This window comes from Sorangium sp. So ce367, assembly GCF_051520455.1.
GTDB lineage: Bacteria > Myxococcota_A > Polyangia > Polyangiales > Polyangiaceae > Sorangium > Sorangium cellulosum_B.
Map to the genome: position 1 here is coordinate 11,515,758 of NZ_CP150334.1, position 461,373 is coordinate 11,977,130.

General features: G+C 71.5%; 321 protein-coding genes, 2 tRNA genes and 7 pseudogenes (1 of these 330 cut by a window edge). 158 read left to right on the plus strand and 172 right to left on the minus strand.

From position 1 onward, the window contains the following. The first annotated feature begins 720 nt into the window (after positions 1-720). Positions 721-918: a hypothetical protein gene (locus WME97_RS43730; RefSeq protein WP_437546818.1), complete on the plus strand. Its 198-nt coding sequence runs from the start codon at positions 721-723 to the stop codon at positions 916-918. A 140-nt stretch (positions 919-1,058) separates the two neighbouring features. On the opposite strand, the gene WME97_RS43735 is transcribed toward WME97_RS43730, so the two are convergent. The 3 genes from WME97_RS43735 to WME97_RS43745 form a co-directional block, all read right to left on the minus strand. After that, positions 1,059-2,081, minus strand: coding sequence for a hypothetical protein (locus tag WME97_RS43735; protein ID WP_437546820.1), 1,023 nt, complete (start codon positions 2,079-2,081; stop codon positions 1,059-1,061). Positions 2,082-2,620: 539 nt separating this feature from the next. Continuing rightward, positions 2,621-3,817: an aminotransferase class V-fold PLP-dependent enzyme gene (locus WME97_RS43740; protein ID WP_437546822.1), complete on the minus strand. Its 1,197-nt coding sequence runs from the start codon at positions 3,815-3,817 to the stop codon at positions 2,621-2,623. Between the two features lie 506 nt (positions 3,818-4,323). Then, on the minus strand, positions 4,324-5,847 hold the full coding sequence (locus WME97_RS43745; protein WP_437546824.1) for a vWA domain-containing protein: 1,524 nt from the start codon (positions 5,845-5,847) through the stop codon (positions 4,324-4,326). A gap of 401 nt (positions 5,848-6,248) precedes the next feature. On the opposite strand from WME97_RS43745, the gene WME97_RS43750 reads away from it, so the two are divergent. Next, positions 6,249-6,794 (plus strand): chalcone isomerase family protein, encoded by a 546-nt coding sequence (locus tag WME97_RS43750; RefSeq protein ID WP_437546826.1) that lies wholly within the window; start codon positions 6,249-6,251, stop codon positions 6,792-6,794. A gap of 16 nt (positions 6,795-6,810) precedes the next feature. On the opposite strand, the gene WME97_RS43755 is transcribed toward WME97_RS43750, so the two are convergent. From WME97_RS43755 to acnA, 5 genes are all read right to left on the minus strand, one after another. Further along, a complete protein-coding gene (locus tag WME97_RS43755) occupies positions 6,811-7,260 on the minus strand; it encodes a universal stress protein (RefSeq protein ID WP_437546828.1) in 450 nt (149 codons plus the stop codon). Between the two features lie 150 nt (positions 7,261-7,410). Then, complete coding sequence (locus WME97_RS43760; protein ID WP_437546830.1) at positions 7,411-8,439, minus strand: hypothetical protein; 1,029 nt, start codon at positions 8,437-8,439, stop codon at positions 7,411-7,413. 21 nt (positions 8,440-8,460) lie between these two features. Beyond that, on the minus strand, positions 8,461-10,662 hold the full coding sequence (locus WME97_RS43765; RefSeq protein WP_437546832.1) for an ATP-binding protein: 2,202 nt from the start codon (positions 10,660-10,662) through the stop codon (positions 8,461-8,463). Positions 10,663-10,667: 5 nt separating this feature from the next. Further along, entirely contained in the window at positions 10,668-11,969 is a 1,302-nt protein-coding gene (serS, locus tag WME97_RS43770) for a serine--tRNA ligase (RefSeq protein ID WP_437546834.1), read from the minus strand. A gap of 126 nt (positions 11,970-12,095) precedes the next feature. Beyond that, positions 12,096-14,849, minus strand: a complete 2,754-nt coding sequence (acnA, locus tag WME97_RS43775) for an aconitate hydratase AcnA (protein ID WP_437546836.1) — start codon at positions 14,847-14,849, stop codon at positions 12,096-12,098. 61 nt (positions 14,850-14,910) lie between these two features. Here acnA and WME97_RS43780 point away from each other — a divergent pair, with 61 nt between their 5' ends. After that, on the plus strand, positions 14,911-15,756 hold the full coding sequence (locus WME97_RS43780; protein ID WP_437546838.1) for an SOS response-associated peptidase: 846 nt from the start codon (positions 14,911-14,913) through the stop codon (positions 15,754-15,756). Between the two features lie 44 nt (positions 15,757-15,800). On the opposite strand, the gene WME97_RS43785 is transcribed toward WME97_RS43780, so the two are convergent. The 9 genes from WME97_RS43785 to WME97_RS43825 form a co-directional block, all read right to left on the minus strand. Then, entirely contained in the window at positions 15,801-16,568 is a 768-nt protein-coding gene (locus WME97_RS43785; RefSeq protein ID WP_437546840.1) for a hemerythrin domain-containing protein, read from the minus strand. 354 nt (positions 16,569-16,922) lie between these two features. Next, the gene (locus tag WME97_RS43790; protein WP_437546842.1) at positions 16,923-19,232 is read right to left on the minus strand and encodes a sulfatase-like hydrolase/transferase; all 2,310 of its coding nucleotides are present in this window, start codon (positions 19,230-19,232) and stop codon (positions 16,923-16,925) included. Between the two features lie 99 nt (positions 19,233-19,331). Next, positions 19,332-23,015, minus strand: a complete 3,684-nt coding sequence (locus WME97_RS43795; protein WP_437546844.1) for a response regulator — start codon at positions 23,013-23,015, stop codon at positions 19,332-19,334. A 101-nt stretch (positions 23,016-23,116) separates the two neighbouring features. Then, positions 23,117-24,208 carry an isocitrate/isopropylmalate dehydrogenase family protein gene (locus WME97_RS43800; RefSeq protein ID WP_437546846.1) on the minus strand — a complete coding sequence of 364 codons (1,092 nt, stop codon included), beginning with the start codon at positions 24,206-24,208 and terminating at the stop codon, positions 23,117-23,119. A 16-nt stretch (positions 24,209-24,224) separates the two neighbouring features. After that, positions 24,225-25,337: an alanine dehydrogenase gene (gene ald / locus WME97_RS43805; protein ID WP_437546848.1), complete on the minus strand. Its 1,113-nt coding sequence runs from the start codon at positions 25,335-25,337 to the stop codon at positions 24,225-24,227. A 156-nt stretch (positions 25,338-25,493) separates the two neighbouring features. Next, the gene (locus WME97_RS43810; protein ID WP_437546850.1) at positions 25,494-27,134 is read right to left on the minus strand and encodes a DUF4388 domain-containing protein; all 1,641 of its coding nucleotides are present in this window, start codon (positions 27,132-27,134) and stop codon (positions 25,494-25,496) included. A 31-nt stretch (positions 27,135-27,165) separates the two neighbouring features. After that, positions 27,166-29,052 carry a diguanylate cyclase domain-containing protein gene (locus tag WME97_RS43815; RefSeq protein ID WP_437546852.1) on the minus strand — a complete coding sequence of 629 codons (1,887 nt, stop codon included), beginning with the start codon at positions 29,050-29,052 and terminating at the stop codon, positions 27,166-27,168. Continuing rightward, complete coding sequence (dapF, locus tag WME97_RS43820; RefSeq protein ID WP_437546854.1) at positions 29,049-29,846, minus strand: diaminopimelate epimerase; 798 nt, start codon at positions 29,844-29,846, stop codon at positions 29,049-29,051. The genes WME97_RS43815 and dapF overlap by 4 nt, the downstream gene beginning before the upstream one ends. Further along, positions 29,843-30,181: a DUF167 domain-containing protein gene (locus tag WME97_RS43825; RefSeq protein ID WP_437546856.1), complete on the minus strand. Its 339-nt coding sequence runs from the start codon at positions 30,179-30,181 to the stop codon at positions 29,843-29,845. The genes dapF and WME97_RS43825 overlap by 4 nt, the downstream gene beginning before the upstream one ends. 259 nt (positions 30,182-30,440) lie before the next feature. Between WME97_RS43825 and WME97_RS43830 the strand changes: the two genes are divergently transcribed. After that, entirely contained in the window at positions 30,441-31,196 is a 756-nt protein-coding gene (locus WME97_RS43830) for a hypothetical protein (RefSeq protein WP_437546858.1), read from the plus strand. 33 nt (positions 31,197-31,229) lie between these two features. Here WME97_RS43830 and WME97_RS43835 read toward each other — a convergent pair whose 3' ends face one another. Continuing rightward, positions 31,230-31,844: a hypothetical protein gene (locus WME97_RS43835; RefSeq protein ID WP_437546861.1), complete on the minus strand. Its 615-nt coding sequence runs from the start codon at positions 31,842-31,844 to the stop codon at positions 31,230-31,232. Between the two features lie 187 nt (positions 31,845-32,031). Here WME97_RS43835 and zapA point away from each other — a divergent pair, with 187 nt between their 5' ends. The 3 genes from zapA (at position 32,032) to bioD (ending at position 34,284) form a co-directional block, all read left to right on the plus strand. After that, complete coding sequence (gene zapA, locus WME97_RS43840; protein ID WP_437546863.1) at positions 32,032-32,361, plus strand: cell division protein ZapA; 330 nt, start codon at positions 32,032-32,034, stop codon at positions 32,359-32,361. 73 nt (positions 32,362-32,434) lie between these two features. Then, positions 32,435-33,589 (plus strand): aminotransferase class I/II-fold pyridoxal phosphate-dependent enzyme, encoded by a 1,155-nt coding sequence (locus WME97_RS43845; RefSeq protein ID WP_437546865.1) that lies wholly within the window; start codon positions 32,435-32,437, stop codon positions 33,587-33,589. After that, positions 33,586-34,284: a dethiobiotin synthase gene (bioD, locus tag WME97_RS43850; RefSeq protein WP_437546867.1), complete on the plus strand. Its 699-nt coding sequence runs from the start codon at positions 33,586-33,588 to the stop codon at positions 34,282-34,284. The genes WME97_RS43845 and bioD overlap by 4 nt, the downstream gene beginning before the upstream one ends. A gap of 150 nt (positions 34,285-34,434) precedes the next feature. On the opposite strand, the gene WME97_RS43855 is transcribed toward bioD, so the two are convergent. Both WME97_RS43855 and WME97_RS43860 read right to left on the minus strand, forming a co-directional pair. Further along, positions 34,435-35,091, minus strand: coding sequence for an ATP-binding cassette domain-containing protein (locus WME97_RS43855; protein ID WP_437546869.1), 657 nt, complete (start codon positions 35,089-35,091; stop codon positions 34,435-34,437). Between the two features lie 24 nt (positions 35,092-35,115). Then, positions 35,116-36,672, minus strand: coding sequence for a protein kinase domain-containing protein (locus WME97_RS43860; protein WP_437546871.1), 1,557 nt, complete (start codon positions 36,670-36,672; stop codon positions 35,116-35,118). Positions 36,673-37,042: 370 nt separating this feature from the next. Here WME97_RS43860 and dnaN point away from each other — a divergent pair, with 370 nt between their 5' ends. The 4 genes from dnaN to clpB all read left to right on the plus strand — a co-directional run bounded on the left by dnaN (position 37,043) and on the right by clpB (position 45,164). Further along, the gene (gene dnaN / locus WME97_RS43865; RefSeq protein WP_012240773.1) at positions 37,043-38,173 is read left to right on the plus strand and encodes a DNA polymerase III subunit beta; all 1,131 of its coding nucleotides are present in this window, start codon (positions 37,043-37,045) and stop codon (positions 38,171-38,173) included. Then, on the plus strand, positions 38,170-39,321 hold the full coding sequence (gene recF, locus WME97_RS43870) for a DNA replication/repair protein RecF (protein WP_437546873.1): 1,152 nt from the start codon (positions 38,170-38,172) through the stop codon (positions 39,319-39,321). The genes dnaN and recF overlap by 4 nt, the downstream gene beginning before the upstream one ends. 436 nt (positions 39,322-39,757) lie before the next feature. Further along, a complete protein-coding gene (gene gyrB / locus WME97_RS43875) occupies positions 39,758-42,256 on the plus strand; it encodes a DNA topoisomerase (ATP-hydrolyzing) subunit B (protein ID WP_437546875.1) in 2,499 nt (832 codons plus the stop codon). A gap of 298 nt (positions 42,257-42,554) precedes the next feature. Next, positions 42,555-45,164, plus strand: coding sequence for an ATP-dependent chaperone ClpB (gene clpB / locus WME97_RS43880; protein ID WP_437546877.1), 2,610 nt, complete (start codon positions 42,555-42,557; stop codon positions 45,162-45,164). 63 nt (positions 45,165-45,227) lie between these two features. Here clpB and WME97_RS43885 read toward each other — a convergent pair whose 3' ends face one another. The 6 genes from WME97_RS43885 to WME97_RS43910 form a co-directional block, all read right to left on the minus strand. Then, a complete protein-coding gene (locus WME97_RS43885) occupies positions 45,228-46,469 on the minus strand; it encodes a CinA family nicotinamide mononucleotide deamidase-related protein (RefSeq protein ID WP_437546879.1) in 1,242 nt (413 codons plus the stop codon). A 227-nt stretch (positions 46,470-46,696) separates the two neighbouring features. Next, positions 46,697-47,569, minus strand: coding sequence for a formylglycine-generating enzyme family protein (locus WME97_RS43890; protein ID WP_437546881.1), 873 nt, complete (start codon positions 47,567-47,569; stop codon positions 46,697-46,699). 30 nt (positions 47,570-47,599) lie between these two features. Then, positions 47,600-49,180 (minus strand): carboxypeptidase-like regulatory domain-containing protein, encoded by a 1,581-nt coding sequence (locus WME97_RS43895; protein WP_437546883.1) that lies wholly within the window; start codon positions 49,178-49,180, stop codon positions 47,600-47,602. Beyond that, a complete protein-coding gene (locus WME97_RS43900; protein WP_437546885.1) occupies positions 49,177-49,872 on the minus strand; it encodes a hypothetical protein in 696 nt (231 codons plus the stop codon). The genes WME97_RS43895 and WME97_RS43900 overlap by 4 nt, the downstream gene beginning before the upstream one ends. Positions 49,873-49,922: 50 nt before the next feature. After that, positions 49,923-50,495 carry a cytochrome c-type biogenesis protein gene (locus tag WME97_RS43905; protein ID WP_437546887.1) on the minus strand — a complete coding sequence of 191 codons (573 nt, stop codon included), beginning with the start codon at positions 50,493-50,495 and terminating at the stop codon, positions 49,923-49,925. Beyond that, on the minus strand, positions 50,492-52,786 hold the full coding sequence (locus WME97_RS43910; protein ID WP_437546889.1) for a heme lyase CcmF/NrfE family subunit: 2,295 nt from the start codon (positions 52,784-52,786) through the stop codon (positions 50,492-50,494). Before WME97_RS43910 ends, WME97_RS43905 begins: the two co-directional genes overlap by 4 nt. A gap of 158 nt (positions 52,787-52,944) precedes the next feature. Between WME97_RS43910 and WME97_RS43915 the strand changes: the two genes are divergently transcribed. Beyond that, on the plus strand, positions 52,945-54,207 hold the full coding sequence (locus WME97_RS43915) for a LeuA family protein (RefSeq protein ID WP_437546891.1): 1,263 nt from the start codon (positions 52,945-52,947) through the stop codon (positions 54,205-54,207). Positions 54,208-54,295: 88 nt separating this feature from the next. Further along, positions 54,296-57,295 carry a carboxypeptidase regulatory-like domain-containing protein gene (locus WME97_RS43920; protein ID WP_437546893.1) on the plus strand — a complete coding sequence of 1,000 codons (3,000 nt, stop codon included), beginning with the start codon at positions 54,296-54,298 and terminating at the stop codon, positions 57,293-57,295. 9 nt (positions 57,296-57,304) lie between these two features. Here the strand turns inward: WME97_RS43920 and WME97_RS43925 are convergent, their stop codons facing one another. Next, on the minus strand, positions 57,305-57,697 hold the full coding sequence (locus tag WME97_RS43925; RefSeq protein ID WP_437546895.1) for a hypothetical protein: 393 nt from the start codon (positions 57,695-57,697) through the stop codon (positions 57,305-57,307). Between the two features lie 218 nt (positions 57,698-57,915). On the opposite strand from WME97_RS43925, the gene WME97_RS43930 reads away from it, so the two are divergent. Then, positions 57,916-58,671, plus strand: a complete 756-nt coding sequence (locus tag WME97_RS43930) for an HAD family hydrolase (RefSeq protein WP_437546897.1) — start codon at positions 57,916-57,918, stop codon at positions 58,669-58,671. Continuing rightward, a complete protein-coding gene (locus tag WME97_RS43935; RefSeq protein ID WP_437546899.1) occupies positions 58,668-59,972 on the plus strand; it encodes a hypothetical protein in 1,305 nt (434 codons plus the stop codon). The genes WME97_RS43930 and WME97_RS43935 overlap by 4 nt, the downstream gene beginning before the upstream one ends. Before the next feature lie 21 nt (positions 59,973-59,993). Here WME97_RS43935 and WME97_RS43940 read toward each other — a convergent pair whose 3' ends face one another. Further along, entirely contained in the window at positions 59,994-60,440 is a 447-nt protein-coding gene (locus tag WME97_RS43940; RefSeq protein WP_437546901.1) for an acyl-CoA thioesterase, read from the minus strand. A 151-nt stretch (positions 60,441-60,591) separates the two neighbouring features. Between WME97_RS43940 and hpt the strand changes: the two genes are divergently transcribed. Next, positions 60,592-61,113 carry a hypoxanthine phosphoribosyltransferase gene (hpt, locus tag WME97_RS43945; protein WP_437546903.1) on the plus strand — a complete coding sequence of 174 codons (522 nt, stop codon included), beginning with the start codon at positions 60,592-60,594 and terminating at the stop codon, positions 61,111-61,113. After that, positions 61,110-61,442: a tetratricopeptide repeat protein gene (locus WME97_RS43950; RefSeq protein ID WP_437546905.1), complete on the plus strand. Its 333-nt coding sequence runs from the start codon at positions 61,110-61,112 to the stop codon at positions 61,440-61,442. Before hpt ends, WME97_RS43950 begins: the two co-directional genes overlap by 4 nt. Before the next feature lie 33 nt (positions 61,443-61,475). Here the strand turns inward: WME97_RS43950 and WME97_RS43955 are convergent, their stop codons facing one another. From WME97_RS43955 to WME97_RS43965, 3 genes are read right to left on the minus strand one after another with little or no spacing between them, the layout of a single operon-like run. After that, positions 61,476-62,864: a replication-associated recombination protein A gene (locus WME97_RS43955; RefSeq protein ID WP_437546907.1), complete on the minus strand. Its 1,389-nt coding sequence runs from the start codon at positions 62,862-62,864 to the stop codon at positions 61,476-61,478. Beyond that, positions 62,861-63,454 (minus strand): TlpA family protein disulfide reductase, encoded by a 594-nt coding sequence (locus WME97_RS43960; RefSeq protein ID WP_437546909.1) that lies wholly within the window; start codon positions 63,452-63,454, stop codon positions 62,861-62,863. Before WME97_RS43960 ends, WME97_RS43955 begins: the two co-directional genes overlap by 4 nt. Then, positions 63,451-64,146 (minus strand): YggS family pyridoxal phosphate-dependent enzyme, encoded by a 696-nt coding sequence (locus WME97_RS43965; RefSeq protein WP_437546911.1) that lies wholly within the window; start codon positions 64,144-64,146, stop codon positions 63,451-63,453. The genes WME97_RS43960 and WME97_RS43965 overlap by 4 nt, the downstream gene beginning before the upstream one ends. Before the next feature lie 216 nt (positions 64,147-64,362). Here WME97_RS43965 and WME97_RS43970 point away from each other — a divergent pair, with 216 nt between their 5' ends. Then, the gene (locus WME97_RS43970; protein ID WP_437546913.1) at positions 64,363-64,800 is read left to right on the plus strand and encodes a hypothetical protein; all 438 of its coding nucleotides are present in this window, start codon (positions 64,363-64,365) and stop codon (positions 64,798-64,800) included. A 155-nt stretch (positions 64,801-64,955) separates the two neighbouring features. Continuing rightward, positions 64,956-65,420 carry a hypothetical protein gene (locus tag WME97_RS43975; RefSeq protein ID WP_437546915.1) on the plus strand — a complete coding sequence of 155 codons (465 nt, stop codon included), beginning with the start codon at positions 64,956-64,958 and terminating at the stop codon, positions 65,418-65,420. Between the two features lie 65 nt (positions 65,421-65,485). On the opposite strand, the gene WME97_RS43980 is transcribed toward WME97_RS43975, so the two are convergent. Both WME97_RS43980 and WME97_RS43985 read right to left on the minus strand, forming a co-directional pair. Then, complete coding sequence (locus WME97_RS43980) at positions 65,486-65,989, minus strand: Crp/Fnr family transcriptional regulator (RefSeq protein ID WP_437546917.1); 504 nt, start codon at positions 65,987-65,989, stop codon at positions 65,486-65,488. Between the two features lie 173 nt (positions 65,990-66,162). Then, positions 66,163-66,597 (minus strand): N-acetyltransferase family protein, encoded by a 435-nt coding sequence (locus WME97_RS43985; RefSeq protein WP_437546919.1) that lies wholly within the window; start codon positions 66,595-66,597, stop codon positions 66,163-66,165. Between the two features lie 172 nt (positions 66,598-66,769). Between WME97_RS43985 and rpe the strand changes: the two genes are divergently transcribed. The 3 genes from rpe to WME97_RS44000 all read left to right on the plus strand — a co-directional run bounded on the left by rpe (position 66,770) and on the right by WME97_RS44000 (position 69,187). Continuing rightward, positions 66,770-67,483, plus strand: coding sequence for a ribulose-phosphate 3-epimerase (gene rpe, locus WME97_RS43990; protein WP_437546921.1), 714 nt, complete (start codon positions 66,770-66,772; stop codon positions 67,481-67,483). A gap of 185 nt (positions 67,484-67,668) precedes the next feature. Continuing rightward, the gene (locus WME97_RS43995) at positions 67,669-68,949 is read left to right on the plus strand and encodes a hypothetical protein (protein WP_437546923.1); all 1,281 of its coding nucleotides are present in this window, start codon (positions 67,669-67,671) and stop codon (positions 68,947-68,949) included. 151 nt (positions 68,950-69,100) lie between these two features. After that, positions 69,101-69,187, plus strand: a tRNA-Ser gene (locus WME97_RS44000). Positions 69,188-69,269: 82 nt separating this feature from the next. Here the strand turns inward: WME97_RS44000 and WME97_RS44005 are convergent. Together WME97_RS44005 and WME97_RS44010 are read right to left on the minus strand one after the other, a co-directional pair. After that, positions 69,270-69,410: a hypothetical protein gene (locus tag WME97_RS44005; protein WP_437546925.1), complete on the minus strand. Its 141-nt coding sequence runs from the start codon at positions 69,408-69,410 to the stop codon at positions 69,270-69,272. A 449-nt stretch (positions 69,411-69,859) separates the two neighbouring features. After that, positions 69,860-70,258 (minus strand): annotated as a pseudogene (locus WME97_RS44010) (ATP-binding protein); the annotation flags it as partial. 232 nt (positions 70,259-70,490) lie between these two features. Between WME97_RS44010 and WME97_RS44015 the strand changes: the two are divergent. Continuing rightward, positions 70,491-70,700 (plus strand): hypothetical protein, encoded by a 210-nt coding sequence (locus WME97_RS44015; RefSeq protein ID WP_437546927.1) that lies wholly within the window; start codon positions 70,491-70,493, stop codon positions 70,698-70,700. A gap of 449 nt (positions 70,701-71,149) precedes the next feature. Here the strand turns inward: WME97_RS44015 and WME97_RS44020 are convergent, their stop codons facing one another. The 5 genes from WME97_RS44020 to WME97_RS44040 all read right to left on the minus strand — a co-directional run bounded on the left by WME97_RS44020 (position 71,150) and on the right by WME97_RS44040 (position 82,237). After that, positions 71,150-73,009 (minus strand): Druantia anti-phage system protein DruA, encoded by a 1,860-nt coding sequence (locus WME97_RS44020; RefSeq protein WP_437546929.1) that lies wholly within the window; start codon positions 73,007-73,009, stop codon positions 71,150-71,152. Between the two features lie 140 nt (positions 73,010-73,149). Further along, on the minus strand, positions 73,150-74,217 hold the full coding sequence (locus WME97_RS44025; RefSeq protein WP_437546931.1) for a hypothetical protein: 1,068 nt from the start codon (positions 74,215-74,217) through the stop codon (positions 73,150-73,152). Between the two features lie 133 nt (positions 74,218-74,350). Further along, positions 74,351-79,156 carry a helicase HerA domain-containing protein gene (locus WME97_RS44030; protein WP_437546932.1) on the minus strand — a complete coding sequence of 1,602 codons (4,806 nt, stop codon included), beginning with the start codon at positions 79,154-79,156 and terminating at the stop codon, positions 74,351-74,353. Continuing rightward, the gene (locus WME97_RS44035; RefSeq protein ID WP_437546934.1) at positions 79,153-80,667 is read right to left on the minus strand and encodes a hypothetical protein; all 1,515 of its coding nucleotides are present in this window, start codon (positions 80,665-80,667) and stop codon (positions 79,153-79,155) included. The genes WME97_RS44030 and WME97_RS44035 overlap by 4 nt, the downstream gene beginning before the upstream one ends. A gap of 1 nt (position 80,668) precedes the next feature. Further along, the gene (locus tag WME97_RS44040; protein ID WP_437546936.1) at positions 80,669-82,237 is read right to left on the minus strand and encodes a hypothetical protein; all 1,569 of its coding nucleotides are present in this window, start codon (positions 82,235-82,237) and stop codon (positions 80,669-80,671) included. A 374-nt stretch (positions 82,238-82,611) separates the two neighbouring features. Between WME97_RS44040 and WME97_RS44045 the strand changes: the two genes are divergently transcribed. The 8 genes from WME97_RS44045 to WME97_RS44080 all read left to right on the plus strand — a co-directional run bounded on the left by WME97_RS44045 (position 82,612) and on the right by WME97_RS44080 (position 95,854). Further along, entirely contained in the window at positions 82,612-84,543 is a 1,932-nt protein-coding gene (locus tag WME97_RS44045; protein ID WP_437546937.1) for a Druantia anti-phage system protein DruA, read from the plus strand. A gap of 12 nt (positions 84,544-84,555) precedes the next feature. Beyond that, a complete protein-coding gene (locus tag WME97_RS44050) occupies positions 84,556-86,169 on the plus strand; it encodes a hypothetical protein (protein ID WP_437546939.1) in 1,614 nt (537 codons plus the stop codon). Beyond that, positions 86,162-87,559, plus strand: a complete 1,398-nt coding sequence (locus WME97_RS44055; protein ID WP_437546941.1) for a hypothetical protein — start codon at positions 86,162-86,164, stop codon at positions 87,557-87,559. Before WME97_RS44050 ends, WME97_RS44055 begins: the two co-directional genes overlap by 8 nt. Further along, entirely contained in the window at positions 87,559-90,648 is a 3,090-nt protein-coding gene (locus WME97_RS44060) for a hypothetical protein (RefSeq protein WP_437546943.1), read from the plus strand. The genes WME97_RS44055 and WME97_RS44060 overlap by 1 nt, the downstream gene beginning before the upstream one ends. Before the next feature lie 92 nt (positions 90,649-90,740). Then, complete coding sequence (locus tag WME97_RS44065) at positions 90,741-91,118, plus strand: hypothetical protein (RefSeq protein ID WP_437546945.1); 378 nt, start codon at positions 90,741-90,743, stop codon at positions 91,116-91,118. Between the two features lie 292 nt (positions 91,119-91,410). Beyond that, a complete protein-coding gene (locus WME97_RS44070) occupies positions 91,411-93,924 on the plus strand; it encodes a GH25 family lysozyme (protein WP_437546947.1) in 2,514 nt (837 codons plus the stop codon). A gap of 97 nt (positions 93,925-94,021) precedes the next feature. Beyond that, a complete protein-coding gene (locus WME97_RS44075) occupies positions 94,022-94,921 on the plus strand; it encodes a M20/M25/M40 family metallo-hydrolase (RefSeq protein ID WP_437546948.1) in 900 nt (299 codons plus the stop codon). 12 nt (positions 94,922-94,933) lie between these two features. Then, positions 94,934-95,854, plus strand: coding sequence for an SMP-30/gluconolactonase/LRE family protein (locus WME97_RS44080; RefSeq protein WP_437546950.1), 921 nt, complete (start codon positions 94,934-94,936; stop codon positions 95,852-95,854). 165 nt (positions 95,855-96,019) lie between these two features. Here WME97_RS44080 and WME97_RS44085 read toward each other — a convergent pair whose 3' ends face one another. From WME97_RS44085 to WME97_RS44115, 7 genes are all read right to left on the minus strand, one after another. After that, a complete protein-coding gene (locus tag WME97_RS44085; RefSeq protein ID WP_437546952.1) occupies positions 96,020-96,988 on the minus strand; it encodes an ABC transporter permease in 969 nt (322 codons plus the stop codon). Between the two features lie 5 nt (positions 96,989-96,993). Then, positions 96,994-98,049, minus strand: coding sequence for an ABC transporter permease (locus tag WME97_RS44090; protein WP_437546954.1), 1,056 nt, complete (start codon positions 98,047-98,049; stop codon positions 96,994-96,996). Continuing rightward, a complete protein-coding gene (locus WME97_RS44095; RefSeq protein WP_437546956.1) occupies positions 98,046-99,614 on the minus strand; it encodes a sugar ABC transporter ATP-binding protein in 1,569 nt (522 codons plus the stop codon). The genes WME97_RS44090 and WME97_RS44095 overlap by 4 nt, the downstream gene beginning before the upstream one ends. Before the next feature lie 67 nt (positions 99,615-99,681). Beyond that, on the minus strand, positions 99,682-100,929 hold the full coding sequence (locus WME97_RS44100) for a sugar ABC transporter substrate-binding protein (protein WP_437546958.1): 1,248 nt from the start codon (positions 100,927-100,929) through the stop codon (positions 99,682-99,684). Positions 100,930-101,370: 441 nt separating this feature from the next. Then, on the minus strand, positions 101,371-103,320 hold the full coding sequence (locus tag WME97_RS44105; RefSeq protein ID WP_437546960.1) for a YjhG/YagF family D-xylonate dehydratase: 1,950 nt from the start codon (positions 103,318-103,320) through the stop codon (positions 101,371-101,373). After that, on the minus strand, positions 103,317-104,822 hold the full coding sequence (locus tag WME97_RS44110; protein ID WP_437546962.1) for an aldehyde dehydrogenase (NADP(+)): 1,506 nt from the start codon (positions 104,820-104,822) through the stop codon (positions 103,317-103,319). Before WME97_RS44110 ends, WME97_RS44105 begins: the two co-directional genes overlap by 4 nt. An 11-nt stretch (positions 104,823-104,833) precedes the next feature. Then, a complete protein-coding gene (locus tag WME97_RS44115; protein ID WP_437546964.1) occupies positions 104,834-105,700 on the minus strand; it encodes a fumarylacetoacetate hydrolase family protein in 867 nt (288 codons plus the stop codon). Positions 105,701-106,022: 322 nt separating this feature from the next. Between WME97_RS44115 and WME97_RS44120 the strand changes: the two genes are divergently transcribed. Both WME97_RS44120 and rpmG read left to right on the plus strand, forming a co-directional pair. Next, on the plus strand, positions 106,023-106,283 hold the full coding sequence (locus WME97_RS44120) for a hypothetical protein (RefSeq protein WP_437546966.1): 261 nt from the start codon (positions 106,023-106,025) through the stop codon (positions 106,281-106,283). Positions 106,284-106,535: 252 nt separating this feature from the next. Continuing rightward, positions 106,536-106,706 carry a 50S ribosomal protein L33 gene (rpmG, locus tag WME97_RS44125; protein ID WP_012240854.1) on the plus strand — a complete coding sequence of 57 codons (171 nt, stop codon included), beginning with the start codon at positions 106,536-106,538 and terminating at the stop codon, positions 106,704-106,706. A gap of 98 nt (positions 106,707-106,804) precedes the next feature. On the opposite strand, the gene zigA is transcribed toward rpmG, so the two are convergent. Next, entirely contained in the window at positions 106,805-108,049 is a 1,245-nt protein-coding gene (gene zigA / locus WME97_RS44130) for a zinc metallochaperone GTPase ZigA (protein ID WP_437546968.1), read from the minus strand. A 332-nt stretch (positions 108,050-108,381) separates the two neighbouring features. Here zigA and WME97_RS44135 point away from each other — a divergent pair, with 332 nt between their 5' ends. Next, a complete protein-coding gene (locus tag WME97_RS44135; protein ID WP_437546970.1) occupies positions 108,382-109,776 on the plus strand; it encodes an MATE family efflux transporter in 1,395 nt (464 codons plus the stop codon). Positions 109,777-109,819: 43 nt separating this feature from the next. Here WME97_RS44135 and WME97_RS44140 read toward each other — a convergent pair whose 3' ends face one another. Next, the gene (locus tag WME97_RS44140; RefSeq protein ID WP_437546972.1) at positions 109,820-110,452 is read right to left on the minus strand and encodes a TetR/AcrR family transcriptional regulator; all 633 of its coding nucleotides are present in this window, start codon (positions 110,450-110,452) and stop codon (positions 109,820-109,822) included. 320 nt (positions 110,453-110,772) lie between these two features. Here WME97_RS44140 and WME97_RS44145 point away from each other — a divergent pair, with 320 nt between their 5' ends. Both WME97_RS44145 and WME97_RS44150 read left to right on the plus strand, forming a co-directional pair. Then, positions 110,773-111,861, plus strand: a complete 1,089-nt coding sequence (locus WME97_RS44145) for an efflux RND transporter periplasmic adaptor subunit (protein ID WP_437546974.1) — start codon at positions 110,773-110,775, stop codon at positions 111,859-111,861. A gap of 7 nt (positions 111,862-111,868) precedes the next feature. Further along, positions 111,869-115,036: an efflux RND transporter permease subunit gene (locus tag WME97_RS44150; protein WP_437546976.1), complete on the plus strand. Its 3,168-nt coding sequence runs from the start codon at positions 111,869-111,871 to the stop codon at positions 115,034-115,036. 25 nt (positions 115,037-115,061) lie between these two features. Here WME97_RS44150 and WME97_RS44155 read toward each other — a convergent pair whose 3' ends face one another. Further along, positions 115,062-116,231 carry a hypothetical protein gene (locus WME97_RS44155; protein ID WP_437546978.1) on the minus strand — a complete coding sequence of 390 codons (1,170 nt, stop codon included), beginning with the start codon at positions 116,229-116,231 and terminating at the stop codon, positions 115,062-115,064. Positions 116,232-116,343: 112 nt separating this feature from the next. Between WME97_RS44155 and WME97_RS44160 the strand changes: the two genes are divergently transcribed. From WME97_RS44160 to WME97_RS44170, 3 genes are all read left to right on the plus strand, one after another. Continuing rightward, positions 116,344-117,018 carry an RNA polymerase sigma factor gene (locus tag WME97_RS44160; RefSeq protein WP_437546980.1) on the plus strand — a complete coding sequence of 225 codons (675 nt, stop codon included), beginning with the start codon at positions 116,344-116,346 and terminating at the stop codon, positions 117,016-117,018. Positions 117,019-117,108: 90 nt separating this feature from the next. Further along, positions 117,109-117,582, plus strand: a complete 474-nt coding sequence (locus tag WME97_RS44165) for a nucleoside 2-deoxyribosyltransferase domain-containing protein (RefSeq protein ID WP_437546982.1) — start codon at positions 117,109-117,111, stop codon at positions 117,580-117,582. Between the two features lie 311 nt (positions 117,583-117,893). Then, the gene (locus WME97_RS44170; protein ID WP_437546984.1) at positions 117,894-119,288 is read left to right on the plus strand and encodes a hypothetical protein; all 1,395 of its coding nucleotides are present in this window, start codon (positions 117,894-117,896) and stop codon (positions 119,286-119,288) included. Between the two features lie 148 nt (positions 119,289-119,436). Here WME97_RS44170 and WME97_RS44175 read toward each other — a convergent pair whose 3' ends face one another. From WME97_RS44175 to WME97_RS44230, 12 genes are all read right to left on the minus strand, one after another. Then, positions 119,437-120,885, minus strand: coding sequence for a diaminobutyrate--2-oxoglutarate transaminase (locus WME97_RS44175; RefSeq protein WP_437555614.1), 1,449 nt, complete (start codon positions 120,883-120,885; stop codon positions 119,437-119,439). A gap of 2 nt (positions 120,886-120,887) precedes the next feature. After that, entirely contained in the window at positions 120,888-124,889 is a 4,002-nt protein-coding gene (locus tag WME97_RS44180) for a non-ribosomal peptide synthetase (protein WP_437546986.1), read from the minus strand. Continuing rightward, a complete protein-coding gene (locus WME97_RS44185) occupies positions 124,886-135,136 on the minus strand; it encodes an amino acid adenylation domain-containing protein (protein WP_437546987.1) in 10,251 nt (3,416 codons plus the stop codon). The genes WME97_RS44180 and WME97_RS44185 overlap by 4 nt, the downstream gene beginning before the upstream one ends. 4 nt (positions 135,137-135,140) lie before the next feature. Then, positions 135,141-141,470, minus strand: coding sequence for an amino acid adenylation domain-containing protein (locus WME97_RS44190; RefSeq protein WP_437546989.1), 6,330 nt, complete (start codon positions 141,468-141,470; stop codon positions 135,141-135,143). A 3-nt stretch (positions 141,471-141,473) separates the two neighbouring features. Then, positions 141,474-149,279: an amino acid adenylation domain-containing protein gene (locus tag WME97_RS44195; RefSeq protein ID WP_437546991.1), complete on the minus strand. Its 7,806-nt coding sequence runs from the start codon at positions 149,277-149,279 to the stop codon at positions 141,474-141,476. A gap of 36 nt (positions 149,280-149,315) precedes the next feature. Beyond that, on the minus strand, positions 149,316-150,248 hold the full coding sequence (locus WME97_RS44200) for a TauD/TfdA family dioxygenase (protein WP_437555616.1): 933 nt from the start codon (positions 150,246-150,248) through the stop codon (positions 149,316-149,318). A 98-nt stretch (positions 150,249-150,346) separates the two neighbouring features. Beyond that, positions 150,347-150,568: an MbtH family protein gene (locus WME97_RS44205; protein WP_437546993.1), complete on the minus strand. Its 222-nt coding sequence runs from the start codon at positions 150,566-150,568 to the stop codon at positions 150,347-150,349. Positions 150,569-150,612: 44 nt separating this feature from the next. Beyond that, positions 150,613-152,991 carry a penicillin acylase family protein gene (locus WME97_RS44210; RefSeq protein ID WP_437546995.1) on the minus strand — a complete coding sequence of 793 codons (2,379 nt, stop codon included), beginning with the start codon at positions 152,989-152,991 and terminating at the stop codon, positions 150,613-150,615. Continuing rightward, entirely contained in the window at positions 152,988-154,811 is a 1,824-nt protein-coding gene (locus WME97_RS44215) for a cyclic peptide export ABC transporter (protein WP_437546997.1), read from the minus strand. The genes WME97_RS44210 and WME97_RS44215 overlap by 4 nt, the downstream gene beginning before the upstream one ends. Beyond that, entirely contained in the window at positions 154,808-159,625 is a 4,818-nt protein-coding gene (locus WME97_RS44220; RefSeq protein WP_437546999.1) for a type I polyketide synthase, read from the minus strand. Before WME97_RS44220 ends, WME97_RS44215 begins: the two co-directional genes overlap by 4 nt. Continuing rightward, complete coding sequence (locus WME97_RS44225; RefSeq protein ID WP_437547001.1) at positions 159,622-165,876, minus strand: amino acid adenylation domain-containing protein; 6,255 nt, start codon at positions 165,874-165,876, stop codon at positions 159,622-159,624. The genes WME97_RS44220 and WME97_RS44225 overlap by 4 nt, the downstream gene beginning before the upstream one ends. A 433-nt stretch (positions 165,877-166,309) precedes the next feature. Beyond that, positions 166,310-167,344 carry a sulfotransferase family protein gene (locus WME97_RS44230; RefSeq protein WP_437547003.1) on the minus strand — a complete coding sequence of 345 codons (1,035 nt, stop codon included), beginning with the start codon at positions 167,342-167,344 and terminating at the stop codon, positions 166,310-166,312. Positions 167,345-168,020: 676 nt separating this feature from the next. Between WME97_RS44230 and mxcH (WME97_RS44235) the strand changes: the two genes are divergently transcribed. From mxcH (WME97_RS44235) to WME97_RS44245, 3 genes are all read left to right on the plus strand, one after another. Next, a complete protein-coding gene (gene mxcH, locus WME97_RS44235; protein WP_437547005.1) occupies positions 168,021-170,567 on the plus strand; it encodes a TonB-dependent siderophore myxochelin receptor MxcH in 2,547 nt (848 codons plus the stop codon). Positions 170,568-170,620: 53 nt separating this feature from the next. Continuing rightward, positions 170,621-171,949 (plus strand): hypothetical protein, encoded by a 1,329-nt coding sequence (locus WME97_RS44240; RefSeq protein ID WP_437547007.1) that lies wholly within the window; start codon positions 170,621-170,623, stop codon positions 171,947-171,949. A gap of 62 nt (positions 171,950-172,011) precedes the next feature. Continuing rightward, a complete protein-coding gene (locus WME97_RS44245; RefSeq protein ID WP_437547009.1) occupies positions 172,012-173,613 on the plus strand; it encodes a PepSY-associated TM helix domain-containing protein in 1,602 nt (533 codons plus the stop codon). Positions 173,614-173,729: 116 nt separating this feature from the next. Here the strand turns inward: WME97_RS44245 and mxcH (WME97_RS44250) are convergent, their stop codons facing one another. Both mxcH (WME97_RS44250) and WME97_RS44255 read right to left on the minus strand, forming a co-directional pair. Then, positions 173,730-175,961, minus strand: coding sequence for a TonB-dependent siderophore myxochelin receptor MxcH (gene mxcH, locus WME97_RS44250; protein ID WP_437547011.1), 2,232 nt, complete (start codon positions 175,959-175,961; stop codon positions 173,730-173,732). Positions 175,962-176,203: 242 nt separating this feature from the next. Then, positions 176,204-177,472 (minus strand): hypothetical protein, encoded by a 1,269-nt coding sequence (locus tag WME97_RS44255; RefSeq protein ID WP_437547013.1) that lies wholly within the window; start codon positions 177,470-177,472, stop codon positions 176,204-176,206. A gap of 256 nt (positions 177,473-177,728) precedes the next feature. Between WME97_RS44255 and WME97_RS44260 the strand changes: the two genes are divergently transcribed. From WME97_RS44260 to WME97_RS44280, 5 genes are all read left to right on the plus strand, one after another. Continuing rightward, a complete protein-coding gene (locus WME97_RS44260; protein ID WP_437547015.1) occupies positions 177,729-178,109 on the plus strand; it encodes a penicillin acylase family protein in 381 nt (126 codons plus the stop codon). 680 nt (positions 178,110-178,789) lie between these two features. Next, positions 178,790-180,397 (plus strand): PepSY-associated TM helix domain-containing protein, encoded by a 1,608-nt coding sequence (locus WME97_RS44265; RefSeq protein WP_437547017.1) that lies wholly within the window; start codon positions 178,790-178,792, stop codon positions 180,395-180,397. Then, a complete protein-coding gene (locus WME97_RS44270) occupies positions 180,390-180,737 on the plus strand; it encodes a hypothetical protein (RefSeq protein ID WP_437547019.1) in 348 nt (115 codons plus the stop codon). Before WME97_RS44265 ends, WME97_RS44270 begins: the two co-directional genes overlap by 8 nt. Beyond that, on the plus strand, positions 180,730-181,005 hold the full coding sequence (locus WME97_RS44275; RefSeq protein WP_437547021.1) for a hypothetical protein: 276 nt from the start codon (positions 180,730-180,732) through the stop codon (positions 181,003-181,005). The genes WME97_RS44270 and WME97_RS44275 overlap by 8 nt, the downstream gene beginning before the upstream one ends. Positions 181,006-181,331: 326 nt before the next feature. Continuing rightward, positions 181,332-181,418, plus strand: a tRNA-Ser gene (locus WME97_RS44280). Positions 181,419-181,625: 207 nt separating this feature from the next. On the opposite strand, the gene WME97_RS44285 is transcribed toward WME97_RS44280, so the two are convergent. Both WME97_RS44285 and aspS read right to left on the minus strand, forming a co-directional pair. Beyond that, complete coding sequence (locus WME97_RS44285; protein WP_437547023.1) at positions 181,626-183,011, minus strand: DUF4388 domain-containing protein; 1,386 nt, start codon at positions 183,009-183,011, stop codon at positions 181,626-181,628. A gap of 196 nt (positions 183,012-183,207) precedes the next feature. Then, positions 183,208-185,169, minus strand: coding sequence for an aspartate--tRNA ligase (aspS, locus tag WME97_RS44290; protein ID WP_437547025.1), 1,962 nt, complete (start codon positions 185,167-185,169; stop codon positions 183,208-183,210). 197 nt (positions 185,170-185,366) lie between these two features. Between aspS and WME97_RS44295 the strand changes: the two genes are divergently transcribed. Continuing rightward, on the plus strand, positions 185,367-187,355 hold the full coding sequence (locus WME97_RS44295; protein ID WP_437547027.1) for a hypothetical protein: 1,989 nt from the start codon (positions 185,367-185,369) through the stop codon (positions 187,353-187,355). A gap of 46 nt (positions 187,356-187,401) precedes the next feature. Here WME97_RS44295 and WME97_RS44300 read toward each other — a convergent pair whose 3' ends face one another. From WME97_RS44300 to WME97_RS44310, 3 genes are read right to left on the minus strand one after another with little or no spacing between them, the layout of a single operon-like run. Then, positions 187,402-189,576 carry a transglutaminaseTgpA domain-containing protein gene (locus WME97_RS44300; RefSeq protein ID WP_437547029.1) on the minus strand — a complete coding sequence of 725 codons (2,175 nt, stop codon included), beginning with the start codon at positions 189,574-189,576 and terminating at the stop codon, positions 187,402-187,404. Next, positions 189,573-190,793 (minus strand): DUF58 domain-containing protein, encoded by a 1,221-nt coding sequence (locus WME97_RS44305; protein WP_437547031.1) that lies wholly within the window; start codon positions 190,791-190,793, stop codon positions 189,573-189,575. Before WME97_RS44305 ends, WME97_RS44300 begins: the two co-directional genes overlap by 4 nt. Before the next feature lie 10 nt (positions 190,794-190,803). Continuing rightward, positions 190,804-191,769, minus strand: a complete 966-nt coding sequence (locus tag WME97_RS44310) for an AAA family ATPase (protein WP_044967114.1) — start codon at positions 191,767-191,769, stop codon at positions 190,804-190,806. Between the two features lie 287 nt (positions 191,770-192,056). Between WME97_RS44310 and WME97_RS44315 the strand changes: the two genes are divergently transcribed. From WME97_RS44315 to WME97_RS44340, 6 genes are all read left to right on the plus strand, one after another. Beyond that, positions 192,057-193,223, plus strand: a complete 1,167-nt coding sequence (locus tag WME97_RS44315) for a decaprenyl-phosphate phosphoribosyltransferase (protein ID WP_437547033.1) — start codon at positions 192,057-192,059, stop codon at positions 193,221-193,223. Beyond that, complete coding sequence (locus WME97_RS44320; RefSeq protein WP_437547035.1) at positions 193,223-193,963, plus strand: CPBP family glutamic-type intramembrane protease; 741 nt, start codon at positions 193,223-193,225, stop codon at positions 193,961-193,963. The genes WME97_RS44315 and WME97_RS44320 overlap by 1 nt, the downstream gene beginning before the upstream one ends. Before the next feature lie 103 nt (positions 193,964-194,066). Then, a complete protein-coding gene (locus WME97_RS44325; protein WP_437547037.1) occupies positions 194,067-194,729 on the plus strand; it encodes an NUDIX hydrolase in 663 nt (220 codons plus the stop codon). Continuing rightward, positions 194,729-195,676 (plus strand): NAD(+)/NADH kinase, encoded by a 948-nt coding sequence (locus tag WME97_RS44330; RefSeq protein ID WP_437547039.1) that lies wholly within the window; start codon positions 194,729-194,731, stop codon positions 195,674-195,676. The genes WME97_RS44325 and WME97_RS44330 overlap by 1 nt, the downstream gene beginning before the upstream one ends. Before the next feature lie 309 nt (positions 195,677-195,985). Continuing rightward, entirely contained in the window at positions 195,986-196,321 is a 336-nt protein-coding gene (locus WME97_RS44335) for an HU family DNA-binding protein (protein WP_012240887.1), read from the plus strand. Positions 196,322-196,470: 149 nt separating this feature from the next. Next, the gene (locus WME97_RS44340) at positions 196,471-197,907 is read left to right on the plus strand and encodes an ABC1 kinase family protein (RefSeq protein ID WP_437547041.1); all 1,437 of its coding nucleotides are present in this window, start codon (positions 196,471-196,473) and stop codon (positions 197,905-197,907) included. Between the two features lie 78 nt (positions 197,908-197,985). Here the strand turns inward: WME97_RS44340 and WME97_RS44345 are convergent, their stop codons facing one another. Further along, positions 197,986-198,681, minus strand: a complete 696-nt coding sequence (locus WME97_RS44345) for a hypothetical protein (protein WP_437547043.1) — start codon at positions 198,679-198,681, stop codon at positions 197,986-197,988. 52 nt (positions 198,682-198,733) lie between these two features. On the opposite strand from WME97_RS44345, the gene WME97_RS44350 reads away from it, so the two are divergent. Then, positions 198,734-200,035 (plus strand): citrate synthase, encoded by a 1,302-nt coding sequence (locus WME97_RS44350; RefSeq protein ID WP_437547045.1) that lies wholly within the window; start codon positions 198,734-198,736, stop codon positions 200,033-200,035. 91 nt (positions 200,036-200,126) lie between these two features. Here the strand turns inward: WME97_RS44350 and WME97_RS44355 are convergent, their stop codons facing one another. Together WME97_RS44355 and WME97_RS44360 are read right to left on the minus strand one after the other, a co-directional pair. Continuing rightward, a complete protein-coding gene (locus tag WME97_RS44355) occupies positions 200,127-201,332 on the minus strand; it encodes a serine/threonine-protein kinase (protein WP_437547047.1) in 1,206 nt (401 codons plus the stop codon). Positions 201,333-201,423: 91 nt separating this feature from the next. Further along, positions 201,424-201,645: a hypothetical protein gene (locus WME97_RS44360; protein ID WP_437296083.1), complete on the minus strand. Its 222-nt coding sequence runs from the start codon at positions 201,643-201,645 to the stop codon at positions 201,424-201,426. 157 nt (positions 201,646-201,802) lie between these two features. On the opposite strand from WME97_RS44360, the gene WME97_RS44365 reads away from it, so the two are divergent. The 4 genes from WME97_RS44365 (at position 201,803) to ggt (ending at position 207,119) form a co-directional block, all read left to right on the plus strand. Continuing rightward, the gene (locus WME97_RS44365; RefSeq protein WP_437547049.1) at positions 201,803-202,909 is read left to right on the plus strand and encodes a hypothetical protein; all 1,107 of its coding nucleotides are present in this window, start codon (positions 201,803-201,805) and stop codon (positions 202,907-202,909) included. Between the two features lie 7 nt (positions 202,910-202,916). Next, on the plus strand, positions 202,917-204,011 hold the full coding sequence (locus tag WME97_RS44370; protein ID WP_437547051.1) for a WD40/YVTN/BNR-like repeat-containing protein: 1,095 nt from the start codon (positions 202,917-202,919) through the stop codon (positions 204,009-204,011). 430 nt (positions 204,012-204,441) lie between these two features. After that, positions 204,442-205,041, plus strand: coding sequence for a hypothetical protein (locus WME97_RS44375; protein WP_437547053.1), 600 nt, complete (start codon positions 204,442-204,444; stop codon positions 205,039-205,041). Positions 205,042-205,229: 188 nt separating this feature from the next. Beyond that, positions 205,230-207,119 carry a gamma-glutamyltransferase gene (gene ggt / locus WME97_RS44380; RefSeq protein ID WP_437547055.1) on the plus strand — a complete coding sequence of 630 codons (1,890 nt, stop codon included), beginning with the start codon at positions 205,230-205,232 and terminating at the stop codon, positions 207,117-207,119. A 91-nt stretch (positions 207,120-207,210) separates the two neighbouring features. Here ggt and WME97_RS44385 read toward each other — a convergent pair whose 3' ends face one another. Beyond that, a complete protein-coding gene (locus tag WME97_RS44385; protein WP_437547057.1) occupies positions 207,211-207,954 on the minus strand; it encodes a universal stress protein in 744 nt (247 codons plus the stop codon). 173 nt (positions 207,955-208,127) lie between these two features. On the opposite strand from WME97_RS44385, the gene purB reads away from it, so the two are divergent. Together purB and WME97_RS44395 are read left to right on the plus strand one after the other, a co-directional pair. Then, positions 208,128-209,426 carry an adenylosuccinate lyase gene (gene purB / locus WME97_RS44390; protein ID WP_437547059.1) on the plus strand — a complete coding sequence of 433 codons (1,299 nt, stop codon included), beginning with the start codon at positions 208,128-208,130 and terminating at the stop codon, positions 209,424-209,426. 229 nt (positions 209,427-209,655) lie between these two features. Next, on the plus strand, positions 209,656-211,461 hold the full coding sequence (locus tag WME97_RS44395; protein WP_437547061.1) for a DUF885 domain-containing protein: 1,806 nt from the start codon (positions 209,656-209,658) through the stop codon (positions 211,459-211,461). 108 nt (positions 211,462-211,569) lie between these two features. On the opposite strand, the gene WME97_RS44400 is transcribed toward WME97_RS44395, so the two are convergent. From WME97_RS44400 to WME97_RS44410, 3 genes are all read right to left on the minus strand, one after another. Further along, the gene (locus WME97_RS44400; RefSeq protein WP_437547063.1) at positions 211,570-213,150 is read right to left on the minus strand and encodes a lactate racemase domain-containing protein; all 1,581 of its coding nucleotides are present in this window, start codon (positions 213,148-213,150) and stop codon (positions 211,570-211,572) included. Between the two features lie 73 nt (positions 213,151-213,223). Then, entirely contained in the window at positions 213,224-213,886 is a 663-nt protein-coding gene (locus WME97_RS44405) for an HAD family hydrolase (RefSeq protein ID WP_437547065.1), read from the minus strand. 129 nt (positions 213,887-214,015) lie between these two features. After that, complete coding sequence (locus WME97_RS44410) at positions 214,016-214,783, minus strand: phosphoadenylyl-sulfate reductase (RefSeq protein ID WP_437547067.1); 768 nt, start codon at positions 214,781-214,783, stop codon at positions 214,016-214,018. A 78-nt stretch (positions 214,784-214,861) separates the two neighbouring features. On the opposite strand from WME97_RS44410, the gene WME97_RS44415 reads away from it, so the two are divergent. Together WME97_RS44415 and WME97_RS44420 are read left to right on the plus strand one after the other, a co-directional pair. Continuing rightward, positions 214,862-215,848 (plus strand): ArsA family ATPase, encoded by a 987-nt coding sequence (locus WME97_RS44415; protein ID WP_437547069.1) that lies wholly within the window; start codon positions 214,862-214,864, stop codon positions 215,846-215,848. A 10-nt stretch (positions 215,849-215,858) separates the two neighbouring features. Beyond that, on the plus strand, positions 215,859-217,067 hold the full coding sequence (locus tag WME97_RS44420) for a hypothetical protein (RefSeq protein ID WP_437547071.1): 1,209 nt from the start codon (positions 215,859-215,861) through the stop codon (positions 217,065-217,067). A gap of 91 nt (positions 217,068-217,158) precedes the next feature. On the opposite strand, the gene WME97_RS44425 is transcribed toward WME97_RS44420, so the two are convergent. The 3 genes from WME97_RS44425 to WME97_RS44435 form a co-directional block, all read right to left on the minus strand. Continuing rightward, positions 217,159-218,184 carry an NADP-dependent oxidoreductase gene (locus WME97_RS44425; protein ID WP_437547073.1) on the minus strand — a complete coding sequence of 342 codons (1,026 nt, stop codon included), beginning with the start codon at positions 218,182-218,184 and terminating at the stop codon, positions 217,159-217,161. 204 nt (positions 218,185-218,388) lie between these two features. Further along, positions 218,389-219,078 (minus strand): class I SAM-dependent DNA methyltransferase, encoded by a 690-nt coding sequence (locus WME97_RS44430; RefSeq protein ID WP_437547075.1) that lies wholly within the window; start codon positions 219,076-219,078, stop codon positions 218,389-218,391. 89 nt (positions 219,079-219,167) lie between these two features. Next, positions 219,168-219,968, minus strand: coding sequence for an MlaE family ABC transporter permease (locus WME97_RS44435; RefSeq protein WP_437547077.1), 801 nt, complete (start codon positions 219,966-219,968; stop codon positions 219,168-219,170). 424 nt (positions 219,969-220,392) lie between these two features. Between WME97_RS44435 and WME97_RS44440 the strand changes: the two genes are divergently transcribed. Both WME97_RS44440 and WME97_RS44445 read left to right on the plus strand, forming a co-directional pair. After that, a complete protein-coding gene (locus tag WME97_RS44440; protein WP_437547078.1) occupies positions 220,393-221,724 on the plus strand; it encodes an AAA family ATPase in 1,332 nt (443 codons plus the stop codon). Then, the gene (locus WME97_RS44445; RefSeq protein ID WP_437547080.1) at positions 221,711-222,409 is read left to right on the plus strand and encodes a retron system putative HNH endonuclease; all 699 of its coding nucleotides are present in this window, start codon (positions 221,711-221,713) and stop codon (positions 222,407-222,409) included. Before WME97_RS44440 ends, WME97_RS44445 begins: the two co-directional genes overlap by 14 nt. A 110-nt stretch (positions 222,410-222,519) precedes the next feature. Here the strand turns inward: WME97_RS44445 and tsaE are convergent, their stop codons facing one another. The 3 genes from tsaE to WME97_RS44460 form a co-directional block, all read right to left on the minus strand. Further along, entirely contained in the window at positions 222,520-223,032 is a 513-nt protein-coding gene (gene tsaE / locus WME97_RS44450; protein ID WP_437547082.1) for a tRNA (adenosine(37)-N6)-threonylcarbamoyltransferase complex ATPase subunit type 1 TsaE, read from the minus strand. Between the two features lie 3 nt (positions 223,033-223,035). After that, the gene (locus tag WME97_RS44455) at positions 223,036-224,175 is read right to left on the minus strand and encodes a hypothetical protein (RefSeq protein ID WP_437547084.1); all 1,140 of its coding nucleotides are present in this window, start codon (positions 224,173-224,175) and stop codon (positions 223,036-223,038) included. Between the two features lie 148 nt (positions 224,176-224,323). Further along, positions 224,324-226,279 (minus strand): hypothetical protein, encoded by a 1,956-nt coding sequence (locus tag WME97_RS44460; protein ID WP_437547086.1) that lies wholly within the window; start codon positions 226,277-226,279, stop codon positions 224,324-224,326. Between the two features lie 176 nt (positions 226,280-226,455). Here WME97_RS44460 and WME97_RS44465 point away from each other — a divergent pair, with 176 nt between their 5' ends. The 3 genes from WME97_RS44465 to sdhB are packed head-to-tail and all read left to right on the plus strand — an operon-like array spanning position 226,456 to position 230,174. Then, positions 226,456-227,271, plus strand: a complete 816-nt coding sequence (locus WME97_RS44465; protein ID WP_437547088.1) for a succinate dehydrogenase — start codon at positions 226,456-226,458, stop codon at positions 227,269-227,271. Positions 227,272-227,326: 55 nt separating this feature from the next. Next, positions 227,327-229,351 (plus strand): succinate dehydrogenase flavoprotein subunit, encoded by a 2,025-nt coding sequence (gene sdhA / locus WME97_RS44470; protein ID WP_437547089.1) that lies wholly within the window; start codon positions 227,327-227,329, stop codon positions 229,349-229,351. Between the two features lies 1 nt (position 229,352). Beyond that, entirely contained in the window at positions 229,353-230,174 is an 822-nt protein-coding gene (gene sdhB, locus WME97_RS44475; RefSeq protein ID WP_437296102.1) for a succinate dehydrogenase iron-sulfur subunit, read from the plus strand. Between the two features lie 10 nt (positions 230,175-230,184). Here sdhB and WME97_RS44480 read toward each other — a convergent pair whose 3' ends face one another. From WME97_RS44480 to WME97_RS44505, 6 genes are all read right to left on the minus strand, one after another. Next, complete coding sequence (locus WME97_RS44480) at positions 230,185-230,751, minus strand: hypothetical protein (RefSeq protein ID WP_437547091.1); 567 nt, start codon at positions 230,749-230,751, stop codon at positions 230,185-230,187. 113 nt (positions 230,752-230,864) lie between these two features. Then, complete coding sequence (locus WME97_RS44485) at positions 230,865-231,749, minus strand: branched-chain amino acid ABC transporter permease (protein ID WP_437547093.1); 885 nt, start codon at positions 231,747-231,749, stop codon at positions 230,865-230,867. A gap of 85 nt (positions 231,750-231,834) precedes the next feature. Further along, on the minus strand, positions 231,835-233,031 hold the full coding sequence (locus WME97_RS44490; RefSeq protein WP_437547095.1) for an ABC transporter substrate-binding protein: 1,197 nt from the start codon (positions 233,029-233,031) through the stop codon (positions 231,835-231,837). Between the two features lie 361 nt (positions 233,032-233,392). Beyond that, positions 233,393-234,139, minus strand: a complete 747-nt coding sequence (locus tag WME97_RS44495; protein WP_437547097.1) for a TlyA family RNA methyltransferase — start codon at positions 234,137-234,139, stop codon at positions 233,393-233,395. Next, entirely contained in the window at positions 234,136-235,182 is a 1,047-nt protein-coding gene (locus tag WME97_RS44500) for an ABC transporter substrate-binding protein (protein WP_437547099.1), read from the minus strand. Before WME97_RS44500 ends, WME97_RS44495 begins: the two co-directional genes overlap by 4 nt. After that, complete coding sequence (locus WME97_RS44505) at positions 235,175-236,356, minus strand: trypsin-like serine peptidase (protein WP_437547101.1); 1,182 nt, start codon at positions 236,354-236,356, stop codon at positions 235,175-235,177. Before WME97_RS44505 ends, WME97_RS44500 begins: the two co-directional genes overlap by 8 nt. A 271-nt stretch (positions 236,357-236,627) precedes the next feature. Between WME97_RS44505 and WME97_RS44510 the strand changes: the two genes are divergently transcribed. From WME97_RS44510 to WME97_RS44535, 6 genes are all read left to right on the plus strand, one after another. Next, the gene (locus WME97_RS44510; protein WP_437547103.1) at positions 236,628-239,153 is read left to right on the plus strand and encodes a DNA internalization-related competence protein ComEC/Rec2; all 2,526 of its coding nucleotides are present in this window, start codon (positions 236,628-236,630) and stop codon (positions 239,151-239,153) included. 98 nt (positions 239,154-239,251) lie between these two features. Further along, on the plus strand, positions 239,252-240,727 hold the full coding sequence (locus tag WME97_RS44515) for a B12-binding domain-containing radical SAM protein (RefSeq protein WP_437547105.1): 1,476 nt from the start codon (positions 239,252-239,254) through the stop codon (positions 240,725-240,727). Positions 240,728-240,757: 30 nt separating this feature from the next. After that, a complete protein-coding gene (locus WME97_RS44520) occupies positions 240,758-241,006 on the plus strand; it encodes a glutaredoxin family protein (RefSeq protein WP_437547107.1) in 249 nt (82 codons plus the stop codon). Positions 241,007-241,083: 77 nt separating this feature from the next. Beyond that, complete coding sequence (locus WME97_RS44525; RefSeq protein ID WP_437547109.1) at positions 241,084-241,734, plus strand: TlpA family protein disulfide reductase; 651 nt, start codon at positions 241,084-241,086, stop codon at positions 241,732-241,734. A gap of 42 nt (positions 241,735-241,776) precedes the next feature. Next, positions 241,777-243,594, plus strand: a complete 1,818-nt coding sequence (locus tag WME97_RS44530; protein ID WP_437547111.1) for an AAA family ATPase — start codon at positions 241,777-241,779, stop codon at positions 243,592-243,594. Positions 243,595-243,599: 5 nt separating this feature from the next. Continuing rightward, entirely contained in the window at positions 243,600-244,118 is a 519-nt protein-coding gene (locus tag WME97_RS44535; RefSeq protein WP_437547113.1) for a hypothetical protein, read from the plus strand. Positions 244,119-244,267: 149 nt separating this feature from the next. Here the strand turns inward: WME97_RS44535 and WME97_RS44540 are convergent, their stop codons facing one another. Continuing rightward, positions 244,268-244,672 carry a hypothetical protein gene (locus WME97_RS44540; RefSeq protein WP_437547115.1) on the minus strand — a complete coding sequence of 135 codons (405 nt, stop codon included), beginning with the start codon at positions 244,670-244,672 and terminating at the stop codon, positions 244,268-244,270. A gap of 307 nt (positions 244,673-244,979) precedes the next feature. Here WME97_RS44540 and WME97_RS44545 point away from each other — a divergent pair, with 307 nt between their 5' ends. Together WME97_RS44545 and WME97_RS44550 are read left to right on the plus strand one after the other, a co-directional pair. Then, positions 244,980-245,168: a hypothetical protein gene (locus WME97_RS44545; protein WP_437547117.1), complete on the plus strand. Its 189-nt coding sequence runs from the start codon at positions 244,980-244,982 to the stop codon at positions 245,166-245,168. Further along, positions 245,165-245,863, plus strand: coding sequence for a GbsR/MarR family transcriptional regulator (locus tag WME97_RS44550; RefSeq protein WP_437547119.1), 699 nt, complete (start codon positions 245,165-245,167; stop codon positions 245,861-245,863). The genes WME97_RS44545 and WME97_RS44550 overlap by 4 nt, the downstream gene beginning before the upstream one ends. A gap of 12 nt (positions 245,864-245,875) precedes the next feature. Here WME97_RS44550 and tssI read toward each other — a convergent pair whose 3' ends face one another. Next, positions 245,876-247,933 carry a type VI secretion system tip protein TssI/VgrG gene (gene tssI, locus WME97_RS44555; protein WP_437547121.1) on the minus strand — a complete coding sequence of 686 codons (2,058 nt, stop codon included), beginning with the start codon at positions 247,931-247,933 and terminating at the stop codon, positions 245,876-245,878. 53 nt (positions 247,934-247,986) lie between these two features. Here tssI and WME97_RS44560 point away from each other — a divergent pair, with 53 nt between their 5' ends. The 5 genes from WME97_RS44560 (at position 247,987) to WME97_RS44580 (ending at position 254,776) form a co-directional block, all read left to right on the plus strand. Continuing rightward, positions 247,987-249,240 carry a hypothetical protein gene (locus WME97_RS44560; RefSeq protein WP_437547123.1) on the plus strand — a complete coding sequence of 418 codons (1,254 nt, stop codon included), beginning with the start codon at positions 247,987-247,989 and terminating at the stop codon, positions 249,238-249,240. Continuing rightward, positions 249,240-251,477, plus strand: coding sequence for a DUF2169 family type VI secretion system accessory protein (locus WME97_RS44565; protein ID WP_437547125.1), 2,238 nt, complete (start codon positions 249,240-249,242; stop codon positions 251,475-251,477). Before WME97_RS44560 ends, WME97_RS44565 begins: the two co-directional genes overlap by 1 nt. Beyond that, positions 251,474-253,213, plus strand: a complete 1,740-nt coding sequence (locus tag WME97_RS44570) for a pentapeptide repeat-containing protein (protein WP_437547127.1) — start codon at positions 251,474-251,476, stop codon at positions 253,211-253,213. Before WME97_RS44565 ends, WME97_RS44570 begins: the two co-directional genes overlap by 4 nt. A gap of 20 nt (positions 253,214-253,233) precedes the next feature. Then, positions 253,234-254,187: a S41 family peptidase gene (locus WME97_RS44575; protein WP_437547129.1), complete on the plus strand. Its 954-nt coding sequence runs from the start codon at positions 253,234-253,236 to the stop codon at positions 254,185-254,187. Positions 254,188-254,263: 76 nt separating this feature from the next. After that, positions 254,264-254,776, plus strand: coding sequence for a hypothetical protein (locus tag WME97_RS44580; RefSeq protein WP_437547131.1), 513 nt, complete (start codon positions 254,264-254,266; stop codon positions 254,774-254,776). An 81-nt stretch (positions 254,777-254,857) separates the two neighbouring features. Here the strand turns inward: WME97_RS44580 and WME97_RS44585 are convergent, their stop codons facing one another. The 14 genes from WME97_RS44585 to WME97_RS44650 form a co-directional block, all read right to left on the minus strand. Continuing rightward, positions 254,858-255,982, minus strand: coding sequence for a hypothetical protein (locus WME97_RS44585; RefSeq protein WP_437547133.1), 1,125 nt, complete (start codon positions 255,980-255,982; stop codon positions 254,858-254,860). Between the two features lie 14 nt (positions 255,983-255,996). After that, a complete protein-coding gene (locus WME97_RS44590; RefSeq protein WP_437547135.1) occupies positions 255,997-256,548 on the minus strand; it encodes a DUF3540 domain-containing protein in 552 nt (183 codons plus the stop codon). A gap of 26 nt (positions 256,549-256,574) precedes the next feature. Further along, positions 256,575-258,401: a DUF2169 domain-containing protein gene (locus tag WME97_RS44595; RefSeq protein WP_437547137.1), complete on the minus strand. Its 1,827-nt coding sequence runs from the start codon at positions 258,399-258,401 to the stop codon at positions 256,575-256,577. 30 nt (positions 258,402-258,431) lie between these two features. After that, positions 258,432-259,490 carry an FHA domain-containing protein gene (locus WME97_RS44600; RefSeq protein WP_437547139.1) on the minus strand — a complete coding sequence of 353 codons (1,059 nt, stop codon included), beginning with the start codon at positions 259,488-259,490 and terminating at the stop codon, positions 258,432-258,434. 226 nt (positions 259,491-259,716) lie between these two features. Then, positions 259,717-260,355 carry a signal peptidase I gene (gene lepB / locus WME97_RS44605; protein ID WP_437547141.1) on the minus strand — a complete coding sequence of 213 codons (639 nt, stop codon included), beginning with the start codon at positions 260,353-260,355 and terminating at the stop codon, positions 259,717-259,719. A gap of 72 nt (positions 260,356-260,427) precedes the next feature. Further along, the gene (locus WME97_RS44610; protein WP_437547143.1) at positions 260,428-261,309 is read right to left on the minus strand and encodes a trypsin-like serine peptidase; all 882 of its coding nucleotides are present in this window, start codon (positions 261,307-261,309) and stop codon (positions 260,428-260,430) included. Between the two features lie 267 nt (positions 261,310-261,576). Further along, complete coding sequence (locus WME97_RS44615) at positions 261,577-262,113, minus strand: hypothetical protein (RefSeq protein ID WP_437547145.1); 537 nt, start codon at positions 262,111-262,113, stop codon at positions 261,577-261,579. A 227-nt stretch (positions 262,114-262,340) separates the two neighbouring features. After that, positions 262,341-263,504, minus strand: coding sequence for a glutamate 5-kinase (gene proB, locus WME97_RS44620; protein ID WP_437547147.1), 1,164 nt, complete (start codon positions 263,502-263,504; stop codon positions 262,341-262,343). Continuing rightward, positions 263,497-264,150, minus strand: coding sequence for a hypothetical protein (locus tag WME97_RS44625; RefSeq protein ID WP_437547149.1), 654 nt, complete (start codon positions 264,148-264,150; stop codon positions 263,497-263,499). Before WME97_RS44625 ends, proB begins: the two co-directional genes overlap by 8 nt. A 30-nt stretch (positions 264,151-264,180) precedes the next feature. Continuing rightward, entirely contained in the window at positions 264,181-265,179 is a 999-nt protein-coding gene (locus WME97_RS44630) for an ABC transporter ATP-binding protein (protein WP_437547151.1), read from the minus strand. A 4-nt stretch (positions 265,180-265,183) separates the two neighbouring features. Continuing rightward, entirely contained in the window at positions 265,184-267,874 is a 2,691-nt protein-coding gene (gene sppA / locus WME97_RS44635) for a signal peptide peptidase SppA (protein ID WP_437547153.1), read from the minus strand. Continuing rightward, entirely contained in the window at positions 267,871-268,368 is a 498-nt protein-coding gene (locus WME97_RS44640) for a DUF2505 domain-containing protein (RefSeq protein WP_272095963.1), read from the minus strand. Before WME97_RS44640 ends, sppA begins: the two co-directional genes overlap by 4 nt. Before the next feature lie 308 nt (positions 268,369-268,676). After that, complete coding sequence (locus WME97_RS44645; RefSeq protein WP_437547155.1) at positions 268,677-271,064, minus strand: tetratricopeptide repeat protein; 2,388 nt, start codon at positions 271,062-271,064, stop codon at positions 268,677-268,679. Next, complete coding sequence (locus WME97_RS44650; RefSeq protein WP_437547157.1) at positions 271,001-272,356, minus strand: hypothetical protein; 1,356 nt, start codon at positions 272,354-272,356, stop codon at positions 271,001-271,003. The genes WME97_RS44645 and WME97_RS44650 overlap by 64 nt, the downstream gene beginning before the upstream one ends. A gap of 421 nt (positions 272,357-272,777) precedes the next feature. Between WME97_RS44650 and WME97_RS44655 the strand changes: the two genes are divergently transcribed. From WME97_RS44655 to WME97_RS44665, 3 genes are all read left to right on the plus strand, one after another. Then, entirely contained in the window at positions 272,778-275,459 is a 2,682-nt protein-coding gene (locus tag WME97_RS44655; RefSeq protein ID WP_437547159.1) for a Kelch repeat-containing protein, read from the plus strand. 266 nt (positions 275,460-275,725) lie between these two features. Next, complete coding sequence (locus WME97_RS44660) at positions 275,726-275,998, plus strand: hypothetical protein (protein WP_437547161.1); 273 nt, start codon at positions 275,726-275,728, stop codon at positions 275,996-275,998. 262 nt (positions 275,999-276,260) lie between these two features. Continuing rightward, positions 276,261-276,983 carry an MBL fold metallo-hydrolase gene (locus WME97_RS44665; RefSeq protein WP_437547163.1) on the plus strand — a complete coding sequence of 241 codons (723 nt, stop codon included), beginning with the start codon at positions 276,261-276,263 and terminating at the stop codon, positions 276,981-276,983. 71 nt (positions 276,984-277,054) lie between these two features. Here WME97_RS44665 and WME97_RS44670 read toward each other — a convergent pair whose 3' ends face one another. Further along, on the minus strand, positions 277,055-277,876 hold the full coding sequence (locus tag WME97_RS44670) for an aldo/keto reductase (protein ID WP_437547165.1): 822 nt from the start codon (positions 277,874-277,876) through the stop codon (positions 277,055-277,057). Positions 277,877-278,088: 212 nt separating this feature from the next. Here WME97_RS44670 and WME97_RS44675 point away from each other — a divergent pair, with 212 nt between their 5' ends. After that, entirely contained in the window at positions 278,089-278,235 is a 147-nt protein-coding gene (locus tag WME97_RS44675) for a hypothetical protein (RefSeq protein ID WP_437547167.1), read from the plus strand. Between the two features lie 40 nt (positions 278,236-278,275). Here the strand turns inward: WME97_RS44675 and WME97_RS44680 are convergent, their stop codons facing one another. The 3 genes from WME97_RS44680 to WME97_RS44690 form a co-directional block, all read right to left on the minus strand. After that, the gene (locus WME97_RS44680) at positions 278,276-278,752 is read right to left on the minus strand and encodes a glutathione peroxidase (protein WP_437555618.1); all 477 of its coding nucleotides are present in this window, start codon (positions 278,750-278,752) and stop codon (positions 278,276-278,278) included. A gap of 295 nt (positions 278,753-279,047) precedes the next feature. Further along, positions 279,048-280,229, minus strand: a complete 1,182-nt coding sequence (locus WME97_RS44685; protein WP_437547169.1) for a radical SAM protein — start codon at positions 280,227-280,229, stop codon at positions 279,048-279,050. An 88-nt stretch (positions 280,230-280,317) separates the two neighbouring features. Then, positions 280,318-280,623 carry a hypothetical protein gene (locus tag WME97_RS44690; protein ID WP_437547171.1) on the minus strand — a complete coding sequence of 102 codons (306 nt, stop codon included), beginning with the start codon at positions 280,621-280,623 and terminating at the stop codon, positions 280,318-280,320. 586 nt (positions 280,624-281,209) lie between these two features. Between WME97_RS44690 and WME97_RS44695 the strand changes: the two genes are divergently transcribed. Next, a complete protein-coding gene (locus WME97_RS44695; RefSeq protein WP_437547172.1) occupies positions 281,210-286,849 on the plus strand; it encodes an nSTAND1 domain-containing NTPase in 5,640 nt (1,879 codons plus the stop codon). 44 nt (positions 286,850-286,893) lie between these two features. Here WME97_RS44695 and ycaC read toward each other — a convergent pair whose 3' ends face one another. The 7 genes from ycaC to WME97_RS44730 all read right to left on the minus strand — a co-directional run bounded on the left by ycaC (position 286,894) and on the right by WME97_RS44730 (position 295,739). Beyond that, complete coding sequence (gene ycaC / locus WME97_RS44700) at positions 286,894-287,517, minus strand: isochorismate family cysteine hydrolase YcaC (protein ID WP_437547174.1); 624 nt, start codon at positions 287,515-287,517, stop codon at positions 286,894-286,896. 69 nt (positions 287,518-287,586) lie between these two features. Continuing rightward, on the minus strand, positions 287,587-288,513 hold the full coding sequence (locus WME97_RS44705; protein WP_437547176.1) for a pirin family protein: 927 nt from the start codon (positions 288,511-288,513) through the stop codon (positions 287,587-287,589). A 98-nt stretch (positions 288,514-288,611) separates the two neighbouring features. Beyond that, on the minus strand, positions 288,612-289,532 hold the full coding sequence (locus tag WME97_RS44710) for a LysR family transcriptional regulator (RefSeq protein WP_437547178.1): 921 nt from the start codon (positions 289,530-289,532) through the stop codon (positions 288,612-288,614). A gap of 54 nt (positions 289,533-289,586) precedes the next feature. Beyond that, a complete protein-coding gene (locus WME97_RS44715) occupies positions 289,587-291,986 on the minus strand; it encodes a glycosyltransferase (protein ID WP_437547180.1) in 2,400 nt (799 codons plus the stop codon). Positions 291,987-292,181: 195 nt separating this feature from the next. Next, complete coding sequence (locus tag WME97_RS44720) at positions 292,182-293,129, minus strand: glycosyltransferase family protein (RefSeq protein WP_437547182.1); 948 nt, start codon at positions 293,127-293,129, stop codon at positions 292,182-292,184. 29 nt (positions 293,130-293,158) lie between these two features. Next, on the minus strand, positions 293,159-294,127 hold the full coding sequence (locus WME97_RS44725; RefSeq protein ID WP_437547184.1) for a hypothetical protein: 969 nt from the start codon (positions 294,125-294,127) through the stop codon (positions 293,159-293,161). A gap of 139 nt (positions 294,128-294,266) precedes the next feature. After that, positions 294,267-295,739 carry a hypothetical protein gene (locus WME97_RS44730; protein ID WP_437547186.1) on the minus strand — a complete coding sequence of 491 codons (1,473 nt, stop codon included), beginning with the start codon at positions 295,737-295,739 and terminating at the stop codon, positions 294,267-294,269. Positions 295,740-295,957: 218 nt separating this feature from the next. Here WME97_RS44730 and WME97_RS44735 point away from each other — a divergent pair, with 218 nt between their 5' ends. The 11 genes from WME97_RS44735 (at position 295,958) to WME97_RS44785 (ending at position 309,462) form a co-directional block, all read left to right on the plus strand. Further along, entirely contained in the window at positions 295,958-298,135 is a 2,178-nt protein-coding gene (locus WME97_RS44735; protein WP_437547188.1) for a type VI secretion system Vgr family protein, read from the plus strand. A 43-nt stretch (positions 298,136-298,178) separates the two neighbouring features. Beyond that, entirely contained in the window at positions 298,179-299,408 is a 1,230-nt protein-coding gene (locus WME97_RS44740; protein ID WP_437547190.1) for a TIGR02270 family protein, read from the plus strand. Beyond that, positions 299,405-301,513, plus strand: a complete 2,109-nt coding sequence (locus WME97_RS44745; protein ID WP_437547191.1) for a DUF2169 domain-containing protein — start codon at positions 299,405-299,407, stop codon at positions 301,511-301,513. Before WME97_RS44740 ends, WME97_RS44745 begins: the two co-directional genes overlap by 4 nt. 2 nt (positions 301,514-301,515) lie before the next feature. Further along, complete coding sequence (locus WME97_RS44750) at positions 301,516-302,535, plus strand: DUF2169 family type VI secretion system accessory protein (protein WP_437547193.1); 1,020 nt, start codon at positions 301,516-301,518, stop codon at positions 302,533-302,535. Then, positions 302,532-303,593: a hypothetical protein gene (locus WME97_RS44755; RefSeq protein WP_437547195.1), complete on the plus strand. Its 1,062-nt coding sequence runs from the start codon at positions 302,532-302,534 to the stop codon at positions 303,591-303,593. The genes WME97_RS44750 and WME97_RS44755 overlap by 4 nt, the downstream gene beginning before the upstream one ends. Before the next feature lie 12 nt (positions 303,594-303,605). Next, positions 303,606-304,091 (plus strand): DUF4150 domain-containing protein, encoded by a 486-nt coding sequence (locus WME97_RS44760; RefSeq protein ID WP_437547197.1) that lies wholly within the window; start codon positions 303,606-303,608, stop codon positions 304,089-304,091. Between the two features lie 104 nt (positions 304,092-304,195). After that, a complete protein-coding gene (locus WME97_RS44765) occupies positions 304,196-305,605 on the plus strand; it encodes a hypothetical protein (protein ID WP_437547199.1) in 1,410 nt (469 codons plus the stop codon). 66 nt (positions 305,606-305,671) lie between these two features. Then, positions 305,672-306,181: a hypothetical protein gene (locus tag WME97_RS44770; protein ID WP_012240970.1), complete on the plus strand. Its 510-nt coding sequence runs from the start codon at positions 305,672-305,674 to the stop codon at positions 306,179-306,181. A gap of 14 nt (positions 306,182-306,195) precedes the next feature. After that, a complete protein-coding gene (locus tag WME97_RS44775; RefSeq protein WP_437547202.1) occupies positions 306,196-306,612 on the plus strand; it encodes a hypothetical protein in 417 nt (138 codons plus the stop codon). Further along, complete coding sequence (locus WME97_RS44780) at positions 306,609-308,972, plus strand: glycosyltransferase (RefSeq protein WP_437547204.1); 2,364 nt, start codon at positions 306,609-306,611, stop codon at positions 308,970-308,972. Before WME97_RS44775 ends, WME97_RS44780 begins: the two co-directional genes overlap by 4 nt. Continuing rightward, positions 308,962-309,462: a hypothetical protein gene (locus tag WME97_RS44785; RefSeq protein ID WP_437547206.1), complete on the plus strand. Its 501-nt coding sequence runs from the start codon at positions 308,962-308,964 to the stop codon at positions 309,460-309,462. The genes WME97_RS44780 and WME97_RS44785 overlap by 11 nt, the downstream gene beginning before the upstream one ends. Positions 309,463-309,641: 179 nt before the next feature. On the opposite strand, the gene WME97_RS44790 is transcribed toward WME97_RS44785, so the two are convergent. From WME97_RS44790 to WME97_RS44805, 4 genes are all read right to left on the minus strand, one after another. Beyond that, positions 309,642-310,802, minus strand: a complete 1,161-nt coding sequence (locus WME97_RS44790) for an epoxide hydrolase family protein (RefSeq protein WP_437547208.1) — start codon at positions 310,800-310,802, stop codon at positions 309,642-309,644. Positions 310,803-310,922: 120 nt separating this feature from the next. Next, positions 310,923-311,612 (minus strand): helix-turn-helix transcriptional regulator, encoded by a 690-nt coding sequence (locus WME97_RS44795; RefSeq protein WP_437547209.1) that lies wholly within the window; start codon positions 311,610-311,612, stop codon positions 310,923-310,925. Positions 311,613-311,737: 125 nt separating this feature from the next. Beyond that, positions 311,738-313,303: an MYXO-CTERM sorting domain-containing protein gene (locus WME97_RS44800; RefSeq protein WP_437547210.1), complete on the minus strand. Its 1,566-nt coding sequence runs from the start codon at positions 313,301-313,303 to the stop codon at positions 311,738-311,740. Between the two features lie 65 nt (positions 313,304-313,368). Next, positions 313,369-313,902, minus strand: coding sequence for a hypothetical protein (locus WME97_RS44805; RefSeq protein ID WP_437547211.1), 534 nt, complete (start codon positions 313,900-313,902; stop codon positions 313,369-313,371). Positions 313,903-314,119: 217 nt separating this feature from the next. Here WME97_RS44805 and WME97_RS44810 point away from each other — a divergent pair, with 217 nt between their 5' ends. Continuing rightward, positions 314,120-315,430, plus strand: coding sequence for a hypothetical protein (locus WME97_RS44810; protein ID WP_437547212.1), 1,311 nt, complete (start codon positions 314,120-314,122; stop codon positions 315,428-315,430). Positions 315,431-315,439: 9 nt separating this feature from the next. Here WME97_RS44810 and WME97_RS44815 read toward each other — a convergent pair whose 3' ends face one another. The 5 genes from WME97_RS44815 to WME97_RS44835 all read right to left on the minus strand — a co-directional run bounded on the left by WME97_RS44815 (position 315,440) and on the right by WME97_RS44835 (position 320,343). Beyond that, a complete protein-coding gene (locus tag WME97_RS44815; RefSeq protein WP_437547213.1) occupies positions 315,440-316,090 on the minus strand; it encodes an NAD-dependent epimerase/dehydratase family protein in 651 nt (216 codons plus the stop codon). 66 nt (positions 316,091-316,156) lie between these two features. Then, entirely contained in the window at positions 316,157-316,939 is a 783-nt protein-coding gene (locus WME97_RS44820) for a hypothetical protein (RefSeq protein WP_437547214.1), read from the minus strand. 588 nt (positions 316,940-317,527) lie between these two features. Next, the gene (locus tag WME97_RS44825; RefSeq protein ID WP_437547215.1) at positions 317,528-319,054 is read right to left on the minus strand and encodes a hypothetical protein; all 1,527 of its coding nucleotides are present in this window, start codon (positions 319,052-319,054) and stop codon (positions 317,528-317,530) included. Between the two features lie 57 nt (positions 319,055-319,111). Then, complete coding sequence (locus tag WME97_RS44830; protein WP_437547216.1) at positions 319,112-319,639, minus strand: hypothetical protein; 528 nt, start codon at positions 319,637-319,639, stop codon at positions 319,112-319,114. A 194-nt stretch (positions 319,640-319,833) separates the two neighbouring features. Continuing rightward, entirely contained in the window at positions 319,834-320,343 is a 510-nt protein-coding gene (locus WME97_RS44835; protein ID WP_437547217.1) for a hypothetical protein, read from the minus strand. A gap of 703 nt (positions 320,344-321,046) precedes the next feature. Between WME97_RS44835 and WME97_RS44840 the strand changes: the two genes are divergently transcribed. Continuing rightward, positions 321,047-322,684 carry a vWA domain-containing protein gene (locus WME97_RS44840; RefSeq protein ID WP_437547218.1) on the plus strand — a complete coding sequence of 546 codons (1,638 nt, stop codon included), beginning with the start codon at positions 321,047-321,049 and terminating at the stop codon, positions 322,682-322,684. Between the two features lie 66 nt (positions 322,685-322,750). Here WME97_RS44840 and WME97_RS44845 read toward each other — a convergent pair whose 3' ends face one another. Further along, a complete protein-coding gene (locus WME97_RS44845) occupies positions 322,751-323,185 on the minus strand; it encodes a VOC family protein (RefSeq protein WP_437555620.1) in 435 nt (144 codons plus the stop codon). A 575-nt stretch (positions 323,186-323,760) separates the two neighbouring features. Here WME97_RS44845 and WME97_RS44850 point away from each other — a divergent pair. Then, a complete protein-coding gene (locus WME97_RS44850; RefSeq protein WP_437547219.1) occupies positions 323,761-324,786 on the plus strand; it encodes a hypothetical protein in 1,026 nt (341 codons plus the stop codon). 157 nt (positions 324,787-324,943) lie between these two features. Here the strand turns inward: WME97_RS44850 and WME97_RS44855 are convergent, their stop codons facing one another. Then, positions 324,944-326,170, minus strand: a complete 1,227-nt coding sequence (locus WME97_RS44855; protein WP_437547220.1) for a hypothetical protein — start codon at positions 326,168-326,170, stop codon at positions 324,944-324,946. Positions 326,171-326,233: 63 nt separating this feature from the next. Between WME97_RS44855 and WME97_RS44860 the strand changes: the two genes are divergently transcribed. The 3 genes from WME97_RS44860 (at position 326,234) to WME97_RS44870 (ending at position 330,592) form a co-directional block, all read left to right on the plus strand. Beyond that, positions 326,234-326,812 carry a transposase gene (locus WME97_RS44860; RefSeq protein WP_437547221.1) on the plus strand — a complete coding sequence of 193 codons (579 nt, stop codon included), beginning with the start codon at positions 326,234-326,236 and terminating at the stop codon, positions 326,810-326,812. Continuing rightward, the gene (locus tag WME97_RS44865) at positions 326,770-329,940 is read left to right on the plus strand and encodes a hypothetical protein (RefSeq protein ID WP_437547222.1); all 3,171 of its coding nucleotides are present in this window, start codon (positions 326,770-326,772) and stop codon (positions 329,938-329,940) included. Before WME97_RS44860 ends, WME97_RS44865 begins: the two co-directional genes overlap by 43 nt. A 124-nt stretch (positions 329,941-330,064) precedes the next feature. Then, positions 330,065-330,592 carry an RDD family protein gene (locus tag WME97_RS44870; protein ID WP_437547223.1) on the plus strand — a complete coding sequence of 176 codons (528 nt, stop codon included), beginning with the start codon at positions 330,065-330,067 and terminating at the stop codon, positions 330,590-330,592. Positions 330,593-330,663: 71 nt separating this feature from the next. Here WME97_RS44870 and WME97_RS44875 read toward each other — a convergent pair whose 3' ends face one another. The 3 genes from WME97_RS44875 to WME97_RS44885 form a co-directional block, all read right to left on the minus strand. After that, positions 330,664-331,533, minus strand: a complete 870-nt coding sequence (locus tag WME97_RS44875) for a phosphodiester glycosidase family protein (protein ID WP_437547224.1) — start codon at positions 331,531-331,533, stop codon at positions 330,664-330,666. Positions 331,534-331,564: 31 nt separating this feature from the next. Then, positions 331,565-332,128: a deaminase gene (locus tag WME97_RS44880; RefSeq protein WP_437547225.1), complete on the minus strand. Its 564-nt coding sequence runs from the start codon at positions 332,126-332,128 to the stop codon at positions 331,565-331,567. Positions 332,129-332,222: 94 nt separating this feature from the next. Further along, entirely contained in the window at positions 332,223-333,968 is a 1,746-nt protein-coding gene (locus WME97_RS44885) for a CotH kinase family protein (RefSeq protein ID WP_437547226.1), read from the minus strand. A gap of 115 nt (positions 333,969-334,083) precedes the next feature. Between WME97_RS44885 and WME97_RS44890 the strand changes: the two genes are divergently transcribed. Both WME97_RS44890 and WME97_RS44895 read left to right on the plus strand, forming a co-directional pair. Further along, complete coding sequence (locus WME97_RS44890; protein WP_437547227.1) at positions 334,084-334,371, plus strand: hypothetical protein; 288 nt, start codon at positions 334,084-334,086, stop codon at positions 334,369-334,371. A 2-nt stretch (positions 334,372-334,373) separates the two neighbouring features. Continuing rightward, positions 334,374-334,622 carry a hypothetical protein gene (locus WME97_RS44895; RefSeq protein ID WP_437547228.1) on the plus strand — a complete coding sequence of 83 codons (249 nt, stop codon included), beginning with the start codon at positions 334,374-334,376 and terminating at the stop codon, positions 334,620-334,622. 163 nt (positions 334,623-334,785) lie between these two features. Here the strand turns inward: WME97_RS44895 and WME97_RS44900 are convergent, their stop codons facing one another. Then, positions 334,786-335,415: a hypothetical protein gene (locus WME97_RS44900; protein WP_437547229.1), complete on the minus strand. Its 630-nt coding sequence runs from the start codon at positions 335,413-335,415 to the stop codon at positions 334,786-334,788. 302 nt (positions 335,416-335,717) lie between these two features. On the opposite strand from WME97_RS44900, the gene WME97_RS44905 reads away from it, so the two are divergent. Together WME97_RS44905 and WME97_RS44910 are read left to right on the plus strand one after the other, a co-directional pair. Then, positions 335,718-336,284: a YaeQ family protein gene (locus tag WME97_RS44905; protein WP_437547230.1), complete on the plus strand. Its 567-nt coding sequence runs from the start codon at positions 335,718-335,720 to the stop codon at positions 336,282-336,284. A 388-nt stretch (positions 336,285-336,672) separates the two neighbouring features. Continuing rightward, complete coding sequence (locus WME97_RS44910) at positions 336,673-340,452, plus strand: S8 family serine peptidase (RefSeq protein WP_437547231.1); 3,780 nt, start codon at positions 336,673-336,675, stop codon at positions 340,450-340,452. A gap of 27 nt (positions 340,453-340,479) precedes the next feature. Here the strand turns inward: WME97_RS44910 and WME97_RS44915 are convergent, their stop codons facing one another. Further along, a complete protein-coding gene (locus tag WME97_RS44915; RefSeq protein WP_437547232.1) occupies positions 340,480-341,781 on the minus strand; it encodes an L-fuconate dehydratase in 1,302 nt (433 codons plus the stop codon). Between the two features lie 514 nt (positions 341,782-342,295). On the opposite strand from WME97_RS44915, the gene WME97_RS44920 reads away from it, so the two are divergent. The 10 genes from WME97_RS44920 (at position 342,296) to WME97_RS44965 (ending at position 353,994) form a co-directional block, all read left to right on the plus strand. After that, positions 342,296-342,508, plus strand: a complete 213-nt coding sequence (locus tag WME97_RS44920) for a MerR family DNA-binding transcriptional regulator (protein WP_437547233.1) — start codon at positions 342,296-342,298, stop codon at positions 342,506-342,508. A gap of 182 nt (positions 342,509-342,690) precedes the next feature. Continuing rightward, on the plus strand, positions 342,691-343,488 hold the full coding sequence (locus tag WME97_RS44925; protein ID WP_437547234.1) for an AAA family ATPase: 798 nt from the start codon (positions 342,691-342,693) through the stop codon (positions 343,486-343,488). Positions 343,489-343,491: 3 nt separating this feature from the next. Further along, a complete protein-coding gene (locus tag WME97_RS44930; RefSeq protein ID WP_437547235.1) occupies positions 343,492-346,017 on the plus strand; it encodes a S8 family peptidase in 2,526 nt (841 codons plus the stop codon). Positions 346,018-346,461: 444 nt separating this feature from the next. Further along, on the plus strand, positions 346,462-347,484 hold the full coding sequence (locus tag WME97_RS44935; RefSeq protein ID WP_437547236.1) for an NAD(P)H-dependent oxidoreductase: 1,023 nt from the start codon (positions 346,462-346,464) through the stop codon (positions 347,482-347,484). A gap of 5 nt (positions 347,485-347,489) precedes the next feature. Beyond that, entirely contained in the window at positions 347,490-348,371 is an 882-nt protein-coding gene (gene sigJ, locus WME97_RS44940) for an RNA polymerase sigma factor SigJ (RefSeq protein ID WP_437547237.1), read from the plus strand. A gap of 330 nt (positions 348,372-348,701) precedes the next feature. Then, the gene (locus WME97_RS44945) at positions 348,702-349,865 is read left to right on the plus strand and encodes an acyl-CoA dehydrogenase family protein (protein WP_437547238.1); all 1,164 of its coding nucleotides are present in this window, start codon (positions 348,702-348,704) and stop codon (positions 349,863-349,865) included. 3 nt (positions 349,866-349,868) lie between these two features. After that, complete coding sequence (locus tag WME97_RS44950) at positions 349,869-351,077, plus strand: STAS domain-containing protein (RefSeq protein WP_437547239.1); 1,209 nt, start codon at positions 349,869-349,871, stop codon at positions 351,075-351,077. A 68-nt stretch (positions 351,078-351,145) separates the two neighbouring features. Then, the gene (locus tag WME97_RS44955; RefSeq protein ID WP_437547240.1) at positions 351,146-351,730 is read left to right on the plus strand and encodes a TetR/AcrR family transcriptional regulator; all 585 of its coding nucleotides are present in this window, start codon (positions 351,146-351,148) and stop codon (positions 351,728-351,730) included. 103 nt (positions 351,731-351,833) lie between these two features. Then, a complete protein-coding gene (locus tag WME97_RS44960; protein ID WP_437547241.1) occupies positions 351,834-352,586 on the plus strand; it encodes an SDR family oxidoreductase in 753 nt (250 codons plus the stop codon). A gap of 112 nt (positions 352,587-352,698) precedes the next feature. Next, positions 352,699-353,994 (plus strand): outer membrane protein assembly factor BamB family protein, encoded by a 1,296-nt coding sequence (locus WME97_RS44965; RefSeq protein ID WP_437547242.1) that lies wholly within the window; start codon positions 352,699-352,701, stop codon positions 353,992-353,994. A gap of 139 nt (positions 353,995-354,133) precedes the next feature. On the opposite strand, the gene WME97_RS44970 is transcribed toward WME97_RS44965, so the two are convergent. Further along, positions 354,134-354,559, minus strand: coding sequence for a hypothetical protein (locus tag WME97_RS44970; protein ID WP_437547243.1), 426 nt, complete (start codon positions 354,557-354,559; stop codon positions 354,134-354,136). Between the two features lie 351 nt (positions 354,560-354,910). Between WME97_RS44970 and WME97_RS44975 the strand changes: the two genes are divergently transcribed. Next, on the plus strand, positions 354,911-355,396 hold the full coding sequence (locus tag WME97_RS44975) for an SLATT domain-containing protein (protein WP_437547244.1): 486 nt from the start codon (positions 354,911-354,913) through the stop codon (positions 355,394-355,396). Between the two features lie 97 nt (positions 355,397-355,493). On the opposite strand, the gene WME97_RS44980 is transcribed toward WME97_RS44975, so the two are convergent. Further along, entirely contained in the window at positions 355,494-357,065 is a 1,572-nt protein-coding gene (locus tag WME97_RS44980; RefSeq protein WP_437547245.1) for an L-fucose/L-arabinose isomerase family protein, read from the minus strand. 233 nt (positions 357,066-357,298) lie between these two features. On the opposite strand from WME97_RS44980, the gene WME97_RS44985 reads away from it, so the two are divergent. From WME97_RS44985 to WME97_RS44995, 3 genes and pseudogenes are all read left to right on the plus strand, one after another. Next, entirely contained in the window at positions 357,299-358,387 is a 1,089-nt protein-coding gene (locus WME97_RS44985) for a LacI family DNA-binding transcriptional regulator (RefSeq protein WP_437547246.1), read from the plus strand. Positions 358,388-358,702: 315 nt separating this feature from the next. After that, the gene (locus tag WME97_RS44990; RefSeq protein WP_437547247.1) at positions 358,703-359,869 is read left to right on the plus strand and encodes a protein-glutamine glutaminase family protein; all 1,167 of its coding nucleotides are present in this window, start codon (positions 358,703-358,705) and stop codon (positions 359,867-359,869) included. Between the two features lie 34 nt (positions 359,870-359,903). Next, positions 359,904-360,059: pseudogene (locus tag WME97_RS44995) on the plus strand (helix-turn-helix domain-containing protein); the annotation flags it as partial. Between the two features lie 29 nt (positions 360,060-360,088). Here the strand turns inward: WME97_RS44995 and WME97_RS45000 are convergent. After that, complete coding sequence (locus WME97_RS45000) at positions 360,089-361,027, minus strand: hypothetical protein (RefSeq protein ID WP_437547248.1); 939 nt, start codon at positions 361,025-361,027, stop codon at positions 360,089-360,091. Positions 361,028-361,772: 745 nt separating this feature from the next. Here WME97_RS45000 and WME97_RS45005 point away from each other — a divergent pair. After that, complete coding sequence (locus tag WME97_RS45005) at positions 361,773-361,922, plus strand: hypothetical protein (protein ID WP_437547249.1); 150 nt, start codon at positions 361,773-361,775, stop codon at positions 361,920-361,922. Positions 361,923-362,047: 125 nt separating this feature from the next. Here the strand turns inward: WME97_RS45005 and WME97_RS45010 are convergent, their stop codons facing one another. Both WME97_RS45010 and WME97_RS45015 read right to left on the minus strand, forming a co-directional pair. Continuing rightward, complete coding sequence (locus tag WME97_RS45010) at positions 362,048-362,707, minus strand: glutathione S-transferase family protein (RefSeq protein WP_437555622.1); 660 nt, start codon at positions 362,705-362,707, stop codon at positions 362,048-362,050. Between the two features lie 502 nt (positions 362,708-363,209). Further along, entirely contained in the window at positions 363,210-363,470 is a 261-nt protein-coding gene (locus tag WME97_RS45015; protein ID WP_437547250.1) for a hypothetical protein, read from the minus strand. Between the two features lie 275 nt (positions 363,471-363,745). Between WME97_RS45015 and WME97_RS45020 the strand changes: the two genes are divergently transcribed. Beyond that, the gene (locus WME97_RS45020; protein WP_437547251.1) at positions 363,746-364,297 is read left to right on the plus strand and encodes a rhodanese-like domain-containing protein; all 552 of its coding nucleotides are present in this window, start codon (positions 363,746-363,748) and stop codon (positions 364,295-364,297) included. A gap of 711 nt (positions 364,298-365,008) precedes the next feature. Continuing rightward, positions 365,009-366,283, plus strand: coding sequence for a hypothetical protein (locus tag WME97_RS45025; RefSeq protein ID WP_437547252.1), 1,275 nt, complete (start codon positions 365,009-365,011; stop codon positions 366,281-366,283). An 86-nt stretch (positions 366,284-366,369) separates the two neighbouring features. Here the strand turns inward: WME97_RS45025 and WME97_RS45030 are convergent, their stop codons facing one another. Together WME97_RS45030 and WME97_RS45035 are read right to left on the minus strand one after the other, a co-directional pair. Further along, a complete protein-coding gene (locus WME97_RS45030; protein WP_437547253.1) occupies positions 366,370-366,495 on the minus strand; it encodes a hypothetical protein in 126 nt (41 codons plus the stop codon). Between the two features lie 417 nt (positions 366,496-366,912). After that, positions 366,913-367,206: pseudogene (locus tag WME97_RS45035) on the minus strand (transposase); the annotation flags it as partial. Between WME97_RS45035 and WME97_RS45040 the strand changes: the two are divergent. Beyond that, positions 367,198-367,335: pseudogene (locus WME97_RS45040) on the plus strand (DUF1857 domain-containing protein); the annotation flags it as partial. The pseudogenes WME97_RS45035 and WME97_RS45040 overlap by 9 nt on opposite strands. A 91-nt stretch (positions 367,336-367,426) precedes the next feature. On the opposite strand, the gene WME97_RS45045 reads toward WME97_RS45040, so the two are convergent. After that, positions 367,427-369,820 carry a beta-L-arabinofuranosidase domain-containing protein gene (locus WME97_RS45045; RefSeq protein ID WP_437547254.1) on the minus strand — a complete coding sequence of 798 codons (2,394 nt, stop codon included), beginning with the start codon at positions 369,818-369,820 and terminating at the stop codon, positions 367,427-367,429. 119 nt (positions 369,821-369,939) lie between these two features. Further along, on the minus strand, positions 369,940-370,125 hold the full coding sequence (locus tag WME97_RS45050; protein WP_437547255.1) for a hypothetical protein: 186 nt from the start codon (positions 370,123-370,125) through the stop codon (positions 369,940-369,942). A gap of 1,131 nt (positions 370,126-371,256) precedes the next feature. On the opposite strand from WME97_RS45050, the pseudogene WME97_RS45055 reads away from it, so the two are divergent. Together WME97_RS45055 and WME97_RS45060 are read left to right on the plus strand one after the other, a co-directional pair. After that, positions 371,257-371,681: pseudogene (locus WME97_RS45055) on the plus strand (dihydrofolate reductase family protein); the annotation flags it as partial. Between the two features lie 700 nt (positions 371,682-372,381). After that, positions 372,382-373,227: a hypothetical protein gene (locus WME97_RS45060; protein ID WP_437547256.1), complete on the plus strand. Its 846-nt coding sequence runs from the start codon at positions 372,382-372,384 to the stop codon at positions 373,225-373,227. A 705-nt stretch (positions 373,228-373,932) separates the two neighbouring features. Here the strand turns inward: WME97_RS45060 and WME97_RS45065 are convergent. The 8 genes from WME97_RS45065 to WME97_RS45100 all read right to left on the minus strand — a co-directional run bounded on the left by WME97_RS45065 (position 373,933) and on the right by WME97_RS45100 (position 383,791). Continuing rightward, on the minus strand, positions 373,933-374,289 hold the full coding sequence (locus WME97_RS45065) for a hypothetical protein (RefSeq protein WP_437547257.1): 357 nt from the start codon (positions 374,287-374,289) through the stop codon (positions 373,933-373,935). 76 nt (positions 374,290-374,365) lie between these two features. Next, positions 374,366-376,936: a diguanylate cyclase gene (locus WME97_RS45070; RefSeq protein WP_437547258.1), complete on the minus strand. Its 2,571-nt coding sequence runs from the start codon at positions 376,934-376,936 to the stop codon at positions 374,366-374,368. Positions 376,937-377,166: 230 nt separating this feature from the next. After that, positions 377,167-378,879 (minus strand): hypothetical protein, encoded by a 1,713-nt coding sequence (locus WME97_RS45075; RefSeq protein WP_437547259.1) that lies wholly within the window; start codon positions 378,877-378,879, stop codon positions 377,167-377,169. Further along, positions 378,876-379,448, minus strand: coding sequence for a hypothetical protein (locus WME97_RS45080; RefSeq protein ID WP_437547260.1), 573 nt, complete (start codon positions 379,446-379,448; stop codon positions 378,876-378,878). The genes WME97_RS45075 and WME97_RS45080 overlap by 4 nt, the downstream gene beginning before the upstream one ends. 58 nt (positions 379,449-379,506) lie before the next feature. Then, on the minus strand, positions 379,507-380,337 hold the full coding sequence (locus WME97_RS45085; protein ID WP_437547261.1) for a caspase family protein: 831 nt from the start codon (positions 380,335-380,337) through the stop codon (positions 379,507-379,509). Positions 380,338-380,560: 223 nt separating this feature from the next. Continuing rightward, positions 380,561-380,992: a hypothetical protein gene (locus WME97_RS45090; RefSeq protein WP_437547262.1), complete on the minus strand. Its 432-nt coding sequence runs from the start codon at positions 380,990-380,992 to the stop codon at positions 380,561-380,563. Positions 380,993-381,416: 424 nt separating this feature from the next. Next, the gene (locus WME97_RS45095) at positions 381,417-382,322 is read right to left on the minus strand and encodes an FG-GAP repeat domain-containing protein (protein ID WP_437547263.1); all 906 of its coding nucleotides are present in this window, start codon (positions 382,320-382,322) and stop codon (positions 381,417-381,419) included. Between the two features lie 611 nt (positions 382,323-382,933). Then, positions 382,934-383,791 (minus strand): CPBP family intramembrane glutamic endopeptidase, encoded by an 858-nt coding sequence (locus WME97_RS45100; RefSeq protein WP_437547264.1) that lies wholly within the window; start codon positions 383,789-383,791, stop codon positions 382,934-382,936. A gap of 393 nt (positions 383,792-384,184) precedes the next feature. Here WME97_RS45100 and WME97_RS45105 point away from each other — a divergent pair, with 393 nt between their 5' ends. From WME97_RS45105 to WME97_RS45125, 5 genes are all read left to right on the plus strand, one after another. Continuing rightward, the gene (locus WME97_RS45105) at positions 384,185-385,750 is read left to right on the plus strand and encodes an ATP-binding protein (protein WP_437547265.1); all 1,566 of its coding nucleotides are present in this window, start codon (positions 384,185-384,187) and stop codon (positions 385,748-385,750) included. Positions 385,751-385,853: 103 nt separating this feature from the next. Next, positions 385,854-386,897, plus strand: coding sequence for a hypothetical protein (locus tag WME97_RS45110; RefSeq protein ID WP_437547266.1), 1,044 nt, complete (start codon positions 385,854-385,856; stop codon positions 386,895-386,897). 102 nt (positions 386,898-386,999) lie between these two features. After that, positions 387,000-389,828 (plus strand): type VI secretion system Vgr family protein, encoded by a 2,829-nt coding sequence (locus WME97_RS45115; protein WP_437547267.1) that lies wholly within the window; start codon positions 387,000-387,002, stop codon positions 389,826-389,828. A 4-nt stretch (positions 389,829-389,832) separates the two neighbouring features. Continuing rightward, the gene (locus tag WME97_RS45120) at positions 389,833-390,231 is read left to right on the plus strand and encodes a PAAR domain-containing protein (RefSeq protein WP_437547268.1); all 399 of its coding nucleotides are present in this window, start codon (positions 389,833-389,835) and stop codon (positions 390,229-390,231) included. Positions 390,232-390,595: 364 nt separating this feature from the next. After that, entirely contained in the window at positions 390,596-391,303 is a 708-nt protein-coding gene (locus tag WME97_RS45125; RefSeq protein ID WP_437547269.1) for a D-alanyl-D-alanine carboxypeptidase family protein, read from the plus strand. 40 nt (positions 391,304-391,343) lie between these two features. Here the strand turns inward: WME97_RS45125 and WME97_RS45130 are convergent, their stop codons facing one another. Further along, positions 391,344-391,997 (minus strand): peptidoglycan-binding protein, encoded by a 654-nt coding sequence (locus tag WME97_RS45130; protein ID WP_437547270.1) that lies wholly within the window; start codon positions 391,995-391,997, stop codon positions 391,344-391,346. A gap of 213 nt (positions 391,998-392,210) precedes the next feature. Here WME97_RS45130 and WME97_RS45135 point away from each other — a divergent pair, with 213 nt between their 5' ends. After that, entirely contained in the window at positions 392,211-392,930 is a 720-nt protein-coding gene (locus WME97_RS45135) for a hypothetical protein (RefSeq protein ID WP_437547271.1), read from the plus strand. Positions 392,931-392,963: 33 nt separating this feature from the next. Then, entirely contained in the window at positions 392,964-394,319 is a 1,356-nt protein-coding gene (locus WME97_RS45140) for a hypothetical protein (RefSeq protein WP_437547272.1), read from the plus strand. Positions 394,320-394,364: 45 nt separating this feature from the next. Here the strand turns inward: WME97_RS45140 and WME97_RS45145 are convergent, their stop codons facing one another. After that, entirely contained in the window at positions 394,365-395,417 is a 1,053-nt protein-coding gene (locus WME97_RS45145; RefSeq protein ID WP_437547273.1) for a hypothetical protein, read from the minus strand. Next, complete coding sequence (locus WME97_RS45150; RefSeq protein ID WP_437547274.1) at positions 395,414-396,922, minus strand: serine/threonine-protein kinase; 1,509 nt, start codon at positions 396,920-396,922, stop codon at positions 395,414-395,416. The genes WME97_RS45145 and WME97_RS45150 overlap by 4 nt, the downstream gene beginning before the upstream one ends. A gap of 116 nt (positions 396,923-397,038) precedes the next feature. Here WME97_RS45150 and WME97_RS45155 point away from each other — a divergent pair, with 116 nt between their 5' ends. Beyond that, positions 397,039-398,835 carry a choice-of-anchor Q domain-containing protein gene (locus WME97_RS45155; RefSeq protein WP_437547275.1) on the plus strand — a complete coding sequence of 599 codons (1,797 nt, stop codon included), beginning with the start codon at positions 397,039-397,041 and terminating at the stop codon, positions 398,833-398,835. 46 nt (positions 398,836-398,881) lie between these two features. On the opposite strand, the gene WME97_RS45160 is transcribed toward WME97_RS45155, so the two are convergent. The 3 genes from WME97_RS45160 to WME97_RS45170 are packed head-to-tail and all read right to left on the minus strand — an operon-like array spanning position 398,882 to position 401,036. Beyond that, entirely contained in the window at positions 398,882-399,637 is a 756-nt protein-coding gene (locus WME97_RS45160) for a SirB1 family protein (RefSeq protein ID WP_437547276.1), read from the minus strand. 34 nt (positions 399,638-399,671) lie between these two features. Continuing rightward, on the minus strand, positions 399,672-400,472 hold the full coding sequence (locus WME97_RS45165; protein ID WP_437547277.1) for a polysaccharide deacetylase family protein: 801 nt from the start codon (positions 400,470-400,472) through the stop codon (positions 399,672-399,674). A 3-nt stretch (positions 400,473-400,475) separates the two neighbouring features. Then, complete coding sequence (locus WME97_RS45170) at positions 400,476-401,036, minus strand: hypothetical protein (RefSeq protein ID WP_437547278.1); 561 nt, start codon at positions 401,034-401,036, stop codon at positions 400,476-400,478. A gap of 398 nt (positions 401,037-401,434) precedes the next feature. On the opposite strand from WME97_RS45170, the gene WME97_RS45175 reads away from it, so the two are divergent. Further along, positions 401,435-402,910, plus strand: a complete 1,476-nt coding sequence (locus WME97_RS45175; protein ID WP_437547279.1) for an MBOAT family O-acyltransferase — start codon at positions 401,435-401,437, stop codon at positions 402,908-402,910. Positions 402,911-403,086: 176 nt separating this feature from the next. Here the strand turns inward: WME97_RS45175 and WME97_RS45180 are convergent, their stop codons facing one another. The 3 genes from WME97_RS45180 to WME97_RS45190 are packed head-to-tail and all read right to left on the minus strand — an operon-like array spanning position 403,087 to position 406,713. Then, positions 403,087-404,100, minus strand: coding sequence for a hypothetical protein (locus WME97_RS45180; RefSeq protein ID WP_437547280.1), 1,014 nt, complete (start codon positions 404,098-404,100; stop codon positions 403,087-403,089). A 37-nt stretch (positions 404,101-404,137) separates the two neighbouring features. Beyond that, positions 404,138-405,715 carry an RHS repeat domain-containing protein gene (locus WME97_RS45185; protein WP_437547281.1) on the minus strand — a complete coding sequence of 526 codons (1,578 nt, stop codon included), beginning with the start codon at positions 405,713-405,715 and terminating at the stop codon, positions 404,138-404,140. Next, positions 405,643-406,713 (minus strand): DUF6531 domain-containing protein, encoded by a 1,071-nt coding sequence (locus tag WME97_RS45190; RefSeq protein WP_437547282.1) that lies wholly within the window; start codon positions 406,711-406,713, stop codon positions 405,643-405,645. The genes WME97_RS45185 and WME97_RS45190 overlap by 73 nt, the downstream gene beginning before the upstream one ends. Before the next feature lie 176 nt (positions 406,714-406,889). Between WME97_RS45190 and WME97_RS45195 the strand changes: the two genes are divergently transcribed. The 6 genes from WME97_RS45195 to WME97_RS45220 all read left to right on the plus strand — a co-directional run bounded on the left by WME97_RS45195 (position 406,890) and on the right by WME97_RS45220 (position 414,142). Beyond that, the gene (locus WME97_RS45195; protein WP_437547283.1) at positions 406,890-407,231 is read left to right on the plus strand and encodes a hypothetical protein; all 342 of its coding nucleotides are present in this window, start codon (positions 406,890-406,892) and stop codon (positions 407,229-407,231) included. Between the two features lie 189 nt (positions 407,232-407,420). Next, positions 407,421-407,933, plus strand: coding sequence for a hypothetical protein (locus WME97_RS45200; protein WP_437547284.1), 513 nt, complete (start codon positions 407,421-407,423; stop codon positions 407,931-407,933). Between the two features lie 28 nt (positions 407,934-407,961). Continuing rightward, positions 407,962-408,648, plus strand: coding sequence for a hypothetical protein (locus tag WME97_RS45205; RefSeq protein WP_437547285.1), 687 nt, complete (start codon positions 407,962-407,964; stop codon positions 408,646-408,648). A 233-nt stretch (positions 408,649-408,881) separates the two neighbouring features. Continuing rightward, the gene (locus tag WME97_RS45210; protein WP_437555623.1) at positions 408,882-409,994 is read left to right on the plus strand and encodes a tryptophan 2,3-dioxygenase family protein; all 1,113 of its coding nucleotides are present in this window, start codon (positions 408,882-408,884) and stop codon (positions 409,992-409,994) included. After that, positions 409,991-412,039: a DCC1-like thiol-disulfide oxidoreductase family protein gene (locus WME97_RS45215; RefSeq protein WP_437547286.1), complete on the plus strand. Its 2,049-nt coding sequence runs from the start codon at positions 409,991-409,993 to the stop codon at positions 412,037-412,039. The genes WME97_RS45210 and WME97_RS45215 overlap by 4 nt, the downstream gene beginning before the upstream one ends. Positions 412,040-412,048: 9 nt before the next feature. Continuing rightward, positions 412,049-414,142: a hypothetical protein gene (locus WME97_RS45220; RefSeq protein ID WP_437547287.1), complete on the plus strand. Its 2,094-nt coding sequence runs from the start codon at positions 412,049-412,051 to the stop codon at positions 414,140-414,142. 83 nt (positions 414,143-414,225) lie between these two features. Here WME97_RS45220 and WME97_RS45225 read toward each other — a convergent pair whose 3' ends face one another. Together WME97_RS45225 and WME97_RS45230 are read right to left on the minus strand one after the other, a co-directional pair. Beyond that, entirely contained in the window at positions 414,226-415,113 is an 888-nt protein-coding gene (locus WME97_RS45225; RefSeq protein WP_437547288.1) for a hypothetical protein, read from the minus strand. Positions 415,114-415,653: 540 nt separating this feature from the next. Then, positions 415,654-416,550: a hypothetical protein gene (locus tag WME97_RS45230; protein WP_437547289.1), complete on the minus strand. Its 897-nt coding sequence runs from the start codon at positions 416,548-416,550 to the stop codon at positions 415,654-415,656. 230 nt (positions 416,551-416,780) lie between these two features. Between WME97_RS45230 and WME97_RS45235 the strand changes: the two genes are divergently transcribed. The 3 genes from WME97_RS45235 to WME97_RS45245 all read left to right on the plus strand — a co-directional run bounded on the left by WME97_RS45235 (position 416,781) and on the right by WME97_RS45245 (position 422,011). Then, the gene (locus tag WME97_RS45235) at positions 416,781-417,239 is read left to right on the plus strand and encodes a hypothetical protein (RefSeq protein WP_437547290.1); all 459 of its coding nucleotides are present in this window, start codon (positions 416,781-416,783) and stop codon (positions 417,237-417,239) included. Positions 417,240-417,655: 416 nt separating this feature from the next. Further along, on the plus strand, positions 417,656-418,747 hold the full coding sequence (locus WME97_RS45240; protein WP_437547291.1) for a PEGA domain-containing protein: 1,092 nt from the start codon (positions 417,656-417,658) through the stop codon (positions 418,745-418,747). Between the two features lie 783 nt (positions 418,748-419,530). After that, positions 419,531-422,011, plus strand: coding sequence for a caspase family protein (locus tag WME97_RS45245; protein ID WP_437547292.1), 2,481 nt, complete (start codon positions 419,531-419,533; stop codon positions 422,009-422,011). Positions 422,012-422,240: 229 nt separating this feature from the next. Here WME97_RS45245 and WME97_RS45250 read toward each other — a convergent pair. After that, positions 422,241-423,949: pseudogene (locus WME97_RS45250) on the minus strand (ABC transporter substrate-binding protein). Positions 423,950-424,394: 445 nt separating this feature from the next. On the opposite strand from WME97_RS45250, the gene WME97_RS45255 reads away from it, so the two are divergent. The 6 genes from WME97_RS45255 (at position 424,395) to WME97_RS45280 (ending at position 437,026) form a co-directional block, all read left to right on the plus strand. After that, positions 424,395-425,258 (plus strand): hypothetical protein, encoded by an 864-nt coding sequence (locus tag WME97_RS45255; RefSeq protein ID WP_437547293.1) that lies wholly within the window; start codon positions 424,395-424,397, stop codon positions 425,256-425,258. Between the two features lie 231 nt (positions 425,259-425,489). Continuing rightward, positions 425,490-426,512, plus strand: a complete 1,023-nt coding sequence (locus WME97_RS45260; RefSeq protein WP_437547294.1) for a hypothetical protein — start codon at positions 425,490-425,492, stop codon at positions 426,510-426,512. A gap of 57 nt (positions 426,513-426,569) precedes the next feature. Further along, a complete protein-coding gene (locus WME97_RS45265) occupies positions 426,570-427,847 on the plus strand; it encodes a PP2C family protein-serine/threonine phosphatase (RefSeq protein WP_437547295.1) in 1,278 nt (425 codons plus the stop codon). A gap of 119 nt (positions 427,848-427,966) precedes the next feature. Further along, on the plus strand, positions 427,967-431,641 hold the full coding sequence (locus tag WME97_RS45270) for an FIST N-terminal domain-containing protein (RefSeq protein WP_437547296.1): 3,675 nt from the start codon (positions 427,967-427,969) through the stop codon (positions 431,639-431,641). Positions 431,642-431,708: 67 nt separating this feature from the next. Then, complete coding sequence (locus tag WME97_RS45275; protein ID WP_437547297.1) at positions 431,709-435,092, plus strand: protein kinase domain-containing protein; 3,384 nt, start codon at positions 431,709-431,711, stop codon at positions 435,090-435,092. A gap of 224 nt (positions 435,093-435,316) precedes the next feature. Beyond that, on the plus strand, positions 435,317-437,026 hold the full coding sequence (locus WME97_RS45280) for a protein kinase domain-containing protein (protein WP_437547298.1): 1,710 nt from the start codon (positions 435,317-435,319) through the stop codon (positions 437,024-437,026). Between the two features lie 117 nt (positions 437,027-437,143). Here WME97_RS45280 and WME97_RS45285 read toward each other — a convergent pair whose 3' ends face one another. The 7 genes from WME97_RS45285 to WME97_RS45315 form a co-directional block, all read right to left on the minus strand. Beyond that, positions 437,144-437,809, minus strand: coding sequence for a superoxide dismutase family protein (locus WME97_RS45285; protein ID WP_437547299.1), 666 nt, complete (start codon positions 437,807-437,809; stop codon positions 437,144-437,146). A 246-nt stretch (positions 437,810-438,055) separates the two neighbouring features. Further along, a complete protein-coding gene (locus WME97_RS45290; protein ID WP_437547300.1) occupies positions 438,056-439,084 on the minus strand; it encodes a hypothetical protein in 1,029 nt (342 codons plus the stop codon). A gap of 187 nt (positions 439,085-439,271) precedes the next feature. After that, the gene (locus WME97_RS45295; protein WP_437547301.1) at positions 439,272-440,441 is read right to left on the minus strand and encodes a response regulator; all 1,170 of its coding nucleotides are present in this window, start codon (positions 440,439-440,441) and stop codon (positions 439,272-439,274) included. After that, on the minus strand, positions 440,438-442,174 hold the full coding sequence (locus tag WME97_RS45300) for an ATP-binding protein (protein WP_437547302.1): 1,737 nt from the start codon (positions 442,172-442,174) through the stop codon (positions 440,438-440,440). Before WME97_RS45300 ends, WME97_RS45295 begins: the two co-directional genes overlap by 4 nt. Positions 442,175-442,363: 189 nt before the next feature. Next, complete coding sequence (locus tag WME97_RS45305) at positions 442,364-443,569, minus strand: hypothetical protein (RefSeq protein ID WP_437547303.1); 1,206 nt, start codon at positions 443,567-443,569, stop codon at positions 442,364-442,366. A 141-nt stretch (positions 443,570-443,710) separates the two neighbouring features. Continuing rightward, the gene (locus WME97_RS45310) at positions 443,711-444,391 is read right to left on the minus strand and encodes a sterol desaturase family protein (RefSeq protein ID WP_437547304.1); all 681 of its coding nucleotides are present in this window, start codon (positions 444,389-444,391) and stop codon (positions 443,711-443,713) included. 66 nt (positions 444,392-444,457) lie between these two features. After that, positions 444,458-444,655 carry a hypothetical protein gene (locus WME97_RS45315; protein ID WP_437547305.1) on the minus strand — a complete coding sequence of 66 codons (198 nt, stop codon included), beginning with the start codon at positions 444,653-444,655 and terminating at the stop codon, positions 444,458-444,460. A gap of 303 nt (positions 444,656-444,958) precedes the next feature. Here WME97_RS45315 and WME97_RS45320 point away from each other — a divergent pair, with 303 nt between their 5' ends. From WME97_RS45320 to WME97_RS45330, 3 genes are all read left to right on the plus strand, one after another. After that, the gene (locus tag WME97_RS45320) at positions 444,959-447,763 is read left to right on the plus strand and encodes a DUF4388 domain-containing protein (RefSeq protein ID WP_437547306.1); all 2,805 of its coding nucleotides are present in this window, start codon (positions 444,959-444,961) and stop codon (positions 447,761-447,763) included. A 68-nt stretch (positions 447,764-447,831) separates the two neighbouring features. Then, entirely contained in the window at positions 447,832-448,521 is a 690-nt protein-coding gene (locus WME97_RS45325) for a hypothetical protein (RefSeq protein ID WP_437547307.1), read from the plus strand. Between the two features lie 43 nt (positions 448,522-448,564). Next, complete coding sequence (locus WME97_RS45330; protein WP_437547308.1) at positions 448,565-448,948, plus strand: nuclear transport factor 2 family protein; 384 nt, start codon at positions 448,565-448,567, stop codon at positions 448,946-448,948. Positions 448,949-448,988: 40 nt separating this feature from the next. On the opposite strand, the gene WME97_RS45335 is transcribed toward WME97_RS45330, so the two are convergent. The 5 genes from WME97_RS45335 to WME97_RS45355 form a co-directional block, all read right to left on the minus strand. Next, on the minus strand, positions 448,989-451,820 hold the full coding sequence (locus tag WME97_RS45335) for an AAA family ATPase (protein WP_437547309.1): 2,832 nt from the start codon (positions 451,818-451,820) through the stop codon (positions 448,989-448,991). Positions 451,821-451,916: 96 nt separating this feature from the next. After that, complete coding sequence (locus tag WME97_RS45340) at positions 451,917-453,281, minus strand: hypothetical protein (RefSeq protein ID WP_437547310.1); 1,365 nt, start codon at positions 453,279-453,281, stop codon at positions 451,917-451,919. A gap of 275 nt (positions 453,282-453,556) precedes the next feature. Beyond that, positions 453,557-454,660 (minus strand): glycosyl hydrolase, encoded by a 1,104-nt coding sequence (locus WME97_RS45345; protein ID WP_437547311.1) that lies wholly within the window; start codon positions 454,658-454,660, stop codon positions 453,557-453,559. 347 nt (positions 454,661-455,007) lie between these two features. Next, positions 455,008-457,995, minus strand: a complete 2,988-nt coding sequence (locus tag WME97_RS45350) for a beta-propeller domain-containing protein (protein WP_437547312.1) — start codon at positions 457,993-457,995, stop codon at positions 455,008-455,010. A gap of 593 nt (positions 457,996-458,588) precedes the next feature. Next, a complete protein-coding gene (locus WME97_RS45355) occupies positions 458,589-458,894 on the minus strand; it encodes a helix-turn-helix domain-containing protein (RefSeq protein ID WP_437547313.1) in 306 nt (101 codons plus the stop codon). Between the two features lie 184 nt (positions 458,895-459,078). On the opposite strand from WME97_RS45355, the pseudogene WME97_RS45360 reads away from it, so the two are divergent. The 4 genes and pseudogenes from WME97_RS45360 to WME97_RS45375 form a co-directional block, all read left to right on the plus strand. Beyond that, positions 459,079-459,222: pseudogene (locus tag WME97_RS45360) on the plus strand (SDR family NAD(P)-dependent oxidoreductase); the annotation flags it as partial. Positions 459,223-459,473: 251 nt separating this feature from the next. Next, on the plus strand, positions 459,474-459,785 hold the full coding sequence (locus tag WME97_RS45365; protein WP_437547314.1) for a hypothetical protein: 312 nt from the start codon (positions 459,474-459,476) through the stop codon (positions 459,783-459,785). A gap of 196 nt (positions 459,786-459,981) precedes the next feature. After that, a complete protein-coding gene (locus WME97_RS45370) occupies positions 459,982-460,578 on the plus strand; it encodes a hypothetical protein (RefSeq protein WP_437547315.1) in 597 nt (198 codons plus the stop codon). After that, on the plus strand, positions 460,575-461,373 hold the 5' portion of the coding sequence (locus WME97_RS45375) for an HTTM domain-containing protein (protein WP_437547316.1). Its footprint extends 182 nt past the window's final position; 799 of the gene's 981 nt are visible here — the first part of the coding sequence; the start codon lies at positions 460,575-460,577; the stop codon falls past the right edge of the window. Before WME97_RS45370 ends, WME97_RS45375 begins: the two co-directional genes overlap by 4 nt.

Below are 461,373 nucleotides of genomic sequence, written 5' to 3' on the forward strand. Positions count from 1 at the left end.
GATCTCCATGACGTGTGCTCGCCAACTCCTTTGCCGCGTGCCGACCTCGACAGGCTGGAGGCGTGGAGCCGCTGCGGCGATCTGGGCAGCGTCAGGGGTGAACACGAGCCATCTTGTGCGACGCTCTCGTGGACGCTGCCTTCACAACCTACGTCCCGAGCGGCGTCTACCACGTGTGCGCCGACTTCACTCGTCCGGGCGTTCCCGACACCGGATCGCCATGTTGCATTCACTGGTATGCGCCGAGACCTTCTCCGTCCATGGTGCATCATTTCATCAACGCGCGATCGCTCAGGGCATCACGCGCTCCTGTTGAAGCGCAAGGAGGGCCGAATTCTCGGCGATTTTGCGCGCGGTCCCGCGGGGACTCTCGTGCGCTGGCGCCTCCCCCTCTCGCAGCGTTCATTTCAAATATCCTGCGCTCACAGAACGTTACCCAATACACCAAAATCACGCGTGACTGCTTACATGAGCTGGCGAGCTTGTTGTTTTCTATTTCGGGAAGGCTCTGTATCGGTTATGCGGGATAAGAGGACGCGCAATCGCGCTTCGCTGGAGTAGCATCTTCCTATGTCGGAGCCCCCTAGTAGCAGTCAGTTGATCCGGATACCCATGGTGCTGGCGCTCGACTGCAGCCCCCATTTTCTGGCTCGTTGCCGGAGGGTTGCAGCGCGGGCTCGTTTCCTCGTCCGCTCCTGCGATGCAGGCTCGGCGTGGGGGGTGGCCGTCCGCCTCCGCCCGCTGGCCATCGTCTTGCCGAGCCACTTGCACGATCGTGCGCCGAAGACCTTCGAGCTGCTCGCGGAGGACGCGGGAGCACGCCTCGTCGTCGTGGAGTCCGAGCAGCTGCCCGCGGGCGAGCTGGAGGGGCACATCACCTACGCGATCGGCGAAGCAAGCCGGGCGCGCGGCGCCTAGAGCGACGGTCACCCGCTTCGGATACGGGCCCACCTCGACGTTTTCGGTGCTCAGCGCACAGGAGTGCGCTTGCGCGCCGAAAACGCCGATCTGGGCCCGTATCCGAAGCGGGAGACCGCCGCTCTGCCCAGGCCGCGGCCTCAGTCGACGCGGACGCCCGCGGTGAAGTGGAAGCCCCACGTGTGGTCGAGCGGCGGGCCGAGCTCCTCGTCGAAGGGCAGCAGCAGGCCCGTTCGGAGGAACGCGAGGTTGCGCTCGATCGCGAGGAAAGGCTCGATGGCCAGGACGTAGAGATTGCGGGCGACGGCGTGCCGGATGCTCACGTTGTCGAACGTGGGCAGCGCCATCCCTTGCACGCGCACGCCGCCGCCGATCCCGTGGCCGATCTGGAGCTCGGCGGCGTGCTGGATCGCGACCTCGTACTCTTTGTTGCGGCCGAGCGGGATGTAGAGCACCGGCTCGATCTGGAAGCGCCCGATGATCCGTGAGCCGACGTGGGCCTCGGCGCCGAGGCGCGCGTGGATGGGGAGGATGCTCGGGAAGTACTCGTGGAGATCCCAGTACGCCCGGCTGGCGCTGACGGGCTCGTAGCTGGCGTGGTGGTGGGTCTTGCCCGAGAGCGTCGCCAGCCCGACGTCGCCGCCCACCGTGAGCCAGAACGTCCGGCCGACGCGGGCGACGTGATGGGCGCCGAGCGTCACGTTGCCAAGCACGGCGTCGGTGCGCTCGGCCATCGCGAGCCCGAACGGGAGTCGGACATCGAGGAACGTGTGCTGGGCGAACGGCATGCGGGCGAAGAGCGCGACCGCGAGCCCGGAGACCTCGCCGTCGCCGCCGGTGAACGAGGAGGTCTCCAGGCCGATCGCGCCACGCTGGCTCAGCGGGACGGCCCCCTCGTCGATGGTTCTGCCGCCCGACCCGCGCGCGGGCGGCGGCCCCAGCTCGGTATCCGAGAGGGACAGCACCCAGGGCGCCGGCGTGCTGCCCTTGCGGCCCGCCTCCGCCCCGCCCGGCTTCCGGTCGGGCGGCGCCGAGTCCGAGGGCGGCCCGGCCGCTCCCGGCGCGGTGTGCGCCTCTTCCGGCGCGAGCGGCGAGGCGTCCGGCTCAGGTGCGCCCGCTCCGGGCGCGCCGAGCGCCGGGGGCTGCGGCGGCCCGCCGGGCAACGGCGTCGCGGGCGGCTGCGGTGTGCCTGAAGCCGGCGGCTGCGGCGTGCCCGGCGCCGGCGGCTGCGGTGTGCCCGGCGCCGGCGTCGCGGGCGACGGCGGTGTGCCCGGCGCCGGCGTCGCGGGCGGCTGCGGTGTGCCTGAAGCCGGCGGCTGCGGTGTGCTCGGCGCCGGCGTCGCGGGCGGTTGCCGTGCGCCCGGTGCCGGAGGCGTTCCCGCCGACGCGGAGGGCGCAGGGCTAGCTGTCGGGCGAGGCGTCGCGGGCTGCGCAGCGGAGGGCGCAGCCGCGAGGGTCGCCGCCAGCCAGGAAAGCGAGGACAAGACCAGGATTCGACGTGGCATCGTGTCTCCTTGGAGCGCGCATCCTATCGTCTCGGCGGGCGCGCGCGCTCTGCTCCGGCGAGCGCTGGACGCGCCTCGGCCGACGCGAGCGCCGACCCGCGGCGAAACGGGCACGGGGCGACCCGGAGGCAGAGGCGAGCTCCGCGCGGCGCCCGGCGACGGAGCGGCGGCGCGGGGCCGGGCCCTGCCGCGCGCCGCTACAGCAGCGCGGCGAGGGCGGCCGCGAGCCGCTCGTAGTGCGGCCTGTCGTTGTAGATCTGGGCCGAGATCCGGAGGTACCGCCGGGGCGACGCGGGCCAGGCGAACACCGGCACCTCGATCCCCCACCGCTCGAGCAGCGCGTCCTGGAGCGGATCGAGGCGCAGCCGGGGCGACGGCGCGTCGGGGAGCGGCACCGTCGCGAGCGCGCCGATCATCGCGTCGGGGCTCGGCGGCATGCAGCCGAGCGCCTCGCACAGGAGGTCGCGCGCGGCGAGCGCCGTCGCCCGGTTGTGCGCCTGGAGCGCGGGCCAGCCGCCGGGCACGAGCGCGGCCATGGCGCGGAGCGCGTCCGCGACGCAGAGCGCCGCGCTGGGGTCGGCCGTGCCGGTCCAGTCGAACTCGAGCAGGAAGCGCGACCTGTCGGTGCGCGGCGAGTTGGCGCCGTGGCTGATGGAGAGAGGGCGGACCGCGCCCTGCTTGTCCCGCCGCACGTGGAGGAACGCCGCGCCCTTCGGCGAACAGAGCCATTTGTGGCAGTTGCCGGTGTAATAGGCCGCCCCGAGGGCGCGGAGATCGAGCGGCACCATGCCGGGCGCGTGCGCGCCGTCGACCAGCACGTCGACGCCGCGCTCCGCGAGCGCGGCGATCAGCGAGGCGACAGGGAACACGAGCCCCGTCGGGCTCGTCACGTGGTCGACGAGGACGAGGCGCGTCCGCGGCCCCACGCGCGCGAGCACCGCCTCGACCACCTGCTCGGGCGCCTCGATGGGGAACGGCACCGGCGCGACCACGACGCGCGCACCGGCGCGGGCCGCGACCGCCTCGGCCGCGTTGTTGCAGGCGTTGTACCCGTGATCCGTGATGCAGAGCTCGTCGTCGGGTCGCAGCGAGAGCGACCGCAGCACCGTGTTGACCCCGACGGTCGCGTTGGGGACGAACACGAGGTCGTCGACGTCAGCGCCGACGAAGGAGGCGAGCGCGCCTTGGGCCGCGTCGAGCAGCGGCTCCAGCTCGCGAAGGAAGAACCGGACCGGCTCGCGCTCGAGCTGCTCGCGGTAGCGCTGCTGCGCCTCGAGCACCGCGCGCGGGCAGGCGCCGTACGAGCCGTGGTTCAGGAAGGTGACGGCCGGGTCGAGCGACCAGAGCTCGCGCACGGCGGCGGCGCGCGACTCCGGGAAGGCGTTCGGGTTCATGGCGAGGAGCGGGCCCCGAGGAGGCGACGTGCCGGAGGGCCCGGAACAATGTCGCGCGGGCCCCGACCTCTGTCGAGGGCCACGCGAGGAGCAGCTGCCAGTCCATGATGGATTGTATCGTCAATGTTGAATCATGGATCAACCATGACCGGATTCCCCCGGTCATGCAGAGCCGGTCAACCCGTCCATGATGGACATCGCGTCCGGTCGTCCCATGACGGACATCGCATCTGCCCTCTCATGACGGACACCGCACCTGCCGTCCCACGATGGACATCCCATCTTCGGCCCCATGAGGGACACCGCACCTGCCCTCTCATGATGGACGCGCGCCCGCCCACCATGACGGACCGTCATCGACGGGCAGGCGTCAGCGGCGACGAGCAGGCATCAGCGACGGGCAGGCGTCAGCGGCGACAGGCAGGCATCGGCAACGGGTAGGCGCCAGAACGGGCAGGCGCCAGAACGGGCAGGCGCCGGCGGCGCGCCTCGGCGGCGGCGCCGGATCAGCGGCCCGACCAGACCGGGGAGGCGCTGTTCATCTCGAGCGCATCCATGCGCCGCGCCGCGGGTGAGGGCGGAGCCGCCGCGGCCGCGCGCGCGGTCTTCCGCGCGCTCGCCACCGCCGAGGCGGCCTGGACGGCGCGCTCCTTGTCCTTGTCCGAGCGGGCGCGCGCCGCCTGCTGCCGGAGCCGGTCCTCCGCTGCGGCGAGCTTCGCCTCGGCCGCGCCGAAGTTGCCCGCGCTCACCTCCTGGGCCGCGTCGAGCTGCATCATGCCCGCCTCCATCACCGCGGCGATCGTCTGCGTCTTCTCGTTCTGGTGCGCGGCGACGAGGGCCGGGTCGCTCGTCACATCGTAGCGGGCGACCACCTCCTGCACGCGCGGGAGATTGCCGCTCTCGGCGTCGCGGAAGTGGAGCCGCACGCTCGCCAGCGGGTGAGAGCCGGCCGCCGGCGCGGTGACCCGCGCCCGCACGAGCATCTCGCGGTGCTGCCCGCCGAACATCGTGCCGAGCAGCACCCGGAGCGCGTCCCCGGAGCGCTCGGTGCGCTCGTTGGGGACGTCGAGCAGCTCCACGCCGGGCGCCGGGACGATCTCGACGAACGCGCCCGTCGCCGCCGTCGTCTGGAGCAGGGCGAGCTCGCGCTCGAGGACGGAGGACATCTCCCGCGCCTCGGTGAGGTGGTACAGCCGGCCGCTGGAGCCGAGGGCGAGCGCGTTGAGCGTGCGCTCGTCGTAGTCGGCGCCCACCCCGATCGACGTGATCTGTACCCCGTGCGCGGCGCCGCGCTGGGCGAGCGCCCCGAGGATGTCGGGAGAGGAAGGCCCGATGTTCGCCTGGCCGTCCGAGATGAGCACCACGCGCCGGACGGCGTGCGTCGACGGCGCCGCGAGCGCGTGCTGCTCCGCGAGCTGGAGTCCACCGAAGAGGTTGGTGCTGCCGTCGGGGCCGAGCGCGGCGATGGCGCGCGCCACCGCGGGGCGCGTCGACCGGCCGAGCACCGTCGGCGAGACGCGCGCCTGCGCGGTGTCGGCGAACGACGCGACCGAGACGAGATCGCCGTCGGGGAGCCTGTCGACGAACGCCTGCGCCGCCGCGCGGGCGTTCTCCATCTTGGGGCCTTGCATCGAGCCGGAGGCGTCCACGAGCAGCACGACCGCCGCTGGCGCGCGCGGCTGTCCACGGGCTGCGCGCGCCGCCGGGACATCGATCCACACGCCGAGCTGCGTCTCGCGCGTCCCCGGCAGCGCGAAGGCGCTCGCGCCCGCGGCGCCGATCCAGACGCCCTGGTTCCCCGCGGGCGCCGGCTCCGGCTGGGACGACGGCACGTCGGCCGCCGCCGCAGAGGGCTCGGCCGGCTCCGTCGGGGCGGCGGCCACGGCGACCGGCTTCGCCGCCTCCTCCCGCGCCGCCGCGCCCGGCGCGGCCGCCACCGCCGCGGCGCTCGTGCCCGGAGGCGCCCCCGCGCTGGCCGTGCAGCCCAGAGCCGCCCATCCCATCAGCAATCCAGCGAGCATCGTCCGCATCGAGAAGCTCCTTCCGCCGCAAGCCATGGCGCGGCCCACGGGGGGACCCGCGTCCCTCCGCCGCGATCTCCCGGTCCCCGCAGCGCGCGGCTTCTACGGACCGGGCCGAAAAAAGATCTCCGGGAGAGCCGGCGTCGGCACCACCGCCGCCGGCCCTCGCACCGGCGAAAGGCCGCCGCTCCGCGCCCGCGCCCGGAGCCCCCTCCGAGCACACATCCATGGGTCGTCCCTGCCTGACTCCAGGGCACATCTCGAGATCTCGCGAGATCTGCGACTCCCAGCGTCCCTCTGTCGGTGGTTCAGGTCTTGCTCATTCACGACCGTCGACGGGCGATCGCCGGAGCGCGGCGCCCGGACACGATGCGCCGCACGGAGCGGCGATGCCGGAGGAGGTCGATCCGATGCAACTCGCGCGAACCAAATCTCCAGCTCTTCTCGCCGCGTTCGCGGCGGTCTTCCTCGCTGTCGGGAGCCTCCTTGCTTTGCCTGGCTACACGCTCACCGGCACGGGCGTCCGCGTCAGGACCATCGGCGTGCTCAACATCGATGTCTATCGGATCAGCCATTACATGGAGCAGCTCCCTGCCACGAGGTCCAAGGACGCCGTCATCGACATGGACACGGGGAAGAAGTTCGTCTGGACGATGCTCCGCGACGTCGACCGCGCGAGCATCGTCAAGGCGCTGCGGGAGGCGTATGCGTTGAACCGATACACGGACACGCCGAAGATCGAGAGGTTCGTGGCGGCGTTCGAGGGAGACCTCAAGTCGGGAGCGGAGGTCACCATCGCGTACGACCCGGGCGCGAAGGCGACCACCGTCACGGTCGCCGGCGGCGGGACGGCGACCGTGGCAGGCCTTGATTTCATGAAGGCCACCTGGCGGATCTGGCTGGGCAAGATCGATCAGCCCACGTTGAGCGAAGAGCTCATCGCCAGGCTCCGCTAAGGCAGGCGAGCCGCTGTCAGTCCGACGGCTTGTCGCGCACCACGAGCACCGACCGGTTCGTGTGGTTCACGACCTTCGCCGCCGTCGTGCCGAGCACCTTGTCGATGCCCGAGTAGCCGTGCGACCCGATGACGATGAGATCCGCGTTCTCCTCGTCGGCCGTCCGGCAGATGACCTCCCAGGCGACGCCGACGTGGATCACGACCTTCGCCAGGAGCTCGGGCGGCACGTCGCGCGCGAGCTGCGAGAGCTCCTCGCGGTCGCCCCGCTCCAGGATCTCGGGGACCCGGGTGGGCGACTCGTTCAACGCTTCCGCGGGCAGGCTGTGGTGCAGCCCGATCCCGCGCACGAGCACGAGCTTGCCGCCGAGCTTCTGCGCGAGATCGACGCCCTCCGCGAGGACGAGCGACGCCTTGGGGGAGCTGTCCAGTGCAACGAGGATGGTCCGGGGGTGCTTGAGACTCATGGCGTCCGCCTTTCGTGCGGTGACGTACCGCACCTTCTTTAGCCGACCTGGCGCCGGACGCGCAGCGCATCTCTCGGCGGCGGCGCCCCGCTCCTTCGCGCCGGCCCGGCCGCCCGCGCCGAGCACCGCGGACCGTGCGTCCAGCGTGGATCAGGCGCGGATCATCACGCCATGGGCTCGGTCGTCCGTGAGGATCTCGAACGCCGCGCGCCGCGCCGTGGTCAGGGTCTCGATCCCGACCTCGCGGCCCAAGCTCTTCCGCCGCAGCGTGACGGTGCAAGCCCCGATCTTGGTGTTCAGACAATGCTTCACGCCGCCAGGAGGGTTCCTGTAGGCCAGGCCCACGAAATCGCCGGCGGACGCGGAGATCTCCCCCTCGACGCTCAGCCGATCGGTCTCCGTCCGGAAGCGCCAGGTGAAGTAGTCGAACGAGGCATCGGCGCGGACCGACTGGACGAGCGAGCTGAGCGCGATCTCCTCGCCGCGGTGCCGGAGGACCAGCGGCGTCATGTTCGGCGTCCAGAACGGTCCGACCTTCAGCCGGGCCGTGGCGACCTCGAGGAAGCTGTCCGGGTGGCTGTCGAACCCGGCGACCTGCCCCCAGGCGTACAGGTCCGTGTGCTTCGTCCCCCAGTTGTGGTTCTGGCTGCCCACCCAGCCCGAGACGTCCACTTCGCGCCCAGCTACGCGGAGGAGGCCGCTGTAGACGGCCATCGGCGCGCCGACCAGCGCCTTCGCCTTCGGCAGCGGGGCGCCGTAGAGGGCCGCCGGGAGCAGCAGAAGGGGCTCTCCACCGCCCTCGTAGGCGAGGTCCCAGGTGATGGCGTCCTCCCCCTCGCCCGCCGCGCCGGTGAGCCTGCCGAGGCTCAGCCGGGCGCCGTCGATGGCGACCGCCAGGCTGTCGCGGGCGAACGAGCAGCGCCCGGCGAACGGGACCTCGCGCTTGGCGACCGCGTGGCGCCCCGACTCGCCGTCGAAGTAGACCGCCCAGAGCTCACCCTCCGCGGCCTCGGGCCGACCGGCCGGGCTGAACAGCGTGTACCGGATCCAGAAGGCGAGCGGCCGGGTCGGGTGGTTCGCGCGCTGGAAGAAGCTCTCGTAGAAGCCGCCCCGCTGCCCCGGCCGGTAACGCGCGTGGTTCGCCCGCTCTCGGATCATCCTCGCCTTCGCGACCGCCATCGAGCCCCCCGCTCCTCCAGCCTAGTGCCCCCGCTTCGACCCGCCGCTGAGAAGATCGCCGATCACCCGCTCCAGATCGTCGAGCGAGATCGGCTTCGCGATCTTCGGGTTGTCCACCCGCTCCACGAACTCCCGCGCGCTCGGCGTGAAGGCGCCGCCCGACATGAAGGCCATCTTCGGCAAGAGCTGCGGGAACCGCTCGCCGATCTCGTCGTACAGGGCCATCCCGCTCATCTGCGGCATCAGCAGATCGCAGACGATCGCGTCGATCCGGCCGCCGCGGTCCCGCAGGAGGTCGAGCGCCTCGTGGCCGCTCTTCGCCACGAGCACCTCGTGCCGCTCCTCGAACGCGCGCGCGAAGGCGTTGAGCAGCATCGGCTCGTCGTCGACGAACAGGATCGTCCCGCGCGACGACGCGCGCGGCGGCTCCGGCGGCGGCCGCGGCGCGGGCAGATCCGTGGGGTTGAGGCCGGTCAGGCGGATCGTGAAGACGGTCCCGACGCCGGGCGTGCTCGACACCGTCATCGTGCCGTGCTGCTCCTCGACGATGTTGCGCGACACCCAGAGCCCGATGCCCGGGCGCGCGCTCTCTTCCTTCGTCGTGAAGAACGGGTCGAAGATCCGCTCGACGACCTCCGGGGTCATCCCGCGCGCGTTGTCCTCCACCTCGACGTGGTGGACGCCGGCGTCGAAGCGCGTCGTCACGCGCACCATGTTCTCGTCGCGAGGGCGGTTCGGCATCGCCTGCGCCGCGTTGATGAACAGGTTCACGAACACCTGCGAGAGCTTGCCCGGATAGCCGACGAACGGCGGCATCTCGCCGTAGCTGCGCTCGATGCGGCAGAGCTGGCTGAGCTGCGGGCCCGTCATGCGCAGCGCGAGCTCGATCACGTCGACGAGATCGACCCGCTCGGGCTTGCGCTCGCTGCTGCTCGAGAAGAGGTTGAGGTCCGTCACGATGTCCCGCATCCGCTCGACGCCGGCGAGCGCCTCGTGGCACGAGCGATCGATGAGGTCGATGGCGCGCAGCAGGTCCTCGTACGAGCCCGAGGCGACCGGGCGCGCCGCCGAGACGAGCTTGTGCGCCCCGCTCCGGATCTGCTCCAGGTTCGCCATCACCCACGCCATGGGGTTGTTGAGCTCGTGCGCGACGCTCGCCGCGACCTGGCCGATCGAGGAGAGCTTCTCGCTGTGGAGGATCTGCGCGCGGCGCGCGACCTCCTCGGTGACGTCGCGCATGAGCGCGAGCGAGGCGTCCTCGCCGTAGAGCCGCGTGATCCGGACCGTCATCACCTTGGTCAGGCCAGCGCGCGTCCCGCAACGGATGGTCGCCTCCCGCGGCGCCTCGGCCCGCGACGCGGACAGCACGAGCGTGCGCAGGGCCGGCACGTCCGCCGCGACCGCGAGCGCGGTGATCGGCCGGCCGATCCACGCCTGCCGCGAGTGCCCGAAGAGCGCCTCGAAGCGCACGTTCAGCCGCGTCAGCATGCCCTCCTGGTCGATCGTCGCGAGCACGTCGGACGAGAGCTCGACGATCTCGCGGTAGCGCTCCTCGGAGGCGAACAGCGAGCGCTGGGCGTACGCCTCGGCGAAGCGGTGCTCGAACTGGAGCAGCAGCGCGTCGACGGCGCGGAGCACGTCGATCGAGGACGAGCCGTCCGCCTCGGCGTCGTCGTGCGTCGTGTCGAGGACGCCCGCGACCGCGGTGCGGAACTCGGACGCGGCGATCAGCGGAGCGCTGATGGAGTACCCGGTCGCGTAGCGCTGCTCGACCAGGTGCGTGATGAACTCGTCGAGCAGCGTCTCGCTGCCGTCCTCGAGGATCCTGGTGAACGCGGCGAGCCAGGAGCGCACGTTCTCCGTGACCTCGCCCACGGGCCGATCGGTGTACCGGCCCCGCTCCGGCGGCAGCGCCAGCACGTTCTCGATCCAGTCGTCGATGAGCTCGTCCTTGTGCCGCTTGCAGAGGTCGAGGAGCCGCCGGCGCGCGAGCGCCATCGACGTCTCCGCGTTGGTCGGCGGCCCGTGGACCTGCGAGCGCCGCTCGCCGTCTCCCCCGCCGCGCGCGCCCCGCGACTCCGGGACCTGCGAGCGCCGCTCGCCGTCCCCCCCGCCGCGCGCGCCCCGCGAGTCCGGGACCTGCGAGCGCCGCTCGCCGTCCCCCCCGTTGTGCGCGCTCTTCGCTTCCGGAAGCTCACGCTTGGCTTCCTCGTCCGCTGCCATCGCTGTTACCTGCCGCGGAGGACCTCGCAGCCCATGAACGCCCGGAGCGGCTCCGGCACGACCACCGTGCCGTCCGCCTGCTGGTACTGCTCGAGGATCGCGATGACCGTCCGCCCCACCGCGAGCGCCGACCCGTTCATCGTGTGGACCAGCCGCGGCTTCGCCTTCGGCTCCGGCCGGTAGCGGATCTGGGCGCGGCGCGCCTGGAAGTCGCCGAAGTTCGAGCAGCTCGAGATCTCGCGGTACAGCCCCTGGCCGGGCAGCCACACCTCGAGATCGTACGTCTTCTGCGAGCCGAAGCCGAGATCGCCGGTGCAGAGCGCCGACACCCGGTAGTGCAGGCCGAGCCGCTTCAGGACCTCCTCCGCGTGCGAGGTGAGCAGCTCGTGCTGGCGGGCAGAGTCCTCCGGCGCCGAGAACCGCACGAGCTCGACCTTGTCGAACTGGTGCTGCCGGATGAGCCCGCGGACGTCGCGCCCGTGGCTGCCCGCCTCGCTGCGGAAGCACGGCGTGTAGGCCGCGTAGGCGATCGGGAGCGACGCGCCGTCCAGGATCTCGTCGGCGTGGAGGTTCGTGACCGGGACCTCGGCCGTCGGGATGAGGTAGAGGTCATACGCCCTCTCCGGGTCGCTCTTCTGCGTCTTGAACAGGTCCTCGGCGAACTTGGGCAGGTTGCCCGTGCCGAACAGCGCCGTGTCCTTGACGAGGAAGGGCGGCAGCACCTCGAGGTAGCCCTGCTCGCGCGTGTGCAGGTCGAGCATGAACGAGATGAGCGCCCGCTCGAGGCGGGCGGCGGCGCCCATCAGCACGGTGAAGCGCGCCCCCGAGAGCTTCGCCGCGCGCTCGAAGTCGAGGAGGCCGAGGGCCGTGCCGATGTCCCAGTGCGACTTCGGCGCGAACGAGAAGCTCGGCTTCTCGCCCCACGCCCGGACGACCACGTTGCCCTCCTCCCCCGCGCCCACGGGCACCGACGGGTCCGGCAGGTTCGGCACGACGGAGAGCAGCTCGGTCATCTTCTTCTCGAGCTCGGAGACGAACTGCTCGGCCCCCTTGATCCGCGTCGACAGGGCCTTCAGCTCGTCGCGCTTCTGCGCAAACTCGGGCGATTTCTTGTCAAGGCGCGCCATCGCGTCGTTCGCCGCGTTGCGCTCCGCCTGCCACTGCTCGAGCGCTCGGATGTTGGACCGCCTCGCGCTGACCGTGGAGGCGAAGTCGTCTCCGAGGCTGGCGGCGGCGGCGGGCGAGCGAAGAGCGAGCGCCGCGCGCACCTCATCGAGGTGCTCCGCGACGTAGCGAGGATCGAGCATACCCCAGGGTTTAGCCGAAGCCCGCACGCGCGTCAGCAGCCGCGACGCGCCGCTCCGCTCCGAGGATGGGCCCGCTCCCCGCGCTCCCCGCCAGAGGCCCGGCGGGGAGCGGCGCGCAGGGACGCGCTAGGCGCTGGCGCCGAGGCTGCGCAGCACGAACTGGAGGATGCCGCCGTGCTGGTAGTAGTCGACCTCGTTCGGCGTATCGATGCGCGCGGTGACGGTGAAGGTCTTCTTCGCCCCGCCTTCCCCGGTCGCGACGACGTTGAGCTTCTTGCCCGGCGTGAGGTTGTCCGAGATGCCGTCGATCTCGAACACCTCGCGCCCGGTGAGGCCGAGGGTGGACGCGTCCTCGCCCGGCGCGAACTCGAGCGGGAGCACGCCCATGCCGACCAGGTTCGACCGGTGGATGCGCTCGAAGCTCTTCGCGATGACCGCGCGCACGCCGAGCAGCTTGGTCCCCTTGGCCGCCCAGTCGCGCGACGACCCGGTGCCGTACTCGGCGCCGGCGATCACGAGCAGCGGCACGCCCTCGGCCTTGTACTGCATGGCCGCGTCGTAGATCGTGGTCTTCTCGCCGTCGGGCAGGTGCACCGTGATCCCGCCTTCCTCGCCGGGGCGAAGGGCGTTCTTGAGGCGGATGTTCGCGAACGTGCCGCGCATCATCACCTCGTGGTTGCCGCGGCGGGCGCCGTACGAGTTGAAGTCCGCGGGCGCGACGCCGTGCTCGACCAGGTACTTCGCGGCGGGGCTGTTCTTGGCGATGTTGCCGGCCGGGGAGATGTGGTCGGTCGTCACCGAGTCGCCGAGCAGCGCGAGCACGCGCGCGGCCCGGATGTCGGTGAGCGGCGCCGGCTCCTTCGACAGCCCCTCGAAGAACGGCGGCCTGCGCACGTAGGTCGAGCCCTCGTCCCACACGAACGTCTGGCCGCCCGGGACCGCGAGCTTCTGCCACTCCTCGTCGCCGGCGAAGACGTTCTCGTACTGCACCTGGAACTGCTCGGGCCGCACGGCCGTCCGGATGGCCTCGTTGACCTCGGCCGAGCTCGGCCAGATGTCCTTGAGGTACACCGGCTCGCCGTTGCGATCCGCGCCGACCGGCTCCTTGAAGAGGTCGGCGTCGACGTCGCCGCGCAGCGCGTACGCGACGACGAGCGGCGGAGAGGCGAGGAAGTTCATCCGCACGTGCTGGTTGATGCGGCCCTCGAAGTTGCGGTTGCCCGAGAGGACGCTCGCCACGACGAGATCGTTGTTGCGGATCGTGTCGCCGATCACGTCCGGCAGCGGCCCGGAGTTGCCGATGCAGGTCGTGCAACCGTAGCCGACCATGTGGAAGCCGAGCGCCTCCAGGTACGGCAGGAGCCCCGCCTGGCGCAGGTAGTCGGTGACGACCTTCGACCCGGGGGCGAGCGACGTCTTCACCCACGGCTTCACCGTGAGCCCGCGCTCGACGGCCTTCTTCGCGAGCAGGCCCGCGCCCAGCATGACCGCCGGGTTCGACGTGTTGGTGCAGGACGTGATCGCGGCGATCACGACCGAGCCGTGGCGCAGCGTGTAGCGCGTGTCGCCCTCGGTGATCTCCGCCGGGCGCATGACCTTCTCGAGCGCGGGGACGCGCGCGGCAGCATGGCCGGCCCCCTCCTCGAGGAACGCCTTGACCGCGGGCGCGTCGGCCGCGGCGAACTCCTTCTCGAGCATGCCCTGGAGCGAGGCGCGGAAGGCGCGCTTCGCGTCGCGCAGCGGGACGCGGTCCTGCGGCCGCTTCGGGCCGGCGATCGACGGCACCACGTCGCCGAGGTCGAGCGAGAGGGTGTCGCTGAAGACCGGGTCCGGCGTGCTGTCCGTGCGGAACAGCCCCTGCTCCTTGTAGTAGGCCTCGACGAGCGCGACGAGCTGCGCGGGCCGGCCGGTGAAGCGCAGGTACGCGATCGTCTCGTCGTCGACGGGGAAGAAGCCGATCGTGGCGCCGTACTCGGGCGCCATGTTGGCGATCGTGGCGCGGTCCGGGAGCGAGAGCGCGCTCAGGCCGGGGCCGTAGAACTCCACGAATTTCCCGACCACCTTCTTCTGCCGCAGCAGCTGCGTCACCGTGAGGACGAGATCGGTCGCGGTCGCGCCCTCGGGCAGGCTGCCGTGGAGCTTGAAGCCCACGACCTCGGGGATGAGCATCGAGAGCGGCTGGCCGAGCATCGCCGCCTCGGCCTCGATGCCGCCGACGCCCCAGCCGACGACCCCGAGCCCGTTGATCATCGTGGTGTGCGAGTCGGTGCCGACGAGCGTATCCGGGTAGACCAGCGTGCCCTGCCGCATGACGGCGCCCGCGAGGTACTCCAGGTTGATCTGGTGGCAGATGCCCTGGTCGGGCGGCACCACGCGGAAGTTCGTGAACGCCTGCGCTCCCCAGCGGAGGAACGCATAGCGCTCCTCGTTGCGCTCGAACTCGAGCGCCGCGTTCACCTTCACGGCCGTCGAGGACGCAAACTTGTCGACCTGGACCGAGTGGTCGATCACGAGGTCGACGGGCTGGAGCGGGTTGATCTTGAGCGAGTCGCCGCCGAGCTTCGCGAGCGCCTCGCGCATGGCGGCGAGATCGACCACGGCGGGCACGCCGGTGAAGTCCTGGAGCAGCACGCGCGCCGGGTGGAAGGCGATCTCCTGCGAGGGGCGGGCCTTCGGGTCCCAGTTGAGGACGGCCTCCACGTGGTCCTTGCGCACGACGCGCCCGTCCTCGTGGCGGAGGAGGTTCTCCAGGAGGATGCGCAGCGAGAAGGGGAGCTTGTCGATCGACGCGCCGCCTCGCGCCAGCGAGGTGAGCTTGTAATAGGTGTATGTTTCGGCTTGAACCGTCAGCGTGCTCTTGGTGCCAAAGCTGTCGACCATGCGGCCTCCTCCAACGTCCGGAGCGCCCTTGTAGGCGCCCCGAAGCCGCTAATCTAGTGTTATGTGCGCGCGCTTCACCCTCGCCGTTCCGGACTTTGCGACCCTCATCGCGCTGCTCGAGTCCTCCTCTGGCGCGGGCCGGGCAGGTAGCGGCCGGGCTCGGTCGATTGCCGCTGATCCGGAGATAGCGGCAAGGTTTCGGCCTCGTTTCAACATCGCACCTGCGACCGTCCACCCGGTGCTGCGCGCGCGGGACGGCCGGCGCGCGCTGGTGGCTGCGACCTGGGGCTTCGTGGGGCGTTTCGCCAGGGGCGGCGCCGGCCCTTCGCTCCTGGCCAACGCGCGCGCCGAGAGCGCGCGGGCGAAGCCGACGTTCCGCGAGGCGTTCGCGGCGCGCCGCTGTGTGGTGCCGGCGGACGGATTCTACGAGTGGACCGGGCCCAAGGGCGCGCGGCGGCCCACCTGGTTCCACCCCGCGGAGGGCGGGCTGCTCCGACTGGCCGGGCTGTACCAGCCGGCGAAGGACCCCGACACGGGGGAGCCCGACGTCCGCTTCACGATCCTGACCACCGACGCGAACGCCGACGTCGCGCCGATCCACAACCGCATGCCGGTCCTGCTGGGCCCCGGGGACGTGGACCTCTGGCTCGGCCTCGGCGACGGCGCGGACGCGGATCGGGCCGAGGCGCTGCTCCGGCCGGCGCCTCGCGGCGCCCTCGCGGCGCGCGCCGTCTCGCCGCGGGTCAACTCGGTCGCCCACGACGACCCCGCCCTGCTGCAGGAGCTCGCGGCGGAGGCCGCTGCTCCGAAGGCCGCTGCCTCGAAGGCCGGCGGCACGCTTCCGCTGTTCGATCTCGATGGCGGCGCGAGGCCCGCCGTCCCCTCCGGCCGGACCTCGCGCCGCTGATCTGCGGCAACGTACGCTGATGTGCGCGGGCTGCCTTGCGACGCTCAGCGCGCGGAGGCGCTGCTCGCGCGACCGCCCTTGCGGCCTGTGCGGCTGGTCTTCGCCGGTCGGCTCGCCTTGCGCGCGGGCGCGGCTCGCCCGGTCTTCGCGGGCGCCGTGGCCGCTGTCTTCTTCCGTCCGGTCGCGGCGGTGCTGCGCCCCTTCTGCGCGCCCCGCGCCGGCTCGGCGCGCTGCGTCGACGCGCGCTTCGACGCGCGCTTCGCGGGTGGACGCTTGGCCGCCGCCTTGCGCGCCGACGGCTTCGCCGTGCGCGCGCGGCGGCCGGCGGTGGCGGCGGGCATGCTCTTCGCGACGTTCCGAGCGAGGAGCGCCTCCACGTCGCTCTCGCGCACCTGGCCGAAGCGCGCCTCCAGGCGGCTGCCGAGCTCCTCGAGGCGCGCGGCGCCCATGGCGCTCTCGATCTGGGGGAAGAGCTCCTTCTCCTCCTCCTCGACGTGGTGCTGCACGAGCTCCTTCAGCACGCCGAGCCTGGCGTGAAAGGTTTCGTCACCCGGCTCGGTGCTGAGCAATTTCTGCAACATGACGTCGACGAGCGCGTGCTCCTCGTACGAGGTCGGGATCAGGGGGGATGCGCCGAGCGCCTCCCGGCTCTCGGGGTAGAAGAGCTCCTCCTCGATGGCCGAGTGGCTCACGAGGGTCGCCACGAGCTCGTCGCGGAGCGCGCCGATCTCGTCGCTGTCGGCCTGCGACATGCGCTCGAAGAGCTCTTCGACTTCCTGGTGATGCTCCTTCAATAGGTCGGTCGCCTTCATGCGGGGACTCCTCTCACGGAAAGATGAAGCGCCGTCGAGGCGCTTGGCCTGTGCGGCCTGCGGGTTTGCGCGAAGCATGCCAGGCGAAATGGGCGCGTGAAGCGAGCGCACGACGCGCACGCGCGGGCGCGGGCGTACGTCGATCGGCCAACCCGCGCGGGGGCGTCGCGGCGCGCGCGACGCGGGGCGTGCTGCCCCGCAGCGAGGCGTCATGGCACCGCTGGAGCGTGATCGCGCGCGGCCTGCGCGATGTCGCGGACGCCTTCGCCCGCGCAGGGCGCCGGCGCGCCGCCGGGCGCCGTCAGCGGGCTTTCCTCGGCTCGCAGGCGCGGGCGCAGGTCGATCGCGCGGGCCTCAGTTCGCGCCCCATACGTTGAGCACGGCCGCCGTTTCCGCGTCGATCGTGGCCGGCTCCCGTTGCGCCGCGGGCGCGCGCACGGACAGGTCGAACGTCACGGTACGCCGGAAGAGCGACACGGTGGCGAGGGGCATCACCTCGCGACGGTTGAAGGCGCAGGTCGGGTCCACGTCGAGGTCGCAGAGGTAGGGGGGAACGCCGAGTCGACCCGAAAGCACGAGGTTGCCCCAGCGGGTGGAGTAACGATCGCCGAGGGCGGCGATCTGGGGGCCGCGCTCGACGCCCTCGAGGCCGGAGGCGACCGCCGCCAGATCCTTCCCGAGCGGTTTGCGGGCGAACGAGAGGCCGAGGGCGGCGATCGCCGTGCGCGCGACGTCGATGATCTCGGTCGGGGCAGCGACGCGCTGGCCGGCGTACAGATCACCGGGAAAGTGGACATAAAGCGGGAGCGTCAGGACGGGCTCCTGGAGGTCCATGCCCTCGCCGTAGAGCACGGCGTCGGAGCGCCCGCTGGCCAGATCGCCGGTCACGATGAAGAGGGTCTCGTCCCACAGGCCGGCGGCCTTGAGGGTCCCGATGAGGTTGCCGAGGGCGCGGTCCTGGCCGGCGAGGGCGATGGAGAAGAGGTCGCGGATCCGGTCGCGATCCTCGGGGCTGAGCACATCGCGGCGCCGGCCCCTCAGCCTGGCCAGCACCTGGGCGGCGCGGCGCGGCTCGACGGGGCCGGCGTACTCGACGGGCTTGAGGGCGTTCAGCTCCTTCGGGCTGACCTCCCAGGGCGGATGGCCGCCGCGCGCGTGGACGAACGCGAGGAGACGGTTGGACGCGTCCTGGCGGACGGTCTCGCTGATCCAGGTGGCGGCGGCGTCGATCGGGGTGGTGGCCGGCTCGCCGCTCGTCGGGGGGTGCTCGAGGACCCGGGACCAGCCGGGTCCGAAGCCGAACGCCCGGAACGTGGTGGGGACCCCGGTGAAGAACCCGGTGCGGATGCTGCTGTCGCTCGCGATGGCGCCGATGGTGGTGACGCGGGCGGGGAGGCGGGCCCCGGTGTCGGCGACGGTGTGGGCCGGCGGCGGAAGACCGGTGAGCAGCGACGCCGCCACGGCGGACACGACCGTGCTCGGCCCGCGGTGGTGATCGAACGTCGTCGCTGACGTCGCGAGCTCCGAGAGCGTGGCGAGGTGCGGCTCCGGACGACCGCTCCAGGGGGGCAGATCGGGCCGCTCGACCCCGTTCAGGGCGACGATCACGACGGCGCGCGCTGCGGGCACGGACGGCGGCGGCTCCGGCGATCCGGCGAGGACGGGGTCGCCGAAGAGGATGCGTCCTCCGCGGGCCGCGGCGGCGGCGCGGAGCTCGAGGGAGATGAGGGATCCGGCGAAGGGCGCGAGCGGCAGCTCGACGTCGGTCCAGGTCGCCTTGTCGCCGCCCTCGACGTGGACGCGATGGATCACGAGGGGCTCCTGGCCGTCGCGGAGGACGCGGATCTCGGCGTCGCCGTCTCCCGAGCCCAGCGCGCCGATGGAGGTGTGGAGGCGGGTCACCCTGGAGGGGCGAAAGGCGCAGCGGACCGCGCCCGGCGCGCGCAGCGCGATGGACCGGTGGGGGACGCCCGACAGCGCGGCGGCGGGCGCGACGACGTCGCGCAGGGTCGGGGGGCCGTACGTGGCCGGGTCCTCGTCCGGGATGCCCACGCGCACCCAGTCGACGTCGGCGAACGACTCCCCCTCGCGGAGCCGGCCGGAGAACTGGAGCGTGAGGGTGTGCAGGCCGGGGTCGGCGGGGAGCGTGGTGGTCGGGGTCGAGGCGATGCGGATCTGGTCGCGCTGGAGGCGGAGCGTTCCGAGCAGCTGGTCGTCCAGGGAGACGGTGGCGTACTTGGAGGTGAGCCCGACGGCCCGGGCGGACACGAAGATGGGGCTCGCGGACGGCAGGACGAACGTGAGCTTGATCTGCCGCTCCGAGATCCGCGCCCAGGTGGATCCATCGTGCTCGACCGCCTGGATGCCGGTGGGCACGGTCCCTTGCCACGCAAAACGGCCGAGGAGCGAGCCCGCGCCGGTATCGAACAGGAGCCCTCGGTGCTCGAGATCGCAGCTCGGCAGCTCGTCGATGAGGTGCACGACGTCGCGCGCCGGCGGCGGAGGCGTCGCCCGCGGGCTCGCGGACGCTGCGGCCGGGGCGCCGGAAGGCAGATCGCGGGTCGACGTCTCGCACCCGGTGCAACCGGAGAGGAGCGCGGCCGCGGCGGAGGCGAGCGTGAGCGCGAAAGAGGGATGGCGGGTTCGGATCACGCGGGCGCGCACGGGGCGTCCTCTACCACGAGCGGGGCACCCTGCCTGCGGCTGGGCACCCCGGGGCGAGCGCGGGCTTCTCGATTGCCTGGGGGAGCGCTCGTGGCGCGCTCAGCGGCGCCACGGCGGCGCGACGCGGAGCCGGGTGAGGCGGCCGGCCTTGACGACCGCGAAGCGCACGCGCTCCTCGTCCCGGAGCTTCGCCCGGATCTCGTAGGCGCCGTCCTTGGGCGCGAGCGGCAGCTTGACGCTGCCGGTGCCGACCTTCCGCCCGTCCACGAAGAGCGTGTCGCCCGCGCCGGCGATCACCTCCAGCATGCCCTGCCCCTCGGGCACCTTGTGCTCGGCGGCCAGCGGCAGATCCTCGGGGAGCACGGGGTTCGACGTCGTCTCGCCGATCGGCCCGGCGGCAGCCGGGGCCGGCGTGGCGGCGACCGCCGCCGCGACCACGCTCGACGAGCCGGCGGCGGCTGGCACAGCGCCGGGCGGGGCAGCGGTCGCGGGCTCCGCGGCTGGCGGGCTCGGCTGGTCGGAGGTCAGCGAGGCGCCCTGCAGCTCGTGATCGCGCGACAACCGCGCGGCGACCGCGAAGACGAACGCCGCCACCGCGAAGAGGACCCACATCGTCATGCGGTTGTCGCGGGCGGGCGGCTGCGGCGTCGGCACGTAGGCCGACGGCCGGCGCACGCGGCGCGGCGTGGGCGACTCGTCGACGGCGGGCGCCGGGGCGGGGGCCGCGAGCCGCGCGACGGGCGGCGCCGAGGGGACCTTGAGCGCCGCGGGCGCCGGCGCCTCGACGACGGGCGGCGGCGGGAGCGAGCCCAGCGTCATCAGCCGCTCGGGCTTCGGGTACTCCAGCGCGGGCAGCGTGGCCTCCGGCCTGCGGGGCGCGGGCGCCACGCCGGGCACGGCCGGCGTCACGCCCGCCAGCAGAGCGGCGTCCACCTGGGGGCTCCGCGCCGCCCGCACGCTGACCACATCGCCTTGAAGCTCGGCGAGATCGCTCGGAACCCGTGCGTTGACCAGCGCGCCGGACAGCGCCGTCGCCTCCTCGTCCGCGCTCGCGAACGCCGTGTCCTCGTCCTCACCGTCCACGGACAGCACGGGGATAGACATGGCCGAGCCCGGCCCCGACACCGCCGAGCTCGGCGCAGCCGAGCCCCGCGCCGGCATGGCCGATCGCGGCGCCACCGAGCCGGGCACCACCGTGAGCTGATCGTCGGTGAGCTCGACCGAGGCGCGCGACGACGCGGCGGCGGCGTCGCCGGCGAGCTCGGGTGGCAGGGCCGCGACCGGGGCGGCCCGCTCCGGGAGGCGCCGCACGCCGCGGAGCGTCTCCTCCTCGTAGGCCACGGCGGGGGCGAGCAGGTCCTCTCCCTCGCGGCTGATCACCCGGCGCACGCCGCCGCGGGCCGCGACGTCGTTCAGCACGTCCTCGACGAGGCCCGCGGCGAACTCCCCCGAGGTGATGACCGATCGCGGCGACGTCCCCCGGGCGAGCGCTCTCAGGAGCGAGCGCGCCGGCTCGGGCGTCGCGTCGGCGGTCGCGCCCATCCCCTCCAGGTCGAGGACGACGCGCTCGACCTGCATCAACGGCGGCCCGTGGAACAGCCGCTGGGCGGCCCGGGCCGCCGCGATCGCAGGCAGGAGCTGCTCCGCGAGCGTCCCCTCGAACCCGGGGCGCGGCGGCGCCGCGAGCTCGCTCTCCGGCAGAGGCGCCACCACGAAGCGGCCGGAGCCGACGCCGAGGAGCGCCGCGAGCACGGAGGGGCCGCGGTGGAACGTCCCGTCCTGCGCCGTCCGGGTCGCGCCGGCGGGGCGGCCGTCCTTGAGCAGCACCTCGTACAGGAACGCGGCGTCCCGGACCGACACGAGCGCGTCGGGCCGGCGCGCGCACGAGAGCGACAGCAGCGTCCGCGCCGTCATGCCGTCGAGCCGCCCGCGGACCTCGCCGCCCGTCGCGATGCGCTCCGCAACGCGCCGCCTGCCCCGCAGGACCTCGTGCACCCGCTGCACGAAGGCCGCGGCGCTCTCTTCCTTGCGGAGGTAGCCGTCGGCCTGGGCGCCGAGCTCGCGGAGCCGCTGGAGCAGGTCCTCCTTCCAGGAGAGCAGGATGACCGGCACGTCGCGCAGCGCGACGTCGCGCTTGAGCGCACGGCAGAGGGCGAAGCCGTCGAGCCGCGGCATCAGCACGTCGCTCACGACCAGGTCCGGCGTCGTCTGGTACGCGAGGTCGAGCGCCCGCGCGCCGTCGTGCGCCTCGTGCACGTTCGCGCCTGCGGCCCGCAGCACGCCGGCGAGGAACCACGTCACCGCCGGATCGTCGTCCGCCACCACGATGTCGATCGCGTCGAGCGCCGCGTCGCCCGGCGCCGCGCTCGACGCGCTGATCGTGCGCGCCGGCGACTTCGCGCGGATCTCGCTGTGCAGCCGCGAGCGCTCGCCCTCGGGCGCGCTCGGCGCGATCATCCACGGGGCGAGCGGCAGCGCGCCCTCCGGCCCGTTCGGCGAGAACCGCACGCCGCCCTGCGAGCGGATCGTCACGAGATCGCGGATGCGCGCCACCGCGCCCCAGAGCGCCGCGAGGACCTCGGCGCCGTCGCCGAGATCCACGTGCTCCCCGCGGCTCCTCGGCTCGGCGGCGTCGCAGAGGCCGCGGCGGAGCTCCTCGGCGAGGCGCGCCCCGAGCTCGTCGAGGTTGACGGCCCCGAGCGGCCCGCGCGCGGCGCGCGCGGTCTCAGCGCGCACGCAGGCCACCGCTGCCTCCGCGGCGGCGCGCCGGAGCGCGTCCGGCGAAACGGGCTTCGGCAGCGCGCGCGCGGCGCCGAGCGCGACGTAGGGGGCCGCGTCCTCGGGCCGCGTGAAGCGGCCGACGGCGACGACGGGGACCAGGTCGGTCAGCGGATCGGCGGCCAGCGCCTCCGCCAGCCCGCGCGCGCCCGGCATGTCCGCGTCGAGCAGGACCAGATCCGGAGCGAAGGCCCGCGCGAGATCGATCGCCGTCTCCACGTCGTCGGTCCGCTCGACCTCGAACGACGGCCCGGCGTCGGCGATCGCCGAGTCGAGCGCCTCGGCGAGCGGCGCGGCGCCCACGACGAGGACCGTGATCGGCGCGTCGATCGACGCGGCCGGCGCGGCCTCGGGCGCCTCGGCGGGGGGCGCCTGCTCCGCGCCGCGCGTCGAGGACGCGCGCGCTTCCTCTTCCTCCTCGAGCGAGAGCGGCTCGGCGGCGAGCGCGCGGCCGTTGCTCACGCCCGCGATCCACGTCGTGGCCTGGCCCTTGGCCGCACCCGCGCCTTCCGGCCGCGCGCTGGCGCTGCGCGCGTTCGGCTGCTCCGCGGCGGCGCGCGCGCGGGGCGACGCCGACGCCTGCTCGAGCGGCGCGGCGGCGCGCGCGGGCGCCGCCTGCTCGCCCATGGCCGACTGCCCCCAGGCCAGGGCGGGCAGCTCCTCGAGCAGCTTCCGCAGGGCCGCCGCGGCCTCGCCGCCGAGCCGCGCGCCGTTCGCGGCGGCGACCTGCGACTCCCCTTCGGCGAGCCGCTCGGCGACGCGCACGAAGCGCAGGAGGCGCGCCCCCGCGCCGAGCGAGTGCAGGCGCCGCTTCAGCTCCTCGACGAGCCGCGGCGCATCGCCCTCTGCCTCGATCCGCCGGACCATCTCGCGGAGCTCCGCCACGCGGCGACCCAGGTTCGCCACGAACTCGGCGCGCGCTCCGCCCAGCCGCTCTTGCCGAGCCTCGCTCGCTGGATTGCTGCGCGGCCCCGCGTGCTCCACTGCCGTCGATCCTACGCCCATTGGCGGTCCCGTATCACAGGAGGATCGGACACCCGAACTTCTCGGCGATCGCGCCCCCGCGCCCGTGGCCCCCGGCCGCGCGCCGGCGCCTCCGGGTCACCTCACGGCGGCCCCAGCTCGGCGGCGATCTGCTCCCGGACCCATGCGCCGGCGGCGCGCGTGCCGAGCGTGCCGCCCACATCGACCGTGCACATCCCCTCGTCGAGCGCCTGGGAGACCCAGCGCTCGATGCGGCGCTCTTCCTCGGGCCACCCGAGGTGAGCGAGCAGCAGCCCCGCGGTGAGCATCGCCGCGAACGGGTTCGCGATGTCCTTGCCGGCGAGCGGCGGCGCCGACCCGTGCACCGGCTCGAACAGCGCGACCCGCGCCGGATCGGACGCGTGCACGTTCGCGCTCGCCGCCATGCCGAGCCCCCCCTGCAGCGCCGCGCCGAGATCGGTCACGATGTCGCCGAACAGGTTGTTCGTCACGATCACCTGGAATTGCGCGGGATCCTGGATGACGTACAGGCAGAGGGCGTCCACGTAGACGTGGTTCGACTGGATCTCCGGATACTGGGCGCGCACCTCGTGGAAGACGCGCAGCCAGAGCTCGTGCGCGTGCCGCATCGCGTTCGACTTGTCCGCCATCGTGACCCGCGTCCGGCCGTTCGCGCGCGCGTAGTCGAACGCCGCGCGGATGATCCGCTCGACGCCCTTCCTCGTATTTACGTCCTCATTGATCGCGACCTCGTCGGGGGTGCCGCGTTTAAACTGCCCGCCCATCCCGACGTAGATCCCCTCGGTGTTCTCGCGGAACACCACGAAGTCGATGTCCTTCGCCGTGCGGCCTTTGAGCGGCACCAGCCGGTCCGACAGCGCGCGGACGGGCCTCACATTGGCGTAGAGGTCGTAGCCGAAGCGCATGCCGAAGAGGATGTCGCGCGCGTGCTCCAGGTTGGGTACACGGGGATCACCCAGGGCGCCGAGCAGCACCGCCGAGCACTCGCGCTGGATGGCGATCTGGATCTGGTTCGGGAAGGTCGTCCCGTCGCGCAGGTACCGGTCGGCGCCGAGATCGAGCTCCCAGAGGTCGATCGGCAGCCCTGCTCGCTCCTGATAGAGCTCGAGCAGGAGCTTCGCCTCGGCGATGACGGACGGGCCGATGCCGTCACCGCCGATGATCGCGATTTTCTTCTTCTTTTTGGCTGTCACGAGGTCGCGCTCCCGGTCAGGCGAGCGCGCGTTCGACCGGCACGTACTCCAGCCGGTGGGCCGCCGCGACGGGGCCGTACGTCACGTGGCCGCCGTGGGTGTTGATGCCGAGGGCGACGGACCTGTCGGCCTTGGCCGCGGCGACGATGCCCTGGTTGGCGATCGCCACCGCGTAGCCGATCGTCGTGTTCGTGAGCGCCCAGGTGCTCGTGTGCGAGACCGCGCCCGGCATGTTGGTGACGCAGTAGTGGACGACCCCGTGCACCTCGTAGGTCGGGTTGTCGTGGGTCGTCGGGCGGCACGTCGCGATGCACCCGCCCTGATCCACGGCGACGTCGACGACGACCGTCCCTCTCTCCATGCGGCGGATGTGCTCCTCGGTCACGAGCTGGGGCGCCTTGGCGCCGGGCACGAGCACCGCGCCGACCACGAGATCGGCGCGCTCGCACATCATCTCGATGTTCTCCGCGTTGGAGTAGAGCGTCTCGATCGCGCCCCCGAACACGTCTTCGAGGTAGCTCATCGTCTCGGCGCGGACGTCGAGCACGGTGACCTGCGCCCCCATCCCGACCGCGATGGTCGCAGCGTTCCGGCCGACCACGCCGCCGCCGAGGATCGCCACGCGGCCGCGCCGCGTCCCCGGCACGCCGCCGAGGAGCACGCCCTTGCCGCCCCGCTCTTTCTCCAGGCACGAGGCGCCGACCTGAACGGCCATCCTGCCAGCCACCTCGCTCATGGGCCGCAGCAGCGGCAGCGAGCCGTCCTCGTGCTGGATGGTCTCGTACGCGACGCCGGTCACGCCTCGCCTGGCGAGCTCCCGGGTGAGATCCGGCTCGGCGGCCAGGTGCAGGTAGGTATAGAGGACGAGACCCTGGCGAAAGTGGCCGTACTCGGCGGGGAGCGGCTCCTTCACCTTCACGACCATGTCGGCGCTCCACGCTTCCGCTGCCGATCTCGCGATGAGGGCGCCCGCGCGTCCGTAGGCTTCGTCCGAGATCCCGCTGCCTTCGCCGGCGCCGGACTCCACGAGGACCTTGTGCCCGTGCCCGACCAGGGCCCGGACTCCCGCGGGCGTCATGCCGACGCGGTACTCACGTGTCTTGATCTCCTTGGGGACTCCGATAAGCACGATCGCGCTCCTCTCCTCGCCGAACTGCTGAAGCGAGGCGTGTGCGACGATAGCAGAAACCTGCCCTCGCAACGCCGCGAGCCACCGAGTCAAACGCCGGTTTCCGAGGCGAGAAACCCGGAAGATCCGTTCTGAAGCTACGTTTTCGTCGGCCGGTCACACGCCCGCGGCGGCCTCGAGCGCGGCGCGGACAAGCAGCGTGATCTGTCCTGGCGAGGCGAGATCGAGCGGCCCCATCATGGCCTCTGCGTCGAGCAGCAGGAGCTCCAGGGCCTCGCAGTGCGCCGCCAGCGCGTCCTCACCGCCGTCGCCGAGCCGGACGACCGCGGCCGCGCCGTGCAGGGCGAGCGGCCAGGCTGGCGCGAAGCTCTCCTCGATGGGGAGGCCGACCAGCGCGAGCTCGACGCCGTCGCCGAGCCGGATCACGCCGAGCGGCCTCGGGATCGCCGCCTGCGGCGGAGGCTCGGCGGGGACGACGGCGTCTCCGATGCGGCGCACCGCATGAGAGAGCGTCGCCATGCGGCGCGTGCTCGCGGCGATGACGAGGTGGGGCGGCGGGGCGAAGCCGGGCCGGGCCAGGCGGGTCACCAGGGACCGGAGGACCGGAAGGTGCTCCGACGGTGCGAACGGCGTCGTGAGATCGGCGAGCGAGATGCGGCGGATCTTCCCGGAGGCCGTGAGCTCCATCAGGACCTCGAGGATCAGGAGATCCGGCCCGCTGATCTCGTCGAGCAGCTCGTCGAGGTTGTGCGGCATCTGGAGCAGCGCCGCGAGCTTCTCGGCCACGGCCGCGCGCTCCGCCGGCTCCCCGAGGGGCGCCGGCGGTGACGTGGTCGGGGTGCGCAGCGCCTCGAGCCTGAACGCGGCCGGCTCCGCAGCGCGGAGCGTGGGCGGCGGCGGCATCGACCCGCCGCGGTTGCCCTTCACGTCGCTGGCCGGCGTCGACGAGGCGGTGAAGTCGGGCAGCGAGGCCATGGCGCTCGCCAGGGGCGCGGCGCTCGCTCGGTCCGATGCGGCGCTGTCGCCGAAGGTCGCGTCGACGCTGAACGTCTCGTGGTCCGGGAGCGAGGACAGGTCGAGATCGTCGCTGGCGGGCTCGGTCACCAGGAAGGCCTCACCGGCCGGCGCGAGCTCGGAGCGCCGGCGCTGGACCTCGTCGACCTGGCGGAGCGCTTCCATCAGGAGACGCGAGGTCGGCGCCATGATGCGGCGCACGCTCGCCGGTTCGCCGGGTGAGAACGCGAAGTGTCCGTCCCGCTCGCCGAGCAGCCGGTAAAGCGCCTTCTCCCCTTCGAGGCGGCGGTAGACGGCATCGATCACCTCCCCTGCCAGGAGCCGCAGCTCCCCTGCCCCGGTCGGCGTCGTGATGCCGAGGGTGCCGCTCCGGCGGTTCATCGCGAGCAGCTGGAGCAGGTCGACGAGCGGGACCTGCTGGAGGTCGCCGCGGATCTCCTGCGGCACCGTCGGCTTGGAGCCGCGGGGCGACGCCTCGGTGATCCGCGAGACGATGTGATCGACGTCGCCCCGCAGGACCTCGTCGAAGCCCAGATCGCCCTCGGCGCCGTCGACGAGGAAGAGGATCGGGGTATCGGCGAGGTCGGGGACGGCGGCGAACGCGTCCGCGAGCGCGTTGTCCTCGTCGAGCGCCCTGGCGGCGAGCACGACGTCGGGCCGGCGCTTGAACGCCTGCTCCACGGCTTCGAACGCGCCGTTCGCGTTGGTCACGGTGAGACCACGCGCCCTGAGCGCCGACGCGAGCGCGCCGAGCGCGTCCACGTCCGAATCAACCAACAGCACCCTGCGAGACACTGGATCGGCGCCCTCCGAGTCAGCCGAAGACCCGCAGCCCGGCCGCGCGGCCGAGCCGCTCGGCGAGGAAGTCCGCGAGCAGCGGATCGGCGGCGTGGATACCCTTCACAAACCCCCCCTGATTGCGCCCTACCAGGGCATACGCGCCGTGCTCCGCGAGGACACAGAGCGCCTCGATGTCGTCGCACCCTGGCGAGGAGCGGAGGTCGACGGTGTGCACAACCACGTCGTCGCGCGGCGAGGCCAGCTGCGCCTTGACCTGCGCTCCCAGGCTCAGCCCGTCGTGGTGAGCGACCAGCAGGAACACGGCGCCTCCGCGGAGCGCGTTCCTGACGACCGACGTCGCGAGCAGGATCGTATCGGACACCGACAGATCGAGCGCGCGGGGCGCCGAGATCGCGGAAGCTCCGCCGGGCGCGGGGGGCTCCCGGACGAGGAGGCTGACGATCTCGCCGATGCTCCGCCGGTCCTGAGGGACGCGGTGGACGATCGAGGACTTGGTGGCGTCGGCGCGCCGCCGGGCGATGCGGAGCAGCTGAGCGAGGCTCTGGCCGTCATGGGGGAAGGTGGCGACCCCGACGAGCAGGCCCTTCGGCAGGTACCCGGCCCGCTTCTCGCTCTCGGCGACGTGGGAGAGCATCCGTCGATGGCAGGCGTGGGCCTCCAGCGCGGCCGTCTCGGGCATGAGCAGGTGGAACTCGTTCTCGTCGACGCGGGCCAGGATGTCGGTGTCGCGCACGGCGCGGAGCAGGTGCTCGACGACCTGACCGGGGTTGTGCGTATTCGCCGGGGGCGCCGGCGTGGTCCTCCAGAAGGCGAGATCGCCTGGGCGCTCCGGTGCGGCCGCTGCATCCGGCTCGATCACGATGGTCGCGATCGTGAACCGGCGGCCGTGCCGCCTGGCCTTGTCGATCTCCCGGCCGGCGACGTCGACGTAGTAGGCGAACGAGTAGGCGCTCGACGCCGGATCCTTCATCGCGGCGCCGCCCGCCGAGCGTTCGCGTTCGCCGAGGAGGGCGAGCGCCGTCGTCGCCTGCGTGGCGAGCAGCTTGACGAGGCCGTCGAGGAGCGGGGCGCGCCGCGGGGTCGAGGCCGCGCTGTCCGGGCGCCTCACCGACGGGAACGCGGAGCTGCGGCCGGGCTCCTTCTGGAGAAGGAGATGCCCTGCGGCGAGCTTGCGGAGCGCCAGCGGGACGACGATGAGCTGCTCGCGCCGGGCGAAATCGAGGATGTCGGTCTCGGTCCCGTAGGCGGGCGCCCGGTCGAGCGGCCCCATCGCCGCGGAGCGGACCAGCTCGCTGGAGCGCTCTCCGGCGGCCAGGTAGACGGCGGCTGCCGCCGCGCCCGTCGCCTCGACGAACACCTCGGCGAGCTGCTGAGCCGCCGCGTTGCGGTCGCGCGCATCGGCGAGCTCGGCCACGCGGGCGATCCACCCGGCAGCGCGCGCGCTGCGCGCGGCTTCCTGCTCGAGCTGCATCCGGAGAGCCCGCTCGGCGAAGCGCAGGCGCACCGAGCCGACGGCGTTCAGCACCTCGTCCCCTCCGAGCGGCAGCAGGAAGAGCCCGGCGCCGCCGAGCGCGACCGCATGGGCGCCCGCCTCGAGCTCCGCCCTCGTCGCCAGCGCGAAGACGGTGGCCTCGGACGCGAGGGCCTTCAGGTGGTGGACCATGGCGAGGCCGGCCCCCTCCCCGAGCCCGACATCGATGAAGGCGACGTCGGGCGCGGCGGTCTCGGCGAGGACGATCCCCTCGGCGAGATCGCCGGCGAGCATCAGCTCATCGGACGTGATGACCCGCGAGAACAGCGTGCGGGTCGCCTCGTCGGCGATGACGGCGAGCACCTTGAGCGAGAACTCGTGGGCCGGCGCCCGGCCAGGACCCCAGACCCCCTCGAGTGAGGCGGTCACGCGATCACCACCTCGCCCGAGAACGCCCGGCGCGCCGGGCCTTGCATGAGCAGCTCCAGGGATCCGGGGGCGACGGTGATGCGCAGCGAGCCGCCCGGCAGCGCCACGCGGAGAGGCGCCCCGTACGGCGCGCGGCCCTGCGCGCACGCCGCGGCCGCCACGGCGCAGGCGCCCGTGCCGCACGCCAGCGTGCGGCCCACCCCGCGCTCCCAGACGGTCACGTCGATGCGCGCGGCCTCGCCGTGGTCGGCCGGTCGAACGCGGCAGAACTCGACGTTGACGCCCTCGACCGGCGTTGTCGCGACGATCGGCCCGAGCTCATCGATCGCATCCTCCGTGTAGGGATCGAACGTCACCGCGTGCGGGTTGCCGACGTCCACGCAGGCGAACCGGTGCTCCGCGCCGAGCGCTGTGACGACGAGCGTCTCGCCCATGCGGGCCCGGCCCATGCCGACGAGCACGTCGAAGCGATCGCCCGCCCGTGTGACCTCGCACCGCTTGTCGCCGGCGTCGGTCGCGATGGTGAGCGCCTTCTGGGGGGTCCCGCGGGAGACGAGGTAGGCCGCGACGCAGCGGATCCCGTTGCCGCACATCTCGGGGCGGCTCCCGTCGGCGTTCCAGACCTGCATGCGCGGCTGCTCGCGCTCGATCACGAGCACGCCGTCGGCGCCGATGCCGAACCGCCTGTCGCAGAGGCGCCGCGCCGCCTCGGCGGTCATCGGGACCGCCTCGACCAGGATGAAGTCGTTGCCAAGACCTTCCCACTTCTCGAACCGGACGACGTTTTCCTTCATCGCTTCGCCCCGGCGAGCCGCTTTCGCGCCTCGGCTTCCTTGAGCCCGCGGACGGCGACGACCTTGCTCCTGCCGCTCGCGCCGAGGGCGATCTGGACATCGCTCTGGCGCACGTCGAGCGCGCGCGAGAGCAGCTTGACGAGCTCCGCGTTGGCGGCGCCCTCCACGGGCGGCGCGGTCAACGACACGTCGAGCGCGCCCTCGCGCACCCCGACGATGGCCGAGCGCGACGACTTCGGGCGCACCTGGACCGAGATGCGGACGCCTTCGGCGCGCTCGGTGATCGCGAGGCGACTCCACTCGCCGACGGCGCCGCTCTCCTCGGGTTTGCTCATCTGGCCGGCGGCATCGTAGCGTATCTGGAGCTCACGCGTGGTTCCCGCGACGCGCGGTGACGTCGCTCTTCGGACGGCGACGGCCATCGCGAATTTGCCGGTCGGCGGCCTGACCCGCTACTCTTTTCGCCCCGGCCGTGGGTCGGCTCGCGCAGTACGATCCGGCAGGTCGACTTGCATCAGCGGCGCTCGTTGTTCGCTGCTGATGTTCATTTCCGCGGTGGAGGCGTTGGACATGACTGATGAAGGAGAAGGGTCCGTGAACGCAACGCCCGGCCTCGCGAGGAGGTTGTGCGCGCTCGCGCTGCTCGCGACGTCGGGTGGCCTGCTCGGGTCTGCATGCGCCGACAACGAGAGCAGCCTGTTCATCCGCATGCGGATGGCAGAGACGGGGGACTGCACGGTGAGCTGCGGTCCCAGTGAACCGTTCTGGACCGAGGACGCGGTGGACTCGGCCTATGTGGGTAGCCACAGCGCGATGCTCCTGGTGGGCAACCAGATCGTGGAGCGCGGCGACCCCGACGTCCTCCGGACGGAGACGTCCCGCGTCCAGCTCTACGAGGCCGAGGTCCGTGTCGCCGACATCGAGGGCAACGACGTGACGCCGGGCTACGTCGTTCCGATCACCGGCACGGTCGACCCGGGCTCGTCCGGCGACCCCGGCTACAACTGCAGCGAGGTCCTCCTGATCGACGGCGCCACGATGGACACCTTGCGCGGGCAGGCCGCGCAGCAACGGCGCGATATCCAGGTGTGGGCGACGGTGGTGTTGCGCGGCAGGACGCTGGGCGGCCAGGAGGTCGAGACCACGGAGTGGACCTACCCCATCAGGGTCTGCTTCGCCTGCAGCCGGTGCGTCGACACGTCTCCGCCGGACTGCTGCTACAGCTCCGCGAACGAGGAGTGCGAGGACGCCAAGGAGCTCGAGGGCGCCTGCCCTGGCGCCCGGGGCCCTCAGGACTGTCGTGACCTCGGTCAGCCCTGCGCCGATCACATCGCAAGCTTCGGCCTGTAGAGCGCTTCCCGCAGGCCCCGGCCCGAGCCGCCGTCACCGCGCCGGTCTGGCGCGGGGCACCGGGGCTGCTTCGGGCGACGGCCCTTTCGCAGCCTCGAAGAGGTAGACGAACGGAAGGGCGAGCAGCGCGAGATCGAGCTGCGCCGCGAGGACGACCGCGGTCTCCTTCGAGCCGCCGAGCCCGAACCGCCCCTGGGCGAGCAGCCCGGTGCTCATCCCGTAGCGCGAGTGGAAGTTGTAGCTGCGTCCGCCCCAGAAGATGGCGGCGGCGATCCCTGGCTCCACGCCGCGGGCGTCGTCGCTCCACCGGCCGTAGGCGCCGGTGGAGAGGACCAGTGGGAACGAGTCGTGGATGGGCGCGAGCACGGAGACGCCCGCGCCGGTCTGGATCTCGTCGAACGCGTGGGTGAGCACCTCGGCGTAGGGACCGACGCCGAAGTCGTCGTTGGCAGCGCGGCCGAACAGGACATCCCCCCGCAGCCCGAGGTGGAAGACCGTGGAGTCCCACAGCTGCCGGTCGAGGCCGACGCCGGCAAGGCCAACGGTGACGCCGGCGCTCGCCTGGGGCTCGGCACGGGCTGCGCCGTGGAGGAGAACGGCTCCGAGGAGCGTGGCAACCAAGGCAGCTGGGCGGCCCGCGGTGGCCATGATGGAGCGATGCTACAGGGCGCTGGCGGGGAGCGCGCCTGAATTCGGCTGCACGGAGCCCCGCGCTGCGTGAGGCTCTCCGGAGTTCGTCTTCGGTGCGTCGCGTCCGTCGCCGGTGAGTCCCTCCGTTCGCACCGCGCAGCCCGCCCTGCGCGCCTGCTAGCGTTCATGGTAGCGTCCGGGGGCAATGGCGCGACGCACAGTGCAGCTACGGGTAGGAGGTCAGACCTACCGCGTGGTGACGTCCGCGAGCGACGAGGAGCTCCAGCGGCTCGCCGCGGTCGTCGATCAGAAGCTCGCTACCGTTGTGCCCGCCGGCCGCGCCGTGACGCCCCAGGCCATGTTGCTCGCCGCCATCGCGCTCGCGCACGATCTCGAGCAGGAGCGGACCCGGGCGTCGGTCATCGCGGGGCGCGCGCGGGACGCATTTGGCCGTATTCTGCAGCGGGTCGACGCGGTCCTCGGCGCCGCTCCCGAGTCGCCCTCGTCCAGCGGAGCGAACGACAGCACGCGCTGAGCTGGAGTGCCCGTACCTGGCGGGGTCCCGCTGAGCGGCCCTGCCGCTGACTGGAGATGGCATGCCTGCACCCATGGATGAAGCTTTCCAGGCCCTCGACCCCACGCCTGGAGGCGTGAACGCCCTTCGCCATCTTCAGGACGAGCTCTCCGAGATGGAGCGCGCCGGCTTGCTGCGCACGCCTCCTGATGCCCCGGCTTCCGACCGGCTGCTGGTCCTGTGCTCCAACGACTACCTCGGCTACGCCGGGCTCGCCTTGCCTTCCGAGGTCGGGACCGCGAGCGGTGCGGGGGCGTCCCGGCTGGTGAGCGGGACCCACGAGGCCCACCTGCTGGCCGAGAGGGAGATCGCCGCATGGCTGAGCGTGGAAGCGACGCTGCTGTTCTCCTCAGGGTATGCGGCGAACGTCGGCACCGTCGCTGCGCTGGCCAGGCCGGGGGATGTCGTCGTGTCGGACGCGCTGAACCACGCGTCGCTCATCGACGGATGTCGTCTCTCGGGGGCGACGGTCGAGGTGGTAGGCCATGTCGACCTGGAAGCGGTGGAGAGCGCCCTCGTGCGGGCCAGGGGCGCGCGCCGCCGGTGGGTGGTGACCGAATCGCTCTTCAGCATGGATGGCGACACCCCCGACCTCCGCCGCCTCCGTGAGCTCTGCGATCGTCACGATGCCGCGTTGATCGTGGACGAGGCGCACGCCCTCGGTGTCTTCGGACCGCGCGGAGCTGGCCTCTGTGCCGAGGCCGGGGTGCGCCCCGACGTGCTCATCGGCACGCTCGGCAAGTCGCTCGGGCTCCACGGCGCCTTCGTCGCGGGCTCCTCGACGTTGCGAACCTACCTGTGGAACCGCGCCAGGAGCTTCGTTTACTCGACCGGCATCAGTCCCATGGTGGCGCTCGCTGCGGTGGAGCGGGTCCACCGCGCCGCCGCGGACGACCCGGCTCGGGCGCGCCTGGCGATGATCACCCGCCGGCTTCGCTCCGGTCTGCTGGCGCTGGGAGCCGAGCTGCTTGCTGATTCCTCGGGCCCGATCCTCCCCTGGCTTCTGAAGTCGCCGGGGGCCGCGGTGGAGATGTCTCGGCGCCTCGCGAGCGAGGGCGTCCTTGTCCAGGCGATCCGGCCGCCGACGGTGCCGGCGGGCACGTCGCGGCTCCGCATCGTGGCGAACGCGTCGCTCTCCGAGTCGGACGTGGAGCGTGCGCTCGCAGGGTTCCGGGAGGCGATGCGATGAGGGGACATCCTGTTTCACGTGAAACAGGACGGATCCGGGTCGCCGTGGTCGGAACCGGGACCGGGGTGGGCAAGACGCACGTGTCGGTCGCGCTGGTCTCAGCGCTGGCAGCTCGCGGCGACAAGGTCTGCGGATTGAAGCCCATCGAATCGGGCATCGACGGCACCTCGACGACCGACGCCGCGCAGCTGGCGCTCGTTAGCTCGGTCCAGCCCGAGCCAGCACCCTACCGCTTCGCTGAACCGATCTCCCCTCATCTGGCAGCGCGCCGTTGCGGGCGCGCCATCTCGCTGGACGTCGCCACCGCGTGGGTCGACAGGCAGTCCGCTCCCCTCGCGATCGTGGAGAGCGCCGGCGCGCTCCTCTCACCGCTCGGACCGGAACTGACGAACGCAGACCTCGTGCGCGCACTCTCGCCCGATGCCGTCGTCTTGGTCGGCCTCGATCGGCTGGGCATCCTTCACGAGGTCGCTTGCTGCATGCTCGCCCTCCGTGCGCTCGCCCCTGGTCTTCCGCCAGCCGTGATCGTGTTGAACCCGCCGACAGTGCCCGATGCATCCACCGGCACGAACGCGGAGGAGCTCGCCGCGCTCGGCATTGCGTCCGGCGCCGTCGTGATGCCACGCGCCGCTCCAACAGTGCCGGCATCGCTCGCCGCGGCGCAGGTCGCCCTGGCGCGTCTCGCGCTGTCGTAGCGAGACATCGTCACGTGCAAGGGGGGATGAGCAGCCCCGAGGTCGTGAGCAATCAAGCCGAGCTACCGGACCCGCGTACCCGGTTCTGAGCTCCGGTCCGAGGCCCCACTCGGTGGGTTCGCGGGATCTCGGAAGGACCGGCCCGCCTCGTCAGGACGCGCCGGTGACGACGCGACCCCGCTCCAGCACGAGACGGGCGGCTGCCCGCTCCCGGAAGACCTCGGGCTCGTGGGACACCACGACCACCGCGGCGCCCCGCCCCACCTCCGCGTCCACGACCGCGAGCAGCCGCGCCACCCCTGCGCGGTCGAGGCCCGTGGTCGGCTCATCCAGCAGCACCAGCGAAGGCTGGTGCACAAGGGCTCTCGCGAGCGCGATTCGTTGTCGCTGGCCGCGCGAACACGTGCGGAGCGGCCTTAGCGCAAAGCTCCCGAGCTCGAAGCGCTCCTCCGCATGACGCCACGCCTCGTGCGCGTCCAGCCCGTGGAAGCCGGCCGCCAGCTCGACGTTCTGCCGACCGGAGAGGTCCGGGTACGCCAGCGACTCGTGGGACAGCCAGCCGATGGTCCCGCGCGCCGTCCCGACATCGTCGCCGAGCGGCTCGTAGTCCACCGCGCCCGACGTGGGACGGATCACGGTCCCGAGGATCCCGAGCAGCGTCGACTTGCCCGACCCGTTCGCCCCCTCGATGAGCGTCAATCGCGCTGCCTCGATCGTCGCGTTCACCCCACGCAACGCCGCCGTCGCTCCGTAGGTCTTCACGACGCCACGGGCCACCACGCGCTCGATCGTCCTCACAGCGCTCACCTCGCTCCTGCGCTCTCATTCCCGTCAGCTCTTGTCGCCGCCTCGAGCGCGACCTTCGCCCTGAACGACCGTGGTGATGTCCTCCGGGAACGCTGGCGGATCAACGACGGTCGCCTCGGAATCGTCGGAGAGCTCCCCTTCCGCTTCGAGCGGGCTCAACGACGGAATCGTCGGTCGATCTTCCAACTCATCGTCTCGAGACTGCCCGTCATTCGTCTCCGCGACCGGCTCGCTCGGTCTGTGCACAGCGCCACCGCAGGACTGTTCGTCGACGACCTTCTGAACGGCGACGCGCTCCAGCCGGCGCTTCTGTGACACCGGCACCTGGTTCTTGAACCGCCGCAGCCCTTCCAGGAACTCCCGCGCGCTCTGGAATCGTTCATCCCGCGCCTTCGCCAGAGCGCGATCCACGAGGCGCGAGAGGCCGGGCGGAATCGTCGGATCGAGCTCCGTCACCGGCCGGTGCCACAGCGTGAGGATCTGGAGGAGCAACGCATTGTAGTTCCGGGCCACGAACGGGCGCTGGCCTGTCAACGCCTCGTACAGGATCACGCCCGCAGCCCACAGATCGAGCCGGCGGTCAAGCTCCACGTCCCCCCGTGCCTGCTCGGGCGCCATGTAATACGGCGTGCCCATCACCATGCCGGTGCGGGTCAGATCTGTCATCACCCCATCCATGCCTGAGGCCTGGGAGATGCCGAAATCGAGCAGCTTGGCCACCGGCAACATGCCGGCGCGCTCCGAGAGGAAGATGTTCTCCGGCTTCAGATCACGGTGGACGATCCCGCGATCATGTGCCGTCACCAGCGCCGAGAGCACCTGGAGCATGATGTCGACGAGCTCGTTCGGCGGAACGACACCACAGCGCTCGATCCGCTGCGCCAGCGTCTCCCCGTGGAGACGTTCCATCACGAGGTAGGGACTGCCGTCAGGGAGCCACCCCATATCGTACACTTCACAGATGTTGGGATGACCGATCCGCCCGGCGACCCGCGCCTCGTGCTCCAGCCTCGAGATGGCCTCGCGCTTCTGGGTTTCCCGCGGATGCATCACCTTGACAGCGACCAGCCGCCCGATCTGGAGGTGCTCCGCCTCGTACACCGCGCCCATGCCACCCTCCCCGATGATGGCGGTGACCGCGTACTTGTCGCCTATCACGTGGCCGAGCAGCGAACGCCCGGAAGAGGTCGGGCTCACGCCGCGGCTCCCGGGCCACGCCGGCGTCCGCGAGCCCGCCACGGCAGACGACGGAGCGCGTGACGCGAAAGCCCGCTGCTCCGCACCTGGCGCCAGCGCGCCGCGCACAGATGAGCTCGGCGCCACGCCCGCCGGCCACCTCAGCAACGGCGGCGCCACCCTCGACGAAGGATTCGCCGATGGCCGGTGGATCGGCTGCGACGGAGCCACGCCAGCGCGAGCGCCCGCGCGGGAGGGCGGCGGATCGGCCGGAGCGACGACCAGCCCGGTCGCCGGACACACGACCACCGCGAGATCGTGGTGGCTACCGCAGTGGATGCACCGCACCGAACTCAAGTCCGTACAATTTGAAATACTCCATCCAGGTGCTGCTCGAAACTGCACAGCGCATCGGGGTAGAGCACGCAGCAACGCTCGGTTCCACATCACCCCGCACGCCCCCTGGGGGATCCTTGGGGATAACCCCGCCGGCAACCCTGGGGGCAAAACGGGGGAGATCGGCCATCCGCCAGCTCTCCCCTGTCCACCTACCCCTGAGGACGGTCCATTTACCCCAGGGCGTTCGCTTCTAACTCGTTGGATTCGTTGCGCATTCTGAGTTATCCCCGCCCTCCACAGCGCCTACGACGAAGACGATGTCTTTATCTATCTATTTCATGGAAAGAAGAGGCGTTGCGCAAGGTCACGCGAGCGCTCATTTCCAGCGCACCCCCGGGCGATAACCCTGCTAAAGGGAGCGGCTCCGGAGTCGGCTATGGACCTTGTGATCCCCAAGAAAGATCTGCTTCGCCTCGTCGCGCGCTGCCAAGGCGTGGCGGACAAAAAGAGCGCGATGCCCGCGCTCGCCAACGTCCTGCTCGCCGCCGAGGGCAACGCGGTCCGCGTCGCCGCGACCGACCTGTACCTCGGCGTCACCGGCCAGACCCACGCGGACATCAAGACCGGCGGCACCGTCGCCGTGCCGGCCAGGGACCTGCTGGAGCGCGTGAAGGCCATGCCCGATGGCCCGATCCAGATCACCACCACCGAGGGCGCGCACACGTCGCTCAAGGCCGTGGGATCGCCCCGGCGCTACACGCTCCCCGGGCTCCCCGGCTCGGAGTTCCCGCAGCTGCCCGCCCCGGCGGTGGACGCGCCCTCGCTGGAGCTCCCCGTCGAGCAGCTCGCGCTCCTGATCACCCGGACCCACTTCTCGATCTCCACCGACGAGACCCGCGCGCACGTGAACAGCGCCCTGTTCGAGTGGGCCGGCGATCGCGTCAGGATGGTGACCACCGACGGCCATCGCCTCTCCAAGATGGAGGCGACCGTGTCGGGCAGCTCCGCGACGGCCACCATGCTCATCCCGCTCAAGGCGATCACGGAGCTCCGCCGCCTCGCCGAGGAGGCGCGCGCCGAGAAGGAGACCCCGATGGTCGCCATCACCCAGAGCGGGCCGAACGCCTTCTTCAACATCGCCGGGATGCAGTTCTCGGTGAAGCTCGTCGACGCGCAGTTCCCGCCCTACCAGCAGGTCATCCCGTCGGTCACCGAGCGCTCGGTCCGCGCCCCCCGCGTCGCGTTCGCCGAGGCCCTCCGCGCCATCGCGCTCGCCGCCAACGACCGCACCGGCGGCGTCAAGCTGTCGATCGCGCCGGGGACGCTCCGGATCACCAGCGAGAGCCCCGACACCGGCGCCGGCTTCGACGAGGTGGCCGTCGACTACAGCGGACCCGAGGTCACCATCGGCTTCAACGCGAAGTACTTCCTCGACGTGCTCGCCTCGATCGACGACGAGGAGGTCATCCTCGGCATCTCCGGCGAGCTCGACCCCGCCGTGATCCGGCCCGGCAGCGAGTCGAACCAGCAGAGCTACGTCGCCGTCATCATGCCGATGCGGATTTGAGCGCGCCCTCCGACGAGCCCGAGGGGCGCTCCCCGAGCCTCCTGCTCGAGCGGCTCCACATCCGCGAGTTCCGGAACCTCGGCCGCGTCGATGTCGAGCCCGCGCCGCGCATCAACGTGATCGCCGGCAACAACGGGCAGGGCAAGACGAGCCTGCTCGAGGCGATCTACTTCGCCGCGACCTCGAGGAGCTTCCGCACCCACCGGCTCGCCGAGCTGGTCCGCCACGGCGCCCCCATCGCGAGCGCGCGGGCGCGCTTCGTGGAGCGCCGGGACGCGCTGCAGCCGCTCGCGCGCGAGCAGACGGCCGCCGTGGAGCACAAGCGGTGCGTCGTGCGCATCGACGGCAACCGGCCCCCGAGCCTGGCGAGCTTCGCGACGCGATCGCCGGTCGTCGCCTTCCACGCGGAGGAGCTCGCGCTGTCCACCGGGCCCGCGAGCGCGCGGCGCACGCTGCTCGATCGCCTGGCGCTCTTCATGGACCCGCAGAGCGCCGACCACCGGGCCCGCTACGCGCAGGCGCTCCGCGCGCGCCACGAGCTGCTCCACCGGGGCGGGGGCGCGCAGGCCCAGGCGAGCGCCGAGCTCGACGCGTTCGAGGCGCTCTGCGCCCTCCATGGCGCGGCGCTGACCCGCGCCCGCGAGGCCGCCGTCCAGGCGCTGGCGCCGGAGCTCACGCACGCCTTCGCCCGCATCGCCGCGCCCGACCTGACGCTGGCCGCGCGGTACGCGCCGGGCGGCAGCGGCGACGCCGAACAGGCGCGCGAGGCGCTGCGCGAGCAGCGCCGCCGCGACGCGCACCGGCCGAGCGCGGGCTACGGCCCCCACCGAGACGACCTGCTGCTCGAGCTCGACGGCCACCCCGCCCGCGTTGTCGCCTCCCAGGGCCAGCACAGGGCCCTCACGCTCGCGCTCAAAGCAGCAGAGACCGCTGCCATTGCTTCCGTCCGGGGCGTAGAACCGATCCTCCTGCTCGACGACGTGTCGAGCGAGCTCGATCCCGACCGGACGGCGGCGCTGTTCATGTTCCTCGGAATGGCGCGCGGACAGGTATTCCTGACGACCACGCGGCGCGATCTCATCGTCACGCCGGGCGTACCTTCCTCGGAGCGGCGCGATTTCCACGTCGAAGGCGGCGCGGTCGGCTGACGTTCGTCGCGGGCGCGCCGGCTGCCGGACGCCGCGGCGCGCCGCGCGCGATGGACGAACGTCCGCCGACCGCGCCGCGACCGCCGTCAAACGCGTTGATCCCGGCCCCGGAGCGCGCGAGTTGGGATGCTCCGGACGCGCCCGCGACGGGCACCGAAAATACGGTGTTACGAGCCTTCCGGACCCGGCGAAACGCTTGCCCGAGCCCCTGATTTCGGCTACATTTCCGCAGTCTTTACGGGGCATCGACGGGCGGTCCGCACATGAACGCTCGTGACCCCGGAATCGATCCGGCGCCGCGGCCGCGGCGCCCGGGTCGTCACCAGACGAGCTGCCATCGAGCCGGCCCCTCCACTGCAAGAACTCCGGCAATCCGAGCGGCCTCCGCCGCTCTGCGCCCCCGGTGAGAGGCGGCGGGCGCGCCACCAGGACCGAGATGACGGAACCCACCCTGAGCCAGCCGACCGACCTCACCAAGGCGTCGTATGACGCCCACAGCATCACGGCGCTCGAAGGCCTTGAAGCGGTGCGAAAGCGACCCGGCATGTACATCGGCGATGTGCACGACGGATCGGGGCTCCACCACCTGGTCTGGGAGGCCGTCGACAACGCGGTCGACGAGCACCTCGCCGGCGCCTGCACGGAGATCAGGGTCACCGTCCACTTCGACGGCTCGGTGTCGATCGAGGACAATGGCCGCGGGATCCCGGTCGGAATGCACGCCAAGGGCATGAGCGCGGCAGAGGTCGTCATGACCGTCCTCCACGCCGGCGGCAAGTTCGACAACTCCAGCTACAAGGTCTCTGCGGGCTTGCACGGCGTCGGCGTGAGCGCCGTGAACGCCGTCTCCGAGTGGCTGAAGCTCGAGATCAAGCGCGAAGGAAAGCTCTGGTTTCAGGAGTACGCCCGGGGCGTGCCGAAGGCGCCGCTCAAGGGGATCGGCGTGACGGACAAGACGGGGACGAAGCTCACCTTCAAGCCCGATCCTGTCGTCTTCAGCACGGTCGAGTTCAGCTTCGACATCCTCGCGAGCCGCCTGCGCGAGCTCGCGTTCCTGAACGCCGGGCTCATCATCCACCTCCACGACCAGCGCCCCGACGGGAGAGCGGAGATCTACGAGTACAAGGGGGGCATCTCCGAGTTCGTGTCGCTGCTCAACAAGACCAAGGAGCCGATTCACGACGACGTGATCAGCTTCCTGTCGCAGCATGAGGTCGGCGCTGCAGGCGACGGCGCGAACGGCCGTGGCAGCTCCGCGGCTCCGCCGGTCGGCGTGGAGGTCGCGCTGCAGTGGAATGGCTCGTATACGGAAGCCATCTTCTGTTACACGAACAACGTCCACAACAAGGATGGCGGCACCCACCTCACCGGGCTCCGCGCCGCGCTCACGAAGACGATCAACAACTACGGGAGCGCGCACAACCTCTTCAAGGAGCTGAAGCAGGGGCTGCAGGGCGAGGACGCGCGTGAGGGCCTGACGTGCGTGCTCAGCATCAAGCACCCGGACCCGTCGTTCGACTCGCAGACGAAATCCAAGCTCGTGTCGAGCGAGGTGAAGGGCATCGTCGAGGCCGCCGTCAGCGACAAGCTCGGGCAGTACTTCGAAGAGAACCCCCAGAGCGCGAAGAAGATCATCGAGAAGGCGGTCGTCGCGGCGAAAGCGCGCGAGGCGGCCCGCAAGGCGCGCGAGGTGATCCGCAAGGGCTCGCTCGACGTGACCTCGCTCTCGGGCAAGCTCGCCGACTGCCAGTCCAAGGACCCGGAGAAGAGCGAGATCTACATCGTCGAGGGCGAGAGCGCCGGCGGCAGCGCCAAGATGGGGCGCGACCGGCACTTCCAGGCGATCCTCCCGCTGAAGGGGAAGATCCTGAACGTCGAGCGCGCGCGGCTCGACCGCATGCTGAGCTCCGCCGAGGTCGGCACGCTGATCACCGCCCTCGGCTGCGGGATCAACGACGCCGGCGGCTTCGAGATCGACAAGCTCCGCTACCAGAAGATCATCCTGATGACGGACGCCGACGTCGACGGCTCCCACATCCGCACGCTGCTGCTGACCTTCTTCTTCCGGCAGATGCCGGAGATCATGGAGAAGGGGTACCTGTTCATCGCGCAGCCCCCGCTCTACCGCGTGCGCAAGGGCAAGCGGGACCTGTACCTGAAGGACCAGGGCGCCCTGGACGAGTTCCTCGTGGGCAACGCCGTGGACGGGCTCGAGATCGTCGCCAGCGGCGCCCAGACGGGCATCGCGGGCCAGCCGCTCTACCGGCTGGCGCAGCGGCTGAAGCGGTTCCGCGCCGTGCTCTCCAACATCGACAAGCGCTGTGACGCGCGGATCGTGGCGGCGCTGCTGCGGTCCAGCGGGCTCGGGCGCGACGACCTGCGCGAGACCAAGAAGATCGCCGCGGCCGCCGACGAGCTCCGCGCCTACCTGAAGCAGCGCTATCCGGACCTGTTCCCGCTCACGCTGTCGACGCCCCGGGACACGGAGCACGGGACGAGCCGGATCGAGGTCGTGCCGCGCCCGGGCGCGAGCGCGCGAAAGAGCGTCATCGACTGGGATCTTGTGAACTCGCCGGAGTACCAGGAAGCCTGGTCGATCGAGCAGGACCTCCGGTCCATCGGCGCGCCCCCGTACCGGGCGCGCACGTCGAGCGGCGAGGAGACCCTCGAGAACGGAGAGTCGCTCGTCGAGTACATCGAGGAGCGCGGCAAGAAGGGCATCGCGATCAGCCGTTACAAGGGCCTCGGCGAGATGAACGCCGACGAGCTCTGGGAGACGACGATGAACCCGGACGCTCGGACTCTCCTCCAGGTCCGCATCGACGATGCGGTGAAGACGGACGAGCTCTTCACGATCCTGATGGGGGATCAGGTCGAGCCGCGGCGCAACTTCATCGAGCAGAACGCGCTCAACGTGAAGAACCTCGATATCTGAGCCTGCGTCGCCGGGGCGCGGCTCCTGCGCGCCCGGCGCGGTTCCTGCGCCCGGGGGCGCGGCGCCCCGGCTCCGCGCCCGGGCGTGCGGTGCGTCGAGCCCCCCGCTCGTTGCGCACGGTCGGGGGTTGACAGGGCGCTGCCGCTGCATCGCTCACCTGCCCTGTTCGCTCGGTATCCCTTCAGCGCCTCTTCGGCGTTCCTTCAAACGCCCTTCAGCGCCTGTCAGCATTTTTGGCAAGCCGCTTGCCTGGCTGTCCCCTTGCTAGGCGGGGCACCCGCCTTAGCTTCGAGGGGCCATGAAAATCGAGCGAATGACGACGAAGGCCCAAGAGGCCATACGAGACGCTGTCGATTTCGGCAGCCGTCGGGGAAACCCCGAGCTCTATCCCGAGCACCTTGTGCGGGCGATCGTCAGCCAGGACGGCGGCGTCGGCGCGCCCCTGGTGCAGAAGGCAGGCGCCGATCCGGCAGGCGTGCTGCGCCTCCTCGACGCGAAGATCGACACCTACCCTCGCGTCAGCGGCGGCGCCGAGCCGAACCTGTCGAGGCGCGCGCTCACGGTCCTGCAGAAGGCCGAAGACGAGGCGAAGGCGCTCAAGGACGAGTACATCTCGACAGAGCACGTCCTGCTCGCCGGCATCAAGGCCGACAAGGAGATCCAATCGATCTTCGAACGAGCGGGGCTCTCGTACGACAAGCTCCTCTCGTCGCTCGCGGCCGTGCGCGGCAATCAGCGCGTGACGGACCGGGACCCCGAGGGGAAGTTCCAGGCGCTCGAGAAGTACACACGGGATCTCACGAAGCTCGCTCGACAGGGCAAGATCGATCCGGTGATCGGCCGAGACGAGGAGATCCGGCGCGTCATCCAGGTGCTCTCGCGGCGCACCAAGAACAATCCGGTGCTCATCGGCGAGCCCGGCGTCGGCAAGACGGCGATCGTCGAGGGCATCGCGCAGCGCATCGTCGCGGGCGATGTGCCGGAGTCGCTCAAGGACAAGACCATCGCGGCGCTCGATCTCGCGGCCATGGTCGCAGGCTCGAAGTTCCGAGGGGAGTTCGAGGACCGGCTGAAGGCCGTGCTCAAGGAGATCGAGGGCTCGAACGGCCGCATCATCCTGTTCATCGACGAGCTCCACACGCTGGTGGGCGCCGGCGCGGCCGAGGGCGCCATGGACGCGGCCAACATGCTGAAGCCGGCGCTCGCGCGCGGCGAGCTCCGGTGCATCGGCGCGACCACCCTCGACGAGTACCGCAAGCGGATCGAGAAGGACGCGGCGCTGGAGCGGCGGTTCCAGCAGGTGCTCGTCACGCAGCCCAGCGTCGAGGACACGATCGCCATCCTGCGAGGCCTCAAGGAGAAGTACGAGGTCCACCACGGGATCCGCATCCAGGACGCGGCGCTCGTCGGGGCCGCCGTCCTGTCGAACCGGTACATCACCGAGCGCTTCTTGCCCGACAAGGCGATCGATCTGGTCGACGAGGCGGCGTCGAAGATCCGTATGGAGATCGACAGCCTGCCCACGCCGATCGATCAGGTCGAGCGCGATCTGCTCAAGCTGCAGATGGAAGAACAGGCGCTCAAGCGCGAGAGCGACAAGACGAGCAAGGTCCGCCTCGACGAGGTGCGGCGCGAGATCGCCGACCTCCAGGGGCAGCGCGACGCGATGCGGGCGCAGTGGATGCGCGAGAAGGAGCTCATCTCCGAGCTGCGCCGGCTCAAGCCGCAGATCGAGGAGCTCCGGCTCGAGGAGGAGCGGCTGAAGCGCGCCGGAGACCTCGGGCGCGCCGCGGAGATCCATTACGGCAAGATCCCGGAGATCGAGAAGAAGCTCGAGTCGATCCGCGCCACCCTCTCCCAGGTGCAGTCGAAGCAGAGCTACCTGAAGGAGGAGGTCACCGACGAGGACATCGCCGCGGTCGTCTCGAAATGGACCGGGATCCCCGTCTCCAAGATGCTCGAGAGCGAGATGCAGAAGCTGCTGCGCCTCGAGGAAGAGCTGCGCCGGCGCGTCGTCGGGCAGGAGGACGCGCTTCGCGCGGTGTCGAACGCCATCCGGCGCTCGAGGGCCGGGCTCGGCGACGAGCGCCGGCCGATCGGATCGTTCCTGTTCCTCGGGCCGACCGGCGTCGGCAAGACCGAGCTCGCGCGCGCGCTCGCCGAGATCCTCTTCGACGACGAGCGGGCCATGGTGCGGCTCGATATGAGCGAGTACGGGGAGCGCCACGCGGTGGCCCGCCTGATCGGCGCGCCGCCCGGGTACGTCGGCTACGAGGAGGGAGGCCAGCTCACGGAGCCGGTGCGCCGGCGGCCCTACAGCGTGGTGCTGTTCGACGAGATCGAGAAGGCCCACCCGGACATCTGGAACACGCTCCTCCAGGTGCTGGACGACGGCCGCCTGACGGACGGCCAGGGGCACACGGTCGATTTCAAGAACACGATCATCATCCTGACATCGAACCTCGGGACGCCGGCGGCCGCGGCGATCGAGGAGCGAGCGAACCTGCCGGCGGACGAGAAGGCCGAGCTCGTGAGGAGGGCCGTCATCGAGGAGGTGCGGAAGCACTTCCGCCCGGAGTTCTTGAATCGCCTCGACGATCTCATCGTGTTCCGGCGGCTGGCGCGCGAGCAGATGGAGCAGATCGTCGATATCCAGCTCGACCTGCTGCGAAAGCGCCTGGATCGACGCGGGCTGCTCTTCACCATCTCGTCCGAGGCGAAGGGCTACCTCATCGAGCAGGGGTGGGATCCGCAGTACGGCGCAAGGCCGCTGAAGCGCGCCATCCAGCGAAGCATCGAGGACGAGCTCGCGAAGCGGATCCTCGGCGGCGAGTTCAAGCAGGGAGACACGGTGCGGATCGACCGCGGGGCCGGAGGGCTCACCTTCACGCGCGCAGCCCCGAACTGACGCTCGCCAGCCCGCGCCCGCGTCAGCGCTGAACCTGCGGCCTGCGTCAGCGCTCGGCCTGCGTCAGCGCTCAGGGAGATTGCCGGCGATGCGGCGGAGGAGGTCCAGGACGGCGTAGGCGGCGCCAAGCTGGACCTCCTCGCGATCCCCCGAGAACACCCGGTCGCGCACGACGAGGCCGCCGGGGTGCGACACAGCCCAGTAGCAGAGGCCCACCGGCTTGGTCGCCGTGCCGCCCGTCGGGCCGGCGATGCCCGTCACGGAGATGGCGACGTCGACCTCGCAGAGGCGGCGGACGCCCTGCGCCATCTCGGCGGCGACCTCGGCCGACACCGCGCCGTGGCCGCGCAGGGTGTCCTCCGCGACGCCGAGCAGCCGCGTCTTGGCGCTGTTCGCGTAGGTGACCGCGGCGCCAACCAGGTAGTCGCTCGCCGGATAACTGGTGAGCAGGTGAGAGATCAGGCCGCCGGTGCACGACTCCGACACGGCGAGCCTCCAGCCACGGGCGCGCACGGAACGCCCGACCATCTCCGGAAAGGCGTCGCCCCCCTCCCCGTACACGGCGGTGCCGAGCCGCTCACGGACGTCGGCCGTCGCCTTCAAGGCCAGCTCGTGCGCCATCGACTGCGTGGCGGCGCGGGCGTGGACCTTCACGTCGACCTCCGGGTAGTGCACCCGGTAGCCGAGCGTGATGCCGGGGTGGGCCTCCTCCACGCCCTTCAGGAGCTCGCCCAGCGTGGACTCGGGAAGGCCGTAGGTGCGGAGGCGGACCTGAAAGGTGTTGTTCGGCGCGGCCGGCCGCACGCGCGGCAGCACCTGCTCGGCGAACATGCCCTTCATCTCCCGCGGCACACCCGGGAGGAAGAACACGGTGGACTCGCCCAGGTGGATGCCGAAGCCGGGCGCGCTGCCGGAGGAGTTCGGGAGGATCTCCGACCCGGCGGGGACCTCGGCCTGCTTCTCGTGGCCCGCGTTCATCGTCTTGCCCCGGCTCTCGACGCGCCGGCGAATGGCGAGCAGCGTGCTCTCGTCACGCACGAGGTCGGTGCCCATCGCACGGGCCGCGGCCTTCGCGGTGAGGTCGTCGGTCGTGGGGCCGAGGCCGCCGGTGGCGATCACCAGCCGGTGCGCGCTCGCGAGCTGGCGGACCGCGGCGACGATGCGATCGATGTCATCGTCGACGGTGCTGGATTCGCTGACCGTGAAGCCCGCTGCGGTGAGCTCGGCAGCGAGCCAGGCCTCGTTGGTGTTGATGATCTCGCCCCGGGTGAGCTCGGTCCCGATCGAGAGAAGCGCGACAGTCATTGGGACTTGGGACTCTAACTCCATCCGGCGCCGCCGGAGCGCGTTTCCGGATTGTTTTGCGGTCGGAAAACGAGGTGGTTTTGTCGTCCTACGCCATTTGTCCCCCTACGCCATTTGTCCCCCACCCCGTTTGCCCCCCTACCCCGTTTGTCCCCCTACCCCGTTTGTCCCCCTACCCCGTCCCCTCCCCCACCCGCCCGCCGCCGAGCGGGGCGCGCCTGCGAGCGCTACGGTGGATAGACACACCGGAAGCCGAGATCCGACGCTCGGATGGATACCGGGACAAGGCGACGATTCCAGGTGCGGAGCGCCGCCGCGGCCCCATCCGTCCATGATCCGCCGTGAGTTCCCGAGAACTCGCCCTCGAGCGGATCAGGGGCCGCCCACTCGGCAACATTGCCGGCCAGATCGAACACCCGCCCGCCCGCGTGCACGGCGGCGCCGTCGGGGCGCGAGCCGGCGAGCTCGGGGCCCGTCGCGCCCCAGCCGCACGGGCCCGCTCGCAGGCCAAAGGCGGCGCGCCGGCAGACCGCGCCGGTGTCGCCCCACGGGTACCGCCGGCCCGAGTCGCCCGCCGCAGCAAAGGCGAGCTGATCCCGCGAAGGGAGCGCCCCACCCGCGAAGGCGCAATACCGAGCCGACTCGGCCAGGGTGACGCGCGTGACGGGGACCCCGGGCTCGCCGCGCAGCGGGAGCGGGGCGCACGCGCCGGCGTCGACGCAAGCGGCGTAGCGCTGCTCGGTGATCTCGAACGCGTCGAGCGAGAACGCCGGGACGAACACCGCGCGCGGCTCGACGATGCCCTGCGCCTCCCAGTCGCTCGGCCCGAGGCGCAGCGTCCCGGAGGCGATGCGGACGGCCGCGCCCGGCGCGACGCAGCCAGCGGCGGTCACCGTGAGGCCGGCGCCGCATCGCCCCGGCGCGCCTGCGCAGCGGCCGGTGTCATCGAGGCGCTGGCCTTCGCCGCAACACCGCGGGCCGAGCGCGACCATCCCCGGCGCGCAGCGCGCCGGCGGCTCCGCGCGATGGAGCGCGAGCGCGACGATGGCGCCGATCAGGAGGGCCGCGCCCGCGGCGAGACCGGCCTTCCACCCCGGCATCCGCCCGACGTCCGGTGCTGCCCCCACCCCTCAGGAGCGCGGCGATCCGGCGGCGTCGGCCTTGAGCGCGCCGGCGGCCTTCCCGCGCGCGTCAGCGGCCTTCCCGCGCGCCGGCCTGGCCTCGATCATGGCCACGATGCGCGCGAGCGCGTCGAGGAGCGCCGCACGGACGCGATCGTACGTCTTCGGGCCGACGTCACCCCGCTTCCGCGCGCGCTCGAGCTCGACGAACTCGTCGAGGAGCGCGTTCCGCGCCTCGATCAGCTCCCGCCGCTCCTCGTCGTCGGGCCCGCGGTCCTGGTCGCGCCGCCGGACCAGGTTCAGCGCGGCCCCGCCGATCACGGTCGCGCCGGCCAGCACCAGCGCGATCCACCGGCCCACGCCCGGCGTCGGCAGACCGCCGAGCGTGATCTCGATGACCTTCATCCCGCCCTCCATGCGGGTGCCCTGCATCTCGGTGATCAGGATCTTCTTCCCGTCCCGGTTCTGGGTGCGCTGGGCCGCGGGGAAGCCGGCGACGTTCAGCGTCATCGACTTCGACGCCTCGGCCATCACCCGCATCTGGGCGATGCGCGGCGGCAGCTCGATGCGGATCGTCTGGCGCTCTTCGTTATGGAGCGGGACCTGCCAGCGGAACTGCCCTTCGTGCCGGCCGGGGCTCACGGTGCCGCGCAGCGCCACGCCGGTGCCCTTGACCTCGTCGAAGCGCATCTCCTCGCCCATGCCTTCGGTCTTGTTGAAGGCCTTGTAGTCGCGCGGGAGCGCGAACGTCTCGTTGGGCAGCCAGGCGACGCGGCCGAGGTTGAAGACCTGGAACAGCTGCTCCACCGAGATCGAGTCTTGCCGGAGCTGGAGGTAGACGATGCCCTGCGTCCCGACCATCAGGCCGCTCACGTTCGGCGTGGCGTCGTAGATGTGGAGCACAGCCCGCTTTCCGGCCTCGGCGCTGAGCCCGAAATGCGGGATCGAGAACGTTCCGCCCTCGCGCGTGACCGAGATGCCGTAGCTCGTGCCGCCGGCGATCGCGAGGTTCTCGAGCCGGACGGTGCCCGCGTCGTCCGTCTCTCGGCTGATGCGCTCGCGCGAGTCGCCCTTCGTCACCGAGCTCTGCAAGATGTCGACGTCGACGGAGATGCGAGGGACGGGGTTCCCATCCGCGTCCTGCACGGTGAGCACGAGGACGCCGGGCGGGAGCCCTGTGTCTTCCTGGACGGTGTCATCGGGCGCCTCGAACATGCCCGTCAGCTGCTCCGAGGCGCGCCGGGAGGCCGCATTTGCCGCGGGAGGCTTCCCCACCGGCGGATGACCCGAAGGCAGCGCCTGCCCCACCTCGGGATGCCCCGGCGGGAGCTCGCTCGCGGCGTCGGGCGCGCCCGCGTCCGCCGCTACGGCCGTCGAGGTCGCAGCAGGACCGCCGGCGCCGGCAGGCGCGGCGCCGCCCGGCGCCGCCGCCGGCTTCTCACCCGGCTTCGCCGCTGCGGATTGCGCCGGCGCGGCCTTGTCCGCCGTGGGCTGCGCCGACGCCGCCGGCTGCGCCTGCACCGCCTGCGCGGCGGTGATGCTCAGCGAGGCGATCGCGGCGAGCGCGGTACACCCGGTCCAGCGCATCACGAGGCCCTCCTGCGGTCGTTCTCATCCTCGTCGACGGTGGCCGCGGCGTCGTCCGTCGCAGCCGGGTCGTCCTGAGGCGCGCCGAGCGCGCGCTTCGTCCCGCACTTCTTGCAAAACACCGCGTCTTCGTCGTTCAGCGTGCCGCACTCCCCGCACGCCACGCCCTGCGTCGCCGCGGGCTCCGCCGTCGCCGCGGCCTCATCCGGCTCCCTGGGCGCGCCGTCGTCCTGGAGCCCGGCGCGCCGGAGGTGCCTCTCCACGAGCGCCGCGACCTGCTCGCGCCGCGGCTGCGCGTCGGCGTCCAGCAGGCGGAGGAGCCGCTTCGCCTCGGCGCGGTACTTCGCGACGAGCTCGGCGTAGTCCTCATCGCTGATCTTCCCGACGCTCCGCTCGAACTCGAGGTCCTTGAGCGCGCGCAGGACGGCCTGCTTCTGCTCCTCTTCGGCGCGCGGCGCGCCGATCGCGTACGCGTCGGCGCCGCTCAGCGGCGTCTCCCCGATCAGCACGCGGAGGCTCGCCCAGAAGATGGCGATGACGGCGACGAGCGCGCCGCCCGCGAGCACGAGGATCGCCGCGGGCGGCCCGGCGACGAGCCCCGCGACGCCGGCGCCGACGAGCGCCGCGAGCGGCGCCCCGAAGCGGGCGTAGTGCACGATCTGCCGCTCCAGCGGCGAGTCAGTACCCCGGGTCACGGTCTCGTCGGCCGTGGCCGAGGTGGCGCTTTTGGCGGGCTGTTCGGCGCTCATTCGCGGTCTTCGCGGTCCAGGCTCTTGAGCTCCTCGTCGAGCTTGTCGTCGTAATCGTCACGGGCGCCGGGGACAACGCCCTTCGCGGATCGCTGCTGGCCGGCGGCGCCCGCCTCGTCGCTGCGCCGCTTCCATCGGCGCAGCGTCGCGACGACGATGCCCGCGCCGACCACGATGGCGCCGAGCGGGAGGAGGTAGAGCAGCCGCTGGCTCCCCTTGTTGGGCGGCACGGCCAGCGCCTCCGCCCCGTAGCGCTCGGCGTAGGCGGCCTGGATGGCCTCGATCGACAGCCCCGACGCGAGCGCCGCGCGGAGCTGGTCGCGGCGCTCGTGCGCGGTGCCGCACGTGCACGTCCCGAGGGTCTCGCGCGGGCAGCCGCACGTGCAGATCAGGCTCCAGAAGAGCTTGCGCTCGATGTCGTTCGCGATGCCGACGACGCCCGAGCGCTGCATCCCCTCGCCGAGCTGCTGCCCGTGGGCGAACTCCGGCGAGCGAACCAGGACGACGAGGGCGAGGGCGCCCGCGACGAGGAGGGTGATGCCTTGGATGAGTCTTCGTGTGCGGCTCATTCGAACGCCGGCTGCCTCGGTTCGGCAGCGGTCGGGAGGATGGCACCTTTCGCGGGCGACCGCCCGGGATCAAGCGACGCGCCGGAGCCCGGGGCGCGGACGTCGCCGTCCGCCGCGCCGGGCGCGACCAAGACAGGTCGCCCGAGCCCCTCCTGGACGGGGCGCCCGTAGGCCTGCGACGGGCCGCCGGCGAGCAGGAAGGCGAACACGACCGACGCGGTGACGGACCCCGCCGCCCGCACATAACCGAACGCGCCGGCCTCCTCGAGCGCGATGTCAGGCCACATCGCGACGAGGGCCCCCAGGATGAGGATGCCCGCGCCGAACCACATGAACGAGATCAGGTTGTTCACGTGGATCTGGAACGAAGCGACCTTCGTCTGGGGGTTCGCCATCCCGATGATCACGTAGAGGTCGTTCTTGACGGTGATGTGCCGCGCGACCTCGGTCGACGGCGCCTCCGGGGACGCCTTGTAGATGAACTTCGCGGGGCTGATCCGGCCGATCGGCGCGCCGTGGCGCTCGACGTCGAGGTCGGCGAAGACCATCCGCTTCTCGCTGTCGACCTCCATGCGCGGGCCGGCGTAGGTGAGGCGGTACTCCTCGATCTGCACGGACTCGCCCGGGTGGAGGCTGATCTCCTTGTCGACGCCCCACGCGCGGCCGGCGAACCCGAGGAACATCACCGCGATGCCGACGTGCACGATGTAGCCGCCGTAGCGGCGCCGCGACCTGGCGACGAGGTTGTAGAAGGAGGTGAAGAGCGGCTCTTTCCCGCGCTTCTGCCGCGCCGCGATGCCGCGGGCGAACTCCTGCGCGACCACGGCGATGTTGAACGCGGCGATGGCCACCGTGAAGAACGGGTAGGTCGACGCGAGCTTCGCGAGCGCGTCGCCGAACTGGCCGGGGTAGATCGGGTCCACGGCGACGAACGGGGCGAAGCCCACCCTCTTCCCGAGCGTCAGGTGGAGCGCCACCGTGACGACCGTGGCCAGCACAGGCCAGCGGAAGCTCTTCCGGAAGAGCTCCGGCGACGTCTTCCGCCACCCGAGCAGCGGCGCGACGCCCATGAGCAGGAAGACCACGAGCGCGATCGGGGGCAGCCACATGTTGTAGAACGTCGGCCCGAGCGTCGACTTCTGGTCGAGCAGCCACTCGCTGATGCGCGGCCACACCGTCGCGACCGCGATGAAGATCATGATGCTGAAGAAGCCCCAGTTGTTGAAGAGGAACGCGGCCTCGCGCGACAGCATCGACTCGAACTGCCCGTCGCTGCGCAGCCGCGGCAGGCGGTAGACGATCAGCGCGGTGCACGTGGCCAGGATCACGGCCATGAAGCCGACGAACCAGATGCCGATGCCGGACTGGGCGAACGAGTGGACGCTCGCGATGAGGCCGGACCGCGTGAGCCAGGTGCCGAAGATGGTGAGGAAGAACGTCCCGCAGATGAGCGAGATGTTCCACACCTTCAGCATGCCGCGGCGCTCCTGGATCATCGTCGAGTGGACGTAGGCGCTCGCGGTGAGCCACGGGAGGAACGCGGCGTTCTCGACCGGATCCCAGGCCCACGGGCCGCCCCAGCCGAGCTCCTCGTAAGCCCACAGCATGCCGAGCACGTTGCCGATGGAGAGGAACAGCCAGGAGAAGAGCATCCACTTGCGCGTCGCCACGATCCACTCGCTGTCGAGCCGGCCCGTGGCGAGCGCGGCGATCGCGAACGCGAACGGGACCGCCGCGCTCGTGAAGCCGATGTAGAGGCTCGGCGGGTGGATGATCATGTAGAAGTTGCGCAGCTGGTAGTTCAGCCCGTTGCCGTCGAGCGGGGCGCCCGCCACGCTCGTCCGGAACGGGTTCACCGCGAAGATCATCAGCGCCGCGAAGAAGATCAGGACGCTCATCAGCGTCGCGATGACGTAGGGCTGGAGCTCCAGATACCGGCGCTGCAGCCAGACGACGCAGGTGCCCGAGAAGAGCGCGGTCAGGAACATCCACCAGAGCAGCGAGCCGTCCTGCCCGCCCCAGAGCGCGGCGATGAGGTACGGCGTGCTCATGGACCGGTCGCTGTACTGCGCGACGTAGGCGATCCGGAAATCGTGGCTGACGAAGGCGTACGCCAGCACGAGCACCGCGAGGCCGACCAGCGCGATCGTGCCGTACGCGCCGAGCCGCGCGGCCTGGAGCAGCCGCGGCCGCCCGCGCGCCGACGCGAGACCGACGGCGAAGGTATACGCCGCGGTGACCAGAATGGCGTAAAGGACGCCGGTCCCGAACTCAGGTAGGGATTGCCACATCGTCGTGGGCGCAAGCTTAGGCTTGCCGGGCGCGCAGGGCCAGCGCACCGCAGCGCGCGACCGATCACCCGCCTTCACCTGCGCCGTGCGTCATGTCGAGCGCCCCGCAAAAGCTTCGCTTCAGGCCCGGCGTCGAGCGAGGCGCACTATAATAGTGCATGGCGATCGCTGCCTCCGGTAACCGCCCGACCGAGCTGATCTACGACTGGAACGAGGTCGGGCGCGTCGGGCGGGTCATCCCGGAGAACATCGGCTTCTTCGACGAGACCCTGCGCGACGGCCTGCAGAACCCCTCGGTCGCCGATCCGAACATCGAGAGCAAGCTCAAGCTGCTCCACCTGATGGCCAGGATCGGTATCCAGATCGCCGACGTCGGCCTGCCCGGCAGCTCGCAGCGGGCGTTCGAGGACGTGCTCCGGATGTGCAGGGAGGTGGCCGACAACAACCTGCCGCTCCGCATCGCCTGCGCAGGCCGCACGGTCGTCTCGGACATCACGCCGATGATCGAGATCTCCCAGCGCGCAGGGATCCCTGTGGAGATCTACGCCTTCATCGGATCGAGCCCGATCCGCCAGCTCGCGGAGGCGTGGGACGTCGACCTCATCGCGCAGCGCAGCGCCGCGGCGATCGACGCGGGCGTGAAGGCCGGGCTCCCGGTCGCCTACGTCACGGAGGACACGACGCGCTCGCGCCCCGAGGTGCTGGCGACGCTCTTCAAGGTCGCCATCGATCACGGCGCGTCCCGGCTATGCCTGTGCGATACCGTCGGGCACGCGACGCCGGACGGGGTTCGCAACCTCATCAACTTCACGCGGGCCATCGTCGCGGGGGCCGGGGCGTCGGTCGGCATCGACTGGCACGGCCACAACGATCGCGGCCTCGCGCTCGAGAACGCGATCTGGGCGCTCCAGTTCGGCGCGGATCGGGTGCACGGCACCGCCCTCGGGATCGGCGAGCGGGTCGGCAACGCCGCGATGGAGCTCATCCTGCTCAACATGAAGCTCCTCGGCCTCCTCGAGCACCAGGACCTCACCCACCTCCTCGAGTACTGCACGACGGCCGCGCAGGCGGTCGGCTGGGAGGTGCCCATCAATTATCCCCTGGTCGGACGGGACGCCTTCCGCACGGCGACCGGCGTGCACGCGGCGGCCATCATCAAGGCCGAGTCGAAGGGCGACTCCTGGATGGCGGACCGGATCTACTCCGGCGTGCCCGCCGGCATGTTCGGGCGAAAGCAGGAGATCTGCGTGGGCTACATGTCCGGGGCCTCCAACGTGAACTACTGGCTCCGGCAGCGGAAGATCGAGCCCTCGAAGGAGCTCGTCGACGCCATCCTGGCGAAGGCCAAGGCGACGGATCACATCCTGTCCGAGGGGGAGATCCAGGCCGTGATCGAGCTGCACCGCGGCCGCCAGGCCTGATCTCGGGACGCCGGCGCGGCGCCGCGGGATCCGGGAACGGCGGCGGGACGTTCGGCGTTTTCGCGGATCCGGAGTAGAAATCCAGGCCGTGGCCGAGCAGGACAAGCAACCCGCAGCGGAACAGGACAAGCAACCCGCAGCGGAAGCCGACCGGGCCGATCGCCGGTCACGGCTCGATACCGTCCTGGCCGCGATCGCCGCGCTGGTCTGCTTCTTCGCCGCGACCACGCTGCGCGATCTGGGGCCGCGGTACCTGCCGCGGGCGCCGATCCCGGCGCCGCCGGTGCCCGCGTGGGTGGAAGGGCGCTCGGCAGAGCTCACCGCCACCGTGCGCGACGAGCAGGGGCGCCCGCTGAAGGACGCCACCGTGCGCGTCTTCGCCATGCGCGAGGACCGCGCCTACTTCGCGGGCGAGCTGAAGACCGATCCCTCGGGCGAGGCTCGCTTCGCCGGGCTGCCGTCCGGGGAGGCCTGGATCATGGCGTACGGCGCGGAGCGGGCTCGCGCCTCGACCCGCGTCGCGCTCGAGCCAGGCCCCCGCGCCGTCGACCTCGTGCTGCGGCCCGCGAAGGTGCTGGACGTGCTGGTCGTCGACGAGGCCGAGCGCCCGATCGACGGCGCCGAGGTGACGGTCGCGACCGCCGATCCCCTCCCCTTCGTGGCGACCACCGCCGAAGGCGGCCGCGCGCGGTTCGATCGGCTCGGGGCGGCGCCCTACGTCGTCCGCGCGTCGGCGCTCGGCTTCGAGGACACCGTGCGGACGGGCATCGTGCCCGGGCCGGCGCCGCTCAGGCTCCGGATGGATCGGCTCGGCGCCCTGACGGTCCGCGTGGTGGACGCGGAGGGGCAGCCGGCCGGCGGCGCGACCGTGCTCGCCGCCGGCACCGGGCTGTGGCCAGCGCGCAGCACGACCGCCGACGCGACGGGCGTCGCGCGGATCGCCGGGCTCCGCGACGGGGTGTACGACCTCAAGGCCCGGCGCGGCGCCGCCGTGAGCGCCACCGCGCTGGCCGTGCCCGTGAGGCGCGGCGAGGGCAAGGAGGTGAAGCTCGTCCTCGGGCCCGGCCGCCACGTGCGGCTCCTCGTGACCGACGGCGACGGCGAGGACGCGCCGGCCGTGAAGGGCGCGAACGTCGTGCTCGTCGAGCAGGGGCTGTCGGCGTTCCCGCTGCACGGCCGCACGGGCGACGACGGGTCCGTGACGCTCGGGCCCATCGCGCCGGGGTACGCGAGCGCCTCGGCCCTGGCGGCCGGCTTCGTGCCGAGGAACGCCGTGCAGGTCGACGCGGGCGCCACCGAGGTGCGCATCCCCCTGCTCCGCGGCGGCGCGCTCGTGGGTGAGGTCGTCGACGACCGCGGCTACCCGGTCCCGGGCGCGACGATCGAGGTCGTGGGCGCCGACGCCGAGGGGATGCCCATCGACGAGACCACCGCGATGTCCGAGTTCAGGGACGAGCACTTCGAGCGCGTCCTGCCCGGCCCGGCGCCGCTGATCCCCGCGGGCGAGCTCGGGGTCATGCCGGGCCCCATCCCGGACCTGCCGCGTGGCGACGCCGTCCTGCCGGCCGCCTCGGTGCGGTCGGGCGAGCCGTGGGTCACGCGCGCCGACGGCACGTTCCGGGCCGAGCCCGTCACCCCAGGGCGCGTCCACGCCATCGTCCGGCACCCGGAGTACGTCGAGACGCCCAGCGAGATCGTGACCCTGCAGCCGGGCGGCGAGGCCCGCGTGCGCGTGGTGATGCGCCAGGGCGGCCTGCTCGAGGGCCGCGTCCTCGAGGAGGACCGCAAGCCGGTCGCCGGCGCGCGCGTGGAGCTGGCCGCGACCGCCGGCTCGCTCGAGCGGGTGACGTACTCCGCGGACGACGGCACGTTCGCCTTCGCCGCGGTCCCCGACGAGGTGCTCGTCTCGGTCTCCCGGGCCGAGTCGCCAGGCGACGTCGTGGCGCGGCTCGTCGTCGAGGTGCCGGAGCGCGATCGCAAGGAGATCGAGGTCGTCCTCCCGAAGGTGCGCGAGGCGGTGGCCATCCACGTCGCCGACGATCGCGGCTACCCGCTCGATCGCGTGGAGGTGCGCGTGCTGTCGCTCGACGTGGCCGTCCCGCTCCGCAAGACGCTGTTCACGGACGACGACGGCGACGCGCTGCTGCCCGACGCCGCCGGCCTGCCGCTCCGGGTAAGCCTCGTGCGCTCCGGCAAGTCCCCGCGCGTCGAGCAGGTCGACGCCGCGCCGAAGGAGCTGCGGCTCGAGATGGGCGCCGCCCTCAAGGCGACCGGCACCGTGACCGGGCGCGGCGGGCGGGAGCGGCTCGAGGGCGCGCGGATCACGCTGTTCTCGAGGACCGGGCCGCGCCGCGCCACGAGCGACGCGGAGGGGGCCTTCACGCTCGCCGACCTCGCGCCGGGCCAGTTCCGCGTGACGGTGAGCCGCGACGGGTACGCGCCGGCGACGCTGCGGGTGACGATCGCCGGTGATCCCGATCGCCCGACGGACCTCGGGCGCATCGACCTGTCCGAGGCGGGAGAGGTCGCCGGCCAGGTCGTCGATCAGCGCGGGGACGCGGTGGCGGGGGCCCGCGTCGCGCGCGACCGCGTGCCGACGTACCTGCCGCTCGGCCCGCTGCCGCCGGGCGTGGTGACCACCGACCGCGACGGGCGGTTCCAGCTCGGCGGGCTGCCCGAGGGCACGGCGATCCTCGAGGCGTACAGCGCGGATCTCGGGCGCGCCGAGTCGCAGCCGGTGCAGGTCCGGGCCGGCAGGACGACCGAGCGCGTGAGGATCGCGCTGCCAGGAGACGGCGCGCGGCAAGACCCGAAGGGCGCAGGGAGCCTGGCGGTGACGCTCGGCGAGGAGCGAAAGACCGTGACCGTTGTGTCGGTGCCCCCCGCGAGCGAGGCCGAGGAGGCCGGCATCGAGCCCGGCGATCGGCTCCTGTCCGTGAACGGCGTCGAGGTGCGCTCCATCGAGGAAGCGCGGCGGCGCCTCACCGGGCCGCTCTCGGAGGATGTCGTGGTGCTGCTCGCGCGGGACGGCGATCGCGGCGAGGCGCGGTGGCTCACGCGGGTGCGGAGGGAGCGGGTGCGGCGATAGCCGCCGAGCTCAGTTCTTCGCCTTCGTCAGCACGATGGCGCGGCCGTCGCCGATCTCCCAGCGCAGCGTCTGATCCGTGGTGAAGCGGAACGCCGCTTCATCGAGCCCTCCCTCGGGGCGGAGGAACGCGACGGTCACCTGATCGCCGTCCGCCTTCGTCACCTTGAAGGTGCCGCTGCGCGGCGTCTCCGCGGGCACGGTCACCGTCACCTTGCTGCCGTTGAACTCGAGCGCCGTTCCCTTCACCCACCCGGTCGCCTTGGTGAGCTGTTCCACAGGGGCGTTCTCGATGGCATCGCCATACCAGCGCCCCTGCAGACGATCGCGAGGGGTCTTCGAGCAGCCCACCACGGCGGTCAGCGCCATCGCCAGGGCCAGAGCGGTCTTGATGCGGTTCTGCATGGGCCTTCCTTCGGAGCCTCGACGGGTCCCGATTTGGAAAATCCTACGAAGAACGGAATGACTAGGCCAACAATGTAGGATATTTCTGCACACTTACGCAGACCCGCAGGGCCCGGCGAAGGGGTGGGGCGCCGCCGCTTCTGGGGAGGGCGAGTTCGCGCTAGGGTTCCGGCCCGAGGAGCCGCGCGGACGGTGCGCGTTTCCACGGCGCGACGACCTTGAGCACGCTGTTTCACGAGAAGCGCCTCGTCCCTCTCGAGCGGACGCGGCTCCTGAGATCCATCGTCGAGCGCGCGGCCGATCGGTCGGAGGGGCCTCCCGTGATCGTCTTCGATCTGGACGGCACCCTCATGGACAACCGGCCGCGGGTGGTCGCGATCCTCCATGAGCTGGCGGAGGAGTGGCGCCGCAAGCACCCGCACGCCGCCGCCCTCCTCGAGGGCGCGTCGCCCGACGGCATCGTGTACGGGTTCCAGGACAACCTGCGGCGGCTCGGCATCGACGACGAGGCGCTCCACCTGCACGCGTTCGATTTTTGGAGGGCCCGCTTCTTCAACGATCCGCACATCCGGCACGACGTCGAGGTGCCGGGCGCGAGCCAGTACGCGCGCGACTGCCACGCGGCGGGGGCGACCCTCGTGTATCTCACCGGCCGCGACCTGCCGAAGATGGCGCTCGGCTCGTTCGCGAGCCTGCGCGACCTCGGCTTCCCGATCGGGGTCATCGGCACGGAGCTCGTCGTGAAGCCGAGGTTCGAGATGCCCGACACCGAGTTCAAGCGGAGCGTCGCGCCGCAGCTCTCGCGGCTCGGGCGGGTCATCGCGGTGTTCGACAACGAGGCGGCCAACTGCAACCTGCTCCTCGGCTGCCATCCCCGCTGCACCGCGGTCTTCCTGGACACGCAGTGCGCGCCCGACCCGCCGCCGCTCGACGCGCGCGTGCGCGTCATCCACACGTTCGAGCTGGAGCCGTGATCGCCGCGCGCGTCGCCGCGGCCTTCCTGCTGCTCGCCGCCGCCGGGTGCGAGCCGTCGCGCCACGCGCCCGTCGATCCCCTGGACGCCGGCGCGAGCCCGAACGCGAAAATCCTCCCCGCGCCGCTCGCGAACGAGACGCCGGACCTGCTCGACGCGTCCGCCGCCGAGGCGACCGCGAAGATCATCGCCGACGACTACGGCCGGCTCATCATGTCCGAGGCGAGCCCGCAGTCGCCGCTGCCGCTCTCGCCCGCAACCCCCCTGCCGGACGACGCGCTCTCGCCCCGCGAGCTCCCCGGCGTGATGCTCGAGGCGGCGTTCCGCTTCCGTGACGTGCCGCAGCCCCCGAAGGCGCCCGAGGTGGCGGCCTCCGGGATCCACGCGGCGCAGAAGCTCACCGAGCTGACGTGGAAGGTCGAGCTCGCGGAGACGGGCCGGATGCGGGCCCAGTTCACGTCGCGCGCGCTCCCGCTGCCCGCGGGCTCCGAGCTCCGCGCGCGCCACGACGTGTACGGCGAGGTGCTGCTCTGGCCGTCCCTGACCCAGTACCGGGTCGTGCCGCCGGGGGCGCTCCGCACGCTCCTCGGCGAGCGGCGCGTCGACGTGACGCCGCTGTCGACGGGCTCGGCGCGTCCTGTGGGCGACGGCAAGCGGCTCGAGATCGACGTCCGCAAGGTCGAGGTGCACGGGAGCCTCGGCGCGCTGTACGTCGAGCTCGGCAGGGTCCCCGAGGCCGGCGACGGGGGGCCGCTGCTCTGCCGGGCGCTGCTGGAGATCGTCGGCGTGGATCCGAAGTCGCCCGAGTGCGTGGCCGGCGAGGTGCCGCTCTACGCGAGTTATGCCTGGCAAGGCGGCGGCGGCGTCGCGTTCGAGGTCACGTCGATCGCCCGGCGAACGGACCTGATCTCGACCGACATGCTCATGCCGCCCCCGAGCGCCGCGTACGCCGCCGCCGGGCTCCCGTCGGCGCAGGGCGGCGTCTTCCTGACGCGCGACGAGCTCGCGGCCATCCGATCAGAGCCGCTCCAGCTGCCCGCGAGCGTCGACCCGGGCGCGCCCGGCGAGGGGTTCGTCGCGGTCAACCAGACGGACGCGCTGCTCTACCTGCTCGTCGACGGGATCCCGGCGGTCGCCGTGCCTCCGGCGAGCGAGCGCTACGTGATCGGGCCCCTGCGCGGGCGCTACGTCGTCCAGTGGCGCACGTTCCTCGGCGAGCGCATCGAGCCGCCGCAGACGGTCGAGATGCCGGCGCGCATCGTGCACAGCGGGGCCGAGGCCGGGGCGGCGGACGGCGGCTGAAGCGGGGCGGCGTCCCCTGCCCTAGCGATCGGCCGTCGTCTCGGGGCTCGCCAGGAGCTGGACGATGTCGTCCGGGATCCGCGTCAGCGTCAGGTTCGATCCCAGGCACGCGAGGAGGATGTCGCCGTCGCAGATCACGTCCTCGCCCCGGAGGATCCGGTAGCTGAAGCGCGCGGTGACCCGCTGGACCTCGCGGCAGGTCGTCTCGACAACGAGGTCGTCGCCGAACCGCGCGGCCTGGCGGTACTTGATCCGCAGCTCCGCGACGGCGAGGTGAAGGTCGCGCCGCACCATCTCCTCGTAGGAGAGGCCGCGGCGCTTCAGCCAGTCGATGCGGCCAGCCTCCAGGTAGATGACGTAGTTCGCGTGGTGGACGATGCCCATGAGATCCGTCTCGCAGAAGCGGACGGCCAGGGGCGTGCGCGAGGTGAGGTGCGGGGGCGCGTCGGGCGGAGAAGGGAGCGGCATCGCGGGAGGCGCAGAGACTAACCCAGTTTCGACCCGGGCAGCAGCAGAGCGACCACGCGACATCAGCGGCGCGACATGGGATCGCCGCGCGCGGCGACGGAGGGTCCGCCTGGGCGCTGGTGGCGCGGGCGCCGCGATGTTAGCGGGCACCATGGCGAATGTCCGGACGCTCCTGTCCGCCGAACAGATCGGCGATCGCGTGCGCGACCTCGGCGCGCAGATCACCCGGGACTACGCGGAGCGCCGGCTCGTGCTCGTCTCCGTGCTCAAGGGGAGCTTCGTGTTCACCGCCGACATCGCGCGCCACATCGACCTGCCGGTGCGCATCGAGTTCCTCGGCGTGCGCAGCTACGGCGAGGGCACGGCCTCGACCGGCGTCGTCCAGATCACGCAGGACCTCACCCGCCCGATCGAGGGCGAGGACATCCTCCTCATCGAGGACATCGTGGATACGGGCCTCACGATCTCGCACCTGCTCCAGCTCTTCCGCACGAGGATGCCGAACAGCGTGAAGGTCTGCGCGCTCCTGCACAAGCCGGCGCGCGCGCGGGTCGAGGTGCCCATCGACTACCTGGGCTTCACGATCGAGGACAAATTCGTGGTCGGCTACGGGCTCGACTGGGCCGAGCGCTATCGGAACCTGCCGTTCATCGGGGTTGTGGAGGCGACGTGAGCAAGCGGCTGCTGATGCTCGAGAAGATGACCCGGGATGGGTCGAAGGATCCGTTTCACTGGTACGCGCTCGCGCTGGAGTACGCGGGCCAGGGCCGCCACGACGACGCGCTCGCCACGTTCGGCGCGCTCCGGGCGATGGATCCGGCGTACGTGCCGATGTACCTCATGTGCGGGACGATGCTGGTGAAGGCAGGCCGCCTCGACGAGGGGCGCGCCTGGCTCGTCGACGGCATCGGGGCCGCGCGCAGCAAGGGAGATCAGCACGCGCTGAGCGAGCTCGAGCAGGCCCTCGCCGGCGCGGGCGGCGGCGACGACGACGACGCGTGACGCCGTGACGGATGGGCCGGCTGGCGCCGCGCCTCAGCCGCCCTCGCCCTCCCCCGCGCCGCGGATCCGGCGGAGGCGCTCGCCGATGGTCCGCTCGTAGCCGCGATCGGTCGGCTCGTAGAACCGGCTGCCGGCGAGCGGCTCGGGGAGGTAGGCCTCGCCCCGCGCGACGCCGCCCGGCTCGTCGTGCGCGTAGCGGTAGCCCTCGCCGTAGCCCTCGTCGCGCATCAGCGGCGTGACCGCGTTGCGCAGCGTGAGCGGGACCGGGAGCGCGCCGTGCTCGCGCACGGCGGCCTGCGCCGCGTGCCAGGCGGTCTTGCAGGCGTTCGATTTCGGGGCCGTGGCGAGGTAGAGCGCTGCCTGCGTGATCGGGTAGAGCCCCTCCGGCATCCCCATGCGCCGGAACGCGGCGTCCGCGGCGACGGCGATCTCCAGCGCGCGCGGGTCGGCGTTGCCGATGTCCTCGGAGGCGAAGATCATCATCCGGCGCAGCAGGAAGAGCGGGTCGTCGCCGGACTCGATCATGCGCATCAGCCAGTAGATGGCGGCGTCGGGATCGGAGCCGCGCATCGACTTGATGAAGGCGCTGATGACGTTGTAGTGCTCCTCGCCGGCCTTGTCGTAGAGCAGCGTCTTGTGCTCGCTCGCGCCGGCGATGAGCTCGCGCGTGATCGTGGAGGCGCCCGCGCGCCCCGCCTCGTCCGCGGCGATCTCCAGCGTGGTGAGCGCCCTGCGCGCGTCGCCCTGCGCGAGCGCCGCGATCGCCGAGAGCGCGTCGTCGTCGGCGCCGATCGCGCCGGCGAGCCCGGCGGGCGACTCGAGGGCGCGGCGCAGGAGCTCGACGAGCTCCGAGGCGCCGAGGCCCTGGAGCCGGAAGACCTTGCACCGGGAGAGCAGCGGCGCGTTGACCGCGAACGAGGGGTTCTCGGTGGTCGCCCCGATGAGCGTGATCGTCCCGTCCTCGACGTGCGGGAGGAAGGCGTCCTGCTGGGCCTTGTTGAAGCGGTGGATCTCGTCGACGAACAGGATCGTCCGCTTGCCCTCGTAGGAGCGCGCGGTGCGCGCCTGGGCGAGGATCTCGCGGAGCTCCGGCACGCCGCCCAGCACGGCGTTGAAGGGGACGAAGCGGGCGTTCGTCGTGTGCGCGACGACGCGCGCGAGCGTGGTCTTTCCGGCGCCCGGCGGGCCCCACAGGATCATGGAGGGGATCCGGTCGGCCGCGATCGCGCGCGCGAGCAGCTTGCCCTCGCCGAGGAGGTGGCCCTGGCCGATCATGTCCTCGAGCGAGCGCGGGCGCATGCGCTCGGCGAGGGGGACCGTGGCCTTGAGCTCCGGCTCCCGTTGCCGGGCGGCGTCGAAGAGCGTCGGGTCGTCGCCCGCGGGCCGCCGTCGCGCGCCGCCGCCGCCCCGGGACGCGCTCATTCGAAGACCGACCGCGCGCCCGCGGGGCGCTCCGAGAGGAGGACATCGACGGCGCGGCGCGCGCTCGCCGGATCGTGACCGACCCAGCGCACGGTGCCCGCGCCGTCGACCACGAACGTGAGGGGGACCTGCGCGACGCCGTAGGTCCCGGAGAGCCGCTGATCGAGATCCGCGACGATGGGGAACGTCGCGCCGAGCTCGTAGGCGGCGGCCGCCGCGGCGGCCTCCGAGTCGTCGACGTTCACGCCGATCACGGCCACCCCGTCCGCCTTGCGGTCGCGCCAGAGCCGGTCGAGCGCCGGCATGGTCCGGCTGCACGACGCGCACCAGGACGCCCAGAAGTCGATCACGGTGACCCGCGTCTTGCGCGTGCCGGGCACGCCGACGGTGACCGCCGCGGTGGACTCTGCGTGGAACTCCGGCGCGGCGCTGCCGACGAGCGGGTGGCGCACCGACGCGGGCATCGCGCCCGGCCCGCACCCGAGCGCGAGCAGCGCGCACGTAGCAAGCGTGGCGCCGCGCGCGGCGCGCGCGACGCCATCGCCAGGGAGAGCCGAGCCGAGGCGCGACGCGGCGGACGTGGCCGTCATCCGCGGGCTCCGAAGATGGCGGTGCCGACGCGGACCCACGTCGCGCCTTGCGCGATGGCTGCCTCGAAATCGTGCGACATGCCCATCGAGAGCTCGGGCAGCACGGCCCGGCCGCCGTGCGCGTCGCGCAGGGCGCGCAGCTGCGCGAAGAACGGCACGACGTCGTTCGGGTCCTCGAGGAACGGCGCGATGGTCATGAGGCCGATCGGCCGGAGGTGCGCGCACCGGGCGATCGCGCCGAGGAGCGGCGCGAAATCGCCGGGGGCGCAGCCGCCCTTCGAGGCTTCGTCGCCGATGTTCACCTCGATCAGGACGTCGAGGGTGCGGTTGAGCGCGGCCGCGCGCCGATCGAGCTCCACGGCGAGCTCCTCCCGGTCGACCGACTGCACGACGTGCGCGACGCGCGCGACGAGCTTCGCCTTGTTCCTCTGGAGCTGGCCGATGGCGTGCCACACGAGCCCGTCGAGATCGGCGAGCGCCTCGGCCTTTTCGACGAGCTCCTGCGCGTAGTTCTCGCCGAAATCGCGCTGCCCGGCGGCGTAGGCGGCGCGGATGGCCTCCGCGGGCTTCCCCTTGGACACGGCGATGAGCCGGACCTCCTCTGGCCCGCGCCCTGCCCGCGCGGCGGCGCTCGTTATCCGGCGCCGCACCTCGTCGAGCCGCGACGCGACGTTCCCCAGGTCTTCCGACATCACGCCGCACGATACCGCGAGCTGCCGCCGTGGACACCAGGGGGACACCCGCAGCGGACGGTCCGCGCACGTCGCGGCGCGGAGGGAAGTGCCGGATCCAACCGCCCGAGCGGCGTGCCAGAGTGTGCCTGAGCACCGCGTCGATAGCGGACCGATCGAGGTACTTTCCGGCTATTTTCATGTGGCATGTTGATTGCCATACTCGGCGTACCCGCCATGCGAAGCCTGCTGTTCCTCACCCTGCTCCTCGCGGTTGGATGCTCGTTCAACCCGCAGCCTGAACCGCCGTTCGATGACAGGGATCCCTATCCCTCGTCGTCGTCGACCGGTGGGGCGATCGGCAGCTCAGGTTCGGGTGGCACGGGCGCCGGCAACACAGCGGTAGGGGCCAGCACTGGCAGCGGGGAGACCACGGGCGCGGGCGGCAGCGGCAATGGGGGCGCGGCGGGCGGCCACGGCGGCACGGGCGCTCAGGGCGGTGCTGGAGGGGGCGAGGGCGGTCAGGGCGGCGCGGGCGGCGCGGGCGGCCAGGGCGGCGCGGGCGGCCAGGGCGGCGCGGGCGGCCAGGGCGGCGCGGGTGGCGCGGGCGGCGAGCCCTGCGGTGTGGGGGGCGCTGGAGGCGCTGGAGGCGCTGGAACGGTCGAGTGCGGCTGAAGGAGCACGCGGGCCGGGTCTGACGGCGGCGTCGACCCGGCCGTAAGAGCGAGCGAGAAGCAGCCGACGGAGCGCGCTCGACGCAGCATTCCCGCGGACGAGGGCGCCGCACAAGCGGGCAGGGAGATGCGCAGGGTGCTATGAGGAGGGAGCTTATGCGCCAGCTTGTCGTCCTTGTGTTCGGGGTCGTCCTTGCGGGCTGTGTGTTCAATCCACAACCGGAGCCTCCCGCCGAGGGGGGCATCGGGTGCGGTGATTGCGACGACCTCGGCGCGACCGGCGCAGGAGGGGGCATCGCAGCCGGCGATCCCAGCGAAGACGACGGCGCGGGCGGCGGTGGCCTCCTGCCGCCAGACGCGGCCGGTTCGAACGGCGCCAGTTCGACTGGGGCCGCTAGCACCGGCGGAACCGGCACGGGGGGCGAACCGGCCAACCCAGTCGGCGCCGGTGGTGCGGGCGGCGCGGGTGGCAAAGCGGGCGACGGTGGTGCAGGCGGCGAAGCCGGCGCCGGTGGTGTGGGCGGCGAAGCCGGCGACGGTGGCGACGCCGGCGGCGGTGGTGCAGGTGGCGCGGGTGGCGAAGCCGGCGCCGGTGGAGCGATCGGCCCAGACGGCGGATGAGGCGACCGCTGGGCCCGGCGCCCTCGGGCAGAGCGCCCGGCGTCGACTGACGCGGCGGCGCCGGCTCAGATCGCGGGTCGCCGCGGCCGCGCGTACTCGTCGAGCATGTTCGCCACCAGCTCGGCGAGCAGGCTGTCCGCCACGCGAAGGCGGCGCGACATCTCGCGCGCGATGTTCAGCACCAGCAGCGTGTACGACTTGAGATCGCGCCGGTAGAGGGCGTCGAGATCGTGCGCGGTGACGCGCAGCAAGCGCGACGGGGCGATCGCCCGGACGGTCGCCGAGCGAGGCATCACGTCGAGGATCGACATCTCGCCGAACCAGTCGTTCGGCCCGAGGACCGCGACCCGCGCCTCGACGTCGCGCTTCGACCGCTTGAGCACTTCCATCTCCCCGGAGAGCAGCACGAACATCTCGCGGCCGTTGTCGCCCTCGCGAAAGGCGACGGCGCCCGGCTCCAGATCGAGCAGCTCCAGCGTGTCGGCGAGGCCCTGGAGGACGTGATCGCCCAGGCCTCCGAACAGCCCGATCTCGCGCAGCTGCGTGATCGGCGAAGGGTTATGGCTCACCTGGATGCACCGAGGGCGCCCGCGGCGACCGTCCTGCCGGCTGACCCGACAACGCCTACCACCACGTCGCGAACATGCCCGCCTTCTCGCATCGCTTCACCTCGCGGTCCCGAGCAGATGTACCCCGTCGAGAGCGTACGCCGCAACACGCGCGTGCTCCGCGCGATCCGCACCTAGAGGTCCTTGGTGAACACGATCCGCGGACGCCCAGGCCCGGCGTAGTCCTCGATCTCGGCGGCCGACCAGCCGACCGCGGCGTGGAAGCGCACCGAGCCCTCGTTGCCCAGCGTCGTGATCGCCTTGAGCTGCCGGCAGCCCTCGCGGCGGCAGTCCTCCTCGAACGCCGCATAGAGCATCCTGCCGACGCCGCGGCGGCGATAGTCCGGGTGAATGCCGACGAGGTGCACGTACCCGATCGCCGCGTCCGGGCACCTGAACCCGAGCAGGAAGCCGACGAGCAGCCCGCGATCCTCGACGACGCGCGCGAGCCTGCCGAGCTCGTAGAAGAAGATCGGGTGCGCGAGCGCGCTGGTTGGGCCCGCCCACCACCGATCGATCTCGCCCACGATCCGGTCGTAGTCGGGCTTCGTCAGCGGCCGTGTCTCCATGCATCACCTCACTCGAACGGTTCGGATCCCCAGCCTTCGATCTGCAGCGTCCGCACGCACGACACGAACGCTTCGAAGACCTGCGCAGCCTAGCAGCCGCGCCGGCCTCCCCGTAAGCGCGCTCGTGGATGCTCGGCTAGCCGCCGCGCGTCACGCCTGCTAGCGCTACCCTGTGCGTCACGAGAAAATCATCGTCGCTCCGTCGATCCTGTCGGCTGACTTCGGTCGTCTCGCGGAGGAAGTGCGGGCCGCTGAGGCCGCTGGCGCCGACTGGATCCACGTCGACGTGATGGATGGCCGGTTTGTGCCAAACATCACGATCGGGCCGCTCGTCGTCCGCGCGGTTCGCGCCGCGACGCGTCTTCCCCTCGATGTCCACCTGATGATCGTCGAGCCCGAGCGCTACGTCGCCGAGTTCGCGGCCGCCGGCGCCGATCGCATCTCGGTCCACGTCGAGGCGTCGCCTCACCTGCACCGGACGCTCCAGCAGATCAGAGACGCAGGCGCGAGCCCTGGCGTCGTGCTGAACCCCCACACGCCGGAGGAGTCGATCCGGCACGTGATGGCGGACATCAATCTGGTGCTTGTGATGAGCGTCAACCCCGGGTTCGGCGGCCAGCAGTTCATCCCGGGGGCGCTCACCAAGCTGCAGAGCCTGCGCCGAACGATCGACCAGGCAGGCCTGGACATCGCGCTCGAGGTCGACGGCGGCGTCGCCCCGTCGACCGCCGGGCAGGTCATCGCTGCCGGGGCGCGGGCGCTCGTCGCGGGCTCGGCGGTGTTCGGCGCGGTGGCGCGGGGCGAGGATCTGCCGTTCGATGCGCGCGTCGCGCGGTATGCCGAGGCGATCCGCGCGCTCCGCGCGCCCGGCGGGGAGCAGGCGTGACCCGGCGCGTCGAGGACGCTGCTGCGGTGGGTCGGGCGTGCTGCGCGATCGGGTTGGTCGGGGCGGTTGTGCTCGCCGGGTGCGCGCCGACGGCCGCGCCTGCGGCGCCGCCGCGAGCGCAGGCCTCCGCTGTGGCGCTCCCTGCGGCGTCGGTTGCGGCTGGACCGGCTGGGGGCGCAAGCCCGGTGGATGCGGGCGAGCTCGACGAGGACGCGGCTCGCCTGACCGACGGCGAGATCGCGCGCGTGCTCGCGCGCGTGGCGAAGGCGCGGGGCCTGCCGGTCCACCGCGAGGTGCGGAGCCGCGTGCTCGCCCGCGGGCAGATCCTGGAGCGGGTCCGCGCGCACGTGGAGCGAGAGATCCCCGAGGGCGTGCTCGATCACCAGCGCGAGGTGCTCGCGGCGCTCGAGCTCATCCCGGCCGACTACGACTTCACCGCCGGGATGTACCGCCTGCTCGAGGGCCGCATCGCGGGCTTCTACGAGCCGGAGGACGCGACGATGTACCTCGTCGATGACCTCAGCGAGGCCGAGGCCGAGGAGACGCTGGCGCACGAGCTCGTCCACGCGCTCCAGGACCAGAGCTTCTCGCTGGGGAGGCTGCTCGACTTCAAGCTCGGCGACAGCGATCGCCTGGCGGCCACACACGCGCTCGTCGAGGGCGAGGCGATGAGCGCGATGTTCGACGTGCTGGTCGGCTCGGCGTTCCAGGTCGACGAGGCGATGCTCCGCAGGCTCGTGGCGATGTCGACGGCGCTGTCGTCCGTGGGCGACACGCCGCTCGTACTGCAGGAGTCGCTGGGCGCCCCGTACACCGATGGCTTCGCGTTCGTGCAGGCGCTGCGCCGGGACGGCGGGTGGGCTTCGGTGGATGCGGTCTGGCGCGCGCTGCCGGAGACCACCGAGCAGCTGCTCCATCCGGAGAAGCTCGCGGCGCGGGAGCCCGCCGTCGCGGTGGCGGTTCCGACGGCCGCGGCGCTCGGCCCGGGGTTCCGTGTCGTCTTCGATGACGTGATGGGTGAGCAGGCGCTGCGCATCGCGTTCGCGGCGTATGCCCACCGCGACGCGGCGATTGGCGCGGCGGCAGGGTGGGGCGGGGATCGGTTCGCGGTGGTGCGGCGGGACGACCCGGAAGACCCGTCGCGGAAAGAGTTCGCGCTCGCGTGGCGGCTGCGGTTCGACAGCGCGGGCGACGCGGCAGAGGCGGGGAAGCTGATCGAGCGGCGCTTCGGGAAGGTGTGCCGGCGGCGGCCGACGCTCGGGCCGATCGCGTGGACGGCGCGAGGGAGCGACGTGGCGATCGTGGCAGGGCCGTACGCGAGGCGCGGGGGAGGCGGGGGAGGGGAGGTCAGCGCGGCGGGGACGTGCGCGGGGGCGGGGAAGTGGCTGGCGGAAGTGATGAAGGGCGGGGCGGGGGGGCAGGGCGCCGGGGCGGTGGCGGGGGCGGCGGTGGGGAGGGAGAAGTAAGGGCAGGGGGCGAAGGGCGGTGGGGGCGGAAGCGGCGGGGCCGGGGATGGAGGGCGCAGGCGCTGCCCTGACCAGGGCAGGGGGCGGGTCTCAGGGCGGCGTTGACAGGGCGCGGTAGAAGAGGCAGAAAAGCGAGTCGTTCTGGATGTTTGGAGGAGTGGCCGAGCGGTCGAAGGCAGCGGTTTTGAAAACCGCCGTTGGGGCAACTCAACCAGGGGTTCGAATCCCTTCTCCTCCGCTGAATTCATTGAAGATTTCGTTGGGTAGCGTAGGCGCTCCCTGAAGGGTTTCCCGGGCCCATTCACACGGCGACGCCGAGGCTACGCCGACCGCCGCGTGAAGACCTGCACTGCGTCCTTCTTCAGGTTGTCGTGGGTGTGTGCGTAGCGCTGGGTGACCGAGAGGTGCAGGTGACCGGCGAGCTGCGCACCGTCAGAGCCGAGGCGCCGCACTTGAAGCACTCGGTGATGAAGAAGTGCCGCAGGCCGCGCAGCCGGGTGCGGTGGGTTTCAAGATGATTGTCTGGAGATTCGGTCACGTACTCATGAGTGCTTTGGACTCATGGGTGTGGGGGTTGAGGGTCACGGGGCCGGCCGGCGTCCAGTTGCGAGTCTGGACGATGCAGCGCAGGGGTGTCCTGCGGCGGGCCCGCTGGTAGAGGGCATGGCGGGGAGCGAGGAGCGCACCGTCGCGACCGCGTGGCGGTCGTCGGGCGTGACGAAGCGGATGCTGCGGTGCTGGTGCTCGCCGTTGTACCAGGCGACGAAGCGCTCGACCCAGTGGCGCGCATGATCACCGTAGATGATCGCGGCAACCCGCGGGGATTCGGTGAGTTCGCCGGTGAAAACCGCGTCCGATGCCGATGAAACCCGCATCTGATGCCGGTGAAGTTCACCGGCTAAGCGGCGGCTCAGTGCGTCTTGATACGGCGCTGCTTGATGCGGGTGGCGTTGAGCTCTTGGGCTTCCTTGAGCCGGTCGCTCTCGGCCTCGATCTCGATCACCTCGGCGCGATGCACGAGCCGGTCGACGAACGTGACGACGCACGCGGCGTGCGAGAAGACCTGGCCCCAGTCAGCGAATGCCTTGCTCGTGCTGAGCAAGAGCGGTTTCTGCGCGTCATAGCGACAGGTGGCGACCTCGAAGCGCAGGTCGGCGTAGCGGCCACCGTAGGAGAGGTCGCCAACTCGATGGATGCAGCGAAGCGCAGGGACAGTGTAGCGGCGGAGCCGGCGCCCGAGCGCCACCGAGGACTCCTGCGCAGCGAGGTCGGCAAGCATGTCGCTCGCGGTCGAGAAGCGGACTGTGTGAGCGCGGACGACGGCCTAGTGGGCGACGTTCTTGAGGATCATGGTCTTGCCGACGGCGTTGGTGCCGACGAGCATGACGTTGTGGACGGTGGCGAGGAACGGGGGGTGTGGATGCGTGGCGCCGGGCTCTGTCGTGCGGCGAGCATGAAGATCGGCTGGGTCCGGTCGACGATCACGACGCCGGTGAACGCCGCGCCATCGGGACTGAAGAACTCGACGCCTTGGGGCGGCGTTGCCGCGCCCGGAGCCAGTCGCCTATGCCCGCAGCCGCTGGCACGCGCCGGGGCAGACCGTGCCGGAGCGGCTCCAGCAGGGCCTCGCCGATCAGCTCGCTCACCACGAGGGCCAGCTCGCCTCCGACACGGCCGCGACCAGGAGACCGGCGACCGCGGCGGCGGCGCCCTTCTTCACGGACTTGTTCGTGAACACGTGGAGGACGTAGGAGGAGACGGCGGACGTGGCCTTCTCTTTGGCCTGGGACTTGGGGGGATCTCTCCCGGGCGCCGCTGGCGCCGCTGAAAGCGCGCTTCGATGTGGACGGGGATCGATACATGTGATTCGAACGAAGAATCGTGGTGGACGGGAACCCTCTGGACGACCAGCCCACGCAGGCAACGACGAACTGAGCGATCATCGTGAAACTGGCCGCGATGACGCGCAGCAGCTTGATGAGAAGCCAATGAATTAAATTTGTCAGCGTCGAACATGTCGACGATCGTCCCCAGGTTCTTATGACACCTAGAGCCACGATGTTGACGTTTTAAGCGCTCACTTGAGCCGAAGCCTTGATGTTTGGCTCCGTCCCGTTCTGCGAAGACATGGTGGTCAGCTACTTGTCGTCTTAAGAAACGACAGAGCGGTTCTCACAATCCGGATCTGCGTAAATCGAACTTACCGGAGGGTTGCCATTGAATCGAACAGCCCAAGCTGGATTGGGAGCGATTCTCCTGGACCGTCTCTCGACACCAGTAGATCGAGACGACGCGAGCAGGCTAGGCGTTCGACGATGTCGACGCTCTCCAGCCTGCTCGCAAGCCACCGCGTTCGCCAAAAATCGGCGATGCGTTCGTCTGCCTCGTCCGTCGATCCTAGATCATCATCGCCCGGAAGCGGCTCTACACCGAGGAGTGCGCGGCGGATCATAGAGCCAAGCGCCGCCAGGTAGACGATACGAGGAGAGGCGTGGCGTATCAGATCTGCGGCGTTCAAGCCGAGCGCCGCGAGCCCCTCACGCAGTTGACGCATCTTCGGGCTCTGCCCCTCACCAAAGACGAAGTTGACGTTTACGAACTCCTTACGCTCTCGGGCAAGGATGGCCAAATACTGCTCAGTCTCGATGCTTAGGTTGGACGAGCCATGGCCACGGGTCCGACCGACCTCAATCAGGCGCACCTCCTTACGGTTGCCAGCTACCCCGGACGGTAAACGCAGGCGGTTGTACTGCGAAGAACGCTCAGGGTAGAGGCTAGTCGTCCCGATCAGCGTCAGACGCGCCTCCTTGGTGACCCGACGCCCAGCCATCTGGCTCGCGATGAGGCTCGGCTCGCCCTCGTAGCGCGCGCGGTAGGCATTGCGTATCGAAGGGCTCAGCATCAGCAGAAGCGCCAGCTTGCCACCCAGGAGGTGCCCATAAGGCGGAACAGCTCCGCATGTCGAAAGCTCCATGATCGCTCCAGCCGAGAAGCGCTGCTTGATTTGCCGCAGCGCAACATCGACGGCGCGTCCAACTTCTGGCGACTCGACCGCCTTCGCCAAGGGAGAGCGTGCTTGATCGAGCAAGTCCCGGATTTGCAGCAGCGCAAGCGCTGTCGCCGCGCGCTTCGCGCGAAAGAGGGGCGACAGCGTCACGTCCAGTAGCGCCTCGTCCTCGAAATCCGTCGACCTCGAAGAACTCTCCTTGCCGTTCCGAAGCTGGGATGCACGATCCGCCAGTGCCTCCCGATGGACCGCCATAAGCTTCTGGCTGAGTTCGTGCGTGAGCGCCGGGGGACATGCACCATCGAATCCGAGATCATCGGTGTAGAGCGCCGCAAGATCCGCCGCGACACGTGCACGTAACGCCGTGAGCGCCTCCTCATCTCGGAGCTCGCCTTGATCGATGAGCCGGAGAAGCCCATCTCTTGTCCATCCGAGCCAATCGTCTCGTGGGGTAAGCTGAAGCACCGCGTTGCTCAGCGCTGTCAGACCCATGATAGGGTGATTAGGCTGAGCGGCATCTCGTATCAGGTAGAGCATCTGGCGCCCAGGCGGACGACGGTAACGGCTCGACCAAGTGTAACGAAAGTAGCGCCAGACGTCGGTGAGTAGCAGGCCCGTCGCGGCATCTCGAAGGCCCGGCTCAACGAACTGAAGATACGGTCTGCACGCACCGCGTAGCGCTTCAGGCCGCTCGCCACGTGGCATAGCAGCGATAGGACGGAGGCGCTCCGCGAGCGCTCGACCGTCTGCGATCAGCCCTGCGATCGAGCTGTACGACGCACCTTGTGGCGGGGACTCGACATCATTGATGAAGCGTTGAACGCCTGGATCACGGAGCTGATCCTCGCGACCGTACCGGAGCTGGCGCTGGACGACCTCTTTGGCCGCCCCCTCGGCGGCCTCATAGGGCTCGACGAAAATTTCGCTGTTCTTCGCCTCGACCTTCCAGCCAAGGTGGAGCAAGTCCCGTAGGATCATCGCGGCAGCGGCGAACTTGAGGGGGACGGGCTCCTGCGCCTTCGCCCACGCAACTTCGTCCTCGATGGTCGCCAACTGCTCCTCCTCGCTGCGCGCGAGCGCGGCGGCGAGCCGCTCCAAGGGCGGGCTGCCGTCGTCGAGTTGCGGCCGAAAGGGCCGTCGGTGAGGCCTCAAGCTACCCGCGTCTGACACGCTCCGTAGATGGGAAGCGCGCGTCATGGCGTACCCATGGCCCCGCGGAGCCGCCGCTGCAAGCGCTTTGCACTCGCGCTCGGGCCGATTCGCAGTGGATCGGACGGCGCGACGGGCGTGCTGGCTGCATCGTCGGCAGGCGGCTGCGGAGCGGTCCCGACGAGCGGGAGTCGTCGTCGTAGCGGCGCACCGCGTACAGGGCACAAGGCCACGACATCCTTGGGGCATTGGGCGCATGAAGCTGGGCGCAGGTGCATGCAGTCATGAGGCAGCGCACGGCGATTGGCCGCGCTCATGAAGAGGAACATCGCTTGCTGAACGAGGCGAGGGTTGTCACGGCGCAAGCGCCGGTTCATAGTCTGCAGATTGATCTGCGCTGATAGCGCCTGGATGAAGGCGCGCCGTGCTGCGTACGTTTTCGTACCATGGTAGCCGATCGCTGCGAGGAAAAGATCGACATTGCTATCCACGACTACGTAGTAACGCCAATCGACATCTTCCCAACCTGAGATGCCCGGCGTCAGGTCAGGGTTTGAAATAAGCGAGAGGAACATCGCGGCGATTTTATCGCTCACGCGCCAACTCCGGCAAAGCGCGGCCTCCGCCGCTTTAGCTCGCGCGAGGCGCCCGCGCGCGGAGGCGCGCGCTTGGCGGAACAAGTCCGCGAGGTCGCGCGCAGCTGCCTCATACACGACGAGGGCCGCGGAGGTGGGTACCTTACCAAAATGCCCGTAGCGTTTCATCCAGACCGTATGCCGCTTGAGGTGGCACGCTAGGTCCGGGCGGGAAGCACACGTTCCCTGCTTCGTATCTGGATTCTTCGTTAGATCGCATGAATATATGAGAGACTCGACGGACTTGATCTTATCGCAGGGGCTGGCGTCGACCAGCGCGAGTAACCTGCGGTGGTCGGTTAACTCTGCAGCCTGGTCAGGGCCTAATGAGCGCAGTATGGCTGCAATCTGAACGTCCTGCCGCCGTTGGAACATCGCGATCGCGATAAGCAACTGAAAGAGGGCGGCGCCATCACCAGCGAGCAGCGCTTCACGCTGCACGGCGAAAGTCCCGAGGTGCGATGGATCGCAAAACATCGCGGCAGTACCTGGATCGCCAGGTCGGCCGTAGTGGGTATTGATGTACCAGTCGACGACTGCCCGCGTACGTGCCACCTGACGCTTCGTCGGAGCCAGAGCCGCCTTGGCTCGGCCCTGCGCCTTCCCGCGGTCAGCCTCCCGGCTCACGGAGCTCCTTGAAGGGCAGATCACGCACCTCGACTGGCTGCCCTGCCGATAGCAGGCGCCCTGCATCGCTCGAGAGCCCAACGCACAGTGACGTATGCTTCGGGAGCGACGACAACCGGCTGACGAGCTGGTCCGCGTCGGCTTTCGAAGGGAGGCCGAATAGCGTCCTAACATCGGATGCGTTCAGATCAGACATCTGGTGCAAGACCCAAGTCCCAACCAGGGGACGGAGCGGCTCTTCTCCCTTATTGAAATGGTGAAGGAACTGGGTGGAAAGCACGACCCCGCAGCCGAACGAGCGACCCTGCTGCATCACGTTCTTCAAGCTCTGGAGACCGAGCGATATGAAGTCGTCCGCCTCGTCGACAAAGACGAGCCGGTTCAAGGCGCGGAGGTGATGGGCGCCGCCTTCTGGGACGATAAGCGCCGCCTCGCCGCTTCGGAGCATGTGTCCGTAAAATGCGTTCATGAAGAAGCACAGAACGGCCCGGATGACGGTAGGCATAGAGCCGAGCGGCTTCAAATTAACGACGTAAACACCTTCGAAAAATTCGTCGGAATCGCCTGTCGAGTCTTCCTCTGCGAAGATGCCCAGATCGACAAGATCCATGAGTACAGACTGGGGTGTTCCCTGTGCAAGACCTCGCGACTCAAGGTGAATCTTGAGGTCTCTCAGAGTCGGAAATGCCCGCGTCCATGAAGATGGATTTGAGGCAAAGATCCCGGCTGCCTCGAAGCACTCCATGACCGCCGTCACGAGCTCGTTGCGCTGCACCGCACCAATTCGAGGTTGGATGGCGAGCATCGTGTCAGCGAAGACGCGCGCTAGTGACACGAACTCCTGCCTGGACGTCGGGCGAATGGGCCGTAGCGGGTTGAGCGGCAGCGCCTCCGGCTGAAGGACAGCGGCCCCCACCTTCGACGCGAACAGCTCAACGTTCGAGTCTTGGTAGTCGCCTTTGTAGTCGAAGACGAGGATACTCGGAGCTCTGCCGCCCGGATTGTTTGAACCCTGCCAAATGAGCTGCGCGAGCAAGGATTTCGTCAATTGTGTCTTGCCGGTACCCATAGTGCCGGTTATGCCCACGTTGAAGTGATTTACCAGATCGATCCTGTTGGGCATCCATACAGCGGAAGCGCCGTTCTTCAGTGATCCGAGCATGAGACGCATCCCGTCTACGACGGCAGAGGCGGACGCAGGCAGGAAACCTGGCACGGACGCTGTCCCCTGCTCGGACTTCGAGGTCGACGTAGCATCCAACCCCCTGATGGACAACGTTGACTCGACCGACGAGAGGCTTTCGATATCCGCTATGTCCCCGAGGGAGCGCGTAGGCTTAGGCTGCTTGGTCGAAAGTTCAGCGGCGTCCACGGGCGTGATAAAGGCCGGGGTGGGCGAGCGAGCAGGCGTATCTCTCGGACGAGCGGGCCGCGTGGCGTCTTTGGGGCGCTTCACGTCGGGTGGCGCCGGCGAAGGCTCTGCACTCTCGGAGAGCGGGGCGAGCACGCGGTAACGCACAACGACATGCTCGCCGGTTGCTGAGGGCAGACCGGTCTCATCTAGCGCGGCGCACTCCACCTCCGTGTCGGGCGTGCCGCTCCAGGGTTTATCTAAGATAATCCAGCACTCGACGTCGAAGTCAGGTGGCCGCCGCTGTGAAATACGTTCCTCTAGCGCTCGAAGGGCACCTTGCCAAGCGCCCGCGAGGTGCTGCCGCCCTGCTTCCATCCAAGCGAGCCGCTGCAATGCAGATGCTGGCGCTAAATCCGCGTTGAAGCACAGCCGTATGGAGGCCAGGGTCTGGAGGGCCTGTGCTGCCAGCCCTTCCCAGCTGCCGTCAGTTGGCGCAGAGCTACGGGCCTTCAACTCCACGATTCGAATCTTCACGATGTCATCGAATCCAATCGTGCTCGCCTCACTCGCAGCTCGAGCTTCCAGCAGCAGGAGGTCCGCCCGACGCTTCGAAACACCTGGCGGCGAGACTGTAGCGATCCAAGCCCGCCCTTCAGGGCTGTCGAGGCTCAAGGGAAGCGAGCGCGCCTTTGTGCCCTCCACCGTCGTGGTAAACGCTCGTAGCAAGCCAAGCTGCCCGAGCAGGTGCCCGTCGTCGTAATCGGAGTCGAGTAGATGCTGCAAGAATCCGCGGCAGCTGAAGAGCCCTAACGAGGCGCTTCGCAGCGCGGCTAAGTCTGGCTGGACGCCAGGCGCAATGGCTTGAAGCCTGCGCGCCAGCATCGGGTCAACGACGTCTGTGTCTGCGAGGACAGCTACGATGTGCCCCCGGGGCTCGAGGTAGCTCAGCAAGTTCTGACAGCGGTGTGGTTCGATCGGCCACCCTGCGAGGGCCACACGCGCCTCAATGAGTGAACATGGTGCGCCGCCGGCTGGGTACGATGGATTCGGGCCGCGGCGCTTCGGGTTTACGCCGAGCGCCTCGAGAAGACGATCGTAGCCGCGTAGGGGTGGACTGCTGGCGACCTCGATATATGCGACGTTGCCGCTCGATCCGGGCTGGTACCGCATCGGTAGTCCAATCGGACTCGACGGAGCTGCGGGCACGAGCTCGTACGGCGTCTCCACAGCTCGTATGACAAGGTGGCACTCCGGCATCGACTCTGCTTGAACCGTCGACCAATTCAATTTCAGGCTGACACCCTCACCGCGCGGCAGCGCCTCACTCTCGGCGGCCGCTGGGCCGAGAGGCGCGCGTGGTGCGTCGTCGTGCGTCGTATGGTCGCGCAGCCGCTCCGAGGCCGCTCTCCATACTTCGAGGTGAACGCCGTCTCGGATCGAAGAATCCTCCTCAAAGAGCTCTTGGGCTTGCTCACAGAGATCTTCCAGAGCCGCAATGAGTGACTGGCTGTCGACGTCTACGAAGGCGACCCGTAGAGCTGTTACGACCCCGGTGGGACGAACAACGTGCCAAGCCGCGGCAAGCCCTTCCCTGGTCGCCGCAGAAATCCCAAGAGAGTTTGGAGATTGGCTGCCGACAAACGCATACACGTGCGGTATTCCAGTAGGCTCGAGCCAATCCTGCCTTACAAAGTTGACGCCGAGCCGCGCCGGGAAGGGAGGCGGCTGGCCGACGCACTCCAGGGCGCAAAGCGCGTAGGCGATTCGGAGCGGGTGTAGAGGCAGTAACCGGGCGGCGTGTACGCGGCCAGCGGCGGTGACAAAGGCAACGTCGAGGTTGGTGAGCCACTTTGTTAATGAGCTCTCGGGTGGTGTATCAGCTCCGACGTCATTTCCGCTTGGAAAGGCCGCGTCGAGCAGCTCAACATACGCATCCACGTAAGCTTGGCACTCTGGGCCGAGCCGCCGTGCGGCTATAAGCGTCTGGTCATCCAGCAAGAAGAGCAACAGCCGCAGGTCCGGCGCCGAATCTTCGTCCGCAGCAACCTCGGCAGACTCTTCGCTCGCGCCCGCCTGGAGAACCCTCAAGGCGGCCTCGCAGAGTTCCCGCCTGCGCTGACGAAATTGACGCACAGCGGCCTGGCGCTCTGGGGTAAGCAGGTTGATGTCATTCGACTCGAGGAGATCCCGCCACTCGATCCTCGTGTCCGTCAGCGTCCGTGACGCGAAGACCTGCTTTGCATCTTCAGCCCTGCTATGGACAAGCGCGCCACACCCGTTCTCGACATAAGCTTGAAGCTTGTCCGTGCCGAGTAGAGATATCAAAATTCCTGAAGGCGACTCGCTTCGGAGCGGCAGCGTGCCGCCCGCCGGTACGTCAAGAGAAAACGCGGGAGGGGTATCTGTCTGCCCATCAGAAACCTCTTCAACGACGATGTCTCCGTCGAGCCCTGCGGCCCCGGACTCCTCGAGCAGATCCCAAGCTGATGTAGCCTCTCCGGCAGGTGGGGGGATCGTCCCTGTTCCACCACTTGGGATCACCTCAGGCCCGAGCAGGCTGTTCACTCCGTCCTTGCCCCGCCGCAGCAGTCGCGCCAACTCAACGCTAAGCCCACAAAGCCTCTCGCTCGGGCGGTCCCTACCGGCCGCCAGCTTGTGAGCTTCATCACAGAGGCGCGCGCCTACGCCGGCTGGGTCGTTATCCTGTTCGAGAAGGTACGGGCGGAGCTTTTGCCCGAACTGCTCTCGCTCATCTGGAGTGAGCTCTTTGATCCGGTCAAGGGCTTCCTTAAGTTTGTTCTCCGGCCGCGCGCCCTGTAGCTTATTGAACTCGTCGGCGGCGAGGCCGCCGGGCGGGATCTTTCTTGTCTTCGCGAGCGGCAAGAGCCCCAACAACGGCAACGCAAACGCCTCGGAGCCGTACTTCTTGGAGGCAGCTTGGTACCGGTCGAGCAGCTCGACGCTGGCATCTTCGAGCCGCGCAATGACGCGACGAGAGCCGCTCTCGGCGATCTGCTTTAGTAGCGGTAGGTCTGCTTCCGCCGCGAATCCCCGCGCGAGGTCAGACGCGGATATCTCTACGAGCACGTCAAGGCCAGACTCTCCTGGCGTAGATCGGACGTTAAGATAGACAAGCGGTGCGCGTCGCCCGTCTGTGCGCACTTCGTTCCGTGCGGCCGTGGCGGCCGCCGACGCGGCGTCGGGATCAAAGACGTGCACGCCCGCGGCCGAGACGTTGGCACGACGAGGAGCACCGATGAATACCTCGCCTCCGGCCAAATCTCCGCCCTCGATTAGACGGCCGCACGCGCGGATGCAGCTGTCAAGATGCGCCTCGATGGGCAGGGCGTGCGTACGCAGACCGAACGCTTGCGGCGGTAGGCCGCGAGCGGCACCTCGCACGGCGAGGAAGATTACCTCTTCGATTTGGCTCACCTTGCGCCTCCGTCGACGATCACTAAGTTGTCGGACTCTCTCCGGGCGAGGCCGAGCGAGATGAGCCGCTGCTGGTTTACCGTCGTCGCCTCGCGGAGCGTCGCGGCCACGCCGCCCATGAGCAGCCGTAACTCAGTCCGCGAATCGTCGGCGCCGCCGAGCGCGACGCCAAGCGCTCCCTCTGATTTGTCTGCGAACTTTGGCCAGGCGAGCTCCTCACCTGGAGGTACAAGCGCATGGACGAGCGTAACTAGCTGGCGAGGGCCCGGGCATAAATATCGAGGTGCTCCGCCGCGCGCATCCAGCGGAAAGAGCCAGCCTCCCGCGGAAGCGAGGTTAATCGCGTGGTCACTTGGGAAGTACTTTTTCCCTTGCTCGAGTTCGCCGCTGCCGCTGCGTTTTTTGCGCTTCTGCGACCTTATCAGGCTCACTGCCGGATTTTCGTCGTGCGCCTCGTTGTCTAGTGCCGCGGCTGCAAGGCGGAGGGACTCTTGCGCGCGGGCGACTGCCTGCTGCAGAGCCGTCGTGCGCCGAGGGGAGCACACCGCGAGCAAATGACGACGAGAACTCTCATCTCGCTCCCACCGCAGCATCCGAGTCGAGAGGATGAGGAGTCCAAGATCGACAAGCGACATCAGCGTTTCCGCCTTGGTGGCGCCGCGCTCCTGCCGTTGGGTGATATTCAGCGCCATGCTGCCTGTCGCACGTGCCAAATCAGCCCAACTTTCGCGTTGTGGCACAGGGAAGACCTCCTCGAACGCGCTCGGATCAAGCATCGACCAGTTACGATCCATGCTCGGATCGTTCCGGTCTTTCATGGTCAAACCGAGCAGCGCGGCGAGGTTCGCGTGGGGATCTTGCGTGCTCTGAGCAGCCCGATAGAAGTGAGATAGCGCCTGCCGACCGTCCTGCGTTGCGCAGAGTAGCCCGAGGAGCGTGGCAGCGTGCATACCGTTCAGCGTATGTGTATCGGTAAAACCAGCGAACATGACGCCAGGCGTCGTCGGATCATTGCCGCCTTCCACCATGACCTTGCCGTCGGCGTTGAGGACATCAGCAAGCGCACGGCGCGACGGCTCGCTGAGCCGGCCGACCTCACTGGCAGAGTCGAGGAGCGACGCGAGGTGTGCGCGGCCGGCTTCGATCATGTCCTTAGATGGCTTTGTAGCGTCAGCCGGCGGCGGAAGGGCGAGGCGCAATGGGCCGGCCTTGCTTTTGTAGACGCATAGCGCCTTCGCAGCGGCGCTGAGTCCAGGCCTCAATCCGTCGTTCTTCCTGAGTTCCTTCTTGAGTTCGGCGATGTACCCGCGCGGTCTCCCGCTGACGATGGCGTCCCAGGACGGGCGCGTTGGCACGAGCCGCAGCAGTTGCATTATTCCGTTCGCCACATGGACGGCGCGTACGTTCGATGTCTGAACGATCACTCCCCATGCCTCGTACTGACGACGATCCAGGTCCTCCGGCCCGGTCTCGATCTTCGTAGCCTCTGGGTCTCGATGAGCCGAAACCATTTCAGGCCTCCTCGATCCGGATGCGCCCGGAGATCTCATCCTTAGTTACACTCAAAGGGCGAGCGCTCTCGCCATCTGTCGCCCGGCGAGCGATGCGCACGCGATTGGGATCCGGCGGCGCCGGCAGCCGCGCGAGCCACCGTGCGAGCAACAACCCGTCAGAGGGGTCCAGGGCGGAGGGCTCCTCGAGGTACAGCGAGTTCAACAGGCGCGGCGTTAGCCGGAGTCGAACCTCTTCACGTCCGCCTACGCTCATCCAGACGTACGGAGGTCTCCAGGAGCCGCCGAGCGCCTGCTCGCAGCGCGGCGGTGGCCGTGGCAGCGCGAGTACTAGATTATCTGGGGCGATTTCGCCGTTCGCGACTGCAGGCGTCTGCTCGTATCTCGCCGAGTCGTAGCAGAGGACCTGCCATGCCGGGAAAGCAGGGTCCGCGCACCACAGCCCGAGCGCCCTGTATATTCCTTTGAGGAGCCGCCGCGTAGGGCCGGACATCCGCTGCCATCCGGACGCCCCTGAAAGCCTTTTTGCGAGCGCCGTAAACGTGTCGGTCTGCTCTTGCTTGGGAGCCCGCACCGGGTGGTGCACGACCGCGGCTCGCACCGCGGCGACGCCGTCTCGGCACTGATCCGCCTCCATCGCCAGGCGGCCCACTCCGGACAGAACGCCAAGGTACGCCGGAGCAGCGCCGCTTAACAGCATGCGCGTAATGCCGGGCTCTGGCAGCCTCGCTGGATCGACCTGCGGCAGGGCGTTCTCGAGCGGGGTCCGCCGCGCGTTGTAAGCGAAGAGCCTCGCGCCGACAGTGTCGGACAACCCGAGCGGCTTCGACGCGTCGTCCGCCCGGAGGCCCCCGGTGACGAGAAAGGCGGTGAAAGACCACAGTTGGCGCATCGTCATGTGGCGCCCCTCGCTGCGGACAGATTGCATTACCCGGCGCACCCAGCCGCGGACGTGGGGTGCGGAGAGCGCCTTCCGTGCCTCCTCCGCTGCCGCCCGAGCCGATCCGGTTACGCCGCTGAGGTCGACGGTGGCAGCCTTCTCGAGCATCGCCTCGATGACCTCGTCTGCGGTCCAGTCGCAGAGGCCGAGGTCGATTACACCGACCTCGTCGGAGGCAGGTTCCTGGCTCCACGATTCGCGTAGCGTACTTTGTCTACGGATTTCAGCCACGAGGCGCCCGAGCGTCGTGTCTTGACCGCTGACGGCCTCGGCGAGGCGCTCAAGTTGCCCGCGGTTGATCGCGATCAGCAGGCGGCTCCCGGCGTCGAGCGACTCGGTGAGGGTCTTCGCGAGCCCCTTGATCGGCGCGCCGCCGGAAGGATCGGCGGAGGCGTCCCGGATGAGCGACATGCCCGCGGTCTGCGACGTAAGCGCCGCGAACGTCTTGCCGTCCCCTGCGTTCCCGGTGAGGACGATGTGGCGGGGCGAGCCATCACGCGCCGCTTGCCCGATGAACCGCGCGAGCGGAGTGTCGAGGCGCAGCGCCGCGCGATCCGCGTCGTTCATCTGCTCGACGACAGCCGAGCGACCTCGGTACAGATCTAGGAGGAGTTGGTAGGACAGTGACATGTCGCACTCGTCGAGCGGCTTCGGGGGGCTTCACAGCCCGGGCGCGACGAGCTACCATGCGCCCCGCCGCCGTGGATACCCTACTCGACGAAGCCACCCTCCTCGATGCGCCCCCGCCGTCGTCCCCTGTGCTGACGGGGCGCTCGATACACTTCCCTGTGCGCATCCGGAGCCCTCGGTACGCCGCCGTCGTCCGTCGGATCGCGCAGGCGCTCTCCGAGGGCCGGCGGGCGGACGCTGAGAGGTTGCTGTCGGAGCTTCGGAAAGCCCCTTGCTTTTCAGAGGTCGGCGGCGACGGCCCCTGCGTCTCGCCGACCCTGCGCGCTCAGGCGCTCGCAGGCGCGCTCTTTGACCTTGCCACGAGCGGGTGGAATGTGAGCGTCGAGGATGGGCAGATCTACCTCGTGGCGCCAGATCCCTCCACGCATAGGTCGCTGTCGACGAGCGCGATCGTCACGGCCAAGGAGCGGGTGCGTCGGCAAATGGCCGCGCGTGTTGCCGAGCAGATCCAGAGGCCCCAGACGCAGCAGTTCATCCTGCGGCTGGAGCGCGCGCGCTTTACGCCGTCCGGTGCCCAGAGTATCCTCTCGCTCATCGCCGACGGCCCGGCGCTCGCCCGCTCCCTTCAGACATCCGGGGCCGAGGCGGTCCGGCCGTACATCCAGAGCGCGCTCGCAGACGACGGGCGCGATCCGACGACAGGACTGGCTCTCTGGGAGATTTTCCGGTACTTCCGGTACTTCTGGTCTTTCCCCGTGAACTCTGCGCCAGGCCGCACCGTCCCATTCCTGATCCGCGACGCAGGCCAGCCTGGCCATCCCGTATGCGGCTTGCTCGCGATCGCTAGCCCCGTGCCGAAGCTAGCGGTCAGGGACGCGGCCCTTGGCTGGACAGCGGCGTGGCTGGAGGCGGTCGTCGCAGGCCTCTGGCTTGACCCTGACGATCCTGGCCCACGCTTGCGGCAGATCGAGCGCGACGCCAGGCGCCTGCAGGACGCGCTGGATTCTGCATCGGTCTTCTCGGCGCTCTCCTCGCTCCTCGGCCTCCAGCCGGCACGCGACGTTGAGGCTGTCATCGCCGGGCTGCGGAGGCTCGACCAGAGAGAGCGGAGGCGCCGCGCGGCAGACGCTCACCGGCGCCTGCTCGCTGATCTGCGCGCGGAGATACGGTCCGGGCTTGGCGACATCTGCTTCGACGGATTCGGCTGCACGTGCGAGGAGGCGCTCGACGCGCCCGCGAAGGCGATCCGCCGCGTCGAGCGCCTCGGCGCGGCGGCGCTGGAGCGGTGGCGAACCTCGCGGGCGATCTCAGTCGACGGGCCGCTCGTCGCAGGCAGGGTTCACGAAGAGGACGCCCCGAGGCGCGCCGCGCGCGAGCCGCTCTTCCGTAAGAAGCGGGCTCACCAGGCAGCGAGGCTCCTACGTGGATGGCAGGACATCGCGCCGGAGCCTAATGAGCACCCCGAGGAGCGGCTGCGAGCGCTCGTGTTCGGCGCTGGCTCCTCGGAACCTCCCGCGTCGCTCACGGGCGGCTCGCGTGTCGCTGGCGCAGTGCGCAAGGCGCTCCTCCAGCGGCAGACGCGGTTTGTGGCGTCGCAGATCGCGGAGGTCGCGGTCTGCGGTGCGCTCCCGCCCTACGGACCGCTGCTCGGGGGGAAACTCGCAGCGCTCCTCTCCTTTTCGCGCGAGGTCGCGACCACATATCATGCGCGCTACTCTCGTCAAGCTTCGGTGATCACGTCGCAGATGGCGGGGCGACCTGTGATCCGCCCGGCGGATCTCCTCGCGCTTACCACGACGAGTTTCTACGCGGTCGGGAGCGCCCAGTACGAACGCGTCAAGCTGCCGGCCGCGCTCGGCGGGATCAGCTGGAGGTACGTCGGGCTGAGCCGAGGGCACGGCTCGCTCCACTTCTCGCGTGAGACGACCGACAGCTTGCAGGCATTGCTCGAGCTCGAGACCGGTAAACGCCTGATCTCCGGGCAGTTTGGCGAGGGGCCGTCCGAGCGGATGCGGAAGCTCCGCGACGGGCTCAAGCACGTCGGCCTCAACGCCGACGAGCTCGTCACGCACGGCATGGGTCGGCGGGTCTACGTCGCGGAGCTTCGGCCCGGCGCGGCGTTGGGCGCTCGATCCGGCGGCGCGGCTTGGCGACGCTGCGCGCCGGAGGCCGAGCAGATCGCAGCCTTCTGGCGCGCGAGGTGGCTTGAGCCGCGGCTCGCGCGATCGCCAGATCTGCTGGCAGACGTCGCGACGTTCAACCGTGAGGCCGCGCTGCTCAGCGTGCGCCAGGCGAGCGCTCGTTGAAGGAGATGACCTTTGAGTTATGAACTGCTCCTCGGGCTCTACTTCGGTGAGAGCTCCAATGCGGATCTGACGTCGCCGGACGCGCGCCGGCTGCTGCACGTGCGGACGCCGCTCGAAGACTACGTCGCCCAGACGCTCCGCCGCGGCCTCGATGTCGTGTTGACGGGTAACCCCGGGGACGGCAAGTCGCACGTTGCCCATGTTCTCCGGGCTACCGGCGACCTGGAAGGCGCCGAAGTGCACCCTGATCTGTCGGCGGGGCCGAGCGCTGTCGCGATCGAGCGCTGGCTCGGGGCGCGGCGGGCAGGGCGTCGCTTCGTACTACTTGGCAATGAGGGCCCGCTTGTCGAGTTCATCGTGGCGCTGCAGGGCACCGGCCCGCTCAAGGCCGAGGCCTCAGAACTGCACGGCCAGCTGCGTAGGTTGCTCGTGCAGCAGCGGTCTGAACTCCCTCCAGAACCGCAGCGCGTCGCTCTGGTCGATCTCGCCGACCGCAGCGTGCTCGACGTCGCTGTGGTCGAAGCGATGCTCGAGCGGCTGAGTTCGGAAGAGTTCTTGCCGAACTTCTCGCGCGCCGTAGATAGCTCCGTCGGCCGGAACCTCGTCGCGCTCCAGAACACTGAGGTGCGTGGTCGTTTGGCGAGGGTCCTGTGCGCGGCCGGCCGGCGGCGCGGCGAGCACGTTACCTTCCGCCAGCTCTGGTCGGCGATCACGTTCGCCGTCACCGGCGCCAAGGCCGTCACGACGCTAAAGCAGGAACTCTCGATGGATGCTGTGGGGCTCGGCACGACGCCGATGGATTACCTCACGAGCCCGCGCGGGCGAGGCCTACTCCTCGAAGCGGCCCGCACCTTCGGTGACCCGGCCGCGGTGCCCGATCCCGACCTCGATGAGCAATTGTGGTCCACTGGGCAACCTAGCGGGGGAGAGTGGTTCGGGGACGAACTTCACGCGGAGCCTCCAGCGGCGCTTTGGGCTCAGGGGCAGCGCGCGGAGGCGCTTCGCGCGTTCGCACAGACGAAGCGCGCGGTCGCCCTGTTACATGAGCGCGGCGACCGGCTCATCCACGGGATCGAGCGGAGGCTTCGGTTGCCGCGCGATGTCAGCAACGACGCGCTGCGGCGCGAGATCGTGCGGGGCCTGCGTCACCTTTATGTTTCGCCAATGGAAGAGGCCGGAGCGCCGCGCTGGCTCTTGGACGGCGTGCCGCTCTGGATTGGGTTTAGCTACGCCGACCGGCCCGCTGAAGAGCGGCCGCATGTCGCGGTCCGCGCGCTCGGGGAGGCCGAATTTCAGGTGCTCCGGCCGCAGCGGGCGCCGTGGCTCGACAACGTGCTCGGGCCTTCCCCTGATCTGGTATGGCTCGTCCACCGGGAATCGGGGGTTTCGCTTCGGGTCGACGCTGAGACGCTTGGCGCGCTCGCTGCTGCCTCTGGTAGCTCCGGCCCTATGCCGGTCCCCGAACCCATCCAGCGGTTTCTCGTGCGGCTCGCTGGTTGGGATGAGTCATCGGATGATCTGGAGCCGAGGGAGTACCCATGCGCCGTGCTTGAACGCCCGCGCGGCAAGCTCGAAGTGTCGGCACGCATCGAACGAGCAGGGGAGGCAGGGGCACGGTATGTCTAACGTGAAACGTATGAATGCGGCAGCCGCGCGGCGAACTCTTATGGGTGACGGTGAGACCCCAGGGTTGTTCGAACTGGCGCTTGGCTTCCGCACCAGCACCAAGGCCCTGAAGGCGGTGCACGTCATGAACGACCTCGCGCAGGTGCTCATCGGCGGGGCGCCGGATCACGGCGGCGACATCCTCGCGCGCGTGATCCGTGCGGAGCACGAGGAAGAGGGCAACAGCGATCGTGACCTCCGCGCCCACAAAGAGCTTGGCGCGCGCTATAGCTGGGCGTTCCCCGTTCAACTCGGCGCCGGCAAGACGGCCGCCTTACGGCGTGCCGCCAAGATGGTCCTCAACTTCGACGGCGGCGTCTACGAGCCCGGGACGTCGATGGCGAGCGCGCTCGCAACACATAAGGCGCTGCTCGGCTTCGAGCAGTTCCGGAGGTTTCGGCTCGGGGCCTACCTATCGCGGATCTTGACCCACGAAGGAAAGGCTCGGCTCAGGGCGATGTACGAGAGCGACCTCGATCCGGTCTCCAAAACGTTCCGGCCGCTTCTCTTTGACGCGCCCCTCGTTGATCGGCACCCGCCACCGGCTCAGGCGCTGCCCCTGAAGCCCTTCGATCATGCCCTCGGAACTAGGCTGTCTACTTTGCTCGCGCAGCCGCTGAGCAAGCCCGCGTTGCTACGTAAGTTCGCGCTTGGAGCGACGCTCGGGCTCGTGCTTAAGGTCCTCGGCTGCGGTCGGCCGGGCGGCAGACCCATGCTCCTGGCCCTCGCAGTCGAGGATGACCGATCGAAGCCGCTGCGCGACGCGGCGGTCATGTCGTTTAGGGCGGGCGTGTCGGCCCTCGATCGAAGCCTCGCCGCCATGATGGCTGAGCACCCTCTCGCGCCGGAGATCAAGAAGGCTCCAAAGGTGGACGCGCAGGCCGCCGAAGTGCGGAGCGGCCTGCGGTCTGCAGAGGCGATGCTCGAGCTCATCGCAGCTATCCGCAGGGGCGCAGGAGAGGACGCAGGCGAAGTGTACTGGCCGGACCAGTTCGCGATGCACTTCGGGCGTAAGGCAGGGTGCGTGCTGCCGAAGGCCGACAAAGCGGGCTGGGGCGTTCACCTAGCGCTCTCGGGCGAGTTCGTCGAGCTCCTCGTGCTGATGTCGGTGCCGCGCGACGCGCCCCCAGCCCCCTGGCGGGACATCTGGCGAGGTTTGCGGGACGATCTCGGGCTCGTGATCGGCGCGAGCGCAGCAGCCGATGCTGAGGTGCTCCGCGGTGCAGGAGTTGAGGGGGTCAGCCTTGAGCGGCTTACCGACAACGCGAGCTTGGCGCTCGATTTTGGGGTACGGCTCGGTGTAGCCCGCAGGCTCCCAGATAGCGGTGCAGAAGCAGGAGGAGGTCTCTGATGGACGTCGCCAAGCTCATTGCGGCTGCCACGAAGGAATCCCTCGAAGCATACCCGTCTGCGATAGGTGTACGTTTTAGCCCGATCTCGATCTCTGCGGCCAACCTCGAGCGCGTGCCCGACGAGGTGCGTCGTCTACTCGGCCCGGGAGCCTACGTCACGGCGTCCGCCCCGGGCGCTCGCCGCCGCGCCAGCGAGCGCGTCTTCATCGCGAGCGATCAGGAGGCAGCCGAGCAGGCCACAGCCTGGCGCAACACGGTGCGTGTAGCAGAAGGGGAGCGGCTCGTCTATGTGAGCGTCGAAGAGCACGGGAAAGCCAGCGGGCTAAGGGATTGCCTACTTGCTGTAACCGAGGCCGAGCTGGTTGATACGCTCCTACGCTGGATGGACAGTAGCGAGAGCAACCTCCCGAAGGGCCTTGCCTCTGCGCTGCGTGAGGCGGGGCTGCACGAGAGCCGCTCGCTCGCGGCGTTGACGGAGTTTGCGCGCTCGGCTAGCGCGGAGGCCTCGCGCCCCAAGGCGTGGGCGTCCGTGTCCAAGAACCTACCTGCGTTGGGGCTCGCCAGGGACAGCGGGCTTAAGGGTGCAGAGGACACCGCGGATCGGCTCCGCGCGAACGCAAAGCTCGTGGCATCCGCGCTCACAGGCGAGGCGCGGCGCCGGGCCGCGACCGGCCCGACCGCAGAGGTTGAAGAGCAGCTGCGGCAGGCGCTCCGCGACGCCCCGACGGGCGGCCGCACGGCCGCCTTGACAGGCATCGATCTCGGCGAGGTCAAGACGAAGACTCTTGGCGTGAAACCTAAGAAACCCAAGCCGAAGCAGCCCTCCGAGCCATCGCCGCCTCCGAAAAAGAGCCGCAGCGGGAAGGTAAGCGACACGGAGACCAGGGCTGGGGTCAAGGATGAGGGCTCGCGGGGTGGCAAGCGGAGCCCGAGCACGGCCGACCCGCCCACAGGCCCGCGGCAGCGCGCCGCTGCGGCGGAGGGGAGCGGCGGACCGGCGCCGCGCGCCAACAGCGTGTCGACGGACGTGAAACTGCATGCGCCCCTGTTGCCGGAAGGTCTTACGGCGCTGCTCGAGGAGCTGCATCGAGGCACAGGCAGCCCAGCGCGACTGATAGTAGCGCGCGACGCGCGGGCATGCCTCGTCGCCCTGCCGCGGGCGGCGGAGCGGGACGTCCTCTCCTCAACCAGAATCGAGGAGCGGCTCAAGGAGCCGTTCTCACGGTGGTCGAAGGCTCGGCGCGGTGCCCTCGACCAGATCAGCGCGCTCGCTAAGAAGCCCGAAGACGTAAGCGCTTTACTCGTTGGCGCTCTGCCCAAGGTAGCTGCTACGGAGACGGCCGGCGCGGCGCTACGCCGCTTGCTAGACGCGGCCGTCGAGCTCTTCCGTGCCGCGCTCGATCAAGACCGCGCAACCCAAGTGGATGTGCTCCGGCTTGACACTGCTGAGGTCAGCGAGCGCGGAGATGTAGCGCTTCGACTCCTCGGGCCGCTGCATGTGCTCTGGCTCAGCCAGGCGCTCGCCAGGGCTGAGCTGCTCGCGGGCGCTGAAGGGATGGCCGAGACAGCGCGGCGCTTGCTCGCCCGAGCCGCCGCCGCTGCCCCTGCGGCCCCGCAAACCTTCCCGGAGTCTGGGCGGGGCGAATTGCGCCTAGCGCGGCCCGAAGCAGGGCTGATCGTGTATGAGCGCGCGCCAGACGCCGCGGTAGGGCAGCCAGTTACCGATCTCGCTGAGGCGCTCGCGCGACGCTACCTGGAGATTTGCCCGCATGCCCGCCTCGGGCTGCGCATAGCGCTGCTTGGGGGCGACGTAGCCGCCTTCCTTGAGGGCTTAGCCCGCGCGGCAGAGGCCGTCCCTGAACTCGATGGGATCGAGGTTCTGTGCGCCCAGCCGCCGCGCGTTGAGCGCAACTCGGCTGCGGCAGGCGCCTTCGGAGCTGGGCGCATACGTGTAGATGCCCTGCCGGCGCCCATTGAGCGCCTAGGGGAGGCAAACCCGCACGTCGTCGTTCATTTCCGTAACGCTCCAGACGTGCCTGAGGACGAAGAGCCCTCCCCGCCTGAGGTGACTGCTTACGCCCCCTCCGGTGCGGCTGCGTCTACCTTCGACTTCCGGGCGCACAGCCTTCGGGTCTGGACGCCGCTGAGCAGTCCCGGCGCGGTGGCGTTTGAGGCGCTGCATGCTGCCGCGCGTGGCCGAAAGGAGAGTGGCGCGTTCGTCGCTGACTACGGCGCGCTCTCGCTGAAATCTGTCAGCCTGCTCCAGGGCTGCCCCTCTTTGACATGGCACGCCGTAGTCGCCCCGAGCCTCGGGCGGCGGCCGACGCTCGGCCTTCACCTCATCGCTCATGAGGGCATTGAGGCGGCCCAGTGCGCTATTGTCTCGCGCGAACTGCGCCCACTTGACCGAGCGCTTCAAGAGGGGCTCCGGCAGCTCGGCGTCGCCGAGTCTCGCCCGAATATCCTTCGGAGCCTGAGCGCTAAGCTATCCGAGCGGACATCCACCGCTTTGCTGTCCTTGCGGCGTCCAAGCGCCTCGCAGTTCCTAGCAGGCGTGCTATCGCTTGAGTTAATCCGCCAGGTCGGCGCAGGCGCTCTCGTCGTACCCATTGCCCCGGATCACCTTGCGGTACTCGCAGACGAGCCGGTCGCGCCGGAGCAACTCTTCATGGCAGCCGTATGGCTCGTCGAGGGGGCGCTCGCGGTCAGGATCGGCTTCGCGACGGCCGATCCCGAGGTTGATCTCGATCTGAGCCGACCCACCCCGGGCGGCCGGGTGGGGAAGTTGGCGGCGGCGCTCGCGGCGGTCTGGCGTCTCGCCGCTCAGGGGGCCGGTGTTGAGGGGTCAACGGCCCGCGAGTTCTTGAATTGGATGATCTGGCCAGCTCTCGCGGCCGAGGACGGAGGGCCATCCGGGGTTCAAGACGCGATGCGCGCCTGGCGGCTACGGGAGGAGGCACCCGGGCCTATCTTCCTCGTTCCGTCGCAGACGGCAGCATCCGCGGTCGCGGGGCGCGCAAAGAAGGCGTCGTTCTCAGTGCTGACGCTAGACCCAGCAGCGCTCACCAAGCTTCTGTTGAGCGCGTGAGCCGCCGTTGGGAGGGCGACGCTGGACGCGCTCGTGAAACCTGCTTAAGCGTATCCAGCGCCAGCGCAACGGCACGAGCGTTCTGCGCCAGGTTGACAGCCATCGCGCGTGAGGAGGGCTTCTGGGCCTGTCCGGGGATCGAACATGCCGCGCGTACCGCGCCCTGGGATCAGGCCGCGGGGCGTGCCGATCGCTCCCGGCCGGCGCCCTCAAGCGCGCAAGCGCTCGTGGAGGGGCTGCTCCGGCGGCCCGGTGCGGGCGGCTTCGTGGAGCGGGACGGCGCGCACTGGAGGATCATCGGCCGTGCCGACGGCGGTGGGCTGCGCATCGACGGTGGCCCGGAGGGTTTCGCGGAGCGAACAGTGTCGCTGACGGATCTCGCGTGGGCGATCGTCGCGAGCGACGACGTCAGGAAGAACGGCGAATGCCTGACCTTTCTGCAGCAGTTATTGCAGGACTCCTTGCTTTGAAGCGCGCTATCGCATTGCCCGTCTTCGCGCCAGTTGCTCCCACAGACTAATGACGTGCGGCCAGCCGGTTCGGCCATAGCGCCACCGCCGCCACAGCCACGATGACCGCACGGACGTATTGCTTTGGCAGCGTCGACCTTGCTCGACGGACACGCCGCCCTGCGATAGCAATTGAACTACCCCGGGGGATCACATCGCCCGGGCGGCGCGACATGAGCGTGAGGGCGCGCACGCAGGGCACGGCTCTCGGGCACGAGGCCGCGCTCCGCGTGTGCGGGGGAGGTGAAAGCCTATGTTGAGCGGTGCTGATGTTTCGGTCCACCAGGGAAGTATCCAGTGGGACGCGTTCGCCTCACGGCTCGATTTCGTCTTCATCCGGGCGACGTTCGGGACGGAGGGGGTCGACAGGAAGTTCGCGACCAACCGGGCCGAGGCCGCGCGCTGTGGGCTCCTCCGAGGGTACTATCACTATGCGTTGCCGCGCCTCGACGCGGCCGAGCAGGCGCAGAAGCTCTGCAGCGCGGTCGGCGACCTCGAGCCCGGGGAGCTCGACATCGTGCTCGACCTCGAGGAGACGCAGCACGCGGGCGATAGCGGCCATGTCTGGACGTCGCAGGACACCCTGGCTCTTCAGGTGTGGACCCGCCGCTTCGTCCAGGAGGTGAAGTCGCGCTACCCGGGCCGCTCGGTCATCCTCTATACCCGTCACGCCTTCTGGCGCGATCACCTCGGCGGCAGCTCCGAGTTCGTCGACTGCCCGCTCTGGATCGCGAACTATACCTATGGCCTCGACTCGGTGCGGGCGAGGCCCCCGGCCAACCCGAAGGAATGGGCGGACTGGGCGCACAGGAAGCCGCTCAGGGCCTGGGACCCCTGGTCTGCGTGGTCGTTCTGGCAGATCACCGCCAAGGCCGTGATGCCGGGCGTCCGGACCAACACCGTGGACGCCAACCTGTTCAATGGAACGGTCAGCGATCTGCGGCGCCTCGCCCGGCTCGAGGCCGGGTCCGTGACGTCTGAGACGTCCGAGCCGCTGCCCACGGCCGACGCGCTCTGCCAGAAGCTGCTCTCGCAAGCGGATGACAGATACATCTTCGGGCACGAGGTGCGCCTGACCGATCCCAACCCCTCCGCGTTCGATTGCTCCGAGCTCATCGAGTGGGGCTGCGCCCAGCTCGCCGTCGAGCCTGCGATGCCTGACGGCTCCTGGATGCAGGCGCGCCACGTGAAGGCGGCGCGGCTGCTCATGCCGGTGGACACGGCGATCGCGACCCGCGGCGCCCTCCTGTTCCGCTTCTCGACAGACCCGTTCACGGGCGGGCGCCCCGAGCACGCCCACGTGGCCATGAGCCTGGGCGACGGTCGCACCATCGAGGCGCGCGACACCGCGCATGGCGTCGGCGTGTTCCCGGCGCTGGACCGCGGCTGGACGCACGCGGGCCGGATCCCGGGCCTCGACTACGGCGCCGCGCCGCCCGGCGGCGGGCTCGCGCGCGGCGCCAAGGGGCCCGAGGTGAAGGCCTGGCAACAGCACCTGTTGATGTGGCGCGCCGGGCTCCTGCCGCAGTCCGGCGCGGACGGCGACTTCGGCGAGGAGACCGAGGCGGCCACGCGGATCTTCCAGCAGGAGATGGGGTTGCCCGTGACCGGCGCGGTCGGGCCCGAGACGCGCGACGCCATGCAACGCGCGCTGCCGCGCCCGCCCTGCGCGCTCGAGCTGCCGCGCGCGCTGGGCCGCGCGCTCCTGGGCATCGTCGGCCAGGGGGCGGCCGCGGGAGGCGCGGCGCGCGCGGCGGGGCCGCAGGCAGAGCTCCAGGGAGCGGCGAGCGGGTCGACGGCAACGGCGACTTCGGGCCACGACGCGGCCGGCGTTCGCAGCTACACGTTCGCGGAGCGCGGCTTCCGGTTCACGGTGACCGCCACCCCCGAGCCGGTCGCGGCGGCTCGGGCGAACGACGCCGGGGGCGCCGTGGCGTTCTTCGCGTCGAGCCAGGCGCAGCCCGGGTCCGCGCGTCTGGCGCCCGTGTTCGACGGGACGGGCCTCGACTGGCTGCCGCCGCGCGATCCGGGCGCGCTCACCGGCACGAGGTTCTACGAGCAGGTCCGGGGCCTGTCGCTCGCGGCGCGGGAAGAGCTCTTTCTCCAGGAGGTGCTGCGAGGGAACGTGCCCAGCTTCCTGCGCCGCTTCCATCGCGTCACGGTCGAGGCGCCCGACGGAAAGCGGGGCGTCGCGTACGTGTGCGCCGACTACCTGGCGATCGGCCCGGACACCGATTTCCTGCGCATGCCGCTCACCGGCGTCACCGCCCAGCGCGTCGCGGATGCGTGCGGCTGCGTGCTGCCGACGAAGAAGCTCGTGAAGGACATCTATGCCGCCTCGCGGAAGCAGACGGCCATCCCGTTCGATCCCGAGGACGGCACCAAGGTGGAGCGCTTTCGTGACCACCAGCTGGCCATCGAGCAGCACCGGGCCGGCGAGCTCGGCGAGCTGCTCGCAGGACACAAGAAGGACGTCGTGGTGACCAACCGGCTGCACCACCACGCGCGCCGGCTGGCGATCTTCGGCTTCTACAAGGCGGACGGCAAGCCGTGGCAGCCGCTGGACACGTCGCTCCGGCGGCGGCTGCCGCACGAGGACACCTACGCCGACTACAGCCACGGGGTGCGGCTGATCGGCGGCCTGATGGCCCTCGGGTCGGATCAGCGCTGCGTGGCCGACGTCCTGCTCGACCCGGCGCTGTGCGGCCTGGTGAGCGACGAGGGGGTCATCAGCGTTCCGAGGTACGAAGTGTACCCGCTCGGGTGACCGATGAGGTCGTTTTGCCGCGGCCCAACAGCGGGGAAGGGTGAGGGGAGGGGTAGGGCTCGGCTACACTCCGCCGGTAGCAGGAGGAGCCCCCGCGATGGAGCTGAGACGCACGAAGGCCATGGGCGATCACGGCAGCCTCATCGATGCGCTCGCGTCGGTCAGCGAGGCGGAGCTGCTCGACGCGATCGTCGCGCTCGCGAGGCCGCGGCACATGTTCCGCCAGCGCGCGGAGAACCGCCGCGCGGCGCAGTACGTCGCCGCCGCGCTGGAGGAGCGGGGCTACGCCGTCGAGATCGAGGGCGAGCTCGGGAACGTGGTCGCGACGCCCCGGGCCGCGGTCGATCGCCCGATGATCCTCGTCGGGGCACACTACGACAGCGTGCCCGACACGCCCGGCGCCGACGACAACGCGAGCGGGATCGCCGCGATGCTCGCCTGCGCCAGGGCGCTCTCGCGCTTCGAGCCGGCCCTGCCGGTGGGCTTCGTGGCCTGGAACGGCGAGGAGGACGGGCTGCTCGGCAGCGTCGAGTTCGTGGCGCGCCATCGATCGCAGGGCGGAGCGCCGATCGCCGCCGTGCACGTGCTGGAGATGGTCGGCTACGCGAGCCACGAGCCGGGATCCCAGCGGATGCCGGTCCCGGTCGCCGGGGCGCCGGACGTCGGCGACTTCATCGGGCTGCTCACGAACCACCGGTCGAACCACCTCGTGGAGCTCGCCGCGAAGCAGGCAGAGGCGCTGGTCCCCGAGCTGCCGGTCGTGGGCCTCAAGGTCTACCTCGGCCTCGAAGAATGGCTCCCCGTGCTCCACCGGAGCGATCACTCGCCGTTCTGGAAGGCGAAGATCCCCGCCATGCTGTGGACCGACACGGCGGAGTTCCGCAACCCGAACTACCATCGCCCGACGGACACCCCAGAGACGCTCGACTATGGCTTCATGCGCCGCGTGACGCAGCTCGTCCTCGCGACGGTGACGCGGCAGGTCCGGACCGGCTAGAAGGAGAACCCGATGGTCATCGAACTGACCCCGAGCTTCGAGGTGATTGACGCGCGCTTCCGCAAGCTCGCGTTCCCGCACGTGCACGTCGAGAAGCTGTACACGGGCTGCCGCTGGGCGGAGGGGCCGGCGTGGTTCCCGGCGGGGCGCTACCTGGTCTGGTCGGACATCCCGAACGACCGCATGATGCGCTGGGACGAGACCGACGGCTCGGTCTCGGTGTTCCGCCAGCCCGCGATGAACTCCAACGGCCACGCGGTCGACCTGCAGGGCCGCCTCGTGTCCTGCGAGCACCGCGGCCGCTGCATCTCGCGCACCGAGCACGACGGCTCGCGCACGGTGCTCGCGTCGCACTTCGAGGGAAAGCGGCTGAACTCGCCGAACGACGTGATCGTGAAGTCCGACGGCAGCGTCTGGTTCAGCGACCCGAGCTACGGCATCGACAGCGACTACGAAGGCGACGCGTCGCCGAGCGAGCAGGGCGCGCAGCGCGTCTACCGCCTCGACCCGGCCTCGGGTGCGCTGACGGTCGCCGCGGACGACTTCGTGCAGCCCAACGGCCTCGCCTTCTCGCCGGACGAGTCGCTGCTGTACATCGCCGACACCGGCGCGACGCACGTGAAGGACGGCCCGCACCACGTGCGCAAGTTCCGCGTCGACGCGAAGGGCACGCTGACCGGCGGCGAGGTGTTCGCGACCTGCCCCGTCGGCTTATACGACGGCTTCCGCGTCGACGTGCACGGCAACCTGTGGCTGTCGGCCGGCGACGGCGTGCACTGCCACGCGAGCGACGGCGCGCTCCTCGGAAAGGTGCTGATCCCGGAGACCGTGTCCAACGTCTGCTTCGGCGGCGCCAAGCGCAACCGCCTCTTCATCTGCGGTACGACCTCGCTGTACTCTGTCTACCTGAACACCCGCGGCGCCGGGCGCTAGCGCGACAAACGGGTTGAAACCACAAGAAAGAGCAGGAATTTCACAGGGAGGCAGGGAGGCGGGGAGCGAGAGACGGTAAGAGGGAGAAATTCATTTTCTTTTTCCTCCCCGCCTCCCCGCCTCCCTGTGAAAATTCTCGGGGTTGCCTCATCGTCGGTGCTCTAGTCAGCGTCCCTCCTGATGCTGTCGGCCGTAGACCAGCAGCATGGCGATGATCACGGCGCCGTAGATGATCTGGCGGCCGGCCTCGGGCATCTGCAGCACGCTGAGCATGCTCTGGAGCAGCACGATCAGGATGGTGCCGAGGACGGTGCCGAGGTACGTCCCGCGCCCGCCCATGATGTTGGTCCCGCCGATCACCACCGCGGCGATGGCGGGCATGAGGTAATCGTTGCCCATGGCCTGGTAGGCCTTGTGCGAGAAACCGGCCAGCAGCATCCCGGTCATGGCGGAGCACACGCCGCACATCACGAACGCGCCGATCAGCACCAGGTGCGTTCTGACGCCCGAGAGGTAGACGGCCTGCTCCTGGTTGCCCACGGCATAGATGTAGCGGCCGAGCGCGGTCCTCTTCAGCACGAAGGTGGCGACGCCGCCGACCAGGATCCAGACGAACAGCGAGTTGGGGATGGAGAGCGTCTTGCCCACGGCCAGGACCTCCATCCACGCCGGCGCCTCGCTGCGCGGAGCGAAGCCGCCCGTGTAGAGCACCATCAGCCCCTGAAGCACGGTGTTCGTGCCCAGCGTGAAGATCATCGAGGGCACGCGCAGGTAGGCCACGCCGAGACCGTTCAAGAGACCCGCGGCGGCGCCGACGGCCAGGCCGCAGGGCAACGCGGCCCAGCCGCCCATCCCCGCGGCCAGCATGGCGCTCGAGGTGAGCACCCACGGCAGCGAGAGATCGATGTGACCGAGCAGGATCACGATCATCATGCCCGTGGCGGCCACGCCCAGGAAGGCCGCGATCTGCAGCTGTTGCAGGATGTAATACGGGCTCAGGAAGCTCAGCGTGCCCTGGGTGACCAGCGTGCCGATCGAGCCGCACACGAGCACGACGCCGATCGACAGCAGCGCGTACCAGGTCGGCTTGTCGATCTCGCCGAGTCGGCTCTTGAGGGAGAGGGGCTGTTGCATCGAGCTCACCTGAAGACGTGCAGCCGGTTCTTGACGCGGATGACCCAGAGCGCGCCGAGGCAGACGGCCGCGAGCAGGATGAGGCCCTCGAACAGCGGCTGGTAGAGCGGGTTGGCGAGGAGGCCCAGCGCCGAGCCCTCGTCGAAGACGCGGAAGTTGAAGGCGACGGAGCGGAGCACCAGCGCGCCGAAGAGCGATCCGATGGCGCCGCCGATCCCCCCGTACAGCGAGGTGCCGCCGATCACGACGCTGGCGATGGAGTTCAGCGTGTAGGAGCCGGCTTGCGGGATGTCGGCGTTGCCCGACGTCGTTTGCAGCGCGAGGTAGAGGCCGCCGACGCTGGCGAAGAACCCCGACAGCGTGTACGCGGCCAGCTTGACGCGCTTGATGCGGACGCCCGACATGTACGCCGCCTCCTGCGACGCGCCGACGGCATAAGCGCCGAGGCCGTAGCGGGTGCGGCGGTAGTAGGCCCAGAGCAGCGCGAGCAGCGCCATCCAGATCGCGGGCGACGGGATCTGGCCGACGAAGCCGAGCGCGCCGTCGAGGGGGGCGGCGCCCGCGACCTGCAGCAGCTCGTTGAGATCGAAGGTGGCCGCGAACGCCAGATCGCCGTCGACCTGGCCGCCGGGCGTCGGTCTCAGGAACAGCGCGACGCCGAGGAAGATCGTGCCCGAGGCCAGCGTGGCGATGATCGGTTGCAGGCGGCCATAGACCACGAGGCAGCCGTTGAGCAGGCCCGCCGCCATGCCCACGGCCAGGCACAGCAGGATGCCCAGGAACATCGTGAGCGCGCTGCCCGCAAGGACGTGCGAGGCCACGCAGTTGACGAGCGTGATCACCGCGCCCACCGACAGATCCAGGCCGCCGGTCAACACGGGGATCGTCTGGGCCATGGCCGCCGCCACCAGCACGAACGACTCGTTGGCGTTCTGCCCGATCAGCGGCGCGCTGAAGCCCTTGGGATGGGACAGCGAGTAGAGCCCGTAGAACAAGATGCACAGACCGACGGCCACGAGCAGGCCCTGGTTCTGGCGCAGGCGGAGCTTCCAGTCCTTCATCGTGCCTCCGATGGCGCGCGTTCGTCTCCGCGCTTCGCGGGCTCAGGCCCGCCGCGCAGACCGAGGGCCAGGTCCAGGATGTTCTTTTCGGTGATGTCGGGCCCCACGAGCTCGCCCTGCACGCGGTTCCGGTAAAGGATGAGCACGCGATCACAGCAGCCGATCAGCTCGTCGTAGTCCGTGCTGTAGAAGAGGATGGACGTGCCGGCGTCCGCCAGCTCGCGGAGCAGCTGGTAGATCTCCTGCTTCGTGCCGACGTCGATGCCGCGGGTGGGATCGTTGAGCATCAGCAGCCGCGGCTCCGTCATGAGCCACTTGGCCAGCACGACCTTCTGCTGGTTGCCCCCGGACAGCGACGAGACCGGGTGGTCGGGCGAGCCGATCTTGATCTGGATGCGGCGCACCATCTCGTCGACGCGCGCGGCCTCGCTCCGGCGGTCGAGCACCACGCCGCTCGTGAACCTGTCGAGCGACGCCAGCGACAGGTTCGTGGCGATGGACATCGGCAACATCAGGCCTTCGGTCTTCCTGTCCTCGGGCACGAGGGCGATGCCGTGCGCGCGGTCCTTGGCCTGGCGCGGGCTCGCCAGCTTGACCGGCTTGCCGTCGATCTTGATCTCGCCGCGCACATCCCTGAGCACGCCGAACAAGCCGAGGAGCAGCTCGCGCTGGCCCTGGCCGTCGAGCCCGCCGATGCCGAGGATCTCGCCCTTGCCGAGCTTAAACGACACGTCCTCGAGCTGCCGCTCCCAGCTCAGTCCGCTCACCTCGAGCAGCGTCGCCGGGAAGCTGCGGGCCGCCGGCTTCGGCGGGAAGACGTGGCCCATGTCACGGCCGATCATGAGCTCCACGATCTGGTCGTCGCTGCGCTGGCCCTTCGCGAAGGTCTCGATGTGCCGGCCGTTGCGGAAGACCGACATCACATCCGCGAGCTCCTTGATCTCGTGCATGCGGTGCGAGATGTAGAGCATGCCGACGCCTTGAGCCTTGAGCTCGGCCAGGAGCTCGTAGACCTTCTTGACGTCGGTGTTGGTCAGCGCGGAGGTGGCCTCGTCCAGGATCAGCAGCCGCGGGTCCTTGCCGAGCGCCTTCGCGATCTCGACCATCTGGCGGCGCGAGAGCGGCAGGTCGCTCACCCAGGCGTTCGGGTTCACGCCCTCGCAGCCGACGCGCGCCAGGAGCTCCTCGGCCCTGCGGACCTGCGCCTTGCGATCGAAGAGCCCCAGGCGGTTCGTCGGCATGGTGATGCCGATGTTCTCGGCCACGGTCAGCGTCGGCATCAGGGACAGCTCCTGAAAGACGCAGACGATGCCGGCGGCGTTCGCCTCGATCGGGTGGTCGAACCGGACCGGCTTGCCCTGGAGCAAGAGCTCCCCGGCGCTCGGCTTGACCACGCCGCCGATGATCTTGATGAGGGTGCTCTTGCCCGCGCCGTTCTCGCCGAGGATGGCGTGCACCTTCCCCGGCTCACAGGCGAAGTCGACGCCGCTCAGGGCGGTGACCCCGCCATAGTGCTTGGAGACGGCCCGGAGCTCGAGAAGCGGAGGGCTCACCGGTTCGATCATGATGCTGGGGCGCTACTTCACGTCTGCTTGACGTTGACTCGACGTTGGCTCGACGTTGGCTCGACGTCTATTTCACGTCGGATTCCGACTCGTTCATGATCTTCACGCCCGAGATGTTGACCCCGCAGGGCGGGAACTCGTTGGGCGTGAAGAAGTTGTCGGAGAGCTGGGAGAAGAAGCTCTCGCCGTCCTTCAGCGTCGTGTGATCGGCGGCGGGGATCGGCACGGAGATCATCTGCGGCATCACCTTGCCTTGCAGGCCCTCGAGCGCCGCCTTCATCGCGATGGCCGCGAGCCCCGGCGACTGGCCGAGCGACAGGCCCTTCATGCCCTTTTCGTGGTGCTTCGCGATCAGCTTGCGCACGCCGTTCTCGGCCTCCGTGGCGACCGGGATCGGCTTGTGTCCGGCGTCGAGCAGCGCGCGGACGGCGCCCGTCGAGCCGCCCTGCGCGAAGAGCGCGTCGAACTGGCGGTGCACGGCCAGCGCGTCGGCCACCGCCTTCTGCGCCTTGCCGTCGTCCCAGCTGCCCACCACCTCCACGATGGTGTAGCTCTTCCCCGGCGCTTCCATGACCTCGCGGAAGCCGAGGTGGCGGTCGCGATCGACGGAGTTGCCCTGCAGGCCGCGGACCTCGAGCACCTTGCCCTTCCCGCCGAGCTGCTTGTCGAGGAACTCGCCCCACTGGCGCCCCATCGCCAGCTGGTCCTCGTTGACCTGCATCACCTTGTCCGTGTCGAGCACGTTGTCGAACGGAACCAGGATGACGTCCTTCTTGTCGGCGAGCCGGATCACGCGATCGAAGCCGTCGGGGCTGACGGCCAGCGTGACGATGCCGTCGAAGCCCTGGTTGATGAAGTCCTCGATCGCGCCGAGCTGTGCCGCGACGTCGGTGCCTGTCGACACCACCTTGAACTCCTTGATCAGCGGCGCGATGGCCGGATCCTTGGCGAAGGCCTTGGCCGTCTTGACCATCTGGATGCGCCAGGCGTTCCCGACGTAGCCGTTGACGAGCGCGAGGCGGAACGGCGGCTTTCGCGCCGTCCACTGCAGATACTTGGTGTCCTGCTTCCACGGCGCGAAGCACTCCGGGTTGAAGCCAGGCCCCGGCACGACCTTGGGCCCCTGCCCGCTCGGCGTCTGCGCGGCCGCGGCCGCGACGCTCGGCGCCTGCGCGGCCGCGGCGCTGGCGGAGCCCCCTGCGGCCGGAGCGCTGTCGGGCTTGTCTTTGCAAGCAGACAGACCAGAGAGACCCCAGAGCCCGAGCGCACAGCTCAACACCGCCGCTGCGCGCCGCGCCGATCCACGTGACTTCAACTGGCCAATCGACATCGTGCCGCTACCTTTCGAGCAAAGAGACGTGGTCGGATGGAGACCTCTGCGGCCCATCCCACGTCGTCACGTTCTCGCCCTCACGAAAGACGAGGGCAATGTCTGCGTGCCGCCGTATCGCTCACGGCAAAAACACTGGGGTACAACGATTCGCATCTGGCGAGCGACGGTGTCGCGCGTCATCCCCGGGGCACCACGCGGGTTTCGCGGGCGCCCTCACAATTCAATGACGTGATCGTCGACGCTCGTGGGGCCTACCACGACAGATCTTCTGGTTTCGGCGCTTAGGAAATCCAAACGCGATCCGGAAGTCAAGCTTCTCGTTGTGATCGTTCACATCGTACAGCCACGCTGCACGCGATGGCTGAATGATGGAACCTCACGTGATCCGCCTTTCTTCTGGAAAAATAACGCTACATCAAAAGCTCATGTGCCAGAGGAGCCCCGCTCCGCGGCGATGGCGCGACCGAGGAGCCCGATGATGCGCTCCGCATCATAGACGCAACCACCCCAGCTGCCGCCGCTGGCATCCTGAAGCGCAGCCCACAACCGCGTGTCCGGGTTCACCCGGCCGTCCGGTTGAAGGGCTGGATTGGGCGAACGGGCGGCGAGACCGCCTGCGTCCACGCCCACGACGTCCACCGTCCCCTCCAGCCTGCGCGTGTCGATCCGCAGCCGGATGCGGTCGCCGTCGCGCACGCGGCCGATCGGTCCACCCGCCCACGCCTCCGGGCTGACGTGGCCGATGCACGCCCCGGTGGAGACGCCGGAGAAACGACCGTCCGTGACCAGGGCGATACGGTGCCCGTCCTTCACGTGCTTGAGGGCAGAGGTGATCTGGTACGTCTCCGGCATCCCGATACCGGGGCCGATGCCGATCAGCACCATCACGTCACCCGGTTGCACGGCGCCCGTCTTGATCGCCTCGATCGCCGCGTCCTCGCTGCCGAACACGCGCGCAGGCCCTTCGTGAAGATAAACGCCGTCCGGTCCGATCACCTGGGGAGCGATGGCGGTGCTCTTCACGAGCGCCCCCTCGGGCGTGAGGTTGCCGCGCAGGAAGGTCACCGTGCTGGTGAGGCCGCGCTCGCGTGCCTTCCCGGCGGACATGATCACGTCGTCCGGGTCGATGCCGTCCAGCTGCCGTAGCTTGTCGCGCAGGCGCCGGCGCCGCTCGCTGCGCTCCCACCACTCGAGGTTCTCGCCCAGGGTCAGGCCGCTGACGGTGCGCGCGCCGAGCCGCAGCAGGCCGAGCTCGCGCAGATGGAGCATGACCTCCGGGACGCCTCCCGCGAGGAAGACCTGAACCGTGGCGTAGTGCTTCGGCCCGTTGGGCAGCACGTCCACGAGCCGCGGAACGAGGGCGTTGACGCGCGCCCAGTCGTCCACCGTGGGGCGCCGGAGCCCGGCCGCGTGGGCGATCGCCGGCACATGGAGCACCAGGTTGGTCGACCCGCCGACGGCGGCATGCAGCACCATGGCGTTGTGGACCGAATCGTCGGTGACGATGTCCCGCGTGGTCACGCCGCGTCGCTCGAGGGCCATGAGCGCGTGCGCGGAGCGGCGGGCGAGGTCGCGCCAGATCTCGGCGCCCGACGGGCTGAGCGCGCCGTGCGGGAGGGCGAGGCCGAGCGCCTCCGCCACCACCTGGCTCGTCGCGGCCGTGCCCATGAACTGGCAGCCGCCGCCGGGGGAACCGCAGGCGCGGCAGCCCATCTCGGCGGCGTGGTCGAGGCTGACCTCCCCGCGTGCATAACGCGCCGCGAGCGTCTGGACCTTGGCGGTGTCCTCGGCCTCCTCGGCGAGGAGCGTGACGCCTCCCGGCACGAGCACCGTGGGGAGGTCGGGGGTGCCGGCGAGCGCCATCAACATGGCCGGCAGGCCCTTGTCGCAGGTGGCGACGCCGAGCACGCCTCGGCGGGTGGGCAGCGAGCGTATCAGCCGCCGAAAGACGATGGCGGCGTCGTTGCGGTAAGCGAGGCTGTCGAGCATGCCGACGGTGCCATTGGTCCGCCCGTCGCACGGATCGCTGACATAGCCGGCGAACGGGATGGCCCCGCCGGCCGTGAAGGTGCGGGCTGCCTCCTCCATGAGCAGCCCCACCTCCCAGTGCCCCGTGTGGTACCCGAGCGCGATCGGCGTGCCGTCGGGCGCGCGGATCCCCCCCTGCGTGCTGAGCACGAGGAACTGCTTCCCGTTCAGGCGCGCAGGATCCCACCCCATCCCGGCATTCTGGGTCCAGCCGAACAGCTCGCCGCTGGACATGGCGCGCAGCTGCTCGGCCCCGAGCGGGAGGCGCCCCGACGGTCCGGGCGCGGTCGTGCGCAGGGTGTAGATCGCCTCGCTGCCGGACTCGAATACCGGGTCGTAACTCATGCGCGGGGGGCGATGGGGTCGCGGGTGGCCCGGCCGTCGACGAGGCGCGATATCCCGAGCGGATTCTCGTCGCGGAGCTCCGGCGGGAGCAGCGCGGGTGGACACGACTGGTAGCAAACGGGGCGCGCGAAGCGGAGGATGGCCGCGGTGCCAACCGACGTGAAGCGCACGTCGCTGCTCGCTGGATACGGCCCGCCGTGGTGCATGGCGGGCGACACCTCCACGCCGGTCGGGTAGCCGTCGAAGACGAGGCGGCCCGCGACCCGGCCGAGGACATCGACGAGGTCCTGGGCGGCGGCGAGGTCGTCGGCGGTCCCGTGAAGCGTGGCGGTGAGCTGGCCGTCGAGCGCGCCGAGGAGCTGGAGCAGCTCGCCGCGGCTCGAAGCGGTGACGAGCAGCGTGTACGGCCCGAAGATCTCGTGCGCGAGGTGCGGCTCCCGCGCGAAGTCGGCGGCGGAGACGCGAGCGACGCGCGCGCCGGCGTCGGTCAGCCACTCCACGCCTCTCAGCTCCCGCACGGAGCGGTCGAACGACGCCTGGATACCGGCGTGCAGCATCACCCCGGGCGTGACGGCGCGGGCCCGGTCGGCGACCGACCGCGCGAACGCATCCCACTCGGGGGAGGCCAGCCCCAGGACGAGGCCGGGCTTTGTGCAGAACTGGCCGACGCCGAGCGTGCACGAGTTGATGAGCCCCTCGGCGATCGCGTCGCGGCGCTCGCGCAGCGCGCCGGGCAGCACGACGAGCGGGTTGATGCTGCTCATCTCGGCAAAGACGGGGATGGGCCGCGGGCGGTCCGCGGCGGCGTCACAGAGGGCGCGCCCCGCGCGGGTGGACCCGGTGAAGCCCACCGCCTGGATGGCCTCGTGGCGCACCAGCGCGAGCGAGACCTCGGGCGAGGCGCCGTGCACCATGCCGAACACGCCCGCGGGCAAGCCCGCCTTCTGCACGGCGGAGCGCAGGGCCGAGGCCGCGAGCTCGGAGGTACCGGGGTGCGCCGGGTGGGCCTTGACCACGACCGGGTTGCCCGCGGCGAGGGCAGAGGCGGTGTCGCCGCCGGCGACCGAGAACGCGAGGGGGAAATTGCTCGCGCCGAAGACGGCGACCGGACCGAGCGGCCGCAGCATGCGGCGCACGTCGGGGCGCGGGAGCGGCTTGCGGTCCGGCAGCGCGGGATCGATCCGGGCGTCGACCCAGGAGCCCTCGCGCGCGACGGCGGCGAAGAGGCGCAGCTGGCCGGTGGTGCGGGCGCGTTCGCCTTCGAGGCGGGCGACGGGCAGCCCGGTCTCCCGGTGCGCGGTCTGGATCAGGGGGTCGCCGAGCGCCATGATCTCGTCGGCGGCGGTCTCCAGGAGCCGGGCGCGCAGCTCCGGCGCGAGGCCGGCGAAGGCCGGCGCCGCAGCGACGGCGGCGCGGGCGGCGGCGTCGATCTCGGCGGCGGTGGCGTCACGGTAGGCGCCGAGTTTTTCGCCGGTGGCGGCGTTGTGGGCGAGAAATTCCATGGGGCGCCTCGTCAACCTCGAGATACCGGGTTTGCCAGCGTGCCGACGCCGTGGATCGTGATCTCCACGACGTCGTCGGGCTCCAGGGTGAACGAGTCCGGCGGGACGATGCCGGTCCCGGTCATGAGGATGACGCCTGCCGGGAAGCTCAGCTCGCGCGTGAGGTAGGCGACGAGCTCCTCGGGCGAGCGCCGCATGCTCGCTGTCGAGGTCTTCCCCGCGAACACCGCCTCGCCCCTGCGCCGGATCGCGAGCTCGATGGAGAGCGCGCGCAGGTTCAGCCCGGGCTCGTCCGCGAGCACGATGGCGGGGCCGAGCGCGCAGCAGCCGTCGTAGACCTTCGCCTGCGGCAGGTAGAGGGGATTGTCGCCCTCGATGGACCGCGACGAGACGTCGTTGCCGGCCGTGTAGCCGACGATTCGGCCCGCCGCGGAAACGACGAGCGAGAGCTCCGGCTCGGGCACGTTCCAGCTCGAGTCGCGGCGGATGCGCACCGGCGCGCCCGGGCCGACGACCAGGCGGGGCGTCGCCTTGAAGAACAGCTCGGGGCGCTCGGCCTCGTACACGAGGTCGTAGAAGTCGCCGCCGCCGGCGCTCTCCTCTTTGCGCGCGGCGCGCGAGCGCTCGTACGTGACGCCCGCCGCCCAGACTTCCTGCCCGTCGATCGGGGCGAGCAGCGGGACGTCGGGCGGGAGGGGGTGGGCCGCGGCGCGCGCGCGCGCGTCGCGCACCGCGCCGAGGGGATCCGGCAAGGTGAGCCACGAGGCGACGGACGCGAACGCCTCCGGGGATGCCGCCGTGAGGTCGTGGCGCGCTCCCCGCTCGTCCTCGAGCCCGAGCCGAGGACCGCCACCGCTCGCAAACCGAAACAGCTTCATGTCCGCACCTTCCTACAGGGTCGTCCCGTCGATCGCGATGCCAGGGCCGCGCGGCCTTGCGCGTCCACCCACGCACTCTCGATGCAATCCTGGAATCGCTTCAACACGTCTCTCACGCTGCCTCCGCGGGAACGCCCCGGGCCACCGTGGGTGCCGTGTTGAAGGCCATCGCGCGCTCGCGCAGCGTCGACCGCATGATCCACCATTTGCGCGCTCTGTAAAGCCTGTATTCGCTCCATGATGCGTGGCGCAGCGCGTCCTGGCGACGGTGATGCGGCAGGCTCGCGCCGGCTGAGCCCGGGCCGTACGATCGGGCCGCTCGATGCGCTACGGCTCCTTGTTCATCGCGCTGAGCGCGTCGTTCCTGTGGCTCGCCGTCGTCGCCGGCGGCGCCGGGCTCGCCCTGCTCTGGCCGGCGCTGAGCTTCGCCCTCGTCGGCGCTGCCTACCTGGCGCGCCAGCCCGCCCGCGGCAGCCCTGCTGCTGAACCGGGGGCTCGCGGCGAGCGTGAGCGAGGCGGAGGCCCGGCTCCGGCTCCGGCGGCCGGGGATCCGGCTGAACACCGCGCAGCGGCGATCTCTTGAGGGAATGCTGGCTCGACATGAGGGCGGGTGACCCTGTTCGCAGGGTCGCCTCGCGCCGGGGGAGCCCGGTGCACGCGAAGCGCCGCCGCGACGAAGGCTCATGAGACGAGATGCCATGAGTCTTCGCCGTTGATGCAATCTATTTGCATCAACGGCGAGGCCGAAGTAATGGTGTTGCATCCAGCAGGTCAGGCGATCCGCCGCTGCCGCGGAGCGCGGCCTGACGCCGAACGGCGACAAGGAGGGCACCTCATGCGCGATGTCATCAAGCTCGTCTCCTCTGCAGGGACGGGTCACTGCTACTACACGACGAAGAACAAACGGACGATGACGGAAAAGATGCAGATGAAGAAGTACGATCCGATCGCCCGCAAACATGTGATCTTCACGGAAGGGAAGATCTCGAAGGGAGGAGGCAAGTAATCGCGACTCCAGCGCTCGCGGTCGTGCAGCCAGCGTGGATGCGCTGCGCTGCATGACCGCGCCGCCGAGGCCGCGTCAGCCATCCTGCAGGGAACGCCTCAGGACCGCAGCTGCGCCGGCCCGGCCTCGCGCTCCTGTTCATTCGGCTCACTCGCGTCCTCCCACGCCGGGAAGGGATCCTCGAACCGGCTCCAGGCGGCAGGCCCCACGGCCATCTCGTCCGGCGTGAGCAAGCAGGCGTCGAGCCCGCGCGTGAGCTCGTCTCGGGCCATGTCGACGCCGATGAAGACGATCTCCTGCCGCCGGTCCCCCCAGACCGGATGCCACGTGGCGCACGGTCGCTCGTCCTCCGGCCGCTCCTCCTCCGGCAAGGCGGCGTACCAGAGCCCGGCCGCCTCGAAGGAGGCGGCGCCGCCCGCCTGCGACCAGGCGCCTGTGATGTCCATGCGCGTCGCCAGCCAGAAGAACCCCTTGGAGCGGAGCACGCCATCCCAGGCGGCCGCCCCGTGGAGGAAGGCCCAGAGCCGCTCCGGGTGCATCGGGCGCTCCGCGGAGTAGACGAAGCTCTCGATCCCGTACTCCTCGGTTTCGGGGACGTGCTCCCCGCGCAGCTCCCGCATCCAGCCGGGGGAGCGCGCCGCCTCCTCGAAATCGAAGCGCCCGGTGCCGAGGATCTCGCGAGGATCGACCCGGCCGCGGCAGGCCCTGACGATCCGGGCGCCGGGGTTCAGGTGCAGCAGCATCGCCGTGAGGCGCTCGGCCTCGTCATCGCTCACGAGATCCGTCTTGTTGAGCACGAGCACGTTCGCGAACTCGATCTGCTCGACGAGCAGATCCGCGACCGTGCGCTCGTCGTCGCCGTCCAGCGCGGCCTCGCGCGCGCGCAGGTCGTCGGCGCTCGTCCAGTCGGCGAGGAACCGCTGCGCGTCGACGACGGTGACCAGCGTGTCGAGCCGGGCGACCTCCGAGAGGCTCTTGCCCGTCGCCGGATCGTCGAAGGTGAACGTCTCGGCGACCGGGAGCGGCTCCGAGATGCCCGTCGACTCGATCAGCAGGTAGTCGAAGCGCCCCTCGGCCGCCAGGCGGGCCACCTCGACAAGGAGATCCTCCCGGAGCGTGCAGCAGATGCAGCCGTTCGACATCTCGACGAGCCGCTCCTCCACGCGGCGCAGCGCCGCGCCCCCGCCCCGCACGAGCGCGGCGTCGACGTTGACCTCGCTCATGTCGTTGACGATCACCGCGACGCGCAGCGAATCGCGGTTCGCGAGGACATGGTTCAGCAGCGTGGTCTTGCCGGCGCCCAGGAAGCCGGACAGCACGGTCACAGGAAGCTTTTGCGTCACGTCGAGATCCTCTCTCGCCAGCGCCGGCGCGCTCCAGCGCGGGCGGGTGCGCCTGCCGCGCGCGCGGCGCGGGGTGAACGAGGTGCATCCGCGGCCGCGGCGCGATCGGCCGGGCCCAGGTCTGGCGTGGGCTCGAGTTAGTGTAATCAAATTGCATTTGCAATAAAATATCCTCTGTCGCCGAGACGTAGGCCGCACACCTAGGCGCGGGCCGGCGCGCCGCGGCCGCGCGCGCCGAGGCCGACCCGATCGCCACGCCCAGCGCGGGCCGCCGTGCCGCCTGCTTTGCTCGCTCGCCTCGACGGGCGCCGGCTCGGCGCTACGGTAGCCGCGTGGGCGCGACAGGCTCCCCGACGGCCCAGCGCGCCGCCCCCGCGGCGCGGGAATGGGCGGCGCTGGCGGGGCAGGTCTGGCGGCTCGCCTGGCCCGCGATCACGCACATGCTGCTCCTGACGCTGGTCTTCCTCGTCGGGCGCGGCATGGTCGGTCGCTACTCCACGACCGCGCTCGCCTCGATGCAGATCTGCGGGACGCTCACGTGGACCATCGTCTCCGTCTTCAGCGCCACGTCCGCCGGCACGCTCGCCGTCGTCGCGCGCAGCGTGGGCGGCGGCGATCGCGACGCGGCCGCCGCCGCCGCGCGCGCCTCGCTCCTCTTCGCGCTCGCCCTCGGGGCGGCGATCGCGCTGCCGCTGCTCCTCGCCTGCGGCCCGCTGCTCCGCGCGCTCTTCCCGCACGCCGGCGGGGCGGTCATCGAGCAGGCGGCCGCGTACCTCGGGATCGTGCTTCCGGCGCTCCCGCTCGCGTTCGTCGAGGCCACCGCCGCGGCGGCCCTGCAGGGCGTCGGCGACACGAGGACGCCGCTCGCCGTGGCCACCCTCGGCAACCTCGTCAACGTGGCGGTCAGCGCCGTCCTGATCTTCGGCCACCTCGGGCTGCCCGCGCTCGGCGTGCGCGGCGCGGCCGTCGGCGTCGCGTGCACCATGGCGACCGAGGCGCTGCTGCTCACCGCGGCGCTCCTGTCGCGATCGAGCCCGCTGCCCCTCCGGTCAGCGCCGGCCGCCGCCCCGCAGGCGAGCGCCGCGGCGCTCGCGCGGGTCCTCCGGGTCGCGCTGCCGGCGTTCGCCGAGCGCTCCGCCTACCACGCCGGCTACATGGGGTTCGTCGCGATCATCGGGCTGCTCGGCGCCGCCGCGATGGCCGCGAACCAGGCGCTCATCGCCGTCGAGTCGGTCTGCTTCCTGTCCGCCGAAGGGTTCGGCATCGCCGCCGGGGCGCTCATGGCGCAGCGCCTCGGCGCGCGCAGCCCCCGCGACGCCGCGCGCGTGGGGCTCGTCGCGGCCCTCATGGCCATCGTCGCCCTCTCCGCGTTCGGCGTCCTGTTCGCGCTCGTTCCGCGCCCGCTCCTGCTCGCGTTCTCCAGCGACCCCGCGCTCCTCGCGCTCGGAGAGCGCGCGCTCCCCGTGGCCGCCGTGGCGCAGCCGTTCATGGCGTTCGCCACGGTCATGGGGATGGGGCTCCGCGGCGCCGGCGACACCCGGACCGTGCTCGCCGTCACGCTGGTCTGCTCGCTGCTCGTCCGGCTCGGCGGGACGTGGCTGTTCGCGGTGACCCTCGGCCACGGGCTCGTCGGCGTCTGGATGGGGAGCACCGCCGACTGGATCTGCCGCAGCGCGCTCCTCGCCGTCGCCTTCGCGCGCGGCCGCTGGAAGTCCCTCGCCGTCTGACCCGCGCCCGGGCGCCGCGCCGTCCCCGCCGCCCCCCCGCGGCTCAGGCCTGCTTCCGCCTGTCCGGGCGCAGCACGCCCTGGAGGATCACGTCGACGACGTGGGCGAGCTGGGCCTCGTCCACGATCGTGCGGTCCGCGAGCATCTTGTGCCGGAGGTAGGCCGCGAGCAGCTCGCACGGCAGCAGCGGATCCGCGCTCGGCGCGACCTCGCCGCGCGCGACCGCGGCCTCGATGATGGCCCGCAGCCCTGCCTCCTGGACCGCGCGCAGGGAGCGGGCGATGGTCATGAGCTCCGAGTCGAGCCCCTCGGACAGGCACACGTGAAAGAGGCTCTGCCCCACCGGTGACGTCTGGATCTCGATGATCGCGCGCCCGAGCGCGACGAGGTCCCCGCGGAGCGAGCCCGTGTTCGGCGGGATGATCTTCTCGTCCGTGACCGACAGGAGCGCGGCGCGCACCAGATCCTCCTTCGTCGGCCAGCGCCGGTAGACGGTGGTCTTGTTGACCCCCGCGCGCGTCGCCACGTCCTCGATCCGGAGCGCGCGGTACCCCGCGCTGGCGAGCTCCTCCAGCGTGGCGGCGAGGATGCCCCGCACGACAGGCTCGCCGCGCACGAGCGCGCGCGTCTTCGCGGAGCCTCGCTTCGCCGTGCGCTTCGCCGTCGTCGCCTGCATCAACCGTCATTGAAGTTCCGCCGCGCGGCACACGCCAGCCCAATTTCACGGCGCGGCCGGCTATCGCACCCTTTCGTTGCGATCATCGCAACCAGCGGTTGCGGTCGGCTCCGGCCGTGTTATACCCATCGCAACTGTCGGTTGCGGTCGCCTGGGCGCCGTCGCGCCCGGGCGGTGGGGCCGGAGGCTGGGCGACGGGGAACGAGCGGACGGCGCAGCGCACCGGCGCGTGCGCCGACGCGCGCTGCGCCGTGCTCCGCCGAGGGCCGTGCTCCGCCTGCATCAGGCCGCTCCGCGACCGACGCTGCCCCGAGGGACCCTTGAGCCACACAACGACGAAAGGCCGCGCCCGAAGCCTCTTCCTGCTCCTCGCGCTCGCCGCCTCAGCGGCGGGCTGCGGGACCAGGGCCAGCGCCTCCACCGCCGCCGAGACGAACGGGCCCAGGGCCCGCGTCGAGACCGCGGAGGTGCGCGAGCAGCCCATGCCGCGCAGCATCGCGCTCACCGGCACGCTGCGCGGGGATCGGGAGACCGATCTCGCCGCCAACGCGGCCGGCCGCGTGGTGGAGACGTTCGTCGAGCGCGGCGCCGAGGTGAAGAAGGGCGACCTGCTCGCGCGCCTCGACGTCCGCGCCGCCGCGCTCTCCGCCGCGGAGGCGCAGGCGAACGCCGCGCTGACGCGCGCCCAGGAAGAGACGGCGAAGCGCGAGTGCGAGCGCTACGGGGCGCTGCTCGAGAGCGGCGCGATCTCCCGGGTCGAGCACGACCGGATCGCCGACCAGTGCCGGAGCGCCCCGCTCTCGGTCGCGGCCGCCTCCGCCCGCGCCCGCGCCGCCGCGCAGGGCGTCGGCGACGGCCAGATCCGCGCGCCGTTCGACGGCGTGGTCGCCGAGCGCTTCGTCGACGTCGGCGAGTACGTCCGCCAGGACTCCCGGGTCGTCGCGCTCGTCTCGAAGGGCGCGCCGCGCCTCCGGTTCACCGTGCCCGAGGCGAGCCTCGCGGCCGTAAAGACCGGCGGCGCGCTGACGTTCACCGTGCCGGCGTACCCGGGGCGGTCGTTCGCGGGCACGGTGCGCTGGGTAGGCGCCGCGGTCCGCGAGACAACGCGCGATCTCGTCGCCGAGGCCGAGGTGCAGGACCCGGACGGCGCGCTGCGGCCGGGCATGTTCGCGTCCGTCGCGCTCGCCACGGCCGAGGTGCCGAGCCCGGTGGTGCCGAGGTCCGCCCTCGTCCCGCGGGACGGGCGCGCGCACCTGTTCGCCGTCGTCGACCACCGGCTGGAAGAGCGCGTCGTGCAGACCGGCGTGGAGAAGGGCGACGCCGTGGCCGTCCTCCGCGGCGTCCGCGCAGGGGAAGCGATCGTCATCAACCCGTCCGAGGCGCTCCAGAACGGCCAAGCCGTGGAGTGAGGTCGTCATGCAGTGGCTCGCTCGCGTCTGCGTCAAGAGGCCCGTCTTCGCGTCGGTCCTCATGCTCGTCATCGTGGTCCTCGGCGTCGCCGGCTACACCCGGCTCGGCCTCGACCAGTTCCCCGACATCGACGTCCCGTTCGTCGTCGTCACGACGCGCCTCGACGGCGCCGCGCCCGAGGAGGTCGAGGCCGAGATCTCCGACCGGATCGAGGGCGCGGTGAACACCATCAGCGGCATCGAGGAGCTGCGCTCGACGTCGACCCAGGGCGTGAGCCAGGTCGTGGTCGGCTTCGAGCTGGAGAAGGACGCCGACGTCGCGGCCCAGGAGGTGCGCGACAAGATCAGCGTCGTCCTGCCCAGCCTGCCCAAGGGCATCGATCCGCCGATCGTGAGCAGGATCGACCTTGGCGCGGCCCCGGTGCTGCTCGTCTCCGTGGCGTCGGATCAGCCGATCCGCGAGCTCAGCGAGATCGTCGACAAGCGGGTGCGCCGGCAGATCGAGAGCATCTCCGGCGTCGGCCAGGTCAGCCTGATCGGCGCGCAGAGCCGGCAGATCAACGTCTGGCTCGACCCGATCGCCCTGCGGGCGCAGGGGATCACCGCGGCCGAGGTGCAGCGGGCGATCGCGGCGCAGAACCTGATGACGCCGGGCGGCAGCGTCGAGACCGGCCCCGAGGACCTCACGCTCCGCGTGATGGGGCGCGTCGAGTCGCCCGAGGCCCTCGGCCGCATCGTCCTCCGGGAGCAGGACGGCCACGCCGTGCGCCTCTCGGACGTCGCCCGCGTCGAGGACGGCCGCGCGGAGGAGACGACGTGGGCCCAGCTCGACGAGCGGCGCACCGTCCTCCTGTCGGTGGTCAAGCAGTCGGGCCAGAACACCGTGGCCGTCGTCGACGCCGTGAAGGCGCGCCTCGACGAGGTGCAGCGCTCGCTGCCCGAGGGGACGAAGATCGAGGTCGTGCGCGACGGCTCGCGCGTGATCCGCACGGGCATCGCCGCCGTGAAGGAGCACCTCGTCCTCGGCGCCCTCCTCGCCGCGGCGGTGGTGCTCCTCTTCCTCGGCAACGCCCGCAGCACGCTCATCGCGGCGCTCGCGATCCCGATCTCGGTCGTCGGCACGTTCGCCGTGATGTGGATCGCCGGCTTCACGCTGAACTTCCTCACGCTGCTCGCGCTCGCGCTCGCCGTGGGCATCGTCATCGACGACGCCATCGTCGTGCTCGAGAACATCGTCCGCTACATCGACGAGAAGGGCATGAAGCCGTTCCCGGCCGCCGTCCTCGCGACGAAGGAGATCGGCCTCGCGGTGCTCGCCACCACGCTGTCGCTCATGGCGGTCTTCATCCCTGTCGCGTTCATGCCCGGGATCGTGGGGCGCTTCCTCAAGAGCTTCGGCCTCACGATGGCTTTCGCGATCGGGGTCTCGCTGATCGTCAGCTTCTCCCTCACGCCCTCGCTCGCCGCGCGGTGGCTCTCGGGGCACGCGCGGCACGGCGCCCACGCGAAGCCGTCGGTCCTCGAGCGCGCCGTCGACGTCTTCTACCGGCCGATCGAGCGCGCCTACATGGCCGCGCTCTCGTGGGTGATGAAGCGCCGCTGGGTGATCGTCGTCGCCTCGGCGGTCACGCTCGGCTCGTGCGCGCCCATCGCGAAGACGCTGCCCGCCGGCTTCCTCCCGGAGGACGATCAGGCGCAGTTCGAGATCAACATGCGCGCGCCCGAGGGGACGAGCCTCACCTCGACCCGCCTCATCGCCGAGCGGATCGCCGGCGACGTGCGCCGGCTCCCGGGCGTCACCCGGACGCTCCTGACCGTGGGGGAGGGCGAGCAGCAGGCCGCGAACGTCGCCAAGGTCTACGTGATGCTCGTCGACCCGGAGCAGCGCGCGCTCGGGCAGCTCGCCATCATGCAGCGGGTGCGCGAGGAGATCCTCGCGAAGCTGCCGAAGGAGCTGCGCGTCACGGCCGGCGAGGTGCAGGCGGTCTCGTCCGGCGGCCAGTCGTCGGCGCGGATCCAGGTGGCGCTCCAGGGGCCGGATCTCGACCGGCTGGGCGAGTACGCGGCGCGCATCACCGAGGAGCTGCGGAAGGTCCCCGGCGCCGTGGACGTCGACAACAGCCTCGTCGTGGGCAAGCCCGAGCTGCGCGCGGTCATCGATCGCGACCGCGCCGCGGATCTCGGCGTCCAGGTGGCCGACGTGGCCGGCGCGCTCCAGCTCTTCGTCGGCGGGCTCAAGGTGTCGACGTACTCGGAGGCGGGCGAGCAGTACGACGTCCGCGTGCGCGCGGACGCGAAGCACCGCGCCGACGCCGAGAGCCTCGCGTTCCTCACGGTGCCCTCGTCCAAGCACGGCGCCGTGCCGCTCCACAGCGTGGTCACGATGGAGCCCGACAGCGGCCCCTCGTCGATCGGCCGCCTCGGCCGGCGCCGGCAGATCACGATCAGCGCGAACGCCGCCCCCGGCGTCGGCGACTCGGCGGTGCAGGCGGCGCTCGACAGGATCGTCGCCGAGCAGCGGATGCCGGCGGGCTACTCCGCGCAGCCGGTGGGCAGCTCGAAGAACACGGCGAGCACGGCGGCGAGCTTCGTCGTCGTCATCGGGCTCGCGTTCGTGTTCATGTACCTCATCCTCGCGGCGCAGTTCGAGTCGTGGCTCCACCCGATCACGATCCTGCTCTCGCTGCCGCTCACGGTGCCGTTCGCGCTGCTCTCGCTCAAGCTCTTCGGCCAGTCGCTGAACCTCTTCTCGGGGCTCGGGCTGCTCGTCCTCTTCGGCGTGGTGAAGAAGAACGCGATCCTCCAGATCGATCACACGAACCACCTGCGCGCGGAGGGGATGCCGCGGCTCCAGGCGATCCTGCAGGCGAACAAGGACCGGCTCCGCCCGATCCTCATGACGACCATCGCCTTCGTGGCCGGCATGATCCCGCTCGTGCTCTCGCACGGGGTCGGCTCGGGCCAGAACCGGACGACGGGGGCCATCGTGCTCGGCGGCCAGTCGCTCTCCCTCGTCCTCACGCTGCTCGCGGTGCCGGTGGCCTACTCGCTCTTCGACGACGCGGCCGAGTGGATCCGCCGCCGCCGGCGCAGGGCGGCGGAGGACAAGGGCGAGGCCGAGCTGGACGCGCTGCTCGGCGGGCCGGAAGCGAGCGCGCCGGCGGGGGGAGAGTAATGGGCGGGGGCGCCGCGCGGCCGCCTCAGAGGATGGGATCGATGCGGTAGACCCGGCTCGTCAGCGTGTCGACGAGGTAGAGCTTGCCGTCCGGCCCGAAGGTGATCCCCGCGAGCGAGCCCGCGGGCAGGCCCGTGTCCAGCGTGCGGACCACCTGCCCCGCCGTGTCGAACGCATAGATCCTGCTGGTCGCGTGATCCGTGACGTAGACGAGGTCCTCGTGGACCTCGAGGCCGCTCGGGGCCTCGAGCGTCCCCGGGGGGACGAACTCGATGAGCGTGGCGCCGTCCATGTGCCTGCGCACCTTGACCGGCTCTTGCCCGTCGAAGCTCGCGCCGGGCACGCCGCTCGTCGGATCCAGCTTGAGCAGCCGCTTGTGGCCGGTGTCGGCGACGTAGAGGCGCTCTTCCTTGGCGCTGTAGAAGATATGGCTCGACGTGGCCTCGACCCCGAGCACCTCGCCGGCGGCATAGCGGTAGATCTCGCCGTCGGAGTGGTCGTCGTGGCCGGGGCCGTGATCGTGGGCGAAGTCGTACCGGTCGAGCGCCTTGTCGTTGCCGTTGAAGACCCAGTAGACGTTGGCCTGCTCGTGCGCGATGCCCTTGCAGAAGGAGCTCGAGTGGAGCATGTCGAGGTGCGACCCGAGGCCGTCGGGCGTCTCCGTGGCGAAGATCGAGAGATCCGAGGAGAAGAGCGACGGGCCCATGAAGTAGTTGCCGCCGTTGTCGTTGTCGCCGCAGACCCCGAACGTGCCCGGGTGGCCGAAGGCGATCGCGGGCGGCTGGTCCATGAAGTGCGCCGCGGCGGGGTCGCGGAGGCGGACCCACGAGCCGTCCGGCGCGCCGGGCTTCGTGATGATGATCACGCTGTCGTCCTTGCGGTTGACGACCCAGAGGTCCTCGGGCCGCTCCGGGTTGAAGGCGAGGTCGGTCGGCTCGCGCTGCCGGTTCGGCTCGAAGACGGACACGAGCGCGACCGAGGACGGACTGCCATCCTTCACGCCGATCGCAGATCCCGGCGGCAGCTCGACGCACGCGCCGAGCGCCTGGTCGCACAGCGGCGTGTCGGGCGTGGCCGCGCACTCCGGCGACGCACTGCAGCGCGGCGTGGACGACAGCGGGGCATCGGTGTCTGCCCCTGAGCAGGCCGGCAGGAGCCCCACGCTGGCCAGGACGAGCACCCTCTGAAGCGTCATTCAAGCCTCCCGGTGAAGAGGAGGACATTCTGACCCGACCGGTCACGCTGGCCATCGCTTTGTGCCGTGGCGCGGTGGCGCAGGGCGGCCCTCGTGGATAGCCTGGTGCGTCATGAGCGAGAGCGAGCCAGAGCGAAGCCCGGAGCGCGCCGAGCCGCCGAGCGAAGGCGCCGACGACGCGCGGCCTTCGGCGGTGGTCGCGACCCTCGTCGAGAGCCACCGGGAGTTTCTGCGCTTCCTGGAACGGAAGGTGGGCAATCGCGCCATCGCCGAGGACATCCTGCAGGACGCCTTCGTGCGGGGCATAGGGCGCATCGACAGCCTGCGCGACGAGGAGTCGGCCACCGCGTGGTTCTACCGGACCCTCCGGAACGCCGTGGTCGACCATTTCCGGCGAAAGGGCGCGTCGGAGCGGGCGATGGCCGCGCTGGCCGCCGAGCTCGACGAGGCGGCCCAGCCCGAGGTGGAGCGCCGCGCGGTCTGCCAGTGCGTCCGGGCGCTGGCCGGCACGCTGAAGCCCGAGTACGCCGCCGCGATCCAGCGCGTGGAGGTCGACGGCCTCTCGGTGCAGGCCTTCGCCGAGGAGGCATCGATCACCGCGAACAACGCGGCGGTGCGCCTCTTCCGCGCCCGCGAGGCCCTCCGCAAGCAGGTGGTCGCGTCGTGCGGGAGCTGCGCGGAGCACGGGTGCCTCGACTGCACGTGCGGCCCGGTGCCTGTGCCGCAGGCGAACGGCGAGCCCGAGCCGAAGCGAGGCTGCGGGCACGGGCACGGCGGAGCGGGCTGAGCGTTTACGGGTCACGGGTCACGGGGCGGGGGAGGGGAGCGGCCCCATGGCGATCGTCGTCCACGTGTTCTCCTCCGCGAGGTGTTCCCCATGATCGAGGTGCTGGCGCCGCGGCCGTTCGACGGATTGGCGGGTCCGAAGCTGTTCCTCGCCGGATCCATCGACAACGGCCAGGCCGAGCTGTGGCAGGCGCGCGTCGCAGAGGAGCTCGCGGATCTCGAGGTGGTGATCCTCAACCCGAGGCGGGAGCGGTGGGAGCCGGGCTGGGCGCAGAGCCTCGAGAACCCGAGCTTCGTGGAGCAGGTGCAATGGGAGCTCCGCGGGCTCGAGGAGGCGGACGTCATCTTGATGTACTTCGCGCCGGGCTCGAAGGCGCCGATCAGCTTGCTGGAGCTCGGCCTGTTCGGGCGCTCCGGGAAGATGCATGTCGTCTGTCCGGAGGGGTTCTGGCGCAAGGGCAACGTGGATGTCGTGTGCGAGCGGTACGCGATCCCGCGCTATGCGAGCTTGACTGAAGGGCTGCGCGCGGTGCGCGGGGCGCTCCTGCGCGGCAGCGGCGGTTAGCGCTGCTGCGGGAAGTTGGTGAAGCCTGAGTAGGCCGGCGACAGACACCTGGTCGGTTGGTGGGGAATCTGGTGGGCCAGGCTCGTATGGATCTCGTGGTGCCGGCCGTGGACGTCGACTCCTTGCACAAAATGGTCCGCGAAGTGGCTCATCATGGGCCATCATGGGCCATGAAACGGGTCTCGCGCTCGGCCCGAAGCCGAAATGAAGCCGAGCAAAGCCGGGCTCGCAGACTCCGCTGCTCCCCTCGCTGGTGCGGCTCGGTCGTTGCAATGGGCGCGAGCATGCGAACCGGAACTTATCTGTGCGCAATGGCATCCTTGCTCGCGGCCGCGCTCGGGGTCGGGGCCTGCGGCTCGGTCGAGATCGACCGAGACCCAGGCGGCACAGGCGCCTCCGGCGGCACGGACGCTCCCGAGCCGTTCCCCGAGACATGCAGCGCGCCCGACATCTACCCGGTATGCGACACCGACGCGAAGTTCTGCGGCAATGGTGTGCTGGATACGTGCGATGTCTGCTGGAGCCTCGACGGCAACTCCCCCCAGTGCGTCGAGGCGACCGAGGCGTGCGACGGCGCCGTCAGCGAGACGTGCAGCTCCTTCGGATACGTGGGAGGCCGCACCGCATGCAGCGATACCTGCTCGATCGACGTCCGTGACTGCGACTCGTGCCTCGGGGCCCCGAGCCAGCTCGCGTGCGCGCGCCCGCGCGTCGATGGATACAACGTCAGCGACATCGCGATGGCGAGCGACGAACAGGGGCTCGCCGCGGCATGGCTGAGCTTCGACGACAAGGTCCGCTTCGCCCGCTTCTCGACGAGCCTCGCGCTGGAGCGCCAGTGGGACTGCGTGGACGCGCGCTCGGCGCTGCGGGTGGCGCTCGCGCCCAGCCCCGGAGGCTTCATCATGGCGGTCGGCGGCGCGGGCGACGACCCTGAGCTGTGGCTCTACCGCCTCGATCCCGACGGAGACGAGATCGCGGTGCGTCTGATCAAGAACGCCGCCTATCCTGTGCTCGCGGCGAGGCCCGGCGCGCCGCCGCTGCTCGTTTATGCGAGCACCGACGTCGCGTGGGCGCCGGCGAAGATCGTCGCCGAGCTGCTCGACGAGGACGGAGAGGCGACATGGCAAGCGACGGTCGCCGACGCGGCCCATGGTGAGACGGCCGCGGCGGCCTTCGCGGATCCGGGGTTCGTCGTGTCCACAGGGGTGATCACGGACGACGGGGGGGACGTGGCGGCGACCGTGCTCGTGCCGATCGACGCGTCAGGGGAGGTCGGCCCGGCGCGCGAGCTCGCCGGCATCCATGACGTGGCGCTCGCGCCCGCCGGAGCAGGCCGGGTCGGCGGCGTGTGGCTCCATGGCGAGCGCTTCGAGGTCGGCTGGCTCGATGGACAGGCGGCCCTCGCCGGCGACCCCGTGGCGATCGCGACGCGCGACCCCGTGAAGGACACGCAGGAGCACGCGATCACCGTGTCGAACGGCCGCGCCATCGTGGCGCTCGTCGAGGAGGAGGCGACGCAGGTCAGCCTCTTCCACGTGGACGCCGATGGCTCGCTCGCCGTCCCTCGGTATGCGTTCGCGAGAGAGCCGGCAGGGCTGTCCCGGCTCGCGGCCGCGCCGGCGGACGACGGCGCCGCGCTCGTGTGGACGACGTACGCGGAGCCAGCGAGCAGCCGGTTCGTCCTCGGCCGCGCGCAACGCTGAGGCACCCCGGCCCGGCGCCTCGGGGGCCCTGCGCCCTACGAGGGGACCTCGCTCGACGGCTCGCTCGCTCGTCCTGCACATCCTCGTCCTGCGCATCCGGGTGGCGCTCATCCGCCCGGAGCAGGCCCGAGGGCCGCGCCGGCGGCAGCTACAGACAAGCCGCCGCCAGCGCCTGACCGAAGATCCGCGCCGCCTCGTCGATCTGGGCGGCGGTGATGATCAGAGGCGGGAGGAAGCGCACCACGCTGCCGTGGCGGCCGCCGAGCTCCACGATCATCCCCCGCCGCAGGCACTCGTGCTGCACGCGCCCGGCGAGGTCGCGGTGGGCAGGGCGCGCCCCGAGCGCGTCGGGCGCGGCCGTCGCGTCCACGAGCTCCACGCCGACCATCAGGCCGCGCCCGCGCACGTCGCCGATGCACGCGTGCTCCCTGGCGAGCGCGGTGAGCTGCGCCGTGAGCCGCGCGCCGAGCTCCGCGGCCGCCGCGTCCAGGCGCTCCGCGCGCAGCACCGACAGCGTGACCGAGCCCGCGGCCATCGCGAGCTGGTTGCCGCGGAACGTGCCGGCGTGGGCGCCCGGACGCCAGGTGTCGAAGCGCTCGTGATACACCACCACCGAGAGCGGCAGTCCGCCGCCCAGCGCCTTCGACAGGACCAGCACGTCCGGCTGGATGCCGGCGTGCTCGAACGCGAACATGCGCCCGGTGCGGCCAAAGCCCGTCTGCACCTCGTCGAGGATCAGCGGGATATCATGGCGCGTCGCCAGCTCCCGCAGCCCCTTCAGCCAGGCGACCGGCGCCGGGATCATGCCCCCCTCGCCCTGCACCGCCTCGACGATGATGGCAGCAGGCGTGGGCACGCCGCCCTCCGGATCGGACAGCAGGTTGCCGATGTACGAGAGCGAGGCCGCGATGCCGGCGTCGCCGCCGAGACCGAACGGGCAGCGGTACTCGTACGGATACGGCAGGAACTGCACGCCGTGCAGGCTGGAGCCGAGCGCCGCCTTGGGCCCGAGGTTGCCCATCAGGGTGAGCGCGCCCTGCGTCATGCCGTGGTAGGCGCCCTGGAAGGCCATCACCGTACCGCGCCCGGTCGCGAGCTTGACCAGCTTCAGCGCAGCTTCGACGGCATCCGCCCCCGTGGGGCCGCAGAACTGGACGCGCGCATGGCGGGCAAAGGCCGCCGGCAACACGCCGAGCACGTCCTGCGTGAAGCGATCTTTGACAGGCGTGGTGAGGTCGAGCGTGTGGAGCGGTAGACCGGAGTGCAGCGTCCGCACCAGGACGTCGGTGACCGCCGGGTGGTTGTGCCCGAGCGCCAGGGTGCCGGCCCCGGCCAGACAATCGAGGAACACGCGCCCCTCGACGTCTTCCACATACACGCCCTGCGCGCGCGAGAGCGCCAGCGGCAGCCGCCGCGGGTACGATCGGGCGTTCGACTCGCGCTGCCGCTGCCGCTCGAGCAAGGGGTGATCCCCGAGCTCGTACAGCGCGCGCCGCCGGTGGCGCTCGCCGAGCTCCGCGGCGAGGCCGGCGTGAAGGGGCGATCTGGAGGCCGCGGGCGCCTGGTCCGACACAGGCAAACTGGAAGCTGCAGACAGACTCATGGGGTTACTCCCTGGTGAGAAGGGTTGTTCCGCTCCGGGCGCTCCAGGGCGCGCTCTGCCGGGTCCAGGACCTCCAGGGTCTCGCGTACGCGCGCATGCGCGTCGACCCCCTGCACGGCGGCGAAATGATCGCCGGGAAGAATCGCTGTGCGCACCGCTCCCGCCGTGTACTGCTGCCAGTCCATGGGCGGGCCGCCGTGGTGCGCGATCGTCTCGGCGCTCCACCACACGTGGATCGGCGCCGTGACGCACCGCTGCGGCAGATCCTTCGTGAGCAGGGCCGCGCCTCGGAGCAGCGCGTACCGGTGGTAATACGCGGCGGGCGGGATGTCGCTCGACGCGAAGCCGCGGGCCTGCGCCCAGCGCACGGCCTCCGCCACGCGATCACCCTCGCTCAGCCCCTTCAGCCGCTCTCGCAGCGCGTCGAGCTCCGCCGGCGCGAGCGCGAGCAGCTCCGCGCTGCGGCCCTGATCGATGTACGCCGCCAGCTCCTCGACGACATCCGGCTCGCCCGCCGCGTAGAGCCGCGTGCGCGGCTGCGAGTCCAGCATGCCGAGGAAGGCGACCCGCTCGCCCTGCTCCTCCAGCGTCCGGGCGATGGCGAGCGCCAGCACGCCGCCCACGGACCACCCGAGGAGGCGGTACGGCCCGCGCGGCTGCCGCTCCCGGAGCGCGCGCGACAGCCGCTCGACGATCCGGGGCAGCGAGAGCGCGCCGGCCGCTTCCGCGAGCGACGGGCCCAGATCGAGCCCTAGCACCGGCTGCTCCTCGCTCATGACCGCGGCGAGGCCCTGGTAGGCCATGACGTGCAGGCCCGAGGAGTCCACGCAGAAGAGCGGGGGGCGCGACCCGCCCGCGCGCAGCTCGACGACGCTCGACGCCGGACGCCCGGCGTCGAGCAGCCTCGCGAGCCCGGCGATCGTCGGCGCCTCGAAGATCGCCATCAACGACAGCGCGCCGCCGAGCGCCTGCTGGATCCGGTGCATCAGCGGGATCGCCATCAGCGAGTGCCCGCCGAGGTCGAAGAAGTTGTCCTCGACGCCCACCTGCGGGCGCCCGAGGACGTCGGCCCAGATCGCCGCGAGCGTCTCCTCGACCGGCGTCCGCGGCGCGACGTACTCGCGCCGGCGGCGCGCGGCAGGGCTGGGAAGCGCCTTGCGATCGACCTTCCCGTTCGCGGTCAGCGGCAACGCGTGCAGCAGCACGAGGTCGCTCGGGTGCATGTACTCGGGGAGCCGGTCCTTGAGGAACGCGCGCAGCGCGGCCTCGTCGAGCGCTCCCTCCCGGGGGACGACGTACGCCACGATCGTCGGCCCGACCGCGCCGTCCTGGCGCGCGGCGATGACGACCGCCTGCCCGACCGCGGGGTGCTCCCGGACCCGCGCCTCGATCTCCCCGAGCTCCACGCGGAAGCCGCGGATCTTCACCTGGTGATCGCGCCGGCCCATGAACTCGATGGCGCCGTCGGGCCGGTACCGCGCCCGATCGCCCGTCCGGTAGAGGCGCGCGCCCACGCCGAACGGGTGCGGCACGAACCGCTCCGCGGTCAGATCCGGCTGGCCCAGGTAGCCGCGCGAGAGGCCGGCGCCGCCCAGGTACAGCTCGCCCACCGTGCCCACCGGCGCCGGCTCCAGGCGCTCGTCGAGGACGTAGGCCTCCGCGCTGGCGAGCGGACGGCCGATCGGCACCGACGCGCACCCGCGCCGGTCGCGCAGCGCGCGCAGCGGCAAGACCAGCGCGCCCACGGTCGTCTCGGTCGGCCCGTAGTGGTTCGCCACGGCGCAGCCGCTCGAGAGCGCCGCGATCCGCTCGATGAGGGCGAACGGCAGCGCCTCTCCGCCGAGCACCAGGAGCCGCCGCGGCAGCACCGCCGCCCCCTCGCCCGTGTCGAGCAGCGCGCTCAGGTGCGACGGCACGATCTTCAGCACGTCGATCGGCCAGCGCCGGTAGTACTCCGAGAAGAGCCGGCCGTCGGTCGCCGTCTCGTAGCCGATCACGTGGAGGCAGCCGCCCGAGGCGAGCGCGCCGAAGATGCTCGTGTTGCCGAGATCGGCGCTCAACGTCGAGACGGTCGCGAAGTGCAGCCCGGCCTCGACGATCCCGAGCGCATCGCACACCGACCGGGTGTAACTGGCGATGCCGCGGTGCGTCACGCCGACGCCCTTGGGCTCGCCGGTCGAGCCCGACGTGAAGACGACGGACGCGAGATCGTCGAGCAGCACCGGCACGGCGGGGTCGCCTTCGGGCTCGCCGTCGAGCAGCGCCGCGTCGTCCAGGGAGAGGACGGCGCAATCGGTGTCCGACAGATCCGGCAGCCGGGCGCGGACGGGCGCGTTCGTGAGCAGGACGGAGAGGCCCGCGCGCCGGATCTGCTGGGTGAGCCGCTGCACCGGGGCGTGCGGGTCGAGCGGCACGTAGGCGCCGCCGGCCTTCAGGATGCCGAGGAGGCCCGCGATCATGTCCACGGATCGCTCGCCGCACAGGCCGACCGGGCTGCCGCCGCCGACGCCGCGGCGGCGGAGGTGGTGGGCGAGCCGGTTGGCCTGCTGGTCGAGCTCGCGGTAGGTCAGGCGCCGGTCGCCCGCGACCACCGCCAGCGCCTCGGGCTGCCGCGCCGCGTGCTCCTCGAACGCCTCGTGCAGGCACCGCGGGGGCGCGGCGTCGTGCGCCGCCCCCCGGCCCTCGGAGAGCCGCCGCGCCCGCTCCGCGGGGCCGAGCAGGCCGAGGCGCGCGGTGGGCTCCGACCAGGCCTCGGCCGCGCTGCCGAGCAGCGCCCGGTACTGCTCGGCCATCGCCAGGACGCCCTCCGCGCCGCAGCGGCGCGCGTCGTGCCAGAGCGAGAGGCGCACGCGGCCCCGCCCGCGCTGCGCCGAGAGCGCGAGCTTGAGCCCGCCGGCGCCCGTGCACTGGCGCTCGACGTGCCATGCGAGGCCGCCCGCCACCCTGGGCTCCGGGAGCGAGGAGAACTCGAAGCCGACGGTGCTCCCGGCTCCGCCGCCGTCCGCCGGCAGGTCGGGGTTCCAGTGCTCCTCCTCCTCGGTCGCCTCCTCGACGCCGGCCTGCGCCCGGCGCACCAGCTCGGCGAACCGCTGCGCCTCGTCCACGCGGCTCGGCACGGGGAGCCACTTGGCCACCGGGCCCATGACCTCCTGGACGTCCTCGATCTTCCGCCCGGCCGAGGCCACGGCGACGACGAGCTCCCGCGCGCCGGTGAGTCGCGCGAGGTGCACCTGGAAGGCCGCGAGCAGCGCCGACGAGAGCGAGGCGCCCTCGCCGCGGGCCAGCGACTCCAGCCGATCGAGCAGCGCCGCGTCGATCTCGATCTCGACGACCTCTCCGGAAGCGCCGCCCTCCTCGGCGGCGCCCTCGAACGGCAGGACGACGGGCACCACCGAAGGCGCGGGGGCGCTCTCCGCCGAGCCGACGAGATCGTTCTGCCACTCGGCGAACTGGGCGTACTGCACCGGCTCCGCCGCGACCTCCCGCCGATCGCCGGCGGCGGCGTAGGCCTCGGCCAGCTCGCCGAACAGGAGGTCCAGCGTCCACGCGTCGGCAGAGAGCGCGGGCGCGGCGACGAGCAGATCGTGCAGCCCCTCGGCGCGGCGCGCGAGCCACACGTGGAGCAGCGGCCCGCGCTCCATGTCGACGCTGAGCCGCGCGGCATCGCGCCAGAGCGCCTCGACGTGCGCCTGCTGCTCGCCGGCCGCGCGGCCGCCCAGATCGACCCGGTGCCACGCGGGCGCCGCCCCGCTGACGGCCTGCAGCGGGAACTTGAGGCGCGCATCCCGGCGGAACGTCGTCCTCAGGATCTCGTGGCGCGCGGCGACCTGGCCGAGGGCGCTGGCCAGCCGCGCGGCGTCGAGGTCTCCCTCCAGCCGGATCCACGCGCGCGTGAACACCGTGGTTCCGCTCCGGTGGAGCGCCCACAGGCGCCGCTGCTGCGGCGACAGGCGCACGCCCTGCACGCTCGGCCCGAGCTCGGTGGCCTGCGTCGTCATGGCGCCACCGCGCCATCCGACGCCCGCGCCGCCTGCGTCGCCCGCTCGGCCGCCATCATCTCGCCCATGGCCACCACGATCTTCCGTGGGCCCGAGAACGGATCGCGGCCGTGGGCCACGAGCATGTTGTCGAGCAGGATGATGTCGCCCTCCTGCCACGGGAACCGCACGGCGCAGCGCTCGTACGCCTCGCCGAGCGCGCGTGTCGTCTCGACCTCGATCGGCGCGCCGTCGCCGTAGGTCACATTGCGAGGCAGCCACTGCTCGCCGACCATGGCCAGGAGCGACTCGCGCACCGGCGCCTCCAGGTACGCCGGGTGGTGCAGCTGGATCTGGTTGAAGAACACCTGCTCTCCCGTCTTCGGGTGCGAGAGCACGGCCGGCCCGCGCTGGCTGATCCGCAGCCGGCCGCCCGCGAGCCACTCGCACCGCATGCCGCCCGCGCGGCAGCGCTCCTCCACGACCGCGGGATCGGTGGTGTGGAAGAAGTCCTGCCAGCCCACGTCGAAGCCCGGCGTGAAGTTCCGCACGTAGAGCAGCCCCGACCGCCGGAAGCGCTCGCGGACGTCGGGCGCGAGCGCCTCGTAGAGCCTCCGGCAGTCCACGATCGGCGTCGCGCCGCCCTCCGGCGCGGCCTGCACGCAGTAGAACCACTGCTTGAGCGGCCAGCGCGGCAGGTGCGAGCTCTCGTTGTGGAACAGGATGGCCTTGTCGGCGGGGTAGGGCGTCGAGCCGTAGATGTTCTGCCCGGCCTTCTCCCGCGGGAGATCGCCGTACTCGCCGAACAGCTCGCCGCAGATGGCCTTCGCGACCTGCTCGAACTCCTGGACCGCCCGGATCGGGAAGCCGCGGAACAGCACGGCCCCGTGCCGGTAGAGCTGCGCCTCGACGAACGCCCGCTCCTCGCGGGCCCATGCGGCGAGGTCCACGTCGTCCACCGCCGGCTTCACGACCAGCGGCAACGGCCCGTCGCCCAGCGTGCTGGTCGCGACCAGCGCGCGGGGACCCACGTCCACCTTGCGGGGGGTGATGCGCTTGAGGCTCCGGAGCCGGCCCTCGTCGCGCGTGCGTCCTTCCATGGTGCGTTCCTTCCTCTCGGCTGCCGCGAGCGCCGTCACGCGGCGGTCGGGGTCGTCCACGATGGCCCGCAGCACGGCCATGAAGTGGGCCGCCATCGCTGCGATGGTCGGCGGCTCGAACAGATCGGCGCGGTACTTCCACGCGCACGTGAGCCCCTCGTCCGTCTCCTCGACGAACACGCCGAGGTCGAACCGCGACACCTCCCGCTCGAGCTCCACGGCGCTGAAGCGCACCCCGGGCAGCGAGATCTCGGACGCCGGCACGTTCTGCAGCACGAAGAGCGTCTGCACGAGGGGGTGGCGGCCGGGCTCGCGCGCCGGCCGCACGGCGTCGACGACCTGCTCGAACGGCAGGTCCTGGTGCGCGTACGCGTCGAGCGTGACCTCCCGGACCCGCTGAAGGAGCTCCCGGAACGTGGGCAGGCCGCCGAGATCCGTGCGCAGGACCAGCAGGTTCACGAAGAACCCGATGAGCCCCTCGGTCTCCGCGCGGTTGCGGCCCGCGACGTCGGTGCCGACGAGGACGTCGCTCTGGCCGGTGCGCCCGAGGAGCACGACCTTGAACGCCGCGAGCAGCGTCATGAAGAGCGTGGCGCCCTCGCGCCGGCCGAGCGCGCGCAGCGCCTCGGAGAGCGCGCGGTCCACCGCGATCGTGTGGCGCCCGCCGCGGTAGGTCGACGCCGCGGACCGCGGGTGATCCGGGCGCAGATCGAGGGCCGGCGGGGGCCCGGAGAGCCGCTCGCGCCACGCGCCGAGCAGCGCCTCGCGGGTCGCGCCCTGCATCCAGCTCCGCTGCCAGACGGCGAAGTCCGCGTACTGGACCGGCAGCGGCTTCAGCGCCGGCGGCCGCCCGGCCCGCGCCGCCGCGTACAGCTCGGCCAGCTCCGCGACCAGCACGTTCATGGTCCAGGCGTCCGACACGATGTGGTGGACGATGAGGACCAGCACGAGCTCGTCGTCGCGCAGCCGGATCGCGGTCACCCGCAGGAGCGGGCCGCGACCGAGGTCGAACGGCCGCTCCGCCCGCTCCGCGGCGAGGCGCTGGACCGCCGCGCCGCGCTCCTCGGCGGGCGCCTTCGACAGGTCCACCACCTCGAGCTCCGGCGCGCCCTCGGGGGCGATCACCTGCACCGGCTCGCCGGCGGCCACGCCGAACGTCGTCCGCAGCGACTCGTGGCGCCGGACGAGCGCGGCAAGGCTCTCCCGGAGCAGCGCGAGGTCGAGCTCCCCCTCGACGCGCAGGGCCGCGGTCATGTTGTACCCGGCGCTGTCGGGCTCGAGCTGGGCCAAAAACCACAGGCGCTGCTGCGCGAACGAGAGCGGCAGCGGCCCCGTTCGCGGCGCCGGGACGAGCGGCGGCGGCGCCTCGGCCCCCGCCGCGCTGGCGCGGCGGCGATCGACGTCGCGGGCGAGCGCCGCCACGGTGGGGTGGTCGAACAGGCTGCGGAGCGGCAGCTCGACGCCGAGCGCCTTGCGCACGCGCGACGCCACCTGCGTGGCCAGGAGCGAGTGCCCGCCCAGCTCGAAGAAGCTCGCGCGGACGGGGACGCGGTCGAGCCCCAGCACCTCGGCCCAGATGCCCGCGAGGATGTCCTCCGTCGGCGTCCGCGGGGCGCCGCCCGCCGCGTCGCTCGCCCCGGCCGCGGGCGAATCGGGCGCAGGCAGCGCCTTGCGATCCACCTTGCCGTTCGGCGTCAGCGGCAGCGCGTCGAGGACCGTGATCGCCGCCGGGACCATGTACTCGGGCAGCCGCCCCTGGAGGGCGCCGCGCAGCTCTTGCCGCAGCCGCTGCCGCAGCCTGCCGACGAGCGGCGCGTTCGCCGGCGTGGCCTCGCCGGCCCGGGCGCCCTCGGCCGCCCCCGGCAGCTCGTCGCCGCCGGGCCCCGCGGCCGCCGCGGGCGAGGCGACGATCGCCGCCCCGCCGCGGCGGAACACGACGTCGAAGCGCCCGTCCGCGCCGTGCCGCGCCCAGCTCACCCCGACCGACCAGCCCAGCCCCTCGCCGAGCGCGCGCAGCTCGTCCGGATCGAGCCCCGGCACCTCCGGCCTCGCGGCCGCCGCCCGGAACGCCCCGACGCTCTCCGCAGGATCCCCGTCCGAGAGCCACCGCGCCAGCCGGACCTCCTCCGCGAGCCGCGCGTTGGGCAGGCCCGCGATCCCCCAGAGATCCGGCGCCCCGCCCGGGTCCCCGGAGCCCCTCGCCGCGCGCCCCGCGAGGCTGCGGCCGCCGGCGAGCCGCTCCCGGATCGCGGCGAGCGTCCACCCCTCGGCCGCATCGGACCACGGGATCGCCGGCGCCGCCCCGGCCGGCGACCCGACGCGCAGGATCACCTGGTAGCGGAACCGCGTCATCTCGCTCCGGTGGCGGCCCCGCCGCGGCAGGATCTCCACCCCCGCGACGCCCGGCAGCTCCCGGGCCAGCGTCGAGAAGAACGCCGGCGCGAGCGCGAGCTCCTCCTCCTGCGCCACCGCCTGCGCCGCCTGCCGGCGCAGCTCGGCCTGCGACAGCGAGGCCGGCGCCTTCTGGGCCAGCACCGAGGCGTGGAACGCCTCGAGCAGCGGCAGGCTGCGCACGTCCCCCACGAAGATCGCCCCGCCGGGCCGCACGAGCGCGAGCGCCCCCGCGAGCACGTGGCGCAGGTAGGCGGCCGACGGGAAGTACTGCACGACCGAGTTCAGGACGACGACGTCGAACGACCGCGGCGGGAGGTCGCGCAGATCGTCCGCCGCCCGGTGGAGGAGCTCCACCTGGGGCAGCGGCCGCACCGCCAGCCGCCGGCGCAGCCGCGACAGGGCCGCCTCCGAGAGATCGGACGCCACGTAGCGCGCGCAGCGCGGCGCCACCCGGAACATCACCATCCCGCTGCCGCTGCCGATCTCGAGCGCGCGCTCCGGCCGGAGCGCGAGGATGTCCTCCGCCGTGGTCTCCGCCCACTCCCGCATCTCCTCGGCCGGGATGGGCCGCCCCGTGTAGCTGCTCGTCCAGCCGACGACGTCGAGATCGGGCTCGCCCGCGCCGGCGGGCCGCTCGTAGGTCTCGTCCCAGACCGCGCGCCACTGCGCCACCTGCTCGGCGTGCTCTGGCGCCGCCTCCTCGGCGGCGAGCGCCCCGAGGTCCGCTGTCACGTAGGCGAGGAGGCGCGCGTCGCCCGGCCGGAGCTCGCGCGCGACCACCACGGCCTCTCGCACCGCCCGGTGCCGCCGCAGCGCCGACTCGATCTCGCCGAGCTCGATGCGGAAGCCCCGGAGCTTCACCTGGTGATCCACCCGCCCCAGGAACTCCAGCTCGCCGTCGCTACGGAACCGCACCAGGTCGCCGGTCCGGTAGAGCCGTGACCCCGGCTCGGCGCTGAACGGGTCCGGGACGAACCGCTCCGCCGTCAGGGCAGGCCGACCCAGGTAGCCGAGCGCCACCCCGGCCCCGCCGATGTAGAGCTCCCCGGGCACGCCCTCCGGCGTCGGCCTGAGATCGCGATCGAGCACGACCACCTGCGTGGCCGCGATCGGCCGCCCGAGCGGCACCGGCGCCGCGCCGGCCTCCACGCGCGCGACCATCGACCAGATGGTCGTCTCGGTGGGCCCGTACATGTTCCAGACCTCCTCCGCGCGCTCCAGCAGCTGATCGGCGAGCTCGCGCGACAGCGCCTCGCCGCCGCACAGCACCCGGAGCCCCGGCCGGCCCTTCCACCCGGACGCGATGAGCATCTGGTAGGTGGTGGGCGTCGCCTGCATCACCGTGGCCCCGACGGCGGCCATGCGCGCCGCGAGCCGCGCCCCGTCCGAGGCCACCTCGCGCGGAGCGATGTCGACGCGGGCGCCCGCGAGGAGCGGCAAGAACAGCTCGAGCCCCGCGATGTCGAACGACAGCGTCGTCACCGCGAGCAGCACGTCGTCGGCGCGGATCCCCGGCGCGCGGCGCATCGACTGGAGGAAGTTCGAGAGCGCCCGGTGCGGGATCTGCACCCCCTTGGGCTTACCGGTCGATCCCGACGTGTAGAGCACATAGGCGAGGTTGTCCGGCGCGGCGCCGCTCGCCGGCCGCGTGATCGGCTGGGAAGCCCAGGGCGACGGCTCCGCGTCGAGCAACAGCACGGCCTCGGCGCGCGCTGCGAGCTCGTCCTGAAGTCGTGTCTGGGTCAGGAGCACCGAGATGCGCGCGTCCTGTTGCATGAACGCCAGGCGCTCCTTCGGGTAGCTCGGGTCGAGCGGCACATAGGCTCCCCCCGCCTTCAGGATGCCGAGCAGCCCCACCATCATCTCCAGCGATCGCTCGACGCACAGCCCGACCAGGACACCGGGCCCCACGCCCATCGAGCGGAGGTGATGGGCGAGCTGGTTGGCGCGACGGTCCAGCGCTGCGTAGGTGAGCCGCTGCGCCTCGTACTCCACGGCCACGGCGTCGGGCGTCCTCTCGACCTGCGCCTCGAACAGCTCATGGACGCACGTGTCTGCGGGGTAATCCGCCGCGGTGTCATTCCATGGGACGAGCGGCTGCGGGCGCTCGCGCTCGAGCGACAGGTCGCCCAGCCGGGCCTCCGGTCGGCGGGCCATCTCGGAGAGGAGCTGGACCAGGTGGCCCAGCATCCGCTCGACGGCGTCGCGCTCGAACCAGCGCCGGTCGTACGAGATCCGGATCACCAGCCGCTCGCCGGGGTACGCCAGGACCGTCATCGGGTAGTTCGTGTGGACCCGGTCCTGCTCGTAGGAGAGGCGGACGTCGCCCACCTGCTCTCCGAGGCGTTGATCATTCGGCGCGTTCTCGAAGACCAGGAGGTTGTTGAACAGCGCCTGTCCCCGGGGGAGCTCGCTCCACCGCTGGATGTCGAGGAGCGACGGGTGCTCGAACTCCCGGATACGGTAGTTGTGGGCGAGGAGGTCCTTGAGCCACGCGAGGAGCGGCTGCTCGGGCGACACGCGCACCCGCAGCGGCAGGCTGTTGATGAACAGGCCAACGATCGTCTCCACGCCGGGCAGCTCGGTCGGGCGGCCCGCCACGGTCACGCCGTACACGACGTCGCGCTGGCCGCTGTAGCGGCTCAACAGGAGCGCCCAGGCCCCCTGCACGAGGGTGTTGGGCGTGAGCTCGTGCCGGTGCGCGAGGTCATGGAGCGCCTCGGTCAGGGCCGAGGGGAGCTCGATGAGCTCGTCGCCCACCCCGGCTCCCGCGGGCTGCGCCGCGCCGTCGGGCACGGGCCGCTCCACGCCGAGCGGCGTCGGCGCCGCGAAGCCGCGGAGCTCCTCGCGCCAGAACCGCTCGGCCGCCGCCTGGTCCTGCCGCGCGAGCCAGGCGATGTAGTCCCGGTAGGGGCGCGGCTCCGGCAGCTCGAGCGCGCGGCCCTCGCGCAGGGCCGCGTAGTACGACAGGCACTCCATCATCAGCACCGAGAAGCACCAGCCGTCCGTGAGGATGTGGTGGAAGCTCCGCGCGATGCGGTAGGCGTCGTCCGCCACGCGGATCAGCCGGATCCGCATGAGCGGCGCCCGCGTCATGTCGAGCCCGGCGACGGACTCGGCCTCGAGCGCCTCGGCGAGGCGCCGCTCCTGCTCGGCCTGGGGCTGATCGCGGTAGTCCAGGACGTGGATCACGTCGGCGAGGTCGACCTGCCGGTGGACGAGCTGGAGCGGCCGCTCGAGGTCCTTCCAGACGAAGGACGTCCGCAGGATGGGGTGCCGCGCGACCACCCGCCCCCAGGCCTCGACGAGGAGGCCGGCGTCGAGCGGGCCGTGCCACATGTAGTGCTGCTGCGTCAGGTAGACGCCGGAGTCCGGGTTCAGGAGGGTGTGGAAGAGCATGCCCTCCTGCATTGGCGAGAGCGGGTAGGCGTCCTCGAGCCCCGACAGATCCGGCACGACGCGCGCGAGCTCGTCCTCGGCGAGGCCGCTCAGCGCGAACCGGGGCGGCGTCGCCTCGCGCTGCTTTCCCTGCGGCTCGCCGGCCTGGGCCGGGCCCGCGGCGGAGAGCGCGACCGCGGCGGCGGCGGCCACCGTGGGGTGGTCGAAGAGGTGCTTCGGGCTCAGCTTGATGCCGCGCTGGTTGGCGCGCGCGATGACCTGGAGGCTGCGGATGGAGTCGCCGCCGAGGGCGAAGAAGTTGTCGTGGATGCCGACCCGCTCCACGCGCAGGACGTCGGCCCAGATCTGGGCGAGGGTGGCCTCGACCTCGTTCCGCGGCGCGACGAAGCCGCTCGTCTCCGGCGCGCCCGCCCGCTCGGGCTCGGGCAGCGCCGCGCGGTCTATCTTGCCGTTCGCCGTGAGCGGCAGCGCCGCCAGCGGCACGATCACGGCGGGCACCATGTAGTCGGGCAGCTGCAGCGCGAGCTGGCCGCGGAGCGCCGCCGCGTCGAGCGCCGCCGCCTCGCGGGCCACCACGTAGGCCACGAGGCGCTTGGCCCCGCCCTCGTCCCGCGCCGCCACGACCGCCTCGCGCACCTCGGGCTGCTCCCGCAGCCGCGCCTCGATCTCGCCGAGCTCGACGCGGTGGCCGCGCAGCTTGATCTGGTGGTCGGTGCGCCCGAGGAACTCGATCGCGCCGTTCGCAAGGAGGCGCGCCCGATCCCCGGTGCGGTACAGCCGACCCCCAGGGACGCCGCCGAACGGATCCGGGACGAAGCGCTCCGCCGTCAGCTCGGGGCGAGCGTGGTAGCCGCGCGTCACGCCAGCCCCGCCCAGGTAGAGCTCCCCGGGCACGCCCACCGGCACCGGCTCAAAATTTACGCCAAGGACATATGCCTGGGTGTTGGGGAGCGGCCGGCCGATGGGCACCGTCGCCCCGGAGCGGCCGCCCGCGGGGTCGACCTGCCATGTGAGCGAGCCAACGGTCGTCTCGGTGGGGCCGTAGTGGTTCACGACGGTGCAGCCCGGCGCGAGCGTCCGGATCCGCTCGATGAGCTCCCAGCTCGAGGCCTCTCCGCCGACCACGAGGCAGCGCGCCGGCAGCACGCGCTCGGGGCGCGCGGCCTCGAGGAGCGCGGTCAGGTGGCTGGGGACGATCTTGAGCGCGTCGACCCCGTGGCGGCTCATGTACTCGGCGGTCGCGTCGGGATCGAAGATCCGCGCCTCGGACAGGACGTGGAGGGTGCGGCCCGAGCAGAGCGCGCCGAAGAGCGACGTGTGCCCGAGATCCGCGGCCACGGTCGAGACCAGCGCCATGCCGCCGCCCTCGGCGAGGGGCAGCCGCGCGAGCACGCCGCGCACGTAGTTCACGAGGTGGCGGTGCTCGACGGCCACGCCCTTCGGGCGCCCCGTCGAGCCCGAGGTGTAGATGAGGTAGGCGAGGTTGTCGGGGCGGGCCGTCTGGCCGAGCGGCGCGTCGGGCTCGGCCGCGAGGGCGCCCGCGTCGCGGTCCAGGAAGAGCAGCGCCGGCCCCGGCTCGTCGAACGCGCCGGCCCACCGCTCCTGCGTGATCACGACGCGCGCGCCGCTGTCTTCCACCACGGCGCGGAGCCGCTCGCGCGGGAACTTCGGGTCGACGGGCACGTACGCGGCGCCGGCCTTGAGCGCGCCGAGCAGCGCGAGGATCATCTCCGCCGAGCGCTCGATGCACAGGACGACCCGGTCCTCGGGCCCCACGCCGAGCGCGCGCAGCCTCCGCGCCAGCTGGTTCGTCTGCCGGTCGAGCTCCCCGTAGGTCAGCGCCGTCTCCTCGCAGACGACCGCGAGCGCGTCGGGCCGCGCGGCCGCGTGCGCCTCGAAGAGCTCGTGGACGCAGGCCGCCGGCGGAGAGGCCGTGGCCGTCGCGTTCAGGTCGGTGAGCAGGCGACGCCGCTCGGCGGCGCCCACGAGGGGCAGCTCGGCCACGCGGGCGTGCGGCCGCGCCGCCATCGCCTCGAGCAGCGCGCGGCACTGGCCGAGCAGGCTCGCCGCGGCCTCGTGCGTGAGGCGGCTGCGCTCGTAGGAGAGGATGAGCCCGAGCTCGCTCGACGGCTCGACGATGAGCGACGCCGGGTAGTTGTTGCGCCCCGCGGTGAGCAGGGCGTCGCCGACGCGCCCGCCGCCGGGCGGGGGCAGGGGACGGACGCGCACCTCGCGAACGCCGGATTGCGCGCCGCTCACGTCCTCCTCGGGGTAGCTGTCGAACACCACGATGGTGTCGAAGAGGGACCGCCCGCCCGGCACCTCGCTCCAGCGCTGGACGTTGGACAGGGGGGTCCACTCGTGCTGGCGCAGCTCGCTGTTGCGGTCCTGCAGCCGCGAGAGCCAGGCGCCGAGCGGCTCGTGCTCGTCCACGCGGACCCGCACCGGCAAGGTGTTGATCAGCACGCCGACGATGGCCTCGGAGCCGGGGAGCTCCGGGGGGCGGCCCGACACCGTGGTGCCGAAGACCACGTCGCGCTCGCCGCTGTGCCGGGAGAGCAGGAGGGCCCACGCGCCCTGCACGAGGGTGTTCAGCGTGACGCGCAGCCGGCGCGCGCAGGCCGCGAGCGCCTCCGTCTCGGCCCGCGAGAAGCGCAGCGCCTGCTCGGCGCAGGGGAACGCCTCGTCGCGCGCCGTGACCGCCGCGGCCGCCGTCGGGCCGGTCTCCATGGGGAGCGGCGTCGGCGTCCGGAACCCGGCCAGCGCGCCGCGGAAGAACCGCTCGGCCGCGCCCTCGTCCTGGGCCTGCACCCAGCTCAGGTACTCCCGGTACGGGCGCGCCCGCGGCAGCTCGGGCACCGTGCCCCGCGCGAGCGCCCGATAGACGAACAGCGCCTCTCTCAGCAGGAGGGCGAAGCTCCACCCGTCCAGCAAGAGGTGGTGATGGCTGTTGATGAAATAAAAGGCATCTTCCTCGGCCTGGACCACCATGAGCCGCATGAGGGGGGCTCGCAGCAGGTCGAAGCCGGCGCGCCGGTCCGCGTCCATGAGCGCGGCGAGGGCGCCCTCGCGCTCGCCGGGCGCGAGCCCGCGGAGGTCGTGGCGCGCGAGCGGGATCGTCACCCGCGGTCGGACCACCTGCACGGGCTTCGCGACGCCCTCCCAGACGAAGGCGGTGCGCAGGATCGGGTGCCGCTCCGCGAGCGCCTGCCAGGCGCGCTCGAAGGCGCCCAGGTCGAGCCGGCCCTCCAGGAGGAAGGCCGTCTGGACGAAGTACGGGTCCGCGGCGCGATCCGAGACCGCGTGAAAGAGCAACCCCTGCTGGAGCGGGGAGAGGTAGTGAATCGACTCAACGTCTTTCTTCTTGTTCGTCATGGCGTCAGTCCAAGGCTTCCAGAATGGAGTCCAGCTCGTCCGCCGCGAGCGCGACGTCGGTGAAGTCCGACGGCGTGTAGCCGCCGGCGTCGGGTGACAGGCAGTGCGCGATCAGCTCCCTCAGGGCGTCGCGCCACAGCCCGCTGACCGCCGTGATCGTCTCTTCCTGATATCGCGCGGCGCTGTACTGGAAGGTCGCCTCGAGCCGGCCGTCGTACGTCGCGGCGTCGATCTCGATCTCGTACGCGAGCAGGCTGCGCGGGTCGTGCTCGGCGCCGGGCGACTCCGCGGCCAGGGAGAACCGCGCGCCGGCGCCGATGACCTGATCCCACTGTCCCAGGTAGTTGAATGCGACGCTCGGCGTCGGCAGGCGGCGCAGCCGGTCGGCGATCGCCCCCGTGCCCAGCTCCCGCACCGCGCCGTAGGGAAGGCCGCGCCGCGGCACGCGGCGCAGCTGCTCCTTCACCGCCTTGAGCACGTCGCCCGGCGCCGCGTCGCTCGCGACCTCGAGCAGCACCGGGTAGGCGCTCGTGAACCAGCCGACGGTGCGCGACAGGTCCAGCTCCTCCCCATCGAGCGCCTCGCGCCCGTGACCTTCGATCTCGATCGCCGAGAGCGGCTGCCCGGTCCACCGCGCGAGCGCCAGGGCCAGCCCGGCCAGCAAGAACTCGTCGATCCGCGTCCGGTACGCGTCCGACACCGCCTCCAGCAGCGACCGCGTCTCCGGACCGCTCAGGCCGACCTTGAGCGTGGCCATGGCCGTCTCCGCGCGATCCCCCGCCGGCTCGTCGACCGGCAGCGGCGCGAGGCGATCCCAGGGCAGCCCGAGCCAGAAGGCCGCCTCTTCCTGGAGGGCGGCGTCCTGCGCCGCGGCCTCGAGGCGCGCCGCCCACCGCGCGAACGAAATGGTCCTGTCGGGCAGCTGCGCCGGCGCTCCGCGGCGGGCCTGGTCGTAGGCGACCTCCAGATCCTCGAGGAGGATCCGCCACGACACCCCGTCGACGGCCAGGTGGTGCACGATGAGCAGCAGCCGCCCCGGCCTGCCGGCGCCAAGGTCAAACCCGACCACGCGCAGCAGCGGCCCCGCGGTCAGGTCGAGGCTGCCCTGCCACCGGGCGGCGTGCGCCTCGAGCGCCCGCGGCTGCTCGGCCTCGGGCACGCGGGCGAGGTCCGTCCGGTGCACGACCGTGGCAGGCTCGTAGGACGCGAGCGCCTGACGGAAGCCGTGCGCCTCGGGCACGTACCGCAGCCGCAGCGCGCCGTGGTGGCGCAGGAGCGCCTGCACCGCCGCCTCGAGCGCCGGCCACTCGAGCGGCTCGGAGACCGCGAGCAGGAGCGACTGGTTCCAGTGGTGCGGGTTCGGCAGGCCGCGCGCGAAGAACCGCCGCTGGATCGGCGTCAGCGGGACGTCTCCCGCCGCGGCGTCCTCCTCGGCCGGCGCCGCGTCGACGCCCGCGGAGAGGTCCGCGGCGGCGGCCAGCGCTGCGAGGGTCTGGTGCTGGAACATCTGGCGCGCGGTCAGGCGCAGGCCCGCCTGCTTCGCGCGGGACACGACCTGCAGGCTCAGGATCGAGTCGCCTCCCAGCTCGAAGAAGTTGTCGTGGCGGCCGACGCGCTCGCGCCCCAGCACCGCGGCCCAGATCTCCGCGAGCTGCGCCTCGACGGCCGTGGCGGGAGCGGCGTCCGGCGTCGCGGCCGGGCGCGCGTCGGACGCGCCGCCCGCGTCGGCGTGGGGCGCTGCCTCGCGTGGCTCCGGGAGCGCTGCGGCCGGCGGCTCCGGCAGCGGCAGCTCGCCGAGCCGCGCGGTCGGCCGGGCCGCGATCCCTTCCAGCAGCGCGCGGAGGTCGTCCGCCATGCGGCGGATCGAGCGCTCCTCGAAGAGATCCGTGCTGTACTCGAACGCGCCGCTCAGGCCCTCCGGCGCCGCCGTCATGTGGAGCGACAGGTCGAACTGGGCGCTGCCCGGATCCACGTCGAGCGGCAGGATCTCGAGCCCGGCGATCGGCGGCGCGCGCCGGGAGGCCTCCTGGAGCGAGAACATCACCTGGAACAGCGGGGTATGGCCGAGGTCCCGCGCCGGCCGGAGCGCCTGCACGAGGTGCTCGAACGGCAGATCCTGGTGCGCCTGCGCCGCCAGCACCTCCTCCCGGACGCGCGCGAGCAGATCGGTGAAGCGTGGATCCCCGCCGAGGTCCGTCCGCAGCACGAGCGTGTTGACGAAGAACCCGATGAGGCCCTCGAGCTCCACCCGGGCGCGGTTCGTGATCGGCGTCCCGATGCACAGATCCGTCTGGCCGCTGATGCGCGCGACCAGCGTCTGGAACGCGGCCAGCAGCAGGACGAACGAGGTCACCCCCTGGGCGCGGGCCAGCGCGCTCAGCTGGGCGGAGAGATCGCGCGGGAGCGTGAAGGCGAAGGAGGCGCCCCGGTACGAGCGCGACGAGGGCCGTGGCCGGTCGGTGGGCAGCCGCAGGACCGGCGGCTCCGCGCCGAGCCGCTGCCGCCAGTAGGCGAGCTGCTGATCGAGCACCGGCCCCTGCAGCCACGCGCGCTGCCACGCGGCGTGGTCGGCGTACTGGATCGGCAACGGCGGGAGCGCCGCGGGCCGGCCCTCCAGGTCGGCGGCGTAGAGCGCCATCACCTCGCGGACGAGGACGTCGAGGGACCACCCGTCCGACACGATGTGATGGAGGACGACGAGCAGGGCGTGCTCGCGCTCGCCGAGGCGCAGCAGGGTGATCCGGAACAGCGCCCCTCCGGTCAGGTCGAAGGCGCGGCTGGCTTCCGCCTCGAGCGTGCGCCGCGCCTGCGCCTCACGAGCCTCCGCGGGCGCGGCGCGGAGGTCGACGATCGAGAGCGCCACCGGCTGCTCCGCGCCGATCACCGCCGCCGGCCGGCCCTCGATCTCCACGAACCTCGTGCGCAGCGGCTCGTGGCGGCGGACCACCGCCTCGAAGCTGCGCTGCAGCCGGTCCACGTCGAGCGCGCCGGCCAGGCGCACGGCCGCGGGGATGTTGTACGAGGCCGCCGTGGGCTCGAGCTGCGCCAGGAACCACAGGCGCTCCTGCGCGAACGACAGGGGCATGGGACCCGTGCGCGGCTGCGCGACGAGCGGCGGCGCCGGGAGCGCCTCCGGCCGGCCCCGGGCCGCCTCCACCGCGCGCGCCTGCGCGGCCACGGTCGGCGTCTCGAACAGCGTCCGGAGCGGCACCTCGACCTCGAAGGCGCGGCGCACGCGCGCGAAGACCTGCGTCAGCAGCAGGGAGTGGCCGCCGAGGTCGAAGAAGGAGTCCTCCACGGAGGGCCGCTCCACGCCGAGCACCTCGGCCCAGATCCCGGCGAGCTGCTCCTCGATCGCGGTGCGCGGGGGCGCGTGGCCGGGCGCGTCGCCGGACCCGGGGGCGGGCAGCGCGCGTCGATTCACCTTGCCGTTCGGCGTGCGGGGCAGCGCCGAGAGGAACACGAACGACGGCGGCACCATGTAGCCGGGGATCCGCGCCGCGAGCCAGGCGCGCAGATCCTCCGCCGACAGCGCCGGATCGGACGGGGTCACGTACGCCACGAGCCGCTTCGCGCCTGGCCGGTCCTCGCGGACCAGCACCACGGCCTCCTGCACGGCGGCGTGCTCGACGAGCCGCGCCTCGATCTCGCCGAGCTCGATGCGGAAGCCGCGGATCTTGACCTGGTGGTCGCGCCGGCCGGCGAACTCGATCGTGCCGTCGGGGCGGTAGCGCCCGAGGTCCCCGGTTCGGTAGAGCCGGCGCCCCGGCTCCCGGCTGAACGGGTCGGGGAGGAACGCCTCCGCGGTCCGGCGCGGCTCGCCGAGGTACCCGCGCCCCACGCCGATCCCGCCCACGTACAGCTCGCCGCACACGCCCACCGGCAGCGGGGCGAGGAGGTGATCCAGCACGTAGAGCCGCAGGCCGTCCACCGGCCTCCCGAGCGGGACCTGCGCCTCGTGCGCGGCGGGCGGCGTCGTCAGCGGGTGCAGCGCCACGTCGTCCGAGCACTCCGCCGGCCCGTATGCGTTCATGAGCGCGACCGCCGGATAGCGGCGGAGCCACTCCCGGGCGAGCGCGGCCGGGAGCGCCTCGCCGGTCGGCAGGATCCAGCGCAGCCGCTCCAGCGCGGGCGCAGGGGGCTCGCGCGCCGCGTCCAGCATGCCCTGGAGCACGCCAGGGACGACCTCGATGACGGTGATCCCGCGGCGCTCGACGTGCTCGAGCAGGCGGCCCGGGTCGCGCGCGATCTCGTCGGGCACGATGTCGACCACCCCGCCGAAGAGCAGGGCGGTCAGCAGCTGCCAGACCGAGATGTCGAAGCACGGCGACGCCGTCTGCGCGATCACGTCCCCCGCCGTGAGCCCGAGCCGCGGGAGCTTGCTCAGCATGTTGTTGAGCATCCCGCGCCGCTCGACCATCGCGCCCTTCGGCACCCCGGTCGAGCCGCTGGTGTAGATGACGTAGGCGAGGTGATCCGGTCCGCCGCGCGCCTCCGGGGCTTCGTTCGACGAGGCCGCGGCGAGGGCGTCCTCGATGGTCACGACCGCTGGCCGGCGCGGCCCTCCCAGCAAAGACAACGCTCTTTCCAGATCGTCGCGGTGCCGGTCGCGCGTCAGCGCCACGCGGGGCTCGCTCGACGTCAGGAGGCGCGCCACGCGCTCGGCAGGGTAGGCGGGCTCCAGCGGCACGTAGGCTCCGCCGGCCTTGAACACGGCGATGATCATCGTGAGCAGCTCGATCCCGCGGTCATCGACGATCGCGACCCGCTCCTCCGGGCCGACGCCGCGCGCGATGAGCGCGTGCGCCACGCGGTTGGCCGCGCGGTCGAGCTCGGCATAGGTGAGCCGCCGGTCCCCGCAGGACACCGCCACCGCGTCGGGTGTCCGCGCCACCTGGGCCTCGAACCGCGCGGCGTAGGACGAGAGATCCTGCTCGCCGGTCCTCGTCGTGTTCCACGAAAGGAGCGCCTGGTCCCGCTCGGCCGGCGTGAGGAGCGGCAGATCGCCGAGGCGCGCGCCGGGATGGGCCGCCATGCCCTCGAGCAGCGTGCGGAGGTGTCCGAGCAGCCGGGCCGCGAGCTCCGGCCGGATGCGCGACCGGTCGTAGGAGAGCCTGAGGGGCAGCTCCGCGGCGGGCCACGACGTGATCGTGATCGGGTAGTTCGTGTGGCCGCGATCCTCCACCTCCCGCGCCTGGAAGGCGATGCGCCCCTCGCGGAGCGCGGGATCGACGGGCGCGTTCTCGAACACGAGGAGGCTCTGGAACAGCGCCTGTCCGCGCTCGACCTCGCTCCAGCGCTGGATGTCGACGAGCGGCGTGTGCTCGTGCTGCCGCAGCTTCAGGTTCTGCTCGAGGAGCGCCGCGAGCCAGGGCAGGAGCGGCTGGTCCGCGGGGACCGCCACGCGCAGCGGCAGCGTGTTGATGAAGAGGCCCACGATGGACTCGACCCCTGGCAGCTCCGGGGGACGTCCGGCGACGGTGACGCCGAAGAGCACCTCGGGTTCACCGCTGTAACGGCTCAAGAGCAGGGCCCAGGCGCCCTGCACGATCGTGTTGAGCGTGAGGCGATGGCGCTGGACGAGCCCGCGAAGGGCGGCCGTCGGCGCCGCGCCGAGCCGGACCACCAGGTCGTCGAAGTGTTGCTGATCTTCCGCCGCCGGGGCGAGGGGCTCCTCGAAGCCGAGCGGCGTCGGGGCCGAGAAGCCCTTGAGGGCGGACCTCCAGAACGCCTCTGCGGCCGGGAGGTCTTGTCGCCCGAGCCAGTCGATGTAGTCGCGGTACGGGCGCGCGGGCGGCAGATCGGGCTCCTCGCCCCGTATCTGGGCCTCGTAGTGGGCGAGGAACTCCGTCATCAGGACGGACATGCACCACTCGTCGAGGAGGATGTGATGGAAGCTGTGCACGAACTCGTGGACTCGGTCGCTGAGCCGGACGAGGCGGACGCGCATCAGCGGCGCCTTGCCGAAGTCGAACCCGGCCTCGAGCTCGGCCCGGAGCTCCGCGGAGAGGCGCGCCTCCTGGGCCTCGGGGGCGAGGCCGCGGAGGTCGAGCACGTCGAACGGCAGCTCCACCGCCTTGTGGACGACCTGGAGCGGGCGCTTCTGGCTCTTCCAGACGAAGGAGGTGCGCAGGATCGGATGCCGCGCGACGACGTGCCGCCAGCCTTGGACGAAGGCGTCGGTCCGCAGCTCGCCCTCGAGGCGATAGCGGTTCTGGACGAGGTAGACGCCCGAGGACGGGCGGAGCAGCGTGTGGAACAGCATCCCCTCCTGCATGGGCGAGAGGGGATAGACGCTTTCGATGTTGGCTGAAGGAGGAGGCTTAGGAGACACGGTTCACCTGTCGAGCTCTTCCAGGAGGTCGCGCCACTCTTCCGGTGAGAGTTCGGCGTCGGGGGGGTCGGGGGGCGGCGGCGGCGCGGGCGAGGTCGGCGCGGGGGCCACGGCGAGCCGCGCCGCGGCCTCCATCACGGTCGGGTGCTCGAAGAGCAGCTTGGGCGTCACGTGGAGCCCTCGCTGGGAGGCGCGCGCGATGACCTGCAACGTGACGATCGAGTCGCCGCCGAGCTCGAAGAAGTTGTCCTCGATGCCGACCCGCTCGCGGTGGAGCACCTCGGCCCAGACCTCGGCGAGGATCCGTTCCGCCTCGGTCCGCGGCGGGACGTACGGACGATGGACCGCCGCCGCCGCCGCGTCCGGCGCCGGCAGCGCGCGGCGGTCGACCTTGCCGTTGGGCGACAGCGGCAGCCGGTCCAGCACGAGGATCGGCGAGGGCACCATGTAGGCCGGGAGGACCTCGCCGAGCCATGCCTGGAGCAGCTTCGGATCGAGGACGGCGCCGTCGGCGCGGCCGGTGACGTAGGCGACGAGGCGCTTTCCGCCGTGGGCCTCGTCGCGGGCGAGGACGACGGCCTCGCCGACGCCGGGGTGCTGGAGCAGGCGGGCCTCGATCTCGCCGAGCTCGACGCGCAGGCCGCGGATCTTGACCTGGAAGTCGAGGCGGCCGAGGAACTCGATGGCTCCGTCGGGGCGATGGCGCGCCAGATCGCCTGTCCGGTACAGGCGCCCTCCAGGGGCGGAGCCGAACGGATCGGGCACGAAGCGCTCCGCGGTCAGGGCGGGCCGGCGGTGATAGCCGCGGGCGAGCCCGACGCCGCCGATGTGGAGCTCTCCCGCGACGCCCGCCGGCACCGGCTGGCCGTGGCGGTCGAGCAGGTAGATCTGGGTGTTGGCGATGGGGTAGCCGATGGGCACCGAGGCGGAGGTGTCCCCTCGCTCGCAGGCCCAGTAGGTCACATCGATCGAGGCCTCGGTCGGGCCATAGAGGTTGTGGAGCTCGGCGCGCTCGAGCCGCTCGAAGCACCGCCGCGCGAGCTCGGCGGGCAGCGCCTCGCCGCTGCAGATGATCCGGCGCAGCGACCGGCACGCGTCCACGCCCGGGGTCTCCAGGAAGGCCTGGAGCATGGGCGGGACGAAGTGGAGCGTGGTGACGCCGTGGCGGGTGATCAGCTCGACGAGCCGCTCGCCGTCGCGGTGGTCGCCGGGCCTCGCGACGACGAGGCCAGCGCCCATCATCAACGGCCAGAAGAACTCCCAGACCGAGACGTCGAAGCTGAAGGGCGTCTTCTGGAGCACCCGGTCGTCCGGGGTGAGCCCGTAGCGCTCCTGCATCCATTGCAGGCGGTTGAGCAGGCCACGGTGGCTGTTGCCGGCGCCCTTGGGACGCCCGGTCGAGCCGGAGGTGTAGATGGTGTAAGCGAGGTTGTCCGGCGACAGCGGGGTCGCGAGATTGCCGGTCGGCTCCCTGTCGATCTCGGCGCGATCGGCGTCCAGACACAGCACCTGGGCGCCGTGCGCCGGCAGGCGCGACGCCACGGGCCACTGGCTCAGCAGGACCGGCGCGGCCGCGTCCTCGAGCATGAAGGCGATGCGGTCGATCGGGTAATCGGGATCGATCGGCACGTAGGCTCCGCCGGCCTTGAGGATGCCGAGCAGCCCGACGACCAGCTCGACGGAGCGCTCTGCCGCGATGGCCACGAGCGCGTCCGGCCCCACGCCGCGCTTCCTGAGCGCGTGTGCCACCTGGTTGGCGCGCGCGTTGAGCTCTCGATAGCTCAGCCGCTTCTCGTCGAAGATCACCGCCACGGCGTCCGGCGCCCGCTCCGCCTGCGCCTCGAAGAGCTCGTGGACGCGAAGCTCCTCCGGATACGCGCGCCCCGTCGCGTTCCAGTCCGTCACGACACGCCGGGACTCCAGCTCGCCCAGGAGCGATAGCTCGCCGACCCGCGCCTCGGGGCGGCTGACGAGCTGCCTGAGCGCCGCCTCCACGAGGCCGAGCAGGCGGGAAGCGGCGTCCTCGTCGAATCGCTGCCGGTCGAAGGACAGGCGCAGCTGGAGCTGGCTCCCCGGCAGGACGGCCAGCGTGAGCGGGTAGTTGGTCTGGTCCGCGAACGCGACGTCGCGGACGCCGAGCCCGGGCAACCCCTCCTGCGTCCGAGGATCGGTGGGATAGTTCTCGAAGACGAGCAAGCTCTCGAACAGCGGCTGTCCCGCCGGTATCGCGCTGAACGCCCGCGCCTGGGCCAGCGGCGTGTGCTCGTGCGGTCCGAGCTCGGTGGTCGTCCTCATGAGATCGCGCAGCCAGTCCGCGACGGTGGCGGCCTGCGGCACCGCCACGCGCAGGGGCAGCGTGTTGATGAAGAGCCCGATCATGGCGTCGATCCCGGCGAGCGGCGCCGACCGCCCGGCGACCGTGATGCCGAAGACCACGTCGTCGCTCCGGGCCGCCCGGCTCAGCAGGAGCGCCCAGGCGGCCTGGACCAGGGTGCTCGCCGTCACGCGGTGCTGCTGCGCGAAGCGCTGCAGGCGCGCTGTCGCCGCTTCCGACAGCGAGACGATCGTCGCCCCGTGGCCGCTCGTCCCCTCGGCCGGCGTGACGCGCTCCAGGGGCAGCGGCGTCGCCGCGCTGAAGCCGGAGAGCGCGCCTCGCCAGAACGGCGCCTCGGCGCCGGCGTCCCGCTCGCGAAGCCAGGCGATGTACTCGCGGTAGCGCCGGCGCGGCGACAGCGCGACCGCGCGGCCGGCGCGCAGCGCGTCGTAGGCGGCGAAGGCGTCCTGCAGCACGAGGGACGCCGCCCACCCGTCGAGGACCAGGTGATGGTGGCTCCAGAGCACGTGGTGGGCCTCGTCGCCCACGCGCAGGAGCGCGACGCGCATCAGCGGGCCCCGGGCCAGATCGAAGCCCCGCGCGCGATCCGAGTCGACGCGGGCGGCCATCCGCGCCCGCTGCTCCTCGGCCCCGGCGTCGCGCCAGTCCTCGAGCTCGATCTCCACCGCCGCCCCGCGCCTCACGACCTGGAGCGGCTCGTCAGCTCCTTCCCACGCGAAGGTCGCGCGCAGGACGCCGTGGTGCTCCACGACGGCCTCCCAGGCCCGGCGGAACGCGTCGACGTCGAGCGCGCCCTCCAGCCGGCACGTCACCTGCTCGACGTAGACGCCGGAGCCGGGCTCCCACAGGCTGTGGAAGAGCAGCCCTTGCTGGAGCGGGCTCAAGGGATAGACGTCCTCGACGTCGCGGCCGGTGCCCAGCAGGCGGTCCAGCCTGGCCTGATCGAGCCGCGCGAAGGGGAAGTCCGAGGGCGTGTAGCCTCCGCTGTCCGGCGAAAGGCAGTGCGCGACCAGGGCGCGCAGCCGCGCCGCGAAGTCCTCGCTGAGGCGCGCGATCGTCTCGGGCCGGTAGCGGGCGCCGCTGTAGTTCCACATCACGCGGAGGCGCCCGCCGACGATCGCCGCGTCGACCTCCAGCTCGTAGGCCCGCGGGGTGCGCGGATCCTGGGTGCGTCCGACGTCGCCCTCGGCGTGCGCGAACAGCGGGCTCGACGCGAACAGATCGTCCCACTGCCCGAGGTAGTTGAAGCCCACCTGCGGCGGCGCGTGCTCCCGGAGCCGCGCCGCGCGCTCGTCCTCGCTCAGGTACCGGAGGACGCCATACGTGGCGCCGCCCCGGGGGACGGCGCGGAGCTGCTCCTTCGTCACCTTGAGCACGCCGCCGGGCTCCGTGCTCGCCGGGACCTCCAGCCGGACGGGGTAGATGCTCGTGAACCACCCGACCGTCCGGGAGAGATCCACGTCGTCGAGCGCGTCGCGCCCGTGCCCCTCCAGGTCGATGCGCACGGCCGGATCGCCCGTCCACTGCGCGAGCGCTCCGGCGAAGGCCGCGAGCAGGATCTCGTCCACGCGCATCCGGTACGCGGGCGTCGCCTGCAGCAGCGCGCGCGTGTCCTCGGCGGCGAGGAACTGGGTCAGGTAGACGGTCTCCGCCTCGAGCGACCCGCCGGCCGGATCGTCCGCGGGCAGCGCCGCCGTGGGGCGGCTCGCGGCGATCCACGCCTCGGCCTGCAGCGCCGCCTGCTCGGATCGGGCGTGCGCGCAGAGGCGCCGGGCGAACTCGCCGAAGGAGAGGGTCTCGTCGGGGAGCCGGATCGCCTCGCCGGCGCCGTGCTGCCGGTAGGCGGTCTGGAGATCTTCGAGCAGGATCCGCCAGGAGACCGCGTCGACGACGAGGTGGTGCGCGATCAGCAGGAGCCGGCCCGGGCGCTCCGGGCCCAGATCGAACAGCACCGCGCGGAGGAGCGGCCCCTCGGCCAGGTGGAGCCGCGCCTGGTGCTCCCCGGCCGCCCTGGCCAGCGCCGCGGCCTGCGCCTCCGCGGGGAGGTCCGACAGGTCGACCCGCGCGACCTCCGCGCCAGCCGCGCCCGCGTAGCGCTGGCGAACGCTGTCCGCCTCGCGCGTGAACCGCAGCCGCAGCGCGCCGTGGTGGTCGGCTGTGGCCCGGACCGCGGCCGTGAGCGCCTCGACGGAGATCCGCTGCCGCAGCTCGAGCAGCACGGTCTGGTTCCAGTGGTGCGGGTTCGGCCCGCCCAGCGCGAAGAACCAGCGCTGGATCGGCGTGAGCGGCGCGTCTTCGGCGAGCGGCGCGAGCGGCGCGAGCGTCGCCGCCGCGACCGACGCCGGGGCCGGCGCCGCCACCGCGGCCAGATCGGCGATCGTCTGGTGCTGGAAGATCTGCCGGGGCGTGAGCGAGAGGCCCGCGGCCCGCGCGCGGGAGACGACCTGGAGCGCGAGGATCGAGTCGCCTCCCAGCTCGAAGAAGTTCTCCTGGATCCCGACCGCCGGGCGCCCCAGCAGCTCCGCCCAGATCCCCGCGAGCGCCGCCTCGGCCTCGGTGCGCGGCGCCGCCGCCTCGCCGCTCGGCGCGGCCGGCGCCGGCAGCGCGCGCCGGTCGATCTTGCCGTACGGCGTGTGGGGCAGCTCCTGCAGCACCACGAACGCCGCGGGCACCATGTAGTCCGGCACCTGCTCCTTGAGCGCGCGCCGGAGCTCTTCCGGCGAGACGTCCGCGCTGGCCGCGACGTACGCCACGAGGCGCCGCTCCTCCGGCCGGTCCTGCCGCACGATCACGACCGCCTCGCGCACGCCGGGCTGCTCGCCGAGCCGCGCCTCGATCTCCCCGGGCTCGATCCGGAAGCCGCGCAGCTTCACCTGGTGATCCACGCGGCCCGCGAACTCGATCTGCCCGTCCGCGCGCCATCGCGCTCGGTCCCCCGTCCGGTAGAGCCGCTCTCCCGGCCGGTCCGCGAAGGGATCCGGGACGAAGCGCTCCGCGGTGAGATCCGGGCGCGCCCAGTACCCGCGCGCGAGCCCCTGGCCTCCGAGGTACAGCTCTCCGACGACGCCGGCCGGCACCGGCTGCCCCGCGGGATCGAGCACGTATGCCCGCGTGTTCGCGAGCGGCCGGCCGATGGGGACCACCCACGCGTCGCGCGGGTCCACGGCGGCCGACAGGTTGCTGACCGTCGCGGTCACCGTGGTCTCGGTCGGGCCGTAGGCGTTCAGCAGGCGGACGCGCCCGGCGCCGGGCGACGCTCGCCAGGCGCTCACCCGCTCGGGCAAGACCGCCTCGCCGGTGATGACGATCTGCCGGAGGCACGGCGGCAGGGCCGCGCCCTCGCCGAGCTCCGCGACGATGCGGTGCCAGTACATGGTCGGCAGCACCGCCGCGGTCACGCCCCACGCGCCGCACGCCGCGAGGAACCCGGCGACGGACTCGAGCATCGCCTCGGTGCGCAGCACGAGCGTCGCGCCTCGCGCGAGGCACGGGAAGATCTCCTCCGCGCTCGCGTCGAAGCTCAGCGACGCGAACTGCAGCACCCGGTCGCGCGACGAGATCTCGTAGACCCCGGCCGCGACCTCGACGAAGCTCGCGATCGCCCGGTGCGGGACCACGACGCCCTTGGGCGTCCCCGTCGAGCCGGAGGTGTAGAGGATGTAGGCCGCCTGCTCGGGCGCAGGCTCGCCGGCCGGCGGCGGCGGCGCGGAGGAGACCTCGCGGCGCACGCACGCCCAGCTGGCGTCGAGCTGGATCACCGCCACGCCGGGGAGCTGCTCGGCCGCCGCGCCCTCCTGGGCGATCACCACGCGGATCCCGGCGCCGTCGATCAACGCGGCGACGCGCTCCCGGGGGAGGTTGGGATCGAGCGGGACGTAGGCGCCGCCCGCCTTCAGCACGCCCAGCACGGCGGCGATCATCTCGATCGAGCGCGGCAGGCAGAGGCCCACGCGGACCTCCGGCCCCACCCCGCGCCGCCGGAGCAGCTGCGCCAGCTGGTTGGCCCGCCGATCGAGCTCGCCGTACGTGATCTGCTGCTCCTCGTGGACGACGGCCGTCGCCCCGGGCGCGCGCGCGGCGTTCTCCTCGAACATCCGGTGGACGGCGCGCGGGGCTGCGCCGAGCGCCCCGGTCGTCCTCCACCCGAGCACCTGCCGCTGCTCCTCGGCCGCGAGCATCGGCAGCTCCGACAGGCGCGTGCCGGGGCTCGCCGCCGCGCCCGCGAGCAGGCGCAGGAGGTGATCGGCCATCCTCGCGATCGTCGCCTCGTCGAACAGGTCCGTGTCGTATTCGAGGGCGGCCGCCAGCCCGTCCTCGTCGGGCGCGACGTCGAGCGACAGATCGAACTGGGCGCCCCCCACGTCCAGATCGAGGAGGCGCACGCCGAGGCCCGGGATCTCCGTCGGCTGCCGGAGCACCGGCTGGAGCGCGAACATCACCTGGCAGAGCGGCGCGTGGCTCAGGTCGCGGACCGGGCTCACGGCCTCCACCACCTGATCGAACGGCACCTCCTGGTGCGTCTGCGCCTCCCGCACGGTCTGCGTGACCCGGCCGAGCAGCCGCGCGAACGGCGGATCCCCGGAGAGATCGGCGCGGAGCACGACGGTGTTGGCGAAGCAGCCGACGAGCCCTTCCAGCTCGGCCCGGCTCCGGTTCGTGACCGGCGTGCCCACGCTGATGTCGAACGTCCCTGCGTGGCGCGCGAGGAGGGCCTGGAACGCCGCCATCAGCACCGCGAACAGCGTCGTCTCCTCGCGCCGCGCCAGCGCGCCGAGCGCCTCGGCGAGCGCGCCGGGCACGCGGAAGAAGCGCCGCGCTCCCTGGTAGCGCTGCGTCGCCGGCCGGGGCCGATCCGTGGGCAGCTCGAGCACCCCTGGCTGATCGGAGAGCTGCTTCTTCCAGTAGGCGAGCTGGGTCTCGAGCAATCCGCCCTCGACGCGCTGGCGCTGCCAGTGCGCGAAGTCCGCGTACTGGAGCGCCGGCTCGGTGAGCGGGGCGGGCCGGCCCGCGACGAACGCCGTGTAGAGCGCGGCGAACTCGCCGAGGACCAGGCTCGTGGACCACCCGTCGAAGACGATGTGATGGACCACCCAGAGGAGGACGTGTTCTTCCGATCCGAGCCGCAGGAGCGTGAGCCGGAGGAGCGGGCCGCTCGTGAGGTCGAACGGCCGCCGCGCCTCGCGCTCGATCACGCGCCGGACCTCCGCCTCCCGTTGCGCCGGCGGCAGGACGCCGAGGTCGAGCCGCTCGAGCCGCGCCGCCCCGTCGGGCTGGACGATCTGGGAGGGCTGCCCGTCGACGACGGCGAACGTCGTGCGCAGGATCTCGTGCCGGCGCACGATCTCGGAGAGGCAGCGCTCCACCACGGCGACGTCGAGCGATCCGGTGAGCCGCACGGCCGTGGCCAGGTTGTAGGAAGCGCTCTCCGGCTCGAGCTGGGCGAGAAACCACAGCCGCTCCTGGGCGAAGCTCATCGGAAAAACGAAGACATCCTCACGCATGAAAGAACCTCAGGAGGCCTTGGCCCGGTATGGCTCGGCCATGGCGACAAGGACCTTGCGCGGGCCGCGGAACGGCGCGCGCCCGTGGGCGACCAGCATGTTGTCCGCAAGCAGCACGTCGCCCTCTTGCCAGGCGAACTCCACGGCGAGCTGCCTGTACACGTCGCGGATCTCGTCGAGCGCGGCGCCCTCGATGGGCGATCCGTCTCCATACATGGCGTTGCGGGGCAGGTCTTCCTCGGCGAAGATCGAGAGGAGCGCCTCCCGCGCGGCCGGCTCCAGGTTGGAGACGTGGAACAGGTGGGCCTGGTTGAACCACACGTGCTCTCCGGTGCGCGGGTGGGTGGCCACGGCCTGGCACACCTGGCGCGTGCGCAGCTCGCCGTCGGCCTTCCACACGCACTCGATGCCTGCCGCCCGGCAGAAGCGCTCGACCTCGGCCCGGTCGTTCGTGCCGAACACCTTCTGCCACGGCAGGTCCAGGCCGTTCCCGTAGTTGCGGACGTACATCACCTTCTTCGCCGCGAAGCGCTCCCGTATCCGTGCCGGGATGCGCCGGAAGACCTCGCGGCTGTCCGCGATCGGGGTGCTGCCGCCCTCGGGCGCGGCCTGCGCGCAGTGAAACCAGATCTTGAGCGGCCAATCGAGCGTGTACGACTGCTCGTTGTGAAGAGGGATGTGCTGGTGAGCGGGGTACTCCGTCGACGTGTAGATCCGGTCCTGCACGTGGGAGCGCGGCGTCGACCCGAACGTGTAGTCCAGCAGATCCGGCGTCACGAGCCGGACGAAGGCGTGGAAGTCGGCGGTCGATCGGACCGGGAAGCCGCGGAACAGCACCGCTCCGTGCCGGATCAGCTCCTCTTCCGCGCACGCCCGGATGGCCGCGGCGAGCGCAGGGACGCTGCCGTCGCCGCGGCCGATCGGGCTCACGACGAGCGGCAGCGCGCCGCCTGGGAAGAACGACCGCGAGAGGCCCGCCGCCTCGCCGAGCGCGGTGTCATCCGGCGCCTCTCGCGGCGCTGACAAAGCGCTCGAGTCGGTCACGACGACCGGCCCTCCTCCATCTGCTTGCGGAGGCTGAGCGGCCGCATGTCGGTCCAGACCTCCTTGATGTGATCGAGGCACTCGGCCTTGGTGCCGGTCTTGCCCGCGTCACGCCAGCCGAGGGGGTTCTCCCGGTACTCTGGCCATATCGAGTACTGCTCCTCGTGGTTCACGACGACTTTGTAAGCGGTGTTGTCTTCATGCTCTTCGTTGGCCATGGACTCCTCCGTTCGAGGTGCTGTGCGAGATGGGGTGAAAGGCGTCATCGGCGCTCGGGGACGAGCGTCAGCGTGCGTTCGGGCGGGCCTGCCAGCAGCGGCAGCGGGCGCCCGTCGACCCAGGCGCGCTGCTGATCGCGGTAGTGAGGCGACGTCGGATCGCCCGATTGGCCGGCCGGCATGTGCAGGATGCCTTCCGCCTCGCGCCCTGGAGAGACCACGAGCCGCTCGCTGGCGCCGAGCGTGCGGCCCGTCAGGCGCACGCAGACGCCGCAGCCCGGGAGCGGCTCGTCGGGCATGTTGAGGCGCGCCGCGAGCTCCGGCGCCTGGCCGAGCGGGTGCGCGATCCGCACCCGGTTCACGGCGCCCCACTCGAGCCGGTCGAGCGGGCGTCCGCCGTGCTGCTCGTGGACCACCGTCATGGCCTTCTCCAGCGCCGCGAGGACGAAGGCGTCCACGCCGCCCTCCGGCGCCGGCACGAGATCGGCCGAGCGCTCGCCGAGCGCGCGCTGCACCGGCGTGTCGATGTCCGGCAGCGCGAGCTTCAGGCTCGGCTCCGCCGCGCGGCTCGCGCCGAGCCACCCGGCGAACACCTCGTCGGCCAGGACGCGCCGGAAGCGCACCAGGAGCGGCAGCCCGACGGTGGGCACGTCCGCCTGGCCGTCCCACACAGAGAGCGCGCGCCGCGCCTCGGCGAGCGCTGGCCGCCTCGACACGGCCTCGTCGCTGAGCGCGCGCAGCGCGAGGTCGCGGTAGAAGCCGAAGAACTCGGCGCGCGTGTCGAGCTGCAGCCGGAACAGGTCCGCCTCGGTGACCTGCCGCGCCTCGCGCAGGCGCTCGGTGATGCGGTGGGCGCGGTAGCCGTTCGCGTAGTCGCGGCCGAGCGCCGGCGCGCCCTCGCCGAGCGGCATGCGGTTGTTGGCGTTGACGACGAACCCCGACGGCGGATCCACGGCGCGCGGCAGCGCGGCGGGCGTCAGGTAGCCGTCCCAGCCCGCGCGCCCGTCCGCCCAGGAGACACTGACCGAGCCGTCGAACCCGCGGCGCCGGGGCAGGCGCCCGGTGACCGTCCACGCGACGCGGCCGCGCCGGTCGGCCAGGAGGACGTTGCACCCGGGCCCGCCGGCGGCGTTCATCACGGAGGCCGCCTCATCGACGCTCCGGGCCTCATCCATCTCCAGGAGCCCGATGTCGACCCCCGCTGGATCGAGCGCCGTCCAGCGGACCGCGACCGGCCCTCCGAGGAGCGGCCGCGGCGAGACGGGGCCCCAGATCGTGCTGCGGACCGCCATGGCGACGTCGGGCTCGCCGCGGACCTTGATCGTCTCCTGCGCGACGTCGAACCGCCTCCACCCGGAGGGTGTCCGGTACTCGTCGGGGTGATCGGGGCGGGCCTCGAGCTGGACGAGATCCCTCACATCGCCGTCGAGGTTCGTCATCCCCCAGGCGACGTGGCCGTTGGTCCCCACGATGACGACGGGCAAGCCGGGCAGCACGACGCCCGCGAGCTCCTTGTCGCCATAGCGGAGCTCCGCGCGATACCAGACGTTGGGCACGCCGAGGTCGAGGTGCATGTCGTTCGCGAGGATGGCGCGGCCGTCTCGAGTCCTCTGGCCGGCCACCGCCCAGCCGTTCGAGCCCGCCGGCGCCTCGCCGGCGCGCTCGCTGAGCAGCCCGGCGGTCCGCGCGCGATCCCCTCGGCTCTGCGCCACCAGGGCTCGCAGCTCCTCGCGCGGGAGCGGCGGAGACGCGGGCGCCTGCGCGCCGAGCAGCGCCCTCGTGTAAGGGTCCACGTCCTCGAGCAGGAAGGACGCCACGCCCTTCGGGAGGGTGCGAATCAGGACCGTGCGTGTCCGCTCGAGGTCCTCGGTGGAGCCGAGGGTGTTGAACATCCCCAGCACGACCAGGACGCTGTCCTCCGGGCGCCACGGCTCGGGCCGATAGCCCAGCTCCTGGAACTCGACGGGCAGCGCCTCCGCGCTCCGGAGGTAGGCGTTGACGCCCTCCGCGTACGCGTCGAGCGCGGCGCGCTGGCGCTCCGGCAGGCGCGCGAGGATCGCCGGCGCGGCCTTCGGGACGCCGTACAGCCGCTGCCGTGTGTCGGCCTCCAGCAGATCGCGCCCGAGGACCTCCGCGAGCCGTCCCGCGCTGCTCCGGCGGAGCAGATCCATCTGGAACAGCCGATCGCGCGCCGTGACGAAGCCGAGCGCCCGCAGGGCGTCGAGGCGCGAGGCGGCGCGGATCGTCGGGATCCCGAGGCGATCGGACGTGACCGTCACCGCGCCCTCCAGGCCGGCCAGCGTCGCGGCGTTCTCGGCGCGCGGCGCGGGGGCGCGGGCGGTGCCCGGGGTTCGTTCGGCGCAGCCGGCGAGCGCCAGCGACGCGAGCGCCGAGGCGAGGAGGGAGCGGACGTGTCGCTTCATATCTCTTGCTCTGCTGCCTTCAGGGCCGCGTGGCCGCGGACGCCCGGCTCCGGCGCGCCCTGCTGCTGTTCTGCGTGGATGCGGTGGACCTCCGCGGAGCGGGCCCGACCGCCCTCGTCGACGCGGGCGCGCGCCGCGGGCGCTTCCCGCGCCGCGCGCGGCTCCTCGCCGCCCCCGGCGGGGGCCGCGGGCAGCTCGGTCAGGCGGCCGAAGTCGAGCCGCAGGCAGCGATCCGCGAGCGCGAAGTACTGGTCGTCGTGCGTGATGACGAGGGCGGTCTTGCCCCTCGCGCGGAGCTCGGGGAGGAGCTCCGTGTAGAAGATCTTCCGGAACTGCGGGTCCTGGTCGGAAGCCCACTCGTCGAAGACGTAGAACGGCCGGTCCTCGAGGTAGGCGGTGAGCAGGGCGAGGCGCTTGCGCTGCCCCTGCGACAGCCCGGTCACGCGGAGGGCGCCCTCCTCGACGCGCACCCGGTGATCCAGCTGCAGCCGCTCGAGGTAGCGGCGGGCGCGCTCGTCGACGTCGGGGCCGTCGAGGCCGAGCAGCCTCTCGAAGAGGTGGTATTCCGCGAAGACGACCGAGAAGAGCTGCCGGTACCGCTCCCGGCTCGCGTCGTCGATGGGCACGCCGTCGAGCCGTATCTCGCCGGACTCCGGCGCATAGAGCCCGAGGAGCAGGAGGGACAGCGTCGTCTTGCCGCTGCCGTTGCCGCCGACGAGGTACACGATCTCGCCGGGCCGGAAGGTCAGATCGATGGGCCCGAGCTGGAAGCTCCCGTCTTCCTTCTCCCGGTAATAGCGGTGCGTGACGCCGGCCAGCTCGAGGCGCTTCCACGCCGCGGGCGCGCCCTCCGCGGCGCCGCCGCGCGGCGGCTGCGCCGCGGCGCCCTCGAGCTCCGGCGTCAGGGAGAGGCCGAGCGCGCTCGCCTTCGAGAGCGCGACGCTGGCGCGCCCGACCGCGGGCAGGAGCTCGACCGTCTGCGCGAACGGCGTCAGCAGGAACAGCATCGCCAGCACCACGCCCGACATCGCCGTCGGCGTCAGCCCAGCCCAGGCCGGGAGAGCGAAGAGCGTCAGCCCGAGGACGGCGTAGAAGAGCAGCGTGCCCCAGCCGATCGCGATGGAGAACTCGGTCGTGCCCGCCACGTAGTCCCGCTGGTACGTCGCGAGGCTCGCGCCGAGGGCGCCTTCCATGAACGCCCGCCCGCGCCCGCCGTGCATCTTGAGCTCCTTGACCCCGCCCGTGAGCGCGCGGAAGTGCTGGAACAGGGCGTCGCTCGTCTCGCGGGCGCGCGTGAAGGAGCGGATCGCGCGCCCGTTGTGCGCCCGGAAGAGCACGGCGCCGAGCCCCATGGAGCCGAGCACGATCGCCAGCGCCGACCACGAGATCTGCCCGATGTACGCCAGGCAGCCGAGGACGGTGGCCACGTTGACGCAGAGGAGGGGCAGGAAGACGTACGCCTGCGTGATGACGGTCGGATCGTCGTTGAGCGCCGCCAGGAGCCGGTGGGGGCCGATCTGCTCGATGCGGCGCAGCGGCGCTTCGAGGATGCGCCTGCCGAGCTGCATGCGCAGCTCCGCGATCATGGCCTGTCCCAGCCGGGTCAGGAGCACCTGGGAGACGGCCTTGCTCAGCACGCCGAGGACGGCGAGCCCTGCGAACGCCCACGCGAGCCGCGCGGCGGGGCGGCCGCCCGCGGAGAGCGCCTCCTGGACGAGCGCGATGATGCCGGCGCCCGTGAGCCCGCTGATCGCGCCGGCGGCGATGGCGAGCAGGAGGCGCCGGAGGTCGCGGCGCACGAGGAAGCCGAGCACGCTCATCGCCCGTCCTCCTCCGGTTTCTTTGCGGGGACCGGCTCGCCGTCCTGGCGGGCCGGGGCCTGCGCGTTCTCTGCGCCGGGGACCCGCGCGCCGGGGACCCGCCGCGCGGTCCGCGGCAGCGCGACCAGCGCCGGCTCGGGGCTCGGGCCCGCGGGCGCCTGGCCGCGCGCCTTGTGGATGCGCTCCGCGAGCGCGGCCACGGTCGGCCGCTCGAAGAACTCGCGGAGCGGCACCTCCACCTGGAACGCCTCGCGGACGCGGTTGAGGATCTGCAGGGCGAGGAGCGACTCGCCGCCGAGGGCGAAGAAGTCCTTCCTGGGATCGATGGGATCGAGGCCGAACGCCCGCGCCCAGATCGCGGTCACCTGCGCTGTCACCGCCTCGGGCGACAGGCCCTCGGCTGCGCCCGCGGCCGCTGCCTCGGCGCGCCGGGGCGGCTCGTGGCTGCGGCCTGGCGCGGCGGCGCCGCCGGCGCCGAGCCGCCGCGCCAGGGCGGCGCCCTCTTCGTCGCTGGGCAGGCCATCGAGCCGGCGGACCGAGACGATCACCTGCGGCAGCGCCGCCTGGCTCAGGACGCGGTGGAAGACCTGCTGGCCTTCTTCCGGGCTCATCCCGTCGCGGATCACGTCGTCGATGCCGAGGGCGAGGAGGCGCGCCTCGGCGCGGGCCGCCATGCCGACGTTGCGCCACCGATCCAGGTTGACGGAGACCGTGTACGGCCCGGCCCTGCGCGCGCAGGCCTGCGCGTACGCGTCGAGGAACGCGTTGGCGGCCGCGTAGCCTGCGTGGGCGAGGCCGCCGCTCAGCGCGGTGATCGAGGAGCAGAGCAGGACGAAATCCGGCTGATGAGCGCTGGCGATCTCGTCGATCGCCAGCGCGCCGAGCGCCTTGGGGCTGAGCTCCGCGTCCAGCGCGTCCGCGGTCAGCCGGTCGATGAGCCCGCCGGCGGCGACCCCGGCCGCGTGGATCACGCCGTGCAGGGCGCCGAACCGGTCGAGCGCCTCGCGCGCGGCGGCGCGCATCTGCGAGGCGTCGGCGACGTCGGCGCGCAGCGCGACCACCTCGGCGCCGGCCTGCTCGAGCGCGAGGAGCCGCGCGCGTTGCTCGTCGGTCGGAGCGGAGCGACCCGTGAGGATGAGCCGCGCGCGCGCCGTGCGGGCGAGGTAGTCCGCGAGCCAGAGGCCGATGCCTCCCAGCCCGCCGGTGATGAGGTAGACGCCGCGCTCTCGCAGCAAGGGGGGCGCCGCCTGCGCTGGCCTCAGCGGGACCGGCTCGACGGCGGGCGTCCAGCGGTGGTGGCCGCGGTAGGCGACGACGGTGTCGCCTGCGTCGGAGCGCGCCTCTGCGAGGATCCGCTCGACGACGCGATCGGCCTCGGCGGCGTCCGGGTCGGGGGCCTCGAGGTCGATCACGCGGCAGCGCACGTGCGGGTACTCCAGCGGGACGCTCCTGCAGACGCCGAGGAGCGGGGCGTGCTCGGGGCGCAGGGCTTCCCGGCCGGTCAGGTCGTGCAGGCCGCTGGCGAGCGTGACGAGGCGGGCGGCTCCGGGCTGCTGGCCCAGCGCCCGTGCCAGCCAGAGCAAGCTGGTGGATCCGCGGCGCTGCGCTTCGCGGAACGCGCCCGGGTCGAGCTGCGCCTCTCGCGTGGCGTCGCGGCGGTCGCGCGGACCGCCGAGGCTGAAGGCGTGCACGATGCGCGTGGGCGGCCCGGCGCTTGCGTCGAGGTCGCGGATCAGCGCGGCGTAGTCCTCGGGCTGGTCCGGGCGGAGCGTGAAGGCGCGCCCCGCGAGGCGCTCGAAGCGATCGCCGCTCCGGACGCGGGTGACCCGCCGGCCGGCGCGCTCGAGCCGCTCCACGAGCCGGAGCCCGATCGCTTCCTCGTCCGCGAAGACGAGCCAGTGCGGCTCGTCGGCTTCAGCCGCGAGCGCCAGCGGTTCCAGGGGGGAGCGCTTCCACGATGGGACGTAGAAAATTCCATCCAGATCGAACGTCCGGGCAGCGTTTCCCTCCGGCGCCCGCACCGAGGTTGAGGTCGAGCCGACCGAGGTTGAGGTCCCGACCGAGGTTGAGGTCGAGCCGACCGAGGTTGAGGTCCCGACCGAGGTTGAGGTCGAGCCGACCGAGGTTGAGGTCGTCCCCCTCGCATCGGGGCGCTCCAGCCAGTACCGCTTTCGCTCGAACGGGGTCGCCGGCAGCGCGACGCGCCGTCGGTGTCGCCCCGCCTGCAGGCCTGCCCAGTCCACCGCGGCGCCGGCCGCCCAGACCTGCCCGACCGCGTCGAGCAGCGCAGCGCCCGCAGCGCCCTGGTGTGCAGGCTCGCGCCCCATGGGCATCGACGCGAGCGCCAGCGACCCCGCCGCGAGCCGCCGGCTCAGCGCCGTGAGCGTCTGCCCCGGCCCGACCTCAAGAAAGATCCGCTCCGACTGCTCCCGCAGGGGCCGCACGCCATCGGCGAAGCGGACCGTGCTGCGGAGATGCCGGACCCAGTACTCGGGATCCTGCGCCTCGGCCGCGGTGATCCAGGTCCCGGTGACGTTCGAGACCCACGGGATGCGCGGCGTCCGCAGCGTGACCCTGCCCACCGCGTCGCGGAACGCCGCGAGGGCGCCGTCCATCAGGTGCGAGTGGAAGGCGCGCGCCGTGCGCAGCCGGCGCGCCTCGATCCCCCGGCCGGCGAGCTCCTGCTCGACCCGCTGGATCGCCGATGCCTTCCCGGACAGCACGCACTGCCGCGGCCCGTTGACGGCGGCCAGCGCGACCTCGTCGCCGAGCCAGCCCGCCACCTCCGCCTCGGCCGCGGACACCGCGAGCATCGCGCCGTCCGGCGTCGCCTCCATCAGCTGCCCCCGCGCCGCCACGAGCGCCACGGCGTCCTCGAGCGACAGGCACCCCGCCAGGCACGCGGCGACGTACTCGCCCACGCTGTGCCCGAGCATCGCGTCGGGCGTCACGCCCCACGCCATCCACAGCTTGGCGAGCGCGTACTCCACGACGAAGAGCGCCGGCTGCGTCATCGACGTCCGATCGAGCTGCCGCGCGGCGTCCTCGACGCCCGCGGGCGCGGGGAACAGCAGCGCCCGCAGGTCCGTGCCCAGGTGGCGCTGGAGCAGCGAAGCGCAGGCGTCGACCTCGGCCCGGAACACGGGCTCGGTCTCGTAGAGATCGCGGCCCATGTCGGGGCGCTGGGTGCCCTGCCCGGGGAACAGGAACGCGACCGGCCGCGGCCCGGCCGCGGGCCCGCCGGTGCGCACCGCGTCGCTGCGATCGCGGAGCGCGCGCGCGGCCTCCTCCCTCGAGCGGCACACCACCGCGCGGCGGTGGCCGAACGCCCGGCGCCCGAGCTGCTGCGTGAACGCCACGTCGCCGAGCTCGAGATCGCCGTGGGTCTCGAGGTGCTCCGCGAGCGCGTCGGTCAGGCGCTCGAGCGACGCGCTCGATCGGGCCGACAGCACGAGCAGCTCGCACGGCCGGGGCGGGTCCGCCTCCGGCGGGGGCGGCGCCTCTTCGAGCACGGCGTGCGCGTTCGTGCCGCCGATGCCGAAGGAGCTCACGCCGGCGCGGCGCGGGGCGCCGGGGGTCGACCAGGCCGCGAGCTCGGCGGCCACGCGGAAGGGGCTGTTCTCGAGATCGAGCGCGGGGTTCGGCGCGCGGAAGTGCAGGCTCGGCGGGATGCGCCCGTGGGCCACGGCGAGCGCCGCCTTGATCAGCCCGGTGACCCCCGCGGCCGCGTCCAGGTGCCCGACGTTGGTCTTCACCGAGCCGATGGCGCAGAAGCCCTTCCTGTCGGTCGTCGCGCGGAAGACCTGGGTCAGCGCGGCGATCTCGATCGGATCGCCGAGCGGCGTCCCGGTGCCGTGCGCCTCCACGTACGTGATGGAGTCCGCGTCCACGCCCGCGGCCGCGTGCGCCGCGCGGATCGCGCGCGCCTGGCCATCGAGGCGCGGCGCGGTGTACCCGACCTTGGCCCGGCCGTCGTTGTTGATGGCCGATCCCTTGATGACCGCGATGATCGCGTCCCGATCCGCGATGGCGTCGTCGAGCCGCTTCAGGAGGACCACGCCCACGCCGCTGCCGCCGACGGTGCCGCGGGCCCCCGCGTCGAACGCGCGGCAGTGGCCGTCGGGCGACGCGATCGCGCCTTCCTGGTAGAGGTACCCGCTCTTCTGCGGGACGCTGACGGAGACGCCGCCCGCCAGCGCCAGATCGCACTCGCCCGTGAGCAGCCCCTGGCAGGCCAGGTGGACGGCGACGAGCGACGTGGAGCACGCCGTCTGCACGGCGATGCTCGGCCCTTCCAGGTTCAGCTTGTACGACACGCGGGTCGTGAGGAAGTCCTTGTCGAGCGAGAGGAGCGCCGCGACGTCGGCCGCCGACTGCAGCCGCGGCCCGTCGGGGAACAGGTGGGCCAGGTACCCGCTCAGGCTCGATCCGGCGTAGACGCCGACCGGCCCGCCCGCGCGCTCCGGGTCGATCCCGGCGCTCTCGAACGCCTCCCACGCGCACTCCAGGAACAGCCGGTGCTGCGGATCCAGCGCCGCGGCCTCTCGCGGCGTGAACCCGAAGAGGTCCGCGTCGAACATGTCGATGTCGTCGAGCGCCGCGCGCGCGCGCACGTAGTCGGGCCGCGCGATCAGCGCGGGGTCCACGCCAGCGCAGAGGAGCTCTTCCTCGGTGAGGATCGCGACCGACTCGACGCCAGCGCAGAGGTTTCGCCAGAACGTCGCCACGTCCCGCGCGCCCGGGAAGCGCCCGGCCATGCCGATGATCGCGATGTCCAGGCCCGGGCGCGGCTCGCCGCTCGTCGGTGTGGTCATTTCTTGGTCTCCAGTCCGCCGCGCCGCCGCGCGAAGATCTCTCCGCGCCGCTGCTGCGCGGCTCTTGCCCGCTCGCCGTCCCGCTCGCCGGCCTGAGGCGCCGGCGAGGCGCTCGAGTCCTGGCTCAAGGCCTCTGCGAGCGAGGCGACGGTGGGGTGCTGGAACAGGACCAGCATCGGGAGCTCACCGCGCGCCATCGCGCGCAGGCGGCCATGGATCTTGGGCAGCAAGAGCGAATGTCCGCCCAGATCGAAGAAGTTGTCGTGAATGCCGACCTGCGGGACCGAGAGGGCGTCTTGCCAGACCTCCGCGATGGCGCGCTCGAGGTCGGTTCGCGGCGCCACCAGCGCGCGGCCCACGGCGTCTCGCGTGCTCCTGGGCGCGGGGAGCGCTCTGCGATCCACCTTGCCGTTGGGCGAGAGCGGCAGCTCCTCGAGCAGCACGAAGGCCGCCGGGATCATGTGCTCCGCGAGCTTCGTCGTCGCGAATCCGCGGATGTCGCTCACGAGCTGACCGGGGCTCGCCCATGTCCGCTCGGCATCGCGCAAAGCGCCCTTCTTGGCCATGGCGGGCGCGCGCTCGGAGGGGCGCCGCGCGTAGACGTCGTACAGGCCGGTGTGGGCGAGCATTCGGTTCTGCTCCACGGCCACCTCGTAGCCATGCGCGCGCAGCAGCGCCGTGATCTGGTGCAGCCTGCCGTCGATATCGTGGACCTCGAGGACGATCTGCTCGATCCTGCGCCAGTCGTCGGGATCGATGCCGCCGATGATGTCGAGCTCGCTCTTCTCCGCGTCGATCTTCAGCAGATCGATGCGCTCGACGCCGTGCTCGCGGATCACGTCGGACAGCCTCCGCAGCGGGCAAACGAAGCGCTGCGTCGCGAGGCGCTCGGAGAGCAGCGCGTGGAGCACCTCCTCCGAGAGCGTCTCCTCCCCCGAGGTCGCTTGCTGGTTGAGCACGTACGTCTTGACGACCTCGCGGTCGTCCTCGGCGTCCGCGAAGCGGCCGGAGATGGCGGTGTTGTGCGGGTAATAGGTGAACTCCGCCTGCTGCACCACGCTCGCGAGCCCGCACGCGAAGAGCGCCGCATCGACGCCGTGGATGCGAGCGTTGAGGCGCAGCACCTCGAAGAGCGGCGGTATCGGTTCGAATGCGTAGATCTTGGCGCCGCGGCACGCACGGCTCACGTAGAGCGCGAACATGCCGATGTTGGCGCCGATGTCGAAGACGCAGCAGCCATCACGCAGCGTGATCCCGTGCTTGGTATAAGCCTCGTCCTCGAAGATCTCGCCGTAGAGGAAGTCCGTCTCCCCCTTGTTCTGGTGGAGGATCGTCATCCCGTTCGGCAGCTCGTAGCGGGGCCGATCCACGAGCTGGCCCTCGCGCTCGAGGCGAAGCAGCTCGCGCACGGGCAGCGCCCGCTCGGCGTCGGGGACGAGGTAGGCCACGAGGCGCTTGTCGCCGGGGGTGTCCTCTCGCAGCGCCACCAGGCTCTCGCGCACCGAGGGGTGCGACGTCAATACGGCCTCGATTTCGCCCAGCTCGATGCGGAAGCCGCGGAGCTTGACCTGGTGGTCGAGGCGGCCGAGGAACTCGATGGCTCCATCGGGCCGATGGCGGGCCAGATCGCCTGTCCTGTACAGCCGCCCGCCGGGCGCGGAGCCGAACGGATCGGGGACGAAGCGCTCGGCTGTCAGATCCGGCCGGCGGTGATAGCCGCGCGCGAGCCCGACGCCGCCGATGTGGAGCTCTCCCGCGACGCCCGCCGGCACCGGCTGGCCGTGGCGGTCGAGCAGGTAGATCTGGGTGTTTGCGATCGGGGTTCCGATGGGCACCGAGCCCGACGTGTCCTGTCGCTGGCAGGCCCAGTAGGTCACATCGATGGACGCCTCGGTGGGCCCGTAGAGGTTGTGGAGCTCGGCGCGCTCGAGCCGCTCGAAGCACCGCCGCGCGAGCTCGGCGGGCAGCGCCTCGCCGCTGCAGATGATCCGGCGCAGCGACCGGCACGCGTCCACGCCCGGGGTCTCCAGGAAGGCCTGGAGCATGGGCGGGACGAAGTGCACCGTGGTGACGCCGTGGCGGGTGATCAGCTCGACGAGCCGCTCGCCGTCGCGGTGGTCGCCGGGCCTCGCGACGACGAGGCCAGCGCCCATCATCAACGGCCAGAAGAACTCCCAGACCGAGACATCGAAGCTGAAGGGCGTCTTCTGGAGCACCCGGTCGTCCGGGGTGAGCCCGTAGCGCTCCTGCATCCATTGCAGGCGGTTGAGCAGGCCACGGTGGCTGTTGCCGGCGCCCTTGGGCCGGCCTGTCGAGCCGGAGGTGTAGATGGTGTAAGCGAGGTTGTCCGGCGACAGCGGGGTCGCGAGATTGCCGGTCGGCTCCCTGTCGATCTCGGCGCGATCGGCGTCCAGGCACAGCACCTGGGCGCCGTGCGCCGGCAGGCGCGACGCCACGGGCCACTGGCTCAGCAGGACCGGCGCGGCCGCGTCCTCGAGCATGAAGGCGATGCGGTCCGCGGGATACTCCGGGTCGATCGGCACGTAGGCTCCGCCGGCCTTGAGGATGCCGAGCAGCCCGACGACCAGCTCGACGGAGCGCTCTGCCGCGATGGCCACGAGCGCGTCCGGCCCCACGCCGCGCTTCCTGAGCGCGTGTGCCACCTGGTTGGCGCGCGCGTTGAGCTCTCGATAGCTCAGCCGCTTCTCGTCGAAGATCACCGCCACGGCGTCCGGCGTCCGCTCCGCCTGCGCCTCGAAGAGCTCGTGGACGCGAAGCTCCTCCGGATAAGCGCGCCCCGTCGCGTTCCAGCCGACGAGGACCTGCCTCCGCTCGGCCGCATCCATCACCGGCAGATCGGCCAGCCGGATCTCTGGGCTGGCGACGAAGCCCTCGAGGATGGCGAGGAGGTGCCGTGTCATCCGCGCGACCGTCGCGGCGTCGAAGAGATCGGTGTTGTATTCCCAGGCGCCCCGCGCTCCCCGGCTGTCCAGGGCCAGGTTGAGCACCAGATCGAACTGGGCTGTCCCGGTGTCCACCCGCTCCACGTCGATCGACAGACCGGGGATCTCCGGCGCCGGCTCGGGCGTCGGATCCATGGCGAACATCACGTTGAACAGCGGCGTGTGGCTGAGGCTCCGCTCGATCGACAGCGCGTCCAGCACCCGCTCGAACGGCGCCTCCTGGTGCGCTTGCCCTTCCGTGACCGCCGCGCGGACGCGGGCGAGGAGCTCCGCGGCGCTGGGGTTCCCCGCGAGGTCGACGCGCAGCGCCAGCGTGTTCAGGAAGCACCCGACGACGCCCTCCAGGGCCGCCCGTGGCCGCGTGGCGACCGGCGTGCCGATGCAGAAATCGCTCTGGCCCGTGTATCGGTGCATCAGCGCGAACAGCCCCGCCGTCACCGTCGTGAACAGGGTCGTGCCCGCCCGCCGTCCGAGGGCGGTCAGCCGTGCGACGAGCTCCGCCGGCAACGCGAGCCCCTCGCGTGCGCCCGCGTAGGTGTGGACGGAGGGCCGCGGCCGGTCCGTGGGGAGCGACAGGGGCGGCACCGGCCCCTTCAGCCGATCGCGCCAGTAGGCGAGCTCCCGCTCGCGCGTCCCAGTCTGCTCATTGCGGCGCTGCCACAGCGCATGATCCGCTTGCTGGAGCGAGAGCGGCGCGAGCGCCGGCGAGCGCCCCGCCGCGAACGCGCCGTACAGCGCCGACAGCTCGCGCTGGAGCACGTTCATCGACCAGCCGTCGACGATCAGGTGATGGCAGGTGAGCGCCAGCGCGTGCTCCCGCTCGCTCATGCGGATGAGCGTCCAGCGCACGGGCGGCGCCTCGGCGAGGTCGAACGCGCGCCGCGCCTCCTCGCGGAGGAGCGCTTGCAGCGCCGGCTCCCGGTCCTCCTCGGCGAGGGCGCTCAGGTCCTTGATCGGCAGCGCGACCGGCGCGGGCTGCGCGATCTTCTGCACGGGCTGCCCCGCGACGGCGGGAAAGCTGGTGCGCAGCGCCTCGTGGCGGGCCGCGAGCGCCGTCACCGCCCGCTCCAAGGCGCTCGTATCGAGGGCTCCGGAGAGCCGCAGCGCCGCCGCGATGTGATAGACCGGCGCCCCCGCGACGAGCTGCTCCAGGAACCACAGGCGCTCTTGCACGAAGGACAGAGGCAGCCGCTCCGGCCGCTCCACCGGCGTCACCGGCGCGCCCCCGTCCGCCGCGCCGCCCGCGGGCGCGCCGGCCTGCTTCGCCTCGATCCAGGCCGCGAGCGCCGCGACCGTCGTCGACTCGAAGAGCTGCGCCGGCCCCACGTCGACGCCGAGCGCTTCGCTCACCCGGCCGCTCACCTGCATGGCCCGCAGCGAATCGCCGCCCAGGCTCAGGAACTCCTCGCTGCGGCCGACCCGCGCGCGCCCCAGCACCTCGGCCCAGATGCCCGCCAGCGTGCTCTCCAGCGCCGTTTGCGGCGGCTCCGCGCGCTCGGCCTCGACGCCCGCGCGCGCGCCGACCGCCGACTGCCACACCGCGTCCCAGGACCCGTCCAGGAACTTGGCGCGGCACGCCCTCCGCTGCACCTTGCCGCTCGTGGTCCGCGGCAGGCTCCCCGGCTTGATGAGGACCACCGCATGGACCGCCACCTCATGCCGATCGGCCACGGCGCGCTCGATCGCCGCCCCGAGCTCCGCCGGCTCCACCGACGCGGGCGCGCGCCGCCCGAGCTCCTGGACGATGACGACGCGCTCCTCGCCGTCGACGTCCACCGAGAACGCCGCGCCGCCGCCGGCGCGCAGGCCCGGGTGGCTCTCCTCCGCGGTGAGCTCGATGTCCTGCGGGTAGAGGTTGCGCCCGCGGACGATGATCAGGTCCTTGAGCCGGCCCGTCACATACAGCTCGCCGCGCGAGAAGAACCCGAGATCGCCCGTCCGCAGGAATGGCCCTTCTCCCGTGGAGAGCCGGGCCTCGAACGTCAGCGCCGTCTCCTCCGGCCGCTCCCAGTAGCCCTGGGCCACGCTCGCTCCGGCGACCCAGATCTCCCCGATGCGCTCGTCCTTGCAGGGCCTGAGCGTCTCTGGATCGACGATCCGTACCGCGTCGCCCGCGGGTGATCCCCCGCAGCCCACGAGGGAGACGCCGTCCTCTGGCCTGCGCGGCTCGAACGCCGCGTGTCCCTGCGCCAGGGCAGCGCGGTCGACGGAGCGCACGACGGGCGGCGCGCCGGCCGCTCCGCCGCTGACCAGCAGCGTCGCCTCGGCCAACCCGTAGCAGGGATAGAACGCGTCGCGCCGGAACGCCGCCGGCGCGAACGCCTCGGCGAAGCGATCGAGCGTCGCCGCCCGGATCGGCTCGGCCCCGTTGAAGGCCACCTGCCATGAGCCGAGGTCGAGCCCTTCCCGCTGCTCCGGGGGGATCTTCCGGATGCACAGCTCGTAGGCGAAGTTCGGCCCGCCGCTCGTCGTGGCCCGGTAGCGGGAGATCGCCTCCAGCCAGCGCCGCGGCCTCATCAGGAAGTGCTCGGGCGCGAGCTGGATGCACGGCACGCCCACGTAGAGCGGCTGAAGGATGTTGCCGATGAGCCCCATGTCGTGGTGCGGCGGCAGCCACCCGACGATCACGCTCTCCGCGGTGTGCGCGAACGCGCGCTGGATCATGAGCTCGTTGCGCAGCAGGTTGCCGTGCGTGAGCACCACGCCCTTGGGCGTGCCGGTCGAGCCCGAGGTGTACTGGAGGAACGCCACGGTCTCGGCCGTCACGCGCGGCGCTCGCCACGCGTCTTCCTGGCCGTCCCGGATCGTGTCGACGGCCATGCAGCGCAGGTGGCTCAGCTCGGCGAGGCTCGGGTCGTCGCGGAACATCGCCACCGCGCCCACGAACGCCTCGGTGGTCAGCACGACGCTCGGCCGGCAGTCGCGCACGATGGCCAGCACGCGCATCAGCCCGCTCTTGCGCTGCGGCAGCGGGACCGGCACCGCGACGAGGCCCGCATAGAGGCAGCCGAAGAAGGCGGCGATGAAGTCGAGCCCTGGCGGCACCAGGAGGAGCGCGCGCTCACCCGGCTGCGCGCCGGCCTGGAGCTCGGCGGCGAGCGCGCGCGCACGCCGATCGAGCTCGCTGTACGCCATCGAGCGAGCGTCGGTCTCCCCGTCGAGCAGGAAAGTGTAGGCGTGCCCTGCCGGGCGCTGCTCCGCGCGGCGCCGCAGCAGCGCGACCAGCGTCGCGGGCTCGGCCGCGCCGCGATCGCTGATCGCATGCCCATGGGATCGGTCCGACGTCATCGCCACCTCAGCTCAGGTCGAAAAAGAAAGCCCGACGACGAGGCCGGTTCGCACCCCAGGCTCTCGGGCTCCGCACCTCGCGATGCACTGCGCCGTGATCGCGAGGCGCCGAGGAGTAATCCACCTACATGTCGTAGGTTATGCGCCGCGCATGAAAATGAACATAACTTTCAATATCGCGTGAGGCGTCATGTGGATCGCTTACCCGGGTCAAGTCAAGGGAAATAAACGAAATCGCTCGAAAAGCTCCCGTTGCGAGCGAACGGCGCGACGATTGCGACACGGCTGCGACCGGCGCGCAGCGAGCGCACGACGCAGGCCCCGATCATGTGGCCCGAAGTCATGTGGCCCGAAGTCATGTGGCCCGAAGTCATGTGGCCCGAAGTCATGTGGCCCGAAGTCATGTGGAACGAGTGGAGCGATCCGGGGGGCTTCATCCCTCGGTGTCGTACCCGAGGCGCTGAAGGGTAGGATTGGCCTTGCGACCGAGCGTGCTCAGCAGTCCCTTGGGCCACTCGCGCCAGGGCTCTTCTGCGGCGACGACCTTACCCCCTGTGGCGAAGATCTTGTTGTCCCCCATGCCATGAAGCTGTTGCTTGCCTAATTTCTTGTTGACGAGATCGTCTGACCATGGCTCGTGCAGGAACTCGAACAGCTTCTTTCCGTTCGATAGCGGGTCCTTCGTGAACTCCTCGTACCGGACGAGGAAACATCGGTCCTTGTTCCTCTCGTAGAAGTCCATCGTCGACTCATTGCTCGAGACCCATTCGTTGAGGTATGTCTCGACGTCCAGGCTGGTCTTGCCGTTCAGCGGCAACCCGTCTCGCATCGGGAATCTCGTTGCGCACGAGTGCGCAACGCTGAATCCGTGTCGTACCGCGTAGATGAACTGAGCGCGGTAGTCGAATATAGCGTCCAGGAGGTCGAGCCTGTGGGGGATGAACAGCTCCTTCGAGGCCCATCGCCGCTTGCCCTTGCTCGCCGCGTACTCGCTGTAGATCGCGTCGACCAAGCGGCCCATTCTCAGAAGAAAATGCGTGAACGGCTCGTTGAGAAATTTCATCGCGCGATGGCCGGTGGTGAACAGCCGGTCCATCGCGACGATCTCGCTCGCGACGAAGGCCTCCGGGACGGCTGACAGACCGTCCGCCGCATTGAGCAGGTAAGACAGCAGCGTCGTTCCGGATCTCCGATTTCCAATGATGAAGATCGGAGTGCAGGAGAACTCGTTGTCCGGATGGGCGGGTTTTCGCCGGATCTCCGCGTCCGGGGGTCGGATCAGACAGCTGTCTCTCTCCTCGTCGATGAAGAAGTACCTCAGGACGCCGGGCAATTGAGCCAGAACGTCGAGTTGACCTTGGGCCTCCTGACGAAGCGTCGCATCCCCGGAATTCTCCTTGACCCGAGCGGTGAACTCCGTGAGGCGCTCGATGACTTGCTGGAGCTCATTGATGTGCCGAAGATCCATGCGTTCCCCTGTGTTGTGGTCTCGTTTACGGTTCGTTGCCTGCGCGAGCGCGCGTGCTCTCGTCGGATCTGGAGCGGGCGGATCGCGCGGGGAGCTGGACGGCCCGCGTCGCAGAGTCCCCGGCGCCGCTGACGCCGTGAGCAGGCGTAGTGTCGCACCCCACATGAAAAATGAATGTGGTTTTCATTTTCATGAACGCCGGATACTTGCTGGCGCCGGACCTGTCAAGGGGGACGTGCGTCCTGGGCGGGCATCGAGCCCGCGGTCGTGTGCGGTGGGATTTCGCAATCCAAACCGCGATGGAGCCTGCGGTGGTCGCGGTGGCGTCCGCGCCACCACGCGCTCGCGCGCATCCGTTCGTACCGTCGTCGCAGATGCGCCAGGTAGTGTAGATTACAATTTCAGGGGAAGTTTAGAGCAGCATCGATATCCGGAAGAAAAATGAAATTGATTTCTGTTTTCATCTTGACTATGGGCAGACCAGTCCATGGAGGTCAGCTCGGTTTCCCGGCCCCCGCGTTCCGAACCGCGGGCCAGGTCAAAGGTCGATGGGGTGACGCGAAGTCCTTTTGCGCTTCGAGGCCCGCTTGCAGGGGTGTTGACCTTCCTGCTGCCCAGCTTGCAGGCGCCAGCGTACGCCCAGCCCGAGCGCGCCGCGGGTGACCGGGAGCCGACCGTGAGCGCGCCTGCCGCTGGCTCGCCGGGCGTCGATCGCTCACCGCCCGGCGCCGGAGGCCCTCAAATCGAGCCGCCGCAGCTGCTCGAGCTCGCCGAGGCCGAGTACCCACCGGAGGCCCGCGCGGCCCGACGGGAGGGCACGGTCGTGCTGAGGCTCCTGATCGACGCGGCGGGGCGCGTGACCGAGGCCGAGGTCACGGGCCCGATGGGCGACGGCTTCGACGAGGCCGCCCGCGCGGCGGTGCTCCGGTCCCGCTTCACGCCGGCCCGCCGGGACGGCACGCCGGTCGCCGCACGCATCCTCTACAGCTACGAGTTCCGGCTCCCCGAGGAGCCGAGAGCCGAGCCCTCCCCCTCGGCGACGGGTGGAAGCGGGATCGCGGCCACGGGCACGGCAGCGCCCGCGTCCCCCCCGGCCAGCGGGCCCGACCCGGCGAACAACGCAGCTCCCCCGCCGGCCAAGGGGCCCGATCCGGCGAACAGCGCAGCGCCAGCCGAGGTGACCGTGCGCGGCGCCGCGATGGCCGAGCGCCTCCGGCAATCCGCGCAGGCGGTCACGGTCATCGAGACCGAGGAGGCGCAGCGGAGGACCGCCGATCTGGGCGAGGTGCTCGCCCGCACCCAGGGCGTCGGCGTGCGGAAGAGCGCGGGGCTCGGCTCCTGGGCGCGCTTCTCGCTGAACGGCCTCACGGACGAACAGATACGCTTCTTCGTCGACGGCGTGCCGCTCGATCTCGCGGGGTACCCGTTCGGCGTCTCGAACGTGCCCGTGAACCTGGTCGAGCGCGTCGAGATCTACCGCGGCGTGGTCCCTGTGCGCTTCGGCGCCGACGCGCTGGGCGGGGCCGTCAACCTGGTCACGGATCGAGACGTCCGCGGCACCCATGGCGCGGCGTCCTACGAGGTCGGCTCCTACGACACCCACCGGCTCACGCTCTCGGGGCGGCACCTGCACGAGCCGAGCGGCTTCTTCACCCGCGTGAGCGGCTTCTTCGATTACGCGAAGAACGACTATCCGGTGGATGTCCTGGCGGTGGACTTCAAGACCGGGCGCAAGGACTCCGAGCCCACCCGCGTCCGCCGCTTCCACGACGCCTACCGGGCGGCGGGCGCCAGCGCCGAGGTCGGCTTCGTCAATCGGCCCTGGGCGCGGCGCCTGCTCCTGCGCGCCTACGTCACCGATTACGACAAGGAGCATCAGCACAAGTTCGGCGTCATGGAGACGCCCTATGGCGAGGTCACGAACGGCGAGACCGCGCCGGGCGCGACGCTCCAGTACGAGCAAGGGCTCGGCCGAGGCGTCGCGCTCGAAGCGCTCGTCGGGTACACGTACGGGCGCGCCACCTTCCTCGATGTCAGCGAGTGCAACTACGACTGGTTCGGTCGCTGCCGCAGCAAGCGCCCCAAGCCAGGCGAGGACGAGACGCCCCCCCGGGATCGGGTCTTCCAGGAGCACAGCGGCCTCGGCCGCCTGAACCTCCGTTACCGGCCCCACCCGGAGCACGCGCTGCAGCTCTCCGTGTCTCCGACGTTCATCACGCGCACGGCAGAGGAGCGCAGGCAGGACAACCCCCAGGCCCGCGAGCAGCTCAGGGGCACGCACAGCCTGTTCACCTGGGTGCACGGCATCGAGCATCAGCTCAACGTGCTCGACGATCGCCTGGAGAACAGCTTCTTCGTGAAGGACTACGTGCAGCTGCTCCGCATGAAGGGGCGCCTCCCGGGGCTGCACGGGTACTTCGACCAGCGGGAGCGCGACACCCATCAACTCGGCCTCGGCGACGGCCTCCGCTATCGCTTCTCCGAGTGGCTCTACGCCAAGGCGTCGTACGAGTGGACGACGCGGCTCCCGCGGCCCGTCGAGGTGTTCGGCGACGGGGCGATGATCGTCGCCAACCTCGCGCTCAAGCCCGAGACGAGCCACAACGGGAACCTCGGCTTCACGATCGACGCGCGCGACACCGCGTGGGGCGCGTGGCGGCTCGACGCGAACGGGTTTGTCCGCGCGGTCGAGCGGCTCATCGTGCTGAACAACCGCACGGACTCGATCCAGTACATCCACGTCTCGGGGGCGCGGTCGCTGGGCATCGAGGCCGCCGCCGGCTGGACGTCGCCGGGGGAGCACCTCGCCCTCGACGGCAACATCACCTATGACGATTTCCGCAAGACGTCCGACGAAGGGAACTTTGCTCGCTCCGAGGGCGAACGGATGCCGAACCGGCCGTGGCTCTTCGCCAACGGCTCGGCGCGCGTGCAGCTGAAGGAGGTCGCCGCGCCGCGCGACGCGATCTCGCTCACCTGGGATACGCGCTATATGCACGAGTTCTACCTCGGCTTCGCGAACTGGGGGATGGCCGAGACCAAGGCCAAGGTGCCCTCGCAGCTCCTGCACTCGCTCGCGCTCACCTACGTCGCGCGCGACGAGCCGCGCACGGTGAGCTTCACGATCGAGGCTCACAACCTCACCAACGAACGGGCCTCCGATTTCTACGGCGTCCAGCGACCCGGGCGGACTCTGTTCTCCAAGGCGACGCTGGAGATGTGATGACGACGATGTCGAGGTGAGCCCTTTGGCTCGCACGACAGAAGGAGACGCAGATGAGTGTGATTCAGCGGAAGCAGCGGTCATCGACCCGAACGAGCGCGACGGCCTTCGTGCTCGTGCTCCTGACCGGCGTGCTCGGCAGCGGCTGCGGCGACGACGAGACGTCGAACCCCGTCGATCAGAGCGGCAGCGGCGGGCAGGGCGGCGCGGGGCAGGGCGGCGATGGCGCGGGGCAGGGCGGCGACGGGCAGGGCGGCGGCGGCGGGCAGGACGGCGGCGACGCGTTCATCGTCGCCACGCGCGTCTGGGACGACACCGCGACCAACTCTTACTTTCACGTGCTGCCATCGATCGAGTCAGGCACGGAGGTCGACCCGTCCCAGGCGCTCGAGATCCCCGGATCGGCACGGCTGTTCGCGTTCGAGGGGCTGGGCTGGTTCGGCATCGGTGAGGCCCAGGCGCCGACGATCTCGCGTTACACGATCGAGGGCGGCGCGCTCGTCAAGGGAGACTCGATCAGCTTCCAGCCGTTTGGCGTGCAGTCCCTCTGGCCCACGAATTACCTCATCTCTCCGACGAAGGTCTATCATCCGGATCGCGCGGGCGAGCAGATCGTCGTGTGGAACCCCACGACGATGGAGGTGGAAGGGACGATCCCGCTGCCGGACACGCACCGCGAGGGCTACCTGGCGCTGTACGGATACGGGTCTGTCCTGCGCGGCAAGACGCTGCTCGTCTCGGTGGGGTGGTTCGACTGGAAGACGACCGACACCATCCTCCCGGAGACCGGGCTCATCGCGATCGACACCGAGACGGACACCGTCGTTCGGTTCGACGTCGACGACAGGTGCGGCGGGATCTCGCAGCCCATCGAGACGGCCTCTGGCGACGCCTATTTCGTGAGCTCGGCGCTCGCGGCGGCGGACTATCACCTCCAGCGCCTGGAGTCCGAGCCCTGCGCGCTGCGCGTCCTGAAGGACGCGGACGCCTTCGATCCGGACTTCGCCCTGGTCCTGAGCGAGCTGACGGACGGCGCGCCCGCGGGGGATCCCATCCCTGCGGGCGGGAACAGCATCTTCCTCCGGGTGTTCGACGAGGAGCTCGCCACGATCGACGAGGCGACCAAGATGTCTGGCGTCACGAGCCAGCCGGCGTGGCGCTGGTGGCGGTGGGACACCGCGACGAACGAGGCCGCGGCGATCGAGGAGCTGGACCCCTCGCCGGCGAACGTCTCCTTCTTCGAGGTCGACGGCCGGGTCTTCACGATCGATGAGGGCGCCGACTCCACGGAGAGCACGCTGATCGAGCTTACGGCCGAGGGCGGCCCGAAGCTCGGCCTGAAGGCGCCGGGGTACCTGCACGGGTTGGCGAAGGTGAGATAAGCACGCGCGGCGCCCGGCGCGCGGCGCCCGGCGCTCCGCGCGAGGGGACAGGGTGACTCGCGATGGCCAAGAAGCTCTCCCGCCATGCCTTCACGACCTTCTGGGACGTGCACGCGTGGGTCGGCGTGATCGGTGGGCTCTTGCTCTATGTGATGTTCCTGTCGGGGGGAATCACGCTCTTCCGGAGGCAGCTAGAGGTGTGGGAGGAGCCGCTGACCCAGCAGCGCTCTTCCGTCGAGCAGGCGGGGCTCCAGGCCACGCTCGATGAGGGGCTCGCCGCCGCGGGGACGGCGCCCGAGCAGATCTGGTTCGACCTGCCGGAGGGCGGACTCGGCACCGCGCGGTTCAAGTACGTCTCGCAGGGCGAGGTGGTCTCGTCGTGGGTCCACGAGGGGCTGGTGCCCGAGCGTGAGCGGCTGTCCGACTTCCTCTACGAATTGCACTATCTCTGGCACAGGGTGACCGGCGACTGGCTATTCTATCTCGGCGGTCTCCTGTGCGTCGCGCTCCTGCTCGCGCTGGCGACCGGCGTGTTCATCCACCTGAAGGACATCGTCCGGCAGTTTCATCAGTTCCGGCCGGACAAGACGCGCCGTGTTCTGTGGTCGGACATGCACAAGGTGCTCGGCGTGATGGGCCTGCCGTTTCAGGTCCTTTACGCTTACACTGGCGCGTTCTTCGTGTTCCTGGGGTTGCTCGTGCAGGTGTTCACGGGGCCCGTGTTCGGTGGAGACGCCGCGCGGGCGGACCTCCTGGCCTGGGGAGCGTCCTTTGCGGACGAGCCGGCGCGCGGGGCGCCCGCTCGCGGCCTGACGCTGGACGAGCTCATGGCCCGCGCGCGCGCCGCGGAGCCCCGGCTCGTGCCCGAGAGGCTCCGTATCCGACACCTCGGCCTCGACAGCGGGACCGTCGATATCCGCGGATCGATCGCGGGCGTCCCGTTCGCGCGCGGCGTCGTGCGCGTGCGGGCGATCGACGGCGCGGTCCTCTCGCTCGACGCGCCGGGCGCCGAGGGCGCGCGCAGCGACGCATTTCGCTGGATCTACGGCCTCCACTACGCCGATTTCGGCGGCATCACGCTTCGCATCCTGTTCTTCGCGCTCGCCCTGGCGACGTGCGCGACGATCCTCACCGGCAACTGGATCTGGCTCGCTCGACGGGAGGCGCGGCAGGAGCGCCTCGGCAACCGCCTCCTCGCGCGGCTCACCGTGGGCTTCGGCGCCGGGACCGTCGTCGCGATCGCGGCGCTCTTCCTCGCGAGCCGGGCATTTCCGCTCGACTGGATCGCCCGCCCGGCGGCCGAGGAGCTCACCTTCGTCGTGGCGCTCGGGTTCTGCATCGTCTGGGCGCTCGCCGCGCGGGACGGTGGGCGCCTCTGGTCGCAGCAGCTCGGGCTCGCGGGGCTCTTGCTGCTGCCGGTCCCCGCGCTCGCGGCGCGCTGGTCCGGGGCGGGGCTCTTCGGCGCGGGGCCGAAGCTCGGAGCGGTCGTCGCCGTCGACGTCGCGCTCCTGCTGGCGGCCGCGGCGCTCTGCGCGTCGGCCTGGGCGCTTCGCCGGGCGACCTCGCGACCCGAGGCGCGGCTCCTGGCGACGCGCCGCGCGCCGCGGCCTTTGTCGGCCCACGGCGAGGCAGGGCTCGTGGCCAGGCGGCAGACGGCGTCCTGAAGCCGCAAACAGCGAGAAGTTGAGACGCCGGAAGACGCCAGAAGACGCCAGAATTTATTATTTCTTTTGGCGTCTTCTGGCGGCTCATTTCTCTGGTTTTCAAGCTGATCGGTGTTCTAGAGCTCTGCCGTCGCCTTGAAGTAAACCGCCCGCCCCGGCCGAGGCACCCCGAAATAATCGAACGCCGGCGCGTCCGTCAGGTTCTGCACCTCCAGCGTCGCGCTCACGCTGGGAACCGCGCGAAGCATGTATTCCAGCGCGAGCAAGTGCACCACCTGCGAGTCGACCTTGTCCTTCGACGCCGGGTCCCCCGCGTCCTCCCATGCGACGTAGAACTCGTGCGCATAACGAGCCGTCCAGGTCAGCGCGATCCGGTCGTTCACCGTGCTCACGTCCGGCAGCTCCAGCCGCACCGACGCATTGCCGAACAGCCAGGGGCGGTTCGGCATCCGGCTCCCATTGAACAGCGCGAAGTCTCCCTGCTCCGACGTGTTCCGGAGGTCCATCCAGGTGACGTTCCCGTCGATCGCGATGTACTCCCCCGGCGCCGTCCAGCCCGCGGCCGCCTCGACCCCGAGCGACCGCACCGCCGAGATGTTCTGGTACCTCGTATAGACCCGCTGGCTCACGAGCAGCGCGCTCATGTGCTCCGTATCCCTCAAGAACCCGCTCACGTCCCCGCGGAAGGCCCCAGCGCGCGTGTCTCGCGCGTCCACCGTCGCGCTCAGGTTCAGGTTGTGGCTCCTGTCCGGCTGGAGCTCCAGGTTCGGGCGGATGAGCACCCCGTTGCCGAAGATCTCGTCGGGCCGCGGGAGCCGCGACGCGTACTCGTACGACGCCTTGGCCCAGAGCCAGTCCGTGAAGCGGAAGCGCAGCGCGTCCCCGAAGCCCACCCCGTGCGTCGTCCGGTCGAGCTCCTCGTCGCCCGCGAGCTCGGACGCCGCGTGATAGAGGTAGTCCTTGACGAACACGATGTTCTCGAGGCGCCGGTCCATCACGTCGAGCTGGTGCTCGAGGCCGCTCACCAGCGTGAACAGCGCGCGCCGGGCCGACAGCGGATCGATCGAGTCCGGGTTGACCCGGCGCCGCTCCTCGCCTGTGCGCGCCACGAGCGTCGGCGACATCGAGAGGCGCAGCGTGTGCTGGAGCGACGGTGTGTAGCTCGCGTTCACGCGACCGATGATCTGGTGCTCCCAGTTCCGCGTATCGCTCTTCCACGCGGCGATCTCTCCGCCGTCGTCCTTTCTCTCCGCCACGCGGCGGCCGAACCAGTCGTACGTGTACCGTGAGGTGTCCGTGAACCTCAGGGTCCGGAAGCTGTATCCCCCGAGCGCCGCGAGCGACAGCCTTCGTATCAGCCAGTGGGGCCGCTGGTAGCGCAGCGTCCCGCCGGCCACGGTCTCGCCGTACTCGACCTCGCCATAGGGATACACCCCATCGGCGTCCACCTTGCCGAGCGTGTGCTGGAGCCCCTTGGCGTAGTCCGTGGCGAAGAGCCGCAGGAGGAGCCGCTTCGCCCACGGCTGGTCCACGAAGCCGAGCTCGAGGTTCCCGCCGATCGCGCGGTAGGCGTCGTTGAAGCGGTGGACGCGGGCGGTCCGGGGCCTGCCGCTCTGCCGGTCTGCCACGGGGGCGTCCATCGCGTAATCGTTCTTCGCCGCGTCGAGGAAGCCGCTCGCACCGACGAAGAAGCCGCTCGGCTCGATCCGCCGCCTGCCCATCGCGGTGAGCCGGTACGTATCGAACGAGCCGACCTCGTACGACGCGGCGGCGCGCGTGCCGCGGTAGGACTGATCCGTCGCCAGGTTGACCACCCCACCGAGCGCGTCCGCGCCGAAGCGGGTCGGGACCACGCCACGGTAGATCTCGACGCGCTCGACCAGGTTCACGGGGATGTTCGCGATCCCCTGGCCGAACCCGGAGAACTCGAGCGGGACTCCATCGACGAAGAACCGGATCTGATCGTCGACGAGCCCGTTCAACGAGAAGCGCGTCTGCGAGCCGAGCCCGCCGGATCGCCGCGCGCTCACGCCGGCCTTCCGGCCGAGCACCTCGCCGAGATCCGCGCTCTCGCGCTGCGCGCGATCGGTGTCGAACGCCTCGACGGGCTCCGCCGACTGGCGCAGGCGATCCGCCTCGGAGTCGCCCTTGACCATGACCTCGATCGCGGGCGCGGCTTGCGCCTCGGCCACGGGCGCGGCTTGCGCGTCGGCCACGGGCGCCTCGGCCACGGGCGCGCCCTGCCCCTCGGCCGCCGGCGCGGGGGCCTCCTGCGCGAAGGCAGCGGGGGTGACGGCGAACAGCAGCGCCCCTCCGAGCGTACTCCAGTCCTTGCGTGCTCTCTTCATGTCCATGCTCGTCCGGGCTGTGCCTGTCCGCGCCCTCGGCCCGCGCTTCCGGGCCCAGACGCGGCGCGCTGCCCTCCGCCGCCAGCGAAGAGCGCCGCTCAAAACCTCCCGTCGCCAGGCGGCCGAGAGGAGGCGCACTGCGTCGTTGCTCTGCGTCGCCCCACGTCGGCAGGGCGCCTCGTCGCGCCTGGCGCTGCATCCGCTCCTGGCCGCCTGGGCAGGTCTGGTTCTGCTCGGCCCTCTTAGCGCATGCGCGCCATCAACTCCACCATGCCCTCGACGCTGATCATCGGGACCGGATCGCTCCCGCCCGTCATCTCCATGAGCGTCGTCGTGGAGGCGCCCGTCGCCTTGTCCTGCACGTTGGCCGGGTGGAACACGCGCCCGTCCTCGAGCTGGAAATACCACTCTCCCGCCACGATCCACGGCAGCGTGGTCACCTCGCGCGCCTCCCCGGCCTCCGGGTCGAAGTGCCAGTAATGCCAGTTGCTCTCGAGCGACGCGTTCTGGAGCTCCGTCGGGTCCGTGCTCGTCACCCGCTCCTCGTGGAACGCCATGAAATAGAAGCCCTCGCCGCCGTCCGGGATACCGCCGTTCGCCGCGCGGCCGCCCGCGAGCGCCGACAGGTCGAGGTACCCGTCGGCGTCGATCTCCTCGGCTCCAGCGCGGATGCGCAGCGCGCACGAGGGTTTCGGCGTCGAGGCCGTGTGCAGCGTCATCGTGGCGAGCCAGCTCTGGAAGAAGTAGATGTCCCCCGAGGCGAGCTCCACGCTCGTGAAGGCGCCAGCGCACCGGTCGTCCTCATCGATCGTGACCACCTCGTCGCTTGCCGTATCGATGACCAGGAGCCCGGCGGCCTCCAGCGGCGCATAGTCCTGGTCCCACCAGCCCACCGGCAGCAGGAGGCGATCGCCCCGCCGGCGCGCCGCGAACGGCGCGCCGATGACCTCTGCCGAGTACCCCTCGCGCTCGAGGCCCGAGAGATCGATCTCGACGCCGGGCAGGGTCATCGCCGACGGATCCCACGCGATGGCGCGGAGGCCCGGCGCGTCGAAGACATAGGCCTTCGTGTCGCTCACGATCGTGATGTTGTAGCCATCCACGCCGCGGAGCCCCAGCGCCGCGAAGCTGAGCGTCTCCCCGCGCGTGAGCTTCCCGCCGTCGAGCGTGTAGCGCGTGATGGTGGGTGAGCCGTAGCCTCCGGGCACGTAGAGCGCGCCGCCGTGCACGTGCGGAAAGGAGGTCTGCACCTCGAGTCCCTTGCGCGTCTCGACCTGCGTCTCTGTGTCGAGGCCCGGCGCGACGCTCAGGTACGAGAGCGATGACTCCGGCGTCCTGATCTTCGCCGAGATGGCGTAGGCCGGGCCGTCCTCCCCGACGCTCCCGCCGGTCGCGGTCGGGCTATCACCGTCGTCGCCTCCGCACCCTGCGGCGGCCACCGCCGCCACGAGCGCTGCACTCCAGCCCGCAAGCCGCGCGGCCCACCGCATCTTCACGCACGTCGTCGACATCGATCCTGCTCCTTGCGCTCGGCGCACATTGTCACATTCTGGACGTGTTGAAAGTGAGAGCCACTTTCAATTAGGTTGCGCCGTTATCCCGGTCATACGCCCGTGTCAACTGGGGAACGAGGGCCTATCTGGAGCCCTGGCAGTGGAAAATTCTGAGCAATTACGCGCTGTTGAGACCATTCCGGGCGACGTCCCCGCGGCCGCGCCATCGTGCGCTGTCGCACCACGCCCACCGGCTCGTCGCTCGAGGCGCGCCATGAAGATCTCGCTGTTGCTCCTCGCGGCGCTCGGCGCGCTCGCCGTCGCGGGGCTCGTCTTCTTTCGCACATCGCTCCCCGAGGTCTCGGGAGAAGTCACCGTCTCCGGGGTGTCGGGTCCTCTCGATATCGTCCGCGACCGCCACGGGATTCCGCACATCTACGCGCAGAGCGTGGACGACGCGTATTTCGGCCTTGGCTACGTCCACGCGCAGGATCGGTCATGGCAGATGGAGGTCAATCGCCGGGTCGGCTCGGGCACGCTGTCCGAGGTGTTCGGCCCCGAGGCGCTCGGGCACGATCGATCTCACCGCGCCGTCGCTCTGGTACTTCGCGCACCTCAGCGCGCCGTCGCTGAACGTCATCGGCGGCCGAGGTAGCGGAGACGACCGTGGCGCCGGTGAGTCGATCTCACGGCATCCATGCGAGCTGTTTGGCAAGTGGAACCTGCCCATGTGAGCGACGCGCGGGAGCTGATATTATGTTCAGTTGTCGGTTCTGCTGATTCTGAGGCTGCGAGGCGGGCGCGCAGGGAGGGGGAGCGCGGCGCCGCGTGGCCGGACGGGGATCGCGGCCCTCCCGCAGGTGGAACTGAAATTGATTTCTGCTTTCATTCCAGGTACTGCAGTCTTCTGACATGGTCGCCTGCCACGTTCTCCGCCGCCCAGGTTCCGAGCTGGGCGCCTGGTCGAACGTGCGTGCTGTGGCGCGAAGGGCTCTCGCACTTCGGAGCCCGATTGCAGGCGTGCTGGCCTTCCTGCTGGTCGGCGCGCAGGACGGCGCCCCGCCGGCGAGGCGCGCGGGGGATGGCGGGGATGGCCGTGACGCGAGCGGCGCGCGCGCGCCCGCAGCCGGCTCGACGGACAGCGAGCGTCCGCCGGACGCCGGGGTCCCTGCCATCGAGCCGCCGCGGCTCCTCGAGCGCGGCGAAGCCGAGGCTCCGGCGGAGGCGCGGGCGGCACGACGGGAGGGCACGGAAGACGCCGGGGTACCTGCACGGGCTGGCGAAGGTGAGATGAGCTCGCGCGGGGCTCTGCGCGACGGGACAGGGTGACTCGCGATGGCCAAGAAGCTCTCCCGCCATGCCTTCACGACCTTCTGGGACGTGCATGCCTGGACCGGCGTGATCGGTGGACTCTTGCTCTACGTGATGTTCCTGTCGGGGGGGATCACGCTCTTCCGCAGGCAGCTCGCGGTGTGGGAGGAGCCCCTGACCCAGCAGCGCTCCTCCGTCGAGCAGGCGGGGCTCCAGGCCACGCTCGATCAGGGGCTCGCCGCCGCCGGGACGACACCGGAGCAACTCTGGGTCGACCTGCCGCAAGGCGGGCTGGGCGCCGCGCGGCTCCTCTACTACTCGCAGGGCGAGGCGGTCACGTCGTGGGTTCACGAGGGGCTCGTGCCCGAGCGAGAGCGGCTGTCCGACTTCCTCTACGATCTGCACTACCTCTGGCACCGGGCGACGGGCGAGTGGCTGTTCTATCTCGCCGGTCTCCTGTGCGTCGCGCTCCTGCTCGCGCTGGCGACCGGCGTGCTCATCCACCTGAAGGACATCGTCCGGCAGTTTCATCAGTTCCGGCCGGACAAGACGCGCCGTGTCCTGTGGTCGGACATGCACAAGGTGCTTGGCGTACTCGGTTTGCCATTTCAGCTCCTGTACGCTTACACGGGCGCGTTCTTCGTCTTCCTGGGGGTGCTCGTGCCGATGTTCACGGGGCCCGTGCTCGGCGGAGACGCCGCGCGGGCGGACCGTCTGGCGTGGGGAGCGTCGTTCGCCGACGAGCCGGAGAAGGGAGCGCCCGCTCGCGGCCTGACGCTCGACGAGCTCATGGCCCGCGCGCGCGCCGCGGAGCCCCGGCTCGTGCCCGAGAGGTTGCGTATCCGACACCTCGGCCTCGACAGCGGGACCATCGATATCCGCGGATCGATCGAAGGTGTCCCGTTCGCGCGCGGCGTCGTGCGCCTGCGGGCGACCGACGGCGCGGTCCTCTCGCTCGACGCGCCGGGCGCCGAGGGCGCGCGCAGCGACGCATTTCGCTGGATATATGGCCTCCACTACGCCGATTTCGGCGGTATCACGCTTCGCATCCTGTTCTTCGCGCTCGCCCTGGCGACGTGCGCGACGATCCTCACCGGCAACTGGATCTGGCTCGCTCGACGGGAGGCGCGGCAAGAGGGCCTCGGCAACCGCCTCCTCGCGCGGCTCACCGTGGGCTTCGGCGCCGGGACCGTCGTCGCGATCGCGGCGCTCTTCCTGGTGAGCCGGGCGTTCCCGCTCGACTGGGGCGCGCGCGCGACGGCCGAGGAGCTGACGTTCCTGGGGGTGCTCGTGCTCTGCATCGCCTGGGCGCTCGCCGCGCGTGACGGCGAGCGCCTCTGGTCGCGGCAGCTCGGGCTCGCGGGGCTCTTGCTGCTGCCGGTCCCCGCGCTCGCGGCGCGCTGGTCGGGGGCGGGGCTCTTCGGCGCGGGGCCGAAGCTCGGAGCGGTCGTCGCCGTCGACGTCGCGCTCCTGCTGGCGGCCGCGGCGCTCTGCGCGTCGGCCTGGGCGCTTCGCCGGGCGACCTCGCGACCCGAGGCGCGGCTCCTGGCGACGCGCCGCGCGCTGCAGCCTTCGTTGGCCCACGGCGGGGCAGGGCTCGTGGCCAGGCGGCAGACGGCGTCCCATGGTTGAGACCGCGTCGGTCCTCTCGGCGTATCTCGCCTTCGCGCTGCTCCACGGGGCGCGGCCGGAGCGCCTGCCGTTCGGCCTCGCGGCGCGGCTGCGTGCGATGCGCGCGTGGCGCGCCTCGGCCCGGGCCCTCTCCCTCGTCATCTTCTCGCTGTCGGTGTGGATGTGGAGCCGAGCCGAGGCCGGCGCGGCGGCGCTCCTCGTCCCCTTCGCGGCGCTCCTCTGCGCCGCGAGCGCGTTCGTCCTGCTCGCGCCGGTCTGGCCGCGCGCCGTCTGGGGCCTCGCCCTCCTGTGTCCGCCGGCCATCGCCGCGCTCTTCCTCCTCGGAGCGCGCCATGGCTAGCCAACGTCTCGCCCGGCTCGACGCCGCGCTGCGCGTGCTCGCGGCGCTGATCGGCACCCTGCCGCTCGCCGTCCTGGCGAGCGTGTGTCTGGCGCGATTCGCGCCGCTCGCGGAGGGCACGCGGTCCGCGCTCGGCTTTTCGCTCGTGGTTCCGCTCTGGCTCGCGGCGATGTGCTTCACCTTCCTGGCCCGCAGCGCGGCCCGCGCGTGGGGGGTCTGCGCGGCGCTCGGCGCCGTGTTGCTCGCCCTCGCCTACGTGGTGCCGTGATGACGGGCGCGCGCCCCTGGCGACCAGAGCTGGCCCGGCGCCTCCGGCGCTCCTCGTCCGTTCGACGGTGATCGGCCGATCCGAGCGCCCAGGGTCGAGCCTGGCGGCCCGCTTTCCGTGCCGTCCGTCCCGCCCACTCGGAATCCGTCGCCGCCGGCATCCCCCTGCACGATCTTTTGTGCACGGCGACAACCTCTTTGGTATGTTGCCGCTCCCTCGCCGCCGCGATGAGCGTCGGACGAGCCAGCGTTCTTTCTATCTTCATGCATCGAGGTCCGCGCTGCTCCTGCGCTGAGCACGGGGCGGGTGGACCATCCTGGGTACCAGGAGAGGTGGCCGAGTGGCTGAAGGCACACGCTTGCTAAGCGTGCGATCGGGAAACTGATCCGCGGGTTCGAATCCCGCCCTCTCCGCCGCGAGAACGCTCAGCGCTACGCCCATCGTGCGGCGGCCTGAGCACCGCGAACACGCGAACACGCGAACTCAAACAGACGAGCCCCGTGCGATACGGGCCGCGCTCGAGCGCGCCGCTGCGCGCGAGCAACGCGTGGGTGGTCATCGCGCCGTCGCGGCCTCACGCGGCCTCATGCGGGATCGCGTGGCCCTCGCGGCCGCGGCGCTCAGGCCGCCCTGGTCCTCAGCACCCGCGACTGGAGGAACTGGTAGATGGTCTTGATCGCGTCGAACGAGCCGACCGCGCTCTCCTTGATCACCTCGTTCACCGTACGCGAGCCGTTGACCGCGCCGAGCACGAGCTGCTCGATGCGCGTGAGCTTGCCGGAGCCCACGCCGTCGAGCGCGACCTGGTCGACGACCACCACCTGGTCGAAGTTGATCGTCCCCTCCATGAGCCGCCACTCGTCGACGCGCCGGAACCCCTCGAGGACCAGCGCGGACACCGGGAGGCCGAGGTGCGCCTGCTCGACCTCGGGGCGGAACGGCTCGCGCGTGAACGAGAAGCGCCCGTAGGGCCAGCGCAGCACCTCGTAGATGAGCTCGCTCGACTGCCGCTCCAGCACGGCGATGAGGTCGTCGTTCGTCGCGACGCCGGCCTCCACGAGCACCTGCCCGAGCAGGGCGTGCGGCCGCTTCGCGCGGAGCAGCGCCTCGAGCCGCTCCCGCGTCAGGAGCCCGCGCTCGATGAAGTAGCGCCCCAGCTTGAACTCGTCCGACGAGTTGCGCGCCTGCACCAGATCGATGAGCCCCTGGCGGAGCGAGATCGTGACCGACGCGCGGTTCGTGGTCACCCGCATCACGCCCGTCTGCCGCTGCATCTGGAGCAGCTGGAGGATCTCGGCGAGCGGGATCGCGGAGACGTCGCCGCTCATCACCTCCTTCGCGTCCGCGGGCGTATCGTCGAGGTCGCGGAGCGTCAGGGTCAGCTTGGAGACGACCTCGCTCGTCATCACGCGGGCGACCGCCTGCATCACCGCGGCCTCGTTGGTCCGCGCCTCGGGCGAGAGGCCCATGATCGCCGGCGTCATCACCGTCGACAGCTGCTGCGCGAACTCCGCGCCGGCGCGCTGGCGCATGTTCCTGGCGAGGAGGCTCGGCCGCACGCTCTCGGCGATCGTGTCCTCGTCGGGCATCTTCGCGCCCTCGGGCACGGGCCGCGCGCGCCCCTCCGCCGCCTTCGAGAGCGCGCCCTCGATCACCGCGACGAGCGCGCGCGCGTCGAACGGCTTGGTGATCGCGTCGACGGCGCCGGTCTGCTGGACGAACTGCCCCCTGAGCTTGTCGCCCTTGGCGCTCATCAGGACCACGGGCACGTTGCGGTGCGACGGGTTCGAGCGGAGCTCCCGGCAGAAGGCGTAGCCGTTCATCCTCGGCATCACGAAATCGAGGAGGACGAGATCGTACTTCGGCCCCTTCTTGACCAGCTCGATCCCCGCGAGCCCGTCGCGCGCCACGGTCGGGTCGAACCCATTGCGAGCGAGGATGGCGCTGACGACCTTCAGGATGGTCGGGCTGTCATCGACAACGAGGACTCGCGCCGGGGAGGCCATGGCGAAGGATACAGGCCCTACCCTACCAGAAGTGCGCGGCCTGCAAACATAAAGGCCAACGCGGACGGCCGCGCGCGGCGAGGCAGAGCACAGCGAGCGCGGTCGCGGCGGCGCGCGACCGGCGAGAGGCCCGCCGCGCCGCCGCGCCGCCGCCGCCGGAGGTGCATCCGATCGCGCGCGCGTCCGCCGACTGGCATCAGGCGCCGGCGCTGCCGGTGCCCGTCGCGCCTTGCCGGGTGTCCGCCCGGGGGTCCCCGGCCGCGACCGCCGTCTTCACGTGAAGCTCGGCGAGCTGCGCGGCGTCGACGATCACGGGCGCGCCCGTCATCTGATCCGTGCCCTGGTTGGTCTTCGGGAACGGGATGACGTCCCTGAGCGTCGGCGCGCCGCTGAGCAGCATCGCGAGCCGGTCCATGCCGAGCGCGATGCCGCCGTGCGGGGGCGCCCCGCTGCGGAGCGCGTCCAGGAGGAACCCGAACTTGTCCCGCGCGTCGTTCTCGTCGATGCCCAGCGTCTTGAAGACGCGCGCCTGCACCTCGGGATCGTGCAGCCGGATCGAGCCGCCGCCGATCTCGAACCCGTTCAGCACGAGATCGTAACGGTAACACTCCACGCGCGCCGGATCGCTCTCGAGGAGCGGGACGTGCTCGTCGATCGGCCGCGTGAACGCGTGGTGCGCGGCGGCCCAGCGCCCCGTGTCCTCGTCGAACTCGAACAGAGGTGGGTTCGTCACCCAGAGGAACCTCCACTGGTCCCCATGCCCGTACTCCGGGATGAGCCCCATCTTCTTGGCGACGTCGATGCGGAGCTTCGCCATCACGGTGTGCACGACGGCTTCCTTGCCGAACTGGAAGCAGAGGACGTCGCCCGGCTTGGCGCCGAGCGCCTCGTTCAGCTTCTGCCGGAGCTCCGGCGTGATCGACTTCGTGAGCGGCGACTGCGTCCAGGAGCCGTCCTCGGCGAGCTTGGCGCGCGCGAGGCCGCGGAAGCCCTTCACGTCGCGGAGCCCGCGCTCGAGGTCCTCGGTCTGCTGGCGGGACAGGTTGGCGCTCGCCGGGATCACGAGCCCCTTCACGATCTCGGCGGGCAGGTCGCGCCGCAGCTTGCCGGACTTGAACTTCTCGGCGAGCTCGACCCAGAACGGCACCCCGCCGCCGTTGTGCTCGATGATGAGCTCCGTGAGGTCGGTGTGCTCGATCCCGAAGCGGAGGTCGGGCTTGTCGTTGCCGAAGCGGCGCATCGACTCGGCGTACGGCATGCGCGGGAAGCGGCCCGTCGGGTAGAGCTCGGTGAGGTCCTTGCCGAGGGCGGCCTTGAACACCGCGAAGACGAGCCCCTCCATCAGCCCGAAGACGTCGTCCTGGTTCACGAACGACAGCTCGACGTCGATCTGGGTGAACTCCGGCTGCCGGTCGATGCGCAGGTCCTCGTCCCGGAAGCACTTCACGATCTGGAAGTAGCGGTCGAAGCCCGCGACCATGAAGAGCTGCTTGTAGAGCTGCGGGCTCTCGGCGAGCGCGTAGAACTTGCCGGCCGAGATCCTCGACGGGACGAGGAAGTTGCGCGCCCCGCCCGGCGTGTACTTCACGAGGAAGGGCGTCTCGAGCTCGAGGCAGCCCTTGTCCGACAGGTAATTGCGCGTCGCCCGGTTGATCTCGTGGCGCATCCGCAGCGCCCGCTGGAGCGGGGCGCGGCGCAGGTCGAGGTACCGGTGCTGCAGGCGGATCTCCTCGCGCGTCTCGATCTCGTCCGCGATCTCGAACGGCGGCGTCTCCGCCCTGTTGAAGATCGTCGCCTCGGCGACCCAGACCTCGATGGCCCCCGTGTCAATCTTGTCGTTCACGTTGCCTTCGCGGCTGACCACGACGCCCCGGACGCCGATGACCCACTCGGACCGGGCCTTCTCGGCGGCGGCGTGCGCGTCGACGAGGTCCTTCTCCTCCGCCTTCAGGCCGTGCTTCCTGATCGCCGCGAGGTAGCTGCGATCGAAGACGATCTGCGTCACGCCGGTGCGGTCGCGGAGGTCGATGAAGATGCAGCCGCCGTGATCGCGGCGCCGCGCGATCCAGCCGAACAGCACGACCTCCTTGCCAATGTCTGCCTGGCGCAGATCGCCGCAGCGGTGCGTCCTCTTGAGCTCATCGATGAAACGGGACACGAGCCGACCTCCGATTTTCCGTGGGAGGGGCGACTCTAGCCCAGGTCGCCGCTCACCGCCTCTCCGTATCCTCCGTGCCCCGCGCGCGGTTCGGCGGCGCATCGGCGCCGCGCGCGCCGCGCCGCCGCCGAACCGCGCGCGGCGCCGGGGTGCGCCGGAACTTGGCCCGGCCGCGGCCGATCTGGCATGGCCGCTCGGTGGGCTCCGGAGAGAAACGCTGCTGGCTCGATCGGTCGCTCGCCTTGCTGTCGGCCGCGCTGCCCTTCGGGCTGTCGCTGGCCCGCGCCGCCTCTTCCGGGCAATGGCGGGAAGATCTCACGGCCGTCCGGGATCTGGGCCTCGTCGCGGTCGGCGTTGGCGGCGGCCTGTCGACGGCGCTCTCGCAGGCGCTGAGCCTGATCCCGCTGGGCTCCCGCACCTTCCGCACCGCCCTCGGATCGGCGCTCGCGCTCGCGCTCGCGTCGCGCCTGCTCTACGGGATGGTCCGCCGCCTCCTCCTGGAGTCCGCGCGGCCGGCGCCCCTCCCGGGGCTCTCGCTCTGGCGCAAGCTCCGCGGCGGCGCGGCCGAGCCGACCCCCGCCGGCGCGCGATCCACGCCGGACGCGCCGGACGCGCCGGACGCGCTCGGCGGCGCTGTGAGCCCGCGGCTCGCCTCGGTGCTCTCCGCGATCGCCGTCCTCACGGCGGCCCTGTCGCCGACCTGGCAGCGCGAGGCGACGGTCGGCGGCGGCGCCATGATCGCCACCTGCTGCGCGCTCGTGACGCTCGCGCTCGCGTCGACGTGCGCCGAGCAGGCGCGGCACGCCGGGCGCGCGTGGATCGCGCTCGGCGCGCTCCTCGGGGCCACGTTCGCCGAGAGCCCCCCCGCCGGCCTCGCCGCTTTCGCGGCGTCGTACGCGATGTTCCTCGCGCGCGGCGGCGCCCAGCGCGTGGGCGGGCGCCCCGACGAGGCCTCGGCCGGCGGCCCGCCCCGGCGCATGCTGGGCGCCGCCGCCGGCGCGGGGGCGCTCACGGCCGCGCTCCTGCTCGCGCCGCTCGTGCTCAGGCCGCTCGCGCCGCGCGCCTGGGCCGACATCGGCCGCGCGCTCACGGCCGGCAGCCTCGCCGCCCTCGACGTCGCGAGCGCCCGCACCACGGCGCTCGCCGCGTGGAGCCGCGAGATCGGCGTCGTCTCCCTGCTCGTCGCCGCGGCCGGGCTCTCGCTCTCGCTCCTGCGCCCGCGCGCGCGGTGGCTCGTCGCGCCCTTCCTCGTCCTGCTCGCGCTCGACACGCTCCTGCCCGCGCGGGCCGCCGGCGTGCTCTCCGCGGATCCGCTCACCCCCCTGCGCTCGCTCGCTGTCGCGGCGATCGCCGTCGGCTCGGCGCTCGGGGCGCACGCCGCGGTGCGGGCGCTGCTCCACACGCGCGTGCCGTTCTCGCGGAGCGGCGCGGCGCTGCTCGTCGTCTTCCAGCTGACGCTGGTCGCGCTGACGAGCGAGGAGGCAGGCTTCGCCGCCGATCGGAGCGAGCAGACGGCCGCCGAGGTCTGGACGGACGAGGCGTACGGCAGCCTCGATCCCGGGTCCGCGATCCTCGTGCGATCCCCGGCGATCACGTGGCGGGTGTGGGCGGCGCGGATCACGCGCGGCGAGCGGCCGGATGTCCTCGTGGTCCCGATCCCGCTGCTCGATCGCGGCCACGTCGCCGCGAGCCTGCTCGCCGACGAGCGCAAGCTCGCGCCGCTCCTGCGCGACTTCGCGCTCGCGGGCGAGCCCGGCGAGTTCGCCCTCTCCACGCTGGCCGACGTCCGGCCGCTCCACGTGGAGCTCGATCCGCGCTGGTCGAAGAAGCTGCTCGGCCACCTGAACGTCGCTGGCATCTGGCTCGAGTACGCCCCGCAGCCGCTCGGCGCCTCGGATCGCAAGCTGGCGACCGCGCAGTCGATCGTGCCGCTCCGGCGCGTGCTGGAGTCGCTCTCGATCGCCGCGGTGCCGGACACGTCGACCGCGGCCGTCCTCGCGTCCACGATGCGAAGCCAGTCGGACGTCGTGAGCCTCCTCGGCGAGCGCGTCGTGGCGCAGTCGTTCCTCGACCGGCTGGGCGAGCTCGCGCCCCAGGATCCGTTCATCTCCGGCGGCCCGAGCCGCCGCGCCGTCGCCGGCATCCGGCAGGCGTTCATCGCGAAGCGACCTTTGCGCCGCCGTTGATGCGGTCCGCGCGTCTTCCGCGCGTCTTCCCGGTTCCCGGCCGCGATCAGGACGACGCGGCCAGCGCGCTCTCGCCCGCGGCGCGCGCCCGCCGCTCCGCCCCGCGCAGCGCCTTGACCCGCCGCTCGAAGTCGCGGCTGTCGTCCTCCGAGAGCGTCGCCCCGCCGAAGCGGGCGCGCAGGTAGACCTGCGTGAGCGTCAGGATCTCGCGCGCCAGCGGGTGCTCCGCGAGCTCCAGCGCCTCGGCGTGGCGCAGCGGCGGCAGGCTGGGCGGGCGCGGCACGCCCTGGACGAGCATGGCGGCCTCCAGGCTCTCGTAGAGCGCCGTCGCCAGGATCGCGCTCGGGGTGCGCCCGGCGTCCGCGCGGCGCTCCTCGCGCCCGCGGCGCGTGCGGCGGAGGCGCCAGTAGAGCACGCCGCCGCCCAGCGCGAGCGCGACGGCGGCGACGGCGAGGATCCGCGGGCGCGACAGCGAGAGATCGCTGCTCGATCCGGACCTCCGGTAGCGCGACGTCAGCGTCTGGAGCAGGCCCACCTGCTGGTTCAGATCGTAGCCGACGACGTGCCTGTCCCAGCGCTGGCTCGTCGCCTCGATGAAATCGCGGAGGTACGCCCAGGCCCCGACCAGCTCGCTCTTCGGCGCCGCGTCGGCCGGCGGCGTCGGGTCGAACGTCATCCACCCCTCGCCGTCGAGGTACACCTCGACCCATGAGTGGGCGTCGCCCTGGCGCACCGCATAGAACCGGCCGAAGCGGTTGTAGGTGCCGCCGACGAAGCCGGTCACGTTGCGCGTCGGGACGTCCACCGCGCGCAGCAGGATGGCCATCGCGGTCGAGTAGAACTCGCAGTGCCCGCGCTTCGACTCGAACAGGAAATGATCGAGCGGCTGCGGGTCCGCGCCCGACGGCGACGCAAGGTCGTACCGGTACTCCGTGCGCAGGTGCTCCTGGATCGCCCGCGCCCGATCGGCCGGACGATCCACGCCTTGCGTCCACTGCTGCGCGAGATCGACGACGCGCGACGGCAGATCCCTCGGGAGCTCCAGGTAGCGCCTCCGCTCGGCGCCGGGGAGGCGCTGGAAGGTCGGCGCCCGCTTCCGCGACAGGAAGACGTCGTAGACCAGCCCGCGATCGTCCGTGGGCTGGTACCTGAGCTCCCCCTCCGGCCCGCGGTAGGCCATCGTGCTCGCGTCGATCCCGAGCTGCCCGCGGTGCTTGAGCCGGAGCCCCGTCGCGTTCGGCGGGAGGAAGATCACGGGCGGATCGATGGGCTCGAGATCGATGCGCATCACCGGGTCGAGCGCCGGGTCCGGGTACCGCTCGATCGGCACGAGCCCCCCGTCGCTCTCCGTGGGGCGCTTGAACGTCTCGCTCTGGGTCCAGGTGCGGCCGTCGTACGCGTCGAGCGCGGTGCCGCGCAGGTGCATGGTCAGGCGCGGGGGCGGCGGCTCCGGGAGCTCGGGGATCTCGACCCGCATCGCCAGCTTGGGGTCGCTGCGCAGCACGCCGACCGCGCCGAGGTCGACCTTGCCCGAGAAGCCGATCATCCGCCCGGTGTGGCCGCGGTTGAGCAGGAGCAGCGAGAGGCCGACGCGCGGGAAGATCACGAACAGCAGCGCGGTGAAGGCGAAGATCGGGACCGAGAGCAGGCAGGTGACGGCCAGGAACGAGCGCCCGACGACCCGCCTCGAGCGCAGGATGCGCGGCACGTCCACGGGCAGCCCCGTCCGGTCGCGCGCCCCTTGCCGGTAGTTGCCCTCGACCTCGCGCCGCAGGTGGCTGAGCACGAGCGCGCCTGGCGCGACGACGAGCACCCCCAGGAAGCACAGCCCGTAGCCGATGCCGCCGCCGAGGACGGTCCCGGCGATGAGGTGCAGCAGCGCGAGCACGATGACCTGCTGGTCGTGCGCCGCCCCTTTGCGCGTCGCGAGCCGGATGATCTGCAGCGCGGCGGCGAACTCCACGAGCACGTCGAGCACGCTCGCGTCGGTGGCGACGATGCGGACCACCTGGACGGCGATGACGGCCAGCAGGATGCCCGTGTCGAGGTGGCGGAGCGCCGGGTGCCGCTGCCACGACTCGCGCACGACGAGCGCGAGCCCGAGGCAGATGAGGATCGCCCAGCTCACGTAGCGGTTGAACTGCCCGCTCGCGACGAGGGCGATGACGCCGAGCGCCGCGAGCGCGTCGGTCATCACCCGGTGCACCATCCCGAACCTCACGACGCGCCCCTCGGCGCGCCGGCGCGGCGCTCACCGCTGCTCGGGCTCGGGCTCGATCCCTGGCGCAGCGGCGCGTGGGCGCCGCGCTCGGGCGCCCGGCCGTCGTCGACCGCATCGAGCAGCGCCAGGAAGCGGAGGATCGCGTCGGAGCCGATGTTGCGATCGCCGCGCACCCGCTCGCCCAGCGTCGTCGCGACGACCACGGCGTCGCCGCGCTTGATGTGGGCGACGGCGCGCGACGCCGCCTCGCGGATCCTGCGCTCGAAGGTCGGCGCGAACGCGTCGCCCTCCCCGGCGGGGCGCACCGTGTCGACGACGATCTGCACGTCCGGCCGCGTCTCGCGGGTGCGCTCGCGCAGCACCAGCTGATCGCGCATCGTGCTCTTCTTCCAGTAGATGTCGCGCGGATCGTCCCCCTCGCGCATCGGCCGGAGGCCGAAGGTCTCGTCGCCGCCCCCGCGCCCGCTGAGGCTCGCGCCGCCCTCGCGCCGGCCCGCGTCCTCGACGGGGAGCCGGACCGGATCGACCGCGGGGTAGATGATGAGGTCGCCCTCGGCCTCGACCTCCCTCGATTTCTCGAACAGCCCGAAGGGAAAGCGGGTCGCGATGCGGAACCCTGTGTGCCTGTCGCGGCCGCGCCTCGCCGGCGTCCGCCGGTACGCGGCCACCTGCGCGCTGGAGGGGCTGATCTTCAGGAAGAAGCAGCGCTTGTCGGCCGGCTGGCCGGCGCGCAGATCCTCGACCTCGATCGCGTACGACGGAACGCGCTTCTTGTGGTTGTAGACCTCGATCTCGACGAGGTGAGCCCGGCCCACCTGGGCGCGGGCCGGGAGCCGCCGGGTCACCGTGAGGTGCTGCAGCGACAGGTCGCTCATCACGCCGGAGACGACGATCAGCGACAGCAGCATCCCGAGCAGCAGGTAGAGGAGGTTGTTGCCCGTGTTGATCGCCGCGAAGCCGACGCCAAGCGTGATCCCGAGGTAGTACTTTCCTTCCCGGGTGAACTTGAGCTTCCGGGGCGGCCTCAGGAAGAGCAGGACCCTCGTCCAGAACGACGCCTTGTCCCCGCGCGGGGGCAGCAGCGGGCGCTGCTCGACGAGCGGCCTGTCGCGCCTCGGCTTGCTCGGCCGGACGGCGCTCCGCGTCGCTGCGCCGGCGCGCTCGGCGCCGCGGGAGCTGCCGCTGAGAGATCCCCGCTCCCTGTCCTCTGCGCCCATCGCCCACCCCTCAGAGGGGGACCGGCACCCGCGCCACGAGGTCGCGCACCGCCGCCTCGCACTCGTCGCGGGTCGGCATGTAGCCCTCCGCGTGGGCCGAGAGCCGGACCCGGTGCGCCAGCACGGCCACCGCAAGGTTGTGGATGTCGTCCGCGATACAGTACGAGCGTCCGTAGAGGACCGCGCGCCCCCGGGCCGCGCGCGCCAGGTTCATGCCGGCGCGCGGCGATGCGCCCAGGGAGAGGGTCGGGCTCGACCGCGTGGCCGTGAGCACCGCCTGCAGGTAGGTCGCGAGCGACGAGTCGAGCTCGACGCGATCGACCTCGCGCTGCAGGGCGACGAGCTGGGCCGGATCGATGATCTGCGGCACGTTCCGCGCCCGGTCGGGCTCGCCGCCCTGGAGGAGCAGCCGCATCTCGACCTGCGGCGGCGGGTACCCGATCCGGATCCGCACCATGAACCGGTCGAGCTGCGACTCCGGCAGCGGGAACGTGCCCGCGAAATCCTGCGGGTTCTGGGTCGCGAGCACGAAGAAGGGGTACGGCAGCGGCGTCGCCGTCCCCTCGATGGACACCTGCCCCTCGTTCATCGCCTCGAGCAGCGCGGACTGCGTCCGGGGGCTCGCCCGGTTGATCTCGTCGGCGAGCAGCACGTTCGCGAAGATCGGCCCCTGCCGGAAGACGAACTGCCCGAGCCGCTGGTCGAAGACGCTGACCCCGAGCACGTCGCTCGGCAGCAGATCGCTGGTGAACTGAACGCGACGGAGCTCGCCCCCCACGGCCTTGGCCAGCGCTCGGGCCAGCGTCGTCTTGCCGACGCCGGGGACGTCCTCGATGAGGACATGGCCCCGGGCGAGCAGCGCGATGAGCGCCAGCTCGACCGCCTCTGGCTTCCCTTCGAGGGCCTGCTCCACGGCAGAGCGAAGCTTCAGGAGAAGAGGCGAAGCTTCACGCGCGACCGAGAGCGCTGATGTCATCGGGGGCGATGGTAGCACGAGGTCACGGCGCGCCTGCGGGGATGCGCATTTTGCGTTCCACGAGCCGGGCTGGCGGGTGCGAACCCGGATTCGCGACCTCGCGGCGCGGCCGCCGCCCCGGGTGCGCTGCGCCACGTTCTTCCCGGTTCGTGGCCTGGAGGGGCATCGGCGCTGCCGCTGGCGCTCGGTTTCGTCGGTTTCGTCGGTCCCGGGCGCCGGCGCCCCCTGTGCTTTTAACTTGCCGCGGAATGGCCGGGTCCAGGGCGCCCGAGTATGCTCCGCGCGCCGTGACCGCCTCGGGGCCCCTTTTTCGCAACAGTGCCGCAGGCTTCCCTGATCAGGAGGCGCCCGGCGCCGAGGCTCGCCCGGAGGCGGGCGCGCCGGACGCGCCGGCGCCTGCCGAGCAGGGCGGCTCGCCCGCTCCGGTGAGCTCCGTCCCCGCCGGCAAGCCTCCGTCGTCGCCTCCGCGGAGCGCCGGCGCGCCGAGCTCCGGTCCGCCGGAGAGCGGGCCCCCCTCGGGCGGCTTGATAGCGCAGCCGCCCCTGTTGCCCGACTCGCCGAGGGGGACGCTGCTCTGGCGTGTGCGCGGGATGATCCGCGCGATGCGGCCCCACCAGTGGGTGAAGAACCTCTTCGTCCTCGCCCCGGTGGTGTTCGCCAAGCACCTGACCCACCCCTCGATCATCATGAGCGCGATCGGGGCCTTCGCGATCTTCTGCCTGCTCGCCGGCGCCGTCTACATCCTGAACGACATCGTCGACGTCGAGGCCGATCGGGTCCACCCGGTCAAGCGCTTCCGGCCGATCGCCTCGGGCCGCGTGCCCATCCCGGTCGCCAAGGCGATGGCGGTCGGCCTCGCGGTCATCGCGCTCGGCGCGAGCCTGCTCGGCCCGCCGCTCTTCGCGGTCGTCGCCGCCAGCTACTACGTCCTCAACGTCGCCTACTCGTTCCGGCTCAAGAAGATCGCCTACCTCGACGTCGGCTGCATCGCGATCTTCTTCGTGCTGCGCGTGCTCGCCGGCGGCTTCGCGACGAGGACGCCGCTCTCCGGCTTCATGATCGCCTGCACCGCGCTGCTCGCGCTCTTCCTCGGCTTCGGCAAGCGCCGCCACGAGCTCGCCTCGGTCAACGCCTCGAAGCAGCGCGCGGCGCTCGACGGCTACTCGCCTGCCGCCCTGACGGCGGCGCTCGCCGTGACGGGCCTCGCCACCTTCGCCACCTACCTGGCGTACACGCTCGACCACGACACGCAGCGGTTCTTCCAGAACCCGTACCTCTGGCTCACGGCGATCCACCCGCTCTTCGGCGGGATCCGGTTTCTCCAGCTCGTGGCCGGCAGCGCGAGGTCGGAGAGCCCCACCCAGGAGATCCTCCGGGACACGCCCTTCGTGCTGAACGTCGTCATGTGGTCGGCCGAGGTGCTGGTGATCGTGTACCGCCTGAGGCCGTCCTGATGCTCGGCGCCGGACCGGAGCTCGCCCGGCCGGGGGCGGCCCCTGCCGGCGACAAGCCCACCGCGAAGAGCGATGCGCTGACCGATCTCGCGCTGACGATGCCGATCTTCGTCCTCTATCACCTCGGCGTCGCCTTCCTCCCCATCCGCAACGCGGCGGATCCGGTCACCGCCGAGCTCCGCGCGCTGGCCAAGCACAGCCTCCCGCTCTACGCGGGCCTCACCGTCGCCGTCGGCGCCGCGTTCGTCCTCGTCCTTTCCATCCTCGGCCGCGGCCACGCCCTCCAGACGAGGCGCTTCGCGCTGCTCGCCGTCGAGGGCGCGCTCTACGCCATCCTGATGCGCTTCGCCGGCGCCTATGTGGTCGGCTCCCTCCGGCTCGGCCCGCCCGCCGCGTCGAACGACATCTTCACCGGGGTCGTGATGTCCCTCGGCGCGGGCTTCTACGAGGAGATCGCCTTCCGCGCCGGCCTCTACGGGCTGGGCGCGCTCGGGATCAAGTTCTTCTTCGGCAAGGGGGTCCAGGGGGTGGTGCTGATGGTCGGCTGGGCGGTCGTGGCCGCCGCCGTCTTCTCCGGCTGGCACTATGTCGGGTCGCTGGGCGATCCCTGGAACCTCCCCTCCTTCGTGTTCCGCATGGTGTGCGGGCTCGTTCTGACGGCGATCTACGTCTTCCGCGGCTTCGCGCCGGCCGTCTGGACCCACGCGCTCTACGACGTCTGGGTCCTCGTGCTCCGCTGAGCCCGAGGCCGCCCCGAGCGCGGGGGCGAGGCGCGCGCCGGGCGCGGGAACGAGGCACATCGCGATCCGCTGCCGTTTGGCGCTATGCTTCGCGCCTCGACGCATGCGGCTACCTCCCTTCCCGAAGCTCGCGCTCAAGCTGGTCCGGACGATCCCCTCGCTCGACGGCCCTGGTTTCCTCAACGTGCGACGCCAGGTGTTCCGCGTCGAGTTCCCGGACGGCTCGCTGAGCGACCCGTTCACCTACGACAGCGTCGATCGCGGGCGCCTCGACGCGGTGGTGATCGCCCCGCACTACCGCGGCGCGGACGGGCGCCGTCGCGTCTTCCTCCGCTCGGCGTTCCGGCCCCCGGCCGCGACCCGCCCGCCCGAGGCGTGGCCCATCCCGGAGGCGCCGACGCTCGGCGCGATCTGGGAGCTGCCCGCCGGGCTCGTCGAGCTCGACGAGCGGAGCCCGGAGGGCCTGAAGCGCTCCGCCGCGCGCGAGCTGCTCGAGGAGGTCGGCTTCGACGTGCCTCCGTCGGACCTCCACCCGCTCGGCCCGTCGACGTTCCCGGCGCCGGGCATGGTGGGCGAGCGGCACTTCTTCTTTCATGTCGAGGTCGACCCGGCTCGCCAGGGGACGCCGCTCGAGGACGGCTCCCCCCTCGAGCGGTTCGCGGCCATCGCGGCGGTCCCGCTCGACGAGGCGATCGAGCTCACCCGGCGCGGCGTGATCGAGGACGCGAAGACCGAGGTGGCGCTCCGGCGCCTCGCGGAGCTCTGATGGCGGAACGATCCCCCGCGCCCGCGCCGCGGCGTCCGCCCCGCGTCGCGCTCGTCGTGAAGCGCTCCGCCTGGAAGATCTACCGCGAGGAGCGGAAGGACCCGCGCATCACGCGGCTCATCGAGGCCGGCGACTCCGCGGTCGCGCGCCTCAAGGCGTCGCACGACGCGCACGAGCAGACCGTGCGCGAGGTCAAGGCGGCGCTCGACGACCTCGGGGTCCAGATCGATGTGGTCGCCAGCGCGGCGCAGTCCTTCGACGCGGGCGAGCTCGACCTCGTGATCACGGTCGGCGGCGACGGGACGCTCCTCAGCGCGTCCCACAACGTCGGCGACGTGCCGATCCTCGGCATCAACAGCGCGCCGGGCCACTCCGTCGGCTTCTTCTGCGGCGCGACGAGCCGCGACGCGGCGGACGCGATCGCGGGGGCGCTGAGCGGCTCGCTCCGCAGCACGGTGCTCACCCGCATGCAGGTCACGGTGAACGACAAGCTCGCCACGGGGCGCGTCCTGAACGACGCGCTCTTCTGCCACGTCTCCCCCGCGGCCACGTCGCGTTACGTGCTCCGGCTCGGCCGGGCCGAGGAGGAGCAGAAGTCGAGCGGCTTCTGGATCGGCCCTGCGGCCGGGTCCACGGCCGCGCAGCGCTCCGCGGGCGGGCGCGTCCTGCCGCTCACGTCGAAGCGGCTCCAGCTCGTCGTCCGCGAGCCCTACACCCCCCACGGCGACGAGTACCGCCTCCGTCACGCCCTGATCCAGCCGGGCGCCTCGCTCGTCGTGCGCAGCAAGACGCACGACGCGAAGCTCTTCTTCGACGGGCCGATCCACTCGGTCAGCGTCGGCTTCGGCGACGTCATCGAGTTCACGCAGGCGCCCCAGTCGCTGACGATCCTCGGCCTCTCCGCCAAGAGGAAGTGGGGCGCGGGCTCGGCGGTGAGCCGCCGCTAGGCCGCCCGGGCGACCGGGATCGCCTTCAACGGAAGGGGTTCGGGTGATCTCCTACGTCGAGCGCCCGGCATGCGGCCTCCCTCGCGGCGGGCGCGTGAGGCCTGAAGAAGGGCCGATCTGGGCTGCTTTCCCGCGGTTTTGACGGCCCGCGCCAGGGCCCCCCGGCCGCCCTCCCGGCGGAGCGGCGCGCCCCCCGGGGCATGAAACCCCTTCTTTTGTAGCTCCGATCGACGATTCGACACTGGATCTGCGGCGGCCGTTGTGGTTCCTTTGGCCCGCAAGAGGGCACAAACCTCAGGAGGAATGAACATGGCGGCCAAGAAGGCGGATGGGAAGAAGAGCACGTCGCTCAGCAAGAGCGCGCTGATCAACGCGGTGGTCGAGGCCAACGAGAACGAGATCTCGCGCAAGCAGGTCAAGGCGATCCTCGAGTCGCTGACCGACATCGCGTACAAGGAGCTCAAGAAGAACGGCATCTTCACGATGCCCGGCTTCGCGAAGTTCCGCGTCGTCAAGAAGCCCGCGACCAAGGCGCGCGAGGGGATCAACCCCTTCACGAAGCAGCCGATGACGTTCGCGGCCAAGCCGGCCAGCAAGTCGGTCCGCGCCCGCCCCATCAAGGCGATCAAGGACTCGCTCTCCTGAGCCTGCTCGGCTCGCCTGAGGGCTCCGCTGCGCGGCGGAGGTCCGCGGCGGCTCCCTCGCCGGGATTCACCGATCGCCGGAGGGCGAGGGCGAGCACCGCTGGCCCCGCGCGGCCCCTGCGGTAGCATGGTGCGGCTGCTTTGCCGCACATGACGCTCGCCGTCCGACTCTTCCGCGCGCTGCTCGCGTTCTCGGTCATCCTGACGAGCTACCTCATTCAGCTGGGGCTCGTGCGGGTGTTCGCGAGGCGCCTCGGGCGCGGCTCGCCCGCGGGTGAGCCGCCTCGCTGGCTCGTCGCGCGCCGCGACCGCGTCGATCAGAACAACGCCCGGCGCCTGCTGCGCGCCATGCTCCAGCTGCGGGGCGTCTTCATCAAGCTCGGCCAGGTGCTGTCCATCATGGGCGGCTTCTTGCCTCGTGCTTACGGCAAGGAGCTCGAGCAGCTCCAGGACCAGGTGCCGCCGCACCCGTTCAGCGATCTCGAGGCCGCGCTGCGCGCGAGCTTCGGCCGCTCCGCGGGCGAGCTGTTCGCGTCGATCGAGCGCGCGCCGCTCGCGGCCGCGTCGCTGGGGCAGGTCCACGTCGCGCGCCTCCGCGACGGCCGCAAGGTCGCGGTCAAGTTCCTCTACCCCGGCATCCGCGGGATCATCGCCGTCGACCTGCGCGTCCTGCGCCTCGCGATCCTCGTCTACAAGCGGTTCGTCCCGGTGGGGCACATCGAGCGGGTGCACGAGTCGCTGGTCGACTTGCTCCGCCGGGAGACCGACTACCTGCACGAGGCCGCGTGCATGGAGCGGATGGCGCAGAACTTCGAGGGGGACGCGGGCATCGCGTTCCCGGAGGTCATCCACGAGCTCACGACGCGCGACGTGCTCACGATGACCTTCATGGAAGGAATCAAGATCACCCGCCTCGACGCGCTCCGGAGCGCGGGCGTCGAGCCCTCGGACGTGGCGCTCCGGCTCGTGCAGGCCTTCTACAAGATGCTCTTCGCGGATCGCTTCTTCCACGCCGATCCGCACCCGGGGAACTTCCTTGTCGCCGCGCGGCCCGCGGAGGAGGGCGGCGGCTTTCGCCTCGTCGTCCTCGACTTCGGCGCGAGCTGCGAGGCCCGGGACGAGCTCATCGACGGGCTGCTCGACATCCTGAAGGGCATCTTCGCGCAGGACGACGCGGCGGTCGTGCGCGGCTTCCGGAGGATGGGCTTCGTCGCGCCCGGGGGCAACGACGCGCTCCTCGAGAGGACCGTGAAGACCTACTTCGCGAAGCTGCTCAAGATCCGGGATCGCACGCCGGCGGCGCTGATGCGCGCCCGCCCCGAGCAGCTGGAGCGGCTCGCGGACCCCGAGCTGGAGCGCGGTGAGCTCCAGGAGCTGATGCGGTCGTTCGAGTACCCGGAGGACTGGTTCTATGTCGAGCGCGCTTGCGTGCTCCTCTTCTGGCTGGCCGCCCAGATCGATCCCCACCTCGATACGATGGCGGCCGGCTTCCCGTACCTGATGCCGTTGATGGCGCAGCGCGAGGCCAAGGCCGGTTCCGGCTCCGGCGGGTCGGACCCGGCGCCGCGCAGCTCGCCTGCGGAGTGAGCCGAGGGCCATCACCACGCTCAACACGCGTTTCGCGCGCGTTTCGCAGGTGTTTCGTTTGCGCTCTTCGCCCGTGCGCTACCGTGTTGGGAGCGGGCCGAAGCGCGGGCCGGGGCGGGTGAGCCCGAGCTGCGCGAGGAAGGGCGCATAACTCGAGTCGCGATCTGCCATGATCTCCGCGAGCCTCATCTTGACTGCGGCGATCCCTGCCCCTTCAAGGCGTCGGTAATTGTCCTCGGCGGGGTCGACCGCAGGCTCGACGCCTGCCCCCGCGAGGACGGTCCCAGTATGGTTCAGCCCCTCTGGAATCGTTTGTACAAACGGATCTGGCGCGTGTCGGAGGAGACCGACGAGCCGGTGCGAGTTCGTCTCGTCCCCCGCCATCTCGGGGTGGAACGCGGCCAGCACCGGCGCGGGGCTGAGGCGCCGCCGCAGCTGTTCACCCAGGCGCGACGCGAAGCGCTCGAACTGGGGCGACGGAGCATGGATGCACGGGAAAACCAGGTGCACCACCGCGGAGTCGGCCTCCTCCATGACCGCCAGCGCCGTCTCCAGGACGGGCTCACGATCGAGCAGGACGTAAAAGCGTCCGAATCCGGTTGCGGCGTCGCGCATGAACGGGCAGAGCCGGTAGCGAGCGACAACCTCGTCGGCGTAACGCCCGTGGACTCGCCGCACCTCGGCCGCAAACCGAGGCGCCTCCGGGTGGTGGGCCAGCTCCCCCCGCACGACCGGCTCGCTCAAATGCATCACCTCATTTTCTCGGGGAAGCATTCTTCCCTCGGCCCGTGATAGCTTACGCCGCGCTGCGGCGGAAGGAGGAGGCGTGCAGGAGACCGCGAAGTTAACGCTGAAGAAGAACGGTGGGGAGCAGACGATCGAGTTGCCTGTCATCACGGGCACCGAGGGGGAGAAGGCGATCGACGTCGCGTCCCTTCGTTCGAAGACCGGGTACGTTTGCATCGACCCGGCCTTCGTCAATACGGCCTCGACCACGAGCTCCATCACGTTCCTCGATGGGGAGAAGGGCATCCTCCGCTACCGCGGCATCCCGATCGAGCAGCTCGGCGAGAAGTCGACCTTCGTGGAGACCTCGTACCTCCTGATCTACGGCAAGCTGCCGAGCAAGAGCGAGCTGTCCCGGTTCTCCACGCTGCTCACCCGGCACTCGCTGATCCACGAGGACATGAAGCGCTTCTTCGACGGCTACCCGTCGACGGCGCACCCGATGGCGATCCTCTCCGCGATGGTGCTCTCCCTGTCGAGCTACTACCCGGAAGCGATCGACGTGAAGAACACCGAGCACCTCGACATCACCATCGCGAGGCTGCTCTCCAAGGTGCGCACGATCGCGGCGTTCTCGTACAAGAAGTCGATCGGCCAGCCGTTCGTCTACCCGCACAACTCGCTCTCGTACTGTGCGAACTTCCTGAACATGATGTTCTCGGTCCCGGCGGAGCCGTACGAGATCGACGAGGACATCGTGAAGGTGCTGAACCTGCTCCTGATCCTGCACGCCGATCACGAGCAGAACTGCTCGACGTCGACGGTGCGCCTCGTCGGGAGCTCGAAGGCGAACCTCTTCGCCTCGGTCGCCGCCGGCATCTGCGCGCTCTGGGGCCCGCTCCACGGCGGCGCGAACCAGGAGGTCGTGACGATGCTCGAGGCGATCCGCGCGGACGGCGGCGACGTCTCGAAGTTCGTCAAGCTCGCGAAGGACAAGACCTCGAACTTCCGCCTGATGGGCTTCGGCCACCGCGTGTACAAGAACTACGATCCGCGCGCCGTCCTCATCAAGGCGGCGGCCGACAAGATCCTGGCGAAGCTCGGCATCAAGGATCCGCTGCTCGACATCGCGCAGCGCCTCGAGGAGACCGCGCTGAAGGATCCGTACTTCGTCGAGCGGAAGCTCTACCCGAACGTCGACTTCTACAGCGGCATCATCTACCGCGCGCTCGGCTTCCCCACGAACATGTTCACCGTCATGTTCGCGCTCGGGCGCCTCCCCGGCTGGATCGCCCACTGGAAGGAGATGAACGACGACCCGACCGGCAAGATCGGCCGTCCGCGGCAGATCTACACCGGCGAGAACGCCGTCGACTACACGCCGCTCGACGAGCGCGCGTGACCGCGGCGGGGCCCAGCGGCCCCGCCGGCACCTTCCACCGACGATCCCTTCCACCTGACGAGCGCGCCCTTGGCGGCGCGCTCGCGGCCCCTCAGCGGCTGAACACCAGCAGGACGACGATCATCGCCACGACGACGCCCGTGATGAGCGAGGCGCCGCCGACGAGCAGGAGCAGCTTGCCCGTCGACAGCTGCGAGAGCGACGCGCCGGCGCGGGAGCGCGCTGACGGGTCGTCGTCGAGCGTTCGCTCCGGTCGGCTCATCGAGTGCGAATGGCGAGGGGCCGCGGCCGGCTCCACCACGGTCGGCTGCGGGCGCGCGCTCGGCGACCCGCCGGCATGCAGCGGAGGCGCCGGTTGCGATATCGGCTGGCCGGCGCGGATCCGCCCCTCGATGACGGCCTGCGCGTAGGGAGGCAGCGCGCCTGCGCGTACAGCGCGGACGTCCGCGCGCATGGTCTCGGCGTTCGGGTAGCGATGGAACTTGATGAACGCCAGCGAGCGATCGACCACGGCCGCGACGGAGGGCGAGATCCCGGGCGCGACCGACGCGAGCGGCGGCGCGGCCTCGGTCGCTGCGGCGATGACCTCCATGGCCTCCGTCACCTCGCCGTGCACCTGTCGGCCCGCGAGCAGCCGGAACATCGTCGCTCCGAGCCCGAAGAGATCGGTGCGCCCGTCGATGTCGTGGATGAGCCCCGTCGCTTGCTCCGGCGCCATGTACGTCGCCGTGCCCATGATCATGCCCGTCTTGGTCGCGGTCTTCTCGGGCAGGCCGGTGAGCCCGTCGACGACGCGCGCGATGCCGAAGTCGAGCATGCGCACGCGCCCGTCGTTGCCGAGGTGGATGTTCTCGGGCTTGAGATCGCGGTGCACGACGCCGCGCGCGTGCGCGATCGCCAGCGTCTCGAGCACCTGGTCCGCGAGCGCGAGCACCTCGCCGGCCGGCATCGTCCCGGTGCGCGCCATCCGATCGAAGAGCGTCTCGCCCTGGAGCGCCTCCATCGTCAGGTAGGCGAGGCCCTCCTGCGTCTCGCCGGAGGCGAGCACGCGCACCACGCCGGGCACCGCGTCCGCCCCGCCGAGCGTGTTGCCGATGAACCCCTCGCGCAGGAAGCGCTTCCGCACCTCCGTGATCGCGTTGAGCTCCGGGTGCAACACCTTGAGCGCGACCTGAGAGCCGTCCGCCGCGCGCCCGAGCAGCACGCTCCCCATGCCGCCGGTGCCGAGCACGCGCTCGATCCACCACGTCCCGGCGAACGTCTTGCCGACCCAGTGCTCCGCGTCGTCGTCGTACACGAGAGGCGCCCTCTTTCGACCAGCGGCCATCCGAGGAGAGAGATCTCAGCGGCGAAGCCACTGGTAGGCCGCTCCGCTGCGGGCGCGCAAGCTAATTGATGGAGGTCGTGCCGAAACGGGGGTCGTCGTCAAGCCGCTCGGCCGCTGCCTTGAGCCCGGAGGCGACGCCCCGGAACGCGTCCGCTGGCATGCGAAACGTCACGCCAGGGCCGATGAGTGTCACGTGCACGGTGCCACACCCGCACCGGGTGATGCGTGTCGCCTCGTTCGAGGCGAGCTCGGTGTGTGGACCGCATTTCTTGGGCGCCGCCATGGTTGAACCTCTCCCACATCCTAGCAGCGCCGGCCAGCGCTCGACCACGACGCCCCGGCGCGCGACGGAACCATGCCCGCCCCGTGACACGAACGCCCTGAAATTGTGCAGCCGTGTATATCTCTCTTCATCGCTGCGCGATTGCCTGGAGGGACTCATGGCCGTTCGATGCCTGACGCTTGGTTTGCTTCCTGTCGTGCTGGGGATCGTGGCCTGCGTTGACGGGGGCGGGGGTGGGGGCGAGACGCCCGCGCCGGTCGACGAGTCGCTGCTCGATGTGCCGCCGGTCGGCCAGGGCTTCCAGATGCAGACCGAGGAGACCGAGGTGCCGGCGGGGGTCGAGCAGCAGGACTGCTACTTCTTCAAGGTCAGCGAGCTCGCCGCGTCGAACGGGCTGGACCCGGCCGCGCCGGTGAACCTCCACCGCGTGCAGATCGCGCAGCGCGACGGCTCGCACCACATGAACATCTTCCGCGTGAAGACCGTGAAGGGGCTGGGGCCGGAGGGCGGGCTAGTCCAGAAGAACCAGAACGGGGTCGGGGAGTGCTTCAAGAGCCCCAACTGGGCGGACTGGCCGCTCATCGCGAACTCGCAGCAGAACGGCCAGGTCGACTGGGAGTTCCCCGAGGGCGTCGCGAACGTCCTCGCGCCGGACGAGTGGCTGATGCTGCAGACGCATTACGTGAATGCGACGTCGCAGAAGACCCCCGAGGCGGTCGGCCGCGTCCGGGTGAACTTCTGGGCGCTTCCGGCCGCCGAGGTCAAGGCCGAGATGGGCACCGTCTTCGCGACCAAGCAGTCGATCCGTGTCTGTCAGTCGAACCCGACGCCCACGTTCGAGGGCTCGTGCCAGATCAACAGCCCCTCTCCCGTGAGGATCATCGGCGCCAACGGCCATTTCCACAGCCGAGGCACGCGGTTCGATATGTATGCATGGGACGGCAAGACCATCGGCACGCCTCCGGCCGCGGATCGCTTCTACACATCGAATGCGTGGGACGACCCGCCGATGCTCATCTCGCCGGAGCTCGACCGGGAGCTCCCGACGAACGGCGGCGTCTGGTACGGATGCACCTACGAGTGGCAGCAGCCGGACCCGTCCGTGGGGTGCAAGGGCCTCGACGAGTACGACGTGTCCAAGAACGGGACCGCCGACGAGTCGCTCGATTGCTGCTACACGTTCGGGCCGATCGTCGAGAAGAACGAGCACTGCAACATCTTCGTCTATTACTATCCGAAGCAGGACGACGTGTTCTGCAACTGAGCCCTCCATGGCGGCGCGCCGGCAGGACCTCTCCAGGCGGGTCTTCACTCCCATGCGCACCTGCTTTCACTCCATGGCTCTGGCGGCGCTCGGCGCGGTCGCCCTCACCGGCTGCCCCGGCGATCCTGCGAGGCCGCCCGAGCAGGAGCCGCCGGCGTGGCGCGTGCTGCTCGACGAGGGCGATCTCGACCGCGCGGTCCTCTCGATCTGGGGGACGGCGCCCGACGACGTGTTCGCCGTCGGGGGGCCGCTCGGCAACACGGGCCTCCAGGCGCTCGCGCTGCACTACGACGGGGCGAGGTGGCGCGAGCTCCCGGCGGGCGGGGAGACGACCTTCTGGTGGGTGGCCGGCTCCGGTCCGCAGGACGTCTGGATGGTCGGCGAGCGCGGCCGCGCCGCGCGGTGGGACGGCGCGACGTTCACCGAGCACGCGACGGGGACGGAGGCCACGCTGTGGGGCGTGATCGCGTTTTCACCCGACGATGCCTGGGCGGTCGGCGGCATGCCCGGCAGCGGCGCGGACGCGGAGAAGGACATCGTCCTCCGCTGGGACGGCAGCGCATGGTCGCGAGAGCCGCTGCCGGCGGCGACTGGCCGGGCGCTCTACAAGGTGTGGGGCGAATCGTCCGAGGATCTCTACGCCGTGGGCGAGTTCGGCGTGATCTGGCACCGCTCGGGCTCGACCTGGGAAGTGCAATCCGATCCGCCGATCGCGCAGGGCACCCTGTTCACGGCCACCGGCTGCAGCCGTGAAGAGGTATACGCGGTCGGCGGGAGAGACGTGCTCCGCTCGGACGGCGCGTCGTGGCGCAGGCTCGAGATAGAGCTCACCAACGACGTGAACGGCGTCGCCTGCGGCCGGCCGGGGGAGGTCGCGATCGTCGGGTATGGAGGGCTCAAGCAGCGCCTCATCGACGGGGCCTGGATCGATGAGTTCACCGAGGAGCCCTACGCCGATCTCCACGCCGTCTGGGCCGACGGGGAAGGGGCCTTCTGGGCGGTCGGCGGGGACTTCCTTAGCCAGCCGACTCCCGGCAGAGCCCGCAAGGGCGTGGTGGCGCGCTACGGAACAGGGCAAATCGCCGACACTGTGAGCCGCTGATCACCACGTCGCAGGTATCCTCACCTGCTCGGACATGCCCTTGGTGTGGCATGGCGCATCATGGGACCGTGAACTCGTAGATACGCTGTGGCCGAGCGGGCACGAGCAGCGAGACTTTTTTCTTGGGAAATGCTTCAAAGGGTGGCGCTGGTCGTCCGATTGCAACACCTGCGGAGACCACACGCGGATCCCGCGCTCTGAACCCAGGAGAATTGGCATGCGACGGACCATTGCTCAGCTTTTTGTGAGTGCGTTTACTTTTGCAGTTCCTGCGCTGGTTGCCTCCACTGCATCAGCCCAGCCCAATCCATGTGGAAACCTCCAGCTCGCGGCGGCCGGTCAGTGTGAGATTCGCACCGAGGGCGGCTGTGAAGGCTACTGCGAGCCGGTCCGTTTCGAGGCGGAGTGCTCCGGGCGGTGCACTGGCGGCGTGCAGGCGTCGTGCACGGGCCAGTGCCAGGCGGACTGCGAAGGCGAGTGCACCGCCGACCCGGGGAGCCTGAGCTGCGAGGGGAGCTGCAAGGCGAGCTGCACGGGGAAGTGCGAGGCGAGGTGCGAGGCGAAAGCGGGTAGCGATGCCGGCGCGCGGGCGGACTGCGAGGCGTCGTGCTCGTCGAGCTGCGAGGGCGAGTGCAGCGTGAGCTGCGAGGCGACGCCGCCGAGCGCCTCGTGCGAGGCGAAGTGCGAGGCGAGCTGCGAGGGGGAGTGCAAGGTCGACGCGAACTTCGACTGCAACTTCAACTGCACGTCCGAGCTCCGGGGCGGGTGTGAGGTGCAGTGCACCACGCCGGATGGCGCGCTGTTCTGCAACGGGCAGTACGTCGATATCGCCGGCAGCATGGAGGAGTGCAAGAACTGGCTGCTCTCGCAGGGCGTCGACGTGGAGTTCCACGCCGAGGCGGAGGCCGAGGCCAGCGTCTCCTGCGCCGCCGCGCCGGGGTCGTCCTCGGCGCCGTTCGCGGGCACCGGGCTCGCGGCGCTCGCCGCCGGCGTGGGCGTGGCTGCGGCGCGTCGCCGCAAGCGGTCCTGAGCGGGGCTCGGTGCCCCTGACTGCGCGGGCGCCGCCCTGCGGCGCGCCGGCGCGCCCTGAACCGAAGCGCGCCCGCGCGCCCTGAACCGAAGCGCGCCCGCGCGCCCTCACCCACATCCCGGGCCGGGTCGCCCCGCGCGACCCGGCCCGGCTCTCTCCGGCACCGGTGTAGATTCGCGCGCACCCTGATGACCCTGCTCCGTCGTTCGAAGCCGCGCTGGGCGCTCGTCCTGGCGCTGCTCGCAGGCTGCGAGGCCCGCACGCCGCCCGCGCCGCACCCGGCGGCGCCCGCAACCTCGGGCGCGCCGGCCGTCGCCAGCGCGAGCGCCGGGGCGTCGGCCGCGAGCGCCGCCGCGGCGCCCACGGCCGACGTCGCGGCGCCGGAGCCGATGCCGCCGGTGCCGCCGATCGCGCTCGCCTCGGGCGGCCCGCGGGCGGTGCGCGGCGACGCCGGGCTCGTGACCTCGGTCGAGGAGCACGCGACGCGCGCGGGCGCGGACGTGCTGCGGCGCGGCGGCAACGCGGTCGACGCCGCGGTCGCCGTGGCGTTCGCGCTGGCGGTGACCCACCCGAGCGCGGGCAACATCGGCGGCGGCGGCTTCATGCTGGTCCGCCTCGCGAACGGCGAGACGCAGGCGATCGACTTCCGAGAGGCCGCGCCCGCGTCGGTGACCACCGAGTCGAACATGGCGATGCTGCGCGCCGGCGGACACGGCTATGCGTCCGCCGGCGTCCCGGGCTCGGTCGCCGGCCTCGCCCTGGCCCACGAGCGGTTCGGCACCCGCCCGTTCGCCGAGCTCCTGGCCCCGGCGATCTCCCTCGCGCGCAAGGGGCACCGCCTCGGCGCGCGGCAGGCGCTGACCCTGCGCTGGGCGTGGCCGCGGCTGAAGGCCGATCGGGCCGCGAGCGCCATCTGGGGCCGGGGCAAGGCGCCGGTCGCCCAGGGCGAGCTGGTGCGGCAGCTCGATCTCGCCCGCACCCTCGAGACGCTCGCCGCGGAGGGGCCGCGCGCGTTCTACGAGGGCGCCATCGCCCGGCAGATCGCCGGCGCGATGCGCGAGCGCGGCGGCCACATCAGCGAGAGCGACCTGCGCGCCTACCAGGCGAAGTGGCGCGCGCCCCTCCGGTTCTCGTACCGCGGCTTCACCGTCGACACGATGCCGCCCCCCTCGATGGGCGGCGTCGCGCTCGCGGAGATGATGCTCACGCTCGAGCGGCTCAAGGCGCACGAGGCGCCCGCCGACTCGGGGCTGTCGCTGCACCTGTTCGTCGAGGCGGCGAAGCGGGCGTACGCCGATCGGCGCAAGGTGAGCGCCGACCCCGACTTCGTGGCGCCCGAGACGGCGCAGTTGCTCGCGCAGCTCCTCGACGGGGCCTACCTGATGCGCCGCAGGCCGCCCGTCGACCCGGAGCGGGCCACGCCGGCGGGCGACATCGCGGCGCCTCTGGGCGCCGTCGCCCAGGAGTCCCCGCAGACGACGCACTTCTCGGTGATCGACGCGCAGGGCAACGCGGTCTCGTGCACGACCACCCTGTCGGCGAGCTTCGGCGCGAGGATCGTGATCCCGGGCACGGGCATCCTGCTCGCCAACGCGCTGGGCGCGTTCTCCGAGACGGGGATCAACGCGGTGGCGCCGGGCAAACGCATGGCGAGCTCGATGACGCCCACCCTCGTGAGCCGCGACGGCAAGGTCGCGCTCGTCCTCGGATCTCCCGGCGGCGACACGATCCCGAACACCGTCGTGCAGGTCCTCCGCAACCTGGTCGATCACGGGATGACCATCGACGAGGCGGTCCGCCACGCGCGCATCCACCACCAGTGGATGCCGGATCGCGTGCGCGTCGAGCGGCTGACGCCTCCGCCGCAGGCCGCCCTCGACGACCTCGCGCGGCGGGGGCACGCCCTCGTGATGGACCCGATGCCGATCGGCGACGCGAACAACCTCCTCGTCGACGCGGCCGGCGTTGCGTGGGGCTACGCGGACACGCGGGAAGGGGGCAAGGCCGAGGGCGTCAGCGCGCCGGACAAGCTCGACCCGGCGGCGCAGGCCGACGCGCAGTCGTCGAGCGCGCGGTAGTCCGCCGCGCGGGCATCGAGCGCGCGGTAGCCCGCGCGAGCGACCCGAGCGCGCAGATCGCGCGCTCGGTGGTCCCCCGCGCGCCTCCGCGTCAGCGCAGCCTGGGGTCGTAGTTGGCCGCGTCGGCGTCGTCGTCCTCCTTGGGGCGCACGACGACGACCGGGCACGGCGCGTTTCGCGCGATCCGATCGGCCGTCGAGCCGCCGAAGAGCCGCTGCAGGGGCGACTGCGGGTGCGTGGCCACGACGATGAGATCGGCGCTGAGCTCGCGGGCGAGCGAGACGATGGCCCGGTCCGGCCGGCCCGTGCGGAAGTGCATCGCCATCAGCCGGGCCTGGCCGTCCGCGAACCGGTGCTGGAGCACGCGGAGCGACGGCGGCGACGACGCGCCCGGCGTCGTCACGTCGCGCACTGCAGGGGCGACCTGCCGCGGGCCGATGACCACGGCGTGGATCTCCGTCTCGCCGCGGAGCGCCGCCAGATCGAAGGCGAAGCGCCACGCCCGCCCGCCCGGCTCGGACAGGTCCATCGCGACCACCACGATGTACGACTTCACCCGGCGACCCCCGCGCACGCTCGCGCGGGTCTCGCTCGCGGGCGCCGGCTCGTTCACGACAGCCGGCGCGCTCGCGGCGGCGGCCGCGCCGCCAGCGCGCCCCGCCGGCTCGCGGCGCCCAGGCTCGGCCCGCGGGGGGAGCGGCGCCTGGCTGACGGCGTCCGGCTCGCTCGCCCCTGCGGGCAGCGTCTCTGGCGGCGCGTCGCCCGCCGCGTGGGGCGTGCGGGCGAACGACCTGCCCTGATCGGCGCGCGCAGGCGCCGGTGCTTCGGTTGGCATCGCGCCAACGTTTGCCGCGCGCCGCGCGTCCGCAAGCGCCCCGCCCGACGGCGCCGGTCGCGCGCGGCGTGGCCCCGCGCGGGCGAGCAGCACGAGCCGGCCCCCGCGCGCCCGGACCTCCCGGGGCCACTCCATCCTTGACGCACCCTCCAGACCTTCGCAGCGTCCCGCCCATGATCCCCCGCTACACTCCCGCTGAATTCGAAGAGCTCTGGTCGCCCGCCACCCGATTCTCGACCTGGCTCGAGGTGGAGCTCGCCGCCTGCGAGGCGATGGAGGCCGAAGGGCTCGTGCCCGCCGGCATCGCGAAGGGGATCCGCGCGAAGCAGCTGACGCTCGATCCCGAGCGGATCGAGTCGATCGAGCGCACGGTCAAGCACGACGTCATCGCCTTCCTGACGCACGTCGAGGAGCTCGCGGGCGAGGGCGCGCGGTGGCTGCACCGGGGGATGACCTCGAGCGACGTGCTCGACACGAGCCTCGCGGTGCTGCTCGTCCGCGCGACGGACCTGCTCTCGGCGCGGCTCGAGAAGCTCTGCAGCGCGCTCGCGCGGCGCGCGGACGAGCACCGGCGCACACCGATGATCGGCAGGAGCCACGGCATCGCCGCCGAGCCGATCACGTTCGGCCTGGCGATCGCCGGCCACCTCGCGGAGATGAAGCGCGGCAGGGCGCGCCTGCTCGCGGCGCGCCAGGCGATCGCGGTCGGGAAGATCGCCGGCGCGGTCGGGACGTACGCGCACCTGTCGCCGCGCATCGAGGAGCGCGCGCTTGCCGCCCTGGGCCTGCGCCCCGAGACGGTCTCGACGCAGGTCGTCGCGCGCGACCGCCACGCCGAGCTCTTCACCGCGCTCTCGCTCATCGCGGCGGGCATCGAGCGGCTCGCGACCAACGTGCGGCACTGGCAGCGCACCGAGGTCCGCGAGGCGGAGGAGCGCTTCACCGTGGGCCAGAAGGGCTCGAGCGCGATGCCCCACAAGCGCAACCCCATCCTCAGCGAGAACCTGTGCGGCCTCGCGCGCATCGTGCGCGCGGCCGTGATCCCGGCGCTCGAGAACGTGCCGCTGTGGCACGAGCGCGACATCTCGCACTCGTCGGTCGAGCGGATGATCGCGCCCGACGCGACCTCGACGCTCGGGTTCATGCTCGACCGCGCCGCCGGGCTCGTGGAGGGGCTGGTCGTCTACCCCGAGAAGCTGCGCGCGAACCTCGACAGCACGGGCGAGCTCTTCTTCAGCGAAGCGGTGCTCCTGGCGCTCGTCCAGAAGGGCAGGCCGCGGCAGGCGGCCTACGAGCTGGTGCAGCGCTGCGCGATGCGCGCGATCGCGGGCGAGGGGCGCTTCCGCGACAACCTCGCCGCCGACGCCGACGTCGCGGCGCTGCTCGCCCCGGACGAAATCGCGCGCTGCTTCGACCTCGACCACGCGCTCTCGCACGTGGACACGATCATCGATCGCGCGCTTCGCGATTAGCTCCACGCACCAGGAGGCCTGCCAGGGATCCAGCGGGAGATTTCAACGCAAAGGCGCAAAGACGCAAAGGCGCAAAAAAGATAATAAATTCATGCGTCTTTGCGTCTTTGCGTCTTTGCGTTGAAATCTCTCTCCGCTCGCGAGGCAGGGCCCTGGCAGGATCGCTGACCCGAGGTACTGGCCGAGGCCGTTGATCTGCACAGGGCGCTCTGAGAGGCTCCGGCCCGCCATGGCCGTCGCCCCTCATCCCTTTCTCCGCCGCCTCCGCCGCTGGCTCCCGAGCCTCCTCGCGCCGCTCGCGGCGCTCGCCGCCTGCAGCGGGAGCGCCTCGGCGCCGCCTCCGTCTCTCGGCGCGGCGCCTCCTCAGGCCGCGGCGCCCCCTCAGGCCGTGGCGAGCGCCGAGCCCGCGCGGCCAGCGGAGGCGCCGCGCGAGCCGTTCACCGCGCTGCGCGATCGGATCCTGCGCGAGTGGGTCGCGGACGAGCCGGCCTTCGCGCGCTCGCGCGGGCTGCACGAGCAGGACGGCAAGGTCTCCGACTACGGCGCTGCCGCGATAGAGCGGCGGCTCGCGCGCCTCGAGCGCGACCGCGCGGCGCTCGCCGCCGTCGACGCCGCGGCGCTCTCCCCGGACGAGGCGCTCGACCGCGCGCTGCTCCTCCAGCAGATCGACATCAAGATCTTCAGCGGGAGGGACGTCGAGGAGTGGCGCCGGCGGCCGCAGTTCTACGGCGATCTGTTCGGCGTGAACCACTACCTCGATCGCGCGTACGCGCCGCTGCCCGAGCGCGCGCGGCGCCTCCTCGAGCACGAGAAGGCGGCGCTGGCCCAGGTGCCGCGCGTCCTCGAGAACCTCGTGAGCCCGATGCCGAAGCCGGTGATCGAGGTCGCCGTGAAGATCTTCCGGGGCTACGCCGAGTACCTGCGCGGCGATGTCGTCAAGCTGCTCAAGGGCGTGGGCGACCCGGCGTTCCAGGCCGATTTCGAGAAGACGAACGCCGCGCTCGCCGACGCGGCGGAGAAGCTCGCCGAGCACCTCGCGAAGGTCGAGCTGCCGAAGGGCGACGCGAGCCACGTGCTCGGGGAGGCGCGGTACCGGAAGCTCCTCCTCGCGCAGGAGGGTCTCTCGATGCCGCTCGCCGAGTTCAAGAAGATGGGCGAGGACGACCTCGCGGCGAACAAGGCGGCGTACCAGGAGCTCGCCAGGAAGGTGAAGACCTCCCGGCCGAAGGCGGAGCAGCTCCTCGCCGAGGCGACGCGGATGATGGAGTCGGCGCGCAAGTTCCTCGTCGACAAGGAGATCGTGAGCCTCCCGTCCGACGAGCGGGCGATCGTGAAGGAGACGCCGCCCTACATGCGCTGGAACGCCGCCTTCCTCGACGCGCCGGGGCCGTTCGAGCGGAAGGGGCTCGAGGCGTTCTACTACATCACGAAGCCGGACCCCTCGTGGCCCCGGAAGGAGCAGGAGGAGTACGTGATGCTGCGAGGCACGCTGCTCTCGACGACCGTGCACGAGGTCTACCCGGGGCACTTCGTCCAGTTCCTGTGGGAGAGCCGGGCGCCGACCGAGACGCAGAAGATGTTCGGGAGCTACTCGTTCGTGGAGGGCTGGGCCCACTACGCCGAGCAGGTGATGATCGAGCAGGGGTTCGGCAAGGAGGACCCGCAGAGCCGCCTCGGCCAGCTCGCGGACGCGCTGCTGCGCAACTGCCGGGTGGTCGTGTCGCTCGGGGTGCACGCCGAGGGCATGGGCCTCGACGAGGCCGAGCGCCGCTTCGTCGACGACTGCTTCCAGGACCGCGCGACGGCGCGGGAGCAGGCGGTGCGCGCGACCTTCGACCCCGGCTACTTCGCCTACACGCTCGGCAAGCTCCAGATCCTGAAGCTCCGCGACGAGGCGAAGGCGGCCCTCGGCCCGGCGTTCTCGCTGCGCCGCTTCCACGACGCGCTCCTCTCGCACGGCTCGCCGCCGCTGCCGCTCGTCCGCGAGCGCGTGCTCGCCGAGCTCAGGGCGCCGGCGAGGAAGCAGCCTTTATAAAGCCCCTGTTCTAAGGTGCCCAGCGCGCTGGCCGCGCCTTCAGCGTGCGCACGTCCATCGCGTCGCGCCACGCCTCGAAGCGGTCGCGCGGCACGCCCCGCGGGCGCGCTAAGCCGTCACGTCGGCCATGAAGATCGGCGGAGTGTGCAGGGCCAGGATCTCCGGCGCGGGCGGGGCCGACTGCTTCGCCATCCGCAGCGCCTCGTCCATCGTGCGCGCCGTCTCCCAGCCGAGCAGCTGCGGGATGTACTCGTTGTCGGCGCCGACGACGATCATCCGGCCGATGTGCTGCCGCCCCGCCTCGCCCCAGTACCACATGAAGAACGGGTGGGTCGGGTGGTACGCGTGCCCGAAGCGGTACATCTCGATGTACGCGGGGTTCTCGGAGAACTTCTTCTCGTACCGCTTGTGCAGCTCCATCGCGTCCCGCGTCTCCGGCAGGAGCCGGTGCACGAACTCGATGTACGGGGCGTGGTGCTCGTTGTCGAACAGGTCGGTGCAGGGGTGGAGGATGATCATCGTCCCCCCCTTCTTGAGCATCGGCGCGCCGCGGTAGAGGTTGAACAGGTAGCCGTTCGCCATCACCTGCACGAGCAGCGGGTTCAGGAACGAGTTCACGTTGTACGGGCTGATGTACGGGATGCCCGTGATCAGGATGTCGGCCTGGCCCGAGACCGGGACGAGGTACTGATCGAAGCTGCGCTTCAGCGTGTGCTCGTGGACGGCCTCGGTCTCGCCGGCGAACACCCCGGTCACCCCGAACGGCGAGGGGACGCGCTGGAAGATCGCCTGGCGCGCGGGCTGCGGCACCTTGGAGAGCGTGAAGCGGAGGGCGCGCAGCGCGCTCTTCTCGCCCGCGCTCAGGTCGTCCTCGTTCTTCGCGAGGAACTCGAGCGGGCGATCGAACATGCGGTTGTTGATCGTCGTCTCGATCGTGAAGACGTTGAGCTTCTTGTTGGCCAGCCGGCCCATGCGCTCGACGCTCGTGTGCAGCGCGGAGCTCTTCGGATCCATGTACGAGTAGCAGTCGCGCATCACCCGCGGGTTGTGGTGCGCGCGCAGGCTCCGGTACCCGCACAGGCCGACGGCGACCGACTTGTGCCCGCCGTCCATCGGCACGAGGTTGAGGTTCACGTAGATCACGAGGTCGCTGTCGACCGCGCGCTTGTTGAGCTCGACCTCCTCGCCGACGTCGGTCGTGCCGACGTACTTCATGTTGGCGGCGTTCTCGGCGTCGTGGTTGTAGAGCCGCTTCGGCCAGTAGGCGTTGAAGATCCGGTCGCCGACGATGTGGCGGACCTCCCAGTCCTTCATCCGCCGGTGGACGCTCGTGGCGATGATGATCTCCACGTCGTCGACGCCGTAGTCGGCGAGCAGGTCGAGCACGATCGTGAGCACCCGCTCGCGGATGTCGGGGCGCTTCATCTGCGGCAGCGGCAGCGAGATGTCGTCCACCGCGATCGTGACCTTCATCCCCGGGCGGAGCTTCGCGTAGAGCGGCTCCGAGTTGTGCGGGTGGTTGATCGCGTAGCGGATCGCGGCGTCGACGTCCTTCAGCGGCTCGATGGGCGGCTTCGCGTAGAGCACCCGGGTGCCGGTGGGCAGGTCGACCTCGACCAGCTGGTCGCCTGAGAAGAGCACCCGGGGGGCGCTGCGGCTGTCTAGCGTGACGACGCAAGGATGGCTCATGGGACCTTCAGAGCAGGGGGTGCGACGTGTTGGGCTGGATGGTGGCCTCCCGCCGCCGGCGGGGAGGCAGGGGTCATGCGGCGAGGTGGAGGATCGGCCAGTGGTACGCCTGCGCGAGCATCTTGAGCTTGCGGTCCGGGTTCACCGCCGCCGGGTAGCCGACGACCGAGAGCATCGGGACGTCCGAGTAGCTGTCCGAGTAGGCGAAGCACTCGTCGAGGTCGTGCCCGTGCGCGTGGGCGTGCTCGCGGATGAGCCGCGCCTTCTCGGGCCCGGCCACCACGGGGCGCAGGAGCTTGCCCGTCGCGAACCGATCCTTCACCTCGAGGCGGTTCGCGATGATGCCCGTCGCGCCGAGGTGCTCGGCGAGCAGCTGCATCAGGAAATCGAGCGCGCCGGAGATGAGGATGACGTCGTGCCCCTTGTCGAGGCTGCACTTCACGAGGTCCCGCGCCTTGGCGTAGATCGCCGGCTTGAGCACCTTCGCGAACGCCTCCTCCGCGAGCGCCACGAGGCGATCCTCGGAGACGCCCTCGAACGAGCTGAAGAGCAGCTCGTTGAAGAGGCGGCGATCCTGGAGCTCCGCCATCGCCATCCACGGCGCCTTGACGATGGCGCGGCCGAGCTTCGCGAGGCTGTGCATCGGCGTTGGCTGGTTCAGCATGTAGAACACCGTCGGGTGCACGAGGTTCGTCGTGACCAGGGTGCCGTCTACGTCGAAGTAGCTCGCCGGCATGCGAGGCAAATCTCCCTGCATGCCGTTTGAGTCAAGATCGAGCTGCCGCGAACCGGTGTTCGCAGGCGATCGTCACGCCGCGTCGAGGTGCCACGCCGCGTCGATGGGCTCGTGCACGTCGTCGCGCCGTCACGCGGCGAACAGGCGCTCGTACCGGTCGTCGAGGTCGACGCCGCCGTCGGTGTCTCCCCGGTCCACGGGGTTGATGCCGCAGTACTCGACGCTCGCCAGGTGGCGCCAGCGCCCGGCGCGCTCGGGCTCGTCGGGCAGCACCGGCGTCGTGCAGGGGAAGCAGCCGATGGTGCGGAAGCCCATCCCGTGCAGCGGGTTCTCGAGCGCGTCCTCGTGCGCGGCGAAGTACGCGTCGAGCTCCTCGCCGGTCAGCGACGCGAAGGGGTGGACGCGGAGCGTGTTGTTCGCGGGGTCGAGGCCGAACGGCGCGACCTTGGCGCGGGCGCCGCCCTCGCCCCGCCGCAGCGCCGCGACGAGCGCGTCGTAGCGGCCCCGGATGGCGCCCAGCGGGGCCGATTTGCGGAGGTCGCAGCAGCGCTCCTGGCCCTCCTTCGAGAGGTAGAGCAGCCCTTCCTCGCGCGTCTGCTGCGCGAAGCTGCGCTCGGGCGACAGCGTGACGACGCGCAGGTTCGGGTGGGTCCGCGCGAGCTCGTCGCGCGTGGCGAGCGTCTCGGCGTGGAGCACGCCGGTGTCGACGAAGACCACGTCGAAGGAGAGCCCGGCGCGGTCGGCCATGTGGCAGAGCGCGGTCCCGGCGCGCTGCATGCTGCTCATGATGGCCGCGCGCGGGCCGAAGGACTCGCGGACGAAGCGGAGGAGCTCGACGGGCGACGCGCCCTGGAAGCGTCGGTTCAGCGGTTCGAGGTGTCGCTCGGTGATGCGCATGAGCGATGGATAGCAGAGCCCGTTTCCTTGATCCGGGTTGCCTTCGCCTGAGCTTGCGCCTAACTCCGCTATCGCGGAATGACCAGCGCCTATCAAGCCTCAAAAGCGGGCGGGCTCGGCCACGACCTGCCGGAGCTCGAGCGCCGTCGCTTCCTGTTCGTGACGGGCAAGGGAGGGGTCGGGAAGACGACGATCTCCGGCGCCCTCGCCCTCGCCTTCGCCGCCCGCGGCAAGCGCGTCCTCGTCGCGATGTGCCACACGAAGGAGCGGCTCTCCGCCATCCTCGGCTCGAAGCCGATCGGCCCGGAGGTCATCCAGGTCGCCGAGCGCGTGTCGGCGGTGAACATCGCGCCGGACAGGGCCCTCCGGGAGTACGGCGAGATGGTCCTGAAGATGCGGGCCGCGGCCGATCTCGTCTTCGACAACAAGTACACGCGCACCTTCTTCCGCGCGGTGCCCGGGCTGTTCGAGTGGGCGATGCTCGGCAAGGCGTGGTTCCACACGACGGAGCTGCTCCCCGACGGCTCGAACCGCTTCGACGTGGTCCTGCTCGACGCGCCCGCGACGGGGCACGGGGTGGACATGCTGCGGGTGCCGAAGGTGATCCTCGACGTGGCGCCGCCGGGCATCCTGCGCCGGGACGCCGAGGCGGCGTGGGCGATGTTCAGGGATCCCGCGCGGAGCGGGGTCGTCGTCGTGACGCTCCCGGAGGAGATGCCGGCGACCGAGACCGTCGAGCTCGTGGCCGAGGTCCGGGGCGACCTTGGCCTGCCCGTCCACCGGGTGATCATCAACGGCGTGCTGCCGGCGCTGTTCTCGCCCGAGGAGCAGCGGGCGCTCCTCGTCGACCCGGCGCGCCTCGACATCCAGGCGCCGGCGCGCGCCGCGGATACCGTCGAGAGCGCCTTCGTGGCCGGCGCGCGGCGGGCGATGCGCGAGTCGGTGCAGCGCGAGAGCCTGGCCCGCCTGCGCCGCGACCTCGACCTGCCCACCGTGATGCTGCCGTTCCTCTTCGACGAGGCCTCCACGGTCGCCGGCACGCGGATGCTGGCCGAGCGGCTCTGAGCGGGGGCGGATGCCGGCGGCCCTGCTGCGAGCGAGCCCGCTGCTCCGCGACGGACGGGCGCTGCTCGACGCCGATCGCCTCGTCCACGCGGGGGTGGCCGACCGGCGCGCGAGCTTCGAGCTCGCCTTCGCCGCGATGCCGCCGCACACGGGTTTTCTCGTGGTCGCTGGGGTCGAGGCGGCGCTCGAGGCGCTCGCGGCGGACGGCGCGCGCTTCGACGCGGCGGCGGTCTCCGCGGCGCGCGCGGCGTGCGGCCTGAGCGACGCGCTCGAGGAGCGGCTCGCCGGCGCGACGCTGTCGGTCGACATCGACGCGATGCCCGATGGGACGATCGCCTTCCCGGGGACGCCCGTGGCCTCGGTGGAGGGGCCGTTCATCGAGGCGCTGCTCGTGGGCGCGCTGCTCGCGCCGGCGCTCCGCCGAGGCACGGCCGCGGCGACGCGGGCCGCGCGGCTCCACATCGCGGCGGGCGGCGGCGACATCGTCGACGGGTCGTCGGCGAGCGTGCCGTTCGCCGACGAGGCGCTCGCGCTCGCCCGCGCCGCGCACGTGGGCGGCGCGGTGGCGACGACGAGCGCGCTCGCGGCCACCGCGCTCGGCATCCCGTTCCGCGGTGAGGCGGGGATCGACCTCGGCGAGCTCGCGCCGCCGCCGTCCCCGCTCGAGGGCAGCTGGCCCTGGTACGCCGATCGGATGGTCGACCTCGGGGGCGACGACGAGGAGGCGCTGCTCCTCGAGGCGAGGCGCGTGGGCGGGAGCGCGGGCGGCTGGGTCGCGTCGGGGCTCGGGGAGGCCGTCGAGGGGCTGCCGGCGGCGCGCTGCGAGCTCGTGGCGCTGGAGGAGGCGGGCGCGTGGGCGCTCCGGCAGGGCACGAGCGATCGCGGGGACGTGATCGCGGGGCGGAAGATGGTGGCGCGCTACTACGACGAGGCGGGGCGCGCGGCCCTCGACGTGATCCACCTCGCGCACGAGCGGATGCTGGCGCCGCGCGCGCTCGGGGTCGCGAGGCTCGCCCCGCTCGCGCGCGCGGCGATGCGCGGCGGGCGCGCGCTCGAGTCGCCCGAGCCGGCGAGCGCCGGGCGCGAGCGCTCCCTGGCGGCGCGCCAGCTGCTGCCGGACGCGGTGGCGCTCCTGCGCGCGCCGGCGAGGTACCCGGTGCAGTTCTCGCCGGCGCTGATCGCGCTGCGGGAGCCGGAGCCGCCGGGGGTGCTGCGGTAGCTTCCGGAGCCGACCACGCCGCCGAGCTTCCGTACTTCAGGGATGAGGTACTGCCCCGCCTCGTCGACATGGGCGTCGCCGGCCTGGCTGACTAGTCGGAGACCTTGATCAGCAGCTTTCCGATCTTGTTCGGCTGGAAGAGCATCCCCAGCGCATCCGGGGTGTTCTCGAGGCCTTCCACCACGCGCTCGCGCCATTGGATCCTGCCCTCCTTGATCCAGCCGTGGATCTTCTCGAAGGCCTCGGGGAAGCGCGCTTGATGATCGCTGACGACGAAGCCCTGCACCCGGAGACGCTGCATCAGGATGAGCGGGAAGCGCACAGGGCCCGGGCGGGGCTGTTTGTCGTTGTACGTCGAGATGAGGCCGCAGATCGTGACCCTGCCAAAGAGGTTCATCTTGTCGAGCACGGTGTCGAGGATGTCGCCGCCCACGTTCTCGAAATCGATATCGACGCCCTTCGGACAGGCGCGGTCGAGCGCCGCCGCGACATCCTCGGTGCGGTAATTGATGCAGGCGTCGAAGCCGAGCTCCTCGGTCACATAGCGGCACCCGGCGTCGCTGCCGGCGATGCCCACCACGCGACAGCCCGCGATCTTGCCCATCTGGCCGACCAGGGAGCCCACGGAGCCGGCGGCGCCGGACACGACGATGGTCTCGCCGGGCCTCGGCTGCGCGATATCGAAGAGGCCGACGTAGGCGGTGAAGCCGCCGGTCACGTGAAGCGGGCAGAGGAAGGCGCCGAGCGGGAGGTCCAGCGCGGGCAAGCGCGTGAGGGCGAGGTCGCCGGGCGCCGCGACGTTGTAGTCCTGCCAGCCGAGGAGGCCGGAGACGAGGTCTCCTGCGCCAAAGTCGGGGTGGCGTGATCGCTCGACGACGCCGACGCCGAGCGCGCGCATCACCTCGCCCTGGTTCACGGGCGGCATGTACTGCTTCGTGTCGCTCATCCAGATCCGGTTCGTCGGATCGACGGACAGGTAGCGCGTGCGGACGAGGACTTCGCCGTCGCCAGGCTCCCGGACCGGCGCCTCGCGGAGCTCGAAATGGCTGCGGTCCGGCGGGCCCTCGGGGCGCGCCTTCAGGATGTAGTGGCGGTTGGAGAGGGACGAGGTGCTCATGAAGCGAAGCTAGACGCCCGGGGGCCGCACCGGAAGGTGCAAGCCGACCCGGCGGAGGAGGTGCCGGCCGAGGACGTGTGGGTGCCAGCGGCGCGTTGAACTCGCAGACCAGCGGCTCAGTCGATGTACTCCAGAGCGGATACCGGGCGCGTCATGCCCCCTTGCAGCGGCGAGGACGGGCGGCAGGGCCCCTGCGAGGGCGCCTCAAGCGCCGGCACGCACGCCGACCGTCATGGTCTGCGCGCCGAGCGGGAACCACGCGAGCCAGGGCTCGAGCGGACGCAAGGGCGCGAGCGGCCGCGGGAAGAACAGCACGTAGTCCTGCCGCACCGAGGCAAGCGCGCCAGCGAGCAGCGCGCGCACCTCGCGTGGCGGAAGCAGGATGGCGTCGTCGTCGAACGGACACAGCCGCACCGCCCGCCGCGTGAGCGGGTTGTATGGATTGTGCTCGAATACGAACAGGCGCCCACCCGGCTTGAGCTTGGTCGCCACCGCCTGCACCAGCCTGGAGCGCTCGGGCGGCGGGACGTGGTGCAGCACGCCCGACAGCACGGCCGCGTCGAACCGCTCGCTCGGGATGGCGGCCTCCTCGCCGTACACGGTCGCGCTCGGAGCGTGCTCGCGCGCAAGCTTGGCGCTCTCCGCCGACGGATCGAAGGCGCCGACGAAGGCGAAGCGACCGCAGAGCAAGCGCGTGAGGCTGCCGGTGCCGCAGCCGTAGTCGAGCACGCTGTGCGCGCTGGACACGCCGGCCCGCGCCAGGCACCCGAGCTTGTGCTCGGCGAAGTACTCGGGCCCTTCCCCGCTCAGGCGCACGCTCCGCTGGTGCGCCTCGCGGTAGGTGGGGGCGTAGTGATCGAACTTTTCGACTTCGGAGGCGCGATCGAGCGACACGCCGGCTACCGTAACATCCGGGCCGCCGCGCCGCAGCATCGCGGCAAGCGCTCGCGGCCCAGGTAGAGCCGGGAGAACGCCGCTGCGGCTCACATGTCGAGCAAGAGCTGCGTCAGGATGTAGTTCGTGACGAGCACGGTGACGCAGCTCTCGACGACCGCGCGCGTGGTCGCGACGCCGACGCCGCGCGCGCCGCCCGAGGCGTAGAAGCCGTGGCGGCACGAGACCGACGAGACGATGAAGCCGAAGACGCACGCCTTGATGAGCCCCATGGAGATGTCCTTGGGGAGGGCGAAGTCGCGGATGCTCTGGAAGAACGCGCCCTCGTCGCCGCCGAGCCAGAGCACGGCGACGAGGTACGAGCCGCACATGCCGACGCTCGTGTACAGGATGCAGAGCAGCGGCAGCATCACCGTCGCGGCGAAGAGCCGGGGCGAGAGCAGGTACTGCACCGGGCTCACGCCCATCGTCGCGATCGCGTCGATCTGCTCGGTGACGCGCATGTTGCCGAGCTCCGCGGCCATCGCGCTGCCGGCGCGGGCGGTGACCATGATCGCGGAGAAGACCGGCGCGAGCTCGCGGGCCAGCGAGACCGCGACGAGGCCGCCGACGCGGCCCTCGGCGCTGAACGCGCGCAGCGCGTAGGACGTCTGCAGCGTGACGACCATGCCGCTGAAGACGCCGGTCAGGCCGACGATGAAGACCGACTGCGCGCCCATGAAGTCCATCGCCGCGAGGAACTGGGCGGGGCGGAACGGGGGGCGCACGAGCCAGACGATCGTCTGGAAGGTGAGCGTGACGATGTTGCCGATGTTGTCGAGGAACGCGAGGACCGGCTCCAGCGCCCTGTTGAGCAGCTGGCCGTGGCTGGTCTCAGCGCCTTCCTTCACGGTGCGCTCTTGTACCACGCAACGCCGCCGCGCACGGGGCCAGGCTCGCGACGACCCCGCGCGCCCGCTCGCCCGCGCTGCGGCGCGCGCTTCGCGCCGGCGCGTGGCCGGGGAGGGCCGCCCGGCGGGCGGGCGCACGGCCTGAAGGGCTTTCGCGGTGGTAGGTGGCGGTGCCGCCGGAGAGGTGCCCGCTGCGCCGACTCCGGGAGGCCACACGGGGTAGGGCTGCGCTGCGGTAATGCCTTCGCACCATAAGGCGGTGCCTGGCTGCGTCATGGCAGAGGCGTGGCACCGGCAAGAGGCGTGGAAGGACACGATCCTCTCAGCGCTCAACTTGCCCAAGGCGGCGGCCAGCGGACCCAGCGAGCCCGGCGAAAACCGCTAGCTCCCCAGGTTTCCACCGCGTATCACCCATCGAGCCTCGATGCGAATCGACGAGATCCGGTTGAGCAACTTCCGCGCCTTCGAGCGGTTCGCGCTGCATCTGGAGCCGCGGCTCACGGTGCTCGTCGGCCGCAACGGGACGGGCAAGACGACCGTGCTCGAAGGGCTGGCAGTGGCGCTGGGCGCGTGGCTGAGCTTCTTCAACGCGAGCCGGGACGACCGCCCGATCCCGAAGTCGGCAGCGCGCTTTGTTACCACGATGCACGGCGGCGTCCCGAGCACGGCGACGTGCTACCCCGTGCGCGTCGAAGCGAGCGGTGAGACCCCGCTGGGCCACGTGGCGTGGGCGAGGGAGCTTCGCGGCGCAGACAGCCGCACGACGACGGGCGTCACCAAGTCCGGTCGGGAAGGTCCGCTGGAGGCGACCCGGTTCATGCCTCGTGGCATCGAGGATGCGATATCGGGCGCCGAGCCCATCGCGCTCCCGGTGCTCGCCTACTACGGAACGGGTCGGCTGTGGCACCACAAGCGGGACAGGAACCCCGAGAGGGCGGGCTTGAAGTCGAGGCTTCAAGGCTACCGGGCCTCGCTCGAGGCAGCGTCCGACCAGAAGGGGTTCGAGGCCTGGATGGCTTGGCGCGAGGAGGATCGCGTCCAGCGCCTCGCGCGGGCCGCGGAGGAAGGGCGCCCGCTCTCCGAGGTGCGAAGCCCCGAGCTGGAGGGGGTGAGCGCGGCGGCGTGCGCTTGCCTCGAGGGAGCTCGCCGGATCTATTACAGCGCCAACCACCAGGAACTGCGCGTCGACTTCCTGGATGGCTCCTCCCTCCCCTTCGGGGCTCTCTCCGATGGCCAGCGGAACCTCATCGCGGTGGCGGCAGACATCGCGTGGCGCGCGACGCAGCTCAACCCGCAGCTCGGCGCCGAAGCACCGGCGAGGGCCACGGGCGTCGTTCTCATCGACGAGGTGGATCTCCACCTCCACCCCGCGTGGCAATGGCGCGTGCTCGACGATCTTCTTCGCGCGTTCCCCGGCATCCAGTTCGTCGTGACGACGCACTCGCCTCAGGTGATGTCCGCGGCCCCGCGCGGATCGGTGCGTCTCCTCGACCCGGATCACCAGGCGCACCGGGTCGAGAGGATCTCGGGAAAGGACACCAACACCATCCTGGAGGACATCCTCGGTGCCCCGTCGCGCCTGAAGGAGACGCAGGACAAGCTCGACGAGCTCGCGCGGTTGATCGACGACGGCCAGCTCGAGGCAGCGAAGGCGCTGCTGGCGGAGCTATCGAGCCTCCTCGGCGAGGATGACGCTCAGATCGTCACCGCGCGGTGGGAGATCTCCATGGCGGAGACAGGAAATGCGCCGGATTGAGAAGGAGCGCGAGCCCGCTTGCCTGGCCGACCTCCGGGGCACCCCTGGTGCAGCCTGGAGCTCGGTGCATGGAACACAGCGACAGCAGATGCGGGAGCACGCGTTCAAGGAGCAGCATGGGCTCTGCGCGTACTGCATGTCCCCGCTGCCCGGACCGCCGAGCGCCGAGGGCATGAAGATCGAGCACTTCGAGACCCGCGCGCTGTCGCCGGAGCTGGTCTTCGACTGGGACAATCTGCTTGGGGTCTGTCTGGGCGACGTGGGCATCCGCGAGGGCGGAGGAGAGCACCGCAAGCGCTATCACTGCGACACCTACCGCGGACATCTCCCGAGAGAGGAGCAGCGGATCGAGCTGAACCCCGCGGCATTCCCGCCCGACGTCAGTTCGATGTTCTCGTATACGAACCAGGGGGAGATGCGACCCGCCGAGGGCCTGGAGCCCGCGATGCGCGCCAGCGTCGAAGCGCAGATCGAGCGTCTGAACCTCAACATCGCTCGTCTTCGACGGAACCGGCGGGATGTGATCGGTGCCCTCCGTTCTCAATTCCAGAAGAAGGCGCCGCGGGCCGCACGCGTGAAGGAGCTGCTGGAGCTTGCGTCGATTCCGGATGGGGCCGGTCTCTTGCCGCCCTACTGCCAGGCTGCTGCCTACTACCTGGAAAAGAAGCTTCGGCAGCTCGGCTGAAGCGGCGCATGCGGATCGACCTTGTCGAACGCGCGCCGCGCCTTCGGCCCACGCAGTAGTCCCTCAACCGAGCCGCTTGCCCGCAGCTACGTCGCCAAGGTGAGCCGAGCCTACAGAAGCCGATCTCCCTCGAGCGCGGCGAGCACCTCGCCGCTCCGCGCGCCGGTCGCCCTGATCTCGGCGGCGCGGCCGGGCGCGGCCGGGTCCTCGGGGGCGGCGAGGTGGATCAGGAGCGCGTCGCCCCCGAGCGCCTCCACGAACGGCTCGCCCCACTCCACAACGACGAGCGCGCCCTCCGCGCGGCGCTCGCGCAGCCCGAGCTGGGCGAGCTCCGCGGCCGCGCCGTCGCGCGCGCCCTCCGCAGAGGACGCGCCCCCGAGGCGGTAGGCGTCGGCGTGCGCGATGGGGACCCGGCCCTCGTGCTCGTGGACCAGCGTGAACGTCGGGCTGGTGATCGGGAGCGCCGGCGGGACGCCGAGCGCCCGGCAGAGGGCCCGGGCGAAGAACGTCTTCCCGGCGCCGAGATCGCCGGCGAGGACGACCAGATCGCCGCCCGCGAGACGCGCGGCGAGCGCCCGTGCCAGGCGGATGGTGCTGCGGCGGCTCGGCAGCTCGATGCGCATGCGTCAGAACCGGGCCCCGGCGCCGAGCGTCGCGCCGACCAGCAACAGGGAGCCGTCCCCCGTGGGAACCCACCGGAGGTTGCCGAGCTGGGCCTCGAGCTGCACCGCGCGGCTCAGCGCGAGCGCGACGTCGAGCGACGCCCCGAGCACCGGGTGGACCTCGAGATCGCCGTGGTACGTCGTGAGATCGGGGCCCACGGCGCCGGGGGCGGACCTGAAGAACGCGCCCGCGCGGAGCGACGGGCCGAGGTGGAGCGGGAACGCGCGCCAGGCCCCGTCGTGCGGCGTCAGGCTGGGCGTCAGCATCAGGCGCGCGCCGCCCTCGATCCAGCCGGCGAAGGGGCCGGCCAGGTTGCCGCCGCCGCCGGCGAACAGCTCGAGCCCGCGGTCGCCGGGCGCATAGGCCACGCGCGCCTCCCCGACCAGCGAGGCCGCGCTGCCGCTCGCGCCCGGGAGGCGCGCCGCGGCGACGGCCAGCCCGAGCGATGCGGACAGGGCGACCCGGCGCCCGCCCGAGTACGCCGGCCATACGCGCTCCGGCCCGAGGGGATACGCCATCAGCACCTCCTTCGCGGGCGGCGCGGGCGGCGGCGCGGGAACCGGGGGCAGCACGATCGCCCCTCCCGCGGATGGAGGCGGGGGCGCGCTCGCCGGAGCGGAGCGCGCGGCGCGCTCCCAGGGGAGCTCGCCGGCGCCGATGCCCTCCGGGCGGAGCAGGACCGCCAGCATCTCCTGCGTCTGCCGGGCCGATTGATCCCGGTCGACCTCCCTGGCGACCGACTCGACCCGACCCGTCGAGGCGAGGTACGCGGTGAGCTCGATCCGGGTGGTCGTGACCGCAGGATTGACGGTGCCGGTCAGGACCCAGTCCACGCCCGTCCGCGCGCTCACCGCGCGGTACTCGTCCGCGCTGTCGGCGACGCCGTCGGCGACGTCCTTGAGCGCGGCCGCGACCGCGCCGTCCGGCGCCGCGGTGTGGCCCAGGGCGGCGAGCCCGCGCGCGACCTCGGCCTGGGCGGCGCTCCGGGCGGCCTCATCGGTGCCCCCTCGCGCCGGCAGGAGCGCCACCCGATCGGCGAGCGCGGCAGGGGCGATCGCCAGGAGCGCGGCGGCGGCGGCACAGGAGAGGGCTCGGCGGATCATGCGGCGCCATGGTACGCCCGCCGGCAGGCCGGAGCAGCCCCGGGACGACGCGCCGGCACGGTCTCCACGCGCGGCCTCGCGCGTCGTGCCCTGCGCTGACGGGGCGCCGGCCACGTGAGCCGCGTCATTCACCGCGCTCTCGCCCCGCTCATCGCGCTTTCCCGCTCTCGCGGTAGCCGATCACCCGAGGCAGCACGCGCCGCCCGCCGAAGCCGCTCGCCGCCGTCGTCCAGAGCTCCGCCGTCGCGGTGCTCATGGCGCTTGCCGCGGCGAGGCGCCGCGCCTTCACCTCCGCCGGGTCCTCGGTGCCCGTCTTCGGCAGCCGCTGCACGCCGGCCCAGGCGAGCACGCCGGCGTCACGCCCGAGCGCCGCCCAGAAGCTCGGCGGCGACGGATGGGTGGCGAGCCACGCCGCGAGCGCGGCCGCCGCGCCCGAGGCAGGCGCCGCCCCGGGATCGCCCGCGCCCGGCGGAGGCTGCGCGCCGGAGGGCGCCCCGAGGAGCGGGAAGAGCCCCGCCGTCGCGACGAGCGATCCCGGCGGCGGCGCGATGGCCGTCTCGAAGGCGAGCGCGATCGTCACCGAGCGGGGAGCCGCGCGGAGCGCCTGGTCCGCGCAGCGCGCGTCGCCGGCGAGGACCATCCCGCGGATGGCCGGCGGCCGGAGAGCGCGCGCGTCGAAGGTCCCGTCGCAGGGGAGCGCCAGCGCGATGCCATGCTCGGCCAGCGGCGCGGCCCCCGCAGCGCCCGCCGGTGCGGCCCCCGCAGCGCCCGCCGGCGTGGCCCCGGTAGCGCCTGCCGGCGCGGCCCCCGCAGCGCCCGCCGGCGCGGGGGCCGCGTCCTTCCGGACATCGACATCGCCGCCCACGAGCGCCACCGGCTTCGCGCCCCGCTCCGCCAGCGCGGCGGCGAGCACCTCGATGCTCCTCGCGGGCTCCTCGCCCACGACGAAGACGAACGCGCCGTCCAGCGCCGCCGGCTCCGGCGGATGGACGAGCAGCACCGGGATCGCGTGCGTCCGCGCGAACTTCGCCGCCTCGGTCGCCTGCTCCCGATCGGAGCCTGCGATGAGCACCGCGGCGCCCTCGGCGGTGAGGCTGTTCAGCGCCTCGTCCACGCTGCCCTCGCCGCCGTCGTCGCGGCTCACGAGCCGCGCGTCCGAGCCCGGCCGGAGCAGCCCGAGCCCGTGCGCCACGCCGGCGGCGATCTCGACGCCCCGGCGGCGCGACGCGGCCGTGCGCGTCGACAGCAGCAGGCCGACCGTGGGCGGCTCGACGCGCGCGGCCCCCGCGCCGGCCGCGAGCTCGAAGATCGCGTCGCGCTGGGTGCCGAGCGCCGCGTCGGCCCGGTCGAGCAGCTCCTTCGCGAGCGCCACGTCGCGGCGCTCGCGGGCGACGATCGCGAGGCGCTCGGCGACCAGCGAGCGCAGGTCGACCTCCGGGCTCACGACCTCGCCGGTCGCCCGCCCGGCGCGGAGCGCCTGGACGAGGTGATCGATCGGCACCTCGCGCAGCTGCGCCCCGATCTGCGCCCGGACGGCGGCGCGCCGGTCGTCGTCGGCCTCGCGCAGCCAGACGCTCATCAGCTCGATCGCCTGCGTCCACGCGCCCGCCTCCATCGCGGCGGCGGTGACCTCCTCGTTGAGGAGCGCGCGCACGTACGCGTCGATCATCTTGCTCACCAGCGGGCGCAGCACCCCGAAGGCGGGCCTCGGCTTGCCGGCTCGCCGGAGCGCCGCGCCGCGGATCACGCGCGCGAGATCGCCGACCGCGCTCCGCCCCGCCGCCTCGACCTCGCCCGCGAGCGCCTCGGCGCGGGGCAGGTCCCCGCGCTCCAGGGCGATCCACGCGAGGTGGACGGTCGCGACGCGCGCGAGGTCGTCGGAGGCGTGGCGCCCACGGAAGGCGAGGAGCTCCGGCTCGAGCGCGATGCGCTCGGCGTGCGCGCCGTTCGCGAAGCGCGAGAGGAGGGGGCGCAGCTCGGCCTGGGCCGCGGGCGACCCGGCAAGCGCCGGGCTCACCGGCGCTCCGCCCTCCTGCGCGCCGCAGCCGGCGCCGGCGGTCGCGGCGGCGAGCGCGAGCAGGGCCGCGGCCGCGAGCGCGGCCACGCGGACGTGACGTGGCCGACGTCGCCGGGCGGCGCATCTGCGCGGGCAAGCCGCCCCGCCGCCGCTCGACGCGCCAAAGTCAGCGGAAAACCGGCCGGAACTGTTGACTGCGTTCACCTTGACGTCACCCGGGGCATCCCATACACCCGCCGCGCCCGCCTTCCATCGAGGTCAGCGTGTCCGAGGCAACCCCCGCGAGATCGCTCTTTCACGAGAGCCGCCGGTCCTTTCTCCTGCGCAAGCTGCATTCTCTCACCGGCGCCCTCCCCGTGGGCGGTTTCCTGCTCTTCCACTTCTGGACGAACGCGAAGGCGCTCCAGGGGCAGGAGCGGTTCGACGCGGCCGTCGGCGAGATCTCGCACATGCCGTACCTGCCCGTGCTCGAGATCGGGCTCGTCGTGCTGCCGCTCGCGTTCCACGCCCTCTACGGGGTCAAGCTGGTGCTCGAGGGCAAGCCGAACGTCGGCAGCTACACGTTCTCGCGCAACTGGATGTACACGCTGCAGCGGGTCACGGGGGTGCTCGCCTTCGCGTTCATCGGCTTCCACCTCTGGTCGTACTGGGCGCAGAAGTGGCTGGGCCGGATGGCGCCCGAGGAGTTCTACCCGCGGCTGTGCGCCGACATGGCGTCGACCGTCGGCGGCGTCCCGGTGATCGCGCTCGTCTACCTCTTCGGCATCGCGGCGAGCGTGTTCCACTTCGCCAACGGCCTCTGGGGCTTCTGCTTCTCGTGGGGGATCACCGTGTCGCGCCGGGCGCAGCGGATGGCCGCGGTGGTCTTCGGCGCGGTGGGCCTCGTGGTCTTCCTGTTCGGCGCCAACACGGTGATCTATTTCGCCACCGGCGCGCCGTTCCCCGGGACGCCGGGCCCGTCCGCGGAGGGGGGCCGCAGCTGCGCGGACATCGCGTCGTCCTCGACCGGTTCCACCGGCGCCCCCGCGCGCGCGGCTGTCGGAGCCGGTGTCGACGTGGGCGCGCCGGCCTCGCACTGACCATCGTATCGGCCGCGCCCTTCCGGGGAGCGGCGCGGGAGCATCGGGATCGAACATGGCCGCGAAGAGCACGACGAGGAGCGAGGGGGGGAAGGTTCGGCGCGTGATCGTCGTCGGGGGCGGGCTCGCCGGCCTGATGACGGTGATCAAGCTGTGCGAGGCGAAGGTCCCTGTCGACCTGATCTCCCTCGTGCCGGTGAAGCGCTCGCACTCGGTGTGCGCGCAGGGCGGCATCAACGCCTCGGTGAACACGAAGGGCGAGGGCGACAGCCCCCAGGTGCACCTCGAGGAGACGGCGTACGGCGGCGATTTCCTCGCGAACCAGCCGCCCGTCAAGGGGATGGCCGAGGCCGCGCCGGGCATCGTGAACATGCTCGATCGCATGGGCGTGCCGTTCAACCGGACGCCCGAGGGCCTGCTCGACTTCCGCCGCTTCGGGGGCACGCTCTACCACCGCACGGCGTTCGCCGGCGCGACGACGGGGCAGCAGCTGCTCTACGCGCTCGACGAGCAGGTGCGGCGGTTCGAGCTCGCCGACGTGACCGACGAGCACGGCGTGGCGATCCCGGGCGAGAAGATGGTCCGGAAGTTCGAGTTCTGGGACTTCCTCGAGGCGATCCTCGACGACTCCGGCACGTGCGTGGGCTGCGTCGCGCAGGACCTGAAATCGATGCAGATCCGCGCCTTCACGGGCGACGCGGTCGTGCTCGCGACGGGCGGCTGCGGCATCGTCTTCGGCCGCTCCACGCTGAGCGTCATCTGCACGGGGACGGCGGCGTCGGCGGTCTACCAGCAGGGCGCGGTGTACGCGAACGGCGAGTTCATCCAGGTGCACCCGACGGCGATCCCGGGCGCCGACAAGCTGCGGCTCATCTCGGAGAGCGCGCGCGGCGAGGGCGGCCGCGTCTGGGTGCCGAAGGACAAGACCGACGCGCGGAGCCCGCGGGACATCCCCGAGAAGGAGCGCGACTACCTGCTCGAGCGGATGTACCCCGGCTACGGCAACCTCGTCCCCCGCGACATCGCCGCGCGCGCGATCTTCAAGACGTGCTTCCACGAGGGGCGCGGCATCTGGAGCGCCGCGACGGGCCGCAACGAGAACGAGGTCTACCTCGACCTGACCCACAAGGACGAGAAGTTCCTCCGGTCGAAGCTCGCGGGCATCCTCGAGATCTACGAGAAGTTCGCGGGCACCGACCCGTACAAGAACCCGATGAAGGTCTTCCCGGCGGTCCATTATTCGATGGGCGGCCTGTGGGTCGACTACGAGGCGGACGCGCGGGGCTCGCTCAAGGCCGGGTCGCCGCGCAACCACGCGACGAGCATCCCGGGCCTCTACGCGGTGGGCGAGGTGGACTACCAGTACCACGGGGCCAACCGGCTCGGCGCCAACTCGCTGCTCTCGTGCATCTACGCCGGCATGGTGTGCGGGCCGGCGGTGGCGACCTATCAGCGGAGCATCAAGCGGAGCGCGCTCGACCTGCCGCGCTCGATCTTCGACAAGGCCGAGAAGCGCGCGGAGTCGAGCTACCAGCGCATCCTGACGCAGAACCAGGACGCGAAGCAGCCGGAGAACGCGTACCGGCTGCACCAGGAGCTCGGCGAGACGATGCTGCGCGACTGCACGATCGAGCGCGACAACGCCACGCTCGACCGCGTGCTCGAGAAGCTCGGCGAGCTCGAGGAGCGTGCGGAGCGGATCAAGTGCACCGACACGGCCCCGCGGGTGAACCAGGGGGCGCAGTTCGTGCGTCACCTCGAGAACATGCTGGTGCTCGCGCGGGTCATCGCGCAGGGCGCGAGGAACCGCGACGAGTCGCGCGGGGCGCACTACAAGCCGGAGTTCCCGGCGCGGAACGACGCCGCGTGGATGCGCACGACGCTGGCGCGCCACGAGGAGAAGGGCGCGGTGAAGTTCGTCCGCGAGTTCGACTACGCGTGCGCCGGCCAGTCGATCCACGTGACGGACGCGGTGGACACGTCGCTCGTGACGCCGCGGGAGCGCAAGTACGAGCAGGCGGGCGCGGCGAGCGCGGCGAGCGCACAAGCGACAGGGAAGCTGTCGCAGAAGAGCGTGTAGGATGGCCAAGGCGAGCGGAGACGAGGCGAACGGGGCGGCGGCGCCGGCGCAGCCGAAGGGCGAGGGCCGGCTTGTGCACCTGCGCGTGCGGCGGCAGGACACCGCGGATCGGACGGAGTCGCGGCGCTGGGAGGAGTTCAAGGTCCCCTACCTGCCGCAGATGAACGTGATCAGCGCGCTGCAGCAGATCCAGAAGGATCCGCGGACCGTGGACGGCAAGGAGGTGGCTCCTGTCGTCTGGGAGGCGGTGTGTCTGGAGGAGGTGTGCGGCTCGTGCACGATGGTGATCAACGGTCGGGTCCGACAGGCCTGCTCGGCGCTCATCGACCAGCTCGCGCCGAAGGGCGAGGTGATCACGCTGGAGCCGATGTCCAAGTTCCCGCTCGTGCGCGACCTGCTCGTCGACCGGAGCCGGATGTTCGAGGACATGAAGCGCGTGCGGGCGTGGATTGACATCGACGGCACGCACGAGCTCGGCCCGGGCCCGCGCGAGTCGCCGGAGCGGCAGCAGGAGCGATATCCGCTCTCCCGCTGCATGACGTGCGGCTGCTGCGTCGAGGCGTGCCCGCAGTACAGCGATGGGACGAAGTTCGTCGGCGCCTTCGCCATCAACCTTGTGCGGCTCTACAACATGCATCCTTCGGGGGCGATGCACGAGGGCGAGCGCCTCGAGTCGGTGATGAGCGAGGGTGGGATCACCGATTGCGGCAAGTCGCAGAACTGCGTCGAGGTGTGCCCGAAGGAGATCCCGCTCGTCGACTCGCTCGCGGCCGTCTCCCGCGACACGACGAAGCGGATGCTGTTCGGCTGGCTGCTGAAGTAGGCGCGCTGACCTACGGAAACAGCGACCCCGTCCCGAGCCCGAGCCCGTTCCCGAGCCCCATCTGCAGCGCGTCCGGCGCGCGCGGCCGCGCCAGCTTGTCCATGCGCATCCCGAGCAGGTGCGTGATCAGCGTGCAAGCCTGGTGCGCCCGCGCCGTCGCCTCGCACCCCATCCAGGCGCCGAGCGACTCCCGCTCGCCGTCCTCGGCGTAGCGGATCACGGCGCCGCCCTCGGCGACCGTGATCCAGGCGTTCGCCTGGCGCGGCAGCGAGGCGTGCAGCACGCCGACCTGGCCCAGCGGATCGTCGTTCGGGCCCATGACCCGGCCGTCCGGCTCGAGCAGCGCCACCGGCTCGGCCTCCAGGCCGAACACGCGCCCGCCGCGATCGACGCTGAGCTGGTGCTCGCCGTTCACGAGGATCTTGCCGTCCGGCATGACGTCGATCGTGAGGTCGGCGAGCGCCCAGCGCGCGCGGGGGATGTCGAGCAGCGCGCCGCCGCGCACCCAGTTGGCGGGGGGCGTCGCGGCGCACGCCGCGAGCAGCGAGAGCGGTACGACGAGAGCGAGGCGTCGCATGCGCCGAGCATACCGCAAGGACGCGCGGCGCGTGGGCCGGCGGGCCAGCGCGGCCTGCTCGTTCTGGAGGATGGATGGAAGCGCGGCGCGTGGGCCGGCGGGCCAGGGCGGCCTTACACCTTCTCGGTCCCGGTCGTGCCGAGCAGCCCCGTCGGCTTCACAAGGAGCACCCCGATCAGCACCGCGAACACAAGGACGTCCTGCAAGCCGGAGTAGGGCGTGAGCTTCGTCATCTCTCCGATGATCCCGATCAACATGCCCCCGAGCATGGCGCCCGTGATGTTGCCGATGCCGCCGATGACCGCCGCCACGAACGCGCGGTTGCCGATCACGACGCCCATGGTGGGGTACACCTGCGACTGATCGAGGCAGTACAGCACCGCGCCCACCGCCGCGAGCATCGAGCCCGTGAGGAAGGTGAGCGCGATGATACGGCTCGTGCGGACGCCCATCAGCCGGGCGGCCTCGACGTTCACGCTGAGCGCGCGCATCGCCTTGCCCGTCCAGGTGCGCCGCACGAGCAGCTCCAGGCCGATCATCACGAGGATCGAGGTGACGAAGATCACCTGCCGCGTGTGCTCGATCGGCAGGAGCTGCGGATAGCCGCGGTAGCGGGCGGTGAAGAGGAGCTGCGCCAGGTTCTGGAGGAGCACGCTCATCCCGAGCGCCGTGACCAGCGGCGTGATCCGGGTGTTCGCGAGGCCCCGCCCCCGTGAGCGGAGCGGCGCGTAAGCCACCTTCTCGACGACGACCCCGAGGACGCCCGCGAAGGCCATCGCGCAGAGGGTGCCGGCCACGCCCGCGAACAGCGGCGCGCTGCTGCCACCGAACGCCGCGATCCCGAAGAGCCCGGCGAAGGCGCCCATCATGAAGATCTCGCTATGAGCGAAGTTGATGAGCTTGAGGATGCCGTAAACCATCGTGTAGCCGAGGGCGACCAGCGCGATCATCGACCCCTGGGCGAGCCCTGTGATCAGGGCATTCACGATCTTCTCCATGGAGACCTCTTCAACGCACGTTCCGCACGTTCCGCACGTCCCGCGCGCTCCTCACGTCCGAGCCAGCGCGCGCGAACGACCGCTATTACTTCGCAGCCTTCTCGTTGACCGTCGCGTAGTAGGTAAACTGCTTGTCCTTGATCCGGACGATCACGACCGGCTTGTCCGCGTTGCGCTCGGCATCGATGGTGATGACGCCCGTCGCGCCCTGGAACCCCTTGGTGTCCTGGATGGCCGCCCGGATGTCGTCCGGCGTCATCGCCTTGGCGCGTCCCATCGCGTCGGCCAGCAGCCTGGCCGCGTCATAGCCCTGCGCCGCGATGCTCGACGGCGTGCGCTTGTACCGGTCCTTGTACTTCTGCACGAAGGCCTGGGAGTTGGGCCAGGGGACGTCCGGCGCGTAGTGGTTCGTGAAGTACGCTCCGTCGAGCTCCTCGGCGGCGTCGCGCAGGAGCTCGTTCGCGTCCCACCCGTCGCTGCCGACGAACATGCTCCCTGGTACGCCCGCGGCCTTGGCCTGCCGCGCGACCGGGGCCATGCTCGTGTAATAGATCGGCGCGTAGATCATCTCGGGGTTCGCCGACTTGAGCTCGTTGATGTACGTCGTGAAGTTGGTCTCCTTCTTGAGGAAGCTCTTCTCCATGACGATCTCGCCGCCTAGGCGCTTCACCTCGTCGCGGAACTCCTTGGCGAGGCCCGACGAGTAGAGGTCGTCGGAGGCGAAGAAGAGCCCCACCTTCTTCTTGCCGAGCGTGTTCACGATGAACTGCGCGCCCATCTGGCCCTGCACGTCGTCGGTGAAGCAGGCGCGGAACACGAACGGGCCGACCTTCGTCACGTCCGGGTTCGTGGAGGACGGCGAGATCATCGGCACCTTCTTCTTGTTGGCGACGATGCCGCCGGCGCGCGACCGCGACGAGGCGACCTCGCCGAGGAGGGCCAGCACGTGATCCCGATCGATGAGCTGCAGGACCTTGTTGGTCGCCTCCTCGGGCTTCGACTTGTTGTCCTCGTAGAGGACGTGGATCGGCTTGCCCTTGACCCCACCGGCCTTGTTGATCTCGTCGATCGCGAGATCGATACCCTCCTTCGAGTCGACGCCGAACGCCGTCTCCTCGCCCGAGAGGCTGAAGTAAGCGCCGACCTTCCACTCGGCGTCGTCCTTGGCGTGCTCAGCCGCGTTGCCAGCCGGCGTCTCACTCTTCTTGTCGCAACCGAGCGTCATCGCGCTGAGCGCGAGCGCCCCGGCGATCATCTTCACCAAACCCCGTCGTCCGAGCATGTCGTCTCCTCCCTGTCGCCGGGCTGCCTCGCGTGGGGTCGCCCGCGGTGGCCATGGCCGCCCACGGAGCGGCTCAGAGCGCGTGTACTCATCGCGTCTACCATTGTCTACGCGGCACGTCAGCACCGTCGGGCCGCTGCGCGGTCGGCGTGGAGCATCTTAAGTGTTCGACTTTCCACGGATTCCGGCGACCGAGCCCGGCGTCGTGGCGCGCGGCGTCGCGCGCCGCGGCCAGCCAACGCGGCGCGCATGGCGGCTAGCCGATGCGGCGGCTGGTCAACGGGGTGCACATGGCGGCTGGCCGACATGGCGGCTGGCCGACGTGGCGGCTGGCCGACGCGGCGGCCGATCGACGCGGCGGCTAGCCGGTGCGGCGCGCGTGGACGAAGTGCTCGACGTTCCCCTTCGGCCCGCGCACCGCGCTGTCGACCTGGCCGACGACCGAGAAGCCTGCGGCCTCGATGGCCTGGCGCCCGTCGGCGATCGCCGCGAGGCGGGTCGCCTCGTCGCGGATGACGCCGCGGCCGCGGGCGGCGGCCTCGCGGCCCGCCTCGAACTGCGGCTTGATCAGCGCCACGAGATCCCCCGAGGGGCGGAGCAGGCGGGCGATCGCGTCGATGAGGCGGGAGATGCTGATGAACGACGCGTCGACGACGACGAGATCGATGGGGACGTCGAAGTCCTCTCGCTGGAGCTCGCGGGCGTTGACCCGATCGCGCACCTCGACGCGCGCATCGGCGCGGAGCTTGGCGGCGAGCTGGCCATAGCCGACGTCGACGGCGAAGACCCGCGCCGCGCCGCGCTGGAGCAGGCAGTCGGTGAAGCCGCCGGTCGAGGCGCCCACGTCGACGCACGTCTTCCCGGCGACGTCGAGGCCGTGCGCGGCGAAGGCCTCGAGCGCGTGCTCGAGCTTCTCGCCGCCGCGCGAGACGAACCGGGGGCCGGAGGCGACGTGGACCTCGGCGTCCTCCGGGAGCAGCGTGCCCGGCTTGTCGATGCGGCGCGGCCCCGAGGTGACCTTGCCGGCCATGATCAGCGCCTGCGCCTCGGTCCGCGAGCCGGCGAGCTTCCGGGCGACGAGCAGGGCGTCGGCGCGCACGCGGGTCATGGCGCCTCCGTTTTCGGCAGGGGCGCCGCGAGGCCTGCGCCGCCCGGGGAGGGAGGGACGGCCGCGTCGCCGGAGAGCGCCAGCGCGTCGCCGTGGAGCGCCCGCGCGACGGAAGCGAGGCCGTCGCCGATGCGCGGGCCCGGGCGCAGCGCGACATCGGTGTTCAGCGGGCGCAGGCGCCCCTCGCGCACGGCGCGCAGGGATCTCCAGCCGGGCGCGTCCCTGAGCGCCGCCAGCCTCGAGGCGCCCTGCGCGTCGGCGTCGCTGGACGTGCCGTCGAGCAGGACATCGGGATCCAGCGCGAGCAGCTGCTCGACGCTGATCGACGGGTAGGCGCCGCCGCGGGTGATCACGTTCTCGCCGCCGGCCAGCCGGATGAGCTCATCGGGGAAGCTCCCGGGGCCCGCGACGAAGAGGGGCGAGGTGTCGAACAGCAGGGCGGCCCGGACGCGCGGGGCGCCTTTCGCGGCGACGGCCTGCTCGACCGCGCGGCGCCGGGCGCGGATCCGGCCGATCGCCTGCTCCGCGCCGGGCGCCGCGTCGAGCCGCCGCCCGAGCTCCGTGAGCATGTCCTCGATCTGCGCGAGCGACTCGGTGTCGGGGAAGCAGGTCGCGATCCCGTGCGCGCGCAGCGACTCGTCGAGCGCGGGCCCCGCGGGGCCGCGGGCGCCGACCACGAGGGTCGGCGAGAGCGCGATGATCGCCTCGATGCTCGGGTCGGCGTAGCCGCCGACGCTCGGCAGGCCGAGCACCTCGGGCGGGTGGTCGCAGTAGCGGGACCGGCCGACGAGCGTCGCGCCGGCGCCGATCGCGCAGACCGCCTCCGTGGTGCTCGGCGACAGGGAGACGACGCGCGCTCCCGCCGCGCGCGCCGGGGCGGTGCGCCCGCACGCCGCGAGCCCGAGCGCCGCGAGCCCGGCGAGCGCGGCCCGCCGCGAGAGCCCGCGGCCCGGCGCGCCCGGCAGGAGCGAGGCCCGCGCGGCGCCCGGCTGGAGCGCCGCGCCGGCGGCGCTCCGCGTGGAGGAGCGCCGCTCGTCAGCCAAGCCGCTCCCGGCTGCGCCGCCGTCGCAGGCTCGCGAGGGCGCCCAGGCTCGCCGCCCCGAGCACCCAGGGGACCGGCTGCGTCGGATCGGGCCGCGGGCTCGCGCTGCAGGACCCGCTCGACGCGTCGTCCGCGGGCGGCTCCGGGACCTCCGCGCAGAAGCCGGGCTCGCCGTTGCAGCTGTAGCCGTCAGGACACGCCGCGGCCGCGTTGCAGGGCCGCGTGCAGTAGCCGTCGAGGCACGCGTTCGCAGGGCACTGCTCCGGCTGTTCGCACGTCGCGCCGACCTCCGCCGAGTACGCAGGATCGGTGGGGTAGCCGGTCGCCCAGGGGGGCTCCTTGTATCCTCCGGCACGGGCGGCGCGCACGGTCGTCTCTTTAATCCATTCCGCCCAGCGGTACACGTAGCCGTAGATCGGATACTCGCAGCCCTCGGCCCCGCGCGAGGTCACGCCGATCACGCGGTGCATCAGATCGAGGCTGGGTCCGCCCGAGTCTCCCTCGCAGATGCCGGTGTCCCCGACCCACTCCGTCGCCTTCACCAGGGAGGACGGGCAGGCGTCAGCCACGCAGTCGATGAACAGCCTGTCGCGGCGCCGCCGCAGGCCCGCGCCCGTGCTCTCGTCGTTCGTCGCCCCGAAGCCGACCGCGTAGTACTCCTCGCCCTCCACGAGGGGCACGTCGACGCGCGGCACGAGCGGCACCGCCTCGCTCTGCGGGATCGGCTCGTCCAGGATCAGGATCGCCTGATCGTTGCCGCAGAACGCGTCCGTCCCCTCGCCGGGGAGCAGCACGACCTCGCTGCCGCCGTAATAACGCGCGTACCTGCCGATCTCCGCGTCGGTCGTCACGAAGATCCGGCCCGCCAGGTGCGTGTCCGTGAACTTCGTGGATCGACAGGTGATCTGGCCGTCGCGCTCATTGGCCATGTCCGACACGCAATGACGGGCCGTGAGCACCACGTTCGGGGCGATCAAGCTGCCGGTGCAGATCGCGCCGATCTCGTCGTTGTAGATGCCCACGACAGCCCTGTCGCCGTCGTCGAGATATCCGTCCTGAATGGCATCCCGCGCCTCACCGATCTCGTCAGGAGGCGCCTCCAGGGCCGAGCTGCACGCTGTCGCAGCGAGTCCCAGGGGGAGAATCCAGGTGACTCTGGGCAAGCAAAACGGCATCGAAAGCCTCCAGATACTGCAATGTCTGCGCGCCGCGGGGTGCCGCAAGGAGCAAAAGATTCTAGAGGCGAAGCCGCGGTCGTGCACGCGCGCCGGGTGCGATGACCGACTCGGCGCGTTGCTCCCCCCACACAGGGGAGAGCTCTTGCAGGATCGTCCGGTGCGCCGCCGCGTCCGGCGCCGCCATGGCGGCGCCAGGGGCGCGGCGACCGCTCCCCCCTGAAATTCCGCGGGAACGCGCGCGGCCCAGGTGTTGCGGGGCGGCGGGGCCGTGATCGATCCCGTCCTGCTCTTCGGCCTCGCGCTCGCCGCGGGCGCGCCGCTCGCCCTCTCTCCGCTGGCCACGGCGCTCGGCGCCGCGCTCGCCGCGGCGGCGCTCCGCCGCCGGGCCGGCCGCGCCGCGCTCGCCGCCGCCGGGGTGGCGCTCGTCGTGAGCGGCCTCCGCGCCCGCGCGCTGCTCGACGGCGCGGGCGCCGCCTACGATGGCGCCCTCGCGCTGCTGCAGCCGCCGGCGCGCTGCGAGGTGACGTGCGCCGTCGTCGGCTCGCCGGTCGTGGTCGGGGCGGCGCAGCAGCGCTCCGCGGCGGCGCGTGGCGAGGACGAGCCGCCGGCCTCGCGCATCGACGTGGAGCTCTCCGGCGGGACGTGCGGCGGGCGAGCGCTGCCGGGGCCGCTCCGGGCGCGCCTCTACGGCGCGCCGATGGACCTCGCCCGGGGCGATCGGCTCGAGGTCACCGTGGACCTCGCGCCGATCCACCTGTTCCGGAACGAGGGGCTCCGGAACGCGACCGCCGCGATCGCGCGGAGCGGGATCGTCGCGAGCGGGACGATCGTCGAGGCGCGGCGGACGTCGGAGGGGCGCTCCCTCGCAGCGGCCGTCGATCGCGCGCGGGCCTTCGTGCGCGGGCGCATCGAGGCGACGTTCCACCCCGACGCGGTGGCGCTCGGGCGCGCGCTCGTGCTCGGCGAGACCGACCTCGCGCCCGAGGACCAGGAGGCGTTCCGCGAGAGCGGCCTCGCGCACCTGCTCGCGGTCTCGGGGACGCACCTCGTCCTCGCGGTGGCGGGCTTCGCCGCGGCGCTCCGCGCGATCCTCGTCCGCGTCGGGCCGATCGCCGCCCGGTGGGACGCGGGCCGGATCACCGCGGCGCTGTGCGTGCCGGCCGCGTGGCTCTACGCCGACTTCGCCGGCGGCGGCGGCTCGGCGATGCGCGCCGCGGCGATGCTCAGCTGCGCGATGGGCGCCCGCCTCCTCGGCCTCCGTCCGGTGGGCGTCCGCTGCTTCGCCCTGTCGCTCGCGGGCGCCGCCGCCGTGGATCCGCTCGTCGCGTGGGATCTCTCGTTCGGCCTCTCCGCGGCCGCCACCGCCGGGCTGCTCTGGCTGCAGCGGCCGCTCGCCGCGCTGATCGTGCCCGGCGAGGGGGAGCGCGGCGACGGCGGCGCCGAGGGCGGGCCGGGCGCGTCGCCGCTACGGGAGCTCGCGCGCAAGGTCCTCGCGCCGCTCGCGACGACGCTCGCCGCCATGTTCGGCTGCGCGCCGCTGCTGCTCATGAACGGGGAGACGTTCCCGCTGCTCGGCGTGGCGGCGAACGTGGTCGCCGCGCCGATCGGCGAGCTGGCGGCGCTCCCGTTCTGCCTCGCGCACGCCGTGCTCTCGTGGGCGCCGCCGGTCGAGCGCGGGTGCGCGCTCGTCGGGTCCGGCGCGCTGCTCGCGGTCCGCGCCGTGGCCCGCGCCTCGGCGGACACCGGCGTGGTGCTGCGCCTGCCCGAGCCGTCGCCCGCCCAGCTGGCCGCGCTGGCCGCCGCGATCGCGCTCGCGTGGGCCGCGGAGCGCCGCGGCCGGCGGCTCGCCGCGCTCGCGGCCGGCGCCGTCGCGTGGCTGCTGCTCGAGGGCGTCGCCACGCGCGCGGGCGCGCCGCGCGGCGTGCTGCGCGTCAACGTCCTCGACGTGGGGCAGGGCGACGCCATCCTGATCGACCTCCCCGAGGGCGGCGCGATGCTCGTCGACGCGGGCGGCTTCGTTGGCAGCCCCGTCGACACGGGCGCGCGCGTGCTCCGGCCGCTCCTGCGGTCGCGCCGCCGCGCGCGCCTCGACGCGGTCGTCCTCTCGCACCCGCACCCCGATCACTTCGGCGGACTGCCGGCCACCGTGGAGGGCATCGAGATCGGCGAGCTCTGGGACACCGGCCAGGGCGAGGCCGAGGGCGCGGGCCCGGTCTACCGGAAGCTCCTGTCCGACCTGCGCCGGCGCGGCGTGCCCATCGTGCGGCCCGACGCGCTCTGCGGCACGCCGCGGGTCCTCTCGGGGGCGACGATCGAGGTGCTCGCGCCGTGCCCGGAGCTCCACCCCGACCGGGGCGCCAACGACAACTCCTTCGTCCTGCGCATCCGCTACGGGGCGCGATCCGCGCTGCTCGTGGGCGATGCGGAGCACGAGGCCGAGGACGCGCTCGTGGCGCGCTACGGTGCCGCGCTCCACGCCGATCTGCTCAAGGTGGGGCACCACGGCAGCCGGACGTCGACCGGCGCGGCGCTCCTCGCGGCCGTCGACCCCTCGATCGCCGCCGTGTCCTGCGGTGTCCGCAACCGCTTCGGGCACCCGAGCCCGGAGGTGCTCTCCCGCCTCTCGGCCGGCGGCGTCGCGATCGCGCGCACGGACCGCGGCGGCGCCCTGATCTGGGAGACCGACGGCGAGCGCGTCCTCTGGTCCCGCCCGGGCGAGCCGCCGCGCCCGGCCCCCGCTCCCCGCGACGGGAGGACCGCCGCCGGACACGTCCCGGAGAACGGTGCGCCGTGAGCTGGAAAAAATCCCCGCTCCGGACGGCTGTCAGCTGGCCTCCCATCCTTGCGCCTGGACGTCCCCTGAGCGACGCTGGGTCGATGTCTCGAAGCGCGATGACGACCACGATCCGCCGCCGCCTGGCGGGCGAGATCGGTCGTATCGACAAGCAGGCGCCCTTCCGCGTCGCGCTGTCTTACCCCTCGCCGTACCGGGCTGGAATGAGCTCGCTTGGCTTCCTCCAGATCTACAAGACCATCCAGGCCGAGCCCGGGATGGCGTGCGAGCGGGCCTTCCTGCCGGACGACGAGGGCCAGGGCACGGACGGCCCGCCGATCACGTACGAGGGGCTCCGCCCCATCTCCGATTTCCCGGTCATCGCGCTCTCGGTGGCCTACGAGCTCGAGCTCGCCGGGGTCGTCCGCCTGCTCGAGCTGGCGGGGATACCGGCGCTCCGGGAGGAGCGCTCCTTTCGCGATCCGTTCGTCCTCGCGGGCGGTCCGCTCACGTTCTCGAACCCGCTGCCGCTCGCGGTGTTCGCCGACGCGATCATCATGGGCGAGGCCGACACCCTGGCCGTGGAGGTGCTCCGCGTGCTGCGGGACGCCTCGTCGCGAGAGGCGGCGCTCGACGCGCTGGCGGCCCTCCCGCACGTCTTCGTCCCCGCGCGCCACGGCGCGGAGATGCCCCCGGTCGCGCAGTGCGACAACGCGCTCCTTCCCGCCTGGTCGCCCATCCGCGCCGAGGAGACCGAGCTCTCGAACATGTTCCTCATCGAGGCGGAGCGGGGCTGCTCGCGCGGGTGCACCTACTGCGTGATGCGCCGCTCGACCAACGGCGGCATGCGCATCGTCCCGAAGGAGCGCCTCCTCGAGCTCATCCCCGAGGACGCGAGGCGCGTCGGCCTCGTCGGCGCCGCGGTCAGCGATCACCCGAAGATCGTCGAGGTGGTCCGGACGCTCGCCGAGCGGGGCTGCGAGGTCGGGCTGAGCAGCCTCCGGCCGGACCGGCTGACCGACGAGTTCGTCGGCGCGCTGCGGCTCGCGGGCTACAAGACGCTCACGACGGCGATGGACGGCACGAGCGAGCGGGTCCGCGAGACGCTCGAGCGGCGCGCCCGGCCCAGGCACCTCCAGCGGGCCGCGGAGCTCGCGCGGCAGCACGGGATGAATCGGCTCAAGCTGTACCTGATGGTGGGCGTCCCCGGCGAGACCGACGCCGACGTCGACGAGTGCGTCTCCTTCGTCACGGAGCTGTCCCGGATCGTGCCGGTCGCGCTCGGGATCGCGCCGTTCTGCCCGAAGCGCAACACGCCGCTCCACGGCGCGCGCTTCGCCGGGATCGACGTCGTGAACAAGCGGCTCGACCGGCTCCGCCGCGGGCTGCGGGGCCGCGCGGACGTGCGGGCCACGAGCGCGCGCTGGGCGTGGGTCGAGGCGGTGCTCGCCGCCGGCGGCGAGGCCGAGGGGCACGCCGTGCTGCAGGCCGTGCACGCGGGCGGCTCGTTCCGGGACTACGAGCGCGCGTTCGAGAAGATCAAGCGGCCGGAGCCGCCGCGCCGGCAAAGCCTGCCGCTGCTCGCGGCGGGGTGAGCGGGGCGGCTGCCAAGCCCGGAGGATGCGATGACGACGCTGACCCTCTTCACGCGCGAGCGCTGCCACCTCTGCGAGGAGGCCCACGCCGCGCTCGAGCGCGTGCGCGTCCGGCTGCCGTTCGAGCTCGCCGTCGTCGACCTCGACCGGGAGGCCGGCCCGGAGAAGCGAGCGCTGTACGACTGGGAGGTCCCCGTTGTCGAGCTCGATGGGCGGAAGATCATGAAGTACCGCGTCGACGAGCGGCGGCTCGAGCGGCTGCTCTCCGGCCCGGAGTGAAGCACCGCGTCGACGAGCGGGGGCGGGGCGTTTCGGCCCGCTTTCGCCCTGCGCCGCGCTACGCTATGCGAACCCCCGTGAAGTGGACGACCATCGCGCAGCTCGCCTTCATCCTCGTCGCTGCCGTCGCCGTCTACGGCTTCGTGCACGCCGCGCAGAATGACCAGCGCACCACCGGCTGCGAGGCCATCTGCGCCCTGCGCCCCGCGTACGCCGGCCGGAACCGGCTCGCGCCGGACTTCGAGCTGCCGGACATGAACGGCAAGCCCGTCCGGCTGTCGTCCTTCCGGGGCAAGACGGTCTTCCTGAACTTCTGGACCAAGACCTGCGCCCCGTGCCTGCAGGAGATGCCGGCGCTCGCGGAGCTCGGCCGGATCGCCCAGTCGCGCAAGGACATCGTCGTCCTCACCGTCTCGACCGACGAGGGGCCGGACGACGTGCGCGACGCGCTCAAGGTGGCCCTGAACGGAGACCCGCCGTTCCCGGTCCTCTTCGACCCGGAGTCGAAGGTCGTGATGGACCAGTACGGCACGCAGCTCTACCCGGAGACGTGGATCATCGACCCGAACGGGATCATCCGGGCCCGCTTCGACGGCGCGCGGGACTGGTCGAGCAGCCTGGCCATCGAGGTGGGCGAGATGGTCTCGCGCTGGGGCAGCTGCCCGGTCGATATCTACAAGAGCAAGCCGCGCGCCGGGTCCGTCGACGTCTGCACCGACGATTCCTGAACGCCTCATTGCCCTGAGGGCGAGAGCACCTAGGATCCGCCCATGAAGCTCGAAGCCGCCAACGTGCTCGCGTTCGAGGCGGGCAGAGCCCTACTCGACGCGGCGGGGCCGCTCGACGTGGAGATCGAGGGGGTGACGATCCACGTCACTCCACAGCGCGAGCCGCCGAGCCCGTGGCCCGCGCTCCCTTACGGGAAGCCGATCCCCGGCCTCGATGAGCAGCGCCACGGCCCGTGGCCTTCGGCGGTGCGGCTCGACTGCTCGTGGAAAGGCGGACACGTCACGCTCGTGGCCCGCTGGAGCACGTGGCGAGCCAACCCGCGCTACCACGGGCAGCTCGCGCTCGAGGTCGCGACCGTGCCGCGCAACCGCCAGATCGTCTGGAGCACGGTCACCCAGCGCATCCTCGACGTCTCGCCCGAAGGCGAGGACGCGATGCGCGAGGACGCGGTGATCCCGGTGAGCCTCGCCCTCTTCGACCGCGAGAAAGGCGACGAGAAGCGTGCTTACCTGCGCTACCAGATCGAGCTCGCCCGCAAGCTCGGGCTCCCGTTCACGGGCGCGGCCACGGCGACGCTCTTCCGGGTGCCCCAGGGTTTCTCGGGCGCGCTCGAGCCCGACGCCTTCGCCCGCGTCGTGCGCGCGGCGCTCGTGAAGCTGCCCTTCGTCACGCGCGGAGAGGACAGCGACGTCGAGGGCGAGCCATACCTCGACATCCGGCGCGCGCTCGCGCCTTCGAAGCGACCCGTGCCGGGGAAGAGCGAGGGCGTCCTCGAGGCCGCGGCGGTCGAGCCCCCGCCCGATCTCGCCGGGCAGGACACCGCGCTCTTCGACGGGCTCGGCGTCTTCCGGTTCGGCCCGTTCGAGGAGTTCCGCTGGACCGACCTCGGCCGGATCAACGTGGTGATCGGCCGCAATGACACCGGCAAGAGCACGCTCCTCAAGCTGGGCTATGCGCTCGCCAGGAGCGTGCAGGACTACACGCGGCGGATGGAAGCCGACCGCCCCTCGCTGGGGGAGGTCCTCGCCGAGAAGCTCATGTGGACGTTCCAGCCCGCGAGCGCGCGCCTCGGAGACCTCGTGAAGAAGCGCAGCCCCGAGGACGCCGTCTTCGGCGCTGCGCTGTGCAACGCGGTGTACTCCGCGTCCCTCTCGGCGTCGGACGGACGGTCGCTCCGCATGGACGACGACGGCGGCCCGCAGCCGAACCTGCGCGCTCTGTTCATCCCCCCGAAGGAGATCCTCACGTCGGTCGACGCGATCACGTCGCTCCACGAGCAGGACAAGCGCTTCGGGTTCGACGATACGTATTACGATCTTGCGGTCGCGCTCCGCGGCGAGGTGATGCAGCAAGATCTCCCGGACAGCTTGCGCCGCGTGCTCAGCTCCCTCCGCTCGCTGTTCTCGGGCGAAATCGTCCGCGAGAGCGGGAGGTTCGTGTTCCGCCGGGGCGACGATCAGTTCTGGATGTCCCAGGTCGCCGAGGGTATCAAGAAAATCGGCCTCTTCGCGAGGCTCATCCAGAACGGCGAGCTCCGGCGGAACACCGTGCTGTTCATCGACGAGCCCGAGACCAACCTGCACCCCGCGGCGGCCCGCGCGCTGGTGCGCATGCTCCACGACGTGTCGCTCGCAGGCGTCCAGATCTTCATGGCGACGCACAGCTACTTCATCCTGAAGCAGCTCGAGCTCGTGGCCAGGCAGCACAAGGCGGACGTGCGTCTCTGCGCCCTCACGAACCGCGAGGGCCACGTGAGCGGGAGCTTTCATGATCTCTCCCAGGGCATGCCACCCAACGAGATCGTCGAGGAAGAGCTCTCGATGGGCGATGAGGACGTCGACCTCGCGATGGCGGGTTGACGCCCATGGTGGAAGAATCGGGCTTCGCCTTCACCCCGCCCGACATGGCGTGGTTCCGCTTCGAGGACCTCCCCACCTACCGGCGGCTCTCGGGCGCGGGCGTCGCGGAGATGGACTTCACGTACTGGGATCCCGACCGCGGCCGTGTCGTCCTCCTCGAGGTCAAGGACTACACCGGGCGCGATGCGCCAAGCCACCTCGCAGATTGCCTGATCGCCAAGGGGCGGGACTGCCTGGTCATGCTCCAGAGCGCGTGGCGCGGGGGCGACACAGGGATCGGCGCCATCCTCGCTGGGGAGCTCCCCGAGCGGCTGCGCGTCCGCTCGCGCGTGCGGCTCATCTTCGTGCTCAAGGTCGACGCCGCCACGCGGATGAAGCCGATCAGCGCGATGAAGGACCACATCGACTGCGCGATCCGGGCGTACGCGGACCTCCTCGGCCTGACGTGCGACACCCTAGTCATGAACCAGGAGAAAGCCTCGAGGTGCGGCCTGCCCCTCCGCGTCTCGCCCCCTCCGCGGTAGTGGCGCGAGGCGCCCATCCGCGCCGGCGCCGGAGCTGGATGGGAGAGAGGTCGAGAGGCGACGAGGTGCAGCGGCGCAGGTCACTGCGCCGCCCCCGCGCGTCGGGGCGCAGAGAGCCGCGCGGGAGGCGCGGACCGGCAGATGCGACGTTACCGGCAGCCCGCTGTCGTATACGTCTTCCCGGCCGGACAGCAGTGGAGCATGACTCCCTTGCAGCTCGGCGTGCAGGCGCCTGCGCCTGCTACGCTGTTCCATCCGCAGGAGCGGCCGCCCGGGCAATAGGGCAAGCAGGAGCTGCCCGAGGAGCCGTAGCCCGAGGGACAGCAGTGCACGGCCTGGTTTCCGCTTTGACACTCGCTGGAGCCGGACCAGTCCGACAGGGAGCAGCAGAGCCCGGGGCCGCAGGCCGTCAGCGCCTCGGACGCCTCCTCCACCTCTTCGGTGACGGCCTCGCTCGATAGGCTCTCTTCCGTCTCCACGTCGGCCGGATACGCCATACACCCCATGAAATAAGCCGACAAAATGACGCAGAGTCCAGCGATGAAACGTCGCATGATGCCCTCCTGGAATGGATCGAGGTGCCTCGCGCGACGACCACCTCGCGCGCTGTCCTCGATGGTTCGTTCGCCGCTGTCCTCGGTTGTCTGACAAGGTTCGCTGTTTTTCTTTCGTCGCTTCCCGGGGCGGTCCGAGGCGAGATCCTCTCCCCGGCTCGCCGGCGCGGTGCTCCGCAAGGCAGCGGCCGCGCCCGGGTACCTCCGCCCCGAGAGCCGCCTCCACCCCCGGCGGCAGCACCCGATCGCCGCCCTCCCTGAACGGCGATCCGCCGTTCCTGGTCCTGTTCGACCCCGACGCCAGGTCGTGCTGGACACGTACGGCACGCAGCGCTCCGAGGAGACGTGGATCCTCGATCCGGACGGGATCCTCCGAGCCCGCTTCGACGGCGCGCGGGACGGGTCGAGCAGCCCGGCGCTCGAGGTGGGCGAGATGATCGCGCGCTGGCCGCTTGGCGCACCCGCGAAAGATCGTTATGTGAGTCACCCATCATGACCGCCCGGAGGCCGACGTCGCCGACAGCGCACCCGCCGCAGCCGCCCGCAACCGGCGAGGGGGGCGACGGGAGCGCCTCGGACGAGCGGGTCGCGGCGGCGCGGCAGGCGCTGCTCGAGGGGGTCGGCGCCGAGATCGCCGCGTCGTTCCCCGGCATCACCCGGCTGGGTGGGCAGGTCGTGGCGGCGCTCTACCTGGCGGACGAGCCGCGCTCGATGGACGAGCTCAGCCAGGAGCTCGGCCGCTCCAAGAGCAACATCTTCGCCAACCTGCGCGGCCTCGAGGCGGCCGGAATCATCGAGCGCCGGCGGGAGTCGGGCGCGCGGCACGACTCGTTCGCGCTGCGCGGCAAGTACCCCGACGTGATCGTCGGCGCGTACCTCGGCCGCCTTCGCCGCGTGGTGCAGGACAAGCGCGCCCTCGCGCGGCGCGCGCTCTCGCTGCTCGGCGACGCGCAGGGCGCGGAGGCCGACGCGATGCGCTCGCGGCTCGACGACCTGTCGCGCAAGTACGACCTGTTCGCCGATCTCATGGAGCAGCTCCTGCCGTCGATCGACGGCCCGGTCGATCTGGAGCGGCTGATCGCGCAGGTGCCCGAGGCGATGGTCCGCTCGCTGAACGCGGCGGCTCGCGTCGCCTGGGCGGCGGGCGACGCGATCAGCCGCCTGAGCGCCCGAGCGGGGCGCAAGAAGTAGCGGCGGCCCGCGTCACCCGCGCGGCGGGCAGTCCCGCATCTCGATGAGGATGCCGGTCGACGTCTCGATCCGGTGCATCAGGTTCACCTCCCGCGCCACCGGGGACGGCGTGATCGGGTTGGGCGCGGCGCCCACGATCATCGGCCGGTCGGGGTCGCCGTCGACGAAGACCATCAGCACCTCGATGCCTGGCTTGAGCGGGAAGTGGATCCCGTAGTTCGGCCCGGCGTGCGGCTGGATCATCCGCACGAGCCGCGAGGGGAACGCGCGCGACGCGGGATCCCCCGCGTCGAAGTGGAAGCGCACCCGGTAGCGCCCCTGCTCGTCGATCGGCGAGACCTCCCCGATCTCGCCGTCCGGGAGCGGCTCCAAAAGCGCCGTCACCACCCCGTGGATCTTCGGCCGCGGCGCCGTCCGCGGCGGGCGGTAGGCCTGCGCGGCGCGCACCAGGCGCGCGCTGTTGACGTACTCCTGCTCGCCGCCGGCGCCGCCCTCGACGGCCACGGGCTGCACCGCGCGGTGCTCGACCTCGACGGCCAGGAACCGCTCGCCGTCGAGCCGCGGGTGGCCCTCGAGCGCGAAGACGGCCCCCGGGATCAGCCGGAGCTCGTCGCTCTGGCACTCGAAGTAGCGGCTCGACGAGGCCCGCTCCTCCGCGCGGATCTGGGCCAGCCGCTGGCCCTCCTCCGGCGTCTTGTGGTGGGCGCCGTACTCGACGACGCCGCCCCCGAGGCCAGCCGGCGACTCGTGCGCCGCCGTCATGTCGAGCCTTGGCGTACGGTAATTGTACTCCTGCATGACGTACGTCGCGGGGAAGGCCCTGGCCTGCTCCCTGAGCTCGAACATGTCGCGCCGCTCTCCCCGCGGCCGGAACACCACCGCGTCGCCCCCCGGCAGCGGCTGGAAGCCCGTCGGCTCGTCGGTGAACACCATCACGTCGCGGCCCGACTCGTGCTCGAAGAAGAACGAGATCCCGAGGTGCTCGGCGAGCCGCGAGATGAAGGCCAGATCCGTCTCCTTGTACTGGACGATCATCTCCCGCTGGGGGTGATCGCGGTAGAGGCGCATCACCACGTCCTCGGGCCCGAGCCCCACCATCGCGAGCTTGTGCTGGATGAGCTCTGGCACGCTGATGTCGAGGAAGACCTGCTGGAGCTCCACAAGCGTCGCGCGGAACGCCCGCGGTGCGAGCCGGAGCCGGTAGGAGCGGAAGGCGGTCTCCGTCTCGTGCCGGTCCTCCACCTCGGTGATCATGCCGTGAAGGGTCCGCTCGTCCGCGCCCTGGACCTCGAACACGAGCGACGCCGCCGCCCCCAGCACCTGTTCGATCGAGAGCTCGGCGCCGTCGCTGCACACGACGTCGATGTCGTACGAGAAGAGCTGGCCGATGGCCTCTTTGCCGTGCACCCCGCGCACCCGGAGGAGGTCGCAGGAGAAATCGCTGGAGTCGAGCCGCAGGATCGGCGCCTGCCGTGCCCGGTCCCGGAGCGCGGCCTTCGCCTCTTGAAGCGCTTCCATCGGCGCCGCGCGCGCCGGGCGCGGCGCCGATTCCGCTGCGCCCGGCGCGCGGAACGGCAGGTGATCGGGCGCCCCTGGGCCGCCCTGGGACGGCGGGAGCTCCCGCGGCCCTCCGGCGCTCGCTCCCGGGCGCAACGGTGGGAGCTCCCGCGGCCCTCCGGCGCTCGCTCCCGGGCGCAACGGTGGGAGCTCCCGCGGCCCTCCGGCGCTCGCCCGCGGCGGCGATGGCGGCACCTCGCGAGGCCCTCCGGCGCTCGCTCTCGCCGGCGCCTCGAGGAGCTCTCGGTCGTCCGGAGACGGCGCTGGCGGGGCATCCTCCACAGGCCCGGCCGCCTCCTCCGGGCTCTCGGCGCACGGCGCGCGCGCGATCGGCTCGCTGCACGGGGGCTCTGCGCCGGGGGCCTCGCGGATGCGCGCGGCGGCGGACGCCGTGGCGATCGTCACGGCGCTGGGCGCGCGGTGCGCCGTCGCGGCCGTGGGCTCACCGCACGGCGGGGCGGCAGGTGGGGACGGCTCGCTGCACCTCAGGGGTTCCGTCGGCTCTCGGTTCATCGTCGCGCCTCCTCCGCGGCTCGCCTGGTACTGTACCCGACGCGGAGGCACGCATGGGTACGCGCGAGGGTGAGGGTATCAACGGGAAATACCTCCTCATCGAGGTCCCGAATTTCAACGACGCGGCGTCCGACGCCGAGGCGATGGGCTCGTATCTGCGCCTCGGCGCGGTCAAGGACCCGAGCCTCGCCGCCAACCCGGGCGCGCCGAGGGCGACCGGCGAGGACCTCGCCGCCCGGGTCACCTCGTTCATCGACGACACCCGCAAGCGCGACGGCTGCCCCGATTTCCTCCCCGAGGCCGAGCGGCAGGCCGAGACCGCAAAGCTCCATACCAAGGGCGGCTGGCGCGACCACTCCGACGGCAACCGCATCACCACCACGCGCGGCGACAAGGTCGAGGTCATCAAGGGCAATTACCGCATGCTCGTCCTCGGCCGGCAGGAGGACACCGCCGGCTGGGACGTCTCCGGCGGCCATATCCAGGACGCCACCGACCTCTGGACCGCCGCCACCACCATCGAATGGGTCCAGAACTACAACGGTACCTGGAAGGTCACCGAGAAGACCGAGAAGGGCGACGTCGACACCACCTATCACGGCGACACGTTCGATCGCTTTTACGGCAACAAGCAAACCAGCATCACCGGCTCCGAGGCCCCCACGGCCGAGCGACCGAACCCCACCTGCCTGAGCTCCACCTGGGCGCAGCGGATCGAGTCGTACACCGGCTCGGCGGCCTGCCCTGTGCCGCTGATCTCCGACGAGACCTGGGCCGATCAGATCGCCAGCAAGACGACGGCGATCGCGATCAGCGACGAGACCACCGCGCAGACCATCTCCAGCACCACGAGCGCCACGTCGATCAGCGACGAGACCACCGCGCAGACCATCTCCAGCACCACGAGCGCCACGTCGATCAGCGACGAGACCACAGCGAGCACCGTGTCCAGCACGACGACCGCCTCGCTCGTGTCGGATACCACCATCGGCGAGGTCCAGTCGGTGACGATCGGCAATACGAGCGACGTCACCATCGGCAATGCGGCGTCGATCACCGTCGGCGCCACCGAGGAGGTCACGATCGGCGGCCTCGTCGAGCTGACGATCGCGGCCATGCTCGAGGTCTCGCTCACGGCGGGGGTCTCGATCAACATGGGCCCCAAGGCCGAGCTCAACCTGACCAACCGGCAGGAGCTCTCCCAGTTCCGCACCAACGTGAAGAACATCTGCGCGAGCGTCTCGTCGGCCGAGTCGGTGAGCACCGGGGCGTACAACGTGATGTCCGGCGTCATCAACCTGTTCTGATGCAGACCCGGAACCTCACGCCCTTCCCCTTCGGCGCCAAGGTCTGCTCGCGCAGGCCGCCGCAGCCCGAGGTCGTCCTCGTCGTCCGCGGCCGGTTCTCGCTCCGCCTGGGCGAGCCGCTCGCGCCGCTGGAAGGGCAGCTCGCGCAGGGGGCGCTGACCGCCGAGACCTTCGAGGGGGGCGACGGCGAGCGCGACGGCGAGCGCACGTACCCCGGCGATTTCGCCGACTGGAAGCCGGCCGCGGATCTCCTGCTCCGCGGCGCCTGCCATCCGCCCCCCGGCGAGCCGCAGCGCGAGCACCCCGTGGGGTTCGCGGTCGGGAGCTGGTCGAAATCGCTGCTCGTTCCGGCGCCGCGTGAGGGCCGCCAGGTGCCCGCGCCCTTCGGGCCGATCCACCCGGACTCGCCCGAGCAACGCCGGATGCTCGGCAAGGAGTACGGCCCCTCGTACCGCAAGGCCCGCGCTCCCTGGTACGCCGAGGACTTCGACTGGGCCTATTTCCAGGCCGCCCCGCCGGATCAGCGCCTCGCCGGCCACCTGCGCGGCGACGAGGAGGTCACGCTCCTGAACCTCCACCCCGCCGCGCAGACCGCCTCCTTCCGCCTGCCGGGCCTCCGGATCCGCGCGGTCGTCGAGGACATCCAGGGCCGCGTGCAGGACGCCCGCATGAGCCTCGACACCCTCTTCGTCGAGCCGGACGCGGGCCTCGTGACGCTGACCTGGCGCGGCCACGCTGACGTGGCCGAGGACGATCTCGCCGACGTGCGCGCCGTCGTCATCGCCGCCGAGCCGCTCTCGGCTGCGCCGCTGCCGCTCGACGATTACCGGGAGAAGCTCGCCCAGCTCGCCCGCGATCCGCGCGGCCTCGAGGACCTCCCGCCGGAGGTGCGCGACGCCTACGACCTCGTCCGCGACGGCGCGCCGCGGCCGCCGCGCGCCGTCGCAGACGAGGCGGATCCGGTGTCGAAGCTCCTCGCCGAGCGGCTCGGCGGCCTGCACGCGCCGGAGCAGGACCGCGTGCGGCAGCTCGTCGCGAAGCTCCGGGCCCTGCGCACCCCCGAGGGCGTCGACCTCGAGCGCACCATCGCGCAGGCGCTCGCGCGGCTCCCGGCGCAGCGGCAGGCCGCGTACCTCCCGGCCGCGCCCTCGGGCACGCCGCGCGTCCCCATGGGCGGCGCGCTCGACGCGCTCGTCGCGCGCGTCGAGGAGCTCCGGCGGGACGCGGCCGCGCGCGGGACGGCGCTCGAGGGCGTCGAGCGCCTCGACGCGCTGCTCCGCGATGGCCGCCTCCGCGAGATCGTTCCCGGCTACCGGCTCCCCGGCGAGGCCGCGGCGCCGCCGCCCGAGCCCGGCCCCGGCGCCGACCTCTCGGGGCGTGATCTCTCCGGGCAGGACCTCTCGGGCCGGGACCTCTCCGGGGCGAAGCTCTCCGGCGCGCTCCTCTCGGGCGCGAACCTCTCGGGGGCGAACCTCTCGAACGCGGATCTCTCGCGGTCCGTGCTGTTCGAGGCGAACCTCGAGGGCGCCGCGCTCCCGGGCGCCGACCTCTCCCAGGCGAACCTCACCGGCGCGCGCGCCGCGGGCGCCGATCTGCGCGGCGCGACGCTCGACCAGGCCATCTTCACCCGCGCCGAGCTCACCCGCGCCCGCCTGGCGAGGGCGCGGGGGCGCGGCGCGCTGCTCGACGAGGCCGACCTCCGCGAGATCGACGGGGAGGAGCTCCACCTCGACGGCGCCGTGCTCCAGGGGGCGAAGCTCGATCGCGCCTGCTTGCGGGGCGCGGCGCTCGTCGGGTGCATGTGCGCCGGATCCTCCGCGACGGACGCGGATCTCACGGGCGCGTCGCTGTCGCGCACGAGCTTCGCCGACGCCGATCTCGAGCGCGCGACGCTCGTGGAAGCGCGCGGCGAGGGCGCGGCGCTGCTCCGGGCGAAGCTCGACGGCGCCGATCTCCGGTATGCGTCCCTGCCGCGGGCGCACCTCTCCTGGGCCTCGGCCCGGGGCGCGCGCTTCGCGTGCGCGGTCCTGCGCGGGAGCCGCTTCTACCGCGCCTCGCTCGAGCGCGCCGACCTCGCGCAGGCCGACCTCTTCGGCGCCGATCTCTGCAAGGCGCGCCTCGACGGCGCCTCCTTCGCCGGGGCCAGCCTGTACGGCGCCCGCCTCGAGGGCGCGAGCGCCGCCGGCTGCGATTTCAAGGGGGCGAACCTGCGGCGCTCCAGCCTGGAGGGCGCGTGAAGAGCGTCGAGGAGCTCCTCGACCGCATCCGCTCCGGCGCGCCGCTCCACGGCGCCCGCCTCGACGGCCTCGACCTCTCGGGCCGGGATCTCACGAACCTCGATCTCGCCCGCGTCAAGTTCCTCCGGACCAGCCTGCGCGGCGCGCGGCTCGCGGGCAGCGCGCTCTCGAGCGCGCACTTCGTCGAGTGCGACCTGCGCGACGCGGACCTCGCGGGCTGCGCGCTGGACGGCGCGCTCGTGCTCGGCTCGAACCTCGAGGGCGCGCACCTCGCCGGCGCGACGCTCACCCGCGCGAAGCTGTCGTACCAGCGCCTCGCCCGCGCCGATCTCTCCGGCGCGACGATCGTCGAGGTCGAGGCGGTGGGCTCGGACTGGTCCGGCGCCCGGCTCGCCGGCGCGACGATCGAGGGCTCGCGCCTCGACCTCGCGAACCTCGAGGGCGCGGATCTCACGGAGGTCCGTATCGCGCGCGCCTCGTTCACCCGCGCGAACCTCCGCCGCGCGCGCCTCGCCCGCGCCCGCGTCGAGGCCGGCGCCTTCGTGGGGGCCGATCTCGGCGGCGCGGACTTCGACGGCGCGGAGCTCGACCGCGCGGTCTTCGTCAAGGCGGACCTTCGCGGCGCCCGCTTCCCGAAGCGCATGCACGGCGTCGTCCTCGACGAGGCAAAGCTCGGCCGGCCTGAGCTCGCGGGCAAGGACCTCGCCGGGACCGATCTCACGGGCGCGGATCTCTCCGGCCTCGACCTCGCGGGCGCGGATCTCTCCCTCTGCTCGCTGCGCGGCGCCGACCTGCGCGGCGCGAGCCTCCGCGGCGCCCGCCTCGAGCGCTCGATCCTCTCGGACTGCGATCTCACGGGCGCGGACCTCCGGGGCTCGAGCCTCCTCGGCTGCGACCTCTCGCGCTCGATCCTCCGCGGCGTGGACCTCTCGGGCCGCGATCTGGAGTCGGTGATCCTCATCGAGGCCGATCTCGAGGGGGCCGATCTCACGGCCGCGCGCCTCGTCCGCTGCATCCTCGACAGGGCGCGGCTCGCGCGCGCGAACCTGACGCGCGCGGTGCTCCAGCAGGCGCTCCTCCGGGGGGCCGCGCTGGAGGGCGCCGTGCTCGGCAAGACGATCTTCGACCGCGTCGATTTCACCGGCGTGGATCTGCGCGCCGTCTCCTTCGCCGGCCTCACGGTGCACCGCTGCGCCTTCATGGAGGCGAACCTCGAGCGGATGAGCCTCCGTGACTGCGATTTCATGGGCAGCGATTTCTCGAAGGCGAACCTTCGCGGCGCCGATCTCGAGGGATCCATCTTGACGCAGGCCAGGCTCCGCGAGGCCGCGCTGGACGGCGCGAGCCTGCCGCACGTCGTGGCGAAGGCCGCCTATTTCGGCGGCGCCTCGCTGCGCGGGGCGAAGCTCTCGCGGGCGATGCTCCGGTACGCCACGTTCACCCGGGCGGACCTCGCCGACGCGAACCTCGCCGCCGCGGATCTTCGGGACGCCATGCTCGATCATGCCGAGGCCCGTGGCGCGCTCTTCCTCTCGGCGCGCCTCGAGCGCGCGAACCTGTCGCACGCGCGGGTCGAGGAGGCCGACTTCAGCGAGGCCGATCTCGGCGGCGCCAACCTGCACGCCGTCCACGACAAGGGCGCGCGCTTCTCCGGCGCGAGGCTGCTCGGCGCGCGCCGGACGGACGTCGACCGGCTGGAGGCGGAGGCGTACACGCCCCCGCGGCCGGGGCGATAAGGGCGGAAGGAGCGGACGGAATGCTGCCTGCGAGCAACAACGGCGCCGGGATGAACATCGGGTTTCCGGACGTGTGCCTGACGCCGGTGGGGCCGGTGGTGGTGCCGATCCCGTACCCGAACTTCGCGCTCAACGCGATGGCGGTGAACTTCTCGGTGAAGGTGAAGGTGTCGATGATGAACGCGCTGAACCTCGGCACGACCATCCCGATGACCTTCGGGATGGAGCCCGGGGTGGCGCACCCGCTCTACATGGATTTCGGCGCCTACGTGGCGGGTAACTCCAAGGTGATCATCGAGGGGCTGCCGGCGATCAACCTCACCTGTCCGACGACCGGGAACGCCGGGAACAACGCGGTGGGCGCGGTGCTGGTGCCGAGCGCGGTGAACGTGTTCTACACGTGCGCGGCTGCGCCGGAGGAGGTGATTCCCGGCGCGGGGAACGTGGCGCACGCGCTGATGAGCGATGGTGTCGGGGTGATCCGGATACGGGTGTTCTCGCTGGACGTGCCGGCGCTTGTGTACCGTGCGATGCGGGCGCTCGCGGCGGAAGGGATGCGCGAGCTGGTCATCGATTTACGGGACAACCCCGGAGGAGAGCTGCGGGCGTTGGTGGAGCTCGCGGGGGATTTCCTGCCGGCGGGGAGCGTCGTGGCGACGGTGACGGACGGCGATGGGGACGCGGTGGTCTATCGCTCGCGGCAGGAGGAGCCGTATACGGCGCCCGTGACGATCCTGGTGAACCGCTGGACGGCGTCGGCGGCGGAGCTGTTCGCGGGGTGCTTGCAGGCGCACGGGCGGGCGGTGATCGCGGGGGAGAGGACGCACGGTAAGGGGGTGGGGCAGGCTCTGTGCGTGGGCGAGGGAGGCGCGCGGATGGCCGCGGCGGTGCGGGTGACGCTGCCGGGCGGGGCGGAGGTGCAGGGGATCGGTGTGGCGCCCGGGCTGAACTCGTCTCTTGCGATGGAGGGATGAGGAGATGCCCAAATGGAAAACCATTTTCTGTTGCTTCAGTCCCCACAAGAAGGCGACAGCGTCTCTCGGCAAGGCCGTGACCACCACCAATTCCGACCACCTGAACGCTCCGGTGCCCCAGCTGCCCGGGGACCGCGAGGTGCTGACGAACGCGTCGTTGATCGCGCGTTCCACCGCGCTGAGGCTGAGGAAGTCGACGACACCGACAATGCACGCCGACAATGGCTACGGCCTCATCGGCGCGAGCGAGCGCCACGGGCCGAGCACCATCGTGGGCTGCGCCTCCGCCTGGGCCCTCGCCAACGGGAAGCCGGTCTACGCTCACTGTTCGGACGGCGGGAGCAAGTGGACGGCGCTCCTGGCGGTTGTCGGCAAGGCCGGCGCAAACCCCGATCAGGTGACGGAGATCCGCGTCGCGCGGCCGACCCTGAGCGGCGGCACAGACCTCACTCCCGCCGACCGTAACGAGGCCGAGGCCGACGTCCGCGCGCTCCAGCGATTCTTCCCCAAAGCGACCATCACGCGCTGGTTCGTGGAGCGCGCCGCCACGACGTACTTCACTCAGGACGGGGAACCGAGCCCCTGGTGATCTGGGCGCCACGCCTTCTATCCCGGGTGGATCTCCTCCCTGTCGAGCGCCATCACCTCCTCGGTCAGCTTCGCCGCGCTCTCACATGACGCTGCAGAAGGCGCATTCCCGGCTGTGATGGTCGCCTGTGCCCGCGCCGTGCTCGTCCGTCGACTCGCCGCCGGGGGCCGGCTCGGGCGGCGGCGACTTCGTGACCGAGATCTTCTCGAACACGACGATTCCGTCGATCCAGGGTTGCTGGTCAGGCGGCCTCGTGCCCGCGCCGTCCTTCGTCACGGTGTCGATCTCCTTCCCCTTGCGCTTCCATTTCCGCATCTTCTCTTTCCATCGCTCCGGGAAGTCACGCGCCTTGCAGGCGATGTTCGCCCAGGGGTCGATGATGATCGCCTCGCCCCAGTCGTCGAAGTCGCCCGGGTATCCCCCGTTCTCGTCGACCTTCGGCGGATTCAGGACGACGAAGGCGTGATCTCCGCTCGCGAAGTCGCCGTTATCCGCGGTGGGCAGCCGCTTGCCGAGGCGCACCATGTCCACCTCCGCGCCGGGGGCTTCGTCTGGATGGGAGAGGAGCCAGATCGTCAACGCGGAGAGCTCGAGGCAATTGCCGACCTTCTCCTGCGCGACCCGCGCTCCAAAGGCCCGCACCTGGTCCATGCTCATGTGCAGCGGCGACGTGCCCGTCTTGGCCCTCGTGTACGCCATCTGCCTTGCGTTGACCCAGGCCGCATAAGAGAGCTCTTGCTGACGTGCCTTGTCCCTCGCGTCGCGCCGCTTGTTGATGGACTTGTAGGGCCACCACGTGAGCCCCGCGAGGGGCGGAGCGGTCGGTTCGGAGATCGTCTCGCGCGCAGCTTTCATGATGCGCTCTGCCACATCGAGGAGAGCGCCGCTCCGATGGGCCCGGAGGTCGAGCACCTGGAGCTCAAGCCCGGTTCCGCGGCTGTTCGACGAGGCATGGTACGCCTCGGCCGTCTTGTCACGGGCCAGATCCAGCACGGAGCTTGGCTTGTCGCGGGCCGGTGGCTCGGGCTCGCTCTCTTCGTCCTTCGTCTCGCCGATCCCCTTCGCATCGACGGCGCCGGTCTGGGCCTCGGCTTTCGTCTGGATCGACTGTGAATTGCGGATGGTCGCCGCGCCGCCCTCCGTCTCGGTCACGGCGTCCGTCCCGAGCTTGTGCCCGTTGTGGCTCAACCGCCTGGTTTTTTTCACGCGCGTCCGCCCTGTTACCCGAGGTGGATCTCCTTCCCGTTGATCGTCATCGTCTCCTCGGTCAGCACGGTCGCGCTCTTCGCCTTCGTCGTCGCCGACCCGTCCACCACCGTGTGGCTCTCGCGCGCGTGCAGGCTGAACAGGTCGGTCACGCGCTGGACGAGCGACGCCGCCTTCTGCACCAGCGATCCCGCGAACACCCGCACCTTGTCGCCGTGCAGGTCCACCTCCGGCCCCCGGAGCTCCACGCCCCGGTCCCCGGAGAGCCGCAGCGCGCCGCCCGCGGCCCGGACATCGACGTCGCCTTGGAGCTCCAGCGTCACCTTGCCGGTCCCGTGCAGGACGCCGATGACATAGAGGCGCGCGCCCCGGCCGATCACGAGGAGCACGTCACCCACCGCCGGCGCGTAAGGGAGCGCCAGCGCCATCGTCGCCTCTGCGCTCTCGCCGTCCGGCAGCTCGACCACCACCGCCTGGCCGCGGGCTTCCAGCACGTGCGCCGGCCCCAGGTACTCCTCGGCGCGCGCGGACGTGGCGCGCTCTCGAACCACGGCTCCCTCCGACATGGTGGTCCCTCCATCCTCGCTCCGGCTCAGTCCTTGCGGAAGCGCTTGTACAGGCTGCCAAGGAGAGTGGGCCGCTCTCGCGTCGGCGCGGACGGCGCCGGGGTCGGCGCGCGCGGCTCGGGTGAACGCTCGACCTGCGGATCGCGCTCCGGCGCGGGCAGCGGCTCGGAGGCGCGCGCGGGTGCGGGTGTGGCGACCGGCGCTGGCGGCGCTGGCGCGGCGGCGTGCGCTGGCGCAGGTGCATGCGCAGTGGCCTGCATTGGCGCAGGTGCATGCGCAACGGCCTGCGCTGGCGCAGGTGCAGGCGTTGTGATCTCCACGGGCGTGGGCGCAGGCGTTGCGATCTCCACGGGCGTAGGCGCAGGCGCGGCGTCTTGCGCGGGCGATGGTGCCGTCTGCGCAGGCGCGGCCTCCGGCTCGCTCAGATCGACCGTGCCCTCCAGCGGCGACGCGATCGCCGGGACCGCCGCCGCGCCGCCCGCCGCCCACGGCGCGCTCGGGCGCTCGCCGCCCTCCCGCTCGCCGCGCATCCCCGCGGGCGCGATCGGAAACGGCGCGTGCACCGCGTCGTCCTGGCCCGGGCCTCGGACCCTCACGGGCGGCAGGGGCACGGTGCGCGCCTCGCGCGGCCTCCTCTCGCTCCCCGCCGGCGGCAACGTGTCATCGAGCGGGAACGTGCCCTCCAGCGGGTGCGCCCCGCCGCGCGACGGCTCTCGCCCCGACGCGACGCCCGCGACGCTCACCGGCGCATCCACCACGTCGCCCTCGCCGAGCCGCACCGTGGAGCTCCAGTCCGCCCGCTTCGCGCTCTCCCCCGCAGCCGCGCCCGCCGCGCTCGCCGCGCCCACGGGCGCCTCGCTGAGGTCCGGCCACGGCACGGGCTCGTCCCCGACCTCCACGCCCACCGCGGCGCGCAGCGCCGGGAGCACCTCCTCCGAGGCCACCTGGAAGCTCCCGCGGAAGACCACCGCGCAGCGCTCGGCGTCGGGCTGCACGATCAGCGTGTCGCCCACGAGCGGCAGCCACCGCGCCGCGCCGTTCGGCAGGAGGATCGTCGCGAGCGCCCGCAGCGCCGGCAGCCGCGTCGCCAGCGCCGGGTGGTGCTGGCTCAGGCCCTCCAGCACGATCTCCTCGCCGCCGAGCACCCGATCGAACCGCTGATCCGCCGGCGCGGACTGGAAGTACGACCAGTCGAAATCGTCCGGGATCGACGCGATCCCCTCCAGCTCCGCGCGCGCGAGCCCGCGCAGCAGCCGCGCCCGGCTCGGCACGATCGGCGGGATCGGCCCGAGGCCGACCGGCGCGCGCCCCCCGCCCGGCGGCAGCAGGTTGGGCAGCGCGCCGCCGCGCTCGTCGGCGCCGGCCCCGACGCCGAGCGGGTTCTCCGGCTCCCCGGGGCCGCCATACGCGCGCTGGTACTCGATCGGCATCTTCACGAACGGCTCGGGCTGCGCGCCCGCCGCCGCGCCGCCCGCCCGATCGCCCACGACCTCGAGGCGCTTGTCCACGAGCGCCGCCCCCGCGCGCAGGATCGCGAGCCGCACCGCCATTCCCCGGAGCGGCGCCCCGCCCGGCGCCCACGCGTGCCCGGTGAGCACCACCTCGGCGCGCGCCAGCCAGGGCGCGAGATCGCTCGCAGCGAGCAGCGGCTTCATCGGGTTGCCCCGCGTGTAGACCTCGCTCCGCACCAGCTCCAGCGGCTCGATCCGCCGCGCGTCGCCGCCGGGGACCAGCGCGAAGGTCGCCTTGGCGACGAGGGTCACATGGAGCTGGCCGCGGCTGCGCCACAGCGTCGCGCCCGCCGCGATCGGGCCGGCGCGGAGGACGTCGAGGGCAAGACGCGCGGTGGTCATGGCGAGGGGCGCCGCGCCCGCGGGCCAGCGTCAGTTCGTGTTGAGCTCGACGCGCAGGAGCTTGCGGCCGATGAAGAGGTAGTCGCCGTGGGCGAGCTCGCGCTCGCTCTTGATGCGCACGTAGGTGCCGTTGCGGCTGTTGAGATCGGTCAGCGTGAACTTGCCGTTGTGCTCCTCGAGGCGGCAGTGCGAGCCCGACATGTACAGGTCGACGGGGAAGTTCAGGTCGCCGCCCTCGCGCCCGATCTGCAGCGAGGTGCCGCGCGCGCAGACGGTCATGCCGACCGCGCCGCCCTGGAGCACCTGCGTCAGGCGGAACGGGCTCGGGTGCTTCGGCGAGGAGTAGAAGAAAGTCCCGTCCGGATCCTGGCCGTCGGAGGCGCGCGGCGTCGGATCGAGCCGGAAGAGCTGCTCGCCCGCGAGGAACGTGTCGCCCGGCGTGATGTCGATCGTGCCGCGCACGCGGATGTACACGCCGTTCAGCGAGCCCTCGTCGCGCACCACCAGCTTGCCGTCGCGGTAGAAGAAGTTCGCGTGCTTCGGCGAGACGAACGGGTCGTCCGGGAAGACGAGCTGCCCGTTGCGGCCGACGATGTGCTGCTCCGCCTTGAGGTGGAACGAGAGGCCGTCCATGCCCTCGCCGCGGATGAGGATCAGCTTCGCCTTCGCCGGGTTCTGCATGTCCCCGAAGAACAGCGTCTGGGCGTTGAGGATCTCGGGCGGGACCGCCGTTCCGCACCTCCCACAGAACTTGTGGCCCGAGGGGACACCGCTCGAGCAGGAACGGCAGACGTAGTTACGGGCTTGCTCCATCAGCTCCTCCTGGGAGAGTTCGGCGAAATCGCTCTTGGACGAGGTGGTCTTGGGGCCCCGGCCCTGACCGCGCGCGCTCGTCGGGTCGAGCCGGGCGCTCGCGCTGCCGGCCGCGGGCGTCGGGGAGCGCCGGGCCGGCGTGGTCGTCGAGCTCGCCCGGCGCGTCGTGAACAGGGCCAAGTCGTTCGCGCACTCAGCGCAACGCGCGGTGCCCATCGGGCTCCACAGGTCGCACTGGCCACAGACGATGCCAATCTCGTTCTGCTCGGTGTGCAAACGTCTCCTCGGTGCATTGGAGGACCGCGGATCGCGGTTCTCCGACCCGCGCCAGTGGAAGGCCGCCGTGGCGGACCTCCGACCGATGAAGCGAGCCAGGACGGGGAACCCGGGCCGCTGCTCGCGCGGGGTCCCTGACCCGGGTGGAGAGAAACACGGTTCTAGACGTCGATGAGCGGAGGGGTCAAGCTCGAGGTGACGCTGGCGGGGCGACGGCCGACCCTGCTCAGCGCACGAAGGTGAAGCGGCGCCGGTCGTCGCTCCAGCCGGCGCCGCCCCAGAGCCGGAAGACGATCCGCTGGTTGCACGCGGCGCGCGGCTGCAGCCCGAAGTCGCGCGAGTCGTCGTGGTAGCTCCGGTTGTCGCTCAGCAGGAAGACCGTGTCGGGCCGCACCTCGACGTGGCGGCGGCGCTCGAGCGGGGGCCTGCGCCCCGTCGCCCGGGGGTGGAGGCCGGGGCCCATCATCACCATCTCGCACGAGAGCTGCACCGGGTTGCCCGTGGCCGGGTCGGTGATGCTCACCTTCGGCTCGGCGCACGCCGTCTCGGCGTCGTAGCTCTGCCCGTTCACGAGGAGGACGGCGTGGTCGACGTCGACCTTGTCGCCCGGCAAGCCCGCGATCCGGCCGACGATGTGGCTGCCGGGGGCCTCGGGATCCGGGCACCGCACCAGCTCGCCGAAGCCGGGCGTGCCCCGCGTCAGCACGACGACCGCGTCGCCCGGGGCGAGGCTCGGCGCGAGCGCGGCGCCGAGCATCGGGTCGTTCGGCACCACCCAGACGTCGAGGACGAGCGCGCGGAGCACGACGCCGAGCAACAGCAGGGTTCCGAGGATCCAGAGCAGCCCGTTGAACAGCTTCCGCATGCCGCAGCGCAGCCTAGCGCAGCTCCGGTCGCAGGCGGCGGGCAAGCGAAGCTCGCCGACGCCGCCGCGCCGTCAACGCAGGCACCCCCGGTACGGCGGCAGCTCGCTCGGGCTCGCGCCCGCCGCGATCTCGCGGGCGGCGGAGAAGAGCTCGGGCCACACGTCGAGGCGGCTGAAATACGAGGTCCCGGTCGTGCGCTCGTCGCCGTCCATCACGCTCGACGAGATGACGCCGACGACGTCGCCCCCCCGATCGCTGCGCGCCGGCCCCCCCGAGTCGCCAGGGCAGATCGAGGCGGTCGCGACGAAGTCCCCGGGGCTCACGGCGTCGATCGTGCCGCCCAGCCGCGGCGCGAGGTGGATCGGATCGCGCGAGAGCGCGCAGCGGCCGAAGCCGTAGGGCGTCACCTGCTCCTTCGAGACCGGCTCGGCCTCGATCCGCGGCGGGAGGGTCGGGATCCCGACGAGGCGCCGCGAGAGCACGAGGATGGCGATGTCGCCCTCGCCCGACGTGTACCCGCAGTCCGGCGACACCACCGCGCGGACCTTCACGTCGCCCCACGGCAGGTGGTCGCCCCCGAGCTCGATCGAGATCGCCTCGGGATCCTGATCGCGGCGCAGCGTCCTGCCGTTGTCGTCCCGCGCCGCGACGCAGTGGTGCGCGGTGAGCACCAGGTCCTCGGTGATGAGCGTCCCCGTGCACGTCACGTCGGTGACGATCCGGACGATCGCGTCCTCGTTCGTCGCCAGCTCGAACGGCGGCCGCAGCTCGAACGGGCGCTGCTCCATGCCCGGCTTCGCCGCGGGGATCGGCAGCCCCGCGTTGGTGATCGGCCGCGCACAGCCCGCGGCGACGGTGAGGGCGAGCGCGGCCGCAATGGCGGCGCCGCGTCGGTACAACCCTGTCCATGCGGTCGCCAGGGCGCCCAGCGTGCGAGCTTGCGGCTGTTCCACCTGAGGGAGACCCTCCCAAGCGCAACCGGTTGTTCTCTCGGACAGCGCCCCCGGTACGAACGCGCCGAGCAAAGCCAAAGACTACGGCATAAGGCGGTGACCGTCATTCGACAACGACAGGGTTTCCAAGCTTGGATACGGCCTCGACGATCGCAGAGCACGTTGCGCGTCTAGCCGTTTAGCCGTTTAGCCGTCGCATTTGTAGCTGCTCTGTACATTTACGCCTTCGCTTACGCTCGTGCGTGCGTCGATGTTCCCCGCGCTGCGCTAGCGCAGCGCGACGAGGCGCACCTGGCTCGCGTTGCGCGAGTAGGCGTCGAGCGCGGCGCGGGCGGCGGCCGCGTCGACCTGCGGATCCTCGACGCCCGCGGCGACGAGCTGCTCGAGGAAGGCGCGCTGGTGCTCGGACTTCGCCGCGAGCCACGCGGGGCAGGCGCCGGCCGCGCAGGCCGCCGACGCCTGCTCGGACGCGGCGAGGGCGTCCTGGACGCGGCCTCGGCGGAGGAGCGCCCGCGCCGAGAGGAGCGCCGCCTCCGGGAGGGCGCGCACCTCGCCGGGCGCCGCGTCGAGGGCCGAGGAGGCGAGCCCTGGCTGATCGCGCTCCAGGTAGGCCGCGGCGAGCGCGGTGACGCTGGCCGGCGTCCTGCCCTCGGCGTAGCGGGCCTCGAGCGCCGCGAGCTCGTCGGCCCCCGCCGCGGCGCGCGGCGGCAGCAGCTGCGACGCCCGCACGCTCGGCCCGAGCCCGATCGTCCAGACGACCCCCGCGAGAACCAAGCCGTTCGCGACGAACAACCCGAAGCGCATCACCCGACCTCCAGGAACCGGCAGGGACCCCCGGCCGTCGGCGGCGGCCGGCGGTGACGGGCAGTCGCGTGCGGTCAACATGCGGTAAACCCAAGCGACAGCGGGGCGGCGCGAAGGTTCCCGCGAAGCGCGAGCGGCGCGCAATCAGGGGTTGGCCCGATGGTTGGCCCGATGGCTGGCCATGGCCCGGGTGGTCGGCGCACCCACAGGGCGGCCGGGGCCGCGGGCTACTCGCTCGGGAGCACCACCAGGTCGTCGCGGTGGACGACGACGTCGTCATCGCCGGCCTCCTCGCGCTTCTTCCGCGCGGTGCGCGCGGCGTCGCTCGCGGACATCCGCGCGAGCCCGCGCGCGATCTCGGCGCCGTCCGGGTCGACGACGGCCACGGCGTCGCCGGGGAGGAAGGTGCCGCGCACGCCGAGGACACCGACGGCGAGGATGCTCCGGTTCTTCGAGCCGATCGCCTCGGCGGCGCCCCGGTCGACGAGGATCGCGCCGCGCGGGCGCAGCGTGTACGCGATCCAGTGCTTGCGCGCGCTGAGCCGCTGCGGGACGGCGGCGAAGAGGGTGCCGACGTCCTCGCCCGAGACGATGCGCGTGATGATGCCCGCCTCGCGGGCCGCGCCGATGACCACGTGCGAGCCCGCGAGCGTCGCGCGCCGGGCGGCCTCGACCTTGCTGGCCATGCCGCCGGTGCCGACGCCGGAGGTCGACGCGCCCGCGAGGTGCCGCGCCTCGCGGGCGACGCTGCGCACGAACGGCACCCGGCGCCCGTCGGCGTCGAGCAGGCCCTCGACGTCCGAGAGCAGGATGAGGAGATCGGCCTCGCAGAGCGGGGTCACCATCGCCGCGAGCTGGTCGTTGTCGCCGAACTTGATCTCCTCGACGGCGACGGCGTCGTTCTCGTTGATGATCGGGATGGCGCCCGCCTCGAGCAGCGCGGCCAGCGCGTTCCGTGCGTTGTTGGTGCGGGTGCGGTCCGCGAGGTCGGCGTGCGTGAGGAGCACCTGCGCGACGAGCAGGCCGACCTTGCCGAAGGCCTCCTCGTAGCGCTGCATCAGCACGCTCTGGCCGGCGGCGGCGGCGGCCTGGAGCCACGCCATGTCCTTCGGGCGCGACTTCAGCCCGAGCTTCGCCACGCCGAGCGCGATGGCGCCGCTCGACACGATGACGAGGCTCCGGCCGGAGCGGCCTCGGAGCGCGGCCACCTCGGCGGCGAGCCGGTCCCAGGCGTCGCCGGAGAGGCTCTTCGAGCCGATCTTGACGATGATGCGGCGGCAGCGCCGGAGCGCGGCGCGCGCGGCCTGCGGATCGAGCTCCGGCGCGGCGTCGGCCGCGGCGCGGCCCGCGGCGCCGCCCTTCGTGGCGGTGCGGTCCTCGGTGTCAGTCATGGGGGATGCCGGCGGCGGCGATCTCGTCGAACGCCGCGTCGAGGCGGCGCTCGATGTACTCCGGGACGGAGGCGCCCGCGAGCAGGAAGGCGTCGATCCAGCGCGTGAACTCGTCGCGCAGGTCCTCTGTGCCGTTCGGCAGGACGGTGAAGCTCGCCTGGAGGGAGGGGGACAGCGCGCGGCGCACGGCGCGATCGACGGCGTCGCGGACCCAGCGCGCCTCCTCGGCGTGGACGCGCACGGCGGTGCTCCGGCGGAAGCGCGTGATGTAGCGGTCGAGGAGGTGGCCGAGGGCGTAGACCTCCAGGCCGCGCGCGGCCGCCGCGAGGGCCAGGGCCGGGTTGAGCCGCCGGAGGACCTCCTTCGTGACGAGCTGCGCGGCCTTGCGGAGCGTGGTCTGCTCCGAGCCGGGCTCGACGAGGAGCGCGCGCGCGTCGGTGGTGAGGCTGAGGCCGTGGCGGGCGACGGTGTCCTGCACGATGGCCCCGCGGATGCGCAGCAGCATCCGCGCGGGGAGCACCGGGACCGGGATCCACGAGGCGCCCACCGCGAAGGCGGTGAGCACGGCGAGTCGACCTCCGGGAGGCGGGCCGCCCGGGGTGACCTGAGCGGCGGTCGGCTTGTTCGCGGCGGGTTCGGATGACATCGCGCCCACGGTACTACGGCGGGCGGCAGGTCAGAAGAGGGGGGTGAGCTCGACGATCGCGGCGCGGCAGCGCGTCGCGGCGAGGACGACGTCGCGGGTGGTCGCGCCCTCGGGCAGCGCGGCGGCAAAGCGCACCGGCCCGCCCCGCAGCGCGATCCCCCGGGCGGCGAGCTCCTCGCGGAGGAGCTCCGCGTTGGTGCGGACGGTGAGGGCGTAGAGGCGGCTCCCGGCGGCGATCTCCGCGAACGTGCCCGAGAAGGCGAGCTCGCCGCCCGCGAGCACGAGGACGTCGGTGGCGCCGCGGACCAGGGCGCCCCGCGGGCCCTCGACGTCGAGCCGCGCGGCCGTGAGCAGCGCGCCGCGGCCCTCGGTGGCGCCCGCGAGCGCGGCCAGGACGAAGGCGGCCCCGGCGCCGTCGAGGCCGACGAGCGGATCCTCGGCGATCAGCACGTCGGGCGCGGTCACGATGGCCTGGGCGAGGACGAGCGCGCGGCGCTCGGGCAGCGCGAGCGCGCTCAGCGCCCGCTTCCGCGAGGCCGCGAGGCCGACCCGGGCCAGGGCGGGGGCCACCATCTCGGCCGCCGCGCGCGGCGAGGCCCCCGCGAGGCGCGCGCCCCAGCCGACGTAGGCGTCCGCGGTCCACGCGAGCGGCAGCGGCGGATCGAGCGGCGCCGCCCCGCTCGCCGCGCGGTGCGCGGAGCGCGCCACGTCGCGGCCCGCGACCTCGAGGCGCCCGGCCACGACGCGCGCCTCCCCGGGCGCCCCGCCGCGCGCGTCATCCGCCGCGCCGGCCTGCGCCGGCCTGCGGAGGGACGAGAACGGGACGCCCGTGAGCGCCGCGAAGAGCGCGCCCGCGTCGCCGGCGCAGAGCACGCGCTCGCCGCGCGTCGCCGCGGTGAGCGCGTCGATGGCGACGACGTCGTCCACGGCGATGCGCGCCGCGCGGGCCTGGAGCAGCGGCGGCGCGGCGGGCCCGGCCTGCTCCGCGGGCTCGGCGGTCCTGGGCGGCGCGGGCTCGAGCTCCTCCATGGGCTCAGCGCTCCTTCGACGCAGGCGACGCGAGCGGCGCGGATCCTCCGGGCTCGTCCTCGCGGGCCGTCGTCGGGACGCCGAACGAGATCTCGCCGGCGAACTCGCTGCGCGCGAGCGGCCTGTCCGCGCCGAACACGAAGAACGGCGAGAGGGCGCGCGCGGCGTCGAGCATCACGGGCGGGATGGTCGCTTTCGCCAGCTCGCCCTGGGCCTGCGCGGAGAAGCCGACCAGGCTGAGCGCGTAGCCGAGGAGCGACGTGTCCTCCTCGGGGAGCGACTGGATGGGCGCGTCGTCGGGCAGCTGGCCCAGCCGGCGCGCCTCATCGATCGCCTGCCGGAGCCCGCCGAGGCGATCGATGAGCCGGCGATCGAGGGCCTGGGCGCCGGTCCACACCTGCCCGCGCCCGAGCGCGTCGACCTCCTCGGCCTTCATGTGGCGGTTCTCGACGATGCGGGCGACGAACCGATCGTAGAACTGCTTCACCTTGACGCCGAGCTGCTCGCGCTCGTCGTCGGTGTACGGCCTGTAGAGCGACTCGGCGTCGGCGCGGGGCGACGAGCGGAACGTCTCGATGCTCACGCCGAGCTTCTGCAGGAGCCCCGTGACGTCGGCCTTCCCGTAGAAGACGCCGATGGATCCGGTGATCGAGGAGCGGCTCGCGAAGATCGGGGCGCCGGCGACGGACGCATAATAGCCGCCGCTCGCGGCCGACGAGCCCATCGAGACGATGAGCGGCTTCACGCGTGCGGTGAGGATCGCCTCGCGCAGGATGACGTCCGCCGCGAGCGTCGAGCCGCCGCCTGTCTCGACCCGGAGCACGACGGCGCGGACGCTGCGGTCTTCCCGCGCGCGCCGCAGCGCGCCCGCGACGGTGTACGAGCCGGCGAGCTTGACGCCGACGAACGGGATCGAGCGGCTCTCGCCGTCGATCATGTCGCCGTCGAGGTAGACGAGCGCGACCTTGGGCGAGCGGCCCCAGCGCTCGGGCGCCTCGTCGCCCGGGTCGTCGTCGACGACGCGGGAGGCGCGCCCCATCACCTCGTCAACGACGCGGCCGAGCTCGTCGTCGTAGGCGAGCTGGTCGACGAGGCCGCTCTGCCGCGCCTCCTGGGCGAGGAACGGCCCGCGCGCGATCCGCCGCTTGAGCTCCTCGACGGGGATGCGGCGCCCGGCGCTCACCTCGGCGAGGAAGGCGCCGCTCAGCTGATCGAGCAGCGCCTGGTGGTCGTCCTTGCCGACCTGGGTGCTGCTCTCGCGCGCGAACTGCTCGGCGGCGAGCTTGTGAGAGCCGATGCGGACGATGTCGGCCTGCACGCCGAGCTTCTTCAGGAGGCCGCCGAAGTAGAAGTAGCTCGACGACATGCCGGCGAAGCGCAGCCCGCCCGCGGGGTTCATGGCGATGGCGTCGGCGCTCGAGCACACGTGGAGCGAGCGCCCGCCGGCGTCCTCGAGGTGGCAGAGGACCTTCTTGCCGTGGCTCCTCAGGTTGCGGATCGCGTCGGAGACCTCCTCGGCGTGGGCGAGCGAGCTGGCGGGCTCCGCGCGGAGCACGAGCGCGACGCCGGAGACCTCCGGGTCCTCGGCGAGGCGCCAGAGCTGCTGGAGGAGCCGCGTGTGCCTGCGGACGCCCGGGGTCGAGTCGAGGCGCACGCGGACGACGCGCGCGGGCAGCCGGACGCCCGGCTCGGAGAAGCTGCGGAGCGCGACGCCGGCGTAGAAGCCGGTGCCGCTCTTCGTGATGGCGTTGCCGAAGACGCCGCCGGCGGAGACCTGCAGCTCGTCGACGTTGACGTCGAGGCCGGCCATGGCGGCGATCTTCGGGCCGCCGTCGGCCGTGAGGTCGCGCAGCGCCACGTCGCCCCGGAGCGTGCCCACGTAGGGCACGCGCAGGCCGAGGGTCGCCCGGGGCGTCCAGGTGCCGCTCTCGTCGGGGTCGCTGTTCTCGACGTAGGAGGTCTCGAGCCCGATCTCGAGCGCGCGCCTGCCGCCCGCGGGCCGCACGGCGACGCCGAAGTCGTAGCTGCGCTCGATGGCCTCGCGGAGGCGGTTCTCGGGGCGGTTCCAGTCGCGCGCGACGGCCGAGAGCGAGAGCCAGGTGGAGGGCCGGAGGGTGACGCCGCTCGTGAGCGAGAAGTACCCGTCGAGCGCGGGCGCGTCGGAGCTGCCCCAGCCGAGCGTCGTGCCGAAGGCGAAGGTGGGGCCTGTGTCGAGGGCGAGCCCCCAGCGGACCCAGCGCGACGGGCTGTCGAACGGCGCCGGCGCGGCGTCGGGCGGGTCGATGAAGTCGAACCGCAGGCCGGTCGACACGTACCAGAGCGGCACGCCGAGCGCGATCGAGTGGCCACGCGCGGGCAGCGGCGAGGCGGAGCCCGTGTGGACCCAGGTCCACCGGAGCTCGGTGCCTGGGAGGAAGGAGAGGTTCGCGGGGTTCACCGCGATGGCCGAGGTGTCGTCGCTGCTGGCGACGGGCTTGCCGGGATCGGGGAGCGGCTGCGAGGGGCCGTCGCCCGGCGCGGCGTGCGCGGCGGTCGCGCCGGCGAGCGCGCAGAGGCCCGCGCACAGGCCGAGCAGCGCGGCGGCGACGCCGGCGGGGCGAGCGATGCTGGCGGGGTGCGTGATGCTGGCGAGCCGCCCCAGCCGGGCAAGGCGCGGGGAGCGGGCGGGGCTTTGGGGGCGGGGTAGGTTGTTCATGCGCGGATGAGCTCCCTGAGCGTATCTGCTTCCGCGTCGTACGTCCGCTGGACCTCGGCGAGGGCAAGGCGCTCGACGAGCGGGCCGAGCAGGTTCAGCCGGATCTGGATGTCGCCATCGACCCGGCGGCGGGTGCGGCCCTGAGGCAGGCGCTCGAGCCGGTACGTCCCCGCCGAGCGGAAGTAGCTGCGCCACTGCTCCTTCGGGCTGACCTGCCATGTGGAGGCGTGGTCCGAGAGGCGGTACGTCGAGCGCTCCTCCCAGGACATGGCGTCCTTCGCCACGGGGTAGCTCCGGAAGATCGGCAGCGGCGCGCTCGCCTGGAAGCGCAGGACGCGGAGCAGCTCGCCGTCGCGGAGCGCGTGCTCGACCGTCACGACGCTCTCGAGGGAGGCGACCCGCGTGGCAAGCCGAGGCCCGAGGTCCGGCGAGAGCACGGCGAGCTCCACGGCGTCGAGGGGCGCGTCGAGCTCGTGCGAGATAGTGAAGTGCACGCGGCCCTTCTATCACGCGGCGGAGGCCGGCCGCGGGCAGGTCGGAACGGGCCGGATGAGGGCACGACGGTGTAGGGCGCCCGGCGCGATGGCGGCTGCGAGCCGCCCGGCGAGAGGATCGGGCGCGGGAGCGAGAGGATCGGGCGCGGGAGCGAGAGGATCGGGCGCGGGAGCGAGAGGATCGGGCGCGGGAGCGAGAGGATCGGGCGCGGGAGCCGGCCACGAGTTTCGCATCCAGCGCCTTGGCCTCGTCGCGGAGCCTCCGCTGCGCGGACCTGAGCTTCAGACGGCGCCCGCGTGCGGACGGACTATCGGCTCGGACGCGAGCGGGCCTGCGTATGCGGCAGCGTGCCCGCCGCGATCGCTTCGAGCTCACGAAGGAGCGCCGGGGCGAGCTCGCGGTCCGCTGTGCTCACCACGTGCAGGGCGCGGCGGGCTGTATCGCGGGCGTGGGCGAACCCCTGGGCAGCCTGCGCACGGGCGAGCTGCGCCAGCTCTGCTGCGAGGGCCGCTACATCACCCCTCTGCTCAGCCAGGCGTATGGCGCGGCGAAGCAGCGGCTCCGCCTCGTGCGGTTTCCCGAGCTCAATCCGCGTCCCACCGAGCTCCGAGAGCGTCGAGAGGAGCGCCGGGTGCGCGCGACCGAGGGCACGTTCCTCGACGCGAAGCACCTGACGGAGCAGTTCCTCGGCTGCTACGAGGTCGCCTCGGAGCCGACGGATGCGCGCCATCTCGTAGAGAGATGCAGCGTACTGCGCCCCGTACACGGCGCCGTGCCGCCGCAGCTCTGCCAAGGTCTTGTCGAGCAGCGCCTCGGCTTCGACGAACCGGCCCTGCGCCTGGATGCTGCGCGCGAGCTCGTGGCGCATCGGTGCTGCCAGCTTTGTCTCCGGCACCTCCGAGAGCGCCCTGCGGAGCTCCTGCTCGGCCTCTTGGAAGCGGCCCAGCTCCAAGAGCGCGCGGCCGTGCTCGTGACGAAGGAAAAGGGTCGGACGACCCAGGCGCTGAAGGCGCTCGATCGCGCTGCGCAGGAGTCGCTCCGCGTCACGGAAGCGTCGCTGCTCGAGCCATACTTGAGCAAGGCTCTGCTCGAGCACAGCCATGCTCGGGTGGTCGTGATCGGGAAACTGCTGGAGCACCGATTCCAGGAGCTCAGAGGCGCCGTGCGTGTCGCCGCGCGCCAGCAGGAGCCCTGCGGTCGACCGAGCCACCAATAGTTCGATCGGTACATCGACGGAAGCGCGCCGTAGCCGCCCTGTCCACTCATCGAGCAGCTGTTGCGCGTCCTTCAGGCGTCCCGCTTCGATAAAGGCCCGCACTGCGGCGTCGTAGAGTTCATCCAGCTCCCGGAGCGGACACCCGAGCCGCCGCCCCAATTTCAGGGAATCAAGCAGTACCCGTATCGCTCCGCCGGTGTGCCCTTCGGATGACAACATGAGCCCCTCTGCCCGCAACAGCTCGAAGCGCGTGTCCTCATCGGTGCCGCCTTTCACAGCGCGTCGAGCTCGCTCGAACAGTGTGCGGGCCTCACCGAGATCGCTCAGGTGGACGCGCACACGGGCCAGCGCCGCCAAAGCCCTCGCGCTGCCGGCCGTCGCCTCCACCCAGCCAGCGGCCCAGTGAACCGCCACGTCCGGCTCGCCTTTCTGGATCGCAAGCTCGATGCGCCCCGACCAGTCGGGCAGATGGAAGCGCTTGCTCGGCTCAGCGCCCTTCTCCTCGCCCTCAAGCTCCTCTGCAGCCGCGCTCTCTCGCCCGTGCCGCTGCGCGAGGCGCGCGAGCGCATCGCCCGGATCGCCTCCCGGGAGCGCGATCGACGAGAGATCCGCCTCCGACACCCCCGCGCGCGCCAGGCTCGCAGCGTCGTCGATCGCCCCCGGTGCCAGCTCGAGCAGCGCCGCCAGCCACACGCATCGCTGGATCCCGGCTGCGCGCAGGCGTGCCGCGCTGTCTTCGAGGGTGAGCGCGCGCGCATCCACGCGCGGCAGCGCTGAAGGGCGATTCGCCGGCTCAATCAGCATGAGCCGCCCTCGGCGCCCGGCCTCCGCCGCAGCCCAGCGCGAGCGCCGCAGCCGGCCGGACGTCTCGATATCCTCCACGGCGACCCACGTCCTCGGCTTCGGCCTGATCGCCTCGACCAGCGCGCCATACGGCTGCGCGGCCGAGACCCGCTCGACCTTCCGGCCTGGCAGCGCCCGTGCGAAGGTCTCCTCGAGATCGCCGCCGAGCCACCCGATGGCCGGCGCCCGCCTGCACGCCGCGCGCTGCAGGGCCCGCACGGCGAAGGCAGGCGGTCCTTCGGGACAGTCGATGCGATGCGAGATCCAGTCGTAGAAGTCGACCGCACATCGCGAAAGATGGAGCGTCGTCTCTTCGTCGCTGAACAGCACGAGGCGCAGCCCCCGCTCCTGCACCACCGGCCGCTCCTGGTTGAGCCATCCCGCGTCGGCCCTGCGCGCGCAGAGGACGACGGTGCTCCCCGCCGACAGCGACGCGAGCGCCGGTGCCTCGGTCAGCACCTCGGCGTCCGGATGCTCGCGCACCAGGTGGCGCATGAGCTCGCCCAGCCGCTCGGGGCGCGCCCGATCCATGAGCACGATCACGCCGCGTCCCGCGAGGCGCAGGATCAGGCTCAGCCGATCGAGCCAGGCGCCCGCAGGAGGTGCAGCGTGAGCAGCGGATGCGGGTAGTACCATTCGGACTCGTTGGGATACGGGAGCAGGTGCCCCCAATCGAGGAGCTGTCGCGCGCGAGCGTCTTCAGGAAGCTGCCGCTGGGGATCCGCCATCACCGCGCGCAGCACGCCGAGGTGCCCGACGTCGAGCCCGCGCTCGCGGTCGCGGCGCGCTTCGTCCACGGCGTCCTCCACGATCGCAGGCGTCGCCGTGGTGACGTCCGCCGTCCAGGCGCGCTCGGCCACTCCACGTACGAGCTTGATGAAGTCCCGTGCACGACCGCCGGATACGTACGCGAGGCGCTCCAGCGAGTCCTCGCCGAGCGCGCCGGGCGCGGGCAGATCCCGTGTCCTCCGGCGATACATCTCCGCGAAGAAGGGGACTCCTGGGCCCGGGCGCTCTGGATGGGCCTTGTCCAGCACGGGCTCATTCGCGAGCACGACCGTATCGAAGCGCGGGATCGCCGCGCCTACAGGCGCGCTCCGCAGCGCGAAGGGAGCACAGATGACGGTCGGACAGGCGATCTGGCTGAGCAGCTCCGAGCGCAGGAAGAGGGTGAGCGCGCGCTCCTCGTCGCGGATGCGATCGAGGCCATCGATGAGCAGCAAGACGCGCCGGTGGTGCTGCTGCATGTGGCCGACGAGGACGTTGACCGCTCCAAGCAGCGTCTGCATGGCCTCGTCCTGGTCGGGCAGCGTACGTCCGCTGCGCCCGACAGGCACCATGCGACGAATGCCCTCTGCGATCGCCTTCGTCGCACCGATCCCCGCCGCCACGCCGGCCGCCGCGCCTGCGGACAACCCGAGCGCCGGCACGAGCACCGAGCTGGCGGTGACCATGCCCGAAGCCACCTTTCCCATGTCGATCTCGGTGGTCTTCGGCGTATCGGTGGCCTCTGCGACGTTCTCCCATGCCTGCTTGAGATCTTCGACGTGCTGCTGCGGCACAGGGTAGGGCAATGTCTCTCGCGCCGCGCCGAGCACCGAGAGCCCCACGAGGAAGACGACCTCCCAGGACGCGACGCGCTGAATCGCCTCGCCGTCGCCCATCCACGCGAAGTGCCGGTGCAGATCGAGCAGCAGGACGAACTCCTTGGTCTCCCGCGCCTCCCTCAGGCGAAGCAGCTCTGTCGACTTGCCGGTACCGACCGTACCCGCCAGGAGGATGCGCGGGTCGGCGAATGGTAGATCGAGACGCCGCACGATGCGGTCGACCGGCGTATGCGGCCGCGGAGCGCGCCAGGCGGGGTCCTTCACGGGCTCGACAGGGTCGAAGCGGCGGTAGATCTCCTCCCAGACGTCTCGCCTTACCACGGCGCGACACTAGCACAGACCACGGCGCGCCTGGCAGGCTGGACGGTACCCCTGCAATCCGAACCGCCGCGATGCACAGGAGCGTCGAGGTGCCGTGCCCGTCCGGCGGGCGTGATCGAGGTTGGCCCGGTCGAAACCTCGCCGGTGCCCGGCGTGAATGCCGGCCGAGCGGGCGCATCGAAGCAGCCGTATGCATCGCTTCGATGATCCCACGCCCGCCGTGCGACCGTCTGCATCTCCCACCGGCGGCCCGTCACCTGGCGGTGCGCGGCGCTCGCTCCGCTCCCGCGAGCCCGCGGCGCACGCGCTGCGGCGGCCCTGCGCCGCGCCGGCTCGCCGCCGCGGCGCGGGGCTCTCGACCGCGCTCCGGCTCTGCCTCATGGCGTTCGCCGCCGTGTTTTCCGCCGGTTGCGCGACCGGCATGCAGGACGAACTCGACCCCGCCGAGGCCGAGCTGCGCGCCCTCTTCCCGGACCATGCCGCGCTGGTGCTCGCCGCCGACGGCGCCCTGGCGCGCGGCGAGCACGGCTATTCCGCGGCGACGGCGCGCGGCGAGGCCGCGCCGGGCAGCGGCTCATCGGCGCGAGGGCTCGTCGTCCACCTGCCCGAGCACGGGAGCGATGAGATCCGGATCGAGCTGCCGGACGGCTTTCACGTGCGCGTCCGCGAGCGCAGGGCGCTCGGCGCCGGGCGGCTCGTGGGCACTCAGGAGATCGCCGGCGGAGATGCCGTCGCCTATGCGCACGAGGGTGGGTATTCCTTCTGGACGGCGGCGCACGGGGGATACGAAGAGTGGCTCCTCCTCCGTCCGGGCACCTTCCGGCCGGATGCGCCGGTCGCCGCGTGGTCCGTTCAGGGCGCGACGCTGCGGCGGCGCGGCGCGGCGATCGAGCTCGCCGACGAGGCCGGCGTCGCGCGCCTCGCCGTGACGGCGCCGTCGGCCTTCGCGCGCGGGGGCCGGAGGGTCTCGACGCGCCTCGACGCCGCGGGCTCGACGCTCTCGCTCTGGGTCGACGCCCCGCCGGAGGAGGCCGTGCTCGTGGACCCGCTGTGGGTGGCGACCGGGAGGATGACCACGCCGCGCGCCGAGCACACCGCGACCTTGCTGGACGACGGCAGGGTCCTCATCGCGGGGGGGTTCCTGGGCCTGGACGAGGGGATCATTTGCGATCCGAAGTACTCGACGATGCCGCTTGGCAGCGCGGAGATCTACGATCCCGCGACGGGCGCGTTCCTGGCGGCCGCGCCGATGGCTGCTGTGCGCGGCGCTCACACCGCGACACGCCTCGCGGACGGGAGGGTGCTTGTCATCGGCGGAGAGGCCGGGGGTCCGGGCGTCGAGATCTACGCTCCCGCGCTCGATGCATGGCTTCCGGCCTCGCCGCCGTCGATGTCGAGGGTGAGCCACACGGCCACGCTGCTCGACGACGGGCGGGTCCTCCTCGCCGGCGGACGGGCCGGGTCCACGGCGACGGAGAGCACCGAGATCTACGACCCGGCGACCGACACGTGGGCCCCAGGACCCCCCATGCAGGGTGTCCGCGCCGGTCACCAGGCCACCCGGCTGCTCGATGGACGCGTGCTCGTCACGGGCGGCACGTCCGGGCCGGCCGCGGGTGCCGTCGAGATCTTCGACCCGGTGACCGCGACCTGGTCGGCTGCGGCGCCGCTCGACCCCATGCGCTGGCTGACGGCGACGCTGCTCCTCGACGGACGCGTGCTCGTCACGGGCCTCGCCGGCGCCGCCGAGGTCTACGATCCTGCTGCGGATGCGTGGACCGCGGCGCCGGGCAAGTGGGGCGACACGCCCGCGACGGGCTCGTGGGATGACTGGACCTACGTGGCCGGGCTCGGCGTGCTCGGTGAGGCGGCCGCGCGGCTCTCCGACGGCCAGGTCATGATCAGCGGAGGCATCGAGGCGATCTACTACGCGTACCCCTGGGGAGGGACCATATGCAGTTCGATCTATCTGGAGCACGCCCACGACACCTACGATCGAGTCCAGCTCTACGACCCGGGCACCAACGCGTGGTCGCCGGGCGGCAACATCCCGGCTGCGCGAGGCTATCACTCCGCCACGTCGCTCGATGACGGCGGAGTCCTCGTTGCGGGTGGGTACACGTGGTTCTGGTCGACGCGCGAGGGCCTCAACACAGACAGCGCCGTCGTGTATGCCAGTGACCCCTTGATGAATGGCGCGCCCTGCTCGACCGCCACGCAATGCGCGAGCGGGATCTGCGTGGACGGCGTGTGCTGTGCGTCGGCGTGCAGCGATGGTGTGTGCAGCGCCTGCTCCATCGCGGCGGGGGGCACGGTGGACGGGGTGTGCACGCCTGCCCACGGCGTCCCGTGTGACGACGGCGACGCGTGCACGCTCGACGATTCCTGCGACGCCGGGGCGTGCGCCGGATCTCCATCGAGCAGCGCGGAGTGCGGCGCTGGAGAGGGGGGCGCCGGCGGTGGCGAGGGAAGCGCTAGCGCCGGCAATGGCGGCGCTAACGCTGGTGCAGGAGGCGCTGGCGAGGGCGGCGCCGGCGAGGGAGGCGCTGGCGACGGCAATGGCGGCGCTGGTGCTGGAGCAGGAGTCTCTGGCGGTGGAGGTGGTGGCGCTGGAGCAGGAGGCGCTGGCGACGGCGGTGGCGAGGGCGGCGCTGGCGACGGCAATGGCGGCGCTGGCGACGGCAATGGCGGCGCTGGTGCTGGAGCAGGAGTCTCTGGCGGTGGAGGTGGTGGCGCTGGAGCAGGAGGCGCTGGCAACGGCGGCGCCGGCGCAGGCGAGGGAGGCGCCGGCGCTGGAGACACGGGCAATGGCGGCCCCGGCGCAGGAGGCGCTGGCGCCGGCAATGGTGGCGCCAACGCTGGTGCAGGAGGCGCTGATGCTGGCGAGGGGGGCGCCGGAACCGGCAACGGCGGAGCTGTCACGAGCGCGGGGAGCGCCGGCGCGAGCGACGTGAGTCCCGCCACGCCCCCGCCCTCCAGCAGCGGCTGCAGCGCGGCCGGCTCGGGCTCCAACTGGCAGCCTGCCGCCGCCGGGCTCGCGCTGCTCCTCAGCGCGCGCCGCCGGCGGGCCCGCCGAGCGCCACCCCCTCGCGACGCCGCATAGAAGCTCTCCACGAGCAGCATAGAAGCTCTCCACGAGCAGCTCGCTCCGCTCGTGCGCCCGGCGTGATCGCCCGCCGGGCGCTTTGGCTCAGAACAACTCGATGTCATCGAGGTTCACGCCATCCTTGAATGTAGTGCACGCTGATCGCAGGAGGCGCTTCATGAAGACCAACTCGGGACGCACTGGTTTCCCTGCGGGTTCCCTCGTCGCGCTCGCGATGATTGCGGGCTGTGGCAAAGTCACGGTCGAACTACCGGGCTCTGTGGATGTCGAGCCACCGGGCTCTGTGGATGTCGAGCCACCGGGCGAGCACGGGGCTCTTGCACCTCGGCGGGACGACGCGGGGAACGGACGGAGGAACGCAGCGGACATGGCTGCTCTCCGTCGACACCGGCGGGGAGCTGCGCTGGGAGTACGAAGGTGATGTCGGCACGCCGAGCCGGATCAATGGAATCACATCGCTCCCCGGCGGTGGGTTCGTGGCAGCTGGATTCCACGATTTCGTCTATGCGGTGGTCCGCCCGAAGACGTGTGCGTGAGCGGCGGCCGGGTCGACACATCGACAGATTGTCGAGAGAGCGCACCATCGGCGGAGCGTCCAACCTGGGACAGGGGCGCTCGCGGCGCGCATCGATCCGCGCCGCGAGGGGGCGCGGCGACCCGGCCCCGGTGCCTCGAATTGTTTCGCTTTTCTTTCCCCCTCCCGACAGTCAGGCTTTCCTGCGCTTGCAGCCGGCTCGCGGCGGCGCGATCGGTGGCAGGTGCGGAACGGCGCCTGGCGCGGCGTGAGAGGAGGAGCAGATGGCGGATTCGTCGATGGAGGCTCGGGTCACCGAGGTGGCTGATGGCATTTACCAGCTCCACACCCCGGTGGGGACTGGCAAGGCTGGGTTCTCGTTCAACCAGTACCTCCTTGTCGACGACGCGCCGCTGCTCTTCCACACCGGCTCGCGCCGCCTCTTCCCGGCGGTGCGCGCGGCGATAGCGCGGGTGATGCCGGTCGAGCGGCTGCGCTACGTGGCGTTCTCCCACTGCGAGTCGGACGAGTGCGGCGCCATGAACGAACTACTCGATGCCGCGCCCCAGGCGGTGCCGGTGTGCGGGCGGATCGCCGCGATGGTCGACGCGGACATGTTCGACCGCGCGCCACGGGCGCTCCAGGAGGGCGAGGTCCTCGAGCTGGGCGAGCGCCGGGTGCGCTGGCTCGACGCGCCCCACCTGCCGCACGGCTGGGAGTGCGGCTACCTGTTCGAAGAGTCCACCGCCACGCTGCTCTGCGGCGATCTCTTCACGCAGCCCGGCGCCGACCACCCCGCGCTCACGCGTGACGACATCCTCGCGCCGAGCGAGGCCATGCGCCGGTCGATGGATTACTATGCACACGGCCGCGATGCGCCCCAGCTCCTCGAGAAGCTCGCCGCCACGTCCCCTCGCATGGTCGCCTGCATGCATGGCCGGGCGTACGAGGGGGACGGGGCCGCGCTGCTGCGCGAGCTCGCTCGCGCGCTCGCCCTCACGGCGTGAGCGGCGCTCGCGGGCGCGCGCCGATGCTCCCATGCGGCCTTCCGCTGAGCGCCTTTCGCTGACGGCGTGGATCAGGGGACGTCCGTCGGGTCCCAGCTCGCGCGGAAGCCGACATCGAGCCCGTCGAGCGTGCGCATCGTGTCGGCGTCGAGCGCGAAGTCGAAGATCGCGCCGTTCTCGGCGATACGCGCGGGGGTGACCGACTTCGGCAGAACGACCAAGCCGTGCTGCACGGCCCAGCGCAGCATCACTTGCGCTGGTGTGCGCCCGGCCTTTGTCGCCGCGGAGACGATGTCTCTGTGCCCGAGCTTCACGCCCTGCGTGAGCGGGCTGTACGCCTGCACGAGGATCCGGTGCTTTGCGCAGAACGCGCGCAGCTCGCCCTGCCCGAGGAACGGGCTGAGCTCGACCTGGTTAATCGCCGGCACCACCGCGCTCTCGCCGAGGAGCTCCTCGAGGTGCCGCACGGTGTAGTTGCTGACGCCGATCGACCTCGCGAGGCCTTGCTTCTGCGCGTCGACGAGCGCGCGCCAGGTGTCGCTGCGCTTGCCGGTGACGGGAAAGTGAATGAGCACGAGATCGTAGGCGTCGAGCGCGGCTTCCTTGAGCGAGCGCTCGAGCGAACGCAGCGTCTTGTCACGACCCTGGTTGAAATTTGCGATCTTCGTCGTGATGAACACCGCGTCGCGCCCGAGGCCGCTCTTGCGCAACGCGCTGCCGACGTCCGCCTCGTTGGCATAGTACTGGGCGGTGTCGACGTGGCGATAGCCGAGGCGCAGCGCTTCGAGGACGGCGCCCTCGGTCTCTGCGCCGGGCGCCGATTGATACACCCCGAGCCCGAGCTGCGGAATGTGGCGACCGTCGATCATCTGCAGGCGTGGTGAATCGATCATTGGTGAACCCCCTGGTTTCGTCCATCGCTCGGCATGGTCGAGCGCGAGAGTGTGCTGGCGAAGTCGAGACGTTAGTGACGGTGAATGTCGGCGGCAAGAGCAGGAAAACTCCGTGGCGACTGTGCGACGGCCTCTATCCGTCGGATCACTTCCCCGTCACCGCAAGGCTGCGCCTTCAGCCCTGAATGCACAGCGTGTCCCGGGTGTATGACATGTGCTCCGACTCCGATTGCAGCGGGTGCTGCACGCGGAACGCGCAGCCGTCGGGGTACCTGATCGATATCGAGAAATACACCGCTCAGCGGTTCGGGGTCTCGGCGTCTGGACAGGTCGAGTGGAGGTGCCTCGACTGCAATTGACGGCCGCCTCGCCTGACCGGTGGCTCGGGCGCCGCCTTGCTCAGCCGCCGAGCGCCTTGTCGATCGCCTGCGTGAGCTTCGGGTCGTCCGGCGCCACGGACGACTCGAACCGCGCGATCACCGACCCGTCCTTGCCGATCAGGAACTTGGTGAAGTTCCACTTCACCTCACCGGCAGGCGCGGCTTGCGTGAGGAAGGCATAGAGGGGGTGCTTGCCGCCCCCCTTGACCGGGATCTTCGAGAACATGGGAAAGCTGACGCCGAACTTCGTGGAGCAGAAGGCGGCGATCTCGGCGTCGGTCCCCGGCTCCTGCGCGCCGAAATCGTTCGACGGGAAGCCGAGGACGGCGAAGCCGCGATCCTTGAGCCGGTCATGGAGCTCCTCGAGCCCCGCGTACTGCGGCGTATAGCCGCATTCCGATGCGGTGTTCACCACGAGCAGCACCTTGCCTCGGTAGTCACCGAGGGAGCGGTCCTGTCCGTCGATGGTCTTCATGGTGAAGTCGTAGAACGACATGGCCTTTCCTTCCTGAGCAGCGCCGGGCGTGTGCTCCGGCGAGGTGCGCTCGGCATCCCTCCCACAACCCGACACACAGGCGAGGGCGAGCGAGCTGATCAGGGCGAGTCCACACCGGAGCACGCGCGGCGAGCGTTCCATGGCGGTAGGGATAGACGCCCGTCCGGGCCGCGTCGAGCAGGAACGCGCTCCGCGTCGAGGCGACGCGGACGATCACGACGTCCGTCACGGGGACCTCGGGTGGGGCTGGTGTGGGGCGAGCTCCTCCTTCGCGAAAGCGGCTGCATCTCCCCGTTCAGACGGTGGCGAGACCAGTCGCCGCCGTCTGAACGGGGAGATGCAGCCGACCGTGCGCGCCGACCATCGCGGCCTCCCGGAGTCGCCGCTCGATGTGCTCGTGGAGCCCGCGCACCACGACACAGACCTGGATGCCATCCTGACGGATCTCGCGACCGCTGGAGCGATCCTCGGCGATCGGATACCCGCTGCAGCTTCCGAAGTACTTGCACCGGGAGCAATTGAGATCCATCCGCTCCTCGGCGGCGCGGCAGGATCGCTCCATGCGCTCCCCGGCCATGATGGCCGTGAGCGGGGTCGTGAAGAGGTTGCCGAGGCTGAAGGCAGGATCCCCATAGGGGTCGCCGAGGCTGTAACACTCCCCATCCGTATTCACCAGGATCGTGGGAGTCCAGGCGCGCTTGTCGAAGTACCTCGGCGGTGCGCCAGCGAGGTGGTCGACAACCACCCGGATGGCCTCGTCCACAGGCTCCACCTGGAGGTGTCCGTCGCTCTGCAGCCAGCGGTCTGCGACAGCGCAGAGGGCTCCCAGGATGTCACCGGTGTCGAGGTCAAAGCTGGCATTCTGCTCTGCAGTGGCGCCGTCGAACAGCGGGAGTAGCCGAAAGGGAATACGGGATTGCTCGAAGAAGCGGCAGATCTTGTCTACATGCTTCACGTTGCGCCTCGAGAGCACCGTGATGCAGCTGAACGCGATCCCCTCACGGCGGAGTACGTCCATGTGCTCCAGGACGCGGTCCTGCTGATCGCGGCCAGCGATGTTCACGCGAAGCCCCCCGAACACGTCGATGGAGACGCCTACGCTGTCGAAGCCGTCTCGCAGGAGGCGAAGCCGCGCGTCGTCGAGCACCGTGAGGTTGGTCTGGACGATGTTCGTCCTACCCAGCACATCGCCGAGCACGGCCTCCTGATCAGAGAGCGTGCTCCAGTAGAAGGCCGGATCGATCAGCAGCGGCTCTCCGCCATGCCAGATGAACCGGACGTCCGTGCGTCTCCCATCTCGCCCATCGATCGTCGTGTAGTAATCGCGGATGTGGCGGTAAACCTGTCGCAGTTGCTCGAGGCGCATCGACTCCTTGTTCCCGAGCTCCTCCATCTCGTAGCAGTACCTGCACCGCAGGTTGCAGAGCTTGGAGGTCTTCACGACGAACTGGACGAAGCGATCGGGCGGGCGTTCCATGATGGCGCGACGTGCTCCGAGGGCTCGAGGTGAGCCGCCTTCACGCCCCGGCACAAACCGAATTTCCTTGTGTCGGTGGGCTCCAGATTCAGCTCTTCTCCAGTCTTGCGAGCAGGGCGGCGAAAGAGCCGTCGAAAGCGCTCTCCTGCCGATCGCTCGTGAGCTTGCCCGCTGGCTTCGCGCATTCCCCGAATGCGCACTCTCCAGGCGTCAGCCACGATGGCAGCTCGGATGTCGGCGCATCCGCCATGTCTGCGATCCGGCCTGCTGCAGCGGAGGAGACATGGACGGGTTCGTCAGCGCTGACGCTCGCCGGAGGCACGGCCATGACGCTCGACACGGCGACTGACGCCGCGGTCAAGCGCGGAAGGTAGCGGTGCGTGTCGTGTTTCATGATTCTCGTCATTGGCTTTACTTCGCATTCACGCGAATCGCGCGAACGCCGTGGAGGTGTGCTCGCGGCGTGGCAGGCCGCGTGGAGGACCCGATCAAAGTCCGTGCCGACTGTCCTCGCCCAGCGGTCCGCCGCGACGTTCGATGCCGGAGCGTGCCGCGCCGCCTGTCACGCTGGGCTGCCGGGCACCCGCTAGCTTCCGTGGAATCGGGATGCGAGCGGACTCACGAAGGTGAAGGCGAGAGCCTGAGCCCGCACCGCACATGCACCCGCTCTGCTCGCCAGCGCCCAGGCTCGTCGGCCGGGAAGGGACGCCCCGCGCTGTCCGCGCGCGGCGCTCGTGCCAGCCCGGTTCACGGGCGGCGCCTCGACGTTGGACGGTAGGCCGGGATTACCCCATGGACGGCGCGGAAGAAGAGCTCAGCGCCCGGGCACCGGGCCGGCCACCTCATCGAGCTCATTCAGCGGGCTCGGCCGTTCGGATCGCCGCGTGGCTCGGGTGATGCGGACGTTGGCCCGACGCTGGCGCGCGACGACAGCGACCGGAGAGGCTCGAATGAACCGGGAACTTCTCGCTCCTAGGACAGTGTTGCAGGACCGCTACGAGCTCGTTGCTTTGCTCCGGGAGACCAGCCTCGTTGTGACGTACAAAGGGCGGCAGATCGACGGCGGGCGGCCGATCGTCCTCAAGCTCGTTCGCCTGGTCCCGCACGGAGGCTCCGTGGACATGGCGCGTCGCTACGGCACGCGCTTCTTGCGGGAGATGCACGTCTGCGCGCGCCTCCAGCATCCCAGCATCGCTCGGCCCATCGACTTCGGGCGGGCGGACGAAGGGCACCTGTACGCCGTCTTCGAGTTTGTGCCCGGGCGGAGCCTGGCCGAGCTGCTATCGGAGCGAGGCGCGCTCGATCCCCCGGAGGCGCGGCGGCTGATGCTCCGGGTCCTCGGCGCGCTCGACTGCGCGCACAGGCAGGGCATCGTTCACGGGGATCTTCGGCCGACCCACGTGATGATGGTGTCCGCGGGGGCGCCGGGTGACGCGCTCGTGCTCGACTTCGGCTTCGGGGCGGTCGCAGCGAGCGCGCGCGCGGCCAATGACAGCGCGCTCGCCCGGAGCAGCGAGGAGCTCCGGGGCTGGCAGGATTACGCGGCTCCGGAGCAACTCCGAGGCTCCCCGCCGACGGGGCGCTCGGACCTGTACGCCTGGGGCATCGTGTTCCTCGAGTGTCTTACCGGCCGGCGCAGCACCCCCGGCGGCTCGTCAGGTACAGGGATTGTGCTGCGGGATGGCCGCGAGCTGGCGCGGTTTCCCGATGCATTGCTCGACCACCCGCTCGGCGGGATCCTGAGGCGCGCGACGGTCGAGGACGTGGCAAGGCGAGAGGTCACGGCCGACGGGCTCTTGCGCGAGCTCGACACCTGCGAAGTGGACGGGCTGCGCAGGGAAGACCTGATCGACTCAGGCGCGCCGAGCGGCGCGGGGGCGAGGGGAGAGGAGGGCCGAGGCGTCCAGCAGGAGGGCAATCCAGGCGTCGGGCCTCCGGAGCCGCAGCAAGAGGGGCGCTCGATCTCGGCTGAATTTGCCATCGAAGATCCAGCGCACACCTTCCTGGTTACCCGCACCGCGCTCGTCGACCCGATGCCCGACGATCGAGCGCTTGGCGCCTCGACCGGTCCCCTGAAGGCCACGGAGGCGACGGTGGAGTCCATCGTGGATGCGGCGCCCGTGGCCGTCGGCAGCAGGATCAAGCATTATGAAATCATCCGCAAGCTGGGCCAGGGTGGCATGGGCGTCGTGTTCCTCGCTCGCGACACCAGGCTTGGCCGCCTGGTCGCGATCAAGCTACTTCTCAAGCTCAGCGGGGGCGGGATCAAGCGATTTCTCGCCGAGGCGCGGGCCACGGCGCGCTGCCGGCACGAGGGCATCGTGGTCATCCACGAGGTGGATGAGATCCTGGGATATCCCTACCTCGTGCTGGAGTACGTCAAGGGACCCACCCTGCGCGAGTGGATGAAGCAACGCCGGCACCCCGGCGCGCCCGATCTGTCCGGTGTCCACACGTCTCTCGCTCCAATGCCGCCTGCTGGCGTGGCCGAGCTCACGATTCCTGTTGTTCGCGCGCTGGTCTGTGCGCACGAGCTCGGGATCGTGCACCGCGATCTCAAGCCCGAGAACATCCTCCTGGATGACACCGGATGCATCAAGGTGCTGGATTTCGGCATCGCCAAGCAGATCGAGCCCAGGGCCGTGGCGATGATCACAGAGGAGCAGGCGGCGCTGACCCGACGCGTACGTCAACCTCGGAAGACCTCGATCCTCGGTACGCCTCAGTACATGTCACCCGAGCAGCTCCTGGGTAAGGACGTCGATCATCGCACCGACCTCTGGGCCGTGGGTATCATCCTGCACGAGCTCCTCACGGGAAAGCACCCGCTGGACCCATTTTCGCTCGCGCAGCTCGCGGGCATCGTGGACTTCGATGTTCCCATGCCCACCGTGAGAGAGAGCCACCCGGAGATGGGCGCGCTGATCGACCATTGCTTGAAGAAGCGCAGGAGCGAGCGGATCGGCTCGGCGAAGGAGCTGCTCGCCGAGCTGGAGTCGCTCCTGCCGAGCCGAAGGGCGCTCGCGCTCGGTGAGAACGAGAGCCCGTTCGCCGGCCTGTTCGCCTTCCAGGAGGCGGACGCCGCGCGCTTCTTCGGCCGCGATCGCGATATCACGGCGATGATGGCGCGCCTGCGCCATCAGCAGCTCGTGGCCGTCGCCGGGCCCTCCGGCGCTGGCAAGTCGTCATTCGTGCGCGCGGGCGTGATTCCTGCCTTGAAGCGCTCCGGGGACAGCTGGGAAGCGTTCATCTTGCGGCCAGGCCGCCGCCCGCTGTCCGCGCTCACCGACGTGCTCGTACAGGCCGCCGACACGGCGAGCGCCACGGACGAGCCCGAGCTCGATCACGATCGGCTTTCCGTCACGATGCGCAGCCAGCCAGGCTATCTGGGCGCGGCGCTGCGCGCGCGCTGTCGCCGCGAGGGGCCGGAGCATCGCGTCCTGCTCTTCGTCGATCAGTTCGAGGAGCTCTACACGCTCGGCGCCGCGCCCGAGGATCGGGCCGCGTTCGTCGCCTGTCTGGAAGGGGCCGCCGACGATGCCTCGTCGCCCGTGCGCGTCCTGCTCGCGATCCGCTCGGACTTCCTCGATCGCATGGCCGAGGACCGCCAGTTCATCAAGGACTTGACCCGCGGGCTCTGGTTCCTTCCACCGATGGGGCGCGAGGGGCTGCGCGACGCCTTGACGCGGCCGCTCGAGGCCGCCGGGTATCGCTTCGAGAAGGTGGAGATGGTCGAGGACATGCTCCGCTCGCTGGAGAGCACGCCGAGCCCCTTGCCGCTCTTGCAGTTTGCAGCCACGAAGCTGTGGGAGGCGCGGGATCACGGGCGCCGGCTTCTGACGCAGGAGAGCTACCATCAGCTCGGTGGCATGCCTGGTGCCCTGTCCGCCCATGCGGATGCGGTGTTCTCGGCGCTGCCGGTGCGCGAGCAGCGGCTGGCTCGGGCGGTGTTCTTGCGCCTGGTCACGCCCGAGCGCACGCGCGCGCTGGTGAGCCTCGACGAGCTCTGCGAGCTCGTGCAGGACAGCGAAGGCAATGCCTCCAAGGCGATCGCGGCGGTGGTCCAGCACCTGGCCGACGCGCGGCTCCTGCTCATCGAGACCGGCGGGGAGCGCGAGGGCACGACCGTGGAGCTGGTCCACGAATCCTTGATCAACCGATGGGGCAAGCTCGGGCAGTGGCTCGCCGATAGCCAGCAAGACGCACGGGTGCTGGCCCGGTTGCGGGCCGCGGCCGATCAGTGGGAGACGAGCGGGCAAGCGGAGGGGCTGCTCTGGCGCGGTCGTGCGGCGGAGGACGCCCGAGCGTGGTACGAGCGGCGCCGCGCTGCGCAGGGCGCCGACTGGCGCATCGGGATCGGCAAGCGGGAAGAGCGATATCTCCTGGCCGTCGTGGCGCTCTGCGAGGGCGCGCGCCGCCTGCGCTGGCGGCTCGCGACGGGCGCGCTCACCGCGCTCGCCGCGATCGCGGTCATGATCTCGTACCTGGCCGTTCGCGCCGAGCAGCAGGCCACGCGCGCCGATCAGGAAGCGGAGCGTGCGCGGGCCGAGGCTCTCCAGGCGCGCAACGCCACCCGGATGGCCACAGCACGTGAGCTGCAGGCGGATCCCACGAGCGTGCTCGCGATCGTGCGCGAGCTCGAGCCGCCCGACATGCCGCGAGAGTGGGCCGTGCTCGCACACTGGGCGTTACACAGCCGGATCGCTCGCGTGGTGCTCATCCATGCAGATGCGGTCCTGTTCGCGGGCTTCAGCCCCGACGGCCGGCGCATCGTCACGGGGTCGTATGACAAGACCGTGCGGGTGTGGAACGCCGACGGCTCAGGCGAGCCGCTGGTCCTTCGCGGTCACGAGGAGCCGGTCCAGTCCGCCGCGTTCAGCCCCGATGGCACGCGCATCGTCACCGTGTCGCAGGACAGGACCGCCCGTGTGTGGAACGCCGACGGCTCAGGCGAGCCGCTGGTCCTTCGGGGTCACGAGGATCGGCTCTCTTCGGCAGCGTTCAGCCCCGACGGTAAGCGCATCGTCACCGGGTCATGGGACAAGACGGCGCGTGTGTGGAACGCTGACGGCTCTGGCGAGCCGCTGGTCCTTCGCGGTCACGAGGGTTGGGTCTATTCGGCAGCGTTCAGCCCAGATGGCAAGCGCATCGTCACCGGCTCGCAGGACAGGACCGTGCGTGTGTGGAACGCCGACGGCTCTGGCGAGCCGCTGGTCCTTCGCGGTCACGAGGATCGGGTCTATTCGGTAGCGTTCAGCCCCGATGGCAAGCGCATCGTCACTGGATCATGGGACAAGACCGTGCGTGTGTGGAACGCTGACGGCTCTGGCGAGCTCCTGGTTCTTCGCGGCCACGAGGGCTGGGTCCGGTCGGCGGCGTTCAGCCCCGATGGCAAGCGCATCGTCAGCGGGTCATGTGACAAGACCGCTCGGGTGTGGAACGCCGACGGAACAGGCGAGCCCCTCGTCCTTGGTGGCCACGAGGATTGCGTCGTTTCGGCGGTATTCGATGATGACGGCAAGCGCATCGTCACCGGGTCGCACGACAAGACGGCGCGGGTGTGGAACACCGACGGCGCCGACGATCCCCTGGTCCTTCGGGGCCACAAGGCGCTGGTCTGGGGGGTGGCGTTCAGCCCTGACGGCATGCGCATTGTCTCCGCGTCCGAGGACAAGACCATGCGCGTGTGGAACGCCGACGGCTCGGGCAAGCCCCTGGTTCTTCGTGGTCATCAAGGTGGGGTCTATTCTGCGACGTTCAGCCCTGACGGCATGCGCATTGTCGCCGCGTCGGACGACGCGACCGCGCGGGTGTGGAACGCCGACGGACAAGGCAAGCCCCTGGTTCTTCGTGGTCACGAGGGTTGGGTCTATTCTGCGGCGTTCAGCCCAGATGGCAGGCGCGTTGTCACCGGGTCGCAGGACAACACCGCGCGGGTGTGGAACGCCGATGGAACAGGTGAACCCTTGGTCCTTCGTGGTCACGAGGACCGGGTCTACTCGGTGGCGTTCAGCCCCGATGGCAAGCGCGTCGTCACCGGGTCGCAGGACAAGACGGCGCGGGTATGGAACGCCGATGGAACAGGCGAGCCCTTGGTCCTTCGTGGTCACGAGGATCGGGTGTACTCGGTGGCGTTCAGCCCCGATGGGAAGCGCATCGTCACCGGCTCATGGGACAAGACAGCGCGGGTGTGGAACGCCGACGGAACAGGCGAGCCCTTGGTCCTCCGTGGTCACAAACACTGGATCATGGCGGCGGCGTTCAGCCCCGATGGCAAGCGCATCGTCACCGGGGCGCAGGACCAGACCATTCGGGTGTGGAACGCCGACGGAGCAGGCGAGCCCCTCATCCTTCGCGGCGCCAATTCTGCGATCAACTCCGTGGCGTTCAGCGCTGATGGCAAGCGCATCGTCAGCGCGTCCGACGATGCGGCCGTACGCGTGTGGACCGATCTCGAGCCGCTCCGTGGCGTCGATGATCCCAAGCTGTGGACGGCGACCACCTATTGCATGCCGATCGAGGCGAGGACCGAGCTCCTTCGAATGCCCGAAGCGATGGCGCGCGCAGGTCGGGAAGCATGCCTGCGTCACGTCGAGGAGACACGCGCGGCTGCCCTGTGATCCCCGCCGGACCGGAGTCGACTGGTTGCGAGCCGCCGCCGCCGTCACTTCTTCGTCAGCGCGTTGTAGCTGGTGATGAGGTTGCGGTAGTCGGGGATGTGGTTCGAGAACAGCGTCGCCAGTCCCTCGATGTCGTTCCGCCAGTCGCGGTGCAGCTCGCAGGCGACGCCGAACCACGTCATGAGCTGCGCGCCGGCTTGCGACATGCGATCCCAGGCGGAGTGCCGGGTGATCTCGTTGAACGTCCCGGACGCGTCCGTGACGACGAAGACCTGAAAACCCTCCTCGATCGCCGACAGCGCGGGGAAGGCCACGCAGACCTCGGTCACGACGCCCGCGATGATGAGCTGCTGCTTGCCCGTGGCCTTGACGGCTTTGACGAAGTCCTCGTTGTCCCACGCGTTGATGTTGCCGGGGCGCGCGATGTACGGCGCGTCCGGGAACTGCTCCTTCAGCTCCGGCATGAGCGGGCCATTGGGGCCGGACTCGAAGCTGGTCGTGAGGATCGTCGGCAGCTTGAAGTACCTCGCGAGATCGGAGAGCGCGAGCACGTTGTTCTTGAACGTGTCCGGCTGGATGTCGCGCACGAGCGACAAAAGTCCCGCCTGATGATCGACCAGCAACACGGCGGCGTTGTTCTTGTCGAGTCGAACGTACGGCTTGGTCATGGGCTGTCTCCTCTTCTCTCGTCGTGGGTGATGCGTCTGCGTGGCTCGACGCCCGAGCATGGAAGCCGTTCAATCGTCCAGGTGGCCGAACTTGCCGCTCGCGAAGTCGGCGAACGCCTGCTGGATCTCTTGCGCGCTGTTCATGACGAACGGGCCGTACTGGACGATGGGCTCGTCGATCGGCTCGCCGCTCAGGACGAGCAGGTGGGCCTCCGATCCGGCCTCGATGAGCAAGCGCTCGCCGGCGTTCTCGAACACCGCGAGGTCGTGCGCCGCGGCATGCGCTCCGTTGACTGCAATGTCGCCTTTCATGACGAGCAGGCCCAGGTTATGGCGCGCCGGGAAGGCGAGCTCGACCCTGCCTCGCGCGTTCAAGCGGACGTCGAAGAGTTCGATCTTCGTGAACGTCTGCGCGGGGCCCTTCACGCCCTGGTATTCGCCTGCGACGACCCGGACGGAGCCCGCGTTCTCGGGGAGCGTCACGATGCCCATCCGATCGCTGGTGATGCTTTGATACCGAGGCGGCGACATCTTGTGCGCCTTGGGCAGATTCACCCAGAGCTGCGCCATCTGGAACGGGCCGCCGCGGCGCGCGTAGCTCTCTTCGTGGTACTCCTTGTGAAGGACCCCGGACGCCGCCGTCATCCATTGCACGTCGCCCGGACCGATCACGCCGCCGCCGCCCGCGCTGTCGTGGTGCGCGACGCTCCCTTGCCAGGCGAGCGTGACCGTCTCGAAGCCTCGGTGGGGATGCACGCCGACGCCCCGCGGACTCGCCGTCGGCGCGTACTCGTACGTCGGGTGATAATCCAGCAGCAGAAACGGGTTCAGCTTTTGCGCGGCCTCCGGAATCGCCGAAAAGAACCCCGCGACCCGGAAGCCGTCGCCCACCCAGTGCAGGCCAGGGGCCCGGTAGATTCCCTCGATCGTTCGGAGCTCGGACCGCGCTGCTCGGGTGGCGCTCGTCCGCGTCTGCATCGTAGTCGTGGTGGTCATGGCTGCGTTCTCCTGACACCAGGAGGAATAGACATGCCGAGCCCGTAGAACAATGCGCAACAGCTGGAAGAACTGTTCCGAAATTTGGAACAATTGTGTCACATGCGGGCGACCACGCTCGGCGTGGTGGACAGCACGAGGCGCTCGCGGAGCAGGTCGAGGAACGCTACCACCTTCGGCGAGAGGTGCCGTGTGCTCGGATAGAGCGCGAACACGGGCACCTCGGGCGCCGACCAGGACGGGAGCACCGGCATGAGCCGCCCCGCGGCGAGGTCTTCCGCGCACAGGTACTCTGGCAAGAGGGCGACGCCGAAACCGGCGCGGGCGACCGAGCGAAGCATCTCGTAGTCGTTGACGACGAGCCGCGGGTGAACCGTGATCTCGGCGATCTTGGGCCCCGACCTGAGCTCCCAGGAGCTTCCCTCCGGCGCGAACACGATGCACGGGTGGTCCGCGAGCTCGGCAATGTCGTTCGGCTCGCCGAGCGCCCTCTTGACCTCGGGCGCAGCGACCAGACGGCGCCGCACGGCTCCGAGACGCCGGGCGACGAGGCTCGTGTCCGGCGTGGTGCCGGCCCGCAGCGCGAGGTCGAAGCGCTCCTCGACGACGTCGACCTTGCGGTCGGTGCAGACAAGGTCGACCTGGACATCGGGGAAGAGACGCAGGTATTCGGCGAAGATCGGCCCGAGGACGGAGAACGCGAGCGGGGCCGTCACCCGCATGAGCCCCCGGGGCGTCGACTGGAGCTGCGAGACCGCGAGCTCCGCCTCCTCGAGCGCGGCGACGATGCGAACGCAGTGCTCGTAGTAGACGCGACCGACGTCCGTGAGGCTCAAGGTTCGCGTGGTCCGCTGGAGCAGCCGCGCGCCGACGCGCGACTCGAGATCGGAGATCTTCCGGCTCACTGTCGACTTCGGCATCCCGACGGCGGTCGCCGCCGCCGTGAAGCTGCCTCCCTGAACGACCCTCGTGAAGAGGACGATCTCGTCGAGAGCGACGCTGGGCAGGCGAGGGTCCATGGCGGGACAATCTACGCAAGATGCGCGGATTGTGCCAAGGCAGCGCGGGGAGGCTCACAGGCCGACGCGCTCGACGCGCACCCTCACGTCGGCGGCCGCCAGCGCCGCGTCGCCGCCCGCCGCCCCTGCGCCGCGCTCCACCGAGCCGCCCGCGATCTCCGCGATGAGGAGCGGCCCCGTCGCCTTCACGATGCGGCGGGCCTGGTCCAGCACGCGCGCCCTCTCTTCCTCCGTCGCGCCGGCGAGGACACCGCTGAGGATGACCCCGCAGGCGCGGTTCGCCGGCAGCGCGGCGAGCCCGGCGACGGTCGTCGCGCGGGCCGCGAGGCCGCACACCTGCGCCACGTCGCGCGCGAGCAGCTCGGCCGCCTCGCCGACCACGACGACGCCGCCGTACAGGCCGCGCAAGGCGGGGGCGGCGACCGCCCTCACGCCGCGCACGAGCCGCGCGCGCGCCTCGATCGCGCCGGGCGAGCAGTCCGGCAGGCGCTCCGCCGCCGGCGCGTCCGGGGCAGCCGCCATGACGGCCGGCGACAGCGCCGCCCGGATCGCGGCGAGCCGCGCCCGCCACCACCGCGCGCCATGACCGATCTCCCGGGCGCGGCGCTCGCGCTCTTCCCGCCCTCGATGGACGTGGACATGAAACGCCTCCGTGGCGGCCTTCTGCGGCTGGCGCAGGGCGCGAACGCTCGTGAGCAGGCGCATCTCGATGAGGTCCGCGCGGCGCACGCCCTCCAGGAGATCGACGAAGGCTCCCTTCTCGGCGCCACCGCCGATGAACCACTCGTCGAAGCCGCCGAGCGCATCGACGAGGCCTCGCCAGACGATGGGCAGCCCGTCGCGCACATCGCAGAGCGGCTCGGAGCCCGGGGCGCCGGGGCGGGGCCGATCGCCGTCGGCGCCGGGCACGCCGCCGTCGAGCGGCGTGGCCGAGAGGAGCGGGGCGAGCCCCTCGACCGCACCCGAGGCCGCCCAGGCGGCCGAGCGCTCGATCCACGCGGCCGGCGGCGATGCGACGCGGGCCAGCGCCGGCGTGAACACGGCCGGCACGCCGCGCGCGAGCGCCGCGTCGTGCTCCGAGAGCGCATGCTCGACCGCCTCGGGCGGGAGCAGGACATCGGCGTCCAGAAACCAGATCAACGGCGCCCGCGCGGCGCGGAAGCCCGCGTTCCTGGCATGGCTGCAGTGCGGGAACTGCCCGCGCGGGCGCGGGCTGTCGACGATCTCGACCCGGAAGGGGTGAGAGCCCGGCTCCGCCGCGGCGCGGATGGCGCCGCCCGGGTCGCCGCCGTCGCACACCACCACGACCTCGAAGGACGACGGGGCGGAGGTCTGCGCGCGCAGCGCGAGCACGGCGCGCCGCAGGAGGGGCGCGGTCGACGCCTGGCACGGGATCACGAGGGCGATGCGCGGCGGAGCGGCGCTCGTCGCGCGAGCCTCCGCAGCCGGGCCGGGCGCGCCGGCCGCATCGCCCGCGGCGCCGCCTCCGACGGCCGCGTCGCCCGCGGACGCGCCGCTTCTGCCCGCACCCGCCGCGGAGCCGCCCCTCAGCGCCGGCCGCTCGCCGAGCACCTCCCACAAGCTCGCGAGGCACCGCTCGCGCTCGCTCAGGTACGCGTCCCGCGCCGCTTCCTGGATGCGCCGGAGATCCGCCTCGGTGAACGCCATGCAGCGCTCGACCGCATCGCGCACGTCCTCCGGAGCCACCGCGTGGGTGCGCACGAGGCCCTGCGCGCCGTGCGGCGCGGCCGGCATGCGCAGCGCACAGCCGTCGATCTCGCTCATCGCCTCGGTGTCAGGCACGAGGACGGCGGCGCCGACCGACAGGCCCTCATGGAGCGCGTGGCCCCAGCCCTCGTACCGAGACGGACAGAGGTGGAATCGAGACGCGTTCTGATAAAAGCGAAGCCGCCGCTCGTCGACGCGCCCCGCGAACTCGACGTTCCGCGGCCTGAGCGGCCAGCCGAGCGAGGACACGACCGTCAGCGGATACGGGATGCGGTGGCGCTCCCAGGCCAGAAGCACGGAGTCCGTGCCCTTCGCGTCGGAGCCGCCAGGGACGTGCAGGAAGCGCCGCGCCCGAGGCACGGCCGGGTCCCAGCGGTCCTCCGAGAAGAAGCCGACGTGGCGGGCCCGCGGCGTGAGCGGGGCGAAGTGCGACAGCGCGTCCCGGGTCTTGCACAGGACGAGCTCGAAATCGTCGAGCGCGGACCGGGCCTCCGGCCGCCACCACTCGGCGTTCGGGATCAGCCAGCGGCGCGGCGCGCCCTCGGCGAGGCGCGGCTCGTAGACCTCGAGGAAGATGACGAGATCGGCGCCCCCCACGCCTTCGGGACGCTGGAAGTGAACCCCGGTGACCCGGTGACCCCAGCTCTCCAGGAGGCTGCCGAGAAGACGGTAGTCGCGCTCGAGCCCCTTGCCGTTGTCGATGTTGGTGACGATGTGGATCTGCATCGGAAGCATCCCGTCGAATTTTTCGGGAAGATTCACAGGGAGGCGGGGAGGCGGGGAGAAGGGGAATGAAATTCCATCAATCTCCCCGTCTCCCCGCCTCCCTGTTCAATTCTCTGTCAAATGAGGGGGATTCGTCATCTCAGCCCGATACGCCCGGCCAGGCCGGCGCCGCGAGGGCCCGCCACCAGGCCAGGGTCACACCCAGCCCCTCAGCCCCGCGTGGTGCTCGCCGAGGATGCCGAGCATCTGGCGCATGCGGTGCACATACGTGAAGCTCGCCTTGACGCGCGCGTGCCCGGCCCGCCGGATCGCCTCGCGCTCGTCGTCGTGCTTCACATAATAATCGATGAGGCGCCGCAAGGCCGCGAAATCGCCGAACGGATAGAAGACCACGTGCTCGCGATCCCGGAACTCCTCCTCCAGGCCGAAGATGTAGGGGTGGATCATGAAGCCCCCCCGGCCGAGCGTCTCGTAGATGCGATCGGACCAGTAATGCGGGTGATCGAAGCCGACACACAGGCTGTCGCCCACGACGATCTTCGAGGAGGCGTACAGGCGGTTGAGGGCGTCGCCGCGCACGCAGCTCTCCGGTGAGCCGTGCTTCACGAAGCGCCGGCCGTACGTCTCCGACAGGAAATCCACGAGACGCCTCCGATAAGGCCACTCCGGATGATAATCGTACGAGCCCACGAAGCAGACGTCGGCCGCGACGCCGGGGTCGACCTCCGCGAGATAACACTCGGCGCCGTACACGCCCGGCTTGAGGTAATGGTGGCGTATCCCCTGCGCCCGGAAGAACGCCTCGCTCCCGCCGTCGGGCGTGAACACGTGCTGCGTGCGCCAGAACGGGTCGAGGCGGAGATCGCGGCCGCGCGAGAGGCCGGCGTACAGGTCGAGGTGGTACGAGGCCGTCGGGATGGGCAGCTGGGTGATCCAGCGCAGCGCGTCGCCGCGCAGGCCCCAGGTGCGGGTGTAGAGCAGCAGATCGACGTCGCGCGCCATGCCGTCGAGCTCGCCCAGGGTGAACGCGTTCTCCTGGGCCTGGACGACGTCGACGCCGAGCTCTCGCAGGCTCTCGCCGACGTGGTTCTCGGTCGAGAACGACGGGCCGAAATTGCCGATGTACAGGATGCGACGGCGCATGGGCGAGGGGGCCACGACGGCGGCGCCCGTCAGGGACGCGGGTCCAGCGGCCACGTGGCCACGAGCGCGCGCGCGTCGGGCGTGCGCGCCTTCGAGAGCACCGCGAGCGTCACGGTGCGATCCGTGACCAGCACGCACGGCGCCGAGAACGTCGCTGGATCGGCGCCGCCGGCGTCCACGGGGAGCACGCGGAACGCGGCGCCCGGGGCCGGCCGGTGCGCGACGAGAAGATGGGCGGCGGAGGTCGCGACGATCACGAGCCCGCCGCCCGCGCGGTCGGCGTCGATCTCGAAGACGCGGCGGTCGCCGAACGGCGCGTCCTCGGCGCCGGCAGCGCCGTACGCCGCATCGCGGGCCGAGACGCTCACGGTGCCGGGCAGCGCGCCGCCGCGCGAGGCGCCGGGGGCGACGCGCTTGCACACCGCCGTGGGGCCCGGCGACCCGGCGAGGACCACGACATCGATGCACTCGCCGATCGGGTGGTCCACCGAGCCGCCGGCCGCCGCGGCCTCCAGCACGACCGCCGTCGCGTTGTCGACAACGGCGGACACGGCGCCCGGCGCGCCGGGGGAGGGCGCGGGGAGCGAGCCGGCGCCCGCGCCGCGCACGAACCGAGGCCCGCTGAAGCTCGCAAACGGCCGGTGCGCCGTGAGCGAGGTGCGGACACCGGAGGCGCCGTCGAGCCGGACCAGCGCGTTCACCGCGCCGCCCGCGACCTCCACCACGAACGACAGCGCGCCGCCGTCCGCCGCCGCGGCGTCCCAGCGGGGCAGCGCGGGCAAGAGCTGCGGGATCGTGGCGACGGCGCCCGACGGACCGCGGCCCGCGAGCGGCAAGGCCCAGATGTCCGTGCGGTGCGGCGGGGCCGCGCTGTGCGTCGACGACGCGAGCAGCACCGGCGCCCCGTCGAGCGCGACGAGGCGCAAGGCGTCCGCGAGCGGGGCGTCGGGCAGCGCGGCGGGAGAGAGCGCGAGAGACGGAGGGGGCGTTTCGTTCATGGGCGCAGATCCGGGGGCGGGGCGACACGCGGCGGCGGCGAGACAGACGAGGAGCGCGGGCGCGGGAGGCCCGCGCCGTGGCCTCCTGGGGGTGCTGGTCGAGAGGGGCGAGGGCATGCCGGTCGACCTCCGCGCCGCGCTAGATGCGGGCGTTCGTGCGCATGTTCCACAGCTGCACGAGGGCCTGCGGGTTCGACGATTTCGGATAGCCGGCGAGCGCGGCAGCGAACAGCCCGTCGATCGCGCCGGTCTCCCACGTGGCCGCGTCGGCGAACGGCCCGCCGCCGTACGAGGGGTCATAGAGCTGGCCGCCGTGCACGACGATGAAATGGTTGAAGAACGCGGGCGGGGGCTCGGGGTTCCGCTGGCCGGGGATCCCCGGCAGGTTGACAACGTCGGTCCACATGCGGTGGGTCCACGGGGCGGGCTGCGTGGCCGCGTTCCACTGCCAGTTCTTCACGAGGAACCCTTGTGATCCCGAGGTCCACGCCGGCACCGTGACGACGACCACCACCTTGTCGGCGCTGGTGATGCCGTGGACCTTGAGCATGTCGATGAAGAACTCGGCCCACGAGCCGCACTGCCCGCTGCCGTCGGCGCTCGCGAGGAGCAGGCGGGTGTTCGTGCAGGTGGTCGTGTTCGGGTTCCAGTACGTGAGGCCCACGCCGTCGCGCTTGCGCGTGAGCGCCCGCGTCGCGAAGGGCGCGAAGCTCTGCGACACGACGCGCCCCTCGGTCGTCTCGCCCTGGGCCGCGCGGCACGAGATGTCCACGAGCGTCCAGTGGACCGTGCCGGCCGGCGCGCCGAGCACCGCGTAGACGAGGTGCGCCGTCGTGCCCGCGCCGACCCAGCCGGTGCCGGCGGCGTTCGCCTCCCACGCGATCGTCAGCGGATCGTAGCAGGCGACGACGTTCGGCAGCGGCGCGCTGCTCGTCATCGAGGGCGTGGAGACGTCGACCGACCCGGGCGACACGCTGACCGTGCACGTCCATTCGAGCGTCACGCCGCCGGCCATGGCGCGGCCGCGCAGCTGCACGGACTCGGTCCCGGTGGGCGGCCGGAGCACGCGCAGCACCACGGCGAGCGGGACACGCGCGCCGCGGACGTAGCAGACCGGCGATTGATCCGCCGCCTGCCGGGTGCTCAGCCACTCGGGGGAGGCGAAGTTCCCGAGGGAGTCCCGCTCCACCGCGTGGTTCGCCGTGAAATCGACCTGGATCACGCCGACGAGCGCGTGGACGACGTCGGGTGCCTTCGGCGACGGCTGCACCGGCGGCGGCACCTCGAGCGGCCTGCGCGCCTCGGGGGCGCGCGGCGGCGGGCCGCGGAAGGCGAGGATGCACCCCGTCCGGAGCAGCTCGGCGACGCGCTCGCGGAGCAGGTCGAGCTCGCGCGCCGCGTCGAGCGACACGATGCCGGCGCCCGCGGCGCACAGCTCGCTCAGCAGATCGACGCGCTCGCGGTCCGGCTCCTCCGAAGGGAACCACGCGGGCACCTCGAGGGCGGCCAGGTGCGGCTCGATCGGCTCCGCGCCCTCGGGCAGGACCGCGCCGGCTGCGCGGACGAAGCCGACGTCTCCGTACGCATCGACGACCTGCCAGACGTTGCCCATGAATCCGCGCGATCCGCTGTCCGCTGTTCCCCCGGCGCCCGATCTGACTAGGCCCGCCCTCGCCGTGCGTCAACCGTTCGTCAAGCCCGTCAAGCCGCGTGCCGGCATGTGCGCCGGCATATCGACGACGTCGGCGCGCGTGAATGTGCCCACCCGGCCGGCGAGCGATGGTAGGCTCGACGGCTCGGGCTCCGGGACGTGCGAGGGCGAGGCGACCGATGGCGGACGGTGCGATCGAGTTTGATTTCGCTGTGGAAGGCGCGACCGATCCGTGGCGCGTCGCGCGGATCGAGGGCCATGAGGGCATATCGCGGCTGTTCCACTTCCGCGTGACCCTCGCGTCGACGGACGCCGCGCTGGCGTTCGACGGGCTGGTCGGGCAAACGTGCCTGCTCACGATCCGGACCGACGTGTCGACTCGGTACATCCACGGCATCGTCGCGCGCTTCGAGCAGCACGAGGAGGGGCGCGCGGTCACGACGTACCTGGCGACGGTCGTCCCGCGGGCGTGGCGCCTGCAGCACCGGCACGACTACCGCATCTTCCAGGAGGCGACGGCGCCGGAGATCATCGACAAGGTGCTCCGCGCGGCGGGCCTGACCTCGGAAGATTTCCGCGTCTCGACGGCGATGACCCACGATCGGCGAGAGTACAGCGTGCAGTACGCCGAGACCGACTGGGCGTTCATCAGCCGCCTGATGGAAGAGACAGGCATGTTCTGCTTCTTCGAGCACAAGGCCGACAACCACGTGCTCGTCTTCGGCGACGCGCCGTTCGTCCACGAGCCCATCGACGGATCGAGCGTCGTGCCGTACCGGGCCGTCGGCGGGGCGCTCGCCGCGCGCGAGGCCATCTCCCGCTTCTCGATGGCCGAGGAGGTCCGGCCCGGCAAGGTCACCGTCCGCGACTACAACTTCCAGAAGCCCAGCCTGAGCCTCGAGGGGGAGGCGGAGGCCGACCGCGACACCGATCTCGAGGTGTACGTGTATGCCACCGAGCACGATCTGCCCGAGGAAGGCACGCAGCTCGCGAAGCTCCGGCTCGAGCAGCTCCAGCTCGTGCGCCGCACCGCGGAGGGGCAGGGGAGCGTGATCCGGTTCATGCCCGGGGCCACCTTCACGCTCGAGGACCACGGCCGCGAGAGCTTCAACCGCGGATACCTGATCACGCGCGTCGACCATTTCGGCTCGCGGGCCGTCGGGGGGGAGTCGCAGGAGACCGTCGTCGGGTACTCCAATCGATTCCAGTGCATCCCGGACGACGTGCCCTACCGCACGCCCGTGCAGACGCCCAAGCCGACGCCCCGCGGCATCCAGACGGCGATCGTCGTGGGCCCGGCGGGCGAGGAGATCCACACGGACATCTATGGCCGGGTGAAGGTGCAGTTCCACTGGGACCGGCAGGGGCGCCGCAACGAGCACAGCTCGTGCTGGATGCGGGTGAGCCAGATCTGGGCGGGCGCCGCGTGGGGCTCGATGTACATCCCGCGCATCGGCCACGAGGTCGTCATCGACTTCCTCGAGGGCGACCCTGATCGCCCGCTGATCGTCGGGCGCGTCTACCACGGCGCGAACGTGCCGCCCTACGCGCTGCCGGCCGAGAAGACGAAGAGCACCATCAAGTCGGACACCTCGCCGGGCGGCGGCGGCTCGAACGAGCTCAGGTTCGAGGACAGGAGAGGCGCGGAGGAGATCTACCTGCACGCGCAGAAGGACTGGAACATCGAGGTCGAGAACGACAAGACCCAGTCCGTCGGCCACGACGAGCGCCTGACCGTCGGCCACGACCGCAAGAAGCGCATCGACAACAGCCAGTGGGAGTCGATCGGCGCGTTCAAGACCACCGAGGTCGGCAAGGATCACAACGAGAAGATCGGCGCGAACCGCACGCTCGGCGTCGTGAAGAGCGAGAGCGTGGACATCGGCGAGGACGCGAGCCTGAAGATCGGGCAGGGCCGGAAGACCGACGTCGGGAAGGACGACATCGAGTCGGTGGGCGGCAAGCGCGAGCTCTCGGTGGGCGGCGAGGAGACCGTCAAGGTGGGTGATCGCGCGACGCTGGAGGTCGGCTCGAAGCGCAACACCACCGTGGGCAGCGACGACTCGCTGTCGGTCGGCGGCACCGAGACCCGGAACATCGACGTGGACGCGACCGAGTCCGTCGGCGCGAAGAAGACCGTCAAGGTCGGCGAGAAGTTCACGCTGGAGTGCGGGAGCGGCAAGATCATCGTCGACAGCTCCGGCAAGATCACGGTCGAGGGGTCGGACATCACCGTGAAGGGCTCGGGCACCGTCAAGGTCGAGGGCGCCAAGGTCGAGGTGAAGAGCGACGGCGACGTGAGCGTCAAGGCGGGCTCGAACATCAAGCTCTCGGGGAGCGGGGTCGACATCAACTGAGCGGCGTCGCGCAGGATCGGAGCCGAGGCGGATGGTTCACGAGGTGGTGGCTGATCACGCGGAGATGGCGTCGTTCCTCTGGGAGCTCCGCGAGATGGCCGTGAGGTCGCACCACTACACGCTGGCCGATCTCGCGGAGCTCGAGGAGCGCGTCGAGGCCCACCTCGATGGGCTCCGGATCGCGGGGGAGCCCGGCTGGGAGCTGACGCTGGCCGCCCTCTCGACGAAGGAGCCAGGCGCGTTCTTCGCGGCGGCCATCGCCGCGGTCGAGGCGCGCGACTACCCGGGCTTCGCGGCCGTACTCGACGCGACGGAGGAGGCGGACGAGCCCGCCGCCGGCGTCGCGGGCGCGCTCGCGTGGGCGTCGCCGGCCGACGCGTTCGCGATCGTGGCGCCGATGCTGTCGGGGGCGCAGCCGCCGGCGCTGCGCCGCCTGGCGCTGGCCGCGTGCGTGGCGCACCGCCGCGATCCCGGGCAATTCCTTGGCTATGCGCTCTGCGACGGCGACGCGGCGGTCCGCGCGCTGGCCTTCCGCGCGGCCGGCGCGCTGGGCCGCGCCGATCTGGCGGGCGAGCTCCGCGGGGCGTGGGGCTCGGACGACGAGGCCGAGCGGTTCTGGTCGGCGTGGGCCGGCGCGCTGCTCGGGGCGCGCGGCGCGGACGAGGCGCTGTGGAGCGTCGCCGGGCGGAGCGGCGCGTTCGCCGAGGAGGCGGCCGACTGCGCCGCCCGCGTGAGCCCGCCGGGCGAGGCCCGCCGCCGGATCGAGGCGCTGATGCGGTCGCCCGGGCTCGGGCGGGTCTGCCTCGTCGCGGCGGGGGCGCTGGGTGATCCGGCGCTGCTGCCGTGGGTGCTCGACCGGCTGGACGTCGCGCCGCTCGCGCGGCTCGCCGGCGAGGCGCTCTCGCGCGTCACCGGCGCGCCGATCGAGGGGGCGCTGCGCGGGGCCCCGGCGCCCGGCTTCGACGCGGGGCCGAGCGACGATCCGCGCGACACGAGCGTGAAGATGGATCCGGACGCGCAGCTGCCGTGGCCGCACGGGGCGAACGCGCGGGCGCTCTGGGCGGCGCACCGCGGGCGCTTCGCGTCGGGGGTGCGCCACGTGGACGGCCGCCCGCTGGACGAGGGGGCGCTCGATCGCGTGCTCCGGCTCGGCGGCCAGCGGCGCCGCGCGGGCGCTGCGTTCGAGCGGGCGGCGCGCGCGCCCGGCCGCCCGCTGTTCGACGTGGCCGCGCGGGTCGAGCGGCAGAGGGCCGCGCTCGGGGCGTCGCCGTGAGGGCGCCGCCCGCGCCGCGCGCCCTCGGGCACGCCGCGGCCGCGGTGCGCCCCTTCCGCTCCCGGGGGCGGGTGATGCTCGCGGTGGTCGTCAAGGCGACCTTCCAGCTCGAGCACAAGCGCGCCATGTCGCCGCTCCCGCCCGCGCCGATCGTCGCGGCGGACGTGCGCGCGGCGCGCGCCGCGGCCGACCCGCGCGCCGCCATCTCGGCGGCCGCGGAGATGGCCCCGTTCCTCCCGCGCGCGGACATCCTCCTCGGCGGCCACGCCTGGGCCCGCGGGCGGAGCCCGGCGCCGCTCGTCCCCTTCCGCCTGCGCGTCGGCCTCGACGCGGCCGTGCTCCTCGACAAGGCCCTGCACGTCTACGGCGACCGCGGCGGCAACGGCCGCGGCGCCCCGCAGCCGTTCCTCGCCATGCCGCTCGGCTACGAGCGCGCCCTCGGCGGGGCGGCCGACCCCGACAACCCGGCCGGCGTCGATCCGCGCGCCGGCCGCGCGCCCAACATCATCGATCCCCGGCAACCGACGCGCGCCGCCGGCCTCGGGCCGATCGCGGCGCACTGGCCCGCGCGGCAGCGCCGGCTGGGCAACGCCGATCCGCGCGGCGTGCAGGCCCCGTGGCCCGTGATCCCGGACGGCTTCGACTGGGCATATTTCCAGGCGGCGCCGGCCGATCAGCAGACGCCGTACCTCCGGGGGAAGGAGTGGATCCTGATCGAGGGGATGCACCCGGATCTCGACCGCATCGAGGCCTGGTTGCCGGGCCCCGTCGCCGAGGCGCGGGTCGCGTTCGGGGGGGCGGCGCAGCCGCAGGCGTTGCCGCTGGTCGCCGACATGCTCGTGATCGACGCCGATCGCTGGCTTTGCTCACTCGTGTGGCGCGCCAGCGCGCTGCTGCCGGGCGAGGAGGCCCTCGCCAGCGTCCGGGTCACGGCCAGGGTCGCGCTCCCGGGCGAGGAGGTGCCGTGGGACGTCACGGCAGCGCCGCCGGTCCGCGCGGAGCGGGCGCAGGCGGCGCCGCAGCGGGCGCAGGCGGGGCCGCAGCGGGCGCCAGCGGCGCAGGCGCCGGTTGCCGCGAGCCCGCAGCGGGCGGGGCGCGGGGCGGAGCATCCGCTGGCCGGGACCGTGGCGCTCGATCCAGAGGAGGCGCCGGCGGCGGTGAGCCCGCAGCGGGCGGGGCGCGGGGCGGCGGAGAATCCGCTGGCCGGGACCGTGGCGATCGATCCGGACGAAGGGCAGCCGAACCCCGCCTTGCCGTTCCGGTCGCCCGCGGCCTCCGCGGGAGGACCGCGCCTCGAGAGGTCTGGCACGGCGGAGATGCCCGCCGCAGCGGGGACACCGCCCGCGGAGCCGCGGCGTGGCGGCCTGCCCTTCGTGGTGCCGGCGGCGGCGGGCGCAGCTCCCGGGGCGCTGCCGTTCGCGCCCGCCGCCCCGTCTTCCCCGGGCGCCCGCGATGGCGCGGCGGCGTGGGCGCTGCCGTTCGCCGCCCCCGCCGCGGCGCCGGTCCGAGCGCCGGCGGCGTCCGGCGTGCTGCCGTTCGCCGCCCCCGCCGCGGCGTCGCCTGCGGCGCCGGTCCGAGCGCCGGCGGCGTCCGGCGTGCTGCCGTTCGTATCGCCGGCGGCGGCGTCCGGCGCGCTGCCGTTCGCGCCGGCGCCGTCCGCGCCCGTCCCGGCTGCTCCCCAGGCGCCGTCCGCGCCCCCTCCCGCGCCGTCCGCGCCGGAGCGCTCCTCGCCCTGGGTGTCGGGCGCGGCGCCCCACGCCGCCTCGGAGCCGCGCTCGCCGTGGGTGTCGGGCGCGGCCCCGGCGCCCGTCGCCTCGCCGCCGCCCGTCGCGCCGTCGTACGCGCTCGCCCAGCCGCGCATCGCGCCGTCGTACGCCCTGGGATCGCCGCCCGCCGCCCCACCCTGGCCCGCCACGCCGGCCGCGGCCGCCGCCCCTGCGCGGCGCCCCGCGCGCCCGCGCCGGCAGCGCCTCGCCCCGGACGCGCGCCCCTCGTCGGAGCCGCTCATCCCGCCGCGCAAGCGCCGCCCCGCGAAGGTCGCGGCCGACGGCCTCGGCGCCTCGTTCCTCCGCGCGGTGCCCGACGCCGCGCCCACGCCCTCCTGAACATGGACCTCCGCAACCGAACCCCCTTCGTCGCCGAGCGCATCGTCCACGTCGACGCCGCCGGCGCCGAGGTGCTCGTCGTCCTCGTCAAGGCGACGCTCGCCATCCACGCCGGCGGCCGCCTCGCGCCCGCGGCCGAGCAGGTGCCGCTCCAGCACGCCGACGCCTTCCACGGCGAGCCGGGCCTCTCGAGCGTGCGCTACGAGAGCGACCTCGCGCCGCACAAGGTCGGCACGGACGTCGTGGTCCTCGGCCACGCGTACCCTCCCGGCCGCCGCGACGCCGAGGTCCAGGTCTCCGTGCGCGTCGGCCCGATCCGCACGACCCTCGCCGTCTTCGGCGACCGCACCTGGGCGCGCCCAGCGTCCCCCGCGCCCTTCGAGCGGATGCCGCTCGTGTACGAGCGCGCGTTCGGCGGGCGCGACGAGTCCGCCGAGTCCCCCGCCGACCACGAGGTCGAGCCGCGCAACCCCGTGGGGCGCGGGTTCCGGGCCCGCCGCTCGCTCGTCGACCTCGCGCAGCTCGCCATGCCGAACCTCGAAGATCCCAGGAAGCCGCTCCGCTCGCCGGACGATCGCCCCGAGCCCGTCGGCCTCGGCTTCATCGGGCGCAGCTGGCAGCCGCGCCTGCGCTACGCCGCCACGGCGCCCGACCCCGCGTCGCCGCCTCCTGCCGGGTCGCCGCCTCCCGCCCCGTCGCCGTTCCTGCCTGCCGCCTTCGACCCTCGCTACCACCAGGGCGCGCACCCGCGCCTGGTGGCCACGCCGCACCTGCGCGGCGGCGAGCCGGTCGAGCTCGTGCACCTGAGCCCCCTCGGCCCGCAGCGCTTCTCGCTGCCCCCCGCGGCGCCTCGCGCCGTGGTCCTGATCGACTCCGAGCGCCGCCCGCTCCCGCTGGTCCTCGACACCGTGGTCCTCGAGCCCGACGACCTCCGCGCCGTGCTCGTGTACCGGGGCGCGATGCCCGTCGGTCGCGACCTCTTCCGCGTGCGCCGCATCGAGGTGGAGCCCGCGCCCGCATGAGCACCGGAGCCGTCATCACCGCCGCCGGCATGGTCACCGCCCTCGGCGACACCGCCGCGTCCACCACCGCCGCGGTCCGCGCCCGCCTCACGCGCTTCCGCGAGTGGCCGAGCTACCCCTGCCTCCCCGCCGACCCGCCCCGCCCGGAGGAGCCCTTCTCCGTGGTCGCGGCGTACACCGATCTCCCCCGCGCGCTCGACCTCCCGGTCCGCTTGCTCGCGCTGGCGCTCCAGGACCTCGCCACCTCCGGCGACCTCGCGCGCGCCGACCTGGAGGACGCCTCGTTCTTCCTCGCGCGCCCCTCGCCCGGCCCCTCCGCGCACCACCACGAGCTGCGCGACGCCTTCCGGGAGCGGGTCGCGGACGCCGCCGGGGTCGACGCCGTGACCCGCGGCCTCCTCGCCCCCGACGGGCACGCGGCGATGCTCCTCGGCCTGGCCCACGCGGCGCGCGCCGTCGAGGCCGACCCCGGCACGCCCTGGATCGTGGCCGGCGCCGACGCCCAGGTCGACGTGGGGCTGCTCGAGGCGCTCGACCGCGCGCGCCGGCTCAAGAGCCGCCGCAACCTCGACGGGTTCATCCCGGGCGAGGCCGCGGCCGCGCTGCTCGTCGAGCACCGCCGCCGCGCCGAGGCCCGCGGCGCCACCATCCTGGCCGAGATCGAGGGCTCGGGCGCCGCCGAGGAGCAGAGCCTCATCGAGAGCGGCGATCCCCCCTCGGGCGAGGCCCTCGCCGCGGCGCTCGCCGCCGCGTGCGCCGCGGGCGGCCCGCCCGCGTGGGTCCTCTGCGATCTCAACGGCGAGAGCTACCGGGCCAAGGAGTGGGGGCTCGCGCGCGTCCGCGCGCCCGCGCTCCTCGGGGGCGTCCGGGCGCTGTGGCACCCCGCAGACGGCTACGGCGACGTCGGCGCCGCGACCGGCGGGTGCCTCGCGGCCGCGTGCGTGCGATCGTTCGAGCGCGGCGCGTCCCCCGAGGCGCGCGCCGCGCTCTTCGCGGGCTCCGGCGGCGGGACGCGCGCCGCCGTGTGCCTCGTCTCGGCTGCAGCGAAGAGGGCGTGAAGGAGGAGCGATATGCCTGTCACCGTAGGAGTCAACTCACGCACGGTCGTCCACGCCGCGAGCAATGGAATGACCATCGCTTTTCCGGACGTGTGCCTCACCCCGGCGCCGCCCGCCCCGCCGGTCCCCATCCCCTATCCCAACATCGCCATGTCGTCCGACGCCGCGAGCACCGCGAAGAACGTCAAGGCCGACGGCAACCCCGTCTGCCATCAGGACAGCAACTTCTCGCGCAGCAGCGGCGACGAGGCGGGCACGAACGGGGGCGTTGTCTCCGGCGTGAACATGAACAAGGCCGAGTTCATCAGCTACTCGTTCGACGTCAAGGTCGAGGGGAAGGGCTGCGCCCGCGCGCTCGATCTCATGCTCCACAACAGCAAGAACACCCCGCCCACGCCGCTCGTCCAGCCGCCGCTCATCGTCATCGTCATGGAGGAGCCCCCGCCCGCGCCCGAGAACCCCAAGGACTGGGGCGTCGACAAGATCGAGGTGTTCTGAGGGGACGGCCGCGGAGCGAGCCTCGACCCGCGCCGCCCTGATGGACTGATGGACTGATGGACTGATGGACCGGACTCCCCGCTGATTCGTCCTGGAGCTCTCGCATGCCGACGATCAAGCAATACGTGAACCTCCCTGCCGCCGCGACCGGCGTGAACGGCCCCGTGCGGCAGCTGCGCGTCACGCCCAACCAGGTGCCCAACGTCGCGCCCGGCGATCGCGTGGACTGGTGGATCGAGCCCGACCCGGGCAACGAGAGCCTCGCCTTCCAGTCGCTGACCGAGCGTACGCGGCTCGCGCACGGCGCGGCCCCCGGGGTGACGGTCGGCGCCGGGCACCACTTCGACAACACGCTGACGTTCACGCACATCGGCGGCGACAAGTACACGATCAAGGCGTCGCGCGACGGGCAGCGGGCGCAGTTCCTCGCCACCGACGAGTTCCAGACGTGGCGAAAGCTCTATTACACGGTCTGGTACTCCGGCGCGCAGACGCTCGCGACGTACAACAACATCGATCCTCGGTTCGTGGGCGAGTTCGCGCGGCACTTCATCGAGCTGGAGCGCAGGGCGGTCCTCCCGGCGCTCGCGACCGTGGACTCGGCCCGCGTCGACTTCCAGAGCCTGTCGCAGCAGGCGGTCAGCTCGCCGACCTTCGACTGGCCGTTCATGAACGGCGGCCCGAACGCGCTGCTCAACCTGCGCGTCGGCGGCGCGCCCCCCGGGGGAGGCACGCTGACCGACAAGCCGCTTCACATGGCCTTCCTGCTGGTGCCGAACTGCTATTACACGCAGCTGGAGCGGCGCGCGCTCCCCACGGCGAACAACGCGGTCGGGAGCATCACCACGTTCCGCACCGTGTGGCGCGACCCCACGAACGGCAACAACTTCATGTGGACGGCGCAGGCGTCGTGGCCGGCGGCCGGCGCCACCGACGTGCGGGCGTACTTCACCTTCACGCCCGGGTCGCCGAACCGCGTGAACTGGAACCTCACCACGCTGCCGGGCCTCACGGCCCACCTCGCCACGCCGGGCAACACGTACAACCTCACGTTCTCGTTCATCTGGAAGAGCTCGATCAACGGCTACAGCTGGGGCAATTTCTGCGTCGTCGGGTGCACGGGCCCCGGCCGGAGCGAGACGGCGGTCCTCGGCACCTTCGTCCACGAGATGGGGCATGGCATCGGGCAGACCGTCCGGCAGGAGCCGCAGTACAGCGCGACCGGCGTGGCGCTCGCCACGCAGCTCGCCAACCCCCGCTGGTACACCGACCAGTTCGGCGGGCAGGGCCCGCACTGCAACACGAACGCTGGCCTCACGCCGGACCCGTCCACCACGTCGGGCCAGCGGTACGACTGGTGGCCCGCGCTCGGCGGGCGGCTCTGCACCATCTACCACGCCGGCCATGGCAACCGCGATGACGGCGTCTTCTGCCCCGTGTGCGCCCCGCGCATCCGCCGCGTGCGCCTCGATACGCCGGCGCAGACCTCCCGCAGCTGGAACCACTTTGGCTGAACCTCGCGGGCGGGGCGGGGGCGCGCTGCTCTCGATCCCGCGCCGCGCCCACGTCGAGAGGACCCCATGGAGATCGAACCCCGGACACCCTTTGGCTTCGCCCCGCACGGGGGCTCGCCCGAGATCGCGGCCGGCAAGGAGGCCATCCGACTCGCGATCTCGCGGGTGTCCTTCGCGGCCGGCACGGTGGAGCTCGACGTCTCGGCCTCGTTCCTGTTCCCGGACGCCGTCGCGAGCCGCTACCGAGACGTCGAGGAGTCGATGGTCCTCGTCGTCCACGACATCGAGCAGGCGGACGGCGGCGCCCTGCTCGCGCGCAACACGTTCATCGAGTTCCCGGCCGGCGAGCGCGACGGCCCGAACCAGCTCGCCGAGCCCGCGCTGCCGATGCCGGGCCGCGGCAGCCTGGCGTCCGAGGGGTACCAGGGCGCCTGGCTCAACGTCACCGTCGCCTTCCCCTGCGCCGTGGCGGTGCCCCGCTACCGGCCGAGCGTCTATGTGTACCTCGTCCTCGAGAACTACGTGTCGAACGTGATAGGCATCGATCTCGTCGACAAGAAGGCCATCGAATTCTGACCGGCGGTGAACCCATGCTCGTCCGATCCGTCTCTTTCGGCCTGACAGCGGAGACGCCCGCGACCTCCGGCGCGGGCGTCGTCCTCGCCCAGCCGGGCCCGCCCACCCTCGAGGGCGGCGCCCTCGTCCACGTCGTCCACGGCAGCTCGCGTGTGCCCGCCGTCGATATCGAGGTCGAGCGCGCCGAGGTGCTCCGCGGCGTCTTTCTCACGCTGATCTACGCCCCCGCGCAGGGCGGCGTCACGGTGCCTCTGCTCGGGCCGAGGCTTGTCTTCCCCGACGACATCGACGACGTGGGCGCGGACCTCGTGGGCAGCTTCCGGTGCGAGATCGTCCTGGCACCCCGGGTCGGGGCGTTCTATCTGCACGCGGCGTATCGCCAGTACGTCTCCAACGTGGTTCGCCTCATGGCCCCGCCCGGTGCCCGATGACGCCTGTTTATTCCGTTATCGTCGTCACGTGGAACAACCTCCAGTACACGGCGCGATGTGTGGACGCGCTCCTCCGCACGCTCCCCTCGGACGCTGAGGTGATCTTCGTCGACAACGGCTCGGAGGACGGCACGCCCGCTTACCTCACCGACGTCGCGCGCCGGCTCGGGGACGCCGCCAAGACGGTCTTCCTGGACGAGAACCTCGGCCTGGCCGGCGGCGCGAACCGGGGACTCGAGGTCGCGGCCGGGGAGTACCTGGTGCTGCTCGACAACGATGTCGTGGTGACCCCGAGGTGGCTGGAGGGGCTGCGGGAGTGCATGGAGGAGGCGCCGCGGGCCGTGCCCGGCGCGCGGCGCGTCGGGCTCGTCGGGCCCGTGACGAACAGCGCGCGCGGCCCGCAGAAGGTGCAGAACCCGCCGCCGTTCCAGCCGGAGGCGCTGAACGAGCTGGCGGCCGAGCACCGCGAGGCGTTCCGCCGGCGGTGGGCGCCGTCGTTCGCCCTCTCGACCTTCTGTCTGATGATGCGCCGCGAGGTCTACGCCGAGATCGGCGGGCTCGACGAGCGCTTCTTTCCGGTGGGCCACGAGGGCGCCGACCTCGCCTTGCGGGCGCAGGAGCGCGGCTTCGAGTGCATGATCGCGAGCGACGTGTACGTGCACCACGAGGGGAGCGCCACGCTGAGCAAGGCGTTCCCCGGCGCGCAGGGCGGCCTCGGGGGCGCGGACCTCTTCTTCGAGAAGTGGCGCGCCCGCCGCGCCGGGAAGACGCGGCTCGTGGCCGCGTACCGCGTCAGGGACGCGGAGGCGACGCTGCGCGAGAGCCTCGACGCGACGGCGCGGTTCGCCGACGCGATCGTCGTGCTCGACGACGGATCGACGGACGGGACGGGGGCGATCGCGCAATCGCACCCCGCCGTGGCCCGGTACGAGCGGACGGAGCTGCCGCCGGGCGTGGATGGACGGCGCGATCGCGACCGCGCCCTGCAGATGGCGGCGGAGCTCTCCCCGGACTGGATCCTCGCGGTCGACGCCGACGAGGTGTTCGAGATGGACCGCGCGCGGGCCGAGCGCCTCATGCAGCTCGCCGATCCGCACATCAAGGCGCTCGGCTTCCACTGGTACACGTTCTGGGAGCCGACGCGCACGTACTTCCGGGCGGACGGCGCGCTCGGGGCCATGTCGGGGTACCGCATGTACCGGAACGAGCCGGGCCTGCGCGTCGCCCGGGGGGCCGAGGGCGGCGTGCCCGGCGGCGGCATCCCCGAGATGCCGGACGGGTGCGCGCGCTTCACCGACGTCCGCGTGCGGCGGCTCGGCTACGACACCGAGGCGTCGCGGCAGGCGCGGCTCGCGCTCCACGGGCGGCCGGACCCGTACACGCCGCCGCGCGCGGGCGCGCCCCCCGAGCTGGCCGATCTCGCGAGCAACACGGTGACGCTGCGCAGGTATGCGCCCGCGTCCGGCGTATCGCTCTGCATCATCGCGAGGAACGAGGCGGAGCGGCTGGAGCGGTTCCTCGCGTTTCTGGAGCCGTTTGTCGACGAGATCTGCATCGTCGACAACGGCAGCGACGACGGGACGGTCGAGATCGCGCGGAGGTTCACCGACCGGGTGCGCGTCCACCGGACGGACCGGCTGGACCTGGCCGAGGTGCGCAACGTGGGCCTGGAGATGGCCACGCGGCCCTGGATATTGAGCCTCGACCCGGACGAGGAGATCGCGCACTGGGATCTGCCGCGCGTCGTGCGGCTCATGGACGACCTCGACGTCCACGCCTATTCGTTCGAGATCGCCAATCATCAGAAGGACGGCCCGCCCGTCATGACGATCGCCGTGCGGCTGTTCCGCAGCGACGCGCGGATCCGGTACGGGCGCGCCGTGCACGAGACGGTGCAGCCGAGCCTCGACCGGCACCCGGAGCTCGTCGTCCGCGCGGCCGGCGTGGAGATCCAGCACTACGGCTTCCTGAAGGACGACGGCGTCATGGAAGAGAAGCTGTCGCGCTACCTCGAGGCGAACCAGCGCATGCGGGAGGAGGATCCGGCGGATCCGATGCCCTGGTACAACGAGGGGCTCCACCTCCTGAACGACGGCCGCGACGACGAGGCGATCGCGTTCCTGGAGAGGGCGATGGTGCTCGGCCAGCGCTTCCTCTCGCCGCGATCGAGCCTGGCGCAGATCTACCAGCACCGGGCGCTCGCGCTGTGGCAGAGCATGGTCGCCGAGCTCCCGCCGGGGCACCCCGTGCGGCCGACGGCGGAGGAGAGCGCCGCGGTGCTGGGCCGCATCACGCCGGCGCGGATGCTGGTGGGGCAGGCGCGCAGGCGCAGGCTCCAGGGGCCGTCGCATGGCGAGTGAGGGGCGGCGCGCGTTCATCGCGCAGGTCACCGCGGGGGCCGGCCTCGTGGCGCTCGGCGGGTGCGGCGGCGCGCCCGGGGCGGCGGGCGCGCCTGCGGGGGCGAAGGGCGCGGCTGCGACGCTGGGGAAGGCCGCGCCGCCGGCACCGGCCGTGGCGGGCGCGGCGCCCGTCATCGAGGCCACGCTGCGGGGCGGCGTGCTCGCGCTCCGCTATCGCTATCCGAGCTCCATCGGCGACCGGCTCGCCGCCGCTCCGTGGGCCGCCACGCTCGTGGTCGCCATCCACCCTGCGTCGGCGTCCCCCGCCTGCCGGAGCCTCGCGAGCGGGGCGCTCCGCACGGAGACTCCCGTGCTGGATCAAGGGATGTTCCGCGCGGCGGCCGAGGTCGATCTGGCGGACTTCTTCGGCCTGAAGGCGCCGTTCGTCCGCTATGTGCACGCGTCGTTTCTTCACCTACGGTCCGACGTGCTGCGCGTCGCCGCCGTGTGAGCGGAGCGCGAGCACGCCATTCACGGCCGAGCGGGCAGGGCGTGAGCCGCGGAGCTGCGCCACGCGACCCAACGTGGGAACCGACGGAGCTCGGGTTCGACGCGCAGCCGTGATGGCAGGGTCGGCGGCCCGGCTCCCCCCGCCGGCGTCGGCGCGCACGTGGTGTGGACAGGCAGGCCCTAAGACAGCGAGCCGAAGAACTCCCGCAGATCGGCGGCCAGCGCCATGGGCGTCTCCATCGCCAGGAAATGCCCGCCGCGCTCTAGCTCGGTCCAGCGCACGACGTGGTGGTCGCGTTCGGCCAGCCGGCGCACCGCCACGTCCTGCGTCAGCGACACGGCCACGGCCGTGGGCACCGTGCCGCGCGGCTTGGGCGCCCAGCCGGACGGGTCGTTGAAGGCTTCATAGTACAGGTTGGCCGAGGGGCCGCTGGTGCCGGTGAACCAGTACAGGCTTACGTTGTCCAGAAGCGCGTCCAGGCCCACCGCGTCCTCCGGCAGCGCGGCCGCTGGATCGGTCCATTCCTTGAACTTCTCGACGATCCAGGCCAGCTGGCCCACCGGCGAATCATGCAGCCCGTAGCTGAGCGTCTGCGGCCGCGTGCCCTGGATGTGCGCGAAGCCCATCATCCGGTCGCGGAAGTTCTGCAGCCGTTCCAGGCGCTGCTGCTCCGAGGCCGTCAGGCCTTCCAGCTCGGCGGGGTCGCCGGAGGGGAACGTCACAAGCGCATTGCAGTGCACGCCTCTGACATGCTCGCTGTCGATGCGGCCCAGCTCCGCCGCGATGAACGCGCCCACGTCGCCGCCTTGCACGCCGTAGCGCGTGTAGCCCAGGCGCTGCATCAGCGCCGCCAGCGCACGGGCGCAGCGGCCATGGTTCCAGCCGGCGTCGGCCAGCGGCATCGAGAACCCGTGACCCGGGATCGACGGGATCACCAGGTGGAACGCCTGCGAGGGGTCGCCGCCGTGGCGGCGCGGGTCGGACAGCGCGTCCGCCACGCGGTCGAACTCGGCAAAGCTGCCGGGCCAGCCGTGCAGCAAGAGCAGGGGCTGCGCGTCCGGCTCGGGCGAGCGCAGGTGCACGAAGTGGATCGTCTGCCCATCGATCCGGGTGGTGAACTGCGGGCGGCTGTTCAGGTGGGCCTCGCAGCGTCGCCAGTCGTACTGGCACTGCCAGTGCCCGGCCAGCCGTTGCAGGTAGGCCACCGGCACGCCCCTCACCCAGTCGCCGCCCGGCAGCTGCGCCGGCCAGCGCGTGCGCGCCAGGCGTTCGCGCAGGTCGTCGATGTCGGCTTGCGGAATGTCGATGCGGAAGGGGTGGATATCGGAGTCGCAGTGCATGGGGGCCCTCGGGTTTGTCGAGTTTGCCGGTGCGAGCTAGCGACGGGACCGTATCCACCGGGGTGGGCCCGGTCTTGCAAGAAAACGACAGGCTCAGGCCTCGCCGGACCGCCTCGGCCCTCAGCGCTTGGGCTCGGGCCGGGCCGCGGCCCGCACCACTTCGCCGGGCGTCCTGCCCATGATCCGCTTCAGCGAATTGCCGAGGTGCGCCTGGTCGGCGTAGCCGCAGGCGGCAGCCACGTCGGCCGGCGCATTGCCATGCATCAGCTGCTCTAGCGCCGCCTGCGCGCGGTGGATCTGCGACAGCTGCTTCGCCGTGAGACCGGTGGCGCTCAGGAACCGGCGCTGCACCGAGCGCAGGCTGGTGCCGGCGGCATCGCCTTGCAGCACGCGGAACACCACCGGGTCCGCCACCAGCAGGCCGGCCCTGATGAGGCGTGCCACCAGATCGTCGGCGTTCTCGAGGTCGGGCACCTCGAACGCTTGCGGCCCCAGCAGGAACGAGCGCGAGTTCGCCAGCGGGCGCAGCACGCCCTGGTCCAGCATGCCTGTCGCCGGCACCCCCGGCATGAACACGCCTGGCCGAAACGCGATGCTCAGGTACTCGTCGCCGGTCTCGTAGCCCAGCGTCACCGGGTGCGTGATCAGACCGGTATGCAGCACCTGCAGCCGGCCGCGGCGCTTCATGAACACGAGGTCCCAGCAGCCGTCGGGCAGGGACTGGTCCTGCGCGTCGTCGCCATAGGCGACGCGCGTGATCCGCTGCACCAGCGCATGGTCGCTGCCGCGGATGGAGCGCGTCGTCCTCATGGGCAGCTTCCCTTCGTCATGCTGCGCAGTATGGCCGACCCGCGCCGCAAGGCGAATTCCCACGCCGGGCGCGGGCGGCTGCGGTCCACCGCGAGCCCGGGTGGATCGCAGTCGCCCCTCTCCACCTACCGGGCGTCGCTCAGCGGCGAGGAGGCCTGTCGTCGCCGGAGGGCGAACGCGGCGAGGACCGCCGTCAGGAGGCCAAGGGTGTGATTCCCGCCGACGCCCGCGACGCGGCAGCCGCAGCCCTCGCCGTCACTGGAGGCCTCGCCACCCCCGCCGGCCGCGCCGGTGCCGCTCCCTGCGCCCGTGCCGCCTGCGCCGCCCGCCTCACCCCCGCCCGAGCCGGTGGTGCCGCCGCCCATCCCGCTCGAGCCGCCGGTGCCGCCGCCCATCCCGCCCGAGCCGGCGGCGCCGCCGCCCGCGCCCCCGTCGCCGGAGGGCCCCGGCGGCGGCACCGTCGCGCAGTCGCCGAGCGAATGCTCGAGCGCGCCGAGCGTGAAGCTCCCGCTGCCCGGCCGCCCGCGCGCGCAGTAGTCGTCGGTCACCGCGGTCTCGGCGGGCGCTTCGCCGACGAGCGACGCCACATCCCCTTTGAGGTGCAGGTCGCCGAGACTCGGATCTTCGTACCAGGTTTGGAACGTCGCGAGTCCCACCTCGGCCAGGTTGTCACTCTCCTGGTGCGTGGCCCCGTCGCGGTCGCGGATCTTGCCCGTGAGCACGTTGCCGCGCGCGACGCCGCTGGTCGTCGCGAAGCGGAAGTCGATCCCGCTCGTCGCGATCAGCGTATTGAAAAGAAGCCGCGTGTCCGTCGCGCGGTTCAAGTAGATCCCGACGTCCGAGCAGCTCGCGATGATGTTGTTCCGCATCGTCCCGCCGGTGTGCTCGACCTCGCAGGGCACGTCGGGGTCGTAGGCCGGGGCGCAGTACTCCGCCCCCGTGCCGCCGCCGCCGAACGACAGCCCGATGCGCGCCCCGTCCGGCGAGCCGGCGGTGGTGCAGACGACGAGGTTGCGCTCGAAGAGCCCGTCCGAGCCGCCGCTCTTCATGAACGCGGCGTAGCTCACGGTGTCGCCGCCGTCTTTCTGGAAGTCGTGCAGGTAGGTGTCGCGCACGGTCCAGCGCTTGCCGCCGTCGATGTTGATCTTGGTGACGGGCCTGCCGGTCCTGCGCGGGTGGGTGTCGAACAGCTCCGATCGCTCGATCAGCCCGTCGTCGGGGGCCGTCCAGACGCCGTCCACCTGCGCGGCGTTGATCTTGAGCTGGGCGTTGAAGTCCCGCACCCTCGAGCGGCGGAGGGTGAAGCGGCTGGCGGCGCCGAACACGTGGAACGCATGCTCGCAGTCCGAGTCGTCGGCGCAGACGCCGCGGATATCGAGGTCTTCGAAGTGCCAGTTCGGGCCGCTGACCTTGAAGCCTTCGAGGCCCGACAGCTCGACGATCGCGCCGAGCGGCTCGGCGGCGCGCACGACGATCGGCGCGGCCTCGGTGCCTGCGGCCGCGCAGGAGACGCCGTCGAAGGCGTAGGTGCCCGAGGCGAGGACGATCTCGTCGCCGGCCTTGGCCGCGCCGATCGCGGCGACGAGCTCGTCGGTGGTGCCGACCGGCACGACGGCCGCCGCGGCGGGGGCGGCGACGAGGAGGGAGGTGAGCAGGGCGAGGGGAGCGACGGGCGCGCGGCTTAGCGACATGGCTGCCAGGATGCGCGGGTGCGCTCGTCCGTCAAGACGGCGCGTGCGACGTGTGACGGCCGCGCTCACGCGCGCGGGGCGAGCACCTGAAAGCGCCGTCCGCTGGATAACACGTACGGGTCCTCGCCGGCTGCGAGCACGTCGTGCCGCTGGCTCAGCTGATGACCTGGCTGGCAGCAGGCGAGCGTGAACGCGACGTTCCAGCGCAGCCGGGCGAGGACATCGTCGATGGGGACGTGGGCGTGCACGAACGTGACGAGCACGGGCATGTCGGGCAACGCGTTGAGCCGTTCGATGGCCGCGAAGACGTCGGCGCGTTGCCAGGCGAAGCGGCGGATGCCGAATCGGGTGCGCCAGGCGTCGACCAGCGGCTCGTTGAGCACCGGATCGACGCTGACGTTCTCGGCCTCCGTCTTCAGCGCGAACAACGCCCCGGTGCGGGCGTGGGCGCCGTCGCCGACGTGGATGACCCGGCACGGCGCGCCGGACATGAAGGGCCGCAGGTGCTCGAGCGCCGAATAGCTCTCGGTCATTTCCTTGGCGGGGCGCGTGGCCTTGGCGAAGAGCGGCCACAGGGCTTCGAAAGACCCTCGACGCATCAGGCGATCGAGGTAGTCGCTGCTCGCTGAGCCAGCGTCCGTGTGCGGATTCACGGCGGTCGTTCTATCACCGGGCGCCGGAGCGCGTGGCCCAAAGCGCCAGCTCGCCGTCCAGAGCCGCTTTCCATCATGCACCGCGGTCGTGCTGGTTCGCGCGCTCTGGTAACTTGGGAGCCGAGATCGATCCTTTGCCCGCCTTCTGGCTTTCGGAGGTTCCATGTCCTCTCGTTCCCGCTCGCTCCCGCCCGCGCTCGCCGCCCTCGGGGTCGCCGCCCTCGTCTCGCTGCCCGGTCAGGCGCGCGCCGACAAGCCTTATGCCCTCTCGGGCGGGGTCTCCCTGTCGCTCTCGTTTGGCCAGCGGCTCGCCTTCGGCGTGGGCGCCGACCTCCGCGCGACAGCCCTCCTGGATGGCAGTCAGGCCGGAGAGTACAGCTCGGGCTATATGGGATTCGGTCCGTTCGTGCAGGCGACATGGCTCAACTTCTCCGCGGGCCGCTTCGCGGCCGGCCTGCACGGCGGCAGCGATATCTCGGACAGCTTGGAGGATATCGCTACCTGCATCGACGGCGAGCTCGGATGGACGTACCGCACCCCCTATAGCGACGAGCTCCCCGCGCAACACGGCCTCCACGTCGGCGCGATGACCGCCCTGGTCAGCGGGGTGGGCCTCGATTTCTCGGTGCGCGCGGCCATCCCGCTGTCGGACGAGCCGTTCGTCCCCGAGGGGACGGTCGGCATGGGCTTGCGCGTCCTCCCGCCTTTCGGAGTGCGGACCATGCCCATGGTCGGCCGGCCGCTGCGCACGGCCGATGGGGTCGTGCTCCCGCCGGCGCTCGGGCTGGGCCCCGCGACGTCGGCCCCGGCGCGCCTCGATCGCGCGACCCGGGCAGCGCTCGCGGGGGCGTGGCTGGACAGCGCGCGGGCCGAGTGCGGCTCGATCCCGGCGTTCCTCGCCCTCGCGCGGGATCTCGCGGCGGTCGGCGCGCCCGCGTCGCTCGTGGCGCGGGCGCTCGCCGCGCTCGGCGATGAGGTCCGCCACACGGCGCGATGCAGCGAGATCGCGAGCGCGCTCGCGGGGTGGCGCCTCAGGCCCGCGCTTCTCCCGCCTCCGGCGGCGCGCGATGCCGACCGGCAGGCGGCGCTCGTGCGGATGGCGCTCGAGGCGTGGCACGACGGCTGTCTCGGCGAGGGCGCGGCGGCGGCCCGGGCGCGCCGGTCGCTCGCGGGGGCGAAGGACGCGGGCGTGCACGCGGCGCTCGGCGAGATCGCGCGCGACGAGGCGCTGCACGCCGAGCTCGGGTGGCGCGTGCTCGCCTACTGTCTGGCCGAGGGGGGGCGCGAGGTGCGCGAGGCGGTCGGCGACGCGATGACCGGGCCGGCGCCGGCGCCGCCGGCGGACGACGCCGAGGGCGAGCGGAGGGAGCTGCAGGCCTTCGGCCAGCTCCCGCGCGCCGAGGCCGACGCCGCGTGGGACGAGACGTGGGCGGCGGCGCGGCGCGACGGGGAACGGATGCTCGTCGCCGCGTGAGCGGCCTCGCTACGCCGATGCGAGCGCCTTGATGTCGGCGACCTCGAGCACCTGCCTCGGAGCCCCGCTCGTCACGGAACGCACCATCGCGCGCTCCACGTCTTCGAGCTTCAGGGCCGGGAGCACGAGCTTCATGAGCGGGACGAGCGGAAGCAGGAAGCGGTAGACTCGCTTCAGGTTCTTTTGTCCCGGCACCGGCGTCATCAAGCCCGGCCGGAAGTTGTAAACGCCGCGAAAGGGCAGGCGCATCAGCGCGTTCTCGGCCTTGCCCTTCACGCGCGCCCACATCACCCGGCCCTGCTCGCTCGAGTCGGTGTGCGCGCCCGAGACGTGCGTGAGCACCATGCCGGGATTGAGGCGCGCGAGCGCCGTCGCGAAGGCGAGCACCGTGTCGTACGTGATCGCCGTGTACTCCGCCTCGCTCATGCCGACCGAGCTCACGCCGGCGCAGTAGAAGCACGCGTCGTAGCCCGAGAGCCGCGCTTCGAAGGGGCCGAGCTCGCGAAAGTCGGGGATCAAGCACTCCTCGAGCTTCGGGTGCGCGTGCCCCGACGGCCGGCGTGCCACCGACAGGACCCGCTCGACCGTGGGATCCGCGAGACAGGCGAGCATCACGCCTTCGCCGACCATGCCGGTCGTTCCGGTAACGATGACCTTCATGGTCGCCATGTTCGACCCGAAGCGCCGACCGTGCAAACCCTGGAACGAGCGAGCGTCCCCTTTCTTTCACCTGGACGGCGGCCGCCGGATCTCGATCCGATTCGTGTAGCTGCCGGCGGCGTGACCCACGCTGTCCCAGCCGCGCCCCACGCTCGTCCCGGCCAACGTGAGCGTGAGGTAGGCCGCGGACGAAGGGTCGTTCGAGGCGAGCCCGAACTCGAACGCATTCTGCGGCAGGCCCCAGCCGGCGGTGGGCGAGAGCTCCGTCGAGAGCTGCCGTGACCAGTCGGCGAAGACGATCGTCGCGAGCTCGCGAGGTGGCGACTCTCCCTGCTCGACGAGCACGACGCTCAGGGGTTCGCCGCGGGCGAGCCGGCCTTCGCCGAGCGTCGTGAACGGCCCCTTCTCGGCATCGCTCGCCTGAACGACGAGGAACGTGCCGCCGGCGTCGAGGTACGCGAAGCGCGCGGGCGCGCCGAACGGATAGTCGAAGTGGATCACCTCGACAACGACCTCGGGGCAAGGCGAGAACCGCAAGCCGAGCCGGCGATGGCCGGTGATCGAGACGCGCGTGAAGGAGTTCAGGTGCGAGAACACGGGCGCCTGAAGCGCGGTTCGTGCGTCGATGGCGGCAGATTGATCCGAAGTGGCCCTCACGCGCAGGCTCCCCTCGTCCGCGTAGTCCACCGCGAGCTCGCGATCGGCGCGCGCGAGACGACGAACGGGCGAGTCGCCGCGCCATTGCGGGGGCGCGAACACCGTCCAGAAACGATCTGGCGAGCGCGAGATGAACTCGAGCCGCGGCTCGACGACGATCCCACCGCACCCGCCTGCACCGAAACCTCCCACGAGTCCGGTACCACGCGAAGCCACGGAGCCACGTCGAACGAAGCGGGCCCAGCGAGTGATAGCGTCCAGCGATCGCCGCCGAGCTCGACTTCGGGCGCAGCAAACGGAGCTGTCGAGGGCGCCGGCGCCCGCTGCGCGGCGATGAACCCCGCACCGAAAACGACACCGGGCAGCGCAGCGAGCCAGGTCAGCCGCGGCGGGACCCCGAACCGCCACCACGCCATCGCGATGCCCAGCGACAGGACCACCGCCAGACAACCCGCGCCGAGCGCGACCGTCCCGCCGCTCTCCGGGAACATGGTCCCTGCAGCGAGAGCCACCCCGAGCCACGCCGCCGGAAAGAGCAACAGCAACCCACGCGCGCCCGTCGATCGTCGCGCGGCCAGGACACCGACGGCGATCACGCCCCCGACCGCGACCGCCGGCAGAGCGCGGTTCGCGAAGAAACGCGCGTGAAGGAGGGGAAAACCGCCGGGAAGCAGCTCCCAAACCGCGATCGCGGCGGCAGCATGCGCGAGCAACGCCAGCGACCAGAACACCCCGACGAGCGCCGCCGAGGTCGCTCTGGAGCGGCCAGCTGCTCCGCGATCAGGAGAACGTCGTTCTTTCAGAAGCCAGCTGCTCCTTCGTCACGAGCCGCGCCGCGGGATGAATCCGAGCGAGGGCATGCTCGAAAGCAGCTTGCTCGTCTGCGCTCATGAGCGCTCTTTGTCCGAGGTCGAGCTCGACCTGATCGAGTGAAGGCAGTCGCGAAAGCAGCTCGATCAGACCGTCGAGATGGCGCGTTCTGGCCCGGAAGCGTGCGTTTACGAACTTCCCGCCCTCGTTGGCCTCGAGCTCGATCCAGCCAGCGGAGTCGCTGTGGATGAGTCTCACGCCCGGGCGAGCCGGCGCCGAGCTCCACAGATCGAGATGCGCCACGACCCGCACCGTCAAGTCGGTCAGCGTCCGGCCCCACGGAGCGAGGTCCCACAACTGCTTCCACACCGTGCTCTCGGGCACCATCGAAAACTCGATCTCGAGGTCCAGGGACGTGAGCTCGGGAAGGCACTGCACTCGAAACAAGCGCTCCAGATCATCCGTCGACGCGAGCTTGGCACCGAGCTGCCACAACGGCAGCTCGGTACCGAGCGCCTCGAGACTGCGCAATCCCGAAGAGCGCACGCCGTCCAGCACCTGCAGCGACTTCATCGCGCGCGTGATCGGCTGAATGTCGTCGATGAAAACCCCCTCCCGGAGTGGAAAATCTCGCGGATCGAGCAGCTCGAGCTGCTCCACCGTGCTCCAGGCCGGATCCTCCGCGCACGCCGCCACAGCGGCATCGCTCGCAAAGCACGCCGAGACGACCTCTGGAAAGCCCTCGCTGAAAGCCATCCCGGACGGACCTACCGCGACCCGCAGCGAACCGAGCCACTCGGCCCAATGAGCACCGAGCGCCGACGCTTTTCCCCGATCCAGTCCACCGGTGCCTAACTGTTCCACGATGTACGCGCCGCGCGGATCGCCCGCGGCGACGAGCCTTTCGGCCAGCGCACGCTTGGGAGCTCGCTCGGCGGGGGTGGCATAGACGGCATCGAGCCACGGACGAAGCTCCGCGGAAGGTTGCACGATCTGGTCGATCGCGCCGTCGGGCTCGAACCACGGCTGAAGCAGCGGCGCGACGATCTCGACGGACACCGGGTCGGTGAGCTTGAGACACCTCGACAGGAAATTGCCGCGCGCACGCCGGACCAGGGCGTATGTCGTGAAAGTGACGTCGTCTTTGCAGTAGGCGAGAAAGGCTTCGGCGTTGCCGGGCCGCTCATCCCAGCCATCGAGCCATGATGTCCACGGGAGATAGGTATCCCAGACCTCGCAGAAGTTGCACCAGCTCGAGACGTCGCCGCAGCGATGCTCGGCCGGAGGCGTTGCGTCACACGCATAGCGCAGCCCATGCTGGATCCCGCGGAAACCGCGCCTGACCTGGAAAGCGATCGAGCGCAGTCGCGGCCGCAAGCGGAGCACCGTCTCGGCGAAGCGCTGAAACGAAGCGAGGGTCTCGGCACGGATCGCCCGTCTCTGTTCGACGGGAAGCAGCGCAACACCCGCGCTCATCGTCCTCGACTCACTGTCCATGGTGAGCGCTCCTGCGGCGCTGACCTTCGTCGTGCGTGGGCCGGGTGGAGACGCGCCTCAACGCGACGACCCCAGCCACAGCACCAGCGCCAGGATCACCCAGAACAGACCGATCCACTTCCAGCCGTGCTGCTCGAACCAGGCTCGGAGCCCCGCTGCGCGCGAGCTCGAGGGCGCCGTCGAGCGCGCGGCGGGCTCCTCGCCCGTGGCCGGCGTCGCCGGGAACAGCCCCGGGCTCCCATCGCGCAAGATGCCGCGCGCGAAGGTGGCGAGGGTGGTCCCGAAGATGGAGCAGCCGCCAGGCGCATAGGAGACGGGTTCGGCCTGTCGCGCGAGGCGCTCCCAGGTCTCGCGCGCGTGGACCGACTGCATGCGCTGAAGAAGCAGCGCCGCGTACAGGCGACCCGCAGGGGTCGCGTGTTGCACCATGTCCAGGAGGAGCGCCTCGTTTTGCGCCGCGATCGGAACCGCCGCCTCGTACGCCTCGAACGCGGGCGAGCGGTAGGCCGCCACGCCGGTCGGGCCGAGCGCCACGCTGTCCGCGCTGGCCAGCGCTGCAAACGGCTCTGGATAGGGGGGCGGCACGGCGTCGAGGTTACCACGGCGCGCTGATCCTCGGCTCGGCGCTCTGGAAGCGCTGCGCTACGAACGGGCATCGGCCGCCGCCCAGGTTGCGCCCTGACTTGCGGCGCTTTTGGCAGACCCAGGAACGGGGTCGGGTTCACGTCCAGGGGTGAGAGAAGGCTCGAGAGCATGGGTCGCAAGCGCCATTCGACGCGCTAGCGCGCCCCATGCGCGGCGCCCACGCGCGCAATCGTGGCCATCCACCCGATCACCGAAAGCGCCGCGAGCTTCTGAAGCGCTGGCAAAAGGACGTGGCAGCCCGGCACCGCAATCGCATATGCGTAGTACGCGGCGTCCGCGCTGCCGAGCGCGAGCGAAAGCGCACCGAGCCACGCCGAGAAGCGCAACGGTGACGAGCGGCTCTCGCCCGCATTGTCCCATGCAAACGCGCCGGTCACGCCCAGGAGCGTCGCCAGCAGCCCGGGGATCGTCGCGACGAACACCGACACTGCGTGGAGCAGCGGCGAGACCACGGACGGCAGCCATGCGATCAGGTTCGTGCCGGCGGCGGAGAGCAGTCCGAACACGCGAACCGAGCCGCCGAGCCGGCCGCCGAGCAGGGCGCCGTGAACCCACCAGAACGGGACGAGCGCGAGGGAAAAGCAGACGAACGAGGCCTGCGCGAGCGAGCGCGCGCGCGTGTTGTCCACCCCGCGCTGGGTCACGGGCTGCGTGAGGTCGCAGAAGAAGTTGCCCCAGAAATCGTAGCCGGGCGCGCTCGCGTCGCAGAATGTGCCGCCCGGATACGCGGCCGCGGCGAGCGCGGTGAGGACGAGAAACGCGGAGACCCCGACCAGGATCAGAGCGGGTGCGACGCGGGTAGGCTGCCCCACGCGCTCGAGAATACCACGAGGGCCGAGGCGTTCCGGGTCATGCGCGAAGCTCGGGCGCGCCCGGGCGCTTCACCATGGTGGTTCGCGTCACGCGCGTCACGAGGTACGAGTGCGCGGAGCCTGGTCGCGCGCGATCGCATTCGGCACGAGCGCTCGCACGACGCGCTCGTGGCGCGCGTTCAGCTTCGAATAAAGAGTCTGCACGAAGTGACCCATCTGTCCTGATTGCACGAGGTCCTCTCTTCTGCTTGGGTGGCCGTGCGGCCTCCGGGCGGCGCATGTGTCGCGTCCGTGTGGGTCGAGCAATGCCAGCGTGCGCCAACCTGAGACGCGAACCTGACAGCGCTGTCATGGTGTTTGCCGCCGGAGCGCAGATGGCCGCGGTTTGAGCTGTGTGGCCCGCGCGATCCGGCGCGATCAAACCAGCGGCGCTCGGGTGCGGCGCAGCGTCCGGATGGCATTGCGCGCACGGCACCCATGTTGCTCGGCGGGCCGTCCCGAGCGCGGTGCGGTCGCATCGCGGAGGAGGGTGCCAGTGCGAACCGTTCCCGCGTCCCTATCTCTCTGTCTTTACGCTGTATCGGGGGTCCTCCTTGGCGGTGCCGGGCTCGTCGCCTGCAGCCAGGGTTCCTACCCGGAGCCACCGTTCGCCGACGGCGTCGGCACTGGCAGCACCGGCGCCGGCAGCGGCACCGGCAGCACCGGCACCGGCAGCCCCGGCGCCGGCAGCACCGGCAGCGGCACCGGCACCGGCAGCATCGGCGACGGCAGCACCGGCGTCGGCAGCGGCTCCGGCGGCGGTGCGGGGGTCGCCGATGGAGTCCAGCCCGAGCCGCCCCCGGCGCCGTCAGACGAGGACGCCGGCGCGGCCCCGGCCTTCACCTGCGAGGGGCTCGACTCGAGCCAGCCCGTGGTGCTGTACCTGTCGGCCGACGACTCCAATTCGATGAGCTCGCCGGTGCACGTGCGCGAGCTGCTCCGCTCGGGCAGCGCGCCGGAGCCGTGGCAGGTGCGCACGTACGAGTTCCTCAATTACTACCGCATCGACTACGCGCCGCCGGACGAGGGCGAGCTCCGCGTCGAGCCCCAGATCGAGCCCGGTGAGGAGGCGGGGAGCTACGCCCTTCAGATCGGCGTTCGCTCCTACGATCCGCCGAGCCCGCGCCGCCCCATCGCGGTCACGTTCGTCCTCGACACCTCCGGATCGATGGACGGTGAGCCGATGGCGCGCGAGAAGGCCACGGTGCGCGCCGTCGCCGCGAGCCTCTCCGAGGGCGACGTCGTGAACATGGTCACCTGGAACACCCAGAATTCGGTGATCTTGAGCGGCCACGTGGTGGACGGTCCGGACGACCCGGCGCTGCTCGCGGCGGCCGACGATCTCTCCGCCAGCGGTGGCACCGATCTCGAGAGCGGCCTCCGGGTCGGGTATCGGCTCGCCCAGGAGCACTTCAAGGAAGGCCGGATCAACCGGGTGATCCTCGTCAGCGACGGCGGCGCCAACGTGGGAGTCACCTCCGAGGAGCTCATCGCGCTGCACGCCGAGGACGCCGACCAGGAGGCGATCTACCTTGTGGGCGTCGGGACGGGCCCGGCGTTCGGCTACAACGATGTGCTCATGGACGTCGTGACCGACAAGGGGCGCGGCGCCTATGTCTATCTCGATGACGAGGACGAGGCGTTCCACATGTTCCGGGATCGCTTCGCAGAGGTGATGGAGGTGGCCGCCCGCGGCGTCCAGGTGGAGCTCACCATGCCGTGGTACTTCAAGATGGAGAAGTTCTACGGCGAGGAGTACTCGACGAACCCCGAGGAGGTCGAGCCGCAGCACCTCGCGCCGGGCGACGCGATGATCTTCAGCCAGCTCGTGCGGGGGTGCGATCCGGGCGTGATCAACGACGAGGATACCCTCACCGTGCGCGCGCGCTGGCAGACGCCGCTCACCCATGAGGCGAAAGAGGCGAGCCGCGAGGCGACCCTCGCGGAGCTCGCCGCCGGGAGCAAGGAGCAGCTCGTCAAGGGCAAGGCCATCGTGGCCTACGCCGAGGCGCTCAAGGCTCGCACGAGCGAGGCGCTGCACGCCGCGCGCGAGCAGGTGATCGCGGCGAACCCGGGCGGCGATCCGGAGCTCGACGAGATCGCGGAGCTGATCCCGCTCCACCCGCTCTACTGAGAGTCGTCGAGGCACGGCTGCGCCCGGAGCACGCGAGGGGCCCCGGAGGGGTCGACCCTGGTTGGTTCAGTCCGAAGCCTCCAGCAACGCCGCGTCGTGCGCCTCGGCGCCGGGCCCGAGCGGCTGGCCGTAGGAGAACTCGATGTAGTTGCCGTCCGGGTCCTTGAGCGCGCAGAAATACGCCACCGGATAGGGCAGATCCTTGGGCGGCCAGACGAGGTGCGCTCCGCCGCGGCGCGCGATCTCGTCGACCGCAGCGCGGCTCTCGAGCGCAAACCCGAGATGGCTCATGTCCTCCGGCGCCTGCGGCGCGCGCTGGCCGCCCTCGATCATCACCAGGACGAACGTCCGCTCCTTCCCGTCCTCGGCGAGCCAGGCGACCCGCGTGCCGGCCTCGCTGCGCTCGTGAACCACCTTGAGCCCGCAGAACTCGCGATAAAAGGCGATCGTCGCGTCGAGGCTGCCTACGTGGAGCGCGACGTGGGTCATCATCGGTTTCATCATGAACTCCCCTTGATTATGTCTCCTACAAGCCACTCCACACGCAGGACCTTCCGACTGGTGGTGCTCAACGGCAACAGTCACTCCCAAGCATGCCTGCATCTGTGGCGACGCGCACTGACCTGCTCTGACCCTGGGATCCAGAGGCGCGTGGGCCTCAACGAGCTGGAGTGTACGTCGTGGGCGCCCTCTGCCGCCGCCGGAGTCTCGCCCGTCGCGCAGCGCTCATCGCTTGCGCCGTGCGCCGGCCGGACGCCCGCCGGGGTGCGGCGGGGCGTGGGGGGACGCCCGCCGGCGTGCCCGCCGGCAGGCGGCGGGCCATCCCAGCCATCGCGCGACGACGCCGTTCGCCGGTCACCTCGCAACGTCGCTCCAGTCCCGATCCCAGGTGACATCTCTCTCAGGTTGGGGGGAGATGTCGCCGGTACACCTCGCGCACCCTTTTTCGGCTCCGGCGCACGATTTCGCAACAACCCGGGGGACCTTCCCGGAAATAGTAGGGATGACGACGGCTGACAGATGACGGCGCTCCGCTCATGTCCGGCCCGCTCCTCGCCCGCAGCCGGATCCGGAGGATGAAACGCGCCGCGCTGTCGCTCGCCGCGGCGCTCGTCCTGGCGGCGCCCTGGGCGTTCGCGCAGGTCGCGCCGCGCGGCGCGCGCCTGTCCTACACGCGGGGGCCTGGCACGGAGGGGTGCCCCGAGGAGCCGAGCCTCCGGCAGATCGTCGCGAGCCAGCTCGGCGGGGTCGACCCGTTCGTGAGCGACGGCGCGTGGCACATCGAGGTGGTCATCCGGCGCAAGGGGACGGCGTTCCAGGGAAGGATCGCGCTCCGTGACCGCGATGGCCGGGATCTCGGCGGCCAGGAGCACTCGAGCGCGATCTGCGGCGTGCTCGTGGAGGACATCGGCCTTGCCCTCAGCGCCGTCATGCGCCCGTTGCTGCCACCACGGCCTGCACCGGAGAGCCCTCCCGCGTCGCCGCCGCCCCCGCCGGTGCCGAGGGGCGCCGCTCCGCCCGTCTCGCCGGGCGCGCCGCCCAAGGCGCCGGCTTCGACGCCGCTCGACCCGGTCGCGGCGCCAGCTCGACCCGTTCCGCGCCCGAGGCCGCCGCCGGATCACCCGCGCCTCCAGCTGGGCGCCGGGGTGCTGCTCGGCGCCGGCGTGGCGCCGTCGGTGGCGGTCGGGTTCTCGGCGCTCGCCGGCGCCCGCTGGGAGAGGTTCTCGCTCTCGCTAGAGGCCCGAGGGGATCTTCCGATCGATGCCGAGCCCTACCGCGGCTGGACCATCGGCGTGTCAGGGCTGAGCGGCTCGCTCGTTCCCTGCGGTCATGCGGACTGGTTCTTCGGCTGCGCCGTCGCCACGGCAGGCGGGGTGTGGCACGTTAGGGACAGCACCGGCAGGGAGTTCGCGCTGCCCTACGCAGCGCTTGGGTTTCGTGCGGGGCTGGAGGCGCCGCTTTCGGCCCGCCTCGCCGGGCAGCTCAGCGGAGACCTCTTGATCAACATGCTTCGGCCGCACTTTCGGCCAATCGATGGCAAAGGGTGGTCCGCAGCGCCCGTCTCGGAGGCCGTGGCGCTCCGTCTGATCGCTTTCTTCTGAACCTCCGTGCGGTTTCGCGAAGCATCGGACGCGTCCGCGGGAGCGATTTCCATGCAGCGGTTGCGACTGCGTGCGGTGCGCGGGGGGCATGGGCGCGCCCCTCACGGCCTGCCGCCCTCGGGAGAGGCGGCTGTTGCGCTCGGAACGAGCCGCTGACTCAGGCCGGTACAGAGCTGGTGCGTTGACAGCAGAATGTCGCCGCTGCGGTCGGCGCGACGTTGCCGACCGGCTCGCCGCCAAGCGGTTCGCATTGTCCGGGATGAAGGTTCACGACGCTCACCAACTTGCTTCCGAGCGCCGTGCCTGGCGTGATGGTACCGCAGAACGGTGCATCGCCAGTGCCCACCACACCCGCCACGACGAGCTGCGAGCACCCTTCGTCGCTGAACGCGGAGGCCAGGACGCTGCACGTCGCTCCGGTCGGCTCGGTGCAGTCGCAAGGCGCGCAGCCGCGGGTGTCCTCAACGCCGGAGTAGAAGATGTGCCGGTCCGGGTACGTGGCCGGGCAGTCCTGTTCTCCCTCGTGGTGGATGCACGTGAGAAATCCCTCCGGTGGCGCGGCGTCGCCGATCGGCGGTGCCGGCGTGCAGGTCATGCCCGGATCCGCGCACGGGGGGAACGCGTTTCCGGTGCACGCCCGGGCGACGATCGCGAAGCTCTCCGTCGTCGCGGGCTCGTCGGGGCTCTCCGGCGCCTCGGCGACCCTCGGCACACAACCTGCGGAGACGACGCGAGGCGCCTGGATTGCGAGCGACTGCACGCACGGGGCTCCATCGCAGGTCCGTTCGGCCTCGACGGCATTCACCGAGGTGCAGGTCCCGTCCCACCCCTCCGGGGCCGCGAAGGAGGTCGCGGGAGACTCGGGGCCGCCACAAGGGAAGCTGGCGTAGGCCCTCCATTCCGTCGGCACCTCGCACGTCGTCTCCGGCGGGTCGCACGCGCAGGCGGGGCACTGATGCGGGGCCGGAGCCGCGAAATCTGCGTAGCCCTCGTAGCCGACGATCGGCGCGGTCGCAGGGCAGCTCGGCACGCTGTCGGGGGAGCCGATCCAGAGCAGCGCGGGCTCGGACCAGCCGAGCGGCTCCTTCGGTACGCACTGCCCTGCGCAGACCTCTGCCGGCGGGATCAGATCGCCGAAATCGGGCGCGACTGCGACGTCCGTGTCGTCCTCGGCCGCGCAGTCATCGCCGCCATCGCCGCCATCGCCGCCATCGCCGCCATCGCCGCACCCGCCAGCTCCGCCGGCGTCCGGGGGCTCGAGAACCTCACAAGGCGTTCCCTTGGGTCCTTGGTCCTCATCCCACGGGCACAGATACGCGGTCGGGTTCCCGCATCCGCCGGACGCGACACCGAACCCGAGCGTGCTCGCACAACAAACCGTCACGATCTCACGCTGCCAACGTCGCGCCCGCGCCGCCATCGCCGCTCCTCATGAACTGCGGCGCCGTTGACGTCACGCCGCCGCAATTGCGGCCATGTTACCAGGGGACCCCAGGGCGCCGCCAGACAAACCCGGGGGCAGACTACCCCCGTTCGATCGCATCACGAAGAGCGCATCGCCGCGGATGACGATCAGGGGCGCGAGAGGATCGTGCGGCACTGCACCCGCCCGGCCTTCGCACTCGCTCGAATCGAGCTCCTGCCCGATGGGCACATAGCGTACTTGCTGAAGACACCTCGGCGGGGACGCACTCACCGCGTCCTGTGTGCAATGGAGTTCATGGCCCGGCTCGTGGCTTTGATTCCTCCGCCGAAGATCCCCCTTGTGAGGTACCATGGCGTGTTCGCGCCTCGCTCGTCGTTGCGCTCTGCCGTGACGCCCAACCCCCCCGTCCGCGCCGCAAAGCCTGAACCATGCCCGGGCCACGTGCCTCGGCCCGCTGCACCCGCGCCTGCATCGCCCGCGCCTGCGCCGCCTGCACCAGCATCAGCGGGAGCCGCGACGCCCCACACGTGGTCGTCGCGTTCGTCTAGACTCGGCGCATGGTGGAACCGCTGTCGGAGGTCCGTCGGCTCGGAAGCCTGAGCTTCGCGAAGCGGGGGCGGGCGCTTGCCCTGCTCGCCCGCGGCTGGGATCAGGCCACGGCCGATTCGGTCATGGCTGCGCTGGATGGGGGCGACGGCGACGAGCGGCGGCTGGCGCTGGACCTGGCGACCTATCGCCGGGACGTGGCGCGCATCGAGGAGGCGCTGCGCGACCCCATGATGCGCCAAGCCGCGCTTTCCTCGGCGCGCCGGGTGCCGGTGTCGGACGAAGCGCTGCTCCAGGTGCTGCGCGAGGGGAATCGCCGCGAGGCCCGCGGGGTGGTCCTGATCATGCAAAGGCGCCGTCTCGTCGCCCAGGCGACGGCGGTCATTCGCCTGGTCATCGCGAGGCATGGTGTGGGGCTCGCGACACGCCTCTTCGCGATATGCGATCTCGACACGGCGGAACATCACGCGGCCGAGCACGAGGCCGCGTGGCGCGAGCTGGTGACGCGCGCGCCGGAGCGGGCCCTTCGGGTGGCGCTGGCGACGAGGCGCAAGATCACGGCGGACGAGGGCACGCTGTTCTGCACCCGATATCCCAGGGAGGCCCTGGCGCTGCTCGTGCGGCGGGATGCCTTGCATGCGAGCGCGATCCACGCCCTGGTGATGGCTTGCCCGGCCGAGCTGCTCGAGGTCCTGCGCCGGAACGACTGGACCGTCTCTCTCGCCAGCGGTCCGCCTCCCTCCGGATCGCCGCCGATCTCGACGCTGCCGGCCGAGGATGTGCTGGAGCTCCGGAGCCGGTGCAAGCCCCTCGACGCCTCCGCCGATCCGCTCTTTCGCTTCCTGCCCCTGACCGAGCGCGAACGTCTCCTTGGCGCCGAGCTGGAACAGGCCGCGACGGCGGCATGGTCGCCCCGTCGTGGCATGGATGCGCGGCTGGCCACGATGCCACCGGCGAGCGTCACTCGGCTCATGGCGGCGGCCCTGAGCCCTCCCGTCGATCCGGACACGCGGCGCAAGCGGCTTCAGGCCCTCGAGAAGCACCTCGACCTCGCCCAGCTGCGATCCGAGCACGAGGCGCTGGGCGTGGCCAAAGACCGGGGCGAACGCGCGGCGCGGATGGTTGCGCTGGTGCGTTCGCTCCGCCGCGGCGCCGACCCGGCGACCTGCGCGTCCGTCCTCGCCGAGGTGGAGCCGGCATGGCACGGCTCCAGCCGCCATCTGGTCATGGCCGAGCTGGCCCAGCTGTCCGATCGCCAGGTCTCGGAGATCCCCGTGCAGACCTACAGGGACGCCCTGCTCACCACCGTGCAGTCGCGCGATTCGAACGCAACCACGTTGGCCCAGGCCGAGCGGGCCGTGCACAAGGCCATTGGCGAAGCGATCCTCCGGGACAGCATCACGCGCGCGGCGCAGCTGCTCGGGCTCCTGGTTCAAATTCGCCTGGATCCCCGGGTGCGCTGGCGCGCCGACAAGGCGCCGGCGCCTGGTCACAAGCCGCCGTCCACGGAGTATCTGCCCAGTCCGCTGCGCATCGCCGAGAGTCTCGCCGCCCAGCTCCATGCGGCCTACGAGGGCGTGCGCCTCGACGGCACCACACCCATGCTGGGACCGGTGGCGGTCGGTCGCTACGAGCCTGAGGCGGAGCGGCTCATCGTGGACCTGCTCCTCGGAAGAGCACCGAAGACGCCGCGGCCTCCGCGCAAGCCCGTCACATGCAACGGGCCGCTGGACGAGGTGATGGGGTACGTCCCGGAGATCAGCTTGAAGGAGACTGCCCTGGTCGACGCGCTGCTCGATCGGGACGACACCACCGATCCCCACAAGACCGATCTGGTGGCGGCGATCTCTCGATCGGCCCCCGGGCGGTGGACGCCCTCCCAGCGCAGGCGCTTCACGCAGCATCTCCTGCGGGTGGCGCGGGACGCCGGCCTCGATCTCTCCAGGCGCGTGAAGGCCATCGGCCGCGTCGAGGACGCGCCGCTGCTGCTCGAGCTGCTGCCGGGAGCGGCCGGGCCGGTCGCCGCCGCGATCCTGGCGCGGTGCGCCCGGATCGCTCCGCCGACCGCCGAGCTCCGGCGGCTGTTCCTGGAGCGCGCGCGAAGATCCGGCGTGGTGGGTCGCGCGGCGATGAGCGCCCTCAACGTGCTGTCCGAGCGCATGCCCGGCCCGTTCGATCTGGCGCCGTACCGTGAGCTGCTGCTGTCGAAGGACTGCGCGGTGGTCAACCGCAAGAACGCCGCCGGCAGGGTCTCGGCCGCCGCGACCGTGGAGGCTCGCGACCTCCTGATGGAGGCGTGGCGGTCCGAGGACCTGCACCCCAGCATCCGGCCGGACATCCTGGCGGGGTTGCTGCGCTTCGTCGACCACGCCGACGTCCGACAGGTGCTGATCGACGGCATCATGACGGTGCCGGATACATGGTCGCTGCTCAACCCCGGGTCGAGGCTCCTGTTCCCGAACGAGTCGCAGGCGCGACCCGCGGTGGCTCGCGGCTTCGTGGCCCTGGCCGAGGCGCTGGTCGAATGCGGCGACGAGCGCATCGCTTCCACGGCAGCGGGCGTCTGCATTGCCCAGCATGACCTGTGCTCCGAGGGGCTTGGTCTGGCGACCAGGCTCCTCGCCGAGGCGCGCACCCCCGGCCGCGTCCTGGTCCAGGCTGTCGAGTCCTTGAGCCGCCTTCCCGACGACGCCGGATTACCCCACTGGCAGGCGGCGCTGGCCCGGCTCGTCCCAGCGGCGAGCGGCGGTCGGACCTGGGCCGCGGCCCGGCTGGCGCGGCTCGCGCCCAGGCCACGGGCGTTCCGGATCGCGCTCGGCCTGGCTCAGAAGGCTGCAGGCCTGCGCCTCATCGCCGCCGCCTCGCTGAAGGAGATCCTCGACGTCGATCTCGTCGAGGTCAGGTTCGACAAGGAGCTATGGTCGGAGTATCTGGCCCTGGTAGACGAACAGCCCGCGCGCCGGAGCCCCTCCACCGGCAAGCTGAAGGACCCCGGGCTCGCCGCCTCCCTGGTCGATTGGCTCATCCAGCATGGCGGACTTGCGGCCGCGCTGTCGGCCGCCGAGCTGTCGCTGCAGGTCGAGAAGCAACTCCGCGACAGCCCCGCATGGCGCGGTCGGCTCGACGCCATCCGCGCGATGCACGCTGACGCCGCCGAGCGCTTGCTGCTGGCGGACATCTAGCTTCGATTCGCGCGGCCGGCGGCGTCGGCATGTTCTGCGGGACGGGGGTTGCGCTTCGTTACCAGTGACAAACGCAACCCCGGTTGCCAATTGACGCGCGGCGGCGATCGGCGTTCCATGAGCCATGGCCCAATCCGCTCCCAACCCCTATCAACCGCCGACCGCGCTCGAGCCGACGACTGACTCGGAGCGAGCCTACGATGGCAGCGCGTCGCGCATGTCGCGCTTCTGGGCGGCGATGATCGACGCGGTTCTGGCCCTCATCATCTTCGTCCCGCTGCAGTATTTTGGCGGTGTCTATCGCGACTTTCCGAAGATCTCCGCGCCGCCGTTTCCGCAGTCGTTGTTGTGGGCGCTGGGGGGGTTCGCGATCACCCTGGTAGTGCACGGCACGTTCCTCGCCCGCAGCGCGCAGACCATCGGCAAGAAGGCGCTGAACATACAGATCGTCAACGCCAGCGACGGCAAGCCCGCGGCCTTCGGCACGATCGTCTTGCGACGGCTCCTGCCGACGTCGGTAGTGGCTCAGATACCGTACGTGGGCGGCGTCCTCAGCCTCGTCAACGTGCTGTTCATCTTTCGCAAGGATCGGCGCTGCGTGCATGATCACATCGCGGGCACCCGCGTCGTGAAGCTGGACCAAAGCAAGTAGGCCCGAGCGGCATACGCGCTAGCGGCGGGCGCGCAGCCGCCACGAGCCGCGCTCCTCCTGCGATTCCCCTGTCAGGGATCCAGCCGCACCGCGATCGCGTGCCGGATCGGCCCCCGCGGCGCCATCTCGCGCGCGCCGCCGTCCTCGCGCCACGCCACGCCGGTCGAGGGTCCGCCGTCCAGGTTGAGGGCCTGCTCGCAGCCGCGCGCCACCAGCATGTCGGCGAGCAGCCCCAGCGTGGGCCCGCTCTGCGCCCGGTCCCCGCGCGCGACGATGGCCTCCATGCGCCGCCCCCTGTCGAGCACGCACAGCGCCGTCCGCTCCGCCCGCGGGCCGCCGTCGCTGCGCACGTTCCGGCTGCCGGAGAGCACCAGCCGCGGCAGCCCCTGCACCGCGAGGTGAGCGCCGGGCGAAAGGACGAACCCGGCGGCGTCGTGCAGGGCGGCGCGGCCGCCTGAGACGACCAGCACGCCGCCCCCGAGCGAGGGCGCGAGCGGCGCGAGCTCCCGGCCATCGACCACGACGAGGCCCTCGGGTCTCCGCCGTCGATCGAAGAAGCCACCGTTGATGACGAACGACGCGCGGGTGCGGTCGATTACCCCCGCGACGTCGCGCGACATCGCGACGTCGACGACCTCGAAATGGGCGTCCGCGAGGCGGAACGCGAAGACATGGACGCGGTAGTCCTCTCCCTCGACGGTCATCACCTCGGGCTGGACGGGGGCGCCGGCCGCCAGGCCCTCCGTGCGGGGAAGCGTCGCGGGAGCGGGCAGCGGGGGCTCCGGCGGAGCGGGCGCGCTCGGCGCAGCGGGAGCGAGCACGCTCGCCCCCGGGAGAGCGGGCGCGCTCGGCGCGGGGCGCCGCGACGCGAGCGCAGCGGCGCCGAGGAGCGCGAGCCCCGCCATCGACAGAAGCGCCTTCGAGGAAGCGCGGAGCGTCACGACCCTGCTCTGCTCGATCTCTGTGCGATCCCTAATGCTTCGCGAGCAGCGCCTCGATTCGCGACGGATCGACGCCGTAGATCTCCGCGAGCCGCGGGACGCGATCCGATGCCGGCAAGGTCAGCGCGCGCCGCAGCGGCTCGTGAGGATGGTGATCGAGCACCCAGCCCCCGAGCTGCCGGCGGACTTCCGCTTCGCATACGCCCTCCACGACCTCGACGCCCCCTTCGCGCAGGATGCGAACGCCTTCGCCGTCGACGCGCGGGTTCGGGTCGTTCATCCCGATCACGACGCGGGCCACGCCGCGCTCGACGATCGATCGCGAGCACGCCGGCGTGCGGCCGTGGAACGAGCAGGGCTCGAGGGTCGAATAGAGCGTCGCTCCGACCACGCTGAGTCCGCGCGCGTGCGCCGCGCGCGCCGCGGCGATCTCCGCGTGATCTTCACCCGGCCCCAGGGTATGCCCGCTGCCCAGGAGCTCCCCGGAGGCGCTCACGATCGCGCAGCCGACCCAGGGGTTGTCGCCCGTTCCTCCGCGCGCCCGTTCGGCCTCCTCGATCGCCAGGCGCATCCATTTCTCAAAATCGTTGCTCATCCTGATCTCGGTGTTGCGCTGGGGCGGCTGCTCGACGGGGCGTTGTTCGCAACGTCGCGCAACGTCGCCTGGGCCGCGCTCATGAAACGCACGTTCACCATGTCATGAGCTCGTCGCGAATCCAGCTGGCCCGCCTGCGGAGAAAGTCCTTGAGCAGGCTGATCTCGGCGTCGTGGGACCCATTGAGAGGCGGGGAATCCGGCCAGCGCGCGAAGTTCCTCTCCACGGCCGGAGCTCCCGCCTTGCGCACCAGGCCGTCCACCATGGCGTCGAGCTCGTCGGGCGCGAGCTCGCCCTGGAGCAGCGCCAGAAAACGTGCCTTGTACCGCGCCTTGAACGCCGGATCGCGGAACAGCGACCCCCACCAGCCCTCCGTGAAGTAGTCGGTCCCGTCGGAGCCCTCGAGCTTCCACTCCTCCGGCTCGAACGCGCGTTCATCGTAGGGCGTTCCGAGGCTCCGGTCGAAGTCCCACACGGGACCGGCCGAGAGGAGGCCCTGTCGATCTTTGAAGAAGTACGTGCTGATCCGCAGGGCATCGACGTTCTTCGTCAGGGCGCTGATGATGTTGTGGTCGATGAAGGCGTCTTGATCGATGAAGCTCGAATAGTGTTTGCCGCTGCCGGGCTGCTTGAAGTCATCCGCGTCGACGGCCTGACCGAAGTCGTCGATGTAACCGCGAATGAAGTCGAGCTGCGGCTCTCGCGCGGGCTTCAGCATGTCCTCCGGATCGGGGTACACGAACTGGAGCTCCTCGCCGGCGGCCTTGAATTGATTTTCGCCCTTGTCGATGCGCAAGAGGAAGCCGCCGGTCACGCCCGGCTCCGTGAGATCGTCGGCCGAGAGCTTGGCCACCGGGACACGATCCTGACCGCGCTTGATCTTCTCGATCGCCGTGTAGAACCCGAGGAAGCTCTTCTCCGCCACGTCGGCCCCCGAGTCGACGAGGAACACCTCGACGAAGCTCGTACGCGGCGCGTACCGGCCGATCCGGTTGCTCATCTCGAAGGCGAGCGCGTTGCGGATGAGCGAGCGATCGAAGCTCACCGGATCGCTGAGCACCCAGTCGGAGTCCGCCGGCATCCCCAGGAACTCCCGGTCGAGATCCGTGTCCAGAGCGTCGTCACGAAATTCGACGGCGTATTGCTTCTTCGGAAAATCGCGGGACGTCGCGCCGCGGACGTGGATGCCGATGCGGCCATCGAAGCTCGCGCGGCCCAGGAGCTTGGTTTGCCCATCTCTGGGCTCGAGCAGCATGAACGTGGCCGGGACGAACTCGGTTTCGAGCGGGTCGAGCCGCCTCGACTCGAAGGTGTGGATCACGACGATCGGCAGCTCCGAGCTGAACTCCGCGCTATCGGCGGCGACCTTGAAATACGCCTCGCTCGCGATCGGCCCGAGGAGGTCGGCCCCGTCGCTGCCCGCCCCCCCGTTGCCCCCCGCTCCCCCGTTGCCCCCCGCCCCGGAAGACGCGGCGTGAGGGACGACGGCGAGGGCGCGCACCCGCGTGGACGCGGTGAGCACGAGCGGCTCGACATAGATCGGCGAGCTCGCGGTGGGGAGCGAGCCGTCGGTCGTGAAGTGCACCGCGGCGCGCTCGTCCTCGACCGTGAGCTCCACGGGCTCGGACGCCTGGAAGGTGCCTCCCTTCGGCGTGAACACGACGGCCAGCGACTTCGGGGCGGGTGGTTGCGCCTCACCGCTCGTCCCGCTCGTCCCGCTCGTCCCGCTCGTCCCGCTCGCCTCGCCCGCCTTGCTTGCCTCGCTCGAGCAGCCCCCGAGCGAGGCCAGCACGAACACCCCCGCGATCCGCAGCGCTGCGAGCTTCGATACGTAGAACATTCCGGCACAGCTTACTCGGGTCGCTCGTGAATTCGAACGAGCGCGTGATGAATCTCGCATCCTCTTCGAATCGAGCCGAAATCCAGGCTTTCCTGCGCGTGTCGGATGGTTCGCGATGAGTAGGCATGTTTGCAACATCGGCGCCAACCGACGCCCGACCCCGTGCCACGCCTCGGCGTCCCGCGTCCGACACGAAACGTTCGACGACGCCGGCGCCGCGGCGATCGACGCGCTCAACGAGGCGCGCGCCCTCGTCGCCCCCACCGCTGGACGCGACCCGCTGAGACCGCGCGTCACGGGCGCGCTTTACGCCCTATCGTCGATGGCCAGGGCCTGTATCAGCAAGGAGTTCACCGTGTTCGCGACGTACGGATTCCGACGTGATGAGATCCAGGGGTGGTGATCATGAAGCCTGTCGTGCCCTGGCGCGTGGTGGAGGACGATATTTTTATCTCGTGCAGCGAGGCGATCACCGTCGAATGGTTCGGGTCCATGACCGACTACTGCTGCACCCTGCTCGATCCCGGGAGCGCACCGTACTTCTGGTCCTTCGACTTCGGCCTCTTGCAGGAAGTGGAGCCCTGGAAGGACCTGCCAATCGACGAGGAGGAGATCGCCGTGCCTGGCGCCCCGACCTTCCGCGCAAAGCCTTAGAGCGACAAACGGGTTGAAACCACGAGAAAGAGCAGGAGTTCCACAGGGAGACGGGGAGGCGGGGAGCGAGAGACGGCAAGAGGGAGAAATTCATTTTCTCTTCTTCCTCCCCGCCTCCCCGCCTCCCTGTGAAAATTCTCCGGGTTTCAACGTGATCGGTGCCCTACGTGGGCTCGAACGCCTTGTTCGACGCGTACCCGCGCGCGGCGGACCGGATCTTCGCGATCTGCGCCGCGTCGAAGGAGACGGGCGCTCCGGTGCGCGTGTAGCTCATCACGTTGTCGTCGACGCCGCTGTGCCCGAGCCCGAAGAAGTGCCCGAGCTCGTGCGCGAGCACGGTGGGCCGCGCGTTCGCCGCGAGGATGACGAAGCGCCGCTCCGGCGTCGCCCGGTGCCGCCAATGCACGCCCATCCGGAAGCGCCGCGGATCGTCGACGTCGCGCAGCGACGCGACCACCATCACGTTGATCCGGCGCGCCTCGATCGCCGAGGCGAGCGCGTCCCGGTCCTCGCGCGTCTCGATCCGCGAAAACCGCGGGGCGAGCGTGCGCGCGCCGACCTTGCGCAGGGCCACACCGGCGGGCTCGAACAGCCGGACCGCCTCGGCGATCTGCGCGTCGATCCAGGCGTCGTCGCGCACCGGCTTCCCCGCCTCCTCCTCCGTCACCGCGATCGAGAGGGGAAACGCCGGGAGGGGCGGGGGCACGCGCCCCGCGGCGCGGGCCAGGCCCGGGGCGAGCGCGCCGGCGGAGAACAGGCCGGCTGCGGCGATCACGGCGCGGCGGGAGATCATGGACAAGGCCCTATACCATCGCCGGCCGACGATCGCGAAGCCGTGCGAGGGCGGCCCGCGCGAAGCGCGTGACCGTGAGGCACGTTCCAGATAGGCTCTCCTTCGCTCGCGTGGTACCCGGCTTGGAGCACGGTCCTGCGCGACGCGAACAGCGGCGCGCTCCGGAGGTCATCGATGTTGAACACAGGGGTTGTCGTGCCTGATGCCCGTCTGCGGCGAGAGCAACAAGAAGAGGCCGCGGCGCTGCCCGAAGCCGCGTTCGGCGACGACGGCGCGGCGCATCGAGGCTAGCGGGAGCAACGATGGCACTCCCCTCGACGCGAATGGACTTCCGCATCGACCTCTCGCACGTCGATCGCGGCCGCGAGGCGAGCGAGCGGGTGATCGTCGCCCGCCACCCGTCGGAGAGCGCCGAGCACGTCATGCTGCGGGTGCTCGCGTATTGCCTCTTTCACGAGGAGGGCCTCGCCTTCGGCCCAGGGCTCGCCGACGCCGAGGGGGCGGACCTCTGGACGCGCGATCCCACGGGCCGCCTCCTCACCTGGATCGAGTGCGGCGCGGCGCCGTTCGAGAAGCTCAAGAGAGTCGTGCAGCACAACCCGGGCGTGGCCGTTCACGCGCTCTTTTCGGACGCGCGCCGGCGCGACGAGCTCGTGTCCGGCGCGCGTGAGGCCGCCTCGCGCGCGAGCAAGGTCGCCGGCGCGATCTCGCTCTCCACCGTCGACCACCGCCTCGTCGCCGCGCTCGCGGAGAACACGGGTTTGCGGCGCCAATGGGCGGTCACGATCGTGGGCGATCACCTCTATATCGAGGCCGACGGCAGCACGCTCGACGGCGAGGTCGTCCGCTCGCGGCTCGAAGAGCCGTGATCGCGTCGAGGCAAGAGGCCAGGCTCTAACCTCCGGAGCGCTCGGTTCGTCGAGGCAAGCCGGGGGCCGGAGAGCGGCGGGCCGGCTCGTGCCCCGTGACTGTCACGTGACACTGTCACGTGACATCGGGCCGTCGCACCGTGACATCGGGCCACCTCGCGCCCGCCCTCGCGAGAGAAGCCGGCCGAAAGACATGGCCGCGCGTGCAGGACCGGCGGGCACGAGCATTGCCATGCCTGCCTGGCGCCCGGTGCACGCCCGACACGCGGGCCGGCGTCCAACAGGACGGCGACAGGCATTTCATGCAGCACGCCCCCTGAATGCCCTCCATCGTGGACCTGCCGACTTTCATCTTGGCTCACTCTTCGGGCATCAGCGAGAGAATGATATGAAACGTGGACGATGGGTCGTCGCCGCAGCATTGATATGCAGCTGCGATGGCACGAGCGTCGCTCCGGGCGGCGCCGCGAGCGACGGCGCGGCGCGACCGTCGAACGAGAGCATCCTCGGGTTCGAGGACGCGGGCGCCTGGACGCTCGATGGCGGCGCCGCGCAGGCGAGCGACCAGCGCGCGCACGGCGAGAAGAGCCTCGAGGTGCCCGGCGGCGGGTACCACGAGCTGGTGAGCGCGCCGCTCAGCACCCTCGCGGCGGTCCACTCCACCCTCTCCATCAGCCTGTCGCTCCCGGAGGCGCCGCCCGGCGCGGAGCCGCTGGGGCACGTCCACCTGCTCGTGGAGCTGCCCTCCCAGGGGATCGAGCGCCGGTTCCTCCAGGAGGTCGCGCTCCCCCGGGGAGCGGCAGGTCAGTTCACACGCGTCGATTTCGAGCTGCCTGCCGAGCTGGTGGCGGCGCTCAAGACAGAGTACGACGACCTGCGGCTCAAGATCGCGCTGGATCTCCCGCGGGGCGCCACGGGCCCTTGCCGGCTCGACGCCATCCGCCTCGGCGCGACGGACGAGGCCCCGAGGCTCCGCGTCGCCGAGGACTACGCGAGGTCCTCGGCGAAGGGGGACATCGTGGCTCAGGGGACATTCACCCTGCGAGGCCGCGTCGAGGACAACACGCTGGCGCGATCGGTCAGCGTCAGCATCGGCGATGCGCCGGCGCAGGCGTCGGCGCTCACGTCGGCAGGAGAGTTCTTCATCGACCTGCCGCTCCGGAACGACCCGGGTGAGTTCCTGACGCCCAACCGGGTCCACATCGTCGCGACCGACATCGACGGCAACGAGAGCGCTTCTGACATCGTGGTCGTGTCCCTCGCGTCCATGGTGCCGGGCGAGCTCATCGTGAAGTTCAGCTCCGGCACGTCGGCGGAGGAGCGCGGGAGGGTCCTCTCCGGCGTACAGGGCGCGCTCGCGCGGCAGATCACTCCGGACATGGGCGTTGTCACCGTGCCGAAGGGGACAGAGAGGGAGGCGCTCTCGGCGCTCCTCGCGGGCGGCGAGCCGGTGCGGCTCGCCCTGCCCAACCTGATCGCCGTGCCGACCTACGTGCCGAACGATACATACTATCATACGCAAAACTGGTACATCGAGGCGATGAACGTGGACGCCGCCTGGGATATCCAGCGAGGATCCCACGATGTCGTCGTCGCGGTTGTCGACAGCGGCGTGATTTACTATCAGGGCGCGTACCACGACACGGACAATTGCGGCGGCCCGGGCCCTCATCCGCTGGTCGACAACATCTACCTCAACGCGGACGAGTGCTGCGCCGCGCCCCCGTGCAGCAGCGACTGCATGCCGCTCACGACGGGCGGGACCTGCCCGCGGTCGGACCTGAACAGCGACGGCTGCCCCGGCGGCTGCGGGGTGGACGATGACGGCGACGGCGCGACGGATCTGCTCGATCCCGACGTCGCGCGCATCTACACGAACGACCTGGACGACGACGGCGACGGCTCGATTGCCGACGAGATCGGCCCCGGCGGCGTCGCCTGCAACGCCCTGCCCCCGGGCGCGCTGCTGGGCGCGCCCGAAGGACAGGACTGCGACGGGGCCGCGCGAGACGATGACGAGAACGGCTATCCGGACGACTGCCGCGGCTTCCAGTTCGCGCGCCCGGGACAAGACCTCGGCGGCAGCCCGCTCAGGCCGAACGACCCGTCGCCCGTGGACACCGGAAACACGCACGGAGACATCGTGGCGGGGGCTCTCGGCGAGATCGGAGACGACTGCTCCGGTTACACCGGCGTGATGCACCGGGTCAAGATCATGCCCCTGGGCAACGGGCGCCTGGAGACGCGCATCGTGAACGGCACACCAACGACCGTCGCCGCCCCGACCTACGATGCCATCCTCGAGGCGTACCAGTACGCCGCGCGCAACGGCGCGCACATCGTCAACAGCTCGTTCGGCGGCAGCTTCAACAGCTGGACGGGCATCTCGTACACTCCCGAGGACGCCCTTCGTGACATGACGGAGGCCGTCTGGGACCTCGGCGTCTCCCACCTCCTGTTCGTGGCCGGCGCGGGCAACAGCGGGACCAACCTCGACACGGTCGACCCGTCCGGGAATCCGCTCCTCGCCCACTTCCCCGCTCATCTCGGGCTGCCCAACAAGATCGTGGTCGCGGCGAGCGACCAGTCCGGCAACCGCTCCGTCTGGTCGGGCGGCCAATCGTCCGCCTATGGTGCGAAGACGGTCTCGATCGCGGCGCCTGGCACGAACACCTTCCTCGGCGCCGACGGCACGTCCCTCGCCGCCCCGATGGTCAGCGGCGTTGCCGGGCTGCTCCTGTCCCAGCACAGCGAGCTGCGTTTCGACCCCGTGAGCGTGGTGAAGATGATCGAGCAGACCGCCGCGCCGCTGCCCGCGTTCGCCGGCCTCACCCGCACCGGCGGCATCGTCGACGCGCACGCCGCGCTCACCGCGCCGCTGCCTCCGCAGCCGCTGTTCACCGACGGCACGGTGGGGCGCGTCCCGCTGGGCACGACGACCGCGACCAGCGACGTCGACCTGATCGACATGGACAACGACGGTGATCTCGACGTGTTCATCGCGCCCTACTCGGCCGCTCTCATGCAGCCGCGCCTGCTCAGGAACGACGGCGGCCACCTCGTGGACGTCACGGCGCTGCAATTTCCCAGCCTGCTGGTCAAGCACACCGATGTGGACTCCGGCGATGTGGACGGTGACGGCGACATGGACATCATCGCGGCAGCTCACTCCGCCACGGGCACGATAGCGATGAAGCGGGCCGCCCTGTACCTCAACTCCGGCGGCACCTTCACGGTGGCCACGTCCGGGCGCCTGCCATCGACCACGATGTCGGATCGCACGGTCGAGCTCTGCGACGTGGACGCCGACGGCGATCTCGACGCGTTCTTCGGGAAGATCGCGCCGGGCAACTCGACGCTGCTCATCAACGGGGGCAACGGCGTGTTCACCGACCAGAGCAGCTTCTGGCTCGGCACCACGACGCAGGACATCACGGTGGAGAAGGCGCTGTGCGTGGAGATCGCGGACGTCAACGCTTCCGCGTGCGCTGGCCGCCCTGCTGCCCTGTGTGGGATCTGCTCCGATCCCAAGCGATCGGTCGCCGGGCTCGTGGCGAGCGGCGCGGTGACGCCGGCCCAGCAGGCGGATTGCCTCGCGATCCGTCACGCCATCTACCCCGAGCTCATCCTGGCCGGCACCACGACCCTGTTCTTGCGCAACACCCAGGGAGGCCCGTTCGTCAACGCCAGCGGTCGTCTGGGCGCCAGTTTGCCGCTGACGACGTTCGGGTCGGTCGACGTCGAGGCTGGGGACCTCGACACCGATGGGGACCTGGATCTGGTGTTCGCCCCCGCAGGCGGAGATCAGACTGTCCTGCTCTCGAACAACGGGACCGGGTACTTCGCCAACGTGACGGCGAGCCGGATCAGCGCGCACGCCTACGACGCCCACGCTCGCGAGGTCGAGCTCGGCGACTTCGACATGGACGGCGACGTGGACATCGTCATGCTGCGGGGCGACATCCCCACGATGGTATCGCGCAAGCACTCGCTGTACAGGAACGCTGGCGGCTACTTCGACCAGATCGACGCCCCCTGGCTCACCCAGACCGTCCTCTTGACGGCTGACGGGGACGTCGGCGACATGGATGGCGACGGGGACCTGGATCTCATGCTGGGGAATTACAGCCAGGCGAATCAGCTCCTGCTCAACACGACGGTGCCCTGAGCGAGAGGCTGTCAGGGATCTGGACGCTCACCTCGCCCACGCCGCGCCGGGCGGAAACTCGAACTGATCGAGCGACTCGGGCCGCATGGCGGTGCTGTACCCCGGCGCGGTGGGCGGCATGTAACGGCCAGCCTGGACGACGACCGGATCGACGAAGTGCTCGTGGAGGTGATCCACGTGCTCCAGGATGCGATCTTCGAGCGACGCGCTCACGCAGATGTAGTCGAAGAGCGAGATGTGCTGCATGATCTCCGAGAGGCCGACCCCGCCGGTGTGAGGGCAGACCGGGACGCCGAACTTGGCCGCCATGAGCAGCACGGCGAGCACCTCGTTGACGCCGCCCAGCCGGGCGCCGTCCGCCTGGCAGAACCGGATCGCGCCCGCCTGGAACATCTGCTTGAACATGACGCGATTGTGGGTGTGCTCCCCCGTCGCCACGCCGATCGGCGCGATCGCCCGGGCGATCGCGGCGTGGCCGAGGATGTCGTCGGGGCTCGTGGGCTCCTCGATCCACCAGGGATCGAACGCGGCGAGGCGCCGCATGCTGGCGATGGCCTGGCCCACGTCCCACACCTGGTTGGCATCCATCATGAGCCGGCGCTGCGCCCCGATCTCCTCCCGGATGATCTGCGCCCGGCGGACGTCGTCATCGATGCTCGCGCCGACCTTGATCTTGAAATGCGAGAAGCCGCGCGCGAGCGCCTCGCGGCAGAGCTGGCGCAGCTTGTCGTCGGAATAGCCGATCCACCCTGCCGACGTCGTGTAGGCGGGAAAGCCGTGCTGCCGCATCTCGTCTTCCCGCGCCGCGCGGGTGGGCGCGTTCCGGCGGAGGATCTCGAGCGCCTCCTCGGGGCTCAGCACATCCGTGATGTAGCGGAAGCAGACGCAGCGGACGAGCTCCTCCGGGGTCATGTCCACGAGCAGCTTCCAGAGCGGTTTGCCCGCGGTCTTCGCCCACAGATCCCAGGCGGCGTTGACGACGGCGGCCGTCGCCAGGTGGATGATCCCCTTCTCCGGGCCGACCCAGCGGAGCTGGCTGTCGCCGGTGATCTCGTCCCAGAAAGCGCCCATGTCGGCCGTCATGGCGTCGACGCGCCTGCCCACGAGCACGGGGCGGAGCGCGTCGATCGCCGCCACGCAGAGCTCGTTTCCACGGCCGATCGTGAAGGTCAGGCCATGCCCCTCCGTCCGCTCCGGGCCATCGGTCTCGAGCACGACGTAGGCCGCCGAGTAATCCGGCCTCGGGTTCATGGCGTCCGAGCCGGCGAGAGAGCGCGACGTCGGAAAGCGGATGTCGCGGGCGATGACATCGGTGATGCACACGGACATGGGGTCCTCCTTCGTGCGGACTACGCCGGACAGCGCGCATAGCCTCGTGCGTCAGATGCCGGCGGAGCCCGGCCGAGCACGACCGCACGCGCCTGATCGACCGGCTCGTGCGGCAGGGGCACGCGCGGTGCAAGGCGGATCCGGGCGAGCGGCGGAGGCTTCCTATCCGCTCACGCGGAGGTAGCTCACCCAGCGAGCACGTTCCGTTCGCTTCGCCATCCCGCACCTCCTTCCCGTCGGTAGTGGACGGCTTCGGTGCGTCGAGGAAGCGACCGAGCGCGGGCTCGATGAAGCGCGCTCCCCCTCCTCGAGCGCGGGCGGAAGTGGCGGGAAACCGACGATGTCGAGCTGGCTCGGCGGTTTCCTGCTGCGGGGCTTGGGCATGACGGTGTCCTTTCGGGGGGAAATGCGGTGTTCTCCGCCGAAACGGGACACGAGATCGACCGTGACGAACCAAACGAGACAGGCAGCCTGGTGCTTGTCCCCGCGATCAAGGTTGTATAAGCTTCGCGCGATGGGGAGACCCGAACACCACGAGGACGAGGTGCTGACGATCAAGGCCGCCGCCGAGCTGCTCGACGTGAGCGAGCAGACCCTTCGGCGCTGGGACAAGGCTGGGAAACTGCGGGCGAAACGTCACCCGATGAACGGCTACCGGCTGTACCTTCGCCGCCAAGTTTTGGAGCTCCGGAGGCAGATCCACTCGGGATCCGAGAGAGCGTCGTGAAGGCCGACATCCTCAAGCTGCTGCTGCAGTCCCACGCGGACGGCGACGAGTCGTCGTTCCGCAAGGCGGCGCTGCAGCTTGCTGCGGCCGAGAGCACCGCGGGCCACGTGCGCGTCGCGGAGGAGATCCGGTCGATCATCGCCAAGATGCCCGCGACAAGCACGCGCAAGCACGGGCCCGTCGTGGACATCGCCGCACCACGTGGCGAGCTCGCGGACATCCTCGAGGGCGGCCACCGTGAGGAGCGCCTCCGTGACATCGTGTTGCGCCCAGAGGCCGAAGAGACGCTCAAGCGGGTCATCTCCGAGAACCGGTCACGCGCGCGGCTCGAGCGGTTCGGCGTCTCGCCGCGTCGCCGCCTCCTGTTCCACGGCGCGCCCGGCTGCGGAAAGACCCTCGCCGCCGCCGTGCTCGCTGGCGAGATGGGGCTGCCGCTGATGACGGTGCGCTTCGATGCGCTGTTCTCGCGCTTCCTCGGAGCCACGGCCGTGCAGCTCCGCGCGATCTTCGCGGAAATGCCGCACCGCCCGGGCGTGTACCTCTTCGACGAGTTCGACTCTGTCGCGAAGGCGCGTGGCGACTCCCAGGACGTCGGCGAGATGAACCGCGTCGTCACCGCATTCCTGCAGCTCGTTGACGCCGACATGAGCGGAAGCATCCTCGTCGCCGCGACGAACCACGTCGAGCTCCTGGACCGTGCCGTGTTTCGGCGCTTCGACGTGATCGTCCCCTTCGACAAGCCGCCGCGCGAGCAGATCGCCGAGCTGATGAAGCTGCGGCTCTCGACTGTGGGCCTCTCCGCCGAAGTCGCCAACCGCCGCGCGGCCAACGCAGAGGGATGGAGCTTTGCGGACGTTGCACGGGCCTGTGATGATGCGGTGCGCACGATGGCCCTCGATGATCGCGAAGAGATCTCCGAGCGTGATGTTGTCCTGGCGCTGGAGGAGCTGAAGAGACGCAACGTACCGGTCAGGAGATAACCAATGGCCGACACACGGCTCCCTCTCCTCCGAGGGCGAATCACCACGGTCGACACCTACGAAGCGCCGCAGGGCGGCGGCGGCGTGCCGCCCGCGATGCCGTCACTCGACCCGAAGGCGCACCGGACGACGCTGCTTCAGCAGCTCGACGCCATCACGCAGCAGGTGAAGGCGCGCGCCGAGATAGCGCGCGACGAGCTGGCGAAGCGCGAGATCGTCGCCGTACGGCCAGCACCCAACGCGCAGCTCGCACCAGACCAGCTTGATGACTCCCGCGCCGACGCCCGGCTCGTGGGTGTCATGCCGGACTCCGGCACAGTCGTTCTCGACGTCGCCAACGCGGACCTTGAGTACCTGCGGAAGAAGCTCGATGCGTTCGCTGACGACGCGAAGGTGAAGACCAGGACCGCGAAGGACGGCACGGTCACCACCCAGCGTGGCAACGAGCGAGCGATCGCGCCCGTGGGAAGTATCGGGCTCGCGGAACTCGAGGACCTCGGCGGCGCGCAGCTCCGGGCTGAAGCGCTGCCCGCCGATGGCCCGTGCTGGTTTGAGATCGGCTGTCGTGGCGGGTACCGGAATCCCGCCGAGGACACCAACAACAGCCGCGCGCAGATCGCCCGGCAGATCCATCGGCTTGGCGCGTCCCAGAAGCTCGATGAATTCCTCGGCCCCGAGCAGCTCTACTTCTTCGTTCGGCTGACGCGCGCGCAGCTCGATGAGCTACGCAAGGCGACCGACTGCATCTACGAAGTCGAGCTCGCTCCGCAGCCCCTCCGCGATCTGAAGCTGCTTGACGACCTCTCCACCAAGGACGTCGCTGACTTCGCGCTCGAGCAGCCTCATGAGAACGCGCCGTCCGTCGTCGTCCTCGACACGGGCATCGCCACGGGGCACCCACTCCTGAAGTCGGCGATCCTGACAGCGACGACGGCCGGTCCCGAGATCCCGTCGCCCGAGGACACCTACGGGCACGGAACGAAGATGGCGGGGCTGGCGCTGTACCGAGACGTCGGCGCAGCCGTCGAGCGCGGAAGCGCTGACGCCACGCACTGGCTGCAGAGCAGCCGGCTCTTGATCGCGCCGGGATACGGTACGGCCGCCGACGAGAACTATGAAAAGTGGCCCGTCTTGACGGAGCGGGCGGTGCGATCTGCGGAGGACGCCGACCCTCGTCCTCGTAACCGCGCTTTCGTGCTCGCGGTGACGCGGTCAATGCAGGATCCGCCGCTCGATGGAATCGCGCCAACGCTGTGGAGCCAGGCGGTGGACCAGCTCGCGTTCCGCGGGGGGTACGGACGATTGATGATCGTGTCGGCGGGCAACGCGCGCGACGCGCAGTGGCTCGCGCTCGCCGAGCAGCACCCGCAGCTCCAGCTCTCGGAGAAGATTCACCAGCCCGCGCAGGCATCCAACGCGCTGACGGTAGGTGCGTTCACGGCGCGTGTCGAGCTGCCGAACGACAAGGACTACGCTGAGGCTCGCGTCGTTGCGACGAAGCCGGGCGGCATCTCGCCGTACACGAGCACGGGGCTCGTCGGCAACGAGTGGCCCATCAAACCAGACGTCGTGATCGAGGGCGGCAACCTGGCGATCTTCGGGACGCTCACCGACTCGACCGTGCCCACGCTCTCGGCGCTCACCACCAGCCATCGGCACACGCATGGCAGCCCGATAGGGTTGATGTCGATGACCAGTGAGGCGAGCGCGCGTGCGGCGCGCCTCGCCGCGCACATCTGGTCGCTCGAGCCGAAGCTTCGTCCCGAGACCGTGCGTGGGCTCATCGTTCACTCCGCGAGCTGGACGAAGGCGATGGTCGGGGACTTCCCCGGCCTGAATGATCGACTCCAAGCGTGCGGCTACGGTGTGCCGAGCGAGCGGCTTGCCTCGGAGTGCGCCCAGGGCGTGGCGACGATCGTGGTCGAAGACTCGATGCCGAATGCCGTCATCGAGGAAGAGCCGAAGAAGACGCCGCCGAAGCGGGCCACGACGAAGACGACGGAGCGGAAGGTTCGCCGGAAGGTGAAGCTGTACCGATTGCCGCTCCCCGAAAGCCTGCTCAGCGATGCTGACCCCGACGTCGAACTGCGCGTCACTCTCTCGTACTTCACCGAGCCCAACAAGTTCGGACGGCGCACGTACAACGGACTCGACCTGAAGTGGGACATGCAGGGCCCGCAAGAGAGCGCGGACGCGTTCATTCAGCGGATCAATGCGCTGAAGCGTCCGACGGGTGCAGACGGCAAGCGACTCAAGATCGAAAAGGCCAAGTCGTTCGACTGGGACGTGGGCATCGAGCGTCGTAGCCGCGGAACCGTGCAGAGCGATCGGTGGCGCGGGAAGATGTCGGCGCTGGTTGGCGACAAGCTGATCGCGATCGTGCCGGTGCTCGGCTGGTGGGACCAGCGCAAGGCGCTAAAGTGGCAGGACATGAAATTTTCACTCGTCGTGTCCGTGTTCGGCCCTGGCGTCTACGCGGCCATCAAATCGAAGGTCGAGGTCGAGGCAACGATCCCCGTCGAAGTGTGATGTGGAGATTCATGCGCCGGTAGCCAACACCATCATTCCATAAACTGGCACGACGTTGTGTCGGCCAAGACGAACCACCCCATCGCCGAAGCAGAGATCCTCCGCATGGCCCGGAGCGCGGAACTCCTCATCGAGGAAGACGGGCGGCTGTTTCCACCTGTTGAACGCTACGGCGCCTGGTCGCTCGCTCTCATCCCCCCGGGTGCTTCCTGCCGTCGCCTGTGCGCCGCACGCTGTCGGCCGGCTGCCCGCCTCGCCCACGCCCCGAGCGCCCCCCGACGAGCCATCCGCGCCGCTGGCGCGCGGCCTCGCCGTCGCGATCGGACGGCCGGAGTGCGCATCCACCCGGCTCCCTGGCCGCGCCAGACTCAGGCCCGTGCTGCGCCGGCGGTCACATTCCGGGGGGCTGCCTTGTCCTGGGAGCGGACCCTACCCGGAGAGGACATGAAGAGACTGCTCAGAATCGATGCAAGCGCCCGTACGCAAGGGTCGATCTCGCGGAGCGTGGCGGACTATTTCCAGGTACGCTGGACAGAATCGAATCCGGGAGGCCGCGTCATCGTTCGCGACCTCGCCCGGTATCCGGTGCCGCACCTCGACGCCGCGACCATCGCTGCGTTTCTCGCGCCCCCGCCGCCTTCCGGGGGGCTGCTGCCCGAGGGCCTCGTGCTGTCCGACGCCTTGATCGATGAGCTGAGCTCGGCCGATCACCTGCTGATCAGCAGCCCGCTGTACAACCTCACGCTGCCATCGACCCTCAAGGCCTACTTCGATCACGTCATCCGCAATGACCGTACGTTCGCACAGGTAGAAGGGCGCTATGTGGGTCTCCTCACCAGCAAGTCGGCGTCCGTCGTGACGGCGCGCGGCGGCGTCGCCTCGCCCGCCGCCGAGGACGAGCTTCAGACCCGCACGCTGCGGGCGATACTGGCCTTCATCGGCGTCACGAAGGTCGACGTGATCTCGCTGGAGGGGATGAGCGGAGACGAGGCCACTCGGTCGCGTCGCGTCGCGTGCGCGCGGGCCGAGATCGACCATCTCTTCGCCTCTCCTGGAGAGCCGGTGTGCCTCGGGCCGTTCACCGAGGAAGATCGCCGGGAGATCGGCGGGCTGCGGGCCGCGCAGGCTGCTGCCATCCAGCGGGGCGACGCGGAGGCCTACGCAGCGCTCTGCACCGACGACATCCAGCTCCTGATCCCTGGGCACGAGGTCGTCTCCGGCCGCGAGCGGTTCCTCGCGTGCGAGGCGGAGCTCTTCCGGAGCGCGAGCTTCGCGTCGTTCAGGAAGACGCCGGAGCGGATCGAGCGGAGCGGCGACCTGGCCGTCGAGGTGGGCCGGCAAGAGGTGGCCATGCGGCGCGGCGGGGCCGCGGGCGTCTTCGCCGCGCGGCAGAAGTACACGCATGTCTTCCGGCGGACGGCGCAGGGCTGGCGCTTCGCCGTGCTGATGTCCAACGCCATCGAGTAACCGCCATGGATCAACGAACACATCTTTTCGAGAGCCACCGCCCCCTCCTCGAGGGGCTCGCTTACCGGATGCTCGGCACGCGCGCCGACGCGCTCGACATCGTGCAGGAGACGTTCTTGAAGTGGAGCCAGACAGACACCGACCAGATCCGCGACGCGCGCGCGTGGCTCGTCACGGTGTGCAGCCGCATCGCGTTGAACACGCTGCAATCGGCGCGTTCCCGGAGAGAGACGTACGTGGGCACATGGCTGCCAGAGCCGTTGATGGAGGATACGCGGAGCCCTGACGAGGAGCCGCAGATCGACGAGACCGTCTCGGTGGCGTTGATGCACGCCCTCGAGCGGCTGACGCCGAAGGAGCGCGCCGCCTTCCTGCTGCACGACGTGTTCGGCTACAGCTTCGACGAGATCTCCACCCTGCTCGGCAAAGAGAGCGCGGCGTGCCGGAAGCTCGCCTCCCGTGCCCGCGCGCGGGTCCGCGACGCGCGGCCGAAGTTCGCGGCGTCGTCCACCGAGCACCAGCGCCTCCTGACCGCGTTCCTGAGCGCCGCCCGCGCCGGCCGGACTGACGAGCTCCGCAGCCTGCTCGCGGAGGGCGTGGAGCTCCACGCGGACGGGGGCGGCAAGGCCGAGACGGTGACCCACGTGCTCCGCGGCGCGGACGCGGTGAGCACCTTCTTCGCCCGCGTCTGGAGCGCCGCGGCGCATCCCGATGGCCGTTACCGCTTCGTGGTGCGGTGGTTCAACGGTTCCCCGGGGCTCCTGGTCCACGACGAAGATCGGCTGATCGCCGCCGTGAGCGTGAGCGTCGATGAGGGCATGATTCGAGGGGTCTATGCCCACCGCAACCCGGAGAAGCTCGCAGCCTTCCTCGCGGAGGCTGGCTGAGCGGCGCGGGCCCGGCGCGGGAGGGGCCAGAGATCAGCGGCGGACCCATCCGTGATGTTCGGGCCCCCGCCTACGTACAGGCACCCACCGTTCACGGGCAAGCCGGTGGCGCGGAGGTGCGCGGTCGCGGGCTCCGCCGGAAAGACGGAGCCGCCGCAGGCGGCGAGGAGGAGACCGGAAAGAACGGCGGATGCCGCGCTGGCGTACTGCGCAGGCGACCTCCACGGAAGAACAGGAGGGATGCGTCGGAAATGCCATCCACGCATCCAGGATCCCCTTCCCGCACCCACCCCCCCTGTGCTCCGATCGCGCCAGGAGCCAAGCGCGAGAATGAGCGAGTTGAGCCTCGAAGGTGTCCTGGAGAAGATCGAGACGATCCGGCGGGAGGTCATCGCGGCGGAGACGGAGCGGGTCGATCGCGAGTATCGCTGGCCGGAGGCGAGCCTGCGCACCTTGTTGGAGGCGGGGCTCGGCGGGCTCGTCATCGGGCGTGAGGTCGGCGGTCTCGGCGGCGGGCTCTTCGCCATGGCCAAAGCCTGCGAGGCGATCGGCGAAGCGTGCGCTTCGACCGCCCTTTGCTTCGGAATGCACCTCGCCGCTTCCGCGGTGATCGCCGCCAAGGCGACGCGGGATCACGCGCAGCGTTACCTCGCGCCCATCGCGGCTGGCCGGCACCTGACCACGCTGGCGCTGAGCGAGCCGGGCACCGGGTCGCATTTCTATTTCCCGCAGACCGCGCTGACCCCGGACCCCGGCGGCGGATACGTGGTGGCGGGCAAAAAGAGCTTCGTCACGAGCGGAGGGCACGCGGACTCGTACGTTGTCTCGACGGCCGCGGCGGACCCGCTCGCGGCGCCGGACGAGTTCTCCTGCGTGGTCGTGGGCGCGGGCGCCCCGAACCTCCGCTTCGGTCCGGAGTGGAAGGGGATCGGCATGCGTGGCAATGCGTCGAGGCCCCTCGACCTCGATCACGTCCGCGTACCGCGCCAAGACCTGCTCGGCGAGGAGGGCGATCAGATGTGGTACGCGTTTCATGTCGTCGGGCCCTATTTCCTGGTCGCCATGGCAGCCACGTACATCGGCGTGGCGACGGCGGCCTTGCGGGAGGCCATCACGCACGTCGGGGAGCGGCGGTACGCGCATAGCGGGCAGGGGCTCGCCCAATCTCCGGTGCTGCAGCACCGGCTCGGGAGCCTGTGGGCGGCGGTGGAACGGACGCGCAGGCTGGTCTACCATGCGGCCGCCGCGGGGGACGCGGCGGCGCCCGACGCCCTGCTCTCGATCTTCTCGGCCAAAGCCGAGAGCGGGGATTGCGCGGTAAACGTCGCCAACGAGGCGCTGACGCTGCTCGGCGGCATCGGGTATCGCGAGGGCGGGCGCCCGGAGCGGCTGCTCCGGGACGCCCGCGCCGTTCACGTGATGGCGCCGACGACGGATATCCTCCGCACGTGGGCCGGTCGCGTGCTGCTACGACAGCCGCTCTTGAGGGATTGATCGATGGGGGGGACAGTCGGTGTTCTCGAGGGAGGAACGCTCCTCCATTCCCTGATCGAGCGCCATCACGACCGATTGGGGCCTTGCACGCTGAAGCGCCTTTCGGAGGCGAACGCGGCGCTCTCGTGGCTGCGCAGCGCGGGCCCGGAGGCGGACGTGCTCCTCATCGGCCCGAGCGTGGAGAACGCGGTGCGGATCGCGGAGCGCGCCGTGGCCATGGGGCGAGGGACCGAGCTCCTGATCTGCGCGGGTCCCGAGAGTCACGCTGCAATCAAGGCCGAGGCCGAGCGCTCGTATCTCCTCGGCGACGCGGCGACGTGCCTTTCGATCGACGAGCCCGATGCGGTCGTCCGTGCGCTCGCGGACGCGCTCGGTCGAGCCAGGAAGAGGCGCCGCTATGAGGGGCTGGTCTCCGCGGCCGAAGCGGCCTCGGCGCAGGCCGCGCCGGTGCTCGCGTCGCCGCGGGCGGGTAACGTCGAGGGGCTCTGGAAATACGCGCCCATCGGGGTGCTCGTCGCGGACGTGATCGAGGGGCGGGTGCTCGATCGAAACCAGAAGGCGGCGGAGCTCCTCGGCGTCGAGGCGGGGGCGCCGCTCGACGAGGGCTTCGCGGAGCGCGACCGCGCGCGGCTCGCGGCGCTCCTCGCCGAGGCGCCGAGCGGCTCGCCGGCCCCTCGAGCATTCGTCGTGGAGAGGGGGGGCGTCGCTCTCCACATCGAGGTCCTCATCGCGGCCGGGCATACGGAGCAGAGCCGGCTCCTCCTTCTCCAGGACGTGACCGCGCGGCGCCTCGTCGAGGACGAGCTGCGACGGAAGCTCGCGCTGATCGAGGAGCAACAGCGGCGGATCGAGGAGCTCTCGACGCCGATCATCCAGGTCTGGGAAGGCGTCCTGTGTTTGCCCGTGATCGGCCTCGTCGACGCCGAGCGGGCGGCGCGGATGACGGAAGAGCTGCTCGCGGCCGTGGCGCGCGCGCGCGCGGCGTTCGTCGTCGTCGACCTGACCGGGGTTCCGGAGGTCGACGCGAGCACGGTCGACGGCATCGTGGGCATGGTGCGCGCCTCGGCGCTCCTCGGCGCGAGCTGCCTCCTGTCCGGGATATCGGCTCGCGTGGCGCGCGCCATCGTGGAGCTGGGGCTCGATTTGCAGGGAATCCAGAGGTTTTCGAGCCTGCACGCAGCGCTAGGGAGCGTCCTGAAGAACGGGCGGTGAGGGCCGTGGCGGTGGCGCCCTGCTCTTTTTTTCTGGACCTAGCAGTCCAGAACGGTCATGCTCTCTCCGTGGCCCGGCCCAAGGAGTTCGATCGCGACGAGGTGCTCCGGCGCGCCATCCCGGTCTTCTGGGAGAAGGGCTTCGCCGGCACCTCGACCGAGGATCTCGTGCGTGCCATGGGGATCGGCCGACAGAGCCTCTACGACACCTTCGGCGACAAGCGACGGCTGTTCCTCGAGGCGCTCCGCGCCTACAACGCCGACAGCATCGCCTCGGTGATCAAGGCGCTCCGGGCCGGACCGACCGCGCTCGCGGCGCTCGAGCGTGTCCTCGTCGACCTCGCCGAGGAGCACGGTGCGGCGCGCTCCCTCGGCTGCATGGGCGTGAACGCCGTCTGCGAGCTCGCCCGCGACGACGACGAGGTGCGTGCGCTCACCGCGACCAGCATCGCGCTGCTGGAGACCGTGCTCAAGGACGTCATCGACGACGGCAAGGCGAAGGGTGACATCGGCTGCACGGTCGACAGCCGCGCGGCCGCGCGCTTCCTCGCGACCACGCTCGGCGGGATGAAGGTGCAGGCCAAGGCCGGCGCATCGACCGAAGCCCTCCGCGACGTCGCGGCCTTCGCGGTCCAGAGCCTGCGCCCGCGCTGATCGCGCGGCGGCCGCTCCGGGCCTCGCCCTTGCCGCGCGCTATTTTTGACTGATCGTTCAAGTAAACCGAAGCACAACAGCCAACGACGCAAAGGAGATCGACATGACCAACGACATCAAGCCGCTCGCAGGGAAGAAGGCGATCGTCATCGGCGGATCGCGCGGCATCGGCGCGGCCATCGTGAAGCGCCTCGCGCGGGAGGGCGCGGCGGTCGCCTTCACCTACGTGAGCCGGCCGGACCGGGCGCGAGAGCTCGTCGCGGCCGTCGAATCCGAGGGGGGGCGCGCCATCGCCTTTCAGGCCGACAGCGCCGATGCGAGCGCGCTCGAGCGCGCGATCGCCGAGGGCGCGAGGGCGCTCGGCGGGCTCGACGTCCTCGTGAACAACGCCGGCATCCTGATCTTCGGCAATGCGGACGAATACAGTCTCGAGGACTTCGACAAGATGATCGCCGTCAACGTGCGCGGCGTGTTCGTCGCCGCCAAGGCCGCGGCGAACCACCTCTCGCGCGGCGGGAAGATCGTCGTCATCGGCAGCAACATCGCCGAGCGCGCGATGCTCGCCGGCTCGGCCGTGTACGGGATGACGAAGGCCGCGGTCGCCCGGCTGGTGCGCGGGCTGGCGCTGGATTTCGCCCCGCGCGGCATCTCGGTCATCAACGTCCAGCCTGGCCCGACGACGACCGACATGATGCCGGCCGACGGCCCGCACGTCGACTGGGTGCGCAACCTGAGCCCCGAGAAGCGCATCGCCGACCCCGACGAGATCGCGCGGTTCGTGACGTACCTGGCCCGGCCCGAGTCGACCTACATCAACGGCGTGAGCCTGACGATCGACGGCGCCTTCTCGGCGTGAGCTGCCGGCGCTGCTCGCAGAAGCCCGCCTCGCTTGCTCGGTGAGCCGAAGCCACGCTACGACCGGCGCAGGAACACACCGCATGCGGGGGGTCGCCGGAACGTGGACGCAGGTGCCTGAGATCATCGATTCGAACAGGGCTGTTCCGGCCACGGCCCGCGGGCGAGCCCCGCGCCCGCGCTGCGCCGCCGCCCGCGCCCGCGCCCGCGCGGTGCTCGTCCCTGTGTGCGCTGCGCTCGCGGCCCTGTCCGTGGCCTGCGGCGGCGGCCAGACACAGGGCGAGGCGTTCGACCCGCGCTGGAAGGACGACGGCGGCGCGGGCATCGCGGCCTTCCAGCAGCGGTTCGCGGGCAGGCGCATCCCCCTCGGCGCCGACGTGGCGGTCGGCGTCGTCGCCGGCGCGGGGGCGTCCGAGCTCGTCGGGGTGCCGCTCGACGGCGGCCCGGCGTGGACCTTCGCGCACCCGCTCGACGCGCGCCCGGCCGTCGCGGGGAGCGTCGTCGTCGGGCTCGGCCAGGGCGAGCTGTTCGCCCTCGACGCGCGCACCGGGGAGCTGCTCTGGACGCGGCGCGCGGGAGGCAGGCTCCGCGGCGCGGGCGACGACGGCGAGACCACCGTGGTCTCGCTCGTGTCGACAACCGGCACCACGAGCGTCGTGCTCGCGGTGAGCCGCGAGGGGTTCGTGCTGCGCCAGATCGAGGACTCCGCCGCCATCGGCGTGCCCGCGGTCGTGGGGCGCTACGCGTTCCTGCCCTGGCAGGGGCGCTACGTCACGGTGTTCGACCTGCAGACCGGCGGCGAGGTGGCGCGGGCGCTGCTCCGCACCGAGGTGAGCCGCGCCTTCCTGCTCGGCGGGGCGGTCTTCTTCGGCGGCGAGGCGGCGACGCGGTTCGACGCCTCGATCGGGCTCGGCGCGGCCGGGCGCGCGTCGACCGCGCGGCTGCCGGCGCGCGAGCTGCCCGGGGCGCCGGTCTGGATGACCGCCGGGACCGAGGTGCTCGCGCCGGTCGCCTCGGCCGAGGACAGGGCGCGGCTCTACGCCCGCCCCCGGCCGGCCGGCCCGCCGGGCATCGAGGCGGAGCGCTACATGGCGACGTACTACCGGGCCGCGGTCGGCCTCGACGCGCGCTCCGGCGCGCTCGCCTGGGCGCACGCCGGCGAGGCCGACTTCCTCGGCGGCGCCGCCTACGCGGGCGGCTTCGCGCTGTGCGACGCGCGCGGCGGGATCGCGTTCCTCGACGCGCAGCGCGGGGCCGTGGCGGGGCGCGCGTCGCTCGGCCGGCCGATCCAGGCGTGTGTGGTGCAGGCTGACGGGCTCACCGCCGCGTCGATCGGCGCGAAGCCAGCGGAGGCCGCGGCGGCCGGCACGAGGCCGGTGGACGCCGCGATGACCGGCGCGAGGCAGTGAAGGTTGTGCCGGCCGTCGCCGCGCGCCGCACCGCCCTGAGATCCCCCGCGCGCAGTCATTGCGTGCTGAAGCGCCCCGGAGGTAACCGCCCAGCCAAGGGCATCGTGACCGTCCGCGCGGCGCCGGTCACCGATTCCCATCAGGGGCCTGGCTGCGGCGCGGCCTGGCACGTGCCGGCCACGCACGCGAGCTGCGGCGCTGGCAGGCACGGGGCGCACTGGAGGTTCCGGCACGCGGGTGTGAGACGGGCGTAGACCTGACGGAAGAAGTCTTCGCTGCCGTCGTAGATCATCAGGTTGGGCGCACTCGCCGCGACCGCCCTCGACGAGATCGTGCCGCAATCGCAGCAGCGGTCGACCGCGAACACGAACACGCAGTCCGACGCGGCAGCGCAGGTCGCCGGGCCGGGCGGCAGGGGCGACCCCGTCGGCCCGCCGGCGACGGTCGCCGTCGATGCCGCGGTCGGCGTCACGGCGGCAGCGGGCGGCTGCCCCGCGCCCCGCGGGGGCCCACTCGGACGGTGTTCGCCGCCGCACGCGGCCAGCAGCGCGGCGATCGCGATCACGAGACGACCAGCTCCTCGACCCAGGCTCGTATGCATCCCGGGTGAACGGTCGACCTTCCTGCCCCCTTACAGTGCTTCACTGGGCACGTGCGGGCGACGACGGTGAAGATCCAGCTTCTGACCTCGTCCCGCAACGGATGTCGTGGCCGTCCAGCAAGAGACGGCCATCCGTGAGCGCCCGGCCATTGCCCGGGCGCGACCCCTTGCGGCTCTCGCCCCGGTCGACGATGGTGGGTGCCGACTTGATCCACCGTCGGAGGTGCACGTAGCCTCGACCGCACCCCTCGGGTGCAATACGTAGCGGCGCGCTGGAAGCGCACTCTACCAGAGACGGCAAAGATTCGAGCCACCATGTCTGACGAGATTGACGCGATACGCTATGCAGGGAAATGGCGTCTACACTTCGAAAGAAAGGCGGATCATAACAAGGCCGAGGCGTTGATCTGCTTCACCGCCGTCGTTGCATGCACGTTGGTGGCGCCGATCTTCGTCATGCTGGGCGAGGGATTCTGGCTGAGCAAACTGACGCCGTCGCTGCTCTCGCTGCTGGCAGCAGGAATGACGACATGGCTCCAGCTGAGAAAGCCTCAGCAGCTCTGGGCGCTGTACCGCACGTGTCAGCGGCGTATCGAGGATCTGCAGGCGGCGCATTCGTTCGGATTCGCAGGCTTCGAAAGGGCGGCCGACCGCGATCGCCTGCTCGCCAAGCGGGTCGCCGAGATCGTGATGTTCTCCCATGAGCAATGGGTCCCCTTGGTGCCAAGCCCGGAAAACATCGGTGCGCTCACGGAGTCGAGGCTTCGAAGAGCTCCGGACCCGGAGGAGGGTAACGCGTAGATAGATCGTTGCGGTTGCGCGACCTCGTCGAGCTCCGGCTTCGAGCCGAGCCGGGCTTTCGTGGTCGCCTCGCTTTCCAGTACGTCGAGCCGCGCGGTCACGTTCGAGGATCAGGTTGCGGCGCGCGCGTCGAGGCGCGCGCCTGGAGCTCGCCCACCTGGCTGTGCTCGTAGAAATCAACCAGCGCTTGTCCGCCGCGGCCGAGGCCCGCCTGGGCGTTGATGTAGGGCACCGCGTCTCGAATCGCTTTCATCGTCAGCTCGATGTTCTTCTGCGTCCCGACCACGAGGGCGGTGTGGTGCTCCACCGCCCGCTCGGGCTGCGTCAAATAGCGAAAGAGCTCCTGGATGCGCGGGATCTGGATGCGGCCGCGCGTGCCGAAGGTGTCGATGCCTTCTTCGCTGACCCGGCCCACCCCGCCGTAGAGGAACACGCTGCCTTCGCGCGCGTTGGTGCAAGGTCTCAAAAAGGCGCAGGTGCCCGCCTTGAGCTCGCCGTCGACCGCGCCCCAGGTGTTCTCCGCGCCGATGTCGGCCTGGGTGGCCAGGATCTCCTGGCGGGTGATGCGGGCGCCGGGGCGCATCACGCTCTTGGCCCAGACGCCGCAGTGGAAGAGATCCACCTCCTCGCGCTCGTCATCGTACATGTTGTTCCAGTCGCCCAGCAGCGGTACGAGCCCGGAAGCACACTGCAGCATGTACATCCCCATCCAGCCCGAGATGTCGGTCTCGCAGGCGGCGGGGATGAGCTTGTCCGAGAGCATGCTCATGCAGGTGCAGGGCATCACGCCCACCTCTCCGCCGATCTGGTACTTCTGCATCTCCGTCCAGCAGCGCACCGCGATGCCGTCGAGGTCATTCTCTTTCACGAAGCGATCGAAGACGACGCCCATCCGGGCGATCGCTTCCAGCGAGGCGCGCGGAACGTCACCCGCCGCCATGTAGCCGGAGACCGCTTCCAGCTGGGTGGATAGCTCGCGCGGCGAGACCTTGCGCATCTGTCGATCGAGCGCGATGAGCTCCAGGCCGACCGTGCTCAGGCCCATGTGCCCCAGGAGCTCGGTGGAGACGTTGGTGACCGTCTGGAACGCGTCGGGCCCCGAGCCCACCAGCCCGAGGCGCACGCCGCGGCCCCGGCGGCGGAACTTCGATGCCAGGACACAGCTCGCGTAGAAGGCGTGGAGATCGTCCGCGAAGGCCGCAGAGCTCACGGCTTCACAATGCCTGGACGTGAGGGTGTACGGGTAGCCGATGTGGCGGAGCGCGTTGGCGGCCGAAAAGCGCCCGCACGCCCCGTCCCGCCGGCCCTTCTGTCCCATGCGTCCCAGGCCGCGCACGTCAGGCTCGGTGTGCAGCAGCACCGGCACATCGAGATCGGCCAGCCGCAGAAAGTCTCGAATGCCGTTCTCGTCGGAGAAATTGTACATCGAGCAGATGACGCCGATGGCCCCGCCGCCGTCGGGAGAGCGCCGGTACTGCTGGGCGACGCCCGCGGCCGCGCGCGCGTCGGCGTAGGTCTCGACGTTGCCGAGATCGACGTAGCGCACGCGCTGGCCGAGCACATGGCCCACGGCCGACTGGGTGGCTTTCGCTCCCTCCTCCGCGAACGCCGTCGGAAAGAAGCCGCGGTTGCCCATGAAGCCCAAGATCACCGGTTCACTCTGTGCCATTGCCTTCTCCTGGAGCAGGCGGGCTTGAGCAAGCAGGGCCCTGCCGCTCCAGCCCGCCGGAACGTCAAGGTCGTCGTCGCGTCGGCGCCATCTGGCGGATCTGTAGAAGATCGCTGCCATGGCCCACTCGTGCGCGAGGGACCGCAGCCACCGACCGCGTATTGCGCTTCAATACTATGCCTGTGCGTGCTACCGTCAACAGCTAATCCGAATTAGCTGAACGGAGCGCGCGCTTGAACGATCCCCCCGACCCCGACCCGCCGCACGTGCCCGGCCTGCGTCCGGTCCGCATGAAGGACATCGCCGAACAGCTGGGGCTGTCCCAGACCACGGTGTCTCACGTCCTGACGGGCAAGCATGCGAAGTTTCGCATCAGCGCCGCCACGGTGGAGCGGGTCTGGGCGCTGGCCCAGAAGCTGGGTTACCGGACCAACGCCATGGCCCAGGCGTTCCGGGAGCAAAAGTCGTACGCGATCTCGCTCGCCGTCGAGGACCTGGCGAACCCGTTCTGGGCCGGGATAGCCGTCGGCGCCGAGCGCGAGGCCGAGCTCCACGGTTACGCGCTCGTGGTGAGCCACCTGGCCGGTAACGCGGGGCGCCAGCGTCGCGCGTTGCAGCTCGTGCACGAGTCGCGGGTGGATGGGCTCATCGTGTCCCCGGTTTCCGGCGGCGATGGCGATCTCATCGCGGCGCAGAAGCAGGGACTTCCCTTCGTGCAGATCGACCGGGCGGTCCCGGACCTCGACGTGGCGTGCGTGCGCACCGATCACGCCGCCGGCTCGGTGCTGGCGCTCCGCCACCTTCTCAGGCACAAGGATCGGTCGCTCGTCTACATCGGCGGTCCGCTCGACATCGCCACCTACCGACATCGTCTCGACGGGTTCCAGGCGGAGCTCACGCGGAGCGGCGCCAAGGCGGCGGCCATCGAGGAGTTGAAGGAGGCCACCCCGGAAGCGGCCGAGACGCGCATGGTCGAGCTTCTCCAGCGGCTGCGTGGACCTCTGGCCGTCTACGCGGCAAATTTCTGGAGCACTGTCGGGACCCTGCGGGCCATCCGCGCCGCCGGCCTCTCCGTGCCCCACGAGATCGACGTCGTCGGATTCGACGACATCCTGATGGCCGATCTCCTGCGCTATCCCGTCGCGACCGTCGATCAGGACGTCGGCGGGATAGGACGCGAAGCGGTCCGGCTGCTCCTTGACATGCTGGCGGGGGCCAAGGTCGCGCGAGAGGTCCTGCTCCCCCCTCGCCTCACCGCGCGAACATCGGACGTGCCGCGCAGCGAGAGGCGAGCCCGCGTGCGGCGAGGCGACCGCTCCTGACCGCCCACCACATCGATCGGCTTTCTGGCGGGAAGGTTCCGTGCGGGCGAACCGTAGCATCCGCGGAGATTCGCGGAGGGCGTGACCACGGATTGCAATCCCTCGGACGGCATGGGCCCAGCCTGGGGCGAACGAACAGGTGATTGCGGGACTGCGCCTGCCCTGCGTCTCGCGCCGCCTCGAGAATCGCCGGTGTCCGCCGTGCGGGGACCGCGAGCGGTGCTATGGTGCGCCGCGCCCCGCGGTCCCCGACATGCTCCGAGCGTGACGGCTCCTCTCGGGGTGCATCCTATCTTACGCAGGGAGATCAGATTCATGCGACAGTCCTATGTTACTCTTGCAAGATTGTTGTGTGTCGCGTCGGCGGCCCTGGCCGCCTCGGCCTGTGGAGGCGACGAGGGCGCTCATTCCGATCAGGCTCCTGACATCGAGCGCTCCGACACGGGAGCGCTGCTGGAGGACGCCGTCGACTCCACGTCGTCCGGCGCGGGCTCGCCGGGTGACGAAGGATCCCCCGGAGGCAGCGCGAGCGCGGCCTGCCAGCTGCCCGACGGTCCGCGATCGTTCAATGAGCTCAAGGGCCCGCCCGGGAGCCTGGCAGCCGATTGCGTTCCCACGTGGACCGAGGAGCAGCTGAGCTCCGGGTTCGCTGCGATCCGCGACAGCCGGCTGCTCGCCATGCCGGAGCAACCCGAGTTTCTGCGGCGGCTCCCCTGGCTCGCGGCCGACAACGGCTGCGAGGAGCGGGCCGAGGCGGCGATCTACTTCTTCCAGCAATGGGGCTATCCGACGCCCTACTTCGCCAGGGTCAAGGCAAAGCCGCGCAAGCAGCTGGTCTTCCAGACAGCCAACGAGCCGTCCGGAAGCGTGACGTGGTCCGGCCACGTCGCGCCCGTGGTCCGGGTCGGTGGGCAGCTCATGATCCTGGACGTCGCCATCGATCCGTCGCGGCCCCTCCCGATCGCGGAGTGGCTCTCTCAATTCAGCGTCGTCGACGACATCGACGTCGCGTTGTGCCGCGACCACGCCCTGGGGGAGGGGTGCTTCGACGCTGTGCCCCTGGAGCCGCCGCCGCCCAACCTGAACCCCTATGGCAGCATGTACAACCGGCTCCTGACCGAATGGCGAGTTCAGGAGATCCTCGGGCGCGATCCGTACCGGGTCCTCGGCGAATGTCCGCCGTGGGGCCCCTGCGCCGAGCCGGCGCCCACGCCCGATCCGGGCCTCCCGCCGACCATCCGGCGCTTTGCGTCGGACCAGTTCGACAGCTTCGTCTGGTATCCCCTCTACATCATCGGGGACAACTTCGTCGAAGGCTGGACGACCGTGCGCATCACCGGAAACGGCATCGACGAGCTCGCGCCCATCGACGCCTGCAACATCCGCAGGATCCTGATCACCCAGGAGTATCCGCCCGGCGACTATCAGGTGACGGTGGCAAACGGAGAGCTCGAGAGTCAGGCGAGCCTTCGTATTCAGTGACCCGGATGGCCAGGCGCGTGCTGCTCGGGCCCAAATGGACGAACCCCTCGAGATTTCCGAGCTCCTCGCCTTCTCGAAGACCGTGGAGGCCGGATCCCTGTCCCGCGCCGCTGCCGAGCTCGGCGTCCCTCGCGCCACCATCAGCCGCCGCCTCGCGCGGCTGGAGGAGCGGCTCGGCGTGCGCTTGCTCAGGTTCGGCAAAAAGCGCCCGGCGCCGGATCATTCATCGATGAAGATGCCGGCGTAGCGGTGGATGCCGGCGTTCTGCGACTGTGCCGTGAATCGCACGTCGATGTCCTCGAGCCCGCCGGTATACGAGATGTTCCACGTGTACACGCCCCCAGGGCCAAGGGGGACAAATATGCTGCTCGTCCAGGGATCGCCGGCGTCCCACCGCCAGAAGGCCTGGAAGATGGTGTAGTCGATGCACGACGCGACGGTCTCCTCTCCTATGTTTCCCTCATCCCCGAGGCCATTCCCGCTGCCAGACATGATGTTGGAGTGGGATTTCTCTTCGGTGAATTTGCACCAGGAATTAACAAGGGCGCTACCATCCTCGGCCCTGACATCGTCTGCCCAGCGAGAGTAGTAGCGGCATCGATCGGTGAACTCCCATCTCGGGTTTTCACCTTCGCAATAGACGGCCTCGGCAGCCATGGCCAAGCTCGCCGGATCGGGGGCACGGAGCCGCTCGGGAGCGGAAGGGAGCCGAGCCTGGCGCCGGGCCGGATCGCATGAAGCCTCGAGGCGCGCGGGCACGCGCTGCTCGGGCGCGATCGCCCGCAAGAGATCAGCCGGGCACATGGTCTCAGCGTCGTAGCCAGCCCTCTTGAGCAGCGAGGGCGTGCCGTCCTGGCGATGCTCTCCCACGGCGACGACGCCTCTGTCGTCGAGGACGCAGAAGACCACCCTGACGCCGCTCTGGTGGCTCACCACCGCCACCGTGTTGTCGCCGCAGGGGTGATCTTCATCCGCATTGGCCACGGTGGGAACGCCCTCGACCGATGTGTCGTCCGCGCTGGAAGAAGGCGGGAGCGCCGCGGGCCCGGTCAGAGCCCCGGTGTCGTCGGGGAGCGGAGATTCGAGCTCGGTCCCGCCGGAGCATGCGAGCAGCGGGAGCGAGAGCAAGCAAAAGCCAAGCATCGTCCGGTTCTTCATCCTTCTCTCCTTCATTGTCCGCATTCCGTGCCGCGTCGAGCGATGGATCCTCCGCTCGCGGCAGGACCTCATCCGACCTGCCAGCGGCCTGGTACGACGGCGTGTGCCGGGCAGCCTCTGTGATGTTGCCCCTTGCGCAGCTTGTCTCTGCAGTCTCTGCAGTCTCTGCAGTCTCTGCAGCCTTTGCAACGCGTGTGCCGGCTCGGGCCGCGCTGGGCTCTTGTTGCGCCGGCGCACCGAGCTTGGATTCGTACAGCTCAAGAACCGCAATCCAGCGGAGAGAGCGCCTCGGCGCGCGACGTGCGGCCAGATCTCTGCCGGTACGTGGGCCGAGCCAGCGGAGCTCGTCCCCGTGAGGCCGTGGCATGTCCCGTGACATGTCACGACGGGGTCGTGACATGTCACGGGGACATGCCACGATGACGCCGTGAGTTGCCCGGGAGCTCGCCCGCGGAGGCGCCTCGCGCGGCAGCGGGCGCTGCGCCGCGGGGGCGTCAGGCGCTCTCGCCGAGGTCCCGCAGGGCGCGCGCGAGGCGGTCGGCGAGCGGCTGAGGAGCGCTCGGTCTCATCCGTCCCCGCCCCGTCATCGCAGCAACCCTGGCGGGACTGTTCCGCGGTGGCGAACCGTCGCGATCCGTCGGACGCCCAGGGATTTGGGGAGAGTGTGACGACGGATCGCACCGCCTCGAGAGGCATGGGCCCAACCCGGGCCCAGCGGCCAAGCCCCGGGCTTGGGGAGCTCGCCGTGACCGAGCCGTCGCTTCGGGTGGCCGTGATCGCCTCGCTCGCCAGCACCCTGAGCCACGCCGTCGCTTTCGGGGATGAGGTGGCCGCCCGGGTCGTTCACGAAGCGATCGGTCGGCTGCTCGGGCTACCGGTGGCACCGGAGGGGTGAGCAAGCTTGGGCCGAACGTCGAGCAACGCGTGGCCTGTCGGCGCCAGAGCGCTACGGGAGGCGGGTCGTCATCAGCACGCTCACGAGGCCGCTATTGAAGTCGAAGGCCTTGGCCATTCACAGCCTCAGGCTGCGACTGGAGCGTTTAGAGCGTAGTCCGCCATTTGATCACGCAAGGCCTTCTGGAAGGCCGGCCGCGCCTCGCAGCGCTTGACGTAGGCGTCGAGCACGGGAAATTCGGTCACCAGGTCCGTATGCCGAAGGAACCGCAGCACGGTCGTCATCAGGACGTCCGCCGCGGTGAAGCGACCGACCAGATAGTCGCGCCCGTCGAGCCAAGCGGAGAGCGCGCCCAGCCGAGCTTTCACCGCATCCACGGCCCGGGGACGCCGCAGCTTCGCCCACTGTTCTTCGCTGTGCTGCAGGTCCATCGCGAAGAGGTTCTGGATCGGCGGGTCAACCGTGTCGAGCGCGGCGAACATCCAGGCGACCGTGTTGGCGCGCTCGTGCCGATCAGCGGGCATCAGAGCCTCGGAGTCGGCGGCGATGTGATGTACGATGGCGCCCGATTCAAACAGCCATCGACCCTCCGCCTCGAAGGCCGGCACCATCCCGAAGGGGTGGTTCTGACGGTACGCGTGCGAGCTCCGCTCCTCGCTATCGAGCAGTCTGACCTCATAGGGGAGCCCGGCCTCCTCGAGCGCCCAGCGCACGCGCAAATCGCGAACAAGCCCCTGGGCGAACGGCGGGGCCCAGGGCAATCCCGTGACGGTGACCTTATCCATTGTATTCTTTGCCTCTGTGGAGTTGTGTTTCTTGGAGATGGCGCCGATCCTCGGATGACCTTCGGCCATCCTTCGCTCATGCTCTCGAACGCAAAATCATTCTTCGGCGCGCAGAAACCGGCATGCACCAGGCGAATCCGGGGGCCGCCGTGGACCTTGGTGAGCGTCCACGTGACGACGGCCTCTCGAACAGATCCCGGCGCGACGCGCGCCCGCTTGGCCCACGAAGACGTACTCCTTTTCGATCTTCACGCAGGGGAGCTCGTGCCGCGCCGCGGAGAGGGCGTCGCGTGCTCGCGCGCCGTCCGCCGGCAACGAGAGGTTTAACGCACGGGCGGCGCCCCTGGGAGCAACAAGTTTGTCGCGAATCCGGTGAGCGGCGGCGCGAGCACCACGACCTCGTACGAGGCGGAGGCGACGCCGGGAGCGGTCTCCACTTTTGTAGGTCCCGCCGTGCTGATGAGCACATTTCCCGCTGTGGCGCCCGCGCCCTACCTCAGGCTCAACGACCGCGGGCGAGCATGCGCGTCTCACGCGCACGGCCGTGGCTGTCCGCGGCCGTCGCGCCGAGGCCGCACGGCGGATCGGGCGCGAAGGTGTCGTCGACGCCGGCCGCCTCGACCAGCTCGGCGTCCCAGTACAGCGGGAGGGCATCCCAGGGAACACCGAGCACGGCGCCGGAAGCGTCAACGACGAGCTGATCGTTGGTGGCGTACACGAAGCCGGCGTTCTGCTGCTTGCTGCGCGCGACGACCTCGGCCATCGCCGCCTTGTCCGGCACGCCGTAGACGATGTGCCAGAACCAACCGGGGAGGTCGGGGGCGTCCGCGGAGACGCGCGACGATCTGATCCAGGAAAATGCCGTCGACGCCGTACGCGCCGTGGATCGCATACCAGTCGTCGATGTCCTTCTGTATCTGCGCCGTCCAGTCGGCGACCGAGCTACCGCCGCCGACTGGGCCGTCCGGCCTGGTGGAGTGCGGCGCCACCGGCGGGAAGCCGAAGCCGTAATAGCCGGTGTCCACGTACACGAGGGCCATGTCGAGCCCGCCGCTCGGGTCGACTCATATCCTCGTCCCCGGCGACCAGGCGGCACGACTGACGCTGGCGGAGTTGGGGAGCGCGAGCGCACGCTTGCGGGTGTTCGGGTCAATGGTACACGGGTTCATCATGCGCATGCTCATTGCTGTTCCCTGCGCCGTGTCCCTCATGCTCGCGCTCGCCCCGGCGTTCGGCAGCGAGCCCGCCGCGTGCTCGGCAGATACGCTGACGCCGGCCGCCTCCGGGCTTCCCGATCACGATCCGGCGCTCGCCCGTAGGCTGGTCGCCTCCGGGGGCCTGTTGCTCGACGTGCGGACGGGCGAGGAGTATGCAAATCGCCATATCGAGGGCGCCGTCAACATCCCCATAGGCGAGCTCAAGGGTCGCCTTGCAGAGATCGAAAGGCTCACGGGCAGCGACAAGCGCACGCCCATCGTCGTTTACTGCGCGTCAGGGAGGCGAGCGCAGCAGGCGAAGGACGTGCTCCTCGAGGCTGGTTACGAGCAAGTGACGAACCTCGGCGGTATCGACGACTGGAATACCAGGTAGACACCACCCGGCGCTCGGCGGCAATCCGTCGCTCACGATCGGGGCCCTGGCCGAGATGGTTGCATAAGGGATCCCCGGTATGAAGGCCACCGCGACGCTGTCGCGCCGCTCCCTCGGCGCCCGTCGGGGCATGCCAGCTCGCAGAGGCCAACGAGCTAACAGGACACGTCATGCGCGGCCCGGCTCGTCCGAGGCGCGCTCTGCCTTCAACCCGCAGGCTGTGGAGTGAACGCGGCCTCTTAGATGCATGGATAAGTTGCTGATACAGCGTCACTTTTCCCGGAAGGATGCGGCTCGCGTAAGGTTCTCTATGTCAACCAGCGCGTGCAGCGTGGCCGTACGGTAGGACCGGTGATGCCGCGGCCCTTAACCGCGGGCGACGCGGCGGCGGAGGGCGCCCTCCATTGGGCCCCACCGGAGCCACCCTCGGCGGTGAAGCAGGCGGAAACTACGAAAATCGCTACTGGTTCCGGCGACCGCTCGTCATCGACCGGTGTTTCTGGCGAACCCAGGACAGGTCCCGCAGTTGGGGCCTGGCATCTTCGAAACGTTTGGACTTCCTTCTCCCCGAGGACCCAGCTTGAACCTGACGCCGAGAAGTGAAGCCTGCTGCGCCGTGTGAATCACGTACGGCTTGCTGTGCGCGCCCGACACCACCGGCCCTCAGTTGGTCGTTGCGCGGTCCATGCCTCATGCTGCACAACGTCAGCCATGGCGAACAGCACGCGTTGGCTGGTGACGGTGGCGCTCGGGGCCTTCTCTGTCCTGGGGTGCAGCGACGACACGCCGAGCGGCAACAGCGGCGGTGCGGCAGCGGGCGGCCAGGGCGGCAGCCAGGCGGGTGGAGGCGGCAGCAGCGGCGCGCAGGGCGGACAGGCGCAGGGGCCCGGAGGGTCCGGCGGCGGACAGGCCGGCCAGGCGCAGGGCGGCGGCGCAGGCTCCGGTGCGACGCGCTCGTTTGCGCTGGGGTTCACGCCGTTTCCGTACGACGTCACGAGCCAGGCCGTCGACTGGACCTACGGGGCCCTGAAGCAGGACGGGGACCTGTTCGCGTTCCACACGACGCAGGGCGTGGCGTGGGTCGAAGCGCTCGAGGGCAAGAGCGCCGCGCAGTACGGGGCGCACATCAAGGCCGAGTGGGCGAAGCACGTCGCGCAGATCCCCGCGGGGCACAAGGTGTATGTCGGGCTGACGCCGCTCGATGACTCGCGCACCAAGCTGGCCGACTACTGGGGCGACATGGAGCACATGCCGCTGCCGGGCGAGTGGGCCGGCTACGCCCTGGATGCCCCGCAGGTCATCACGGCCTACATCAACTTCTGCGAGGCCGCGGTCGGCCACTACAAGCCAGATTACCTGGGGATCGGCATCGAGGTGAACCTGCTGAAGAAGCAGAACCCGTCGGCCTGGCCTGCTTACCTGACGCTGCACAAGAAGACCTACGAGGCGCTCAAGCAGAAGCACCCGACCTTGCCCGTCTTTGCCTCGGTCACCGCGGTCGACCTGCTCAAGGGCTGGACCGACGCCGACCACGAGGCCCAGATGCAAGCGCTCGCCGAGCTGCTGCCGTACACCGACCACCTCGCGCTCTCCTTCTATCCGTACATGAGCGCGTACCTCGCCAACCCCGTCCCGGCCGGCACCTTCGACCAGCTTGCCGCCCTCGCGCCGGGCAAACCGATGCTCATCGCCGAGACCGGGTTTCCGGCGCAATCGACCGAGCTCCCGTCATCCGGCCTCACCTTCGAAGGCACGGAGGCCAAGCAGGACGCCTGGCTGTCGCTGGTGCTCGCCGAGGCCGACAAGCGCAAGATGCCCATGGTCGTGAACTTCGTGGCGCGCGACTACGACGCGCTCTGGACCGCAGCCGGCGGCGGCGACCTGCTGGCCGTCTGGCGCGACACGGGGCTCTACGCCGAGGACGGCTCCGCTCGCAAGGCGCTCGCCTCCTGGAAGGACTGGCTGGGGCAGCCCCGCAGCCCCTGAGCCGACCCTGTCCGCGCGAGCGGTCAGCGCGTCGGCGCCGCCGCCTCGCGCCACCATCCGCCGGCCGGGCGATGAGCAGGTCCCGCTCAGCGCCCCTCTCGCTCCGGTTCCCTGTGCCTCCCGTACCTTCTCATCACCTCGCGCAGCCGGTCGAGCGGGATGGCATGGGCGACGTGGTCGTCCTGCCCGAACGTCGTCGTCGCCATCGTCATCGCGTTGGGGATGGCCTCTTCCGCCGCCTGGAACAGCGGGTTCAGCCGTCCGTCGTATAGGGTACGATCCTGCCGACTGAGGCGGTCATGTAAGGTCCTCTATGTCAACCAGCGCGTGCATCGTGGCCGTACGGTGGGACCGGTGAAGCCACGAACCCTTCACCGCGGGCGATGCGGCGGCGCAGGGCGCCCCGCTGGGCCACACCGGAGCCACCCTCGGCGGCGAAACAGGCGAAAACTATCAAGATTGCTGCTGTTTCCGGCAACCGCTCGTCATCGACCGGTTTCTCTGGCGGGACGATTCCGCGGGGGCGAACCGTCGCGATCTGTCGCATCCCTGGGGATTTGGGGAGGGCGTGAGTGCGCCGGGATAAACCGGCACGGAGATGGGTATGCAAGAGACCTACATCAAAGGCGGCCGAAGTGTCGGATCTTCACGAAGCGATGAGGCAGCACGTGCATCAGGAAGCGACGCAGAAACTCGTCTGCGGAGAGCGTCACGGTCTTGTCTCCGCGGGTCCGGAAGCACACGCCGCGCTCATCCATCCACCGCAGCCGGTGATTGGACAGCCCGACACGGTGGGTATAGCGACCGAGGTAGGCAAAGACCTGCTCGGGCCCAGCGAAGGGCGGCTTGGCGTAGACCACCCAGGGCTTGCGGTAGAGCGCGTCGAGCAGCGCAGCGAAGCTCGTCGCCCTGGTGGCCTGCGCGGCAAAGAGCCGAATGGCCCCGAGGAGCAGGCCGAGCAGGCGTTGATGAACAGCGATAAGGGCTACAAGAGCGCCTTGCTGTCAACGCTGAAGCGCATCCGGGAGCTGCTTGCGGAGGGCCGGCTCTGAGCACCACGAGGGACACGGACGACGGGACTGCCCCTCAGGCGCCCGAGGCCCCACATGCGGCTCTCGCCGCGGCGCAGCCAGATGTGGAGGCTTATCGCGCACCAAAGCTCCGCGACCCCTGCGGCGACTCACGACGTCTCCCCCGGCGCCACGCGACCAGGCCAAGGCCGAGCAGCGCGGCGAAGTGCCAGCGCTCCGACGAATCACGACCGACCCTGCAGGAACAACCCGAACTGCCCTGGTCCGTGGTGCCACCATCCGCGCCCCCCGATCCGCCGGAGCTGCCCTCGGACGCGCCGCCAGTCGCACCGCTGCCGGCCGAGCCGCTGCCGGTCGAGCCGCTGCCGGTCGAGCCGCTGCCGGTCGAGCCGCTGCCGGTCGAGCCGCTGCCGGTCGAGCCGCTGGCGGTCGAACCGCTGCCAGCCGATCCGACGCTATCCGAAGACGAGACGCTATCGCACAGCGTGCCAGCTCCAGGAGGGGGCGAGCATTCGCCGGCGTCCGGGATGTTCTCGCCCGCCGTCCCCGTGAGACGGAAGTAGATGCCGTACCTGTCTGCGTACCGCTGATAGTGCGGAGTGAACGTCAACGTGCTATTGGAATCTGTGTTCCGCAGCGTGAATTCCGCCTTGCCCGGGGTTTGAACCAAGTTGTTCTCGATGTCGGCGATCCACTCGTTGATCGTGATGCCGTTGTTGATGCCGATCGTGTCTTTGATGACGACACCAGCGGGAATGGTAGCCTTCTCGGATGCCCACTGGGGCTCCGACAGCATCCTCTCCGTCCCGAGGCCGGCGCTCAAGACGACCGGTCCGTAGACGAACGCCACCGCGTTGGGGTTGTCGGGGAGCTTCGACACCTTCACCTCCATTGGCAGCGTGAGCTCCACCTTGTCTCCGGGCTTCCAGGTGCGACCTACCGTGAGGTAGCCGTTCGCCTCCGTCGCGTCGCATGCCTGACCGTTGACCGTGATCGTCACGGGCTGGCACCGAGCAATCCAGGAGGGCTTTCTGAAGTTGATCGTGACCGCATCGGCCGGGGCAGCGGTAATCTCGAAAACCGCCTTGTCGGAGAGCGGAAAATTCGAGGTCTGTTTCAACGACAGACCCCGCGCGGACCAGGTCAACGTCGAGCTGAGGAACATGTTGACGTACAGATCCGTGTCGTCATGGAAGTACAAGCTGTCATTGAGCTTGGTGTAGTTCTCCATGCCGGTTCCGTTGCAGCACCAGAAAGTGTCCTCCGGTTTGCCGAACACCTTGAAGTACCCTGTTCCCATCGGCTTGAAGTAGGTCGTCATTCCGTTCGTCGGATTGACGGCAGACATGATTTCGTTGAGATGGGTCTGCTCGTAGTAGTCGGCGTACTTGACGTCCCCCGTGGCTTTGAAGAGCCCTCTCGAGAGCTTCAGCATATTGTACGCGTTGCACGTCTCGTTGTTCACGTTGTCCCGTTGCGCGTCCAGCTTCCCGGGCTCGTGAAAGTGCTCAAGCTGGCTATTCCCACCGGTGACATAGGTGTGATCCCTCAGCACGATGGTCCAGAATTTTTCTGCCGCGGAGTAGTAGAAGTTCTCCGCTTCGCCCAGCGTCCGATAGCGGTTCAGGGCGCCGATGAACTTGGGGATCTGCGTATTGGCGTGCTTGCCTGGCAGGATGTTGTTGCCTTGAGAAATCGGAGTGAAGAGCGAGTCCTCGTCGAAGATGTGGGCTGCCGCCAGGTGATTGGCCTTGTTCGTCAGCCTGTACAGATCGTACAGGCAGTCGTTCATGCCGCCGTACTCGACGCCCAGAACCTTCCTTCGAAGGTCCGCGTTCCACGTTGAGCTGCGATTGTACGTCCAGTCCCCCAGCTTGCTCGCGATTTCGAGGGCTGTCGCATTTCCTTCGAACTTGTAGACGTCGATGAGGCCCGCGATGATCTTGTGCATCGTGTACCATGGCGCCCAGCTGGAGCCGCTGGCCTTCCCCTCGACGACGTCGAAGTGCGTCTCCGGCGACGCGAACAGATATCCTTTGGGACTCGCGTCTTGAAATGATTTCAATTGGCTGATCGTGTAGTCGATCTTCTGCGCGATGGCGGCGCTTTGCTCCGCGTCGGAGCCGTTGAGCTGTTTGTACGCTTGCGCCATGGCAGACATGTAGTGGCCTATCGTGTGCCCGCGCAGAAGGCTCCAGCCACCCTCCCACCCGCCGTAGAGAGTGAGGCCGGGCGAATTCCCAGGGTCCTTTCCTTGCGACACCGCCTTGAAGCCCGCCAGAAGTCGGTTGGGGTCGAGGCTCATGATGTACGCGATCTCTTTCGAAGAGATGTTCTGGTAGTACGCGTCGGTCACGCTCACCTCGTCCAGCTCGAACTCCTGCAGCTTCTCGACGGGGTCCGCGGCGGACGCCACCCCTGGAGAGAGGGCTCCAAACAGGAGCGAAACAGTCAACGCGGTGGCGCCCGAGAGCGAGCGCCGGCACTGCAGGATTCTCTTGCTCATGATAGATCCTTTCAGATCTCGGATGCGTTGTGTCCAGGAAGCTCAAAACGAGACCACGCCGCGCCACACAGCGACGAGGTCTCCTCGTTGTCCACTCAGCAGCCGTCGCACCATCGCGATCAAGCGCTGCTCAGACCGCTCTTCGGGGTTGGTGAATCAACCATGTGATCGATGCCGATGGGCTGCGTGCTGACGAGGAACGCCGCGCCGCGGGCGAAGAACGTGCCCGCGAGCGTCACCACGAACGGGGGCAGAGAAAACCGATGGATCAGGTGCCCCGTCATCGCGCAGAACGAGACAGACACCGCGAGGCGTCGTGATCCGGCCACGTCGCCAGCACAGCCGGATCTTTGAAGAATCATCTCCGGTGAACAGCACTCGAGATGTCACGACAGCCGCCGAACAAGCGCGGTATGCCGTGTTCTCTGGTGGAGCCCCCTCGGCCCGATGCCAATCCCCATCGTTCAGCGATCGCTCCCGCGACGACCGAGCGAACAGAGCTGGTGCAAAAAATCGATCAGACGACGAATGCCTCGGTACGCATGGCGACCCGAGCAAGTCGCAGCAACAGGGATACCCTTCGGCGGGAATGTGAACGATCACATGGCTACCGTCAACGCCAAACGACGGGTCTGTGAGTGCCTCGATCCCGAGGGATCAGGAGGCTGGCGGGCTCCTCCGGAGCGCCGCGGCTAGAGGCAATGCCGGTCAGTTAAGCGCTTCGCGGACCGGTGGCGCCTAGTAATTTCACGCACTTGCGCGGGCGCTGACCGCCAGAGGCCGCCTTAACTGACCGGCATTGCGGCTAGAGGGGCGGGCGCCTTACCGCAATCATCGCCGGCCCCATCGACGAGCTCGAAGCCGATCGGCGCATCGGCGGCTGGCGCGCGGCGCGGCGCGTGGCGACCGCATCGCCAGCTCGAGGTCGCGCCGCCGCGCACCGGTGTGGCGGCGCTGCAGCGCCTGCGTGACCGCGGCCCGATGCCCGTCCTTCCCGACGCGGCGCTCCGGGAGGAGACCTGTCTGCCCTCGGAGCGCGAGGGCGGTCGCCGGCAGTCGTTTCGAATTGACAATGGATTTGTGAACGTTCACATTTGTCTCCGAGGCGCTGCTTCGGCGCTGCCCAGGACCAGGTCGTCATGCTGAGGCAGGAGCAGCGGCGGAGCCCGGCCGAGCCCGTGTTTCACGTCTTCCTCCTCGGGCGATCGAACATGGCCGGGTACCCCAGAACCGCGAACGCGGACGAGACCGAGAATTCCCACATTCTCCGCGCTCGGCGAGCCGATCGACGTCCCAGCTCGCTCCCCCAACCGAGGGCCGCCGTACTGGAAAAGCACCGTTGTGCGCCGCAAGGCGCTCGGTGGGGCCGTATAGCGTCTCGCGACGCGCCTCCCGGGCCACGAGAGCGACGCGATGCTGTGGGGCCGCGTCACCTACGAGTCACCTACGAGATGATGGAGAGCTACTGGCCGGCGGTCGCCCGCGGCGACGAGGAGGCGCCTCCGGCGATACGCGCGTGGGCGGTCAAGCTGGAGACCAAGCCGAAGTACGTGGTGTCGTCCACGCGCAAGGACTTCCCGTGGATCAACAGCCACCACATCGCCGGCGATCTGCGCATGGGCGTGCAGAAGCTCAAGGACGCGACCCCGGCCGGCGTGCTCCTCGGCAGCGGCAAGCTCGCGACCGAGCTGGATCGGCTGGATCTCATCGACGAGTACAAGTTCCTCGTCCACCCCAAGCTCGCCGGCCACGGCCCGACCCTGTACCAGAGCGGGCTGCCCGCCACGCGGCGCTCGATCCGGTCTCGGCGAAGCCGCTCCGCTGCGGCGCGGTGGCGATACACTACCGGCGCGCGCGCTGACTCAGAGGAGCCCCGTCGCGCCCAGCGGATCCTTCCCTGGTAATCAACGCATGGGGTGGAGCCGCGCACGGAGCGTCGCTCAGGCTCCACAATGGGTGCAATCGAAACAACCCGGACTACACGTGGACCTACCGAGACGGAATGTGGGTCAGCGACAGGGACCCAAGCCTGGCCATTAATGCATGGGGAGGCGCGGTCCAAGGGGCAGAGCTTAAGCTTCACAACGGTTGCCAGCCGAGCAACCCCGATTGCACCTGGACAAATCGGTAGTGCTTTCGGAGGAGGGGAACGGACAATAGAGGCTCGACTCGTTCCCAGAGCTCGTCCGGCACCAACAGCTTACCCACGCTCTATTCTGTCGCACGTTCCGCATCGCTCAAGCGAGCGGGCAGACGAGCGGCGTCAGCGGGTCAATGTTAGGTGCTCTTAGCCCTCGCAGGCTCACAGGGTACCGCACGACATCCAGTTGGACGGCTCTATTACATCGGGATAGCGCGTTCCGGCAGAACGGTTCTCGTCAGCGGCCGGTTCCGGGCGCGACTGAGCGATGCCGCTCGTCATGTCTCGCCGTTATTGCGTCGCGCGGGACGCTGAACCGGGTCACCTTGACGCGAGCACGGATCACGTATAGCTTCGAGTGATGCGTTCGACAGGTGTATCGAGCGGATCTCGTGCGCGGTGGGCCACGGCCCTGAGCGCGATGATGCTCGCCGGCTGCGGAGTGACTGAGCTCTCGCCCATTGAGGGCGCTGCGGGCGCGATCGATAACGCCGGCAGCGCGGGGTCGGGCGCCTCCAGCCAGAGCGGCTTTGGGCACTCTGGTTCCGGCGCGTCCGGCTCCGGCGGCTCCGGCCCTGGCGCAACACCAGAGCTGGACATCAGCGGTACATGGGCCATGTTCGGGTTTGAAGACCCGGTCGCCGTGGACATCGAGCAGCGCGGCAGCGTGTTGTCCGGGAAGGGTTGCTTCTCGGGGCTCGAGGTCGACGGGGTGCCCCATGCCTTGGGGCCGTGCACGCCGCTCACCGGGCGCATCGTGAACGGGCGCGCCGAGTTCGCGTTCATGGCCCTCGAATACCGCTATGCCGCGGACGCTTTTGTCGCAGAATCCGGCGATCGCATGGCGGGCCGCTTTCACGGCGTTTCAGCGTGGCACGGGCCGACGGCGTGGCTGCGGATCGATCCTTCGCAACAGTGGCTCGCGCACGACAAGCGCCTCGGAACCGCGCTGCGCGAACACCAAGGCAGCTACGATTTGACCCTGGATCCGAGCAGCGCACCGGGCGACGCGTTCTCGACCGATCGCTCCTACGCGCTGAATCTAAGTGTCAACGCTTCGCCGCTCATCTTTGGCGATCTGGGCGCCTTTTGGGCGAGCGAGATGGCATGGCGTGAGCCCACCCTCACGATCGGCCCTGTACCGGCGACTCATCCCGAGCTGCCCGTGGCGCTCGAGCTCCGCTTCCGCGACACCGTGCTTCACGAGGTTACCGCGACAATGCCGGAGGGCGAGCGCTACGTCTTCACCGCGGCGCCCACGCCCTGATACGGGCGGGACACCAGACGATTGGCTCCTGCCGGATGATACGGCGAATTCGCGGCGCTCCTGGCAGATTGGCGTGCGGCGCCTTGGCCACATCATGAGGTTTTGCAGCAAGCGATGGACGAAGCTCGAGCTCTCGCAGCACAGCAGAGCGAGAGCCCTTGAGGACCAACACGGGCCGCTCGTGCTCCGCGGGGGATTCAGCGGGACGAAAGCCGGCGGGAGCTGGCGGCGCCATGGCGGAGAGGTAGGGCGCGACCACGACCGCTGCTGCGGCGAGCGGCGGCTCTCAGCCAGACAAGAGGCGGCTCTCGGATGTCTGATCCCATGATGTGCGACCAGGCACCGCCCGACACAGAAATGGACCTGACGGCGCTTCGCGCCGCAGGTCAATTCTACGTTGGGCTGGCAGAGTGCGGGCACGCAGGCACGATCCCGAAACAAGCGGCAGCGCATCGAGGGGCCCGACAACAGGGCGGCGAGCGAAGGAGAATCCCGGGGCGCTGCGCCGCCAGGCCAGGCGCCGACCCCGATCGGTGATGCCGCGGGCCCTTAACCGCGGGCGGCGCGACGGCGGAGGGCGCCTCGTTGGGCCACACCGGAGCCGCCCTCGGCGGCGAAACAGGCGGAAACCATGAGAATTTCTACTGTTTCCGGCTGCCGCTGGTCATCGACCAGTTCCTCTGGCGGGATTCCTGACCGACGCAGCTAGCGGGGCTTCGTGTCCTTGTCCTCCGGGTCGACCGCGATGCGGAACCCCGGGTCTTCCGGCGTGGGCCCGGCGGGCCGCGTCTCGGCCCCCTCGGCGTCCCCGCGGCCCTCGGAGCGCTCGTCCCGCGGGGGCGCCTGCGCCGGGCCCTTGCTCAGCTCGGCGCCGATCCGGCCGACCACGTTCGTCGCGGCCCGGACGAGCTCGCGCCCGGCGTCGTCGATCGCCTTGCCGACGTTCGTGCTGTCGAGGTCCTTGCGCAGGTCCACGGCCGTCTTGCGCGCCGCGCGCCAGAGCAGGCTCAGCCCCTGCTTGAGATCCTCCCTGGGGTCGTCTCGATCGGGGTCCGAGCTCATCGCGCCTCCTTGGCTCCGGTTTCGCCGAGGAGGCTTATGTTCCCGCCGCGCCTGCGCCGCAAGCGGCGCGCAGACCTCAGGCGGCCGTCTTCGGCTTGCTCGTGGGATCGACGTCCGGCGGGCGCCTCGGCTTGCTCCGAGGCTCGGCCTCGCCGGGCGCCTTCCCCGGCGCCTGCGCGGCGGCCGTGGCGCGCTTCCCGGCGGAGGGCGCGCCGTCCTGTCCCTGGGCCGCCGGGGCGCCGCCTGCGCCGCCCGTCACGGCCGGCCTGCGCTGCGGCGCGGGCGCCCCTGCCGCGGGCCTCGCCGCCGCAGCCCTGGCCGCCGCGGCCGTCGCCGGGGACCGCGCCGTCGCGGGCCCCGTGTGCCTCGCCGCGGCGGCCGCCTCTGCCGCGTGCCTCGCCGTGGCGGCCGCCTCCGCCGCCTGCTTCGCCGTGGCGGCCGCCTCCGCCGCGTGCTTCGCCGCGCCGGCCGCCTCCGCCGCGGGCGGGTGCGCGCTGTTCGAGCGCACCGCCGGCGACCACGCCGTGGAGCGGTTCCGGCCCGACCGCTTCGACACGTAGAGCGACTCGTCCGCGGCCTTGAAGAGCTCTTCCCACGTGCTGCCCGCCTCGGGGTAGGTGGCGATCCCGATCGAGCAGGTCACCTGGCACTGCACAGGCCCGTTGCTCCCGGCCGCGTGGAACGTCGTCCGGCCGAGCTCCTCGCGCACGCGCTCCGCGAGCAGCATCGCGCCGCGCGCGTCCGTCTCCTCGCAGATCACGACGAACTCCTCCCCGCCGAAGCGCGCGACCGCGTCGGTCGTCCGCTTCGCGCGCCGGAGGACGTCGCCGAGCCCCTTGATGATCACGTCGCCCACGTCGTGGCCGTACGTGTCGTTCACCTTCTTGAAGTGGTCGATGTCCGTGACGAGCACCGAGAGCCGCCGCGAGAACCGCCGCGCCGCGGTGATCTTCTGGTCCGCCACCTCGAGCATCGCGCGCTTGTTGAGCAGCCCGGTGAGCCCGTCCATCGTCGCGAGCTCCTCGAGGCGCCGCACCATGCGCGCGTTCGAGAGCGACACGGCCATGTGGCTGGCGAGGACCTCGAGCGTGCTGCGCACCGAGTCGGTGAAGGCCGCGCGCCGCCGCGAGCCGAGCACCAGCGTGCCGAGCGGCCGGTCGTGCACGACGAGCGGGAGCACGATGATCGACGGCATCGACGGCGGCGTGACGCGGCGGGTGAAGACGACCTGCCGCTTCTCGTCGTACTCGCCGCGGTACGGCAGCGGGTGCCGGTTCTGGAGCACCATCGAGACGAGCCCCGCGTTGTGGCGGAAGCGCTGCCCGGTGAGCTCGGCGACGCCGTCGCCGCTGACGGCGCGGATCTCGTGGACCTTCTGCGCCTCGTCGTACAGCGTGACGGCCGCGAAATCGACGGACGTGATCTCGCGGGCGCTCGTGACGCCGGCCTCGATGACGCCGGGCTCGGTCGTGGCGGCGCCGAGCCCCTCGGCGGCGCGGTAGAGCTTGCCCTGCTCGATCTTCGCGCGCTCGAGCTGGACGAAGACGCGCTCGTTCTGGATGGCCCGCACCGCGTAGCGGCACGCCTCGTCGATGAGCTCGAGCTCGCGCGGCGAGAACGGCCGGTCCTCGACGCGATCGACGACGAGCACGCCGCGGAGCTGGCCGTGCTCGAACACCGGCAGCGCGCACACGGCGCGCACCGGGGAGGGGCCGACGTAGTAGGGGAGCTTGTAGCCGGGCTTGAGGCCCCCGAGGACGACCGGCGCGCGCTGGGTGATCGCCGCGCCGAAGACGCCGTCGCCGGAGAGGAACGGGCCCTCGGAGAGGTTCGGGGCGTCGCTCGCGAGCTCGCTGATGCGCAGGTGGGTGCCGGCGTCGTTCTGCCAGAGGAGCACGGCGGTGTAGAGGTCGAGCGACTCGCGCAGCAGGCGCAGGGCGAAGAGCACCGACTGGTGGATCTCCTCGACGCCGGAGCGGGCGAGCCGCTCGTCGTCGCCCTTCTGGCACGCGCCCGCGCCGCGCGCCTGGGCCGGGGCCGAGAGCAGGCGATAGCTGCGCGCGTCGTCGCGGAGCCGCTCGATCTCGGCCTGGAGGCGGGTGTGGGAGGCCTTCCTGACGCGGCCGAGCTCTGCGCGGAGGATGGTGGCGTTCAGCAGCGAGAAGACGGCCATGAAGCCGATGTGCGGCGCGGCCGCGCGCGCGACGTCGAGGAGGCTCGGCGCGCCGCGCTGGGCCGCGGCCGAGCGGACGGCGATCTCGAGGGCGGCGGCGGCGATCGCGACGAGGAGCGACGCCCCTGGGCGGGCGAACGCGCTCACGAGGGCGATGACGACGTAGAGGGCCGCGTGGGCGTCGCCGTCGAGCGAGCCGTCGAGGCGGAGGACGGCGGCGAACGTGCCGACGAGGAGCAGGGCGCCGACCTCGAGGTCGAGCAGGGCGCTCGCCTCGATGGCGGCCGCGCGCCGCCGCGCCCGCTGGACGAGCGCCACGAGCAGCACGAGCAGCGCGGTCGCGGCCGCGAGCGGCGGGATCGGCGCGGCCGCGTCGAGGACCACGAGCGCCCCGAGGGCCAGCGCGCAGGCGAGCGGCGCCGCGTTGCGCGCGATACGGCGGGCGGTGAGCACGGCGAGCACCAGGTTGGCCATCGGCTCGGATGCCGGTACCAGAGGTCGATCGCCGGGGCCCAGTTCTCTGCCGGCGGAGGCGGCTGCGCGATGGGGGAAAGGGGCGAGAGAGGGGGTGAGGGTGTGACCTGCAGTCGTGTTGACGTCGTATTGCTAGGCGGCGTCGAGGCGCGCGGCTCGTGCGCGGCGGCGCGCCTGTCGCCCGTGCAGACGTTCGACGAGCTCCTCGCTCGCGCCCCCCGCGAGCGCGCTCAACGCGTGAGCTTGCCCACGAAGCTGGTGGTGGCGGTCGCCGCGGTGTTCACGATGTCGAGGGTCAGCGTGGCGCCGAAGTAAAAGCGAGGCGTGTATCGGCGCACGGGCGTCAGGGAATCTCCCTCGGCGAGGATCATGTCCTCCGCGTGGCCCGAGGGCAGGTACTCCTGCTGGATGAGCGCCAGGCCGGCGTTGAAGCTGAGCCCCGCGACGGGCTCGAGCACGCCGCCGAGGAAGACGCGATCGAACGGCTGGCCGAGGTCGAGATCCACGCCGGCCTGCACGCCGAGCAGATCGCCGAACGTCGTCGCGCACCGCATGTCCTGAAACGATGAGATGACGCCGCGGCGCCGGCCGCCGGGAAAGACGTTGAGCACGATGGAGGGGTTGACGCTCCAGTCCTCCTGGATCGAGAGGCGACGCTCGCCGCCGGTGCCGGGGAGGGTGGTCTGGACGACGCGCCGAGACCCGTTGACGACGATGGGGAAGAGGGCTCCGAACTCGAGGTAGTACTGCCCCTGATCGATCGACACGGCATACGACTCGTCGATCGCGCTCCCCGGATCGCCGGCCACGAGCTCGTAGCGGATCTTCAGCGACGTGATCGACGTGTCCTCGGGGATCTCCGCGACCTGCTCCGCGAGCAGCACGATGGTCGGCGCTGTCGCGGCCCTCGCGCCTGTGGCCGCCGCGTCCTTCTCGAAGAGCCGGTCCGCGGAGCGGAGGAAGCTCACCGAGAGCTTGACCTTGTCCTTGAGCTCCGCCTCGCCGAAGACGCGCACGATCAGCTTGTCTTTGGGAGACAGAGAGTCGACGAGGGAGTAGACATTGGGCTTCAGGCCGTCGCAGAGCGGCTCGCCGGATCTCGCGTCGATGCAGAAGGCGCCGGGGGCCCTGCACGACGTCGCGCAGATCTGCTGGATCTCCTGGCGCTTCGCCTGCACGGCCCTGGTCTGCTCGACCAGCGCGGGTACACCGAGCAGAGACTCATGGATCTTCGACGCCTTCGCCGTCAGGCTCGCATCGTCCAGCTTCGTGAGGGACTCGATGAGCTCGTCGACCGCTCCGAGCTGCTCGTCGATCTCCTCGGCGCGAACGGCGATCGACGAGATGTCGTCCGTCAGCTGCTCCGTGATCGCCTTGCTCGCCTTCACGGTGGGCTTGAGCTTCGAGGCCTGGTCGCGGAGCTGCTTGGCGCACGCAGCCGCATCGACAGGGGCATTGCATGCACCCGGCAGCGCCGCGGAGGGGGCAGGCGCCGGCGGCGCGACTGCCTTCTGGAGCTCGTTGTCTACAGCCTTCCTCGCCGTGACGTAAGTGCAGTGCGCAACGACTGCTTCTCTCGCTCTCGTCTCCTTGTCGGTCGCCGTGCCTGCGCTATCCATCTCTTGTTTCTTCGTGAGAAACGCGCCCTGCGCGCTCGTCACGGTCGCCACGAGCGCTTTCAGCGCTGGATCGGCGGCAGCGGGGACGCGCTTCTGGAGAGCGGGCAACTCCTGCTTGATCTCCGTTTCGAGGTCGAGCACAAGACCGGTGCACGATTTTCCAGCACTACACTCGACGGAGGCGTCCCTGCATTCGCCGTCTGCAGCCTGGCCAACGCGGGTCGTGAGGAGGACCGCGCCGACGCTTGCCGCGATGAGCACGGACTGCATCCACGGCGCGCCATGGTTCAACTTGATGAGCTTGCGCTCCCGCACTTTGATCACGATTCGCTTCCTCCTGTCCCGCCCGCGCCCCCTGTGCCGCCGCCCGCGCCCCCTGTGCCGCCGCCCGCGCCCCCTGTGCCGCCGCCCGCGCCCCCCGCGCCGCCGCCCGCACCTCCCCCGCCGCCGTCGGAACCGTCGGAGGGGTTCTGTCGAGCGGTCGTGATCGGCAGCAACCGGCTAGCGAGCAGCGGTCCCGAGCACGCCGGGGCGTCGTCTCCGCTGCCGCGCCCGAGGAGATCGACGTAGAGCTCGCATTCGACGTCGTCCGGCATCACGATGAAGAACCACGGCTCGTCGGCGGGCGGCGCGGCGATGCACGCGGACTGCTGCGCGTCTCCTCCAGGCGCGTCCGTCGAGAAATCGAGCTTCCCTGCGACCGTCTTTATCCGCAGGTGCGTGCCCCCTCGCTGCTGGACGAACACGTTGGTCCCCAGCGCCGGCGAGTCCGGCTGCTTCGAGGCCGGCGTGACGATGAGGTATCTCTCCACCTCCGGGTCCGTCGTGCATCCTGAAGAAAAGAGCGCCGCGAGCATGACAAGCCCGACCGGCCACCGGTGTTGATTCATCATGAACGATTGTCTCCCGGAGATTGGTTTGCGCGCGAGCGCAGGAAAGCCATGCTCCCGCTCAGGGCCAGAAGAGCGGCGCCGCCGCGCGTTCGTCCGACGCCACGAGGACGGCATCCTGGGCATAGCCGGCCTGTCTCATGGCGCGACTGGTGTTCTCGACGATCTGCGCGAGGGAGGCCGTCAGCCCTCCCGGGCGCTCGAGCTCTTGGACGAGGTGATAGGTGAGCGCTCCATAGACCTGGCCGCCCAGAGGACCTTCGTACGCTTGCTGCCCCTCCGCGCAGGCTCCGATGAAGACGACGGGGAGCGCGCTCATCGCCTGGCGCATCCGGCCCGCCGCGCGCCCCGGCGCGAGCGCCCGCGCGCTCCGGGGCGCGCGCTCCGGGGAGACGCTCCAGCTGCGAACGGTCTTCTCGCCTCCTGCCGCCTCTCCTGCCCCGCGCGCCGCGCGGGGCATGCCGCCGGCGTGGCACGAGTCGCAGGCCCATACGAGGTGCGCGCCGCTGGGCCGCAGCCTGGAGAAGAGCGCCGCGAGCTCATTGTCACGGATCGCCGTGGCGTTCGTGCTGTTGAAGCCGAGCGCGCAGAGCACCTCGTCCAGCTGATCGGCTTCGCCAGCGTCGCCGGCCGAGGTGAGCTGGTCGCCGTGGCCGCTGAAGTGGAAGAGGAGCCGATCGCCGGGCTCTGCCCCATGTACGAGCCACTCGAGCCGCTCCAGGATGGCTCCCTTGGTCCCTGTCGCGTCGAGGGCACGTACGATCTCTGTGTTGACGTTGAAGCCACAGCGGTCTTTGAGGAACCTGCGCATCAACGCGACGTCGTTGAGGGGTCCCGCGAGCGGTCTGTCTGAATAGTCGTTGATGCCGACGAGCACGGCGCGCTTCTTCATAGAGTGCTCCCTTCCGTCGTTGCCTGTTTGACGAGCGTGGGGCCGACAGCACAATATCTCACCTCGTATCGGCGCGTGTCCAGCAAAAAGGAAGAGCGAGGCCGCGCCGCGAGGACCTGCGCAGGCGCGCGCCGCGTTTTCTCCTGCTTCTCCTCGGCGTTTCCCCGCTGTTTCCCTGCCGCTTCCCCGCCGCCGCGCGGCGCGCCGGCGGCGGCGGGGCGGGTCAGCCGACCCGGTGCTCGACGCTCGGCGCCAGGGCCTGCCGGCGGAGCTCGACGTTGAAATGCTGGAGCACCCAGCGCTCCGCGTCGGTCATCGACGAGAAGACCCTGACGGGATGCGGCGGCGGCTTCAGCCAGTTGAGCGCGGTCAGGATGCCGTTCACCAGGCTAGAGTCGCCCACGATGCCGGACGCGAGCAAGTGCGCGCGCGCCTGCTTCTCGTAGTCGGCGTACATCTGCGCGACGGCTCGCCGCTGCACGGCGTTCGGCATGCTGCTGCCGCGCGTGTCGTTGATCAGGCCGAACGGCCCCGAGACGATGAGCTGGATCATGCCCCTCATCAGCACGTCCCAATCGTTCTGGGTGTAGTGCTCGCCGGCCCGCATCACGACCAGCGGATAGCGCGAACGATCCAGCTCAATCCCGCGAGCCAAGTCCGCCTCCGTCCCGACGAACGCCACGCTGGCCCGAAACGCGGATGGGTTCGTACGAGAGGGCGGTCGCGGAGCATGCGGCGGTCATGTACGTCCCGGTCGGTTCAGAAGGGCAGCATTAAAAGGAAGAGCAAAGCGATTCGCGGCTGTCAATGACAAATCACGGCGCTGACCCGAGGTAACAAGAATCTCCTGCGCGCCCTGCGCCTCCTGGACAGCCACGCTGTATTCATCATTGCTGCGCCCTCCGGAGGGATCGTCGCGGGGACGGTCGGGCGCGGACGTAAGTGCCCGAAATTGTTGTGCAACATCGGCTGTGTTCAGCGCTCCTCCGTCTCCTCGCTGCCTCCGCGTCGTCCGCGACGCCGGCGCCGCCGGCGCCACCGACGCGGAGGCAGCGCAGCGGACGTGGGACGGCGCCCTGTCACCCGCCGTCGTAGGGCCCTAGAAACACCGGCCCCGGCGCGAGCAGCTGAGTGCCGTTCATCAACCAGACCGCCGCCTGGTTCGTTCCTGTGGCGTACCAGAGCACGTCCGCCATGCCGTCGAAATTGCTGTCGGCGGCGGGGCATGCTTCCCAGCCGCGGCCGAGCGGCCCCGGGATCACCGGTCCTGCCGAGATCACCAGGGTGCTGCCCTCCATCAGCCAGACGGCCATGAGGTTCTGCTCCTTGTCGTTCCAGAGCACGTCCGCCATGCCGTCGGCGTTGTAGTCCCGCGCGGTGACGACGTGAAAGCCGCCGCCGAGCCCGGGGATGACCGGCCCCGGCGCGAGCAGCTGAACGCCGTCCATCAGCCAGACGGCTATCAGGCTCTGCTCCGTGTTCTCCCAGAGCACGTCTGCCATGCCGTCGCGGTTGAAGTCCCTCGCGGCGCGCGCCACCCAGCCCTGGCCGAGCGGCCCCGGGAGGATCGGCCCCGGCGCGACCAGCTGAGACCCATCCATCGCCCATGTCGTCATCACGTTCTGTTCTTTGTCGTTCCAGAGCACATCCGCCATGCCGTCGCGGTTCAGATCGGCCACCGCGACCACCTTCCAGCCCCGGCCGAGCGGCCCCGGGAGGATCGGCCCCGGCGAGAGCAGCTGGCTCCCTTCCATCAGCCATATGGCCACCAGGTTCTGGTCGATGTTGCGCCAGAGCACATCCGCCATGCCGTCGGAGTTGAAGTCACCCGCGTTGACCGCCTCCCAGCCCTGGCCGAGCGGCCCCGGGATCACCGGCCCCGGCGCGACCGGCTGGGTCCCCTCCATCAGCCAGATCGCCGCCAGGCTCTTCTCGGGGTGCTCCCAGAGCACATCCACCAACTCGTCGCGATTGAAGTCATTCATACGAGTGGCCTTCCACCCAACCCCGCTCGCCCGCTGCGTCGCGCGTCCCAGGGACGATGCCGCCGGCTCGGCGGACCAGCGGTCTTGGTCCGGCTCGATGCCCGGCGTGCAGGCCGGCATGGGGTGAACCGCAGCGATCGCGCACAGCGCAGCCCCTGTAGCCGCAGACCTCCTCACACTCGCCTCGCTTGCGGCTCGGGCGCGGGCGCCGACGCCGGCACGGGAGATCCCATCCGGTCCGCGACCCTGAGCACGCCGAGCACGTGCGCGGGCGGAGAGCAAGCGCAAGGCCATGGAGACCATGTTGTGCGCCCGATCTCGGCGCCGTCACCACATGGTACCTCACCAGGCCACTCCCCGCTTCTCGCATCGAGCGCGTCACAGGCCTTCTCTGCTCATCGAGCAGGGCACCCCCTCTGGGTGCTGGGCGCTCGCCACGTCCGGTGAGCTCGCTTCTGGCCGCTGGTCGCCGCCCCCGGAAGAAAAGGCCTTTCGGGACACCGTGACGTCGAGGCCCTGTGTCAGGGGCAAGCGATCATGAATGCGACAGCTCTACCTGGGACGTACACCTGGGAGGATCCTGCCCACGTGCTTGCCTGTCGCGGAGAGCGTCAGTTGAGGCCGGCGGCGACGCTGGCGAGGCCGACCGTGAGATGGACGGCGGTGACGCCGACGAGGGTGCGGTGGCGCGCGTAGAAGAGGCCGAAGAGGACGCTCGCGGCGAAGGTGATGACCGCGAAGGCCAGCGAGACATACAGGTGGAACACGCCGAAGAGCACCGAGGTGACGACGATGGGCGCGAGGCGCCCGGCGTCGGGCAGGAGCCGCTCGAGCGAGGTCTGGATCACGCCGCGCGCGATGAACTCCTGGAGCAGGCAGTGCGGCCCATAACTCGCGAGGAAGATCGCGAACTCGAGGCCCGAATACCCCGCGACCGAGCCCCAGTCGAGCCACGGCTCGCCGCGCAGGGCCGGCCCCGTGCGGAGCGCGATGCACGCAGCGAAGGCCATGGCGGCGATGACGAGCGCCTCGCGGAGGCTATGCCGCGCGCCCGAGAGCGTCACGCCGAGCCGCGCGAGCGGCAGCGGCTGCCGCCGGACGAACCACCCGATAGGCACGAGGAGCAGCAGCAGGAAGCCCCACGAATAGCCCATCTGGAGCAGCGGCGGCAGGTCGGCGTGGATGAGATCCCGGACGAGTTGCGCGACGCCGAAGAGGGCGATGACGACGAAGAAGAACGCCGCGAGCTCCCGGCGCAGCTCCAGGGCGTCCCGACCGCCGCGGCGGAGGAGCTCGATCTCGAGGCGGAGCAGGTCGTGATCGGCGTCGCCCGCCGCAGCCAGCCCGGCGCGCTCGGTCGAGCGGTCGCGCCGGCCGGTCGACGGGCGCGCGTCGCGGGCGGCGGAGCCGGCGAGGAAAGGAACATGGTGTGGGTCGATCACGTCGGAGGAGGATTCGAGCAAGCTCATAAGACTATCCCCATTGAACCAGCCATGATGTCACGACTCTCGGCGAACGATCAAGCGCATAAGAGGTTCGCCGTTGTAACAGCCAGCGTGGTTCACGCTGGTTCACGTTGGTTCACGCTGTTTACGTCGTTCACGTCGTTCACGTCTCGTTCCGGCGGCGGGCACCAGCTCGGCGTGGCGGGTACCAGCTCGGCGCGGCGGGTACCAGGCCAGCGCGGCGGGCGCCAGGCCCAGCCGTCGGTCCGAACCTCGCGAACCTCGCGAGCCTCGCGAGCTTTGCCATGGGCGCGCATGCCGCTATCAGAGAGGTCGTTCCTCCGAGCCCGGCGCGCTGCCACGGATGAGCGGGCGCCGAGCTGGGCGAGGACGGTACGACAGGGGGCAGACCACACCGTGCGGCTCGGGATCCGGCTTCAGCTCTTGTTCGCGCTCGGCGCGCTGCTCCTCCTGGCGTTCCTGCCGCTCTTCTTCGCCGTGGCCAGCCTCACGCGGGCCACGATGAGCGGCGCGCGCGCGTCGAGCGCCCGCGCGATCGGCCGCGCCATCGCCGGGCACGTGGCCGCCGCGCGGACGACCCGCTCCGCCCCGGAGCTCTCGCTCCTGCTCGAGGCGCAGCTCGGCCCGGACGGGGCGTCGGCGATCGGCGTCTACGACGCGGCCGGGGCGCTCTCGGTCCGCGCCGGGGAGCCGGAGATCGTGGCGGCGCTGCCGGCCTCGGTGGAGGGCGGCACGGAGGTGCTGAAGACGGTGCGCACGGCGCGCGGCGATGCGCTCCTGGTGGTCGTCCCGGAGCCCGCGCGCGAGGCGGCGTCCGGCGCGGAGCCCGCGCCCGCGACGTCGACGGGCTCCGTGGCCGTGCTGGTGCCGACCGACCCGTCGACGGTGGCCGCCGCGCCGCTCGTGCGGATCGTGGCGCTCTACACGGGCATCGTGGCGCTGGCGCTGCTCGTGTTCGCGTACATCTCCATGACGCACCTCGTGGTGCGGCCGATCGACGCGGTGTCGGAGGCCGCGCGCCGCGTGGCCGGCGGGGCGCGCGACCTGGAGGTGCCGCGGGCCGGCGCGCGGGAGCTCGCGGAGCTCGGCGCGAGCCTCGCGCTCATGACGGGCCGCCTCCGCGCCGACGAGGAGTCGCTGCGGGCGAAGATCGCCGAGATCGAGCGCTACGCGGCGGACCTGAAGAGCGCGCAGGAGCGGCTGGTCCGCTCGGAGCGGCTCGCGTCCGTGGGGCGCCTGGCGGCGGGGCTCGCGCACGAGATCGGCAACCCGCTCGCGGCGATCCTCGGCCTGCAGGATCTGCTGCTCGCCGGGGGCCTCACGCCGGCCGAGGAGCGCGACTTCGTCGAGCGGATGAAGCGGGAGACGGAGCGGATCCACAAGATCCTGCGCGATCTGCTCGACTTCGCCCGGCCCGCGGCGCGGGGCGCGGCCGAGGCCGGCGGCGATGGAGAGGCAGGGCACCTCCCCTCGGGGTCGGTCGCGGAGGCGATCGGCGACGTCGTCTCGCTCGTCACGCCGCAGAAGGCGTTCCGCGCGATCGAGCTCGAGCGGGACGTCGCGCCCGACGTGCCGGCCGTGGCGCTCGCGCACGGGCAGCTCGTGCAGGTGCTCCTGAACCTGCTCCTGAACGCGGCCGACGCGGTGCCGCGCGTCGGGGGGCGCGTGGCGGTGCGCGCGTCGCGGGGCGCGGGCGGGGGCGCGCGGATCGAGGTCGAGGACAACGGGCCGGGGATCGCGGAGGCGGTCCGCGAGACGCTGTTCGAGCCGTTCATCACGACCAAGGAGGTCGGCGAGGGGACGGGGCTCGGGCTCGCTGTGTGCCGGGGGCTGGTGGAGGCGGCCGGCGGGACGATCGGGGTCGAGCGAGGCGCGGACGGCGGGGCGCGGTTCGTGGTGCTGCTGCCGGGGGCGGAGGAACAGGAAGCGCGCGGCGCGCCCGCGCTGCGCGGGGGCGCGTGAGCAGGGCGGAGTGAAGGGCGATGCACCGCGCAGCGCTCGCGGCAGCTCCGGAGGCCGCGAGGGTTGACGGCGTCTGCGGGCTCCCCGACACTCGCGGCTTCGAGTGGGCGCCCTGGATCCGACCAAGCTCCGAGAGGTTGTCAGCTCCTTCCCGCGGCTCGCGCAGACGGAGGACGCACAGCTCCGCGCCTTCCTGCGCGACCGGTTCGCGCAGCAGGCCGACATCTCCATCGAACGGGCGCAGAAGGTCCGCGACGTGCTGCGGGCGCTCTGCGAGGCGATGTCGGGAGGCGACAGCGAGCGCTGGGATCAGGTGGACCGCGCCCACGCGGTCTTCTACCCGCCGCCCGAGAAGATCGACGATCCGGCGCCGCCGGAGAAGAGCGATGACCCGCCGGCGGTGAAGATCGAGCAGGCGGGCGCGTCTCCCCCGGCGGTCCCCACCTACCAGCTCGTCGCCGAGGCGCGATCACGGCCGCCGCTCGGCGCGGCGCAGCCGTCGCTCGGCGCGGCGCAGCCGTCGCTCGGCGCGGCGCAGCCGCCGCTCGTCGCCGCCGTCGCGCCGCCGCTCGGTGCGGCGGCGGCGCCCGGTGAGATCAACGTGACGCTCCCCGCGACCGACGGCCCGCTCCCGTCGGCGCTACCGTTCAAGGGGGGCGCCGCGGCGCTGCCGCCGCCCAGGCTCGCGCCGCGCGGCAGAGCGGAAGGGGAAGGGGACACGCTCGCCCACGCCGCACAGCCGTCCGCGCCCGCGCTGCCCTTCGTCAAGGCGGCCGCCAAGGCGGGGTGGGATCCCGAGCGGAGCCTGCACGACGCCCGGCCGTCGCCCGCAGCCGCGATGCCGCCGGGGTCCGGCGCCCAGAACAGGACCCAGGCGCTGGGCGCGGCGCCGGCGTCGGCCCCCAGCGCGGCAGAGCGCCCGGTCGATCTCCCCCTCGAGCACTACGCGGCGCTCTGCGTCGAGCTCGAGGCGCGGCCGGACGAGCGCGCGGCGGTGCTCGCGAAATACAGGATCCACAGCGAGCCCGCTCGAGACGGTGTCGACCGGCTCTGGGCGCACCGCTTTCAGCAAGATCCCGCGGCGGCGCAGCGCTTCCGGCAGCTCCTCGCGCACTACCGCGGCTTGCTCGCGCGCGGCGGCCGCTGATCGGGCGCTCGCGCGGCCGGCCGCTCGGGCCGGAGAGGAGGGCGGGCGCGGCCTTCGTCCGCGCTTCGAAACGAGCGTTGCCTGGGATATCGTGCGGCGGGAATGAGCGATCGGCCCGAACACGTCTTTTCGTTGCGCGTCGGCGATCTGCCCGATGTCCCGCTCACCGTCCACGCATTCCGGGGCCAGGAGCGGCTCAATGGGCTGTACGAGCTCACCATCGACGTGACGACGGAGGCCGAGGACGTCGCGCTCGAGGAGCGCGCCCCCGGCAGCGCCGCCCGCCTCGAGATGCGCCACGGCGACAGGCGGCGGGTGTTCCACGGGATCATCGCCGCGGCGCGCGCGGACGGTTATCGACGGACGCAGACCACGCGGGCCGCCCAGTACCAGGTGAAGCTCGCGCCGCGCGCCTGGTTGCTCGGGCTCCGGCGCAACTCGCGCGTCTTCCAGAACGTGCGCGTCGACGAGGTGGTGCGCGCGATCCTGCGGCAATACAGGATCCCCTCGCGCTGGCAGCTCGAGAGCCGATATCCCGCGCGCGAGTACTGCACGCAGTACGAGGAGACGGATCTCGAGTTCATCCTGCGGCTGACCGCCGAGCACGGCGTCGGCTTCCATTTCGAGCAGCGCGCCGACGCTCCGGACGCGCCGCTCGGCTTCGGCGCCGAGGCGATCTTCGAAACCACGAGGAGCCTCGAGCTGGGCGGCGAGGCCGAGCGCGCCGCGCTGGACGGCGCGGCTGCCGGGTGGCTCGGGGGCGCCGCGTTGCCGTGGCCGTGCGAGGTCATGGTCTTCACCGACAGCGCTGCCTGGTACCCGCCGCTCACGCTGGGCGACGCGCCGGAGCCGGAGATGCCGGTCTCCCACTTCCGGGACGGGATCTCGCAGCCGCCAGAGGGGTTTGCGCGGCCGCCGGAGGGGCTCGCGCGGCCGCCGGAGGGGCGCACGGGCGCGGTGCTCCACATGCGGCCCGACATGGGCGCGCTCCAGTGGCCGGGCGAGGACAGCGTGCTCGCGTTCGCGCGCGGCCGCGAGGTCACGACGCGCTCCGCCGCGTTCCGCGCGTACGATCCGCGGCGGCCGCACGTGGTCCTCGGCGCCGCGAAGGACGCCCGGCAGGGCGAGCCGCTCGCCGGCGCCGCAGGGGCGCCCGCGGACGCCGCGCGGGCTGGCGCCGAGGCGCTGCAGCAGCCCGACGTCGCCGGGGCGCTCGGCGGCCTCGCGCAGCAGGGGATCGAGGCGGCGCGCCGGGTCGGGCTGGAGATCGGCGAGGGGCTCGGCGGCGTGGAGCGGCCCGGCGAGATCTACGAGCACCACAGCAGCTTCCTGTTCCCCGACTGGCATTACGAGCGCGACGAGCCCGACCGCATCCTGCGCAGCGCTCGCCGGGGCCGCGACGTCGCCTCCGGCGAGAGCGTCTGCCACTGGCTCGCCCCCGGGCACCGCTTCGAGCTCGAGGACCACGAGATCGCGCGGCTCAACCGGGGCTGGGTGCCGATCGCCGTCGTCCACGAGGGGTGGGCCGCGACGTCGCCCGGGCACGCGGGGCGCACGTACACGAACCGCTTCGACTGCGTGCCGGCCGACGTAGCCTACCCGCCCGAGCGGCCGCCGCGCCGCTCGGTGCAGGTCTGCCTCACGGCGACCGTGGTGGGCGGCGGCGCGACCGGGATCCACACGGACCCGGGCGGCCACATCCGCGTGCGCTTCCACTGGGACCGCGAGCGCCGCGCGGCCGGCCACGACTCGTGCTGGGTGCGGGTGATGCAGCCGTGGGCCGGCGTCGGCTGGGGCACGCAGTTCATCCCGCGCGCGGGCATGGAGGTCGTTGTGACCTTCGAGGGCGGCGATCCCGACAAGCCGCTCGTGCTCGGCTGCGTCTACAACGGCACGAGCCCGCCGCCGTTCCCGCTCCCGCAGAACGCGACGCGCAGCGGGATCCGGACCCAGAGCACGCCGGGGGCAGGCGGCGCGAACGAGCTCTGGTTCGAGGACGCGGCAGGGCAGGAGCGCGTGTACGTGCACGCCCAGAAGGACCTGGAGATCGCGGTCCGCAACGACCGTATCGCGCACGTCGATCGCGACGAGATCATGACCGTGACGCGGGATCAGCGGCTGCGCGTCGACGGGGAGGCGCACGCGCGCGTCGGCCGCAGCCGCGAGACGCGCGTCGACGAGGACGATCGCCTCCACGTGGAGGGCAACCGGTCGTCGCAGACGCAGGGGAACGCGAGCGAGCACGTCGCGCAGGACCGCAGCGTCCATGTGGGCGGCCGCTCGCGCGCCGAGCTCGCGGGGCAGCACGAGCTGCTCGCGAAGAGCGACGTGATCGAGCGCATCGCGGGCAACTTCGTGCGCGTCGTCGGCCAGGCCGAGGCGAAGCGGTCGCACGTCACGCACGTGGAGGGGAAGCTCCGCGCGTCGAGCAGCGAGATCATCGAGCTGGAGGCCGATGAGGGCATCGTCCTGCGCTGCGGCAAGAGCGAGATCCGGATGACCGCGGGCAAGATCCAGGTCTCGTCCCCCGAGATCGTCCTGCAGGGCGACCGCGCGCGCATCCGCCTGATGGAAGGCGAGCTGCGCGCGCAGGCCGACAGCAAGATCCAGGCGGTCTCCGACCGGATCCTGCTGAAGTCATCGGGGGCGGGGATCGGGCTGTCGTCCGAGGCGGCGGTCGAGGGGAGCCGCATCCTGCTGAACTCGCCGCAGAGCGCGAGCGACACGGTGGAAGAGAGCCGGGTGGAGCCGACCGTCATCGAGCTGCGCGACGAGCGGGGCCAGCCGATCCCCAACCAGCCGTTCCGCGTCGTGCTCGAGGACGGCTCGGAGGTGGCCGGCGTGCTCGACGAGGACGGCCGCGCCGTGCTCGAGCTCGAGGGCGGCGGGGAGGTCCACTTCCCGGGGCTCATCGACGTGAGGCAGGAGTAAGGCGATGAGCAAACCTGCGGCCAAGCAAGGGGATCGCGTCTCCGCGACCGACACGCACATCGTGATGGTGCCCTCGGCCTCGGGGGCGGTGCCCACGCCGACGCCGCTGTCGTTCGAGGGGCTGATCGACGCGGGCCTGAGCGGGACGGTGGTCATCGACGAGCAGGCGGCCGCGGTGCAGGGGAGCCAGGCGCACAACGCGCCGCCGCACGTGGCGCCCAGCGGGACGTTCCAGCGGCCGCCGTCCAACGAGGCGACGGTGCAGACCGGGAGCGCCACGGTGCTCATCGACGACAAGCCGGCGGCGCGCGACGGGGACACGGCGCTGACGTGCAACGACCCGGCGGACGCGCCGGTGGGGCGGGTGGTGGTGGCGAGCAGCACGGTGATCATCGGGGATTGATGGACACGGCGCTTGCCCCGCTCGCCGAGCGCGTTGGGGCGCGTCGAGCCTGTGGCGGGAGGAGGTTGTTATGTGTGAGCTGCATATCGACGCGGCGCCCGGCGCAACGACGACCGTTCTCTGTGAGGAATGGCCCCAGCTCGTGCTGCCTCCCGAGCTCAATCGCGCGTCATCGCCCGAGGCGGCGGCGGCGTCAGACGGTTACTGGGCAGCATCCAAGCTACACTGGGCTCTCTGTATCCAGCGCACAGGTGAGACCGAGGCCGGTCGCGGGCGCATCATCGACTGGATCGTCGGGGCAAGTCCTCCTCCCTGTGTCGTACGAAGCCAGGTGAATACGCAGCGGGAGCGCATGATGGCAGCGATGAGAGAACAGCGTCGCTATCCAGAGCGTCCGAGTGACCCCTACCCGGCCGTGACGGGGAGCTCGCGAGATCCTGGCTACCGCTCGTTCGATGGACAGAGGGACATATGGGAGAAGAAGTACGACCTCGTCCTCGGGCGGCCGTTTGACAGGATCACCCAGGAGGCCGTCGACGCGTGCAGCGACATCGCAAGACTCACGCTCCACGCCCAGTGGGACCAGGGCGATGAAGACCACCGGCGCTGCTGGGCTCACCTGCGCGGCAGACACCCGGCTCTGATAGAGCATCAGATCTTGCAAGCGAGCTCGGCGCCCGGGACGTCGCGCCACCACTGGGGGACCGATTTCGATATGTTCTCGCTCACGATGAGCGAATGGCATCAGCCTCCGCTGTCAGAGGCGCACGGATGGCTCGAGGAGAACGCGTCAATCTACGGCTTCTCGCAGCCCTACTGTGCTCCCACCGAGCACGGTCGGGTGTTCTCCTGGGGTTATATGGAAGAGGCGTGGCACTGGTCGTTCTATCCCATTGCAGAGGCGCTCATGGAATTCGCTTCCGCCCACAGGGATGAGCTCGAGGACAGGCTCGTGGGCCTGTGGGACGAGAGGGATCGCCAGAGGAGCCGAGAGGGCAAGCCGTCAGCGTATCGATTTATCAGGAGTCACTGGAGCTCCTATATCTTCAACGTGAGCAGGGATCTACGATGACCGCGCGTACCCGAGCGGGCGCGTGCCTGTCGTGCGCCGATCAGGAGCCGTGCACCTGCACGAGCGCGTCGCGCGTGGCGTCATCGACCGAGCCCGTCTCCGGGAGGCCCTTCGCCCTCTGGAAGGCCTTGAGGGCCTCGCCGAGCGCGCGGGCGGCAGGCTCGGCCTCGCCGAGGTCGACGCGCGCGAGATAGCCGAGGTGGGAGAGGCGCTTGGCGATACCGCTGGGCTCGTCGGCGGGATCCATGTGGCCGACCCGTACACGGCAGCGCAGGCTCCCGTCGTCGAGTGAGAGGTCCACCTCGCGCACCTGGACCGGGACGCAGAACAGAGCGAGGCCGTCGCCGCCGGTGGTGCCGTCGAGCGGTGGCATGCCAGCGCCCTGCACACGAAAGGGCTTGTTCGCGAAGGCCGTCCCATCGACGCGCCGGAGCACGAGCCTGACCTCGACGGTCGGGGTCGTCGCCGCGAACCGGTTCTCTCCGCCGATCTCGAGCGGCATGGGATCGCAGCCCTCGGGCCCGTCGGGCAGGTAGAGGACGTCCCCCGGCTGGAGGATATCGGGGTTCGCGCGGCGCCTCCGAAGTTCCTTGTTCGCGGGGCAATTCCACACCTCCTCCGCGGAGAAGCCGCGGCGATGCGCGATCTGGGTCAGGTAGTCCCCTTGGCGAACCACGTACGGTCGCATGCCCATGCCTGCTGCTGGAGGTAAGACCAGCGAACCGATTCAACCCGATGATGTCAAGGCCCTTCGTGGAGGCGTCCGCGATGACGCGGCCCTGCCAGCGCGCAGGCGCGGAGCGCGCCGCTCTTGCACGACCTGCACCACGAGGAATGCAACAATCGTTCCGAATCGCCGTCTGGATCGGGCTTGACATCAGAGGGCGTTCGGGAGCGTCTGACTCAGGTGGGCAGGACCAGAGGGCGCGTTCACGTGGTGCGGCAGGGCGAGTGCATCGCGAGCATCGCGATGCGGTACGGTCACGACGACTGGCGGGCTGTATACGATCACCCGAGCAATGAGGCCCTGCGCCAGAAGCGCCCGAGCCCGCACGTGCTCGCGCCGGGCGACGTGGTGGCGCTGCCGCCGACCGCGTCCGACCCGCTCCGGGTCAACGCCGGCGGGACGAACCGGTTTCAGGGGAAACGCCCGAGAGTTCCGCTGCGGCTCACGTTGCGCCGCGCCGACGGCGAGCCTCTCGCGAATGCGCGGTACGAGCTGGCGGTCGGCGCCGAGGTGCTCGAGGGCACCACGACGGCAAGCGGCGCACTGGAGCAGATAGTCGAGGCCCAGGCGGAGTCGGGCACGCTGCGTATCTTTCCCGATCCGCAGGATCCCGACCTCGTGCGCACGGTGAGCCTGGCCATCGGACACCTCGATCCGATCGACACGGCTTCGGGCGTGCGCGCGCGGCTCGAGAACCTCGGTTACGTCGGTCCGGAAGGGCTGGATCCGGATCGTGTCGCGGGGGAGCCCCACGCGCGAAGCGGCGAGGGCGAGGAGGCGCCCGCGGAGGGCGCGATGACACGTGCCTTGCGGGCGTTCCAGGCAGCGAAGCGCCTGGCCGAGACAGGAGAGCTCGACGACGCGACGCGCGAGAAGCTTCGCGAGGAGCATCGGGTCTGACGGGCGCGGAGCGCGATCGGAGAGAGGACGGTCATGACGGACGAGCACGACGAGACGTCGTGGTATCCACGGGTGGACTTCGAAGGCAATGGCCACGACAGCCCGCATGCGTGCGTGCCGATCGACATGGGAGCCTCTTACGCGAGTCAGGTCGCCCGCGGCGAGGATCAGACGCTGGTGGTTCCTTGCTACACCGCGGACCAGGTGAGGGAATGGCCGCGCTATGCGATGCGCGGGCGCCGGCGCGACATCCCGAGCCACGCGCGTCCGGCGCGTCTCATGATATATCAGCCGGGCTCGGAGGGGGATGCGCGGTTCCTCCCGTTCGGCCCGGCGGAGTGGGAGGACTACTGCCGGCTCAGGAACCGCGAGCCTCACATCCGCGACGCGCGCACGTGGGGGCCGCGGGAGAGTATGACCCTGAAGGTCTGCTACCTCGAAGACCTGGGGGGCGGCGGGCGCGCGCTCCGGTTCGCGCCGCGTCCCTCCGACAACCAATGGAACCAGTGGACCTTCGATGTGTTTGGCTTGCCGGAGGCGTCCACGGACCGCCTCCGGGATACGCAGCATGCGTGGCGGCGGTTGATCAAGCGAACGCTCATGGCCTTTCCCATCGAGCACCTCCGTGTCGCCGGCTTCAAATCGATCTTCATCGATATGGTGTTCACCGGTCGCCATCTGGGAGCAGAGCGAGATCGGGATCTACCCGACGGATCGAGCCCGAGCCCCGTGCCCACCCGGCGTGAGGCGCCTTCGCGCCCCGCCCGGCGCCGCCCGGTCCGCGCGTTCCCGGACGGCATCGTCGTGGACGGAGGAACGCAGGCTCGCTCGGACGCGGACCCGGAACAGCTCAACGTGGTGCTGGTATCGTACTCTGCGCTGAACCGCCCCTGGTGGGATTTGCCAAGAGATCGGGAGCTGCCGGCCAACGACGATGAGCTCACGGCGGCGTATGCGGACACCAGCATCGTGGCCGGGACGCTCTACCACGAGTGCGGTCACCTGCTCGACTTCGCCGACCAGGAAACGCCTGCGTGGAACACCGAGGAGGAGGAAGCGCGCCGGGCGGAGCTGCGTCGGCTCCGCCCCCTGCGGACGCGGGAAATGCGAGCGCGGGGAACCGGCCTGTGGGATCGATTCCGCGCGGCGGTGTACGGCGATGGGCAGAGTCAGATACCGGCCGAGGGGGTCGCCGAAGCGTACCGGTACCGGCTCTCCGGAACGGAGCCTTCAAGGGCGTCGGCCGAGCTCAGGCGCGAGGTCGGCAGCGCCTACGACGAGGCAGGGATGCCGACGCTCGATTCGACACAGGCCGTTCAGCGCGAGATCGGGAGCCTGGTCGCGGAGCGCGGCTGGACGGGAGCGCCGGGAGAGGACTGGATGCGGTGAGCGCTCGCTCTCCGCGGAGCTCGCCGGGCGAGGCTGGGGCGCCTGTCAGAACCGCCCGACCACGCTCGCTCCGAGCGGCCCGATCGACACGCCGACCTGCGCGGCGGCGGGCTCGGTGCGCGACGGCGCCGTGAAGAACAGGACCGCGCCGCCGGCGAGGGCGAGCCCCGCGCCGACGAAGGCGATCGTCGAGACGCGCGCCGCGTCGAGGCTCTGTTCGCGCAGGCCGAGCCCCTCCGGGTCGCAGTAATCCTGCGCGTCGCAGTGGCCGTCGTTCGACGCGTCGCGCTTCGCCATGGCGTGCACCCCGAACCCCGCGCCCACCGCGGCCGCCGCGAGCCCCGCGCCGCCCGCGACGAGGCCGAGCACCCGCTGCGTCGACCAGGGCGCGGCGTCGGCCCGAGGGGACGGCGCCGGGCGCGGCGCCGGTGCCGGCGCTGCGGCGCCGGCCGCGGGCGCCCCGGGCGCGTCCTCCAGCGGCGGCACGTCGACGGCGACCGTCGTGCCCGGGGCGCTCGCGTCGACCTCGTGGCGCCACGGCTTCTTCCCGGGCGCCGTCACCACGATCGCGTGCCGCCCCGGATCGACCGGCACCGCGGCGCCCCATTGCGGCGGGCCGACGAGCGAGCCGTCGCGCTCGACGCGCAGGCCCGGCGCAGAGCGGAGCGCATCGGGGACGCGGATCGCCAGGCGCACGAGCGACGGCGCGATGCCCTCGGCGCGCTGGCGCGCGTAGCTGGCGCGCGCGCTCTGCCCGGCCGCCGCGGCCAGGTCCCCGACCTGCAGGTAGAGCGTCCACGCGCTCGCCGTGCGGCCCAGCCCCTCGAGGCACTCCGCGAGGTAATACTGCGTGCCGATCGCGGGATCGAGCCGGTAGCTCTCCTCGAGCTTGGGGCACGCCTCGGCGTGCTTGCCCGCCGCGGCGAGCGCGCGCCCCTCGTCGAAGAGCGCCTGCGCGGCCGCCTGATCCTGGGCCGACACCGGCTGCGCCGCGGCGGGCGCCGCCGCGAGCGCGGTCGCTGCCGCGAGCGCGCCCGCCGCTGCGAGCGCCGCGACCCGCGAGCGCGCATGCCACCAGGTTCCCGTCCGCTGCGTCACTTGCGCCTCCCGCCGAAAGGATTCTCGGCCGGATCGGCCGGCGTACGCTGCGTGGGCACGGCGTCTGGGACCCCCGTCCGGCGGCCGCCGGTCGCGGCGGGCGCGCGCGGCGCCGAGGGCGCGGGCGCCCGCGGTGCGGCGGTCGCAGGCGGCTGCTCCGTGGCGACCGGGGCCGCGGGCGCCTGCTGCGAGGCGGCTGGCGGCGTGCTGGGCGCCGCGGCCGCCGGCGCGCTGGGCACCGCCGAGCTCGCGGGCGCGCTCGGCGTGAGCGTCGGGCGCGGCTCCGCCGTGGGGGCAGGCTCCACGGGGGCGGAGGCCGACTCGGCGATGGCCTCGGAGACGCTCGACGCGCCGCTCGTCTCGGGCCCGGGCGGGGCGCGGCGCGCCCACAACGCGACCGCGGCCCCCGCGGCGAGCGCGACCGCGGCGAGCGCGACCACGGCGCGCCCCGGCCCGCGCGCCGTGTGCCCCCCGGTCGTCGTCGGGCTCGGGGTTGCGTCCAGGTGCGGCGTCGCGCTCGCCCGCGGGCCCGGCGCGTCCCGCAGCGGCAGCGCGCCGCTCGCGGTCGACGCGTGAGGGGTCGCCGCCGCGGCCGGCGCGGGCGCAGGCGTCGCGCCCTCCGGCGTCCTGCCCAGCGCCCCCTCCGGCGCCGGCTGGGCGTCCGCGAACGGCGCGAGCGCCGCCGCGAGCTGCGCCGTCGTCGCGAAGCGCCGCGCCGGCTCGCGCTGGAGGCAAGCGAGGATCACCTGCGCGAGCCCCGGCGGCAGATCGGGCCGCTCCTGCTCGGGGGGCGTCGGCTCGCCGAAGAGCACCTTCATGCCGAGCTCGGACGGCGTCGACGCGCGGAACGGCACGGTGCCCGTGACGAGCTTGTACAGGATGACGCCGAGCGCCCAGATGTCCGCGCGCGCGTCCACGCTCCGCGCCGACGTCATCTGCTCCGGCGCCATGTAGCTCGGCGTCCCGAGCGCGACGTCGGTGCGCGTCAGCTCCTCGCCGAGCAGCTTGGAGATGCCGAAATCGAGGATCTTCGTGCACGTCGAGCCGTCCGCCAGGCGCGCCGCGAACAGGTTGCTCGGCTTCAGATCCCGGTGGACGATGCCGAGCGCGTGCGCCTCGCCGAGCGCCTCGCACGCCTCGATGACGTGGCGCACCGCGCGCGGGGGATCCATCGGCCCCTCGCGCTCCACGATCGACGCGAGATCGCCGCCGTCGAGCCACTCCATCACGAGGTACGGCGCGCCCGAGGGGAGGCGGTCCGCGTCGGTCACGCGCACGACGTGCCGGCTCTTGATCTTCGCCGCGGCGCGCGCCTCGCGCAGGAACCGCTCGATGATGACCGGATCGCCGGCGAGCTCGTCCCGGAGCACCTTGATCGCGACCGGCTCATCGAGGTGCAGGTGCCACGCGCCGACGACGCGGCCCATTCCCCCCTGCCCGAGCACCCGCTCGACGCGGTACTTGCCCGCGAGCACGCTGCCGGGCGCCACCTCGAGGCCTGCCATGCCGCTCCCCGTCGCTCCTCCGGACATCCGCTCTCTGGAGGCTACCGGGTGGTGAAGAAGGATAACAGAGGTTTCTGTCGGGCACGCGGAGACACCACGCATGGTAAACATGCGCGATGCGTCGACCTCGAGGGCATCGAGCGGCCTTGTTCGTCCTGTATGTATCCAGTCTCGGCCTCGGCCCGATGGGCTGTGCCGAGATCCTCGGCGTGAATGAAGGCAAGCCTCGCCCCGCCGGGGCCGGCGGGCAGAGCGGAGGAGGCGGCGATCCCGGAGAGGGCGGCGCCGGCGCCGGAGGGAGCGGCGCGGGAGGGAGCGGCGCCGGAGGGAGCGGCGCCGGCGCCGAGGGAGGCGGCGGCGCGGCGCCCGCCCCGCCCACCGCGCCTCGCGTGCTGTTCACCGATCTCGAATCCGGTCCGGCAGGGGCCTACGTCACGCTCTACGGCGCGCGGCTCGTCGAGGACGGCGGCGACGAGCCCGAGGTGACCTTCGACGGCGTGCCCGTCGCGCCCGTCCTCGCGCGCGACGGCGCGTCGAACGATGACGTCGCGCGCGCGCTCGACGTCATCGTCGTGCGCGTCAGCCCCGATGCGCCCGTCGGGGCCGCGGACATCGTGGTGCGCCGCGGCGGCGTGGCGAGCGAGCCGGCGCGGTTCACGGTGCGATCCGGGACGATCCGGTACGTCGACGCCGTCGGCGGGGACGACCAGAGCCCGGACTGCGCGGAGGCGGCGCCCTGCGCCTCGCTCGGCAAGCTCGCGAGCGTGCTCGCGCCGGGCGACGTCGCTTATGTCCGGGAGGGCGACTACCCGGGCGACTTCACGTGCGGCGCCGATTTTGCCAATCAGGCCATCACGTGCGCCCTTCCCCTCACGGAGCTCGCGGATCCCGGCACCGCCAGTCGACCCATCGCCGTCGTCGGTTACCCGGGCGAGCGCCCGCGCGTCGGCCTGCTCGGCGCGCCGGCGGGTGCGGAGCTGAGCCACGTCGCGTTCCGCGTCGCCGACGCCGGCCACGTCATCCTCGCCAACCTGGAGCTCACCGACGCGGGCCTCGGCGGCCTCGTCCGCGACATGGAGAGCCTCCGCGTCGTCGGCTGCCGCTTCGACACCCTCCAGGCCGGCGGGATCTACATGAAGGACAACGCCGACGCGTTGACGGTCCTCGGTTCGACCTTCGCCGATATCAGCACGTTCGGCGTGCACGCATGCGACCCGACAAGGGTCGTCGCCGAGGTCGGCTTCAGCGAGTTCGACGCCATGAGCTCGCCGCTCTGGCTCGACCCGACGAAGGCGCTCGACGTGCTCTTCCATGGCAACCGCGTCCGGGCGACCGCGCTGCTCGACCTCCAGACGGCGGCGTGCGCGCCGTCGAACGACAACCCGATCGGCCGGGTCGCGGTGTTCAACAACGTGCTCCACGACGCCGCTTACGCGCTGATCCTCCCGAAGGAGAGCACCTCCGGCGCCGAGGTCCTGTTCTTCAACAACACCCTCCACGACCTCGATTGCGCGTTCCGCCGCGAGGATCCGGCCACCTCTCCCATCCCCGGCGGTGAGGCCATCCACGTCCGCAACAACATCATCGTCCCGGACGGGGGATCGTACTTCTGCTTCCACAACGGGGGTGTCGTCACGCCGGCGGACGACGTCGGCCTCGTGGGCAGCCACAACGTCTTCTGGAACGGCGTGGGCTCGGTCCCCGAGGCGCTCGGCGCGAGGGTCGATCCCCTGCTCGTCGACTCGGACGACCTCGCGCTCGCAGCGGGCAGCCCCGCAGCGAATGCGGGCACCGAGGCGCTCGGCGGCAGCGTGCAGGCGCTGCCGTCGTTCGTCCGCACCGATCACGACGGCCTGCCGCGCGTGCTCGGCGACGGCATCGACATCGGCGCGCACGAGCGCGTGCCGGAGTAGCCGCGACGCCGCGCCCGCCCGGGCGCGGCTCGCCGTCAGCGCAACGTCAGTTCACCTCGCGACCCGACGACGGCCAGGGGCGCTCGCCGCCGAGCTGATCGAGCTCCTTCCGGAGCTCGTCGGTCGGCGCGAGCACCTGCATCCGCTCGAGCACGCTGCGCAGCCGCGACGCGTCCGAGCGGCTCGAGTAGATCGACCGCAGGTTGTTCAGCATGCGCACGAGGATCTGCCGCTTCTGCGCGGGCACGAGCAGCCGCGGCTCCGGATCGCGCGTGGCGCCCGTGGCGCGGGTGTGCAGCGCGCGCAGGTCGTCCCGGCCGAGCAGGCGGCCCTCGAACGGGTCGATGAGCAGCACGCCGCCGCGGACCGGCGTCCTCACGAGGAAATGGCCCGGGAACGAGACGCCCTGGGCCTCGAGGCCCGCGCGCCAGCACACCTCGAGGAGGACGACGGCCAGCGTGATGGGGATGCCCGTCCGGCGATCCAGGACCTCGTGCAGGTAGCTGTTCTTCGGGTCGTAGTAGTCCCCGGAGTTGCCGTGGAACCCGAGGTCGCCGTAGAACCAGCGGAGCAGCTGCTCGATGGGGCCGCTGCCCGGCGTCGCCTCCGCGGCGCGCAGGGGGCGATCGACCGCGCGCCGCGCCTCGCCGCCGAGCCGGTCGAGCACGCCGAGGTAGTGCGGGATGTCGAGGCCCGGGTACGCGGCGTCGTCGATGAGGAGCGCCGCCTCGGCGAGGTCGAGCTCGTCCTCCGGTCTCCCGGCGATATGCGCAAAGAGCGTCAGACTCACCGGCGCGGCCATCGGACCGAGCGTAGCGCCACCCGACGGAGATGGTCTAGGCGTCCCGCGCGCCGTCGTCGAGCCACGCGTCGACGCGGACCCCGACCAGGTTGCGCTTCTCCATCGCCGCCAGGATGCGCGGGAGCGCCAGGGGCCCCGCGGGCGCGTGGTCGTCGCGCTCGGCCGCGTCGTGGAGCAGCACGATCGCTCCGTCGCGGAGCCCCGGGATGATCCGCGCCGCCACCCGCCCGGGGTCCGCCCCGGCGAGCCCGTCGAACCCCCGCGCCGACCAGCCGATTACGTCGAGGTCGAGCGCGTCCACCACGCGGGCGATGCGCGGGCTCGTGTGGCCGACCGGCGGCCTGAAGAGGGTGGGGCGGGCGCCGGTGATCCGCTCGATGACGTCGAGGTTCTGCCGGAGATCGCGCTCGACCCGGCGGGCCGAGCGCAGGGAGAAGAGCCGGTCGTGCGCGTGGCTGTGCAGGGCGACGGCGTGGCCCCGCGCCGCGATCTCGCGGACGAGCTCCGGGTGGGCCTCGGCCTTGCGGCCGATGACGAAGAACGTCGCCTTCACGCACGCCTCGTCGAGGAGCGCGAGGACCGCCGGCGTGTGCTCCGGGCTCGGCCCGTCGTCGAACGTCAGCGCCACGCCCCGCGCGCCGGGCGGGCCGCGCTTCACCACGTCGACGAACATCCCGAGCCCGAGGAAGAAGACCCCGCACAGGACGAGCGCGAGGTAGCCGGCGATGGCCGCGCCCGCGACCGCCATGGGCACCGGCGCGACGAGCAGCGAGCGCGCGACCAGCGCGAGCGCGCCGAGCGACGCCGCGTAGAGGAGGGCCCGCGCGAACGGCACCGGCTACTTCTTCGCGCGCTTCTTCTCGGGCTCGACCTCGAAGTCGTCGTCGAGCTCGTCCGCCGCGGCGGAGGCGGCGATGCGCTTGTTGTTGCCCCCGGCCGCCGCCTTCACCGCCGGCTTCGCGCCCGGCTTCTCCTCGTCGGAGGGGTCGTTGTCGGCCTCGTAGAAGCCGCCGAGGAGCGCGGCGATCGCGGCGAGCGACGTGATCGCCAGGCCGCCGAACGTCCCGGTGCCCCCCGCGGCCTCGCCGAGCGACAGGTTCGCGCCCCCGAGCTCGCCGAGCGGCAGCGGCACCGGCACGGTGAGCCACCTGCGCGCGGCGTACATCAGGCCAGCGCCGAGCAGCGCCCCGACGAAGGCCTTCATCCCCGCCTCGATCTTCGCGTCCTTCGCCCAGATGGGCTTGCCCGCGATCAGGCCCACGAGGACCCCGGCGAGCGCCGCGGCCAGGTAGGCGACGATCGCCATGGGCGCGGCGAAGCCGAGCTTTGCCAGCGCGAAGCCCAGCAGGCCCCCCACGATGAGCCCCTTCACAACCCCGAGGATCAGGCGACCCAGCATCAGATCCATCCTTGGCACGACGCGGGGCGCCGTTCAACATCGCGCGGCGCCATGGCGCCGTTGAAACGCGGCCCCGCGCGGTCGCGTTCCCGGCGCCGTTCCGCGCCGTTCGGCGCTGTTCCGCGCCGTTCGGCGCCGTTCGGCGCCGTTCGGCGCTGTTCCGCGGGGTTCCTGGCGGTTCCGCGCTGTTCCGCGCTGTTCGGCCGCCGTTCCGCAGGGCGCCGCGTTGTGAGCGCGACCGCGCGGCGCCATCGGGCCGCGCCAGGAGCGCGACCGCGCCGCGCTCCCTGTGGTAGACGGCCCCCACCGCCCGGGTAGCCCGCTCCTCCTCGACAATGCGCTCGGCCCCGCCGCGCGCCGCGCCCCTCGCCGCAGCCTGACCCGGGCTCCGACCGGCCGTGCTCTTCAATACCCTCCGTTACGCCGAGTTCTTCGCCGCCGTCTTCGTCGGATCGTGGGCGCTCGTGCGGTACGCCGGCGCCTGGCCGCGCCTCGTGTTCCTGCTGCTCGTGAGCTACGGGTTCTACGCGGCCTGGGACTGGCGCTACCTGCCGCTCATCTTCGCCTCGTCCACGGTCGACTTCCTGCTCGCCCGCGCGATCGCCCGCGAGGAGCGGCCCCGGGCGCGGCGCGCGATGCTCATCGCCACCGTGGCGCTGAACCTCGGGTTCCTGGGGTTCTTCAAGTACTGGAACTTCGCGATCGAGAACGCCGCGGCCCTCCGCGCCCTGCTCACGGGCGAGCCGGCGAGCGTGGGCCACGCGTTCCGGGTGCTCCTGCCGCCGGTCGGCATCTCGTTCTTCACGTTCGAGTCGATGAGCTACGTCGTCGACGTGTACCGGGGCGAGCTCCCGCCCCACAAGAGCTACCTCCGCTACCTGCTCTTCGTCGCCTTCTTCCCGCACCTCGTCGCCGGGCCGATCGTCCGCCCGCGGGACCTGCTCCCGCAGTTCGAGCGCGCCCCGAGCCTCACCCTCGAGGAGGGCGGGGAGGGCCTGTTCCTGGTCGCGATCGGCCTCGTGAAGAAGGTCGTCCTCTCCGACCAGCTCGCGCTCAACCTCGTCGACCGCGTGTTCGAGCGCCCGGAGAACTACTCGGCCCTGGAGGTCCTCGCGGGCGTCTACGGCTACGCCGCGCAGATCTACTGCGATTTCTCGGGCTACACCGACATCGCGATCGGCTCGGCGCTCCTGCTCGGCGTGCGGTTCCCGAAGAACTTCGACGCGCCGTACAAGGCGCACAACCTCGCCGATTTCTGGCGCCGCTGGCACATCTCGCTCTCCACCTGGCTCCGCGACTACCTGTACATCCCGCTCGGCGGCAACCGCGGCTCCGAGCTGGCGACGTACCGCAACCTGATGATCACGATGCTGCTCGGCGGCCTCTGGCACGGGGCGTCGTGGAACTTCGTCTTCTGGGGCTTCCTCCACGGCCTCGGCCTCGCCGTGACGCGCGCCTTCCAGCGCGCGGTCCAGCGCCGGCGACCGGTCGGCGAGCGCGAGCGCGGGGGCGCGACCGCGGGCTCGCCCTTCGTCCGCTTTCTCATCCGGGCGCTGTGCGTGCTGCTGACGTTCCACTACGTCTGCTTCGCGTGGATCTTCTTCCGCGTGCCGACGTTCTCGCAGGCCGTGCTCATCCTGCGGCAGATCGGCACGCTGACGACCTTCCACCCGAACCTCCCGCCCGTGCTTGTCGCGCTCCTCGGGGTCGCGCTCCTGTCCCATTACGTGCCGGAGCGCCTCTACGAGCGCGCGCGCGGCGCCTTCATCGCGGCGCCTGCGCCGGTGCAGGGCGCGCTGCTGTTCCTCGTCGCGATCGGGCTCCACGAGGCGGCGAGCGCGGCCGCGGTGCCGTTCGTATACTTCCAGTTCTGAGAGCGGCGGTCACCCGCTTCGGATACGGGCCCATCTCGGCGTTTTCGGTGCTCAGCGCACCGGAGTGCGCTTCCGCGCCGAAAACGCCGATCTGGACCCGTCTCCTGTGCGGGTGACCGCCGCTCTGCGGCGCGTGTGCAGAGCGTGCGCGACGGGGCGGAGGGAGCGGGCCACGATCAGCGCAGGTGGGGCCCCGGCCATAACGACGGATCGAACGGGGGGAATGCCGGGGGCGCGGGCGCCGGCTGCTCCTGCATCCACGCCGTGGTCTCGACCCAGAGCGCGAGGTACGGGATGGGCGCGGAGCGGCGGATCAGCATCAGCAGGAAAGGTCCTGCGACGACGAAATAGCGCTTCCGCGCCGGCGCCCCATACCCGTGCATGACCGCCTCCGCGGTCACGCTGGCGCCTGCCTCGTCGAGCTTGAACTTCACCAGCTGCTGCACTTCATCGAAGCTCCTGCCCTGAAGATCTCGATTGCAGAGAGGCCGATGGGTGAGCTCGTCGAACCGTCGGCAGACCTCCAACTCGAGCCGTGGAACCCACAGCGTTTCATCGGGTTGGAGCGCGCGGTCCTCAGGGCGCAGCCGCTCGAGCCGGTCGAGCGCAGCCCCCACCGTGACGCCGAGCCGACTGCAGGGCGGGATCTGGGCGATGACGATGCGATCCTCGGTCTCGCCCGCGCAGAGCTCGATGACGAACTCGTCCGACGACACATAGTCGTGTGCGATGACCTGCGCGCGACGGGCGGGGTTGTCGGGATGTGGTCCGTCGTCGATCCCGAAGGCGCGGACATACCGCCCCTGAAACCAGCGCTCCCGCATGGCGAAGACCGTCGGGAACCGGAGGTCGCGCGAGAGATAGCCGTAAGCGAGCAGCTCGTCAGGCGCCACGCGGCTTGGCAGCAGGCGCGGATCGGCGTCAGGGAACTTGGCATGGAGCTCGCTGCGCAGTTGCTCGAGGACTCCCTCGGCGCCAAAGCCAGCCCCGGTGACGCACCACGCGGGGTTGACGACCTCGTCGAGAGGAACACGGTTCATTGCGTCGGCAAGAGGCGTCTGCGGTTCGAAGCGCAGCGGGCCGAAGCGATCCTGCAGCTTGCGCCAGGCGAGCGCGAGCGGGACGCAGAAGACGAGATCCGTCCCGGGGGCGTGGGGCTCGGCAAGGGTGGCACACATCGTGATGGGCATTGGGCCTCTCCTGAGCGAATCAGCCGGTTCGATGAGGCTACGATGACGGCTCGAAGGGCGTCATCCTGCCGAGCTTCCCCGCGATCGTCACACCGGGCAAGGTTGGATGATCATACATCTTGTCGCCAACGCAGCCAATGGTCGTCGCACCCGTTGCGTTCGCGACCTGCTGTGCGATCGATCCTCCCGGCTGCCCCGGGGGATCCGTTCCACCATGGCACACCGTCATATTGATTTCGCTGCCCCTGAACCCGGCGCTGTGAATAAGCTGGCCGAGATCCCGACCCGACCACCCGTGCCCAGTGAAGTTCGGCGCCCACTGCCACTCTTTCTCTTCGTTGTTGTATTGCCACGAGTTACCGTAGGCATAGGCGAGCTGCCCCGGGTCGCCATGCCCGTAGAGATCGACGTTCGGCTCGCCCGCAAGCACGTTCGGCGTTCGTCCGAGCTCGCTCCAGTGCACGATGCGCTGGCCGGTCTTCGCGGCACGTGACTGTGCGCCGTGCCGGCACTGCCAGTCATCGCTCATCAGCAGGATCACCAGCCCCAGCGGGTCGATCCACGCCGTCACGTTGGGCGCGAACGCCACCTCGAACGCCGACGCGTCGGGGCCGAGCGGGTCCGCCGTGGTGAACGTCCCGATCTCGGGCGCGTACCAGCGCGCGCGCTGGTAGCAGAGCCCCGTGAGCTCGTCCTGGCGCTGGCCGGCGAAGCGCAGCCCGGTGAACCTCCCCTCGGCGCGCCCCTCCGCGCCGAGCGCGCCGAGATCGAGCGAGGCGAGCGCGCCTGTCGGAGCCACCATGAGCCACGGCGTCGACGCCGCGTCCGTGACGACGCCGCGGAAAGCGCCGCCCGCCTCGGCCTCCGCCAGCGGCGTGTGCTCGTCGTCCGCAAACACGCGGCGCACCGACCGGCCGTCGCTGCCGATCTCCTCGACCGGCGCGTTCTCGTCCCAGCCGTACCAGATGCTGGTCCCGTCGCTGCGGAGCTCGCCGAGCCGCCGGGCGAAGGCGTCGTAGTGGTACTGGACGACGAAGCCGTCGCCGCGCTCCGCGCGCGCGAGCTGATCCAGGTCGTCGTACGTATACGCCCAGGTGCCGCGCCGATCCGGCGCAGCGCGCCCCGACAGGCGGCCGAGCACATCCCGCGTGAACGCCGCGGTCTCGGTGCGCTGCACGCGGCCCGCCGGCCCAACGACGACGCCCGACCCCGTGACCGGCGTGCCGTTCACGTCGTAGGTGAACTGCTCCTCGACCCCGAGCCCCGCGACCGCCAGCGGGCGGCCGTAGACGTCGAGCGCGTAACGGCGCCTGCCGTGTGCGCTGTCCTCGACCTCCGTCACCGGCCCGGCCGCGCTCCAGGCATACCGACGCTCGCGCAGCGGCCGGCCCGCGGCGTCCTCGACCGTGATGACCACCGGCCGCCCGCTATCGTCCCGCGAGGTGCGGATCGCATAGCCGCCCTCGCGCACGCGCGCCGTCTCGCGGCCCAGGCCGTCCTCCTCGATGCGGATGCGCTCGACCCCCGCCGCCGACTCGATCGTCATCGACGCGACGCCGCTGCCATGCTCCCGCTCGAGCTTGATCTCCCAGCCCGTCGAGTAACGTCGGCCCACCGTGTGGCCCTTGGCGTTGAACGCCCGCTCCACCACGAAGCGGAACCCGCCGAGCCGCTGCTCCTCTCGTACGTCACGAGCCGGCGGCGGTGAACGGCGCCGTCCTCACCCGTGAGCTCGACCCACCAGACCTTGTAAGGCCCTTGGCGATCGAGCCACGCGCGGCGCCCGACGGAGTCGACGATGCCGACCACCTCGCCGTCGTCCCAGCGGATCTCGGCGGCGTTGCCGAACCGATCCCGGAGCGCCGCGAGCCGGTACTGCCCGGCCTCGCCCGCGGGCCGAAGGACGCGGAGCAGCCCGTCGTCGAGGTCGACGACGAGCGCGCCGTTCTGCCACCACAGTCGCCGTCCGAATGGCAGGAGCAGCTCCGTGCCTGCGTCGGGCTCGCGCATGGCCGTGCGGCGCAGCGTCTCGTCGATGAGCGTGAGCACGCCGTCGCGGAGCTCCGCCCGCCAGGCGAGCGCGTGTGACCAGCCATGGCCCAGCCCGACGCGATCGCGGACGGACGACGTCCGGTAGAAGCGCGTCCAGGCGACCGGCAGGAAGCCGGGCAGCAGGAAGTCCGTGCGCGGGGGCGTGTACAGGGTTCCGGTGATCACGTCGACCGGGTGGCCGGCTCCGGCCTGCCCCTCCGCGGCCGGCGCTGCCGGCGGGCTGGGCGGCCCTGCACCCTGGTTGCTTCCGCCGCCCCCGCCCCCGCCGTTGCTCGGGCCCTGCGGCCCTCCCGCGCCCGGCGCCCCTGCCCCACCCGCGCCCCCGCCGCCCCCGCCGCCCCCGCCGCCCCCGCCCCCTGCGCCGCTGGCGCTGCCGCTCGCGCCGACGGTGATCGACTTGTTCATCTGTCCCATGCTGCCGGTGATGCCGGCCATGCCGAGCTCGATGAGCACGTTGGGCGCGCCGAGCCACGGGAAGCACGGCCCGCCCGTGTTGAAGCTGACGACCTCCTTCAGCGTGCCGGGCTCGTTGCCGTGACACGCCTTCATGCAGCCACCCACTCGAGCGGCAGTCTATGCACGTGTCAGCTCGACCACGGCCGCGGAGTGTGACGGGCTCGGCCGCGATGACGACGCGTCCCGCCGGCACGGAGACCGCACCCGGCCTGGACGAGGATGGCCGCCGCCGGCGCAGAGATGAGTCGGCGCGATCTCCCGTTGTGATCTAGGCTCTCGCCGTGCGCCCGCCCCCTCTCGCCGCCCTCGCCCCCCTCGCCGTCCTCCTCGCCGGCGCGCTCTCGCTGGCGTGCAGCGTGTCCAACGTGCCGTCGAACGCGATGCCGATGGTCCGGGCGCGCGCCACCTCCGACCTCGACTGCGCCGACAAGGACGTCCGCATCGAGGAGCAGCTCGGCGGTCATTTCAAGGCCGTCGGCTGCGGTCGCAAGGCGTACTACCGGGCCGCCTGCGAGGCGCTCCGCTGCGTGGTGAGCGGCGAGGGCGAGGCGATGGTCCCGTGGCGAGATCGCCCGGATCCGGCCGAGGTCGACCGGCAGCGGAACCGGCTGCCGTACGAGTAGGCCGGGGCCCCAGCGCTTGCCACCGGCGGGCCGCCCGGCGCCCGGGCGGCCCGCCGGTGGCAAGCGCCGGCGGACAGCGGCTTTTCGGGCCTTTTTCGGGCACGCGCGGCCGGGCCTGAGGTAGCCTGCGCCGTCCCGGGGATCTGCCGCGGGTTCGGCCATGGCCTACATCACCACCGAGAGCTGTACGTGACGGACACGGAGCAGGCCGACACCGACGCCCGGCCCGAGCCGGATGCGAGCTCGCCGCCGGACGCGCAGTCCGACGCCGAGCCGCGGCGCCCGACGAAGAAGCGCGGGAAGCGGCGCGACGAGAAGGCGGCGCCGCCCCCCGGCGACGCCGCGCCGGCGCGCCCTCGCCATCCCGAGATCGAGCGCCTCGAGCAGGCGTTCGAGCGCGGCGACTACGCGCTGGTCCGGGAAGGCGCGAGGCGGCTCTTGGCCGGGGAGATCGAGCGCGACAGACCGAGCCGCGAGCCTCCGGAAGAGGACCATCCCTACCGGGCGCGCGACGAGGTGAAATCCTCGCATGACCTGGCGGAGCAGCACGAGCGCGAGCGCGACGAGCTCCGCCGCGCGGCGCGGGCGCTGCTGCGCCGGATCGACCCCGACCCGCTCGCCGTCGTCCTGCTCGTCGCGGCCATGGCGCTGCTCGCGTTCCTCGCGCTCTGGTACTGGTCCCACGGCCACGCGGCCCCGTGACGCCCGTGACGACCTGGGAGGCAGCGCGGTGAACGCCGAGCCCGGACGTCCCTCAGGCCGCCCCCCCGCGCGGTGGCTCGCCGCGCTCGCGCTCGCGCTGATCGCCTGCGGGAGCGCCCCCGGCCCGGGTCGGCCCGCGGCGTGGAACGCGGCGCCCGACGGGCAGCGGGGCGCCGCCTCGGGCACGCGGGCCGAGCGCTACTTCCCGCTCGTCGACGGGCACATCTACCACTACGCGACCCTGAGCGAGGGCGGCGAGCAGGGCCTCCTCGTCGCGCGCGTGCACCGCGCGGACGCGCGCCGCGGCGAGCTCCGCTTCCCCTCGGGCGTGAAGCGCTTCGAGTTCACCGGCGAGGGCGTCATCCGCGGCGACACGGGCGTCTTCGTGCTCAAGGAGCCGATCGCGCCCGGCACCACGTGGACCGGCGAGCACGGCGGCCGCGCGCGGATCGCCGCGGTCGACGTGGCGATCGAGGTGCCCGCGGGGCGGTTCACGGGGTGCGTGCAGACCGTGGAGGAGCGCCTCGGCGACAGGCCCGCGCGCTACGTGTCGACGTTCTGCCCGGACGTCGGCGTGGTGGTGATCGAGGCCGCGGGCGGGGCGAGCTACGAGCGGGCCGAGCTCAAGAGCTACGCGCCGCCCATCGACATGGGCCCCGACGGTGTGCGGCGCGCCCCGGCCGATCCGCCTCCCGGCGGCGCGAGCGCGCCCTGAGCGCGCCGCGCGCGCCCCGCGGTGGAGGGCGCCCGCGTGCGCCGCGCCACGCCGCGCGCGCTCGCCCGGCGGCGCATCCCGTTGCTTTTTGCGCAGACGCGCAATCCGTGCGACCCGTGCCAGGCCCTTCCGTTTCCTGGGGGGCGGGAAGTAGACTCCCGGCGCCGCTCGTGGCGCGGGCGCACCGCTTGCTGCGAACACGCCGCACGAACGCCGCTGGCGGCGCCTCTCGAATCACCAAGGACATGAATTACTGGGATTACATCCACGTCGAGGAGCTGCTCGCCCTCCAGGGTGGATTCGACGACGACGAGCAGAAGGTCGGCAACGACGAGGCCCTGTTCATCGTCGTCCACCAGATCTACGAGCTCTGGTTCAAGCTCATCCTCCGGGAGCTCACCTCGGCGCGCGAGCTCTTCCGCCAGAACCCGGTGCCCGATCAGAAGCTCGCCTCCGCGGCGCGCTCGTTCCGGCGGGTCGTCACCATCTTCGAGCAGGCGATCGAGCACTTCCGGGTCATGGAGACGCTCACGACCCGCGATTACCTCGATTTTCGCGATCGCCTCATCCCCGCGAGCGGCTTCCAGTCGGCGCAGCTGCGCGAGATCGAGCTCCTGCTGGGCCTCGACGACGCGCTCCGGATCCCGCTCGGCCGGGAGGGGAGCTACAAGGAGGCGCTCAAGACCGCGGACGGCGCGCCCTCGGCGGCCACGCGCCGCGTGGAGGCGAGGCTCGCGAGCGGACCGAGCCTCAAGCACTTCCTGGACGAGTGGCTCTCGCGGACGCCGATCGACGGATCGAGCGAGCCGGAGGGCGTCATGAGCTTCCTGCGCGGCTACACGCGCTCGATGCGCCAGGAAAACGAGCGCCGCGTCCAGATGGCGATCGACAAGGCGCTCACCCCGCCGGACGTCGAGCGGCTCCGCGCGCGCTACGAGGCGGAGAGCGCGGCCGCCGAGGCGTTCCTGCTCGCCGAGGACGATCCGGCGGCCGACGCGGCCACGCGCGAGAAGCGCCGGGCGGTCCGCGCGGCGATCGTCTTCATCGAGAGCTACCGCGAGCTGCCCCGGCTCGCGTGGCCGCGCGAGGTGCTCGACCGCATCCTGGAGATGGAGCAGGCCATGCTCATCTGGCGGCAGCGCCACGCGCGGATGGTCGAGCGGGTGATCGGCCGGCGCACCGGCACGGGCGGCTCCGCGGGCGTCGATTACCTCGACCAGACCGCGCTGCGCTACCGCGTCTTCGGCGATCTCTGGACGGTGCGCTCCCTGCTCTTGCGTAAGCCGAGCGTCCCTGAGCTCGAGCACGCATCGGATTACGGATTCCGTGTCGAGGACTCTCCGTGAAATCACTTCGCGATCACTTCTTGCGTCTTGATGCCCGTTCGCTCGGGTTGTTTCGCATCACCTTCGGGCTGGTCCTTATCGCCGACCTCTTCGGTCGGTGGCGATGGGTGCGGGACTTCTACTCGAACGAGGGCGTCCTCCCGAACCACAACCACCTCTTCAACCTCCGGGGCAAGCAGCAGGTCTTCAGCCTGTTCCACGCCATCTCGACGGAGGGAGAGGCCCACTTCGCCTTCTCGCTGGCGCTCGTCGTCTACGGCCTGTTCCTCATCGGCCACAGGACGCGCGTCTTCCATGTGCTCTCGCTGCTCGTGCTGGTGAGCCTGACGTCGAGGAACGTCCTGCTGGAGAACGCCGGCAACTACGCGGCGATCGCGATCCTCGCGCTCACGGCGTTCCTGCCGTGCGGGAGCCGCTTCTCGCTCGACAGCCTCCGCGCCTCGCTCGCGCTGCGGGACGAGAAGCGCGACACGGAGCTGAACGACAGGTCGAGGGCCTCGGAGGCCGAGATCGCGGCCGAGCGCCTGCCCGGGTGGTCGCCGACGTCGCTCGCCGCGCTGGCCGTGCTGCTGCAGCTCGCCCTCATCTACCTCTGTACGGCGCTCCAGCAGCGGGGCGATGCGTGGCGCGACGGGACGGCGTTCTACTATGCGCTCCACGCCGAGCGCCTGGCGAGCGACGCGGGCATCTGGCTCCGCGACCTCCTGCCGCTCGGCACGCTGCGCGGGCTCACGTTCGGCACGTGGGCCATGCAGCTCGCGATCCCGGCGCTGCTCTTCGTCCCGGCGCTCTTCCGCTGGACGCGCGGGGTCGCGGCCGCGCTGATGGTCCTGCACGGGCTGATCCTCGGGGTCTTCTTCGATCTCGGGCTGTTCGGCTGGGCGCTCGCCGCCGCGGCGCCGATGGTGCTGCCCGGCGAGCTCTGGGACGCGTACGAGCGCTCCTGGAGCGAGGGGCGCGCGCGCACGCTCGTGTACGACGCCGACTGCGGCGTTTGCCTCCTCCTGGCGCGCCTGGTCAAGCGGCTCGATCTGCGCGAGCACCTGACGTTCCAGGGCAATGTGACGCTCGACGAGCTCTACGTCCGCAACCAGACGGGGGCCGAGGAGCGCGTGCCGATGCCGAAGGAGGTCACGCCGGAGCTCGTGGAGCGGACGGCGCTCGCGATCGACCGGAAGGGGCGCGTGTACATGCGGGGCGCCGCGGTGACCGAGGGGCTCCTGGCGTTGCCGCTCGGCTGGCTCGCCTGGCCGCTCAAGCTGCCGGGCGTCTCGCACCTGCTGAACGCGCTCTACGACGTTGTCGCGGCCCGCAGGCACCGCATCAGCGAGCTCCTCGGGCGGCAGGCGTGCGGGGTCCCGCTGCCCGACGAGGGCGGAGCGGACGGCGGCGACGCGGGCCTCGCTCCGGACGTCCCTGCGCCTGCGGTGCGGACGGCGCGGCTCGCGCTGGGGTCGCTGCGGGAGGCGGCGGTGCTCGTGGTGCTCGCCGCGGTGGTGGCGCAGACGGCGAAGGAGAACCCGCTGCCCGGCGCGGCGGCCGTCCCGCAGGGGGCGGTGCTCGCGGGCGTGGCGTCGTGGCCGCGCATGCTGGCGAGGTGGAACGTGATGGCGCCCGAGCCGCCGCGGGCCAACGCGCTGATGGTGATCGACGGCCAGACGCGCGCGTCGGAGCCGATCGATCCGCTGACCGGGGAGGAGCCGCGGCTCCAGCCTGCGGGGCATTCCGGGGCGCGGCTCGGCCAGCTCTGGTCCGATTACCTCGATCGCATCCGGCGGCCGGAGTGGTCCGATTACCAGCGCGCCTTCCGCGACTACCTCGCGAAGGGCGGGCCCCAGGCGTCCGGCAAAGGGCGCGAGGCGTCGCTGTCGGGCTTCGATGCGTACTGGGTCTCGGCGCCGATCCCCGCGCCGGGCGAGCCCGCGCCGAGCAGCTTCGAGCGGGACAAGCTGTTCTCGCACTCGCGAGGTGGCACGGGAAAGCTGGGCGAGCGGAGCCTACCCATCCCGCCGAGCGTCCTCCGGCACCACGGCAAGCCGAACTGAGGCGCTCGGATGGGTCGGCCTGACGAGGACCCGAGCGCCGCGGAACCCGACGCGGCGCTCGGAAGCGGTGAGGGCGCGCCGCCTGCGCCCGAGGGCGGGGCTCCAAAGCGTCCGGCGGAGGGGCGCCTCCGGCGCGTGGGGCGCTGGATCAAGGAGCGTTACTGCACCATCGACGTCCGCACGCTCGGCCTGTTCAGGCTGGTGCTCGGCTTCCTCCTCTCGGCCGACTGCGTGCGCCACTGGGCCGAGGCGAGCTGGATCTACAGCAACGACGGGGTGCTCACCAACCACTATCACCTCTTCCATCCGAGCAGCGGATACAACTTCAGCCTGTATCACGCGTTCTCGTCGACAGCAGAGGTCCACGTCGCGTTCGCGCTCTCGCTCTTCTGCTTCCTCTGCTACTTCGTCGGATGGAACACGCGGCTGTTCTCGATCCTGTCGTTCGTGCTCGTGGCGAGCAGGGACAACCGGATCGTCATGATCGAGAACGGCGGCTATGTCGTCGTGAACATCATCACCTGCTGGGCCATGTTCATGCCGACCGGCAGGCGCTTCTCCGTCGACGCGCTGATCCGCTCGTACCGCGAGCGGCGGGAGCGGACGGCCGCCGATCTCGCGGATCGGAGGCGCCCCGAGTGGGCCGAGCGGCCGTACGTCTCGGGGATCGTGCTCCTCGCGATCCTGAACCTGGCGACCATCTATTATTTCAACGTCGTCAACAAGTCGGGCCAGATCTGGCGTCGCGGCGAGACGGTGCATTACGTCTTGCACCTCGATCGCATGGTGACCGGGCTCGCCGTCCTCGCGCGGGAGCTCATCCCTTTCTGGGCGATGAAGGGGCTCACCTGGGGCGTGCTCGTGCTCGAGGCGCTGCTCATCACGTGGATCCTCTCGCCCTATGGCCGCCGCTTCACGCGGGCGCTCGCGATGGGGGGGATGTGGGCGCTGCACGGGACGTTCGGGGTGATGATGCGCCTCGGCCCGTTCTCGTGGTTCATGATCGCCTGGTCGTTCCTGCTGCCCACGGCGCAGCACTGGGACGCGCTCGCGCGCTGGTATCGCCGCCGCGCGGAGCCCCGGGTCGTCGTTTATGACGGCGATTCACCGCTCGCGTTCGCGCTCATGCGGTTCCTTGTCCGGCTCGATGCGCTGGAGCTGCTCCGGTTCGAGGAGGCGCGCGCTGTCCCGGCGGGCGGCGCGGAGGCGGCCGGGGGAGGGGAGCCCCGGCCGGAGCTCTTCGAGGTGCGCGACGCGAGCGACCCGGCGGATGGGCGGGTGTTCCGCGGAGCGGCGGCGCTGCGCGAGATCGTGCAGGCGCTCCCCGGAGGTCGCTTTGCCTGGCCGTTCGTCTGGGCGCTGGCCCTCGGCGCGCCGGGCGCGCTGCTCGGGGTCGTCTCGAGGCGGCGCGACGGGATCGCGCGGTATTTCGGGCTGGATCGGGCGCCGCGCGGGAAGGCAGCGTGCGTGGCGGAGAGCCCGTCGCCGCTCGCGGAGCGCATCGCCCGCGGAAGGACGATCGCGCGGGAGGCGCTTGTCGCGTACCTCGGGCTCTGCGCGGTGAGCCAGGCCATCAACGAGAACAAGAGCGTACCGGCGTTCCTCAAGCACACTCAGCCGAAGTTCGTGCAGGCGACGATCGTGTATCCGCGCATCCTCCAGGGGTGGGGGATGTTCGCGCCGAACCCGATCACGGAGGACGGGTCGATCAGCGTGGACGCGATCACGGTCGACGGCCGGCATGTGGATCCGTTCACCGGGCTCCCGCCGGATCTGAACCTCTCCGACGCGCGGGGGCTGGGGCTCGGGCAGATCCAGCAGGACTATTTCAACCGGATCCGGCTCGATCGGAACAAGGCATTTCGCAAGCCGGGCCTCCAGGACTACCTGCTCAGGTATCATGAGCGGACCGGGCGGCCGGAGGACGAGATCGTGGCGTACGACGTGTACTGGGTGCGAGATCAGTGCCCGAAGCCGGGGGAGCGCGCGCCGTACAAGAACGAGGCGATCCCGATCCTGTCGTATCGCAAGCCGGGGTATCGTCCGCGGCCGGGGCTGCCGGCGCTGCCGCCGCCGCTCAAGGAAGCGAGCGCGGAGAAATAGGGTGGCGTGCAGGGGACCCCCTGCATCGCCGTCTGGCGAGAGGGGCGGCGCGCTCGGCTGCTCCTGGGGCCCGGCGCGTTGGTTCAGGAGCCGGTCGTGGCGAGGAGCTCCCGGGCGTCGCTGATCACGGCGGCGCGGCGGATCCAGCGGTCCAGCTCGTCGATGTCGGTGCTCGCGAGGACGCGTTCCCGCACCTCGGCGGGGACCTCGAGCCCCCGGGCCTCGAGGATGGCGAGCACGTCGTGCGCTTTGGCTTCGACGATTCCCTCCTGCCGACCTTTCGCTACGTAGCCGCGCGCGAATTCGCTCTGAAACTGGTAACCGCTCTTCATCATCGCCTCCAACTTCCGCCTCGCCGCTGCGTTCAGCGAGGATAGCACCAGGTCCCCGTAGACGGCTCGGCGCTCCTCATCGAGCTCGTCCGCCGCCCCCGAAAAAAAGGCCACGCCGATCGCTTCGGCCACCTCGCTCTGCCCGTGCGCCATGGCCGAGAGCACGACCGCCTCGGGCGCCGCCTTCGCTTGCTCGGCGTCGGTGACGACCGGGACGCCCTGGGGCCCGAGCACCAGCGGCGTCAGCGTCCATCCGGGATGACCCGTATCGATCGGCCGCGCGCTCCACCGCGCCATCTTCGCGTTGATCGTCACGACCAGCAGCCGGGTCGGGCAGCGGTGCCTGGCGCGCGTCTGCGTGACGTACACGGGCCAGACGTAGGGCTTGTCCGGGTCCACGCCGAGCTGGACCTCGACCACGATGGCCATCGCGCGCCGCTGCTGCTCGCCGACCAGCAGCACGACCACGACGTCCGCCCGGCGGTCGGAGGGCATGAACTCGGCGAGGTCGGAGGACTCGACGCGCGCCTCCGTGAAGGTCGGGACCGGATGGCCGAGCGCGTCGTGCAGCATCTCGGCGGCCAGCGTCGGTCGGTTCTTGAACAGCTCCACTAACGCTTCATGGGTCACTGAGGGCATGGAGTGGTCTCACGAGTGGTTGCAATCATGCTGGATTTGCGTGGCGCGCCAGGCTCCTGCGGTGGTCCCGCATGGGCCGAGCAGCGTCCTCCCACTCATGAATTCCGGGCAGCTCCGTGAGGTCATCACGCCGTGTGACCCGCGTGTGCGCCGACGGTCATGGCACGGGGCTGAACGAGAGGGGAGGGCGCTCGGGCGCACGAGCGGAATCAAGCCCTCGACGGTCGCCAACGCCGTACCGAGGCCTCGGACATGGCGTCCGGTGTGGCTCTTGCGTAGCTGGCCCTCCGATTCAGCTCCGGCTTGGACTCCCGGCGCCCTCACTCGGACGACATGGCAAGAGCGGTGTGCTTTCGTTCTGAAAAGCGAGACGATGCCGATCGTATCGTGCCGGAAGCCCGGGTATCGCTCGCGTCCGTGGCTACCGCCACTGCCGCCGGCGCTGAAGGAGGCGAGCGCGGAGAAGTAGGATGGTGCCCGGCCGGCCTGCCATCGCCTGCCAGGACAGCAGCAGCGCGCTTGTCCGCTCCTGGGGCGCTCTCAGGAGCCGGTCGTGGCGAGGAGCTCCTGGGCGTCGCTGATCACGGCGGCGCGGCGGATCCAGCGGTCCAGCTCGTCGATGTCGGTGCTCGCGAGGACGCGTTCCCGGACCTCGGCGGGGACCTCGAGCCCGCGGGCCTCGAGGAAGGCGAGCACGGCCTGCGCCTTGGCTTCGAGGATTCCCTCCTTCCGGCCTTCCTGCCGGCCCTTCGCCACGTAGCCGCGCGCGAATTCGCTCTGAAACTGGTAACCGCTCTTCATCATCGCCTCCAACTTCCGCCTCGCCGCTGCGTTCAGCGAGGATAGCACCAGATCCCCGTAGACGGCCCGGCGCTCCTCATCGAGCCCGGCCGCCGCCGCGAAGAACGCCTCGCCGATCGCCTCCGCCGCCTCGCTCTGTCCGTGCGCCATCGCCGAGAGCACGGCCACCTCGGGCGCCGCCTTCGCCTGCTCGGCGTCGGTGACGACCGGGACGCCCTGGGGCCCGAGCACCAGCGGCGTCAGCGTCCAGCCAGGGTGGCCGGTGTCGATCGGCCGCGCGCTCCACCGCGCCATCGCCGCGCCGATCGTCACGACCAGCAGCCGGGTCGGGCAGCGGTGCCTGGCGCGCGTCTGGGTGACGTACACGGGCCAGACGTAGGGCTTGTCCGGGTCCACGCCGAGCTGGACCTCAACCACGATGGCCATCGCGGGCCGCTGCTGCTCGCCGACCAGCAGCACGACGACGACGTCCGCGCGGCGATCGGAGGGCACGATCTCGGTGAAATCGGAGGACTCGACGCGCGCCTCCGTGAAGGTCGGGACCGGATGGCCGAGCGCGTCATGCAGCATCTCGGCGGCCAGTGTCGGCCGGTTCTTGAACAGCTCCACCAGGGCTTCATGGGTCACAGAGGGCATGGAGTGGTCTCACGAGTGGTTGCAATCATGCTGGATTTGCGTGGCGCGCCAGGCTCATGCGGTGGGGCCCGCATGGGCCGAGCGGCGCCCTCGCACTCATGAATTCCGGGGAGAGACGTGAGGTCGTCACGCCATGTGAACCACGGGTGCCCCGACGCTCAGTGCTCGGTCCGGCCGTCGTCCCCTAGATCACCGACCCTGCCGAGGCCGAGAAGGAGGCGGAGCTCGCCGTGCTGTCGGCGGTGGCGCACGGCAACGGGCCGAACGGGCTCACCGTGGTTCAGGCGGCGCTCGTTGCCCTCGGTCGGCTCGACCAGGAGCACGCGATGGTCTACTTTCAGGTCATCTGGAACGGGTTGCGTGAGCCCATGCGGTGGGCTCTGGAGGCGTTGGTCATGGAACGGCAGATCGAAGGCGAGGCGACGTTGCCCCCGTTCGTGCAGAAGCTCATCGATCGCGGCAAGCTCGAGGGCCTCCGTGAGGGCGAGCTCAAGGGCATGCGTGAAGGCAAGCTCGAAGGGAAGCTCGAAGGCAAGAGGGACACCCTGCTTCGGTTGCTCGCGCGGGCCGGGATCGTGCTCAGCGAGAGCGAGAGAGCGCGCGTCCAGGCATGCACGGACATGGCGACCCTCGACCGCTGGATCGATAACGTCCTTGGGGCGACGACGGCCATCGAAGTGCTCTCGTGACCGTTGACGGATGCGGCCGATCGGGCTGGCGATGAGATGGCTCGCCAGACCGAGAGACTCGTGCTCGGTGCTGATCGAAGAAGGCGAGTAGGGGTCGAATCTACCCCTCTGCCTCACTGTGCTGGACCGGCGTTGGGCCTGGGACAGCGAGGCTCGATGAAGACCGCGCGGCGTCTGACGCCGAGCCTGTCGACGAAGCGCCGCAGAACCGACCCTCGCCGCCGGGCGCTCAGGCTTCCGAGGCGCGGCCGCTCGTCCGGAGCGCCCTTGCCGTGCGTGCGAGGGGACGACGGCACGCCGGGGCCTCGGTCGCTTGCATTCCAGAGACGACGTTAAAATCGTCGTGCCAACGCGCGCCGCGGCCCCGGCGCGTGCCGTTGCCGGGCTGGCGATGCCGTTGATAAGGTGAGCTGTCTATGACGCGCTTGCGCTTGCGGTCGGTCCTGTTGCGGTGCTGCCTTCTCGGCGCGTTGATCAGCGCCACGGGCCCCTCGCGCGCGGCGCCGCCGCCCGGAGGGGCGCCGCCGGCGGCCGCGGCGCTGCGCCAGCAGGCGCGGATCGCCTTCTTCGGGCGGCGGTGGGCGGACGCCGAGGCGCGCTTCGAGGCCGCCCTGGCGGCGCCCGACGCCGCCGGGATGACCGAGGTGCAGCTGGCCGAGGTCCTCGGGTATCTCGGGCTCTCCGAGCTGGAGCAGGGCAAGCACCGGGAGGCCGCCGAGCACCTGGGGGAGAGCCTCGAACACGATGCCGCCCTGAAGGAGCCGCTCGTCCGCCGGTTCACGGCCGGGTTCAACAAGGCGCTGGAGCACGTCGGAAGGATCTACGTGGCTGCCGCCCCGCCCGACGCCGAGGTTCTCCTGGACGACGAGCCGATCGGCACGGGAGCCACGGTCCTCGAGCTGTTCGTCGATCCGGGAAAACACACGCTCCGGGCCCGCCTGCCGGGATACGAGGAGCTCTCTCATCGGGTCGAGATCGCCGGCGGGGCGACGGTCGGCGCGACGCTGACGCTCTCGCGCGTGGCCCCACCGCCCCCGCCCGCCCCCGAGCCGAGCGCCAAGAAGAGCGAACCGGTCGCGCCGGCCGCGGCCCCGCCGGGGCCCTGGGCGTCGTGGCCGGGAACACTTCGGATCGCGGGGCTCGCCGTCACGACGGCCGCCATCTCCTCAGGGACTGTCTTCATGCTCCGGGCGAACGTCCTCGATGGAGACATCGATGAGCGCGGCGACGGCCTCGACCGCGATCCAGCATGGACCTCGGACGCGTGCCGCCAGGTGCCGCAGCCCTCCGCATGCCCCGAGCTCCACCGCTTGCGCGTCCAGCGCGACACGTCCCGCGCCCTCGGGGCCGCCCTTGTCGCGACGGGGGTCGTCGTTGGCGCTGCGACCGTGGTGTCCTTCTTCGCGGGCTCCTCGTCCCCGCGAGCGAAGGCGGCGCCGGCCGCCCTCCATGTCTTGCCGGTGACGACGGCCCAGCAGATCGGCGTTGTGGCGCTCGGGGCGTGGTGAGTCCGCCACCCGTGACGCACCCCCCTCGCCAGCCGCCACTCTAGCTCGCTTCCTGCAGATGAGCTCCCTCGCGCTCGACGAGCTCTTCTTATCTCGGTGCGCCCGCCCCTGCTGCGACGAACAGGAGAAGCCCCCGCTCGCGAGGGCGTCGCGCCAGACAGCACTCAGGAACGCCACACTGAGGCTCTTTGCCCCGTGCACTCCGTAAGTCGCACGACGAACCGGAGGCGACGGCAGCGCTCGTGAAACATTCGGGCGACGAGGCGTAGCGCGTCTGTCATCGTCCGGAGGGGCCCTCTCGAGCACGTGCAGCCTCGAAGCTTGGCATGTCGAGTGCTCGTCGATCGTCCCGCTCCCTGTGTCGCTCTGTACGGCGGACGACGAGCAGGGCTTGCGAAAATCGGCGGATCGTGGACCCGGATCTCGATTGGACATAACGAGGGGCGCCTCGAGGTGTGCGGTCATCTCAGGCGTGCCAGGCCGACGCGCCCTGATGTGTCGGCCGTCTCGAGCACATCCGTTCGAGGGTGCGACGTACTCGAGGGTGCGACGTACTCGTTTGCGACCCTCGAAATGCCTGATGACACCGTGCCCAGGTGGCTCGAAAGCAGGCCGTCTGGGCGCTCGCTCGCTCCCTTGTCTCCCGATCTCCACGCGGCGGCAGGGGCGGGCCCTCACGGGTTGAGTGAAGCGAGGTCCACCAGCGTGCCCGGCGACGCTATCAAGAGCGCCTGACCGTCACGCGGGCCCGGCCTCGCGACGCTTTTGACAGGAGGTATGCACATGGCATCGAAGAGAGCGTTATTGACGGCGATCAACAACTACGGCAACGAGGAGAACAACCTCCCGAGCTGCCTCGAGGACGCGGCCAAGTTCCGTTCGCTGCTGAGCGAGCGCTACGGCTTCAGTGAGTTCAAGGAGCTCTACGATGGTGACGCCACCGTCGCCAACGTGGAGGCGGGGCTCGCCTGGCTATTCGAGAATGTCGGCCCGGATGACCGGCTGGTCTTCTTCTACTCTGGCCATGGCTTTCAGCAGCCGCGCGGCGAGAACCTCGAAGAGTGCCTGGTCCTCGGCGACATGCAGTTCCTGTTCGACGACCGCCTGAGCGAGCTCAGCCAGACAGCCCCGCCCGGCGTGCTCACGGTGGTGCTCGACTCCTGTTTCTCCGGCGGGATGCAGAAGCAGGTCGCGATGGGCGGGCGCGTCGAGCTCGCGCGCAGCAAAGCGTGGTCACCGCCGCAGGACGCGCAGCAGCAGCAAAAGAGCCTCATCGGCAGGCCGCTCGTCCCGCGGCCCTTCGGCGGCGTGCAGGTCGCGAGCGACGCGGGCGTCAAGCGGCTGGTGCTGGGCCGGGAGGCGACCGCCGCGGGGAAGGCGGCCGCGCCGGGCGAAGGCGGGGGGGACGAGACCGAACAGCTCACCTTCAATGGACTGCTGCTCTCGGCCTGCTCCGAGAACGAGACGGCGGCGGCCTCGACCTCGGCGACCGAGGGCCTGTCGGCCTTCTCGTTCGCGCTGCAGCAAGCGCTCGGCGCCGCGGGCGACGAGCCGTCGATCGCCGAGGTGCACGAGGGCGTCCGCGCCAAGCTCCAGGAGATGGGGTTCCGGCAGACTCCGCTCCTGAAAATGCCGGCGGAGCCGGCCGGCCTCGCTGAGTCGAGCTTCCTGACGCTGGCGGGAGCCGCAGCCGCCGCGCCGGCCGAGGCCCGAGGCCAGCCCGCGAAGGGCGCCGCGAAGAGCGCCCAGCCCACGACGGCCACGGCCGGCGGCGCAGCGCCCAGCTCACCGCCGAACGCCAGGCCGGCGACCGGCGCCGCCGCGACGTCGCCGACCACGCCGGCGGAGGGGCAGCCACGGCAGCCCCAGGCCTCCGCGGGCGCAACAGCAGCGCGGCCCGCGACGCAGCAGCAGCGCCCGGCCGAGGCAGCCCCCGCGGGCGCCACGGCGCGGCCCGCGACGCCGCCGGCCGCCGCGGCGGGCGGACAGCAGCGGCAGCAAGGCGCGACGTCCCAGGCGACAGGCCCCGCGGCCGCAGCGCCGGTGAACACGGACAGGAGAGAACAGGAGGGCGCTTCGATGGATACCATGCAAATGAGCGAAGAGAAGTGGATAGGCCTCGCCGCCAGCGTCACCGCATCGCTCGTCCCGGAGGTGATCCGGGCCGTCCGGCGCAAGGACTTCGCGCCTGAAGCGGGAGCCGCGAACGGTGTGTACGCCGGCAACGGCGACACCGCAGCGGAAGAGAAGTGGGTGGCGGCGCTCGCGCGGGTGGCTGTGCCAGCCGCGATCAGCGCGGTGCCGGGCATGATCAGCGCGATCCGAGGCAAAGAAACCTCCTTCGAGCAGGCCTCGCCGGCGGCGAGCAGGCTGCCTCGTGGCGGCGCCGACGGTGAAGGCTGGCAGCCGCAGCAGCGCCCGGCCGGGGCTGCGCCCGCCGGCGTGGCCGCGCCGCGGCAGCAAGGCGTGACGTCCCAGGCGACAGGCGCCGGGGCCCCACAGGCGAACACGGGCATGAGAGCGCAGGCGGGAGCGCCGACGGATCCCGTGCAAATGAGCGAAGAGAAGTGGATAGGCCTCGCCGCCAGCGTCACCGCATCGCTCGTCCCCGAGGTGATCCGGGCCGTCCGGCGCAAGGACTTCGCGCCCGAAGCGCCCGCCACGGACGGTGGGTACAACACCGGTGACGGAGAGCCCGCAGGCGTGGAAGAGAAGTGGGTGGCGGCGCTCGCGCGGGTGGCTGTGCCAGCCGCGATCAGCGCGGTGCCGGGCATGATCAGCGCGATCCGAGGCAAAGACGCCTCCTTCGAGCAAGCCGCTCCGGCGGCGAGCCGGCTGCCGGCTGGCGGCGCCGAAGGCGAAGAGAAGTGGCTGCCGCTCGCCATCGGGATCGCCACATCGGTCGTTCCGGAGGTGATCCGGGCGGCTCGGCGCAAGGACTTCGCGCCGGAAGCCGGGGCCGCCAACGGTGTGTACGCCGGTAACGGCGATACTGCAGACGCCGAGGAGAAGTGGGTGGCGGCGCTGGCGCGGGCGGCTGTCCCCGCTGCGATCAGCGCGGTGCCGGGCATGATCAGCGCCATCCGAGGCAAAGACGTCTCCTTCGAGCTGGCCCCGCCGGCGGCGAGCCAGCTGCCCGCCGGGGGCGCCGAGGGAGAAGAGAAGTGGCTGCCGCTCGCCATCGGGATCGCCACCTCGGTTGTTCCGGAGGTGATCCGGGCCGTCCGGCGCAAGGACTTCGCTCTCGGGCTAAGGGCCGCCTGAGGCGCGGCCAGCGCAGAAGAGAAGTGGGTGGCGGCGCTCGCACGTGAGGTGGAATTCACAGGGAGGCGGGGAGTAAAATCTCATGAATCTCCCCGTCTCCCCGCCTCCCTGTTCAATTTCTTTTCGTTAAAAATGTGAACAGAATGAGGAGATTTGTCAGGAGGGGCACCTGCAGGAGATCACCGTCGGCGAGGCCTTCGCGGTGCCCCCCGCGGAGGCCCGCGGCGCGTCACTTCGGCCTGATCTCCGTGAGGACGAGCAGGTACTCCGGCGGGTTGTTCGGCGACAGCTTGGCGTACGGGTTCTCCTTGGTGGGGAAGCCGGTGAAGCGCTTCGTGCTGTACTCGCCCCAGGACGGGTTCTTGAAGAGCGGGATCACCGGCGCGTTCTGCGCGTAGAGCACCTGCACCTCGTCCAGGATGCGCTTCTGCTCCGCTGACTCCGTCGCTGCCTCGAACTGCTGGAACAGCTTGTCGGCCTCCTTGTCGCCGTAGCGGTGCCAGTTGCGCGCGCTCGCCTCGCCGACGGGCTTCACGAGCTCCGCGGACATGAGATCTCGATAGTAGTTGTAGGGCGTGGGCTCGACGGTGGTCCACCCCATCGACATGTCGAACGTGCCCTTCTGGAGCGCCTCGAAGAACGCGCTGAAATCGTACGCCTTGAGCGAGGCGTCGATGCCGAGCTGCTTGAGGTTCTGCGTCATGATCTGGACCGCGCGGACCCAGTCGGACCAGCCGGTGATGACGTTGATCTCGAAGCGCATGGGCTTGCCGTCCTTCACCCGGATCCCGTCCGGGCCCGGCGCGTACCCGGCCTCGTCGAGGAGCTGCTTCGCCCTCGCCACGTCGAGCTTCACCCAGTCGCCCGCCGCCACGGCCTTCGGGTTGCGCCAGCGCTCGTAGGAGTCGTCGAGCCCCGTCGCGTCCGCCGGCTGGGTGTAGTCGTTGGACGCGATCTTCACGATCTGCGCCCGATCGATGCCCATGCTGATCGCCTTGCGCACGCGCACGTCGTCGAACGGCTTCTTCGTGCTGTTCGGGTAGAGTGTGGCCATGCCGCCGACGAGCGGGAACCAGTAATGGTGGTTCGCCGGGTCCTTGGCGACATAGACCTTCTCGATCTCGGGGACGAACGCGCCCGCCCAGTCGACCTCGCCGTTGATGATCGCCAGGTTGACCTGGTCGTTGCCCGGATACGCCGGGAAGCGGAGCCCATCGACGGCCGGCTTCCCCTTCTGCCAGTAGTTCGGGTTCCTCCCGAGCTCGTACACCTGGTTCTGGAAGGTCTTGATCTCGGTGAACGGCCCCGTCGCCACGGGGTTCTCGTTCGCGTACGTGACCGGATCGGCAACATCCTTCCATTTGTGCTCCGGCACGATCGGCTGGTGGCCGATGTAGCTGAGCCCCGGGACGTACGGCCGCTTCAACGCGAACTCCACCGTCGTGTCGTCCGTCGCCTTCACGGACTCGACGAACTTCCACACCCCGAGAGATCGAGCGCGGCGTGCTTCTTCAGGAGCTCGAACGTGAACACGACGTCCTTCGCCGAGAATGCTTGTCCATCCGACCACTGGACGCCGGAGCGGGTCGTGAAGGTGAGCCTCTTGTTCCCGTCGCTCCACGCGTATTTCGTGGCGAGCCACGGCGTGTACTCGCCCTTCATCGTGTTGAAGATGAGCATCGGCTCGTAGATGCCGGCGAGCGTCGGGAATCGCACGCTCCCCTCGGCGAGCAGGGGGTTGAAGCTCCGCACCCAGGAAGCCTGCTGCTCCCTCGAGATCGTGACCATCGAGGCGCCGTTCGCCGCAGGCTTCGACGCGGACGCCGCCGACCCCTCCGGAGCGCCACGCGCCGCCTCGGCTTTCTCCTTGGAAGAACAGCCCGCGGCGGCGCTGGCGGAAAGCATCAGCGCCGATAGAAAGAAGATGCGACGCGACATAAGTCCAGTCTTCATGACAAGCCTCTCCGCGCGGGCGACGCCGAGTCCCCGCGACGCTCCATCTCCGTGACAGCGCCCGGCGCCGCCGCCCGGCAGACAAGGGACGACGGACGGCCGCGCGAGGTCCTCCATGCCGCGCTCGGCATGGCATGGAACACTTTACCGGTTAAGTCATGTGGGTGTCAACGCGCAGACGTGGCCTGGTCGAGCAGGTCGCGGGCCCGCGCGCGCCGGAGCCGGAGCCGGACAGGCACAGGCGAGCAGGGGGCTCACCCGCGCGTGGTGCTCGCTGATTCCGGATCTCCTCCTTCATGCTTCATGTCGCAGAGGAGGCGCTGCTCGAAAGTTAACCATGTTGACAAACCATCGTTGAAAACGATAGAGGTCGTAGTGTTGTCCTGAACTTGAAATCGATTCACTTCCCCTCTGCCAAGGAGCTCCTCCCATGAGATCGAATCCGCTGATGAACAAGCCCTGGAGCGCTCATCTCGGCTCGGCGCTGGCGCTGATCGTCGCTCCCCTGGCGCTGGGCTGCGTGAGCGAGATGGGCGATGAGGGCGACGGGACCCTGGACGAGCCCGTCGGGGAGGCCCAGGCGGCGATCGGCTGGTCGGGGCACAGCTGGGGATGCGGCGGGAGCTGCGACCTCAACCTGGGGACGGACGTCGACCGGACGTGCTTCCTCGCAGGCGTCTGGGGCAAGCTCGGGGCCAGCTCTCAGGCCGCGGTGCGCGTACAGCGGTCTGGCGGCGACTGGATCCTCGAGGTCGATGCCGCCAGCGGCCAGAACCTGGGCGCCAACGCCGTGTGCGTCAACACGGCGGAGAACAGGACGGGTCAATACACCTGGACCTGGGGACCGGGGGAGGGCCTGCCGACGAGCATGGGATTCGGAACGTCGTCACGGCGGTGCTTCCTCACGCAGGTGATCAGCAACGGCGCGTTCAGGTTCAACAACTGGATCACGGACTACGCGAGGGTGCGCAAGGATGCCTCGGGCGAATGGTTCCTCGAGGGCGTCAGCACCACGGGCGTGGATACCCCGGTGACGGCCACGGTGAAGGCCATCTGCGTGGACGTGCCGCAAAACTACGGCGCATGGCAGTGGCTCGCCGGCAACAACCATCGCATCGATCCTCTGGCGAGCAATTCGGTCGGCGGGGTGGCGTGCGGCATGACAGGGCTGGGCGGGCCCTTCACGTCGAACAACTGGACCGATGGCGCCTGGCTCGAGTACAATCCAACGACGCTCGACTGGGAGCAGCACACCGTCAACAACAAGACGGCCTGGTCTCAGTGCGTCCGGTGACCGGCACGGCGGCTCGACGGAGGAATGCCGTGCAGGGCCCGGATCCGGGGCTCGGCGGCGCCGCAGCCTCCGCGTGTGCGGTCGCCGGCGGGGGCGAGCGTGCCCCGCGCCTCCACGCCCACGCGGCGGCTCGGCGTCTTCACGGCACCTCTCGGACGCGCGCTGTGATGTAATGGGCCGTGTCCACCCCCAGGGCAGCGGCTGCCCAGGGGGATAACCCGCGGTGAGCCCTTGAGCGCCTCTCCTCCCAAAGCGACGATCGCCGTCCTCGAGCGGAACCGCGTCGTCGGCCAGCGCATCGCCCGCGCGATGTCCGCTGCCTCCGGCCTGCAGGAAGTCCCCGTCGCCAGCGATCCCGCCGAGCTGCGCGCCCGGCTGTCCGAGCGACCCCTCCTGCTCGGCTGCGACGCCGCCGATCTCGACCTCGCGCTCGAGTGGGTGGCCGAGCGATACCCCAGCATGCACCTGCTCGTGTGGACCTCGGGCAGCACCGACGCGATCCTCCACGCCGCCCTGAAGGAGCCCCGCCTCTCCAGCATCGTCGGCTGGCCGAGCTTCGCCTCCATGCCGCGGCCCTGGGAGATCGCCCTCGCCGTCCGCCGCATCCTCAAGCCGCTCGCCCTGCCGCCTCGGCTCTCCGACCTGCTCTCCTGGGGCGCCACCATCGTGAAATGGCGCCCCCGCACGAGCGACGACCGCGACCGCACCGTCGCCGAGGTCGCGCACTGGGCCGAGCGCTCGGGCGCCCCCGCGCGGGTCGCCGAGCGGATCGCCTCGCTCGCGCACGAGCTGCTCATGAACGCGATGTACGACGCGCCCGTCGACCGCCGCGGCCGGCCCCGCTACGCGCACGACAGGCGGCGCGACCTCGTGCTCGAGGAGAACGAGATCCCCACCCTGCGCCTCGGCACCGACGGCGCGTACCTCGCCCTCCAGGCCCACGATCCGTTCGGCGGCCTCCGGCGACACCACGTCTTCGAGGGCATCACCCGCGGCCTGAGCGCCCGCGGCGCCGACTCGACGAGCGCCCCCGTGCTCGACACCTCGGGCGGCGGCGCCGGGCTCGGCATGCTCAAGATCTACGCGGCCGGCGCCGTGCTGGTCGTCGACGTCTCGCCCATGGCCTCGACCATGGTCACGTCCTTCTGGGACCTCGACGTCAACCCGCGCGAGTTCCGCTCGCTCCCGGCGTCCCTCCACTTCTTCGAGCGCTCCACGCCGGCGATCGAGACGCTGGAGCGGACCGGGTGGTGACGCCCGCGCTCGCCGCGCGCGGCGCGAGAGGACGGCGAGCCAGCCGAGGCGGGCGCCATGGCTGAGATCGATCCGCTCCTCGCTCGGCAGCTCAGGCGCCTCGGGCTCGAGGACCTCGACGCGCCGCCCGACAAGGAGACCTGGCACAAGGTGGTCGCGCGCATCAGCGAGCACTACCGCCACGTCGCCGACGATCGGAGCCTGCTCACCCGCTCGCTCGACCTCTCCACGAACGAGATGGGCGCGCTGCACCGGCAGCTCCTGGCCGAGCGGGACCGCCTGCGCAGCGTCGTCGTGGCCATCGGGGACGCGCTGACCATCTTCCACGACGCCGCGAGCTCGCAGGTCGAGCCGTCGCGGCCGATCGAGGTCGGCTCGACGATCTCCACGGCCAAGCGGCGCTTCGCGTCGAAGCTCGGCGAGCTCTTCTCCCTGAGCGGCGCGGCGCCCGGCGGCGCGACCCAGGGCGCGCCTGGCAGCGCGACCCAGGACGCCGCAGGCGCGAGCGGCTCGGACGAGGCCATCAACGAGGTCCGCGTGCAGCTGGTCGCGCTCGGGGACCGGCTGGTGCAGCTGCTCTACGACACGGCGGAGAAGGCGTCGCTGAAGAAGCAGCTCGAGGTCGCGCGCGCCGTCCAGCAGATGCTCGTGCCGAGCGAAAACGTCATCGAGCGGCCCTCCCTGCGGCTCGCCAGTCACTTCCAGCCCGCGGCGGAGTGCGGCGGCGACTGGTGGACGTTCCACGACCTGCCGGACGGCAGGCTGCTCACCGTCGTCGGCGACGTGACAGGGCACGGCATCTCGTCCGCCATCATCACGGGGGCGGCGAAGGCCGCCTGCGACGTCGTGCGCACGTTCGCGCGCGAGGCGATCAGCCCGGCGCAGCTGCTGCGGGTCATGAACTGCTCGATCTTCGAGGCGGGGCAGCAGAAGTTCCTGATGACGTGCGCGGCGTGCATCTTCGACCCCGGCGCCGGCTCGATGACCCTCGCGAACGCCGGGCACCCGTTCCCCTACCTGGTCAGGAACAACGCGATCCGGCAGCTCGCCGCGCAGGGCGAGCCGCTCGGGGCGGCGAGCTCGGCCGAGTACACGTCGAGCACCATCGCCCTGGAGGGCGGCGACGCGCTCCTCTGGTTCACCGACGGCGTGACCGAGTGCGAGAACGAGTCGAGCGAGCAGTTCAGCGAGAAGCGGCTGCGATCGCTCTTCCAGAGCGTGGCCGCCTGCCCGCCCGAGGAGGCGAGGGACGCGATCGTCGAGGCGGTGTCCAGGTTCCGCGGCGAGCGCGCCCTCGACGACGACGTGACGCTCGTCGTGGCCCGCGTGTCGTGAGGATTTTGTAGAGGGCCAGGGGATACGAGCGAGCTCGACCGCCGCATCATGGCGCCCGCCCCGTCACGTCCCGGCGCCCGCCGTCGCCCGCGTGCTGTAGCCTGAGAGCGCGGAGCTCCATGATCCTCGAGACCTTCCACTACGATCGGGACACCAAGAAGTGGTCCGTGCGGGTGCTGCCGGTGCTCGACAGCGAGCGGACGCTGGTGCTGGCGTTCGGGGCGCCGGAGCTCCTCGACGATCCCGGGGCGATCCGCGAGCTGCGGCGGGCGTACCCGCGGTCGCACGTGGTGGGGTGCTCGAGCGCGGGGGAGATCGCGGGCACGTCGGTGCGCGACGGGACGCTGACGGTGGCGGTGGCGCGGTTCGAGCGGACGACGCTGGCGACGGCGCAGGTGGAGGTGGCGAGCGCGTCCGCGTCGTTCGCCGCGGGGCAGGCGCTGGCGCGCAAGCTGGAGCGGCCGGGGCTGCGCGGGGTGCTGGTGCTGTCGGAGGGGCTCGGGGTGAACGGCAGCCAGCTGGTGCGCGGGCTGAACGCGGTGCTGCCGGAGTCGGTGGTGGTGACCGGGGGCCTGTCCGGGGACGGGACGCAGTTCAAGCGGACGTGGGTGTGCGCGGGGGACGTGGTGCGCAGCGGGCTCGTGGCCGCCGTGGGGCTGTACGGCGAGCACGTGGTCATCCAGCACGGGTCGAAGGGGGGCTGGGACAAGTTCGGGCCGGAGCGCGTGGTGACCCGCTCGGAGGGCAACGTGCTCTACGAGGTCGACGGCCGCCCGGCGCTCTCGCTGTACAAGGAGTACCTCGGGGACAAGGCGGCAGAGCTGCCGGCGTCGGCGCTCCTGTTCCCGCTGGCGTTGCGCGCGACGGCGCAGGACGAGAAGGCGCTCGTGCGGACGGTGCTGGCGGTGGACCACGACGCGCAGTCGCTGACGTTCGCGGGGGACGTGCCGAGAGGGCACCTGGTGCAGCTGATGAAGGCGGACTTCGAGCGGCTGATCGGGGGCGCGGAGCAGGCGGCGAGGGCGGCGAGCGAGGCGGGAAGGGCGGGCGGGGACAGCGCGCTGGCGATCGCGATCAGCTGCGTGGGGCGCCGGATCGTGCTGGGCGACCGGACCGAGGAAGAGGTCGAGGCGGTGGCGGACGTGCTGCCGAAGGGCACGCAGGTGACGGGGTTCTACTCGTACGGCGAGATCTCGCCGTACGCGACCGGCCACTGCGACCTGCACAACCAGACCATGACGCTCACCGTCCTCTCCGAGGCGCCCACGCCGCTCGCCAGGAGCGAAGGCCCGCGGGAGCGAAGGCCGCGCGCCGCGAAGCGGGCGCCGGCCGTGGCGGCGCGCGTCGTCGCGCAGCCGGCCGGCGGGATGGCGGAGTTCGAGGAGCTCGAGATCGCGTCGGACTCGACCTTCACGTCCGAGACCGCCTTCGACGCGCCGGCATCGGCGTCGGGCGCGACGCCCGGACCGTCGCCGCTGTCCCCGGGGCCCGAGGGCGAGGAGCCGCGGCCGACCATCCGCGTGCCGCCGCCGAACGGCCGCAGGGCGTCGCGCCCGCACAGCGCCGAGCCCGCCTCGGGGCCGGTCTCGTCGGGGCACAGCCCCACCACCGTGGACCGGCCGCCGCCCGCCGCCTGGGCGCACCGCGCCGCGCCGACGCGGAGCGTGCCGCCCGCCGGCGCCGCCGGCCGCCTCGACAGCCTCGCGTTCGATCAGCGCACGATCGGCGACGTGCTCGTCGTCCGGCTCGCCGGGCGCATGACCGAGGCGTTCAAGGGGGCGGCGCTCGCGCGGGAGCTCGAGGGCAAGGTCCTGCTCGACCTCGCCGGCGTCGAGCGGATCACGTCGTTCGGCGTCCGCGAGTGGCTCCAGATGATCCACGCGGCCCAGCCGCGCCTCCGCGCCCTCTACCTCGCGCGCTGCTCCGAGCCGGTCATCAACCAGCTCAGCATGATCCGGCGGTTCGCCGGCAACGGGCGGGTCGTCTCGTTCTATGCGCCGTACTGCTGCGAGTCGTGCGGCGCCCAGTTCGAGCGCCTCGTCGACTGCGCCCACGACGCGGCCTCGCTCGCCGAGGGCAAGCCGCCCGACGCGGTGTGCCCCCGCTGCGAAGGCGCCGGCGCCTTCGACGACGACGCGGAGACGTATTTCGGGTTCGTCGCCCAGCACGGCGTCGGCGCGATCCCGAAGGAGGTGCGCGAGATCCTCCTCGAGCTCGAGCGGGCCGACGAGCCCGCCGTCGGCGACGTGGTGGAGAAGTCCGTCGAGGGGCGCGTCACCCGCTTCAAGGTGGGCAGCAAGCTGACCGCGACGATCCGCTGGAGCCGCATCATCGACGGCCTCGAGGGCCAGGTCGTCTTCGACCTGAGCAACGTCCCCGCGGTCACCGCCGACGGCGCGGCGCGCTTCGAGTCGGCGCTCCGCAAGCTCGACGGCGCCGTCGAGGCGATCCGCATCGAGGGCTGTCCCCGGCTGCTCGCCGAGCGCACGGCGGGCCCCTCGTGGCCCGAGCTCGCGCGGATCGAGTCCGCGGTCATCGAGGGCCGCTGCGCGTCCTGCAGCGCGACCCGCGCGGTGCTCGTCGAGGTCGATCGGCACGCCCCCCTGCTCCGCGGCGGCCAGGACCCGAGCGTCACCTGCAAGCGCTGCAACACGCCGCTCGCCTTCGACGGCTCCCGCTCGCTGCTCTACGTCCTCGGCGCCCACGCGGCGCGCGTCCCCTCGGTCCCGCCGCCGCCCGCCCTGCCTGCGGCGATCCCGCAGCAGCAGCCGGCCGCGGCGCCCGAGGCGCAGCAGCACGGCGCGGGCGCCGCCGCGCCGCAGCAGCGGGGCGCGGGCGGCAACGCGGCGTTCCTCGCGCTGCTCGGCGGGGTGGCGCTCGCGGCCGCCGGCTTCGCGGCGTGGCGCGGCGGCGTCGGCCCCGCCGCGGCGCCAGCGGCCTCGGCGCCCGCTGCTTCGGCAGCGCCCGCGGCCTCGGCGGCGCCAGCGGCCTCGGCCCCTGCGGCCTCGGCAGCACCCGCGGGCGAGGCGCGCGCGCCGGCGCCGCCCGCGAGCGGCCCCGGCACGGCGGGCTGGTCGGTCATGGACGACCTCCCGCCCGCGTGGGTGGAGCGGCCGTTCGTCGTCGAGGGCGAGAGCGTGCTCGTCGTCGGCCGCGGCGGCCCCGCGGCCAGCGAGTCGGGCGCGCTCGCGGCGGCGCGCAACGGCGCGATCGAGCGCCTCACGTCCGGCCTCGCCGCGGAGCTCGCGGGCTCTCCCGCGGCCGAGCTCCTCGTCGCGCAGCCGCTGGCCGATGCCGGGGCGGCGCAGCGCGCGGAGGTCGTCGAGCGCATCGCCGGGCGCTTCCTTGCGCAGGTCGGCGCGTTCGCGACGCCCGAGCGCGTCGATGCCGTCGTGCGGCGGGAAGGCGACGGCGTGCTCGCCTTCGCGCGGTACAGGCTGTCCCGGCAGAGCTTCGACGCGGCCGTGGAGCTCTACCGCCAGACCGCCACGTTCCAGGGGCTCACCGTGGCGCGCTTCTTCCCGCAGCTCGAGGCGCGGGTACGCACCTCCGGCGAGCTCGTCGTCGTCGCGGCGGAGCGCCCGCGGCGCGGCGCGGATCCAGGGGTCGTCGCGGGGGACGTCGTGCTCTCGGTCAACGATCGCCCCGTCCATTCGGTCGAGATCTTCGGGAAGGCCGCGGCGGACGCGTGGGCGCGCGCGCCGGCCGGTGGTACGATGACCCTCCAGATCGAGTCGCGCGGTGAGCGCCGCAGCGTGAGCTTCGCGAAATCCCAGGCCGAAGGCCCTCGATGAGCACCATGACCGCCCGCCGCGCTCCTGGAGAAGTGACGCCGCCGGCCCGCGCGATGGAGGCGGTCGAATGACCGAGCGCCACGCCGCCGGCCCCATGAGCGTCGGCTCGCGCCACCCCACCACGCTCGGCAGGTACAGCCTGATCAAGAAGATCGGCATGGGCGGCATGGCCGAGATCTGGGTGGCCTCCGTCGCGGGCATCTCGGGCGTGAGGAAGATCTGCGTGGTCAAGCGCATCCTCCCGCACCTCGTCGACAGCCCCGAGTTCGTGCGGATGTTCCTCGACGAGGCGCGCATCGCCGCCACCCTGGACCACCCGAACCTCGTCCAGATGTACGACATCGAGGACGTCGACGGCGTGCCGGTCATCGCGATGGAGTACCTCCACGGCGAGGATCTCAGGACCGTCCGGAAGGCGCTCCGGTCGGCGAACCGGCGGATGCCGATCGAGCACGCGATCACCATCGCGGCGGGCGTCGCGGCCGGGCTCCACTACGCGCACGAGAAGGTCGGCTTCGACGGCAAGCCGCTCGACATCGTCCACCGCGACGTGTCCCCGCACAACGTCATCGTCACCTACGACGGGGCCGTGAAGATCCTCGACTTCGGGATCGCGAAGGCGGCGAACCGCGTCAACGAGACGCGCGACGGCGCGCTCAAGGGCAAGGTCCCGTACATGTCGCCCGAGCAGTGCACGAGCGAGCACCTCGATCGCCGGAGCGACATCTACTCGGTCGGCCTGCTGCTCTACGAGATGTCGACGGGGAGCCGGATGTTCCGGCGCGGCGCCACCGAGTTCGAGCTGATGCGGGCGATCGTGGAGGACCCCGTGCTGCCGCCGAGCGAGGTCTGCGCCGACTACCCGCCGGGGCTGGAGCGCATCCTGCTCAAGTGCCTGGAGCGGGATCGGGAGAAGCGGTACGCGACCGCGAGGGATCTCCAGATCGACCTCGAGGCGTTCGCCCGGGAGGAGCGGCTCGCCACCTCGGCGCTCGCCCTGTCGTCGTTCATGTCGGAGCTGTTCGGCCAGCGCGTGGAGGTGTGGCGGGGCTCGCTCGCCTCGGGAACGGACCTCGAATCGCACATCGTCGAGAAGCAGGAGACGAACCAGAACGAGGACTCCTTCGCGGGCGCGCTCGACGCCGTGGGCGCGGCGCCGCAGGCCGCCGAGACCGGCCGCCCCGGCGGGGTCGCCACGAAGCTTTCGGCGCCGCTCTTCGCGGCGTCGCGGCCCGACGCCGCGGGGGATCTGGACACGCCGCCGCGCTCCAGGAGGCTCCCCGCGCTGTCGCTCGCGGACGCCGGCGCCGGCGTGGAGGGCGCGGAGCCCGAGGGGGCGCCCGGGCACGGGCCGCGGGCCCTCACGGTGACCAAGCGGAGGCTGGGCAGCCTGCTGATCGTCTCGCTGTCGGGGCGGATGACCGAGGAGCTCCAGGGCCTCGCTGTCGCGCGCGGCATCTCCGGCCGCGTGCTCTTCGATCTGGGCGGGGTGCAGCGGGTCACGTCGTTCGGCGTGCGCGAGTGGATGGCGATGCTGGCCGAGGTGTCGCGGAGCGCGTCCGAGATCTACATCGGCCGCTGCACCGAGCCGATCGTGAACCAGATCAGCATGATCCGCCGCTTCTTCGGGGACGGGCGCGTCGTGTCGTTCTACGGCCCGTACCGGTGCGAGCGCTGCGGCGCCGCCTTCGACCGGCTGTTCGACTGCGACAGGGACGCGCACCTCGTCAGGACGCACGAGCCGCCCGTGAGCCCCTGCCCGCGCTGCGGCGCGGCGGCGGTGTTCGACGACGACGCCGAGAGCTACTTCGCGTTCGCGGCGATCCACGCGGGGATCGATCTGCCGGAGGACGTGCGGGCCGCGCTCGACGAGCTCGCGCGGCTCGACGCGGGGACCCACGAGGCGATCGAGAAGACGGTCGACGAGCGCGGGACGCGCATCCGCGTGCGCTGCAAGCTCGACGCGCACGTCCGGTGGAAGCGCGCGCTCGACGGGATCGAGGGGGCGCTGGTGCTCGATCTCGCGGGCGCGGCGGGGGTGACGTCCGAGGGCGCGAGGGCGCTCGCGCTGTCGCTCCGCGCGCTGGGCGGCGAGGTGACGTCGATCCAGATCGAGGGCTGTCCCGTGGTGCTGCTCGAGCACCTCGCCGCCGAGAGCCCCCCGCTGCGAGCGGAGGTGGTCTCGGCGATCGTCGAGGGCACCTGCGAGCGGTGCAACGCGCCCCGGCAGACGCTGCTCGACGTGAAGGAGGCCGCGCACGCCGCCCGCGAGGACCGGGAGCCGTACGTGCCGTGCAAGCGGTGCAACGCGCCGCTCGCGTTCCCGTGGCTCCGGCCGGCGCTGAAGCGCCTCGGCGCCGCGCCGGAGCCGGCGCCCACGCTCGCCGGAGCGCCCGAGCCGGCGACGAAGCGCTCTGCCGCGGGGGGGCACGTGACGGCGGCGGGGGCGGGCGCAGGGGCAGCGGCGCCCGCAGGCGCAGCGGCGCTGGCGGGGGCGGGCGCAGGCGGAGCGGCCCTGGCGGGGGCGCCCGCAGGGGCAGCGGCGCCCGCGGGCGCAGCGGCGCCGGCGGGGGCGTCTCCGCCGGCCACGGCCGTCTCGGCGGCCGGCGGCTCCAGCTCGCGCGGGGTGCTCGCGGCGTTCGCGGCGGGAGCGCTGCTCGTCCTCGCCGTGGCCTTCGCCTACCAGAGCCGGGGACGCCCGCGCACCGCCGCCGGGGCGGACCCGCCGCCCGCGCCGAGCTCGGGGTGGCGCGCGGCGCCGCCGGCCGAGGAGAGCCCTCCGTGGATGGACCGGCCGTTCACCGCCGAGGGCGACGCGATCTTCGTGGTCGGCGAGGGCTCGGGCCCCAGCCGAGAGGCGGCGCTCGCGGTCGCGCGCGCCGACGCGATCTCCCGGCTCGCGAGCAACGTCGTGCCGGCGCTCGCGGGGTCGCAGGCGTACGGCTTCATCCAGGCGCACGGCGGCGGCGCGCGCCGCGCCGGCATGGCGGAGGCCGAGGCGAGCCGCTACCTGAAGCAGGTCGGCGCGTTCGCCACCCCCGAGCGCGTCGACGCGCGCTTCCAGGAGCGCGACGGCGCGGTGGCGGCCGTCGCGCGCTACCGCATGCGCAAGGAGAGCTTCGACGCCGCCGTGCAGAGCTACCGGAGGACGGTCAGCGCGCTCGGGCTGACCGTGGCCCCCCTCTTCCCGCTGCTCGAAGGCGCCCTGAAGACGAGCGGAGACGCCGTCGTGGTCGCCGTGGAAGACCGCGGCCCCGCCGCGGCCGCGGGCGTCCGCGTCGGCGACGCGGTGGTCGCGATCAACGGCCGGCCGCTCGTCAGCTTTGAAGCGATGCGTCATGCGCTGCCGAGCGCCCAGGAGGGCGCCACCCTCGAGCTCACGCTCGAGGCGGGCGGCGCGCGGCGGACGATCGCGATCAAGAGGCCGAGCGGGGCGCGGGAAGGAGGCTGAGCCAGGGCGGGCCGCGCCGTCGTGGCGCGCTCCCCGCGAGCGCCGCGGCGCGCGTGAGGGCGTCCGCGACATCACGCGGCGCCAGCGCGCGAACGTCGCGCCGGCCAGCCGAGGGCGCAGACGGCCAGGTGCGCGTCGCTTCCTCGGCATCGGCTGTCCGGCCGGCGATCGGCTGCGCTATGCTGGCTGCCGCGGCGCGGCGCTCTCGGTCGGAGGTTTCGAACATGCGCGGCCTGGAAGAGATCGAAGGGCTGGAGGTCGGGACCCTGATCGCCGGCAAGTACCGCGTGGACCGGCTGCTCGACAAGGGCGCGATGGGCGCCGTCGTCGCCGCGACCCACGTCGATCTCGACGAGCTCCGGGCGATCAAGGTGCTGCTGCCGGCCACCGCGGCCGATCCGGAGATGTGCGGGCGCTTCCTGCAGGAGGCGCGGATCGCGTCGCGGCTCAGGAGCGAGCACGCGGTCAAGGTGCACGACGTCGGGCGGCTCGAGAGCGGGCTGCCGTACATGGTGATGGAGTTCCTCGACGGCCGCGATCTCCGGGTCATCCGCAAGCAGCGGGGCCCGCTGCCGGTGGAGGAGGCGACGCTCTACGTCCTCCAAGCCTGCGACGCGCTCGCGGAGGCGCACGCGCTCGGGCTCGTGCACCGCGACGTGAAGCCGGCCAACCTCTTCCTGACGCACACCCGCGAGGGGACGCCGTGCATCAAGGTGCTCGACTTCGGCGTCTCCAAGGTGTCGCAGGCGGCGCTCCTCGGCGTCGCCGAGATGCGGACGAGCACGGGCCAGATGCTGGGGACGCCCCACTACATGCCCCCCGAGCAGATGCGCGGGCAGCGCGACGTCGACGCGCGCGCGGACATCTGGGCGGTCGGGTCGCTCCTCTACGTGCTGCTCACCGGCCGGTATCCCATGCACGCGCGCTCCGTCCAGACAGTGTCGCTCGTGCTCGGGGGCAAGTTCGTGCCGGAGCTGCCGTCGAAGGTCTGCCGCGGGCTCTCGCCGGACATCGATCCGATCATCATGCGGTGCCTCGAGCGGGATCGCGACAAGCGCTGGCCCGACCTGGCGGAGCTCACGCTGGCGCTCCGCCCGTTCGCGCCGCCCGCGGCGCAGCCGCTCGTCGACCGCATCCAGCGCATGCTGCGCGGGGGCATGCGCGACTCGCTGTCCGGGGTGCGCCCCGGCGTGGACGGCGTCGACGCGGGGGAGCGCGGCTCGATCCCCACCACCATGGGCTCCGGCCCATCCACCGGCGGAATGGCGATCGAGCTTCGCCCGGAGCTGCCACCTCCCGTGTTCCACGCGGCTCCCGAGGAGGCGGATCCGGCGGAGCGGAGCGAGGCCATCACGGTCTCGGACCGCTCGCGCGCCCGGGCGGAGACCGACCTGGTGGAGCGGAGCGAGGCGGCGACGGTCTCGGACCGCCCGCGCGCCCCCGCGGAGGCGGATCCGGCGGAGCGGAGCGAGGCCATCACGGTCTCGGAGCGCCCCCGCGCCCGGGCGGAGGCCAGCCCTGCGGAGCGGAGCGAGGCGGCGACGGTCTCGGGCCGCCCGCGCGCCCCTGCGGAGGCGGATCCGGCGGAGCGGAGCGAGGCCGTCGCGGTCCCGGGCCACGCGGGCGTCCGGGCGGCGGCCGGCTCGGACCGGCCGCAGCCCCGGGTGGAAGCCGGCCGTGTCGGGCTCGGCGCGGCCGGCCCAGCTCCGGAGAGGGCGCGCGTCGAGGAGGACGCCGACGAGACGACGCTCGCGGACACGCTCCGGCGGCTGCGCTCGCCCTTCAGGGCGGGCTTCGTCCTGGCGGCGGTGGCGGCGGCGATCGTCGTCGCGCTGCTGGCCAGCGGAACGCGGCCCGAGGAGCGGCCGCCGGGCTCCAGCGCTTCCGGGCCCCCGGGGGGGAAGGGCGTTCCGGTCAGCGCTCCGCCCCGGTGACACCGGAGAGGGAGACTCCCGCCCTGCGGGCGCTCGGGGAGAGGCCCTCTCGGGACAGGCGGTGAGGTGGAGTCGACATGTCGTGAGCGCGGAGCGGCGGGCCGCGCCGCGCGCGCGTCACTTGCCCTGCGAGATGACGCCGCAGCCGATGCGGCCACCGGCGTTGCCGGCGGGCTGGCCGCCGTCATCCGCCTTCTCGTGGACGATGATGGCGCGGCCGAGGAAGGTGTTCGGAGCGCCCTGCTTGAGATTCGCGCCCGTGGCGATGATCTCATGGGTGCCGGTCCCATCGGCCTTGACCTCGATATTGCCGAGATCGCCGAGGTGGCGGGCCGCGGCGTCGGGGAGGCCGTGAGGGTGGTTCTCGGGGTTGTAGTGCGCGCCCGCGCTCTTCGCGTCCGGCGCGCTGCAATCGCCGGTCTCGTGCACGTGGACGGCGATCTTGCCCTTGGGAGCGCCCGAGACCTGGACGGCGACCTTCACGCCGCCCTCGACCTCGGTGAAGGTCGCGGTGCCCTTGAGCTTCGACTTGGTCCGCGCCTCGATGGGCACCGAGACGCTCACCGGCGGCGCAGGCGGCGCGGCCGGCGGCGCAGCGGCCTCCGGCGCCGCGGCGCCCGCCGGCGGGCTGGCCTCGGGCGGCGCGGCCGCGGGCGGCTCCGGCGCAGGCTGCGGCTGGGCGGGGACGTCGGGGACCGCAGGGGCCGGCTCGGGCGCGCCGCCACAAGCGGTGGCGCCCAGGACGAACGAGGCAAGCAGCGAGAGACGATAGGCCGGTTTCATCACAGCGGAGACCTCCAGGTTCGTGAGGCGTTGGACCTCCGCCGTCTCGTAGAGCGGTCCTGGCGAGCGATCAATCGGCGAACCCGACATTCGTCAGGTGCGCCGGCTCGAGGCGCGCTGGCGCGCGGCCAACCCCGCTCCCGCCGGCCCCGGCGCCGCGGGCAGCGCGCGCCCGACCCCTGGACAGAGAAGATCAACGAGGCGCGGAGTCCGCCTCCGCGCCTCGCCGAGCTCAGCGGCGCGCGCTCACTGCGCGGGCGGGCAGCCGATGGGCGCGGTGCCGATCACGACGTCATCGATCCACATCGAGCGGGCGGAATCCGCCTGATAGGACTCCCAGCCGAGGCCGATGCTGTCGAACGCCGGCGCCTTCCACGTGTAGTTCGCCTCGTTGTTGGCGCAGCCCTGGCCCGTCCCGGACACCTTGAGATCGGCCAGCTCCGCGCCATTGAGCCAGAAGCGCATCTCGTTCTTCGGCCCGTCGAAGCTGAACTCGACGCAGGTCCACGCGCCGGTCGGGACCACCGTCGTCTCCTCCGCGTGGTGCCAGCAGTCCGTCTGCGGGCCAGTCTTCGGGTCGCTCCAGTACCCGGGCGTATCGTAGTTCGCCATGAGCTGGCTGCCCGCCGTGACCGGGTGCTGCCCGCCGTAGCGATACTGTGCCGCGTAGGGCATTCCCTCGAAATCGCTGCCAGGGATGGTCCCTGAACCGTCGATGATCGTCCAGTGCACATCCCCCGTCGGCGCAGCCTCGAGGAAGAACATCATGCGACCATGGATGACGTTCGCGTCGGTGGGCAGGGCGTCGGTGTCCGCGAACTTGATCATGGCCGACTTGTAGTTGTTGTCTCCGGTGCTCGCGGGCGTGGTCACCTTGATGGACTTGGCGCCGCTGTAATGCTTCGTCGTGTCGACCGACACGGTGGAGCCCGCCATGGCCGTGTAGACCGTCCACGCGCCCATCTTCTCGCCGTTCGCGCCCTCGCCCTCGTACGACTCGAAGTCGTCGCAGAGCAGCGCCGCACAGGCCGGGCCGCCGCCGGTCCCGCCGCCCTCGCCGGCGCCGCCGCCGCCCGTGGCGCCGCTGCTGGAGGCGCTGCCGCCCTCGCCGGCGCCGCCGCCGCCGGTCGCGCCGCCGCTGGTGGCGCCGCCGCCCGTGCCGGTGGTCGAGGACGTCGACGACGTCGCGCCACCATCGTCATCCGAGCACGCAACCGCGCCCGCCGCAAAGGTCGCGAGCAGGCCAAGCAAAGTAACGCTAATTCGAAGATTCATGTTCGTTTCCATCCTCCGCGGCGACTATTGCACGAGGTCATCGCGTGATTCAAGAACGAACGTTTTCGGCAGATCGCACGATCCAGGCGCTGGAACTCGAATGGCCCCGGCGGTGCGGGGCAACACGAAAATGCCAGGGAGCAGCCTTGAAGAGCCAGCCTATCGGGCCGGGAGCGAGCGTGAGCGATCAACCGCCGTCCGCCCCGCTCCCCTCCGCGCCCGAGAGCATCGCCTCCGGCGAGATCGCATAGAGCCTCTCCTCTCCCTGCTTTCCCCGGATCCGCACCAGCGCGGGCATCGCTTCTCCAGGGCTCCCGGCCGCGGTGAACGTCGCCTCATCCATCAGCAGGCCGCCGGCCTTTGCCTGCGCCTGAATCCGAAACGCTGTGTTCACACGATCGCCGATGATGGTGAACTCCCGCCTGCCGCTCGACCCGATGCTCGCCAAAAGGACGGGCCCTGTCGAGAGCCCGAGCCGCGTCGGGAAGGCGGGCCGGCCCTGGGAGCGCTGGTGTTCGTTGAAGGCCGCGATGCTCTGCTGCATCCGCTGCGCCGCCGCGAGCGCGTCACTTGCGCCCCGGAAGAACGCGAGCATGCCGTCGCCAACGTACTTGTCGACCTCGCCCGCGTGGTCGTAGACGATCTGCGCCACCGTGGCCATGTAGAGGCTGAGATCCGCGAGCAGCGGCCCGGGATCCTCGCTCTCCGAGAGCCGCACGAACTCCTCGATGTCGCTGACCAGCACCGTCAGCACCTCGCGCGCCGGCGGGCTCGGCCGGTTCGACGACACGCTCTCCTCGATGCTCTCCCACGCCCGGTCGGACAGGTAACCGCGCAGCGCCGCCTGCATCTGGCGCACCTGCGCGTAGCGCTCCTCGAGCTCCCTCCGCTGCCGCTCAAGCTCCCGGCGCTGCCGGTGCAAGAGCAGCTGCGTCCCCACCCTGGCGAGCACCTCGCGCAGCTCGAACGGCTTCGTGACGTAATCGACGCCGCCCGCGTCGAACGCCATCACCTTGTCGCCGATGCCCGTCATCGCGCTCAGGAAGATGACCGGGATGTCCGCCGTCCCGGGATCCCCCTTGAGCCGGCGGCACACCTCGTAGCCGTCCATGTGGGGCATGCTCACGTCGAGCAGGATGAGGTCCGGAGGCGCCGCCGCCGCCGACATCAGCGCCATGGCGCCGCTGATCGCCGCCCGCACCTCGTAGCCCTGCGCCGTCAGCATCGAGGTCAGGAGCGACAGGTTCGCCGGCATGTCGTCCACGATCAGGATGCTCGGGGGCTCTTCCCTGGGGCGCTCCGGCCGCGCGCCCGGGGCCGCCCCGCGGGGGGCTGGCTTTGCGTCGGTGTCCGTCATGACGGCTCCTCCTCGTCGGCGCTCGATAGCGCCAAGATGCTGTCGAAGCGATACCCCCGCGCGAGCTCGGCCACAGCCCCCGCGAGGTCCGCGTCCTCCGGCCGGAACCGATCGAGCGTCGCCTGGACGGCCTTCGCGTCGAGCCGCGTCGCCGCCCGCCGGAGGTCCTTGCGGAGCGCGGCGGGCAGCCCGGCCGCCGCCCGGGCGAGGTCGACGGCCGCCGCCCCCTGGGCAGCGCCGGGCTCGGCGGCGCGCTCCTCGTACTCGAAGCGGGCCCCGAGGTGCTTGGTCAGGAGGCCGAGGATGTCCGCGTCGCGGAACGGCTTGCTCACGAAGTCGTCGCACCCCGCCTCCGCCGCGAGCGCCCGGTTCTGCTCGAACGCGCTCGCGGTCATCGCCACGACGACCGTCTCGTGCCCCCGCGCGCTCGCCTTGATGCGGCTCGCCGCCTCGTAGCCGTCGAGCAGCGGCATGCGGAGGTCGAGCAGGACGAGGTGCGGCGCCCACGTCTCCCACTGCGCCACGGCGCCGAGCCCGTTCGTCGCGCTGCGCGCCTCGACGCCCACCGAGTCGAGCAGCTTGAGCAGGCAGTGGCGCACGTCCCACCGGTCGTCGACGACGAGCACGCGGTACCTCGGCTGGCCCGGCGAGAGCCCCACGGCCCGGAGCGCCCGCGGCGTCGCGCCGCCGGCGCGCGCGTCGGGCGCGTCGGCCAGCGACAGGCGCACGTCGAAGCGGAGCGTCGTCCCGCGGCCGACCTGGCTCTCCACCCGGATGTCGCCCCCCATCATCCGCACGATGCGCCGGCTGATGTGCAGGCCGAGGCCCGTGCCCTCGCGCGACTGGCGCCCGGTCGCGGTCTGCGCGAACGCCTCGAAGAGCTGCGCGAGCTCCGCCTTGGCCATGCCCCGGCCGGTGTCCGTCACCTCGAACGACACCCGCACCCGCCCCGTCGCCGCGCCGTCGTGCGCGCCGCCCTCACGCACGCCGGCAGAGCGCCGCGCCGAGGCGCGCAGCGTGACCGACCCGCGCGGCGTGAACTTCAGCGCGTTGCCGAGCAGGTTGATCAGCACCTGCCGCAGCTTCCCTTCATCCCCGCTGACGTGCCGCGGAACGTCCTGCTCCCGCTCGACCGTGAGCGTGAGGCCCCGCTTCTGGGCCTCGACCGCGAACATCTCCGAGAGCCCCGAGAGCGTGTCGTGGAGGTCGAACTCGGCGTCGACGAGCGTCATGCGGCCGGCCTCGATCTTCGCCATCTCGAGGATGTCGTTGACCAGGCCGAGCAGGTGCTCGCCGCTCTTGCAGATGACCGCGAGGTTCTCGCGGTGCCGGTCGGCGAGCGAGGGGTCGCGCTCCACGAGCTGCGCGAAGCCGAGGATCGAGTTGAGCGGGGTCCTGAGCTCGTGGCTCATGTTGGCGAGGAACGCGCTCTTCGACCGGCTCGCGGTCATGGCCTCGTCCCTCGCCCTGCGCGCCTCCTCCTCGGCCCGCCGCGCCTCGGCGAGCTCCTCGCCGAGCCGCTGCTCCGAGGCGCGGCTGGCCGCGAGCTCCTCCGCCTTCCGCTCGAGCTCGCGCTCGCGCGCATGGAGCCGCCGCCGGAGCGCCCAGAGGGCGACCAGAAGGAGGGTCCCGACGACCACGGAGGCGGAGATCCCGACGACCTGCATTCGATGTGCCCCACCCGCCTCCTGCGCGGCGGGAAAGACCGGAGCGCCGATCCCGTCGGAAGGCACCGATCAGGTTACAGGAGTTCGGGGCAGCCCGTGGGGGCCCGATCGGGCGCGCCGCGCGGCTTTTGGCGATGGAGCGGCGCGCTCGTCAGGCAGACCACGGAATCGACGGAGCCGCGCCGCGGCAGCGCGACGCGGCGGTCGGTTCTCCCCAGCGCGTCCACGCGCTGCTCCCCAGCGCGGGTTCACGCGTCATGGCGCGCCGCCGTCCGGCTTCGCTCGCTGCGGGGGGGCGACAACCTCATCAGTCGGCGGCGGGGCGGCGGCTCCGCGCGACGGCACGCCTGCGTCTCCGCGCGGCGGCGGGGCGGCGTCTCCGCGCGGCGGCGGCGCGCTGGCACCTGCGTGCGGCGGCGCGTCGCTGTCTGCCTGGGCGGGCGGCCGCCTGGGCGGGAGCGCGGGCTGGCGGAGGCCGCGCAGCGAGGCGAGCCGATCGACGAGGGCGCCGGCCTCCTCGGCCGACAGCTTGACGCGCGCGTGAAGCGCCTTGCCCTCGGCCGCGATCGCGATGCGCTCGAGCACGGCGCCGAAGCCGATGAGCCGCGTCGCGAAGTCCGCCGCGCGCGTGTCTCGCGCCGCGCGCAGCTCCGCGCCGAGCGCCTCGCAGGGGGCCTCCGCGTCGCAGAGGACGGCGGCGTGGACGGCGATCTCCGGGCCGAGCGCGACGCTGGCGCCGCCGGAGAGCAGGGACGCCGCGGGCGATCGGCCGGAGCCGCTCAGCGCGAGCTCGCGCCCGATCTCGGCGCGCTGCTCGGGCGTGAGCACCACCGTGACGCGCGCCGCCCCCTCGCCCACGGCGCGGGCGATGTCGTCGTGCGCGGCGCTCGCGCCGACGCTCCCGGCGCGGCCTTCGGCGGTGTCGATCATGGCGCGCAGGTACGCGCCCCCGCCGAGCAGGATCGGCCCCCCGGGGCGCACGGCGATCTCGCCGTGGCCCTCGGCGCTCGAGTCCCGCACCGCGCGGAAGCTGCCGATCCCGGAGACGACCGGCCGCCCGCCGCGGGCCTCGATGACCTTGGAGGCGCACGCGAGCAGCGCCTCGTCCTGCACGGCGCCGGCCGCGACCAGCCCGAAGTCGCCGCCCTCGCCCGCCGCCGGGATGGCGATCGCGACCTCGGTCAACGCGGCCACCGGGTCGAAGCCGCACACGTCGCGCACCTTGCCGAGCCCCGGGATCTCCCGCTCCTCGCGCAGGAACGAGGCGAACGCGGGAGAGGCGCGCAGCGCCGGGAGATCGAGCGTCGCGACGAGCATCGCGCCCGCGGGCACGGCGTCGAGCGCGCGCGGCGCGGCGGCGGGGGGGCTCTCCCGCCGGCGGCCGAGGAGCCAGGCGACGCCGCCGCCGAGCAGGACCCCGACGAGCAGGAGGACGAGGCCGTCTCTGGTCCGCGGCTGCACGCGCGACCCGTTAGCACACGGCCGCGGCGGACGCCCCGGCGCCCGCGCCTCGGCGGGGCGGAGGACGGCGCTGCGCCAGGGCGCGCCCGTGCGTGGCGGCTGCGCGCCTGGCGTTTGCGGCTGCGCGCCCCCGCGCCGCGGCTACGCGCCCTTGCGCGGCGGCGGCGACCAGCGCGTCCCGCGGACGAGATCGAACACGGGCACGGTCACGTTGAAATTCCAGCGCTTCATGAGCCGGGGATCATGGTGCCTGCGGTGGTGCTCGCGGAGCCGCGCGAGCCCCGGGATCCGGTACACCGGGCTGTCCGCCGGCAGGTGATACGCGAGGTGCAGCCACTCGTAGCTGACGAAGAACGCCATCGCCGTCGCGAGCCCGAGCAGCGCCGCGTCCGGCGAGAGCAGGGCGCCCGCCGCCGCGGCGAGCGGCAGCAACGAGGCGAGGACCAGGAGCGCCGAGGCGGGCGGCGTCAGCACCAGCCAGAGCTCGCGCGCGCTCCGCAGCGCCATGTCGTCGGCGGTGAAGGCGAGGTGGTGCTCGCGCTCGTGGCGCTCGCACAGCGCGCCGAGCAGCGGCGCCCGCCGGTGCAGCACCGACCTGTGCGCCCACCACTCGAAGGCGAAGCCGAGCAGCAGCGTCGCCGGCACCGCGAGGAGCTCGACGGCATCGACGGCGTCGAGGAGGCGCACCGACGCTGCCAGCACGAGCGCGCCGAGCAGCGTGGGCGCCGCGAGGTGGAGCGCAGGGCGGTACCCGCGCGGGATCCGCGCCGCGATCTCCTCGCGCCGCCGCGCCCGCGGCCGCGCCGGCTCGTTCACGACCATCGAAAACTATGAATTCTAAAAAAACAGAACGCAAGCGCCGGCAAGGCCGCCGGCGAGGGGGCGCGCTCAGCTTTCCTGGCGTTCTTCCTGCTGCTCCGCCTGTTCCGCGCCGTCCGCGGGCGCGCCGCCGTCCGTCGCGGGCGCCTCCCGCTCGAACAGCCCGCCGATGGCCTCGCCGATGCGGCCGATCTTCGCGGCGAGCAGCACGACGAGGAGCAGGAAGGCCGTCAGGGCGATCTCGTTGTGGGAAGCGCCGAGCACCATGCGTCGACGTCTACCACGCGGCGCCCACAGCGGGGGGCGCCGCCGCGTCGCCGTACGTGAGCGCGGCGACGCGGCGGCGCCGGCCTCGCGCTCGCGGAGGTGATGTCGGCCGGGCGCTCCCAGCGCGGCAGGGGTGGAGACCTCGCCGCGCAGGCGGGGCGGTCGTGGAGGGAGCTGCGCTGCGCGGCGGGAACGCGAGCGGGCCGCGATCGCGTTTGACAGCCCGCCGACGACCGTCGAGAGTCCAGTCGATGCGGGCCCCTGGGCGCTGCTCCGCCGGGCCGCCGCCACAAGATGACCGCCGTGTCCGAGCCCCGCGACGACTACGAAGCAGTGCAGGCGCGCCCGCGCGAAGGCGCCATCCTGCTGGCCGACGCGTCGGCGGACGGGGAGGCGATCGGCGCGGCGCTGCGGGGCCGGGGCTTCGAGGTGATCGCGGCGCCGATCGCCGAGCTCGACGCGCGCCTCGCGAGCGACGCGCCGCGCGTCGTGATCGTCGACATCGACGAGCCCGGCGCGATCGAGGCGCTCGAGCGCCTCTACCTGCGGCCGGGCGGCGTCGCCGCGTCCGTGCTCCTCGTGGGGGATCCGGTCCGCTCGGCGGAGCTCGATCCCCAGCTGTTCGGGCAGGTGTTCGAGCGCCCGGTCGACACCGCCGAGCTGGCCGCGCACGTGAGCGCGGTCGCCGAGCCCGGGCGGTACCGCGGGGAGCACGCCGTCGAGGCGCGCCTCGCGGCGGGCCTGCCGGGGCCGCTCGACCACGACGTCCCGTCGAACCCCGACTTCTCGAGCGATCTCGACCCGCTCGACGTCGGCTCGGTGCTGCCGCCCCCGGAGGAGGACGGCGACGAGGTCGGTCCGCGCCTCCTGCCCGCGCGGATCAGCCCGGAGCTCGAGGAGATCCTCGTCGCCGCCGAGCAGCGGGTCACGGCGAAGGCGCACCCCTCGAGCATCCCGGCGGCCGAGGAGGAGGTCGACCTGATGCTGTCGTCGGAGCTGCTCTCCGCCCTCGACGAGCCCCTCGATCCGGAGGACGACGAGCCGCGGACCGGCGCGAGCGCGGCCGTCGCGCCGGTGCCCGCCGGATCGCCCTCGCAGTCGAGGACGAGCGACGGCCCGTACGGCGTCGCGCTCGCGCCGCAGCCGGCGGCCACCCGCGCCGAGCACACGGGGCCCGGCGACTCCCTCGTCGAGCTCGCGGAGCCGGGCGACGAGCACGAGGACGACCGCGACGCCGAGCCCGCGTTCGACGGGGCGCACGCGACGAAGCGCGCGGGCCCCGAGCTCGCGGCGCTCTCGCTCGACAGGGAGGCGCACCCGTACGGCAGGGAGGAGCGCGATCACGGCGGTCCCGCGCGCCGGAGCGGCGGCCGCGACGCCGCGCCGCCGACCCCGCGCGACGCGGGCCGGCCCTACGCCTTCGCGTCGCCGCCGCCGCGCCCCGAGCCCGCGTGGGATCGGTCGCCCTCGCCATCGCCCGCGCCGCGAGAGGAGCCCGCGTGGGACCGCGCCGGCCCTGCGCGCGGCGGCGAGGACGTCGACTGGGCGCGCGCTCCGTCGGGCCGCGTCGAGCCGAGCTTGCGCCAGCGCATCACCGAGCCGCCGCCCCGGTCGCGCGATGCCCGCGACGCCCGCGCGCCTGGCTTCTCGCCGCCGTCTCCGGGCGTCGCGTTCGTGTCGCCTCCCTCGCTCGAGGTGAAGACCGCGCTGCTGTCGCCGGTCGGCAGGGCCGAGCCCGAGCCGCTGCCGCCCGCGCCGTCCCAGGCCCGCTCCGCCCCGGCGGGGCGCGCCCTGGCGCCTCCTGGCGGGCCCGTCCCGGCGAGCGCGGGCGCCGGCTCGCTCGGGCGCGGCCTCCTGGCGCCGAGCCCGTCTGCCGGGCCGAGCACGGCCGCGTTCGGCCGCGGGCACCTGCCAGCTCCGCCGTCCATGGCCATCTCCGGCGCGGCCCTGCGTGGGCCTGCGCCGCCTGCGCTGCCGCTGGTGCCGCCCGCGCCCGCCACAGTCACCGCGGCCGGGCTCGGCCGCGCCATGGCGCCCGAGCCGATCGACGAGGCGCCGAGCTCCGGCGGGGCGTCCTCGGCCACGGTGCTCGGCCCGGGCGACGCGCCGCGCGCGCTGGCCCGCGCGGTGGGCAGCCGCTCCTCCGGCGCACTCGCGATCACGACCGAGGAGGGCGCGCGGCGCATCGTCCTGCACGAGGGCGATCTCGTCACCGCCGGCTCGAGCATCCCCGAGGAGACGCTGCTCGCCTTCCTGGTCGGGCGCGGCGACCTCGAGCGCGAGGTCGCCGCGCGGCTCGCGGGCAAGCTCCCCGCCTCGGGCCGGCACGCCGGCGCGGCGCTCATCGCGCACGGCCACCTCGGCCAGGACGACCTCTGGCCGGTGCTGCGCGCGCACGCCGAGTGGGTCATCGGCCACGTGGTGCTCGTCGAGGCCGGCACGTGCGACCTCGAGCCCGAGCCGCCGGGCCGCCTCAAGGCGGAGCCGAACGTCTTCGGCGGCGCCACCGGCGCCGAGGTCTTCGTCGAGACGATCCGCCGCGTGATCGCCCCCGAGGTCGCCCTGCGCCGCCTCGGCGGCCCGGGGGCGCGCCTCGACGACGGCGTCCGGCGCAACCTGCTCGGCGAGTGCGCGCTGCGGCGCGAGGAGGAGGAGCTCGTGCGCACCGCGCGCGGGCGCAGCGTCGGCGAGCTCGTGAGCGTGGCGGAGCCCGAGAACGCGAGCGTGCTCTACGCGCTCGTGTGCCTGGAGGTGCTCGACGTCCTCATCCCGCCGTCGATCACCGAGGCGCCGCCCCCGCCGGTGGAGGATCCGCTCGACGAGGAGGCGATCCGGCAGCGCGTGCGCGCGCGGCTCGCGCTGGTGGAGGACGGGGACTATTTCTCGATCCTCGGCATCCCGCGCGACGCGACGAACTACGAGATCCGCCGCGCGTACCTCGCGCTGAGGAAGGCCTTCGAGCCGTCCACCCTGCTCACCGCCGCGACCGTGGACCTGCTCGACGACGTGCGGCTCGTCATCGAGGTGCTCGACGAGGCCTACGAGATCCTGCGCGAGCCGCACAGGCGCGAGCGGTACCGGCGGGCGATCGAGGCGGGGCCGCCGTAGCGGGGACCGGGGCGGCGCGCGCTCCGTACGGCGCGCGGCGGGCACGGTTGATGAAGGCCGGCGCGGCTGTGCAATGCTCGCTCTCTCCCGGACCGGCGGCGCTGCGCGCGGGCGGGCCGACGCGCTCCGGTCGATCGGCCGCGGCGGCGCTGATCACCGCCCTCGCGCTCGCCCCGGGGTGCGTCCGCGAGGCGGCGAAGGAGGCGACCCACGGCACGCTCGAGGCGCTCGATCGCAGCGCGCAGGACCGGGCCGGGCCCCCAGGAGGATCGGCCGAGAGGCCGGCCGAGGGCGCGCGCGAGCGCGAGAGGCCGCTCGTGGGGGCCATCGTCCACGACGCGGTCCGGGCCGGCGCGGCGGAGATCGGGCGGCAGGCCGAGGGCCTGGAGCCGGTCATCGCGCAGACGAGCGAGGCGGTCAGCAGCGCCGTGGTCGAGGGCGCCCTCCAGCACGACCGGGCGCTCGTCACGCTCGTCGAGCAGGGCACGGGCGCCGCGGCGAGGGCCGCGGCGCGCGAGGGGACGGCAGAGCTCATGGAGCAGCTCGCCGGGTGCCCCGCCGGCGACCCGGGCTGCTCGAGCGCCGCGATCGAGCGCGCGAGCCGCGCCGCCGCCACGGGCTTCGCGGACGGCCTGGGGAGGGCGATGCAGCCCTGGATCATCGGCCTCGCGTTCGGCGGGGGGTTCCTGCTCGCCGCCCTGCTCGCCGTCGCCATCGCGGTCGTCACGCGGCGGCACGAGCGCTCCGCCGCGCACTGAGAGAGGTCCGCGCCTTGCACGCGCCAGCACCCGAGGAGGCACCATGTCCAAGGCGAGCGAGTTCATCGAAGCCCTGCGTCGGATCGAGGAGAGCGGCGACGTCGAGCCGATGGCGCGGCTGTTCGCGCCCGACGCCGAGCTCAGCAACCCGGCGATCTCGAGGCCGCTCCACGGCCCCGACGGCGCCCGCAACTTCTGGCGCAGCTACCGCCACGCCTTCGGCGAGGTGCGGTCCGAGTTCCGGTGCGTCGCCGAGTCGGACAGGGTCTCGATCCTCGAGTGGACGAGCCGCGGGACGCTGCCCAGCGGCGCCGAGTTCTCGTACGATGGCGTGAGCGTCATCGAGCACCCGGCCGGCGCGATCGCGCGGTTCAGGGCGTATTTCGACCCGAGGTGCCTCGGGCTCCCGCTGAGGCACGCGGCGTAGCGCCGCGCTTCAGCTGGAGCACGCGGCGTAGCGCCGCGCTTCAGCTGGAGCACGCGGCGTAGCGCCGCTCGCCGGCCCGCGCGATCGCGTCCACGACGACCTCGCCCTGCTCGACGCCGACGAGCGCCGCCGACCCTTCCTCGAGCTGGCCGCGCAGGATGAGCTCCGCGAGCGGCGCCTCGACGAGGCGCGCGATCGTGCGCTTCATCGGCCGGGCGCCGAGCTCCGGGTCGAACCCCCCGGCGTCGAGCAGCGCGTCGATCGCCTCGGGCTCGACCTCGAGCTCCACGCCGCGCGCCTCGAGCTCGCGCTCCAGGCCGCCGAGCAGCCGCCGCGTGATCTCGGCGACGTCCGCCCGCGTGAGCGGCGCGAAGCAGAGGACCTCGTCGATGCGGTTGTAGAGCTCGGGCGGCAGCGTCGCGCGGGCCGCGGCGAGCATCGTCTCCCCGAGGCGCTCCGGCGACACGGCCGAGGAGGCGCGGGCGAAGCCCACGGAGCGCTCGGACCGGAGCGCGCCGGCCTCCGCCGCGCCGAGGTTCGAGGTCATCACGAGGACCGTGTTCGTGAAGTCCACCCGCCGGCCTCGGCCGTCGGTCAGGCGGCCCTCGTCGAAGACCTGCAGGAACGCCTCGAGCACGTCGCGGTGCGCCTTCTCTATCTCGTCGAGCAGCACCACCTGGTACGGCCTCCGTCGCACCGCCTCGGTGAGCTGGCCGCCGGCCTCGTGGCCGACGTAGCCGGGCGGCGCGCCGACGAGGCGCGCGACGGCGTGCGACTCCGCGTACTCGGAGAAATCCAGCCGCGTCATCGCGTCGGGCGAGTGGAACAGCGCCTCGGCGATGGCCTTCGCCGTCTCCGTCTTGCCCACGCCGGTCGGCCCCAGCAGCAGGAACGATCCGATCGGGCGGCGCGCGCGCAGGCCGGCCGCGTTCCGGCGGAGCACCCGCGCGATCCGCGAAAGCGCCTCGCCGTGGCCGACGACGTTCTCGGCGAGCAGCGTCTCCAGCGAGAGCATCCGCTCGCGATCGGTCTCGAGCAGCCGCTCGACCGGCAGGTCGGCGAGCTCGGAGACCACCTCGGCGACCTCGGCGGGGCCCACCTGCCGCGCGGGCTGCGCGGGTTCACGGAGCGCCGCGCGCGGCGCGCGCGACGCGCCTGACGCGCCTGACGTCGATGACGCGCGCCGCCGCGTGCGCGCGCCCGCGAGGTCGAGGATCGAGAGCGCCTTGTCGGGCAGCGCGCGCCCGGGCAGGTAGCGCACGGACCAGGCGACGGCCGAGGCCAGCGCCTCGTCCGTGAACGCGAGCCCGTGGTGCGCGCCGAGCCCGACCGCGACGCTCTGGAGCAGCAGGAACGCCTCGTCCTCCTCGGGCTCGTCGATCTCGACGATCGTGAAGCGCCGCGCGAGCGCCGGGTCGGCCTCGATGCTCTTCCTGTACTCCTCGGGCGTGGCGGTGCCGATCAGCGTGAGCTCGCCGCGGGCGAGCGCGAGCTTGATCTCGGCCATCGCCTCGTCGAGCGCGCCGCTGCCGAAGAGCTCCGACAGGCCGTCGATGAACAGGATGACCCGCCCGCCCGCCTCGCGAACCTCGGACCGGAGCGCGGACAGGCGCTCGCTCAGCGCGCCGCGCGCGCCGGTGCCGGCGAGCAGCTCCGAGGGCACGAGCTCGACGACGACGCGCGGCTCCCGCTCGTCGAACGCGAGCCGGTGCGCCACGCCGCGCGCGACCGAGGTCTTGCCGACGCCCGCCGGGCCGAGGAGGCAGGGGTTGTTCGCGTGGCGCTTGGCCAGGACGTCGAGCGCCTGCTCGATCTCGTGCTCGCGGCCGACGATCGGCTCGAGCTCCCCCTGCACCGCCGCGAGCGAGAGGTTGTGCCCGAGCGAGGCGAGGGCCGGGAAGCGCGCGCGGTCGAGGGTGAAGCGCGCCGCGAGGGCGGCGCTCGCGGCGGCGCTCGTGGCGGTCGGCGGCGCGAGCGGCGGGAACGGCCGCCCCGGCGCGGGCGCGGCGGGCGAGGCGGCGGAAGCGGGGGCAGGGGAGGCCGAGGACGCCGGGGAGGGGGTGGGCGTGAGGGCGGCGATCGACTCGGCGGAGGTCAGCGCGTCGGCCGGGGCCGCGGCGGGGCGGGGGCGCCCCGGCGGGAACAGCGGCGTCGGCGGGAACAGCGGCACGGTGACGCCCGGGCCGGCGCCCTTGGCGGGCCGTGACTCCGGCGCGCCGGCGCCCCTGGCGGGCCGCAGCTCCGGGACACCGACGCCGGCGCCCTTGGCGGGCCGCGGCTCCGGGACGGCGACGCCTGCGCCCCTGGTGGGCCGCAGCTCCTGGGACGTGCGCGGCGAGCGCGGCGTGCGCGCCGGATCGGCGGCCTCGCCGCGGGCGCGGCGCGCCGTGGTCGCCGCGGCCGGCGCGGGCGGCGTCTCCGGCGCGCCGCCGTCGTGGAGCAGCCGCGCGGGCGTCCGCCGCGCCTGCACCACGCCGAGCGCGATCTGGAGCGCCGCGGTCCGCAGCCGCGCCAGGTCGACCCCCGACTGGGTGAGCGCGCGGTGCGCGGCCGAGCTGCGGTCGGACAGGAGCGCGAGCAGCAGGTGGAGCGCCGCGGGCTCCTTCGCGGTCGCTCGCTTCGCGACGTCGCGCGCGCCCCCCATCGCCCGGCCGATCGGGTCGGGGCCCTCGTCGTCGACCGAGCGGGTCGCCTTGAGCAGGGCCTCGTCGTCGAGCCGCCGATCGCGGAGCAGATCCGCGGCGGGGCCTCCGCTCAGGGCGATGGCCGCGAGGAGGTGCACGCTCGACAGGCGCTCCTTGCGCTGGGCGGCGAGGTCCTGCGCGAGCTTGCGCAGCGTGACGAGCTCGGCGTGGGAGCGAGGGCTGGTCATCCTTGCAGAGGTCTCCGGGCTCGGGGTTCGCACGCCGGGCGAAGGCGGGCCAAGTTTCGGAGGCCGGCGGCCGCGCGCCGCGTGCCGCGTGCCGCGTCACTGAGGGATCACGTCCTCGGTCTCGCAGACGGGCGTGGCGGGGGCGAACCCCTCGGCGCAACCGAGGCGCACCGCGCGCAGCTGCGAGGCGGACGAGCTCGACGGCCGCTCCGCCCACGCGATCAGGAGCCCGCGACCGCGCTGCGCGAGTATCGACAGGCTGCCTTGCACCTTCCCTGCCGGGAAAACGGTGGTCATCCAGGTCAGCGTGCCCTCCGCGTCGAGGCGGCGGAGCACGATCCGGTCCTTGCCGTGCGTGTTCGTCTCGACGACCGCGACCACCAGGTCTCCGTCCACCTGCTCGGCGGCCAGCGATCCCGCGACGGGCGTGGAGCACGAGGGGACGGTGATGGGGGGCAGCGCGATCTCCCCCGAAGGGGTCATGCGCGCGACGCGCAGCGCGCCCGGCGCGTCCTCGAGCGGCGCGAGGGTCCAGGCGAGCCACGCGCCGTCCGGGCGGGGGGCCATGCGGAGGCGCGCGACCGGCGCGGCCTCGTGGATCGCCTCCTTCGAGGCCATCGCGCTGCCGTTGAGGCCGATGCTGATGCCGTCTGCGGAGTACCGCCCCAGGTAAATGGTCGTCGCCGGTCCGACGCCCGGGTACTTCACGTCGCACGGACGCCACCCGAGCGCCCAATCGGTGGGCGCGCCCAGCGCGGCGCCGAAGAGCCAGTAGCGCAGCACCCATCCGGTATCCTCTTCATCCACTCCCTTCCACCATGCCGAATCGAAGGCGATGGGCGTTGTTGCGCACCCGACGTACATCCCGCTCCTCGAGCTGCCCACCCCTTTCGACACGGTGCTGACCATCATCGCGTACCGCGGGCCGGGCTCGTGGACCTCGGTGATCGCGAGCTGTTCCACCCCTGAGGAACGAAACGACACCATGCGTTCGCCGTAGTGCGTGCCGATGTGCTGCGACCAAGAAGAGAAGGGCTCGCTGCCCTCGCTCCAGGCGCGCGCGGTCCTGAAAAAGCCGCCTGGCGGCAGGGGATCCGGGAAGACGGTCGTGTACCGCTCTCGGTAAACGACCACGGACTCGAAGTTGTCGTCGTCGTCGAGCGGATAGAGCCGTGCCACCGCGAAGGCCTCGCCCGGGATGGTCTGGTGTTTTGCGTCCAGCGCCAGCGCCGGCTCGCTGAAGGCGGGCGGCTGCGCTGACCAGGGATCCAGGGTGACGCGCTGGACGACCCGGGCCCCTGCCGGTGTCGCGGACGAGGTGTAGAGATAGACCGGAGCGTCCGTGGCCCCGAGGACCCACTGAGGATCGAGCAGGTCCGTGCCCGGCTGCGCGAGGCTCAGCGAGGGCCCCGCGGCCGCGAGGGTGCCGCAGGCGGCTGCCTCGCCGGCGTCGGAGGCCATGGGCGGTTCCTCCACCGAGAGCGCGCGGGGCGGCTCGTCTGGAACCGCCGCGCACGCCGCGAGCGCAGGGAGAGCGAAGAGCGCCAGCCATGTCCCACATCGCATCCGGTACCTCCGAGTGATGGTCGAGGCTGTGTGGCCGCACCTCGCCGCCGCCATCACCCATTTTTCGGGATCGGCGGGGGCGCTCTGGCCCCCCGGCCGGGCGGCGTCCGGGGTGCAGGGGCGCGTCACCCCGTACTCCGGCCGCTCCGCCGTGCGCGGTCGTGCTGTGGTCAGAGCCCCGCGGCGAGGAACCGGGCGAGGAAGCCGCGGGTGCCGGCGTTGCCGAGGGAGTTGCACACCGGCGAGGCGGCGCCTATCGGGCAGTCGACGTCGCGGTCGTAGGACCAGTAGTGGACGCCGGCGAGGCCCTGGGACCTGGCGAAGGCGGCGGTCTCGTCGACGTCGGTCAGCGTGTAGAGCTCGCCGCGGACGTCGTTGCCGCCGATCATCGGGGTGAGCTCGATGTTGGCGTAGGGCACGCCGAAGTGATCGTGCAGGTTGTAAGCGGCCTGGATCGCCGACTGCCCCATGTCGCACTGGCCGCCGGACACGACGCACACGCCGGGGCCGGGCGAGCCGTAGTTCATGGTCATCAGGTTGACGGTGACGTAGCTTGGCCAGGTCGCCGCGCTGCCGTCGAAGCCGAAGACGTCGGCGACGGCGGCCATGGCGGTGTCGCCGAGGACGTTGAGGCTCGAGCGGATGTTGCTGCCGAGGGAGCGCGCCGTCGACGCGCCCTCGTTGCTGGCGAGGGTCGCCAGGGTCAGGCTGAAGCGCAGGTTCGGGTACGCGGCGTGCGCGGTCTCGAGGCGCTGCACCAGCGCCGCGATCACCTGGGGCGACTGGCCGGCCTCGATGTCGAGGTCGACGCCGATGAGGTGCGGTCCGGCCCAGCGATCGAGGAAGGCCGCGAAGCCGGTGTCGGAGCCGCAGGTGAACGAGCCCGCCGCGCCGCCGGTCGACAGGATGTAGCCGACGCCGGCGGCCTCGAGCACGGGGACATTGGCGGCGGCCATCGCCGCGCCGGGCACGCCGCCCCAGCGCTCGTTGCCGCACTCGCCGGTGGCGAAGGCCAGGCTGACGACGTTGCCGCCCGCGGCGTCGAGGTCGTCGGCGAACACGGCCTGGGTCCCTGACACCTTCGTGGAGATCACGCTGGTGTCCCAGTTCATGTTGACGCTGGTGTCCTTGTAGGGGCCGAACAGGAGCGCGCCGTTGCCGTTGCCGTTGCCGCCATCGCCGCCGTTGCCGTTGCCGCCATCGCCGCCGCCGCCGCACGCGGAGGCGAAGCTCGCCGCGGCGAGCAGGGAGAGGAGGAGGGTGGAGCGCTTCATCGGGTCCTCGTGAAGGGGCTTCGGGTTCGAGCCCAGGTTTGTACGAGGATAGAGCTCTGCCCCCGCGCGGGAGGGGCATGCGCCAGAGGACGACGCTGACGACGCGCCACCCTCTCTCGGAGGTTCGATCTCCAGCAGGCTGGCGCGCGCGCCGCAAGCCAGGAGCGCAAAGGCGGGGACGAGGGCGAGCGCGCCGCGCCGAGGTCCGCGACGAGCGCCGGCGAGCCGTTCGATCTATGGGCGTCTGCGGGCCGCGCGCACATCGCCGGGCACAGCTCGCCCGCCTGAGCGCGGGGCACCCCGCCTCCATTGCGTCGACGCTCTCGCCGCGGGCCGCGCGACGTGGATCAAGGGCCGACGTCCACGGCCTCGAGGCCGTAGCCCCAGGAGCAGAGCGCGCGGTCGCCGGAGAGCGTCGCGTGGACCACATGCCCCAGGAGGTCACTCTTCTTCTCGAACGAGAGCGCGGTGAGGTCGGTCGCGTCGAGGACGGAGAGCATGGGCCAGTAGTTGTCGACGACGAGGAGGCGCGCTCCGTCCGCGAGGAGCAGCGGGCCATAGCTATGGTCGAAGCCCGCGCTCTCTAGCGTCGCGGTGTTCAGGCTGCCCTCCTGCAGCCCGCCGGCCACGAGGATCGAGGACCTCCCGTCGTGGGCGGCGTCCTCCACCGACAGGAAGGCGCGGTTCTCGCCGGCGAGCGCCTTCATGACCGTCATGGTGTCGTCCACAGGACTCTCGTCCAGGAGTTGTGCGCTCGTGTCGCCGAGATCGAGGAGCTTGAGCGTCCTCCGCGTGCCCCTGCACACGCCCGGACCGGCGTCATCCCCAGCGGCCGCCGGCGTGAACGCCGCGTTCGATGCGAAGGTGTGAGCACACGCCTCCCTCCCCACGACCGGGGTCTCGACGGTCTCGTAATCCGCCGTGAGCAGCCTGCTCGACGCGCCATCGAACGCGAGCAGCGAGCCGGGCACGTTGACCGGCGCCCGCACCACCGGCGAGGATGGGTCTGCGACGTCGATGCGATCGAGATAGAAGCGCGCCCTGGAGGGATCGTCGGGCAGCGGCGCCCAGCGCGAGACGAGCACCGTGGTGCCGTCGAGCTGAAGGCCCGTGTGGCCGGCGCCGTCCGGGAGCGCCACCGAGCTGTGCCGCGGGTTCAGCGGGTCGGAGAGGTCGAGCAGATCGAGCCACGCCTCGTGAGGGGGCCGGTCCTCCTCGAACGCGTAGTGGCCGTCATCGCTGACGCCACGGAGCACGAGGGTGCTGCCGACCTGAACCACGGAGTCGCCCGCGGACACGAGAGCGCCGGAAGGATTCGTGTACAGCGCGCCGGGGCTGAAGGGCAGATCGCGCTGGGCGACCACGCGCGGCGCGGCCGGATCCCCGACATCGACGATCGCGAGGCGCGTGAACGCGGCATTCCCTGTCTGCGCGAGCACGTAGACGTGCTGTCCGTGCGCGAAGAGGCGGGCATTGCTGAGGTAGTGCCGGCAGGCGGGGGCCTCCGTGTACAGCGCCGCGCCGTCGAGCCTGGCGATCGGCTCAGCGAGGCCCGGGCTCGTGGCCGACGCGATCTCGAGCCAGGCGCCGCCCCCCGTATTCGCGTCTGCGCCGACGCGGACCACGATGTCGTCGACAGCGACCGCGCTGTTGGCGAGCGTCGCGAGCGCGACACCGGCGATCTTGGCCGGGGCGCCGCGATCGTCGATGCCGAAGGCCTCGACGCCCAGCTCGGAGACGGCGACGAGCCGCTCCCCGCTGGCGAGGACGCGCCGCGCCCGTCCGCGCGTGGCGACGAAGCCGCGCTTCGAGAGGGTGTCGCGCGTGAAATCGATGAGCTGGACGCCGATCGTGACGGGATCGCAGTCGTGAAACGACTTATCGAAAGTCCGTTCGCTGTAGGGCACGGCGAGGGTGCCGAGGCCGTCGAAGAGAGAGAACGCCTCGTGGATGAGGTCGTGTTCCTCGGCGACGCGTGCCCATTTGCCGCCGAAGGCAACGCGCTCCAGCATCGTGGGGTTCGCGAGATCGGAGACGTCGAAGAGCGAGACGGCCAGAGATCCTTCGCCGCTGTCGTTGGCGAACCCGAGGGCGAACAGGCGATCTCCGCGCGGCTCGACGTGAAAGATCGAGCCGGGCTCCTCGATCCCGCCGACCTGGGCGGGGTTCGCCGGGTCGCTCAGGTCGACGGTGAGCACGGGGCTCACGTGCTCCGAGATCACGTAAGCGCGGTTGCCGTCGAAGCGGACCGAGCGCACCTCTGCGGCCGGGTGCACGTCGAGCTCGGTCGCGCCGAGGGGCACGATTTCCTGGGAGGACACGATGGAGAAGGTCTGGATGCCAGGCTTCGCGTCGGGCTGCCAGGGGCCGGGCAGGCTGACGAAGCGGAGCACGCCGTCGTGCTCATCCACCTGCCAGGGGCTCGCGATCTCGCCGGTCACGTCGACGCGCGCGCCCTCGACGAGGGCGCCGCTGGGGTCGGAGATGTCGACGACCTGGATGGTGGCGCGCCCTTCCTCCTCGCCGCCGTTCCATGTGGCGCTGGCGACATACACGCGATCATCGCTGACGCTCACGCTGGGCCATCCCCAGTAGCCCGAAGGGGCGCTCTCCACGAGCCTCCGCTGATCGATGACCGCGATGTCCGCCGGGTCGCCGACGGCGAGGGAGGTGACGGTGATGTTCGGCGCGGCGGCACACCCGAGGCAGGAGCCGGGCTCGTAGGCCACGGCGTGGAGCACGTCGTCGCCGAGGCGCGCCTCGGTGAGCTTGCCCGGCAGATCGAACGAGCCGATGGGCTGAATCTCCGCAGGATCGGAGACATCAAGCACCTCGACGCGGCTCATGAAATCGCGGTGGGACGCGCCCCCCTGCGCGTCGGGCACGACGTGTCGCCACCCGGAGAACAGGGCGTAGAGGACCCCGTCGCGCAGGTACATCGCGACGGGCGAGCCGTACATCCGGCGGGTCCCGAGGACGCGCAGTCCGTCGCCTGAGACGTCGATCACGCTGAGCCCCGAGTACCCCGACATCGCGTAGAGCCTGCCGTCCTTCTCCTGGACGATGTCGGCGTCGCGGAGAGCGCGCTCCGCGATGGCTCCGCCGCGCGGCGGCACCGGCACCGCGTCCGGGCCGCCGCCTCCTCCCGTGCCCGAGCTGGCGTCGCCCGAGCCATCACCCGCCGGATCGCCGCCGCGGGGACCCGTCGGATTGCCGGAGATGAAGCCGGTCTGGTTGGATGTGCCAGCACCAAGCTCGCAACCGGCGAGTCCTATCGATGCCGCGGTCGCAGCGAGGACGATCCAGCTGGCGCAGGCCCTGAACGGGATGGACATGGTTACCTCTCGTTAGAAGACAGCAAGGCGCAGGACGCAGCGCGCGTGCAAAGCACAGCGATTTCGTCGCGCGCTGGCGTAATCAGCAAGCGGCGGGCCAGGCGCATTCGCGAGACTTGCGCGTGATTTCGGTGATGTGAGCGCATCATGTGCCACGGTGAACGCGCGATTCTCGCCGCAGCAATGGCCCATGTCGGCACAGTCGCATGTCCTTTCCTGCGAACCGCCTCGGCGGGCGAAAGGAGCGCGGTCGTGCTGCGATTCCACGCCAGTCCTCCCTCGAGTCCAAAGACAGGTAGAGTTCACCGCGGTCGTCGCCAGACGGCCAGCGCCGGTGCGCATGCTCCACAGGAAGTTGAACAGGTCGCCGCTGGCCGAGCCTCGGCAGCACCTCACCGACATGGGTCAGCTTGGTTGCATGCACGACCCAGAACATTCACTGGCAGGTACGCTCTTCCGCTCGCTCGACCTCGCGTGTGTTGGCAAGGCGAGCATGACGCGGCTCGAGAGCGTGATGGCGAAGGGCTACATCCAGGCGGCGAGGGCGACGTCTGAAGCGATGCCGCCGCGCGCTTCGTCGTCGAGCACGTCGCCTACCCCGCGACGCTCACCCGCGCGTTCCCGTACCTCGCCGGCGTCACGCCGACGATCCTCCTGAAGTGCCGCGTGAGCTGGCTCTGATCATAGAACCCGACGCGCGGGGCGAGCTCGGACGCTCTCACGCCCCGGGTGAGGAGCTGCTGGGCGCGCTGGACGCGGAGGTGTGTGAGGTACATGTGGGGAGGCATCCCGATCTGGGCTCGGAAGGCGCGGCACAGGTGGAACTTGTCGAGGGAGGCGTGGGCGGCGAGGTCGTCGAGGGTGATGGACTCGGCGAGGCGCTCGCGGAGGTACTCCATGGCGCGGCGGACGGGCGTGTGTGATCGGAGCGGGCGCTGCTCAGCCGGCCGAAGGTGGCGATGGCCTCGGCGAGGGCGACCTCGACGGAGAGGCGATCGGCTCCGGCGCAGATGGGCATTCTTGGCGGATAGGTCGCGCCAAGGATCGCCAAGTGGGCGCCCGGGGCGGCCGCACACTGCGGCCATGCATGACAAACTCGTCGCCCTGGTAACCGGGGCAAACAAGGGAATCGGTCTTCAAATCGCCAAGGAGCTCGCCGGGCGCGGCTTCACGGTGCTCGTCGGGTCGCGGAACCTGGAGCTCGGGGAGGCGGCCGCGAAGAGCGTCGAATCCGGGGTGGCTGTCGTGCCGCGGATGATCCAGCGCCGCAGCGCGCTGCTCACGCATTGCGCGCCTTCACCTGGCCAGCCCACATTTCATGGATGATCTGTGCGCTGCGATCAGCAGCCTGCCACCTGTCGCGCCGGTCGAACCCGGCCCGTCCCCTGCATCGTCATGGGCGCACCCTCGTGCCCGTGGGCGCAACGTCACGAAACGACGCGCCCGCGGGCGCAGCCGAAGAGGGAAGGAGCCGACAAATGAAGCATGTGAAGATTCTTGGCCTCATCGCGGTCAGCGCAGGAGTGTGCGGGATCTCTGCGCTTGCTTCTGCGGCGAACACGGTGCCGATCGACAACCTGAACCTCGTCGAGGAGACATCAACGCCACCGTCGCTCGAGAGCGAGCGTCACGTCTTCCGGCCGGCTGTCGGCTACTATCGGCCGGCGGCAGGCTACTACCGGCCGGCAGCCGGCTACTACCGGCCGGCAGCCGGCTACTACCGGCCGGCGGCGGGCTACTACCGGCCGGCAGCTGGCTATTATCGGCCTTATCGGCCCTACTGGCGCTAGGACAGGAGTGGGCTTTACCGTGACGGGCACGGCGCTGGGCGCGATCATCACGGAATACCGCGTCCGCTTTGCCGGGTGCGGAGTCGTCCATCACGGGCGATTGCGCTGAGACATCGCACGTCGAGCGTCGCCGTCCGACCGCGGCCTGCGCTGCGGCTCGATGGCGACGCATTGGAAACGTGGGTGGCGAAAGCGGGTGGCACGCCGCGCGCACTACGGATCCATGGGGGTGAGCTCCATGGACGAGACAGGAAACATAGAAAAGCGCGTGCTCTTCGTGCTTCCCGCCGCTGTGCTCCACCTCGGGCTGGTGCTCGTGCTGGGGGTGCTGCATGTGCGCTTGCCGTACGAGGGCTGGGTGGAGCGTGCGGTGGGCTATTATGGCGCGCTCTCCGGGGCCACCAGCGCATATTCCTTCTTCGCTCCGACCGTCGGGCCCCTGCTCTGGGCCACCTTCGAGGTCAGGGATCGCGCGGGAACGCTGACGACCGAGGCGCTGGAGACGGGAGTGAGCCGCGAAGCGGACCTCCGCGTCAAGAATATCGTCGGTATGTTCTGGGATGAACAGGACCAGGCCGTAAGGCGCTCCCTGGTCGCGTCGTGGGCAGCGAAGGTGTTCGCCAAGCACCCAGAGGCGGACAGCGTTGTCGTCCGACTCGAGATCTACGACCTGCCCTCGATGGCGGAGTACCGCGCGGGAAAGCAGCCGCGGTGGAATGTCGAATACCGGGCCAAGTTCAACCTGAAGGCGCGGCTCGCCGCCGGCGAGATCAACAGAGAGGCGACGCCATGAGGCAGCGCATCGATACGCTGCTCCTGCCGAACGCCAGAGAGGCAGCTGCGCGCCTGTGGGGCTCGGTGCGGCGATTCGCGTTCGCGCCCGCGTCGGCGCGGCCCCTGGCGGCGCTCCGGATAGGGCTCGCGTCGGTGCTCCTGGTGCAGGCGGCGCTGATAGCGCCCATCGCTGACGAGCTGTACGGGCGCTCGGGCATCGTCCAGGGACAGCTCCTCGACGGGTCTGGCGCGAGCGGCTTCCCCCGGATCGGCCACCTCGTGAATGCATTCTCGCGCTTCGGAGTCGGCGAGAGCGCCGTGATCGCTGGCGTGGGTGTCCTCTATGTGCTGTCGCTGGCTGGCCTCCTGCTCGGCTGGAGGACGAGGTTCTCCGCGGCGTGCGCCTGGCTCCTGCATTTGACGCTGATGATGACCGCGGAGAGGACGAACTACGGAGCAGATCAGTTCGCGAACATCTTCCTGTTCTACCTCATCTTCATGCCTTCTGGAGCTGCGCTGTCGCTCGATCGTGCCTTTGGGCGAGCGCCGCCCGAGCCGAGCGCGGCAGCGCGCCTCGCGCTGCGGGTGGTACAGCTGCACCTTTGTCTCGTCTACCTCTCGAGCGGCGTGGAGAAGGCATTGGGCGCAGCGTGGTGGGACGGCGACGCGATATGGCGATCGCTCATGCTGCCCGAGTACCGGCGGTTCGACTTTTCGTGGCTCGCCCACCACGCCTGGATCGCCGTGGCCGCGGGGTGGCTCGTGCTGCTCGTGGAGATCGGGTACCCGTTCTTCATCTGGCCACGCCGGACCC

Excerpts from the sequence above, each read along its gene's own strand:
- WME97_RS43955 (WP_437546907.1), bottom strand. The coding sequence starts at position 62,864 with ATGAGCGCGTCCCGGGGCGGCGGCGGCGCGCGACGGCGGCCCGCGGGC.
- WME97_RS43905 (WP_437546887.1), bottom strand. The coding sequence starts at position 50,495 with ATGAGCCGCACACGAAGACTCATCCAAGGCATCACCCTCCTCGTCGCG.
- WME97_RS45015 (WP_437547250.1), bottom strand. The coding sequence starts at position 363,470 with ATGGCCGAGGTCGTCGCGCGCAGCAAGCAGCAGAACGCCGGCTTCGTG.
- WME97_RS43885 (WP_437546879.1), bottom strand. The coding sequence starts at position 46,469 with ATGACTGTCGCGCTTCTCTCGATCGGGACCGAGCTCACCCGGGGCGAG.
- WME97_RS44165 (WP_437546982.1), top strand. The coding sequence starts at position 117,109 with ATGATCGAGGTGCTGGCGCCGCGGCCGTTCGACGGATTGGCGGGTCCG.
- WME97_RS43910 (WP_437546889.1), bottom strand. The coding sequence starts at position 52,786 with ATGTGGCAATCCCTACCTGAGTTCGGGACCGGCGTCCTTTACGCCATT.
- WME97_RS44420 (WP_437547071.1), top strand. The coding sequence starts at position 215,859 with ATGCCGGCGGCCCTGCTGCGAGCGAGCCCGCTGCTCCGCGACGGACGG.
- WME97_RS44530 (WP_437547111.1), top strand. The coding sequence starts at position 241,777 with ATGAAGCTCGAAGCCGCCAACGTGCTCGCGTTCGAGGCGGGCAGAGCC.
- bioD (WP_437546867.1), top strand. The coding sequence starts at position 33,586 with ATGAGGGGACATCCTGTTTCACGTGAAACAGGACGGATCCGGGTCGCC.
- sdhA (WP_437547089.1), top strand. The coding sequence starts at position 227,327 with ATGGCCGCGAAGAGCACGACGAGGAGCGAGGGGGGGAAGGTTCGGCGC.
- WME97_RS44440 (WP_437547078.1), top strand. The coding sequence starts at position 220,393 with ATGCGAATCGACGAGATCCGGTTGAGCAACTTCCGCGCCTTCGAGCGG.
- WME97_RS45170 (WP_437547278.1), bottom strand. The coding sequence starts at position 401,036 with ATGCTGGGTCGCCTGATCCTCGGGGTTGTGAAGGGGCTCATCGTGGGG.
- WME97_RS44710 (WP_437547178.1), bottom strand. The coding sequence starts at position 289,532 with ATGGACCCTCGCCTGCCCAGCGTCGCTCTCGACGAGATCGTCCTCTTC.
- WME97_RS44750 (WP_437547193.1), top strand. The coding sequence starts at position 301,516 with ATGGACCTCCGCAACCGAACCCCCTTCGTCGCCGAGCGCATCGTCCAC.
- WME97_RS45240 (WP_437547291.1), top strand. The coding sequence starts at position 417,656 with ATGACGCGCTTGCGCTTGCGGTCGGTCCTGTTGCGGTGCTGCCTTCTC.
- WME97_RS44910 (WP_437547231.1), top strand. The coding sequence starts at position 336,673 with ATGAAACGTGGACGATGGGTCGTCGCCGCAGCATTGATATGCAGCTGC.
- WME97_RS44505 (WP_437547101.1), bottom strand. The coding sequence starts at position 236,356 with ATGCCGTTTTGCTTGCCCAGAGTCACCTGGATTCTCCCCCTGGGACTC.
- dnaN (WP_012240773.1), top strand. The coding sequence starts at position 37,043 with ATGGACCTTGTGATCCCCAAGAAAGATCTGCTTCGCCTCGTCGCGCGC.
- WME97_RS44895 (WP_437547228.1), top strand. The coding sequence starts at position 334,374 with ATGAAGCCTGTCGTGCCCTGGCGCGTGGTGGAGGACGATATTTTTATC.
- WME97_RS44720 (WP_437547182.1), bottom strand. The coding sequence starts at position 293,129 with ATGCGCCGTCGCATCCTGTACATCGGCAATTTCGGCCCGTCGTTCTCG.
- WME97_RS44370 (WP_437547051.1), top strand. The coding sequence starts at position 202,917 with ATGGCGGCGCGCCGGCAGGACCTCTCCAGGCGGGTCTTCACTCCCATG.
- WME97_RS44765 (WP_437547199.1), top strand. The coding sequence starts at position 304,196 with ATGCCGACGATCAAGCAATACGTGAACCTCCCTGCCGCCGCGACCGGC.
- WME97_RS44140 (WP_437546972.1), bottom strand. The coding sequence starts at position 110,452 with ATGCAGGCGACGACGGCGAAGCGCACGGCGAAGCGAGGCTCCGCGAAG.
- WME97_RS44265 (WP_437547017.1), top strand. The coding sequence starts at position 178,790 with ATGGCCAAGAAGCTCTCCCGCCATGCCTTCACGACCTTCTGGGACGTG.
- WME97_RS45060 (WP_437547256.1), top strand. The coding sequence starts at position 372,382 with ATGATGCTCGCCGGCTGCGGAGTGACTGAGCTCTCGCCCATTGAGGGC.
- WME97_RS44415 (WP_437547069.1), top strand. The coding sequence starts at position 214,862 with ATGACCAGCGCCTATCAAGCCTCAAAAGCGGGCGGGCTCGGCCACGAC.
- tssI (WP_437547121.1), bottom strand. The coding sequence starts at position 247,933 with ATGAACCGAGAGCCGACGGAACCCCTGAGGTGCAGCGAGCCGTCCCCA.
- gyrB (WP_437546875.1), top strand. The coding sequence starts at position 39,758 with ATGACGGAACCCACCCTGAGCCAGCCGACCGACCTCACCAAGGCGTCG.
- rpmG (WP_012240854.1), top strand. The coding sequence starts at position 106,536 with ATGCGCGATGTCATCAAGCTCGTCTCCTCTGCAGGGACGGGTCACTGC.
- WME97_RS44365 (WP_437547049.1), top strand. The coding sequence starts at position 201,803 with ATGGCCGTTCGATGCCTGACGCTTGGTTTGCTTCCTGTCGTGCTGGGG.
- WME97_RS43785 (WP_437546840.1), bottom strand. The coding sequence starts at position 16,568 with ATGAAGGCGACCGACCTATTGAAGGAGCATCACCAGGAAGTCGAAGAG.
- WME97_RS45265 (WP_437547295.1), top strand. The coding sequence starts at position 426,570 with ATGGCTGAGATCGATCCGCTCCTCGCTCGGCAGCTCAGGCGCCTCGGG.
- WME97_RS44095 (WP_437546956.1), bottom strand. The coding sequence starts at position 99,614 with ATGATCGAACCGGTGAGCCCTCCGCTTCTCGAGCTCCGGGCCGTCTCC.
- WME97_RS44425 (WP_437547073.1), bottom strand. The coding sequence starts at position 218,184 with ATGAGCACCTCGTCCCTCTCCAACCGCCACTACATCCTGAAGGCGCGC.
- sdhB (WP_437296102.1), top strand. The coding sequence starts at position 229,353 with ATGGCCAAGGCGAGCGGAGACGAGGCGAACGGGGCGGCGGCGCCGGCG.
- WME97_RS44110 (WP_437546962.1), bottom strand. The coding sequence starts at position 104,822 with ATGGAATTTCTCGCCCACAACGCCGCCACCGGCGAAAAACTCGGCGCC.
- WME97_RS44275 (WP_437547021.1), top strand. The coding sequence starts at position 180,730 with ATGGCTAGCCAACGTCTCGCCCGGCTCGACGCCGCGCTGCGCGTGCTC.
- WME97_RS43750 (WP_437546826.1), top strand. The coding sequence starts at position 6,249 with ATGCAACTCGCGCGAACCAAATCTCCAGCTCTTCTCGCCGCGTTCGCG.
- WME97_RS44055 (WP_437546941.1), top strand. The coding sequence starts at position 86,162 with ATGTCTAACGTGAAACGTATGAATGCGGCAGCCGCGCGGCGAACTCTT.
- clpB (WP_437546877.1), top strand. The coding sequence starts at position 42,555 with ATGAAAATCGAGCGAATGACGACGAAGGCCCAAGAGGCCATACGAGAC.
- WME97_RS44070 (WP_437546947.1), top strand. The coding sequence starts at position 91,411 with ATGTTGAGCGGTGCTGATGTTTCGGTCCACCAGGGAAGTATCCAGTGG.
- WME97_RS44800 (WP_437547210.1), bottom strand. The coding sequence starts at position 313,303 with ATGTCGCTAAGCCGCGCGCCCGTCGCTCCCCTCGCCCTGCTCACCTCC.
- WME97_RS45365 (WP_437547314.1), top strand. The coding sequence starts at position 459,474 with ATGAAGCATGTGAAGATTCTTGGCCTCATCGCGGTCAGCGCAGGAGTG.
- WME97_RS45340 (WP_437547310.1), bottom strand. The coding sequence starts at position 453,281 with ATGGCCTCCGACGCCGGCGAGGCAGCCGCCTGCGGCACCCTCGCGGCC.
- WME97_RS44645 (WP_437547155.1), bottom strand. The coding sequence starts at position 271,064 with ATGGTACTACCCGCATCCGCTGCTCACGCTGCACCTCCTGCGGGCGCC.
- WME97_RS44075 (WP_437546948.1), top strand. The coding sequence starts at position 94,022 with ATGGAGCTGAGACGCACGAAGGCCATGGGCGATCACGGCAGCCTCATC.
- WME97_RS45150 (WP_437547274.1), bottom strand. The coding sequence starts at position 396,922 with ATGGCAGGCCTCGAGGTGGCGCCCGGCAGCGTGCTCGCGGGCAAGTAC.
- serS (WP_437546834.1), bottom strand. The coding sequence starts at position 11,969 with ATGCTCGATCCTCGCTACGTCGCGGAGCACCTCGATGAGGTGCGCGCG.
- WME97_RS44655 (WP_437547159.1), top strand. The coding sequence starts at position 272,778 with ATGCAGGACGAACTCGACCCCGCCGAGGCCGAGCTGCGCGCCCTCTTC.
- WME97_RS44340 (WP_437547041.1), top strand. The coding sequence starts at position 196,471 with ATGACGCTCGCCGTCCGACTCTTCCGCGCGCTGCTCGCGTTCTCGGTC.
- WME97_RS45000 (WP_437547248.1), bottom strand. The coding sequence starts at position 361,027 with ATGAAGAACCGGACGATGCTTGGCTTTTGCTTGCTCTCGCTCCCGCTG.
- WME97_RS44815 (WP_437547213.1), bottom strand. The coding sequence starts at position 316,090 with ATGAAGGTCATCGTTACCGGAACGACCGGCATGGTCGGCGAAGGCGTG.
- WME97_RS44930 (WP_437547235.1), top strand. The coding sequence starts at position 343,492 with ATGGCCGACACACGGCTCCCTCTCCTCCGAGGGCGAATCACCACGGTC.
- WME97_RS44160 (WP_437546980.1), top strand. The coding sequence starts at position 116,344 with ATGAGCGAGAGCGAGCCAGAGCGAAGCCCGGAGCGCGCCGAGCCGCCG.
- WME97_RS45065 (WP_437547257.1), bottom strand. The coding sequence starts at position 374,289 with ATGAGCTCGGACCCCGATCGAGACGACCCCAGGGAGGATCTCAAGCAG.
- WME97_RS44950 (WP_437547239.1), top strand. The coding sequence starts at position 349,869 with ATGGGGGGGACAGTCGGTGTTCTCGAGGGAGGAACGCTCCTCCATTCC.
- WME97_RS44595 (WP_437547137.1), bottom strand. The coding sequence starts at position 258,401 with ATGACCACCGCGCGTCTTGCCCTCGACGTCCTCCGCGCCGGCCCGATC.
- WME97_RS44825 (WP_437547215.1), bottom strand. The coding sequence starts at position 319,054 with ATGGACAGTGAGTCGAGGACGATGAGCGCGGGTGTTGCGCTGCTTCCC.
- WME97_RS44975 (WP_437547244.1), top strand. The coding sequence starts at position 354,911 with ATGTCTGACGAGATTGACGCGATACGCTATGCAGGGAAATGGCGTCTA.
- WME97_RS44845 (WP_437555620.1), bottom strand. The coding sequence starts at position 323,185 with ATGAAACCGATGATGACCCACGTCGCGCTCCACGTAGGCAGCCTCGAC.
- WME97_RS43940 (WP_437546901.1), bottom strand. The coding sequence starts at position 60,440 with ATGCCGCTCCCTTCTCCGCCCGACGCGCCCCCGCACCTCACCTCGCGC.
- WME97_RS44455 (WP_437547084.1), bottom strand. The coding sequence starts at position 224,175 with ATGATCCGCCGAGCCCTCTCCTGTGCCGCCGCCGCCGCGCTCCTGGCG.
- sppA (WP_437547153.1), bottom strand. The coding sequence starts at position 267,874 with ATGAACAACCTACCCCGCCCCCAAAGCCCCGCCCGCTCCCCGCGCCTT.
- WME97_RS45275 (WP_437547297.1), top strand. The coding sequence starts at position 431,709 with ATGACCGAGCGCCACGCCGCCGGCCCCATGAGCGTCGGCTCGCGCCAC.
- proB (WP_437547147.1), bottom strand. The coding sequence starts at position 263,504 with ATGACTGACACCGAGGACCGCACCGCCACGAAGGGCGGCGCCGCGGGC.
- WME97_RS43915 (WP_437546891.1), top strand. The coding sequence starts at position 52,945 with ATGGCGATCGCTGCCTCCGGTAACCGCCCGACCGAGCTGATCTACGAC.
- WME97_RS44945 (WP_437547238.1), top strand. The coding sequence starts at position 348,702 with ATGAGCGAGTTGAGCCTCGAAGGTGTCCTGGAGAAGATCGAGACGATC.
- WME97_RS44205 (WP_437546993.1), bottom strand. The coding sequence starts at position 150,568 with ATGGCCAACGAAGAGCATGAAGACAACACCGCTTACAAAGTCGTCGTG.
- WME97_RS43975 (WP_437546915.1), top strand. The coding sequence starts at position 64,956 with ATGCGCCAGCTTGTCGTCCTTGTGTTCGGGGTCGTCCTTGCGGGCTGT.
- WME97_RS44115 (WP_437546964.1), bottom strand. The coding sequence starts at position 105,700 with ATGAAGCTGTTTCGGTTTGCGAGCGGTGGCGGTCCTCGGCTCGGGCTC.
- WME97_RS44660 (WP_437547161.1), top strand. The coding sequence starts at position 275,726 with ATGTCGAGCCACCGGGCTCTGTGGATGTCGAGCCACCGGGCGAGCACG.
- WME97_RS44225 (WP_437547001.1), bottom strand. The coding sequence starts at position 165,876 with ATGACGTCGGACCGATCCCATGGGCATGCGATCAGCGATCGCGGCGCG.
- ggt (WP_437547055.1), top strand. The coding sequence starts at position 205,230 with ATGACCCTGCTCCGTCGTTCGAAGCCGCGCTGGGCGCTCGTCCTGGCG.
- WME97_RS44150 (WP_437546976.1), top strand. The coding sequence starts at position 111,869 with ATGCAGTGGCTCGCTCGCGTCTGCGTCAAGAGGCCCGTCTTCGCGTCG.
- WME97_RS44185 (WP_437546987.1), bottom strand. The coding sequence starts at position 135,136 with ATGACGAACAAGAAGAAAGACGTTGAGTCGATTCACTACCTCTCCCCG.
- WME97_RS43780 (WP_437546838.1), top strand. The coding sequence starts at position 14,911 with ATGTGCGCGCGCTTCACCCTCGCCGTTCCGGACTTTGCGACCCTCATC.
- WME97_RS45155 (WP_437547275.1), top strand. The coding sequence starts at position 397,039 with ATGCGTCGACCTCGAGGGCATCGAGCGGCCTTGTTCGTCCTGTATGTA.
- WME97_RS44445 (WP_437547080.1), top strand. The coding sequence starts at position 221,711 with ATGCGCCGGATTGAGAAGGAGCGCGAGCCCGCTTGCCTGGCCGACCTC.
- WME97_RS44325 (WP_437547037.1), top strand. The coding sequence starts at position 194,067 with ATGCGGCTACCTCCCTTCCCGAAGCTCGCGCTCAAGCTGGTCCGGACG.
- WME97_RS44960 (WP_437547241.1), top strand. The coding sequence starts at position 351,834 with ATGACCAACGACATCAAGCCGCTCGCAGGGAAGAAGGCGATCGTCATC.
- WME97_RS44245 (WP_437547009.1), top strand. The coding sequence starts at position 172,012 with ATGGCCAAGAAGCTCTCCCGCCATGCCTTCACGACCTTCTGGGACGTG.
- ycaC (WP_437547174.1), bottom strand. The coding sequence starts at position 287,517 with ATGACCAAGCCGTACGTTCGACTCGACAAGAACAACGCCGCCGTGTTG.
- WME97_RS44680 (WP_437555618.1), bottom strand. The coding sequence starts at position 278,752 with ATGTCGTTCTACGACTTCACCATGAAGACCATCGACGGACAGGACCGC.
- WME97_RS44180 (WP_437546986.1), bottom strand. The coding sequence starts at position 124,889 with ATGACGACGCAGGCCACCGAGCTCGGGCCGAGCGTGCAGGGCGTGCGC.
- WME97_RS44755 (WP_437547195.1), top strand. The coding sequence starts at position 302,532 with ATGAGCACCGGAGCCGTCATCACCGCCGCCGGCATGGTCACCGCCCTC.
- WME97_RS44675 (WP_437547167.1), top strand. The coding sequence starts at position 278,089 with ATGTGCTCCGACTCCGATTGCAGCGGGTGCTGCACGCGGAACGCGCAG.
- tsaE (WP_437547082.1), bottom strand. The coding sequence starts at position 223,032 with ATGCGCATCGAGCTGCCGAGCCGCCGCAGCACCATCCGCCTGGCACGG.
- WME97_RS44715 (WP_437547180.1), bottom strand. The coding sequence starts at position 291,986 with ATGCAGATCCACATCGTCACCAACATCGACAACGGCAAGGGGCTCGAG.
- WME97_RS45255 (WP_437547293.1), top strand. The coding sequence starts at position 424,395 with ATGAGATCGAATCCGCTGATGAACAAGCCCTGGAGCGCTCATCTCGGC.
- WME97_RS43760 (WP_437546830.1), bottom strand. The coding sequence starts at position 8,439 with ATGGCGGTCGCGAAGGCGAGGATGATCCGAGAGCGGGCGAACCACGCG.
- WME97_RS44890 (WP_437547227.1), top strand. The coding sequence starts at position 334,084 with ATGAGTAGGCATGTTTGCAACATCGGCGCCAACCGACGCCCGACCCCG.
- WME97_RS44360 (WP_437296083.1), bottom strand. The coding sequence starts at position 201,645 with ATGGCGGCGCCCAAGAAATGCGGTCCACACACCGAGCTCGCCTCGAAC.
- WME97_RS44885 (WP_437547226.1), bottom strand. The coding sequence starts at position 333,968 with ATGTTCTACGTATCGAAGCTCGCAGCGCTGCGGATCGCGGGGGTGTTC.
- WME97_RS44670 (WP_437547165.1), bottom strand. The coding sequence starts at position 277,876 with ATGATCGATTCACCACGCCTGCAGATGATCGACGGTCGCCACATTCCG.
- WME97_RS44305 (WP_437547031.1), bottom strand. The coding sequence starts at position 190,793 with ATGGGCGCAGAGGACAGGGAGCGGGGATCTCTCAGCGGCAGCTCCCGC.
- WME97_RS44795 (WP_437547209.1), bottom strand. The coding sequence starts at position 311,612 with ATGAGGACGACGCGCTCCATCCGCGGCAGCGACCATGCGCTGGTGCAG.
- WME97_RS44625 (WP_437547149.1), bottom strand. The coding sequence starts at position 264,150 with ATGTCATCCGAACCCGCCGCGAACAAGCCGACCGCCGCTCAGGTCACC.
- WME97_RS44170 (WP_437546984.1), top strand. The coding sequence starts at position 117,894 with ATGGCATCCTTGCTCGCGGCCGCGCTCGGGGTCGGGGCCTGCGGCTCG.
- WME97_RS44105 (WP_437546960.1), bottom strand. The coding sequence starts at position 103,320 with ATGAGTTACGACCCGGTATTCGAGTCCGGCAGCGAGGCGATCTACACC.
- WME97_RS44850 (WP_437547219.1), top strand. The coding sequence starts at position 323,761 with ATGAAACGCGCCGCGCTGTCGCTCGCCGCGGCGCTCGTCCTGGCGGCG.
- WME97_RS44495 (WP_437547097.1), bottom strand. The coding sequence starts at position 234,139 with ATGACCCGCGTGCGCGCCGACGCCCTGCTCGTCGCCCGGAAGCTCGCC.
- WME97_RS44575 (WP_437547129.1), top strand. The coding sequence starts at position 253,234 with ATGCTGCCTGCGAGCAACAACGGCGCCGGGATGAACATCGGGTTTCCG.
- WME97_RS43970 (WP_437546913.1), top strand. The coding sequence starts at position 64,363 with ATGCGAAGCCTGCTGTTCCTCACCCTGCTCCTCGCGGTTGGATGCTCG.
- WME97_RS44220 (WP_437546999.1), bottom strand. The coding sequence starts at position 159,625 with ATGACCACACCGACGAGCGGCGAGCCGCGCCCGGGCCTGGACATCGCG.
- WME97_RS44630 (WP_437547151.1), bottom strand. The coding sequence starts at position 265,179 with ATGGAGGAGCTCGAGCCCGCGCCGCCCAGGACCGCCGAGCCCGCGGAG.
- WME97_RS44560 (WP_437547123.1), top strand. The coding sequence starts at position 247,987 with ATGGGTACGCGCGAGGGTGAGGGTATCAACGGGAAATACCTCCTCATC.
- WME97_RS45045 (WP_437547254.1), bottom strand. The coding sequence starts at position 369,820 with ATGAGCAAGAGAATCCTGCAGTGCCGGCGCTCGCTCTCGGGCGCCACC.
- WME97_RS44915 (WP_437547232.1), bottom strand. The coding sequence starts at position 341,781 with ATGTCCGTGTGCATCACCGATGTCATCGCCCGCGACATCCGCTTTCCG.
- WME97_RS43960 (WP_437546909.1), bottom strand. The coding sequence starts at position 63,454 with ATGACGGCCACGTCCGCCGCGTCGCGCCTCGGCTCGGCTCTCCCTGGC.
- WME97_RS45085 (WP_437547261.1), bottom strand. The coding sequence starts at position 380,337 with ATGAAGAAGCGCGCCGTGCTCGTCGGCATCAACGACTATTCAGACAGA.
- WME97_RS43985 (WP_437546919.1), bottom strand. The coding sequence starts at position 66,597 with ATGGAGACACGGCCGCTGACGAAGCCCGACTACGACCGGATCGTGGGC.
- WME97_RS44285 (WP_437547023.1), bottom strand. The coding sequence starts at position 183,011 with ATGGCCTCCCCGGCGCGAGTCCTCGTTGTCGATGACAGCCCGACCATC.
- WME97_RS44810 (WP_437547212.1), top strand. The coding sequence starts at position 314,120 with ATGTCCTCTCGTTCCCGCTCGCTCCCGCCCGCGCTCGCCGCCCTCGGG.
- WME97_RS43745 (WP_437546824.1), bottom strand. The coding sequence starts at position 5,847 with ATGCGGACGATGCTCGCTGGATTGCTGATGGGATGGGCGGCTCTGGGC.
- WME97_RS44540 (WP_437547115.1), bottom strand. The coding sequence starts at position 244,672 with ATGCGACGTTTCATCGCTGGACTCTGCGTCATTTTGTCGGCTTATTTC.
- WME97_RS44230 (WP_437547003.1), bottom strand. The coding sequence starts at position 167,344 with ATGGATCTTCGGCACATCAATGAGCTCCAGCAAGTCATCGAGCGCCTC.
- WME97_RS44920 (WP_437547233.1), top strand. The coding sequence starts at position 342,296 with ATGGGGAGACCCGAACACCACGAGGACGAGGTGCTGACGATCAAGGCC.
- WME97_RS43925 (WP_437546895.1), bottom strand. The coding sequence starts at position 57,697 with ATGCAGAACCGCATCAAGACCGCTCTGGCCCTGGCGATGGCGCTGACC.
- hpt (WP_437546903.1), top strand. The coding sequence starts at position 60,592 with ATGGCGAATGTCCGGACGCTCCTGTCCGCCGAACAGATCGGCGATCGC.
- WME97_RS44405 (WP_437547065.1), bottom strand. The coding sequence starts at position 213,886 with ATGCCGGCGAGCTACTTCGACGTAGACGGCACCCTGGTCACGACGAAC.
- WME97_RS44090 (WP_437546954.1), bottom strand. The coding sequence starts at position 98,049 with ATGAAGGACTGGAAGCTCCGCCTGCGCCAGAACCAGGGCCTGCTCGTG.
- WME97_RS44905 (WP_437547230.1), top strand. The coding sequence starts at position 335,718 with ATGGCACTCCCCTCGACGCGAATGGACTTCCGCATCGACCTCTCGCAC.
- WME97_RS44760 (WP_437547197.1), top strand. The coding sequence starts at position 303,606 with ATGCCTGTCACCGTAGGAGTCAACTCACGCACGGTCGTCCACGCCGCG.
- WME97_RS44240 (WP_437547007.1), top strand. The coding sequence starts at position 170,621 with ATGAGTGTGATTCAGCGGAAGCAGCGGTCATCGACCCGAACGAGCGCG.
- WME97_RS44310 (WP_044967114.1), bottom strand. The coding sequence starts at position 191,769 with ATGACATCAGCGCTCTCGGTCGCGCGTGAAGCTTCGCCTCTTCTCCTG.
- WME97_RS44060 (WP_437546943.1), top strand. The coding sequence starts at position 87,559 with ATGGACGTCGCCAAGCTCATTGCGGCTGCCACGAAGGAATCCCTCGAA.
- WME97_RS45100 (WP_437547264.1), bottom strand. The coding sequence starts at position 383,791 with ATGAGCTTGCTCGAATCCTCCTCCGACGTGATCGACCCACACCATGTT.
- WME97_RS44335 (WP_012240887.1), top strand. The coding sequence starts at position 195,986 with ATGGCGGCCAAGAAGGCGGATGGGAAGAAGAGCACGTCGCTCAGCAAG.
- WME97_RS44780 (WP_437547204.1), top strand. The coding sequence starts at position 306,609 with ATGACGCCTGTTTATTCCGTTATCGTCGTCACGTGGAACAACCTCCAG.
- WME97_RS44085 (WP_437546952.1), bottom strand. The coding sequence starts at position 96,988 with ATGCAACAGCCCCTCTCCCTCAAGAGCCGACTCGGCGAGATCGACAAG.
- WME97_RS44590 (WP_437547135.1), bottom strand. The coding sequence starts at position 256,548 with ATGTCGGAGGGAGCCGTGGTTCGAGAGCGCGCCACGTCCGCGCGCGCC.
- WME97_RS44080 (WP_437546950.1), top strand. The coding sequence starts at position 94,934 with ATGGTCATCGAACTGACCCCGAGCTTCGAGGTGATTGACGCGCGCTTC.
- WME97_RS44690 (WP_437547171.1), bottom strand. The coding sequence starts at position 280,623 with ATGAAACACGACACGCACCGCTACCTTCCGCGCTTGACCGCGGCGTCA.
- WME97_RS45335 (WP_437547309.1), bottom strand. The coding sequence starts at position 451,820 with ATGACCAGCCCTCGCTCCCACGCCGAGCTCGTCACGCTGCGCAAGCTC.
- WME97_RS44255 (WP_437547013.1), bottom strand. The coding sequence starts at position 177,472 with ATGTCGACGACGTGCGTGAAGATGCGGTGGGCCGCGCGGCTTGCGGGC.
- WME97_RS44025 (WP_437546931.1), bottom strand. The coding sequence starts at position 74,217 with ATGTTTTGCGATCCATCGCACCTCGGGACTTTCGCCGTGCAGCGTGAA.
- WME97_RS45245 (WP_437547292.1), top strand. The coding sequence starts at position 419,531 with ATGGCATCGAAGAGAGCGTTATTGACGGCGATCAACAACTACGGCAAC.
- WME97_RS45180 (WP_437547280.1), bottom strand. The coding sequence starts at position 404,100 with ATGCCCATCACGATGTGTGCCACCCTTGCCGAGCCCCACGCCCCCGGG.
- WME97_RS45070 (WP_437547258.1), bottom strand. The coding sequence starts at position 376,936 with ATGGCCAACCTGGTGCTCGCCGTGCTCACCGCCCGCCGTATCGCGCGC.
- WME97_RS44385 (WP_437547057.1), bottom strand. The coding sequence starts at position 207,954 with ATGCCAACCGAAGCACCGGCGCCTGCGCGCGCCGATCAGGGCAGGTCG.
- WME97_RS44345 (WP_437547043.1), bottom strand. The coding sequence starts at position 198,681 with ATGCTTCCCCGAGAAAATGAGGTGATGCATTTGAGCGAGCCGGTCGTG.
- WME97_RS45330 (WP_437547308.1), top strand. The coding sequence starts at position 448,565 with ATGTCCAAGGCGAGCGAGTTCATCGAAGCCCTGCGTCGGATCGAGGAG.
- WME97_RS44730 (WP_437547186.1), bottom strand. The coding sequence starts at position 295,739 with ATGGGCAACGTCTGGCAGGTCGTCGATGCGTACGGAGACGTCGGCTTC.
- WME97_RS44515 (WP_437547105.1), top strand. The coding sequence starts at position 239,252 with ATGACGACCACGATCCGCCGCCGCCTGGCGGGCGAGATCGGTCGTATC.
- WME97_RS44485 (WP_437547093.1), bottom strand. The coding sequence starts at position 231,749 with ATGGAGAAGATCGTGAATGCCCTGATCACAGGGCTCGCCCAGGGGTCG.
- WME97_RS45280 (WP_437547298.1), top strand. The coding sequence starts at position 435,317 with ATGCGCGGCCTGGAAGAGATCGAAGGGCTGGAGGTCGGGACCCTGATC.
- WME97_RS45120 (WP_437547268.1), top strand. The coding sequence starts at position 389,833 with ATGAGCAAACCTGCGGCCAAGCAAGGGGATCGCGTCTCCGCGACCGAC.
- WME97_RS43890 (WP_437546881.1), bottom strand. The coding sequence starts at position 47,569 with ATGCCGGGGTGGAAGGCCGGTCTCGCCGCGGGCGCGGCCCTCCTGATC.
- WME97_RS44550 (WP_437547119.1), top strand. The coding sequence starts at position 245,165 with ATGACCGCCCGGAGGCCGACGTCGCCGACAGCGCACCCGCCGCAGCCG.
- WME97_RS45225 (WP_437547288.1), bottom strand. The coding sequence starts at position 415,113 with ATGCCCTCAGTGACCCATGAAGCGTTAGTGGAGCTGTTCAAGAACCGA.
- WME97_RS44040 (WP_437546936.1), bottom strand. The coding sequence starts at position 82,237 with ATGTCACTGTCCTACCAACTCCTCCTAGATCTGTACCGAGGTCGCTCG.
- WME97_RS44935 (WP_437547236.1), top strand. The coding sequence starts at position 346,462 with ATGAAGAGACTGCTCAGAATCGATGCAAGCGCCCGTACGCAAGGGTCG.
- WME97_RS45115 (WP_437547267.1), top strand. The coding sequence starts at position 387,000 with ATGAGCGATCGGCCCGAACACGTCTTTTCGTTGCGCGTCGGCGATCTG.
- WME97_RS45345 (WP_437547311.1), bottom strand. The coding sequence starts at position 454,660 with ATGAAGCGCTCCACCCTCCTCCTCTCCCTGCTCGCCGCGGCGAGCTTC.
- WME97_RS45230 (WP_437547289.1), bottom strand. The coding sequence starts at position 416,550 with ATGCCCTCTGTGACCCATGAAGCCCTGGTGGAGCTGTTCAAGAACCGG.
- WME97_RS44120 (WP_437546966.1), top strand. The coding sequence starts at position 106,023 with ATGCGCTACGGCTCCTTGTTCATCGCGCTGAGCGCGTCGTTCCTGTGG.
- WME97_RS45140 (WP_437547272.1), top strand. The coding sequence starts at position 392,964 with ATGACGGACGAGCACGACGAGACGTCGTGGTATCCACGGGTGGACTTC.
- WME97_RS44770 (WP_012240970.1), top strand. The coding sequence starts at position 305,672 with ATGGAGATCGAACCCCGGACACCCTTTGGCTTCGCCCCGCACGGGGGC.
- WME97_RS45350 (WP_437547312.1), bottom strand. The coding sequence starts at position 457,995 with ATGTCCATCCCGTTCAGGGCCTGCGCCAGCTGGATCGTCCTCGCTGCG.
- WME97_RS45355 (WP_437547313.1), bottom strand. The coding sequence starts at position 458,894 with ATGGAGTACCTCCGCGAGCGCCTCGCCGAGTCCATCACCCTCGACGAC.
- WME97_RS44735 (WP_437547188.1), top strand. The coding sequence starts at position 295,958 with ATGGCGGACGGTGCGATCGAGTTTGATTTCGCTGTGGAAGGCGCGACC.
- WME97_RS44900 (WP_437547229.1), bottom strand. The coding sequence starts at position 335,415 with ATGATCTCCCGCCGCGCCGTGATCGCCGCAGCCGGCCTGTTCTCCGCC.
- WME97_RS44790 (WP_437547208.1), bottom strand. The coding sequence starts at position 310,802 with ATGCACTGCGACTCCGATATCCACCCCTTCCGCATCGACATTCCGCAA.
- WME97_RS45160 (WP_437547276.1), bottom strand. The coding sequence starts at position 399,637 with ATGGCCGCGCCGGTGAGTCTGACGCTCTTTGCGCATATCGCCGGGAGA.
- WME97_RS44870 (WP_437547223.1), top strand. The coding sequence starts at position 330,065 with ATGGCCCAATCCGCTCCCAACCCCTATCAACCGCCGACCGCGCTCGAG.
- WME97_RS43965 (WP_437546911.1), bottom strand. The coding sequence starts at position 64,146 with ATGTCGGAAGACCTGGGGAACGTCGCGTCGCGGCTCGACGAGGTGCGG.
- WME97_RS45020 (WP_437547251.1), top strand. The coding sequence starts at position 363,746 with ATGTCGAGCCCGCCGCTCGGGTCGACTCATATCCTCGTCCCCGGCGAC.
- WME97_RS45290 (WP_437547300.1), bottom strand. The coding sequence starts at position 439,084 with ATGAATCTTCGAATTAGCGTTACTTTGCTTGGCCTGCTCGCGACCTTT.
- WME97_RS44705 (WP_437547176.1), bottom strand. The coding sequence starts at position 288,513 with ATGACCACCACGACTACGATGCAGACGCGGACGAGCGCCACCCGAGCA.
- lepB (WP_437547141.1), bottom strand. The coding sequence starts at position 260,355 with ATGCGGAAGCTGTTCAACGGGCTGCTCTGGATCCTCGGAACCCTGCTG.
- WME97_RS45030 (WP_437547253.1), bottom strand. The coding sequence starts at position 366,495 with ATGACGATGGCGACGACGACGTTCGGGCAGGACGACCACGTCGCCCAT.
- WME97_RS44395 (WP_437547061.1), top strand. The coding sequence starts at position 209,656 with ATGGCCGTCGCCCCTCATCCCTTTCTCCGCCGCCTCCGCCGCTGGCTC.
- dapF (WP_437546854.1), bottom strand. The coding sequence starts at position 29,846 with ATGAAGGAAAACGTCGTCCGGTTCGAGAAGTGGGAAGGTCTTGGCAAC.
- WME97_RS44330 (WP_437547039.1), top strand. The coding sequence starts at position 194,729 with ATGGCGGAACGATCCCCCGCGCCCGCGCCGCGGCGTCCGCCCCGCGTC.
- WME97_RS44565 (WP_437547125.1), top strand. The coding sequence starts at position 249,240 with ATGCAGACCCGGAACCTCACGCCCTTCCCCTTCGGCGCCAAGGTCTGC.
- WME97_RS43765 (WP_437546832.1), bottom strand. The coding sequence starts at position 10,662 with ATGGCAGCGGACGAGGAAGCCAAGCGTGAGCTTCCGGAAGCGAAGAGC.
- WME97_RS44980 (WP_437547245.1), bottom strand. The coding sequence starts at position 357,065 with ATGGCACAGAGTGAACCGGTGATCTTGGGCTTCATGGGCAACCGCGGC.
- WME97_RS43755 (WP_437546828.1), bottom strand. The coding sequence starts at position 7,260 with ATGAGTCTCAAGCACCCCCGGACCATCCTCGTTGCACTGGACAGCTCC.
- WME97_RS43825 (WP_437546856.1), bottom strand. The coding sequence starts at position 30,181 with ATGAGCAAACCCGAGGAGAGCGGCGCCGTCGGCGAGTGGAGTCGCCTC.
- WME97_RS44805 (WP_437547211.1), bottom strand. The coding sequence starts at position 313,902 with ATGCGTCGAGGGTCTTTCGAAGCCCTGTGGCCGCTCTTCGCCAAGGCC.
- WME97_RS44685 (WP_437547169.1), bottom strand. The coding sequence starts at position 280,229 with ATGGAACGCCCGCCCGATCGCTTCGTCCAGTTCGTCGTGAAGACCTCC.
- WME97_RS44775 (WP_437547202.1), top strand. The coding sequence starts at position 306,196 with ATGCTCGTCCGATCCGTCTCTTTCGGCCTGACAGCGGAGACGCCCGCG.
- WME97_RS45125 (WP_437547269.1), top strand. The coding sequence starts at position 390,596 with ATGAGAGAACAGCGTCGCTATCCAGAGCGTCCGAGTGACCCCTACCCG.
- WME97_RS44490 (WP_437547095.1), bottom strand. The coding sequence starts at position 233,031 with ATGCTCGGACGACGGGGTTTGGTGAAGATGATCGCCGGGGCGCTCGCG.
- WME97_RS44480 (WP_437547091.1), bottom strand. The coding sequence starts at position 230,751 with ATGCGACGCCTCGCTCTCGTCGTACCGCTCTCGCTGCTCGCGGCGTGC.
- WME97_RS44270 (WP_437547019.1), top strand. The coding sequence starts at position 180,390 with ATGGTTGAGACCGCGTCGGTCCTCTCGGCGTATCTCGCCTTCGCGCTG.
- WME97_RS43835 (WP_437546861.1), bottom strand. The coding sequence starts at position 31,844 with ATGGCCACCGCGGGCCGCCCAGCTGCCTTGGTTGCCACGCTCCTCGGA.
- WME97_RS44215 (WP_437546997.1), bottom strand. The coding sequence starts at position 154,811 with ATGAGCGTGCTCGGCTTCCTCGTGCGCCGCGACCTCCGGCGCCTCCTG.
- WME97_RS43740 (WP_437546822.1), bottom strand. The coding sequence starts at position 3,817 with ATGAACCCGAACGCCTTCCCGGAGTCGCGCGCCGCCGCCGTGCGCGAG.
- WME97_RS44410 (WP_437547067.1), bottom strand. The coding sequence starts at position 214,783 with ATGCGCATCACCGAGCGACACCTCGAACCGCTGAACCGACGCTTCCAG.
- WME97_RS44665 (WP_437547163.1), top strand. The coding sequence starts at position 276,261 with ATGGCGGATTCGTCGATGGAGGCTCGGGTCACCGAGGTGGCTGATGGC.
- WME97_RS44210 (WP_437546995.1), bottom strand. The coding sequence starts at position 152,991 with ATGAAGCGACACGTCCGCTCCCTCCTCGCCTCGGCGCTCGCGTCGCTG.
- WME97_RS44880 (WP_437547225.1), bottom strand. The coding sequence starts at position 332,128 with ATGAGCAACGATTTTGAGAAATGGATGCGCCTGGCGATCGAGGAGGCC.
- WME97_RS44320 (WP_437547035.1), top strand. The coding sequence starts at position 193,223 with ATGCTCGGCGCCGGACCGGAGCTCGCCCGGCCGGGGGCGGCCCCTGCC.
- WME97_RS45095 (WP_437547263.1), bottom strand. The coding sequence starts at position 382,322 with ATGAATGACTTCAATCGCGACGAGTTGGTGGATGTGCTCTGGGAGCAC.
- WME97_RS44400 (WP_437547063.1), bottom strand. The coding sequence starts at position 213,150 with ATGAGCCATCCTTGCGTCGTCACGCTAGACAGCCGCAGCGCCCCCCGG.
- WME97_RS45270 (WP_437547296.1), top strand. The coding sequence starts at position 427,967 with ATGATCCTCGAGACCTTCCACTACGATCGGGACACCAAGAAGTGGTCC.
- WME97_RS44785 (WP_437547206.1), top strand. The coding sequence starts at position 308,962 with ATGGCGAGTGAGGGGCGGCGCGCGTTCATCGCGCAGGTCACCGCGGGG.
- WME97_RS44990 (WP_437547247.1), top strand. The coding sequence starts at position 358,703 with ATGCGACAGTCCTATGTTACTCTTGCAAGATTGTTGTGTGTCGCGTCG.
- WME97_RS45080 (WP_437547260.1), bottom strand. The coding sequence starts at position 379,448 with ATGATGAATCAACACCGGTGGCCGGTCGGGCTTGTCATGCTCGCGGCG.
- WME97_RS45025 (WP_437547252.1), top strand. The coding sequence starts at position 365,009 with ATGGCGAACAGCACGCGTTGGCTGGTGACGGTGGCGCTCGGGGCCTTC.
- WME97_RS44520 (WP_437547107.1), top strand. The coding sequence starts at position 240,758 with ATGACGACGCTGACCCTCTTCACGCGCGAGCGCTGCCACCTCTGCGAG.
- WME97_RS45295 (WP_437547301.1), bottom strand. The coding sequence starts at position 440,441 with ATGACGGACACCGACGCAAAGCCAGCCCCCCGCGGGGCGGCCCCGGGC.
- WME97_RS44615 (WP_437547145.1), bottom strand. The coding sequence starts at position 262,113 with ATGCGCTTCGGGTTGTTCGTCGCGAACGGCTTGGTTCTCGCGGGGGTC.
- acnA (WP_437546836.1), bottom strand. The coding sequence starts at position 14,849 with ATGGTCGACAGCTTTGGCACCAAGAGCACGCTGACGGTTCAAGCCGAA.
- WME97_RS44155 (WP_437546978.1), bottom strand. The coding sequence starts at position 116,231 with ATGACGCTTCAGAGGGTGCTCGTCCTGGCCAGCGTGGGGCTCCTGCCG.
- sigJ (WP_437547237.1), top strand. The coding sequence starts at position 347,490 with ATGGATCAACGAACACATCTTTTCGAGAGCCACCGCCCCCTCCTCGAG.
- WME97_RS45130 (WP_437547270.1), bottom strand. The coding sequence starts at position 391,997 with ATGGGCATGCGACCGTACGTGGTTCGCCAAGGGGACTACCTGACCCAG.
- WME97_RS43795 (WP_437546844.1), bottom strand. The coding sequence starts at position 23,015 with ATGGGCGTAGGATCGACGGCAGTGGAGCACGCGGGGCCGCGCAGCAAT.
- WME97_RS44535 (WP_437547113.1), top strand. The coding sequence starts at position 243,600 with ATGGTGGAAGAATCGGGCTTCGCCTTCACCCCGCCCGACATGGCGTGG.
- WME97_RS44195 (WP_437546991.1), bottom strand. The coding sequence starts at position 149,279 with ATGAGCTTCGCCCAGGAGCGGCTGTGGTTTCTCGCCCAGCTCGAGCCG.
- WME97_RS44725 (WP_437547184.1), bottom strand. The coding sequence starts at position 294,127 with ATGAACGAAACGCCCCCTCCGTCTCTCGCGCTCTCTCCCGCCGCGCTG.
- WME97_RS45285 (WP_437547299.1), bottom strand. The coding sequence starts at position 437,809 with ATGAAACCGGCCTATCGTCTCTCGCTGCTTGCCTCGTTCGTCCTGGGC.
- WME97_RS45315 (WP_437547305.1), bottom strand. The coding sequence starts at position 444,655 with ATGGTGCTCGGCGCTTCCCACAACGAGATCGCCCTGACGGCCTTCCTG.
- mxcH (WP_437547011.1), bottom strand. The coding sequence starts at position 175,961 with ATGAAGAGAGCACGCAAGGACTGGAGTACGCTCGGAGGGGCGCTGCTG.
- WME97_RS44035 (WP_437546934.1), bottom strand. The coding sequence starts at position 80,667 with ATGGTTTCGGCTCATCGAGACCCAGAGGCTACGAAGATCGAGACCGGG.
- WME97_RS44260 (WP_437547015.1), top strand. The coding sequence starts at position 177,729 with ATGAAGATCTCGCTGTTGCTCCTCGCGGCGCTCGGCGCGCTCGCCGTC.
- WME97_RS45220 (WP_437547287.1), top strand. The coding sequence starts at position 412,049 with ATGGGTCGGCCTGACGAGGACCCGAGCGCCGCGGAACCCGACGCGGCG.
- WME97_RS45310 (WP_437547304.1), bottom strand. The coding sequence starts at position 444,391 with ATGGTCGTGAACGAGCCGGCGCGGCCGCGGGCGCGGCGGCGCGAGGAG.
- WME97_RS43845 (WP_437546865.1), top strand. The coding sequence starts at position 32,435 with ATGGATGAAGCTTTCCAGGCCCTCGACCCCACGCCTGGAGGCGTGAAC.
- WME97_RS45010 (WP_437555622.1), bottom strand. The coding sequence starts at position 362,707 with ATGGATAAGGTCACCGTCACGGGATTGCCCTGGGCCCCGCCGTTCGCC.
- WME97_RS44865 (WP_437547222.1), top strand. The coding sequence starts at position 326,770 with ATGGTGGAACCGCTGTCGGAGGTCCGTCGGCTCGGAAGCCTGAGCTTC.
- zapA (WP_437546863.1), top strand. The coding sequence starts at position 32,032 with ATGGCGCGACGCACAGTGCAGCTACGGGTAGGAGGTCAGACCTACCGC.
- purB (WP_437547059.1), top strand. The coding sequence starts at position 208,128 with ATGATCCCCCGCTACACTCCCGCTGAATTCGAAGAGCTCTGGTCGCCC.